Origin of the sequence: Bradyrhizobium sp. USDA 327, assembly GCF_041262065.1 — a bacterium.
Taxonomy (GTDB): Bacteria; Pseudomonadota; Alphaproteobacteria; order Rhizobiales; family Xanthobacteraceae; genus Bradyrhizobium; species Bradyrhizobium liaoningense.
This window is the reverse complement of sequence record NZ_JBGCCW010000001.1, coordinates 345542-806914: the sequence shown is the minus strand read 5'-3', so window position 1 is coordinate 806914 and position 461373 is coordinate 345542. Positions and strand designations below refer to the sequence as shown.

360 protein-coding genes, 2 tRNA genes, 41 pseudogenes and 1 riboswitch (2 of these 404 only partly in view) are annotated in these 461373 nt (G+C 61.3%); of the genes and pseudogenes, 165 read left to right on the top strand and 238 right to left on the bottom strand.

The features are described from left to right. Both ABIA42_RS03550 and ABIA42_RS03545 read left to right on the top strand, forming a co-directional pair. A protein-coding gene (locus tag ABIA42_RS03550) for a glycosyltransferase family 2 protein (protein WP_271526779.1) crosses the window boundary here: on the top strand, positions 1 to 195 show its 3' portion. 726 nt of this gene lie to the left of the window's left edge; the window shows 195 of its 921 coding nt (coding positions 727-921); its start codon lies off the left edge, out of view; its stop codon occupies positions 193 to 195. A 51-nt stretch (positions 196 to 246) separates the two neighbouring features. Further along, positions 247 to 1104 carry an FkbM family methyltransferase gene (locus ABIA42_RS03545; RefSeq protein ID WP_271526780.1) on the top strand — a complete coding sequence of 286 codons (858 nt, stop codon included), beginning with the start codon at positions 247 to 249 and terminating at the stop codon, positions 1102 to 1104. A 68-nt stretch (positions 1105 to 1172) separates the two neighbouring features. Here the strand turns inward: ABIA42_RS03545 and ABIA42_RS03540 are convergent, their stop codons facing one another. Both ABIA42_RS03540 and ABIA42_RS03535 read right to left on the bottom strand, forming a co-directional pair. Beyond that, positions 1173 to 1754, bottom strand: coding sequence for a hypothetical protein (locus ABIA42_RS03540; protein ID WP_370115478.1), 582 nt, complete (start codon positions 1752 to 1754; stop codon positions 1173 to 1175). Positions 1755 to 1926: 172 nt separating this feature from the next. After that, positions 1927 to 3129 (bottom strand): polysaccharide biosynthesis/export family protein, encoded by a 1203-nt coding sequence (locus tag ABIA42_RS03535; RefSeq protein ID WP_271526782.1) that lies wholly within the window; start codon positions 3127 to 3129, stop codon positions 1927 to 1929. Between the two features lie 478 nt (positions 3130 to 3607). On the opposite strand from ABIA42_RS03535, the gene ABIA42_RS03530 reads away from it, so the two are divergent. The 3 genes from ABIA42_RS03530 to ABIA42_RS03520 all read left to right on the top strand — a co-directional run bounded on the left by ABIA42_RS03530 (position 3608) and on the right by ABIA42_RS03520 (position 5733). Beyond that, entirely contained in the window at positions 3608 to 3970 is a 363-nt protein-coding gene (locus ABIA42_RS03530) for a hypothetical protein (RefSeq protein WP_271526783.1), read from the top strand. Between the two features lie 77 nt (positions 3971 to 4047). Next, entirely contained in the window at positions 4048 to 4323 is a 276-nt protein-coding gene (locus tag ABIA42_RS03525; RefSeq protein WP_271526784.1) for a hypothetical protein, read from the top strand. Between the two features lie 504 nt (positions 4324 to 4827). Beyond that, entirely contained in the window at positions 4828 to 5733 is a 906-nt protein-coding gene (locus ABIA42_RS03520; RefSeq protein ID WP_370115481.1) for a hypothetical protein, read from the top strand. Positions 5734 to 5746: 13 nt separating this feature from the next. Here the strand turns inward: ABIA42_RS03520 and ABIA42_RS03515 are convergent, their stop codons facing one another. Further along, positions 5747 to 6373, bottom strand: coding sequence for a transglutaminase-like cysteine peptidase (locus ABIA42_RS03515; RefSeq protein WP_370115483.1), 627 nt, complete (start codon positions 6371 to 6373; stop codon positions 5747 to 5749). 193 nt (positions 6374 to 6566) lie between these two features. Between ABIA42_RS03515 and ABIA42_RS03510 the strand changes: the two genes are divergently transcribed. Together ABIA42_RS03510 and ABIA42_RS03505 are read left to right on the top strand one after the other, a co-directional pair. Beyond that, positions 6567 to 7304, top strand: a complete 738-nt coding sequence (locus tag ABIA42_RS03510) for a metallophosphoesterase family protein (protein WP_271526787.1) — start codon at positions 6567 to 6569, stop codon at positions 7302 to 7304. 64 nt (positions 7305 to 7368) lie between these two features. Continuing rightward, complete coding sequence (locus ABIA42_RS03505; protein WP_370115485.1) at positions 7369 to 8031, top strand: hypothetical protein; 663 nt, start codon at positions 7369 to 7371, stop codon at positions 8029 to 8031. A 48-nt stretch (positions 8032 to 8079) separates the two neighbouring features. Here the strand turns inward: ABIA42_RS03505 and ABIA42_RS03500 are convergent, their stop codons facing one another. Then, on the bottom strand, positions 8080 to 8490 hold the full coding sequence (locus ABIA42_RS03500) for a hypothetical protein (protein WP_370115487.1): 411 nt from the start codon (positions 8488 to 8490) through the stop codon (positions 8080 to 8082). Between the two features lie 548 nt (positions 8491 to 9038). On the opposite strand from ABIA42_RS03500, the gene ABIA42_RS03495 reads away from it, so the two are divergent. Next, on the top strand, positions 9039 to 9278 hold the full coding sequence (locus ABIA42_RS03495; protein WP_271526790.1) for a hypothetical protein: 240 nt from the start codon (positions 9039 to 9041) through the stop codon (positions 9276 to 9278). A gap of 24 nt (positions 9279 to 9302) precedes the next feature. Here the strand turns inward: ABIA42_RS03495 and ABIA42_RS03490 are convergent, their stop codons facing one another. Next, positions 9303 to 9542: a hypothetical protein gene (locus ABIA42_RS03490; protein WP_370115489.1), complete on the bottom strand. Its 240-nt coding sequence runs from the start codon at positions 9540 to 9542 to the stop codon at positions 9303 to 9305. A gap of 504 nt (positions 9543 to 10046) precedes the next feature. On the opposite strand from ABIA42_RS03490, the gene ABIA42_RS03485 reads away from it, so the two are divergent. After that, on the top strand, positions 10047 to 11273 hold the full coding sequence (locus ABIA42_RS03485) for a hypothetical protein (protein WP_370115491.1): 1227 nt from the start codon (positions 10047 to 10049) through the stop codon (positions 11271 to 11273). A gap of 219 nt (positions 11274 to 11492) precedes the next feature. Here ABIA42_RS03485 and ABIA42_RS03480 read toward each other — a convergent pair whose 3' ends face one another. Further along, a complete protein-coding gene (locus ABIA42_RS03480) occupies positions 11493 to 11771 on the bottom strand; it encodes a hypothetical protein (RefSeq protein ID WP_370115493.1) in 279 nt (92 codons plus the stop codon). Between the two features lie 284 nt (positions 11772 to 12055). Further along, positions 12056 to 12472 carry a hypothetical protein gene (locus tag ABIA42_RS03475; protein WP_271526794.1) on the bottom strand — a complete coding sequence of 139 codons (417 nt, stop codon included), beginning with the start codon at positions 12470 to 12472 and terminating at the stop codon, positions 12056 to 12058. A gap of 489 nt (positions 12473 to 12961) precedes the next feature. Here ABIA42_RS03475 and ABIA42_RS03470 point away from each other — a divergent pair, with 489 nt between their 5' ends. Continuing rightward, complete coding sequence (locus tag ABIA42_RS03470) at positions 12962 to 13135, top strand: hypothetical protein (RefSeq protein ID WP_199751639.1); 174 nt, start codon at positions 12962 to 12964, stop codon at positions 13133 to 13135. A gap of 185 nt (positions 13136 to 13320) precedes the next feature. Further along, entirely contained in the window at positions 13321 to 13686 is a 366-nt protein-coding gene (locus tag ABIA42_RS03465) for a VanZ family protein (protein WP_370115496.1), read from the top strand. Between the two features lie 10 nt (positions 13687 to 13696). Here ABIA42_RS03465 and ABIA42_RS03460 read toward each other — a convergent pair whose 3' ends face one another. The 12 genes and pseudogenes from ABIA42_RS03460 to ABIA42_RS03405 form a co-directional block, all read right to left on the bottom strand. Further along, on the bottom strand, positions 13697 to 13981 hold the full coding sequence (locus ABIA42_RS03460) for a hypothetical protein (RefSeq protein WP_370123659.1): 285 nt from the start codon (positions 13979 to 13981) through the stop codon (positions 13697 to 13699). Positions 13982 to 14151: 170 nt separating this feature from the next. Beyond that, entirely contained in the window at positions 14152 to 14595 is a 444-nt protein-coding gene (locus ABIA42_RS03455) for a hypothetical protein (protein WP_271526966.1), read from the bottom strand. Between the two features lie 150 nt (positions 14596 to 14745). After that, entirely contained in the window at positions 14746 to 16473 is a 1728-nt protein-coding gene (locus ABIA42_RS03450; protein ID WP_370157115.1) for a chemotaxis protein, read from the bottom strand. A 5-nt stretch (positions 16474 to 16478) separates the two neighbouring features. Beyond that, on the bottom strand, positions 16479 to 17570 hold the full coding sequence (locus tag ABIA42_RS03445) for a chemotaxis response regulator protein-glutamate methylesterase (protein ID WP_271526797.1): 1092 nt from the start codon (positions 17568 to 17570) through the stop codon (positions 16479 to 16481). Between the two features lie 16 nt (positions 17571 to 17586). Further along, complete coding sequence (locus ABIA42_RS03440; protein ID WP_370115499.1) at positions 17587 to 18441, bottom strand: protein-glutamate O-methyltransferase CheR; 855 nt, start codon at positions 18439 to 18441, stop codon at positions 17587 to 17589. A 133-nt stretch (positions 18442 to 18574) separates the two neighbouring features. Continuing rightward, on the bottom strand, positions 18575 to 20377 hold the full coding sequence (locus ABIA42_RS03435) for a methyl-accepting chemotaxis protein (protein ID WP_370115501.1): 1803 nt from the start codon (positions 20375 to 20377) through the stop codon (positions 18575 to 18577). Between the two features lie 59 nt (positions 20378 to 20436). Next, positions 20437 to 20925 (bottom strand): chemotaxis protein CheW, encoded by a 489-nt coding sequence (locus tag ABIA42_RS03430; protein WP_271526800.1) that lies wholly within the window; start codon positions 20923 to 20925, stop codon positions 20437 to 20439. A 66-nt stretch (positions 20926 to 20991) separates the two neighbouring features. After that, positions 20992 to 22689 carry a methyl-accepting chemotaxis protein gene (locus ABIA42_RS03425; protein WP_370115504.1) on the bottom strand — a complete coding sequence of 566 codons (1698 nt, stop codon included), beginning with the start codon at positions 22687 to 22689 and terminating at the stop codon, positions 20992 to 20994. Positions 22690 to 22726: 37 nt separating this feature from the next. Next, positions 22727 to 23188, bottom strand: a complete 462-nt coding sequence (locus ABIA42_RS03420; RefSeq protein WP_370115506.1) for a chemotaxis protein CheW — start codon at positions 23186 to 23188, stop codon at positions 22727 to 22729. Continuing rightward, positions 23188 to 25265, bottom strand: a pseudogene (locus ABIA42_RS03415) (chemotaxis protein CheW). Before ABIA42_RS03415 ends, ABIA42_RS03420 begins: the two are co-directional and overlap by 1 nt. Then, positions 25262 to 25627: a response regulator gene (locus ABIA42_RS03410; protein WP_370115508.1), complete on the bottom strand. Its 366-nt coding sequence runs from the start codon at positions 25625 to 25627 to the stop codon at positions 25262 to 25264. The pseudogene ABIA42_RS03415 and the gene ABIA42_RS03410 overlap by 4 nt, the downstream one beginning before the upstream one ends. After that, entirely contained in the window at positions 25627 to 25950 is a 324-nt protein-coding gene (locus tag ABIA42_RS03405; protein WP_028178231.1) for an STAS domain-containing protein, read from the bottom strand. Before ABIA42_RS03405 ends, ABIA42_RS03410 begins: the two co-directional genes overlap by 1 nt. 251 nt (positions 25951 to 26201) lie before the next feature. Here ABIA42_RS03405 and ABIA42_RS03400 point away from each other — a divergent pair, with 251 nt between their 5' ends. The 3 genes and pseudogenes from ABIA42_RS03400 (at position 26202) to ABIA42_RS03390 (ending at position 30361) form a co-directional block, all read left to right on the top strand. Next, positions 26202 to 27278, top strand: coding sequence for an HD domain-containing phosphohydrolase (locus ABIA42_RS03400; RefSeq protein WP_370115511.1), 1077 nt, complete (start codon positions 26202 to 26204; stop codon positions 27276 to 27278). A gap of 242 nt (positions 27279 to 27520) precedes the next feature. Further along, positions 27521 to 28189, top strand: a complete 669-nt coding sequence (locus ABIA42_RS03395; protein WP_370115513.1) for a hypothetical protein — start codon at positions 27521 to 27523, stop codon at positions 28187 to 28189. Between the two features lie 19 nt (positions 28190 to 28208). Then, a pseudogene (locus ABIA42_RS03390) lies at positions 28209 to 30361 on the top strand (adenylate/guanylate cyclase domain-containing protein). A 44-nt stretch (positions 30362 to 30405) separates the two neighbouring features. Here the strand turns inward: ABIA42_RS03390 and pobA are convergent. Continuing rightward, positions 30406 to 31578, bottom strand: a complete 1173-nt coding sequence (gene pobA / locus ABIA42_RS03385; RefSeq protein WP_271526807.1) for a 4-hydroxybenzoate 3-monooxygenase — start codon at positions 31576 to 31578, stop codon at positions 30406 to 30408. A gap of 50 nt (positions 31579 to 31628) precedes the next feature. Here pobA and ABIA42_RS03380 point away from each other — a divergent pair, with 50 nt between their 5' ends. Then, positions 31629 to 32534, top strand: a complete 906-nt coding sequence (locus ABIA42_RS03380; RefSeq protein WP_271526808.1) for a helix-turn-helix domain-containing protein — start codon at positions 31629 to 31631, stop codon at positions 32532 to 32534. Positions 32535 to 32886: 352 nt separating this feature from the next. After that, the gene (locus tag ABIA42_RS03375) at positions 32887 to 33498 is read left to right on the top strand and encodes an NYN domain-containing protein (protein WP_370115516.1); all 612 of its coding nucleotides are present in this window, start codon (positions 32887 to 32889) and stop codon (positions 33496 to 33498) included. Between the two features lie 22 nt (positions 33499 to 33520). On the opposite strand, the gene pcaG is transcribed toward ABIA42_RS03375, so the two are convergent. Both pcaG and pcaH read right to left on the bottom strand, forming a co-directional pair. Next, complete coding sequence (gene pcaG / locus ABIA42_RS03370; protein WP_370115518.1) at positions 33521 to 34147, bottom strand: protocatechuate 3,4-dioxygenase subunit alpha; 627 nt, start codon at positions 34145 to 34147, stop codon at positions 33521 to 33523. A 3-nt stretch (positions 34148 to 34150) separates the two neighbouring features. Further along, positions 34151 to 34939, bottom strand: coding sequence for a protocatechuate 3,4-dioxygenase subunit beta (gene pcaH / locus ABIA42_RS03365; protein WP_028178237.1), 789 nt, complete (start codon positions 34937 to 34939; stop codon positions 34151 to 34153). Positions 34940 to 35034: 95 nt separating this feature from the next. Between pcaH and ABIA42_RS03360 the strand changes: the two genes are divergently transcribed. The 3 genes from ABIA42_RS03360 to ABIA42_RS03350 all read left to right on the top strand — a co-directional run bounded on the left by ABIA42_RS03360 (position 35035) and on the right by ABIA42_RS03350 (position 38890). Beyond that, positions 35035 to 35961 carry a LysR family transcriptional regulator gene (locus ABIA42_RS03360; RefSeq protein WP_370115520.1) on the top strand — a complete coding sequence of 309 codons (927 nt, stop codon included), beginning with the start codon at positions 35035 to 35037 and terminating at the stop codon, positions 35959 to 35961. Between the two features lie 79 nt (positions 35962 to 36040). Then, on the top strand, positions 36041 to 37345 hold the full coding sequence (gene pncB, locus ABIA42_RS03355; protein WP_370115522.1) for a nicotinate phosphoribosyltransferase: 1305 nt from the start codon (positions 36041 to 36043) through the stop codon (positions 37343 to 37345). 240 nt (positions 37346 to 37585) lie between these two features. After that, a complete protein-coding gene (locus ABIA42_RS03350; protein ID WP_370115524.1) occupies positions 37586 to 38890 on the top strand; it encodes a GGDEF domain-containing protein in 1305 nt (434 codons plus the stop codon). Between the two features lie 15 nt (positions 38891 to 38905). On the opposite strand, the gene ABIA42_RS03345 is transcribed toward ABIA42_RS03350, so the two are convergent. Continuing rightward, positions 38906 to 39526 (bottom strand): TetR/AcrR family transcriptional regulator, encoded by a 621-nt coding sequence (locus tag ABIA42_RS03345; protein ID WP_370123661.1) that lies wholly within the window; start codon positions 39524 to 39526, stop codon positions 38906 to 38908. A gap of 51 nt (positions 39527 to 39577) precedes the next feature. Between ABIA42_RS03345 and ABIA42_RS03340 the strand changes: the two genes are divergently transcribed. Further along, a complete protein-coding gene (locus ABIA42_RS03340; protein ID WP_370115526.1) occupies positions 39578 to 39844 on the top strand; it encodes a hypothetical protein in 267 nt (88 codons plus the stop codon). Positions 39845 to 40209: 365 nt separating this feature from the next. Continuing rightward, positions 40210 to 43614: an acyl-[ACP]--phospholipid O-acyltransferase gene (locus ABIA42_RS03335; RefSeq protein WP_370115528.1), complete on the top strand. Its 3405-nt coding sequence runs from the start codon at positions 40210 to 40212 to the stop codon at positions 43612 to 43614. A 27-nt stretch (positions 43615 to 43641) separates the two neighbouring features. Here ABIA42_RS03335 and tcuB read toward each other — a convergent pair whose 3' ends face one another. Both tcuB and tcuA read right to left on the bottom strand, forming a co-directional pair. Continuing rightward, positions 43642 to 44742 carry a tricarballylate utilization 4Fe-4S protein TcuB gene (gene tcuB / locus ABIA42_RS03330; RefSeq protein ID WP_370115530.1) on the bottom strand — a complete coding sequence of 367 codons (1101 nt, stop codon included), beginning with the start codon at positions 44740 to 44742 and terminating at the stop codon, positions 43642 to 43644. Then, positions 44729 to 46120 carry an FAD-dependent tricarballylate dehydrogenase TcuA gene (gene tcuA, locus ABIA42_RS03325; protein ID WP_370115532.1) on the bottom strand — a complete coding sequence of 464 codons (1392 nt, stop codon included), beginning with the start codon at positions 46118 to 46120 and terminating at the stop codon, positions 44729 to 44731. The genes tcuB and tcuA overlap by 14 nt, the downstream gene beginning before the upstream one ends. A gap of 152 nt (positions 46121 to 46272) precedes the next feature. Here tcuA and ABIA42_RS03320 point away from each other — a divergent pair, with 152 nt between their 5' ends. Further along, positions 46273 to 46956, top strand: coding sequence for a GntR family transcriptional regulator (locus ABIA42_RS03320; protein ID WP_271526816.1), 684 nt, complete (start codon positions 46273 to 46275; stop codon positions 46954 to 46956). Between the two features lie 5 nt (positions 46957 to 46961). Here ABIA42_RS03320 and ABIA42_RS03315 read toward each other — a convergent pair whose 3' ends face one another. The 15 genes from ABIA42_RS03315 to mobB all read right to left on the bottom strand — a co-directional run bounded on the left by ABIA42_RS03315 (position 46962) and on the right by mobB (position 65767). After that, positions 46962 to 47717, bottom strand: a complete 756-nt coding sequence (locus ABIA42_RS03315) for an IclR family transcriptional regulator (protein WP_271526817.1) — start codon at positions 47715 to 47717, stop codon at positions 46962 to 46964. 8 nt (positions 47718 to 47725) lie between these two features. Continuing rightward, complete coding sequence (locus ABIA42_RS03310; protein ID WP_370115535.1) at positions 47726 to 48607, bottom strand: NAD(P)-dependent oxidoreductase; 882 nt, start codon at positions 48605 to 48607, stop codon at positions 47726 to 47728. 62 nt (positions 48608 to 48669) lie between these two features. Continuing rightward, on the bottom strand, positions 48670 to 49866 hold the full coding sequence (locus ABIA42_RS03305; RefSeq protein WP_370115537.1) for an ABC transporter substrate-binding protein: 1197 nt from the start codon (positions 49864 to 49866) through the stop codon (positions 48670 to 48672). 16 nt (positions 49867 to 49882) lie between these two features. Then, positions 49883 to 50740, bottom strand: a complete 858-nt coding sequence (locus ABIA42_RS03300; RefSeq protein WP_370115539.1) for an alpha/beta fold hydrolase — start codon at positions 50738 to 50740, stop codon at positions 49883 to 49885. After that, on the bottom strand, positions 50737 to 51180 hold the full coding sequence (locus ABIA42_RS03295; protein ID WP_370115541.1) for a hypothetical protein: 444 nt from the start codon (positions 51178 to 51180) through the stop codon (positions 50737 to 50739). Before ABIA42_RS03295 ends, ABIA42_RS03300 begins: the two co-directional genes overlap by 4 nt. A 173-nt stretch (positions 51181 to 51353) precedes the next feature. After that, entirely contained in the window at positions 51354 to 52439 is a 1086-nt protein-coding gene (locus ABIA42_RS03290; RefSeq protein ID WP_370115543.1) for a HupE/UreJ family protein, read from the bottom strand. A gap of 18 nt (positions 52440 to 52457) precedes the next feature. After that, positions 52458 to 52931, bottom strand: coding sequence for a Cys-tRNA(Pro) deacylase (gene ybaK / locus ABIA42_RS03285; RefSeq protein ID WP_271526823.1), 474 nt, complete (start codon positions 52929 to 52931; stop codon positions 52458 to 52460). Positions 52932 to 53186: 255 nt separating this feature from the next. Beyond that, on the bottom strand, positions 53187 to 55955 hold the full coding sequence (fdhF, locus tag ABIA42_RS03280) for a formate dehydrogenase subunit alpha (protein ID WP_370115545.1): 2769 nt from the start codon (positions 55953 to 55955) through the stop codon (positions 53187 to 53189). Next, positions 55952 to 57658, bottom strand: coding sequence for an NADH-ubiquinone oxidoreductase-F iron-sulfur binding region domain-containing protein (locus ABIA42_RS03275; protein ID WP_271526825.1), 1707 nt, complete (start codon positions 57656 to 57658; stop codon positions 55952 to 55954). The genes fdhF and ABIA42_RS03275 overlap by 4 nt, the downstream gene beginning before the upstream one ends. A gap of 434 nt (positions 57659 to 58092) precedes the next feature. Then, entirely contained in the window at positions 58093 to 59745 is a 1653-nt protein-coding gene (locus tag ABIA42_RS03270; RefSeq protein WP_370115548.1) for an OFA family MFS transporter, read from the bottom strand. 342 nt (positions 59746 to 60087) lie between these two features. Then, the gene (locus tag ABIA42_RS03265) at positions 60088 to 62112 is read right to left on the bottom strand and encodes a cache domain-containing protein (protein WP_370115550.1); all 2025 of its coding nucleotides are present in this window, start codon (positions 62110 to 62112) and stop codon (positions 60088 to 60090) included. Beyond that, entirely contained in the window at positions 62105 to 63538 is a 1434-nt protein-coding gene (locus ABIA42_RS03260; RefSeq protein WP_271526828.1) for a sigma-54 dependent transcriptional regulator, read from the bottom strand. Before ABIA42_RS03260 ends, ABIA42_RS03265 begins: the two co-directional genes overlap by 8 nt. A gap of 156 nt (positions 63539 to 63694) precedes the next feature. After that, positions 63695 to 63928, bottom strand: a complete 234-nt coding sequence (locus ABIA42_RS03255) for a sulfurtransferase TusA family protein (protein ID WP_271526829.1) — start codon at positions 63926 to 63928, stop codon at positions 63695 to 63697. Positions 63929 to 63973: 45 nt separating this feature from the next. Beyond that, the gene (gene glp, locus ABIA42_RS03250; RefSeq protein WP_370115553.1) at positions 63974 to 65230 is read right to left on the bottom strand and encodes a gephyrin-like molybdotransferase Glp; all 1257 of its coding nucleotides are present in this window, start codon (positions 65228 to 65230) and stop codon (positions 63974 to 63976) included. Positions 65231 to 65239: 9 nt separating this feature from the next. Continuing rightward, positions 65240 to 65767: a molybdopterin-guanine dinucleotide biosynthesis protein B gene (gene mobB, locus ABIA42_RS03245; RefSeq protein WP_028181370.1), complete on the bottom strand. Its 528-nt coding sequence runs from the start codon at positions 65765 to 65767 to the stop codon at positions 65240 to 65242. Positions 65768 to 65951: 184 nt separating this feature from the next. Between mobB and ABIA42_RS03240 the strand changes: the two genes are divergently transcribed. After that, positions 65952 to 66842, top strand: a complete 891-nt coding sequence (locus ABIA42_RS03240) for a formate dehydrogenase accessory sulfurtransferase FdhD (RefSeq protein ID WP_370115555.1) — start codon at positions 65952 to 65954, stop codon at positions 66840 to 66842. After that, entirely contained in the window at positions 66823 to 67479 is a 657-nt protein-coding gene (gene mobA / locus ABIA42_RS03235; protein ID WP_370115557.1) for a molybdenum cofactor guanylyltransferase MobA, read from the top strand. The genes ABIA42_RS03240 and mobA overlap by 20 nt, the downstream gene beginning before the upstream one ends. A gap of 5 nt (positions 67480 to 67484) precedes the next feature. On the opposite strand, the gene ABIA42_RS03230 is transcribed toward mobA, so the two are convergent. From ABIA42_RS03230 to ABIA42_RS03215, 4 genes are all read right to left on the bottom strand, one after another. Beyond that, entirely contained in the window at positions 67485 to 67784 is a 300-nt protein-coding gene (locus ABIA42_RS03230; protein ID WP_271526833.1) for a hypothetical protein, read from the bottom strand. A 172-nt stretch (positions 67785 to 67956) separates the two neighbouring features. Beyond that, positions 67957 to 69906 (bottom strand): molybdopterin biosynthesis protein, encoded by a 1950-nt coding sequence (locus ABIA42_RS03225; protein ID WP_370115559.1) that lies wholly within the window; start codon positions 69904 to 69906, stop codon positions 67957 to 67959. Between the two features lie 13 nt (positions 69907 to 69919). Continuing rightward, entirely contained in the window at positions 69920 to 71026 is a 1107-nt protein-coding gene (locus tag ABIA42_RS03220) for a molybdopterin-binding protein (protein WP_271526835.1), read from the bottom strand. 54 nt (positions 71027 to 71080) lie between these two features. Further along, positions 71081 to 71908, bottom strand: a complete 828-nt coding sequence (locus ABIA42_RS03215; protein WP_271526836.1) for a substrate-binding domain-containing protein — start codon at positions 71906 to 71908, stop codon at positions 71081 to 71083. On the opposite strand from ABIA42_RS03215, the gene ABIA42_RS03210 reads away from it, so the two are divergent. From ABIA42_RS03210 to ABIA42_RS03200, 3 genes are all read left to right on the top strand, one after another. Next, positions 71907 to 72038: a hypothetical protein gene (locus ABIA42_RS03210; RefSeq protein ID WP_271526837.1), complete on the top strand. Its 132-nt coding sequence runs from the start codon at positions 71907 to 71909 to the stop codon at positions 72036 to 72038. The two genes, ABIA42_RS03215 and ABIA42_RS03210, sit on opposite strands and share 2 nt — an antisense overlap. Before the next feature lie 156 nt (positions 72039 to 72194). Continuing rightward, positions 72195 to 73088, top strand: coding sequence for a helix-turn-helix transcriptional regulator (locus ABIA42_RS03205; RefSeq protein ID WP_271526838.1), 894 nt, complete (start codon positions 72195 to 72197; stop codon positions 73086 to 73088). A 100-nt stretch (positions 73089 to 73188) separates the two neighbouring features. Next, positions 73189 to 74403 carry an ABC transporter substrate-binding protein gene (locus tag ABIA42_RS03200; protein WP_370115563.1) on the top strand — a complete coding sequence of 405 codons (1215 nt, stop codon included), beginning with the start codon at positions 73189 to 73191 and terminating at the stop codon, positions 74401 to 74403. A gap of 131 nt (positions 74404 to 74534) precedes the next feature. Here ABIA42_RS03200 and ABIA42_RS03195 read toward each other — a convergent pair whose 3' ends face one another. Continuing rightward, positions 74535 to 75509, bottom strand: coding sequence for a TAXI family TRAP transporter solute-binding subunit (locus ABIA42_RS03195; RefSeq protein WP_370115565.1), 975 nt, complete (start codon positions 75507 to 75509; stop codon positions 74535 to 74537). Between the two features lie 106 nt (positions 75510 to 75615). On the opposite strand from ABIA42_RS03195, the gene ABIA42_RS03190 reads away from it, so the two are divergent. From ABIA42_RS03190 to ABIA42_RS03180, 3 genes are all read left to right on the top strand, one after another. After that, entirely contained in the window at positions 75616 to 76590 is a 975-nt protein-coding gene (locus ABIA42_RS03190) for a Bug family tripartite tricarboxylate transporter substrate binding protein (protein ID WP_370115567.1), read from the top strand. 430 nt (positions 76591 to 77020) lie between these two features. Beyond that, positions 77021 to 77096 (top strand) — tRNA-Ile (locus ABIA42_RS03185). Positions 77097 to 77549: 453 nt separating this feature from the next. Beyond that, complete coding sequence (locus ABIA42_RS03180; RefSeq protein WP_370115569.1) at positions 77550 to 79253, top strand: amidohydrolase; 1704 nt, start codon at positions 77550 to 77552, stop codon at positions 79251 to 79253. 215 nt (positions 79254 to 79468) lie between these two features. Here the strand turns inward: ABIA42_RS03180 and ABIA42_RS03175 are convergent. From ABIA42_RS03175 to ABIA42_RS03160, 4 genes are all read right to left on the bottom strand, one after another. Beyond that, positions 79469 to 80229 (bottom strand): IS5 family transposase gene (locus ABIA42_RS03175; protein ID WP_110115998.1). Its coding sequence is split into 2 segments (ribosomal slippage): positions 79469 to 79890 and positions 79890 to 80229, totalling 762 coding nucleotides; the frame shifts between segments, so codons are not numbered across the junction. A 129-nt stretch (positions 80230 to 80358) separates the two neighbouring features. After that, positions 80359 to 81156 carry an adenylate/guanylate cyclase domain-containing protein gene (locus ABIA42_RS03170; protein ID WP_370115571.1) on the bottom strand — a complete coding sequence of 266 codons (798 nt, stop codon included), beginning with the start codon at positions 81154 to 81156 and terminating at the stop codon, positions 80359 to 80361. 281 nt (positions 81157 to 81437) lie between these two features. Beyond that, on the bottom strand, positions 81438 to 81647 hold the full coding sequence (locus ABIA42_RS03165) for a hypothetical protein (protein ID WP_028180976.1): 210 nt from the start codon (positions 81645 to 81647) through the stop codon (positions 81438 to 81440). Position 81648: 1 nt separating this feature from the next. Beyond that, positions 81649 to 81873: a hypothetical protein gene (locus tag ABIA42_RS03160; RefSeq protein ID WP_271526844.1), complete on the bottom strand. Its 225-nt coding sequence runs from the start codon at positions 81871 to 81873 to the stop codon at positions 81649 to 81651. A gap of 523 nt (positions 81874 to 82396) precedes the next feature. Between ABIA42_RS03160 and ABIA42_RS03155 the strand changes: the two genes are divergently transcribed. Beyond that, positions 82397 to 82765 carry a rhodanese-like domain-containing protein gene (locus ABIA42_RS03155; RefSeq protein WP_028180978.1) on the top strand — a complete coding sequence of 123 codons (369 nt, stop codon included), beginning with the start codon at positions 82397 to 82399 and terminating at the stop codon, positions 82763 to 82765. A gap of 247 nt (positions 82766 to 83012) precedes the next feature. Beyond that, positions 83013 to 83192: a hypothetical protein gene (locus ABIA42_RS03150; protein ID WP_370115574.1), complete on the top strand. Its 180-nt coding sequence runs from the start codon at positions 83013 to 83015 to the stop codon at positions 83190 to 83192. 55 nt (positions 83193 to 83247) lie between these two features. On the opposite strand, the gene ABIA42_RS03145 is transcribed toward ABIA42_RS03150, so the two are convergent. The 7 genes from ABIA42_RS03145 to ABIA42_RS03115 all read right to left on the bottom strand — a co-directional run bounded on the left by ABIA42_RS03145 (position 83248) and on the right by ABIA42_RS03115 (position 89039). Further along, entirely contained in the window at positions 83248 to 84438 is a 1191-nt protein-coding gene (locus ABIA42_RS03145) for an adenylate/guanylate cyclase domain-containing protein (RefSeq protein WP_370115576.1), read from the bottom strand. A 103-nt stretch (positions 84439 to 84541) separates the two neighbouring features. After that, positions 84542 to 85126, bottom strand: coding sequence for a HutD family protein (locus tag ABIA42_RS03140; protein ID WP_370115578.1), 585 nt, complete (start codon positions 85124 to 85126; stop codon positions 84542 to 84544). Next, on the bottom strand, positions 85101 to 86057 hold the full coding sequence (locus ABIA42_RS03135) for an alpha/beta fold hydrolase (protein WP_370115580.1): 957 nt from the start codon (positions 86055 to 86057) through the stop codon (positions 85101 to 85103). Before ABIA42_RS03135 ends, ABIA42_RS03140 begins: the two co-directional genes overlap by 26 nt. After that, entirely contained in the window at positions 86054 to 86623 is a 570-nt protein-coding gene (locus tag ABIA42_RS03130) for a DUF2087 domain-containing protein (protein WP_370115582.1), read from the bottom strand. The genes ABIA42_RS03135 and ABIA42_RS03130 overlap by 4 nt, the downstream gene beginning before the upstream one ends. A gap of 332 nt (positions 86624 to 86955) precedes the next feature. Continuing rightward, positions 86956 to 87801 carry an SDR family NAD(P)-dependent oxidoreductase gene (locus ABIA42_RS03125; RefSeq protein WP_370115584.1) on the bottom strand — a complete coding sequence of 282 codons (846 nt, stop codon included), beginning with the start codon at positions 87799 to 87801 and terminating at the stop codon, positions 86956 to 86958. A gap of 1 nt (position 87802) precedes the next feature. Beyond that, positions 87803 to 88363, bottom strand: coding sequence for a carboxymuconolactone decarboxylase family protein (locus tag ABIA42_RS03120; RefSeq protein WP_370115586.1), 561 nt, complete (start codon positions 88361 to 88363; stop codon positions 87803 to 87805). Further along, the gene (locus tag ABIA42_RS03115; RefSeq protein WP_271526852.1) at positions 88341 to 89039 is read right to left on the bottom strand and encodes a TetR/AcrR family transcriptional regulator; all 699 of its coding nucleotides are present in this window, start codon (positions 89037 to 89039) and stop codon (positions 88341 to 88343) included. The genes ABIA42_RS03120 and ABIA42_RS03115 overlap by 23 nt, the downstream gene beginning before the upstream one ends. Before the next feature lie 163 nt (positions 89040 to 89202). Between ABIA42_RS03115 and ABIA42_RS03110 the strand changes: the two genes are divergently transcribed. The 8 genes from ABIA42_RS03110 (at position 89203) to ABIA42_RS03075 (ending at position 96572) form a co-directional block, all read left to right on the top strand. Further along, complete coding sequence (locus tag ABIA42_RS03110; RefSeq protein ID WP_370115588.1) at positions 89203 to 90414, top strand: ABC transporter substrate-binding protein; 1212 nt, start codon at positions 89203 to 89205, stop codon at positions 90412 to 90414. 2 nt (positions 90415 to 90416) lie between these two features. Beyond that, positions 90417 to 91310, top strand: a complete 894-nt coding sequence (locus tag ABIA42_RS03105) for an MBL fold metallo-hydrolase (protein ID WP_370115590.1) — start codon at positions 90417 to 90419, stop codon at positions 91308 to 91310. Positions 91311 to 91560: 250 nt separating this feature from the next. Next, a complete protein-coding gene (locus tag ABIA42_RS03100; RefSeq protein ID WP_370115592.1) occupies positions 91561 to 92529 on the top strand; it encodes a Bug family tripartite tricarboxylate transporter substrate binding protein in 969 nt (322 codons plus the stop codon). A gap of 43 nt (positions 92530 to 92572) precedes the next feature. After that, positions 92573 to 93112, top strand: a complete 540-nt coding sequence (locus ABIA42_RS03095; RefSeq protein ID WP_370115594.1) for a VOC family protein — start codon at positions 92573 to 92575, stop codon at positions 93110 to 93112. 139 nt (positions 93113 to 93251) lie between these two features. Beyond that, positions 93252 to 94064: a class I SAM-dependent methyltransferase gene (locus ABIA42_RS03090; protein WP_370115596.1), complete on the top strand. Its 813-nt coding sequence runs from the start codon at positions 93252 to 93254 to the stop codon at positions 94062 to 94064. A 360-nt stretch (positions 94065 to 94424) separates the two neighbouring features. Next, complete coding sequence (locus ABIA42_RS03085; RefSeq protein ID WP_370115598.1) at positions 94425 to 94952, top strand: hypothetical protein; 528 nt, start codon at positions 94425 to 94427, stop codon at positions 94950 to 94952. A gap of 14 nt (positions 94953 to 94966) precedes the next feature. Then, the gene (locus ABIA42_RS03080) at positions 94967 to 95617 is read left to right on the top strand and encodes an isochorismatase family cysteine hydrolase (protein WP_370115600.1); all 651 of its coding nucleotides are present in this window, start codon (positions 94967 to 94969) and stop codon (positions 95615 to 95617) included. Between the two features lie 133 nt (positions 95618 to 95750). Next, on the top strand, positions 95751 to 96572 hold the full coding sequence (locus tag ABIA42_RS03075; protein ID WP_271526860.1) for an enoyl-CoA hydratase/isomerase family protein: 822 nt from the start codon (positions 95751 to 95753) through the stop codon (positions 96570 to 96572). A gap of 31 nt (positions 96573 to 96603) precedes the next feature. Here ABIA42_RS03075 and ABIA42_RS03070 read toward each other — a convergent pair whose 3' ends face one another. Beyond that, positions 96604 to 98157 carry a L,D-transpeptidase gene (locus ABIA42_RS03070; protein ID WP_370115602.1) on the bottom strand — a complete coding sequence of 518 codons (1554 nt, stop codon included), beginning with the start codon at positions 98155 to 98157 and terminating at the stop codon, positions 96604 to 96606. A 266-nt stretch (positions 98158 to 98423) separates the two neighbouring features. Continuing rightward, positions 98424 to 99860 carry a lipopolysaccharide biosynthesis protein gene (locus tag ABIA42_RS03065; RefSeq protein WP_370115604.1) on the bottom strand — a complete coding sequence of 479 codons (1437 nt, stop codon included), beginning with the start codon at positions 99858 to 99860 and terminating at the stop codon, positions 98424 to 98426. A gap of 263 nt (positions 99861 to 100123) precedes the next feature. Between ABIA42_RS03065 and ABIA42_RS03060 the strand changes: the two genes are divergently transcribed. Both ABIA42_RS03060 and ABIA42_RS03055 read left to right on the top strand, forming a co-directional pair. Further along, positions 100124 to 101212 (top strand): glycosyltransferase family 1 protein, encoded by a 1089-nt coding sequence (locus ABIA42_RS03060; RefSeq protein WP_271526863.1) that lies wholly within the window; start codon positions 100124 to 100126, stop codon positions 101210 to 101212. Beyond that, positions 101209 to 102276: an endo-1,4-beta-xylanase gene (locus ABIA42_RS03055; RefSeq protein ID WP_370115606.1), complete on the top strand. Its 1068-nt coding sequence runs from the start codon at positions 101209 to 101211 to the stop codon at positions 102274 to 102276. The genes ABIA42_RS03060 and ABIA42_RS03055 overlap by 4 nt, the downstream gene beginning before the upstream one ends. Before the next feature lie 11 nt (positions 102277 to 102287). On the opposite strand, the gene ABIA42_RS03050 is transcribed toward ABIA42_RS03055, so the two are convergent. The 3 genes from ABIA42_RS03050 to ABIA42_RS03040 all read right to left on the bottom strand — a co-directional run bounded on the left by ABIA42_RS03050 (position 102288) and on the right by ABIA42_RS03040 (position 107594). Further along, a complete protein-coding gene (locus tag ABIA42_RS03050; RefSeq protein WP_370115608.1) occupies positions 102288 to 103238 on the bottom strand; it encodes a DUF6492 family protein in 951 nt (316 codons plus the stop codon). A gap of 95 nt (positions 103239 to 103333) precedes the next feature. Continuing rightward, entirely contained in the window at positions 103334 to 104128 is a 795-nt protein-coding gene (locus ABIA42_RS03045) for a protein-L-isoaspartate O-methyltransferase (protein WP_370115610.1), read from the bottom strand. Between the two features lies 1 nt (position 104129). Beyond that, entirely contained in the window at positions 104130 to 107594 is a 3465-nt protein-coding gene (locus ABIA42_RS03040; RefSeq protein WP_370115612.1) for an AAA family ATPase, read from the bottom strand. 136 nt (positions 107595 to 107730) lie between these two features. Here ABIA42_RS03040 and ABIA42_RS03035 point away from each other — a divergent pair, with 136 nt between their 5' ends. The 4 genes from ABIA42_RS03035 (at position 107731) to ABIA42_RS03020 (ending at position 116494) form a co-directional block, all read left to right on the top strand. Next, the gene (locus ABIA42_RS03035) at positions 107731 to 114174 is read left to right on the top strand and encodes an amino acid adenylation domain-containing protein (protein ID WP_370115614.1); all 6444 of its coding nucleotides are present in this window, start codon (positions 107731 to 107733) and stop codon (positions 114172 to 114174) included. A gap of 138 nt (positions 114175 to 114312) precedes the next feature. Beyond that, positions 114313 to 114483, top strand: a complete 171-nt coding sequence (locus ABIA42_RS03030; RefSeq protein WP_271526869.1) for a hypothetical protein — start codon at positions 114313 to 114315, stop codon at positions 114481 to 114483. A gap of 302 nt (positions 114484 to 114785) precedes the next feature. After that, positions 114786 to 115517: a 4'-phosphopantetheinyl transferase superfamily protein gene (locus ABIA42_RS03025; protein WP_370115616.1), complete on the top strand. Its 732-nt coding sequence runs from the start codon at positions 114786 to 114788 to the stop codon at positions 115515 to 115517. Continuing rightward, the gene (locus ABIA42_RS03020) at positions 115514 to 116494 is read left to right on the top strand and encodes an LLM class flavin-dependent oxidoreductase (protein WP_370115618.1); all 981 of its coding nucleotides are present in this window, start codon (positions 115514 to 115516) and stop codon (positions 116492 to 116494) included. The genes ABIA42_RS03025 and ABIA42_RS03020 overlap by 4 nt, the downstream gene beginning before the upstream one ends. A gap of 177 nt (positions 116495 to 116671) precedes the next feature. On the opposite strand, the gene ABIA42_RS03015 is transcribed toward ABIA42_RS03020, so the two are convergent. From ABIA42_RS03015 to ABIA42_RS03005, 3 genes are all read right to left on the bottom strand, one after another. Beyond that, positions 116672 to 117697 carry a histone deacetylase family protein gene (locus tag ABIA42_RS03015; protein WP_370115620.1) on the bottom strand — a complete coding sequence of 342 codons (1026 nt, stop codon included), beginning with the start codon at positions 117695 to 117697 and terminating at the stop codon, positions 116672 to 116674. A gap of 132 nt (positions 117698 to 117829) precedes the next feature. Beyond that, positions 117830 to 118771: an SMP-30/gluconolactonase/LRE family protein gene (locus ABIA42_RS03010; RefSeq protein ID WP_370115622.1), complete on the bottom strand. Its 942-nt coding sequence runs from the start codon at positions 118769 to 118771 to the stop codon at positions 117830 to 117832. Further along, positions 118728 to 120800 carry a sorbosone dehydrogenase family protein gene (locus ABIA42_RS03005; RefSeq protein ID WP_370115624.1) on the bottom strand — a complete coding sequence of 691 codons (2073 nt, stop codon included), beginning with the start codon at positions 120798 to 120800 and terminating at the stop codon, positions 118728 to 118730. The genes ABIA42_RS03010 and ABIA42_RS03005 overlap by 44 nt, the downstream gene beginning before the upstream one ends. Before the next feature lie 204 nt (positions 120801 to 121004). Between ABIA42_RS03005 and ABIA42_RS03000 the strand changes: the two genes are divergently transcribed. Both ABIA42_RS03000 and ABIA42_RS02995 read left to right on the top strand, forming a co-directional pair. Then, entirely contained in the window at positions 121005 to 121238 is a 234-nt protein-coding gene (locus ABIA42_RS03000) for a hypothetical protein (RefSeq protein ID WP_028180145.1), read from the top strand. A 9-nt stretch (positions 121239 to 121247) separates the two neighbouring features. Further along, complete coding sequence (locus ABIA42_RS02995) at positions 121248 to 121424, top strand: hypothetical protein (RefSeq protein WP_271526875.1); 177 nt, start codon at positions 121248 to 121250, stop codon at positions 121422 to 121424. A gap of 151 nt (positions 121425 to 121575) precedes the next feature. Here the strand turns inward: ABIA42_RS02995 and ABIA42_RS02990 are convergent, their stop codons facing one another. Continuing rightward, on the bottom strand, positions 121576 to 122349 hold the full coding sequence (locus tag ABIA42_RS02990; RefSeq protein WP_370115626.1) for an enoyl-CoA hydratase-related protein: 774 nt from the start codon (positions 122347 to 122349) through the stop codon (positions 121576 to 121578). Positions 122350 to 122490: 141 nt separating this feature from the next. Here ABIA42_RS02990 and ABIA42_RS02985 point away from each other — a divergent pair, with 141 nt between their 5' ends. After that, positions 122491 to 124080, top strand: a complete 1590-nt coding sequence (locus ABIA42_RS02985; protein WP_370115628.1) for a gamma-glutamyltransferase family protein — start codon at positions 122491 to 122493, stop codon at positions 124078 to 124080. 158 nt (positions 124081 to 124238) lie between these two features. After that, positions 124239 to 124463: a hypothetical protein gene (locus tag ABIA42_RS02980; protein ID WP_370115630.1), complete on the top strand. Its 225-nt coding sequence runs from the start codon at positions 124239 to 124241 to the stop codon at positions 124461 to 124463. 54 nt (positions 124464 to 124517) lie between these two features. Here ABIA42_RS02980 and ABIA42_RS02975 read toward each other — a convergent pair whose 3' ends face one another. Genes ABIA42_RS02975 through ABIA42_RS02960 form a run of 4 tightly spaced genes read right to left on the bottom strand, consistent with a single transcriptional unit; the run spans position 124518 to position 127978 of the window. Beyond that, on the bottom strand, positions 124518 to 125801 hold the full coding sequence (locus tag ABIA42_RS02975; protein ID WP_370115632.1) for an NAD(P)/FAD-dependent oxidoreductase: 1284 nt from the start codon (positions 125799 to 125801) through the stop codon (positions 124518 to 124520). A 12-nt stretch (positions 125802 to 125813) separates the two neighbouring features. Then, positions 125814 to 126545 carry an amino acid ABC transporter ATP-binding protein gene (locus ABIA42_RS02970; RefSeq protein WP_271526879.1) on the bottom strand — a complete coding sequence of 244 codons (732 nt, stop codon included), beginning with the start codon at positions 126543 to 126545 and terminating at the stop codon, positions 125814 to 125816. Beyond that, entirely contained in the window at positions 126542 to 127195 is a 654-nt protein-coding gene (locus tag ABIA42_RS02965) for an amino acid ABC transporter permease (protein ID WP_061879382.1), read from the bottom strand. The genes ABIA42_RS02970 and ABIA42_RS02965 overlap by 4 nt, the downstream gene beginning before the upstream one ends. A gap of 24 nt (positions 127196 to 127219) precedes the next feature. Further along, positions 127220 to 127978, bottom strand: coding sequence for an ABC transporter substrate-binding protein (locus tag ABIA42_RS02960; RefSeq protein ID WP_370115635.1), 759 nt, complete (start codon positions 127976 to 127978; stop codon positions 127220 to 127222). A 179-nt stretch (positions 127979 to 128157) separates the two neighbouring features. Here ABIA42_RS02960 and ABIA42_RS02955 point away from each other — a divergent pair, with 179 nt between their 5' ends. Further along, positions 128158 to 128796, top strand: a complete 639-nt coding sequence (locus ABIA42_RS02955; protein WP_370115637.1) for a helix-turn-helix domain-containing protein — start codon at positions 128158 to 128160, stop codon at positions 128794 to 128796. A gap of 118 nt (positions 128797 to 128914) precedes the next feature. On the opposite strand, the gene ABIA42_RS02950 is transcribed toward ABIA42_RS02955, so the two are convergent. After that, positions 128915 to 130180, bottom strand: a complete 1266-nt coding sequence (locus tag ABIA42_RS02950; protein ID WP_370115639.1) for a D-amino acid dehydrogenase — start codon at positions 130178 to 130180, stop codon at positions 128915 to 128917. A 70-nt stretch (positions 130181 to 130250) separates the two neighbouring features. Beyond that, complete coding sequence (locus ABIA42_RS02945) at positions 130251 to 131579, bottom strand: aspartate aminotransferase family protein (protein ID WP_370115641.1); 1329 nt, start codon at positions 131577 to 131579, stop codon at positions 130251 to 130253. Between the two features lie 148 nt (positions 131580 to 131727). Between ABIA42_RS02945 and ABIA42_RS02940 the strand changes: the two genes are divergently transcribed. Further along, entirely contained in the window at positions 131728 to 132276 is a 549-nt protein-coding gene (locus tag ABIA42_RS02940; RefSeq protein WP_028180135.1) for a cupin domain-containing protein, read from the top strand. Between the two features lie 186 nt (positions 132277 to 132462). Then, a complete protein-coding gene (locus ABIA42_RS02935; RefSeq protein ID WP_370115643.1) occupies positions 132463 to 132615 on the top strand; it encodes a hypothetical protein in 153 nt (50 codons plus the stop codon). Positions 132616 to 132657: 42 nt separating this feature from the next. Here ABIA42_RS02935 and ABIA42_RS02930 read toward each other — a convergent pair whose 3' ends face one another. Genes ABIA42_RS02930 through ABIA42_RS02920 form a run of 3 tightly spaced genes read right to left on the bottom strand, consistent with a single transcriptional unit; the run spans position 132658 to position 136461 of the window. Beyond that, positions 132658 to 134919, bottom strand: coding sequence for a xanthine dehydrogenase family protein molybdopterin-binding subunit (locus ABIA42_RS02930; RefSeq protein WP_370115645.1), 2262 nt, complete (start codon positions 134917 to 134919; stop codon positions 132658 to 132660). Then, positions 134912 to 135967 (bottom strand): xanthine dehydrogenase family protein subunit M, encoded by a 1056-nt coding sequence (locus ABIA42_RS02925; RefSeq protein WP_370115647.1) that lies wholly within the window; start codon positions 135965 to 135967, stop codon positions 134912 to 134914. The genes ABIA42_RS02930 and ABIA42_RS02925 overlap by 8 nt, the downstream gene beginning before the upstream one ends. Next, positions 135964 to 136461, bottom strand: a complete 498-nt coding sequence (locus ABIA42_RS02920; protein WP_370115649.1) for a (2Fe-2S)-binding protein — start codon at positions 136459 to 136461, stop codon at positions 135964 to 135966. Before ABIA42_RS02920 ends, ABIA42_RS02925 begins: the two co-directional genes overlap by 4 nt. Before the next feature lie 251 nt (positions 136462 to 136712). On the opposite strand from ABIA42_RS02920, the gene ABIA42_RS02915 reads away from it, so the two are divergent. From ABIA42_RS02915 to cydX, 5 genes and pseudogenes are all read left to right on the top strand, one after another. Beyond that, complete coding sequence (locus ABIA42_RS02915; protein ID WP_370123663.1) at positions 136713 to 137372, top strand: TetR/AcrR family transcriptional regulator; 660 nt, start codon at positions 136713 to 136715, stop codon at positions 137370 to 137372. Positions 137373 to 137530: 158 nt separating this feature from the next. Then, the gene (locus ABIA42_RS02910; protein ID WP_271526888.1) at positions 137531 to 137671 is read left to right on the top strand and encodes a hypothetical protein; all 141 of its coding nucleotides are present in this window, start codon (positions 137531 to 137533) and stop codon (positions 137669 to 137671) included. A 179-nt stretch (positions 137672 to 137850) separates the two neighbouring features. Continuing rightward, positions 137851 to 139407, top strand: a complete 1557-nt coding sequence (locus ABIA42_RS02905; protein WP_370115652.1) for a cytochrome ubiquinol oxidase subunit I — start codon at positions 137851 to 137853, stop codon at positions 139405 to 139407. Positions 139408 to 139420: 13 nt separating this feature from the next. Beyond that, positions 139421 to 140562: pseudogene (cydB, locus tag ABIA42_RS02900) on the top strand (cytochrome d ubiquinol oxidase subunit II). A gap of 12 nt (positions 140563 to 140574) precedes the next feature. After that, positions 140575 to 140700 carry a cytochrome bd-I oxidase subunit CydX gene (gene cydX, locus ABIA42_RS02895; protein ID WP_035677896.1) on the top strand — a complete coding sequence of 42 codons (126 nt, stop codon included), beginning with the start codon at positions 140575 to 140577 and terminating at the stop codon, positions 140698 to 140700. Between the two features lie 95 nt (positions 140701 to 140795). On the opposite strand, the gene ABIA42_RS02890 is transcribed toward cydX, so the two are convergent. After that, entirely contained in the window at positions 140796 to 142061 is a 1266-nt protein-coding gene (locus tag ABIA42_RS02890) for an MFS transporter (RefSeq protein WP_370115654.1), read from the bottom strand. A 152-nt stretch (positions 142062 to 142213) separates the two neighbouring features. On the opposite strand from ABIA42_RS02890, the gene ABIA42_RS02885 reads away from it, so the two are divergent. From ABIA42_RS02885 to ABIA42_RS02850, 8 genes are all read left to right on the top strand, one after another. Next, positions 142214 to 142657 carry a hypothetical protein gene (locus ABIA42_RS02885; RefSeq protein WP_370115656.1) on the top strand — a complete coding sequence of 148 codons (444 nt, stop codon included), beginning with the start codon at positions 142214 to 142216 and terminating at the stop codon, positions 142655 to 142657. 73 nt (positions 142658 to 142730) lie between these two features. Continuing rightward, on the top strand, positions 142731 to 143015 hold the full coding sequence (locus ABIA42_RS02880) for a hypothetical protein (RefSeq protein ID WP_370115658.1): 285 nt from the start codon (positions 142731 to 142733) through the stop codon (positions 143013 to 143015). A 9-nt stretch (positions 143016 to 143024) separates the two neighbouring features. Further along, a complete protein-coding gene (locus ABIA42_RS02875) occupies positions 143025 to 144449 on the top strand; it encodes a TolC family protein (protein ID WP_370115660.1) in 1425 nt (474 codons plus the stop codon). A 13-nt stretch (positions 144450 to 144462) separates the two neighbouring features. Further along, a complete protein-coding gene (locus ABIA42_RS02870) occupies positions 144463 to 145800 on the top strand; it encodes a copper oxidase (protein ID WP_370115662.1) in 1338 nt (445 codons plus the stop codon). A 32-nt stretch (positions 145801 to 145832) separates the two neighbouring features. After that, the gene (locus ABIA42_RS02865; protein ID WP_370123665.1) at positions 145833 to 146288 is read left to right on the top strand and encodes a plastocyanin/azurin family copper-binding protein; all 456 of its coding nucleotides are present in this window, start codon (positions 145833 to 145835) and stop codon (positions 146286 to 146288) included. A gap of 15 nt (positions 146289 to 146303) precedes the next feature. Further along, on the top strand, positions 146304 to 146606 hold the full coding sequence (locus ABIA42_RS02860) for a copper-binding protein (protein ID WP_370115664.1): 303 nt from the start codon (positions 146304 to 146306) through the stop codon (positions 146604 to 146606). Positions 146607 to 146949: 343 nt separating this feature from the next. After that, positions 146950 to 149091, top strand: coding sequence for a flagellar biosynthesis protein FlhA (flhA, locus tag ABIA42_RS02855; RefSeq protein WP_370115666.1), 2142 nt, complete (start codon positions 146950 to 146952; stop codon positions 149089 to 149091). A 294-nt stretch (positions 149092 to 149385) separates the two neighbouring features. Beyond that, entirely contained in the window at positions 149386 to 149586 is a 201-nt protein-coding gene (locus ABIA42_RS02850; RefSeq protein ID WP_271526898.1) for a hypothetical protein, read from the top strand. Between the two features lie 335 nt (positions 149587 to 149921). Here ABIA42_RS02850 and ABIA42_RS02845 read toward each other — a convergent pair whose 3' ends face one another. The 6 genes from ABIA42_RS02845 to fliI all read right to left on the bottom strand — a co-directional run bounded on the left by ABIA42_RS02845 (position 149922) and on the right by fliI (position 156276). Further along, complete coding sequence (locus ABIA42_RS02845) at positions 149922 to 151142, bottom strand: NAD(P)/FAD-dependent oxidoreductase (protein WP_271526899.1); 1221 nt, start codon at positions 151140 to 151142, stop codon at positions 149922 to 149924. A 114-nt stretch (positions 151143 to 151256) separates the two neighbouring features. Then, a complete protein-coding gene (locus ABIA42_RS02840; RefSeq protein WP_271526900.1) occupies positions 151257 to 152216 on the bottom strand; it encodes an AraC family transcriptional regulator in 960 nt (319 codons plus the stop codon). A 231-nt stretch (positions 152217 to 152447) separates the two neighbouring features. Next, complete coding sequence (locus tag ABIA42_RS02835) at positions 152448 to 153506, bottom strand: anti-sigma factor domain-containing protein (RefSeq protein WP_370115669.1); 1059 nt, start codon at positions 153504 to 153506, stop codon at positions 152448 to 152450. Between the two features lie 36 nt (positions 153507 to 153542). Continuing rightward, positions 153543 to 154088, bottom strand: coding sequence for a sigma-70 family RNA polymerase sigma factor (locus tag ABIA42_RS02830; RefSeq protein WP_271526902.1), 546 nt, complete (start codon positions 154086 to 154088; stop codon positions 153543 to 153545). Positions 154089 to 154409: 321 nt separating this feature from the next. After that, the gene (gene fliJ / locus ABIA42_RS02825; protein WP_011084990.1) at positions 154410 to 154829 is read right to left on the bottom strand and encodes a flagellar export protein FliJ; all 420 of its coding nucleotides are present in this window, start codon (positions 154827 to 154829) and stop codon (positions 154410 to 154412) included. A gap of 121 nt (positions 154830 to 154950) precedes the next feature. Next, positions 154951 to 156276, bottom strand: coding sequence for a flagellar protein export ATPase FliI (gene fliI, locus ABIA42_RS02820; RefSeq protein ID WP_239621572.1), 1326 nt, complete (start codon positions 156274 to 156276; stop codon positions 154951 to 154953). Between the two features lie 420 nt (positions 156277 to 156696). Between fliI and ctrA the strand changes: the two genes are divergently transcribed. From ctrA to ABIA42_RS02800, 4 genes are all read left to right on the top strand, one after another. Further along, on the top strand, positions 156697 to 157398 hold the full coding sequence (gene ctrA / locus ABIA42_RS02815) for a response regulator transcription factor CtrA (protein ID WP_008138878.1): 702 nt from the start codon (positions 156697 to 156699) through the stop codon (positions 157396 to 157398). Positions 157399 to 157610: 212 nt separating this feature from the next. Next, positions 157611 to 158015, top strand: coding sequence for a DUF350 domain-containing protein (locus tag ABIA42_RS02810; RefSeq protein WP_370115672.1), 405 nt, complete (start codon positions 157611 to 157613; stop codon positions 158013 to 158015). Position 158016: 1 nt separating this feature from the next. Beyond that, a complete protein-coding gene (locus ABIA42_RS02805) occupies positions 158017 to 158403 on the top strand; it encodes a hypothetical protein (protein WP_370115674.1) in 387 nt (128 codons plus the stop codon). Between the two features lie 3 nt (positions 158404 to 158406). Beyond that, positions 158407 to 159567: a glutathionylspermidine synthase family protein gene (locus ABIA42_RS02800; protein ID WP_370115676.1), complete on the top strand. Its 1161-nt coding sequence runs from the start codon at positions 158407 to 158409 to the stop codon at positions 159565 to 159567. Between the two features lie 148 nt (positions 159568 to 159715). Here the strand turns inward: ABIA42_RS02800 and ABIA42_RS02795 are convergent, their stop codons facing one another. From ABIA42_RS02795 to chpT, 7 genes are all read right to left on the bottom strand, one after another. After that, the gene (locus tag ABIA42_RS02795) at positions 159716 to 160186 is read right to left on the bottom strand and encodes a hypothetical protein (RefSeq protein ID WP_370115677.1); all 471 of its coding nucleotides are present in this window, start codon (positions 160184 to 160186) and stop codon (positions 159716 to 159718) included. A gap of 268 nt (positions 160187 to 160454) precedes the next feature. Next, positions 160455 to 161327, bottom strand: a complete 873-nt coding sequence (locus tag ABIA42_RS02790) for a protein-glutamate O-methyltransferase CheR (protein WP_370115679.1) — start codon at positions 161325 to 161327, stop codon at positions 160455 to 160457. Continuing rightward, the gene (locus tag ABIA42_RS02785; protein WP_370115681.1) at positions 161324 to 162520 is read right to left on the bottom strand and encodes a chemotaxis response regulator protein-glutamate methylesterase; all 1197 of its coding nucleotides are present in this window, start codon (positions 162518 to 162520) and stop codon (positions 161324 to 161326) included. Before ABIA42_RS02785 ends, ABIA42_RS02790 begins: the two co-directional genes overlap by 4 nt. Before the next feature lie 75 nt (positions 162521 to 162595). Next, positions 162596 to 162961 carry a PleD family two-component system response regulator gene (locus ABIA42_RS02780; protein ID WP_007600538.1) on the bottom strand — a complete coding sequence of 122 codons (366 nt, stop codon included), beginning with the start codon at positions 162959 to 162961 and terminating at the stop codon, positions 162596 to 162598. A 71-nt stretch (positions 162962 to 163032) separates the two neighbouring features. Then, the gene (locus ABIA42_RS02775) at positions 163033 to 163503 is read right to left on the bottom strand and encodes a chemotaxis protein CheW (RefSeq protein WP_271526910.1); all 471 of its coding nucleotides are present in this window, start codon (positions 163501 to 163503) and stop codon (positions 163033 to 163035) included. A gap of 21 nt (positions 163504 to 163524) precedes the next feature. Beyond that, the gene (locus tag ABIA42_RS02770) at positions 163525 to 166320 is read right to left on the bottom strand and encodes a chemotaxis protein CheW (protein WP_370115684.1); all 2796 of its coding nucleotides are present in this window, start codon (positions 166318 to 166320) and stop codon (positions 163525 to 163527) included. A gap of 197 nt (positions 166321 to 166517) precedes the next feature. Continuing rightward, complete coding sequence (gene chpT / locus ABIA42_RS02765; RefSeq protein ID WP_271527690.1) at positions 166518 to 167171, bottom strand: histidine phosphotransferase ChpT; 654 nt, start codon at positions 167169 to 167171, stop codon at positions 166518 to 166520. A gap of 179 nt (positions 167172 to 167350) precedes the next feature. Here chpT and ABIA42_RS02760 point away from each other — a divergent pair, with 179 nt between their 5' ends. Beyond that, positions 167351 to 168181 carry a 3'(2'),5'-bisphosphate nucleotidase CysQ gene (locus ABIA42_RS02760; protein WP_271527691.1) on the top strand — a complete coding sequence of 277 codons (831 nt, stop codon included), beginning with the start codon at positions 167351 to 167353 and terminating at the stop codon, positions 168179 to 168181. On the opposite strand, the gene ABIA42_RS02755 is transcribed toward ABIA42_RS02760, so the two are convergent. Then, complete coding sequence (locus tag ABIA42_RS02755) at positions 168175 to 168660, bottom strand: YHS domain-containing (seleno)protein (RefSeq protein ID WP_271527692.1); 486 nt, start codon at positions 168658 to 168660, stop codon at positions 168175 to 168177. The two genes, ABIA42_RS02760 and ABIA42_RS02755, sit on opposite strands and share 7 nt — an antisense overlap. A gap of 138 nt (positions 168661 to 168798) precedes the next feature. On the opposite strand from ABIA42_RS02755, the gene ABIA42_RS02750 reads away from it, so the two are divergent. From ABIA42_RS02750 to ABIA42_RS02715, 8 genes are all read left to right on the top strand, one after another. Then, positions 168799 to 169404: a DUF1134 domain-containing protein gene (locus ABIA42_RS02750; RefSeq protein WP_271527693.1), complete on the top strand. Its 606-nt coding sequence runs from the start codon at positions 168799 to 168801 to the stop codon at positions 169402 to 169404. 119 nt (positions 169405 to 169523) lie between these two features. Next, positions 169524 to 170822: a hypothetical protein gene (locus ABIA42_RS02745; RefSeq protein ID WP_271527694.1), complete on the top strand. Its 1299-nt coding sequence runs from the start codon at positions 169524 to 169526 to the stop codon at positions 170820 to 170822. Between the two features lie 158 nt (positions 170823 to 170980). After that, a tRNA-Val gene (locus tag ABIA42_RS02740) sits at positions 170981 to 171055 on the top strand. A gap of 333 nt (positions 171056 to 171388) precedes the next feature. Continuing rightward, complete coding sequence (locus tag ABIA42_RS02735) at positions 171389 to 172387, top strand: DUF1837 domain-containing protein (protein ID WP_231088509.1); 999 nt, start codon at positions 171389 to 171391, stop codon at positions 172385 to 172387. Then, positions 172384 to 172764, top strand: coding sequence for a hypothetical protein (locus tag ABIA42_RS02730; RefSeq protein WP_011084976.1), 381 nt, complete (start codon positions 172384 to 172386; stop codon positions 172762 to 172764). Before ABIA42_RS02735 ends, ABIA42_RS02730 begins: the two co-directional genes overlap by 4 nt. Before the next feature lie 51 nt (positions 172765 to 172815). Next, the gene (locus tag ABIA42_RS02725) at positions 172816 to 173814 is read left to right on the top strand and encodes a DEAD/DEAH box helicase (protein WP_014497703.1); all 999 of its coding nucleotides are present in this window, start codon (positions 172816 to 172818) and stop codon (positions 173812 to 173814) included. Positions 173815 to 173858: 44 nt separating this feature from the next. Continuing rightward, positions 173859 to 174302 carry a hypothetical protein gene (locus tag ABIA42_RS02720; protein WP_231088689.1) on the top strand — a complete coding sequence of 148 codons (444 nt, stop codon included), beginning with the start codon at positions 173859 to 173861 and terminating at the stop codon, positions 174300 to 174302. Between the two features lie 18 nt (positions 174303 to 174320). Further along, on the top strand, positions 174321 to 174617 hold the full coding sequence (locus tag ABIA42_RS02715; RefSeq protein WP_011084973.1) for a DCL family protein: 297 nt from the start codon (positions 174321 to 174323) through the stop codon (positions 174615 to 174617). Between the two features lie 741 nt (positions 174618 to 175358). Here the strand turns inward: ABIA42_RS02715 and ABIA42_RS02710 are convergent. Together ABIA42_RS02710 and ABIA42_RS02705 are read right to left on the bottom strand one after the other, a co-directional pair. Further along, positions 175359 to 175561: pseudogene (locus tag ABIA42_RS02710) on the bottom strand (transposase); the annotation flags it as partial. A 179-nt stretch (positions 175562 to 175740) separates the two neighbouring features. Beyond that, positions 175741 to 176937, bottom strand: coding sequence for a sensor histidine kinase (locus ABIA42_RS02705; RefSeq protein WP_014497705.1), 1197 nt, complete (start codon positions 176935 to 176937; stop codon positions 175741 to 175743). 369 nt (positions 176938 to 177306) lie between these two features. On the opposite strand from ABIA42_RS02705, the gene ABIA42_RS02700 reads away from it, so the two are divergent. Continuing rightward, complete coding sequence (locus tag ABIA42_RS02700) at positions 177307 to 177540, top strand: response regulator (RefSeq protein WP_370115688.1); 234 nt, start codon at positions 177307 to 177309, stop codon at positions 177538 to 177540. Between the two features lie 427 nt (positions 177541 to 177967). Here the strand turns inward: ABIA42_RS02700 and ABIA42_RS02695 are convergent, their stop codons facing one another. Both ABIA42_RS02695 and ABIA42_RS02690 read right to left on the bottom strand, forming a co-directional pair. Further along, entirely contained in the window at positions 177968 to 179650 is a 1683-nt protein-coding gene (locus ABIA42_RS02695; RefSeq protein WP_014497707.1) for an ATP-binding protein, read from the bottom strand. Beyond that, positions 179637 to 181157, bottom strand: a complete 1521-nt coding sequence (locus ABIA42_RS02690; protein WP_011084967.1) for an ATPase domain-containing protein — start codon at positions 181155 to 181157, stop codon at positions 179637 to 179639. Before ABIA42_RS02690 ends, ABIA42_RS02695 begins: the two co-directional genes overlap by 14 nt. A gap of 228 nt (positions 181158 to 181385) precedes the next feature. On the opposite strand from ABIA42_RS02690, the gene ABIA42_RS02685 reads away from it, so the two are divergent. Further along, positions 181386 to 183362, top strand: a complete 1977-nt coding sequence (locus tag ABIA42_RS02685) for a PAS domain-containing sensor histidine kinase (protein WP_225895010.1) — start codon at positions 181386 to 181388, stop codon at positions 183360 to 183362. Positions 183363 to 183869: 507 nt separating this feature from the next. Here ABIA42_RS02685 and mmsA read toward each other — a convergent pair. Continuing rightward, a pseudogene (mmsA, locus tag ABIA42_RS02680) lies at positions 183870 to 184871 on the bottom strand (CoA-acylating methylmalonate-semialdehyde dehydrogenase); the annotation flags it as partial. On the opposite strand from mmsA, the gene ABIA42_RS02675 reads away from it, so the two are divergent. Together ABIA42_RS02675 and ABIA42_RS02670 are read left to right on the top strand one after the other, a co-directional pair. Then, entirely contained in the window at positions 184855 to 185331 is a 477-nt protein-coding gene (locus tag ABIA42_RS02675) for a hypothetical protein (RefSeq protein ID WP_202557216.1), read from the top strand. The pseudogene mmsA and the gene ABIA42_RS02675 sit on opposite strands and share 17 nt — an antisense overlap. Before the next feature lie 34 nt (positions 185332 to 185365). After that, positions 185366 to 186256: an SMP-30/gluconolactonase/LRE family protein gene (locus ABIA42_RS02670; protein WP_011084962.1), complete on the top strand. Its 891-nt coding sequence runs from the start codon at positions 185366 to 185368 to the stop codon at positions 186254 to 186256. Positions 186257 to 186301: 45 nt separating this feature from the next. Here the strand turns inward: ABIA42_RS02670 and ABIA42_RS02665 are convergent, their stop codons facing one another. The 5 genes from ABIA42_RS02665 to ABIA42_RS02645 all read right to left on the bottom strand — a co-directional run bounded on the left by ABIA42_RS02665 (position 186302) and on the right by ABIA42_RS02645 (position 192042). Then, positions 186302 to 188194, bottom strand: coding sequence for a TRAP transporter large permease subunit (locus ABIA42_RS02665; RefSeq protein ID WP_011084961.1), 1893 nt, complete (start codon positions 188192 to 188194; stop codon positions 186302 to 186304). Next, positions 188191 to 189216, bottom strand: a complete 1026-nt coding sequence (locus ABIA42_RS02660; RefSeq protein ID WP_014497714.1) for a TRAP transporter substrate-binding protein — start codon at positions 189214 to 189216, stop codon at positions 188191 to 188193. The genes ABIA42_RS02665 and ABIA42_RS02660 overlap by 4 nt, the downstream gene beginning before the upstream one ends. Before the next feature lie 193 nt (positions 189217 to 189409). Beyond that, positions 189410 to 190420 (bottom strand): transketolase family protein, encoded by a 1011-nt coding sequence (locus ABIA42_RS02655; RefSeq protein ID WP_014497715.1) that lies wholly within the window; start codon positions 190418 to 190420, stop codon positions 189410 to 189412. Next, positions 190417 to 191268 carry a transketolase gene (locus ABIA42_RS02650; RefSeq protein WP_011084958.1) on the bottom strand — a complete coding sequence of 284 codons (852 nt, stop codon included), beginning with the start codon at positions 191266 to 191268 and terminating at the stop codon, positions 190417 to 190419. The genes ABIA42_RS02655 and ABIA42_RS02650 overlap by 4 nt, the downstream gene beginning before the upstream one ends. Before the next feature lie 24 nt (positions 191269 to 191292). After that, on the bottom strand, positions 191293 to 192042 hold the full coding sequence (locus ABIA42_RS02645; protein ID WP_011084957.1) for an SDR family NAD(P)-dependent oxidoreductase: 750 nt from the start codon (positions 192040 to 192042) through the stop codon (positions 191293 to 191295). A 108-nt stretch (positions 192043 to 192150) separates the two neighbouring features. Here ABIA42_RS02645 and ABIA42_RS02640 point away from each other — a divergent pair, with 108 nt between their 5' ends. The 3 genes from ABIA42_RS02640 (at position 192151) to ABIA42_RS02630 (ending at position 194171) form a co-directional block, all read left to right on the top strand. Beyond that, positions 192151 to 193047 carry a LysR substrate-binding domain-containing protein gene (locus ABIA42_RS02640; RefSeq protein ID WP_011084956.1) on the top strand — a complete coding sequence of 299 codons (897 nt, stop codon included), beginning with the start codon at positions 192151 to 192153 and terminating at the stop codon, positions 193045 to 193047. 672 nt (positions 193048 to 193719) lie between these two features. Next, positions 193720 to 193923, top strand: coding sequence for a hypothetical protein (locus ABIA42_RS02635; RefSeq protein ID WP_014497717.1), 204 nt, complete (start codon positions 193720 to 193722; stop codon positions 193921 to 193923). 41 nt (positions 193924 to 193964) lie between these two features. Continuing rightward, on the top strand, positions 193965 to 194171 hold the full coding sequence (locus ABIA42_RS02630; RefSeq protein ID WP_158516561.1) for a hypothetical protein: 207 nt from the start codon (positions 193965 to 193967) through the stop codon (positions 194169 to 194171). Between the two features lie 178 nt (positions 194172 to 194349). Here ABIA42_RS02630 and ABIA42_RS02625 read toward each other — a convergent pair whose 3' ends face one another. Further along, on the bottom strand, positions 194350 to 194652 hold the full coding sequence (locus ABIA42_RS02625) for a hypothetical protein (protein ID WP_014497718.1): 303 nt from the start codon (positions 194650 to 194652) through the stop codon (positions 194350 to 194352). A gap of 52 nt (positions 194653 to 194704) precedes the next feature. After that, a protein-coding gene (locus ABIA42_RS02620; RefSeq protein ID WP_110115998.1) for an IS5 family transposase occupies positions 194705 to 195465 on the bottom strand; the annotation gives its coding sequence in 2 pieces (ribosomal slippage) (positions 194705 to 195126 and positions 195126 to 195465; 762 coding nt in all). Positions 195466 to 196509: 1044 nt separating this feature from the next. Here ABIA42_RS02620 and ABIA42_RS02615 point away from each other — a divergent pair. Further along, positions 196510 to 197697, top strand: coding sequence for an IS256 family transposase (locus ABIA42_RS02615; RefSeq protein WP_174719465.1), 1188 nt, complete (start codon positions 196510 to 196512; stop codon positions 197695 to 197697). A gap of 31 nt (positions 197698 to 197728) precedes the next feature. Beyond that, positions 197729 to 198078 (top strand): annotated as a pseudogene (locus ABIA42_RS02610) (SOS response-associated peptidase family protein); the annotation flags it as partial. A gap of 81 nt (positions 198079 to 198159) precedes the next feature. Here ABIA42_RS02610 and ABIA42_RS02605 read toward each other — a convergent pair. The 3 genes and pseudogenes from ABIA42_RS02605 to ABIA42_RS02595 all read right to left on the bottom strand — a co-directional run. Then, entirely contained in the window at positions 198160 to 198384 is a 225-nt protein-coding gene (locus ABIA42_RS02605; RefSeq protein WP_018647460.1) for a hypothetical protein, read from the bottom strand. 145 nt (positions 198385 to 198529) lie between these two features. Then, positions 198530 to 199684: an acyltransferase family protein gene (locus tag ABIA42_RS02600; protein ID WP_370115694.1), complete on the bottom strand. Its 1155-nt coding sequence runs from the start codon at positions 199682 to 199684 to the stop codon at positions 198530 to 198532. A 277-nt stretch (positions 199685 to 199961) separates the two neighbouring features. After that, a pseudogene (locus ABIA42_RS02595) lies at positions 199962 to 200296 on the bottom strand (transposase); the annotation flags it as partial. A gap of 132 nt (positions 200297 to 200428) precedes the next feature. Here ABIA42_RS02595 and ABIA42_RS02590 point away from each other — a divergent pair. Together ABIA42_RS02590 and ABIA42_RS02585 are read left to right on the top strand one after the other, a co-directional pair. Next, positions 200429 to 200602, top strand: a pseudogene (locus ABIA42_RS02590) (transposase DNA-binding-containing protein); the annotation flags it as partial. Between the two features lie 221 nt (positions 200603 to 200823). Next, positions 200824 to 201864 (top strand): IS4 family transposase, encoded by a 1041-nt coding sequence (locus ABIA42_RS02585; protein ID WP_224516920.1) that lies wholly within the window; start codon positions 200824 to 200826, stop codon positions 201862 to 201864. A gap of 22 nt (positions 201865 to 201886) precedes the next feature. Here the strand turns inward: ABIA42_RS02585 and ABIA42_RS02580 are convergent, their stop codons facing one another. Further along, entirely contained in the window at positions 201887 to 202429 is a 543-nt protein-coding gene (locus ABIA42_RS02580; RefSeq protein ID WP_018647455.1) for a hypothetical protein, read from the bottom strand. Between the two features lie 454 nt (positions 202430 to 202883). On the opposite strand from ABIA42_RS02580, the gene ABIA42_RS02575 reads away from it, so the two are divergent. From ABIA42_RS02575 to ABIA42_RS02565, 3 genes are all read left to right on the top strand, one after another. Continuing rightward, positions 202884 to 204070 (top strand): IS3 family transposase gene (locus tag ABIA42_RS02575; RefSeq protein WP_095424349.1). Its coding sequence is split into 2 segments (ribosomal slippage): positions 202884 to 203136 and positions 203136 to 204070, totalling 1188 coding nucleotides; the frame shifts between segments, so codons are not numbered across the junction. Positions 204071 to 204154: 84 nt separating this feature from the next. After that, the gene (locus tag ABIA42_RS02570) at positions 204155 to 204451 is read left to right on the top strand and encodes a hypothetical protein (protein WP_014497723.1); all 297 of its coding nucleotides are present in this window, start codon (positions 204155 to 204157) and stop codon (positions 204449 to 204451) included. A 566-nt stretch (positions 204452 to 205017) separates the two neighbouring features. Beyond that, positions 205018 to 205623 carry a hypothetical protein gene (locus ABIA42_RS02565; RefSeq protein WP_131234258.1) on the top strand — a complete coding sequence of 202 codons (606 nt, stop codon included), beginning with the start codon at positions 205018 to 205020 and terminating at the stop codon, positions 205621 to 205623. A gap of 662 nt (positions 205624 to 206285) precedes the next feature. Here ABIA42_RS02565 and ABIA42_RS02560 read toward each other — a convergent pair. From ABIA42_RS02560 to ABIA42_RS02510, 11 genes and pseudogenes are all read right to left on the bottom strand, one after another. Next, positions 206286 to 206822, bottom strand: a complete 537-nt coding sequence (locus tag ABIA42_RS02560) for a helix-turn-helix domain-containing protein (protein ID WP_018647449.1) — start codon at positions 206820 to 206822, stop codon at positions 206286 to 206288. Positions 206823 to 207573: 751 nt separating this feature from the next. Then, a pseudogene (locus tag ABIA42_RS02555) lies at positions 207574 to 207860 on the bottom strand (DDE-type integrase/transposase/recombinase); the annotation flags it as partial. Between the two features lie 103 nt (positions 207861 to 207963). Beyond that, entirely contained in the window at positions 207964 to 208866 is a 903-nt protein-coding gene (locus ABIA42_RS02550) for a hypothetical protein (RefSeq protein ID WP_011084944.1), read from the bottom strand. Then, a complete protein-coding gene (locus tag ABIA42_RS02545) occupies positions 208863 to 210413 on the bottom strand; it encodes a hypothetical protein (RefSeq protein WP_026312707.1) in 1551 nt (516 codons plus the stop codon). The genes ABIA42_RS02550 and ABIA42_RS02545 overlap by 4 nt, the downstream gene beginning before the upstream one ends. A 142-nt stretch (positions 210414 to 210555) precedes the next feature. After that, positions 210556 to 211554 (bottom strand): polyprenyl synthetase family protein, encoded by a 999-nt coding sequence (locus tag ABIA42_RS02540; RefSeq protein WP_028170303.1) that lies wholly within the window; start codon positions 211552 to 211554, stop codon positions 210556 to 210558. A 154-nt stretch (positions 211555 to 211708) separates the two neighbouring features. Further along, positions 211709 to 213052 (bottom strand): cytochrome P450, encoded by a 1344-nt coding sequence (locus ABIA42_RS02535; RefSeq protein ID WP_018647447.1) that lies wholly within the window; start codon positions 213050 to 213052, stop codon positions 211709 to 211711. Next, positions 213052 to 213897, bottom strand: a complete 846-nt coding sequence (locus ABIA42_RS02530; protein ID WP_011084940.1) for an SDR family oxidoreductase — start codon at positions 213895 to 213897, stop codon at positions 213052 to 213054. Before ABIA42_RS02530 ends, ABIA42_RS02535 begins: the two co-directional genes overlap by 1 nt. 4 nt (positions 213898 to 213901) lie before the next feature. Continuing rightward, positions 213902 to 214192 carry a ferredoxin gene (locus ABIA42_RS02525; protein ID WP_014497729.1) on the bottom strand — a complete coding sequence of 97 codons (291 nt, stop codon included), beginning with the start codon at positions 214190 to 214192 and terminating at the stop codon, positions 213902 to 213904. 1 nt (position 214193) lies between these two features. Continuing rightward, positions 214194 to 215483, bottom strand: a complete 1290-nt coding sequence (locus tag ABIA42_RS02520) for a cytochrome P450 (protein ID WP_014497730.1) — start codon at positions 215481 to 215483, stop codon at positions 214194 to 214196. Positions 215484 to 215566: 83 nt separating this feature from the next. Continuing rightward, positions 215567 to 216772 (bottom strand): cytochrome P450, encoded by a 1206-nt coding sequence (locus tag ABIA42_RS02515; RefSeq protein ID WP_011084938.1) that lies wholly within the window; start codon positions 216770 to 216772, stop codon positions 215567 to 215569. 16 nt (positions 216773 to 216788) lie between these two features. After that, positions 216789 to 217094 (bottom strand): cytochrome P450, encoded by a 306-nt coding sequence (locus ABIA42_RS02510; protein ID WP_011084937.1) that lies wholly within the window; start codon positions 217092 to 217094, stop codon positions 216789 to 216791. 477 nt (positions 217095 to 217571) lie between these two features. On the opposite strand from ABIA42_RS02510, the pseudogene ABIA42_RS02505 reads away from it, so the two are divergent. Further along, a pseudogene (locus tag ABIA42_RS02505) lies at positions 217572 to 217741 on the top strand (IS5/IS1182 family transposase); the annotation flags it as partial. A 92-nt stretch (positions 217742 to 217833) separates the two neighbouring features. After that, positions 217834 to 218594, top strand: a protein-coding gene (locus ABIA42_RS02500) for an IS5 family transposase (RefSeq protein ID WP_110115998.1) whose coding sequence is annotated in 2 segments (ribosomal slippage) — positions 217834 to 218173 and positions 218173 to 218594 — 762 coding nt in all. Because the reading frame shifts where the segments join, the coding sequence is not laid out codon by codon here. A gap of 583 nt (positions 218595 to 219177) precedes the next feature. Here ABIA42_RS02500 and ABIA42_RS02495 read toward each other — a convergent pair. The 3 genes from ABIA42_RS02495 to ABIA42_RS02485 form a co-directional block, all read right to left on the bottom strand. Continuing rightward, positions 219178 to 219993, bottom strand: a complete 816-nt coding sequence (locus ABIA42_RS02495; protein ID WP_028153672.1) for a YopT-type cysteine protease domain-containing protein — start codon at positions 219991 to 219993, stop codon at positions 219178 to 219180. 169 nt (positions 219994 to 220162) lie between these two features. After that, positions 220163 to 221292 (bottom strand): IS3-like element ISRj2 family transposase gene (locus ABIA42_RS02490; RefSeq protein ID WP_370115697.1). Its coding sequence is split into 2 segments (ribosomal slippage): positions 220163 to 221040 and positions 221040 to 221292, totalling 1131 coding nucleotides; the frame shifts between segments, so codons are not numbered across the junction. A 168-nt stretch (positions 221293 to 221460) separates the two neighbouring features. Continuing rightward, on the bottom strand, positions 221461 to 221745 hold the full coding sequence (locus ABIA42_RS02485; RefSeq protein WP_038945511.1) for a hypothetical protein: 285 nt from the start codon (positions 221743 to 221745) through the stop codon (positions 221461 to 221463). Between the two features lie 862 nt (positions 221746 to 222607). Here ABIA42_RS02485 and ABIA42_RS02480 point away from each other — a divergent pair. After that, entirely contained in the window at positions 222608 to 223525 is a 918-nt protein-coding gene (locus ABIA42_RS02480) for a TauD/TfdA family dioxygenase (RefSeq protein ID WP_011084919.1), read from the top strand. Positions 223526 to 224434: 909 nt separating this feature from the next. Here the strand turns inward: ABIA42_RS02480 and ABIA42_RS02475 are convergent. The 4 genes and pseudogenes from ABIA42_RS02475 to ABIA42_RS02460 all read right to left on the bottom strand — a co-directional run bounded on the left by ABIA42_RS02475 (position 224435) and on the right by ABIA42_RS02460 (position 226815). Continuing rightward, positions 224435 to 225217: a hypothetical protein gene (locus ABIA42_RS02475; protein WP_011084918.1), complete on the bottom strand. Its 783-nt coding sequence runs from the start codon at positions 225215 to 225217 to the stop codon at positions 224435 to 224437. Beyond that, positions 225214 to 225801: a serine protease gene (locus ABIA42_RS02470; RefSeq protein WP_011084917.1), complete on the bottom strand. Its 588-nt coding sequence runs from the start codon at positions 225799 to 225801 to the stop codon at positions 225214 to 225216. The genes ABIA42_RS02475 and ABIA42_RS02470 overlap by 4 nt, the downstream gene beginning before the upstream one ends. A 145-nt stretch (positions 225802 to 225946) precedes the next feature. Next, positions 225947 to 226093: pseudogene (locus ABIA42_RS02465) on the bottom strand (M12 family metallopeptidase); the annotation flags it as partial. 203 nt (positions 226094 to 226296) lie between these two features. Continuing rightward, the gene (locus ABIA42_RS02460) at positions 226297 to 226815 is read right to left on the bottom strand and encodes a hypothetical protein (RefSeq protein WP_011084916.1); all 519 of its coding nucleotides are present in this window, start codon (positions 226813 to 226815) and stop codon (positions 226297 to 226299) included. Between the two features lie 1256 nt (positions 226816 to 228071). On the opposite strand from ABIA42_RS02460, the gene ABIA42_RS02455 reads away from it, so the two are divergent. Continuing rightward, on the top strand, positions 228072 to 228278 hold the full coding sequence (locus tag ABIA42_RS02455; protein ID WP_011084914.1) for a cold-shock protein: 207 nt from the start codon (positions 228072 to 228074) through the stop codon (positions 228276 to 228278). 294 nt (positions 228279 to 228572) lie between these two features. On the opposite strand, the gene ABIA42_RS02450 is transcribed toward ABIA42_RS02455, so the two are convergent. Further along, entirely contained in the window at positions 228573 to 229103 is a 531-nt protein-coding gene (locus ABIA42_RS02450; protein WP_370115699.1) for a gamma-glutamylcyclotransferase, read from the bottom strand. Between the two features lie 45 nt (positions 229104 to 229148). Next, entirely contained in the window at positions 229149 to 229505 is a 357-nt protein-coding gene (locus tag ABIA42_RS02445; RefSeq protein ID WP_223153695.1) for a hypothetical protein, read from the bottom strand. Positions 229506 to 230001: 496 nt separating this feature from the next. Between ABIA42_RS02445 and ABIA42_RS02440 the strand changes: the two genes are divergently transcribed. After that, positions 230002 to 231131, top strand: a protein-coding gene (locus tag ABIA42_RS02440) for an IS3-like element ISRj2 family transposase (protein ID WP_370115697.1) whose coding sequence is annotated in 2 segments (ribosomal slippage) — positions 230002 to 230254 and positions 230254 to 231131 — 1131 coding nt in all. Because the reading frame shifts where the segments join, the coding sequence is not laid out codon by codon here. Between the two features lie 264 nt (positions 231132 to 231395). On the opposite strand, the gene ABIA42_RS02435 is transcribed toward ABIA42_RS02440, so the two are convergent. From ABIA42_RS02435 to ABIA42_RS02425, 3 genes are read right to left on the bottom strand one after another with little or no spacing between them, the layout of a single operon-like run. Further along, positions 231396 to 232520, bottom strand: a complete 1125-nt coding sequence (locus ABIA42_RS02435; protein WP_011084910.1) for a DUF3800 domain-containing protein — start codon at positions 232518 to 232520, stop codon at positions 231396 to 231398. Positions 232521 to 232532: 12 nt separating this feature from the next. Next, positions 232533 to 232853 (bottom strand): helix-turn-helix domain-containing protein, encoded by a 321-nt coding sequence (locus ABIA42_RS02430; RefSeq protein WP_011084909.1) that lies wholly within the window; start codon positions 232851 to 232853, stop codon positions 232533 to 232535. Beyond that, the gene (locus ABIA42_RS02425; RefSeq protein WP_014497752.1) at positions 232850 to 233224 is read right to left on the bottom strand and encodes a type II toxin-antitoxin system RelE/ParE family toxin; all 375 of its coding nucleotides are present in this window, start codon (positions 233222 to 233224) and stop codon (positions 232850 to 232852) included. Before ABIA42_RS02425 ends, ABIA42_RS02430 begins: the two co-directional genes overlap by 4 nt. Before the next feature lie 235 nt (positions 233225 to 233459). Between ABIA42_RS02425 and ABIA42_RS02420 the strand changes: the two genes are divergently transcribed. Continuing rightward, the gene (locus tag ABIA42_RS02420) at positions 233460 to 233879 is read left to right on the top strand and encodes a hypothetical protein (RefSeq protein WP_223153697.1); all 420 of its coding nucleotides are present in this window, start codon (positions 233460 to 233462) and stop codon (positions 233877 to 233879) included. A 447-nt stretch (positions 233880 to 234326) separates the two neighbouring features. Here ABIA42_RS02420 and ABIA42_RS02415 read toward each other — a convergent pair whose 3' ends face one another. Then, positions 234327 to 234593, bottom strand: coding sequence for a DUF3551 domain-containing protein (locus ABIA42_RS02415; protein ID WP_018648598.1), 267 nt, complete (start codon positions 234591 to 234593; stop codon positions 234327 to 234329). Positions 234594 to 235130: 537 nt separating this feature from the next. Between ABIA42_RS02415 and ABIA42_RS02410 the strand changes: the two genes are divergently transcribed. Then, the gene (locus tag ABIA42_RS02410; protein ID WP_026312933.1) at positions 235131 to 235814 is read left to right on the top strand and encodes a helix-turn-helix domain-containing protein; all 684 of its coding nucleotides are present in this window, start codon (positions 235131 to 235133) and stop codon (positions 235812 to 235814) included. A 1623-nt stretch (positions 235815 to 237437) separates the two neighbouring features. On the opposite strand, the gene ABIA42_RS02405 is transcribed toward ABIA42_RS02410, so the two are convergent. The 4 genes from ABIA42_RS02405 to ABIA42_RS02390 all read right to left on the bottom strand — a co-directional run bounded on the left by ABIA42_RS02405 (position 237438) and on the right by ABIA42_RS02390 (position 249311). Beyond that, entirely contained in the window at positions 237438 to 243254 is a 5817-nt protein-coding gene (locus ABIA42_RS02405; protein ID WP_370115701.1) for an amino acid adenylation domain-containing protein, read from the bottom strand. Next, on the bottom strand, positions 243230 to 247342 hold the full coding sequence (locus tag ABIA42_RS02400; protein ID WP_370115702.1) for an amino acid adenylation domain-containing protein: 4113 nt from the start codon (positions 247340 to 247342) through the stop codon (positions 243230 to 243232). The genes ABIA42_RS02405 and ABIA42_RS02400 overlap by 25 nt, the downstream gene beginning before the upstream one ends. A 571-nt stretch (positions 247343 to 247913) precedes the next feature. After that, entirely contained in the window at positions 247914 to 248300 is a 387-nt protein-coding gene (locus ABIA42_RS02395) for an ectoine synthase (protein WP_028154427.1), read from the bottom strand. Positions 248301 to 249032: 732 nt separating this feature from the next. Beyond that, positions 249033 to 249311: a hypothetical protein gene (locus ABIA42_RS02390; protein ID WP_011084900.1), complete on the bottom strand. Its 279-nt coding sequence runs from the start codon at positions 249309 to 249311 to the stop codon at positions 249033 to 249035. A gap of 396 nt (positions 249312 to 249707) precedes the next feature. Between ABIA42_RS02390 and ABIA42_RS02385 the strand changes: the two genes are divergently transcribed. Further along, entirely contained in the window at positions 249708 to 249911 is a 204-nt protein-coding gene (locus ABIA42_RS02385) for a hypothetical protein (protein ID WP_014497760.1), read from the top strand. Between the two features lie 343 nt (positions 249912 to 250254). Here ABIA42_RS02385 and ABIA42_RS02380 read toward each other — a convergent pair whose 3' ends face one another. From ABIA42_RS02380 to bioB, 9 genes are all read right to left on the bottom strand, one after another. Next, entirely contained in the window at positions 250255 to 250455 is a 201-nt protein-coding gene (locus ABIA42_RS02380; protein ID WP_014497761.1) for a hypothetical protein, read from the bottom strand. Between the two features lie 668 nt (positions 250456 to 251123). Then, positions 251124 to 251483 (bottom strand): hypothetical protein, encoded by a 360-nt coding sequence (locus ABIA42_RS02375; RefSeq protein ID WP_011084898.1) that lies wholly within the window; start codon positions 251481 to 251483, stop codon positions 251124 to 251126. A 12-nt stretch (positions 251484 to 251495) separates the two neighbouring features. Beyond that, entirely contained in the window at positions 251496 to 252347 is an 852-nt protein-coding gene (panC, locus tag ABIA42_RS02370; protein WP_011084897.1) for a pantoate--beta-alanine ligase, read from the bottom strand. 3 nt (positions 252348 to 252350) lie between these two features. Next, complete coding sequence (gene panB, locus ABIA42_RS02365; RefSeq protein WP_028153345.1) at positions 252351 to 253229, bottom strand: 3-methyl-2-oxobutanoate hydroxymethyltransferase; 879 nt, start codon at positions 253227 to 253229, stop codon at positions 252351 to 252353. A gap of 1246 nt (positions 253230 to 254475) precedes the next feature. Next, positions 254476 to 255741: an adenosylmethionine--8-amino-7-oxononanoate transaminase gene (locus ABIA42_RS02360; protein WP_011084894.1), complete on the bottom strand. Its 1266-nt coding sequence runs from the start codon at positions 255739 to 255741 to the stop codon at positions 254476 to 254478. After that, positions 255738 to 256373 (bottom strand): dethiobiotin synthase, encoded by a 636-nt coding sequence (gene bioD, locus ABIA42_RS02355; protein ID WP_011084893.1) that lies wholly within the window; start codon positions 256371 to 256373, stop codon positions 255738 to 255740. Before bioD ends, ABIA42_RS02360 begins: the two co-directional genes overlap by 4 nt. Beyond that, positions 256370 to 257524, bottom strand: a complete 1155-nt coding sequence (locus ABIA42_RS02350; protein ID WP_011084892.1) for an 8-amino-7-oxononanoate synthase — start codon at positions 257522 to 257524, stop codon at positions 256370 to 256372. The genes bioD and ABIA42_RS02350 overlap by 4 nt, the downstream gene beginning before the upstream one ends. Positions 257525 to 257600: 76 nt before the next feature. Further along, positions 257601 to 257954, bottom strand: coding sequence for an aspartate 1-decarboxylase (gene panD / locus ABIA42_RS02345; protein ID WP_028144145.1), 354 nt, complete (start codon positions 257952 to 257954; stop codon positions 257601 to 257603). Between the two features lie 7 nt (positions 257955 to 257961). After that, a complete protein-coding gene (gene bioB / locus ABIA42_RS02340; RefSeq protein ID WP_370115704.1) occupies positions 257962 to 258999 on the bottom strand; it encodes a biotin synthase BioB in 1038 nt (345 codons plus the stop codon). 114 nt (positions 259000 to 259113) lie between these two features. Between bioB and ABIA42_RS02335 the strand changes: the two genes are divergently transcribed. From ABIA42_RS02335 to ABIA42_RS02320, 4 genes are all read left to right on the top strand, one after another. Next, entirely contained in the window at positions 259114 to 259749 is a 636-nt protein-coding gene (locus ABIA42_RS02335; RefSeq protein ID WP_011084889.1) for a GntR family transcriptional regulator, read from the top strand. A 135-nt stretch (positions 259750 to 259884) separates the two neighbouring features. Continuing rightward, positions 259885 to 260202: a Dabb family protein gene (locus tag ABIA42_RS02330; protein WP_011084888.1), complete on the top strand. Its 318-nt coding sequence runs from the start codon at positions 259885 to 259887 to the stop codon at positions 260200 to 260202. A 153-nt stretch (positions 260203 to 260355) separates the two neighbouring features. Then, positions 260356 to 261750 carry an aminodeoxychorismate synthase component I gene (gene pabB / locus ABIA42_RS02325; protein ID WP_028144144.1) on the top strand — a complete coding sequence of 465 codons (1395 nt, stop codon included), beginning with the start codon at positions 260356 to 260358 and terminating at the stop codon, positions 261748 to 261750. Further along, positions 261747 to 262343, top strand: a complete 597-nt coding sequence (locus ABIA42_RS02320; protein ID WP_014497769.1) for an aminodeoxychorismate/anthranilate synthase component II — start codon at positions 261747 to 261749, stop codon at positions 262341 to 262343. Before pabB ends, ABIA42_RS02320 begins: the two co-directional genes overlap by 4 nt. Positions 262344 to 263013: 670 nt before the next feature. Here the strand turns inward: ABIA42_RS02320 and ABIA42_RS02315 are convergent. Further along, entirely contained in the window at positions 263014 to 263487 is a 474-nt protein-coding gene (locus ABIA42_RS02315) for a hypothetical protein (protein WP_011084884.1), read from the bottom strand. After that, positions 263484 to 263663: a hypothetical protein gene (locus ABIA42_RS02310; RefSeq protein WP_231088691.1), complete on the bottom strand. Its 180-nt coding sequence runs from the start codon at positions 263661 to 263663 to the stop codon at positions 263484 to 263486. Before ABIA42_RS02310 ends, ABIA42_RS02315 begins: the two co-directional genes overlap by 4 nt. Before the next feature lie 436 nt (positions 263664 to 264099). On the opposite strand from ABIA42_RS02310, the gene ABIA42_RS02305 reads away from it, so the two are divergent. The 3 genes from ABIA42_RS02305 to ABIA42_RS02295 all read left to right on the top strand — a co-directional run bounded on the left by ABIA42_RS02305 (position 264100) and on the right by ABIA42_RS02295 (position 269726). After that, on the top strand, positions 264100 to 266910 hold the full coding sequence (locus ABIA42_RS02305; RefSeq protein WP_145642578.1) for a DUF5695 domain-containing protein: 2811 nt from the start codon (positions 264100 to 264102) through the stop codon (positions 266908 to 266910). Positions 266911 to 268028: 1118 nt separating this feature from the next. Continuing rightward, the gene (locus ABIA42_RS02300; protein ID WP_011084880.1) at positions 268029 to 269282 is read left to right on the top strand and encodes an outer membrane protein; all 1254 of its coding nucleotides are present in this window, start codon (positions 268029 to 268031) and stop codon (positions 269280 to 269282) included. Positions 269283 to 269390: 108 nt separating this feature from the next. Then, positions 269391 to 269726, top strand: coding sequence for a hypothetical protein (locus ABIA42_RS02295; RefSeq protein WP_014497773.1), 336 nt, complete (start codon positions 269391 to 269393; stop codon positions 269724 to 269726). A 157-nt stretch (positions 269727 to 269883) separates the two neighbouring features. On the opposite strand, the gene ABIA42_RS02290 is transcribed toward ABIA42_RS02295, so the two are convergent. The 15 genes from ABIA42_RS02290 to metE form a co-directional block, all read right to left on the bottom strand. Continuing rightward, positions 269884 to 271221: a glutamine synthetase gene (locus tag ABIA42_RS02290; RefSeq protein ID WP_011084879.1), complete on the bottom strand. Its 1338-nt coding sequence runs from the start codon at positions 271219 to 271221 to the stop codon at positions 269884 to 269886. After that, positions 271221 to 272507, bottom strand: a complete 1287-nt coding sequence (locus ABIA42_RS02285) for an ATP-grasp domain-containing protein (protein ID WP_011084878.1) — start codon at positions 272505 to 272507, stop codon at positions 271221 to 271223. The genes ABIA42_RS02290 and ABIA42_RS02285 overlap by 1 nt, the downstream gene beginning before the upstream one ends. After that, entirely contained in the window at positions 272504 to 273373 is an 870-nt protein-coding gene (locus ABIA42_RS02280) for an EamA family transporter (protein WP_231088512.1), read from the bottom strand. Before ABIA42_RS02280 ends, ABIA42_RS02285 begins: the two co-directional genes overlap by 4 nt. Positions 273374 to 273536: 163 nt before the next feature. Next, positions 273537 to 274352 carry a gamma-glutamyl-gamma-aminobutyrate hydrolase family protein gene (locus ABIA42_RS02275; protein ID WP_011084876.1) on the bottom strand — a complete coding sequence of 272 codons (816 nt, stop codon included), beginning with the start codon at positions 274350 to 274352 and terminating at the stop codon, positions 273537 to 273539. Next, entirely contained in the window at positions 274349 to 275407 is a 1059-nt protein-coding gene (gene rtxC / locus ABIA42_RS02270; protein WP_095424344.1) for a dhydrorhizobitoxine desaturase, read from the bottom strand. Before rtxC ends, ABIA42_RS02275 begins: the two co-directional genes overlap by 4 nt. Positions 275408 to 275438: 31 nt before the next feature. Continuing rightward, on the bottom strand, positions 275439 to 275930 hold the full coding sequence (locus tag ABIA42_RS02265; RefSeq protein ID WP_231088513.1) for a PLP-dependent transferase: 492 nt from the start codon (positions 275928 to 275930) through the stop codon (positions 275439 to 275441). A gap of 42 nt (positions 275931 to 275972) precedes the next feature. Further along, positions 275973 to 276733 (bottom strand): IS5 family transposase gene (locus ABIA42_RS02260; RefSeq protein ID WP_236842183.1). Its coding sequence is split into 2 segments (ribosomal slippage): positions 275973 to 276394 and positions 276394 to 276733, totalling 762 coding nucleotides; the frame shifts between segments, so codons are not numbered across the junction. A 45-nt stretch (positions 276734 to 276778) separates the two neighbouring features. Continuing rightward, entirely contained in the window at positions 276779 to 278686 is a 1908-nt protein-coding gene (locus ABIA42_RS02255; RefSeq protein WP_370115707.1) for a 2-aminoethylphosphonate--pyruvate transaminase, read from the bottom strand. 612 nt (positions 278687 to 279298) lie between these two features. Next, complete coding sequence (istB, locus tag ABIA42_RS02250; RefSeq protein ID WP_018270204.1) at positions 279299 to 280108, bottom strand: IS21-like element ISBj11 family helper ATPase IstB; 810 nt, start codon at positions 280106 to 280108, stop codon at positions 279299 to 279301. Further along, positions 280105 to 281655 carry an IS21-like element ISBj11 family transposase gene (gene istA / locus ABIA42_RS02245; RefSeq protein WP_080769320.1) on the bottom strand — a complete coding sequence of 517 codons (1551 nt, stop codon included), beginning with the start codon at positions 281653 to 281655 and terminating at the stop codon, positions 280105 to 280107. Before istA (ABIA42_RS02245) ends, istB (ABIA42_RS02250) begins: the two co-directional genes overlap by 4 nt. 1434 nt (positions 281656 to 283089) lie before the next feature. Next, the gene (locus ABIA42_RS02240) at positions 283090 to 283383 is read right to left on the bottom strand and encodes a hypothetical protein (RefSeq protein WP_272481446.1); all 294 of its coding nucleotides are present in this window, start codon (positions 283381 to 283383) and stop codon (positions 283090 to 283092) included. A 285-nt stretch (positions 283384 to 283668) separates the two neighbouring features. Further along, positions 283669 to 283854, bottom strand: a complete 186-nt coding sequence (locus ABIA42_RS02235; RefSeq protein ID WP_076829490.1) for a hypothetical protein — start codon at positions 283852 to 283854, stop codon at positions 283669 to 283671. 2473 nt (positions 283855 to 286327) lie between these two features. Continuing rightward, positions 286328 to 286450 carry a hypothetical protein gene (locus ABIA42_RS02230; protein WP_256379475.1) on the bottom strand — a complete coding sequence of 41 codons (123 nt, stop codon included), beginning with the start codon at positions 286448 to 286450 and terminating at the stop codon, positions 286328 to 286330. 157 nt (positions 286451 to 286607) lie between these two features. Beyond that, on the bottom strand, positions 286608 to 286814 hold the full coding sequence (locus ABIA42_RS02225) for a hypothetical protein (RefSeq protein ID WP_026312600.1): 207 nt from the start codon (positions 286812 to 286814) through the stop codon (positions 286608 to 286610). A gap of 2043 nt (positions 286815 to 288857) precedes the next feature. Continuing rightward, complete coding sequence (gene metE / locus ABIA42_RS02220) at positions 288858 to 291203, bottom strand: 5-methyltetrahydropteroyltriglutamate--homocysteine S-methyltransferase (protein WP_028144317.1); 2346 nt, start codon at positions 291201 to 291203, stop codon at positions 288858 to 288860. 100 nt (positions 291204 to 291303) lie between these two features. Further along, positions 291304 to 291506: riboswitch (cobalamin riboswitch) on the bottom strand. Between the two features lie 1008 nt (positions 291507 to 292514). On the opposite strand from metE, the gene ABIA42_RS02215 reads away from it, so the two are divergent. The 5 genes from ABIA42_RS02215 (at position 292515) to ABIA42_RS02195 (ending at position 298945) form a co-directional block, all read left to right on the top strand. After that, entirely contained in the window at positions 292515 to 293240 is a 726-nt protein-coding gene (locus ABIA42_RS02215; RefSeq protein WP_224516888.1) for a nodulate formation efficiency C protein, read from the top strand. 554 nt (positions 293241 to 293794) lie between these two features. Then, on the top strand, positions 293795 to 294145 hold the full coding sequence (locus ABIA42_RS02210; RefSeq protein ID WP_145643067.1) for a hypothetical protein: 351 nt from the start codon (positions 293795 to 293797) through the stop codon (positions 294143 to 294145). Positions 294146 to 294365: 220 nt separating this feature from the next. Continuing rightward, positions 294366 to 295082, top strand: a complete 717-nt coding sequence (locus tag ABIA42_RS02205) for a thermonuclease family protein (RefSeq protein WP_342291666.1) — start codon at positions 294366 to 294368, stop codon at positions 295080 to 295082. Positions 295083 to 295090: 8 nt separating this feature from the next. Next, positions 295091 to 295834 carry a carbonic anhydrase gene (locus ABIA42_RS02200; protein WP_028144320.1) on the top strand — a complete coding sequence of 248 codons (744 nt, stop codon included), beginning with the start codon at positions 295091 to 295093 and terminating at the stop codon, positions 295832 to 295834. Between the two features lie 1944 nt (positions 295835 to 297778). Then, a complete protein-coding gene (locus ABIA42_RS02195; protein ID WP_174719440.1) occupies positions 297779 to 298945 on the top strand; it encodes a flavin-dependent monooxygenase in 1167 nt (388 codons plus the stop codon). Between the two features lie 1022 nt (positions 298946 to 299967). On the opposite strand, the gene ABIA42_RS02190 is transcribed toward ABIA42_RS02195, so the two are convergent. Then, complete coding sequence (locus tag ABIA42_RS02190) at positions 299968 to 300615, bottom strand: FkbM family methyltransferase (protein WP_028144322.1); 648 nt, start codon at positions 300613 to 300615, stop codon at positions 299968 to 299970. 949 nt (positions 300616 to 301564) lie between these two features. On the opposite strand from ABIA42_RS02190, the gene ABIA42_RS02185 reads away from it, so the two are divergent. Beyond that, a complete protein-coding gene (locus ABIA42_RS02185; protein ID WP_011084856.1) occupies positions 301565 to 301879 on the top strand; it encodes a co-chaperone GroES in 315 nt (104 codons plus the stop codon). Between the two features lie 82 nt (positions 301880 to 301961). Next, positions 301962 to 303602, top strand: a complete 1641-nt coding sequence (groL, locus tag ABIA42_RS02180) for a chaperonin GroEL (protein WP_011084855.1) — start codon at positions 301962 to 301964, stop codon at positions 303600 to 303602. A 1239-nt stretch (positions 303603 to 304841) separates the two neighbouring features. On the opposite strand, the gene ABIA42_RS02175 is transcribed toward groL, so the two are convergent. From ABIA42_RS02175 to ABIA42_RS02150, 6 genes and pseudogenes are all read right to left on the bottom strand, one after another. Beyond that, a complete protein-coding gene (locus ABIA42_RS02175; protein WP_095426903.1) occupies positions 304842 to 305738 on the bottom strand; it encodes a YopT-type cysteine protease domain-containing protein in 897 nt (298 codons plus the stop codon). A 1011-nt stretch (positions 305739 to 306749) separates the two neighbouring features. Further along, positions 306750 to 306911: a hypothetical protein gene (locus tag ABIA42_RS02170; protein ID WP_014497793.1), complete on the bottom strand. Its 162-nt coding sequence runs from the start codon at positions 306909 to 306911 to the stop codon at positions 306750 to 306752. A gap of 938 nt (positions 306912 to 307849) precedes the next feature. Further along, positions 307850 to 308894 (bottom strand): annotated as a pseudogene (locus tag ABIA42_RS02165) (IS110 family transposase). An 89-nt stretch (positions 308895 to 308983) separates the two neighbouring features. Then, positions 308984 to 310088 (bottom strand): annotated as a pseudogene (locus tag ABIA42_RS02160) (IS3 family transposase). Positions 310089 to 310264: 176 nt separating this feature from the next. Further along, the gene (gene ltrA / locus ABIA42_RS02155; protein ID WP_014497798.1) at positions 310265 to 311509 is read right to left on the bottom strand and encodes a group II intron reverse transcriptase/maturase; all 1245 of its coding nucleotides are present in this window, start codon (positions 311507 to 311509) and stop codon (positions 310265 to 310267) included. A 1508-nt stretch (positions 311510 to 313017) separates the two neighbouring features. Then, entirely contained in the window at positions 313018 to 313251 is a 234-nt protein-coding gene (locus ABIA42_RS02150; RefSeq protein WP_014497799.1) for a hypothetical protein, read from the bottom strand. Positions 313252 to 314447: 1196 nt separating this feature from the next. Here ABIA42_RS02150 and trpD point away from each other — a divergent pair. The 6 genes from trpD (at position 314448) to ABIA42_RS02120 (ending at position 320071) form a co-directional block, all read left to right on the top strand. Further along, entirely contained in the window at positions 314448 to 315461 is a 1014-nt protein-coding gene (gene trpD, locus ABIA42_RS02145) for an anthranilate phosphoribosyltransferase (protein WP_014497800.1), read from the top strand. A gap of 239 nt (positions 315462 to 315700) precedes the next feature. Beyond that, on the top strand, positions 315701 to 315886 hold the full coding sequence (locus tag ABIA42_RS02140; RefSeq protein WP_014497801.1) for a hypothetical protein: 186 nt from the start codon (positions 315701 to 315703) through the stop codon (positions 315884 to 315886). Positions 315887 to 316758: 872 nt separating this feature from the next. Further along, on the top strand, positions 316759 to 317019 hold the full coding sequence (locus tag ABIA42_RS02135; RefSeq protein ID WP_133415003.1) for a hypothetical protein: 261 nt from the start codon (positions 316759 to 316761) through the stop codon (positions 317017 to 317019). Positions 317020 to 317159: 140 nt separating this feature from the next. Beyond that, positions 317160 to 317795 (top strand): hypothetical protein, encoded by a 636-nt coding sequence (locus ABIA42_RS02130; protein ID WP_223153701.1) that lies wholly within the window; start codon positions 317160 to 317162, stop codon positions 317793 to 317795. A gap of 172 nt (positions 317796 to 317967) precedes the next feature. Then, complete coding sequence (locus ABIA42_RS02125) at positions 317968 to 319134, top strand: peptide ligase PGM1-related protein (protein ID WP_370157111.1); 1167 nt, start codon at positions 317968 to 317970, stop codon at positions 319132 to 319134. A gap of 469 nt (positions 319135 to 319603) precedes the next feature. Then, positions 319604 to 320071, top strand: coding sequence for a hypothetical protein (locus ABIA42_RS02120; RefSeq protein ID WP_018647484.1), 468 nt, complete (start codon positions 319604 to 319606; stop codon positions 320069 to 320071). Positions 320072 to 320614: 543 nt separating this feature from the next. Here ABIA42_RS02120 and ABIA42_RS02115 read toward each other — a convergent pair. The 14 genes and pseudogenes from ABIA42_RS02115 to ABIA42_RS02050 form a co-directional block, all read right to left on the bottom strand. Then, entirely contained in the window at positions 320615 to 321292 is a 678-nt protein-coding gene (locus ABIA42_RS02115) for a 2OG-Fe(II) oxygenase (RefSeq protein ID WP_014497804.1), read from the bottom strand. Continuing rightward, positions 321277 to 322428, bottom strand: coding sequence for a GFA family protein (locus ABIA42_RS02110; protein ID WP_014497805.1), 1152 nt, complete (start codon positions 322426 to 322428; stop codon positions 321277 to 321279). Before ABIA42_RS02110 ends, ABIA42_RS02115 begins: the two co-directional genes overlap by 16 nt. 1212 nt (positions 322429 to 323640) lie before the next feature. Next, positions 323641 to 324507: an electron transfer flavoprotein subunit beta/FixA family protein gene (locus ABIA42_RS02105; protein ID WP_095424420.1), complete on the bottom strand. Its 867-nt coding sequence runs from the start codon at positions 324505 to 324507 to the stop codon at positions 323641 to 323643. Between the two features lie 517 nt (positions 324508 to 325024). Beyond that, positions 325025 to 326773 carry a nif-specific transcriptional activator NifA gene (gene nifA, locus ABIA42_RS02100; RefSeq protein ID WP_014497807.1) on the bottom strand — a complete coding sequence of 583 codons (1749 nt, stop codon included), beginning with the start codon at positions 326771 to 326773 and terminating at the stop codon, positions 325025 to 325027. 260 nt (positions 326774 to 327033) lie between these two features. After that, positions 327034 to 327870 carry an SDR family NAD(P)-dependent oxidoreductase gene (locus tag ABIA42_RS02095; RefSeq protein WP_095424421.1) on the bottom strand — a complete coding sequence of 279 codons (837 nt, stop codon included), beginning with the start codon at positions 327868 to 327870 and terminating at the stop codon, positions 327034 to 327036. 728 nt (positions 327871 to 328598) lie between these two features. Beyond that, positions 328599 to 329711, bottom strand: coding sequence for a nodulation protein NodZ (locus ABIA42_RS02090; protein ID WP_011084832.1), 1113 nt, complete (start codon positions 329709 to 329711; stop codon positions 328599 to 328601). A 165-nt stretch (positions 329712 to 329876) separates the two neighbouring features. After that, positions 329877 to 331903 (bottom strand): annotated as a pseudogene (locus ABIA42_RS02085) (carbamoyltransferase). A 255-nt stretch (positions 331904 to 332158) separates the two neighbouring features. Further along, positions 332159 to 332947, bottom strand: a complete 789-nt coding sequence (locus ABIA42_RS02080) for an ABC transporter permease (protein ID WP_095424422.1) — start codon at positions 332945 to 332947, stop codon at positions 332159 to 332161. A 3-nt stretch (positions 332948 to 332950) separates the two neighbouring features. Continuing rightward, on the bottom strand, positions 332951 to 333871 hold the full coding sequence (gene nodI, locus ABIA42_RS02075) for a nodulation factor ABC transporter ATP-binding protein NodI (RefSeq protein WP_011084827.1): 921 nt from the start codon (positions 333869 to 333871) through the stop codon (positions 332951 to 332953). 1 nt (position 333872) lies between these two features. Then, positions 333873 to 335582 carry a nodulation protein NodU gene (gene nodU / locus ABIA42_RS02070; RefSeq protein ID WP_014497812.1) on the bottom strand — a complete coding sequence of 570 codons (1710 nt, stop codon included), beginning with the start codon at positions 335580 to 335582 and terminating at the stop codon, positions 333873 to 333875. Between the two features lie 13 nt (positions 335583 to 335595). Beyond that, entirely contained in the window at positions 335596 to 336225 is a 630-nt protein-coding gene (gene nodS, locus ABIA42_RS02065) for a nodulation methyltransferase NodS (RefSeq protein ID WP_014497813.1), read from the bottom strand. Next, positions 336152 to 337609, bottom strand: coding sequence for a chitooligosaccharide synthase NodC (gene nodC / locus ABIA42_RS02060; RefSeq protein ID WP_370143735.1), 1458 nt, complete (start codon positions 337607 to 337609; stop codon positions 336152 to 336154). Before nodC ends, nodS begins: the two co-directional genes overlap by 74 nt. 14 nt (positions 337610 to 337623) lie before the next feature. Next, a complete protein-coding gene (gene nodB / locus ABIA42_RS02055) occupies positions 337624 to 338283 on the bottom strand; it encodes a chitooligosaccharide deacetylase NodB (RefSeq protein ID WP_011084823.1) in 660 nt (219 codons plus the stop codon). Beyond that, complete coding sequence (locus tag ABIA42_RS02050) at positions 338280 to 338912, bottom strand: NodA family N-acyltransferase (protein ID WP_011084822.1); 633 nt, start codon at positions 338910 to 338912, stop codon at positions 338280 to 338282. Before ABIA42_RS02050 ends, nodB begins: the two co-directional genes overlap by 4 nt. A 793-nt stretch (positions 338913 to 339705) precedes the next feature. Here ABIA42_RS02050 and nodD1 point away from each other — a divergent pair. The 8 genes and pseudogenes from nodD1 (at position 339706) to ABIA42_RS02010 (ending at position 349896) form a co-directional block, all read left to right on the top strand. After that, positions 339706 to 340650, top strand: coding sequence for a transcriptional regulator NodD1 (gene nodD1, locus ABIA42_RS02045; RefSeq protein WP_018646994.1), 945 nt, complete (start codon positions 339706 to 339708; stop codon positions 340648 to 340650). A 633-nt stretch (positions 340651 to 341283) separates the two neighbouring features. Beyond that, positions 341284 to 342277, top strand: a pseudogene (nodD2, locus tag ABIA42_RS02040) (transcriptional regulator NodD2). 918 nt (positions 342278 to 343195) lie between these two features. Next, positions 343196 to 343909, top strand: coding sequence for a MerR family transcriptional regulator (locus ABIA42_RS02035; protein WP_026312621.1), 714 nt, complete (start codon positions 343196 to 343198; stop codon positions 343907 to 343909). A 316-nt stretch (positions 343910 to 344225) separates the two neighbouring features. Beyond that, on the top strand, positions 344226 to 344624 hold the full coding sequence (locus ABIA42_RS02030; protein WP_014497820.1) for an ABC transporter substrate-binding protein: 399 nt from the start codon (positions 344226 to 344228) through the stop codon (positions 344622 to 344624). 31 nt (positions 344625 to 344655) lie between these two features. Continuing rightward, on the top strand, positions 344656 to 345324 hold the full coding sequence (locus ABIA42_RS02025) for a branched-chain amino acid ABC transporter substrate-binding protein (RefSeq protein ID WP_080670247.1): 669 nt from the start codon (positions 344656 to 344658) through the stop codon (positions 345322 to 345324). Positions 345325 to 346802: 1478 nt separating this feature from the next. Beyond that, positions 346803 to 347165, top strand: coding sequence for a hypothetical protein (locus ABIA42_RS02020; protein WP_014497821.1), 363 nt, complete (start codon positions 346803 to 346805; stop codon positions 347163 to 347165). A 937-nt stretch (positions 347166 to 348102) separates the two neighbouring features. After that, entirely contained in the window at positions 348103 to 348348 is a 246-nt protein-coding gene (locus ABIA42_RS02015; RefSeq protein WP_011084811.1) for a hypothetical protein, read from the top strand. Between the two features lie 822 nt (positions 348349 to 349170). Then, a complete protein-coding gene (locus ABIA42_RS02010; protein ID WP_014497822.1) occupies positions 349171 to 349896 on the top strand; it encodes an outer membrane protein in 726 nt (241 codons plus the stop codon). A 346-nt stretch (positions 349897 to 350242) separates the two neighbouring features. On the opposite strand, the pseudogene ABIA42_RS02005 reads toward ABIA42_RS02010, so the two are convergent. Then, a pseudogene (locus tag ABIA42_RS02005) lies at positions 350243 to 350377 on the bottom strand (LuxR C-terminal-related transcriptional regulator); the annotation flags it as partial. A 1248-nt stretch (positions 350378 to 351625) separates the two neighbouring features. Between ABIA42_RS02005 and ABIA42_RS02000 the strand changes: the two are divergent. Both ABIA42_RS02000 and hemN read left to right on the top strand, forming a co-directional pair. Next, on the top strand, positions 351626 to 352342 hold the full coding sequence (locus tag ABIA42_RS02000) for a sulfite exporter TauE/SafE family protein (RefSeq protein WP_011084806.1): 717 nt from the start codon (positions 351626 to 351628) through the stop codon (positions 352340 to 352342). Positions 352343 to 353984: 1642 nt separating this feature from the next. Continuing rightward, entirely contained in the window at positions 353985 to 355322 is a 1338-nt protein-coding gene (gene hemN / locus ABIA42_RS01995; protein WP_011084804.1) for an oxygen-independent coproporphyrinogen III oxidase, read from the top strand. 408 nt (positions 355323 to 355730) lie between these two features. Here hemN and ABIA42_RS01990 read toward each other — a convergent pair whose 3' ends face one another. After that, a complete protein-coding gene (locus tag ABIA42_RS01990; RefSeq protein WP_011084803.1) occupies positions 355731 to 356249 on the bottom strand; it encodes a hypothetical protein in 519 nt (172 codons plus the stop codon). 413 nt (positions 356250 to 356662) lie between these two features. Between ABIA42_RS01990 and ABIA42_RS01985 the strand changes: the two genes are divergently transcribed. Beyond that, positions 356663 to 357019, top strand: coding sequence for a hypothetical protein (locus ABIA42_RS01985; protein WP_161966254.1), 357 nt, complete (start codon positions 356663 to 356665; stop codon positions 357017 to 357019). Between the two features lie 507 nt (positions 357020 to 357526). After that, positions 357527 to 358330, top strand: coding sequence for a hypothetical protein (locus ABIA42_RS01980; protein WP_231088518.1), 804 nt, complete (start codon positions 357527 to 357529; stop codon positions 358328 to 358330). On the opposite strand, the gene ABIA42_RS01975 is transcribed toward ABIA42_RS01980, so the two are convergent. From ABIA42_RS01975 to istA (ABIA42_RS01965), 3 genes are all read right to left on the bottom strand, one after another. Further along, positions 358317 to 359306 carry an IS630 family transposase gene (locus ABIA42_RS01975; protein ID WP_011087005.1) on the bottom strand — a complete coding sequence of 330 codons (990 nt, stop codon included), beginning with the start codon at positions 359304 to 359306 and terminating at the stop codon, positions 358317 to 358319. The two genes, ABIA42_RS01980 and ABIA42_RS01975, sit on opposite strands and share 14 nt — an antisense overlap. Before the next feature lie 157 nt (positions 359307 to 359463). Further along, entirely contained in the window at positions 359464 to 360273 is an 810-nt protein-coding gene (gene istB, locus ABIA42_RS01970; RefSeq protein ID WP_014497900.1) for an IS21-like element ISBj11 family helper ATPase IstB, read from the bottom strand. Next, on the bottom strand, positions 360270 to 361820 hold the full coding sequence (gene istA, locus ABIA42_RS01965) for an IS21-like element ISBj11 family transposase (protein WP_080769320.1): 1551 nt from the start codon (positions 361818 to 361820) through the stop codon (positions 360270 to 360272). The genes istB (ABIA42_RS01970) and istA (ABIA42_RS01965) overlap by 4 nt, the downstream gene beginning before the upstream one ends. Before the next feature lie 189 nt (positions 361821 to 362009). Between istA (ABIA42_RS01965) and ABIA42_RS01960 the strand changes: the two genes are divergently transcribed. Beyond that, the gene (locus ABIA42_RS01960; protein WP_099421828.1) at positions 362010 to 362909 is read left to right on the top strand and encodes a carbohydrate porin; all 900 of its coding nucleotides are present in this window, start codon (positions 362010 to 362012) and stop codon (positions 362907 to 362909) included. Positions 362910 to 363040: 131 nt separating this feature from the next. Further along, positions 363041 to 363421 carry a transposase gene (locus ABIA42_RS01955; protein ID WP_011084799.1) on the top strand — a complete coding sequence of 127 codons (381 nt, stop codon included), beginning with the start codon at positions 363041 to 363043 and terminating at the stop codon, positions 363419 to 363421. A gap of 2860 nt (positions 363422 to 366281) precedes the next feature. On the opposite strand, the gene ABIA42_RS01950 is transcribed toward ABIA42_RS01955, so the two are convergent. From ABIA42_RS01950 to ABIA42_RS01920, 7 genes are all read right to left on the bottom strand, one after another. Beyond that, on the bottom strand, positions 366282 to 367226 hold the full coding sequence (locus ABIA42_RS01950; RefSeq protein ID WP_014497831.1) for a hypothetical protein: 945 nt from the start codon (positions 367224 to 367226) through the stop codon (positions 366282 to 366284). Between the two features lie 2185 nt (positions 367227 to 369411). Further along, positions 369412 to 370452, bottom strand: a complete 1041-nt coding sequence (locus ABIA42_RS01945) for a pectinesterase family protein (protein WP_011084794.1) — start codon at positions 370450 to 370452, stop codon at positions 369412 to 369414. A 218-nt stretch (positions 370453 to 370670) separates the two neighbouring features. Next, positions 370671 to 371969: a glycoside hydrolase family 28 protein gene (locus ABIA42_RS01940; protein ID WP_014497833.1), complete on the bottom strand. Its 1299-nt coding sequence runs from the start codon at positions 371967 to 371969 to the stop codon at positions 370671 to 370673. 1756 nt (positions 371970 to 373725) lie between these two features. Further along, positions 373726 to 374895 (bottom strand): Wadjet anti-phage system protein JetD domain-containing protein, encoded by a 1170-nt coding sequence (locus tag ABIA42_RS01935; protein ID WP_095424606.1) that lies wholly within the window; start codon positions 374893 to 374895, stop codon positions 373726 to 373728. A 2-nt stretch (positions 374896 to 374897) separates the two neighbouring features. Further along, positions 374898 to 378332: an SbcC/MukB-like Walker B domain-containing protein gene (locus tag ABIA42_RS01930; RefSeq protein WP_018647407.1), complete on the bottom strand. Its 3435-nt coding sequence runs from the start codon at positions 378330 to 378332 to the stop codon at positions 374898 to 374900. Further along, positions 378329 to 378967: a DUF4194 domain-containing protein gene (locus tag ABIA42_RS01925; protein ID WP_011084789.1), complete on the bottom strand. Its 639-nt coding sequence runs from the start codon at positions 378965 to 378967 to the stop codon at positions 378329 to 378331. Before ABIA42_RS01925 ends, ABIA42_RS01930 begins: the two co-directional genes overlap by 4 nt. Further along, the gene (locus ABIA42_RS01920) at positions 378957 to 380513 is read right to left on the bottom strand and encodes a Wadjet anti-phage system protein JetA family protein (RefSeq protein WP_028143997.1); all 1557 of its coding nucleotides are present in this window, start codon (positions 380511 to 380513) and stop codon (positions 378957 to 378959) included. The genes ABIA42_RS01925 and ABIA42_RS01920 overlap by 11 nt, the downstream gene beginning before the upstream one ends. Before the next feature lie 444 nt (positions 380514 to 380957). Here ABIA42_RS01920 and ABIA42_RS01915 point away from each other — a divergent pair, with 444 nt between their 5' ends. Next, positions 380958 to 381209, top strand: coding sequence for a helix-turn-helix domain-containing protein (locus ABIA42_RS01915; protein WP_011084786.1), 252 nt, complete (start codon positions 380958 to 380960; stop codon positions 381207 to 381209). Then, positions 381209 to 382528, top strand: coding sequence for a type II toxin-antitoxin system HipA family toxin (locus ABIA42_RS01910; RefSeq protein WP_011084785.1), 1320 nt, complete (start codon positions 381209 to 381211; stop codon positions 382526 to 382528). Before ABIA42_RS01915 ends, ABIA42_RS01910 begins: the two co-directional genes overlap by 1 nt. A gap of 251 nt (positions 382529 to 382779) precedes the next feature. On the opposite strand, the pseudogene ABIA42_RS01905 reads toward ABIA42_RS01910, so the two are convergent. Beyond that, a pseudogene (locus tag ABIA42_RS01905) lies at positions 382780 to 383774 on the bottom strand (IS481 family transposase). Positions 383775 to 383987: 213 nt separating this feature from the next. On the opposite strand from ABIA42_RS01905, the gene ABIA42_RS01900 reads away from it, so the two are divergent. The 8 genes and pseudogenes from ABIA42_RS01900 to ABIA42_RS01865 all read left to right on the top strand — a co-directional run bounded on the left by ABIA42_RS01900 (position 383988) and on the right by ABIA42_RS01865 (position 392080). Next, positions 383988 to 384353: a Nif11-like leader peptide family natural product precursor gene (locus ABIA42_RS01900; RefSeq protein ID WP_011084781.1), complete on the top strand. Its 366-nt coding sequence runs from the start codon at positions 383988 to 383990 to the stop codon at positions 384351 to 384353. 90 nt (positions 384354 to 384443) lie between these two features. After that, positions 384444 to 384788 (top strand): hypothetical protein, encoded by a 345-nt coding sequence (locus ABIA42_RS01895; RefSeq protein ID WP_370115716.1) that lies wholly within the window; start codon positions 384444 to 384446, stop codon positions 384786 to 384788. A gap of 48 nt (positions 384789 to 384836) precedes the next feature. After that, positions 384837 to 386063 (top strand): IS256 family transposase, encoded by a 1227-nt coding sequence (locus ABIA42_RS01890; protein ID WP_370112649.1) that lies wholly within the window; start codon positions 384837 to 384839, stop codon positions 386061 to 386063. 68 nt (positions 386064 to 386131) lie between these two features. Continuing rightward, positions 386132 to 387346, top strand: a pseudogene (locus ABIA42_RS01885) (radical SAM family RiPP maturation amino acid epimerase); the annotation flags it as partial. A gap of 706 nt (positions 387347 to 388052) precedes the next feature. Next, positions 388053 to 388790, top strand: a complete 738-nt coding sequence (locus ABIA42_RS01880; protein ID WP_231088519.1) for a hypothetical protein — start codon at positions 388053 to 388055, stop codon at positions 388788 to 388790. A 23-nt stretch (positions 388791 to 388813) separates the two neighbouring features. Then, positions 388814 to 389597 (top strand): annotated as a pseudogene (locus ABIA42_RS01875) (IS5-like element ISBj2 family transposase). A 74-nt stretch (positions 389598 to 389671) separates the two neighbouring features. Further along, the gene (locus tag ABIA42_RS01870; protein ID WP_370115717.1) at positions 389672 to 391021 is read left to right on the top strand and encodes an IS701-like element ISBj6 family transposase; all 1350 of its coding nucleotides are present in this window, start codon (positions 389672 to 389674) and stop codon (positions 391019 to 391021) included. Positions 391022 to 391084: 63 nt separating this feature from the next. After that, positions 391085 to 392080 carry a RiPP maturation radical SAM C-methyltransferase gene (locus ABIA42_RS01865; RefSeq protein WP_233465596.1) on the top strand — a complete coding sequence of 332 codons (996 nt, stop codon included), beginning with the start codon at positions 391085 to 391087 and terminating at the stop codon, positions 392078 to 392080. Between the two features lie 309 nt (positions 392081 to 392389). Here the strand turns inward: ABIA42_RS01865 and ABIA42_RS01860 are convergent. After that, positions 392390 to 392514, bottom strand: a pseudogene (locus ABIA42_RS01860) (aldehyde dehydrogenase family protein); the annotation flags it as partial. Positions 392515 to 392613: 99 nt separating this feature from the next. Next, the gene (locus ABIA42_RS01855; protein ID WP_223153707.1) at positions 392614 to 392832 is read right to left on the bottom strand and encodes a hypothetical protein; all 219 of its coding nucleotides are present in this window, start codon (positions 392830 to 392832) and stop codon (positions 392614 to 392616) included. Positions 392833 to 393224: 392 nt separating this feature from the next. Between ABIA42_RS01855 and ABIA42_RS01850 the strand changes: the two genes are divergently transcribed. Continuing rightward, complete coding sequence (locus tag ABIA42_RS01850) at positions 393225 to 394559, top strand: IS5-like element ISBj2_B family transposase (RefSeq protein ID WP_041960889.1); 1335 nt, start codon at positions 393225 to 393227, stop codon at positions 394557 to 394559. A 376-nt stretch (positions 394560 to 394935) separates the two neighbouring features. Here ABIA42_RS01850 and ABIA42_RS01845 read toward each other — a convergent pair whose 3' ends face one another. The 6 genes and pseudogenes from ABIA42_RS01845 to ABIA42_RS01820 all read right to left on the bottom strand — a co-directional run bounded on the left by ABIA42_RS01845 (position 394936) and on the right by ABIA42_RS01820 (position 400207). Continuing rightward, entirely contained in the window at positions 394936 to 395163 is a 228-nt protein-coding gene (locus ABIA42_RS01845; protein WP_370091571.1) for an IS3 family transposase, read from the bottom strand. A gap of 8 nt (positions 395164 to 395171) precedes the next feature. Further along, a complete protein-coding gene (locus tag ABIA42_RS01840; protein WP_011084772.1) occupies positions 395172 to 395471 on the bottom strand; it encodes a transposase in 300 nt (99 codons plus the stop codon). Between the two features lie 205 nt (positions 395472 to 395676). After that, positions 395677 to 397995 carry a S9 family peptidase gene (locus tag ABIA42_RS01835; protein WP_011084771.1) on the bottom strand — a complete coding sequence of 773 codons (2319 nt, stop codon included), beginning with the start codon at positions 397993 to 397995 and terminating at the stop codon, positions 395677 to 395679. A 776-nt stretch (positions 397996 to 398771) separates the two neighbouring features. Then, positions 398772 to 399352: pseudogene (locus tag ABIA42_RS01830) on the bottom strand (IS6 family transposase); the annotation flags it as partial. A 427-nt stretch (positions 399353 to 399779) separates the two neighbouring features. Beyond that, entirely contained in the window at positions 399780 to 399920 is a 141-nt protein-coding gene (locus tag ABIA42_RS01825; RefSeq protein WP_154694111.1) for a hypothetical protein, read from the bottom strand. A gap of 116 nt (positions 399921 to 400036) precedes the next feature. Beyond that, a complete protein-coding gene (locus ABIA42_RS01820; protein ID WP_162130978.1) occupies positions 400037 to 400207 on the bottom strand; it encodes a hypothetical protein in 171 nt (56 codons plus the stop codon). 75 nt (positions 400208 to 400282) lie between these two features. Here ABIA42_RS01820 and ABIA42_RS01815 point away from each other — a divergent pair. Next, positions 400283 to 400489, top strand: a pseudogene (locus tag ABIA42_RS01815) (IS256 family transposase); the annotation flags it as partial. Positions 400490 to 401184: 695 nt separating this feature from the next. On the opposite strand, the gene ABIA42_RS01810 reads toward ABIA42_RS01815, so the two are convergent. Then, positions 401185 to 401922, bottom strand: coding sequence for a hypothetical protein (locus ABIA42_RS01810; RefSeq protein ID WP_014497847.1), 738 nt, complete (start codon positions 401920 to 401922; stop codon positions 401185 to 401187). 293 nt (positions 401923 to 402215) lie between these two features. Here ABIA42_RS01810 and ABIA42_RS01805 point away from each other — a divergent pair. After that, positions 402216 to 402545, top strand: a pseudogene (locus ABIA42_RS01805) (IS256 family transposase); the annotation flags it as partial. 281 nt (positions 402546 to 402826) lie between these two features. Here the strand turns inward: ABIA42_RS01805 and ltrA (ABIA42_RS01800) are convergent. From ltrA (ABIA42_RS01800) to ABIA42_RS01775, 6 genes are all read right to left on the bottom strand, one after another. Beyond that, a complete protein-coding gene (gene ltrA / locus ABIA42_RS01800; RefSeq protein WP_370123670.1) occupies positions 402827 to 404095 on the bottom strand; it encodes a group II intron reverse transcriptase/maturase in 1269 nt (422 codons plus the stop codon). 500 nt (positions 404096 to 404595) lie between these two features. After that, on the bottom strand, positions 404596 to 404787 hold the full coding sequence (locus tag ABIA42_RS01795) for a hypothetical protein (protein WP_014497849.1): 192 nt from the start codon (positions 404785 to 404787) through the stop codon (positions 404596 to 404598). Between the two features lie 17 nt (positions 404788 to 404804). After that, on the bottom strand, positions 404805 to 407171 hold the full coding sequence (locus tag ABIA42_RS01790) for an LPS-assembly protein LptD (protein WP_370115719.1): 2367 nt from the start codon (positions 407169 to 407171) through the stop codon (positions 404805 to 404807). A 1269-nt stretch (positions 407172 to 408440) separates the two neighbouring features. Continuing rightward, a protein-coding gene (locus ABIA42_RS01785) for an IS5 family transposase (protein ID WP_110115998.1) occupies positions 408441 to 409201 on the bottom strand; the annotation gives its coding sequence in 2 pieces (ribosomal slippage) (positions 408441 to 408862 and positions 408862 to 409201; 762 coding nt in all). Positions 409202 to 409621: 420 nt separating this feature from the next. Continuing rightward, complete coding sequence (locus tag ABIA42_RS01780; protein WP_028144470.1) at positions 409622 to 410458, bottom strand: hypothetical protein; 837 nt, start codon at positions 410456 to 410458, stop codon at positions 409622 to 409624. Between the two features lie 17 nt (positions 410459 to 410475). Beyond that, positions 410476 to 411540 carry an IS630-like element ISRj1 family transposase gene (locus ABIA42_RS01775; RefSeq protein ID WP_011084514.1) on the bottom strand — a complete coding sequence of 355 codons (1065 nt, stop codon included), beginning with the start codon at positions 411538 to 411540 and terminating at the stop codon, positions 410476 to 410478. Between the two features lie 2322 nt (positions 411541 to 413862). On the opposite strand from ABIA42_RS01775, the pseudogene ABIA42_RS01770 reads away from it, so the two are divergent. The 3 genes and pseudogenes from ABIA42_RS01770 to ABIA42_RS01760 all read left to right on the top strand — a co-directional run. Then, a pseudogene (locus ABIA42_RS01770) lies at positions 413863 to 414522 on the top strand (IS6 family transposase). Between the two features lie 249 nt (positions 414523 to 414771). Then, positions 414772 to 415359 carry an N-acetyltransferase gene (locus ABIA42_RS01765; protein WP_063629895.1) on the top strand — a complete coding sequence of 196 codons (588 nt, stop codon included), beginning with the start codon at positions 414772 to 414774 and terminating at the stop codon, positions 415357 to 415359. 286 nt (positions 415360 to 415645) lie between these two features. Beyond that, a pseudogene (locus ABIA42_RS01760) lies at positions 415646 to 415893 on the top strand (IS6 family transposase); the annotation flags it as partial. Between the two features lie 170 nt (positions 415894 to 416063). Here ABIA42_RS01760 and ABIA42_RS01755 read toward each other — a convergent pair. From ABIA42_RS01755 to ABIA42_RS01700, 12 genes and pseudogenes are all read right to left on the bottom strand, one after another. Continuing rightward, positions 416064 to 416234 (bottom strand): hypothetical protein, encoded by a 171-nt coding sequence (locus ABIA42_RS01755; protein ID WP_018648285.1) that lies wholly within the window; start codon positions 416232 to 416234, stop codon positions 416064 to 416066. Positions 416235 to 416290: 56 nt separating this feature from the next. Beyond that, on the bottom strand, positions 416291 to 418036 hold the full coding sequence (gene nopM, locus ABIA42_RS01750) for a T3SS effector NEL-type E3 ubiquitin ligase NopM (protein ID WP_026312873.1): 1746 nt from the start codon (positions 418034 to 418036) through the stop codon (positions 416291 to 416293). A gap of 417 nt (positions 418037 to 418453) precedes the next feature. Continuing rightward, positions 418454 to 419025: pseudogene (locus tag ABIA42_RS01745) on the bottom strand (transposase); the annotation flags it as partial. A gap of 226 nt (positions 419026 to 419251) precedes the next feature. Further along, a pseudogene (locus ABIA42_RS01740) lies at positions 419252 to 419709 on the bottom strand (SbmA/BacA-like family transporter). A gap of 259 nt (positions 419710 to 419968) precedes the next feature. Continuing rightward, positions 419969 to 420517, bottom strand: a pseudogene (locus ABIA42_RS01735) (transposase); the annotation flags it as partial. 26 nt (positions 420518 to 420543) lie between these two features. Next, the gene (locus tag ABIA42_RS01730) at positions 420544 to 420777 is read right to left on the bottom strand and encodes a DUF2188 domain-containing protein (RefSeq protein WP_018648284.1); all 234 of its coding nucleotides are present in this window, start codon (positions 420775 to 420777) and stop codon (positions 420544 to 420546) included. Between the two features lie 1004 nt (positions 420778 to 421781). After that, a pseudogene (locus tag ABIA42_RS01725) lies at positions 421782 to 422281 on the bottom strand (IS66 family transposase zinc-finger binding domain-containing protein); the annotation flags it as partial. An 81-nt stretch (positions 422282 to 422362) separates the two neighbouring features. Continuing rightward, positions 422363 to 423123 (bottom strand): IS5 family transposase gene (locus tag ABIA42_RS01720; protein WP_110115998.1). Its coding sequence is split into 2 segments (ribosomal slippage): positions 422363 to 422784 and positions 422784 to 423123, totalling 762 coding nucleotides; the frame shifts between segments, so codons are not numbered across the junction. A gap of 107 nt (positions 423124 to 423230) precedes the next feature. Beyond that, positions 423231 to 423918 (bottom strand): annotated as a pseudogene (locus ABIA42_RS01715) (IS3 family transposase); the annotation flags it as partial. After that, positions 423919 to 424752: pseudogene (locus ABIA42_RS01710) on the bottom strand (transposase); the annotation flags it as partial. A gap of 83 nt (positions 424753 to 424835) precedes the next feature. Next, a complete protein-coding gene (locus ABIA42_RS01705; RefSeq protein ID WP_245285779.1) occupies positions 424836 to 425465 on the bottom strand; it encodes an omptin family outer membrane protease in 630 nt (209 codons plus the stop codon). Between the two features lie 38 nt (positions 425466 to 425503). Then, positions 425504 to 426310 (bottom strand): outer membrane protein, encoded by an 807-nt coding sequence (locus ABIA42_RS01700; protein ID WP_259223832.1) that lies wholly within the window; start codon positions 426308 to 426310, stop codon positions 425504 to 425506. A gap of 695 nt (positions 426311 to 427005) precedes the next feature. Here ABIA42_RS01700 and ABIA42_RS01695 point away from each other — a divergent pair. The 4 genes and pseudogenes from ABIA42_RS01695 to ABIA42_RS01680 all read left to right on the top strand — a co-directional run. Further along, a protein-coding gene (locus tag ABIA42_RS01695; RefSeq protein WP_244611316.1) for an IS5 family transposase occupies positions 427006 to 427766 on the top strand; the annotation gives its coding sequence in 2 pieces (ribosomal slippage) (positions 427006 to 427345 and positions 427345 to 427766; 762 coding nt in all). Between the two features lie 74 nt (positions 427767 to 427840). After that, positions 427841 to 429191, top strand: a pseudogene (locus ABIA42_RS01690) (IS701-like element ISBj6 family transposase). A 103-nt stretch (positions 429192 to 429294) separates the two neighbouring features. Then, a pseudogene (locus tag ABIA42_RS01685) lies at positions 429295 to 429817 on the top strand (helix-turn-helix domain-containing protein); the annotation flags it as partial. A 1-nt stretch (position 429818) separates the two neighbouring features. Then, positions 429819 to 430019: pseudogene (locus ABIA42_RS01680) on the top strand (IS701 family transposase); the annotation flags it as partial. Positions 430020 to 430618: 599 nt separating this feature from the next. Here ABIA42_RS01680 and ABIA42_RS01675 read toward each other — a convergent pair. The 4 genes and pseudogenes from ABIA42_RS01675 to ABIA42_RS01660 form a co-directional block, all read right to left on the bottom strand. Beyond that, a complete protein-coding gene (locus tag ABIA42_RS01675; protein WP_370115721.1) occupies positions 430619 to 431515 on the bottom strand; it encodes an IS110 family transposase in 897 nt (298 codons plus the stop codon). After that, positions 431512 to 432420, bottom strand: a complete 909-nt coding sequence (locus ABIA42_RS01670) for a reverse transcriptase domain-containing protein (protein WP_370157109.1) — start codon at positions 432418 to 432420, stop codon at positions 431512 to 431514. The genes ABIA42_RS01675 and ABIA42_RS01670 overlap by 4 nt, the downstream gene beginning before the upstream one ends. Continuing rightward, entirely contained in the window at positions 432335 to 432835 is a 501-nt protein-coding gene (locus ABIA42_RS01665) for a hypothetical protein (protein WP_370157108.1), read from the bottom strand. Before ABIA42_RS01665 ends, ABIA42_RS01670 begins: the two co-directional genes overlap by 86 nt. Positions 432836 to 433321: 486 nt before the next feature. Beyond that, a pseudogene (locus ABIA42_RS01660) lies at positions 433322 to 433570 on the bottom strand (IS110 family transposase); the annotation flags it as partial. A 141-nt stretch (positions 433571 to 433711) separates the two neighbouring features. Here ABIA42_RS01660 and ABIA42_RS01655 point away from each other — a divergent pair. The 3 genes and pseudogenes from ABIA42_RS01655 to ABIA42_RS01645 all read left to right on the top strand — a co-directional run bounded on the left by ABIA42_RS01655 (position 433712) and on the right by ABIA42_RS01645 (position 437783). Then, the gene (locus tag ABIA42_RS01655) at positions 433712 to 435268 is read left to right on the top strand and encodes an ISL3 family transposase (RefSeq protein WP_018645229.1); all 1557 of its coding nucleotides are present in this window, start codon (positions 433712 to 433714) and stop codon (positions 435266 to 435268) included. Between the two features lie 128 nt (positions 435269 to 435396). Then, a pseudogene (locus ABIA42_RS01650) lies at positions 435397 to 436409 on the top strand (IS110 family transposase). Between the two features lie 318 nt (positions 436410 to 436727). After that, positions 436728 to 437783 (top strand): MFS transporter, encoded by a 1056-nt coding sequence (locus ABIA42_RS01645; RefSeq protein ID WP_223153711.1) that lies wholly within the window; start codon positions 436728 to 436730, stop codon positions 437781 to 437783. Positions 437784 to 438324: 541 nt separating this feature from the next. Here ABIA42_RS01645 and istB (ABIA42_RS01640) read toward each other — a convergent pair. Next, a complete protein-coding gene (istB, locus tag ABIA42_RS01640; RefSeq protein WP_014497900.1) occupies positions 438325 to 439134 on the bottom strand; it encodes an IS21-like element ISBj11 family helper ATPase IstB in 810 nt (269 codons plus the stop codon). After that, positions 439131 to 440681 (bottom strand): IS21-like element ISBj11 family transposase, encoded by a 1551-nt coding sequence (istA, locus tag ABIA42_RS01635; RefSeq protein ID WP_080769320.1) that lies wholly within the window; start codon positions 440679 to 440681, stop codon positions 439131 to 439133. Before istA (ABIA42_RS01635) ends, istB (ABIA42_RS01640) begins: the two co-directional genes overlap by 4 nt. A gap of 350 nt (positions 440682 to 441031) precedes the next feature. On the opposite strand from istA (ABIA42_RS01635), the pseudogene ABIA42_RS01630 reads away from it, so the two are divergent. Beyond that, positions 441032 to 441226 (top strand): annotated as a pseudogene (locus tag ABIA42_RS01630) (IS5/IS1182 family transposase); the annotation flags it as partial. A 376-nt stretch (positions 441227 to 441602) separates the two neighbouring features. Here the strand turns inward: ABIA42_RS01630 and ABIA42_RS01625 are convergent. Both ABIA42_RS01625 and ABIA42_RS01620 read right to left on the bottom strand, forming a co-directional pair. After that, positions 441603 to 441809, bottom strand: coding sequence for a cold-shock protein (locus ABIA42_RS01625; protein WP_018645234.1), 207 nt, complete (start codon positions 441807 to 441809; stop codon positions 441603 to 441605). 740 nt (positions 441810 to 442549) lie between these two features. Continuing rightward, positions 442550 to 444586, bottom strand: a complete 2037-nt coding sequence (locus ABIA42_RS01620) for a prolyl oligopeptidase family protein (RefSeq protein WP_202949173.1) — start codon at positions 444584 to 444586, stop codon at positions 442550 to 442552. Positions 444587 to 444844: 258 nt separating this feature from the next. Between ABIA42_RS01620 and ABIA42_RS01615 the strand changes: the two genes are divergently transcribed. Further along, the gene (locus ABIA42_RS01615) at positions 444845 to 445231 is read left to right on the top strand and encodes a Crp/Fnr family transcriptional regulator (protein ID WP_240537804.1); all 387 of its coding nucleotides are present in this window, start codon (positions 444845 to 444847) and stop codon (positions 445229 to 445231) included. A gap of 801 nt (positions 445232 to 446032) precedes the next feature. Here the strand turns inward: ABIA42_RS01615 and ABIA42_RS01610 are convergent. Continuing rightward, a complete protein-coding gene (locus ABIA42_RS01610) occupies positions 446033 to 446245 on the bottom strand; it encodes a helix-turn-helix transcriptional regulator (protein ID WP_028153753.1) in 213 nt (70 codons plus the stop codon). A 593-nt stretch (positions 446246 to 446838) separates the two neighbouring features. Here ABIA42_RS01610 and ABIA42_RS01605 point away from each other — a divergent pair. The 3 genes and pseudogenes from ABIA42_RS01605 (at position 446839) to ABIA42_RS01595 (ending at position 449559) form a co-directional block, all read left to right on the top strand. Then, a pseudogene (locus ABIA42_RS01605) lies at positions 446839 to 447634 on the top strand (isocitrate lyase/phosphoenolpyruvate mutase family protein). Between the two features lie 141 nt (positions 447635 to 447775). Further along, positions 447776 to 448569: pseudogene (locus tag ABIA42_RS01600) on the top strand (phosphocholine cytidylyltransferase family protein). A 366-nt stretch (positions 448570 to 448935) separates the two neighbouring features. After that, positions 448936 to 449559, top strand: a complete 624-nt coding sequence (locus ABIA42_RS01595) for a CDP-alcohol phosphatidyltransferase family protein (protein ID WP_028154439.1) — start codon at positions 448936 to 448938, stop codon at positions 449557 to 449559. A gap of 402 nt (positions 449560 to 449961) precedes the next feature. Here the strand turns inward: ABIA42_RS01595 and ABIA42_RS01590 are convergent, their stop codons facing one another. The 8 genes from ABIA42_RS01590 to ABIA42_RS01555 form a co-directional block, all read right to left on the bottom strand. Further along, entirely contained in the window at positions 449962 to 451680 is a 1719-nt protein-coding gene (locus ABIA42_RS01590) for an asparagine synthetase B (RefSeq protein WP_370115724.1), read from the bottom strand. A gap of 800 nt (positions 451681 to 452480) precedes the next feature. Next, positions 452481 to 453290 carry a phosphodiesterase gene (locus tag ABIA42_RS01585; RefSeq protein ID WP_041959868.1) on the bottom strand — a complete coding sequence of 270 codons (810 nt, stop codon included), beginning with the start codon at positions 453288 to 453290 and terminating at the stop codon, positions 452481 to 452483. Beyond that, entirely contained in the window at positions 453287 to 454834 is a 1548-nt protein-coding gene (locus ABIA42_RS01580; protein ID WP_041959870.1) for an ABC transporter substrate-binding protein, read from the bottom strand. The genes ABIA42_RS01585 and ABIA42_RS01580 overlap by 4 nt, the downstream gene beginning before the upstream one ends. A 41-nt stretch (positions 454835 to 454875) precedes the next feature. Then, positions 454876 to 455754 carry an ABC transporter permease gene (locus ABIA42_RS01575; protein WP_370115726.1) on the bottom strand — a complete coding sequence of 293 codons (879 nt, stop codon included), beginning with the start codon at positions 455752 to 455754 and terminating at the stop codon, positions 454876 to 454878. Further along, entirely contained in the window at positions 455751 to 456677 is a 927-nt protein-coding gene (locus tag ABIA42_RS01570; RefSeq protein ID WP_370115728.1) for an ABC transporter permease, read from the bottom strand. Before ABIA42_RS01570 ends, ABIA42_RS01575 begins: the two co-directional genes overlap by 4 nt. Then, positions 456677 to 457675, bottom strand: coding sequence for an ABC transporter ATP-binding protein (locus tag ABIA42_RS01565; RefSeq protein ID WP_370115729.1), 999 nt, complete (start codon positions 457673 to 457675; stop codon positions 456677 to 456679). Before ABIA42_RS01565 ends, ABIA42_RS01570 begins: the two co-directional genes overlap by 1 nt. Then, positions 457672 to 458646, bottom strand: coding sequence for an ABC transporter ATP-binding protein (locus tag ABIA42_RS01560; protein WP_370115731.1), 975 nt, complete (start codon positions 458644 to 458646; stop codon positions 457672 to 457674). Before ABIA42_RS01560 ends, ABIA42_RS01565 begins: the two co-directional genes overlap by 4 nt. Before the next feature lie 23 nt (positions 458647 to 458669). After that, a complete protein-coding gene (locus ABIA42_RS01555) occupies positions 458670 to 458822 on the bottom strand; it encodes a hypothetical protein (RefSeq protein WP_370115733.1) in 153 nt (50 codons plus the stop codon). A gap of 746 nt (positions 458823 to 459568) precedes the next feature. Between ABIA42_RS01555 and ABIA42_RS01550 the strand changes: the two are divergent. Both ABIA42_RS01550 and ABIA42_RS01545 read left to right on the top strand, forming a co-directional pair. Further along, a pseudogene (locus tag ABIA42_RS01550) lies at positions 459569 to 459790 on the top strand (IS481 family transposase); the annotation flags it as partial. Continuing rightward, positions 459787 to 459885: pseudogene (locus ABIA42_RS01545) on the top strand (IS3 family transposase); the annotation flags it as partial. The pseudogenes ABIA42_RS01550 and ABIA42_RS01545, both read left to right, overlap by 4 nt. A gap of 267 nt (positions 459886 to 460152) precedes the next feature. Here ABIA42_RS01545 and ABIA42_RS01540 read toward each other — a convergent pair. Continuing rightward, a protein-coding gene (locus tag ABIA42_RS01540) for a porin (protein WP_370115734.1) crosses the window boundary here: on the bottom strand, positions 460153 to 461373 show its 3' portion. Its footprint extends 351 nt past the window's final position; only the last 1221 of its 1572 coding nucleotides appear in the window; its start codon lies off the right edge, out of view; it ends in the stop codon at positions 460153 to 460155.

Here is a 461373-nt window from a genome sequence, read left to right as displayed (position 1 = left end):
GCGCGCAAAGGAACAATTACCCTCGGAAAATGCGCATATTTTTGGACGCGAGCGCTCGCGTCCAACGCGCTGCGTTCGCTTCGCGAGCATCCGATGATCGATTATCGAGGCAGGCTTGCCGGAAACATGGCTGCAGTGACGGATTTGATTGCCGGATCAATTCATCCAACCAACATCTTGTCTTTCCACCGCTAGAAACGCATTGCGCACGACGCTCATCACGACCTGGACACGAGTACGAAAACCATGATTGACGAAAACCTCATTTACGATCTCGGCGCCCATAAGGGTGAAGACACCGGGTTCTATCTCAAAAAGGGATTCAAGGTCGTTGCCATCGAAGCTGTACCGGAATTCTGTACCGCACTTGGCCAGCAGTTTTCCCAGCAGGTTGCCACAGGGCAACTGAAGATCCTCAACCTGGCCGTCGCCAAGACGCCGGGGAATATCGACTTCTATGTCAACACCGAGCACTCGGTCTGGGGAACGGCAAATCTCGAGTGGGTCAAGCGAAACCAGATGCTGGGCGCAGCGAGCGTGCAAAAGATAACGGTTAAAGCCGAGCGGCTGGCCGATATCATGCGCGACCACGGCATTCCCAGATATTGCAAGATCGACATCGAAGGGAACGATCTTGACGCATTGTCATCACTCGAGAACATTTCCGACCCCCCGCGATTTGTGTCGATCGAGTCCGAGAAGAAGAATTGGAATGATCTCGTAAGGGAGTTCGAACTGCTCAGGAGCTTGGGCTATTCCAAATACAAGATCGTGGATCAAAGCCTCGTCTCCCTGCAGGAGCCGCCTCAGCCGGCGACCGAAGGCTGTTTCCAGCCGCACAGATTCGAACAAGGCAGCAGCGGGCTGTTCGGCAACGAATTGCCCGGGCGGTGGATGGACATGTTCGAAGCGCTCGAGGTCTACAAGGGGATTTTCCGCGGCTATGCGCTGGCGGGAGACGCAGGCATCTTCCAGGGGCGAAAGAGCGTATTCCGCATGCTTGGCGGGATTCAGGCCGCGCTGGTGCGCGCGGCCGGGCGAAAGGACTACCGCTTCCCGGACTTTCCTCCAGCGGGTTGGTACGACACGCACGCCGCGCGATAGCGCATCGGAAGCAGATCAGATCGGGAGGCACCAGCCCATTTGCCGGGGCTGATCGCTCCTTGCCCGAACTAGAGAGGGCAATCGATCGAGTAGATCCTAAGATCCACATTCAGGCGGCTGTTCCGGGTCTGCGCCCGGAAGGCATAGAATGCCCCGAGGCTATCGCTCCCGGGATCGAGTTTTATTCCGGGCGTTAGTTCGTCGGGCGGGACCAGAAGGCCGATGTGCCGGTTGAGGGCGGATATCTCGATCCGCCCCTCGCCGTCCGCAAAATGCCCGCCGAGCTGGGTCACGGTGACCTTCGGCAGGCCGCGGCGCTGATGGCAGACCTCCTCCTCCCAGAGCTTGGTCTGTTGCACCAGCGGTTTGCCGGCGCCATCGGGAACGACGATATCGGGAAAAGACGGGCGCAGCATGCCGAAGAACTTGCTCTCCTTGGAGTTCGCCGAGAGACGAACGGTCAAGGACAGCTCGCCCTTGGCCCCCCTCAGGCGCGACAGGATCGGAGCATCGGGCTCGGCGGAGACCATCACGTCGATCCGATGGCGGACGCCCAGCTCCGCGGCAGCCCCGAGAGCCTTTCCGATCGGTGCAAGCCCGAAGGCGAGAGGAACGAGCGCCAGAAGACGCCAGAATGCTCGAAACCGCATGAAGCCCCTTGCAACACTGCGGGGTGGACCGATGACCGGCACGCCGTGTTCAGTGGCACCTTGATCCAAATCCCGAACTCGCAGCCCCGGCAGAACCGCTTCGATTGCTAAACGAAAATGGCACCGGGACAAAGGCCCGGTGCCATCGGTCTTGGTCGATCAAGTTGGCGTCTTACGGCGCCAGCTTGATGTTGTTGCGGAAGATCAAGGCATCGTTGGAGAGGTTCACGGCATCGCTGCCGGTCGCCATGATCACACGCAGATAGGTCAGGAACTTGGCGACTTCGACGTTGCGCGAGTTCGAGACGTAGATGATGTCCTGGTTCTTCATCATGACCTTGGTGGCGAGGAAGAAGCCGCCCGGATCGCGGAAGTTCACGTTGAAGATGACCGGGATCGTCTCTGACGTGTACTTGCTCACGTCGATGCCGAGCTGGGCAGCGACCTCGCGCGGCTCGCGGCGATAGAGATACACCGCAGCCGGATCGGCCTGGCCATCCAGCAGACCGCCGGCCTTGCCGACCGCTTCGCCGAGGTTGATGCGCCAGGCATCGAAGTTGAACTCGCCGCTCTGTCCGCTGGCGCCGAACGCCAGGAACTTTTGCTGCTCGCGATAGACATAAATGCTGTCGTCGGGACGAACATAGACGTTGTTCTCGGGCGCCATCACGAGATTTTCGAACGGCACGGTCGCCCGCTTGCCGCCGCGCTCCAGCATGACCCAGGTCTCGAAGCCCTGGCCCTTGATGCCGCCGGCGCGGGTGATCGCGTCGAGCACGCGATCCTTCGCACCCGCCGCGCTCGCCGGATAACGCGCCGGCGAATTGACCTCGCCGAGCACGCTGATGAGCTGGGTGCGCTGCGAAGACATCGCAACGACCGCCTGCGGCTCGATGGCGCGGTTGCCGATCTTCTCGATGATCGAGCGCTGGATCTGGACCGCTGTAAGGCCCGCGGCTTTGATCTGGCCGGCATAGGGCACGGTGATGAAGCCGTCATTGTCCACCGCCTGGTCCGGGATGGTCACGAAGTTACCCGGACGGACGCCGGCTTCCGCCGGGATGAACAGACCGCCTGCCGCGGCTTCGAAGATGGTGACGCTGACCACGTCGCCGATGCCGAACACGATGCTGGCGGGCGGACGGCGATCGGTGAACACGCCGGCGAGCCCCTTGGGCTCATGGGTGTGCAGGATCTTCACCGTAGCCGGATTGAGCGGCACCAGCTCGTAGGCCGGCGCGTTCTCGGTCTGGATCTTGTTGTTGACGTCGTCCGTCAGTGGACCCGAGCCGGGATTGGTCGAACAGGCCCCGAGCGCTAAAGCGACCGCCAGAAACGCAGGCTTCAAAACATAGGTCTTGGCAATAGATGACATGAATCGCGCCCGATAGTCCCAATTGACGTAAGTTGGTACGGCCTAGGGGGTGGGTGCGACAAGCGTTCCCAGCGGTTAACGGAGCGATCCGTCGGCCACTGTTGCTTACAAGCCACTCTTGGAGGCTTGGTTTAACCCTTTGTGACCATTTGTTGTATTTCGTGTGCCCGGCTGGCGGGCAAAATGCGCAACTTGAGGCCTCAGCATGTCGGGCGGGGGCGTCGCCGCCCTTTGCTAAAGCTGGGTCCATTCAGGATAGGACTCCCCCGTGTCTGGCCTCCTTCTGATCTCGCTGTTGGCAGGTTCCCTCCTCGGCGCCGCTAGTCGGCCGTGGAGCCCTGCCGCCCCCTGCCCTGGCAGCGCAGAATCCTCGTGTCACGAAGCGCCACGTGTTGCGGTTGCCCAACCGGACCCCTCCTCCGTCTGGAAATTCACCCGGACCCAGGGGGCCAAGGACGGCGAGAGCTTCGCCGCCATCATGAAGACCGCGGATACGGCCCAGTCGGACCCGGACTTTGCCGGCCTGATCGTCCGCTGTGCGCCACAGGGCAAGATCGACGTGCTGGTGGCCTTGATCCGGCCCTTCCCGCCGCGGAGCCGCCCTAAGGTCACGATCGCCGCGAACGGCGGCGGCACCTTGACCTTCGACGCCCGCATGGCGGCCGCAGGCGCTACCGTGCTGCTACCCGACGAGGTCTCTGCCTTTGCCGCCGGCAAGTGGCAGACAGCGGCCTCGCTGTCCGTGGCGGTCAGCGAAGGCGACAGCGAGATAAAGGGCGTAGTGGCCCTGAACGGGCTGCGAGAGGCCTATCATTCGCTGCTGGCAAATTGCAGCCAATAGGCCAAATTTAGCCATACAACTTAAGGGTCCTTTTAGGGAGGGGAACCTAGGGTCCGAAGCACGGAGAGGTGTTTCGGATGACCGCGCTTTTGATTTTCAGCTTTCTCGTCGGTGCCGTGCTGGGGCAGCGCTTTCGCGTCCTGGTGCTCCTGCCGTTGATCTTCGTCATGTTGCTCGCCGCCGTCCCGGTCGGCTTGATGGTCGATCTCACGGTGGTCGAGAGCCTGAAAGGCATGGTGTTCGCAGCCATTGCCCTGCAGAGCGGCTATCTCTTCGGGTCAGGGGCCCGCTTTGGCCTTGCTGCCGCGCGCGCCGGGCGCGTATTTGCCCGCCCGGTCAAGTCTGTGCGCTGATGACGCCGGGCTGAGGCTGCCACCAGCCCCCTCGTGGGGCGCGCGAAGGCCAGGCTGGTTGCCTGCGAAGACCTCTGCTTGAAAACCCACCGCTCGCTTGTATGGTGACCTGATCGTTTCAGGATTCCCCTCGAGCGCCGTTTGTCCTTCGCTTATTTTGCCCTCATCGTTTCCATCGTTTCCGCTTCCGCTCTCGAAATCGCCGGCGTCAAGTTCGGGGCACAGCTCGCGACGATGGCCGCAGCACTGAGCTTGCTGGCGGCCGCCTCGAGCACGCGCAAGGCCGGCTACGATCACTATGTTCGCGCGACCTCGTGGGGCCGGTGGATCCTGACCGCCATTCCGCTGTGCATCGCCGCCCAACTCGTCCCTCTTCCGCTGAGTTGGGCGCATCCGATCTGGGCGAGCGCTCACGAGGTCCTCGGCGGCCTGCCGTTCGGGCCGATCACAGCCGATATCGGCTTGACCGGGAACGCGCTGCTGCTGGCGCTTGCGGCGATCTCGTTGCTCGGCGTCACCATCCTAGTCGTGCGCAACCGCAGCCGGGCCCAGCTGATCCTCCTTGTGCTGAGCGGCGTAGCCGCGGTCTCAGCCTTGATCCTCGACTTGCATCGGCTGTTGCCGGCGCTTGCTGCAGACGTTCCCCATGACCTCACGACGACCTTGGCGGGCCTTGGCCTCATGCTCAATCTGGCGGTCATGCAGCTCGCCGCTGAACGGGCCGAAACGCATCACTCGGTGCTTCGCTCGGTCGCGATCGGCCTTTGCGGCCTGGTCGGAGCTTTGGTCAGCGCCGCCGCGATCTTTTGGTTTTCCGGAACGAACAGCGCAATCGCGGCGGCTTTTGGCGTTGTGCTGATGCTGCTGATCCTCGTCATCCGCAGATTGGACCTGTCACCATTGGCCGCGAGCGCATTGTCCGTGGCAGCCCTGATCGGCGCGGCGATCGTGCTCACCTTCCTCTTCGAGAAGCACTCCGGGCCGGTCCTGATGCGGCTCGTCCCGGAGATGGGAGCCGAGACCAAGGCCGCCCTCGAGCGCATGTTGGCCGACACGCGCTGGTTCGGCGCTGGTGCCGGGACCTTTGCTGCGGTGGGCAGGATCTATCAGAGCGATGCCGGAGCTGTCTTGACCGCGCCCTCTGCGGCCATGGCCGTCTTTGCGGGGATGGGATGGATTGGCTTGGCTGCCATGATAGCCGTGAGCCTGATCGCTTTGGTCCGCCTGTTCTTCGGCGCTCTGCAGCGCGGACGCGATTCGTTCTTTCCCGCGGCAGCCGCGGCCTGCGTTCTCTTTGCGCTGGTCCAGAGCTTCGCAGGTCCCGGATTGCTGCGCCCGGCAGCAATCCTGTGTCTCTCGGTGATCGTGGGGCTGGGGCTGTCGCAGAGCGTCAGCCAATCCTCGCGATGAAGCCCGGCTGCTCTCAGACGGAGCGATCGCCGAGTGAGGCCCAGTAGTTCGGGTTCTTGGGCGATTGAATGCGGACCCAGCGATAGGGCTTCTTCGACCAGGGCATGATGTGGCCGGAGAGATTGTCCAGCACGAGATCGCCTGAGAAGGTCCGCACCACGACCACGAGATGATGCTCGCCCCAGGAGGTCACGACTTCGCTGAGCAGCACCGAACGCGCCGGGAAGCCCTTGGCGATCAGATCGTGGCGCTTTGTCACAGCGTAGTCGTTGCAGTCGCCGCTCGCGGGATGCAGCAACCACTTTTCGCCGCGCAGCCCTTCCAAGTTGGGTTCGGGACGGATCGCGCTGTTGACCCGCTGGTTGACCTCTTGCATCTGCGCCAGGCGTTGGGCCGTGAGCTTCAGGCGTCCGCCACGGAAGACGATCTGTTGCGGCCGCGGTTTGCACTCGTCCTTGTACTTCAGGCAAAAGATGGTGAATGCCATCGGCGCCAGCGTCGGCTGGTCGAACTTGATGTACTGGATGGCACCGCGCAGCCCCATGGGCGCGCCGACGAAGGCGGCTTCCGCATTCTGCTGCACCCCCGCAGCAACGACGATTGCGGCCACAGCCGCCAGGAATTTCACGACTTTGCGCATGTTGCGCTCCCCGTTCTTGTTGGGGAGACGCTACGCGAGACGCCTTGAAATACGGCTCAAACGGCGCGCGATCCTTTAATCAAAATGCGGGCTAAGCGGTCGGAAATAATTAAGAATACCGATGCGTGACTTGTTCTGCTAAGAGCGGTCGCGATGATCCGCTCGTGACGCCAGAAGCGATTCGACCGACCTGATGGGCTTTTCCAGCCATTTTCGAAAGAAGACCAAGCCTCGGCTTCCCGACGGCGTTCGCGTCTATGCGATCGGCGACGTGCACGGCCGTGCCGATTTGCTTCAATCGCTCTTAACCGTGATCGATGTCGATCTTGCCCGCTCGGCCCCCGAACGCGCCATTCAGGTCTTTCTCGGTGACTATGTCGATCGCGGCCCGGACTCACGCGCCGTTCTTGATCTCCTGATCGAACGCTCGAAATCGCACGAGACGGTTTGTCTGAAGGGCAACCATGAGGTCTTCCTGCTCGAGGTCCTCAAGAACCCGGCCCGCCTGCAGGAGTGGCGCCACTATGGCGGCCTGCTGACGCTGGTCTCCTACGGCATCACGCCGACCATGAATCCGTCCGCGGAACAGCAGGTCGAACTGATCGAGGGACTGAAACGCGCGCTGCCGACCGAACACTTGGCCTTCCTCCAGCAATTGCCCTCCTCCTTCACGTGCGGCGACTTCTTTTTCGTCCATGCCGGCGTCAAGCCGGGCGTCGCGCTCGATCGCCAGAAGGATGAGGATCTGCTCTGGATCCGCGAGGAATTCCTGGCCTCCGAGGAGCGCTTCGGCAAATATGTCGTTCACGGTCATACGCCGGTCAGCGCGCCCGATATCCGCCCGAACCGCATCAACATCGACACCGGAGCCTACGCGACCGGAAACTTGACGCTGCTGACCATCCAGGGCGATAGTCTGCTGGCAATTTAAAGGGTGCTGGCTGGACCTCGGTCCCGTCGTCGGGCCCGCCCGCACAGGCCTCGTCAATTCCTCCATGAACCGCATGATCCTGCTTCGCGTCGTCGGCATCTGCACCGCAATCGTGCTGGCGCTTCACGCCGGCATGGCGTTCTACGGCGATCTGACAAGGCCGAACTTTCGCGCCGTCGATTTGTTCTCGGGCGAGCCTCCGCCCGACAAGGCGAAGCTGGCAGCCGCCGCTGGCTTGGCCGCGTTTTCATGGGATGGCGACCTGCTTGCGAACTACGCGGCAGCGACGGCCGCTGACGTTCTTCGACCTCCGTCGACCGAGGCGGGCGGCAGGGCCAGCGAGAACAAGGCAGCCCAGGCCGCCGTCTTGGCTGCCTTGAAAGTCTCACCGATCCGGCCCGCGCTGTGGCTCACGCTCGGCACGCTACAGGCCCAATCCGGCGAAGCGGTCACGCCGGCGGTGAAGATGTCCTACTTGACCGGATCGGTGCCGATCGACGTTGCCTTCTCTCGCGTCCGGACCGTAACGTCGAGCGCGGCGGCGACCGATGAGGAGATCAAGCTCCTGGCGCAATCCGACATCCGGTCGGCGCTGGCCAATCGCTCGCGTTACGAGCCTCCGCTGATCGCGGCCTATATGCAGGCAACGCCGCAAGGCAAATCGCTGCTGCTGGAGGCGACGAAGATCACCGATCCCAAATTCAACGAGATCTTGCGGCGGTACTGAGCCCGCTCCAGCCTTGTGGCTATCGCTTGCGGGGCTGCAGCGAATTCCTCAGCGTACCGATTTCGGATTGACCGGCACAAAGTCCTCATCGCGGCGCGGCTGATCGGATCGCCCCTTGTAGACGAACATGCCCTTCTTGGTCGCGACGATGTCGCCTCGCTGCAGGCTTTCATCGTTGAGCAGGCTCTCGGTGGCGACAAGGTCCGGATCTACCGGAATGGGCTTGGAGAGCTCGGGATGCTCCCGCCGCTCGCGCAAGACGTCCTTGGCGCGGCGCTGTGCGTCCTCGATCCGCTGGCGCCATTCGTCGCGCGTGACTTCCGGCTCGCTGGATGGAAGATAGTCGTTGAGCGAGGGCGCCAGCTCGGTCTGGGCGAGACCCAAGGCCGGACAGGCGAGACCAAGGCCGAGTACACCGGCAACGGTTGCGACCGTCCGAGACAGCGTCCCAAACCGCATTTCACAGTGACCACGTCGACCCGTTCGCACGCTGGTGACTCCCTGACAGATCGACAAGGACGGCCATTGGCCAACGTCCTCATCTTCCACACCTCAGCCTACACCTTTGTCGATGGCAGGAAAGCCAGTTCGCGGCCCAGCTTCCCTGGGGCCTTCCCGCAAAAAATCGAAAAACAACCCCATGCACAGTAGCCGGAGCCAGTCGGATCAATGGGTTACAGTTTTCCGAAATGGAATTGACCCGTCGGGCAAAACAGGGGCAGAATGGCATGGTCCGGGGAGAGGTCGACCGGATGACCGAAGAACCTGAGATCCGCGTCACGTGATCGGCTCAAGGGCAAACTCTGCTCTAAGACTTCATTAGGTCATTGCTGCTAACTTTCGGCATTCGCCCTGTGGAGTTGCTGAGAATGCGTGCAAGTCCGGTATTGCTGGCAGGTGTTGCCGTTGCGGCTTCCGTCATATCGGGCCCCGCGGCGCAGGCCAGCCCCCTCTGCATCAAGGAACGGACGCCGTTCGCCTTATCGCAGGATACGGTGAGATGGACGATGTCGATCGAACCCGGAGCCGACTGCATCCAGGGGCTACGTTGGTCGTACATGCAGATCTTCAACGTCTCGGTCGTGAGCGGACCATCGCGAGGGCAATTGGCGGTGGTCGGGTCCGGCTTCCGCTATTCGGCCGAAAGCACGACGCGCGGTGCCGACAAGTTCACGCTGCTGATCTCGGGCAAGAACCGGCACGACCCCGGCACCTCGACCCTGGAGGTCGAGGTCAACCCGCAATAGCCTGTCTCACAGCCCGTCAGGCGGCTAATAGCGGCTCGACCCGCTCCCCCGGGTTCTGTTCCCGTGATAGGGCCGGGCGCGTCCGCCGCTCGTGACCGGCGGCTCGATCCGGCTCGGAATATTCCGCGTGGCGTTGGGAGGCGAGGGCTGCGAGGGGTTGACGATGATCACGTTGCGATTGGGCGTCGAGGGGTCATTGACGCCCTGGGCCCAAGCGCCGGCAGGCACGGCAAACGCGAGTATGATCAAGACTAATCGTTTCATGCGACATCTCCCGATCAAGAACGTCAGGGAGCCGGACACCGTTCCTTCACGGCTGCTTGACGGTTCGTTGCGGGCCCTCACCTGGGCACGGCAACCAGCTTGCCATCCCTCCAAACGCCTTGGGCGGCCCTTCCGGCAGGAAGGCTCCCCGTCACGTTCCGGACAGCGGTCGGCCGGGACGCTGCTTGGGTGGTCTGCGCTTTTTTCGTCGGTGTCGTGATGATGCTGGAGCTGGTGGTGTTGGCCTGATCCTTGGTCCCTTGCGCAGAAGCAGACTGAACCAGGAAGGCCAAAAACATGGTTGCTGTCAAAACGCCGCGCATGGTCAAACACCGGAATGAGGAGCCGGACGAAATGTCACAGGTTTCTGCCCAAAAGCAAGCGCCTCGAGACGATCGTGCAGGACCTTTGCAGGGGCGGCCATAGAGCGGCCCACCCGCCCGAGGGGAGCCGGGGTGAAAAGCCTAGCGAAACAGCATTATCCGGGCTAGTTGATCGGCCTTGATGACCGAGACCGGCGACACAGCAGCCAACGCCTCGAAGGCGCAAGAGATCAAGGCCGGACTCGTCCGCCTGCTGTCGGGGCGGATCCGCGAGATCTCCGACGACCCGCGGCAGATGCGGGATGTCGTCTACGAGTTGGCCCGCGTCAAGCTCCTGGAACAATTCACCCCCGCCAGTGCGTGGGAAGCACGAGAGCTCCAGCAAGTCCTCGAACGCGCCATTCGGGAGGTCGAACGGTCCTTTGAGCGAGGCGGAACTTCCTCATCGGCAAAGGCGAGTGCCACCGTCGCGTCGAATTCTCCGCAAGTCGATGCCCCTCCTCACGCGCGGGTTACTCCCCCGCCCATTCCAACGTCGCCTGCTTTGGCTTCCCCGACCCCTTCCAAGGCCGCGGAAACGCCACGTCGTTCTGTCGCATCGCCGAGATCGCCCGACCGTCCCAAACAGAGGGCGGCCTTCAATTCCCTCATTCGATTGACCGCCATCCTCCTGCTCATTGCGGGAGCCGGGACCGCGATCGTCTCTTGGCCACGGCTGAGGACACAACTGACCGCATTGTCGCAGGTGGTGCCGCCGTCCGAGCGCGCGAAGACTTCGGAGCCTCAACCGACCACCATTCCGAGTCCCTCGCTGGGCGAGACCGTGGAAAGAATGCCGGAGAACCCAAAGGAGCCGGCGCCAGTTGCGCAACCCTCGATGCCTTTGCCGACGACGTTCGGCGTCTACGCCTTGAGCGAGGGCCAACTCCATGAGCTCAAGCCGGTGCCCGGAAAGATTCCGGACCGGCGCGTCGCGATCTCGGCAGCGATCAACGCGCCGAGCGTGACCACACTGACGGATGGCGATGTCAAATTCATCGTGTTCAGGCCCGATGGGGGCGTTGACGCAAGCGGGACCGAAGTTCGGGTCGTCGCGAAAGTTTCCCGGGCGTTGGGCGTCGATGCCAGCGGGAAAGCCGCCATGGTCAACGCCGGCGATTCCTGGGTCATCCGCAGCATGTCCTACCCCTACAAGGTAGGTCCGATCGAACAGCAGTCGCGGATGCTATTGCTCCAGCCGGAGCAGGACGGCTTCACGCTCGCTCCCGGCCGCTACATCGTCGTGGTCAAGGGGATGGGCTACGACTTCACGGTCGCCGGAACGGTCACCGATCCCAATCAATGCGTCGAACGCATCAATGCGGCGAACGGCGCGTTCTACTCTCCCTGTCCGCCGCCACGACGCTAAAGCATGATCCGGAAAAGTGCGCAGCGGTTTTCCGAGAAGATCATGCTTAGACAACAACCTAAAGCGCGATGACGATTCATCCTGATCGCATCGCGCTTTGGAGCAGCATGGGTTCTGATTGTCTCAGAACCGAAGCCATCGATTCCTGTCTCGATACGTTTTCTTCAAGCGGGCCGGCATCCACCTCGCTCGAAAACGCTCTCGCCGCCCCTCTGTTCCTTATTTGGCCGGCTTGTTGTCCTTTGGCGCATCCGCCGGCATGTCGTCGACCTTGCCGTTATTGGCGACGCATTTCTGGAAGTAATCGCGCTGATCCTTGCCCGTTCCCTTGGCGCTGCCGGCCGCGGGATTGCCGATTTGTCTGGGTGGAAAGGCCCTGGCGACCGCAGCATCGCATGCGCGCGCCACTTCGGCGGTGATGGCCGAAGCCGTCGCCGGCGCAGCCAGAGTCAAAACACCTGCCAATCCAATCAATGTCTGTAGATTTTTGACCGGCACCTCTGCTCTCCTTCAAATCCGTCAATGCTTGCCGGAACCATAGCAAAAAGGATCGCAGCACCAAACCGCAAAGCGATACCGAATTGTCACGCGGTCTGCGCTGGGTGCCGCATACGACTCCTGGCGGCATCCTGAGTGCACGCCCCCTCCTTCGAGACGGCGCTTACGCGCCTCCTCAGGACGAGGCTATTCGGCGTCCGTGGCCGTTGAAGCTGTTGTCGCGCACTCCGTCCCTCCCGAGGAGCCCGCCTGATGCGCGCGTCTCGAGGGATGGCTGCAGAGCGCTAGCTGTCGAGCTGCGGCGGCTTGAAATCCGGAAAACGCGTGAGCATTGCGGTCTTGACGAACTTCAAGTGAGCAATGGTGCTTGCCAATTCCTTGAGCCGTCGCTGGCCGTTCGAGATGTCGGCCGCGAAGAGATCCTGATGATAATTGTCGAGCGGCTCCCGCTCGAGATATTCGTCAGTCCCGTTTCCGAAGGTGACGGATGCACGCGCCAGGGCATCGTCAACGCGCCGGTTGAGCCCGGCCTGCTCCCTCTCCGCCTCCTGCAATGCCGTTTCGATCGCCGCCAGGACGGCACCGATCCGCACGCGGTCGGTCTCCGCATCGCGCTCGACGGAGCGGGCCTTGAAACCCTTGTCCTCGCGGCGGGAGCCGAGAAGATTGTGCGCGCGCGCTCTCAGGAACAGCTGAAACATTTGGGCCATCCCACATTCGAGATTCAGGCGGCTTACCATCGGTCAGACATAGTTAACAAAGCTTAAAGCTTGCTCCCGTCCCAGCCGGCTTTGTGCGATCCAGACCAGCCAAGGATATAGTCAAAATGAGGCCGAATCCCGTGTTCATCCGGCAAGCAGCCACAAAGCGGCAAGCGCACGGTGGACGAGCACGTCTGCGCTTCGCATTGATGAAGACGGCTTCGGCGCATTTCGAATGCGGCCGCTGGCGGTCGCAGACGACATTGACGAAACATCCGTGCTTATACGGAGCGGCATGCACCAACTTCTTCTCGGTAAGGTTGAGAGGTTAGCTTAATCCGCGTTGTTTGTTGCGAACTTTCACGAACCGCTTATCCATCTCTCGCACCGGGCTCCCCCAAAGCCCGGCCCCGCCCAAGCAAAGCCGTCGAGCGAATATGGGTCCGCTTGGCGGCTTTGTCGTTGTGTCGACGAGAGGATCGTTTCGTTATGGCGCGCAGGCCCTGGTCGTTCAAGGAAGACCGCCGGCTCATGGAGTTGGCGAAGTCTTCAGCCTCGCTGGAGCAAGCGGCGAAAATTCTCGGGCGCTCGCCCGATGCGATCAAGCGCATGGCGTTACGGCTTGGCCTTTCGTTGAAGTCGAAGACGGGCAAGAAGACCTGACTTCGGCGCGGCAGCTCACGCCGCACACCTCACTCCGCACAGTCCGTCGCGGCGCCTGCAACGTCGAACCGCCCGAACGTATCACCTTGAAAGCAGGCATGTGCGAGCGGCGACGGCGGCAGACGCCTTTAACGATACTTTCGGCTTTCGAACCTGACGAAGAACCAACCCTGTATGTTGGCGTCATGCGCAGGAACCACATCATAGCAGCTGCGAGCATCTGTCTTGCGCTGATCGTCTATGCGACCCTGGCGAGGCTGGCGGGTAGACCCGCACTCATGGGGCATCACGAGGCCTATTGGGTCGTCGTGATCGAGCGCTTCAGTGCCTATGGGCTGCTCGGCTTCCTGCTTTCCTTCCTGCTGCCCGGACGGTTCGGTCTGGCCTGCTCTCTCGTCATCGCGGTCGCTATGGGGCTCGAGCTGATGCAGTCGTTCATACCCGACCGCGATCCGGGCTTCCTCGACGTGCTGCAGAAGGCGGCGGGAGGCACCGTGGGCGTCATGCTCGCCCAGATGATCCTGGCTTTCTTGCCCAGACCACCTTCCTAAGGCGGTCGGCTCAAGCCACCCCACGGCTGTTGCGGGGCTCGGAGGGAGCCAGCAGTTCGGCCATCTGCCGATGGGTGTTCTGCAGCGCTTCAATGGCGAAATCGAGATCGAAATCCGTCTCGCGAACGGATGCAAAGAACTTGACCGTCAGTGCCAGATCGAGTTTGACGCGTGTCATCCCATCGCGGCTCTTGCGACGATCGAGCGACAAATGGATGGCGCGGTCCCGGGCCTCCATTGCGCCGCAGCCGCAAAGCGCACCGAGTTCGTCGTATGTCATCCAGATTTGAGGCATGTTCTTCCACCACGCTTGACCGGCCACAATACTAGCTCTCGCTTCTAAAGGCGGCATTGCTTCAGCGCGGCCGCGGCGTGACTTCGAGACAACAATGTCAATGCAATGCTAATCAGGGCGGCAGGTGCAGGCTTCTCGTGAAGCTACGCGGAGCGTCGTCGATCTGGCTCTTACTTGGGCGAGCCAGCCGTGAACGGATGCCGCCTGCGGGAACGGCCGTCGAGCCCTTTGGGCAGCTTGTCGGCCTTGAGCTTCACGACCGCGCTGCGGGCGTCGGCAGCCGGAGCGTCTTCCTGGCTGTAGATCAGCGTCACCTCGAACTTCACGTCAGGCGCTTCCCGGGCCGTTCCCGAACAGGTCGCCATCGCACCGGTATATACGCCCGAGAGATCGACCTCGACCTCGTCGAGCCCGAACACGGTCGGCGGCCCGTCGGCATGTCGCCGCGTGGTTAGAACGGCCGTGAAACGCTGGTCGTCATGGAACTGATAGGAGCCGCCATAGGTGAAGAAGCTGTCGCTGCCGGAAATCCGCCCCTGGGCCAGATGCACGATACCGGTGCCTTGCGCTTGCGCGGTTCTGAACCACGCCGCGTATTTGCCTTCTTTCAGCATGGAGACACCCGTCGTGATTTCCACGCGTATTTGCAACGAACCGTAGGGCGCGACAATGACCGGCGCGGTGAGCATTCCGCCACGGTTAACGCCGTGCAAAGTCAATCCGTCAAATTTCCGCCGGCGCAGGAGGCGGCGCTCGCGGCAAGATCAGAACAATTCTATGCCGTCGTCCGCGGTCTCGACTGCCTCGACCCGGCGCACGGCGGCGATCGACGCCAGCCCGAACGTTTGCAGGAACTCCCGGTGCACGTCCCGCTCGCGTTCCATCGTGTAGCGCGCAAAGAGCTGGTCGAGCACGGCTTCGTCCTGCGCTTGCGGCCGCGGCTGCTGCGCGGCCGCGCTCGCGGTCTCGAGCCGCGCGGCAACCGCGGGCAGTGCCGCAGAGCCTTCGCCGAGCGTGGTCATCAGGCCTTGCGCCGAATTCATCAGGCCCTCGAATTCCGCACCTTCATCGACGAGCCGGCTCATCAGCTTGCCGAGCCGTTCATTGCCGGCCTCGACCTCGCGCAGCGCCTGGAGGATCTGCGGTTCGAGCTTGGCGAGCTGCGTGGGATCGCCCTGCACGCGGAGCTCCTTCAGCTCGCCGGCCGACCGCTCGATGCCGTCGAGCACGGGCCTCAAACGCCCCGCTCCCACCGAGACCTGGTCGGCCGTTGCCTTGAGCTCGTTGGCAATGACGACGAAAGCGCTGCCGCGGCTGCCGAGATGGCTGGCCTTGAGGCCCGCATTCATTCCGATCAGCGTGATGTCGATTGTCGCCTCGGCCAGCCCGGCGATCGCCTGGCGAAATTTCGTCAGCGTATCCTCGACGATCGCGAGCGCCTCGTCGACCGATCGGCCCGCACCCTCGCAGGTGGCGATCAGCGCCGATGCGTGCGCCAGCGTCTGCTTGATGCGTGTCAGGAACGACGACGAGCCGCCATCCTCGCCGCCGAACAACGTGCGGCCGTGCCCGACGACGCTGCTCGCATCGTGCAGGATGGCGGTCAGCGCGCAAACGATCTGGCCGATGTCGCCGCCGAACTCGCGCTGGGCATCCCTGAGCTGGGCCGCCTGCAACTGGCAGATCGCACGCGCGCCGTCATCGCTCGCGATCGGTTCGGGAACGAGGCTCGGGGCGGCTCCAGACAGAAGGCCGAGGCCGTGGGAGACGTGCTCGAGACGCTGACGCGTGCTGTCGCCCGCCTGCAGGGAAACGATCGCGCTGCCGACCGCCTCGGCGATCTTCCTGGTACTGGAACTTGCGCGGTCGGCCAGATGGCTGCTGTTGCGGCGCTGATCATGCAATCCGGAATAGGCGGAGCCGAGTTCGACGCTCTCCGCCGCCAGTTGATTCCGGTAGCGGCTCTCGAACTCCTTCTGCCGGCCGAATGCGGTGGCGACCGCCTCCGAGAGGCGCTGCTGATCCCGCGCACAGCCCTCGATCGCGCCCTGCACAGCCTTGCCGAGATCATAGGCTTCCTGCGTGAAGGCGAGAAAGCCCTCGCGATCGCCGTCGAGCGCGGCTGCCTCGATCCGCGCGCTGCGGGCGATGATGGTGATCATCTGGATGTGCTTGAACAACGGCTTGAGCAAGGCAGACGCCTCCGCCGTGCTCTTGCCGATCGTCTCGAGCAGGGCGCTCTCGGCCGGCAGCGCCTGCGCCAGGTCGCTGAGCCGCGCTGCGATCTCCTGTAGCGCGGTCGCGGCGCCTTCGATCTCGGCACCGGAGAGCTCCGAGGACAGCGTTGCGAGGCCCTGGTTCAGCTCCTTGAAGATGAGATGTCCGCGTCCGAGCTCGTGACCGACGCGCGCGAACACGTCCTCGATACGCGAGGAGACATCTTCGATCGCGGCGATCGCCTCGGTAAGCGTGTCGGCGGGAATGACGGACATTGCGCTCAACCTGCCACCGCAACGTGCCCGGTCTGATACCAGAGCATGATTTCGCGCGGGATATGGTTCAGCGATACGACCTTCTCGACGCCGCCATGGGCGATGGCTTCCTTGGGCATGCCGAACACCACGCAACTCTCTTCATCCTGAGCCCGCGTCGAGGCGCCGAGCTTGCGCATCTCCAGCATTCCGCGCGCGCCGTCGTCGCCCATGCCGGTCATGATCACGCCGAGCGCGTTGGCGCCGGCATGTTGGGCCGCCGAACGGAACAACACGTCGACGGATGGGCGATGCCGGGACACCGGCGGCCCATCCTTGATCGCGATCTGGTAGCGCAGGCCGATGCGCTGGAGCAGCATGTGGCGGGCTCCCGGCGCGATATAGGCGCAACCCGGCAGCACCGGTTCGCCGTCCTCGGCCTCCTTGACCCGGATCTGGCAGACGCCGTCGAGACGCCTGGCAAAGGCCGCGGTGAAGCCTGCCGGCATGTGCTGGACGATGACGATGGGCGGACAGTGCAGCGGCAGCACCTCGAGGACGTCATTGAGCGCTTCGGTGCCGCCCGTCGAGGCACCGATGCACACGATGCGTTCCGTGGTCGGCCGGACCTTGCCCTGCACCGGCGGCGGGATGATGGCATCGGCGGTCAGCTTCTTCTCGATTGCGCGACGCTCCGCGCGCGGGCGCACCCGGGCGCGGGCGGCCGACCTCACGGCCTCACGCAGCCGCGTGGAGCATTCGAGCAGCGCCTGCCGTGTGTCGATCTTCGGCTTCGGCACGATGTCGACTGCACCCGCCTCGAACGCCTCGAACATCACGTTCGAACCCTCTTCGGTCAGCGAGGAGCAGATGATCACCGGTATCGGACGTTGCGCCATGATCTTGCGCAGGAAGGTCATGCCGTCCATGCGCGGCATTTCGAGGTCGAGGATGATGACGTCAGGCAGCTCCTTCTCGAGCCGCTTGGCCGCCACGAACGGATCGGACGCGGTCGCCATCACCTCGATCTCGGGATCTTCACTCAGGATCGTCAGCAGGATTTGGCGCACCGACGCCGAATCGTCCACGATCAGCACGCGAACTTTCTCCCTCGGCATTCTGGTTGCGCTCCGGCTAGACCTGGAAGATGGTTGGCTGAACCTGCTTCAGCCCTGGCACTGCACTGTGAATCATCGATTCCGAATGCCCGACCAGCAGATAGCCGCCCGGGCGCAGATGGCTGCACAATTGCTCCACCACCTTGCGCTGGGTCTCGCGCTCGAAATAGATCAGGACGTTGCGGCAGAAGATGATATCGACGTCGCGATCGACGGGATAGGACTTGTCCATGAGGTTCATCCTCATGAAGTGCGTCATGCGCCGCAGCTCAGGTACGATCCGCACTTCGCCGCGCGACCTGTCCCGGGACGACGAAAAATATCGTTTCACGAACTGCTCCGGCACGGGCGCGAGCACGTCGCGGTTGTAGATCGCCGTCCTGGCGAGGCGCAGCACCGCGGTCGAGATGTCGGTCCCGAGGATGCGGTACTGGAAGCGCGAGCCGCTCCGCGTCATGTCGTCCAGCACCATCGCGGTCGTGTAGGCTTCCATGCCGGTCGAGCTCGCCGAGCTCCAGATCTTCAGATTCGCGTTTCTCCGTCCATGCGCTTTGAGCAGGGCGGGAACCGCGACTTCGCGCAAGAAAGTGAAGTGCTGCGGCTCGCGGAAAAAGTCGGTCTTGTTGGTCGTCACCACATCGATGAGATGAGTGAGCTCGATGTCGAAATGGTCCGCCTCGAACAGGTTCTCGACGTATTCGTTGAGGTCGGAGAAGTTCAGCGCGCGCACGCGCTTGTGCAGCCGTCCCTCCAGCATCAGCCGCTTGCCCTGCGGCAGCTTGATACCGACCTGGCCCTCGATCAATTCGGCGATGGTGCGGAAATGGCGGTCCGAAAGATGCACGGCCGTGTCCTGCATGGCAGGCATCATGGCTGCTTGCCCCGACCCGGGACGGCCACCTGCATTGCATAACGGGCCATACGGAGCATCTGGAATCCTACACTTTAGCTAAAATTGCCGAAGACGGACCGGCCCGCCAATGGCGGGCCGACGCGTCAGAATCCTAGCGCTGGAAATCGGCGTCCCGATCGTCCTCGCCGTCGTTCATGTCGAAGGCGAAACCGCCGCCACCGGCAGCCTTCACGGCACGCGCCGGCTTGGCCAGCGGCTTCTTGGCCGGACGCTCGACCGCCGCCATGGTGGCCGCCTTGGCGCGCAGCTGATTCACCGCCCGGTCGATCGGCGCGGCGGCGTGGCTCTTTCCACCCTGCTCGATGCGGAAGTAGGCGATGGTCGACTGGAGCTGTTCGGCCTGCGAGGCGAGCTCCTCCGAGGTCGAGGACACCTGCTCGGAGGCGCTGGCGTTCTGCTGGCCGACCTTGTCGAGCTGCTGGATCGCCTGGTTGATCTGCGCCGAACCGACGTCCTGCTCGCGGCAGGCCGCGGTGATCTCCTCGACGAGCTCAGCGGTCTTCTTGATGTCGGGAACGAGCTTGGACAGCATGGCGCCGGCCTCCTGCGCCACCTTGACGGTGTCGGTCGAGAGCGTGCCGATCTCGGCCGCGGCCGCCTGGCTGCGTTCGGCGAGCTTGCGCACCTCGGAGGCGACCACCGCAAAGCCCTTGCCGTGCTCGCCGGCGCGCGCGGCTTCCACTGCGGCGTTGAGCGCGAGCAGATCGGTCTGGCGCGCGATCTCCTGCACGATCGTGATCTTCTCGGCGATGGTCTGCATCGCGCTGACGGCACGGCCGACGGCTGCGCCCGAAGCTTCCGCATCCTTGGCCGACTGCGCAGCGATCTTCTCGGTCTGGTTGGCGTTGTCCGCGTTCTGCTTCACGTTGGAGGCCATCTCCTCCATCGAGGAGGAGGCTTCCTCGGCGGAGGAGGCCTGCTCGGTCGCGCCCTGCGACAGCTGCTCGGCGCTCGCGGAGAGCTCCTGGCTGCCGGCCGAGACGTTCTGCGCGGCGGTGAGGGCTTCTGCGACGATCTGCCGAAGCTTCTCCACCATGCGTTCGAGTGCCAGGCCCAGCGTATCCTTGTCCGACAGCGGCTTGGCTTCGACCATGAGGTTGCCCTGCGCGATCTCGTTGGCAACCGCGGCGGTCTGATTGAGATTGACGGTCATCGCATTCAGCGACTTGATGAGGTCGCCGATCTCATCATTGCTGGATGAATCGATCTTTTGGCTGAGATCGCCGATCGCCACCGCATCGGCAAGGCCGACCGCGCTGGAAAGCGAACGGCTGATATTCAGAGCCATCCAGGTCGCGGCAGCGATGGCGATGACGAGCGAGGCGAGGATCAGGGAAACGAGAATCAGGGTGGCGTGGCTTCCGTCGACTTTGGCCTGCTCGCTCTCCGCGGCCATCTGCTTCTTCACATAATTGATGTAGTCGCTCGCCGCCGTGAGTGCCGGCGTGGAGGCCTTCAGGCCCTCGGTCATCGACCGCTCGGTCGCCCTGGCCTTGTCCTGTTTGGCGAGCGCAAGCGTCTGATCCTGTACCGCGTTGGAGTTCGCGTAGGCAACGGCAAAAGTATCGATCAATTTCCTGCCGGTCTCGCTTGCGCTGGAATAGACCTCGTCCTTCACCTTCATCGCGCGTTCGCGCAGTTGGGCGATCTGGCCGATGAACTTGTCCTGGTCGGCTTCCGCCGCGAGGATAGTGTTCTTCTCGGCCCGCACCTGAAGCAGGACGGCCTCCTGAAGTTCGCCAACCTTTGCCAGCCGGCCGGCACGGGCAGACAGGTGCTCGGCCGTCGCGACCATGTCGTTCAACTTCAGATACGCGACGCCGCCGGCGATCATGGACAGCAGGATGACGACGCCGAAGGCGCCGGCAAGCTTGGCTTTGACGGTGAATCTCATGTCAGTCTCGTTGGTTCGAATTGGGGTGTTTACGCGTGATCACGCTTGACTCTTGCAACTCAGGCGGCGCGAGGTGCGTCCGCGCCGGCATCGCGCCCTTCCGGGATCTTGTCGTTCGCCATCAGCTTGGCGAGGTCGAAGATCACGACGAACTTCTCGCCCTTGCGACCGATGCCGACGGCATAGTCGGATTGCCATTTCCCGCCGACCTCGGGGATGGGCTCGATCGCCTGCTCGTCGATGTCGGTGACCTCGAACACGCAGTCGGCGACGAAGCCGACGCCGACCAGGCGGTCCTTCATCGGCACGTCTAGGATGATGATGCGGGTGGCTTCGGTGGACGGCACGCTCGGCAGGCCGAGCTTGGTCCGGAGGTCGACGATCGGATAGCCGCTGCCGCGCACGTCGATCATGCCGAGCAGGAAGTTCGGGGCGTGCGGAAGCCGCGAGATCGGCCGCATGTCGAGGATCTCACGGACATTGCGGATGCTGATGCCGAACGTCTCGCCGGCGAGCCCGAGCGTCAGATATTGCGAGGTTGCGGCCATGATGCAGTCCAAGAATCCGGAGGTTGGCAAATGAATGCGGCCCGGCACAACGGCCGGACCGGCTGATCAACGCTGGAACTCGGCGTCGCGGTCGTCTTCGCCGTCATGCATGTCGAAGGCGAAGCCACCACCACCGGCGACTTTCATCGCGCGCGCCGGCTTGCGAACGGGGGCCGGCTTCTTGGTGTCGCGATCCACAGCCGCCATGTGCGCAGCCTTGGCCCGGAGCTGACCGACGGCGCGGTCGATCGGCTCGGCCGCGGCATTCTCCTTGCGTGTCGCGTGCTCGATCCGGAAGAACGAGATGGTGGACTGGAGCTGCTCGGCCTGCGAAGCGAGTTCCTCCGAGGTCGAGGACACCTGCTCGGACGCGCTGGCGTTCTGCTGGCCGACCTTGTCGAGCTGCTGGATCGCCTGGTTGATCTGCGCCGAACCGACGTCCTGCTCGCGGCAGGCCGCGGTGATCTCCTGCACCAGCTCCGCGGTCTTCTTGATGTCGGGCACGAGCTTGGATAGCATCTGGCCCGCCTCTTGCGCGACCTTGACGCTCTCGGTCGAGAGCGTGCCGATGTCCGCCGCGGCCGCCTGGCTGCGCTCGGCGAGCTTGCGCACCTCGGAGGCGACCACCGCAAAGCCCTTGCCGTGCTCGCCTGCGCGCGCCGCTTCCACTGCGGCGTTGAGCGCGAGCAGGTCGGTCTGGCGCGCGATCTCCTGCACGATCGTGATCTTCTCGGCGATGGTCTGCATCGCCTCGACGGCACGACCGACGGCGACACCGCTGGCCTCGGCGTCCTTGGCCGATTGCGCCGCAATCTTCTCGGTCTGGTTGGCGTTGTCGGCGTTCTGCTTCACGTTGGAGGCCATCTCCTCCATCGAGGAGGAGGCTTCCTCGGCCGACGAAGCCTGCTCGGTCGCGCCCTGCGAGAGCTGCTCGGCGCTGGCGGACAGCTCCTGGCTGCCGGCCGAGACGTTCTGCGCCGCCGTGATCGCCTCGGTGACGATCTGCCGAAGCTTCTCGACCATCACGTTCAGCGACCTGACGAGATCTCCGATCTCATCGTTGCTCGCCGAGGGGATGGTCCGGCTGAGATCGCCCTCAGCGACCGCGCCCGCAAGGCCAACAGCCCTTCCGAGCGAACGGCTGATCGAGATGGAGATCCAGAGCGCGGCCCCGATCGCAACCGCCAGCGAGATGCCGATCAACGTCATCAGCAGGAATTGGGCCTGGTGCCCCTCTGCTTTGGACTGGACCGCCTGCTCGGCCATCTGCTTCTTCGTATTGACGACGTAGGCGCCCATGGCTTCCATCGCGTCCGCGACGACCTTGCGGCCGTCACCCATCGAGCGCTCCATGGCCTTGGGCTTGTCAGTCTTCGCAAGCCGAAACGTCTCTTCCTGGTACGTATTCATCTTCGCGTAGGTGGCTGCAAAGCTGTCGAGCAGCTTCCGGCCCCCCTCGCTCGCCAGCGTGTAGACCTCATCCCTGGTCTTCGTCGCTTGCTCGCGAAGCCTCGCGGCCTCAGCGGCAAACTGCTCGGCTTGAGCTTCCGTTCCAAGAACTGCGTTCTTTTCGGCGCGCAGCTGAAGCAGAATATCCTTTTCGATCTGCGTCGCCTTCTCCATGCGGTTTGCACGCAGGACCATGCTGTCGGCAGTGGCCATCATGTCGCCGAGCTTCATGTAGGCCACGCCGCCCGCGAGCCCGGACAGGACGATGACCAAGCCAAACGCGGTGGCAAGCTTTGCCTTGACGGTAAATCTCATTTCCAGCCCCTACAGATCTCGCCCCCGAGACCTCATTTCAATTCAGAATGCGTTCCATGTTGGGAACGATGACGAACTCTTCACGCCACTTCGCGATGAAGCGAATGAACTCCGGCTTCCAGTGCATGCCGACACGTGGCGTCTGCTGCACGTCGGTCTGCGCGATTTCCGTGACTTCGTAGACCTTGTCGGCAGTGAGGCCGACCAGGACGGGCTCGCCGTCGAGCTCGAGCTCGATGACCACGATGCGCGTGTCGGCCGAGTTGTCGAGCTGCGGCATGCCGAAGCGGATGCGCAGGTCCGCGAGCGGAATGACGTTGCCGCGCACGTTGATCACGCTGGGAACGAAGGCGCGCGCACCCGCAACTTTGGTCACGGGAACGGGATCGATGATCTCGCGCACGAGACCCGCGTCGAGCGCAAACTTCTCCTCGCCGAGGCCGATCATCACGACCTGCATTGCGCCGGACTGATGCTCGCCCGCCAAATTCCCGTTCATCACGCCGCCTCGCTGATATGCTGCTTCTCGACCTTCGACTGCGCCAGCGAGACCAGCTGCGCGACGTCGAGGATCAGAGCCGCCGTGCCGTCACCGAGGATCGTCGCGCCGGAGAAGATCGTGACGTCGGAGTGCAGCTTGGAGAGCGACTTGATCACGGTCTGGTGGTTGCCGATGATCTGGTCGGCGACGAGGCCGACGCGGGTCTCGCCCGTGGAGAGATGATGATCGTCTTCTGGTGCTTGTCGGGCGAACCCGACGAAGACATGATCTCGCGCAGCCGCAAGAACGGGACGAGGTTGCCGCGCACATTGAGGAAGTTGCGGCCGCGCGAACGCTCGTCCTCGGCCGTCAGCTCGACGCACTCCTCCACCGCCGACAGCGGAATGATGTAGCGGCCCTCGCCGACGCGGATCAGGAGGCCCTCGATGATCGCGAGCGTCAAAGGCAGGCGCAGCGTCACGGTGGTGCCTTGTCCCGGCCTGGTCGACAAATCGATCGTGCCGCGCATGTTCTCGATGGTGCGCTTGACCACGTCCATGCCGACGCCGCGGCCCGACAGCGCCGAGATGGTCTGGGCGGTCGAGAAGCCCGGGTGGAACAGGAACTGGTGGATCTCGTGATCGGTCAGCACGGCGCCGGCCGCGATCAGCCCCTGCTCCTCCGCCTTCGCGCGGATGCGCGCGGTGTTGAGGCCGCCGCCATTGTCCTTCACGGTGACCAGCACCTGCGCGCCGGAGTGGACGGCGGCGAGCTCGATCCGGCCCTGCTCGGTCTTGCCATTGGCAGCGCGCGTGGCGGTGTCTTCGATGCCGTGGTCGATGGCATTGCGGATCAGGTGCACCAGCGGGTCGGCCAGGCACTCGATCATGGTCTTGTCGAGCTCGGTATCCTCGCCTGTGGTGACGAATTCGACCGGCTTGGACAGATCCCGCGACAGATCGTGCACGAGGCGGCGGAAGCGGCCGAACAAGGAGCCGATCGGCACCATGCGGGCACCCATGGTGGTGTCGCGCAAGGAGGAAGCGAGGCGCTCGATCTCCTCGGCGATCATCTTGATCGAGAGGTCGGAGCCGGACGATGCGAGCTGGGTCAGCCGCGCCTGGGCGATGACGAGCTCGCCGACGCGGTCCATCAGTTCGTCGAGGCGTTCGGCCTGGACGCGGACGGTGGCAATGCCGCGCTCTTCGCGCTTGGCTTCGGGCTTCGGCTCCGGCCTCGGTTCAGATTTGGGCTCGGTCTTGGCGACGGGCTGCTCGGCGACCGGCGCGGCGGGAAGCTCGACCGGGGGCGCAGGCATCTCGGCCATGGGCGCCGGCTCCTCGTCGATAAGCTGAAAGAGCGGTGCAGGCGCGGGCGCTTCGACATGCTCGAGCGGCGAGAGGGTGAGCTTCAACTCGTCCTGGACGAACATGAAGACGTCGTCGATCGCGTCCTTGTCGCAGGCCGCGTGCAGCTTGACGTCCCACTTCAGATAGCAGTCTTCCGGCTCCATCTCGTCGAGGAACGGGATGCCGTCGGTGACAGGCACGACGAAGCAAGGTCCGAGCTTGCAGAGATCTTCCAACAGGTCGAGCGGATTCGAGCCGTTGCGCAGGATGTGGGATTCGAACTCCAGATAGAGGTGCCAGCCGGCCTGCTTGCTCCCGCCAGGCGCCAGCGGCGGCGCCTCGGCGATCTCGACGACCGGAGCGCCAGGCCTGTCGGCCGAGACGAAGCGCTTGAGATCATCGAGAATGGCTTCGCCGATAATGTCGTCGGTCGACTGCGGATCCTCGATCAACGCACGGATATAGTCCTTGGCGGCGAGCGCGACCGAGATCAGCTCCTGCGTCGGCTTGATCTCGCCCTTGCGGACACGGTCGAAGGCGGTCTCGAACTCGTGGGTGAAGGAGGCGACCTTGTCGAAGCCGAACATGGCGCCCGAGCCCTTGATCGTATGCAGGGCGCGGAAGGCGGAATCGACCAGTTCGCGGTCGTCGGGACGCTGGCCGAGATCGAGCAAGGCCCCTTCGAGAACTTCAAAGAGCTCACTGGCTTCCTGACGAAAGACCTCGGTCGGGTCCATTGCGCTCATGTGCGCACCAACTTGCCGACCACGGCGAGCAACTGCTCAGGCTTGAAGGGCTTGGTGATCCAGCCGGTGGCGCCGGCGCTCTTGGCCTCCTGCTTCACCGTCTCGTTGGATTCGGTGGTCAGGAACACGATGGGCATGCCGACCGCGCTCGGGAGCTTGCGCAGTGCGCGGATCAGCTCCAGCCCGTTCATGACGGGCATGTTGAGGTCGGTGATGACGAGGTCGAGCTTGCCGGCCTGGGCCTTGGCGAGTCCTTGCGCACCATCGCCGGCCTCGATCACGTTGTGACCGGCCGGCTCGAGCACGACCTTGATCATCTGCCGGATGCTGGGGGAATCGTCGACGGTAAGAATCGTGGCCATCAGGTGCCATCTTTCTTTTGCGGGAAGTGCTGATCGATCATCGCCTCGCTGGCGAAGCCGGCGCGGCGAAGGGTGTTGCGCAGAGACTGAGAGAATGATGTGAGCACCACCGGGCGGCCTTGGGCCTCGCCCGTCTTGGCGGTCGACAGCAGAAGCTGGATCGAAGTCACGTCGGCCTTGTCGACGCTCGAACAGTCGATCTCGAGCCGCTCCTGGCGGCCGAACGCCTCGCGAATGAGCTCATAGACGTTGCGAATGGCCGCGATGCTGCAATCGGCGGGCAACCGCAACGACCACTTCGGCTCCGTGGGATTGAGCGCCATCGCTGCACCCGCCTTTGCTAGAATTCCGACACTCGTTTGACGCGAATCGAGTGAGCAAACCCCTAACACGGGCATCCGTACAACTACGGGTGACACTCGTTCGGAATTCGCGCAACTGTACGCAGGCGTGCACAACCTGCTGAGATGTCATCGAGACGTGCACATCCGTGCGGCCGTTTGCTTCGCGTTAAATTCGCTTGGGCTATGGCTGGGGTTCGTGTCTTTGCCAGTGAAGAGAGCCCCGGCCACCAATGCTGACCCAAGCGCTCCTGGTTGATGACAGCCGCTCCGTCCTCAACTTCCTGAAACGTCACATCGAGGCTGAAGGTCTGGTCGAGGCCACCACCTTCCTCGATCCCGTGGAGGCGCTGGCCTGCGCGCAGGAGCGCGCCTTCGATCTGGTGCTGGTCGACTACGAGATGCCGCATATGGACGGCATCGGCTTCATCCGCGCCTTTCGCGGGCTTCCCGGCTGCACCGACATCCCGATCGCGATGATCACCTCGCGTCAGACCGATGACGTCAAGATGAAAGCGCTGCAGGCCGGTGCAACCGATTTTCTACCCAAGCAGCCACAAAGCCTCGAGATGACGGTGCGCCTGCGGAATTTAGTTCAGCTTGGTGCAGCCGTGCGCAAGCTCAACGACCGCGCCGCGCATCTGGCCAGCGACGTCGCAGCAGCGACACGAAAGCTCGGCGAGCGCGAGGAGGAGATCATCCTGCGGCTCGCGCTCGCGGTCGAATACCGCGACAACGACACCGGCGAGCACACGCTGCGGGTCGCCAAATACAGCCGTATCATCGCCGACCAGCTCGCGCTGCCGGCCCGGCTCTGCCGCGACATCTATCTGGCCGCCCCCCTGCACGACGTCGGCAAGGTCGCCATTCCCGACAACATTCTGCTTAAGCCGGGCAAGCTCACCGACGAGGAGATGGCGGTGATCCGGACGCATGCGACGATCGGCGAGCGGATCCTGGCCGATTCCAGCTGCGAGCTGATCCGGCTCGGTGCGCAAATTGCCGCAGGACATCACGAGCGCTGGGACGGCGCAGGCTATCCGAACGGCCTCAAGGCGGATGAAATTCCAATCGCCGCACGCGTGGTCGCAGTCGCCGATGTCTTCGATGCCCTGACGACGCGGCGGCCGTATAAGGAGCCGATGCCGCTCGAGGCGGCGCGCAATTACCTGGTCGAGAACGCGGGCCGGCAGTTCGATCCGACCTGCGTCGAGGCCTTCCTGTCGCGCTGGGACGAGGTGGTCGAGATCGCCGCCGGTCGGCGGACGACTCCTTTTCAGAGGACCGACGCCCCTCTCGCTCCGTCGTAGTGAATGCGGCGGAGAGCGGTTCGATCCAGGGCCATTCGGCCGGGGCCGTCCCGACCGCCTTGGCAATCCGCCAACATCTTGCCGCGGCTTCATTTTTCTCCGGTCGCCGGTTTGAACCTGTTCCTGCTAGAGTGGCACCAATAACCAAGAGTGATTCTGGTCACACTTGCCCGGACGCCCTGCTGCTAGGCATTGAACCGGGACGGGGCGGCAGAGCATCGTCGAATTGGATGAGAATTCCCATGAAAAGCCTGATTGGCGCCTGTGTCGGCGCGTTCTTCCTTGCGGCCCCCGCTATAGCGCAGACTCCTGCCGCGATCGTCGAGGACGTCCAGGGCAAGGTCGACGGTATCGCGTTCATGGACTATGTGGCGCCGGGCAAGATCATCAAGCTCGGGCCCAAGGCCAGCATCACGCTCAGCTACCTCAAATCCTGCGAGCGCGAGACGATCAGCGAAGGCGTCGTTCTGGTCGGCACCGAGCAGAGCACCGTGCAGCTGGGCGAGGTCAAGCGGGAGAAGGTGCCCTGCGATACCAATGCGGCAAAACTGTCGGAGCGCCAGGCGAACCAGAGCGCCGCAACGACCTTCCGCACCGTGCGGTCGGACGCGAAGAGCGCCCCGTCCAAGCTGCCGACGCTCTACGGGGTCGCTCCGCTGGTGCAGGCCAGGAGCGGGAGCACGCTGGTGATCGAGCGCACCGACGGCAAGGAGCCCACGATCACCGTGCCACTCAGAAACGAGACCATGGTCGGCGGCAAGTTCTATGACTTCGCCAAAGCCGGGAAGTCGCTGACGCCCGGCGGCAGCTATCTCGCCATTCTCGGCGCCAAGCGCTACGCCTTCCAGATCGACGCCAGCGCGACGTCATCGCCGACGCCGATCGTCGGCCGCCTGCTGCGGCTCGAATAGGCGGCTCCGCGAAGGCGCGATGCGGCGGATCGGCAGGCGGGACATCGTTGCGACGATCCTGATTGCGCTCCTTGCGGGCGCGATCTTCACGTCACCGCCGCTTCAGACGCTGCAAGGTCTCTCCCTCGACATCCTCACGGCGCTGCGCGGCAAGGTCATTGGCGATCGCCGTGATCCCGCCACGTCGCCCGTCGTCGTGGTGGCGATCGACGGAGAGACCTACGACACCCCGCCCTTCAAGGGATCACCGACCCAGACCTGGACGCGCGAGATCGGCCGGGTGCTCGGGAGCATCGCCGAGGGCGGCGCCAAGGTGATCGGCTTCGACGTCATCTTTCCGAGCTCGATCGAGCAATCCGAGATTTCCTTCGGCGACGCGCCGCTCGGCACGCGCATGAAGGGCTTTGACCGGGACTATCTGATAGCCCTGCGGCAGATCTCCGACACCGGCAAGCTGGTGCTCGGCGAAATCCTGAGCAACGACCATCCGGAGAGGCCCTACCGCGCGCAGCAGCTGGCGGTGAAGAACAATATCCGCGCTCTCAACGTCCATACCGACCCCGACGACGTGATCCGACGGATGCCGCTCACCTTCTCCATCGGTGACAAGCCGGTGCCCGCGATGGCGGTCGAACTCGCCGCGCGGGCACTCGGCGCCAAACCCGAGATCGGGCCATCCGGCGTGATGGAGCTGTCCGGCTACGCGATTCCGAGCGCGGAGAGCCCAATACGCTGACGCTCAACTTTCGTGGCCTGGGCCGCGACGTCCCGACCTATTCTTTCGCCGACCTGCGCGCCTGCGCCGAGAAGGGCGACCGCGATTTCTTCCGCCGCGGCTTCGACGGCAAGGTCGTATTGCTCGGCACCATCCTCAACTTCGAGGACCGCAAGCTGACCTCGATGCGATTGTCGGGCGGCTATGACGGCTCGCCCGCGCCACGATGCGCCCTGCCCGCTCGCGCCGGCACCGCGCAGAAGGCCCGTAGCGACATCGCAGGTGTGTTCGTGCATGCCACTGCGATCCGAAATCTGATCGAGCAAGACGCGGTGACCGAGCTCGGCTTTGCCGCGCGGACCGTTCTCACGATTGCGCTCGCGGCGATCATCGCCTGCGCGGCCTGCATGCTCGCACCCGTCGGCGCGGTGACCGCCTGGCTCGCCGTCGTCGCCGTTTACGCAGCCCTCGCCGTCGCTGCGTTCGTGCATGCGCTGGCGCTGCCTCTTGTTGAACCGGCCCTGGCGAGCCTCGCCGCGCTGGCGATGATGATCGGCTACCGATTCGTGCTGGCCGATCGCGACGAGCGCTTCCTCCGCAAGAGCTTCGCCTATTATCTCGCGCCCGAGGTCATCGATACCATGGTGGCGTCCGGCAAGATGCCGGCGCTCGGCGGCGAGATGCGCAACGTCACCATGTTCTTCTCCGATCTCAGCGGCTTCTCCTCGATCGCGGAGACCATCACGCCGGTGGAGCTGGTCACGCTGATGAACGAATATCTCTCCGCCATGACCGACATCATCGAAAGCCATGGCGGCTACGTCGACAAATATATCGGCGATTCCATCGTCGCCATGTTCGGCGCGCCGGCCGACGATCCCGCGCACGCGCGCAACGCGGTTCGTGCCGCGCTGAAGTGCCACGAGAAGCTGGCGGAGCTCAATGCCGGCCATCCGGCCTTCGCCGGTCACGGCCTGTCGCATCGCATCGGACTCAACAGCGGCGAAGCCGTGGTCGGCAATATCGGCTCGCGGCGCCGCTTCAATTACACCGTGATGAGCGACACCGTGAACGTCGCCTCGCGGCTCGAGGGCGCCAACAAATATTACGGCACCGCGATCATGGCGTCGGAAACCACGATGGCGCAGACCGGCAACACCTTCGCCTGGCGCGAACTCGATGCGATCAGGGTGATGGGGCGCGGCGAGGCCATCAGGGTGTTCGAGCCGCTGGCGGAGAAGGACGCCGAGAGCGACGAGCAGACGAGGGTGGCCGCGGCGTATGCGGAGGGGCTGGTATGCTGGCGCACACGGGAGTTCGCGAAGGCCGCCGACGCGTTCGATCAGGTCGCGAAGATCGATCCAGCGTCGGCGCTGTTTGCCGAACGCGCGCGAGCGCTCATCTCAGATCCACCACCGCCGGACTGGACACCAGTCAACACGCTGGAAGGGAAGTAGCGGCCCTTACCTTCCCCGGGGGGGTGAAAGAGAGATCGTCGCCTCTAAAACGGCAGCCCCACGTAGTTCTCCGCGAGCAGGCGCTGCGCCGTTTCGGACGAGAGCAGATAGTCCAGCTCCGTTTGCTGCAGCCGATCCTCATATTCGAGCCGGTCGGGAAAACGGTGCAGCAGCATCGTCATCCACCAAGAGAAGCGTTGTGCCTTCCAGATACGCGCGAGCGCCTTGGCGGAATAGCCTTTGAGACCGGAATCGTCGCCGCTCTGATAATGCGCGAGCAAGGCGTGGTAGAGATAGTAGATGTCGGAAGCGGCGCTGTTCAGTCCGCGTGCGCCGGTTGGCGGCACGATGTGGGCCGCATCGCCGGCGAGGAACAGCCGGCCATAGCTCATCGGCTCGGCGACGAAGCTGCGCAACGGCGCGATGCTCTTCTCGATCGACGGCCCCGTGATCAGGCGGCCGGCGACCTGCTCCGGCAGGCGGCGCTTCAGCTCGGCCCAGAACGCATCGTCGCTCCAGTCCTCCACCTTGTCGGTCAAAGGCACCTGGATGTAGTAGCGGCTGAGCACCTGCGAGCGCAGGGAGCAGAGCGCAAAGCCGCGCTCGTGCTTCACATAGATCAGCTCGGGCGACACCGGTTTCGTGCGCGACAGCACCCCCAACCAGCCGAACGGATAGACCTTCTCATATTCACGCAGAACGTCCTTCGGGATCGACCTGCGGCTGACGCCGTGGAAACCATCAGCGCCGACGATGTAGTCGCAATCGATGCGGATCGTTTCACCGTTCGAGCGATAGGTCACGTAGGGCCGGTCCGACGTCAGATCGTGCGGCGTCACGTCCTCGGCATTGTGCACGACCTTGCCGCCGAGCCGGTCGCGCGCCTCGTAGAGGTCGCGCGTCAACTCGGTCTGGCCGTAGACCAGCACCGAATTGCCGCCGGAATGCTTGTGCAGGTCGATCTTGGAGAGCACGCCGTCATGGGCAATCTCGAACCCGCGGTGAATCTCCCCCTCCCGGTCCATCCGCTCGCCGCACTGGGCCTCGCGCATCAGCTTGGCAAAGCCGTGCTCGAGCACGCCGGCACGGATGCGGGCGAGCACGTGATCGCGGCTGTATTTCTCCAGCACGATCGTGTCCATGCCCTTCAGGTGCAGAAGCTGCGACAGCAACAACCCGGACGGCCCACCGCCGATGATACAGACCTGAACTTTCATTTTTGCATCCTCCCGTCGGCACTTTTTTGCAGATTCAGCGCTGCGAACCGATGGAGGGTTTTGCCATTGTCTTGTACTATTCGAACATGAGAAGCTCAGCCCCTGGCCCCGCGATCCGGGTCTACAATCTGTTCGGCGAGTCCGGCGATCTGCCCGACGTCGTGCATTGCGAGACGATCGCGTCGCGCTCGGTGCTGCACGACTGGACGCTGGCCGTGCATCGCCATGCCCGGCTGCACCAGGTGCTGCTGATCGAGCGCGGCGGCGGCGAGGCGACGCTCGACGGACGCGTGGTGCCCTTGAGGCCGATGCAGATCGTCAACGTACCTGTCGGCCACGTCCACGGCTTCCGCTTCGTGCCTGATACCCAGGGCTGGGTGCTGACCATCGCGGCGGAGATTCTGGATGAGGCGCTGCTCGCCGCCGAGGGTCTGCGCGGCCCGCTGTCGCGATCGGCCGTGGTGCGCGGCACGCCGCAGATCCGCGCCACCATGAAGCAGATCTTCGCCGAGCACGCCGCCCGCGATTTCGGCCGCGCGCACGTGCTCCGCGCCTTGTCGTCGGCCATGATCGGGCTTGTGGCCCGCGCGCTTGCGGGAGAGAGCGGCGGCAACGGCACGGCGGAAAGCGGACTATTCCGGCGCTTCGAGGCGCTGCTCGAGCAGCACCATCTCGAGCGCTGGAGCGTTGCGGACTACGCAGGCGCGCTGTCGATCACGCCGACCCATCTCAACCGGATCACGCGGGCGGCGACCGGCGACACCGCCTCGCATTTGATCCTCAACCGGCTGATCCGCGAGGCGCGGCGCAACCTCGTCTACACCAACCTGCCGGTCTCGACGATCGCCTACGCCCTCGGCTTCGAGGACCCCGCCTATTTCAGCCGGGTCTATGCCGCCGCCACGGGACTATCGCCGCGCGCGTTTCGCGCGCAGCTGCATGACCGCGAAGGCTGAACCACCGGACGAAAGACCACGCGCGCTGATGATCGGAGGCCACGCCGCAGTCGCGTTGGTTGCCGGCGCGCCCCACTTACCTTCGTATAAGGGGTGCTATCCTTTGGATAGAGGCCCTTTACCTCCGTACAATTGAGCGGCGAATGCGCGCGCCTTAGCGTGACTGCATTCAGCGCCCTGGCGCTGGTGGCATGGAACCTCCCTAACCTCGGCGCAAGGCGGCCGCCCCTGTCCGGTCGTCTGCGCCGCCTTTTCAGCAAGCCATCGGCGCCTTCAGTATTTTCCGGCCGATACATCGCGCCATTTCGGCTGGATCCGTCAGCTTTCGTGTTGAACTCGGGATTTGTGCATAATGTCTTCGTTTGGGAAGATCGCGCTCTTTATCGATGGCTCCAATCTCTATGCCACCTCCAAGGCGCTCGGCTTCGACATCGATTACAGGCGGTTGCTCAGCGAGTTTCAGGGCCGGGGTACGCTGCTGCGCGCCTTTTACTACACGACCGTCATCGAGGATCAGGAGTTTTCGTCAATCCGCCCGCTGATCGATTGGCTCGACTACAACGGATACACCGTCGTCACCAAGCTCACCAAGGAGTTCGTCGACGCCACCACCGGCCGCCGCAAGGTGAGGGGCAGCATGGATGTCGACCTTGCCGTGAGTGCGATGGAGCTCGCCGAACACGTCGATCAGATCGTGTTGTTGTCGGGCGATGGGGACTTTCGGTCGCTGGTTGAAGCCTTGCAACGCCGCGGTGTCCGCGTGACGGTCGTCTCCACACTCTCCACTCAGCCGCCCATGGTCGCCGACGACCTGCGCCGGCAGGCCGACTTGTTCATCGACCTGGCAGACTTGAAACCGAAAGTGGCGCGCGATCCGGTCGACCGGCCGGGATCGCGCGAGGTGTGGCAGCCACCGCAATTCCTCGCGCGCGGATCCATCAATCGGAGCGACCGGGTGGAATGAACCGGGGACGGCCGCTGGCACCTCAGACGTCGAAGAACACCGTTTCCTCCGGCCCCTGCAAATTGATCGTGAAGGAATACACGACCTTGCCGGCGCGCTCGCTGCGCGTTGCGATCAGCGTCTTGCGACGGATCGGCTGCTCGATCAGGTTGAGCACGGGATCGGCGGCGTTGGCCGCCTCTTCGTCCGAGAAGTAGAGCCGCGTGTTGAGGCCGATATTGATGCCGCGCGCGACGACCCAGACATTGATGTGCGGTGCGCATTTGCGGCCCGCCTTGTCGGTGATCGCGCCCGGCTTGATGGTCTCGAAGGTGACGAGGCCGCTCTCGAAGTCGGAACCAGCCCGGCCCCAGCCGCGAAACTCCGGCTCCAGCGCGCCCGCCGAGTGATCGGCCGGATGGTTGTAGCGACCGCTCGCATTGGCCTGCCAGATCTCCAGCAGCACGTCGCGCAGCGGCGTGCCGGTGCCATCGAGCACCTTGCCTTCCAGCGTAATGCGTTCACCTGCGGTGTTCGGCGTCACCAGCACGTTGGAGAAGTTCTTCTCGAAGATGTCGAAGCCGGCCATCGCCGGGATCAAGCCGATATGGACGTAGGGTCCGGCCGTCTGCGAGGCGGTTTCCTTGAGATAGTTGAGCGGCTGCGGCATGGCTCAGTTCCCCTCGGTACGATTTTCGAAATAGGTGGAGCGCTGGCCGCGCAGGACGATGTCGAAGCGGTAGGCGAGCGAGTCGAAGGGCGACGAGGCATTGAGGTCGAGCGGCGCGACGAGGCGGTCGAGCGCATCCTTGTCCGGAATCGTCGTCAGGATCGGGCAGACCGGGATCAAGGGATCGCCCTCGAAGTACATCTGCGTGATCAGCCGCTGCGCGAAGCCCGAGCCGAACACCGAGAAGTGGATGTGGGCCGGGCGCCAGCTGTTGACGTAGTTGCGCCAGGGATAAGGACCCGGCTTCACGGTGCGGAAATAGTAGTAACCGGTCTCGTCGGTCAGCGCGCGGCCGCAGCCACCGAAGTTCGGGTCGATCGGCGCCAGATACGTGTCCTTCTTGTGCCGGTAGCGGCCGCCGGCATTGGCCTGCCAGAACTCGACCAGCGTGTTCGCAACGCCGCGGCCGGTCTCGTCCAGCACGCGGCCATGGACGATGATGCGTTCGCCGATCGGATCGCCGTCCTTGGCGTAGTTGCGGATCAGATCGTTGTCGAGCGGGCCGAGATCATTGTGCCCGAACACCGGCCCCGTGATCTCCGAGACCGAGTTCTCGAGCGACAACAGCGCCTGGCGCGGCGAGCGCAGCACCGAGGATTTGTACCCCGGCGCATGCGCCGGCGGATGGATCGAACGGTCACGCTGAAAGAAGCCGCCGTCGCCGAGCGGCGGCGTAAAGGGCTCGGGACGATTGAGGCGGGGATCCCGCAAGGCTGGCGCCTGGGCATTCATCGGCGTTGTCTCTCCCTGTGGCGCCCGGGTCCGGGCGCGCGGCTTGTCGGGAGATCATGGAACGGTCTATTCTCAAGATAAATAGATCAATTATAATGAATTCCATGAAGGAAATCGATCATTTGGCGCTCGACGGCCACGCTCTCGAGCTGTTCCTCGCCGTGCTGGAGGAAGGTTCGGTGACGGCGGCGGCAACACGGCTCGGCCTGACGCAATCGGCGGTCAGCCACGGGCTGAACAAGCTGCGGCGGATTGCCGGCGATCCGCTGTTCGCCAAATCCGGCCGCGGCATCGTCGCCACGGCGCACGCCCAGGCCCTCGCCGCGAAGGCGCGCGCGTTGATCGACGAGATGCGCAGCTTTGCCGGCGGCGTCAGCTTCGCGCCGGCGCAGGCCCAGCTGTCGCTGACGATCGCCGCCAACGACTTCCAGCGCGACCTTCTGCTGCCCCGCTTCTTCAGCCATGTCGCCGAGCGGGTGAAGAGCCTGAACCTGCGCGTGATCCCCTCGCAATCGCCTTCGCCTGCGATGCTGCGCGAAAATCGCTGCGATCTCCTGATCACGCCGCTGCCTCCGTCGGGCGTCGACATCGTGCAGAAGCGGCTGCTGAGGGATCACTACGTCTGCTATTACGATGCAAAGACGCGTGCTGCGCCTGCCAGCCGCAACGCCTATCTCGCGGCACGTCACATCACCGTGGTCTACACCGACAACGAGCGGCTGGACTTCGACCGCAGGCTCGCTGCGAACGGGCTTCACCGCGACATCGCGATCTCCGTGCCGAGCTTCTCCGGCGTGCCGTCCTTCCTGCGCGGCTCGCAGATGCTTGCGAGCATGCCGAGCCTGCTCGCGCCCGGCGTGATGCGCGATTTCGCGCAAACGCGAATACCATTGGCCTCCCGCACGCGAACGCTGGCCGAGCTGCCGATGTTCATGGTCTGGCACCAGCGCTATCAGAAAGACCCGGCCCATCGTTGGATCAGGAGCCAGCTCGAGACTGTCGCGGCGACGGCCGCCGCCTGAACGACCGGCCCTCCGCCGCAAAACCTGATTCCCGCCAAACCCACTGGTTGCGCAAGGGCAGCCACGCTAAAATCCCCCCATGACAGTGACCGACATTGCGAGCCGGACCTACAATCACAGCTGGCGGCTGGATCCCATCATCCGCAGCCTGCTGGATACCGACTTCTACAAGCTATTGATGTTGCAAATGATTCGGGAAGATTACCCGGATCAGCAGGTGACCTTCTCGGTCATCAACCGCTCGCGCCATGTGCGGCTCGCCGAGATCATCGACGAGGGCGAGCTGCGCGCCCAGCTCGATCACGCCCGCACCATCCGCTTCAGCAAGAAAGAGCTGATCTGGCTTGCCGGTAATACCTTCTATGGCAAGACCCACATGTTCTCGGCCGACTTCATCCGCTGGCTGGCGGAATTCCGCCTGCCCGAATACGAGCTGCGCAAGGTCGACGGCCAGTACGAGCTGCATTTCCACGGACCGTGGACCCACACCACGATGTGGGAGATTCCGGCGCTTGCCATCCTCAACGAGCTGCGTTCGCGTGGGGCGATGAAAGGCCGCGGCCGTTTCGAGCTCGACGTGCTCTATGCCCGCGCCAAGGCCAAGCTGTGGACCAAGGTGGAACGGCTGCGCAAGCTCGAAAATTTGCGGCTGTCCGATTTCGGCACCCGCCGCCGTCACGGCTTCCTCTGGCAGCGCTGGTGCGTGGAGGCGGTGAAGGAAGGCCTGGGCCCCTCCTTCATCGGCACATCCAACGTGCTACTCGCGATGGACAACGATCTCGAAGCGATCGGCACCAACGCGCATGAGCTGCCAATGGTCGCGGCCGCGCTCGCCCGGGACGACGAGGAATTGCGCTGGGCGCCCTACCGCATTCTCGACCAGTGGCGCCAGACCTATGGCGGCAATCTCCTGATCGCACTGCCCGACGCCTTCGGCACCAAGGCCTTCCTGCGCGATGCGCCGGAATGGGTCGCCGACTGGACCGGCTTCCGCCCCGACAGCGCGCCGCCGATCCAGGCCGGCGAGGAGATCATCGCCTGGTGGGACAAGAAGGGCCGCAACCCCAGGGACAAGCTGCTCGTCTTTTCCGACGCGATGGACGTCGGCTCGATCGAGGAGACGTACCACCACTTCACCGGACGCGTGCGACTCTCCTTCGGCTGGGGCACCAACCTCACCAACGACTTCGTCGGCTGCACGCCGGACGGCTCGTTCAACCTCGATCCGATCTCGCTGGTCTGCAAGGTCTCGTCGGTCGACGGTCATCCGGCCGTCAAGCTCTCCGACAATCCGGAGAAGGCGACCGGCCTTCCCTCGGAGATCGAGCGTTACCTGCGCGTGTTCGGCGACGCGGGCCGCGTGCGCAAGCCGGTGCTGGTCTAGCCGAACCGCCCCCTCGATCAGGTGAACCGCGCACGACGAATGCACTGCATTGGCTCGCCGATGCCGCGCCGGTCCCGGTTCGCCAGCATTTGAAGCGATTTGCGGGCAACTGCTTCACGACGGCTTCACCCTGCGACGGAGTCCTCCGCACCATTCAGGTCGAGTTAAGCAACCATCCCGTCTACTTGGCGTTGCAGGCGCAACGCTCCGTTGGGATCGTTGATCGACTTGGGGAATAAGGTGTTTCGCAGAACAGCGACGTCGGCGGAGGGACACTGCTTCCTTCACGTCATCAAGCTCGTTTCGCCTTTCGTGATGGTCGTCGTGCTCCAGGCGGCGATCGCGGGATTCAGCCTCGAGGTGATGTCGTCGGTCCGCGCCTATGTCGCGGGCGAAGCGCTATGGTCGCGCTCGCAGAAGAATGCCGTCTACTTCCTCAATCGCTACCTGCATTCGGGCGACGCCAGCCAGTTCGCGCAGTACCAGGCCGCGCTCGCCGTTCCCATCGGGGACGAGTTTGCGCGCTGGGCGCTCGAACGCGATCCGGTCGACGTCGAGGCCGCCCGTATCGGCTTCCTGCAGGGCGGCAACCATCCCGATGACGTGGCGGGACTGATCTGGCTGTTTCGCTACTTCAACCGCGTCAGCTTCCTCCAGGACGCGATCCGGGAATGGGAGGCGACAGATCCCATGCTGCTGGAGCTGAGCGTGTTCGGCGAGTTGATCCGCTCCGAGCTGGAGAACGGTCCCATTCAAGACGGCCGCCTGCAATTCCTGTCGTCGCGGCTCTCGGAGCTCAATACCCAGTTCACGGTGCATGCCAAGCGGTTCTCCACCGTCCTCGGCGAAGGCTCCCGCGCCATCAAGGTGACGCTGACTTGCATCAACATCGCCACCGCCGCGGCGCTGATCCTGCTTCTGATCTGGCATACTCGGCGGCTGGTGCTGCAACGACAGGCGTTCGAAAACGCCCTGCATGCCGAGACACAGCGCCTGGCCTGGCAGGCCTCGCACGACTGGCTGACCGGCCTGTCGAACCGTCGCGCCTTCGAGGCGCGCCTGCAAAGCGAGCTGGACAATGCCGCGGCGGGTGCGCTCGGCCTGATCCTGCTCGACCTCGATCAGTTCAAGAGCGTCAACGATAGCTGTGGCCACCTTGCCGGCGACCGGCTGCTCCGCGAGGTCTCGCGCCTCCTGCAACAGGGCCGGCACGCGCGTGATCTGGTGGCCCGGCTCGGCGGTGACGAATTCGGGCTGATCCTGCCGCAATGCTCGCCCTTCGATGCCGTCGACATCGCCGAGCGTCTGCGCAGGTCGCTCGAACTGCTCAGTTTCGCCTGGGACGATCGTTGCTTTGCGGTGAGCGCCAGCATCGGAGTGACCTGCATTGCCGACCGCAACATCACGCTCGAGGATGCGATGCGGCGCGCGGATGCTGCCTGCTATCGCGCCAAGGAAAAGGGACGCAACCGCGTTCAGGTCGAGAGCGGAAGTCCGGGCGCCGTCGCCGTCGCAACCCGCCCGCGCGAAGCTGCGCGCGCCTGACGCGGCTCGCCGCTGTCAGCGCTGGGGCAGAATCCCGAGCCCTCTGAGATGCACGTCGAGGAATTGTTCGATCTGCTGGCGCAGCATCTGCGGCGGCACGGCCACCATGCGCTCCTCGAGGCCGAGCGAGATGATGCCATGCACGGCGGAAAACAGCGTGCGAGACAGCAGCGCGATCTTCACGTCATCCGCATCCGGCAATAGCCGCACCAGGGGTGGATGCATCAGCGCAAAGGCATCCATCACCATCTGAAGGATGTCGTCCGGATAAGGTCGATCGTCCTCCATCCGATGCTCGAACAAGGAGCGCAGCAGATTGGCGTGCCCCGCAAAGAAATCGAGATAGGTCTCGGCAAGCCCATAGAGCTGGCGAACCGGATCCTCAGCGGGAACGCCCCGCAGCCGCGCCGTGAGCGCCTGAACCGTCTCCCGATTGACGGTCAGGATGACCCCGTCGAAGTCGCCGAACTCGTTATAGACGCTGCCAACCGAACAGCCGACAGCCTCGGCAACGTCCCGAACCTTCAATGATCTCAGCCCTTTAGCTGCGATAATGCCGCGGGCGATCTCCAGGATCTGGCGCCGCCGCCGGCTTTTTTTCTGGTCGCGCAGCGATTCTTCTTGAACATTGTTCATTTTCAAGCTACTCATATGAACATTGTTCAATTTAACTCGGAGACCTGCGAAATGCAAACCCTCGCTGTTGATATCGCCGCCACCTTCCTCGATGACGCCACGGCTCTCGTGACCGGCCTCTGCCTAGCCGCCCTCAAGGTCGTGATGTCGCCGATCGATCGCATCGCCAATGCCTGCGACATTGCCGGCGTGCTTGCCGAGCGCCGCGCGACCTTCCGGATGTGGCGGGCGAACCGCGTGCGAGCCCGCCGCGAGCGACGCCGGTTCAGCCTGCTCGGCCGCTTCTCGCCGTTTCGGCACCTCGCCCATCTCACCTGAGACGCGCAGCCGGCACCTTCCGATCGGTTCGAATGCAAGAGCCGGTTACAATGTCGGACTCACCATGCCCCGATATTCGCGCCGGATGGCGCGGCCCTCGGCGATGCGGTTCAGGTTTTCCTCATCGCCCGGCGCAATATCCGTGGAGCTGCGGCCCTCCTGCCGGAGCCTGATACGCCGCCTCCAAAGTCATTTGCGAACCTAACGACGCCAATCGGAGACCAACAGGATCGGAAGGAGCGACGGCGCAAAGCGAGCCGGGACGATCGTCCTCACCTCGCAATTTGCCCATCGCATATCTCTGGTCCCGACGCCCCACCGACAGCGTAACAACCCCAAGATGCGTTTCCAAAACAGGACTGGTCATGATCAGGGATTTGATGTCGTCACGCCGCTTCGCGCCGCTGTTCTGGGCGCAATTCTTCTCGGCGCTCAATGACAACGTGCTCAAGAATGCACTCGTCATCATTCTGCTTTACAGCGCAGCGATCGGCCACGGCGATGCCCTGGTGACGGTCGCAGGCGCCGTCTTCATCTTCCCCTACTTCATCCTGTCAGGCCTAGGCGGCCAGCTCGCCGACAAGTACGTCAAATCCGTCGTCGCAAGGCGGCTCAAATTCGCCGAGATCTTCGCCGCCGGCTTTGCCGCCGCCGGCTTCTTCCTGCATTCGGTGCCGCTGCTGTTCGCAGCGCTTGCGTTGTTCGGCGTCATCGCCGCCCTGTTCGGCCCGGTGAAGTACGCCATGCTGCCGGACCAGCTCGAGCTCGGCGAGCTCGCGACCGGCAACGCGCTGGTCGAAGGCGCAACATTCATGGCCATCCTGCTCGGCACAGTCGCCGGCGGCCAGTTCGTGGCCGGCTCCGCGCATATGGGCTGGGTCGCCTCGGCCGTGGTCGTGCTGGCTGTGTTGTCCTGGGTGTTCGCGTCCCGCATTCCGCAGACGACGCCCTCCGCGCCCGATCTGCCCGTCGATGCCAATCCCTGGACCTCGACGCTGAGCCTGCTCAGGACGTTGCACGCCGATCACCGGCTGTGGGACGGCACCGTGATCGTCTCCTGGTTCTGGCTGGTCGGCGCCATCGTGCTGTCGCTGCTGCCGGCACTGATCAAGGAGGTGGTCGGCGGCACCGAGGGCGTGGTGACGCTGTGCCTTGCGATCTTCGCGATCGGCATCGCCATCGGCTCGCTGTTCGCCGCAAGCCTCAGCCACGTTCGTCCCAATCTCGCGCTGGTGCCGATCGGCGCCATCATCATGGGATGTGCCGGCCTCGATCTCGCCTGGGCCATCGGCGTGACCGCCAAGGGTCAGGACCTCACCGCGGCCGGTTTCGCGACCTCGTTCGCGGGCCTGCGCATGCTGGTCGACTTCGCCGCCTTCGCCTTCGGCGGCGGCCTGTTCGTCGTGCCGTCCTTCGCCGCCGTCCAGGCCTGGTCGGCGCCGTCCGAGCGCGCCCGCATCATCGCCGCCGGCAACGTGCTGCAGGCCGCCTTCATGGTGGTCGGCTCGCTGTTCGTCGCGCTGCTGCAGGCGGCCGGCCTCCATATCGGCTGGATCTACTTCGGCCTCGGCGTCGCCAGCTTCGGCGCGGTTTGGTTCGTGCTCACGAAGTGGGGCAAGGAAGGCGTGCGCGATTTCGGCGGGCTGCTTTTCCGTGCGCTGTTCCGCACCGAGGTCCGCGGTCTCGAAAACCTGCCGCCATCAGGCACGCGCATGCTGATCGCGCCGAACCATGTCAGCCTGATCGACGGCCCGCTGCTGCACGCCGTGCTGCCGATCGACGCGAGCTTCGCGGTAGATACCGGCATCGCCAAGGCCTGGTGGGCCAAGCCGTTCCTGCGCGTCGTCAAGCACTACACCATGGATCCGACCAAGCCGCTGGCCGCACGCGACCTGATCAAGCTCGTCGCCGCCGGCGAACCGGTGGTGATCTTCCCGGAAGGACGCATCACCGTCTCCGGCTCGCTGATGAAGGTCTATGACGGCACCGCGATGATCGCGGACAAGGCCGACGCCGTGGTCGTGCCGGTTCGCATCGAAGGCGCGCAGCGTTCATATCTCAGCTATCTCAACAGCAGCCAGATCAAGCGGTCGTGGTTTCCGCGCGTGACGGTCACCATCCTTCCACCGGTCAAGCTCCCGGTCGACGAAACGCTCAAGGGCAAGGCGCGCCGCAATGCCGCCGGCGCCGCACTGCAGGACGTCATGATCGACGCGCTCGTGAAGAACGCCATGCTCGATCACACGCTGTTCGAAGCACTCGGACACGCCTATCGCGACCGCGACACCGGCAAGGTCATCATCGAGGACGCGCTCGGCACCAGGCTGACCTATCGCAAGCTGATCCTCGGCGCTCAGGTCCTGAGCCGGAAGCTGGAGAGCGGAACCGCCGTCGGCGAGAATGTCGGCGTGCTGCTGCCGAACTCGGCGGGCGTCGCCGTCGTCTTCATGGCGCTGCAGAACATCGGCCGGGTGCCGGCGATGCTCAACTTCTCGGCCGGCCCGGTCAACGTGCTCGCCGCCATGAAGGCCGCGCGGGTCCAGACCGTGCTGACCTCGAAGGCCTTCATAGAAAAGGGCAAGCTCGACAAGCTGATGACCGCGATCTCCACCGAAGCCCGCGTCGTCTATCTCGAGGACGTCCGCGCCTCGATCGGGGCCGCCGACAAGATCAAGGGCCTGCTCGCCGGCACCGCGCCGCGCGTGTCCCGCCAGGCCAACGATCCGGCCGTCGTGCTGTTCACCTCGGGCTCGGAAGGCACGCCGAAGGGCGTCGTGCTGTCCCACCGCAACATCCTCGCCAACGCGGCGCAGGCGCTGGCGCGGGTTGACGCCAATGCCAATGACAAGGTGTTCAACGTGCTGCCTGTGTTCCACTCCTTCGGGTTGACCGGCGGAATGATGATGCCGATGCTGGCGGGCATCCCGATCTACATGTACCCTTCGCCGCTGCACTACCGGATCGTGCCCGAGCTGATCTACCAGACCGGCGCGACGATTCTGTTCGGCACCGACACGTTCCTCACCGGCTATGCCCGCTCGGCGCACCCTTACGATTTCCGGACTCTGCGCCTCGTGATCGCCGGCGCCGAGGCGGTCAAGGAACGCACGCGGCAGGTGTTCATGGAGCGCTACGGCATCCGCATTCTCGAAGGCTACGGCGTCACCGAGACGGCGCCGGTGCTGGCGATGAACACGCCGATGGCCAACCGTCCCGGCACCGTCGGCCGCCTGTCGCCACTGATGGAAAGCCGCCTCGATCCGGTCCCCGGCATCGAGGAAGGTGGACGCCTCTCGGTGCGCGGGCCGAACGTGATGCTCGGCTACTTGCGGGCGGAGAATCCCGGCGTGCTCGAAGTGCTGGCCGAGGGTTGGCACGACACCGGCGACATCGTGGCGATCGACGCCGCCGGCTTCATCACCATCAAGGGCCGTGCCAAGCGCTTTGCCAAGATCGCGGGCGAAATGGTCTCGCTCTCCGCGGTCGAGAGTATCGCAACCGCGCTATGGCCGCAGGCCGCGTCCGTCGCAGTGTCGATCCCGGACCAGCGCAAGGGCGAGCGCATCGTCTTGCTGACGACACAGAAGAACGCCGAGCGTGGCGCGATGCAGGCCCAGGCCAAGACGATCGGCGCGTCCGAGCTGACGGTGCCCGCGGCGATCATGGCGGTCGACAAGGTGCCGTTGCTGGGCACCGGCAAGACCGACTATGTCACCGCAACGGCGATGGCTCGCGAGCAGGCGTCGGCGCCGGAGCGTGAGGTGGCGTAAGAGATTCCGGGACGGACGGTGCGCGGGTCACGCCGCCGTCCGCCGCTCCTGCGCGTAGCGTACCAGCGCGGCAAAGCGATAAATGCCGTGCACGAACTTTCCGTAGGGCATGGTGATGAACAGCGCGAACACGGCGCCGAGATGCAGCGCGAGCAGCGGTCCCATCGCGCCGGTCTCGCGCAGGACCAGCAGCAGCATTCCGGTGAGGCCGGTCAGGAACAGCATGGCGATGAAGCCGACATCCATGCCGTAACGGCTCTCGTCAAGCAATGCCGGATCGCGGCGCATCTTGGCCGTGAACAGGCCGATCGGCCCGATGATCAGGCCGATGCCGCCGAGCGAGCCCAGCACCACGGGCAGGTCCCACCACGGATATGGCGCCTCGCGCCCGAGCAGATAGTGATAGAGCGTTGCCACCGATGTCGCGGCAAAGCAGAGCAGGAAGCCGTAGAAGGTCAGGTGGTGATAGAACTTGCGCCGGTCGGTGGGCTTGTCGTCCTCGTTGTAGCAGCCGACGCCGCCGCCATGGAGATAGCGCAGCTCGCCGGCGTCGCGGATCGCCTGAAGGATCGAGCCTCCGTCGGCACGGCCACCAATGGGTGCGCCGATGTCGCGCCAGAAGGCGCGCACGCTCATGACAAGGGCCAGGATCGCATAGAGGAAGGCGGCGCCGAACAACGCGGCCATGGTGTTGTGTGGCATCAGCTTGTAGAAGGCGCCTGGCCCGGTGTGCACGCCGAACAGCACGCTGCGGTCGTTCAGCGCGGCGAAGCCGAGGATGAAGGCGGCCATGCTGAGCGCGGCGATCATGCTGATGACGAGGCCATTGCGCGCGAACGCACCGGACAGGGCCTGCGGCCAGGCATAGGCCGCATAGGACTCCGCGCGCGCGACCGCCAGCGTCTTGGGGACGTTGACATTGAACTCGTGCGGCGGCGAGAACTGGCAGTCGACGTAGCAGGCGCCGCAGGAATGGCAGAGATTGGCGAGATAGTTGAGATCGCCGTCCGAGAAGGCGCGGCGCATTTCCATGGCCGGAAACACCGCGCACAGGCCTTCGCAGTAACGGCAGGAATTGCAGACCGTCATCAGACGGTCGGCTTCGTCGAGAATCCTAGTTCCGTGCATGTTTCGCCGCTTCCTGTCCCGCAATCCGCCCAAACACGCTGCCGATGGTCATGCCCATGCCCGCGGCATAGCCCTTGCCGAGCACGTTGCCGGCCATGATCTCGCCGGCCGCGAACATGTTGCCTGACGGCTTGCCGCCCTTCATCAGCATCCGCGCCTCCCTGTTCACACGCGTGCCGAGATAGGTGAAGGTGATGCCGGGCCGCACCGGATAGGCGAGATAAGGCGGCGTCTCGATCCGGCGCGCCCAGTGCGTCTTCTCCGGCGTGATGCCTTCGGTACTGCAGTCATCCAGGATGGTATGGTCGAAGGTGCCGGGCCGCACCGCGGCGTTGAACTCGGTGATGGTCTTCTCCAGCGCGGCCGGATCGAGCTCGAGCTTGCCGGCGAGCTCCGCCACGGTCTGTCCGGCGATCGGCGGAAACAGCGTCGGCATGAAGCTGGTGACGACAGTGGAATCGAAGATGATGTAGGCGATCTGGTCGGGCTGCGCGGCAACCAGCCGGCCCCAGATCGCATAGCGCTTCGGCCAGATGTCCTCGCCCTCGTCGTAGAAGCGCTGCGCGTGCTTGTTGACGACGATACCGAACACGACCGAGTCGTGCCGCGTGATGATGCCGCCGTCGAATTTCGGCGCGCGGGCGTCGATCGCGACCGCATGGCACTGGGTGGGATCGCCGACCTCCTGCACGCCCTTGTCGAGCAGCATCTTCAGGATCGAGCCGCGATTATAGGGCGTGCCGCGGATCAGGAAGTTGTCGGCGGCCTCGCCCCAATATTGCTTGAGCCATTCGATGTTGGCCTCGAAGCCGCCGGCGGCGGCGACCAGCGAGGTCGCGCGGATCTCGGTCTCGCCCTTGATCGGCCGCTTGAGGCGGGCAGCGAGGAACATGCCGTCCTCGATCACGAGGTCGGTGACCTCGGCATCGTATTCGACCTCCACACCGAGCCGTTCGGCGGTGAGATAGAGCGCGTTGAGCATCGCGCGGCCGCCGCCGAGGAAGAAGGAGTTGGTGCGGCCGAGGCTCAGCGTGCCGCCGAGCGAAGGCTGCCAGCGCACACCCTGCTCCACGATCCAGTTCAGGATGTCCTTGGATTCGCGGATCATGTGGCGCGCCAGCATCTCGTCGGTCTGTCCGCCGGTGACGCGCAGCAGATCCTCCCAGAACTCTTCTTCCGTGTAGGGACCGGTCAGGATTTCGGTCGCCGCGTCATGGGCGCAACGCATGTTACGGGTGTGGCGGGTGTTGCCGCCGCGATAGAATTTTGGCGCCCCCTCGAGCACCAGCACCGAGGCGCCGCCGCGCCTGGCGCTGATCGCCGCGCACAGCGCCGCATTGCCGCCGCCGATCACCAGCACGTCGTATTTGCTGCTCATGCCGTCTGCCTGATGCGACAAAGGTTGGAGACATTCTGCCAGCGGGCGGTCTCGATGGAGCCGATCCGGCCATTGCACACCTTTGTATACAAAGATATACAGAAGCCACGCAAGCGGCATCTCTGCATGGGCAGGATGCGCATCGAGGGATCATGGCCAGACGCCCGGCAAGGACAGGCGGATCGGTGTCGCGCGGCGCCGGCGTGGCGCTGGGAGAAGCCGTGTTCCGCTCGCTGTGCGAGGCGCTCCAGGCCGGCAGCTACCGCGCCGGCGACCGCCTGCGCGAGGAGGAAGTCGCCCAGCGGCTGAAGGTCAGCCGCACGCCGGTGCGGGAAGCGCTGGGCCGGCTCGCCGCGCGCGGCTTCGTCGAGCCCGCCGGCGGCCGCGGGCTGATCGTCCGCAACCTCGACATTTCCGAGGTGCTCGAGCTCTACGCCATGCGCGAGATCATGGAAGGCGCCGCCGCGCGCCTCGCCGCCGAGCACGCCTCAACGACGGAAATCGACGCGCTCCGAGACATCGAGCAGGCTTTTGTCGAGGCGCCGCAGACCGACGCCGCCGAGATGGCGCGGCTCAACCGCGCCTTCCACGAGGCGATCTGCCGCGCCGCGCGCAACCGCTATCTCGACAACGCTTCGCGGGAATTGCAGGACTGGATCGCCCTGCTCGGCCCGACCACCTTCACCGTATCGGGGCGCCCCTCGACCAGTCATAGCGAGCATCAGGCCATTATCGAGGCCATTGCCGCGCGCGATGGCGACAAGGCGGAAAAGCTGGCGCGCGCGCATATCCGGGAAGCGCTGCGCTGCCGGCTGAAATTGTTGCAGAAGCAATAGGCCGCCTACCGCCTCACCTTGCGCGCGGGACGCGCGTCTTCAGCCGAGGCCGGCAAGGCATTGTCAAGCAGTTCGGTCGGGCCGCCCAGCGTGCGCGTCAGGCGGATGGCAGCCTTCAGCAACAGAGACGTCATCGCCTTGATATTGTCCCGCGTGAAGCGCAGCTTCGGCCCCGAGAGCGACAAGGCGCCAACGCATTTTCCAGCGGGGCCGAACACCGGGCAGGCAAGTCCGGCGCAATCCGGATCACGCTCGCCAAAGGACACTGCGATGCAGCCCTCGCGAATCTCATCATAGCCCTCCCCCTTCTCACCGTCGAAGGCAAGGATAACCCGGCCCGCCGCGCCGCGATCGAGCGGGAGCAGCATGCCGGCCTCGACGCGGTCGAGCGTCGAATGCTGGGAATCGACGCGGAAGACGCAGAGCCTGCGCTTGGCATCATGCCGCACGTGATACGACGGACTTTCCGTGCCATCAGCCACGAGCTGCCGCAACAGCGGCACCACCCGATCATGCAGATTGTTGCTGCGCTGGTAGACCGCACCGAGCCGGAACGGCGTCGGGCCGAGATGATAGCGACCGTCGGCGAACTGCACGAGATAGCCGAATTCCTGAAGCGACGTCATCAGCCGCAACAGCGTGCTCTTGTACATTTTGGTGCGTCGGGCGAGCTCGGCCAGAGTCATCGGCTCCGGCGCATCCTCGAAGGCCGCAAGGATGCTCAGGGCGCGGTCGACGGCGGCGACACCGGACGAAGGCATGCGGTCTCCTAGTCAGGGAATCCGGAGGGATCGATCAGCTTTGCGATGACGGGAAAATACGCATCGCCCATGCCCTTGTCGATCGTCTCCCTGAAGATCGTGCGCATCAGCGCCGCGCCGCGCAGATTTAGCCCGGCCTGCGCACCCAGCTCCAGCGCGTAAGAGAGATCCTTCATTGCATACTCGGTCGAGAAGGCGCGCAGCGGAAACTCCCTGGCGACGATTGCCTTCATGCCATGGTTACGCAGGGCAAAACTGTCCGCCGACCCCTTGGACAGGGTCTCCAGCAGCAGCTTCGGCTCGACGCCGCTGTGTTTGGCGATCGCGACCGCCTCCGCCAGCGCATTGACGGTCTCGAACAGCACCATGTTGTTGAGGATCTTCGTGACCTGCCCGGCCCCGGTGTCGCCACAGAGGGTGACGTCCGTGGCGAAATGCCGGATCAGCGGCTCGACCTTCGCGAACTGCTCGACTGTCGCGCCAACCATGACGCTGAGCGTGCCGTCCTGCGCAGCCTGACGCGTGCGCGCGATCGGCGCGTCGATCCAGAGCGCGCCCTTGTCAGCGAGTTGCTTCACGAACGACCGCGTCAGGCCGACATCGGAGGTGCCGAGATCGACCACGGTCTGGCCGCTTCCGATGGCCGGCAGGATGCCTTCGAAGACCGACATCACATGCTTGGCACTGGGCAGGCACAGGAAGATCGTCTCGGTGCCGCCGACGACATCCTTGACCGATCTCGCCGCGGTCCCTCCATCCGCAACGATCCGCGCCAGCGGCTCGGCAGCGAGGTCGAACGCCAGCACCGGCCGTCCGCTCTTGCGCAAGAGGTTGCGGCAGATCGGCTCGCCCATGACACCGAGACCGATGAACCCAATCGAACCAGACATTCCGTTACTCTCCCTCGAAAATCCCATGACCGGGCGGGTGCAGGCCCGCCCGGTCGACGCATTCATTTCACCAGCGGACAGCCACCTTCGCTCATCGGCCGGAACACCTCTTCGCCCGGCTTGGAGCTGACGATCCGATAATAGTCGAACTTGTACCTGGACTCCTCCGGCTTCTTCACCTGAACCAGATACATCGTGTGCAGCACGCGCCCGTCGGGACGGATCGTGACGTCCTTGTTGTACATATCGTTGACTTTCATCTCGTGCATCTTGGCGGCAACGGCCGTCGCATCCGTCGTGCCCGCCGCCTTCACCGCGGCAAGGTAGTGGTGGACGCCGCTATAGACCCCGGCCTGCACCATGCTCGCGACCTTGCCGTCCATCAGCGCGGCGTAGCGCTTCGACCAGGCCCGCGTTTGCTCGTTGAGGTCCCAGTAGAACGAAGTCGTCACCTGCAAGCCCTGGGTGACCTTCAGGCCGAGAGAATTCACGTCCGTGATGAAGACGAGAAGACCGGCGAGCTTCTGACCGCCTTCGACGATGCCGAACTCGCCCGCCTGCTTGATCGCGGTCTGCACGTCCGCGCCCGACGTCGCCAACCCGACGACGTCGGCCTTGGAGCCCTGCGCCTGCAACAGGAACGACGCGAAATCGGCGGTGCCGAGCGGATGGGCGGCCGAGCCGATCACCTTGCCGCCGGCGGCCTCGATGAACTTGGTCGCGTCGCGCTGAAGTGCGTGGCCGAAGGCATAGTCGGCCGTCACGAAGTACCAGGTCTTGCCGCCGGCCCGCGTGATCGCGTCGCTGGTGAGCTTCGACAGCGCGTAAGTGTCGTAGTTGAAGTGGAAGCTGACCGGCGAGCACGACTTGCCGGTGAAGTCGGACGAGCCGGGGCCCGAGATGACGAAGATCTTGTTCTTCTGCTTGGCGACTTCGAGGATGGCAAAGCCGGCCGAAGAGGCCGCACCGTCCGCAATCATGTCGACGCCTTCGTTGTCGAACCATTTGCGCGCGGTGGCCGATGCGATATCCGGCTTGTTCTGGTGGTCGGCCGAAATGATCTCGATCTTCTTGCCGAGCAGTTCGTTGCCGAAGTCTTCCGCGGCGAGCTTTGCGGCGGCAACCGAGCCTCGCCCGCCATTGTCGGCGAACACGCCGGACTGGTCGTTGAGCACGCCGATCCTGATCACATTGTCGGCTGCAAGCGCGGTGCTCGCTTGTGCGGCCAGAATTGCCGCCATGATCCAACGCAACTTCATAAGATACGCCTCCCGTTTACGAATTTTGCTTGTTGAGGATGTCTTGCAGCACCGGCGCGATGTAGCGCCGGAACTGTTCCGGGTTCTCACTCATTGGAAAATGACCGAGCCGCTCCATGACCGTGGCCTTGGCGTCGGGAATGCCGGTCGCTGTCCGCAGCGTGTCCTCCGGCATGCAGGAGAAATCGTACTCGCCGGTGAGGAGATAGAGCGGACACTGGTTGACGTCGATGTTACAGGTGCGCCCGCGCAGATCGCCATCGACGCGATAGAAATAGAGATCGCCCTTGAAGATGCCGGGGCCGCCCTGCTTGTAGCCCCACAGCGTCTCGTTGCGCGAAGCTTCCGGGCCGTTCGGCGCGATCAGCCCGGACACCAGGGCGGCGCAGACCTCACCGCCATGAACGTCGGGCCGGTTCAGCCAGGCCGTGTCGTACCAGGGCTGCTGGAAGTCCGCAGCCTCGAGGCCGATCAAGGCGCGGAATTCGCGCGCATGCTCGATGGCGAGATTGAGCACGATACGGCCGCCGATCGAGCAGCCCATCACCACCGGGCGCTCCAGCTTCAGCGCGTTGCAGAACGCGCGGATGGTCGCGGTATAGCTTGCGGTGGTCAGCCGATATTCGGTGCCGTATTGGCTGTCCGGCGGATTGGACTTGCCGTGCCAGGGCATGTCGAAGGCGATGACGCGGAAATGCCTGGTGAACTCGTCATCCACGAGCAGATGTCGCCATTGCCGCGCATCGGAGCCGGCGGTGTGGAGGCAGACCAGTGGAATGCCGCTGCCGTTTTCCTCGAAGTAGATGCGGTTGATCTCTCCATTGACTTCGACATGGACATAGCGCCCGACGATCGGCTCGATGAATCCGTTCATGGCGCACCTCCAAATCCGTTCTGTCGCGGCAGCGCCAAGAGATCCTTGAAGTACTGAAGATGCGTCATGAAGGGATGCAGATCGCCTTCTAGCGTCGCATGGCCGCGCTTATTGATCGCCAGCAGATCGTGCCAGCCCGCCGGCGGCATCCGCTGCCAGTAAGCGGCGAACGCGGCGGGTGTTGCGCGATAGGAAAAACGCCAGGAGCGCATCAGCACTGGAGCCGGCGTCATATCCACGATCCGCCCGGCGCGGATGGCAACGTGAAATGGCTGCGTGCTCGGCCCAAGCAGGCAGTCGACGTCGAGCCAACGTCCGCGGGCGGTCAGAGTGGCATCCCGTGCCAGCAAGTCGGGGATTGCCTCGAAGGCCGTGATGACGGCGCCGGGCGTGAACGACACCGGCGGGCCACCGCCTTGATGGACGCGTTCGGATTCCATCGGTCCGTTCCTCCCTTATCCATCGTTCTGCTAGACAGAACGTTATTCTATTTCATCTCCACTTCTATACAGGGCTTGTGAGCGAACTCAAGTGCATGGGGCCGCATGCGGTGCCGCGGGGAGGCCGCCCGTTCAGGGGTGAAGTTCTGTCTCGCCGCCGGCGCGCCCCGAAATCAAGCTTCGAGGACGCGCGCGAGCAGCCAATAGCCGCCGAGCAGGCCGATCACTGCGGACACTGCATAGACCAGCCCCGCCGCCCTCACCGGCTCGGACCGATCCTCAGCACTCAGTCGATCGGCCAGGCGGAGGATCGGCAGCGCGACTGCGACAATCGCGACCTGTCCGATCTCAACGCCGATGTTGAAGGCGGCCAGCGCCGGCACCGCTGCGTTGGGTGGCAGCCCGATCTCGCGAAGCGCACCGGCGAAACCGAAACCGTGGATCAGTCCGAACAGAAAGGCCATGCGCCAGCGCTTGTCGACATCGCGCGAGAAGAAGTTCTCCACGGCCACGAAGACGATCGAGGCCGCGATCGCGGGCTCCACAAGGCTGCTCGGGATGACGAGGACATCAAGCGCGGCCAGCGACAAGGTGATCGAATGGGCGATGGTGAAGGCCGTCACGATCTTGACGACCGGAATGAGCCGTCTCGCCCACAGCACCACGGCAATCAGGAATGCGACGTGGTCGTAGCCGAGGAAGATGTGCTCGATACCGGTGAGGAGATAGCGCTGCATCGTCGACCACAGCGGCGGCGGCGCGGTCGAGAGCGTGACCGTCGTGTTGCCGGCGTCGAGCAAGGCCTGCGCCTCCGATCTGCCCTGCGCGATCAGCACGACCTGTCGCGCGGCCGGGTCTTTCTCGGTCAGCACGGTCGAGCGATAGATGAGGTCGCCGGGGGCGTCGGCGCAGGCAAAGCTGTTGCGATAGATGATGCCGTCGCCGTCCGCCAGGATCGCTGCATCTCCGGCCGAACAGGCCCTGCCGCCGCCAGTTACGGCCAGGTGCGTGCTCATATAGACGAGGATGGCGGATCTGGCAGCATCCACCGCCACAGGATCGACCGCGTCCTGTCTCGCGTCGTAGGTCCTCGTGCCGATCAGGCGATCGACATCGCTGCCCTTCAATCCGATCTCGACGCTCACCGTGCGATCGGCGCTCAGCGCCACGCGCGCCGTGACGAGGTTGACCTGATGCGCCTCGGCCGGGAGAGCGATGCCGAGCAGCGCCGCGAGCCACAGCAGCCGCGGCCACCTCACGATCCCGCTCCGCTGCCGTCAAGCCAGCACATCCGCCACGACCGCCTTCAGCACATCCCTGACGTCGCCGGGCTTGAGCCGCACCTGCAGGCCGCGCTGGCCACCATTGAGATAGACCAGCTCGTGCGCGAGCGCGCTCTGCTCGATCACGGTACGTACCGGCTTGCGCTGCCCGAACGGGCTGATGCCGCCGACCTTGTAGCCGGTGACGCGCTCGGCCTCGGGCGGCTTCATCATCTGCGCCGACTTGCCGCTTGTCGCAGCGGCAAGCTTCTTCATCGAGACCTCCTGGTCGGACGGCACGATCACGCAGACCGGCTTGCCATCCACCAGCGCCATCAGCGTCTTCAACACGCGTGCCGGATCCTCGCCAAGCGCGGCAGCCGCCTGAAGGCCGATGCTCTCGGCGTCGGGATCGTAGTCGTAAGCATGGACGGTGAAGGCAACACCGGCGGCCGTGAGCGTGCGTGTAGCGGGCGTGACTTTGGACATGGGCCACGTTTACCACCGTCATTGCGATGAGCGAAGCCATGGCGATGGAATCCACACCCGCGCCACAAACCCGGTGTCGTCCCGGCGAACGTCGGGACCCATCACCCCAAGGAGGAATTTGGCGAAGACTCGTGGTCCGGGACTGCGACCGTCCCCACTCGAGTGAATCACGCGGTATGGGTCCCGGCGTTCGCCGGGACGACACCGAGAGCTTGGCCACTTCGTGACGTCGAAAAACCGCGGAGTGCGCCAGCCCTACTCCGCCGCGTCCCGCATCTCCGCGCGCTCGGCGCGCACCGCGCAGAACTTGAATTCGGGAATCTTGCCGAACGGGTCCAGCGCCGGGTTGGTCAACAGGTTCGCCGCCGCTTCCGCGTAGCAGAATGGCATGAACACCATGTTCTCCGGCACGTCGCGGTCGGAGCGGACCTTGACCTCGACGGCGCCGCGCCGTGTCTCCAGCCGAATGAAATCGCCCGGCGCGAGCTGCTTCCTGCGCATGTCCTTCGGTGACATGAAGGCGACCGCCTCCGGCTCGATCTGGTCGAGCACCTGCGCGCGGCGCGTCATCGAGCCGGTGTGCCAGTGCTCCAGCACGCGGCCCGTCGAGAGCACCATCGGGTATTCGGCGTCCGGCAACTCGTCCGGCGGGATCACCTTGGCCGGCACGATCTTGCCGCGGCCGCTCGCGGTCGGGAAGCCCGTGGTGAAGATGATCTCGTTGCCGGGCTGGTCCGGACCGTCGACCGGATAGGTCACCGCGCCTTCACGCAGCAGCCGCTCCCAGGTGATGTTCTTCAGCGAGGGCATCAGCTGTGCCATCTCGGTGAAGACGTCGCCGGGGCCGGCATAATTCCACGGCAGGCCCATCCGCTTGCCGATCTCCTGGATGATCCAGAGATCCTGCCGCGCATCGCCGGGCGGCTTGATCACCTGACGTGCGAGCTGCACGCGGCGGTCGGTGTTGGTGAACGAGCCCTCCTTCTCGGCGAAGGCCGAGGCCGGCAGGATGACGTCGGCGTGGAACGCCGTCTCGGTGACGAAGAGATCCTGCACCACGAGATGATCAAGCATGACCAGCGCCTGGCGGGCATGCTGGAGGTCGGGATCGGACATCGCGGGGTTCTCGCCCTCGATATACATGCCCTTGATCTCGCCGGCATGGATCGCGTTCATGATCTCGACCACGGTCAGGCCGCGGACGGGATCGAGATCCTGCTGCCAGAGCTTTTCGAAAGCGCCGCGCATGTCGTCGCGCCCGACCGGCTGATAGTCCGGCAGGAACATCGGAATCAGCCCGGCGTCGGAGGCACCCTGCACGTTGTTCTGGCCGCGCAGCGGATGCAGACCGGTTCCGGGACGGCCGACCTGGCCGGTGATCAGCGCCAGCGCAATCAGGCAGCGCGCATTGTCGGTGCCGTGGACATGCTGGCTGATGCCCATGCCCCAGAAGATGATCGACGACTTCGCCCGGGCATAGGTCCGCGCCACCTCGCGCAGCGTCTGCGCCGGGACGCCGCAGATCGGCTCCATCTTCTCCGGCGTGAACTCCTTGATCTTCTCCTTGAGGTCCTCGAACCCCTCGGTGTAGCCGGCGATGTACTGGTCGTCGGTGAGGCCCTCGGTGATGATCGTGTTGATCATCGCGTTCAGCATGGCGACGTCCGAGCCGGGCTTGAACTGCAGATGCTTGGTCGCATGACGCGACAGCGTCTGCCGGCGCGGATCCATCACGAACAGCTTGGCGCCGTTCTGCTTGACCGCGTTCTTGATGAAAGTCGCGGCGACCGGATGGTTCACGGTCGGGTTGGCGCCGATCACCCAGATCACTTCGGCATCCATCGCGGCGGAGAACGGCGCGGACACCGCGCCCGAGCTCAAGCCTTCGAACAGCGCTGCCACCGACGATGCGTGGCACAGGCGGGTGCAATGGTCGACGTTGTTCGAACCGAAACCGGTGCGCACCAGCTTCTGGAACAGATAGGCCTCTTCGTTCGAACCCTTGGCCGAACCGAAGCCGGCCAGCGCCTTCACGCCCTTCTCGTCGCGGATCTTGACGAGCCCCCTGGCCGCGATGTCGAGCGCTTCCTCCCAGCTCGCCTCGCGGAAATGGGTGAACGGATTGGCCGGATCGACCTGGTCGTTGGCGTCCTTCTTCGCATTCGGCAGCCGCACCAGCGGCTTGGTCAGGCGATGCGGATGATGGATGTAGTCGAAGCCGAAGCGGCCCTTCACACAAAGACGATTGTGATTGGCGGGGCCGTCGCGGCCTTCCGCATAGATCACCTTCTCGTCCTTGACCTCGTAGGTCACCTGACAGCCGACGCCGCAGAACGGGCAGAGCGAGTCGACCTTCCTGTCGGCATAGGTCACACGGGTCTGCTTCTCGTCCAGCATCACGGCCGGCATCAAGGCGCCGGTCGGACAGGCCTGCACGCATTCGCCGCAGGCGACGCAGGTGGACTCGCCCATGGGATCGTCGAAGTCGAACACGATCTTGGCGCCGTGATTGCGGTAGGCCATGCCGATGACGTCATTGACCTGGACCTCGCGACAGGCGCGCACGCAGAGGCCGCACTGGATGCAGGCATCGAGATTGACGCGCATCGCCGGATGGCTGGCGTCGGTCGCCCAGCGCTCGGCGGCGGGGAAGCGGCTCTCGGTGACGCCCGTCGTCTCGGCCCAGTGCCAGAATTTCGAATCCGGATCGTGCGAGGTCTCGCGCGCCGGCTGGTCGGCGACGAGCAGCTCCATCACCATCTTTTGCGCCGACACCGCGCGCGCGGACTCGGTCTTCACCTTCATGCCGACCGACGGGGTGCGCTTGCAGGACGCCGCCAAGACGCGCTCGCCCTCGATCTCGACCATGCAGGCGCGGCAATTGCCGTCGGGGCGATAATCCGGTGCCGGCGAATAGCACAGATGCGGAATCTCGCGGCCCTGGCGCTTTGCCACCTGCCAGATCGTTTCGCCGGGATTGGCCTCGACCTGCTTGCCGTCGAGCTCGAACGTAATCTTCGTCATTCGGCCGCTTCCTTGAACTCGTCAGGGAAATATTTGATCACGGAGGACAGCGGATTCGATGCCGCCTGTCCGAGCCCGCAGATGGAGGCATCGCGCATCGCCTGGCTCAATTCTTCGAGCAAGGCACGGTTCCAGACCGGCTTTTGCATCAGCAGCGCTGCCTTCTGGGTTCCGACCCGGCACGGCGTGCACTGGCCGCAGCTCTCGTCCTCGAAGAACTTCATCAGGTTCAGCGCCGCCGCACGCACGCTGTCCTTTTGCGACAGGATCACGATCGCGGCCGATCCGATGAAGCAGCCGTATTTCTCCAGCGTGCCGAAATCGAGCGGGATGTCGTCCATCGACGCCGGCAGAATGCCGCCGGACGCGCCACCCGGAAGATAGGCGTAGAACTGATGGCCATCGGCCATGCCGCCGCAATATTCCTCGATCAGCTCACGCACGGTGATGCCGGCGGGCGCGAGCTTCATGCCGGGATTCTTCACGCGCCCGGAGACCGAGAAGCTGCGCAGACCGTGACGCTCGTGGCGGCCATGGCCCTTCCACCAGTCGGCGCCCTTCTCGACGATGTCGCGCACCCACCACAGCGTCTCGATGTTGTTGATCAGGGTCGGCAGGCCGAACAGGCCGACCTGGAACGGATAAGGCGGCTTGTGCCGGGGCAGGCCGCGCTTGCCCTCGATGCTCTCCAGCAGCGAGGATTCCTCGCCGCAGATGTAGGCGCCGGCGCCGCGCCGCATGTGCAGGGTCGGGCCGCCCGGCGGCAGCTTTGCAATCTCGCGCTGGAGGATCTCGCGCGCGGCCGGATATTCGTCGCGCAGATAGATGTAGACGTCGGAGGCCTGGACCACCTGCGCGCCGATCAGCATGCCCTCGATGAAACGATGCGGATCGGTTTCCAGATAGTAGCGGTCCTTGAACGTGCCGGGCTCGCCCTCGTCGCCATTGATCGCCATCAGCCGCGGGCCGGGCTCTCCCAGCACCGCGCGCCATTTGCGCCCCGTCGGGAAGCCGGCACCGCCGAGGCCGCGCAGCGAGGCGTCGTCGAGCGCCTTCAGAAGATCGTCCTTCGGCAACTCGCCCGAGCGCACACGGCCCAGCAGCCTGTAGCCGCCGCCGGCGACATAGGCGTCGTAGTCGACATATCCGGGCAGATGCGCGTGAGTGTCGCCTGCTTTTGCCGCCGCCATCACATTGGCTACGGTGGCGTGATCGACGAAGTTGTGACCGACCTCGGCGGCGGGTGCGGTATCGCAGCGGCCGACACAGGGCGCGCGTACGACGCGGATGCCCGGTCCAGCTTTGCTTTGCAGGTCTTCCAGCAGCTTCTCACCGCCGAGCATCGCGCAAGTGAGGGAGTCGCAGACGCGGATGGTGAGCGGCGCAATATCCTGCTCGCCCTCCTTCACCACGTCGAAATGGGCGTAGAAGGTCGCGGTCTCGAACACCTCGGCGAAGGAGAGCTTCATCTCGTCGGCGAGGGCTGCCAGATGCGCGGCCGAGATCTGGCGATATTTGTCCTGGATCAGGTGCAGATATTCGATGAGCAGGTCGCGCCGCCGTGGACGGTCGCCGAGCAGCAACTCAATTTCATGCGCAGCGGCCGGATCCACCTGGCGTCCCTTCGGGGTCGCCTTGGCGCGCCGGCGTCCCTCTCCGGGATGCTCGAAGGAGCGGACCTTGTGCACGTCGTCATGGCTCATCGATTCGTCCCGATCTCGTCCTTTAGAACTGCTCCAGTTCTAGCTTCTGGCATGCCATATGCCAAGAAAATTATCACGCTCACGGAAGCAGTTAAGCGCGCAGCCCAAGGGCAACCCTGCATCGCTGTCCGGACGTGGCCTTGCGTTCGTCCAACGCGCCAACTCACAGAACGAAGCCTGAATTGGTCTGGAGATCAATAAAGGCTTCCTATGCTGCGATAGCGAAATCGCATCGAGCGCCCGCTCCGAGGCTACAGGTGACCCTCCATGCCCAGGGTGTTGAAGGGTCGGCATTTGCTCGTGCACTCCTCGATATATAATCGGCGATCGTCACCCGCGAGGCCCTTGCCTTCACGTCCTTGCGACACTCCTTATCGAAATGAACGGCGGGAGCGCGCGCATGGTGCGCTCCCGCTCGCAACGAATGCGCGCGATCAGAAGATCTTGACCGCGCTCTCCAGCGTCTTCCAGACACCCCAGGCGAGCGGAATGCCGACGAAGGCCCAGAACAGCGCCGCCTTGGCGTCGAGCCCGCCGAAGCCGATGCCGTAGGAGCCGTGCGGGCCTGCGGCAGCCGCGCTGGCGCTCGCGGCCTGGAGCTTGGCGACGTCGGCATCGCTCATGTGCCACTTCGAATCGACGGGCTTGATCAGGTAGTTGCAGATCAGGCCCGCGACCAGCATGGCGCAGAGGATGTACATGGTGGTGTTGTAGAGCTGGTCGCGGGGAACGCCGGCCGCGAGCTGGAACTCGCGAATGTAGTTCACCACGACCGGGCCGATGATGCCCGCGGTCGACCATGCCGTCAGCAACCGGCCATGGATGGCACCGACGAACTGGGTGCCGAACATGTCCGCGAGATAGGCCGGCACGGTGGCGAAGCCGCCGCCATACATCGACAGGATGATGCCGAAGCCGAGCACGAAGAGCAGCTTCGAGCCCATCGCCGCGAAGGTCGGGGCCAGCGCGTAAAGCACGATACCGAGGATGAAGAACGTGTAGTAGGTGTTCTTGCGTCCGATCTTGTCCGACAGCGAGGCCCAGAAGAACCGGCCCCCGATGTTGAACAGCGACAGCAGGCCGGCGAAGCCTGCGGCGATGGCCGCGATCTGCGCCTTCTGTCCGGCATCGAGCTGGTTGAAGCCGATGTCGGGCAGGCCGATCAACTTGCCGGCGAAGATTTCCTGAAGCATCGGCGAGGCCATGCCGATCACGCCGATGCCGGCGGAGACGTTGAGGCACAGCACCCACCAGATCAGCCAGAACTGCGGCGTCTTGTGCGCGTCATTCAGGTGGACGTTGTTCTTGGAGATCATCGCATTGGCCTTGACCGGCGCCGTCCAGCCCTCGGGCTGCCAGCCGGTCGGCGGAATGCGATAGCGGAACGCGCCGATCATCATAAACACGAAGTAGATGACGCCCATCGCAACGAACGTCTCCCAGACGCCGACCGAGGTCGGGCTCTTGAAGTAGTTCATCAGGAGATTCGCCAGTGGCGCGCCGATCATGGCACCGCCGCCAAAGCCCATGATGGCCATGCCGGTCGCCATGCCGCGGCGATCCGGAAACCATTTCACCAGCGTCGACACCGGCGAGATGTAGCCGAGGCCAAGACCGACGCCGCCGATCACGCCCGAGCCCAGCCACATCAGCCAGAGCTGGTGGGTGTAGATGCCGATCGCGCCGAGAAACAGGCCGCCGCACCAGCACAGAGCGGCGACGAAGCCGGCCTTGCGCGGACCGACCCGCTCGAGCCAGCCGCCCCAGATCGCGGCGGAGACGCCGAGCAGCACGAAGAACAGCGTGTACATCCAGCCCAGGCTGGCGACCTTCCAGTCGCAGCTCGTGGTGAAGAGCTCCTGCCACAGCGACATGTCCGGACAGGCCTTCGGCGCCGTGATCCCGATCGCACGCGACAGCGGAAGCCAGAACACCGAGAAGCCGTAGGCCATGCCGATACAGAGATGGATGCACAGCGCCGCCGGCGGCACCAGCCAGCGATTGAAGCCGGCCGTCGCGATCGTGCGTTCACGATCGAGGAAGCCGGACGCACCGACCGGTGCAAGAACAGTATCGGCAGTCGTCATAAGCATTACCTCCCAAGCGCGGCCTTGCCGGCACATCGGTTTGAGACCGGCCTTGCGCGAGCTCGGCAGCCGCGCATGACAGGTCGGACTTCATGCCGAAGCGGAATAATCTGGTGCGCATCGCGTCATGTACGCCGAGCAAGCAGCCGATCGCGGGCTGTCCCTTCGCCTCGCAAGCAGCGTTGCCGTGACGGCTATCGCGCCCTCATCCCCCCTCAACACCCTGTCTTGAGATGAGCAACGCGCGTGCCAGAAGTCGCATCGTGACGATTCAACGACTTCCCGCAGCGCAATGTGCCGCACCGGACAGAATGTCCTGGAAGCCTCGGACAAAATGTCCAATCAGGCCGCTTCCGGCAGCCACACCGTGAATGTACTTCCGGAGCCGACGCGGCTTTCGGCGGTGATCTGTCCGCCCTGTCGCTCGATCAGCGTCTGGCTGATGGAGAGGCCCAGACCGGTGCCTTGCCGCCGCTTCGTGGTGAAGAAGGGATCGAATATCTTTTCGATCACCTCAGCGCTCATGCCGATGCCGGTGTCGGCGACCTCGATGGCGACGCCTCGATGGCCGTCGCGCTCGGCATCGAAGGAGCGGAGCGTCAGGGTTCCGCCGTCCGGCATGGCGTGGATCGCGTTGACGATGAGATTGACCAACACCTGCTGCAGCTCGTTGCGGTTCATCAGCACGAGCCGGTTGGCGCGGTCATCCCTGACCACGGCGATCTCGGTCTTGTTCAGAAGATGCTGCACCAGCGGCAGACAGTCGGAGATGACGCTGGCCGGCGCATGGCGCTCGACATAGCCGGCATATTCCTCCGGCCTTGCAAACTGCAACAGCTTGGTCACGATCTGGCTGATGCGGTGAATCTGCTCGTCGAGCAGGCGAAACTCGACCTTCGCCCTGTCGGCATCGGCCCCGAACACGCTGCGGATGACATCGAGATTGCCCTGCATCACCGCGATCGGATTGTTGATCTCGTGCGCAACGCCGGCGGTGATTTCGCCGATCGCAGCCAGCTTCTCGGACATGATGAGCTGCTTGGTGGTTGCCTCGAGCTTGAGATTGGCGTGCTCGAGGTCCCGGGTGCGCTCCCGCACGCGGACGTTCAGTTCCTCGTTCCACTCCCGGAGCTGTCGGTCGCGTTCCTGGATCTGGTCGAGCAAGCTGTCCAGATGAACCGCGACGCGGCCGATCTCGTCACCCAACACCGGCATCCTGGTGCGGGCGGAGAGATTCCCGCGCTCCACCTCGGTGATCGTGGCGGTGACGCGCTCCAGCGGCATGAAGATGGAGGTCGCCCAGCGCAGGAAGATCGGCACGGTCGCGGCGGTGATCGCGATGAACGCTGCGACGATGATGACCAATGTCTGGTACTTGGCTTCGCTGAACGGCTTCTCCAGGAAGCCGACATAGAGCATGCCGACCCGCTTGCCGTAACTATCGACCAGCGGCTCGTAGGCGGAGATGTACCAGTCATTGACCACGAAGGCGCTGTCGAGCCAGGTGCGCCCCTCGCCCAGCACGGCCGAGCGCACCGCCGCCGACACGCGCGTGCCGAGCGCGCGCCGTCCCTCGAACAGGCGGACGTTGGTCGATATCCGCACGTCGTCCAGGAACAGCGTCGCGGTGCCCTGGCTGCCCTCCGGCAGGCTCGCCGCGCGATAGACGAGATCGTTGATCGTGTCGATGAATTCCAGATTCTGGTTGAGCAGGGTGCCGCCGACCAGCGCAGCGGCGCCACCGTCGGGTAGCATCGCCCGACTCGCCGCATGTACGACCATGCCGCGCGTCTCCGTGCTGCGGTCGGTCGGCACCGCGTTCGGGGTCGGCACGAGGTCCAATCGCGCGCGCTCGGCCAGGGCCGGCGAAATTGCGGCGAGCTCGTCATTGCCGAAAATGTCGACGCCCGTCGCAGGGACCTGGCCCGACAGCGCCGACATGATGATCGGCCAGTCACTTCTCGGTTGATGCTGCAACGGCGGCGATGAGGCCAGGACGTCGCCGCGACCGTTGGTCAGATACAGGAAATCGAGACCGATCTCCCTGCGGGTCTCGTCGAGCAGATCCTGCAGGGAGCCGCGCGCCTCCGGCGCCAGCACCTCGTGGAAGCGAGCCGACAGGCTGAGCGCCCGGATCTGGACGCCGGTCTTTTCCAGGATGCGGGCAAGATATTGGTGGGCGATGGTGAGATCGCCGTTCACCTTGGAGATCAGGGTCGCGTCGAATTTCGCGTTCCAGCGATAGATCGCAACGCCAAGCAGGAGCGGCAGGATGACCAGCATCGGCAGCAGCGCGATCGCGAGCAGCCGGAAGCGGACGGAGCGTCCCCGCACGGGCTCGCCGCTGCGGCCGGCAGCATCAGACATCCCACAACGCGCATTTGCGGTCGATGGTCTTGCGCGAGATACCGAGACGCCGAGCCGCCTCCTCGCGGTTGCCATTGACCTCCTTCAGCACGCCGAGAATGTGACGGCGCTCGAGTTCCGCAAGACTGTCGGCAGGCGCCGACTGACCGTTGTTGCGGGGACCGGCGAAATCGTCGGGGAAGGCGCCGAGGATCAGCGTGCGCTCGATCAAATTGCGCAGCTCGCGCACATTGCCCGGCCAGTCATAGCTTGCGAGCGCCGCCCGCACCGAGGCGTCGATCGGCACCGGCGGCATGCCGAGCTGCACCGACAGCTTGCTCATGAAGATGGTGGCGAGCTCCTGCACGTCGTCGCCGCGATCTTTCAGGAGCGGCAGGCGAATCTGCATCACGTTGAGCCGGTAGAACAGGTCGGCTCGGAAGCGGCCCTTCTCGACCTCCTTCTGAAGCTCGGCATTGGTCGCGAAGATGAAGCGCAGGTCGACCGGAACTTCGCGCTCGGAGCCAACCGGACGGACGCGGCGGTCTTCGAGCACGCGGAGCAGCTTGCTCTGCATCGGCAGCGGCAGCTCCCCGATCTCGTCGAGGAACAGCGTGCCGCCATGGGCATACAGGAACAAGCCCTCGCGGCCCGAATCGGCGCCGGTGAAGGCGCCCTTGATGTGTCCGAACAGCTCGGCCTCGATCATGTCCGGCGGGATCGCCGCGCAATTCACCGGCACGAAGGGCTTGTCGGCGCGATCGGACAGCGAGTGGATCGAGCGCGCTGCCACTTCCTTGCCAGTGCCGGATTCACCGGTGAGGAGAATCGAGGTCGGCAGGCGCGCGACGCGCGCGATGGTTTCACGCACGCGCAGCGTCGCTGCCGACTGTCCGATCAGATTGTCGCGCAGAAAGGTGCGGTCGGACGAGGCACGCAGAGCATAGCGCAGGACATAGTTCTCGCGCTGGAGACGGACGCGGTCGAGGCATCGTGCCACCGCGTTGAGGATCTGATTGGAGCGGAACGGCTTGAGCACGAAATCGGCCGCACCGGCGCGCAAGGCCTGGATCGCGGTGTCGAGGTCGGCATAGGCGGTGATCAGGATGGCATCGGCGAAGAAGCCGACGGCGCGCTGCTCGGCGAGCCAGTCGACGCCATTCTTGCCTGGCATGATGTTGTCGAGAATGACGACGTCGTAGCGGTTGGAATCGAGCTTGCGCGAAGCCTGGTCGGTATCGGCCGCCTCGTCCACCAGCTTGCAGCGCGGCGCAAGCGTGCGCACCAGGAAGTTGCGCATGCCCGGCTCGTCGTCGACGATCAGGATGGAGGCCTGCGCCAGCGCGCTGAACTCCGGCCCTGCGGCCGTCTTGCCGAGCTTGACGTCAGGCTCGCGTCCCACCGCGGAGTTTGCGGTTGCGCTTGCCCTCGATGTTGAGAAAGTCATGCCCGATGTCTTAGGTTTGAGAATCTTGGGTTTGAGAAACTTGGGTTTGAGATCATCCACCGCAATAATCGGCGTCTTTCGCATTGCAGCGAAGCTCCGGCCGTTCCCCCGCAGGCGCAGCATAGTCAAACGTCGCCGCCGTGAACATTCGCCTTTTTACAGGGCGCCGCTCTTTTCGACCAGGAACACGATGCGCGCCTCGTTGCGCTCGGTGATCTCGACCTTGTCGCCGGTCTCGCGGATCAGGTTCGGAATGTCAATCACCGACAGGGGATCGGTGCAGTGAACCTCGAGCTGATCACCCGGCTGCAAAGGCTTGAGCGCCTTGCGCGTCTTCAGGGCGGGCAGCGGGCATTTCAGTCCGGTGAGATCGAGCATCGTTCTGGTCATGGCTGCAACATGGCGGGACCAGTCGATCGCGTCAACCAAAGGCGCCTAGAGCAGACCGGCGTAGGACAGGAAGCCGACGTCCTGCCCCGGCTCGACATTCGTGATGCCCTCGCCGAGCTCGACGAGGCCGTCGGTCTCGACCAGCGAGGACAGCAGCCCGGCCCCTTCGCGCGGAAACTTGATCGCCTCGAGCGCACCGTCCTGCGCGCGCCGCAGCGAAGCGCGCACATATTCGCGCCGGCCGGCCTTCTTCCTGTAAGCAAACGCCGCGCGCAACGGGATGGGCGTCAACGGCTCCGGCAAGCCGCCCGCGAGCGCCAAGACCGTCGGTCGCACCACATGGACAAACGTCACGAAGCTCGCGACGGGATTGCCGGGCAATCCGATCAGCGGCGTGCCGCCGATGATGCCCATCGCCACGGGACGTCCGGGCTTGATCGCCATCCGCCACAGCACCAGCGAGCCGATGCTCTCGACCGCAGCCTTGACGTGATCCTCCTCTCCGGTCGAGACGCCGCCGGTGGTGAGGATCAGGTCATGGTGACCCGCGACCTGCTTCAAGCCGTTCGCGAGCGAACTGCGTTCGTCGCGCAGAATGCCGAGGTCGCTGACCTCGCAGCCGAGCCGGCGCAGCATCGCCAGCAGCATGAAACGGTTGGAATCGAACAGCTGCGAGGCGGCGCGCGGTTCGCCGGGCGACGCCAATTCGTCGCCAGTCGAGAACACGGCGACACGGATGCGCCTGACGACCTCGAGCCCCGTCAGACCGAACGCGGCGGCAAGGGCGACATGCTGCGGTCGCAAGCGCTGGCCGGCGCGGAGCGCGACGTGACCTTGCGGAATGTCCTCGCCTGCGGGACGGACATTGGCGCCGGGCTTCAACCCCGGCGGCAGCACGATCCTGCCGGAATCGTCGATGCGGACGTCCTCCTGCATGAAGACGGTGTCCGCATCGGGCGGCATCGGCGCGCCGGTGAAGATGCGCGCGGTGTGACCGGGCTTGATCGGCGCCTGTGCAAGGCCGCCGGCCTGGATGCGACCGTCGAGCGGGAACGCCCGTTCGGCGCTTTCCGGAAGATCGGCGTTGCGCACGGCGTACCCGTCGACGGCGGAGTTGGTGAACGGCGGCAGCGGCAAAGGTGCGGCCACATCGCGCGCGAGCACGCGGCCGTCGGCATCGACCAGCGCCACGGTTTCGAGATCGACAATCGCGTTGACGCGCGTCGTGATGAGGCCAACGGCTTCGTCGACCGACATCATAGGGCCGCCGAAGGCAAAGCAATCGTCCGATAGTTGCGCCATGGTGCCTCGTCAGCGTATCGCGGCGCTCTTTGCCACCGCTTCCTCGACCGGCATCGCCGCGCGCAGCAACAGTTCCGCGGCAGCCGCGATATCGTCGAGATGGACAGTCGGCAGCCTTGTGTCAATCGCGACGTCGCTCGCGATCCCGGCAATCCCGGGATCATCGGGAAACAGCAGCGGCTTGCCGTTGCCGGCGCGGTGCACCTCGATCTTGCGGTGCGGCTCACGCTTGAAACCCTCGACCACGACGAGATCGACGGCGGAAAGCTTGCCGAGCAGCTCCGGCAGCCGCGGCTCCGCCGCCCCGCGCAGCTCGTGCATCAGGGCCCAGCGGTTCGAGGAAGCGACCAGCACCTCCGCCGCGCCGGCCTCACGATGGCGCCAGGAATCCTTGCCGGGCACGTCGACGTCGAACTGGTGATGCGCATGCTTGATCACGGAAACGCGCAAGCCTTGCGCATTGAAATGCGGGATCAGCCGCGTCAACAGCGTGGTCTTGCCCGCACCGCTCCAGCCCGCAAGGCCGATGACTTTCATAAACGTTCGACTCCGCCAACGGCTCGCTGGCCGATGGAACCTGCGGCCTCTCCCCGTCATTGCGAGCGCAGCGTGGGAGTCCGGATTGCTTCGCTGCGCTCGCAAAGACGACAAAGCGGCATTTCGTTATCTCCCCGCCATGCATATATCGGCTTGACCCGAATGTCATGCTAACCTCGCTGCCATGATGAAGATCGACAAAGCCCCGGTACCCCTGATCATCCCCAACCCCGACGACCCGCGCCTGACCCAGAGCGTGACCGGGACCGACCAGACCGGCGCCAGGGTCGAGATCAAGGTCCCGATGGAGCGGCCATTGACGCTCTACCTGAATGCCCAGGAGATCGTCACCATGATGACGATCGGCGACTATCCCGAATATCTGGCGCTCGGCTATCTGCTAAACCAGAACATGCTGAAATTTAGCGACGTGGTCACCGAGGTCGAATACGACGACGACCTCCAGGTGGTCGTGGTGCGCACCGCACATCACACCAATTTCGAGGCCAAGCTGAAGAAGCGCACGCAGACCTCAGGCTGCGCGCAGGGCACCGCCTTCGGTGATCTCTTGGAGGCGGTCGAGAGCGTCGCGCTGCCGAAGGCGGAGCTGCGCACCTCCTGGCTCTACCAGATGACGCAGACCATCAACACCATGCCCTCGCTCTATCTCGAGGCCGGCGCGATCCATGGCTGCGTGCTGTGCAAGGAAGGCACCCCGCTCTGCTACACCGAGGACGTCGGCCGCCACAACGCCGTCGACAAGATCGCGGGCTGGATGTACCGCCACGGCGTCGAGCCTGGCGACAAGATCCTCTACACCACCGGGCGTCTTACCTCGGAGATGGTGATCAAGACGGTCCGCATGGGCATTCCGATTCTGGTGTCGCGCTCCGGCTTCACCGCCTGGGGCGTCGATCTCGCAAGGCAGGTCGGGCTGACGCTGGTGGGACGCACCCGCGGAAAGCGCTTCATCGCGCTCGCAGGCGAGGAGCGCATCGTCTACGACCAGAACCTTGCCTATGTCGAGGAGGAGTCGGCCAAGCACAAGCGCAAGGGTGAAGGTGGTGACGACTAGGGTTCCGGCAACGAGCGTTCCTTCGACTCTCGGCGTGCTGCTCGCCGGCGGTCTCGCGCGGCGCATGGGCGGCGGCGACAAGCCGATGCGCACCATTGGCGGGCGTACCATCCTGGAGCGCGTGATCGCGCGCCTTTCGCCCCAGTGCAGCGGGCTGATCCTCAACGCGAACGGCGATCCCGCCCGCTTTGCTGCGTTCGGCCTGCAAGTCGTCGCCGACGACGTGCCCGGCTTTCCCGGTCCCCTCGCCGGCATCCTCGCTGCGCTCGACTGGACCGCGACGAACCGGCCGGAGACCGAATGGGTGGTCAGCGCCGCCGGCGACTGCCCGTTCCTGCCGCGCGATCTCGTCGCACGGCTGCATGACGCACGCGCGCGTGAGAATGCGCAGCTTGCGGTCGCCGCGTCAGGCCAGCAGTCCCATCCGGTGATCGGGCTGTGGCGCGTCGCCTTGCGTGAGGAGCTGCGCCACGCGCTGGTCGTCGAGGACCTCCGCAAGATCGACCGCTGGACCGCACGCTATCCGCTCGCAACGGTGACGTGGCCGGCGGAGCCGCTCGATCCGTTCTTCAATGCCAACACGGTCGAGGACATCTCCGAAGCCGAGCGCCTGGCGGCGCTGGATGAGGCATCCTAGCAACTTCAAGATTTCGGAAACTCGTTGAGCAGCTGCGACCAGATGATCGCGAACGCGATCAGGCCGCAGAGGCCGACGACAATGGTGAACCGCGGCAAGCGGCCGATGGCGATCAATAGCCAGGCCGGCACGAAGAACAGCATGAAGATCATGCCCAGCGGAAACACCGCGAGCCATTGAAAGCCGCTGCCGTCACCGGGCGGGACATGAGCGATGAAGTAGAACGTGTAGAGCCAGAACAGCGTGCCGGCCGCTGCGACGAGTGCAGCAATCTTGCGGAAATTTGCGGATGTTGACGCGGTCATGATCTGGCTCACGTCCCTTGGTCGCTGCGGCGGCCGTCTGAGTTCATGGCCCTCGACCAGACCGCTCCGCTGTGGCCGCCGGCGGCACCACCAGCCCCGTCACCATAGACCCTGCTCGTGCCGGTCCTTTCCTCCAGCCAGATGTTGGCGCGCGAGGTCTCCTGCAAGGTTGCTACGCGGGCCGAAATCCGGCTCGCTCGAGTGCCGCGCGCGCCTCGTCCGAGCCGAGTGCGTCGAGAAAGGCCCGCACGGCTGGCCGGTCTTTGCGCGCCGTCACCAGTGCGAAGTCATAGTGCTCTTCCGCCAGCGGTATGAAGCCGAGGCCGACCGCATGGGCGACCGGCGCGATGGTCATGCCCCAGTCGGCGCGGCGCTGGGCGACGGCCGCCGCGACCGCATTGTGCGAACGCGGCTGGTTCCAATAGCCTTCCGGCCGCAGGCCGCCGAGCAGCCGGTCGATCAGGATGCGTGTGCCGGCACCCTGGTTGCGGTTGACCATGATGCAGGTGGAGTCAGCGAGCGCGGCAGCGACCGCATCCTTCGCGTTCAGGCCCTCGAAGCGCGTGTCGCCCTTGCGGAACACAATGCCCTGCATCCGCCGCCAGCCGGGGACGAGCTCGAGCCCCTCGACGAGATAAGGTGTGTTGTAGGTCTCGCTTCTGTCGTCGAACAGGTGGATCGGCGCGAGGTCGCATTCGCCGCGCCTGGCCGCCGCAAGCCCGCCGAGGCTGCCGACCGCGATCGAGCGCACGGTCAAGCCGGCATGCGCGAGCGGTGCGGTGACGAGATCGAGGCCGGTGCAATGACTGCCGACGATGACGAGATCGGGCACGCGCACATGCGGCGTGAACAGCGTCACCTCTGCTTCGGTCCCGGCCGGCATCTGGTCCGCCAGCGCATCGATGCGCAAGAAACCGTCCGCCTGCGCAAATGACGTGATCGCGCCGGACCCCTTGCCGGAGGGATAGGCGATCAGGCTATCCCTGCCCTGGACCAGCGAGACCATGATGAATTCGGTGCGGCCGAGCTCGGAGGCGATGCGCACCGGCACGCTTGCGTTGACCTTCGCATCGGAGCGGGGCGGCAGGCCGGCCATCCTGCGCAGCACCGGCACGATCATGTCGTGGAAGGTGAACATCGCCGAGGTCGGAAAGCCCGGCAGGATCACCACTGGCTTGCCGTCGCACACCGCAAGGCACAGCGGCTTGCCGGGCTTGAGCGCAACCCCATGCGCGACGATGCCGGGTGCGCCGAGCCGGCCGATGATGCGATGGGAGAGATCGCCCGCGCCTTTCGACGTACCGCCCGACAGCACCAGCATGTCGGAGTCCGCAAGCGCGCGGCGCATGGCCGCTTCGAGCCTGGCTTCATCGTCGGGAATGGCACCGAGGAAGATGGCCTCGCCGCCATTCTCGTCGACCGCGGCCGCGACGATGGCGCCGTTGGTATCGTAGATTTCGGCAGGCGCGAGCGGCTGGCCGGGCTGAACCAGTTCGTCGCCGGTGGAGATCACGGCAACCCGCGGCTTGCGCACGACACTCACCTCGGCAATGCCGCAAGCCGCCAGCATGCCGATCTCACGCGAGCCGATGAGGGTGCCGGCGCGCAGCAGCGCCTCGCCGCGCGCGATGTCGGATCCGGCGTACGAGACGAATTGCCCCGGCGAGACGGCGCGACGGACGTCGATCGCATCGAGGCCTGCCGGCTGGGTGTGTTCGACCATGGCCACGGCATCGGCGCCGCGCGGCAGCGGACCGCCGGTGGCAATCGGCGTCGCGGTGCCGGCCGCCACCTGCAGTCTCGGCGCGGTGCCGCAATGAATGGTCTCGCCATTCAGCGCGAGGCGCGCGGGCGCGCCCTCGCCGGCCGCCGCAAGATCCGCGGAGCGCACGGCAAAGCCGTCGACATTGGACCGGTCGAACGGCGGCACGTCGATCGGCGCGGTGACATCTTCGGCGAGTGCCGCACCGAGCGCAGCAGCGAGCTTGCGCGATTCGCTCGGAAGCGCGCGCGGGAACAAGGCCGCCTCGAAGCGCGCCAGGGCCTCCTCGCGCGAGAGTATCCTGAGGAACTGCTCTTGCTCGAGCGCGCTGCGGTCCGGTGATTTCGGGATCATCGTCATGCCAGGACCCATATCACTCCCGCAACAGATGGGCATCGACCGGCGTACCTGCCGCAAATCCCTCGTGACTGGCGGGAATGAGCAGCCATGCATCCGCACGGGCAATGGCCTGGAGCGGCCATTCGCCCACGGCAAGCGGCATCCAGGCGCGATGTTCCCCGGCCAGCAAAGCCATCTCGGCGATGCCGACACTGGATGCGATTTTTCGCGCGAGCGGCAGGGTCATCCGCTGGCGCGGCCGACGCGCCGACAGACGATCGACGAGCGGCAGCACGAGCGCGAGCCAGGCCGCAAGCGCATGATCGGGCGAGCCGGGCAAGGCGACGACGGGAACCTGTCCGAGCCGTCCGGCCGCGGCAGTGCGTCCGGGCGCGAGCGCAAGGCCGTGCACCATCACCTCACCGCGCCGGGCCAGGGCCGTGATGGCGGCGTCCTGCCGGCCAACCCCGCTGCCGCCGATCGTCAGCAGAAGATCGCAAGAGGACGCATCGAGCACATCGGCAATCGATGCTTCGTCGCGTGCTCGAGCGTGACGCGTCTCGACGTCGAGTCCCGCCGCCCGCGCGAGCCCGGCGACCATATGCATCGTTGCCGCTGCGCCCGGAACATTGACAATGTGCAGCCGGGGCCGCCGCACGCCGAGCTTTTCCAGACCCGCAACGCGCGCCATCAAGAGATCGGCCGCACCGACCGGATAGCCCTCGGCGCCGGCAGGCGCGCCTTCCGCGATGTCGCTGCCGGCGCGCCGGACGCCCTGTCCGGGCACGCCCTCCGCCAGCACCTGCACGAGCGGCCCCGACACCTCCACGGCATCGGCATCGAGCACACAGTCGGATCCTGCCGGCATCGCGTCGCCGGCCTCGACCCACACGGGCGCGCTTGTCAAAGGCAGCGGCGAATAAGAGGACGCGCCGACGAGACCGTTGGCGCGCAGCGCCCAGCCGTCCGCGGCGGCGATGTCGTGGGACGGGCGGGCCGCGAGCAGCGGCGTGCCCGCCGCGATACAGCCGGCCGCTTCCGCCAGTTGCAGCTCCACCACTGCACGCGGCTCAAGCCCGTCCAGCAACGCGGCGAGGGCGGTGTCGAGCGGCGTCAGCGATGGTGGCAGGCGCTGGGTCATGCGCCATGATGGACCATGCATCGCCCGCTTTGGCAACCGCCGGCGATGCGGGCGTCAGCCGCCCGACCTGTCCGAGTTGGGGAAGAACAGTTGCTGCCCGTCGACCTTGTAGCCGGCGATCGCCGTCTGCCCCTCCGGCGATGTCAGCCAGTCGATGAAGGTCTGCCCGAGGTCTTTCTTCACGTTCGGAAACTTCGCGGGGTTGACCAGCATCACGCCGTACTGGTTAAGCAGCCGCCTGTCGCCTTCGACGACGATGTCGAGATCGCCGCGATCCTTGAAGGCGATCCAGCTGCCGCGGTCCGCCAGCACATATGCATTCGCGGCGCGCGCCGCGTGGAGCGCCGAGGCCATTCCCTGCCCGACCTCGCGATACCAGGCGCCCTTGGCGCCGGCGATGTCGATGCCGGCGACGATCCACAGCGCGAGTTCCGCGGCGTGGGTGCCCGACCGATCGCCACGCGTCACGAACGGCGCGCCCTTGGCTTCGATCGCCTTCAGCGCCGTCGCGATGTCCTTGCCCTTCACGCCCGCGGGGTCGCTCTTCGGCCCAATCAGCACATAATCGTTGTACATCACGTCGTAGCGCTTCACGCCAAATCCGTCCGCGATGAATTTCTCCTCCTGGGGCCGCGCGTGCATCAGCACGACGTCGACCTCGCCCCGTCGTGCCCCATCGAGCACTTCGTCGGCGCGCCGCGCGATCACGGTGACGACGATGCCGGTCTTGTCGCGGAAGATCGGCAGCAGATGATCGAGCAGGCCGGACTCCTGCGTCGCCGTGGTCGTGGCGAGGACGATGGCGCGGTCTTCCGCGGATGACGCCGCAACGCCCGCGGCAAGCCCGCAGAGAAGCGCAAATACAACGGACAGGCGGCCCATGATCGGGGTTCCCCTTGGCTATGATGCGATCATGATGATGAGCGATTGCGCCGCACTCGTGACGCGCTTGCGCGCGGCCTGGCCGGGAAATTTCGGCAACGCCGCCGAAGCGCGCCTCGCGAGCGATTGATTCAGGATCGTTCACCAAAGCAGAAGACGCGCGTGCTGATGTATTGCAAAGCGGCGAGATGATCGGGCATGGTTCCCGCCGACAAAAAATCTGAAATGCAGAATTCCACCTGCGTCGGGCGTCAAAAAGAAGCAATAATTTGCATAGGAATGCAGGATGGAATTCCTGACGACCAGCGAAGCCGCCGACTATCTTCGGCTCGGCGAACGCAAGCTTTACGAACTCGTCACCACCGGTGCGATCCCCTGCACCAAAGTGACGGGGAAATGGCTCTTCCCGCGACACGAACTCGACCTCTGGGTCCTGTCGGGACTGGCACGTCCGGCCGGCATGATGATCGCGGAGCCGCCGCCGGTCGTCGGCGGCAGCCAGGACGAACTATTGGATTGGAGCCTGCGCGAATCCGGCTCTGGCCTGGGATCGATGAGCGAGGGCAGCGCGCGCGGGCTCGAGCGCCTGCAACGCAACGAGGTGATGGCTGCGGCGGTGCACTTCCACGCCTTGACCCCCTCCGACGATCTCGCCAGCGACGCCAGTATCGAAGCCCTGCGGGCCACGCCGGACCTGCATGATGTGGTGCTGGTCGCGTTCGTGCGCCGCGAAGAGGGTCTGGTGCTGCCGCACGGCAATCCCAAGCGGCTGCACAGCCTGACCGACGTGCTCGCACTCGGCGCCCGGATGGCGATGCGGCAACAGGGCACGGGCGCGCAGATGCTGCTCGACGTGCTCCTGAAGCGCGCGGGCGCCTCGACGCGCGATTTGCGCCGGATCGAAACCGCAGCCCTGACCGGGCCGGATCTTGCCGAACTGGTCCGCGCCGGCCAGGCCGATTGCGGCATCGCGACGCGCGCGGCGGCGCGCTCGGCCGGTCTCGATTTCGTGCCGCTGGTCTGGGAGAATCTCGACCTCGCGATGCGGCAGCGCAGCTATTTCCGCCCGGCGATGCAGGCCGTGCTCCGCTTCCTGAACGACCGGCGGCTGCACCAGCGCGCCGATGAGCTGACCGGTTACGATCCCTCGCCGGCAGGACAGATCCGCTTCGCAGCCTGACATTGACGCCCGCCCCCGAATAGTTGCAAAAGAAACCAATTCAGCCGGGCCGTACCCGGACGCAACGCCGGCCAACGAGCCGGCTCAGGGGAGGACAAACGTGAATCCAACCAGATTTGGACTGCCGGTCGCGGCTGCCTTGGTGACGGCATTGCTGCCGGGTGCCGCAATGGCGCAGGTCTCCGACGACGTCGTCAAGATCGGCGTGCTCACCGACATGAACGGTCCCGCCTCCGCGCCGACCGGCCAGGGCTCGGTCACCGCGGCGCAGATGGCGATCGACGATTTCGGCGGCACCGTGCTCGGTAAGCCGATCAGCATCGTGATCGGCGACCACCAGCTCAAGGCCGATATCGGCGGCACGATCGCGCGGCGCTGGTACGACGTCGACCAGGTCGATCTGATCGTCGACGTTCCGGTCTCCGCGGTCGGGCTCGCGGTGCAGAACGTCGCCAACGAGAAGAAGCGGCTGTTCATCACCCACTCCACCGGCACCGCCGATTTCCACGGCAAGTTCTGCTCGCCTTACGCGATCCAATGGGTGTTCGACACCCGCGCGCTCGCGGTTGGAACCGCGGATGCGGTGGTCAAGCGCGGCGGCGACAGCTGGTTCTTCATCACCGACGACTACGCCTTCGGCCACTCGCTGGAGCGCGATGCGTCCGCGGTCGTCACCGCCAATGGCGGCAAGGTGCTGGGCTCGGTACGGCCGCCGCTGGCGACCCCCGACCTCTCCTCCTTCGTGCTGCAGGCCCAGGCCTCCAAGGCCAAGATCATCGGCATTGCCGCCGGTCCCCCCAACAACATGAACGAGATCAAGACCGGTTCGGAATTCGGCGTGTTCAAGGGCGGCCAGCAGATGGCGGCGCTGCTCGCGTTGATCACCGACATCCACGGACTCGGCCTGCAGGCGGCGCAGGGCCTGCTCCTGACCACGTCGTTCTACTGGGACATGGACGACAAGACCCGCGAATGGTCGAAGCGCTATTTCGCCAAGTTGAACAAGATGCCGTCGATGTGGCAGGCCGGCGTCTATTCCAGCGTGATGCACTATCTCAACGCCATCAAGGAGACCGGCACCGACGATCCGCTCAAGGTCGCCGCCAAGATGCGGGAAAAACCGATCGAGGACTTCTTCGCGCGCAACGGCAAACTGCGCGAGGACAATCTGATGGTGCACGACCTCTGGCTGGTGCAGGTGAAGACGCCGGAGGAGAGCAAATATCCGTGGGACTATTACAAGATCCTCACGACCATCTCCGGCGACAAGGCGTTCGGCCCGCCGGACCCGGCCTGTGCGATGGTGAAGAAGTGACGGTGTAGCCGGACACACATAGGTCGTCATGCCCGGGCTTGACCCGGGCATCCACGTCTTTCTTCGGCGCGGTGGCGCGTGGATGGCCGGGACAAGCCCGGCCATGACGAGTGTGGGCGTGCAGCAGCGTGCTACTTCATGGCGCCGATCTCTCGGAAGTACTTTGAGACGCCCGGATGGATCAGCTCGGCCTTCGGCGCGGCCGCGACCGTGTTCGCCGCATTGGTCTCGCAGGCCTGCGCGAGCTTCCTGCAGAACGTCGCCTCGACGCCGTGCAGCGTCTTCGCGAGCCGATAGGCGACATCGTCAGGCAGATCCTCGCGCGTGAGGACAAAACTCCAGGAGCCGAGCGAAGCGATCGGCGCGGTCTGGTTCGGATAGCTGCCCGCCGGCACGGTGAGCGGCTTCAGGAACGCGTGCCTGGCGCGGATGCGCGTGATCTCTTCGGCATTGGGCGCGATGAAGCGCGCGCCTGCCGCGCTCGATGCCACCGCGGCAAAGCCGGGCCAGCCGATGCCGGCGCCCCACAGCGCGGCGACGCGGCCATCCTCGACCATCGCCGGGCCGTCGCCGGCGCGGTCGAGATAGACCGCCTTGAAGTCCTCGTCCTGCTTCAGGCCGAGCCCGTCCAGCACATAGCGCGCCAGGATTGGCAGGCCCGAGCCCTTGGCGCCGAACGCGACGGGTTGTCCGACGAGATCGCGGATCGTCCTGTAGGGACTGTCCGCGCGCACCACGAACATGCCGGGGTTGGAATAGATCGCCGTGAGGATCTTCAGCCGCACGGGTGCGCGGCCGATGCCGGCAAAGGCCTCATAGGCCGGCTCGCCCGCGACCAGCGCGAGATCGAGCTCGCCCTTCTCCAGCAGCGGGATGTTCTCGTTGCTGCCCCTGGTGTTGCGCGGGACGATGGACATTTGCGGATCGGCCGCGTTCATCACCTCGGCAAAGGCGTTGCCATAGAGCGGGAAGCCGCCGCCGGGCGTCGCGGTCCCGAGGCTGATAGTCAGGCTGATCGTCGTGGTCGGAATGGCCGTGCCTCCGGTTTGGCCGGCAGCGGGACTTGCGAGCAGCGCCGCACCGAGAAGGGTCATCGCGAATCTCATGGTCGCTCCCGGCGGACCTGCGTCAACACCGACTTGCGACGATATAGGCAGCGACCCGATTTTGTGAAAGCATGCAGCCAACGACAATAAAGCAATGGGAGACGTCATGGTGCGAATTTTGCGTCACGGTTTGTTCGGGCTCGCAGTCCTCTTAGGTCTTTTCAGCACCACCCCTCCCGCCTCCGCCGCCTATCCCGACCGTCCCGTGCACTGGCTGATCGGCTTTTCCGCCGGCGGCCCGGTCGACATCGTGGCGCGGATCATGGCGCAGTGGCTGTCGGAGCGGCTCGGCCAGCAGGTCATCGTCGAGAACCGCACCGGCTCCGGCGGCAACATCGCCGCCGCCGCCGCGATCAATTCGCCGCCGGACGGTTACACCCTGCTGTTCGTCGCGCCCAACAACGCGATCTCGACCTCGCTCTACAAGAAGCTGCCGTTCGACTTCCTGCGCGACACCGTGCCGGTCGCGAGCATCATGCAGCTCACCAACATGCTGGTCGTCTCCAACGCGTTTCCCCCCAAGACCGTTCAGGAGTTCATCGACTATTGCAAGGCCAATCCCGGCAAGATCTCCTTTGCCTCGTCCGGCAACGGCACCTCGGTGCACATGTCGGCCGAGCTGTTCAAGGTGATGACGAAGTGCGACATGGTGCACGTGCCCTATCGCGGCTCGGCCATCGCCTTCCCCGACATCATCTCCAACAAGGTGCAGCTGATCTTCGACAACCTACCCTCGGCCATGGAGCAGGTGAAGGGCGGCAACGTCCGCGCGCTCGGCGTGACCTCGCCGCAGCGCTGGCCGAGCGTGCCCGACGTGCCCGCGATCGCCGAGACCGTGCCGGGCTTCGAATCGGTCGGCTTCTACGGCATCTCCGCACCGAAGGGCACGCCGCCCGAGGTGATCGAGATCCTCAACAAGGCCGTCGGCGAAGCGCTGAAGGACCCGAAGCTGGTGGCAAAGCTCGCTGAGACCGGCGGCATCCCAAAGCCGATGACGCCGGCCGAGTTCGGCAAGCTGGTCGCAAGCGAAACCGAGAAATGGCGCAAGGTCGTCGAGTTCGCCGGGGTCTCGGTGGACTAGGCAGCGGCCCCCTCGCGGGATCTGTCGCTCGCCGGCACAACGTTCGAGGGGGCCAACAGGCCCTCTCAAAACAAAAAGTGCGAAAACAACCCCATGCACAGTAGAAGAAGTGTGCAATCACAGCGGGTTACGGAAGCGTCAAATAGGCCGCGGCCGGATGATCGCCAGGGCCGTTTGACTTGTCGGGCAAAACAGTGGCAGAATGCGACTATTCCGAATTCCGCGATCGTCCGATCATTCGCCGCGCCGCGTGTTCCGCGCAGCACCGGCGGCTGCCCTCGATAAGGGCCACTCACTTTGCCGCGCTTTCCAGGCGTACACCGGGGATCCCTTCGCCTTGAAAACGCTTGAGGATTGCACCCCCGCCTCGGGCCCTGTAAACGAACCGCGCACCGTTGCCGGCCGCGACCAAAGCGGCCGCCTCGCGGCGGGGCCTGTAGCTCAATGGTTAGAGCCGGCCGCTCATAACGGTCTGGTTGCAGGTTCGAGTCCTGCCGGGCCCACCAGTTGCCCCGCCACTATGCGGACACTTTGAAAGCGACTCGATCTCCGCCTTGAACGACTCAATCTCGTTCTCAGAACGACTCGATCTCATAGAGGCCGAAGCGGATTATGCTCCACGATCCGGCCTACGCTGCGCTCTCAAGCACGGCATATGGACGAGGTGATTCCCTGAGCGCAAGCGCGTCATCATGGGCATTCAGGCAGGAGCCCGCGCCCCTGCTGGTGAAGTTCGAGCGGCCGGCGCTGGCCCGCAGATGCAGGTAGATTGAAGCGCATGCCCATCCCGGAACGGTCGTCCTGGCAGCAATCTTTTCGATTGTTCGACGATCATTGCCGATGGTGCGCAACCACCGCGGCGTGATCGTTCGACGAAGCATTGATCCGCAATTGATCGGAAAGTATTCTGGGAAGAAGAACTGTTCGTCTATTGAACAACGAGTGTTGAGGGGGATGCAATGGCCTGCAAGTTGGCGACACTCGCGACGCTTGGCGCACTAGTGCTGATAGCAGGCGCTCCTTCGACAGTGGCTCAGCCGCTGGACCTCGGAGCGCCCGACCTCGTTCTCGTCAACGGAAAGGTTCTGACGCTCGACGAGCAATCGAGCGTGACCGAGGCGATCGCAGTTCGGGACGGACGAATTCTTGCGACAGGGACTAGCGCATCGATCCGGTCGCTTGCCGGCGCGCGCACGCAGGTACTCGATGTCTCCGGCAAGACCGTGGTTCCCGGTCTGATCGACACCCATGCCCACTTCAAGGCTGCCGGTCTTGCGGATTACGTCGTCAATATGAGCCGTGCGAGGACGGTCGCCGACGCACTCGAAGCCATCAAGACATTCGCAGTCAAGAAGAAGCCGGGCGAATGGATCGTGGGTGGCGCGTGGCATCCCCCGTCGCAACTTGCGGAGAAACGCTATCTGACACGGCAGGAGATCGATAGCGTCGCTCCAGATAACCCGGTTTATTTGCGAACCGTCGGGCATTTCTCGATGGCGAACACGAAGGCTTTGGAAATCGTTGGTGTCGACAAGACCACCGCCGATCCGAGTGGCGGCTCTTTCGAGCGCGATTCGACCGGCGACTTGACTGGCGTCCTCGTCGAGACGGCGATCGACCGCGTCGAGAAGGCCGTTCCGCCATGGACGGAAGAAGACGAGATCAGACAATTCATGATCGCCGAAGGCGCGCTCAACAGTTTTGGAATCACAAGCGCAGTCGAAGGTGCGACGGAAGCGCGCGACGTCCGCATCCTGCAGAAGATCGCGGCGTCTGGCAAGGCGACCCTGCGAACAGGTTTGATGTTCCGGCCAGAACCGCCCGCCGATCTTAGCTCGTGGGAAGCCGTCATGTCGGGGAACGGCGCCTCGTCCGGATTCGGCGACGACTGGGTCAGGTTTGCCGGCATCAAGATCTTCTACGATGGCGGCATGACTCTGAAGACGGCGCTAATGCGCGATGTCTATCCTGACTCTCACGACAACTACCACGGCGTCGCCCAACAGACCCCCGAGCGGCTGACGAAGCTCGTCTCGATCTGTAACCGCTTCGGTTGGCGTGTGGGGGTTCATGTCGTTGGCGACCTCGGCATCGACCAGGTTCTCGACGCGTTTGAAGCAGTCGACAAGGAAAAGTCGATCCGGGATCGTCGTTTCGTTCTCATTCACGCGAGTCTGATCAGGCCGGAGCAGATGGAGCGTGCGCGCAAGCTCGGGGTCAGAGTGGATTTCCAGAACGTGTTCATGTGGGACAAGGCCGCGACGGTCGAACGCTTCTTGGGTCGGCCTACCGCCGACCGCGCGGTGCCGACTAAGACGTTGATCGCGACGATGGGGCTTGACAGTCTTGGTGCCGGCACCGACTTTCCCGTCAACCCGATTAACCCGTTTCTCAACATGTACATCATGGTGACCCGAAAGGATCCCAAGGGAAGCGTGTACGGATCCTCGGAAGCCATCAGCCGTGAGCAGGCACTCCGGCTCTATACGTCTGCAGCTTCGCGCTACACGTTCGATGAAGGGCGGAAGGGAACGATCCAGTCCGGGAAGCTTGCCGACTTCGCGGTCCTTTCCGCGGACTACATGGCCGTACCGGAGGAGCAGATCAAGGACATAAAGACGGACATCACGATCGTCGGCGGCAGGGTTGTGTTCCAGCGCTGAAGTACAGTGAGCTCGAAATTGAAGGAAATACGGACCGCTGGTCGGTCCTCTCACTTCGAGGGCGCGAAGGGCTGGGGCCAGCTAAGGGGCGCTTCTGTTGAAAGGACGCAGGTAGATCAGTGATTCAGTCTGTCTCGTTGGCAGGACTGAAGATCATGATGGGGCATCGGCAAGTCGAGCAGGCCGCTTTGTTCCACGAGTTCTAGGGTCCAGACTCAATTGAGCCAATATGCGACGAGAGCGGCGAGATGAACAGCGGCCAAAAAATTACGGGCGAGCTTGTCATATCGCGTGGCGATGCGCCGGAAGTCCTTGAGCCTGCAAAAGCAGCGTTCGATGACATTTCGTCCTTTGTAGGCGCGTTTGTTGAAGCGATGGATGACGACACGGTTAGATTTATTGGGGATTACGGGCTTGGCGCCACGACGAATGATTTCGCCGCGAAGCTTGTCGCCATCATACCCTTTGTCGGCGAGGAGCACGCTCATGGGTGGCGCGAGCGCCAGGACATCGGGAGCCGCAGCGATATCGGCATCCTGGCCTGGAGTCAGATGCAGGACGACCGGCCGGCAGAGCGGATCGCTCAGCGCATGGATTTTTGTCGTGCGGCCTCCGCGCGAGCGGCCGATTGCTTGATTGTGCTCCCCCCTTTTCCGCCGGAGGCACACCGGTGAGCTTTAATCGAGGTCGAGTCGAGCGACAGTACGACGCCGTCTTCGCCAGGCTTGGCCAGCGCTTCGAAGATTGCGCACCATCGTCCTCGCTTGGCCCAGCGATTGAAGCGATTGTAGATCGTCGTGTAAGGGCCGTATTCACGTGGACAATCACGCCATCGTGCACCCGATTGCAGCATGTGAATGATGCCGCTGACGATGCGTCGGTCGTCGTCCCGATCCGGCCCCGTCAGTCCCCTCGGCAGATGCGGTTCGATACGCGCCCATTGCCTGTCGTTCAGCCAAAACAAACCAGCGCGCATTCTCTCGCCCCCGAATCAACACGTAGGCAAGAGAATCACGTGGCGCTATTTAGGTACAGACCCTAGTACATCCCACCAGCAACAGGCTCGCGCGGGAGAAGGGATTTACATCAATGGCCCCGCGATCCCTCACCCCTCCACCCGCCACAGCCTCCACCGTTCCGGCACGCCCTTGAGCCGGTGCACGCCGTGATCCCTCAGGCTGATCTGCGCCTGCGATGTCATCAGCTCCTTCACCGCGCTCGACACCAGCACCTCGCCGGCGCGCGCTTTCGCTGCGACGCGGGTGCCGATGTGGAAGGCGAGGCCGACCATTTCGCCGCCGCTGATGGTGTATTCGCCGGCGTGCAGGCCGACCCGGATCTCGAGGCCGAGCGTGCGCATGGCTTTCTGGATCGCGGTCGCGCAGGCGATGCCGGCGGCGGGCTTCTTGAAGGTCGCGAGCACGCCGTCGCCGGTGGTCACGACCTCCTTGCCGCCGCACGTCTTCAGCTCCTTGCGGACCGCGGCATAGTAATGGCCCATCACCTTGGTCCAGCGCGCATCGCCGAGCTTGGCGGCCTTCGCGGTGGAGCCGACGATGTCGACGATCAGGATGGTGGCGAGCGCCTGCTTGAGCTCGGCGCTGCGTGCGGCCGAGGGGCTCCGGTTCGCGATGGGTCCGGTCAGCGGCTCATAGCGATGGTTGCGGCGCCGCGCGATCGCGGCTCTGGTGTAGTCCTGCGCGCGCTGCGCGCTGCCGCAACGAACTGTCTTCTCCTGCGGCAGTCGCGACCAGTAGACCTTGCGGCCGGCACCGGCGCCATGCACCTCCACGGCGCCCCACTTCAGGAAGACCGCCGAGCCAACGCGCCTGACGCACCACGCCTTCGACGTGTACCCGGAGACGTTCGACTGATGGACACCGATGCGAAGGAATTTCGGCATGAATGTGCGGCCAAAGACCGTTTGGGCGTAGCTTGTCGCAAAACCTAGTCGCACAACCCGGCGTTGGCAACCGGACTCCCAATCCGCCCCCCCGCCCTGCAGAGCAATCGCAGGTGGAAGCGACGTCCCTGTGGCCATCCTTCGAGACGCCCGCCGTTGGCGGGCCCTCAGGATGAGGACGGAGTGCGCGGCAGCAGTTTCAGCGGGCACCGATGCGCTTGGCTTCTCCCTGAGAAGATGCCATTTGCGATTGCCCTGCACTGCGCCCCCAGGCTGGCAGCCTAAATTCCTCTGCCGCCCTGTTTGCCGATCGTGCAGCGCCACCCGGCCAGACGTTCGGCCGGATGCTGCGCCATCCATTCGGCGAGCTGCGGCGCGCCGATCAGGCAGGACTGCATCGTCACATCCGCGAAGTCCGAGGTCGTGACGATCTGTTCATGACAGTCCGTCGGAGACGAGAGGCTGCAGAGCACGGCGATGATCCTGATCATCTCACGTCAGCTCCTTCGACCAATCGTATTCGGGCCTGGCCGCCGAGCGCGCCGCCGGTTTGGCGGCATCGACGCTCGAGGCCTTTTCGGCGCGGCGCTGATAATCATCGGCCAGCAGCTTCAGCCGCGTCGCGACCACCTCGTCGGTCATGCTCATCGCAGCGCGCAGCAGGCTCTGCGCCGTTTCCATGTATTGCTTGCCTCGTCGTGACATCTGCAGGGTCATGGCATCCTCGCGTGGTTCTCTGGAGATATTTCGAAGGCGATCGGGACACGGCCGAACCAGTCGCGGTCATCCCGGCGGCGGGTCGCGAAACGTTCGACACACTTCTTCGAGCAGAGAGGCTTGCGCCACGCGTAATACCTGACCAGGCCGAACCGGCCGTCGCAAACGGCGCAGCGCCCGGTTCGACCATGAAGATTTGCGGAGCAGGTTGGCATTGACGTCTCCTCTCGTTGTCGCGCCTGATGTCGCCGATCACCTCTTCTGCTGCACCGGGGCTTGCCTCGCCTCCCGATGACGCGGGCGGCATTCGTCGTCTGAGCCGCCAACGAAACCAGTCTACGAGTCCTGCGCGGCGATCTCTTTCACCAAGGCGCCCTCAATTGCGCATCCGCACGACGCCCGGCCCGGCACATGACGGGCCGGCTAACGCCGGCCTGCCCGGCGCGGCGTCCGTCGGCTGGAGGAGGCGCAGTGAAAAGCGATGTGCTATCCTCCTGCGGGGGCGGCAGGAGAGAGAGAACCCATGGCAACGAGTGTCAAGCAAATGCTGGAAGCTGCGAACGCGGCGGTCCCGAAAATCACCTCCGACCAGGCGGCCGAGATGATCAAGAACGGTGACACGCTGGTCGTCGACGTTCGCGATGCGCCGGAAGTCGCCGCCAGCGGCAAGATCGCGGGCGCCGTGAACGTCTCGCGCGGGATGCTGGAGTTTCGCGCCGATCCGGAGTCGCCCTATCACGACAAGGCGTTCGACAAGACCAAGACCGTGATCCTCTATTGCGCGTCCGGCGGCAGATCGGCGCTGGCCGGGAAGGTGCTGAAGGATATGGGCTACGACAAGGTCTACAACGTCGGCGGCTTCAAGGATTGGTCCGGCGCGGTCGAGAAATAGGCGGAACAGGCAGCGCGGTTCCCGTTTCCTGGCGCTTGCACATCACGGCCATGAACGATCGATCTGGGGCGCGGACCTTGGTGCCGCGCCCCTATTGGCGCTCCCTGCGCCACGTGCGGGGGGGCGGGACCGTCACCCGGGCGATCGGCGGCGCCTGACTTGCTCGGTCGATCGAAGCTTCATCCTTGACGCAACGATCCGCCTTCACGCGCGTTTTCCCTCTGCCGAGAACCGCGCGAGGCGTGTCATGACCAGGGAAAACGAACTGAAGCCCGACGACTTCCCGATCGAAGCCGACAAGGACAAGCTGAAGACGCACAAGGGCGAGCCCGTCGCCGAGGCCGAATCGGAGCAGATTGCGAATGAGATCGCCGAGCGGCTGAACGAGCACGCGCACAGGGAGGAGCAGGATCGCTGGTCGGCCTAAACTCAACCGGCACGAACCGCAAATAGACGCCTCGCTTTCGGCAGCCGTTCGCGGCTCACTCCGGATACGCAAACAGATCGATCGGCTCGCTGAAGCCGCGCACCTCGTGCTGGCCGACATGCTCCAGGGCGAACTCTTTCTCCACCAGCTCGGCGAAGGCGCGTGACAGCAGCACCTTCTTGCCGATCGTCTTGGTCAGCGCCTCGAGGCGGGAGGCCATGTTGACGGCCGGGCCGATGACGGTGAAGTCGAGCCGGCTGGCCGATCCGATATTGCCGTACATGACGTCGCCGACATGGACGCCGATGCCGTAGTTCAGCGGCGCACGGCCGGTGCCGCTGTTCCGCTCGTTCAGCGCGACCATGGCCTGCCGGGCCTCGGCCACGGCATGCAGCAGGTTTGCGCAGGCGTCGGGCGCGCTGAGCGGGAAGATCGCGAGCAGTCCGTCGCCGATGAATTTCAGGATCTCACCGCCGTGCCGCGCAATCGGCTCCGACATCGCGTCGAAATAGTCGTTGAGCAGGTCGATGACGTCGTCGCGCGGCCAGTTGTCGGAAATCTTGGTGAAATCCCGGAGGTCGCAGATCATGATCGCGGCGCGGACGGTGGTGCCGGTGCCGCGCCTCGTGGCGCCGGCAAGGATCAGCTCGCCGGCATGGGAGCCGACATAGGTCTCCAGCAGCGTCCGTGCCAGCCGGTTCTTGATGCGGATCTCGCTGACCAGCGCCAGCACCGGCAACAGCTTCTTCAGGCCGGCGATATGCGCATCGTCGAAGCCGCCGGGCCGGTCGGTCGCGAAGGTGACGATGTGCCGCTTGCCGAGCGTATGGTAGAGCGGCCATGCGACATAATCGGTGAGGCCCTTGGCGCGCATCTCGTCATAGAGGGCGTGCTTGCGGCCGAGCGAGGGATCCTGCTCGAGCCTCTCGCGCAGTTCGATGGCGCCGTCATGGATCTCGTGAGCGGCGCTGCCGATATATTCGGGCCGCTCGCGGACTTCATAGTCGACCAGCGCAATCTCGGCCTCGCGGCTCCCGTCGGACCACATCATGCGGGCCCCCAGCCATTGCGGGTGATTGATCAACACGTGGAGCGTCGCACGCTTCACCGGAATGCCCGCCTGCTGCAGGCGGATGCACATCTGCGCGAAGATATCGTCGATGAAGCGCTCATCGCGCGTGCCGTTGGTCAGCCAGTCGATGACGCCATCGGCAGGCGTGGGGGCATGGTTGTCTGGCGCGGTCATATTCTGCCCCTCGAGCTGCGGTCTGTTGCAAGGCAGATATCATGCTCCGGCCCGGCGGCGTCAACCTGGCCAGTTGCATGGATTGTGCGCAGCGGCTTCGCTCCTAGCCCACGATCCTGATCGACCCCAGCACCGCCAGACCCGAGACGAGCGCAAGCATTGCTGGCTCCGTCAGCTCGACCTGCAGCGTGCCTTCGTCGGGAATCGCAAAACTCTCGTCATCGAGACGGATGCGGCATTCCCCGCGAGCGGCGTAGACGAGATGCGTGCCCACCGCGAGCGGCCGCTCGCTGGGCTCCCTGAGCGCGAGGAGATCAATCTCCGCTGCACCGCGCCGCGCCATCAGGTTCACGACCTCGACCGGGCCGGCCTCGAGCTCGGTGACGATCTCGAGCTCGCCGGTGAAGCGCACGGTCGTAAAAGGTTCACGTTCGTCGAATTCCCGCGTGGGCGACTTCAGCACGAGCCCGCGCCCGCCCACGACCATCTGCAAACGGTCGATGCCTGGCATGTAGGAGAACGGACCGGACGCCATGATCGGCGTCGAAGCAAAGCGCCAGAGAAGGCTGTCCCAGTTCTTCTGTTGCGCACCGTCCCGGTGAGCGTCCGCAATGTCGGTGAAGATGCCGCCGCCATTCTTCCACGGCGAGCGGGTATAGTCGTCAGGCTTGAGCAGTGTTGCTTTCATGGAGATCCTCGACACGAAGAGGGTGCGATGGAGCGCCGGCGCGCGCGTCCAGGAGCGGTTCGGCTTCCTGCCGCACCACGTCCAAATGCGTGAACAGCGATACGTGGCCGCCATCGGGGAGCGCCAGCAGCTTCGCCTGCGGGATTGCCCGGCAGACATTCTCGGCATGCGAGAACGGCACGACGTTGTCGGCGCGGCCGTGCACGACGAGGGTGGGCGCCGAGATCGATCCCGCGGGCAACTGTCCCAGCGCGGCAAACTGCGCGATGTCGTTGACGGTCCCAGGAAGCCGCGCATGCAGACGCTGGAACACACTCGACTGCAAGGCGCCGAACAGCGGACCTGCCGCCGGATGTCTCAAGGTCCGTTCGCGCATGGCATCATCGGGGATCGAGCGGCGCGCACCGGCTTGCGGATTTCGTTCAGCCTGCCACCTCAGCACGCGCGGCAGTCCGGGAAGACGCGCAAGGTGGCGCATCATGCGCAGGCGCGTGGCAATCTCCGGCGGCGTTTGCAGCGTGCCCGTGCCGGCCGAGACCAGCACGAGCGAGCGGCAGCGCGAGGGATGCCGCGCGGCAAATTGCAGCGCCGAAGGGCCGCCGGCGGAGACCGCGACGACCGCCACGGTCGAAATCCCGATCACGTCGAGCAGCGCGCCGTAGAGATCGGCCTGTTCGTCGGGTGACGCGCCAAGCTCGAGGGCCGAGCCGAGATAGCCGGGGCGGGACACGGCCACCACCCGCTTGCCCCTGAGCGTCTTCGCGAGGGCGCGGGCCAGCAGCCACGACTGGTCGTGACCGCCCATGCCCCCATGGACGGCCAGGATGGCCGGCCCCTCGCCCGCGATTGCGCACTGGATCGCGCCGCGAGAGGTCCGCACCGAGACCGGAGCAGGCCCGGCGAGCGGCAATGCATTTGGATCTACGGTCATGTCGCGGCTTCCGGTCGCCCGGCTGTGCCGGCCTTGAGGCAACGCAGAAGCGCCGCAGCCCCCGCCGGCGGCCGACGCTCGATCCGGCGATACGCGCGTCCGTCGGACGTGCGGACGACCAGGCCGTGATCACACAGCGCACGGCGCAGCAAGGCATCATCGGCGAAGACATGCTGGCGCTTCAACAGCGTCTTCACTTCCGCCTCGGCCAGACTGCATCGCGGCGGAAAGCCGGCCCACAACACCCAGAGGCTCAGCTGCTGCAAACTGTGGCGGGCCGGCCAGCGAAGCAGCCTGCCGCGTTCATCGAAATGGCGCGCCGCGCGCTGCACGCGCTTCAGATCGACCGCCTCGTCCCCGGTCGCCCGCGTCCCGCGGTCATCCACGGCAGTGCCGACCGCGCCTGCGCGGAAATGCTGATAGTTCCGGTGTCCCGTCGCACGCGCAAGAATGTTGAGCAACTCGACGTGACCCGGTGGCGACGTGCGCTCCAGAAGCTGGGCGCGCAGGGATTTCGCGAGCGCGGAGATGTCGCCCGCAACGAACGCAATGGGTGTTCTGGACATGACCAATCCTCGATGTGCCGATCCACAGGTGGATTGTCGGAGGTCACCGGCTTACGACGCGGCACGAGGTTTGGTGTCGATTCGATTGAGCCTTGCAGGTTTAGCTTCCCTCGCGGGACGGTGACGCCTGGGTGAACTGCAGACCCGGGCAAACCCTTACTATAGACGCCCAGCGAGCTCAAGGGCCTGACATCCGCGATGCGCGGCACCGCGTTTATCGCAGCACGACGTGCCAGAATTCGGGCCGCTATTTCGACGTCAATGCCGCTGTCGCAGCCGATATGAACTGTCGGCAGCGGTCACACATCAGCTCGGTACGAGCGCGGCCGCGCCTACATCCCGCTCAGGCCGCTATCGACCGCGAGGGTCTGCGCGGTGACGTAGACGCTTTCGTCCGAGAGGAAAAACAGCACGGCGTAGGCGATCTCCCAGGCGGTGGCCTGGCGGCCGAAGGGAACGTGGCCCTTGCCGCGGTTGGGGCGGCCGGCGCCGGCTTCGCGGCCGTTGGGTGTGTCGACGAGGCCGGGATAGACGAGGTTGGCGCGGATGCCGCGGCGCGACCCGAGATGGGCGATGTTGCGCATGAGGCCGCCGAGCGCGGCCTTGGAGGAATCGTACACCGCCATCTGCGAGCCGGCTTTCAGCGCGGCGATCGAGGAGATGAAGACGATGGCGCCGCCATCGTCGAACTTCGGCAGGGCGGCGCGGCAGCACAGCATGGGGCCGCGGACGTTGACGTCGTAGATTCTATTCCACTCCTCGGGGCTGACGGCATCGAGCCCGACCTTGCCGAAGGTGCCGATGTTCAGCACCATGCCGTCGAGCCCGCCCATGGCGCCGTGCGCTTCCGCGATCATGCGAACGACGTCGGCCTCGGACGTCACGTCGGCGGCGATGGCAAAGCCCTCGCCGCCTTCATCGGTGATGCGCTTGACGGTCTGCTCGGCAGCGCTGCGGTTGAGATCGGCGACCGCGACCTTCGCACCTTCGCGTGCGCACAGAATGCTCATGGCCCGGCCGTTGCCGACCGGGTCGGTGGCGGCGTCGAAGACGCGCTGGCCGCCGCCGACGATGAGGATGCGGCGCCCTGTCAGGCGTCCCCTGCCCGGCGCCTCGCCCAGCGATTCCGCGCTCGGCGCACGGACGTAGCGCTCCGGCTTGCTATCGGTCTCCGCCATCTCAGCCACCCGGCCTCTTGCCGCCGTCATAGACCTTCATACCGGCTGCGGGATCGAGATCGGTCTCGGTCGCCTCGGTGAGGCGGGCCATCATCATGTAGAAGCCGAGCGTGACGATGGATTCGACGATCTCCTGGTCGCTGAAGTGGTTTCGCGCAGCCGCGAAGGTCGCCTCGGCTATCCGGACGTTCTCGACCACCTCGCGGCCGAACTTCAGCAGCGCACGCTCGGCCTCACCCAGCGCGGCGGCGTCGTAATCTGCGCGCTCGACGGCATCGATCTGTTCTTGCGTACAGCCGACACCGAGCGCGATCGGCACGTGCTGGCGCCATTCATAGGCGCCGCCTTCGAGCTGCGCGGCCTGGAGGATCAGCAGCTCGCGGTTGACGGCCGAGAGCTTCTGCTTGTGCAGAATCGAATTGCCGAGCCGCATCGCCGGGATCATGTTCGCCTCGGCATGGGCCATCATGCGGAAGATATTGAGCTTGACCGGCATGCGGTCGAACGAGGCGCGGATGTCGCCGCTCGTCGTCTCCGGATCAATCAGGGGCAGCCTTGCCACGCGTTTCTCCCTTGGGCTTTCGTTTCTTGTTGTCGTCGTCATTCCCTGCCGCGATCAGCGACAGGAAGAACGCGAGGTAGCGGTCGAGCGCCTCGATCACCTTCGCCCGCGGCGAGGGCGCCGCGCCCATCACGTAGTGTTCGAGACGGATGTAGATCAGCCCGGCGGCGAACAGCCGCGCGGTCTCGCGCGGATCGGGCGTCGAGATCAGGCCGGCGAGCGAGAAGCCGCGGAAATAGTCCGTCATCAAGCTCTGTTCGCGCGCATAGAAATGATCGGCGAATTTGGCACGGATGCCGGGGACGCGGTTGCGCTCGGCGGTGATCACCTTCTGGAACTGGTGCTCGCGCGGATCGGACCATTGCTCGACGAGGTCGAGCGCGAACTGACGGCAGAACGCGGCGGGCTGTCGCGCGAGCTGCCTATAGCGCGGCTCCTCCAGCCGGCTCGCCGAGCTGGCGGGACCGTGCTCGGCGACGATCGCCTCCAGGATCGCGGCCTTGCCCGGGAAATGATTGTAGAGGCTGCTCTCGCGGATGCCGACGCGCCGCGCGAGCTCGCGCATCGAGGCGCCGCCATAGCCGCTCTGCGCGAACAGATTGAGCGCCTCGGTGAGGATGCGCTCGCGGGTGGTGGGCGCAGCCGCTTCCGCCGCGCTGGAGGTGTGGACAGCCATGTGGCTTGACTAACGAACGATCGTTCGCTAGTCAACCGTACGAACGATCGTTCGTTTCGCCTGGCGGCAACGGTCGCGGCCCGCAAGATCGCTTTCGGGCACTGTTCTCGCGTTTCAACTCCGCTCCATCGAGAGGCGGAGAGCAATTTTGGGAGACGACGTCATGGCGCGCTTTGCCCGCCCTCGCCTAGCCGCGGCTTGCATCCTGTTGCCGCTGCTCGCAGCAAGCCCTGCCCAGGCCCAAAGCGCGAAATACGATCCCGGCGCCGACGACAAGACCATCAAGATCGGCACCACCGCGCCGCTGAGCGGCCCGGTGTCGGCCTTCGCGCAGATCGCGAAATCGGCGGAAGCCTATTTCCGGAAAGTCAATGACGAGGGCGGCGTCAACGGACGGCGTGTCCAGATGATCATCGCCGACGACGCCTACAGCCCGCCCAAGACGGTGGAGCAGACCCGGCGACTGGTCGAGAGCGAGGAAGTGCTTTTGATCTTCGGCGGCGTCGGCACGCCAACCAACAGCGCCGTGCACAAATATCTCAACGACCGCAAGGTGCCGCAGCTCTTCCTCGGCTCCGGCGCCGCCAAGTGGGACGACCCGAAGAATTTTCCGTGGACCGTCGGCTGGCAGCCGACCTATCGCGACGAGGCGATCGCCTATGCCAAGTACATCAAGGCGAGCCACGCCAACGCAAAGGTCGGCGTGCTCTACCAGAACGACGATCTCGGCAAGGACTATCTGAAGGCGCTGGAGGAAGGACTCGGGAGCGGCGAGGCGATCGTCGCGCGGGCGGCTTACGAGACCTCGGCCCCGACCGTCGACACCCAGATCCTGCAATTGAAGACCGCGGGCGCGGATGTCGTGCTCGTCGCGGCGACGCCGAAATTCGCGGCGCAGGCGATCCGCAAGATCGGCGAGATCGGCTGGAAGCCCGTGACCATCATCTCCAACGTCTCCGCCTCGATCAGCGGCGTGCTGGAGCCGGCCGGCAAGGACAATTCCACCGGCGTCATCTCCAGCCAATATCTGAAGGACGCGACCGACCCCGCGCTGAAGGACGATGCCGGCTACAAGGAGTGGCTGGCGTTCATGGACAAGTACATGCCGGACGCCAACAAGAGCGACTGGCTCAACGTCTACGGCTACACCATCGCGCAGACGCTGGTGACGGTGCTGAAGGCATCAGGCAACGACCTCACCCGCACCAACGTCATGAAGCAGGCGACCTCCATGAAAGACGTGCGCCTGCCGATGCTGATCAACGGCACCGCCGTGAGCAATTCGCCCGAGCGCTTTACGCCGATGACGAGCCTTCAATTGATCCGTTTTGACGGCACGCGTTGGGTGCCGTTCGGTGATCTCCTGAAGAACTGATCATGCGACAGGTCAGGATCGGCAGCATGCGGGTCGATCTCGTCAGCGAGATCCCCGCGCTTGCCTTCGACAAAAGCTGGCTGTTCGCCAACGTCACCGACGCGGTGATCGCGGAGAACCGGGGCTGGCTCGACCACCGCTATATCGAGCCGGAGACCGGCCGCTTCATTCTCAGCCACCATTCCTACCTGGTGCGCACGCCGCGCTGGACCGCGATCGTCGACACCTGCTGCGGCAATCACAAGCATCGACCGCGCGTGCCAGCGTGGAACAACCTGAATCAGCCCTATCTCAGAAACTTGCAGGCGCTGGGCGTTGGCCCCGAGCAGGTCGATTTCGTGATGTGCACGCACCTGCATGTCGATCACGTCGGCTGGAACACGCGCCTCGTGGACGGGCGCTGGGTGCCGACCTTCCCCAACGCGCGCTATCTGATGGGGCGGGCCGAGTACCGCCATTTCGAGGCCGCGCACAATGCTGCGCCGAACAACCCAGTGAACCATGGTGCGTTCGCGGATTCCGTGCTGCCGGTGGTCGCGGCCGGCCTTGCCGAATTGGTCGAGACCGACCACCGCCTGTTTAGCGATCGCGACGCGGCCCTGCGCTTCGCGCCGGCGCCCGGCCACACCGCCGGCAACATGCAGATCCACCTCAATGGCGGCCACGATCACGCGGTGATGTCCGGCGACGTCATCCATCATCCGATCCAGTGCGCCGCGCCTTGGCTGTCGAATGCCGCCGACGTCGATCCAGCTGCGGCACTCGCAACGCGAATGGCGCTGCTGGAGGAGCTGGCGGACACGCCGAGCTACCTGCTCACCGGCCATTTCCCGGCACCGACCGCGGGGCGCGTGATCCGGCACGGCGAGGCCTATCGATTTCGTTTCGAGGACTAGACTATGAAGCTGAGATCGATCGGCGGCCCCGGAGGTCACCTCTCCCCAGCGGGGAGAGGTCGGATTGCTTGGGCGCGCGATTGCGCGCCTGAGCAATCCGGGTGAGGGGCCGCAATGCGAAGCGAGACCGTAACCCCTCACCCGGATCGCATCTTTCGATGCGACCCGACCTCTCCCTATGGGAGAGGTGATCCGAGCTCGTGGCCCGCATCGATTCAATCAAAACCTATTCTTCTTCAGGAGATGCAACATGATGCTGCGCACGGTCACGCTCTCATTGCTCGCATTGCTGTCGGCGGGATTGCCGGCATGCGCCGAGGACCCTGCCGCCTACCCCACCCGGAAGATCAAGATGCTGCTGCCCTATGCGGCCGGCGGCGGCGGCGACGTGGTCGGCCGGCTGCTTGCGGACAGGATGAGCAAGACGCTCGGGCAGACCATTTATATCGAGAACCACACCGGCGCGGCCGGCACGCTTGGCACGCAGATGGTCGCGACATCTCCGAATGACGGCTACACCATCACCGTCGGCGGCATGACCACGCATGTGCTTGCCCCCGCGATCTATCCAAAACTGCCCTACGATCCGATCAAGAATTTCACGACCATCGGCCGCGTCGGCACCTCCTCGATCATGCTGGTCGCGACCAAGAATTTTGCCGCCAATGACATCAAGGGCCTGGTCGCGCTGGCCAAGAAAGGCGAGCCGATCCAGTACGGCAGTTGGGGCGTCGGCTCGACCGGGCAATTCTGCGCGGAGATCCTGATGCAGCAGACCGGCATCAAGATGGATCACGTGCCGTTCAACGGCATCGCGAAGCTTGCCGGCGATCTGCTCGGCGGCCACATCTCCCTTGCGACGCTCGACGTCGCGACGGCGACGCCGCTGGTGAAGGACGGCTCGATCAAGGCGCTCGCCGCCTGCGGCGAACGTTCGCCGAGCCTGCCGGATGTCGCCAGCTACAAGGAACAGGGCGTGCCATTCGACCGCAGCCTGTCCTGGGCGATGTATGCGCCGGCGGGACTCGCTCCGCCGACCGCGCAGAAATTATCGGCGGCGCTCAAGGAGGCGCTCGGCGATGCCGTCGTGAAGGAAAAGCTGCTCGGGCTCGGCATCACCCCGCAATTCGTCTCCGGCGAGGAACAGCGTGATATCAATGCTCGCGACATCGCAGCCTGGAAGCAGGTTGCCAGGGACGCCGGGATCGAGGTCAAGTGAATAGCAGGGCTGTCGTGAACAAGGAAAGAATGGGAGCGCGGGCATGAGCCGCATCTTCGGCGCGGTGCGCCAGAACGGATATGTGGTGCGGGACATCCACGCCGCGATGACGCACTGGATCGAGGTGATGGGCGTCGGCCCCTGGTACTACATGGATCGCGTGAAGACCGATTGGTTCCGCCATCGCGGCCAGGATTCCGCGGTCGAGATGAGCATTGCCCTCGCCAATTCCGGCGATCTGCAGATCGAGCTGATCCAGCAGCGCAATGACGCGCCTTCGCTGTACAAGGAATTTTTGGACGCCGGGCACGAAGGACTCCAGCACATGTCGTACTGGAGCCACGACTATCAGGCGCTCTACGACAGGGCGCTCGGGCTCGGCTACAGGGTCGGCCATGAGGGCCAGATCGGCGGCGACAAGGGGCGCTTTGCCTATTTCGACACGCAGGCCCATCCGGGCACCGTGATCGAGATCTCCGACATCAGCGGCACCAAGGGACCGTTCTTCGAGAAGGTCCGGCAGGCCGCGATGAACTGGGACGGCACGCGACCGATCCGCGAGGTCGGCGGGAGCCGATCGTAGGACCGATCACCGGCTTGGCCGATGTCGTTCGAAGCGCGCAAGACGACGCAAGAACCGGCTGATCAAAGGCGCTCCTGGCGCGGCAGAGGCCAAACCATGCTAATCTGAGGCTCGTGTCCGAACCTTCAGGGAGGCAATCATGTCCGACACTGACAAGGTTTTCGCCGGCTCGATCCCGAGACTCTACGACGAATATCTCGTCCCGATGATCTTCGCCGTTTACGCCGAGGACATCGCAAGACGCGTTGCTGCGCTCTCGCCCTCCGTGCTGCTGGAGATCGCGGCAGGCACCGGCGCGGTGACCCGCGCCGTGGCGGCGGCGCTGCCGGGTGGCATCCGCTACGTTGCGACCGATCTGAACGAGCCGATGCTGGCTGTTGCCGCGCAGCGCCAGGCGGGTGATGATCGCATCACCTGGCGCCAGGCGGACGGAATGGCCCTGCCCTTCGACGATGCCGAGTTCGACGTGGTCTGCTGCCAGTTCGGCGCGATGTTCTTTCCGGACCGGATCAAGGCTTACGGAGAGGTGAAGCGAGTCTTGAAGGCGGATGGCACGTTCGTCTTCAACGTCTGGGATCGCATCGAGGACAATGTGCTCACACAGGAAGCGATGGTCGCGCTCGAAAAGCTGTTTCCCGACGATCCGCCCCGTTTCATGATCCGGACGCCGCACGGCTATTACGACAAGACCGTCATCAGAGGCGACCTCGAACGAGCGGGCTTCCGTGACATATCGATCGAAACCCGGTCTGAGATCAGCCGCGCGCCGTCGGCCGAATATGTCGCCACCGCGCTCTGCCAGGGCACACCGCTGCGCAGCGAGATCGAGGCAAAGGATGCCAGCAAGCTTCAGGCTGCGACTGATATCGTTGCCGAGGCGATCCGGACGCGCCATGGCTCCGGCCCGGTTGAGGGCAAGATCCAGGCTATCGTGATCGAGGCGCGCGCGTAATTGCCGAAGCCGCAATCCACTGCGCCCTCGGCTCGCCTTCGAGACCAACGGCGTGAGCATCCACCCGGCCGGGGGCGCAAACCTGCGGCCTCCCGGCGATCGCCGCCATAACAAAATCTCGCAGTGCCTAACACCGGGCTGTCCTATCGCCGGAGAGCGACTGCCTGCGCGTTTTCCGCGCGATTTCCACGGCTCCGCAGAAGCTAACGACCTATAACAACCCATAACGAGCAATTTCCGGCGGCCCGCGCCAATTTGGTTGCAGGACGAGCGGCCAGCCGACCCTGCGAGCACACAGCGCAGCGTCGAGACACAGGGCCGTGAAGCCTCGAGCCTGCAACCCGATGAGGAGTTCCGGAGATGACCAATAACCAGATCGTCGATTCAAGTTTCACCGCCATCATCAACGCACCGATCGACCGGATCGACATACCCGAATGGTGCTTCAACATGCCGGAACGCGAGTATCAGGGCTGCTCGCCTGCGCACATCGCGGCGGGCTTCACGACGGCCCCGGACGGCAAGCGGATGTCCATCAATGTCGAGATCATCGGCGGCAGCCTCATGGTGCAGCACTATGTCGAGACGCTCGGCGAGAAGGACCATCTGATCCTCGATTCCACCTCCGACGTGTTCACGCCCAATGGACGCACCACCATTCACGTGACCTGGGAGCTGAGCGTGAAGGAGATCGAACCCGGCAAGTGCGAGTTCACCAACCGCGTCAGGTCGTACGCGACGGACGAGTTCATGGCGTTCATCGGCAAGCAGGGCATCCCCTTCGACCTGTTCCGCGCCCAGCGCCAGCCCGCCTCGATCGCGCACAATCAGGGCGAGACGCCTCTGTTCGCCGCCAGCATCGAGCGCGCGGCCCTGGCGAACGCCTGACGACGGAGAGTCTCATGACAGACCTGTCCTACGACAAGACCGACACGGCGCTCCTGGTGGTCGATCCCTATAACGACTTCATTTCGGAAGGCGGCAAGATCTGGCCGCGGATCAAGGCCGTCGCCGAATCGAACAATTGCGTTCCGCACATGCAGCAGGTTCTGCAGGCCGCGCGCGACGCGAAGCTTCGCGTCTTCTACGCCATGCATCATCGCTACCGCGAAGGCGATTATGCATCCTGGAAGTACATTGCGCCGATCCAGCGGAGAGCGTGGAAGAACAGGAGCTTCGAATTCGGCACCTGGGGCGGCGAGTTCCGCGCAGAGTTCGTGCCGGCGCCCGGCGAGATCGTCGCCAGCGAGCATTGGTGCTCCAGCGGCTTCGCCAATACCGATCTGGATCTCCAGCTGAAGCGGCATGGCGTCCAGCGACTGATCGTCATCGGATTGATCGCGCACACCTGCATCGAAGCGACCGTCCGCTTTGCCGCCGAGCTCGGCTACGACGTCACCGTCGTCAAGGATGCGGTTGCCGACTACTCCGAAGAGATGATGCACGCAGCGCTCGAGATCAACATGCCGAACTACGCCAGTGCCATCGTGACCACGGACGAGATCGTCGCGGCGCTGTCATCAAACCGGGTGGCAATCATCGCTGCCGAATGAGCTGGATCAACGAAAGATCGGGACGGCTGATCGGACCGGATCGGCCGGTATCCCGGCAGGGATGCTCGCGCGCCGGCGAGGGCAACAAGCCCGAGTAGGCCCGAACATCCTCGCAACATCTATGGAGACCACAATGACCCGACAGATCACCATCGAGAAGCCGCTGCCAGCATTCTGGACCGCCACGTTCAACAATCCGCCCATCAACCTGATCGATCCGGACACGATTGGCGAACTGCAGGATCTGCTTGCAGCGCTCGAAACCGACGCGCATGTGAAGGTTGTGGTATTCCGGAGTGCCGACCCTGATTTCTTTCTCGCGCATTGGGACGTGCTTGCCGACAAGACCAAGGTCGCGGCGATGCCGCCCGGTCCGACCGGAATGCACCCGTGGATCGACGTGCTCGTGCGGCTGTCGCGGGCACCGGTCGCCTCCATTGCCGAGATCCGTGGCCGCGCACGCGGCGCGGGAAGCGAATTCGTCCTCGCCTGCGATATGCGCTTCGCCAGTCGCGAGCGCGCAATCCTGGGGCAGTTCGAGGTCGGGCTCGGCTCGGTACCCGGTGGAAATCCGATGGCGCGGCTGGCCGGCTTGATGGGGCGCGGGCGCGGGCTGGAGGTGATCTTGGGCGCCGACGACTTTTCAGCCGACCTGGCTGAGCGCTACGGCTACGTCAATAGAGCCCTGCCGGACAGCGAGATCGAGGCATTCGTCGATGCGCTTGCCCGTCGTCTCGCCTCGTTCGAAAAGCATGCGCTGGTCGGTGCCAAGGCCCTGATGAACGACGTCACGCTGCCGGCGGACGGCGTTTTTCCGGCGGCGCTGTCGGCTTTCTTCAGCTCGGCCTCCCACCCAGCCACCCGCGCGCGCGCGGCGGCTCTGGTCGAACGCGGCCTCCAGCTCCGTTCCGACATTGAACTGCGGCTGGGCCAGGCTGTGGCCGACCTCGGATGATGTCCGCAGCGACAATGCGCGCGGCGCTTCCCTACCAGAAGCCGCGCTGCATCGGCTGCGCCGGCTGATAATACTGATACTGGCTGCGCCGGCGCGGATTGGCCGGCTGCACGTAGGGATCGCGCTGCTGGAAGAAGAAGCCGAAGCCGTTACCGCCGTTGTCCCAGCCGTCGTCGCTCGCGATCATGGCAGGTGCGGTCGGCTTGCGCGTGATGAAACCGCCCTGCGGCTCATTGCCCAGCACCGCGACGAACTCGGTGCGGTAATTGGTCTCGCTGCTCAGCGGCTCATCCGAGATGATGATCGACGAGCGCGGCAACGCGGTCGGTCCGATGCGATCCCACACGTCCTGCGGGATGGTGATGCGGTCGAGCGCGTTTCTCGCCTCGTCGCCGTTCTCGATCGTGACCACGCTCCAGCGCAGGCCGGTATCGGTCTTCGCCATCGCCGTGAAGATATGCGTGCCGAGCGGCTGGTCGGGATTGCGGATCGTGATGGGAACCTCGATGCTGGTGTCGAACACCTCGCCGCCGCCGTCAGGCGCCGGCTTGTGCGTGTTCCGCCGCACGTAGAGCTTCTGCGTCGCGCGGCTGATGTAGACCGAGACCGGCTCGCCTGCGAGCTTCGCGTCGGTCGCCGCCTTCACGGCGTCGGCTTTCCGGGTCGCGGCCGCCTTCGCGGCTTCCTTCGTGGCGGCCACCGCATCGCGCTTCTGCTGCGCGGCGGCCCTGGCGGCGTCGAGCTGCGTCGCCGCGTCGGCAGCCTTGGCCGCCGCCTTTTGGTTCAGCTCCTCGGCCTTGGCGCGGGCCTGATCGTTCCTGGCGTTCGCGAGCGTCTTGTCGGCGAAGGCGAGTTCGGCATCTGCGCGGGCCTTCTGCTGTTCCAGCTTGCGCAGCGCGGCAGGAAGCGAGGCAGCTTCCTTCGCGGCGGCGGAAGCAGCCTTCTTGGCCGCATCGGCGGCTCTCGTGGCCTCCTCGGCCTCGGCGGAGAGCTTGTCGGCCCGGCCAGGCGCTGCCGCGATGGCGTCCGGCTTCGGCACGAACAGCGAGGGGTGAGAGAAGTCAGTCGGGACCGCGTCGTGCGGCGAGATGATCACGCGCATCCCGATATTCGTCTTGTCGAACAGATTCTCGGCAAAGCCGAACGGCATGCGCACGCAGCCATGCGAGGCGGCATAGCCGGGCAGCGGACCGCCATGCAGCGCGATACCGTTCCAGGTGATGCGCAGCATGTTCGGCATCCACGCATCGTCATACATGGTCGAGCGGTGGTCCTTGTCCTTCTCGACGATGGCGAACACGCCGGCCGGCGTCTCGCGCCCCGTGGTGCCGGTCGACACCGGCGCGCGCATGATCCAGCCGTCGGCATCGTAGAAAGTGACCTGCTGGCTCTTGATCGACACGATCGCCATGATCGGCTCGCCGGCCACACGCGGCGCCACGGCCTCGGCCGCCTGGCGCGGCTGCTTGGCCGCCGTTGCCGGGGTCGCCGTCAATGCGACCACTGCGGCCAACGCCACGATTCCGGGAGGCCCCCAACGCCGCATCGCCAGGGTGGATTTCGCCGTCGTCAGTCGGTTTCTCATGCCATCCTCGGTCGAAATGCCAGTCCGCCTGTGTCGATCACGCGTCAGATTGGAATCATTGGATTAAGAAATCGCAGCCGCCTTACGTTCCGTCTGTGGCGAGATTCGGCACGTTCCCGCGACAAATCTCTCATATACGACGGCTTGCGCAGGCGGAAGGCGGCCTTCGACCGAGGCTGGTCCGAAGCTGGCTTCGATCGCTGCGGCAGAATGTCCGGGCAAGCCTTTGGGGCAGCCTTGCGGGCCGACGCCGGGCGGCACGCTCGCTAGACGCCGAGAGCCTTGCGGTTCAACGTTCGCAGGAAACGCAGCGACAACGTTCGCACGTTCGCAACATTCAGCAACCAGGCCGCAGCCGCATAAGCGAGGCCGCCGGCGAGGCTGACGATGGCGAGCGACACGAGGCCGGTGCCGCCCGCTTGCGATCGCGCAATCAGGATCGCGGCCGCCATCACGGCCGCGGAAACGGCAACGCCGGCGAGGCGATTGAACTCGAACGGCACCGGATAGGCCCGATGCATCAGGACGGCGGCAACGAGGAAGCCGATCGCCTCGGTCGCCAGCGTCGCCAGCGCCGCGCCGTAGAGGCCGTAGCCGGGGATCAGCGCGAACATCAGGACCACGCTGACCACCAGCGTGAGGAAGGACTGCGCCGCCAGCATGAAGGGCCGCTCGGCGAGCTGGAAGCTGATCTGCACGTAGAACTGATTGGCGATACCGAAGAAGCGGGCGAGCACCAGCGTCGGCAGCAGCGCCGAGACGCCGGCGCGGAAGTCGATGCCGACGAGCGTGCCGCCGACCTGGTCCGCGGCGAGCGCGAGCCAGACGGCAACGGGTGCAACGACGACCAGCAGGAGCTCGAGGCTTTCGGTCAGCCGCTCCCGCGTCGTCTCGCCGTTGTTCTCGGACAATGACCGGAACACCAGCGGCACGGTCGCCGCAGCAACGCTGGATGCGATCATGACCATGAACTGGCGCGGCAGATCGGCGGCAACGCCGAAGATGCCGGCAGCGTCCCTGCCGAGCAAATAGGCGACAATGAGCCGGTCGCAGGCCGAATAGACGGCGACGGACAATCCTGCCAGCGTCAGCGGCAGGCCGTAGCGCGCCAGCTGCATGAACTGGCTGCGCTGGAAGCGCGCGATCCTGGTGCGGTCGCCGACGAGGTTCAGAATGATGCCCGTGAGCGACCCCAGACCAAACGCGGCGAGCAGCCCCAATCCACCCCAGCCGAGCCAGATGCCGAGCAGACCGAAGCCGACGCTGGAGACGCTGCGCACGATCGAGATCGCCGCGAACCGGTAGGGGCGCAATTTGGCGCGCTCGAACTCCTGGCCGACATCGACCGCGTTGGCCATGATCGCGACGAACATGCTGGCGAGCAGCAGCTCGACACTGACGTCGCTGCGGAACAGGAAGACCAGCGGAGTGGTGGCGCAGAGCACGGCGGCCGTGAGAGCGAAGGCGACCATCGCCGTGGCGCGAAAATCGACCTCCGCCGACATCGCCTGATAGCGGGACACCGACAGCTTGATCCAGGCGAAGAAGATCGCGCCCAGAATGCCCGCAAGGCTGATGCCGACGACATAGACGCCGTACTCCGCCGGGCTCAGGAGCCGCGTATAGGCGGTGACGGCGAAGAAGCCCACCGCCGCGGGCAAGATGTAGGCGACCAGATAGATCGAGAAATGGCGGTTCAGCATGCGAGCAAGGGACCGTTGGCGGCCATCAGGATTAACGAGACGTTAAGGCAGTTGGACTTTGGTGTGACAATCGGATTGCGCCGCTGGCATCGGCAAGGATAGCCGCACAAGCCTGCAAATCGGACCGCGAATGGGGCGAGCAAGCGGTTATCGCGCGTTAGCGTTAAATTTGCCCTGTCCTTGAAGCGGCCGGCGCGATCACAGAAAAGAAGCAATGATGGCGAAACGTCGCTCGACTCCTCCGATGCGCTGATGTGACCGACATGGACGTTGCCGAACCAACCCGGGTGAAACCGGCCTCGCTGCCGCGTCGCGGCACCAACGTGCCTGCGGTTCCTTCGGATTTCGGCGCAGGAGGCCGCGACAGGATGGTCCTCAACCTCTTTTTCGAAGAACGGGACGACCGCTGGTTTCCCGGCGACCGCCATCTCCGGCCACTGCTGCGACGTTTGCTGCTGGGCAAGTCCTTCATCAGCGGCCAGCGGCGCGTCCTGCTCAATCTCTGCGCAGGCCTCGATCGGCTCGGCATCCGCTACCGCGTCAACGACTATCGCTACATCCGGAAGCACCCCGAGGAACTGGCCTGCATCATCGGCCGGCCGTTCGTGCTCGACTGGTTCAAGTGGAAGAACCCGCTCCTGCTCGGCGTCGCCATGTATGACCACCCGATCGATGCGCCGGAGAGCCTGAAGGACCTCGATGTGAGGCGCGTGCTGGTGCCGTGCGCCTGGTATGCCGACATGTTCCGTCCGCACTGGCCCCACGTCGGCGCCTGGCCCGTCGGCATCGAGACCGATCTTTGGACACCCGCGCCGGCGGATCAGAAGAATGTCGACGTGTTGCTCTACGACAAGGTCCGCTGGGACCAAGGACGGTACGAGCGAGAGCTGATCGAGCCGATCCGCAGGCATCTCGAGGCAAGCGGCCGTACCGTCGAAGTGATCCGCTACGGGCACTACAAGGAAGACGATTACAAGGCCGCGCTGGCGCGTTGCCGCAGCATGGTCTTCCTCTGCGAGCACGAGAGCCAGGGCATCGCCTGCCAGCAGGCGCTGTCGAGCGGCGTTCCAGTCTTTGCCTGGGACCGCGGCGGACCGTGGCAGGATCCGAAATATTTCCCGGACAAGGTGAGGTTCGAAGGCGACGTGTCCTCGGTGCCCTATTTCGACGGGCGCTGTGGCATGACCTTCACCGATGCGAGCGGATTCACCGCAGGCTGGGACGACTTCTGGTCGCACGTCGGCGCGGGGGATTTCGCGCCGCGCGCCTATGTGCTGGACCACCTGACGCTCGAGAAAGGCGCGCTTCACTACTACGAGATCGCGGAAGCCGCGATGCAGCGTCACGCGTGACCGGGCTCGACAGACGCGAATTTCTCCTCGGCAGCGCCGCGGCCCTCGCGGCGACCGCATCTGCGTCCGCAGCGCCGGCATCGAAACGCGCCCAGCGCCGTCCTGGCTTTGGCGCTGCGGCGACACTCTGGGACCTGCAAGCCGATCCCAGGCTCGGCGAGGCCATCAGCACCTATTGCACCCAGGTGGTGCCGGTGCTCGAGCTGAAATGGCCGATGCTGCGGCCGGACGCGCATACGTTCGCCTTCGAACGCGCCGACGCGATCCTGGATTTCGCGCAGGCGAACGACCTGACGATGCGCGGCCACGCGCTCGCTTGGTATCACGACATTCCGGACTGGACCAAGCAGATCAAGAACGCCAAGGGCGTCGAGCGCGCGTATCGCGACCACATCGGCACCGTCGTCTCCTACTACAAGGACAAGCTGACGTCGTGGGATGTCGTCAACGAGCCGATCCCGGACAATCCCCGCAGTCCGAAGGATCGGCGTGACACGTTCTGGACGCAGCATCTGGGTCAAGGCTGGATTCCGTTGGCGTTCCGCACGGCAGCTGCGGCGGATCCCTTCGTCAAGCTCGCGATCAACGAATACGACATCGAGTCGGCAAAAGACTCGTTCATTGCCAAGCGGGCAGCCTATCGCAACCTCATCATGGACCTGCTCGATCAGGGCGTTCCGCTGCACGCGGTGGGCCTGCAATCGCATCTGCACGCCGAGCTCGAGATCGACACGCAGGGGCTCGCCGCGTTTGTGGCCGAGCTGCGTTCCTGGGGACTCGAGGTGCTCGTCACCGAGCTCGACGTCGACGACCAGAAGCTGAGCGGCAATCCGGCCGAACGCGACGCCATCGTCGCCAAGCGCGTCGACGATCTTCTCACGGCGATCTCGGCCAGCGGCCCGGTGCGCTCGATCCTGACCTGGGGCATCTCGGACCGCTACAGCTGGATCAACGGCACCTTCGCCCGCAAGGACAAGCAGCCGAACCGCCCGCTGCCGCTCGACGGCGACTTCAAGCCGAAGCCGTTCATGGACGTCATCAGCAAGTTTACGAAGGACGCCTGAGGCGCTGGTCCTCAGCGTGTCTTCGGCGTTTCGAACGCGGGCGCATCTCCGATGTGATCGGGAGCAAGGCTCGGACTGCGACGGTCGCGCGAAGAGAGGCGGAACACGTCGCGGATGTCGTCGATCGAGGTCGACGAATAGGACTGAATGCAGAGCGCGACCTGCTCGGGCGAGGCCGTACGCATCATCGCCTCGATCGCCGGGCGGTCGAGCGGCGTGTCGTCCCAGTGGGAGACCGCGATACTGTCTTCCGTGACCCGATGGGCCGCCAGATGCTCAGGCGAATTGGCGACGAAATTGCCATACAGCAGGTATTCGGAGAACTTCTTCTTCCGGCACAATGCCAGCGCCCAGCTGAGGCCCGTCGCCGACTTGATGGCGTCCGTCATCGCGCGCGCGGAGTCCTTGTCCCAGACCAGCGCGTTGCCGACATAATCGTCCGCCGGGAACGAGCGCTCCTTGATACCCAGAAGCTGATCGATGGTGCGGAGCCACACGCCATGCACCGGGTGGTCCGCGCCGATCGCCCTGCGGGTGACGAAGAGCGGCGTCTTCTCACCGCCGGCATATAGGCCGACGTCGAATTCGCGGAAGAACAGATTGTCCGAATCCAGGATGCAGATGCGCTGCTCGGGCGCATTGAGGACCCCGGCGATCTTCAGGATCTGCTGGATGTGCCAGCCATGCACGGGTGACGACAACAGCGAGAGCCAGACACGCCGGCTGCTGAGAAACTGGAGGGCCGGCGGCACCGCGAACAGCCATTTCGGCAGGTAGCGCGAGGCCGGAACGATGACCCTCTTGTCGGAGGCGAACCGCGCGAACAGCGGAACGTCCTCATCGTTAACGAGAACATAATGCCGTGTATATCCCGAAAGCCAGGTGTCGATGCTCTCGCTGAGCAGCGAAAAGCGCTCGATATCCTTGGCGTAGCTGGCAGTCAGCAGGGCAACGGAATGCATGGCGCGCGCTCGAATGGCAGTCAGGCCGCACTCATAGCGGCAATGTGGGGCGTTGGAAACTTGCGATCGCAATCAAGGTAAAATGAAACGAAGTATTAGCCATCCGCCGGCAGCCCCTGCGCGAGGCTGCAAAAGCGCAGCGGTGCCAGGGCTGATGCTCGCTGCCACCAGTCGGCGACGCGGTCGTCGAGGGCGGTGGTGCCGCGGCCCTGGCCGGGGAAGATCCGGATCTGCTGGATCGCCTCAGCTTCAAACCCCCTGCCCTTGCGCGTGATCCTGAGCGCCGCGCCTTCGCGATCCCGCTGCGTCAGCGGCACCAGGAGGCGGCCGCGCGGACGGAGCGACTGGAGCCAGACCGGGTGCGGCTGCGGGAAGCCGGCATGCACGATGATCACGTCGGCGGGTTCGCCGACGTCCTTGCATCCGTCGCCGTTGACGACCTTGACGTTGCGATATCCGTGCAGGTGGTTCGCCGCCCGGGCCGCGAGCCGCTCGTCGCATTCGATCGCACGTACGCTGCCCTTTGGACCGACCATCTTCGACAGCACCGCGGAGAAATAGCCAAGTCCGCAGCCGATCTGCACGACGCGGTCCCTCTCCCTGACGTCGAGCATGTCGATGAGATGCGCCCACAGGCTCGGCAAGCCGGTGTCGAGCTTGCGGCGGGCGTCGATCGCGACCAGCACATTGTCGTAGAGATGAACGGGATCCGCATCGGGCGTCAGCCGGTAGCTGCGCGCCGCCTCGCTCTTGATGCGCCAGGGCCCCTTCGACAGAAAATCCTCGCGCGGAACGGTGGCGAGCGCCTCGAGCAGGCGGGGCGAGGAAATCCGCTCGCGCCTGGCAATCCGCTCCACGTAGCGCGCACGCGCGGCGGCAAGTTCGCGCATGTCACAGATCGGCCTGTTCGCGCGCGGGCGTGTCGGTCACGAGCTCGGTCACGAGCTGCATCGCCTGCTTCAGGTCCGGCGTGTTAAAACCTTCGCTGAACTTGCCCACGACCGGCGCGAGCAGGAGACTTGCGTCCTCGCGCCTGCCGGCTTCGAGCGACAGGCGCGCGAGGCTGACGGCGGTGCGAAGCTCCCAGGACAGCGCACCCTGCTTGCGCGCGGTCGCCAGCGACTGGGCGAACAGGTCCTCGGCCTCCTGCACCGAGGCGGGATCGCCATCCGACAGGATGATCTCGCCTTGAAGGCGATAGACCTCGGCGAGGTAGGAATGATCACCGGTCCGCCGCGCGGTTGCGAGCGCGCCGTCCAGCGCGCGCAAGGCGGCATCCCGCATCCCGACCTTGGCGTAGGCTTCCGCGAGCAGGCAGCGGAACCAGCAGCCGGCGAGCCAGGAATCCATCGCCTCGTACTCGTCGAGGCCGAAGCGCATCTGGCTGAGGCCTTCGTCGGTCTCGCCGAGCTGCGTCAGCGCCCAACCGCGCAGGATCGTCGCCTGCTGCTTCCAGTGCAGGAAATTGTGCTCGCTGGCGATGATCATGGCGCGGTTGGCGTGGTCGCGCGTACCCTCGACGTCGCGCAGATGCTGGCAGAGATAGGCGCCGAACACGAGCGCAAAGGCGAGCGTGAAGGGATGGCGGATCTTCTCGGCATTGGCGATCGCCTGCTCGCTGTGCTGGCGCGCCGCGTCGGGCCGGCCGAGGAACCAGAGGAGATAGCCGAGATAGGACAGCGAGACGACGCCGGGATCGGTGCCGTGCCGCTCCATCAGATCGGAGTGCAAATCGGGGCTGTAGAGATTGATGCAGCGGTGCAGATGATGCTGCGAGGCGGCAAAGCGGCCGCGATAGAGCATGGTCATCGCGATCGAACGGTGCGCCTCGATCAGATACCCGGTCTGCTGCGCCGGCTGCGAACGCTCGCTCAGCCGCTGCCGCTTGGCGAATCTCAACAGCTCGACGCTGAGATCGTGCGCGCGGGTGAGATCGGCGCGGATGAAATGGCACACCCAGAGTCCGCGAGTGGCTGCGAAGACCTTTTCGTCGTCATCAAGCTGATGGCCGAGCTCCAGGGCGCGGATGTAGTTTTCCTCGACTTCCTGCACCGCATAGCCCTTGGCGGCAATCAGCGAATTGCCCAGTGCGATGCGCAGCTCGAGCTCCATCTCGTCGGCCCCCGGTATGCCCGCGCTGGCGTGCACGACGCTGAGGCCGCGGCGCAGATGGCCGATCGCCTCCAGATTGGCGCCGCTCCTCGCCGCCTGCTTGCCCGCCTTGAGCCAAAAGCTGGCGGCGCCCTCGCTCTGGCCGGATTCGGTCAGGTGATGGGCGAGCAACTCCGGCTCGCGCTCGGACTTCTCCGGATACATTTCGGAAAGCACCTGGACGATCCGGGAATGCAGCTTGCGCCGCTCGCTGTGCAACAGGCTCGCATGCGCGGCGTTCTGGATCATCACGTGCTTGAAGGAGTAGAGCGCGTCCGGTGGATGGCCGCGGCGCATGATCAGCCCTGCCTCCTCCAGATGATTGAGTGCCGCCACGATCTGCTCGGCCGGCGTGTTGGCGACGGCGTGCAGCGTCTCGTAGGAGAACTCGCGACCTATCGTGGCGCCGATCTGCGCGATCCGCTTGAACGGTCCCATCCGGTCGAGCCGCGCCATCAGCGAGTCGGTCAGGGTTGCCGGGATTGCGAGCTGCCGCCACGGCCCGGACAGCACATAGCGCCCGTGCCGCTCGGTCAGGAGGTCGGATTCGAGAACCGTCTTGGTCAGCTCTTCCAAAAACAGCGGCACGCCGTCGGTCTTGACGATGATCTCCTCGACGACCTCCTTGGGCAGCTCGCGTCCCGCAACGCGCTCGACCAGCGTCGTGCGCAATTGCCGGCTCAGGCGGTTCAGGACCACGGTGGTGATGTGCGAATGCGCGTTCCAGCTCGGCTGGAATTCGGTGCGCGCGGTGATGATGACCAGGATCGGCCGGTTCTGCAGCCGGTCGACCAGAAGGTCGATCACCTCGCGGGACGTCGGGTCGATCCAGTGCAGGTCCTCGAACGCGATCACCAGCGGCATCTCGCGCGCAAGGCCGAGGAAATGGTTGACCAGCGCCACGACGGTCGCATCCTTCTGCTGCCGCGGCGACAGTTCGAGCGGCGGATAGCGGTCTCCGGTCGGTATCGACAGCAGCGCGGCAAACAGCGGCGTGACCTGCTCGATGTCGCCATGAGCGGCGGCGATCGCGGTCTCGAGGCTCGCCAGCGACAGCGCGGACGACTCCTCGCGATCGAGGCCGAGGGAGAATTTGAGCTGGTCGACGAACGGATGGAACGCCGTGGAGGTGTAGTAAGGCGAGCATTGGAGCGAGACTTGTCCATGGCGGTCGCCCGATATCCGCTCGAAGATTTCCTGGATGATGCGCGACTTGCCGATGCCGGGCTCGCCGAACTTGACCACGACCTGGCCGTCGCCGTCCTTGGCCTGCTGCCAGCGCCCCATCAACAGCGCGATCTCCTCCTCGCGGTTGACGAGCGGAGTCAACCGCGAGCCCCTGGCGGCGGCGAAGCGGGTCTCCACCCGCGAGGCGCGCACCACGTGCCAGGCCTGTGCCTTCTCGGAGATCCCCTTCAGGACATGGACGCCGAGATTGCGGTAGTCGAACTTCCCCTTCAGCAGCGACTGCGTCGAAGCCGAGATCACCACGCCATTGGGCGGCGCCAGGGCCTGCAGGCGCGCAGCGAGATTGACGGTTTCGCCGACCGCGGAGTCGCGTTCTTCGGTGCCCTGCCCGACGAGGTCGCCGACCACGACGAGGCCGGTCGCGATCCCGATGCGGACGGCGGGTGAATGGCTGAGCGCACCGCGCTGCTCGACCGCGTGCGCCGTCGACAGCACCCGCACGATCTCGAGCCCGGCGCGCACCGCGCGCTCAGCATCGTCCTCATGTGCGGTCGGATAGCCGAAATAGACCAGGATACCGTCGCCGACGAAACGGGCGGCAAAGCCCTCGTAATGCTTGACCACGCGGACGCAGGTTTCGCGGAAGCCCGCAATCATGTCGCGGACGTCTTCGGGATCGAACTGCGCGGAAAGCGAGGTGGAATCCACCATGTCGCAGAACATCGTGGTGAGCTGGCGCCGTTCGGCTCCGACCTCCGCCCGTGCTTGCGGACGCACCGCCTCGGTTGGCGCCTCCGCCGTTTCCGCTTGAAACAGCGCCGCCATCGCCCGCTGGAGCCGCTTGCGATCGCCGAGCGGCAATCCGAGCCCGACCAGATCGGATTCGGTCAGGTCCCCGATCACGTCGAGATCGAGACGGTGCTGCGCGAAGAGATCGGTGTAGTGACCGAGGCCGATACCTTCGAGCCAGCGCTTCAGCTCGCCTTCCGTCCCCGTGCCCGGCTCATTCTCCAGCATGGTGATTCTGCCCGACCATCACTCCGTCGAAGGGCTCTGGGGCCCCTCAACCACAGATTTTGGGGCTCAAACTTCACCTCAGACTGGACGCGTTCCCCAACTTCCTGGAAGAATAGCTCAATCGGATCAAAAGGGAATGGCGTTGTCGGACATTGCACCCGGAGCAGACGAAGGATCAGCCGGTGCCACGGCCGAAACGAAGATATTCGCACATATCAGCGGCCTTCTCGAATTCTACGCGCGCAGGACACCGGCGGCGCCCGCACTCCTCGCTCCTGACCGGCCGGTTCTCAACTACCGCGCCTTGGGCGACCGGACGCAGGATCTGATCCGCACGCTGCGCGGGCTCGGCATCGCGCCAGCGGACCGCATTGCAGTTGCACTGCCGCGCGGCGCCGACAGCGCGTTGGCATTGATCGCGGTCGCGTCGGCCGCCGTTTGCATCCCCGTCAGTCCTGATCTGACGGCGGACGAGCTGCAACGCTATTTCAGCGAATTGAAGTTGGCGGCGCTCGTGACCCGGGCCGACATGAACTCGGCGAGCCGCGACGTCGCCAGGGCGCTCGATATCGCGGTGATCGATTTCGTGCCGGGGCCGAAAGACGATCTCGGCGGTTGCGCGTTCATCGGCCCGTCGGTCGGGCCGGCGAGCACGAGCGGCCCCTCGCGCGGGGACGACGACGCGTTCATCCTGTTGACGTCAGGCACGGCGGCGCGGCCGAAGATGGTGCCGCTGACGCATCGCAATGTCTGCCTGTCCGCTTACAATGCCGGCCATGTGCTATCGCTCACGTCGCGCGATCGCCTGCTCAACGTCCTCCCGCTGTTTCATGCCCATGGCCTGATCTCCGGCCTTCTCACGGCGCTGGCCGCGGGCTCCAGCGTGGTCTGCACCGACGGCTTCGACGCATCATCCTTCTTCGGCTGGATGCGGGAGCTGCAACCGACCTGGTACACGGCGGTGCCGACCATTCATCGCGCATTGCTAACGGCGGCGGAGGCGAGCCCGGACCGTGCCAGACCGTCGTCGCTGCGCGTGATCCGCTCGGCCTCGGCCTCGCTCGCGCCTGCGATTCTTCGAGGGCTGGAGGCGACGTTCGGCGTTCCCGTGCTGGAGACCTACGGGATGACGGAAGCGGCCTCGCAGATCGCGGCCAATCCGTTCGAGCTGCGCAAGGTCGGATCGGTCGGCCGAGCCGCCGGTCCCGAGATCGCGATCATGAACGAGACGGGCCGCACGCTTGCGAGCGGCGCGCGCGGCGAGATCATGCTGCGCGGGCCCAACATGAGCCGTGGCTACTATAATGACGAGGCGGCGACGCAGGCTGCGTTCCGCAATGGCTGGTTCCGGACCGGCGACCTCGGCTATCTCGACGCCGACGGCTATCTTTTCATCGTCGGCCGCATCAAGGACGTCATCAACCGCGGTGGTCAGAAAATCTCGCCGCTGGAGGTGGAAGAAATTCTGCTCAGCCACCCGGCGGTGCTGGAGGCCGGCGTGTTTGCCGTGCCGCACCCGAAGCTCGGCGAGAACGTCGCCGCCGTCGTGGTGCTGCGGCCGAACGCCGAGGCCACTTCCGACCAGTTGCGCCAGTTCGCACGAAAGCGGCTAGCAGCCTACAAGGTACCGAGCCTGATCCGCAGCGTCGCGGCACTGCCGAAAGGCGCCAGCGGCAAGGTCAAACGCGGTGCGCTGGCCGGACTGATTGCAGCAGTGGACGGCAACGACGAGACCCGGCTGCCGCGCAATGCGATGGAGACCCAGCTCGCCGAAATCTGGGCTGGTCTATTGGAGCTGCCGCAGCTCGGCGCCGACCAGGACGTCTTCGCGCTCGGCGCGGACTCGCTCGCGGTGACGCAGATGCGCTCGCGCCTGCGCGAACACTTCAATGTCGAGTTCTCGTTCGAGGACATCTTCGATTGCACCACGGTCGCGGCACTTGCGGCGCGGATCGAAACCGCTGCAAGCCGGCGCGAGGCTGCGCTGCCGGCCTGGCACCACGCTGCGAACGCAGACGCACCGCTGTCGTTCCAGCAGCAGCGCATGTACGTCCTCTCGCGGCTCGACCCGACCCGCTACAATTACAATGTCGTCGAAGTTGCGCTCCTCGACGGCCCGGTCGACGTCGCCGCGCTTTCTGCGAGCCTCACTGAGATCTGCACACGCCATGAGGCGCTGCGCACGATCTTCATCGAACGTCGGGGCGAGCCGGTGCAGCTTGTGCTGTCATCGCCGCCGCGACTCGAGCGTATCAAGCTCAAGCCCTGCCCTGCGGGCAAGCGGCTGGCGGTTGTCCGGCGCGAGGCGCTCAAGCTCGCGCAACATCCGTTCGACCTGGCTCACGAGCCGCCGCTGAAGATCACATTGCTGTCGTTCAACGGAAACAGCCATGCGCTGTTGGTCAACGTCCATCATCTCGTCACCGACGGCTGGTCGCAGCGGCTGTTCTGGGAGGAGCTCGCCGTCCACTACGCCGCGGCGCGCAAGAAGTACCCGGCCGCGCTGCCTCCGCCCGCGTTCCAGTATCGCGACTTCGCGCTCTGGCAGCAGAGCTGGGCGCAGACGCCGGCGGCGAAGGAGCAGCTCGATTATTGGAGAGCCCAGCTCAACGGCGTCACCACGCTGCCGCTGCGAACGGACAGGCCCAGACCGGCGGTCTGGAGCGGTCACGGCGCGCGCCACTATCTCGAATTCTCCAGGACGCTGTCGGGCGAGCTGCGCGCGCTGAGCCAGAGCCAGGGCGTCACACCGTTCATGACGCTGCTGGCGGCCTTCCAGTGCCTGTTGTTCCGCCACACCTCGCATGAGGACGTCGCGACGGGATCGCTGATCGCCAACCGCAACCAGATCGAGAGCGAACGCCTGATCGGGCTGTTCGCCAACACCCTCATCCTGCGCAACGATTTCAGCGGCGATCCGAGCTTCGGCGAGATGTTGCGGCGGGTGCGGCAGGTCACGTTGGATGCCTATCGCAACCAGGACCTCCCGATCGAGGAGGTGTTGCGCACGCTCCAGATCGCGCGCCGCAGCGACGGCAACCCGCTGTTCCGGATCATGTTCATCCTCCAGAACGCCTCGATCGAGGCGGCACGTTTTCCCGGCCTGTCGACACGGCGGCTGGAAATCGATCCGAAAGTGGCGCGCTTCGACATCACGCTCGAACTGGTCGAGGCCGATGGCCGCTTCAGCGGGTTCTTCGAATACGCCACCGATCTGTTCGACGCCGCGACGATCGCAGGCATGGCCGCCCAGCTCAGGACGCTGCTCAAGGCCGTCATCGCCAATCCGGAACAGCGCATCTCGCGCCTGCCGCTCCTGACCGAGGCCGAACGCCGGCTGTTGCTGGCGAAAGGCCGTGGCGTGCCGGCCAATTTCACGACGCGCGGCAATTTGAGCGAACGCTTCGAGCGCCAGGCGAGGAAGACGCCGAACGCTGTTGCGGTGTCGGACGGCCGTACGTCTCTGAGCTATCGCGAGCTGGTGCACCGCAGCCTGGCGGCCGCGCGCTGGCTGGCCCGTGAGGGCGTCGGCGCCGAGAGCGTCGTCGCCTTGCTCGCGGAGCGCGGGCCCGACCTGCTCGCCGCGATGATCGCAGTGCAGCGCGTCGGCGCGGCCTTTCTCAATCTCGATCCCGACCAGCCGACGGCCCAGCTCACGACCATCCTCGGATCGAGCTGTGCCCGCGTGTTGCTGACCGGACGGGCTCAGTCCGCCATGGTCGAGGCACTGCTCGAGCCGCTGGTCGAACGCATGCAGGTGGCCGCGCTCGAAGACGCGATCGCCTCGGGAGTGACCAAGCCCGCACGCGCCGCACCGCGGGCCGCCTCCAGCCTCGCCTATCTCGTCTATACGTCCGGCTCCTCCGGCGCGCCGAAGGGCGTGATGATCGAGCAGCGCGGCCTGTCGAACCACCTCGCTTCGCTCATCTCCGAGCTCGACCTCTCCGCCAGGGACGTGATCGCGCAGACCGCGCCGCAGAGCTTCGTCATCTCGGTCTGGCAGTTCCTCGCCGGGCCGATGGTCGGCGCGCGCGTGCATGTCTGCGGCAATGCGATCGTGCGGGACCCGATCCTGCTGGCGCGGGAGATCGAGCGTGAGGGCATCACGGTGCTCGAGATCGTGCCTTCGCTGCTGCGCGTCATTCTCGATCGCCTGGACGAAGTGCCGGTGCTGCGCGCCTTCTCCAGGTTGCGTCTCCTGATCTCGACCGGAGAGCCATTGCCCGTCGAGCTCTGCCGCGCCTGGTTCGCCCGCTGTCCAGGAGTGCCGTTGATCAACGCCTATGGCGCGTCGGAATGCTCCGATGACGCCTCCCTGCATCGCCTGACCAAGGCCCCGGCGATCGCGACGGGCAACGTTCCGGTCGGCGTGCCGCTGCCGAACACCCAGCTCTACGTGCTCGACGCAAACCTCCAGCCGCAGCCGATCGGCGTGACCGGCGAGCTCTGCATCGGCGGTGCCGGCGTAGGCCGCGGCTATGTCAACGATCCCGCGCAAAGCCGGCAGCGCTTCATCCCCGATCCGTTCTCGCGCCAGCACGGCAGCCGGCTCTACCGGACTGGCGATCTTGCCCGGCGCCGCGCCGACGGGACGATCGAATGCCTCGGCCGTGCCGACCATCAGGTCAAGATCCGTGGCCATCGTATCGAGCTCAAGGAGATCGAGAACGCGCTTGCCGATCATCCGGGCGTGCGCGCCGGCATCGTCGAGCCGCGCCGCGAGGCGAGCGGCGATATCAGGCTGATCGCCCATATCGTCGCGAAGCCCGGCAGCCGGAGCAGCGCCAGCGAGCTGCGCGAATTCCTGAAAGCCAGGCTGTCGGCCCACGCCATCCCGTCCGCCTTCCTGTTCCTGGATCAGGTGCCGCTCAACGCCCATGGCAAGATCGACCGCTCCGCGCTGCTGGCGCCCACCCAGCCGGAAACGTCCGGGCCGGACGCGGCCGTGCCGGCGCGGCGCTTCACCGAAAAGGTGCTCTCCGACATCTGGATCGACCTGCTGAAGGTCGAGAGCATCGGTGTGACCGACAATTTCTTCGATCTCGGTGGCCATTCGCTGCTGGCCGGCCAGGCGATGGCGCGCGTTGCCCGCGCGCTCGGCGTGTCGCTGCCGATCAAGACCATCTTCGAGGCACCGACGATCGAAGAGCTCGCTCGGCGAGTCGACGAGGCCGTGGCGGCAAAGCCGCACAAGCCAGCCGCAAGCGTGCCGCGATTGGCTGCGAGCGGGCCTCCTGCGCTTTCCATCGCGCAGGACCAGATGCTGCGGATCGAGCGGAATCTGCCGGAGCTGCCGTTGTTCAACCTGCCCTTCGCCTTCCGTCTGCAGGGCCCACTCGATTCGGCCGCTCTGGCAAAGGCGATCGATGATGTCGTGCGCCGGCACGAATCGCTGCGGACCGCGTTTGCCTGGAATGGCGAGGAGCCCGAAAGCCGCATCGTCGCGCCTCGCGCCCTTGGCCCTGTCATGACCGTCGAGACGATCGGCGACGGTCAGCCCCACAACAACAAGCGGCGCAAGGCGCTCGAACTCAGGAAGATCAATCTCCTGATCGAGCAGGAGACCTATACCCCGATCGACGCCACGCGTGCGCCGCTGCTGCGCGCCCGGCTGTTGCGGCTCCACGACGACGACCACGTGCTCTTGCTGACGCTGCATCACGCCATTGTCGATGGCTGGTCAATCGGCGTGCTGTTCGAGGAATTGTCGAGCCGGTATGCGGCGCTGGCCGGATATCCGTCGGTGCCGTTACCGAAGCCGCCACCGGCTTTTTCGGCTGTCGCACGCTGGCAGCGCTGGTGGTGCGATACCGACGCCGCCCGCCGCCAGGCGTCAGACTGGACGGAGAGTTTGCGCGGAGCGGGCCCCGTCTTCGACGGCGGATCGAGCCCGGGCGCACCCACCGGGCACCATCCGGTCAGCCTCGAGCATGAACTGGTCGGCCGACTCACGGCGTTCGCCGGCCGGCACAATTGCACGCTGTTCATGTGCCTGCTCACCGGCCTGAAGGGCATGCTGCTGGCGCGGACGGGCCGCACCGACATCGTGATCGCGACCGCCATGGCCAATCGTGCCCAGCCGGACACCGACCGCATCATCGGCCCGTTCGAGAACACGGTGATCGTCCGCACGACAATCACGCCGGAGCTGTCGTTCGCGCAGGCCCTGGTGCGGGTGCGCCAGAGCGTGCTCGACGCGCATGGACGGCAGGAGCTGCCGTTCAGCATGCTGGCCGACCATCTGGAGCAGGAGGGCATCGATCCGGCCTCGCTGCTCCAGGTCTATTTCACGCTGCAGAATCCACTGCGCCAGCCGCTCGATCTCCCGGATCTCGCGACAGGATCGATCGGCAACATCGCGCGCGAAGGCCAGCCGGTGCTGCCGATCGACCAGACCTGGCTGTCGCTGATGCTCAAGGAGCGGCCGACCGGCATCACCGGCTCATGCAACTACAAGCGCGAGTTGATCGAGGGCCGAATGGTCGGCGAGTGGATTGAGGATCTCGTCGCGCTGCTGACGGCGGCCGTCGCCCAGCCCAACACACCGCTCGGCCGGTTGCCCGCCCGCAGGGCAGCCTGAGCGGGCTGCATCGCGAACGAGTACGGATTCACGGCCAAGGCTGTGAATGATCAAGTTGCGTCTTGATTATTTGGCGTCGCCGCGCAAGATTATTCCCGCGGTTTGATTTGGACGATTATTTTCAACCGGGGGAGTGTTATGGGTTTCATCAAATTTACCAAGGGCACCTCGTTGAGCGACAAGGACCGCAAGGCCCTCCAGAAGCTGCTGACCAACGAGAAAAAGAAGCTGCAATCCGCGCTGAAGGACGTCGACGCCAGCCTTTCGATGCTCGGTGGGTCGAAGAAGGCCAAGAAGAAAAAGAAGTAAAGTTCGCCGGCCGGGACGCCGCAGCAATCTTCAGACTTCAACGTTCGAGCTTCAGTTTTCGGACTTTGGATTTCAGTCTTTGACTTTCGGCCTTTAGTTTTCGGTCTTTAGTTTTCGGTCCATGGGCCGCTCGCTGGTCGAGTTGGGGTCTCGCACAAGCTTGCGCCTGTAGACCGGCCTGCAAATCGACAAGAATTCGCCTGGGTGGACCGTTAGGAGCGGTCCTCTTGGTGATTCTTGCTCAGTTGAATCTTCCGTCAGGACCGGGGATTTGGCCTCGCCTGACGTCATGGGCCCAATTGATGGCGGACGACAGAATTGAACTCTTTGTCGGGCTGATCGAGTCCATTGACACGCCGGGCGCGGTCGAGGCGTGCCGGCGTCTGCTCTCGGTCGACGAACGGGCCCGGGCCGATCGATTCATGTTCGAGCGGCACCGGCGGCAATACATCTTCGCACACGCCATGTTGCGCCTCGCGCTATCGCAGGTCGCGCGCAACGTCGCGCCCTCCGACTGGTCCTTTGCCGCGGGCCGCTATGGGCGGCCGTTTGTCGCAGCGCCGGTCAGCTCGGCCGCGCTGCATTTCAGCCTGTCGCATGCCGACGGATGCGTTGCCTGCGTGGTCTCGCGGCATGAGGCCGTCGGCGTCGACGTCGAAGCCGTGTCGCGGCGCGTCGCCCCGCTGTCCACCGCGCTCCGCTTCTTTGCGCCGGAGGAAGTCGAAACGCTGCGCGGCCTGCCCGAGCCCGCGGCCATCGAGCGCTTCTTCGACTATTGGACGCTCAAGGAGGCCTATCTGAAGGCCAGGGGCTTTGGGCTCAATTTGCCGCTCGACGCCTTCGCGATGCAGGTGTCGGGCGAGGCCATCGAGATCAGCTTCAAGCCCGACATCGCCGACGATCCGGACGGCTGGCGCTTCTCGCTGTGCTCCCCATCGCCCTCGCATCGCCTCGCGATCGCCGACGGCTCCCGTGCGGACGGCGGCCTTCCCATCAGCCGCCATGCCTGGCCGCTCCAGCAAGCGGCTGAATGATGCCGCCGCGGCTGCGCATCTTTCCGGCGATTTCACGCAACCGCGATCCCAAGGCCTATGTCGGCGAGTTGATGCGCGTGGCCCGGTTCGCCGACCGCAACGGCTTCGAAGGCATCCTGCTGTTCGAAGGCAATGACGTGTTCGTCGAGCCCTGGGCGATGGCCCAGCATATCATGGCAGGGACGACGCGAAGCTCGCCCCTGATCGCCGTCAATCCGGTCTACATGCACCCGTTCACGGTCGCGAAATTCGTCTCGTCCTTCGCGCAGCTCTACGGCCGCAAGGTCTATCTCAACATGATCACGGGGACGGCGATCAGCGACTTGCAGGGACTGGGCGACGACCAGTCCCATGCCGATCGTTACGTTCGGCTCGGCGAATACGTCGCGCTGATGCGCCAGTTGCTGGCAAGCCCGCGACCGGTGAATTTCGCGGGCCGGTTCTACCGCGCCAGCAATCTGCAACTTCGTCCGCGCCTGCCCGCGGAGCTGATGCCGGAGTTCCTGATCGCCGGCCAATCCGAGGCGGCCCAGCGCGTCGCGAAGGAGACCGGCTGCATCAAGATGCAGATGCTGCCGCCCGACCTCGACCGCGGGCTCGACGCGGCAGGCGTGAACTTTGGAATTTTCGCGCGCGAGTGGCGCGACGAGGCTCGGCAGGCCGCAAAGGCGCGCTTCCGCGACAATCAAGATGATCGCGAGCTGCTCGCGCTCACGGTGGAGAACAGCGACTCCGTGTGGAAGCGGCAGCTCTATGAGCGGCAAAGCGGCGAGCTTCAGGACAACGGCTACTGGCTGCTGCCGTTCCTGACCTTCCAGGCCGACTGCCCGTATCTCGTCGGCAGCTACGAAGAGATCGGCGCGAAGCTGAAGCAGTTTTCGGCGAAGGGCCTGACCACAATCATGCTGGACATGGTCGCCGACGAGTCCGAGATGCAGCACGTCTGCAAGGCGCTCGCGGCGAGCGGGATGTTTTGAGCTCTCGCTTCACCTGCCGAATCCTGCGCATCGTCATGGGCGGGCTCGTCCCGGCCATCCACGCATCGCCGCATTGACCAGAGAACGTGGATGCCCGGGACAAGCCCGGGCATGACGACCTTCATTGAGGGCGGAGGGGTGATTTCCCGACCGCATGCACGGGGAGAGGCGGACGCCTTACCGCGCCTCTTCGAATCCTGCCAGCACCGAAGTCAGATTCGCGCCGAGGATATCCGAGAGATAACCGCCCTCCTGCACGAACACGGTCGGCAGGCCCATCCTCGCGATGGCCTGGCCGATGCGGCGGAAGCCGGGCGTGGTGACGGCCAGTCCCTTCAGTGGATCGTGCTCGGAGGCATCGAGACCGAGCGCGATGACGAGGGCGCCCGGCGCAAACGACTCGATCGCCTTGCGCGCGAGGTCCAGCGCCTGGATGTAGCCGTCATCGCCGGTGCCGATGGCGAGGGGAATGTTGAGATTGGTGCCGAGACCGGGGCCTTCCCCACGCTCATGCGCGTAGCCCCACACGTAGGGATAATACGCGACGGGGTCGGCATGGATCGAGATCGTGTAGACGTCGGGCCGGGCGTAAAAAATGCCTTGCGTGCCGTTGCCGTGATGGACATCGACGTCGAGGATCACGACACGCTCGTGCTTCTGCCGCAGATGCGCGGCAGCGATCGCGCTGTTGTTGAGGAAGCAGAAGCCGCCGGCCATGTCGCGATAGGCGTGATGGCCGGGCGGACGGCACAGCGCGTAGGTCGTGTCCTCGCCGTCCATCACCATCTGCGCCGCCGTGACTGCGACATCGGTCGCGGCACAGGCGGCCGCCCACGTGCCCGGCCCGATCGGCGCCGCGGTGTCGGCGGTATGCCAGCCGAGCTTGCCGACGATGTGTGTGGGATAGGTCGCGGCATGGCGCACCGGATGGATGTTGCCGATCATCTCCGGGCCGGAATCGCCGAGCGCCGTCCAGGCGTCCCAGGCTTCGCTCAGGAACGACAGATATTCCGGACTGTGAACGCGCGCGCGCGGCCCCTGCCCGAACCTGGTCGGCTCGACCAGCTGATGCTTGCCGTCCTTCAATCCCTTGAGCAGGCGGTCGGCGCGCTCGGGCTGCTCGGTGGTGCGCTTGACGACACCGCGAACCAGGAAGAATTGCGGATCGTGGCTGCGGTGCAGCTCGGTATGGACGGCTTTCACTCGAAAACTCCGTGGTCGCATGCTCTTAAGGGGTGCCACAGATGTCTTGATGCCTGCGACCGCCCGATGCAAGCAAGAAGAATGCCGCATCTATCGCGCGGCTCTGCGCCGGAAGCAGATCGCCCGTGACGCTCAGCAACGCCCGCGCTGGAGGCAGTGCTCGCGCCCCTGCTGGTCGGTGCGGAAGGACTCGATATAGCCACCCTGGCGCTGGGTGACGAAGACGGTCTTGCCGTCGCTGCCGCCGAAGGCGAGGTTGGTCGGCTCCTTGCCCTTCAGCGCGATCTCCCGCTCGACGGCGCCACTGGGTTTCATCAGCGCGATCGTGCCTTTGAGAATGCGCGCGACATAGAGACGGCCGGCAACGTCGGTGCGCAGACCGTCGACGGTGTCGGGCTGAAACGACTTGACGAGTCTTGCGCCGGTGAGCTCGTTGCCGCTGATCGCATAGGACCAGATCTGGCCGCTGCTGGATTCGCCGACATAGAGCGTCTTGCCGTCCGGGCTGAGATCGATGCCGTTGGTGGTGCCCATCGCGCGCGGCGCAGCCATGATTTGGCCCTGCACCGTACCGTCGGCTCCCTTCGCGATGCGCCAGACGTATCCTTGGCGGCCCTTCCAGTTCGGATCGCTCGCATAAATCGTGCCGTCGCGGGCGATGGTGATGTCGTTGGGCTGGTTCATCTCCTCGGAGTGAAACCAGACGGCCGGCCTGGTCGCGCCCTTCGGGATCGCGAGGATATTGTGCTTCTTGTAGTCGGCAATGAACATGGTGCCGTTCCGATCGAAACGGATGGCGTTGCCGACACTGCCTTCGGGAAGCACGGTGAACGGCTCCGACGCCGCGCCGCCGGCCGGCAGCCTGCCGATGGTGCCGGGCTTGCCGAGATTGACCACGTAGAGGTTGCCGTCGATGTCGGCGGCGGGCCCTTCGATGCCGAACGTGTATTCTCCCGCAGGCGTCGCCTGCACGCTTTCGAACAGCCTGGTCTCGGCCCGGGCGGACGCGGTCGCAATGACGAGAAGAACGCTACCGCACAGGCACCAGAAATTCCTGCCGGATGTAATAGCCATCGCCGTCGGTGCACTCGCCGTTCAGATAGGGATCGGCCGGCCGGAAGAATCGGCTGAAGCCAGGTTTGTCTACAGCGCTCCTTTGTGTCACGACGACGACCTTGGCGGCCGGTATTTCGCCGCATTCCTTGTTCGTCCTGCCGTAGAACTTGCGCTGCGGCGGACCCGACTTGATCCGCATCCGCGTGCCCGGAACCATGTTCGCGACGAGAAAATCCGCCGCATCCAGCAGACGTTTGTAGCCGGGCTCGGTCTTCGGCAGGCTCTCGCCGCCCGGCGGCATCAGCTTCTCCGCGCCCAGGCCGCGCAGGCGCGTGCGCAGCTTGCCGGCGTCGGGATCGCCCGGATAGATCCAGCCGTCTTGCGACAGCATGAAGCGCAGCACGGCCCCGTCCCTCTCCGTCTCCGCTTGACCCGGCGCCAGACCGAAATCGGAGTGACAGCCGACACAATGCTTCTCGACGAGGCCCTTGCGCAGCGTGGTGAGCCGGGCGCTGTTCTGCGTGTCCCTGGCGACGAAGGCCGCGAGCCGGTCGATCATGGCCTGGCTGCGCATGTCGCAGGGCAGCGGCTGAGGCGCATCGCCCGTGGCGCGATCAATGCGGATCACGGTCTTGTTCTTGTCTTCGACCAGCCAGATCGCGCCGTCCTCGGCAACCGTCATGCCGACCGGCGCACCTTGCGGCCGCGCGCCATTGACGCGGTGCCAACCTGCAATCAGCTCCTGGAACGGCGCAGCGGCGACCTCGCCGGCATCGGTCTGGAAGCTGCGGGTCGGGTCGGCTGCGCAACTCACCTGATAGCGCACCGGCGCCGGGGCAGGTTTGGGGAAGCCGTGATCGTCGACGTCATAGACGAGCAGGCGGCTGCCGGTCGGGCGATAGCCGTGCAGGCCGACCAGCAGCTTGCCTTCGAGTTCCGGGAATTTGCCGCCGTGATAGTACAGCATCGCGAGCGGCGCGCCGTGCGGCGGCAGCAGCGAGAACGGCGCCTTGTAGAGCGCATTGGCCGTGCAGAGCGATTTATAAATCCCCGATTGCAGCACGAGCCTGAATTCGGGACTCGGCGTCGACAGGTCGTAGCAATAGGGCCAGCCATAGTGCCGGCCCTGCTCGATCGCGTTGATCTCCTCGTTCGGCTTGAAGATGTCAGGCAGATCGCGACCATTCTCGCCCTGCAGGAAGGCGTAGCCGGCGTCCGGGAACATCGGGTGCAGCACCAGCGCCATCGAATTGCGCAGGCCGCGCGCATAGACGGTGTGCGGCGGGTCGGGATCGTTCGGCTTCAATGCCGGAAAGACGCCGCCTGCCGGCGGCGTGAAGAGCCAGATCGATGCCAGCGCGGAGGCGCCTTCGGCGGGCGCACAGGGCTTTATGATCGGCGAGGGTGTGACGCAGTCGTCGCTGTGCGAGCCGACATTGACGAACAGCCGGCCGGTCCTGTCGAACACGAACTGCTTGAGCGGGTGCGCGCTCTCGTCGAGCCTGGTGCCATCCGGCAGCGTGATCCGCCGGCCGGGCATGTGACGGATGATGGTCTCCACCGTGCTCGGTGGATTCTCCGCAAGCGGATCGAACCGGAAGATCGTCTCCGCGGTCGAGGCGTAGAGCTTCTTCTGCGGGCCGATGACGAGGCCGAACGGATACTCGATTCCGGTCAGCAGCTCCTTGAAACGCTGGTCCTGTCGCGCGTGCGGGTCGAGCAGCAGCAGCCGTCCATCGGCATGACCCCAGCCGCCCATGTCGGCCACGACGAACAGGTCGCGTCCGGGCACCTGGACGATCGAACGCGGAAATTTGAGATGATCCTCTTCGCTGGCGACGAGCCCGGCGCAGAATCCCGCCTTCATGTCGATCTGGATTCTGGAAAAAGCGAGATCGCCGCTGCCGCAAATGTCCGTGCCGATCGCATAGCCGCTCTTCCTGATCGGTTCGGAAGAAGCCGGCGCTGAGGCGAGCAGCGCTCCGGCGACGGCCGCCGCAAACACGCGCAAGCTTCGGCGTTCGCTCAGGAATGTGAACTGGTTCACGGTGCCCCCGACTTTCCCGGAAAACTTGTTCCATGTCGCCGGAACGCCGTCCAGTTGATCATCACCCGCCTGTGATGAAACCTGTAGCGGCTTCCGCGGCGACCAACCTCCGTAGATTCCCTTACCGGGCTCGGCCCGAATGTTTCGCGAATGCCTGGGGTGGTATCGATATGCCATCCCAATCGCTTTCTACAGGAGGCGTTCATGGTCCAGGTCTATTTTCACTGCTCCAACACCGAGGGCACGCTGATCGACCGCTACGGGGCCGTCGTCGCCAATCTGACCGAGGCGCGCGACCGCGCCGCCCAGATCATGAACTCGATGATCCAGACGCCCGGTGCCGAAGACTGGCGCGACTGGGTCATCCATATCAGCGACGATGACGGCGAGGAGATTTTCGATCTCCCGTTCACCGCCATTCTCGGCAAGCCGCATTGAGGTGATGCCATGTTGCTGTCGTCACTGAACCTGCTCCGCCAGCCCCTGACCTTCGTCACCACCAAATGGCAGACGCTGATCCGCGTCGCGGGCAACCCCTACCGCCCCGAGCTGCACTACATGCGCGGGCCCGGCCCGAAATGGCACGCCAAGCATCAGGCGAGCCGGCTGGACCGCTCGCTGTGAGCACCGTCCACTGCTTTCCTAGAACAGATCGTTCTCTCCACTCGTCATGCCCGGGCTTGTACCGGGTATCCACGTCTTGGCCACCACGAAGGAACGTGGATGGCCGGGACAAGCCCGGCCATGATGAGCCCCGGGGAAGCGCTTCCCTACCTCACCGCCCCGTAAACTTCGCCTTGCGCTTCTCGATGAAGGCATTGCGGCCTTCGATGGCGTCCGCGCTCTTGCGGATCGTGGCCTGAAGTTCGATCTCGCGGCGGAACTGCGCCTCGTAGGTCGCATGCTCGCTCTCCTCGACCAGCGCGCGCGTTGTCACCAAGGCGCGCGTCGGTCCCTCGGCGAGGCGGCGGGCGAGACCCAACGCCTCGTCCATCAGCTTGGCATCATCGACGACCTGCCGCACCAGGCCGATCTCCTGGGCGCGGTCCGCCGTCAGCGGCTCGTTCAGCAGCATAAGCTCGAGCGCGCGCTGCCGGCCGACCAGCCGCGGCAGCAGCCAGGTCGAGCCGAGATCGGGCACCAGCGCGATGCGGCTGAACACCTGGATGAAGCTCGCCGACCGCGCCGCGACGATCATGTCGCCGGCCATCGCCAGACTGAAGCCGCCGCCGGCCGCCACGCCATTGACGGCGACCACGACGGGCACGCGGCACTCGCGCAAGGCGTTGAAGGCCGGCCAGTAGAAGCGCATGACGCCGGCGGCGATATCCTCGCCGAGCGCCTCTGAAGCCTTCAGGTTCTGGCCCGAGCAGAAGCCGCGCCCGGCCCCGGTCAGGATGAGGGCGCGGACGTCCTCGTCCTTCGTCATCTCGGCGAGGGCGGCGGCGAGCGCGCCGAGCAGGTCCGGCGTCATTGCGTTCAGGCTCGCCGGCTCGTCGAGGGTCAAGATCCCGACCGCGCCATCCCGCGCCTGTTTCACACCAGCCATGTCGCTCCTCCCTTTTGATGTTCTCGTTGGCCGCAATGTGCCATGGTCCGCGCGCTCCGCCAATTGCGGAGCCTCGCATTCAACGCAGCCACGCAAGACGGCTGACGCAAGACCACCGAATCCAGAGATCAAGACGACATCATGCCTCATCAGTTCAGCCTCAACCAAACCGTCCGCAAACCTGCCGTCACATCCAAGGGCGGCATCGTCGCCTCGCAATCGCGACGGGCAGCTGAAGTCGGGGCGCAGGTGCTGGCCGCGGGTGGCGACTGCGTCGACGCGATCGTCGCGACCACTTTTGCCCTGAATGTGCTGGAGCCCTGGAATAGCGGTATCGGCGGCGGTGGTGCGATGGTGCTCTACCGTGCCAAGGAGAATCGCACCGAGGTGATCGACTACGGCATGTGCGCGCCGCAGAGCCTGCGCGCCGCCGACTATCCACTCAGTGGCGAAGGCGCGGCGTCCGACCTGTTTCCCTGGTCGCGGGTGAAGGATGATCGCAACATCCATGGTCCCGGCTCGATTGCCGTCCCCGGCGTCGTTGCCGGAATGGAAGAGGCGCATCGGCGCTACGCAAAGATGCCGTGGAAGGATCTGGTCGCGCCGGCTGCCGCGCTCGCCGGCGAAGGCCTGCTGGTCGATTGGTGGACCACGGTGACGATCGCCGGCTCGGCCGCCGATCTCAGGCGCTATCCGGCCAGCGCAGCGGCGTACCTGAAGAACGGCCTGCCGCCGAGCGCGCCATGGGGCATCAAGTCCGAGACGCGGCTGCCGCAGGACTCGCTGAAGGCGACGCTGTCGCATCTCGCCGAAGCCGGACCGCGCGACTTCTACCAGGGCGATCTCGCCAGGAGCCTCGCTTCCGACATCAAGGCCGACGGCGGTTCGTTGTCCGTGGAGGATCTCGCCGCCTTCCGTGCCCACCCGCGCGCGCCGCTGGCGATCCCCTATCGCGACGGCAAGGTGTACGCGACGCCTGAGCTCACGGCCGGGCCCACCATGGCGCACGCGCTGCGCCTGTTGCAGCAGAGCCTGAAGCCGGCAAGCGCGCCGGATGCGGCCGCCTATGTCGAATATGCACTCGCCTTGCAAGCAGCCTTCCGCGAGCGGCTCAAGGACATGGGCGATGCCGACGGCAAGCGCTCGCTCGGCGCCGAATATCTGGCGCCGGCCTGTACCACGCATTTCTCGGTGGTCGACCGACACGGCAACATCGCCGCGGTGACGCAGACGCTGCTCTCGTCGTTCGGCTCGCGATATGTGACACCGCATACCGGTATCACCATGAACAACGGCATCATGTGGTTCGATCCGACGCCGGGCACCACCAACTCGCTGGCACCCGGCAAGCGCTGCCTTTGCAACTACACGCCCGTCATCGCCGAGACGAAGGATGGCAAGCGCCTCGCCGTCGGTGCCTCCGGCGGCCGCCGCATCCTGCCGTCGGTGATGCAGCTCGTGTCCTTTGCGATGGATTACGGCATGGACCTCGACGCTGCCATCCATCAGCCGCGCATTGACGCCAGCGAGGGCGCGATCGTGATCGGCGACGCCCGCCTGCCGGCGGACGTACGCAAGACGCTCGCCGCGCGCTTCGACTATGAAGAGAGTCGCGTGCAGACGTTGCCGCAGAAATTCGCCTGCCCGAGCGTTGTGATGCGCGAGGGCGACACGAATTTTGGCGCGGTCGAGATCTTTCAGCCCTGGGCCGACGCGGTGACGGAAGGCTGAACGCGCGGATCGATGCAAGATCGTGCCAGCGCGCGTTGTGCGCTCGCACGATTGCGTATCTCCGCGAGCGTCACGACTCCTCCGCATTTGCAGGCAACCTAGCTGCGCGCGGTTCGTTCACTGAACGGACAAATGCGCTCGCCCCACTGGAGGACACGATGAAGAAACTTGCGCTCGCCGCGTCGCTGATCGTTGCGGCCGGCCTTACGTTTGCCGGCCCCGCGGCTGCAAAGGGTGGACACGGCCATGGACATGGTCACGGCCACGGCCGAGCAATGGGCCATCATTATCATGGCACGCCGCCTGGATGGCACCACGGACGCAAGGTTGGCTGGCGCGGCATGGGGTGTCCGCCCGGCCTGTGGAAACAGGGCCGCTGCTGACGCCCGCTCTGCAACTCCTGCAAGGCGTCGCCCGAAACCGGGCGGCGCCTTTCTTCAAATGCCGAGCCGGTCCCGCACGCGGCCCGCAATCACTGCGGTCGTCACGCCGACCGGCCAGAATGCGTGCATCGGGATCGGCTTGATGCCGGTGATCGGCATGTCGATTTCCACCTTCGGCCCGCCGATCAGCCGGCGCGCGAGCTGCGCGCCCATCGCGGTCGAGAGCGCGACGCCACGACCGTTGCAGCCGAGCGAGATCAGCACGCTCTCCGCGGGCTCGTGCACGTGCGGATAATGATCCTTGGTGATGGCGAGCCGGCTGTTCCAGCCATGGGTCCAGGAAGCGCCCTTGAGCTGCGGCCAAAGCCGCTCGGCATAACGGATGAGATAGGCGACGTCATACGGCGACTTGATCCAGCGCATCGGGCCGCGGCCGCCCATCAAGAGACGGTTCTGCTGGTCGATGCGGTAGTAGACGGTGATGTGGCCGCTCTCGTAGAGGACGGGACGCGTCGGCATGATCGAACGGGCGACCTCGTCGGAGAGCGGCGCGGTGGCGGCGATCGAGGAGAACACCGGCACGATGGTGCGGCGGAGCGCCGGCCAGAGATCGTCGGTGAAGCCGTTGGTGGCGAGCAGCACCTTTTCCGCGTGCACCACCGCGCGCGGCGTCTCGATGCGCCAGCGCGTGCCGTCGCGGCGCAGCGACAATGCCGGTGTCTCGCCAAAGACCTTTGCGCCGGCGGAGATGGCCGCGCGCGCGAGGCCGCGCGCGTAACTGAGGGGATGCAGATCGCCGCCGCGCGCGTCCAGCATGGCGCCAATGTAGCGGTCGGTGCCGGTCATCTCGCGGAGCTGCTCGCGGTTCAGATATTGAACCGGCATGCCACGGCGGATGCATTGCTGCGCGGTCCTCTCGATCGCCGCAGCGCTCGCCTCGTGATAGGCCGCGCGCAGCGTCCCGTTCTGCCGCGCCTCGCAAGGAATTTGATAACGGCGGATCAGCTCATGCGTGAAGTTCGTGGTGCCGTAGGCGAACTCGATCATGCGGCGACCGAGGTCCGCGCCGAAATCGGCTTCGATCTGATCGGGGTCGTGCTTCAGCCCGGGATTGGTGTGGCCGCCATTGTTGCCGGACGCGCCCCAGCCCGGCTCCTGCGCCTCCAGCACCAGCGCCTCGACGCCCTGCTCGGCGAGATGCAACGCGGTGGAGAGGCCGGTGTAGCCGCCGCCGATGATCGCGACCGAGACGCTCTTGTCGACGTCGAGCGGCGGCGTGGCCACCGGTGCGACGGCGGTGTCGGCATAGAGCGAGGGCGGCAAAGGCAGACGCGTCATGGCGAAGACCGATCAGAGCGGATGCAGCACGCGGCGCAGGAAATCCTGCGTGCGCGGGTGCTGGGGTTGGTTGAGCAGCGCCTTGGCCGGCCCCTGCTCGACGATGACGCCGCCGTCGATGAACAGCACGCGGTCGGCGACGTCGCGGGCAAAGCCCATCTCGTGGGTGACGACGACCATGGTCATGCCGTCGTCGGCGAGCTTGCGCATGACGCCGAGCACGTCGCCGACGAGCTCGGGATCGAGCGCCGAGGTCGGCTCGTCGAACAGGATGGCCTTGGGCTGCATCGCGAGCGCCCGCGCGATCGCAACGCGCTGCTGCTGGCCGCCGGAGAGCTGCGGCGGATGCGCATCGGCCTTTTCCGCGAGCCCGACCTGGGCGAGCAGCGTTCGGCCGCGCTCGAGCGCCTGCGCGCGCTGCTCTTTCTTCACATAGAGCGGTCCCTCGACCACGTTCTCCAGCGCCGTGCGGTGTGGGAACAGATTGAAGCGCTGAAACACCATCGAGACCTGGGTGCGGATGTCCACGATCGACGGCGCGTCGCGGTCGACCTTCAGCCCTTCGACGCTGATCTCGCCGCGGTCATAGCTCTCCAGTCCGTTGATGCAGCGCAGGATGGTGGACTTGCCGGAGCCGGAGGGGCCGATGATGCAGACCACCTCGCCCTTCTGGACGGAGGCCGTGATGCCCTTGAGCACCTCGACCTTGCCAAAGCTCTTGTGGACGTCGCTCAGCTCGATCATCGCTTGCCGGCCCGCTTCTCGAAGTGACGGACCAGCAGGATCAGCGGGATGCTCATGGTGAGATACATCAGCGCCACGAGCGTGAATACGCTGGTGTTCTTGAAGGTCGAGGACGCGATCAGCTTGCCTTGCAGCGCGAGCTCGGCGACCGTGATGGTCGAGGCCTGCGAAGAGTCCTTCAGCATCATGATCATGACGTTGCCGTAGGGCGGCAGCACGATGCGCACGGCCTGCGGCAGCACCACGCGGCGCATGGTGAGCCACCAGCCCATGCCGATCGACTGCGCCGCCTCGATCTGGCCCTTGTCGATCGCCTCGATGCCGGCGCGGAAATTCTCGGCCTGGTAGGCCGAATAGGCGATGCCGAGCCCGAGGATCGCGGCCTGCAAGGCAGACAGCGTGACGCCGAGATCGGGCATCACGAAGTAAAGGTAGAACAACAGCACGATGATCGGGATGCCGCGGATCACGTTGATCAGGCTGGCGCTGAGCATCGACAGCGCCTTGATGCCGGAGACCCGCATCATCGCCCAGACGAGGCCGAGCACCGTCGAGAGTAGCAGCGAGCCGATCGTGACGACGATCGTCAGCGCGACGCCGTTCATCAGGATCGGGAAGAACTCGACGGCGTCGTGCCAGAAGCCTTTCATCGGGCAGCCTTCGGTGAGCCGTTATCAGCCCTGGGCCTTCAGGCCCCATTTATCCAGGATCTTGTCGATGGTGCCGTTGGCCTTGAGCTTCGCGAGCGAGGCGTTGATCTTGCCGAGCAGCGCAGTCTCGCCCTTGCGCACGCCGATGCCGACCGAGCCGACCGTGACGGGCTTGTAGCCGTCGACGAGGCGCACCTCGGGGAAGCCGCCCTGCTTCAGATTGTAGGCGAGGATCGGATAGTCGGCGTAGCCGGCCTTGAGGCGGCCGGTGTTCACGTCGCGCAGGATGTCGGGAATGGTGTCGTAGGCCTTCACCTCGGCGAACAGGCCGGATTTCTTCAGCGCGTCGACAAAGGCGGTGCCGACCTGGGCGCCGACCGTCGCGCCTTTCAGATCGTCCTGCGTGGCGTAAGCCTTTGTGTCGGTCTTCGGCACCACGAGGCCCTCGCCGTAGCTGTAGATCGGGTCGGAGAAGTCGACGACCTCCTTGCGCGGCGGCGTGATGAACATCGCAGCCGCGATGATGTCGATCTTGCTCGAGGTCAGCGACGGGATCAGGGCCGAGAACTGCATCGGCTCGATCTGCACGTTGAAGCCGGCATCCTTGCCGACCTCGGTGATGAGATCGACCATGATGCCCTGGATGGTGTTGGTCTTGGTGTCGAGGAAGGTGAAGGGAATGCCCGTCGGCGTCGAGCCGACCTTCAGCACCTGTTGCGCCGAAGCCGGCATCGCGGCTGCAATTGCGAGCGCCGCGATCGCGGCCAGACCAAAACGCTTCATCGCATCCCCCTTTGGGCCCGGCCGGTGGCGGCGCTCGCGCATGTCGTGATCAGACGTTGCGAGCCAAGCCATTTCGGCCTATTTTCACCAATATGAAAATTTGGTCACACTTTCGCGGACGATGCAAGCGGTTTTCATGCACATGAAGGAAGCGGTTTGACGTGAGCGGTGGCAAAAGAATGCGCAAACCGGCCGCCGCAAAGCCGGCCAGGAAGGTGAAGGCCGTCGCCAAGCCGGCCGAGCCGGCGATGGACGTCGCCGTCGGCCGCCGCATCAGGGATCTGCGGCGGGTCCGGCAATTCTCGCTGGAGACGGTCGCCGCGCGCACGGACCTGTCGATCGGCTTTCTCAGCCAGATCGAGCGCGGGCTGTCGTCGCCGTCGCTGCGCGTGCTGGCAACGCTCGCCGACGTGCTCGGCGTCGGCATCGCCGCTCTGTTCGGCGCGAGCCCGCGCGCCGACGGCGCATCCGACCAGGTGGTGACGCGCGGCCTGCAACGGCCGGAGTTGAAGCTCTGGCGCACCGGCGTATCAAAACAGCTGCTGAGCCCGGCCAGCGCCGACAACAAGCTCAACCTGTTCCTGGTGCATCTGGAGCCCGGCGGCTCCACCGGGGACGAGCTCAACACCCATGACGGCGAGGAAGCCGGCCTCGTGCTCGAAGGCGAGATGATGCTGACGGTCGACAGCGAGACGTGGTCGCTGAAGACGGGTGACAGTTTTCGCTTCGCGAGCCGAAGGCCGCACCGGTTTTCAAATCCGGCGAACGACGCGAAGTCCGTGGTGCTGTGGGTGAATTGCGTGACGGGAGCGGGATAGCGCCTGATTTTCCGTCATTCCGGGGCGCCGAAGGCGAACTATGGTGCGCAATTGCGCACCTGAGAATCTCGAGATTCCGGGTTCGATGCTTCGCATCGCCCCGGAATGACAGCGTCAATCACCCGAACCGATGATTGTACCGATCCACCGTCAGCGCGCTGACGTCGATGTCGGGCTTCTTGCCCGACAGCATGTCGGCGAGCACGCGGCCCGAACCGCAGGACATGGTCCAGCCCAGCGTGCCGTGGCCGGTGTTGAGGTGGAGATTGGCGTATTGGGTCGGGCCGATCACCGGCGGGCCGTCCGGCGTCATCGGGCGCAGACCGCTCCAGAACGTCGCCTTGGCGAGATCGCCGCCGCGCGGGAACAGGTCCGTCAGCGAATGATCGAGCGTGGCGCGGCGCGCATCGTAGAGCTTGTCCGAGAAGCCCGAGATTTCCGCGGTGCCGCCGACGCGGATGCGATCGCCGAGGCGGGTGATCGCGACCTTGTAGCTCTCGTCCATCACGGTCGATTCCGGCGCGCCGGAGGCGTCCTTGATCGGCACCGTGATCGAATAGCCCTTCACCGGATAGACCGGCAGCGAGATGCCGAGCGGCGCGACGAGCCGCGACGACCAGCTGCCGAGCGCGAGCACGTAAGCGTCCGCCTGCAACAGGCCGGCGCTGGTCGCGACGCCGCTGACGCGGGCGCCGTCGGTGACGATGCGATCGATGCCGGTGTTGAACATGAAGCGCACGCCGAGCGCCTCGGCGTGCTTGGCGAGCGACTGCGTGAACATGTGGCAGTCGCCGGTCTCGTCCTGCGGCAGGCGAAGGCCGCCGACGAACTTCTCCTTTACGCCGCCGAGCGCCGGCTCGACCGCGATGCAGCCCTCGCGGCTCAGCACCTCGAAGGGCACGCCGTATTGCTTGAGCACGGCGATGTCCTCAGCCGTGCTGTCGAGTTGCGCCTGGTAGCGGAACAGCTGCAGCGTGCCCTGCGCGCGGTCGTCATATTGAATGCCGATGTCGCGGCGCAGGTCGCGCAGGCAATCGCGGCTGTATTCCGCGATCGGAATCATCCGGCTCTTGTTGACCGCGTAGCGCGCGCTGGTGCAGTTGCGCAGCATCTTGAGCAGCCAGACCCACATCACGGGATCGAGCTTCGGCCGGATCACCAGCGGGCCGTGCTTCATCAAGAGCCACTTGACCGCCTTCACCGGCACGCCGGGACCGGCCCAGGGCGAGGAATAGCCGGGCGACACCTCGCCGGCATTGGCGAAAGAGGTCTCCAGTGCCGGCTCCGGCTGGCGGTCGACGACCGTCACGTCGTGGCCGGCACGTGCGAGGTAGTAGGCAGAGGTGACACCGATGACACCGCTGCCGAGGATCAGAACTTTCACGCTTCGTCAAACTCCCGCGGCATCACGCTCGCCGCTGCAAGGAAACAACTCGCAACGGCGAGAGCAATTATCAGGCCACCCGCTTGATGGCGTCGCCGAGGATCGAGACCATCTGGTCGATGTGGCTCTTCTCGACGATGAGCGGGGGTGACATCGCGACGGAGTCGCCGCCGGTGCGAAGGTAGAGGCCGTTGTTGAAGCAATCGACCAGCATGTCGTAGCCGCGTGCGCCGACCACGCCGTCGCGCGGCGCCAGCTCGACGGCACCCATCAGGCCGCAATTGCGGATGTCGACGACGTTCGGCAGGCCCTTCAGCGAATGCAGCGCATCGCGCCAGTATTCGGCGAGCGAGGCACCGCGCGTGAGCAGGCCTTCGTTCTTGTAGATGTCGAGGGTCGCGATGCCCGCGGCGCACGCCACCGGATGCGCCGAATAGGTGTAGCCGTGGAACAGCTCGATCTGGTTCTCCGGGCCGGTCATCATGCCGTCGTACACCTTGCGGCTCGCGAACACTGCGCCGCAGGGCACGGTGCCGTTAGTGATGCCCTTGGCGGTCGTCATCAGGTCCGGCGTGACGCCGAAGAAGTTGGCGGCGAACGGCGTGCCGAGGCGGCCGAAGCCGGTGATGACCTCGTCGAAGATCAGCAGGATGCCGTGCTTGTCGCAGATCGCGCGCAGGCGCTGCAGATAGTTCTTCGGCGGCGGCAGCACCGCGGTCGAACCCGGCACCGGCTCGACGATGACGGCGGCGATCGTCTCCGCGCCGTGCAGGGCGACCAGACGCTCGAGATCGTCGGCGAGCTCGGCGCCATGCTCGGGCAGGTCCTTGGCGAAGGCGTTGCGGGTGAGATCATGGGTGTGGCGGATGTGATCGACGCCCGGCAGCAGGGTGGTGAAGGCACGGCGGTTGGCGACCATGCCGCCGACCGAGGTGCCGCCGAAGCCGACGCCGTGATAGCCGCGCTCGCGGCCGATCAGGCGGGTGCGGCTCGCCTGGCCGTTGGCGCGGTGATAGGCGAGCGCGATCTTGAGCGCGGTGTCGACCGACTCGGAGCCGGAGTTGGTGAAGAAGACGCGGTCGAGGCCCTTCGGCGCGATCTCGGCGAGCCGCTCGGCGAAGTCGAACGCCAGCGGATGGCCCATCTGGAACGACGGCGCGAAGTCCAGCGTCATCAGCTGGCGCTCGACGGCGGCGGCGATCTGCTTGCGGCCGTGGCCGGCATTGACGCACCAGAGGCCAGCGGAGCCGTCGATCACCTGGCGGCCGTCGACGCTGGTGTAGTACATGCCCTCGGCCGAGGAGAACAGACGCGGCGATTTCTTGAACTGCCGGTTGGCCGTGAACGGCATCCAGTACGAATCGGTCTTGATGGTGTTCGGAATCTGATGAAGGGTCACGGCCGCGCTCCTTTGCTGACCCCATAGCTGAGCCACGGTTTCGGAACCGCAACAAGTCCTTTTCTGGTGACCTGCAAGCCATTGATTTGACTGGTCCCTCCGGTCCATATTTGCGCGATCCGCAACACCTGCAACAGGGGCCAGGGGCATGAGCGTCGACATCGGTGGACGGCTGCGATTCATCCGGGCGCGCCACAAGCTGTCGCAGCGCGAACTCGCCAAGCGCGCCGGCGTCACCAATTCGACGATCTCGCTGATCGAATCCAACCAGATGAACCCCTCGGTCGGGGCGCTCAAGCGCATCCTCGACGGCATCCCGATGGGGCTCGCCGAGTTCTTCGCGCTGGAGCCGGAATCGAGGCGCAAGATCTTCTACCGTGCCGAAGAACTGACTGAGGTCGGCAAGAAGCCGATCTCCTATCGGCAGGTCGGCGACAATCTGTTCGGCCGCAGCCTGCAGATCCTGAAGGAACGCTACGAACCGGGCAGCGACACCGGCCGCGTCCACCTCGTCCATGAGGGCGAGGAAGGCGGCATCGTGATCTCGGGCAAGCTCGAGGTCACCGTCGAGGACGAGCGCCGCATCCTCAACCCGGGCGATGCCTATTATTTCGAGAGCCGCCGGCCGCATCGCTTCCGCTGCGTCGGCGGCAAGCCCTGCGAAGTGATCTCGGCCTGCACGCCGCCGACGTTTTGAAGCGCGGTAAAATATCCGGACTCCTACGGGGTCACCGGTTTCTTACGGAGCTTGAGCCATCTCAATTTCCCGGAGCCGCACCGCTATATATTGCGAACCATAGCCGAGCAGCCTGGCGCAAGAGGTGCTGAGGTTATCGCCCGGAGTCCCAGGCACACCGGGGCCGCTTCGTAACAAGGCTCGCAGATGAAGATCACGCTCGCCAATGCAGAAGCCGCGCTCGACGAAGTCCAGCGCGACGCCGACAAGCTCCATTCGCGCGAGCTGCGCAAGGCCATCGCCGACTACATCGAGGAGCAGCGAGAGGCGCTCAAGGCGCTCCGGAAAAAGCTGCATTAACGAGACGCGGCGGAGCGAGAGGATCTCGCCCCGCCTTTTGTCTCAACGCTGCGTCAGCAACTCCTCGATCCGGATCGGAAAGCGGCGAACGCGCACGCCGGTCGCGTGCCAGACCGCGTTGGCGACCGCGCCGGCGCTGCCGGTGATACCGATCTCGCCGACGCCCTTGATGCCGAGCGCATTCACATGCGGATCGTGCTCCTCGACCGTGATCACGTCGAGCGGCGGCACGTCGGCATTCACCGGGATGTGGTACTCACCGAGATTGGCGTTCATGATCCGTCCGCTGCGCCGGTCGGTGATGGCCTCCTCGTGCAGCGCGAACGACATGCCCCAGATCATGCCGCCGAACAGCTGGCTCTGAACCATGCGCGGATTGACGATGCGCCCGGCCGCGAAGGCGCCGACCATGCGGGTGACGCGGACCTGGCCGAGATCGGGATCGACCTTCACTTCCGCGAACACCGCGCCGTGGGCGTGCATCGCATATTCCTCCATCGCGGCAGGGTTCGGCGCGCCGGTGCCGCGCGCCTCGACCTCGGCGACACCGGCGCGCGCGAGGATCTCGGGATAGCTCTCGCCGCGGCTCTCGTCGTCACGACGGATCAGCCTGCCATCGCGCGCGATCACGCCGGCATTGCCGGCACCGAACAGCGGCGAGCGTTCGTCATTGGTGGCGAGATCGGCAAGCCTGGCAATCACGGCCGCTCCGGCACTGTGGATCGCGGCACCGGCGGTGGCCGTGTGCGCCGAGCCACCGGCGATGCCGGCATCCGGCAGGTCGGATGTCCCCGCCTTGAACTCGACGCGGTCGACATCGAGGCCGAGACCGTCGGCCGCGATCTGGGCGAGCGCCGTCCAGGCGCCCTGCCCCATGTCGTGCGCACCGATCTCCATCACGCCGGTGCCGTCGCGGCGGATCGCCGCCCGGGCTTCGGCCTGGAACATCAGCGCGGGGAAAGTCGCCGTGCCCATGCCCCAGCCGACCAGCAGGCCGGCATCGTCACGCATCTGTCGCGGCTGGAGCGACCGCTTCGCCCAGCCGAACCGCGCGGCCCCCTGCTCGTAACAGGCACGCAGGGCTTTTGAAGAGAACGGCTTGCCGGTGATCGGCTCGACCTCGGCGTAGTTCTTGAGGCGGAAGGCCAGCGGATCCATGCCGCAGGCCCAGGCCATCTCGTCGATCGCGCTCTCGAGCGCGATCGAGCCGGTCGCCTCGCCGGGCGCGCGCATGAACAACGGCGTTCCGGTACTGACGCGCACGGCATCGTGCGAGGTGCGGATCGCAGGCGCCGCATAGAGCGTGTGCGAGGCGTCAGCGGCCGGCTCGTAGAAATCGTCGAACGTGCTCGACACGGTCCGCGCATGGTGATCGAGCGCGGTCAAACGCCCCTCGCCATCGGCGCCGATGCGCAGTCGCTGCCGGGTCGGTGCGCGATGACCGACCGGGCCGTACATCTGCTCACGGCGCAGCACGAGCTTGACCGGCTTGCCCACCAGCTTCGCCGCCATGATACCGAGAACCGGCGGACCGCCCATCAGCCCCTTGGAGCCGAAGCCGCCCCCGAGGAAGGGACTGCGAATGTGGATCTTGTCGTGCGCGATGCCGAACAGTTCGGCAATGCGCGCCAGCGACAGCATCAGACCTTGAGTCGGCATGTCCACGGACAGCTTGTCGCCATCCCATTGAACCACGATCGCATGCGGCTCCATCGCGTTGTGATATTGCGGCGGCGTCTCGTAAGTCGCGTCGATCAGCTTCGCGGCTGAGGCGAGCCCCGCCTCGATATCGCCGTGGTGATGCTCCGCGGGGTTACCGACACCAACGACCGGCGGCACGAAGCTCTCGCCGGCATCGAGGCCGACCAGCGGAGGCAGGGTCTCGTAGCGAGGCGCCAGCAGCGCCGCGCCTTCCGTTGCGGCCTCCAGCGTTTCCGCGATCACGACCGCGATGGGCTGGTTGGCGTAACGGACTTCGTTGCTCTGCAACGCTTCCATCCGGAACACGAACGGATTGGTCTTGATCTCCGGATCGATCGCGAGCTCCGGCTTGTGGTCCGGCGTCATGACGTCGACGACGCCGGGATGGCGCTTTGCGGCGGCGACGTCGAGCGAGGCCACGCGGCCGCGCGCAACACTCGAGACGGCCACCACCGCGAACAGCATCCCGGGCGGATGGTTGTCGGCGGCATAGGTCGCCCGCCCCGTGACCTTGAGGACGCCGTCACGACGGGTCAGCGGCTGGCCGATATTCGAGCCGTGCCGCAGATGGGCGGGCGCGCTGGTCAGGTTGAGCTCAGGCATGGATGGCTCCGGAAGTCGCGGCAAAGGGAGAAGCCGGCAGCGCGGGGATACGCGCAGGCGTGCCGGCGGCGGCGAGTAGCAGCGCGCGCACGACGATGCGGCGCGCAAGCTCGATCTTGAAGGCATTGTCGCCGGACGGTTTTGCGTCGGCGAGCGCCCGCCAGGCCGCCTCCTGGAACGCGTCTGCCGTGGGCGCAACGTTCCTGAGCACATCCTCCGCGGCACGGGCGCGCCAGGGCTTTGCGGCGACACCACCGAGTGCAAGCCGCGCCTCCGCGATCTTGCCGTTCTCGATCCGCAGCGCAGCTGCGGCCGATACCACGGCGAAAGCATAGGACATGCGCTCGCGGACCTTGAGATAGCGCGCGTGCGCGGCAAAGCCGCGCGCGGCGGGCGGCAGACGCACGGCGACGATGAGGTCTCCGGGTTCAAGCACGGAGTCACGCTCGGGCGTATCGTCGGGCAGGCGATGCAGTTGATCCAGCGCGATCTCACGCCGGCCGCCCCTGCCCTCGATCTCGACGACGGCGTCGAGCGCGACCAGCGGCACGCCGAAGTCGGACGGATGCGTGGCGATGCAGTTCTCGCTCCAGCCGAGCACGGCATGGCTGCGGTTCTCGCCGTCGCGGGCGTCGCAGCCGCTACCGGCCTCGCGCTTGTTGCAGCGGCTGGCGGTGTCGTAGAAATACGCGCAGCGTGTCCGCTGCAGCAGATTGCCGCCGACGGTTGCGGCATTGCGCAACTGAGCCGACGCGCCGGAGAGCAGGGCCTCGGCGACGGCGGGATAGGATCTTGCAAAGTCCGCATAGTGCGCGAGATCGGCGTTGCTCACCAGCGCACCGATGCGCAATGACCCGTCGGCGAGGGTCTCGATTTGATCGAGCCCGTCGAGATGCGTGACGTCGACCAACCGGTCCGGACGGCTGACGCCGCCTTTCATGAGGTCGAGCAGGTTGGTGCCGGCGGCAAGAAAAACGGCGCCCGGCAGAGCGGCGGCGGCAACGGCCTCTGCGACCGTGGCGGGCCTGACATAATCGAACGGCTTCATGCGGAGCGCCTCTGATTGGATTCGTCCATATGTCCTTGCGCCTCCAGCACCGCATCGACGATGCCGGCATAGGCGCCGCAGCGGCAGAGATTGCCGCTCATGCATTCGCGGATGCGTTCGGGATCTTTGCCGGCCTGCGCCTCGCTCATCATGCCGATGGCGCTCATGATCTGGCCGGGCGTGCAGAAGCCGCATTGAAAGCCGTCATGGGCGATGAAGGCGGCCTGCACGGGATGAAGCTGGTCGCCGCGCGCGACGCCTTCGATGGTGAGGATGTCGGCGCCGTCGTGGCTGATGGCGAGCGCGAGGCAGGAATTGATGCGCTTGCCGTCGACGAGGATGGTGCAGGCGCCGCACTGACCGCGGTCGCATCCCTTCTTGGTTCCGGTCAGATGGAGGCGCTCACGCAGGAGATCGAGCAGCGTGACACGTGGATCGTCGAGGACGAATTCGCGCCGCGCACCGTTCACGGTGAGGCTGATGGAGTGGTTCATACAAGGCTCCGATCAGATATGGACATGAATCATCGTGCAGCGCGCCACCTCCGTGGCCGCCGTCGATATCGCGCCGCCCGAACACGGATGCAGGCCGACGCTCGAGCGAAGATACGGAGGCACCCTCCGTTTAACAAGGGTCGCCGCAAATATTTGGAATCTGTCAAAAGCCCCTGCGCCACCAACGCGATGCAGCCCGTTAAGGTTCAACAAGGGTTCAATCTAACCAATTCGTGATCTACATTGCCGGCATGGACGACCACACCGACCACACCCGCAAGCCCCGCGCCGATGCCGTGCGCAATCGCGAGCGCGTGCTCGAAGCGGCCAAGGTGGTGTTCAGCGCGGGCGGTCCCGAGGCAAGCCTGGAGGCCGTGGCCAAACGCGCCGGCGTCGGCATCGGTACGCTCTACCGGCATTTTCCGACGCGCGAGGATCTGTTCGAGGCAGTCTATCGGCGCGAAGTCGAGCAGCTCAGCGAGCTTGCCGAGCAGTTGAAGTACGCCAAGGACCCGGTGGACGCGCTGCGTCGCTGGCTGCGCTCCAATGTCGAATTCGTCGCCACCAAGAAAGGCATGTCGGCCGCGCTGGCGCTGACGTTCCAGAGCTCGTCCGAGCTCGCGGCTTTCTCCATGGACCGGCTGACCAAGGCGATCGGCTCGTTGCTCGACCGCGCGGTCGCGGCGGGCCAGATGCGCGGAGATATCAGCCCCGAGGACCTGCTGCGGGCGCTCGTCGGCATGTGCTACATGCACGACCAGCCCGGCTGGCAATCCTCGGTGCTGCGGATGCTCGACGTGTTCGTCGACGGTCTGCGCATGCAGCCCAGTGCCAAGACCAAGGCGCGCGCGGCCGGCTCTCTGCCTCCGCTAGCCAAGAAGGCCGGCCGCAAATCGCATCGCAAGCGCTAAAGCATGATCCGGAAAAGTGCACAGCGGTTTTCCGAAAAGATCATGCTTAAACAACAACCTGAAGCGCGATGACGACTCATCCTAATCGCATCGCGCTTTAGTTGGACAATTTGTCCTGTTGAGCCGCGCATCTCCTCGCACGAGTGTCTCACACCGACGTGAAGAAGCGTTTTGCGCTCGATCAAGCGACGCCCACCTCAGGAGATCTATCGGTCTCTTTGAAATGGACCCCGCTTGGATCTTCCACCGTGGTCGGCCGCATGGACCAAAGCCATGCGTACTTCAAGCTGGACGAATGACTCATGGCCGCATCCGGTCTGAGACGTAGCCTTACGATCGTACTCACGATCAAGATCGCAGTCATCCTTGGAGCCGCGATTTTCGTGTTCGCGCCGAGCAAGCGCCCTCGGATCGACGCCAGCGCCCTCGACCGCCAGTTTCTCGACCCCACGAACTCCGCCAATCAAGGACGCACGCAATGACATCGCTGGACGTCGTGTCGCTTTCACGGCTGCAATTCGGCCTGACCGCGCTGTATCATTTCCTTTTCGTTCCCCTGACGCTCGGACTTTCGATCCTGCTCGGAGTGATGGAGAGCGTCTACGTGATGACCGGACGCGCGATCTGGAAGGAGATGACGAAGTTCTGGGGCCTCCTGTTCGGGATCAACTTCGCGATGGGTGTTGCCACCGGCATCACCATGGAATTCCAGTTCGGCATGAACTGGGCCTATTACAGTCACTATGTCGGCGACATCTTCGGAGCCCCGCTCGCAATCGAAGGGCTAATGGCCTTCTTCCTGGAGGCCACCTTCATCGGTCTTTTCTTCTTCGGATGGGAGAAGCTGAGCGCCCTGCAGCATCTCACCGTCACCTGGCTCGTCGCGCTCGGCTCGAACATTTCGGCATTGTGGATCCTGATCGCCAACGGCTGGATGCAGTATCCGGTCGGCGCCGAGTTCAATCCGGCGACCATGCGAATGGAAGTGACGAGCTTCATGGAAGTGCTGTTTAACCCGGTCGCACAGGCCAAGTTCGTTCATACCGTCAGCGCCGGCTACGTGACCGGATCGATGCTCGTGCTCTCGATTTCGGCCTACTACCTGCTCAAGGGACGACATGTCGAGTTCGCCAAGCGCTCGATGACCGTGGCGGCCAGCTTCGGCCTTGCCTCCGCCCTGTCCGTCGTCGTTCTCGGCGACGAGAGCGGATACACGGCCGGCGAAAACCAGAAGATGAAGATCGCGGCGATCGAGGCGATGTGGGAGACGGAGCCCGCGCCGGCATCCTTTACGCTGTTCGGATTCCCCAATCTCGAAAAGCACACCACCGAATATGAGGTGAAGATCCCCTGGGTGCTCGGATTGATCGCGACGCGATCCCTGGACAAGGAGGTGCCGGGCATCAAGGAGCTCGTCGCGCATGCCGAGCAACGGATCAAGAACGGCCTCATCGCCTACGACGCGCTCGAGAAGCTCCGTGCCGATCCATCCAGCTCAACCGAGAAGGCCCGTCTGGATGCGACGGCGGCGGATCTCGGCCACGCCCTGCTGCTCAAGAAGATCCGCCCCGACGTCCGCAATGCGACGCCGGAGGAGATCGCGAAGGCGGCATGGAGCACCGTCCCGGCGGTGTCTCCGCTGTTCTGGAGCTTCCGCTTCATGGTCGGGCTCGGCTTCTATTTCATCGCCCTGTTCGCGGTTGCCTTCGTGCTCGCCAGCAAACGGCAGCTCGATCGATACCGCCTCTTCCTTTGGGCGGCGCTGCTCAGTCTGCCGCTGCCCTGGATAGCGGCAGAGCTGGGCTGGATCGTCGCCGAGGTGGGACGGCAGCCGTGGGTCATCGAGGGCGTGCTTCCGACTTTTCTGGCTGTGTCCAACCTTTCGGCCGCCAACGTCTGGACCACCCTGATTGGCTTCGTGGTGTTCTATTCGACCCTCGCGGTCGTCGACATCTTTCTGATGGTGAAGACGGCCAAGGCCGGGCCCCAGGGGCCCCGCACCGAGCCGACCGTTCGTCTTGCCGCTGCCGAATAGGAGGAGCACCGTCATGTTCGACTACGAAAGCATGCGACTGATCTGGTGGGCACTGCTCGGGATTCTCTTGATCGGCATTGCCGTCATGGACGGCTTCGACTTCGGCGTGGCGATCCTGCTTCCCTTCGTGGCCAAGTCGGACGTCGAGCGCCGCATCGTCATCAACACGGTCGGCCCCGTCTGGGAGGGTAACCAGGTCTGGTTGATCCTCGGCGGCGGCGCCATTTTCGCGGCCTGGCCGTTGCTCTATGCCACGGCTTTCTCAGGGTTCTATCTCGCGATGTTCCTGGTGCTCGCTGCGCTGATCCTGCGTCCGGTCGCGTTCAAGTTCCGCAGCAAGCTCGACGACGTGCGATGGCGCGCAACCTGGGACCTCGCATTCTTCATCGCGGGCCTGGTGCCGGCGCTCATCTTCGGCGTCGCGTTCGGCAACGTCATCGTCGGCGTTCCCTTCCGCTTCGACGACACGCTGCGAATGACCTACGAAGGCACCTTGCTGGGCCTGCTCAATCCGTTCGCGCTGGTTTGCGGGCTGATCAGCGTCGCCATGCTGACCCTGCACGGAGCCAACTACCTGGCCCTCAAGCCGAAGGTCCGCTGGTCGCGCGGGGCATGCGCATCGGGCGGATGGCCGCATTGGCAGCCATCGCGCTGTTCATCGTCGCCGGCATCTGGGTGGCCTATGGCATCGAAGGCTATTCGGTCGCTCAGCCCATTCCCCATGACGGCCCGTCCAACCCGTTGCTGAAGACGGTTACGAAGGAGGCCGGCGCCTGGCTCGTCAACTATCGACTGTTCCCATGGACGAAGGCGGCCCCGATCGTGGCCATCCTGATGCTGGCCGCTTCAGCCCTGCTGCTCGGCAAGCAGCGCGCCGGTCTCGCACTTCTGGCCAGCGGACTCGGCATCGCCGCTATCATCGCGACGGCCGGCCTTTCGCTGTTTCCGTTCATGCTGCCGTCGTCGCTCGATCCCAGTGCCAGCCTCACCGTCTGGGACACGTCGTCGAGTCTCCTGACGCTGCGGATCATGCTCGCAGCAACGGTGATCTTCCTGCCCGTGATCATGCTCTACACCGCCTGGGTCTATAGCGTGCTGCGCGGACCGATCAACGAAGCGTTCGTCAAAGACGAGACGCATTCGACGGTGTACTAGCTGGAGACGACAATGTGGTACTTCTCGTGGATTCTCGGTGTCGCCTTCGCAGGGACCTTCGCCATCCTCAATGCGCTGTGGTTCGAGGCCAACACGCAGCGGGAACTCGGCGATACCGACACCGGACACCATAACTGAAGCGGACACCCGCACGCAGCCGTCCGTGCGGGTTCGTCGAACTTTCGCGCCGGCGGCTCCGATCGACGCAGCCGGCAACGTTTGGGACGGAAGGCCTAGGTCGCGAAACCGGGACCGGTCTTCGTCGCGCTCATCCGCGAGCGGATCAGCAGCAGCACGACGATGCCGATGTTCAGCGCATTCCACGCCACGCCGTTCGCGAACGCCGCGGCGTAGGATCCGGTGGCATCGAAGATGACGCCCGACACCCAGCCGCCGAAGGACATGCCGAACACGGACGCAAAGATCACGATGCCGACGCGCGTCGCCGCCTCGCTCGCCGGCATCGCCTCACGCACGATGATGGCGTAGCTCGGCACGATGCCGCCCTGGAACAGGCCGAACATCGCGGAGATCAGATACAGCGAGGTCAGGCTGTCGAAGAACAGATAGAACACCAGCGCAAAACCCTGCGCCAGCGACCCGACCAGCAGCGTGCGGATGCCGCCGATCTTGTCAGCGAGATAGCCGGAGCCGATCCGGCTGACGATGCCGCAGGCCATCATCAAGGACAGCATCTCGGCCCCGCGCGCCACGCCATAGCCGAGATCGCCGCAATAGGCGACGATATGCACCTGCGGCATCGCCATCGCCACGCAGCAGGCGATGGACGCGATCGAAAGCAGCACCGTCAGCGTGTTGGTCGACAGCTTGAGATCGACCCGCGGCGGCGGTGCGTTGGCATGATCGCGGACCTTGTCGTTGCCCATCTGTGCGCGCAGGACGAGGACCAGAAGCGTCATCGTGCTGGCGCAGACCATGCCGATGCCGATATGGGTGTAGCGCCAGCCGATCTCCTGCGTGCCCCAGCTCACGACCGGCGGCCACATCGTGCCGGCGACATAATTGCCGCTGGCGACGATGGTCACGGCAAGTCCGCGGTAGCGCTCGAACCAGTGCGAGGCTTCGGCCATGAGCGGCGCGAAGGTCGCCGCGGTGCCGAGCCCGATGAGGAAGTAAGCCGCCACGAACTGCCAGAGCTGGCTCGACAGGCCCGCGAGCACGTTGGCGACGCCGAGAAAAGCGATGCTGATCGCCATGGCCGGTACGATGCCGAACCGGTCGGTGATCTTGCCGGCGATCACGCCGCCAAGCCCGAACCCGAACATCATGAGGGTGAAAGCCAGCGACACCGCGCCGCGCGTGGCGCCGAATTCGGCCTGCACCACGGGAATCACGACCACGACCGCCCACATGCCGACGGCGCCGATCGAGCCGATCAGAAGCGCAATGATCAGCCGCATCCAGGCCTGACGGGAATCAGGGCTGAATGATTGAGGCGTCTGTCCCGGATGATTTGGCGCGTGCACGGGCCGGACCATGGCCCGCGGATCGCCACAGGGTCAAGCATTGTGACGCGATATTGGGCATGCGCGGTGCACTGCGGTAAGAAGGAGCTTGGCGACCGCGCAATTTGCCACTAGTTTGCAATCCGCGTGTGCACCTTTGCCGCGCGCGGAGAGCATACCGGCGGATGTTGCTGCGATTGACGCGATCGATGCGGATCAGGGTGGGGCGGATCATCGCCCTCGCCTACCTGTTCTGCGTGCTCGCGCCCGCTGCGGCGCTTGCCTGGGGCGATGGCGCTGCACCGTGCCTTGACGACGCACTCCTCGCAGATCCCGTGCCGGCGCATCACCAGATGCCGACGAGCCATCTGCATGGCGATGCCTCGCACGAACACGCGGGAACCCACGCTCACCCCCAGACGGCCGCGCAGGACGCGCCGGCTCCGCATCATCACGACGGCAAGGGAACGGTGGGACCGTGCTGCGCGATGATGTGTGTGAGCGCGTTGCCGGCCGATCTGCCCGGCGTCGCCACGCCGCTGCTGCCCGTCTCCGCCTGCGCGCCCGAGCTCGTGGCCAGCCTGCACAGCGCGGCGCCGCCCGTGCACTACCGCCCCCCCATCGCCTGATGTGACGCGACGATTTCGGGCCGAGCGCGCTTTTGCGCGCGCGAACCTGTGGTCTCCAGATCAGGGATGAATCATGTTGACGCTTTCCGGGGCGAAGTCCGCCGCCGCATCTGCGGTGGGTGGACGACAGTGTCGATTCAATTGGCTGCTGCTGGCCTCTGCCGCGCTGGCACTGTCCGGCTGCATGCCTGCAACGACTCAAGTCGCCAGCGCCGATCCCGCCGATCCGGCGGCGAAGGTGGCCCGCATCGGCTATCGCTCGACCATTGCGCCCTACACCAGCCTGCGCCCTGCGACGCCGGCGCCATGGCGTGGCCGCAACGACGCGGTGACGCCGCAGCCGAAGCAAGACAGGTAGGAGCGCGCCATGACACGCCATCTTGCGCGGGGCCTGCTCGTCCTCATTGCGCTCAGCGTCTCAGGCTGCGCCGCGTTCTCGCCCGACAGCGGGATGATTGCAGTCTCGGATCTGACAAGCCAGACCATCAACAAGGACGTCGCCTTCGTGCGAACGGCCGAGGGCGCCGACGCGGTCGACGCGCGCGTTCGCCAGCTGTTGTCGCGGACGCTGAGCGCGGATGCCGCCGTGCAGATCGCGTTGCTCAACAACAAGGGACTGCAAGCCGTCTACAACGAGCTGGCGCTGGCCGAGACCGATCTCGTCGAGCAGAGCCTGCCGCCCAATCCCGTGTTCGCGATCTCGCGGATATCAGGCAACGGCGCCAGCGAGATCGAGCGCCAGGTGGTCGGCGACATCCTCGCGCTGGCCACCCTGCCGTTCCGCTCCGACATCGCCCGCGACCGCTTCCGCGGAGCGCAGCTGCGCGCTGCCCTGGCGACGCTGCGGCTCGCGGCCGACGTCCGCCGCGCCTATGTCCGCACTGTCGCCGGCAACGAGATGGTGGCGCTGCTGACCGACGCGAAGGCCACGGCGGAATCGACCGCACAGCTCGCGGTCAAGCTCGGCGAAACCGGCTCGCTCAACAAGCTCGACCAGGCCCGCGAGCAGGTGTTTTACGCCGAAACCACCGCCGACCTCGCAACGGCGCGGCAGATGGCAACCAGCGCGCGCGAAAGGCTGGCGCGCCTGATGGGCCTGTGGGACGACGGTCTCGACTTCCGTCTGCCTGATCGACTGCCGGCGCTGCCGCGTCGGCCGCAAGCGTTGCCCTCGATCGAGGCCGATGCCGTGGCGCACCGCATCGACCTGCAGATCGCACGGCTGGAGCTGGCCGCGCTGGCGAAGGCCCTGAACCTCACCGAGGCGACGCGCTTCGTGACACTGCTCGATCTCGCCGGCATCTCTCGCCGCACTCAGGATCCGGAAGGGCCGCCGTTCCGCGAACGCGGCTTCGACGTGCAGTTCCAGATCCCGATCTTCGACGGCGGCGAGGTGCGGGTACGGCAGGCCGCCGAGACCTACAATCTCGCCTTCAACCGCCTGACCGAGCGCGCCGTGAATGTGCGCTCCGAGGCGCGCGATGCCTATCGTGTCTATCACTCCACCTATGACATCGCCGGCCATTACCAGCGCGAGATCATCCCCTTGCGGAAGATCATCACCGAGGAGATGCAGCTGCGCTTCTCCAGCATGCAGGTCGACATTTTCGCGCTGCTCACCGAGGCGCGACAGCGTCTGACGTCGCTGCGCGGCGCGATCGACGCCAGGCAGCGGTTCTTTCTCGCCCAGGCCGATTTGCAGACTGCCGTCAACGGCGGCGGCGTGCCGGCGGCCGGCGGCGACAATCCAACCACCATCGCCGCGGCAGCGCCTGCCGGCGGCGGCCACTGAGATGGAGGCCAGCATGTTTTCCCGCCGAGGATTCCTGGGGACCGCCGCGCTTGCCAGCGCATCGGCCATCAGCGGCCGCGTCCAGGCCGCATCGATTCCGGAAGCACCCACCATGGACAAGGTGGTGATGCAGCCGCCGCTGCATCCGACCAGCGGTCCCGACTATCGCCCCGTGGTCACTCTCAACGGCTGGTCGCTGCCGTTCCGCATGAACGGCGACTGGAAGGAATTCCATCTCGTCGCCGAACCCGTGGTGCGCGAATTCGCCGAGGGCATGAAGGTGAATTTGTGGGGCTACAACGGGCAATCGCCGGGCCCGACCATCGAAGCCGTCGAGGGCGACAAGCTCCGCATCTTCGTCACCAACAGGCTGCCCGAATACACCACCGTGCACTGGCACGGCATGATCATTCCGAGCGGCATGGACGGCGTCGGCGGATTGAACCAGCCGCACATCCAGCCGGGAAAGACCTTCGTCTACGAGTTCGAGATGAAGAAGAGCGGGACCTTCATGTACCACCCGCATTCCGACGAGATGGTGCAGATGGCAATGGGCATGATGGGCATGGTCGTCGTGCATCCGCGCGACCAAGGCTTCCGGCCCGTCGACCGCGACTTCGTCTTCGTGATGAGCACCTATCGCGTCGACCCCGGCACCTATCTGCCGCATGTCAACGAGATGACCGACTTCAACATGTGGACCTGGAATGCGCGGGTATTTCCCGGCATCGATCCGCTGCCGGTCAGGCTCGGCGACAAGGTGCGCGTGCGCATCGGCAATCTCAGCATGACCAACCATCCGATCCATCTGCATGGCCACAGCTTTGCAGTCACCTGCACAGACGGCGGCTGGATCCCGGAGAGCGCACAGATCCCGGAGACGACCACCGACGTGCCAGTCGGCGCTGTCAGGGTGTTCGACGTGCTCGCCGACAATCCCGGCGACTGGGCGTTCCACTGCCACAAGTCGCACCACACCATGAACGCGATGGGACACGCTGTGCGCAACCTCATCGGCGTGTCGCGCAAGGACCTCGCCAGGGCCGTCGGCAAGCTTGCGCCTGACGGCATGGCCATGGGCTCGACCGGCATGGCGATGGGCAACATGGAGATGCCCGCCCCCGACAACACGCTCCCGATGATGACCGGCACCGGCCAGTTCGGGCCGATCGAGATGGGCGGCATGTTCACCGTGATGAAGATCCGCGAGGACCTCGCGCACGACGATTACCGCGATCCCGGCCCGTACAAATTCCCGCAAGGCACCGTCGCCTACGAGGTCACGGCGCCGGCCGCAGAGCCTGCCCGGCAAAAACCAGGCAGCCCGCCGATGAAGAACATGAAGATGTGAGCGTTTCGATGAACGACCAACCGGAGACCACGATGAAGACCACTATCAGCCTCGGCCTCGCGCTGGCTGCGCTTTCGACCGCGCCGGCCTTTGCCCACGACAAGCACGGGCACGGAAACTTTTCCGCCGGCGAGCCCGGCGATCCCAAGAAGCCCGCACGCACGATCGAGATTCTGATGAACGAGATGGACTACGCGCCTGCCCGGATCGAGGTCAAGCGCGGCGAGCAGATCCGCTTCGTGCTGCGCAACGTCGGCAAGGAGGACCACGAATTCCTGCTCGCCACACCGAAGGAAAATCTCGCGCATGCGGTGGAGATGAAGAAGCACCCGCACATGGAGCACGACGATCCCAACGGCGTCCGGCTGGCGCCGAACAAGACGGCCGAGATCCTCTGGAAATTCAGCAAGGCCGGCACATTCGAATATTCCTGCCTGATTCCCGACCATCGCGACTACGGCATGGTCGGCCACGTCACCGTGAAGTGAGCAATGGAGACTCCCATGAACCGCATCATCCGTATCGCCGCTGCGCTCGCGCTGGCTGCCGGCCTTGCGACCGCGACCCTCGCAGCCGAGGGCGCCGCGATCAGCGGCGAGGTGAAGAAGATCGACGAAGGCGCCGGCAAGATCACGCTCAAGCACGGACCGGCGAAGAGCCTCGGCATGGAGGAGCCCATGACCATGGTCTATCGCGTCAAGGACGCAGCGATGCTCAAGCAGGTGAAGGTCGGCGACAAGGTGACCTTCGAGGCCGAGGAGGCGGCGTCGGGCTACACGGTGACCAAGATGCAGAAGGCGAAGTAGGCTCTGTCATTCCGGGGCGCGCCCCTTGGCGCGAGCCCGGAATCCATTTCCCCACACCACCTGCGGCCCGATGGATTCCGGGTTCGCCCTTCGGGCGCCCCGGAATGACAGCCTGGGGGACCGAAACACCCCCGCCTGCCCCTCTCCCCGCCACCCCGCGTTAACCCTTTGCTAACCATACACCGGGCAAAAATTGCCGGGTGAAGTCGAGTGTCGTCAGCCGCGTAGAACGGGAGCTCCCGTGGACGCCAGTGCGGTGCCTCACTTTCGGAACGGCGGCCCATCGGCCGCCGCGCAGACGTTTGGGGCGCGCGGACGGCAGTCGCGCGGGGAGGCAGCTACCATGGTCGACGTCACGGCGGGACAGGGCGTAGGCAGCGCGAAGCCCGGCATCCCCTCCCTCAACGAGATCGTCAACATCCTCAAGCGCGGCGACATCGCGCTGGCGCTCGGCGTCCTCACCATCCTGGTGGTGCTGATCCTCCCCCTGCCCGCGGTCGTGCTGGACCTGTTCCTGGCGATCTCGATCACGCTCTCGATCCTGATCCTGATGACGTCCCTGTTCATCCAGGCGCCGCTCGAATTCTCCGCCTTCCCGACCGTCCTGCTGATCTCGACCATGCTGCGCCTGTCGCTCAACATGGCCTCGACCCGCCTGATCCTGTCGCACGGGCACGAGGGCACGGCCGCCGCCGGTCACGTCATCGAGGCCTTCGGCAGCTTCGTGATGGGCGGGAATTTCGTCATCGGCATCATCGTTTTCGCCATCCTGATCATCGTCAACTTCGTCGTCATCACCAAGGGTTCGGGCCGCATCGCCGAAGTCGCCGCGCGCTTCCACCTCGATGCCATGCCCGGCAAGCAGATGGCGATCGACGCCGACCTCTCTGCCGGGCTGATCGACGAGAAGGTCGCCAAGGAACGGCGCAAGGAGCTGGAGGACGAGAGCGGCTTCTTCGGCGCCATGGACGGTGCCTCCAAATTCGTCCGCGGTGACGCCATCGCCGGCCTCCTGGTCGTCTTCATCAACGTCGTCGGCGGCATGATCATCGGCGTGGCGCAGCAGGGCATGTCCTTTGCCGACGCCGGCCGCACCTACACGCTGCTGACCGTGGGTGACGGCCTCGTCACCCAGGTGCCGGCGTTGATCGTCTCCACCGCGGCCGGCCTGCTCGTCTCCAAGGCCGGCGTGTCCGGCGCCGCCGACAAGGCGCTGATGAAGCAATTCTCCGGCTATCCGCAGGCGCTGGCGATGTCCTCGGCAGTGATGCTGGTGCTGGCGGCCCTGCCGGGCATTCCGACCCTCCCGTTCCTGGCGCTCGGCGCCGGCGCCGGCGCGCTGGCCTGGAACGCCCGCAACCGCAACCGGGTCACCGCCAAGGCCGAGGAAGCCGCCAAGGCCGCGCCCGCGGCAGGTCAGCCCGGTGCACCCGGGGCCGCTGCGACCGAAGAGCCTATCTCGGCCGCACTCAAGATCGACGACCTCAAGATCGAGCTCGGCTATGCGCTGCTGCCGCTGGTCAACGGTCCCGACGGCACCGATCGCCTCACCGAGCAGATCAAGGCGCTGCGCCGTTCGCTCGCGATCGAGATGGGTTTCGTGATGCCGGCAGTGCGCATCCTCGACAACGTCCAGCTCGAGGCCAACACCTACATCATCAAGATCAAGGAGGTCGACGCCGGCACCGGCAAGATCTGGCCGAACCAGTTCATGGTCATGGATCCCGGCGGCAGCCAGGTGCAGGTGCCCGGCATCCACACCACCGAGCCGACCTTCGGCCTGCCCGCGACCTGGGTCGACGCCAGCCTCAAGGAAGAAGCCTCTCTCAAGGGCTACACCGTCGTCGACGCCGCGACCGTGCTCTCGACCCACCTCACCGAGCTGCTCAAGGCCAACATGTCGGACCTGCTCTCCTATGGCGAGGTGCAGAAGCTGCTCAAGGAATTGCCGAAGGAGCAGAGCGAGCTGGTCAAGGACATCGTCCCCGGACAGGTCACGGTCTCCGGCATCCAGCGCGTGCTGCAATTGCTGCTCGCCGAGCGCATCTCGATCCGCGACCTCTCGACCATCCTCGAAGGCATCGCCGATTCGCTCGCCTTCTCGCGCAACCCCACCACCATGGTCGAGCACGTCCGCGCCCGCCTGGCGCGGCAGATCTGCGCGCAGAACACCTCCTACAACGGCTATCTGCCGCTGATCGCGCTGTCGGCACGGTGGGAGCAGGCCTTTGCCGAATCCATCATCGGCCAGGGCGAGGAGCGCAGCCTCGCGATGCAGCCCTCGAAACTGTCGGAGTTCATGACCGCCGTGCGCGAGGCGTTCGAGCGCGCGGCCCGCGAGGGCGAAGCACCGGTGCTGGTCACCTCTGCGGCAATTCGTCCGTTCGTCCGGTCCCTGGTGGAGCGGTTCCGAGCCCAGACGACCGTGCTGTCGCAGGCAGAAATCCACCCCAGGGCGAGGCTGAAAACGGTCGGAAGCATCTGATTTGCCTTAAGAAGCCGTGTGTTTTTCAGCCACAGGCAAATGGTTTTTGAGTTCCTGGCGCCTTGTCAACCAAATGCGGCAAAGGCGCTCAACCATCGCGCCATACCATTGAATTAATTATATAATCGCGCGATCCGGGATCCTTGCTGATCGCGACCTTTCACGTCCTGTCACGCTCTTGTGACCGCCCCTTGGGAACAAATCCCCCCAATACTAGGTTGTTGGGCATCGGAAGCATGAACCTGCCCGAACGGGCTGGCGACTACTTCGGGTAGATGGCGGCAGGAGGCTTCCATGAACCACTCGATCTACAGCGCTGATCGCTCGACCCACTTGAAAGTCGTGGTCGTGGCCCTCGTCGCGGGGATCGCGGTGGCAGGCCTCGGCATTACGGCGCGCTCGGGTTCGGATGAAGGTTTGACCCAGACCGCCCGCGTCATCAAGGCCGGCAAGCCGGTCGTTGTCACCAGTTCGGACGCATCCCTTGTTCGATAAGGAGATCTAGAGTTTCAGGAATTCACGCGGCCCTTTACCAGCCCCCCAAAGTCGCCACGTGGATATGTAGACGACCCCAACCCCAAGTCGACTACAGAAAGCGCCCGCCCCCCACGGGCGCTTTCTCACGTCTGGGCATGCGTACACGCACTTGAAGCTCGGACATTCCTCGACCAATACGGCTGTCATTCCCCGCGAAGGCGGGGAATCCAGTGCGCCGCGCCCCTTCCGCATCCCTCCCTGTCTCTGGAATACTGGATCGTCCGCCGTCGCGGACGATGACGCCGATCATTTGGCGCGAGCAATCACCACACGGTCATTGAAGCGAGCTTGCATCACCGCCCCCCATAAGTCGGCGGCGGTGCCTGCACCGTCGGCGCTGCGGCAGCGAACAGCTCGTCCTTGCTCCCGGTCAGCGGCGGATAGATCCGCTTGCGGTTGATGGTCTGCTTGGTCGCCTTTGCGGCCGCGCCGGTGGCACGGACCTCGCGATCCCACCCCTCCGTATAGAGCGCACCCCAGCCGCCGAGATCGAGCACGGTGACGTACCAGTCGATCCGCAGCGGCAGCATGGGCAGGCCGACGAGATCGGCCACCACGTTGTGGCCGGCGAAGCGGCCCATGGGGCGGGCGAACTGACAGGACATCACGGTCGGATGCAACCCGTCGATCACGCTCGAGGCAACGTCGCCCGCCGCGAACACGCCGCCGACATCCGCAACCCGCATCAAGGGATCGACCAGAAGGCGCCCGAGACGATCGCGTGCGCCGGGAAAGTTCGCGGCCAAGGGGCTTGCACGCATGCCCGCACACCAGATCACCGTCTGCGCCGGAATGAACTCGCCCGAGTTCAGGCGCATGCCAGCAGCCTCGATCGACACGACACGCACACCGAGCCGCGTCTCGATGTCGAGCGAAGCCAGGGCCGTCTCGACGACCGGACGCGCGGGCGCGCCGATCGTGGCGCCGACCGCTGGATTGGGATCGACCAGGACGATGTGGCGGCTGCCGGTGATGCCCGCACGCGCCAACCGGTCAGGCATCTCGGCTGCGACCTCGATGCCGGTGAACCCGGCGCCGACCACCACCACCGTTGAACGTCCCGGAGACGGCGCGCTGCGTCCAAGCGAAACCAGATGTTCTTCGAGGCGGAGCGCCGCGGCATAGGTGTCGACGTCGAAGGCGTGCGCGGCAAGGCCGGGAATGTCGGGGCGCATCACCTCGCTGCCGAGCGCCAGCACGAGGCGATCATAGCCCAGCGTCTCCTCGCCGCTGCTGGTGACGAGCGAGATTTCGCGCCGTACCGGATCGATGGCCTCGACCTCGCCGAGGCCGTGGCTGACACCGATCGGATCGAGCAGTTGCGGCAGCGGCAGCGCGACCTCGCCGAGATCGGCCTCGTAGTTGCGCACGCGGATATTGTGATAGGGATTGCGGTCGACGAGACGGATCTCGATGTCGCGGTCGCTCGCGCCGATCTCGTCGCGCTTGCGCGCAGCGCCGATGGCCGCCCACAGGCCTGCAAATCCGGCACCGAGCACGACAATACGCGCCATGTCCGCCTGCGCACCTTCCAGAGGATCCTGCGGTCTCCCCGCCTGGACAGACTAGCTCAACGGCCGGCGTCGACCAAATGCGGCAGCGCCGGCCCCGCCGCACGAAATCGCGATTTACGCCTCACGCAGTTCCGACGGCGTCGCCCCGAAGCGCTTGCGAAAGGCGCGATTGAAATAGGACAGATCGGAGAAGCCGGACGAATGCGCGATGTCGCTGATCTTGCGCGCCCTGGCGCGGGGATCACCGAGCAGCTTGCGCGCCTGGAGCAGGCGCTGCTCCAGCACGAATTCGGTGAAGGTCGTGCCGGCCTGCTCGAACAGGCGCTGTGCCTGGCGCGGGCTCAGCCCTGAGCGCGTCGCGACCTCGGCGAGACAGAGATCGTTGCGGCCGAGTGCGGCCATCACGTCGGCGCGCATCAGATCGAGGCGAGCCGCCGCCTGCCCGCGTCCGCGTGCCCGGCTTGCATGTTCCGCATCGGTGCCGAGCAGGAGACCGACGAGATCGACCATATGCTGCGCCGTCAGGCGCTGGCCTACCGCATCGAGATGCGGCGCGTGGTTGGCGGCGAGCGCATGGTAGCGGAAGATGGTCTCGGCAACCGCGCCGTCGCAGAGCACCTGCGAGAGCTTGTCCTCGGCGCGCGGATTGATGTCGAGCAGCGCACGGCGCGGCATGCGAATGGTGGTGAAGCGGTCTTCGTCGGTGTGGCCGACGGTGCCCGTGTTGCTCATGTCGACGAGCACCATCTGGGCAGGCGTGAGCTCCATGGTATGCCCATTCTGTCCGACGCGGACGAGCCCCGCATGCGCCGCGATCAGGACGAGGTCGTCGCTGCCGTCGGCGAGGTGGCTCTGCGTACGGGAATATTGCGCGGAGGCGCCTTCCGGAATGGCGAGCACGATGTTGTCGATGACACTGACCTGGAGCCGGCAATCGATGCTGTCGCCATGGCTCGGCCCGATGTCGAGGCCGCAGCGACCGAAGGCCCGCCCGCGCCAGTCCTCGAACGCCGGGCCGTGCGGCAGCCCCGCATATTGGTGAAGGAAGATGCCCGGCGTTCTCGCTGCATCCATCTGATTCTCTCGCCCTCTCCGGCATCGCCGACTTCAAATTCCGGGGATTTGACGCCGCGGCTTGCGGGGAGGTTCAAAATCGGGGGCGGATTTGGCCGGGCTTGTCGAAATGCGACGACCGGATGGACCGCGGCGACAAGGCGCGCGCTTCTGGTTCGTAGCCCGCATGAGCGTAGCGACATGCGGGAACGGACGTCCCGGATATCGCTTCGCTCATCCAGGCTACGGCACCTATTTTTGGGCGGGCGCCTGCGGCTGCGTGGGCGGCACGGTCTCGATCAGCTTGCCGGAAAACACCGGCGCCGATGTGGGCTGGCCGTTCGGCGAGCCACCGGCCTGTTCGACGGTGACGGCGAAGGTGGCGCTGTTGACGACCTCGGCATCGTAGGAGGCGAGCAGCGGACGCGCGGTGAAATCACCGGCGCCGATCACGCCGAGCGAGCGCGGCCGCGGCAGCTTGTCCGAGATCAGCCAGAGTTCGAAGCTCTTGCCGGGCTCCGGCGTCGCGCCGACTTTCCGCACCGTGAAATTCCGCGTCGCGCCGTCGATGGTGAGGATGAAGGCGGGGCCGCCGCCCTGGCCCTGCAGCAGCGCGACATATTGCGCCGAGGCGGCGAGCGGCGCGGCCGGGGCCTTCACCTCCACCGTCTGGATGCGGGGCGCAGGACGCAAGACGCCCGGCAGCGCATCAGGCAGGAATATCTGAAGCGACAGCGCCACGAGCAGCGCGGCCGCGAGCGCGCCGACGGCGGATGCAATGTTGCGCCAGCGCTTCACGCGCCTCTCGAGGCGGATCACGTCACCATCGACGACCGGCGCCAGCTGTGCGCGCAAAATACTGATATCCGGAGCATGGACCTGCGGAATGAATTGCGGCGCGATGTCCGGGATGGCATCGGGTTCGGGGCGCGACGACCCGGGCTGCTCCGCGGCGGGATGCGATGTCTGCGGGGGCCCGTTCTCCGCGGAAGATTCCGACGTCGCAGCTTCCTCCGCGGGCAGGTCCGGCATGGGCGCAGGCGGCGGCGAAGCTTCGGCAGGTGCAGGCGGCTCCTGCGCAAGCGCGGTGCGCGCGATTTCGGACTTGATGTTCTCCCACACGACCGGACGCGGCTCGACCGAGCCGACCATCTGGTTGAGCGCGCCAAGTCGATAGGACCATGACTGCACGATATCGGCGAACGCCTCGTCCTCCGCCATCATGGCCTCGACCTGCGCACGCTCATCGGCGTCGAGCGTACCGAGCGCGTATTCCGCGGCGAGCGCGATATGATCCTCCGTGTAGGCCATCAATTGCGGTCCAGAACCATCCTCATCATCAGGCCATCACAGCCCGAGGCACTCCCGAATATCCAGCATGCTGCGCCGGAGCCACGTCTTCACCGTGTTGACCGGCGCGGCGAATTTCTCCGCCAATTGCTCGCGGCTCCAGCCGTTGTAGTAGGCGAGAAGCACGAGCCTCTGACGGTCCGGCTCGAGCCGGCCGATACATTCCAGGAGCCGCTTCAGCTCCTCGGTCATCTCGCGGCGCGCCAGCGGATCGGGACTCTCGGCCGCGACCTCCATCGCCTGAGGCTCTTCCTCGATGGAGACTTCCGACTTCTTGCGCACGATGTCGATTGCACGGTTGCGCGCGATCGAGGCCATCCACGTGATCGGCGACGACAAGGCCGAGTTGAACTGGCCGGCGTTGTTCCAGATCTTGACGTAGGTCTCCTGGATGACCTCCTCTGCGAGATCCTGTCGGCGCAAGATACGGAGCACGACGCCATAGAGTTTCGCGCGCGTGGCGGCGTAGAGGCGCTCGAATGCGGCCTGATCGCCCTTCGCCACCGCCTCGATCAACTCGACCAGCTCTGCTGGCGTCAGCATTCAGCCCCCCCCAACGCGCGGCGCCGTCTTCGCCTTCACCTCTCCCCGACGGGACGAGGTCGATTTGCGCAGCAAATCGGGTGAGGGGGCTCAGGGCTAACGGGAGACCGTAACCCCTCACCCCGCGCTCCGCGCCGACCTCTCCCAAGGGAGAGGTGGACACCGCCGTCGCTGGCACAGCATTCATTGCTGCCACCATAGCGCGCGGCAAAGCCGACCACCAAGGGGCGCGGTGCCCCGCTGTGGACAGCACATACGAAAAACCCGGACCTTGTGGGTCCGGGTTTGGCAAATTCCAACGTGGTCTGGCTGCCGGCCGGCTCAGGCTACCGCGCCGATGCGGGCACGCATCAGGCCGATGCTGTCGAGATCGGCCTGCTCACGGGCGTTTTCCTCGGCGCGCTCGCGGGCCTGGTCGCGCTCGTCCAGGAGCTCGACCTTCTTCAACTCTTCGAAGGCCTCGGCCAGTGCGGCCTTGGCTTCGTCGAGCTGGCCCTTCAGCTCGTCGGCTGAACGGGTCAAGTTCTCGCGGCGCTGAATCGCGGCCTTGGCATAGGTCGGATAGGCGAAGTGCGAGGGATCGTTGATCCCGGCACGCTCCTGCTCCGTCTGGATCTCGCGTTCGAGATCGACCGACATCCGCTGGAAATCGGCGATCATGGTCTCGATCTGGGTGACCCGGCGGCGCTTCTCGTCAACCTGAAACTTTTTCAGGCGGATAAGCGTATCTCGTGACTTCATCGACTCGTACTCCCCAGAAGTCCCCCCGCTGCACGTGGGACGGCACCGGTCGCCCCACAGGCCCGATTGAGGCCAAGACCGGCTCTGCTACTCTGTGGGGACGGATGATGACCTGACAAAGTTAGCGTTCCGTTTCCAAATTGCCGAGGATCTGCGCCAATTGGCGGTAGCCGTCCGCCAGGGATGCATTTTCGTCCTTGCGCTGGCGCAGGAAGGCCTCCAGCGGCTCGTGCAGCCGGATCGCCTCGTCGACCTCGGGGCTGGAGCCGGCCCGGTAGGCGCCGAGCCGGATCAATTCCTCCATGTCGGCGTAGGTCGCCATCACCTGGCGTGCCCGCTGGATGACGGGCCAGAACTGCGGATCCGCCGATTTCGGCATGGTGCGCGAGACGGATTTGAGGATGTTGATCGCGGGGTAACGGCCGCGCTCGGCGATCGAGCGCTGCATCACGATGTGGCCGTCGAGGATGCCGCGGACCGCATCCGCGATCGGCTCATTATGGTCGTCGCCGTCGACCAGCACCGTGAAGATCGCGGTGATTGCCCCCTCCCCCAGGCCCGGCCCGGCCCGCTCCAACAGCTTCGGCAACTCGGTGAAGACGGTCGGCGTATAGCCCTTGGCTGTCGGCGGCTCGCCGGCGGACAGGCCGATCTCGCGCTGGGCCATGGCAAAGCGCGTCACCGAATCCATCAGGCAGAGCACGTCCTTGTCCTCGTCGCGAAAATATTCGGCGATCGCGAGCGTCAGATACGCCGCCTGGCGGCGCATCAGCGCGGGCTCGTCGGAGGTGGCGACCACCACGACCGAACGCGCGAGGCCCTCCTCGCCGAGATCGTCCTGCAGGAATTCCTGAACCTCGCGCCCGCGTTCGCCGATCAGCCCGATGACACTGACAGCGGCATCGACGTTGCGCGCGAGCATCGAGAGCAGCACCGACTTGCCGACGCCGGACCCTGCAAAGATGCCCATGCGCTGGCCGCGGCAGCAGGTGAGAAAGGTGTTCATCGCGCGCACGCCGAGATCGAGCGGCGCGCCGACGCGCTTGCGCGAATGCGCGGGCGGCGGCGTATTGCGGAACGGCATCGGCGAAGAGCCCTGCGGCAGCGGCCCCTTGCCGTCGATCGGCTCGCCCAGCGCGTTGACGACGCGACCGAGCCAGGCTGCGGACGGCCGCACCTGATTGGCGGCATTGGCAATGACCGCCTTGCAGCCGCGGCGTACGCCGTCGAGGCCGGCGAACGGCATCACGACAGCATTGTTGCCGGAGAAGCCGATCACTTCGCAGGGAATGGTGCGGTTGGCGCCGGTCTCGATCACGAGCCGCGCACCGACCGACATGGCGTGAATCGGACCGGCCACCTCGACCATCAGGCCGCGGACCCCGACCACGCGGCCATAAATGTTGACGCCGTCGATGTCGCCGATCTGTTCGGCAAGAGCCTTCATCGGGAGCGCGCCTTCATGTCAGGGCCTTCATGAGGTGGTCGCCTTCATCACGGTGAAAGCCTTAAGTTTCGCCACATTTCTGAACGGCGCTTAACCTCGTGTTTACCCGCATCATTAATCATTGCGTCACTGTCTTTGTGACTGAGCGTGACTCCCCTTCAGAAGAAGGCTGAGTCGCGGGAGTCGGTTAGGCCCGTCTCTTAAAGTGGAGATTGAACGGAATCGGGTAACGAAAGCTGCTTCATACGCAAGACCTTAGGGCGATTCGGCAAAAATTGCACCGTGGGGACTTGCGTTCCAGAATCAGAGTTTGTTAACCATCTGTCGTCAGGATCCGAATCAGTTGTTCAAAGGCGTTTTGTTGAGTGCCGCGAATGCGGCCGACCTGACGCCCAGGAGCGGCGACTATGGGGAACTGGCATGCGCGTTTTGCTGATTGAAGATGACAGCGCCGTCGCGCAGTCGATCGAGCTGATGCTGAAGTCGGAGAGCTTCAACGTCTACACGACCGATTTGGGGGAAGAAGGCGTCGATCTCGGTAAACTATACGATTACGACATTATTCTCCTCGACCTCAATCTGCCCGACATGTCCGGCTACGACGTGCTCAAGCAGCTCCGGGTCTCCAAAATCAAGACACCAATTCTGATCCTCTCCGGCCTCGCCGGAATCGAGGACAAGGTCAAGGGTCTCGGCGTCGGCGCCGACGACTACATGACCAAGCCCTTCCACAAGGACGAGCTGGTGGCCCGCATCCACGCGATCGTGCGCCGCTCCAAGGGCCATGCCCAGTCGGTCATCCAGACCGGCGACCTCGTCGTCAACCTCGACACCAAGACGGTGGAAGTCGGCGGCCAGCGCGTGCATCTGACCGGCAAGGAATATCAGATGCTGGAGCTCCTCTCGCTCCGCAAGGGCACGACCCTCACCAAGGAAATGTTCCTCAACCATCTCTATGGCGGCATGGACGAGCCGGAGCTGAAGATCATCGACGTCTTCATCTGCAAGCTCCGCAAGAAGCTCGCCAACGCCTCCGAGGGCCGCAACTTCATCGAGACCGTATGGGGCCGCGGCTATGTGCTGCGCGAGCCGCACGAGCACGAAGAGCGCATTCCCGCCTGATCTCCTGGGTTACGTCGCGAGCCTCGGGGCTCGCTCCTCCCAGCCTGGACCCCGCCGCGAATGGCGGGGTTTTTGTTTTTGGGGACGTCTTCTCCGTTTCCCGCTTGCGGAAGAGGTGCAGCAACCGCTGCTGATACGACTTCATCCCTCACTAACGTTTGAACCACTACCCTTCTCCTGCCGACGAATGGTCGCTGCACGATGGGGGAACGATGATCCTGCAATCACTCGCCGGCCTGCCCGCCTTCCTGGTCTATTTCTGCACCGGGCTGATCGCGATCGTGACCTATCTGTTCGTCTACACCCGCATCACGGCGCATAACGAATTCCAGCTCATCCGCGACAACGAGCCGGCCGCAGCGATCGCGCTCGGGCTCAGCCTGCTCGGCTTCGTGGCGCCGCTGGTGAGCGCCATCGCGCATTCGGCCAACGTGCTGGACTGCCTGATCTGGGCGACGATCGCGCTGGTCGTGCAGGTCATCGTGTTCTATCTCGTCAAGGTTCCGGTGCCTGACCTGTCGAGGCGCATCGATGCCGGCGAGCTTGCCCCCGCGATCTGGCTCGGCCTGTCCTCGCTCGCCGCCGGCCTCCTCAACGCCGCCAGCATGATCTACTGACATGGCCGACAGACCTGCCAAAAAGGAGTTCGGCAAGCGCCGGCCGGTGGCCGAGCCAGCGCCGCGGCCGCCGCTGAAGCGCTCGGGCCATGTCGCCCTCCTCGTGATGGGCACGATCGCGGTGGGCACCACCGCCTACACGCTGATGCCGCGGCAGACTTGCGAGCCTTCTCCCGTCGCCGTACCGGGCCAGACGACGACGACCTGCAGCAGCAGCGGCAGCAGTTCGTCAGGCGGCAGCAGCTCGCGCTGGTCGTCGCGATCGAGTTTCTTCAGCAGCGATTCCTCGAGCCACTCCTCGTCGGGAACGTCGTCCGACTCGGGCTCCCATAGCGTGAGCCGCGGCGGCTTCGGCTCTTTCGGCCATGGCTTTTCCGGCGGCGGCTGATCCATGCAGCGCATCGCCTGTCCCGAGCGTGACGACTGGCGGCAGACCGCCGAGCAATGTGGCTTCGTCTTCCACACCATCGACGGCGAACGCTATTGGGTCGAGAGCGCCTATTACGGCTTCACGCTCGACGAGATCGAGCGCGGCATCGAGACGCCGACCGGCGAGATTGACGCGATGTGCCTGGAGCTCGCCGGCCGCGTCATTGGCGACGAGCGCTACCTGCGGCGCCTGAAGATACCGGAAGCGTTCTGGAGCCTGATCGCCGAGAGCTGGGAGCGCGACGACCGCAGCCTTTACGGCCGGCTCGACCTGAAGTTCGACGGCAAGTCGCCGGCAAAGCTGCTCGAATACAACGCGGATACGCCGACCTCGATCTTCGAGGCCGCGGTGTTTCAATGGACCTGGCTTGAACAGGCGATCGAGCGGCGCATCATCCCGTCGCGCGCCGATCAGTTCAACTCCATCCATGAGCGGCTGATCGCGGCGTGGAAGGAGATCGCGGCCGGCCACCACGTCCATCTCGCCGGCATCACGGGCAACGAGGAAGACGCCGGCACGCTCGCTTATCTCGAAGACACCGCGCGCCAGGCCGGGCTCTCGACCAGGCTGCTCGACATCGAAGAGGTCGGCTGGCGCGACGAAGGCGGCGGCTTCGTGGATCTCGACGATGGCGACATCGCGCTGGCCTTCAAGCTCTATCCCTGGGAGTGGATGTTCCAGGACGCGTTCGGTGCAAAGCTCAAGGACGCAACCACGCGCTGGATCGAGCCGCCGTGGAAGGCGGTGCTCTCCAACAAGGGCATCCTGCCGCTGCTCTGGGAGATGTTTCCGAACCATCCCAATCTGCTGCCGGCCTTCTTCGAGGACGATCCGCGCGCCGCGGAGCTCGGAACGTCCTATGTCCGCAAGCCGCTGCTGTCGCGCGAAGGCGCCAACGTCACGCTGGTGTCCGGCGGAATGTCGCTCGACGAGCAGGCGGGTCCCTACGGCGCCGAAGGTTTCGTGCGGCAGGCATTGTCACCGCTTCCGAACTTTTCGGGCTTCTATCCGGTGGTGGGAAGCTGGCTCGTGAACCACGAGCCGTGCGGCCTCTCGATCCGCGAGGACGAAAGTCCGATCACCGGCAACCGCTCGCGGTTTCTGCCGCATGCGATCCTGTGATATGCGCTCGCGACCTCGTCGGAACGGGACGCGAGCGCACATGCCGACCTAAAGCATGATCCGGAAAAGTGCGCAGCGGTTTTCCGAAAAGATCATGCTTAAACAACAACCTAGAGCGCGATCACGATTCATCCTAATCGCATCGCGCTTAGGGCGTCTTGACCATGAATCTTCCATCATACAGGAATGCGCCCTTGAATCCGCTTTGAACACTTTCGAATCCGCCGGTGCCCGTCGCGTTCGCGTACGTACCAGTGCCCGACAAGATCGTATATTCGCCCTTCGCTTTGCCGTCCTTGACCGCGCCGGCGTAGCGCGCCGTGATCGAGGAGCCATCGTCGAAGGTGTAGGTGCTGTAGCCAAAGATAGGTCCTGAGCCCTTGAGCAGGTCGGAGGAATTGACAAAATCTTTCACGGCAATGCGTCCATCCTTGAAAAAGGCAACGCCAAACATTTTGCCGGACATGACCATCTGGCCTTCGACGTTCGCGACCTCGGTGACTTTGACATCCATCGGCTTGGTGACGAGCTTGAACTCGAGCACATGCTCACCGGCGAGAGCAGTGGCGGGCAACGAAAGCGCTGCCAACAAGAAATACGAGGCACAAGACATTCGCATGGTATGTCCTCCTCAGTACAGTTCATGATGGAATGGAATCCCGCCTCGGTGCGGCGGGACGATCGGCAGCTTAGCACAACCGTCAGATGTTGATCAGGGCCGCGATTGTATTGCATCGCGGCACGCCCCCTGCTGCGCCGGTAATTGAGTAATCTGCAATGCGCAAACGCGTGTGAAGCGCCTCGCGCCAGGGCGAAGCGATGTCCGTCAGTCGTCGCCGATCATTTGCAACGACGGCGCTCAGTGAGATCGCCTGTGGTTCGGCCAATCACCTCGCCGCTGCCACCTTCAATGTCGGCGGCATCAGTCCGCCCATCGCGCGGCCGGACCGCACCGGGTTGAGCTGATAGAGACCGCGACGGTCGGTCATGGGGCGGAATGCGTCAGTGATGCCGACGACGGACTCGGCAGCGCCAAGCAGCAACGTGGCGTCGGGCTCCATCGCCTTCGCCATCCGCTCGAAGATCACCGCCTTGGTGTCCTGATCGAAATAGATCAGCACGTTGCGGCAGAAGATCACGTCGAACGTGCCGAGATGGGAGAAGTCCTGCAACAGGTTGAGCTGGCGGAACTGCACCATCGCGCGAATGTCGGCATTGAGCTGCCAGAGTTCACCGACTTGCGTGAAGTACTTCATCAGGTGCTGGATCGGCAGGCCGCGCTGCACCTCGAACTGGCTGTAGACGCCGGCCTTGGATTTCTCCAGCACCTCCTGCGACAGGTCGGTGGCGATAATCTCGATGCGCCAGCCGGCGAAAACCGCGCCCATCTCCTTCACGCACATCGCGATCGAATAGGGCTCCTGCCCGGTCGATGAGGCCGCCGACCAGATGCGCAAGCTCTTGCGCGCCGCACGCGCCTGGATCAGGCCCGGCAGGATGGTCTCGCGCAGATGGTCGAACGGAATCTTGTCGCGGTAGAAGAGGGTCTCGTTGGTGGTCATCGCTTCGACCACGTCGGTCGCAAGCCGGCCGTCACCATTCCTGATCTTCAGCACGAGATCGGGGATGCCGGGAAGGCTTGCCTTGCGGGCGAGCGGCAGCAGCCGACTCTCGACCAGATACTGCTTGTCGGCCGAGAGATCGAGGCCGGAGCGCTCCTTCAGGAACTTGCGCAGGTAGTCGTAATCCGTCGGCGTCACGAGCGGTCTCCCGCGAACAGGCGGTTGACCTTGGCGCCGATCTGGTTGAGCGGCAGGATCGCCGCGCAGATGCCGGCATTGGCCGCCGCCCCCGGCATGCCCCAGACCACGCTGGAGGCTTCGTCCTGTGCGATGACGCTGCCGCCGGCGGCGACGATGTCCTTGCCGCCGCGCATGCCGTCCGAGCCCATGCCCGTCAGGATCACGGAGAGGATATTGCCATGCCAGACGTCGATGGCCGAGGTGAAGAGCGGATCGACCGCGGGTTTGCAGAAATTGACCGCCGGCCCGTCATCGAGCGAGATCGCGGCATCTGCGCCGCTGCGCCCGACGCGCATATGCTTGCCGCCAGGCGCAAGGTAGATCCGTCCGGCCTTCACCGGCTCGCCGTCGACTGCCTCGCTCGCCGGCCGGCGGCTCGAACGCGCCAGATGCTCGGCAAGGATGGTGGTGAAGGTCGGCGGCATGTGCTGGGTGATCAGCACCGGGAAGCGGTCGATCACCGGGCCGAGTTCGGTGACGAGCGACATCAGCGCCTGAGGACCGCCGGTCGAGGAGCCGATCAGCAGCACCTTCGGCGCCTGGGTCGAGAACGGACGCGTCGACAGCGATCCTGACGACGGGGCATGCACGGCCGGAGCGGGCGCAGGCACGGCAGGCCGCGCAACAGGACCGCGCGCGGCCGGAGCCGGGCTTGCGGGCGCCAGCGGCGGGCTCGCAACCGCAGCCTTGCGACGCAGCCGCGCGCCGAGATGGCGGATCTTCTGGATCAGGTCGTGATGAAAGATGTCGGCCGCCGATGCCTCGCGCGTCGATTCCGGCTTGGGGATGTAGTCGGCCGCGCCGAGCGACAGCGCCTTGAAGCTGATCTCCGCGTTGCGGCGGGTCAGCGTCGAGGCCATGATGATGACGAGATCGCGCTTCTTCGCCAGCAGTTGCGGCAGCGCCGAGAGGCCGTCGAGCTCGGGCATCTCAATGTCGAGCACGGCAACGTCGGGGTTGATGCGTTCGATCTGGTTGACCGCCTCAAGCCCGGTGCGCAGCGAGGCCGCGACCTCCATGTCGTGCTCGGCGCCGATCCAGCGCGAGATCAGACCGCGGATGACGACGGAGTCATCGACGATCATCACTCGCAGCGGCCCCGCTTCGCGCGACGGCGTCGTGGTCGAATTACCTGCGAACGCAACACTCATTACTCACCAACTCAGACTGAAACGGTATGGTTGAAAGCAGGCGCCGAAGGATCCGTTCAGCCTCCGGGCGATCGCTCAGATAAGGCCGACTTCCTGGAATTTCGCCGTCACGATGTCCTTGTCGAACGGCTTCATGATGTACTCGTTGGCGCCGGCATGCAGCGCGCGCGCGATATGCGCGACGTCGTTCTCGGTGGTGCAGAACACGACCTTGGGCTGGTCGCCGCCGGGCATGCGCCTGAGATGGCCGAGGAACTCATAGCCGTCCATGACGGGCATGTTCCAGTCGAGCAGCACCGCATCGGGCAGGCCGCGCTTGCAGGCCTCCAGCGCCTTCTCACCGTCCTCGGCTTCGAGGATCTGGAAGTCGAGGCCCTCCAGGATCCGGCGCGCAACCTTGCGGATGACGCTGGAATCATCAACGACGAGACAAGTGCGCATGTGAACCTCTGCTTCCTCCCCTTTGCGGGGGCACTTCCAATTGCAAGTCCGTCGGCGACGATGCCGCCGTATCAGGCCGCCATCATTTCGGGTGCGAGCTCGAGGACGCGATCGACGTCGAGGACGACCATGAGCTGGCCGTCGAGGCGGTGGACGCCGCCTGCGAGCTTGGCCATGCGGGGGTCGAGGTTGACGGGGTTCTCCTCCTTGCCGTCCTCGGGCAGGCGCAGCACCTCGCCGATCTGGTCGATCAGCAGGCCATAGGATTCGCCGCGCAGGTCGACGCCGACCGCCATCGGCACCTTGCCGTCCTCGGCCTTGGGCAGGCCGAGACGGGCGCGCATGTCGACCACGGTGACGATGCGGCCGCGCAGGTTCAGAACCCCTGCGATCTCGCGCGAGGACAGGGGAACGCGGGTGACGCGCTCGGGCATGAACACGTCCTGGACGCGGGAGATCGGCAGGCCGAACAGCTGGCCGCCGATCATCGCGGTGACGTATTCGACCATGGCGCCTTCGCTTACTTGCGTCTTGCTGGTCATCGCTTGTCTCCTGATCCTGTCTTAGGCCGCGGCCCGGCTCAGCTCGGAAGCGCCGGCGGCGCCCGCGGTCTGCTCCTTCAGCGCCGCGATCAGGCCGGGACGGTCGAACTTGGCGACGTAGTCGTGGAAGCCGGCCTGACGGCCGCGCTCGATCGCCGCCGGCGACACCAGCGCCGACAGGCCGATGATCGGCGTCGCGGCGAGATTGTTGTCGGAACGGATCACTTCCGCGAACTCGAACCCGTTCATGTCGGGCATCTCGATGTCGGTCAGCACCACGTCGAAGCTCTGGGCGCGGAGCGCGGCAAGGCCCTCCTGCGCGGTCGGCGCGGTGCGGACGCGGTAGCCGGCGGCCTTGAGCACCGGCGCCAGCATGTTGCGGAAGAAGGCCGAGTCGTCGACCAGCAGCACCGACTGCGAGTGCATCGACGGCTTCATCTCCTTGCGGGTGAACCAGTCGGAGAACGCCATCGGCAGGAAGTGGCCGACGTCGATCACCTCGGTGGCCTGGCCCTTGATCACGGCCGAGCCCAGAATGCCCGAACTTGAACCGCCGACCTCGATGTTGAGCCGTTCCTCGACGATGTCGATGATCTCGTCGACGACGAGGCCCATGGAGCGGCCGTCGTCGGCGAACACCAGGATCGGCTGGACGCCCTGGCTGGCAATGGTGACGCCTTCCATGGCCACCAGCGGCATCAGCTGCTCGCGGTACTGCACCATGTAGCGGCCGTTGCTGAACTCGATCTTGTCTGCGGGGAGCTCTTCCAGGCGGGTGACGAGCCCGAGCGGGACCGCCTTGGGCTGGGACGAGCCGGCGCGGAACACCAGCAGCGAGGTGGTCTGCTCGCCCGATCCGATGTGATGGCCGGCCGCGTCGTCGCCCATGTCATGGGCCGAGGAGCCGGCGGCGCCGAGCGCCTTCGCAATGCCGTTGGGATCGATGATCATGATCACCGCGCCATCGCCCAGAATGGTGTTGCCGGAGAACATGTCGATGTGGCGCAGCTTGGTCGACATCGGCTTGACCACGATCTCCTCGGTGTGGAACACGCCGTCGACCACGATGCCGAAGGTCTGGCTGCCGACCTGGGTCACCACGATGAAGCCGTTCTCGGGGTCGGAGGCCGCGCCGTCGTCGATCTTGAGCAGCTTCTTCAGGTGGATCAGCGGCAACAGCTTGTTGCGGAGCCTGAGGACCGCGGTGTCCTTGATGCGCTCGATGCGGTGCTCGGAGTTGGCGCGGGCCCGCACCAATTCCACCACCGAGAGCTGCGGGATGGCGAAGCGGTCGCCGGCGGCTTCCACGATCAGGGCCGAGACGATGGCGAGCGTCAGCGGGATCTTGATGGTGACCGAGGAGCCCTCGCCGGCCACGCTCTTGATGTCGATGGTGCCGCCGATCTGGTCGATATTGGTGCGCACCACGTCCATGCCGACGCCGCGCCCCGACACCGAGGTGACGGCCGCCGCGGTCGAGAAGCCCGGCGCGAAGATGAACTTGTGGATCTGGGCTTCCGACATCTTCTCCAGCTCAGCCTCGGTGACGAGACCTGAGGAGATGGCCTTGGCCTTGATCTTCTCGGTGTTGAGGCCGCGGCCGTTGTCGGCGATGCAGATGATGATGTGGCCGCCCTCGTGATAGGCGGACAGGCGAATGGTGCCCTGCTCGCCCTTGCCGGCAGCCAGACGCTCGGCGGGGGTCTCGAGGCCATGATCGGCGGAGTTGCGCACCATGTGGGTGAGCGGGTCCTTGATCAGATCGAGCACCTGGCGGTCGAGCTCGGTGTCGGCGCCGTGCATCTCCAGTTCGATCTGCTTGCCGAGCTCGCTCGACAGATCCCGGACGATGCGGGGCAGCTTCTGCCAGGCATTGCCGATCGGCTGCATGCGCGTCTTCATGACGCCTTCCTGCAGCTCGGCGGTGACGTTGGAGAGGCGCTGCAGCGGCACCTTGAACTCGGTGTCCTCGTTGCGCCTTGAGATCTCCAGCAGCTGGTTGCGGGTCAAGACCAGCTCGGAGACCATGGTCATCAGGTGCTCCAGCGTATCCACGTTGACGCGGATCGACTGGTTGGCGATGCTGGCTCCCTCGCCGGCGCCCTCATCGGCCATCGACTTCTTCGGCGCGGCCTTCTCCCTGGCGGGTTTGGCTTCCGCGACAGGCGCTTCGGGGGCGGGCTCGGCCTTTGCTTCAGACTTGGCTTCAGCCTTTGCAACGGGCGCGGGCACCGGCGCCTCGATCGCAGTCTCGCGGAAGGCGCGCTCGAGCTCGTCGAGCGAGACCTCGCCGGGACGCAATGGGCGCTCCAGCGTCTGCTCGATCAGCGAGCCCGAGGTCAGCTCCTTGGCGGGTGCAGGCTTTGCCTCGGCAACCGGCGCCTCCGGCGCCAGCGGCGGGGATTCGGCGACGGGAGCCGAACCGGCCGCCATGGCGGCCATGCCCTGCTCGACCATCGCTTCCAGCTTGTCGATGAGGTCGCGGTCGTTACCTTCAGGCTCGGCTTCGGTCGCCTCCAGCCCGGCCAGGATCTCCTTGATGCGGTCGATCGAGGACAGGATCACCGTCACCGCCTGCCCGGTCACCGGCATGCCGTCACGGAATTTGCCCATCAACGTCTCGCCGGCATGCGCCAGCGCTTCCAGCCGCGGCAGCCCGAGGAAGCCGCAGGTGCCCTTGATGGTGTGGACCAGGCGGAAGATGTTATCCAGGATCTTGGCGTTGTTCGGCTCCTGCTCGAACTTCACCAGCTGATTGTCCACGGTGTCCAGGCTCTCGCTGGTCTCCGTCAGAAACTCCCGCAACAGATCATCCATGAAAACAGGCCTTCATACAGGAAGGGCGCGCACGAGGCGTGATGCGCCATTTCGGAATGGGGCCAGCTTCACCGCAAAGCGTTTAATATTGGTTGAGTATGTGCAAAAGAACGGGACCAACAAAGAGATAAGGCGCTCCGGACAAGCCGAGGCGCCTCGTAAAGATTCGATTAAGAAACGGAGCGCGACGCGTACGTTTACGAAGCGGCAACGATGATGGCTTCGCCTTCCGCTTTAAGCGTCACCGTGAGCCCGCAGGCCTGCGCGAGCAGCCGCGTATAGTAAGGCTGGATCGCATGGGCATCCGCGGCGGGGCCACGCTCGCCGCTCAGGAGCTCGGAGATGTTCTGCGGCAAACGCGCATTGTGTCCGGTCGCAGTGATGCGAAAGCTCATCGTCTCGCCCTCGCCGATCGGGTCGATCGTCAGCATGCCGCCGCGCGGGATCGTGTGCTGGGCGACGACCAGCATGTTGAGCAGCAGCTTGACGCGATTCTTCGGCAGCAGGAGCCGCGGCAGATTCCAGGTGATCGAGCACTTGCCGTCCTCGATGTGGCCGCGCGCCATGGTCTGGGCATCGCCGAGATCGATCTGCGCGCCGGAGGAGCCGGCGGCGCCGAAGGCAAGGCGGCAGAACTGGAGCCGGGCCGAGGCGGTCTTGGCGCTCTTGCGAATCAGGTCGAGCGCGAACTCGCGGTCTTCGGGCTTGGGATCGTCGTCGAGCACTTCGAGCCCGTTGACGATGGCACCGACGGGGCTGATGAGATCGTGGCAGACCCGCGAGCACAGGAGCGCTGCGAGTTCGAGCATATCGGGAGCGGTAACGGGCGCGGGCGACGAGGCGTCAGACATATAAAGGGGTCCTGGAGGGTTCCTGGAATTGCACGGCGCAGGATGCCGCGAATCACGCATGCTTGACGGATGCTTAGGGTTCTAACATTCGCCAGCCCGCGGCAGCTAGCTTGCGATCGGTTCGAGGAGGCCATAAAGCGAATCAGTGGACGGGGAACGGAATTGCCGATGAATGAGGCATGCAGGTGATGCGGATCATCGACGGGGCGGCCGCATTCGGCCTGATGGAGCCGCTGACCGCGCTGGTGGTGAAGGCGGGCGAGGCGATCCTTGCCGTCAACCGCGCCGCCATGCGGATCGAGGGCAAGCCGGACGGCTCGCCAGTGACCGAGGCCGACCTTGCCGCCGACCGCATCATCGCCGACGGCCTGGCGCAGCTGGCGGGCGACGTTCCGACGCTGTCGGAAGAGCGGGCCCAGCTCGCCTCCCCGCCGTTTCAGGGCAGCTTCTTCCTGATCGATCCGCTCGACGGTACCAAGGAGTTCGTCGCCGGCCGCGACGAGTTCACCGTCAACCTCGCCCTCGTGACATCGGGCGAGCCGCTGCTCGGTATCGTCAGCGCGCCCGCGCTCGGCCTGCTCTGGCGCGGCATCGTCGGCCGCGGCGCCGAGCGGATGAAGGTCAACGGCGCAACCATCGGGGCGGCCGAGCCGATCCACACCCGCAAACTGCCGACGCGAGGGGAGCCCTGGATCGCGGCGGTGAGCCGCTCGCATGGCGATCCCAAGAGCGAGGCGTTCATCGACAACAGGCCCAATGCCGTCCGAAAGACGATCGGCTCAGCCGTGAAATTCGGCCGGATCGCGGAAGGCAGCGCCGACATCTATCCCCGCTTCGGGCCGACCTCGGAATGGGATGTCGGGGCCGGCTGCGCGGTCGTGACCGCGGCCGGCGGCAGGGTGACCGACGGCAAGGGCGGCGCACTCCGCTTCGGCCGGCGCAGCGACACCGGCTTCATCGTCCCGGAGTTCATCGCCTGGGGCGATCCGCAGGCGGTAGGCTGCTACTGACTGAGCTGTTCCTGAAGCGCCGGCCAGCGCTTGCCCACCTCATAGAGGAAGCGCTCGGGATTGGCGATGAAGGCGTCGCGATTGGTTTCCCGGCTGAACAGATAGAGCCGCTGCGCCACGATCGCGAAGAAATGGGGATTGCCGGCGACGGTGACGCCGCGGGCGATATCGGCAGGATCATAGCCGCCGAATTGCGGTCCGTAGATCTCGGGATGGGCCAGGAAAGAGGCGCGGTTGCCCTCGTTCCGGAAGCGCCAGACAGCGCCCCAGAGATTCGCCTCGAACTCTGCCCTCCCCGGCACGGCCGTGCCTGTGACGAAATAAGCAACGGGATCGAAGCCCTCGATGGCGACGCCGGTGAAGCGGTTGACGACGATCCGCTCGGTGGTGGCGGTCCATGCCGGCGACCCCGAGCAGATGATCCAAATGCCCGCCAACAGGCAGACGCGGAGGCCGATCAAGGCAATTCCGGGGCGCAAAGGGCTATCTTCCTGCCGTTGTGCCGTCATAGTTGCTGCGGATAACATCCGAGTCGAGGGGACATCCGGCGCAACCTAGAGCCGTGCCTGTTGGCGTCAGGTTAAGGAAGCGACCAGATTCGGTACCAGGGGTTATTTATGACTTTCGCATCACGCCTTGCTGCGCTCGCGCTTGCCGCGATGATCGGCTGGATCGTGCCGGCCTCAGCCCAGCAGGCGCCACCGCCCGACCTGCCGCCGCCGCAACGGACCCCGACGCCCAGCACCTATGGGCCGGACGAACTCGTCACGGCCGGCCACCGCTTCTTCGGCAACGTCTCGCGCGGGCTCGCCTCGATCATCGAGAAGGCGGTCAGCCAATGGGGCCTGCCCAACGGCTACATCCTGGGCGAGGAAGGCTCCGGCGCTTTCGTCGCCGGCCTGCGCTACGGTGAAGGCACGCTCTACACCAAGAATGCCGGCGACCTCAGAGTCTACTGGCAGGGCCCCTCGCTCGGCTTCGACTGGGGCGGCGACGGCGCCCGCACCATGACGCTGGTCTACAACCTGCCCGCCACCAACGCGATCTACCAGCGCTTCGGCGGCATCGACGGCTCGGCCTACATCATCGGCGGCTTCGGCATGACCGCGCTCACCGCCAACAACATCGTGCTGGTGCCGATCCGCTCCGGCCTCGGCCTGCGGCTGGGCGCCAATATCGGCTATCTCAAATTCACCCCGCGGGCGACCTGGAACCCGTTCTAAGGTCTCTCCCTCCCATCCGCCTACGGATCAAGGTTAACGACAGGCCAGGGCTGGCTTTTTGCCGGCCCCGCATGCATTGTCGTTGGTAAATTTTTCCTTAGCTCTGGGAGTTCTGGCCCATGGTCGAACCGATCATGTACCTGGCGATCGGTTTCCTGCTTTCGATGCTGTGCGGGCTCGCGATCGTGCCGCTGGTGCATAACCGCGCCGTGCGCCTGACCACGCGCCGGCTCGAGGCCGCCACCCCGCTGTCGATGGCCGAGATCCAGGCCGACAAGGACCAGCTCCGCGCCGAATTCGCCATGTCGGCGCGGCGGCTCGAGATGAGCGTCGATCAGCTCAAGAACAAGACCACGAGCCAGCTCGCCGAGCTCGGCAAGAAGAGCGACGCCATCAACCGCATGAAGATCGAGCTCGGCGAGAAGAACGCCACGATCTTCGCGCTGGAGGCGCGCGAGAGGGCGGTGAAGGAGCAGCTGCGCGCCACGGAGGAGGAATTCAACGCCAAGACCGAAGCCTTGCGCGCCGCAGAGATTGCGCTGGCCGACAAGCAGGCCGAGCTCGCCAAGATCAACTCCGAACTGTCCGACCGCTCGATGATGGCGGAGAGCCGCCAGGTCGAGCTCATCGCGGTGCGCGCGCAGATCGAGGAATTGAAGAGCCGCGTCGGCGATGCCGAGAAGGAATTTGCCGCCACGCAGGCGCGCCTGGCGCAGGAGCGGACCGAATCCGAGACCGCCTCGCGCCAGCTCGCCGAGGCCCGCGGCCGCGTCGAGAATCTGAGCCAGCGTGTCACCGAGCTCGATCGCCAGCTCATCGTGCAGGTCAAGGAGGCCGAGATGCTGTCCGGCCGCGTCGCCGACCTCGAGGGACGCCTCGCCACGCAGGGCAAGCTGCTCGCCGAGCGCGACTATGAGAACAACCAGCTGCGCCAGGCCAATGAGAGCAATGAGCGCACCATCAAGGAGCTGCGCGTCGAGATCGCCGCCTTGAGCGGCGGCAAGTCGTCGGCTGCAGTGGAGTCGCTGCGCGCCGAAAAGGCCGCGCTGGAGGAGCAGCTGCGCACAGCACGCGACGAGCGCGCCAAGCTTCAGCGCGACATCAACGCGATCCAGCAGCAGGCGGAGAGCTCCTGGGCGACCGAGCGCATGGAGAACGCGCTTCTGCGCGAGCGCATCAACGACATCGCGGCGGAAGTCGCAAAACTCGCGATGCAGCTCGAAGGCCCCAACTCGCCGATCGAGGCCCTGCTCGCGGCCGAGGCCGGCCAGCCGGCGAAGCCGGCGCCGCGCCCGGCCAACGACGCCAAGACCAACGGCGCTCCCGCGGCCCGCCTGCCCGAAGGCGGCGGAACGCTCGCCGAGCGCATCCGTGCGCTCCAGGCCCACGCCTCCCGCGCCCGCCAGCAGGGCGCGTAACCGGCAAAAATCCGGCTTCCCCTGCGGATTGCGCGACCTGCCGAAGGTTTTCCGCCCCCGCGGCGCCTGAAAACTTGACACCTTCGGCCCGCACTTCTAAATCGCGGGCTCCGATGCACCGGCCGGCCGAAAGTTATGGCCGCCTGCATGATGGTCCCGGGCGCATAGCTCAGCGGGAGAGCGTTCCCTTCACACGGGAGAGGTCCAAGGTTCGATCCCTTGTGCGCCCACCATTTCAAACCTGAATTCAATGATTTAGTCGCTGGCTTCCCCTGTAATGTGCCCCAAAAAAGCGGGGGCACAATAGGGGCACATCGGCTCCTACCTTGGTCAGTCGTTTCCGAGAAGCCAACCATCCAAGAGCAGACGGCAGGCGCGTTATTGCCGAGCATGTTTTCGTAAAGAGCATGCGATGCTGCTCTAGACTTGCGAGCAACAGCGACGACGCGCGTGAAGGCTTTGGTCTAGTCCGCAGCGCATGAAAGCGCCGCTCGCGATCATCGCGGATTCGATGGCAATTCCCGCCGAACATGGACTGCGGAGGTCTAGGTGGTTACAATTATGGGTTGACTCGTCTGGGGGCAGACGGGCGTACGAACAAGGGGGTAGGCCGTCTGTCGACCATCACCGCGACTGATCTCACGTCCGCGCTGACAGGGAATCCGGAAGCACTCGACGTTCACCTCATGTTGGTGGAGCGCGACGTCCTCATCGAGGGTCATTCGGTCAAGATCCACTGTCATTGCCTCACAGTGGATGGAAACGGCCGCGTCCAGCCGCACCGGCTGGCGGAGTTCATGCGGAACGCCGTAGTCGACTATGCGATACCGCGCTCGAAGCTCGCTGCAGCGAAAGCGCGCGACGCCAAGTACAATAGCACCGAGGCGGTCGCCGAACTCGTCGAGCGCGCCAAGCGGTCGTTCACCGATTTGGCGAAGACCGGAGAGGGCGGCGAGATGCTGCTGTTCTTATTGGCCGAGCGCTTCCTCAAGCTGCCTCAGATTCTGTGCAAGATGGATCTCAAGACAGACACGCGCCTACACTACCATGGAGCCGATGGGGTGTACGCTGGCGTGATGCCGGAAGGCATCCCGAAGCTCTACTGGGGTGAATCCAAAATCTACAAGGACGCGGGAGCCGCGATCCGCGACTGCCTCGCCTCACTCGCTCCCTTCCTCATTGAACCAGAACACGAGGAAACCGACAGGGAACGCGATCTGGTGCTCCTGAGCGACAAGGCCGACCTCAGTGATGCGACGCTCACCGACGCGCTGAAGAAGTATTTTGACAAGTCGTCGGTGATGTCCAAGCGGGTCCAATACTGCGGCGTGGCCCTGGTGGGCTTCGACGCGCCGTTCTATCCGAAAGATGACGTAAAGGCGATCGCGGAGGAGATCGTTGAGGCCTCACGCGCGGAACTGGCCGTTTGGAGCAAAAGGATCGGCGAGCGGCTCAAGTCGGAGAAGCTCGACCAGATGGAAATCGAGCTGTTTTGCATCCCGCTGCCGTCGGCCGACGGCTTCCGCGCCGCATTTCTCAGAGCGATGGGGATTAAGACGGAATGAGCCTAGTCGGTCTCCAGTCGTGGCTTCTTCAGGAAGGAATTCGCGACGATCTCGATGCGATCATTCGACTCACCGTGCGCACCGAACTTGACAACCTAGTGCCCGAACCCGCCGCCCCCTCTGCCGTGGCGATCGATTGGCCAAGGCTGCTGCTCGCCGGCAGCATATTGGCGCGGTCCGATCAACGGATCGACCAGGAGGCCGCGCTCCGGATCGCAACTGCGGCGATCTCTCTGACGGACGATCAAGCACTCAAGGACGCGGGCGCTGTCCTGTTGGGCAAGCTCTCCAATTACCGGGCCATCACGCTAGCCAACGATCGCCACCTACTGACGGCCGGTCTCGACCGGACGGCTAGGTGTGGCGCTGCGCCTTGAATCCCAGCGGCGCGAGATGGACCGTTCCATCCTGGTGGAATCGAGCGGCGCTTGGCTGCAGGTGAACGATTTTCAGCAACGCTTCTGGCCAATGCGGGCGGAGGAAGTTGGCTCTCGGCGTCCGCCCCCACTGCCTCCGGGAAGACGTTTCTCGTCCTTCAGTGGTTGATCGACCAACTAAGCGCGGGTGACACCCGGGTCGCAGTCTACCTCGCCCCTACCCGCGTGTTAGTTTCGGAGATCGAGACCACTCTCCAAGGTCTTCTCGGCAAGACCAAGCGCATCGAGGTGTCGTCCCTTCCCCTCCGTGACAAGTACGAAGCGGCGCGCGCTGGAGGCGCGCAAGTAATTCTAGTCTCCACGCAGGAGCGGCTGCACCTTCTCGCCAACGTGCTCGGCGACGCGTTCTCAATTGACCTGCTTATCGTGGACGAGGCGCACAAAATCGAGGACAGCCAACGCGGCGTGATCTTGCAGGACGCCGTAGAGCGGGCTAGCCGTGCGAACTCGAAGCTGAAGGTCGTATTCATCAGCCCCGCGACACAGAACCCGGAGGCATTGCTAACGGACGCGCCCGACGGTGTGCAGACTGTCGCCGTCGACAGCGACGCTCCCACCGTTCTCCAGAACCTGATCGTCGCGAACCAAACCCCACGCAAGCCGAAGCTCTGGAACCTGACCGTCCGACAGCAGGGTTCGACACTTCCAGTCGGAACGCTCCAGCTCGCAAGCACGCCAGCGGGACTTAGGAAGCGCCTCGCCTTCATCGCCGCAGCGGCGGGCCAGAGAGGCGGAACGCTCGTCTACACGAACGGCGCCGGAGAGTCGGAGGATGTCGCCGATCTGGTTAGCCAGCTCCTGCCTCAGCCTGGCTCAATCGATCCGGAGCTTGCACAGCTCGCCGACCTCGCCCGGAAGGGCGTACGCCCCAACTTCCGCCTTGCACCGCTCGTTGAACGCGGGGTCGCGTTCCACTTCGGCAATATGCCATCGACGCGGCATCGTGGCGCTTCGAGAGACTGGCCGCCGAAATGGACCCGAGCCGCATGAATGTGGTGAGCAGATAGGCGCCCGAGTCCTTGAGGTTGGCCGAGATGATCCGCGGGAACATCGAGTGGCACCGTACCACCGGTAGGACCTACAGCCTTCCGGTGCAGATCCGCAACACGATGGAGCTGGTCGAGCAAGTCGCGCGATTCAAGGCGCCGAAGTATCTGTCCGCCTACATGGATGTCCTGCACATGCATCTCCGCCAGATCAACCGTGAGGACCTGATTGATCACGGCTTGGACATCGGCACACAACTTGAGTTTGGTATTTCGTCGAGGACCCTCCTCTCACTCATGGAACTCGGTCTCTCCCGCATGAGCGCGGTTGCCTTGTACGAGAAGACCGATCTCAGTAAGGAGGAATGCGTGGCGTGGGTCACCGAACGCGAAGGTCAGCTCGAAGCCATGGATTTCCCGGTCATCATCGTCCGCGAGCTACGCGATCGGCTTCTGCCGCTCGACGACGTGGACAGCAATTCTACCGCTTGATTGGAATGGAGGTTTCACATGCCCGCGAAGCCGATCGACCTCGGCCCACTGCACTTCGCCAAAAGAGGTGACGCCGTTGCTTATTTGAATGACATGCTTCACCGGTACGACGTGGGCGATCGGGTTGGCGCCAATGACACAGTGATTCTACGAGCGGCACTGGAGCACCATCCCGATGCCGAGGCCAAGAAGGGATGCGGAATTACCCACTTTAACGTCCGAACTGCTGACTTCGGTACGAAATGCTTCTGGTTGAACCGTACTGACGGAACGACCGAAAAGTTTTCTCATAGGGCCTGTATCTACGGTACCTAGCTAAGCAATTCGCCGAGCTCGGTTGCATAGCGGTGCGCAGTTCTCGGCCTGGTCGGGCAAGATTTTCGCAGGTTCAAATTGCGGAGGCGCAACCACCGATACCGACATTCGGTTCAAGTTGCGATCTGATGGCTTAAGACCACGGCGTCCCGAACGCAGTGAGCATCTTCTAAGTTATTGATCTTTCTTGGTGTGGTGATCGTCCTCGTCCCGTTTTGTTCACGGTCGTTTCACCCAATTCGTTGCGATTTCATTGCTGCCTTTCGCAACGAGAACGGCGCTCGCTGAAACATCGAGCGTGCGTGTGGCAACGCAACGAGTAGGTTGCCGGCCGCTATTTCGCAGAGGGTCGACTTCCCGCGAGATCTCCAGGAGCGCCAGCAAGTACACTGATAGGGCGTTGCCGCTGCTCGACGGCATGAAGGCGCCCGAGAAAATTGTCGAAACGCGCCGCGGGAGATACTCAAGCCAATTTCGCCTAAACCGGAGACACCGGCGCCAGATCCAGACGAAGACGATATTGAGGATGATCTCGACGAAATCGATGAGGCGTCGCGGCAGGATCCGAAGTTGCCGCACTTTATTCACAATTCACACGGGGATGCAGATCCGCGGCCGCTCAAGGCATGGCTAATCAAACGGCTGATGCCAGCGGTGGGGCATGGCTTGCTGTCGGGTCAGTGGGGCGCCGGCAAAACATGGTGCACCATCTTGGTGCACGGTGAGCGAAGCAGATCGGGTTGGCGGGACGTTGGCCCATGCGCCGTTCTTCGTGGCGAGCTCCTTAATCCAGTCGGCGTCGTAGCCACGTCAGAAAGCTGCATCGATCCGCGCTTCAGACAAGATAGTCGCTTTCTGGCAAGCCGATTCTCGTGAGCCTCGTCGGGCGTCAGCGCCAGCCGGACCGGCAGGCCGTTGGCATCCACGAGTGCATGAATCTCACTGCGAGGAGGTGGAGGCGGCCGGCTTCGTACTGGACGCGGAAAGCACAATGCTCGCGAACAAGGACGATCCGCACTCGATGAAGGTGTTCGATCCCTCGATCAAGGGCGAGACCGATCGCTTCGCCTATCAGTTCGTGAAGCCATGACAGGTCCGGGATGTAGGATGGACGGAACTTCCTCTAATCGAGCGGCACATCAAGTTGGATTGTTGTGCCCTTTGGCTCGTTTGATGAGACCGCGATGCGTCCATTGAGTTGGGCAAGCAGGCTCTTGATCACCTTGAAGCCCAGGCTCGCTCGCGGCTGGTCCATATCGAAATCCGCCGGCAGTCCCACGCCCTGATCCGCTACCACGACATGCAAATCGGCTCCGCGCCCCGCGCCCGCCACCTGGATTTCGCCGGACTTGTCGGAGTAGGCGTGCTTCGCCGCGTTCGTGACAAGCTCATTGATCAGGAGGCCAAGCGGAATTGCCTTGTCCGCCGGAATCATCAGGTGGTCGAACTTACAGTCAATCTTGTAGGCGAGCGTTTCTTGCAGCTTCCTGCAAAGCTCGCCCGCGAAGTCCGCAATATCGACAAACCCGATCCTGGTGCTGCGCCACAGGTGGTCGTGAACCTGGGCGATCGTCGTGATGCGGGAAGCGGCGTCCTTGAGCGCGTTTTGAACTTCCTCGGACTGTGCGCTGCGGGACTGGACGCGGAGCAGGCCTACCACCGACGCCAGGCTGTTCTTGACACGGTGGCTCATCTCTCGAGTCAACATGGCTTGGTGCTCGAGGGCTTTTTGGAGCTCGGCGTCGGCATGCTGCCGCTCAATGGCGATGCCGAGCAGGCCCGCAAAGCCGGCAAGGAAATCAGCATCCGCGAGATCGAACTGACCCGAGTCAGCGCTGTCGACTTCCAGAACACCAAACGGTAGATGACCTTCGCCGCCCCGCGCGATGAGAACGTTGATGGCGCGCTTGATGCCGTGCTCCGACAGTAGTTTCGGCGTTCGAAAGCGGGTTTCTTCCTGCAGGTGGTTGGAAATGACGATTTGGCCGGTATGGAACGCGTAGCCGGCGGGAGACTCCAGATCGACGCCCAGGGATATCTGGCCGATCGTCTCCGGCGCCCATCCGACGCCTGCGCTCACCAGCAACCGTTTTTCCTCCGGCATGTACTCCAGGACCTTGGCAAAAGGTGTTTCGAGACCCTGGGCACAGAGCTGCGTCGCTCGTTGGAGTATCTGGCCGATGTCGCGGGTCTGCAGCGCGGTTCGGCCGAACTCGCCCAGCAAGGACTGTTGCCTCAACCGGTACGGAAGTTCCTGTCTGGTTGCCCCGGTCGATGCGACGGGAGACGTCACGGATTCTGTCCCCGTGAGGGTTGGCATGAACTCGTCCCTTCGAACCCTGGCTGGCCCGCCTTCGGCTTGTAGCATGATAAGTTACGCGCCTAACCTCTTTCCTAGCGTCTAGTGCTTGGCGCGGCCTTGCTGGAAAATACCCTAGTAGGATCTCAATTATGGAACTTACTGTTCCACCACGTCTTACCCTGCCGCGCGACTGCGACGAGGCAGCCAGGGGGAGATTGGCTTTGACCGATGCGGTTAAGATTCTGGTCGTCGAGGACGACCAGCTTATTCGGGCTATGGTCGAAGAAGCTCTTTCAGACGGCGGCTTTGCGTCCACCCTGACGGCGTCTGGCGAGGAAGCCATTACTCTTTTGCAGGCAGGACGACGAATCCAAATTCCGGGCGGTCGTGACCGACATCAACCTGCTGGGAAAGCTCGATGGATGGAAGGTCGGTCGCTCTGCCCGGGAGATCGATCCGACGATGCCCATCATCTACATGACCGGCACTCACGCGGAGGAATGGGCGTCCGAGGGCGTCCCAAACAGCCTACTGCTTGCAAAGCCCTTTGCCCCTGCTCAGATCGTAACCGCGATATCGCAGCTTCTTAACGCGGCCCCGCCGATCCCGCCCGCAGACTAGCGAGCCGGTCTCATGGGCGAGAAAGCTGAAGAACCAATCAAGCCTCGCTGGGCTAGTTCGACTAGGCTATCGAGGCCGAGCGGGCCGCATTGGAGGGCGCTCGTAAGCAACGCCCGTTGGGAGAAGCAGAAGCACAAGCTGAACTTCGCCGCGCGCCGGGCCCCAAAAAACATAGTTCACGCCGCCGCCGTTGCGCATCGCCATCAATGGCGCGGCGCAGGCCAACGTGCACCAGATCGAGTCCAAGGCGGCCTGAGCGAACGCGTATAACGGCCCGGCGTTTCAGGCACTACCCCCACTCGTCATCGAATGGGGGACGCCCGGCGGAAGGCCGCAGCGCCGCTTTTCTACGGCGCGCGCACAAACCACCTGAAGGGACGGCTCGAAATCCGTCTACCCGGCAGGTGCACGCTGCCGCTGAGCGGCATTAGAAGCCATCCCTTCCATTCGGCAGGAGGTGCGCGATCTCCGTCGCAAGTTGAGCTTGCGTGTAAGGTTTCGCGAGACGTGCGACGTCTACCACTTCGCTTCCTTCCAGTTCAGCGAACCCCGTCGCAAGCAAGATCGGAAGTCGAGGATATTGGCGGCGCACTTCTCGGGCCAATTCGATTCCTGTCATTCCTGGCATCGCGTGGTCGGTTATTAAAAGATCAGCAGCTAAGCCACTTTCAAGAAGCCGCAACGCCTCAATGGCGGAATGCGCTTCAATCACCTGATGTCCCAGGTCTTCCAGCAGATCGACAGTACTGCCGGCGATCAGAAGATCGTCGTCTACAAAAAGAATCTTCGCTGGCGCCGAGGCTTGGGTAACGATGTTCGGCGCGCGTCCGGAAGGCGGCGACGTTTCACTGGCAACGGGAAGCCAAAGTCTGGCGGTTGTCCCGCTTGAGGGGGTGCTTTCGAGCCGCAGGGCACCTCCGGATTGTTGCGCCAGGCCGAACACCATGGACAAACCCAAACCCGTGCCCTTGCCGACTCCCTTCGTTGAGAAGAAAGGTTCTACGGCCCGGGCCAGCGTTTGTGCGTCCATTCCTTCTCCAGTATCTCGCACCGAGAGCACCACGTATCGGCCTGGTTGGACACCAAGCTGATCGTCGATGTCGACAATTTGCTCGGACAGCCCGATCGTGAGGACGCCGCCAGTAATCATAGCGTCCCGGGCATTCACGGCGAGATTGAGCAGAGCCATTTCGAGCTGGTTCGGGTCGACGTCGACGACCGGCATATTGTCTTCGGCGTGAAGCTCGATCCGAACCATCGGACCCACCGAACGATCTATGAGGCCTATCATGTCTTCCACAAGACTTCGGACGTCTGTAGCTTGCGCCTTCAGTTCCTGCTTGCGCGCAAAAGCGAGTAGCCTTTGTGTTAGAGTGGCGCCACGGCGGGCGCCCTCCATGGCGCCATCCAGGAGCCTGTGAAGTCGAGCATCTTCACCTAGTTTTTTCGAAAGCAGGTCGAGGTTGCCGATGACAGCCATAAGCAGGTTATTGAAATCGTGCGCGACCCCGCCGACAAGTTGGCCCAACGCCTCGATTTTCTGTGCCTGCAGCAACGCTGCCTGGGCCCGCTCGCGACCCGCAATTTCTTCCCGGAGTTGACTGTTCGCCCGCTCAAGGTCAGCCGTTCTCTCCGCAACCAAACGCTCCAGTTCGGCAGAGGCGCCGCGCTGCGCCTCAAGGTACGCACGAGTTTGATACTGTCGTCTTCGAGCGCGCTCTGCGGAAAGTACCGTGGCCTGAAGCGTGATGGCCTGCAAGGGGCGCTCGAGAAAGCCCACGTTACGCAGGCGAATGACCAACTCCCGCCTGAACGCGGCAAACTTGCCACCTTCATTGCGGTTGGTCAGTACGACAAAGGGTTGATCGGACCACGGTGGCTGACGGCCCACCCAGTCCTCCAGAACGCGGGCATTATTGCCGTAGAGCGCCTCCTCCGCCACAACCACGACTTCGATGACCCACTCGAGATTCTCTATCACTTCCTGAAGCGTGTTGCAGACCACGGGACGTAAGCCTGCCCTTTCGATCAACTTGGCAACAGTTGCCGCGTCCCGTCCAATGGGCATCAGGACCAAAACCACGCCTTTTGGCGTTTCAGGCCGGACCATCGGTGTCCCGAGGCATCAAAGGTGCCTCCTCCCCCTTGTACACCGGCGTACCGCCGAAAATGCCACTGAAACCCTTTAGCGGGGGTCCGACGGTGATGCCTTGGTGGCTCAGTTTGAATTCTCGGATCGTATGTTCGTGATTGCCGCTTCGCTTTTTCACGACGGACAGTGCGCGCCGCACGCTGCCATCAAACTCGAAATAACGCAGCATCAGCACGCCATCGGCGAGATAACTAATGTCCAGCGGCGTATCCATCGGTCCGACGAGGCCATGCTGAGCCAGCACGAGGATGGTCAGGGCGCCGCGATGACTGAGATAGCTCAGCAGCTCGTGCATCTGAAGAATCAAAAAGCGCTCATCCGGCATCGCATTGAGATAGCCATTGAGGCTGTCGATTATCACTACCCGCGCGTCAGCACGTTCTACGCTGCTCCGCACCGCGTCGGCAAACTCGCCTGGCGCCATTTCAGCAGGGTCGATTTGCTGAAAATCGATCAAGCCTTTATCGAGCCCGTCTTGAAGTGGAAGTCCCAACGTCTTCGCTCGCGCACTCACAGTGCCGCGTCCTTCGTCGAAGGCAAAAATCACGGAGCGTTCGTTTCGGGCTGCGGCTGCGATCGCATAGGTAAGCGCCAGCGATGATTTTCCAACGCCCGCTGCACCGATGAGGAGCACATTCGTTCCGCGCTCAAGGCCACCGCCCAGAAGAGTGTCCAGTTCCGGATTGCCGCTCAAGACGACGTCGCTGTCGAATTCCTTATGATGTTCTGCTGCGACAAGTCGGGGGTAAACCATGAGACCACCATGCCGGATGGTGAAGTCGTGAAATCCCCCCTTGAATTCGATACCACGCATCTTCACGACACGAAGGCGTCGCCGCTGCGCGCCGTAATCGATTGCCAACTGTTCAAGAAGCACAACGCCATGGGCGATCGAATGCAATTGCAGATCGTTCTGCTGTGATGAAAGGTCATCAAGCAAAACCACAGTGGACTTGCGACCTGAAAAGAAGTGTTTCAACGCGAGGATCTGACGGCGGTATCTAAGGGGGCTTTGTGCCAGCAGGCGAAGCTCCGACAGGCTATCGAGTACAATTCGCGCCGGCGCCAGTGCCTCGACCCGGTCAAAGATCATCTGCGTGGTTTCGCTAAGCTCCATCTCGGCCGGATGCAGCACCGTGAGTTCCTGGCTCGGATCCAGCGTGGTCTCAGGCGGGATCAATTCAAAGATTGTAATGCCGTTGAGCGACCACCCATGACGCTTTGCGACCAGACGCAATTCTTGCTCAGTCTCCGATAGCGTGATGTAGAGGGTCGGTTCGCCGACGCGAACTCCTTCCAGCAAAAATTCCAGAGCGAGGGTTGTCTTGCCTGAACCGGGTTGGCCTTCAAACAGATGCATTCTCTCGGGATCAAAGCCGCCTCCGAGAATGTCATCTAGACCAAAATTTCCGGTGGAAATCCTCGGGAGCTCACAGCCGTCGAGCAACCGCTTTTCCTCATCCATATCAACCCCCGTTTCGCCGCAGGCGGAGCCGCCTTTGATTTATGGAAACTTCTGCTCCCGTGCAGGGTTCCCCGGCCAAGCCGGAGCCTCGACGGCGATACTCACCACTTGCGATCCTGTGGTCTTAAGCATTGCTCGGCCGGCCACGGCGACAGGGGCACAATGCCACGGTGTACGGAACAATCCCGCATCCAAATACGTTGAACCTGTTTGGGAGCGCTCCACCCGTTGAAAACACTGCAAACAAAGCTCGACGGGGTCGCCGACGCGCGGCCGCTTCAACTGCTCATCGACTCCATCGTGGACTACGCCATCTACATGATCGATGTAGATGGCACCGTGCGCAGTTGGAACTCCGGTGCCGAGCGATTGAAGGGCTACTCAGCGGACGAGATCATCGGCAAGTCCTTCTCATTGTTTTATCCGCCCGAGGATCGCGCGAAAGAGCTTCCCCAAACAGCGTTGAAAATTGCGGCAGAGACCGGCCGGTTCAGTTCCGAAGGGTGGCGCGTCCGCAAAGACGGGACCCGCTTTTGGGCGTTAGTCGTCGTGGATGCGATCCGCGACGAGCAAGGTCAGGTGATCGGCTTTGCAAAGGTCACGCGCGACATCACAGAACGTCAGCAGGCCCACAACGATCTGCTGGAGAGCGAGCGACGATACCGTCGATTGATCGAGGCTGTTGTCGATTATGCGATTTTTCAGCTGGATCCTGCCGGCAATATAACCACCTGGAATCCGGGTGCACAGCGCATCAAAGGCTACGATCCGGATGAAATTATCGGTCAGCACTTCAGTCGCTTCTACACGCCTGAAGATATTCAAACTGGCGTACCGAAACGGGCGCTCGCCGAAGCGGCCAAATTGGGACGCTTCGAGGCTGAAGGTTGGCGAGTGCGAAAGGACAGCAGTCGCTTTTGGGCGTCAGTTGTCATCGATCGCATCACCGACGAGGCCGGCGAATTGGTTGGGTTTGCAAAAGTAACGCGTGACGTAACCGAGCGAAAGCAGGCCCAGGACGAACTCCAGCGCACTCAGCAGCAGTTAGCCGCCTCTCAGAAGCTCGAAGCGGTAGGCCAGCTCAGCGGCGGGATCGCGCACGACTTCAATAATCTCCTGATGATCGTGCTTGGCAACCTTGAGACCGCGGAGCGGAACAGCCGCGGCCTGACTAACAGCACGAATCTTCAGCGGGCACTCGCCAATGCCAAGCGGGGCGCGCAGCGTGCCGCAGCACTGACTAGCCGCCTGCTCGCATTCTCCCGTCGGCAAGCGCTGGATCCGCAGCCTATCAATCTGAATATTTTTCTGAATGGATTGCAGGAGTTTCTGCAACGTACCCTCGGTGAACGCATCGAAGTTCAAACCGTCGGAAGTGCGGGTCTCTGGTCGATCGAGGCTGATACCAACCACCTCGAGTCTGCCATTATCAATCTCGGTATCAACGCACGCGACGCGATGCCGGATGGCGGCAAACTCACGGTCGAGGCTATGAACGTATTAGCTGACGAGGACTATTGCCGAGTGAATCCTGAGCTCTCCCCGGGCCATTATGTCATCGTTTGCGTAACAGACACTGGGACCGGGATGACCGCGGACGTCCTCAATCATGCTTTCGAGCCTTTTTTTACCACGAAAGAGCTCGGGCAAGGGACAGGCCTCGGACTTAGCCAAGTCTATGGTTTCGTAAAGCAGTCGGGTGGGCACGTGAAGATCTACAGCGAAGTCGGCCAAGGTACCAGCATCAGAATGTATTTCCCCCGCTACCATGGAGATGCTCGACCCGCCGAGGGTAATGCAGACGAGTTTCGCCCGGAAGGTGAGAAACTGGAGACGATACTCGTCGTCGAAGATGATACGGACCTGCGTGCATATGTTTCTGAGCTTCTGCGAGATTTAAATTATCGCGTGGTTGTGGCATCCAGCGCCCAGGCTGCCTTGACCATCCTTCTGCAGGAAGAGCCGAAGGTTGATCTTGTGCTGACGGATGTCGTCATGCCGGGAATCAATGGACGGGAGATGGGCCGGCGCGCACAGCAGATCCGCCCAGGCATCAAGATCCTGTACATGACAGGTTACTCGCGAAATGCCGTGGTCCACCAAGGGCGCCTTGATGAGGGCGTCGAGCTATTAGAGAAGCCGATCTCTCAGGCAAAACTCGCTTTTCGTGTGCGCGAAATGTTAGACCGGCTTGACCAATACTGAATTGAATTCGCGCCAGCGCAGGCCGTGATCCGGTACACAGGTCAATTCTATTCGCTCTTCTTGTTGGCCAAAGTGCTCCGCGTCGAGAATCTGACGGCGAACTACATGCTTATCGGCGCCACTATCATCACCGTGCCTCTGTATGTCGTGTTCGTCAGTCTTTCGGACAAGATCGGCCGCCGCAAGGCGTATGTCGCTGTGGCCCGAGTATGCGTGGCCGCACCCCAACTTTTTCGGCGCCCGCGGTCGACCTCAGTCGAAATGCGGAGGCGTACAAAATCGCGCCAATGACGGAGAGAGTGTCAGTCAATCCCAAATGAAAGATAAAGCATTTTTAAGTTTCTTGGGCGCCAAAACCCGCCATTCGAGCTACGGCCGAACACAACTGTCTGCGGCATGCTCGAGCATTTCTCTAAGACAGAGGCCGTTAGAATGACCTATGAAAAGAACGAGGGCCGATGGCCCTCGCAGTCTGGGAGAACAGACAAAAGCAGTATCCGGCAGCCGTCATGACATGGTCGGCATGACGAATTCGGCACCGGCCCGTATTCCGGTTGGCCAGCGGCTTGTCACTGTCTTCATTCGCGTGTTGAAGCGGACGCCTTCCGGTCCATGCATGTGATGATCGCCGAAGATCGACGCTTTCCATCCACCGAATGAGTGGAAGGCCATCGGCACCGGAATCGGAACGTTGATGCCGACCATGCCGACCTTGATCTGGTGAGCAAATTCACGAGCAGCATCGCCGTCACGTGTGAAGATCGATGTCCCGTTGCCGAACTCGTGCTCATTGATCAGCCGCGCGGCCGTCGCATAATCCGGTGCTCGCACGACCGAGAGCACTGGCCCGAAGATCTCCTCCTTGTAGATCTTCATGCTCGGCTTGACGTGATCGAACAAAGTCCCGCCCAGGAAGAAGCCGTCTTCGTAGCCCTGCATTTTGAATTTGCGTCCGTCGACGAGCAACTTCGCGCCGTCCGCAACGCCCGCATCGATGTAGCTTCGGACCTTGTCCAGATGCTGCTTCGTGACAATAGGACCCATCTCGGCCTCGGGATGGGTACCCGGCCCGACCTTCAGGCCTCGAACCTTCGGCTCCAAGGCTGAGATCAGCTTGTCCGCGGTCCCCTCGCCGACCGGTACGGCAACAGAAATCGCCATGCAGCGTTCGCCGGCGGAGCCGTAAGCGGCACCCATCAGTGCATCAACCGCCTGATCCATGTCGGCATCGGGCATCACGATCATGTGGTTCTTGGCGCCGCCGAGAGCCTGACAGCGTTTTCCGGTATTCGCGGCGGTCGAATAGATGTACTGCGCAATGGGCGTGGACCCTACGAAGCTGACCGCCGAGACGTTCGGATGATGCAGTAGCGCGTCGACGGCTTCCTTATCACCCTGCACCACGTTGAAGACGCCATCCGGCAGGCCGGCTTCCTTCAGCCATTCCGCCATGATTAGCGAAGCGGATGGATCACGTTCCGACGGCTTCAGGATGAAGGTGTTTCCGCAGGGGGCTCCGCTTGAACTGTTCGAGCAGCCTCGTACGGGCTTTGTGGCCGGCTTCCTCGGGTCTCCGTCGATCAACCTCGTCCCGGCGACCCTCAAGACAAGCGGCGGCTGCGCCGCAGTTGTGTTTCAGTCCGGCGGTGCGCTGACGCTTCCGAATGCAAGAGCCAAATTGCGGACAGGTGCGGATGGCCAAGAAGTTCTGGTGGGCATTCGACCCCAGCACTTCAGCCGGGCTGGCGGCGGACCTCCGCGCGACGGGGTGGTCTCCTATTCGGCCGTCGTCGACCTCATTCAGCCGACGGGGACCCGTACATTCACCACCATCAAGATCGGCGGCGTCGATGCGGTCGCGGAGTTGCAGGCTCATGACGTCAGCAGCCATGGCGAGCGGATCAACCTCGCCATCGACCTCAATCGCGTGGTGCTGATCGATCCGGCCAGCGGCCTGGTCATCTCGTAACGAGCGCCGGCAATCTGGAGAACGGGAGGAAAAAATGGCGTCGAGACTGTTTGCCACCGGAATTGGAGCTCCGGAGGGGCCGGTGTGCCTGCCCGATGGATCGATGTATGTGACCGAAATGTCCGCGTCGACCCTTTGCATCACACGGCTTGACTCTCGCGGCAATCGCAGGGTGATCCGGACGACTGGCGGGCGTCCGAACGGGTTGACGACTGATGGCCACGGCCGGATCTGGATCGCGGAAGCAGGCCTCCGGGCGCTGATCTGCATCGACGACGGCGGAAACGAGATCCGGCGCATGCAGGGCGAAGGTACGGACCGCTTTCTATTTCCGAACGATCTTTGCTTCGGCCCGAACGGACTGCTCTACCTGACCGACTCCGGCATGGCGGCCGAAGATTTCATCAACGGCCAGGCCTTCGTCGACGGCTATATGGACCTTGATTGGGACGGCCGTGTGTATGAGATCGATCCGGCGGCCATGAAGGTGCTACGCGTGCTCGATCGGAAGATCCGCTTCACCAACGGCATTGCTTTCGGCTCCGACAATCACCTCTATGCCAACGCGTCCTTCACCGGCGAGATCTACCGATATGACGTGCTCGGCGAAGCCTCGCCTAGACGCGAGGTCTTCGGCAACGTCCTGCAACCGAATGCCAATCCCGATTTCAAAGGTCCGGACGGGATGGCCTTCGGCACGGATGGCCGCCTCTATTGCACGGTCTACAACCAGAAGAACGTCAGGGTGCTGGACCGACGGGGTGAAGTCGTCGACCGGCTGATCCTGGATGGGCCGCAGCCGACGAATTGTGCCTTCACGCTCGAGGGCAAGAAGCTACGCGTGACTGAAGTCGGCAAGGGGCAAGTCGAAGAGATCGATATGCCCTGCGAGGGCCTGCCGCTGCATCTGCCGAAGTTCGCCTGACGAGGTGCCTCGCGGTTTTGTCCCGCAAGGCGTCCCGCAGATGCGTCAAAGGAAGCCGATCGATAGCCAGGGCACGGCCGCGACGATCAGCGTGCCGATCAAAAGCGCGATCATGTAGCCCACGATCGGCTTCATGCCCTCGTCCGGGTTGATGCGGCTGATGGCGCAAGCCGCGTAGTAGCCGACGCCGAACGGTGGCGCGAACAGGCCGATGCCCATCGCGAGAACGACCACCATCGCGTAGTGGACATCGTGCACCCCGACCTGCCGCGCGATCGGGAACAGGAGCGGGCCGAACAAGACGATGGCCGGGATCCCTTCCAGAACGCTGCCCAGGATCACGAAGGTCACGATCGTCACGGCAAGGAAGACAGGTACTCCGCCGGGAAGGCTGGTCATGAACTTTGCAAGAGAGGCAGAAAATCCCGACTGGGTCAGCGCCCAGGCCATGCCCGTCGCCGCGCCGATGATGAGCAGGATCGCCCCCGACAGCGAAGCCGTCTCGACCAGCATCGGATAGATGCGGCGCCAGTCGAACTGGCGATAGATGAAGAGTCCCGCACAGGCCGAGTACAGGATCCCGATGGTCGAGACCTCCGTTGCCGTCGCAACGCCTTCGACGACGGCGGTCCGGATCACGAATGGCAGCGCGATGGCCGGTATCGCGATCACAAAGGCGCGGCCAATCTGCCGCCCCGTCGCCCGTTTGACGTGAGACAGGTCCTCGCGGCGGTATCGCCACCACACCACGGCCGCGAGCATGATAGCGAGCACCACGCCCGGAAGCAACCCGCCGGTGAACAGCGCCGAGATCGACACACCGGTCACCGAGCCGATCGTGATCAGAACGAGTGACGGGGGAATCGTCTCGGTCTGCGCCCCCGTCGCGGCCAGGAGCGCAACGAGATCGCCGGGCTTGGCCCCACGCTGCCGCATCTCGGGAAACAGCACTGGAGCCACCGCAGCCATGTCCGCCGCCTTGGAGCCGGAGATGCCTGAGACCAGATACATCGCCCCGACCAGCACGTAGTGCAGTCCGCCACGCACGTGGCCCAAAAGGCTTGCCAGGAAGCTGACCATGGCGCGCGCCATGCCCGTCATCTCGATCAGAAGGCCGAGAAAGACGAAGAGAGGCACGGCAAGCAGGATCAAGTGGCTCATGCCCTCGTCCATTCGTCCGATCATCACGACGTCGGGCGTGCTGGTTGTCAGGGCGAGATAGCCGACCGTGGCGAGGCCAAATGCAAACGCGATCGGCACGGCCGCAAAGACCATCGCGCCGACCACGAAAACGAAGAAGATCAGAAGATTCAGATTGCCAAGTGCCTTCAAGACCGGCGCCAGCAGAATGAACGTTCCGATGATGCCTGCGACGATCGCCAGGGAGGCCAGCAAGCTGCGCAGGCTCGCGATGCGGATGAGCCGGAGGACGGCTGCGATCAGCATCAGCCCGATGCCGATCGGCAGCGCTGCCGCACGCCAGGTGTTGACGATCTCGAGCGCCGGAGTGGTGACGAAGGCCTCGTCGGCGGCGAATTCATAGGCCGGCCAAACGACGAGCACGAGAAATGCCAGCGACGCCGCGGCCGCTATGACATCCAGGAACGCGCGGAGCTCCGCACTGAGCACGCCGACGATGGCGGTCATCCGCATGTGCTCGCCGCGCTGGAACGCAATCACAGACCCGAGCATGGCGAGCCAGAGGAAGAGAATGCCGGCAAGCTCGTCGGACCAGACGATCGGCGAGCGGAATACGTATCTGCCCACGATGCCCGCGGACAGCACCACGATCTCCGCCAGCACGAGCAAGGCCGCCGGGACTGCGACAGCGTGGCCAAGCACCATGTTCGCTGTCACCACCCATCGGCGCGAATTCGCTTGAGATCTGCCGGCCGCGAGCCCGGTATCCACATGCGGCGTATGGCTCACGCTGGTCATGATAGCTGGCCCGCGGCTTTTTCAAGGTGAGACCATGCCTCCTCGCCAAACTTGCCCTTCCAGTCGGCGTAAAAGCTGGTCTTAGACAGCGCCTGGCGGAAAGCGGCACGATCGACGTCGATGAACTTGAGACCTTTGGTCGACAGATCGGCGCGCAGGGACTGGCTGAGCTTTGCGATGTCTGCCCGCTGATCGACCGCGGAGCGATCGAGCTCGCGCGTCACGATCTCCTGCACATCCTTGGGCAGGCGCTCGAAGGCGCGCTTGTTGCCCAGAATCCAGTAGCCATCCCAGACGTGCCCGGTGAGGCTACACGTGCTCTGCACTTCGTAAAGACGCGCGGTCGCGATGATCGGCAACGGATTCTCCTGGCCGTCGACGACCTTGGTCTGCAACGCGGAATAGACCTCGTTGAAGTTGATCGGCGTCGGCCCGGCGCCGAGCGCCTTGAAGAGCGAGGTGAGCAGCGGCGCGGGCGGAACGCGGATCTGGAAATTCTTCAGATCATCCGGCGTCCGGACCTCGCGGCCCGACGAGGTCACCTGACGAAAGCCGTTGTCCCAGGCCTTCGAAACCGCCATGATTGGCGTCTTGGCGATTTGCGCCCGGATGTAAGTGCCGAGGTCGCCGTCCATCGCCTTCCATACGCTGTCGTAGTCGGCGAATGCGAAGCCGGTGTTCACAATGCCTGCGCTAGGTACGAGGGTGGCAAGAATCGAGGACGATTGGTTGAAGAACTCGACGCCGCCGCTGCGAACTTGGGTCAAAAGCTCGGTGTCGGAGCCGAGCTGGTTGGCCGGAAATAGCCTGATCTCCAGCCGACCGCTCGTCGCTTCGCGGATACGGTCGATCGCCTCTTGCGCCCGGATATTCACCGGATGCGTTGGGTCCTGTCCGGTCGCGAACTTGTAGACGAACTCGGCGGCAGACGCCGGGCGGGTGAGAATCCCGCAGAGAGGAACGGTGGTGGCGGCCATCAACAGCGAACGGCGACTGATGCTTCCGGGCTTCGATGCAGTCATGTTTTCCTCCTGGTCCTTCATTGACGTTGCTGCCCGTTGCATCAGCGCAGGCTGACGTGCAGCTTTCCGGGTTCTTCGCTTGCCGGCTCTCGACCACCGGCATTTGGGCAGGAGCAATCACTCGCCGCCGCAACATGCGACGGGCGTAGCTCCTCACCTGGGCTTGGCTAAGTTGGCGCTTAGCGCCGGTACACTAAAGCCACCGCTTGATCTGCCGTGCGACCTCTGCGGTGGAAATCCCGTAGCGGTCGTGCAGGGTCGGAAGTGCGCCGGCGTCAAGAAACTCGTCCGGCAATGCGATCTGGCGGAAGGGCGGATGGACGCCGGAACGCATCAGAAGCGCGGCAGCCGCCTCGCCGAGACCGCCAATCGTTGTGTGGTTTTCGGCAACGACGACCAGGCGGCCCGACTTGCCGGCTTCACGCAAGATCGTCTCGGTATCGAGCGGCTTGATGGTTGGAACATGCAGCACCGCAATATCGATGCTGTCGTCTTTCAAGGTCTGTACGGCTTCGAGCGCGCGCATGGTCATGATGCCGGATGAGATGACCAGGGCGTCCTTCCCGTCGCGGATCAGCTTGGCCTTGCCGAGCTCGAATTTGTAGTCGTACTCGTCCAGAACGACCGGCACCTGGCCGCGCAGCAGGCGGGTGTAGACTGGCCCCTGATGCGCCGCGATGGCAGGCACCAACTGCTCGATCTCGTGGGCATCGCAGGGATCGATGACCGTCATATTTGGCATGGCACGAAATAGCGCGAGATCCTCTGCGGCCTGGTGACTCGGGCCGTAGCCCGAGGTCAGGCCGGGCAAAGCACAAACGATCTTCACGTTGCGGTCTTCCTCCGCAATCGTCTGGTGAATGAAATCGTAAGCCCGCCGAGACGCGAACACCGCGTAAGTGGTCGCGAAAGGCATGAAGCCTTCGGCAGCGAGGCCGGAGGCGGCGCCGAACAGAAGCTGCTCGGCCATGCCCATCTGGTAATAGCGGTCCGGGAACTCCTTTGCGAAGATGTACATGTCGGTGTATTTGCCGAGATCGGCCGTCATGCCGACCACCTCAGGGCGGTGGCGCGCGAGTTCGACGAGCGCGTGTCCGAACGGCCCCGGTCTGGTCTTCTGCCCCTCGGCTGCGATCGATGCGATCATCGCTGAGGTGGTCAGGCGCGGCTTGCCCGGCTGCGGTGCTGATCTGACGGTCTTCATGCCTGCCTCCCGGCTTCCAGCGCGGCAAGCGCGAGCTGCCATTCGTGCGGCTCGACGCGGATGAAATGGCTCTTCTCGCGCTGCTCGAGGAAGGGAACACCCTTCCCCATCAGCGTGTCGGCGACGATGATCCGCGGCTTGAGTTCGGGATGGGACTTGGCCGCGTCGAAGGCGGCGACCACGGCATTGAGATCGTTGCCGTTGACGCGCTGCACGAACCAGCCGAAGGCCTGAAGCTTCTCGACCAGCGGCTCGAACGCCATGACCTGCGTGGAAGGACCGTCCGCCTGCTGATTGTTGACGTCGACGATGCCGATCAGATTGTCGAGCTTGTAGTGGCCTGCCGACTGGATCGCCTCCCAGACCGAGCCTTCGTCAAGCTCGCCATCGGAAAATAAGGTGTATACCCGCGCTCCGGATTTCTTGCGTTTGAGTCCCAGGCCCATGCCGACGGCGATGCTGAGTCCGAGCCCGAGCGAGCCGCCCGACATTTCCATTCCCGGTGTGTAGGAGGCCATGCCCGACATCGGCAGGCGGCTCTCGTCGCTGCCATAGGTTTCGAGTTCTTCCTCGGGGACGATCCCCGCCTCGATCAAGGCCGCGTAGAGCGCGATGGCATAATGCCCGTTGGAGAGCAGAAAGCGGTCTCGCTCCTCCCAGGACGGATCTTCGGGTCTGTAGCGCATCGCATGGAAATAGGCGACGGCGAGAACGTCAGAGATGTCGAGCGCCTGTGCGATATAGCCTTGGCCCTGAACTTCGCCCATGCGCAGGGCATTGCGGCGAATATTGTGGGCGCGGTCCGTCAGCTTGGGCGTGTTCGTAAGCGCGTTGGTCGAGGTTTCCATCGATCTGACCCTTGTCTCGCTGGCTCAGTGGATGAGCATGCCGCCGTTCACGTCGATCACGGCGCCGGTTACGTAGGCGGAGAGATCCGAGGCCAGGAAGGTGTAGATACCGGCGACGTCTTCGGCCGTACCGAGACGATTGAGCGGAATGCCTTCCAGGATCTTCGCCCTCATCTCGTCGGTCAGCTTGCCCGCGGTGATATCGGTGCCGATCAGGCCGGGCGTGACGCAATTGACGCGAATGCCGTCCGGGCCGAACTCTCGGGCCATCGCCTTGGCGAGACCAAGTACGCCGGCCTTCGCGGCCGAATAGTGCGGGCCGCCAAAAATTCCACCACCGCGCTGGGCCGAGACCGACGACATGCATGCAATCGATCCGGCTTTCCGTCCGCGCATATGCGGGATCACCGCCTGGGAGAGAAACAGGATGCCCTTGAGATTGACGTCCTGAATGCGATCCCAATCGGCTGCCGAGATCTCCAGGAACTTCACCGGCTGGGTGATGCCGGCATTGTTGATCAAAACATCGGTGCCGCCAAAGGATTCGATCACGCGGGCGACCGCCTGTTCGCAGGACGATTTGTCGGCGACGTCGCACCCTAGTCCGATATGGGAATTTCCGAGCGATGCCGCAGCATCCGTCGCAGCGCCGGCGTCAATATCCAGAATGGCGACCCGAGCGCCCTCGGCGGCGAACCGCCGGGCGGTGGCAAGCCCGATCCCGCGCGGCGAGGCCGCGCCCGAAATGATGGCCGTCTTACCGCTGAGCAGCATCAGTTCCTCCCGCAAATTGTTCTTCCTTGGCGCTTAGGAATGACCCGCCGACCGCCAACGGACAAACGCGCAGTTGTCACGGATCGATGAATCTGGTTCACTTATGGGATGCTGTCGAATATCCCCATATCGGCAATTCGTGCCTTTGAAGCGGCTGCCCGCACCGGATCGTTTCGCGATGCGGCGAATGAGCTTCACCTGACACCGAGTGCCGTTAGTCATGCCATCCGCAAGCTGGAGGGCACCCTTCGGACCGCTTTGTTCGAGCGCAGCGCACGATCCGTGCGACTTACGCCGGCCGGCGAGAACCTGATGCGTCACACGGGAGCGGCATTCGATCAGCTCCGCCGTGGCCTAGAGGAAGTTGCCGCGCGCGGACCACAATTGGTGCGCGTCCATTCCGCGCCCAGCTTTGCTGCGCAATGGCTGGCACCACGGCTTGCACAGTTTCTCGCTGCTTACCCGAAGCTCGAGGTTCGGCTGGCTGCAAGCACGGACTATGCGCGCTTCAGCAACGATGATTTCGATATCGACATCGTCTACGGTCCGCCACGCGCGGAGGGCGTCGAAATTGTCCCTCTGCCGGAGGAGACGGTCACGCCGCTCTGCTCGCCCTCGCTCGCAAAATCGATCAGGAAGCCTGCCGATCTCCTCGATCAGACGCTCATCCGCTCCGACGTGAAGCGGGTGCAGTGGCATCAATGGTTCACCGCGAATGGGTTAGAAGCACCTGCGCTTCACGGCATGAGATTCGACCGAAGCTTTCTTGCGATCGCGACGGCTGCAGAGGGATTGGGCGTGGCCTTGGAATCAACGCTTCTGGCCGAACGCGAACTGGCGTGCGGGCGCTTGGTCGCTCCATTGGCCGGACGCGCCAACGATATCCGCTACGTCGGTCACCGCTTGATCTACCCGCGCGCAAGCCGACAAAGATCGTCGGTACGAGCTTTTGCGGATTGGGTGGTGGCCCAACTCGGCGGCGGAGATGTTCGCTCCTCGCAGTGAGACCTCATCGAGATATTCCTGAAGCTGATGCGGAAATCCACCGCGTTTTGAGGATCTGCCCTTCATAGGAACCCCTCCGACCGCGTGCACGTTGCCGTATCGCTTCAGGACCCCCTGCCTTGGAGCGCCCCAACAGCGGCCTCCGCGTTGCCCCCGCGGGGGTCGTTTTATCGCGAGGCACAATGGACGAGGGTTGGAGAGTAGTGTTCGCGATTAGCGCCACTGCCGTGGTCGCCGGGGGCGCCTTCTTTGCCATCCGGTTTATCATCGGTCTGCACCTTTAAGGTCGCCCCTTACCCGTATTTTTCCCTAGGTCCAAAGTCTCACATCCACACACCAGTGGAGAAAGTGTCATCGGTGCACTACGGCTTGCGCTCCCGCATCGGTTGCAGTTGGATAGAGGAGCGAATTTACAAGAGACGTTTTTGAGGGGGAACAATATGAGGGCAGCAACGCTCGTTGCCGGGCTTTTTTTGGCAATCGGAATAATTGGACCGGCCGATGCTCGCGGAGGAGGTCACGGGGGCCGTGTCAGCTATGGCGGCGGACACCACACCTCAAGCCACGGCGGCAGCTTTTCAGGCGGCTCGGGATCGTTGCACCGCGGCGGGACCTATGTGAATTCAAACACCGGGAACCGTTACGGCACCCACCAATAAGAGGAAGCGCGCAATGGCGAAGTCGACCCGGAATAGCGGCAAGCAGTCGACGTCAGGCGAAGTGAGCCAACTCAAACAACTTGTGAAGGGCAACACACCGACGCGAGTGATCGGCCTGAAGTTGGGCCGAACCGAAAACGCGATCTACAACAAAGCATCTGAGGAAGGAATCTCACTGGCTCCGACGAACCAAAGCCCCTACGGCACGAAGAAGTAGGTACGGAGATCATGCTGAGACATTGGCCTGCGGCGCTTTGCATGGCCCTCGTGGGTTCGGCTTATGGTCAGGCGCCTGCTCCGGCCGCGCCCAAAGCCGCTCCTGAGCCGTCGGCCTATTGTCGATCTTCTGCGCAAATACTCTTTCAGGGTGGAGCTTCGGACGGCGACATCGCCGCCGTCGCGAAGATCTGCCGCCGTGGCGATGTCATCGCCATCAGCACCAGCGCACAAGGTTCAGTATTCTAGGTCGGTCGCCTATGTGACTTTACGAAGTCAGTAGTCGTGATGGGTCCACAGACGCTTTGCGTCCTAGGAGCCGAACGAAGCGTGAGGTGACCAATCCGTGATCGTGATCATGCCCTGCGCGGCGAAATCCAGCTACTGGTTGCTCGCTCGACTGTCACGTCACCGCGACATGTGACATCTACCGCAAAAGCTTCTTTAGCGCAGCGTCGCTCGCTAATCTTGAACTTAAGCGTCGAGCCGCTCCCTGTTGGTTCTCGCCAAGCGTATCTTTGATGATTTCCGTCGCTCGGGTCATCACCTCTTTTCGGACGGATGGGACGGCGCGGATCATCGCCGCAATTTCAGCCTCTGACATACTCTTATTGGGATCCAACTGACGGAGTTCGGCGAACCTTGATTCAACCGCTTTGATTTTTGAGTCATCGAACCACAGAGCAACGCTCTTCTGAGAGTCCGCAATTTTTTGTCGCTTTGTCAGCATCCATATCCTGCGTTCCGACGGGCGAATACATTTGGCCAACTAGGGTCCAGACTCAATTGAGCCAATATGCGACGAGAGCGGCGAGATGAACAGCGGCCAAAAAATTACGGGCGAGCTTGTCATATCGCGTGGCGATGCGCCGGAAGTCCTTGAGCCTGCAAAAGCAGCGTTCGATGACATTTCGTCCTTTGTAGGCGCGTTTGTTGAAGCGATGGATGACGACACGGTTAGATTTATTGGGGATTACGGGCTTGGCGCCACGACGAATGATTTCGCCGCGAAGCTTGTCGCCATCATACCCTTTGTCGGCGAGGAGCACGCTCATGGGTGGCGCGAGCGCCAGGACATCGGGAGCCGCAGCGATATCGGCATCCTGGCCTGGAGTCAGATGCAGGACGACCGGCCGGCAGAGCGGATCGCTCAGCGCATGGATTTTTGTCGTGCGGCCTCCGCGCGAGCGGCCGATTGCTTGATTGTGCTCCCCCCTTTTCCGCCGGAGGCACACCGGTGAGCTTTAATCGAGGTCGAGTCGAGCGACAGTACGACGCCGTCTTCGCCAGGCTTGGCCAGCGCTTCGAAGATTGCGCACCATCGTCCTCGCTTGGCCCAGCGATTGAAGCGATTGTAGATCGTCGTGTAAGGGCCGTATTCACGTGGACAATCACGCCATCGTGCACCCGATTGCAGCATGTGAATGATGCCGCTGACGATGCGTCGGTCGTCGTCCCGATCCGGCCCCGTCAGTCCCCTCGGCAGATGCGGTTCGATACGCGCCCATTGCCTGTCGTTCAGCCAAAACAAACCAGCGCGCATTCTCTCGCCCCCGAATCAACACGTAGGCAAGAGAATCACGTGGCGCTATTTAGGTACAGACCCTAGCCAACCAAGTTTTGCCTGAAACGTGTCTGTCAATTGCAAGATCTTCGCCGCAACGCAGGTTGCTAGGTGGAGATCGGCCTTCACAGCGATGGAAAGTTTGAGAAACGCTATGCAGTCTACCTGAGATCTGTGCCCTCGGAATCCAGAAAGAAATAGCCAGGCTCGTTGTAATTCAAAAGCCGGCCCATAAACTCCGAGATCTTATTTCTCGCCCGAAGTCCAACGATAGGGAGATCGGATTTCACAGCAGGAGCCTGGAATTGACCGACCTGTCGTTCTACGACCAATTCGAGACTGCGCACCGGTGCAATGGCAATGTACGGTGCCTTGCATCCGCCCGCTGGCCCGCGAGGTACTAGGTCGCAACTTTGCGTTAGCACGATGAAGAATAAGTTCTTCGGATGGTGGAAAAAATGAGGATGAACTGCCTCCAGTAGAGCATCCAGCTCTAGCGTCCTTCGCAGAACGTCCCCTTGCATCAACTCCGTGCTCGAGAACGCCGTTGTCTCATATGCAAAGTGCATGGGCCAAGCATGAGCGCGGATCAGGATGCAGTTTTGGATGCGAACGTATCCGAAGGTGAGACTCGCCCCTCCAGTTCATCATTCAGCCGGCGGATCGCTTGTCGCGTCGACACATTGGCCGGCTCGATTGAGACGGTAATTTTTGTGAAGGCCCCAGACTTGCTAATCTGCGTTCGGTAACTACTGCGGCACTCGGTTCGGCATGAAACGATGTTGCATCTCTGCCCTTGGTGTTAACGACTGCGTCGACAGCACGCCATTCCTGTCTGGTCACCGATGTCGATGAAATTCTGATGTTTTTCGAACTCATTGCATTGCCCCGTAAATGTTTGTCAAAAGATTGCACGCCATCTCAAAACTGCTTTGCATTCGGTAACGTACAGAGTCTTTCGCACTTTCAGGATTGACGGCTTCCTCTAGAATGAAGGAGCTTTGAATGAACGATGGGAATGCCATGGGTCAGGTGATCCAAATTGATGAGGCCCGGATTCGAGATCACCTGGGCGAGATGGTCCGCGGGACGGTGGAAGAGACACTGAACGCCATGCTGGAGGCCGAAGCGGACCAGCTGTGCGGTGCTGGGCGTTATGAGCGCAGCCCGGCCCGGCAGGACACGCGGGCAGGCAGCTACGAGCGAACGCTGCAGACCAAGGCGGGCGACGTCAATCTGAAGGTTCCGAAGCTACGTCGGCAAACCTTCGAGACGGCGATTATCGAGCGCTACTGGAGGCGGGAGAGCTCGGTCGAGGAGGCGCTGATCGAGATGTATCTGGCCGGGATTTCGGTTCGGCGGGTCGAAGACATCACGGAGGCGCTGTGGGGCACCCGGGTCAGCCCGAGCACAGTGTCGAACCTGAACAAGAAGATCTATACCAAGATCGAGGCGCGGCGGAATCGCAGGATCGAAGGCGAGCATCCGTATCTCTACCTCGACGGCATCGTGATGAAGCGCAGCTGGGCTGGTGAGGTTCGCAACGTGTCGCTGCTAGTGGCCTCGGCGGTCAATGCTGAGGGGTTCCGGGAGATCCTCGGCATCTGTGAGGGCGCCAAGGAGGACAAATCCGGCTGGTCCTCGTTTCTGCGGCATCTCGTCGATCGCGGTCTCAGGGGCGTGCAGTTGGTGGTTTCCGATGCGTGCCGAGGTCTTGTCGAAAGCGTTGCGGATTATCTGCCGGAGGCCCGCTATCAACGCTGCATGGTGCATTTTTATCGCAATGTCTTCAGCCACGTGCCGTCGACCCGGGTCCACGAGGTGAGCCACATGCTCAAGGCCATTCATGCCCAGGAGAGCCGCGCCGCGGCCGACGAGAAAGCCAGGACCGTCATCGCGGATCTGCGGGCAAGCCGTATGGCCAAAGCTGCTGATCTCGTCGAGCAGGCGGTTCACGAGACGCTCGCCTACTATGCCTTTCCTGACATCCATTGGCGGAAGATTCGAACGAACAATCCGCTCGAGCGCATCATGAAGGAGATCCGGCGACGAACCCGTGTCGTCGGCGCCTTCCCCGACGGTCAATCCTGTCTCAATTTGGCGGCGGCCCGGCTGCGGCACATTGCCGGAACGGCGTGGTCGACCAAATGCTACATGAACATGCGACCGCTCTATCAGCCACAACTCTCTGAAACCGGAGCCGTCGCCTGATCAAAAGTGCGAAAGATTCTGGACAGTACCGCCAAATCCCGAGACGAAGAAGAAAGATGTGGTTTGGTTCGCGCTCGAGGAGAGCCGGCCGCTGTTCTGCTTCGGCGGCATCTGGACCGAGTTCAGAGGCGACCGCGGCACCAAGTCGAAGCCGATCCCCGGCCCCACCTTGTCTACGGCTTCCTGACGACGTCACCCAATGCGGTCGTCGAGCCGATCCATCCGAAAGCAATGCCCGTGATCCTGACCACCGAGGAGGAGCGCGACATCTGGATGCACACTCCCTGGGATGAGGCAAAGGCGCTGCAGCGCCCGCTGCCCAACGACGCCCTGAGGATCGTCATGCGCGGCGCAGACAAGGAAGACAAGATCGCTGCGTAGGCTGCATTTGCACGGGCACCAGTTGAATGTACTTTTTGCCGGAGCGCTCGCGGGAATGCGACTGAGACGCTGACGTCCCGTCTAGGTCGCATGTGTGTCTGCTCGGGTACGCGGCCCAGAGCGTCCGCGATCTGAATGCGGCTCTTCTCTCCCCGAATCCTGAAACGCCTTCAAGATGGAGTTCATGTCGTATTGGCGGACGACCTGGATGCAATTCATCAGGTCGAGTTCAAGCTCGCCGTAATTCAGCAGGGTGCGGCCGATTATCGCCATCTCTTTCGGGAAGATATTGTGAATGGGAAACATGTGGTCTGCCTGAGTTAGCTCTTTCAATTACCCACATCTCATACCTAGCTAATTACCCTGAAGCTGGAAGGCCAGAGGGGGCGAAAGCGCTTCTGAGAGCAGAACAGGATAAGCACATCCGTGCATACCTGCGGCAGTGCCTGCATTAGCCTTTGAGGTGCTCAAATGATCTGTGACGCAAAGTGGCACGGATCGGTTCGTCGATATATCGCTTAACAAGAAAGCTAAAAGCGATTGCAACTAGAGTCATGCTTGGTACCGCTAGCGCTGCATGGATCTGCGCAACCCAACCTGCCGAAGTTCCGCCGAACAATAGCATGAGTGGAACGTAGTGGGTCATATAAAGCGGATATGAAAGATCTCCGATAAACTCGCTAAAACGGTTGATCGACGGACTCCCGATTGCATTAGCGCCCAGCCAAACAAGGAGCGGATATACGATTGTGACGATCAGGAAATCGTAGGGCTTCCAAAGGAAGGGCCAAAAAAAGGTCGCAAGCATGATAAGCGGAAGGTAATATGCTGCCCCTGGCAACAGCGGTTGCCTGCCAATACGGCAAGCAACAACGCCCGCGATAAATGAAAAACCTACCCGTACAAAGCCAATCCAGAAGGTTCTGCGGTCGAAACCGCCGTTTAGGCTTCCGAAATCGTAGCACGTGTATGCCGTTGCAACCGCGGCGAAGGCGAGCATCGCTAGCAACCATCGAAGCGATAGTTGGCGCAGACAAAGAGCAAACGTTAGGCTCGCCACATACTCGCAAAGCAATGACCAGGCGGGAGCGACAAAAGGAAAAATAGGAAAGCTGGGATCGTGGACAAATAAGTGCGGCAACAGAAGTACGCTGCAGGTGAGGAGAATAAAAAACTCCGTGACACTAAAATTGAATAACGCGGCAGCCATAGGCGCATAGAATCGTCCGATTACAACCACAACGAAGCCCAACAAGGAGCCAATTACGACGAGCGGATGCAGTCGTATCAGACGCCTTTTAATAAGTTCTGTGGGTGACAATTCTACGCGAGAAGGGTCGTAGGCAAATGCCATTACATACCCTGACAAGCAAAAGAAAAAATCTACAGCGAGATAACCGTGAGGAATCCGGTTCTGAGGACCGAACTGAAAGGGTTCATAAAAATGTAAAACGGCGACACAGATGGCAGCAATTCCCCGCATGCCGTCAAGAATGCTCAGTCGCGCGACCTCTTTGGCAGCCAGCGACCCGGGGTCTTCGGGAAAGGCGTTGGGGGGCGGTAAATTCGGGGAGGCGCAGCTGGATTTGAGCATCGCGTTCGACATGTAGGATTCTGCAATTCTATTAACGCATCTGTCGCATTTCTTTACATATACATGCATATACATGCATATACCGTGTGCCGCTACACGGTCTGAGCACCGTCAACTGCTAGCCCGGCCTATTCGTCAGAGGGCGGCTTTTGGGCCCGATTGATGCGGCCGCACATCTTGTCTGGCGAGGCGCACAGGATTGCCTTCGGCTTTTCACCGCCTGACGACCCGTACTTTGCAACGCGCTTGAGGGATGGGGTGGGTGAACGGGGGGCGGACGCCCCGCCGGTCAAGGACCGAGCGGCAGCAGCGCGCCTGGCAAACGGCGGATCAGGTCGGCTCGGGACATGCCGCGGCAAACGCAAGGCGAATGCGGCTCGTGGTCTCGACCACACGGGCAGCGATTTTCAAGAGACGAAGACGCAGCGTCGCGAACTCGGCAGCGGCCAATTCCCGGACTTTGGGAATCGCCTCGCGCACGGTCAGCATCAGCCAATAAGCGGCCGTATGGAGCGCGAGACGGACCTGGTTGGCGAGCGCCGAACGGCAGCTGGTGCGGTCGGAGGCGAGCTGCGTCATATGCAGCTTGATCAGATTCTCGGCTCGGCCGCGCGCGCATTGTAAGCGGCAAAGAGATCTTTCAATTACCCACACTTGACGTCGGATTTGAGCGGGGCGCCGCGGCCGAAATCTTGAATCAGTAGAATCTGTTGTGATTCGTTGTTGAGCACCTGATTCGGAAGTGCGGGGTGCTCGATGGGCTTGGTGAAGGAACGCGCGGTGGCGCGTGCTCAGCGATTGACGACCGGTATCGAGACGTGGGTTGATCGGGAAGTTGCGGGATGCGAGTTTAAGGATGAGCGGCTTGGTCGCCGGTTCTGCAAATTGCTCGCACAAATCGGGAGCGACATGGGTCAAAGCATCCCGTTGGTTTGTCAGGATTGGGCCAACACGAAGGCCGCCTATCGATTCTTCTCCAACGAGCGGGTCGACGAGGCGGATATTCTTGGCGGTCATTTCGAGGCGACGCGCGAGCGCGTAGCGGCGAGGGAGGGACCGATCCTCGTCCTCCATGACACGACGGAATTCAGCCTCAAGCGCGAGAAGCCGGATCTGATCGGCTTTACGGGCAAGACGGCAGGACGCACGCAGTGCGGCATCCTGATGCATTCGAGTCTCGCCGTGACGACCGAGGGGCTTCCGCTAGGACTGTCGGCAATCAAGTTCTGGACCCGCAAGAAGTTCAAGGGGACGACGGCGCTGAAGCGAAGGATCAATCCGACACACGGGTGCCGATCGAGCAGAAGGAGAGCATCCGCTGGCTCGAGAATTTACGGCAATCGACCGACCTTCTTGCTGCCCCTGGACGATGCGTTCATATTGGTGATCGCGAGAGCGACATCTATGAGCTGTTTTGCCTGGCCGAGGAGGTTGGAACGCATTTCCTGGTGCGAACCTGTGTTGATCGGCTTGCCGGGGACGGCAATCATACAATTGCCGACGAAATGGACGAGGTTACGATCAAGGGTCTGCATCGGATCAAGGTCAAGGACGACAAAGGCGATCCCGACGACGCCGTTCTTGAGATCAGGTATCGCAAGATACGCGTCCTGCCGCCGATCGGCAAACAGACGAAATATCCCGCACTCACTCTGACCGTGATCCATGCTCAAGAGCGGGGAAGGCCGAAGCGGCGAAAGAAAATCGAGTGGAAGCTCCTCACCGATCTCCCGGTCCAATCGCGCACGGACGCCATCGAGAAGATCGAATGGTACGCGTTGAGGTGGAAGATCGAAGTCTTCCATAAGATCCTCAAATCGGGCTGCAAAGCAGAGGACTCAAAATTGCGAACTGCTGAGCGTCTGGTCAATCTGATCGCGGTCTTCTGCATTGTGAGTTGGCGCGTGTTCTGGATGACGATGCTCAATCGCTCCTCGCCGAATGCCATACCGCAAACGGCGCTGACGGATCCCGAAATCAAGCTTCTTGATCATTTGGTGAAAGACCGGGGTGGTAATTGCTCTCGACGAAGCACGCTCTCGTACTATGTCGTCAAGATCGCGCGGCTCGGAGGATACTTGGCCCGAGCCAACGATCCGCCTCCAGGAAGTACCGTGATCTGGCGCGGACTCTCGCGGCTGAACGACATCGAACTTGGAGCCGCAATCGAGGCAACAACTATGGGTAATTGAAAGGAGTTAGCTTGCTAATGGTCTACGGCTTGAAATGGATAATCGAGCGAAGGAACTCGGGCATCTCAGGGCGCGTGGGACACGCATACTCAGTCGGTGGGGCGCCATCCTTGAAACCCAAGCCATAGCGGAAGGCGATGACGAGGTGTGCGGCATAATTCGTTAGTTCTTCAGTGCTGAATACCTGGGCTTTGGTCAGAGATCGCTTTTTCGAGCGAAGGTGAAAGACGAAGTCGTCGCCTTCATACTCCCCAGCGATAGAGTGAACGACGTTATTTCTGACGTAGTGGATGCCTTTTAGTATTGGCCTTAGTTCATCGAAAGCCTTCTGCGCTGGGGCCGGTAATTCGGAAAGCTTCGACAGCTGGTGAATCTTTTCCGCCCGCTGGTCTGCACTCAGGGTGAAAACGACTATTACTGCTTCATCATCGGTGAGGCGAAGAATGACTTTCAGGCAATTTCCCAGGATGTGCTCGATGTGGGACCAGCGCAAAGCCAGGACGCCGAGCTTGGCGTACTCAGCATCCGTGAGGGCTGGCTCAAAATTATAGGGTGTGGGGATCATGACGTCGCCCTGTTAAGACGCGGCCTTAGCCGCAAATTCGCTTTCTGGTCCATGCATGATCAGCGTTGCGCCTCTGCAAACCATCGCCCAGTTCTCGGTGCTGGAAAAGCCTGGTGCAGAAATCTTTATGGTCGCGTCGAATCTGGCGGGCGCTGGCGCGTTCTGAACGTGAACGATTCCGGCCGCAGGTTGACGGTCACCAAAGCCTCATCTGCTGGCGCGCCCCGTTATGGCGGTACAGCCCAAGCGCCAAGCGGCTTGGTTGCTGCGCGTATGAAATCGATCTACGACGGTCATTCCTCGAAAGGCCTCGATGTGAATGAGGCAACAGCAGCTATGATCAAGGAAGGGCGCAAAGCCTACCGCGACTACCATCTCGATAGGCACCGCTTGACCTGCCACTGCGTATTTCCTCCAGAAGGAGTTAGAGTCCGGCCCGAAGAAGGACGGACAGATGAAGCGAGCAAGGTTCACGGAAGAGCAGATTATCGCGGTATTGAAGGAGCATGAGGCTGGGGCGAAGACAGCCGACCTGGCTCGCAAGCACGGTGTTTCCGAGGCGACGATCTACAATTGGAAGGCCAAATTCGGCGGCATGGACGTTTCCGAGGCGAAGCGGCTGAGGGCCCTGGAGGAGGAGAACGGGAAGCTGAAGAAGCTTCTGGCCGAGCAGATGCTCGATGCGGCCGCACTTCGCGAGCTCCTTTCAAAAAAATGGTAGGGCCCGCCGCCAAGCGCGCTGCGATCGCGCATCTGCAGGCCGTCATGAGCCTGTCGGAACGGCGGGCCTGCTCGATTGTGGGGGCGGATCGGAAGATGATCCGCTATCGCTCCAGCCGCCCGCCGGAGGCAGTTCTGCGTGGCCGATTGCGCGATCTCGCCAACGAGCGGCGGCGTTTCGGCTATCGCCGGTTGTTCGTCTTGCTGCGGCGGGAGGGCGAGCCATCGGGGATCAACCGGATCTACCGGCTTTACCGCGAGGAAGGGCTCACCGTCCGCAAGCGGCGGGCTCGCCGCAAGGCGGTGGGGACCCGGGCCCCGATCCTGGTCGAGGCGAGGCCGAACGCGCGCTGGTCGCTGGATTTCGTCCACGACCAGTTCGCCAATGGCCGACGCTTCCGCATCCTCAACATCGTCGACGACGTCACCAAGGAATGCCTGGGCGCCATTCCGGAGACGTCGATCTCGGGGCGGCGCGTGGCCCGCGAACTGACGGCAATCGTCCAGCGACGCGGCAAGCCAGGAATGATCGTGTCCGACCATGGCACCGAATTCACCTGCAACGCCATGCTCGCTTGGTGCAAGGACGCAGCCATCGATTGGCACTTCATTGCGCCGGGAAAGCCGATGCAGAACGGCTTCGTCGAGAGCTTCAATGGCCGGATGCGCGATGAGCTACTCAACGAGACCCTGTTCTTCGATCTCGATGACGCCCGCACCAAGATCGCCAACTGGGTCGCCGACTACAATCTCCAGCGTCCCCACTCGTCGCTGAAATACCTGCCCCCCGCGGCCTACGCCGCCCACCTCACCGCAACGGACGATCGGCTGCGCAACCCCGACCAGCTCCGCCGATCGTCCGTTGCTCCATCCGCGCCACTTGGCGTACAAAACCTCAAGACTCTAACTGCCGCTGGATGAAAATGCAGTGGCAGGTCACGCTTTCTGCAATACGGTCAGGACGTCATTGTATTTCCTTGGTCAGGTGCACGCCTCGCTCAGACAATGGTGCTGGCTTTACGTCGAGAGGGCGCAAAGGCTTCGATCGAAAACTTTGCCGTCTTTGTCGAAAAAACATCTGCGGCCGACCTTAAGGACCTCCTGGTCGCAATCAAGGAACAAGGCCTACCTGAAACGGACGAGCTGGCGCGCGAGGCACGCCAACTTCAATCTGACCGCTTCGATCGATATCTAATTCCCTACCATCAGCGCCTGGCATTTAGCCGGCGCTTTCTTGTACGAGAGGGCTTTGCCGAGCTGATCGATGACCTGCTTGCTGCGGATGCCGTAACGGTGGGCTAGCCTCAGAGTTTGTGAACGAGTGCTGCACCGGAGCTTGACCCAACTATCCGATCCACCCCCGCGAAAACTGAGGCGCACGTCTGCTGGGCGGATGATCTTCGCCCGAGTCGGGGCGACGCAACGGCGATCAGTTGTTAATCCACGGCATCACGAGGCAGATTTGATTAGAATCATATTGGTAGCGGCTCCGCTTGTGATCACCGCGCCTGCGAATGCCGTTTACTTCACTTACTTCCGATGGGAGTCGTTACCTGCGCAGATCCGCGCTGCCTACATGGCCGGTTTCTACGACGCGCTGATTAGCGTTGCCTCTGACGAGCAAGATGCCAAGGCAGGCACGCATTATCAATTGCATTTCGAAGAGCAAAATGACAAACGTCCAGCTCGCAGACAATGTTCGCGCATTTGCTTCGACCCGTCCTAACCTTCAGACCGCAGGAGTTGGGGGAGCTCTAATCAATTATCTGATTGAGTTCTGTGGAAAGCCCCAATAGATATGAAGGTGGACCGATTGATCGCGGCGTCGATTAGAAAGATTGACCTGGATCGCCTTATCGAGGGCTATCTTGAGCACGACGATGAAGCATAAAGGCGTCTCTGAAGTCGCGCTCGGGGCACTAGTGGCTACTGCCTTCTGGTTGATAGTAGGCCTACTGGTGGGCGATCCTGCACGCTTCAAAGACTTCGCCGGCCCGGCCGCAACGGTCTTCGCTGCAATTACTGCTGGCTGGATTGCCTACCGGCTTGGTCAGAGCCAAATCGCGGTCGCCAAGGTTCAAGCGGATATCGCAGAACGAAATTGGAAAACATCGAACGAAAAGATAGTGCTTGATCTCTTTGATAAGCGGCTCGCCATTTTCGAGGAGATTAGAGGGATAGTCGGTGAGGCATGCCGTAGCGGCACCGCTCCTGACGAGCTATTCTTTCGGTACGGACGAGCGATCGATCGCGTGCCCTATTTCTTCGGCGAGGACGTTCAGAAATACCTGGAAAAGATCCGTCTGCATCTAATCAACCTAAACCTCGCCAACTCGATGATGCAAAATCTCATCGATCCGGAGCGTCCGACATGGGTCAAAAAGCGCGGAGACGAGTTCATGGCGATAACCAAGTTCTACGAAGAAGCTCCACGCCTTTTCGGACCGTACATGAAAGCCCATCAGACAGCTTAATCGCGCAGAACGCGGGCAGCCGACGGCCTCGGTGCGCTACCTGGGACGATCCTCCAGAAGATCGAGGTACATGCAGGGTCACATAGCCCTTGGCACCGTCTAGGAGCACCTTGACTTGGGTGGCAGTCGCTCCCGGTCCAAGGATGACCCCTTTCCGGCCACTGAGGCGAGGCCCTGCTGACAGGGCAACGACTATCCGGCGACCAGCAAATAGCTCGTCTTTGGCAACCAACAGAGATCTGCCGAATTCGGCAGGGTACGGTTTGTGTTCCGCGGCATCGCCCGTCATATCGCAAGTCCGTTGCTGCGGAAAGCGAGATCTAGTGCGCTACGGCTTGCGCTCGCGCTTTGGTTGCGATTGAATGATCGCCGCCAAGGGGGGCACCGGTGGCTACATTTTTGAAGGTTGTTTCGGGGGTCTATTTGTTTGTCGTGTGGCTCGTCTTTGTTGGCGCGCTTCGCACTCCAGCACCACCGACCATAGGTTCAGACCTACTATTCCACTTGGGAGTATTCCTGGCTGCGGTGTGCTTCTCGATCCCAGCTGTCATCCTGTTCGCATTCGGTCAGATGGTCGGTGAGCTTCGTTCGATCCGGCACTACTCCCGCCAGCAGGCAGAGCATCTGAAGGCGATGCGGGCGTACTACGAGCCGCATGGGGGTTAGTTAGTGCAATGCATCGCCCCCGCCGCATAGAATTCGTAGTCATCGCGCGCGGCTGCAGCTACTTCAGGGACAGATAAGGGATCATGTACGAATGACGGTTCGCCTTTTTCGTCACGCTCGTTCGCCTTTTTGGGGACTGCACCGGCAGAAAGCGCACCGACGTTCGCCTTCTGGTCATCCAAAGGCTCACCATTGTTCGCCTTCTGGTCAGAAGAAGGCGAACCCACATTCGCCTCTTCGAGAAGAAGGCGATAGGCATTGACGTAGGTCCCGCCTTCCTTGACCTCGAACTTGAGGTAGCCGAACTCGGCTAACCGTCCGAGGCTCAACTGCACGCCGCGGACGCCCTTCTTCCCAAGATCTTTAGCGATGGTGGCCTGCTTGCGGCGGGCTAGATCGGTCTCGTGATCGATCGCATCGGCGATATACCAAAGCACCCGGAAGTCTTGATCGGTAATGCGTAGATCGCCATTTGCGCGCGTTAACAGATGGAGCTTTCGCCGGGTCCGGTCCTTGTCGAGAATTGCACTCACGGCCGCACCATCTTCCGCGCCAGGGCAGCGGCGAAGGCAGCTTGCATGGCGGTTCCGGATTGCGGCTCGGGAGACTGGGTGCTAAATTCCAGGCTACTGGACTTTTGATTGCGATCTGGGGCTGCCTTAGCCGAGGCGGCCCTTCGCATTTTTGGCCCACCATCCGGCGGCTTTTGATTGCCAGTGCGCGAAAAAGCGCTTGCGGATCAATCTTGCCCGAACGGGCGGTTTGCCAATCTAAGCCATTGATACCGGCTGATGTGCTTGTTCTGCTGGGATCACCAATTATTTCAATAACTTAGTCCGCATTTGTTCGTCGACATCGTGTTGCGCCTGTTGCGCAAAATTACCCGATAATTCCAGCGATTGCCAACAACTCCCGGCTGCTCGGCGCGACATGGCCCGCGACAGAAAGGGCTGTGAACAGGTCGTAGCACGCTCCCCCATTTCTCGCCGATTGTGTGCACAATTGGCGCGCGCCGAATCGGGCCGACGGGGAGGTCGAGCGCTACCGTCTTGCCGAATGGCTTCAAAAAAAGAGAGTTGACAATAATCCGCAATTAAAGGGCCGATTGACAGAAGAGTTTTAAGCGCAACAAGCGCGACCCGTTGATGAGGCCTCGATCCGCGATCTCCATCAGGGCGAGCGGCCATGCTATCGGTCGCAATGATAGGCCGTATACATGAACGCACCCGACCGATATCCAAATTGCTGCTGAAATCCCTTGCATCCGCGCGGCCGTCTATACATGAATCTCTCGATGAAGCCGTTCTGCATCGGCTTTCCCGGCGCGATGAAGTGCCAGTCGATGACCGTGTCCTTGCTCCAGGCCAGCATGGCGTTGCAGGTGAACTCGGTGCCATGGTCGGACGCGATCATTCCTGGCTTGCCGCGTCGCTCAACGATTTCCTTCAGTTCGCGGGCCACCCGCCGCCCCGGATTGACGTCTCCGGAATGGCGCCCAGGTATTCCTTAGTGACGTCGTCGACGATGTTGAGAATGCGGAAGCGCCGGCCGTTGGCGAACTGGTCGTGGACGTGCAGTCTCAGGGCGGTGTCGCTCATGCTCGCTCCATCGGGCGGCGGCGTTGCGTCGGATCGGGCCGACGGCAGCGCGCGCACGCCGCCGCCTCCTGCGCGTTCAGGCCGGCGCGCGCTGGCCTCCCCTCACAGCGTCGCTGCGGTAGCGGCTGGTCGAGGTCCGGTAGTACTGCACGCGGATGGCCGCCATGGCCTCGATCAATGGTCCCCACGGCGCGGGAAAGCGTTCTTCCGCCATCACCCGGTGCAGCATGCGCGTATGGCCGGCCAGCTCGTCGTTGAGGAACTCCACCACAGGCATAGCTGGATAGCGCTGCAGCAGCAAGATCACCGCGTTGTCGGCCTCGCCGGCCGACCTGTCCTTGTCGCATCCATGCAGATCGTTCTGCAGACGCCCTATCGCGGAGATGAGCCGCAGGACCTGGCGAAACGCCGGACGCGCGCGCAAGGTCGCCATATCCAGCCCCCACAGCAAGGACAGGCAACAGAACACGTTCGCGTAGGCGATCGAATCGATGCCGTTGTGCAGGTACTCAGCGTAGGACCAGCGTTCCGCCGCTACCGCCTGCGCGTGTCCGGCGCGCAGCGCCGCGGAGTAGCACCGGGTATCGTCGAGAAGCTGAGCATAATCGCGACGATCGTAGGCGAGCGTGGCCAGCGAAGCGCGCAGCACAGCGCAACCCTCGAATCCGGGGAGCGCGCACGGCACGCCCTGCCCCAGCGCTTGCTCCACCGCGGCGAGCTGTTCCGGCGAGATCAGGCCAAGGTCGTTGCAATCGTCGAGCCAGAACAGCAGCGCCAGTTCGCGATAGAACGTCACTATCAGCGTTTCGTCCTGCGGATCGCGACCGGTGCGGGCGCTGGTGCCGCGCAGGCTCGGGTGGATGCGCTGCAGGATGTACTGGCCGCCCCTGACCGCTTCCACGGCATGCTCGTCGGCGAATCCGGTCAGGGAACGTCCCCACTCCAGCACCTGCTGCACCGCGCGTTCAGTCTGGATCATGGCGCCGCTCCTGCCCCCTCGGCCAGGACGCGCCGCCCCCAACGAAGCGCCAGCCACAACCCGGCGAGTTCGGCCACGCGCACGACCCGAGTGGGGCAATACAGTTCCTTGCCGATCCACAGCGGCGTCTGCGGCAATCCATGCGCCGCATGGCGGGCGAGCATCCACTCCAGCGCACGCGCCACCACCTGCGCGATGCGCCGGCGCCCTGTCGCCTCTTCGCTCCCATCCATCACGTGCAACGCAAACAGCGCATAGGCGGTTTCCTCGAACGTGGACCCGCGACCCGCGCCCCAGCCACCGTCGTCGCGCTGCGCCTGCAGCAGCGCCGCCAGCGCGCGCTCATCTCGCCACTGGGGCTTGCCTTGCGCCAGCGCAGCGACCGCATGCGCGGTGGGATACAGCCACGAAACGTGCCATTTTTCGTTGTCCCATAGACCGTGCGGGTTGCGATTGGCCTCGACGTACGCGCTGGCGCCCGCGGCGGGCTTTCCCAACAGTCGCAACGCATGCAGGGCATGAATGTTGGTCGACACCGAGGCATTGCGTTCGCCGGGGAAGGTGACGAACAGCTCGCCGATTTCGAAATGGCGCAACGCATCGACCGCCGGGTCACGGCCTGCAAGGTGCAGGACGCACAACGCAACGGCGGTGTCGTCCGCATCAGCCGCGAAGTGCAAGGCCGGGCCCAGACCGTGCACGCCCAGACGGGCGTCGAGCTGCGCGACGATCACGCGAACCGCCTCCGCGAGCGCGGGATGCGCGAAAAGCCCGGCCAGATGCAGGGTGTACAGCGACCAGCATGGCTCGAACACATTGATCGGCCAGACGTTGGGAAAGACACCTTCGATGCCGCTGCGCGTCGCCCGCGATGCCATCTGCAGATACGCATCGGCGCGCCCGACCTGCGGCGTGCTCCCCCGTGTCACGGCCTGGGCACGCCACGCGGCGGTGGCCGCCGGACTGATGCCGATGCTGCCGTCGTCATCCGGGCATGCGGTGGTCGGCGACGTCCCCCAGGCTTCCCAGGAGTGTAGCAACGGATGGCCGCTCGGCAACATCGCCACCGCCCCCAGCTTGACCAGGCACGCTTGCCGCAATGGCAACAGCGCAGGATGGCGCGGAAACGCTACGCCACCCAGCAAGGATGCGGCCTCACCGCAAAACTGCGGCAGGATCAGCTCCGCGCCGATCGGCGCGTCTTCTGGCACCGCATGTGCGTAGGGATCGGGCTGGCGCTGGAGGAACCTCGTTGCAGTCTGGACTGCGTCCGCAGCTCCGGGAAGAGGATCGGCACGCTGCAATGCCAGTAACGCCGCCCACGTGGGCGCATGGCGGAACAGCGGGAAGTCCGCGCTTCCCCATCCGCCGTCGGCCTGTTGCTGCGCGATGAGCCACGCGTATGCGTCCTGCCGACCGGTGACGTTGCCGTGGAAGCGCAGCGCCTGCGCCGTGTCGTAGACGGACGGACCGACGCTGCCGCCATCGCTCATTTCGCTCAGCAGGCGGCGCAATTCGGAAAGGATATGTTCGGACAGCGCGTTCACGCGGGATGTTCCGTTTGCAGAAACGTGCGCCGCGGCGGGCAACCGCTGCGATCGGCGCCGCGGACTCGGACACAGTGCAGGATGCACTCTGCCGCCGGCCGATCGCAGCGGCACAGGGGCGACTCGATGCGGACGGGCGCGCTCATGCGCGTGGCGCGTGTTTGAACAGATACGCGTTGGCCCACTGTATGAGTTGCGCCAACCGTTCCGCACGCGGCCCCAGCGGCGCGATGGCCTCGCCGGCATCGCGCAACAGATCCAGCGCGAACTGGCGTGCTTCCTGCAGTCCCATGATCGACGCGCAGGTCGGCTTCTGCGCCGCCGCGTCCTTGCCGGGGGTCTTGCCCAGCGCCGCGGTATCCGCTGTCACGTCGAGAATGTCGTCGATCACCTGTAACGCCAGGCCGAAACAGGCGCTGTAGTGATCCAGCGCACAGTAAAGTGCAGCGTGCGCGGCATTCACGCCGACAGCGCATAGCGCGCCCATGCGAACGGACGCGCGCACTAGCGCTCCGCTCTTCATCCGGTGCATCGCCACGATCCTGTCCAGCTCGACGTGCTTTCCAACCAGCGACAGATCTATGGCCTGCCCGCCTGCGGCCCCCTCGGCGGACACCGCCTGCGCCAGTTCGCGCACGAGCGCGATAGGGCTGTCGCCCGGCGCATTCAGGCTCGCCAGGGTCAGGAAGGCGTGCGCCTGCAGCGCATCGCCGACCAGGATCGCGGTGGCTTCGCCGAACTTGACGTGCACGGTCGGAAGGCCGCGGCGAAGCACGTCGTCGTCCATCGCGGGCAGATCGTCGTGGACCAACGTACAGGCGTGCATCATCTCGATGGCGGCACCGACGTCATCGAGCATGTGCGCCGGCGTGTCGGCCAGTGCGCCGGCAGCCAAACAGAGCAAGGCGCGGGTGCGCTTGCCGCCATGCAAGGTGGCGTAGCGCATCGCCGCCATCAGCTCGGTCTCACCGTCGTCTTCGGCGCAGAGAAGACGCGCCAGCGCCTCTTCGACCCGCTTTGCGCCGTCCTGCATCCAGATCTCGGGCAGCAGCCTGCCGGATGCGCCGCGCGCCTGCGCGCCCAATATGCCGTTCGCGGAAACGCCAGCTCGGTCGTCGTGTGGCGTGGAACCAGTCTGCATGTTGTTCATGTCCTTGTACCTGCCAGGAGACGGCCACGGCGAGCGGCGAGCCGCCGCGGTGTTGCCGGCCTCGCACCGAGCGCGCGCGCCGAGTGCAGCAATGCCGCGCGTCGCCGGCGCCGCTGCCTCACCACACGGGGCATGCGATGCCAGCTCATGAGAATCCGATGCGGATAGTCATGGACGGATGTGCGGTCGGGTAATAGCGCCGGCCTTTTTCGACGCCGCTCAGCAACCGCGGCCGCACCCCGGCCTCGTGCATGGTCAGCGCCAAGGCGATACAGAACTGCACCAGTTCCAGCCATACCAGGTGGTAGCCCATGCAGAAGTGTGGGCCGGTACCGAACTGCAGCATGTCCACCGGCCGGATCGGCTCGGTGCGTTGAAGCCACCGCGCCAGCCGAAACTGATCAGGCGCCTCGTGCAGCAGCGCCGAGGTCGAGAAATGCAGCAGCGGGATGCACAGATCGGTGCCCGTAGGAATGCGCTGTTGGCCGAGTCGCAATTCACGCAGTGCGCGACGCACTAGGAGCGGCGTCGCCGGATGCACGCGCAGCGTCTCGCGGAACAGCGCCTCGGCGACCGGACACTGCGCCAGGTCCGCGTGCCGAGTCGGCACCGCGCCTACGCGTTGCGCCTCCTCGACCAGGGCGTCCCACAGCCCAGGCTGCCGCGCTAGCTCGATCACCATCCAGGCCATCGTCGAGGCGGTGGTGTCGTGACCACCAAGCAGCAGCAAGCGAATATTGGCGACCAGGACGTCATCGGAAAGCGCATCGTCGCTGCGATCGAAGGCGCTCACCATGTCGTTGATCAACCCGGTGCGCGAGGCATGTTCGCGCGCGGCGCGGACGAACTCGCGCAACCGCGCATCGATCCAGTCGCGGGCGGCGCGGCCCCGCCGCAAGGGCAGTCCGGGCAGGTCGACCGGGGGCGCGACGATCAACTGCAGCAGTTGCCGGTACTTGCGATGCCATCCCGGCAGGTCCTGCGCGGGGATTCCCATGAGACTGAAGATGAGCTTGAGCATTAGATCGCCGGTTTCGCGCAGGATGGTGACGTCGCCCCGTTCCCGCCACCTCTGCACGCGCGCCCGGATGACGGGCGCGAACAGCTCGCCGATGCCGGCCAGGGTCAGCCCCTTGGGCAGAAGCGCCGCCTGGATCGCATCGCGCGCCTGCCGGTGCGCGATGCCGTCCTGGGCGACCAACGTTCCGCCAAACAATTCGGGCGCGATGTCTTCGATCAGCGCCGAGGACACGTCCTTGTGCCGGAGCAGTGCGAGAGCATCCGGATCCAGACTGGTCATCAGGTGTCCGGCAGGGCCGAAATCTAGCCAGAAGTGGCTGCCCAGCGTCCGTTCCGCACGCCGCAGCAGGCGCGGCAGGTCGCAGACGACGGCGGGAAGATGCCCGACCAAGGGAAAAGCGCCGGGCACGACCGGGATGTCGTGCCGCAGCCGATGCCGACGGTTCAGCGGGTTGAGCAGCATGTCCATCAGCAGCGCGGCGCCGCGTCCGCTTCTGCGGTCTCGCCGGCAGGCCGCGCGGCGCGGCTGTTGCCACCGTCGGCGTATGTCGGCACATGCGCCAGCATGCCGCCGTCGATGCACACGACCTGGCCAGTGATGAACGCAGCATCGTCGGAGAGCAGGAACGCCACCAGCGCGGCCACGTCCTCGGGGCGGCCGACGCGCGGCAGGAGCTGGTGACGGCGCAGATGGGTTTGCATGCACGCGTCCAGCTTGGCGAGGAGTCGCTCGGTCATGATGAGACCCGGCGCAACCGCATTGCAGCGGATCTGCGCATGACCGTACTGGGTGGCAAGTGAGGACGACAGCATGTTCATCGCCGCCTTCGACGCGGCGTAGGATGTCAGTGCGGTGTCACCACTGAGCCCCTGGCACGACGACATGTTGACGATCGCGCCACCGCCGCGGGCGATCATCCGGGGGATGGCCTGCCGGCAGCAGAGCAGCGTGCCACGCAGATTGGTCGCCATGGTCTGATCCCAGACCGCTAGCTCCAGCTCGAGGATCGCGCGGTCGCGCGGGGTCAGATGCATCGCGCTCGCGTTGTTCACCAGCAGGTCGACCCCGCCGAAGTGCCGCTCCGCCGTCTCGAACAGCGCTGCCACCGCCTGCGCATCGGCGATGTCGATCGCCAGGGCGAGCGCGTGGCCCGCTTCGGCCGCGATCTGCGCGGTGCAGGCGATAGCCGCCGAGCCATCAATGTCGGCCACCACCACTCTGCCGCCCTCGCGCGCGATGGCGAGGGCGCATGCCTTGCCGATGCCGGCGCCGGCGCCGGTCACCACGGCCACTTTGCCTTCAAACCGTCCCATCGTGTCATCCTAGATTGTGCTGGTCTTTCGCGGCATGCCGCTCGGCCTCCGCTGGAGAAGGCGCAGGGTCGGCGCTGGCGCGCTCGCCATCGCCAGCGTCGCTTTCGATGACCCGAATGGCGGCGACCGGGCACTGGCTGGCCGCGAGCCGCACGGCGGCGTGCAGCGCATGCGGGACCGTCGCCACGCACACTTCGGCCACGCCGTCCGGTTCGCGCTGGCGAAAGGTGCCCGGCAGCGTCAGCACGCACTGCCCGCTGGTTCCGCACAGATCCTGGTCGACCATGACGCGCATCTCAGCTCCCCTGCGCATGCAGCCGCACCGGCAGCGTGCGGAACGTCCGAAGGAATGCCGAGGGCTCCCGGGTCGGCTGCCCGGCAAATGCCAGCGTGGGGAAGCGGGCCTGGATCCGCGGCAGGCTCTCGGCCAACTGCACCCGGGCCAGTTGCGCACCGAGGCAGAAGTGAATGCCGTGGCCGAAGCTCAGCATGATCTTCCCGTCGGTCGACATGCCTGGACTGGTGCCGTAGAACCGCGCGGGATCGAAGCGATCGGGATCGGCGAAGGCGTCCGGGTCGCGATTGCCGGACGCGATCAGCACGCGCACGTCCGCGTTCTTCGGAATCACCACGCCGCCCAGTTCGATGTCGCGCTGGGCGATACGCGGGATGGAGCTGAACATGGCGGGCGCGTCGCAGCGCAGGACTTCTTCGACGAATGCCCTCACCCGCGCGGCGTCTGCCTGCAGCCAGTGCCGCTGTTCGGGATACGCCAGCATCGCCAGGACGGCATGGTCGATGCTCGCAGCAGTGGTGACGAAGCCGCCCAGCAGCATGCCCCACAGCATGCTGATCAACTCCGCATCCGACAGTGTGTCGGCATCGTCGTCATGTGCGCCGACCAGCATCGACACGATGTCGCGGCGGGGATCGGTGCGCTTGCGCTGTATGAGGTCGCCGAAGTAGGCCTGCACCCTGGCGCTGGCCGCGTCCGCCGCGGCGAGCTGGGGATCGCTGGCGTGCGGGCCCAGGCCTTCCAGAATGGTGCCGATGCCGGCAGCGAGCTCGAACATGTCGTCTTGGGGCATGCCGAACAGTTCGGCGAAAACCAGCATGGGCAAGGCCAGCGCGAATTCCCGATGCAGGTCCACCGCCTCCCCGCGCTCCAGCGCGGGCGTTATGCCGTCCAGGCGCGCTGCGACGATGCGCGCGATGCTCGGCCGCAGGTTGTCGATCTGGCCCATGGTGAAATCGCGCGAGATCAGCCGGCGCAGACGCGTATGCGTCGGTGGGTCCTTCATCGCTAGCGTGGACGCCAACAGATTGAGCGACGGGCTGGTCGCCGCACGCGAGAAATAGCGCGCCAGTTCGCCGGGCGCCGGACCCCGAAACGCATCGCCCGTGGCCTTGAACGCCCAGTAGATGTCGGCGTGGCGGCTCAACAAAAAGAGGCCCGACGCCGCGCGATGCACCGGATCGTGCTCGCGCAACCATCGCATGAACGGATACGGGTCGTGGATGCACGCTGGCGACGCCAGTTCGGCGAAGGCGTCCCGGCATGCTGCCGTGGTTTCTTGCACGTCCATCCTGGTTACCTGTTGGCGGGCTGATCTGACCGGCGCGCGGCAGATTCCGGAGAAGATCGAGATCGCCCGTGGCGTCCGCGACATCACCAGAGCACCGGGAACTGCTCGAACCCGCCCGTGATGATCTCCTTGCGCAACTTCAGTTGTTCCGGCGCCACGGCCAGGCGCAGCGCGGGAAGGCGCTGGAAGATCGAACCGAACACCACCTTGAGCTCCAGCCTGGCCAGCGCCACGCCGATGCACGCGTGCGGCCCGTAGGAAAAAGCCAGGTGCGGCTTTTCCTGGCGTTCGATATCGAAGATTTCCGGGTCGTCGAAATGGTGCGGATCGAACGACGTTGCCGGGAGGCCGACCAGCACCTTGCTCTCCGCGGGAATATGCTCGCCCGCGATGGTCACGTCGGTCCTCGGATAGCGCATGATGCCATCCCAGCCCGCGCCCGGCGGGTACATGCGCAGGATTTCCTCTACCGCCTTGTCGACCAGGGACGGATCGCCGACCAGGCGTTCGCGCTGTTGCGGATGGCGGAACATGGCTAGCAGGCCGAATTCGATCTGCGCGACGGTGCTCTCGTGCCCCGCCACCAGCATGCCCGCCGCCAGGCCAACCGCCTCTTCCTCGCTCGCCTTGCCCTGGTCGACCGCAGCGAGCAGATCCGTCAGCAGGTTGTCGTCCGGATCCTGGCGCTTGTCGCGCATCTTGCCGCGAATGTAGGCGCGCAGTTCTTCCCAGGCCAGGCGGGACGCGCTGCGCGGGCCGCTTTCATGCTGGTGCGTCATCACCTCATCGGACAGCCCGGCGAAAAAGGCGTGATCCTCGTAGAGCACGCCCATCAGCGCGCTGATGACCATGGCCGGAAGCGGAAAGGAGAGGTGGCGCCGCAGGTCGGCGGGCTGGGGCTGGGCCGCCAGCGTCTCGAACAAGTGCGCGGCGATCGCTTCGACCTGCTGCACGAGCAGCTTCACCCTGCGGTCACTGAAGGCCGGCGCCACGATCGCGCGTAGCCGGGCATGCTCGCGCCCCTCGTGCGAGACCAGCCACCCCGGCGAACCGAGAATCACCGAATCCGGGGTGAATGCCGCCGGCGGCATTCCCGCGGGCCGGAACGCCGCGTCGGACAGCACCGCCTTGGCCTCGTCATAGCCTGTCACCCACCAGCCTTCGTGCCCGGAGGGGAAGCGCACGCGGTGGATCGGACCGTTGGCGCGTAGCGCCAACATCTCGGGCGAGGGCTCGATGTGATCGACGCGCCACATCGGCAGCGTCGGCAAGGGTTGTTGTTCGGACATGGTGGCACTTCACTCTCTAAGCGATGGAAGGGCGGAAGGTGACCGGCAGGCGCTGCGGGCAGCGAATGACGTAAGACGGCATGTAGACGACGTCCTCCGCGGCGATGGTCAGCGCCAGATGCTCCAGCCGCACGAACAGCGCGGGGAAGGCGCAGCCCAATTCCAGACGCGCCAGCGCTGCGCCCAGGCAGAAATGCGGCCCCTGGCCGAACGACAGGTGCGGGTTGTGCCGCCGGGTGACATCGAACCTGTCGGCATCGCCATAGATCGACCGTACGGATTGGTGAAGGAGGTTCGACCGTGCCCCCGATGTGTCCGCCATTATAGCCTCCGGACCGGTCCCACACCGTGAACAGAGCAAATCGCGTGCCGAAGTGAATTCGCAGGCTCAGCAGGCACTACATAGCTGCGCGTAGTGTCAGGTTTCTGGCATTCAGTCTCAATGCCGACAACGGGCGCAGTAAGTGCCCGACAAAGGCCTGCTCTCGCGCTGAATGTGCGGGGCAGCCCTTGCGCGAAATTTCAAGCGGATTGGCTGCAGCAGGTGTGGTTCGCCGGAAACCACTCCGATGACGCCGGCGTCATCGAACGCGATCGCGTCAGCCTGTCCGGAGGGCAAGACCTCGCCGCCTTCGTGGCTCTGGCTACCGAAGATGCGGAAGCTCGGGGACGGGGCGCGGTCGCAGCGTCACGATGCCGGGAGTGGACTGAGCGCGAGCTAGATAAGGCGATTCAAGCTATGCTTGAGGGGGTGCCGGCAGCGAAGTTGAAGGACAAGATAGGCACTCTGGAAGCACGCAAGCATGAGCGTCTGCTCAAGGCCGTGCAGCAGCGCCTTGATGCAAACACAGAGGCGATGCGCCAGCATCGCGAGACAGTCGAGCATCCGTTCGGCACGATAAGGCTCGCATGGGAGCGACGCAATTCTTGAACCAAACGCTTCCAAAAGTAGCTACGGAGATGCCTCTCGGTTCTGGCCTTTAGCGTAGGGCGCATTAGGGTCTGTACCTAAATAGCGCCACGTGATTCTCTTGCCTACGTGTTGATTCGGGGGCGAGAGAATGCGCGCTGGTTTGTTTTGGCTGAACGACAGGCAATGGGCGCGTATCGAACCGCATCTGCCGAGGGGACTGACGGGGCCGGATCGGGACGACGACCGACGCATCGTCAGCGGCATCATTCACATGCTGCAATCGGGTGCACGATGGCGTGATTGTCCACGTGAATACGGCCCTTACACGACGATCTACAATCGCTTCAATCGCTGGGCCAAGCGAGGACGATGGTGCGCAATCTTCGAAGCGCTGGCCAAGCCTGGCGAAGACGGCGTCGTACTGTCGCTCGACTCGACCTCGATTAAAGCTCACCGGTGTGCCTCCGGCGGAAAAGGGGGGAGCACAATCAAGCAATCGGCCGCTCGCGCGGAGGCCGCACGACAAAAATCCATGCGCTGAGCGATCCGCTCTGCCGGCCGGTCGTCCTGCATCTGACTCCAGGCCAGGATGCCGATATCGCTGCGGCTCCCGATGTCCTGGCGCTCGCGCCACCCATGAGCGTGCTCCTCGCCGACAAAGGGTATGATGGCGACAAGCTTCGCGGCGAAATCATTCGTCGTGGCGCCAAGCCCGTAATCCCCAATAAATCTAACCGTGTCGTCATCCATCGCTTCAACAAACGCGCCTACAAAGGACGAAATGTCATCGAACGCTGCTTTTGCAGGCTCAAGGACTTCCGGCGCATCGCCACGCGATATGACAAGCTCGCCCGTAATTTTTTGGCCGCTGTTCATCTCGCCGCTCTCGTCGCATATTGGCTCAATTGAGTCTGGACCCTAGATTAGCGACCAGCGCCGGGGTGCATTCTGTGGCGCCGCCCGCAGCGGCGCAATCGCTGGAGTCGCGCCCCTCAGGTCCTGCAGGGAGCACCCTGGCAATTTGGAAAACTCCGACGCTTTCACCGTTCGAAGATAAGGTGCCTTGTCAATCAAGACTTTGGCTTTTCAGGATGAAGCTGCTTGTAAGAGTCACAGCTGGACCAATATCGATGCGCCGGCTTTGCGTGCTTCAAAGTTGATGTCGTGGAAAGTCATATTCTGCGCACAGTCGGTCTGGATCAAGCGCGTGGTTCGATAGCGGACGGCATGGATTGTCGCCGCAGCAATTGTTTCTTGGCGACGTCAGTTGAGCAAACCGCAGGCGGCCATTGCGAAACAGAATTGCAATTTGTGCCGACCGTCATGGATAGCGGGGTGCCGCCCCCCCGCTTTCGATGCCGGCACAATCGCAAGCCGGCACGCAGCCGCCTATCCGCTGCAGATTTGCCCCCGCCGCGACCGAACGCAAGCGCCGGCCGACGCATCCGCGCCTTCACAGAAGGCGTCAATCACCGCGGCCTGAAGGCCCAACTCACTGCATCCTTTGCGTCGTGATTGTCGACAAATGCTGCCCGTTGGGATTCCTGTAACGATTGGCGAGGCTTTGTAACAATGAAGCCATCTGGTCAGGATCTGATCGAACAGTAAATTCTCCATAGTTAGGGTCGAAAAGCGTGGTCGTTCCATTCGAGGCCGACGTCGCCACTGTGTGGGCGCCGCCTTCAGCGAAATACAAGCTGAGTAAATGGTTCGATCCGTCTTCATTGATTTCGTTCACCATGGACTTGACGTTCGAAGACTTGCCGAATGCGAATCTCTTCTCTTCTCCAGCCGGTTCCAAGCCTGCTTCCTCCAAAATGGTATTTTGTGCCTGAAGGTCGGCCTGAGAAGATCCTGCTCCCCTGCTTCGTAACTGATCCTTAAGACCTTGATATTGCTGCTGCCGTTCAGCCGCTGAGGCGTGCGTTTGCGATCCGGGTGTAAGCGCACTCATTCGGGTTGATGGGCTGTTGCTAAGATTGCGGAACCACTCCGCAGTCAGCCCGACGCAGATGCCGTCCACATTCGCATCACGCAGGTCGGCCGTTCTGTATTCGAACAAGGAGGTGGCCGGACTCTCTGGAGAGGATGTACTGGGTTCGGAGGCGCTAGAGGTTTGAACGTTTGCATCCAAGGTATGTGGCTTGCTGCAGCAGGCCCCCATCTTGTCAGGCAACTCCCCCGATCGTGAGCTCCACTGGGGCGCGAGATCTGCAAGTGTTTCTGTAAAGCTGCCGCTATCCACCGACTGGCTCGGTTCGTCAGTTTGGCTAGTGCGTGTAGATGAGCCACCGATTCGATCATACATGACGATTCACCTCTCTGTGCTACAGAGCTGGCCCCGGTTGTTTGGACAGCGCCCCGCTGGATTTAAGTGGATTCCTGCCGGGTTATGCTGAACGCGGGGCTTTACGATTTTGTCGTTGCGTCGGGAGGGCGTAGCCCGACCAGAGCGACGACAAAATCGTCGGCGACGGTCATGCGGCCATCACCATAGCTTGCGTGCCGAAGTAAGCCTCGTCGGGCGTGCGCCCGTCAAGGCTCGAGTGAGGGCGTCCCTGATTGTAGAAGGCCAGATACTTGGCAATTGACGCTCGCGCCTCGGACACGCTGTCGTAGGCGCGGAGATAAACTTCTTCGTATTTGACCGTGCGCCAGAGCCGCTCGACAAACACGTTGTCGCGCCAGGCGCCCTTGCCGTCCATGCTGATGGCGATCTTCGCGTCCAGCAGCACATCGGTGAACTCGAGGCTGGTGAACTGGCTGCCCTGATCCGTGTTGAAAATCTCGGGCCTGCCGTGCTTCGCCAACGCCTCCTGGACCGCTTGGACGCAGAAGGCCGTCTCCATTGTGATCGAGACGCGATGGGCCAGGACCCGTCGGCTGAACACATCGACGACCGCCGCGAGATAGACGAAGCCACGCCGCATCGGAATGTAGGTGATGTCCATTGCCCACGCATGGTCGGGCCGCTCGATCTTCAATCCGCGCAACAGGTACGGGTAGATCTTGTGACCCGGAGCCGGCTTGCTCGTGTTCGGGCGACGATAGACCGCCTCGATCCCCATGCGCTTCATCAGCGTCGCGATGTGGCGGCGACCGGCGTATACCCCCTCCCGCCGCAGCAACGATCGCAGCATACGCGCTCCCGCGAAGGGATAATCGAGATGCAGCTCATCGAGCCGACGCATCAAGGCAAGGTCCTCGGCCGAAACTGGCCGAGGTTCATAGTAGACCGTGCTGCGAGCCAGCTTCAGGACCTTCGCCTGGCGCACGATAGAAAGATCATGACCGCGGTCGATCATCGCTTTGCGCTCAGCAGGCCCGCCTTGGTGAGCGCGCCGGACAAAAAATCGTTTTCCAACGCCAGCTCGCCGATCTTGGCATGTAACGCCTTCAAATCGACCGGCGTCTCGGCCGATGTCTTGTCATGCCCAAACACGCCGGCGGCGCCTTCCAGGAGCTGGTTTTTCCAGATCGTGATCTGGTTCGGATGAACATCAAACAGTTGCGCCAGCTCCGCCAGTGTCTTGTCTCCTTTGACCGCAGCCAAAGCAACCTTCGCCTTGAATGCCGGAGAATGCGTCCGGCGGCTCTTCTTCGTCATCTTCGCTCCTGATTCGCAGCAAGAATCCTCGCCGCTGTCAGGCAGAAAATCCACTCAAGCTACTGTCCGAATTTGCGGGGCCAGCTCTATATCGCGAGTAAGCTAGGTCACATTGTCCGCGTACGGAAAGAACACTACCGATCCGGCGACACTCTGTGAGTTGGGTCTTCATCGATATTTCTGCTCGGTCTCTCTTGGATAGCGCCGGATAACATTTTGGCGTTCCTGACTACGTCCGCGAAAACTCTTCGTAGATATCGAGTTCTTCATTGATTTTGCCCCGAGCTTGCGGCCGGCCTCGTCGAGGTAGAGCTGATTGATCAGGCCGCCGTTGTGGATCAGAAAATCACGCGAAGCCTTCATTTCAACGTCGGTCGCGACAAGATCGGGCTTGAGCTGGATCGAAAGCACTTCCGCCGTCTTCGCCAGATACTCGGATGGATTACCGAACATCAGATCCTGGCACCGCAGGGCGATATAGGCTTCTTCTCCAAATAGCGGTACAGCGCCAAGGCGTCTTCTTCGACGACGCCAATGTGGCCGCGGAGAAGCACTTGCTCGAAAACCATTTCCACAACCAGCTCAGGGCCAGGCTACTTGGCTGCGAGGCGATCACCCAGCTCGTGCGCAGACCGCCATTGCCCCGCGCGAATACCTCAACAGCAAGGGCGAGCTTTCCCGCAAGATGCAGGATGACGCACCGTCGCGTGGAATCTCACGACTGGTGTCTATTACAAAGCGGGCGAGAAGCCGTGGTCTCTTGCCGACATCCGGGATGGCGTCTGCTACACAGTCCTCGTCTTCAAGCGTACAAACAACCCGGTCGAAGCGAAGGAGGCGTGCTGTGGCGCGCAGATGTTCCCTCATACCGGCGAAGGCATCGAACGCCGCGGCTGCGAAGACCGCCCCCGTCAATGGCCCGAACCTCGGCCGGCGTTCTCCGGACGCTGCCGTTCTATCGACGTTTTGCGGCGAGGAACGGGCAGCTCTTAGGGGACCTCTTATCGCTTCGGTGTCAGTGACCGTGCATTCGAACAGATTCCTATTCATCGGGCAGCGGACGCAAGAGCAAACGCTCAGCGAAATACAACGCTTTCGCCGCGGTCAACTACCACTGCTAGCAATTGATCGAACTAGGGATTTGTTCAATATTCGATGAAGCGGATGCTGCGGTAACCTTTTCGAAGTCGCGTGAGTTCAAACGGGAGCCACTCGCTACCCATAGATGATGACGGATCCAGCTAGCGGTCGCCGCTCGCGCTGGTCTGCCTGGTCGAGCGGATAGTGTGGCCTAGGGGCTACGCAAGATGGGACCATGACTGCAATGATCTTGTCGGACAATGTCATTCCTCGCGCCGATGTCATTAAACGCGCAGTGCGCATCGGCGCAGAAATCCGAAATGTCAAACTGTCAGGCGATTTACCGGAGCAGACGATTGCCTCGATCAATGGGCTGCTTTTGGAGCACAAGGTCATCTTCTTTCGCGGCCAGCTCCACCTCGATGATGCGGAGCAGGAGAGCTTTGCCATTCGTTTCGGAGAGTTGACACCTCATCCAACGCTCGGTGCGATCAAGGGAACAGCGTCGATCATCGAGCTTGATTCCACCCGTGCAGGTAGCCGGGCGGATCTCTGGCACACTGATGGAACCTTCGTCGATGCCTACCCTAAGATCGCCGTGCTGCGAGGCATTGTGATGCCACCTTTCGGTGGCGATACGGTCTGGTCAAACACCGCCTCGGCCTACCTCGACCTAGCGCCGCCGCTCCAAGGGCTTGCAGACAGGCTATGGGCCGTTCACAGTAATGCCTTTGACTACGCAATACTTGCCCGCGTCAGCGAGCTCGACAAGAAGCACTTGGACGAAGTCTTCACTAAAACAATCTATCGGACTGAGCATCCCGTTGTGCGCGTGCACCCGGAGACTGGCGAACGCACGCTCGTGCTCGGCGCTCTGGTGCAAAACTTCGTTGGCCTGCCGAAATACGATGGCCAGAAGCTGTTCGATTTGTTTCAGTCTCATATCACTGCGCTCGAAAACACTGTGCGTTGGAGTTGGAGGGATGGTGATGTAGCGATCTGGGACAATCGCGCTACACAACATTATGCAGTGAATGACTACGGCGACCAACATCGCCTCGTTCATCGCGCAACCGTCGCCGGTGAGGTGCCAGTCAGCATCGATGGTCGGAGTAGCGTAACGCGCATAACGGGCGACCACCAAGCTGTCTAGATAAGCGACAACATTGGCTACGACACGCACAATGGAAACTCTGCGGTTGTGCGCTCAATCGCTCTCTGCAATATTCGGCAGCTAGGTTCCCGTCGCAGTCAAAATATGAACCCGATGCGGCGCCTCTCAACTTGAAAAGCAACAACTGTTCTTCACAGGCCGCAAGAGGTTCAGCAGCTGCTCGTAGCGGTACAATAATCATTAGAGCGGCCGGGGAGTGTTCTCGTCGGCAGATGCTGAGTCTCGATCGGCCACATGGCCGGGGGCCTTTCCAGGAATGCTCCGCTCGTACGTTTTTGAGCAATCCCATACGATCTGTCCTTTCTTGGGGTAATGGCCGCGACATTATAGCTGGTTAGCACCGCGCTTTATCGTGCCTTACAACGCTAAGGAAGTTGGGATGCAATATGGATCTGCCTGCACCAGCATGCGTGAGGGATCTACCGTCTCGCCATCCGCAACAGTTTACTCTTACACCGATCGGTTCCTCCTCATGAACGCGGCTGGCGCACTTTCCCGCGCATCCTCAAAGCCGCAGCCCAAGGTCTCAGCGCCCAGTGACCACCCATCGTCTCGGAAGAGTTCTGGCGCAGACGCGCCTGCTTCCCTCGGCTCGGTCGGAGGAACGTCTAGCTGGTTATTGCCCGTTACGACCGTATCTGAGAGAGGCGGCTCAATTTATCGAAGATGAGGTCATCCACCTCTACAAGCACCACAGTGGCCGCCTCGCGTCTTATGGCGGTCCGCAAATGGCGTGCAGTGTTAAGCGTGAATTGCGGTTCCTCGATCAATAAGACTGACTTGTTGACCACAACGTCGGACCCGGTAGTGCTCTTGTCGGGAGGTGCCTCCTCGCTCGCCTCGCCGGCGGTGGGCCGCCACGTCCGATAACCATGATAGCGCCGAAAATCATGGTAATAGCCGGGGTCGTAGCGATAGCCATATCCCCTGAACGCGCTCACATGTTTCTGTGGTGCTTTGTGGATATGCGGCTTCGCCGGCTGCGAAGCAGGACCCTGGTGGGCGCAACCGGCCGCAAGCGCGCAGAAGAGGACAGCGAGTATCGCCTGAACCTGCCGGAAAGCGGGGCCGAGCCGATGCAGCCCGTTGGAAGCGCAGGCCGGTAAGGAAAGCATGACCATCGATCGGCACCTGCGTCGCAAGGATCTGGGAAACGTTGACAGTGGCGCCGAGCCATCCGCGGTATCTGTCGACGGCAGGTCCGCTCGTGAGCTTGTAGGTGAAGCGAGCCTGCGCGCCGGTATCGTTGACCGCACAAGCGATATTGCTGGCGCCGTTTCCGGTCTCGACGTGCCACGTGCACCCTGCAATGCGATAGCCGGGCTCTGCAGGGAACGTCTCGGCATAGTCTGCAGTATGCTCTGCAAAGACGACGGGGTGGTCGTCCTTGGTTTTATCCACCGTATAGGAGCGCTCGATCTGCTTCGGTTCGTCAAGCTGTGATACCGGCACGTTCACGATAAGGCGGCGGTCTTCGGGCAGTATCGTGTGGATCGCTCCGGCAAGAATTTCGGGGATCTTCACCCCAGCGTTGGCTTGGGTCTGCACATGCGTGGAGTTCAGCTTGCTCCAGTTCTCAAAGAAGATCGTCGTGTCAACCCATTTCGTCCAGCAGACAGAGGGTTGTGGTAGGGCTGCGATCATGCTGTAGAGCGGGCTTGCGGTGATCACGGTCGCTGGAATGATGAAGTTGACACCGGAAACCTGCGCCTCGTTCCACTTGACGATGCCGCCACGCCGAACTCGTTGAATGCAGGTCCGCCGCTGTTGCCGACATTCATGATTGTGTCGGTCTGCCGTCGGCCGTTCGGGCTCGTCTGGCTGCTGATCAGACCGCTCGAAATGCTCAGATCCAGATCGAGAGGATAACCTAGCAAATAGATCGGGGCCTGCTGGTTGTCGTTGATCACAGGCATCGGGCAACGAGAGGCGCCACGGCTATTGCCGGCGGACTGCGACAGCTCCAGAAGAGCCAGGTCCCTGGCATCGTCGCGATGAACCGCAGTGACCTTGATGGGATTCGCATTGCGCGACCCGAGGCGGGCATTGACGTCGAAGCTCTTGTAGTTCTCCTCGCGTCCGATCACATGGCTGTTGGTCAGCACGAGGCTGTCGCCGATGAGCAGCCCGGAGCCGCCGCCGACTTCCTGCTTGTCGTTGTACATCACGCCAACGTACTGGACGTGAACCGTCCTGACATTGTAGCGCGCAGCAATCTGCACCGCCGCGCGATCGGCCAGCGCGGGCGCGCCCATGGATAGTAAGAGACCGAGTGTCGGGAGGGATAGAATTTCCTGACGGCGGCGATATCGAGTGGGCTGAGTTGTCCTTTCCGTTCCATGCTGGATTACAATAGTTCATTATTGAATCGAGATCGTATTGGGTGACCTTATAATCGCCGACCGAGCCGGAAGCTTTTTCGTTACGGCACGCCTCCGGCGCATCGTCGCGGTTCTGTTCATGCGTAAAACCGAGGGCATGTCCGAATTCGTGGACAGCGACAACGCGAATGCAGAACTCGCGCCGATCTCGGAGCCTTTGCTCCAATGATTGAAGCTGAAATTGAGAGTCATGCCTGACGGCTTGCGGTCGAGATACTCCACCCTCCTGTATACTGGCACCAAAACCAACCTTTGGACCCCCAGTATGGGTTGCTGGCAGTGCGTGGACGCGGGCAGACCGGGATCAGACGCACAGCCGACAAGCTTCAGGCGGAATTGGTTGAGGCGGAGATCCCCCAAGCGCTTCCGTCAATGCTGGCCAGATCCTGGCTCAGGGATCAGCGGCGCGCCGCCAACGGAAATTGGCCCTTCTGGCTTAGAGGGCTGGACCGCTCTTTTCGCCAGCTTCGAAGCTGATTGGGCTGCAGGCGGAGAAGAGACTGGCGGCGCAGACGCAGCAGCGAGTGAACTCTGCAAGGATTCGATCTTCGCGGTCAACGCTTCGATTTGGTCCGTCATCCGCTTCAAATCGGCTTGCTGCGCACCGATATTGCGATTGAGTTCTGCGATTACATCGCTCGCCCGTTGTTGCTCGGATCGAACCTCCAGCAGAGCTTCCCTAACCTCAGGTGACAAGCCATGCATCGGCGCGGGCCCAAGCACTTGCGACCTCGCCAAAATTGTCTCCATGTTAGTCCAAACACAGGCTGCCGCGGCACACAAACCAAAGAAGACCAAGAGGACGAGAATCCAAGACGAGCGCCGGGAGGATTTGTGCAAAATGCGCGGTAACTCCGAGGCGTTCGCCTCAGCAACCACATCCATCATTCTCAGCTGCCATTCCCAAATTTTGACGCCTCTCGTTCACGCAATAATGGGCATCAGTCAAGAGCTGCGGGCGAGGTACGATACTGAGCGCAAGCTCGCCGGAAGTCCCGCTATCGCTGTCGGCAATCGCCTTTCGCGTTTTTAGATCGGACTTTCGACCGAGCAGCTTACCGACCGATCATGGCTCGGGTCCGGCTGCTTAGGCCGACAGGCTAGCGGATGCAGGGCCGTGAAGCTGAAGCGGCGTCGAGATCCAGCATGAACTCGCCCATATGCGCCGCAATCCTTTGCTAAACGGGGGATAAGAGCAGGCAACGTCACCTCAGATTGTACCAGGCTCGACATCCGAATTACGATTTTGGCGAACACCTTTGGGGCATCCATTCGCGTTCGTATGGACGCGGCGACACTAGATCGAACACTCGTCCTCGAAACCTGTCTCTTTGAGAGGCGCAAACTCCGTTTTGCCAAGCTTTGGGCTGTCCATGATCAGGCCGGTTCGACGCTTGACAGCCCGACAGCCTTGCAGGAACGAGCGAGGAATAGAATCAAAGGGCCTCCCCAGCTCGACAAGGACGGTCTACATTTGCGTCCCAATCTGCCGGATCCGCATCAGCATTTGTTTTGAGGTTCTTGTTTTAAAGTGGAGCGCGGGGTCCGGCAGGTGCCGCTAAGATTTGCGGCTTTGGTGCTACCGCGTTTGGTTGGAGAAAGTGAGTTTTCAGGTCTCGATACTTAGGATTCTCGCCGGCCAACCGGAGGGCCGGGCGAGCCTTGCCGTCCTCAAGGATTACCTGGCGGTGTTCTACACCAGCGGTCCGGAGTGGACGGATCGTACGAAGCGATTGGCGGCGCAGACGCCGGATCTCAATATTTTCGGACAAGGGCTGGTTACGCGGGAACCCGGACAATGGATCATAACGGACAAAGGGCGGGCCTTTCTTGCTCTTCTGGAACAGAAGAGCGTACCTGACTCTCAGGAGCGAACGCTCGAAGGCATGGTTGAGAAACCCCTTGCAAGTAGGCTTCCCGCGCTTGCGCCGGGCCGACAAGACCACAGTGCCAGTCGCCGGCACCTCCGCCGGAAGCCGCTGAGGGCGCGCGATGGGCGTTCCAGCTAGCCCCTCCCTAAGCTCACGCCCGGCGACGATGTTGCTCCATATCGTGCCGGAGCAACATTGCATACCCCGCGCACCGGCTTGATGCCCTTCGCAAACCATACTTAGATCGCTGTTGTTTGAGATGGAGACATTGTAGTGGCAACCGGTATTGTGAAGTGGTTCAGCGCGACAAAGGGTTATGGATTTATCAAGCCCGATGATGGCGAAGCCGACGTATTCGTGCACATCAGGTCAGTCGAGAAGGCCGGATACACCTCCCTTGCTGAGGGGGCCCGGATCAGCTTCGAGCGCAAGACCGGCAGCTCCGGCAAAGTGTCCGCAGACAATCTGCGTATAGGATAGCCTTCTTTCGCGACGAGGGGAGACATGGTTCTCTAAGGACCAAGCCACCACGATTCGAGACGGATGGTAATCGACGCAAGCAATTGAGATATCGTCACTAAATCAACGTAGAAATATTTCTGTGCTAGCATTTGTGCTAAATCAGCGACTTAGACCTGCCTGAATGTGATAGATGTCACACTTTGAGGCAGCATTCTTGACGAGGCCCCAGCCGGGACGGATGGTCTGCTATCGCCTCGCTACCGAGCTCATCTGCCGGAGCTATACCCTCTCCCATACCCTCAAAGGCAAATCCTAGCCTTGGAGAGCCTGCACTGCTTGCCATAGCTCGGTAACGGCCGGATCTTCTAAACCCACATCGTGCAGGCCTTCAAAATTCCTCCTCACATAATCCAGTGCACTGCCACTAGTGCCTCGGGCCTTGAGGATCATCTCTGCCTTCTTGGCAGTGCTTATCGTCGAACCGAGCGGGTTTACTCCCTCATAGATGTATACCTTGGCGTCTACCGAGCGCCCGTCGGCCAACAGCACCTGCAGATCTGTCGGATCACACGCTTCTCTTTTTCGCAGAGCACGTAAGAGGACCGGTATTTTGTCATTGTCCGGAAACTCAAAAGCGGCTCCCTCACAGCTGGCCCCATCAAACGGCTCCAGATTCAGCGTGATGCCAGGGTTCTCTTTGGTCCCCCAGTTAACCACTGACTTCTTATTGAAGGTTCGACGATAGCCACGAAGCGTTGCGCGCTGAGACCCCGCGCAGCCGAACTCGGACTGCCATCCATCAAAGGTGAGAGACCCGAAGCCAAAGACCCAGACCACGATCACGCCTCCATCTGGGCCAAGGTTTGCTCGAACAGCATACTCACCAGTCTAGTCCCGATAGGGCGTGCAAAGGTCGGAGGCTAGCTGATCAGACACGCCTGTAACCCGCTTCTGGATAAACTCCGGAGTGAAATCCTGAAACCTATCGCTATTCGCTCGCAGCTTAATGATCGCCTCAGGGTCAATCTTCAGAAGTTCCTCCACATAGCCCAACACCTTCACATAAGAAGGGGCGTTCACGTGCCTTGGCCCAACCAGGTTTGCAAACAGGGTGGCAATTCCCTCCTCAATGTTAAGGGCGGCGCCACCCCCGTTCGGGGTAAGGAGGTGCACTATTTCCTGAGACAGTTCGAAACGCGCTTGCTCTTCATTCGACTGACAAGTGTCGCTCAGATGAATCACCACGCATCTGCTTTCCTGCGAGTACTGCGGAAACCAAACACCAGGGCGAGGGCCTCCCACCTCAATTCCAAGGATCGTCCAGCTCCGATCACGCGTGCCGAATTGCCTCTCTGCCTGATTCAACCAATCCCCCAGTAAAGTTGTGAGGGTGTATGTCCAGCGCTTAGACTCCTCCTGCCAAGTCCTAACGAATCCAACCGTCGGCGACGTAAGCATCTATTCAGCCTCCCTTTTAGGGAACCCTACGCTAAAGCTCCGCAGCGGCCAACAGAGATACCCCTCAATCTGCGCACGCACTTGGGACGAAAGGCCGGACTTTACCCACTCGCTCAAACCGAAGCCCCACTCGTAACTCCCGATGCCTTCCTCTTCGCTTTCGCCCTTAGGATGGGAACAGGCGACACGATGGTTAGAGCTGGCCCCGCAAATTCGGACAGTAGCTTGAGTGGGTTTTCTGCCTGACAGCGGCGAGGATTCTTGCTGCGAATCAGGAGCGAAGATGACGAAGAAGAGCCGCCGGACGCATTCTCCGGCATTCAAGGCGAAGGTTGCTTTGGCTGCGGTCAAAGGAGACAAGACACTGGCGGAGCTGGCGCAACTGTTTGATGTTCATCCGAACCAGATCACGATCTGGAAAAACCAGCTCCTGGAAGGCGCCGCCGGCGTGTTTGGGCATGACAAGACATCGGCCGAGACGCCGGTCGATTTGAAGGCGTTACATGCCAAGATCGGCGAGCTGGCGTTGGAAAACGATTTTTTGTCCGGCGCGCTCACCAAGGCGGGCCTGCTGAGCGCAAAGCGATGATCGACCGCGGTCATGATCTTTCTATCGTGCGCCAGGCGAAGGTCCTGAAGCTGGCTCGCAGCACGGTCTACTATGAACCTCGGCCAGTTTCGGCCGAGGACCTTGCCTTGATGCGTCGGCTCGATGAGCTGCATCTCGATTATCCCTTCGCGGGAGCGCGTATGCTGCGATCGTTGCTGCGGCGGGAGGGGGTATACGCCGGTCGCCGCCACATCGCGACGCTGATGAAGCGCATGGGGATCGAGGCGGTCTATCGTCGCCCGAACACGAGCAAGCCGGCTCCGGGTCACAAGATCTACCCGTACCTGTTGCGCGGATTGAAGATCGAGCGGCCCGACCATGCGTGGGCAATGGACATCACCTACATTCCGATGCGGCGTGGCTTCGTCTATCTCGCGGCGGTCGTCGATGTGTTCAGCCGACGGGTCCTGGCCCATCGCGTCTCGATCACAATGGAGACGGCCTTCTGCGTCCAAGCGGTCCAGGAGGCGTTGGCGAAGCACGGCAGGCCCGAGATTTTCAACACGGATCAGGGCAGCCAGTTCACCAGCCTCGAGTTCACCGATGTGCTGCTGGACGCGAAGATCGCCATCAGCATGGACGGCAAGGGCGCCTGGCGCGACAACGTGTTTGTCGAGCGGCTCTGGCGCACGGTCAAATACGAAGAAGTTTATCTCCGCGCCTACGACAGCGTGTCCGAGGCGCGAGCGTCAATTGCCAAGTATCTGGCCTTCTACAATCAGGGACGCCCTCACTCGAGCCTTGACGGGCGCACGCCCGACGAGGCTTACTTCGGCACGCAAGCTATGGTGATGGCCGCATGACCGTCGCCGACGATTTTGTCGTCGCTCTGGTCGGGCTACGCCCTCCCGACGCAACGACAAAATCGTAAAGCCCCGCGTTCAGCATAACCCGGCAGGAATCCACTTAAATCCAGCGGGGCGCTGTCCAAACAACCGGGGCCAGCTCTGACGCTATAGATCTTGCAATTGCTTCAAAGGCAAGATCACCATCTAAATACTCCCGACGTTCAGCTGAGAAGTTCGAAGTATCCCACCCTCGCGAATGCCGATTATTGATCGCCTCGTTCATGCAACGTGAGCCCCATCTGGAAAGCGAAGAAACAGATCAAGCTTATCTATGTCGTGCACACTGGCGACATGATGAAGGAACGTGACATTGGCTGCATGCGAAGCTGAGATGAGGTCCGACAAGAGTTTTGCGTTCTCCAGGCTCGTCCCGGCCAGAGCCTCTCGATCCGCAGCGACGTCCTCATGACCCGTGTTCGTAAAGTAGGTGTGCATCTTTCCTAAGACGCCCACAATAACGTCTGAGATCTGAAGCCCTAGCTCGGCTTTGGAATCCGCAAATCGGAAGTTCGCAACCGGTTTCCCCTGGCTGGTCAGAGGTGTTTCCAGCAGGCGGTCGTGGATGACCTTCTCCATGTCGAAGATGTGGGTCGAATTCTTGAAGATCGCGATACGTCCCTGGTAAAAGGTACTGAACTCATCGATGAGCAGGTTCGGGTAATAACCTTCAATGAACTCCAGACTCTCCAGCGCCCGTCCGGCCTGCAGTACACCTTTCAACATCATTGCATTGAAATGCCGGAGGACATCACTGTTACGTTCGAGAATCTCAATGAGCCTGTCGAGGAAGGGTCTCCGCCCCTCGGGTGATAACCCCGGATAGCCGAAATCGTGAAATAGCTGGATGGTTGCGGCCAGTTCGCAGCGCAGCACTGCGACGAGGTCGCTTTTCAGCAAGACGTGGTATTGCAAGAGCATCGGATTGCCAAGTTCAGGCACGATCGAATCGATGATATCTGCAACTGACCAGTAGAATGGATCCAGCTCGTGATAGTGGATCATCAACCCGTTATCGATAAGCCATCGAAGGAACGTGGTCAGCTTTCGGGAGCGAAGAACGTCAAGAAAGTTACCCTTGGCGACATGCTCCAGTTTGATTTCCGGAGCCGTCTTCTGGATACGCATCGCTTCTCGAAGCGATTGAATCTCAATCGGTCGCGGTGCTCCTTCATGCACAATGCCGCCGAGGACGAATACCTTCAGCTCAGCAACGTTCAAACGTCCATCGTCAATATACAACTTGCGGATATTGTTGGTCTCATCGTGATAAAACGTATAGACGCCGTCGGCCTTGGTCAAACCATGTAGCTGGATTTCAGCATCCCGAAGTTCGTCAATATCCATCCATTCCCACTCTTAGGCCGCAGCTCGCGAGGATGCGCGACGAACGGGCTTATGACGGATAACGACGTCCACACGATAATTAAGCCGATCTAGGCATCGAACAATCCTGTCGATCGAGAACTTCCCTACGCGGCCGGTCACTAGGGCAGATACATCAGGCTGTTTAAGGCCTAGCAGTTCGGCAGCCTTTGTCTGAGTCAACTTGCGACGTTTGATGATCGCACGAAGCTCACGAATAAGTTTGGCTTTGAGGAGTTCTTCCTCAGGATTGGCAAAGCCAAGGTCAGCGAAAATATTATCGCTGCCTGCGGTTGCTTTAATTGCCTTACTCATTTCTTGCCTCCTTTTCCGTAGTTCTCTTGGTAATGAGCCTCGGCTGCCTTCAACCGGGCCTGAATTACCAAGATGTCGTGCTTCGGAGTCTCAATCCCCTTCTTCGACTTCTTTTGGAAGGCATGAAGGACATAGATAACGCCAGCGAAGCGTACGGTGTAGACGGCACGGAACGTATCGCCATCTTCATCGTCGATGACCTCCAGTACACTCCGGCCACCAAAGCCCTTTAAGGCCTTGGCACGAGGATGCTCGTCGCCGTTTTGTGCATCATTGATCGCAAACCCCATGACGCGGCGAACCTCGTCCGGGAAAGCTCGTAGATCGTCCTTTGACGATCCGATCCAAACTACGGGCTTCTGTGTGGTCATTCGCCCTTCTCTTATAGCACTACTGCTATAATTTTGCAAGGGTTTCCTGACGGGCCTATAAATGGCGAATTTCCGCCACTGCCCGTCGACGACCTCTCCGATCCTGTCCATCAACGTCGCTAGGCGTACTTTTGATGGCCTCGATCTTGGGTTGAAGCTATGGTGATCGCCACTGGGGAGGGGGCAATATCCTCATAAATCGAACCGGAACGAATGGTCTAGCTGTGGCGACTGATTGATCGGGGCGCTTTGGGCGCGTCAAAGTGATCAGCGAGGACCGGTCCTCTTTGCTGAAGCCAGCCAGCCAGCAAGCAATATTTTGAGGCTGGAGCTCCTGAGATCAGATGCCACCCAAGCTGCCTGCATTGGCAACACGCTCCCGGAAGGCGCCGCGCGTCAGTCAGGATCTACTCAGGCGCTTTACATGGTAGATCAGATCAATCGACGTATGTCTTGCGATCTTCGGTCCTACCACGCGAATGCGCTTGGCATTACTGGTCCGCAAATGATGATCTTGATGGCTCTGACGGAGCTGGAAGAAGATGGTGTTCCCGTCAATGCTGTCGCGAAGCTGATGAGAGTCGAGTCGGGTTTCATCACCAAGCAATCGAGGGAGCTTGAGGTAAGCAGTTCGTGCGCCGGAAATCCGACATGAATGATGCCAGGTACGTCCTTTTGTCGCTCACGGGCATCGCTCGCAAGATCCTTACGAGCAGCAGAAAGAGGTTGAGCAGTTCGTCTTTGATTATGTCAGCATTCAGGAGTTCGCCAAACTGGCCGCCTGTTTGAATGGACTCAGGTCTCGGTTGGAGAAGGCTCGGCTGCACGCCGCGCTGAACTCTGAGACAGATTGAGACAGTACTGGGAAGAGCGCGGGCCTTCTGCTATCTTCCGAGAGATCTGAGCCAGAAGATCCGTTTCGAATAGTGTCGCCCCGCCCCAGGAGCGGATATCGCCGTCCAGATGCAAGGATGGCACCGGGCGCAGTCGAACGAACGGACCAATCAGCCGATTCAGCGGCTGGGGTCGAGCGAACCGCGACACGAGTCTGAACGGTCCGTCCGTCATCCAACGCTGCTTGGCTGACCTGACGACGTTCGCCTCAGCGCAATTGCCTTCCCTGTCGCTCGAAGGCGTACATCGGATTGATACCGCAATAAGCGTAGGTGCCGGATGCGGTAGCCATGCACTGACTGTAGGTCGAGAACTGGCAGTTGCCCGGATATCCCCAGGCTCGGCCCTGCAGGCAATAAACGTCTTGGCGAGCCGGTGGGGTGTACGAATGAACCCGTGAAGCAGCGGTCAAATCTGATCCAAAGCTGACGAGGATAGGAAGTGCTAGGATTCCGGTAGCGAGAAGGTAAGGCATGAGATCTCTTGCCTCCTTAATTCGCTGAAGGATAGAGCATCCGTATTAGAGGTTTGATCTTAGTCAATTGCCGGTGTCGGGTCCAGTTGGACCATCGTCAGCGAGACAATCACCCGTGGCAGAGCCTCGACGGGGGCTCTTGAGCAGACGTTGGATATCAGGGTGGGCTTAAGAGGGCCGGAGCCGATTATCCGCACCCGTCCTTGGTCTTGGACACACTCGCTCGCGATCCGAAGCCGCCTTTCAAAGATACTCCGCAGTGAAACGCATCTTTTAAGCGCGACTTGTCGCCTTCGCGCAGCAGAACACTCGTATGGCACTCAATCCATGATCGCTTCGTTCGCTCCGACGCGCGTTGCGGGGCCCCCCTCGACCGGATGACAACACATTGCGTCACCTCAACTGCTGCGCGCGCACTGCGTCACAATGACACGACTTCTCCTCTTCATGGCCGCTTGTTACAATGACATCCATAGATTGCGCCGGATCAATTCGCGAGGCTCCCCTTCGTATATTCTGGTTCAGGAGTGTCGGACCATGTTCGTGAGCATCACCACAGACCATAGATCCCTAATCAATTCGCTCAGTGAGCTCGGCATATCGAGCGGCTCGAATCCGATCGTCAGCTTGAGTGAATTCACTTACAAGAAAGGTAAAACCATCTACATCGAGAGTGAGCCAGCCGAGTACGTCTACCAGGTCAGGAAAGGCGCGGTACGGACCTGCAAATTACTCTCCGATGGGCGGCGCCAGATTGGCGCATTTCATTTGCCGGGTGATATTTTTGGACTCGAGAACGGCGGAGTCCACCGATTTAGGGCGGAAGCGATCATCCAAACCGCTGTTCGCCTGATCAGGCGGCAACACCTTGAGACGGTCGCCGAGAATGACGCGGTTGTCTGGCGCACCTTGCTCAGCTTGACGACGAATAACTTGCAACACGCCGAAGACCATATGCTGCTGCTCGGACGTAAAACTGCTCTGGAGCGCGTTGCCGCGTTCTTGCACGAGATGGATGAACGACTCACGGCTGCTGACGTGATCTCGCTCCCAATGTCTCGGCGCGACATCGCCGATTACCTTGGTTTGACCGTCGAAACCGTTTCGCGTGCAGTGTCGCAATTGCACACTGATGGTGTCCTCGATTTCATCGGCAATACCCAACGCGAGATCGTGATTCTGGACCGGCAGCGGCTCGCGAGCCTTGACCTGCAAAGCTAACATGCGGACGGCGTGAAAAGCTTCGGTCGCGGTTAGGATCGCCCGCAGCAACTACCGCACTTTCAGGAAAATTGATCTCACCTCCGAGGCGCAACCAATCAGCTATCGAGTGCTATTTCCCGAACGCTGCGATGTACCTTCGGGCGGTGCCGGTAAACACCGCCGGATCATACAGGCCCTTGAGCCAACGCCGGTGACGACGGCAAACCATTGCAATAGACTCGACCGCCGTTTCGATCTCGAATGGAATGCATTCGGGTTTCACGCGCGCCGCAACGTCTCAAAGGCGAAATCACCCAGAAGGTCGGCACGCCTGTTCATTTGTACAGCATAAACGCCGGTACGTTTTCGTGTCCGAAGCTCATTCGAAACAACACGACGAACGTCTAAGCATGCGCTTTTGGCCGGACGGGCCGTGCCCAATTAATCCTCCATCAAGGCCACTTCCGGGAAAATACGGGGGCTTGCCTTCGATTTACAATTTGCAACTTGCCCGATCGCTCCGGCTTCGCTTGAATGTCCTCATGCGGGGCTGGACTGTGATCGTGCTTCTGGGCCTTACAGCCATAGGAGCTTATTCCGTCGGCCGTCAGGACGGGCGACCCTCTACTTCTGCGCCTGCAATGGTAGCGCAGCTAACCAGCCCCCCAGCAAGTCCGCTCGCGCTAACGGCGGTGCCGGGCAGCCCTTCGCAGCCGCAAGCTTCCAAGACTGCTCCGCCCGGCCCGCGTGGCGCCACCGCAATACCCAAGACACCGCAAGATCCCGCCCCACAGCAAACCGACACAAAACGCAAGATCGAAGTTGCGCTGACCGCCGCGGCCATCGCCGCGATCCTGATTAAGGCCAGCCGGGATCAATATCACGCAACCGGCAGACCCTGCGCCTGCCCGGATGACACGATGCGCAATGGCCGGGCATGCGGCAGCAGAAGCGCCTATTCGCGGCCGGGCGGCGCGGCACCGCTGTGCTACCTGGGTGATGTTACGACAGCAATGATAGACGAGTATCGAAAAAAGATAACTCGATAGTTGTTGTGGGGCGGGGCTGGTTCAGTTCAGCGATTTCTTCACTGGGGGGTTGCGCTCCTCGCCTTAGCCGTTGCGGCGACGACACTAGCAGGATGCATCACAACATCCATACAAAAGGTATGCAGGCCGGGACCTTCCCTCCGAACCGGTCAATCGGATAGCCGCTTACGTCGCGGGCCCCCGCTCTAGTTTCTAGCATTCAGGCGACTATCTCAGAGGAAGGAAGAAAGCCGGCGTCGTTGCTGAAGATGGGTTGGTGTTGTTTCCACCAATGCGGACGTACACCATGCAGAAATTCGTCAGGGGCTTGCGACCAACAACATTGATGGCGTGCTAGTCCTGAACGTCGGTGACACTGCGGTCCAGCAGCAGTATGCTGGACCGATCTTGAGTGGCCCGTATTCAGGTCCCTCCACCACGAACGGGACTATCAACACATTCGGGCACGTGTCGTCGTCAGCGTCGCTGAATGGAACATCGTCGGGTACGATTACCCGCAACATCTACTCCCGGTCTGTCTTGTGGGATGGATATTTGGGGCTAGTCTAGAAACGAAACTTCGAACCTGAGCCTTCGGAGAAATTCTTTGAGCCTATTCAAGAGTGCCGATTAGGGCCGTTGAAATAGCATGAGCGAGAACTTGGCGGTTTTCTGGGTTGCTCACCATTGTCGCGTGGTTGCCTGGAACAGGTACCGCATGAATGGCCCCCGCATCGACGACCAGGTCCCAGCCAAGCTTTGGCAGGTTTGCATCGCGACCAGATTGCTTGTCAGGCGGTACCCAACGACTAAGAGGCTCACTGGCATAAAACTGGTATATTTCAATTGGGAGCGACGGAATGCGATACGATTGTAGCGCCCGTTGAAATGCCGCGGCCCTTTGATACATCGAGACGTCACTGTGAAGATCGTGATCTGGAGCTAACGCTCCTGTTTGCTGCGCCTTTTCGAGCAACTCAGAGATGGAACATTGTTCCGTGTCGCGTTCTAAAACCTCGCGATATTCATCGCGCAAGGTTCCACAACGATCCAAAACAAACTCTCGCGCCAAATTCTTCAGTGATGCGTTCGAAGAAGCCCCAGGTAGACTGACATCGATGAAGGCCATGAACGACACAACTTCATCACTACTCAGTAATCGCTCGGCAATTGCATAAGCCAGGATTGCACCTGATGAGTATCCAGCAAAGCGGTATGGGCCACGTGGCTGGATCTGTTTAATCGCAACAATCACCTCCGCGGCCATCGCCTCAAAAGTCGGTGGACGAACGTCATCGAAAGGTGGCCATGGCAGAGCGTAGACTGAGCAGTCTGCATCCATTTCCGCCGCCAAACCGAGGACATACGAACAATCTCCAAAGCCTGACGGGACAAAGAAGAGCGGTGGTTGCGATCCGTTCGGTCGAACGGAAATCACCGCCGAGTTACTGGGCTGCACTTGAAAACAAATCTGCGATGCGAGTTCCTTCAGAACAGGTGCGCGGAAGAGGTCGGTGGCGCTAAAACTCAACCCAAGATTTGATGCTCGACCGAGCATCTGCACGGCCAAGAGCGAGTAGCCGCCCAGTTCGAAGAAGTGGTCGTTGCGCCCGATGCGCTCGACACCAAGGAGCTCGGCCCAGATCTGCGCCAGCGCCGTCTCGACCTCACCTTGCGGTAACTGGTAGGCCGCCAGCGCATAGGCCTGATCGGACGGCGCCGGCAGTGCGTTCCGATCGAGCTTGCCGTTCACCGTCAGCGGAAGCGCGGCCAGCCGCACGAACGCACTCGGCACCATGTAGTCCGGCAGTCGCGCACTTAAGTGCGCGCGCAAGGCGCCCGCAAGCGCGCCTCCACCGCCCTCATCCGAGCCGGCCTCGGGCGCGCAGACCACATAGGCGATCAGATGCTTGTGGCCGCCGCCGTTCTGGCGCGCCAGCACCACCGCCTCGCGCACCCAGGCGTGCTCGCAAAGCCGCGCGACGATCTCACCCGGCTCGATGCGGTAGCCGCGAATCTTCACCTGATCGTCGTTGCGGCCCAGGAACTCAAGATTGCCGTCCGGCAGATAACGGGCAAGGTCGCCGGTCCGGTACAGCCGATCGCCCTCGACAAAGGGACTGGCGATGAACCGCTCGGCGGTCAGCTCAGGGCGGTTGAGGTAGCCCCGCGCCACCCCCGCCCCGCCAATGTAAAGCTCGCCCACCGCACCGAACGGCACGGGCGCGCCATGGCCATCCAGCAGGTACACCCGCGTGTTGGCAATTGGGCGCCCGATCGGGACCACCGACCCATTGAAATCAGCCGGGCAAGTCCAGATCGTCGCGCAGACTGTTGCCTCGGTCGGGCCATAAGCATTGACCATTGATGCTGGGGCCAGACTTCGGATGAGTTCAGGCTTAGGCAGCTCTCCGGCAAGAATGAGAACTTGCGCAGCCAAACGTTCCGGATCCTTGCTCGTCTGAAGCAACGCTGGGGGTAGTGTCGCGTGGGTGATGGCTTCGCTTCGGAGATAATCCGATAGCTTGTTCCTCGCTTGACGGATCTCTTCCGCAGGCAAGTGCAAAGCCGCTCCGGAGCCAAACGCCATAAGAAGCTCCCAAGCGCTTGCATCAAAAGCGATGGAGGCGAACTGCACGACTCGGCTGTTGGAAGAAGCGCCAAAGAGGCCGACCTGAGCCGACAGCAGATTGACCAACCCCCGATGCTGGACCATGACCCCCTTTGGGGTTCCGGTTGAGCCTGAGGTGTAGATCACATAAGCGAGATGGCCGGATGTGAGGCCAAGCGTGTGCCGGTCTGGGTTCGAAGCCGGCCGTTCGGCCCAGGCGGGCGTGGCCGTCTCCAGATCAATGACCGTCACCTCGGTCAGCACTTCGGGGCCGAGTGCTGCGCGACCGACGACGTCGCATAGCAGCAGCCGCGGCGCGGCATCGTTGACAACCTGACGCAGCCGCTCGCTGGGATAGGCTGGGTCCAGCGGCAGATAGGCACCGCCCGCCTTCAGGATCGCCAAGATGCCAACCATCATCATCAGGCTGCGTTCGAGGCAGATTGCCACCGGCTGGTCCGGCTTGACCCCAAGCTCGATCAGAAGATGCGCCAGCCGGTTGGCCCGCGCGTTGAGCTCGCCATAGCTCAGCCGCTCGTTTTCGCAGACCAGCGCCACCGCCTCCGGCGCCTTTTGCACCTGCGCCTCGAACAGCTCATGGACGCACTGCTCTGTTGGATAGGCCTCTTCCGTCCGGTTCAGATCCTCCAGCAGATAGGTGCGCTCCTCAGCCGGCAAGATGTCGAGCTCGCGTACCGGCGTATCCGGGGCATGCTCCAGCGCCTCTGCCAGCTGCTCGAGCGACCGCTGCATGTAGCCGCAGATCCGATCCGCCGAGATTGGCTCCGCCACCTGCACAGTGAGGCCCAGCGCCTCGCCAAAATCCTCAACCGACAGGGTCAGCGGATAGTTAGTGCGTTCCTCCCCGCCCAGCCATTCCATACCCGACAAGACATCATCCGTCCCGGAGCCGGGCACAGCCGGCGCCTTGTTGTGACGATAGTTCAACAGCGTGCTGAACAGCGGCGCCGACGCCGCAATAGCGCTGCAGCGCTGCGCCAGCGCAAGCGAGGCATGCTCATGTGTCAGCAGCTCGGCCAGCCGGGCGTGCGTGGTCCGCACGCTCGCCTCGACGGCGGTCCCATCAAGATCAAGCCGCAGCGGCAGGGTGTTGATGAACAGTCCCATGGCGCGGTCGGCGCCGGCGCTGCCCTGCAGGCGGCCCAGCAGCACCGTGCCGAACACCACCTGCTCGCGGCCGCTGCTGCGCGCCACCACCTGCCCCCACGCCAGATGGCACAGGCTCGCCAGACTCACGCCCAGCCGCCGCGCCTGTTCCGCCAGCCGCGCATGGAGCGCTGGCGGCAGCATCCGATACGCCTCACGAACCCCGCCGCCGTCGCCGCGCACCTCGCTCAAGTTGAAGGGCGTGGTCGGCTCGTCGATGCCGGCCAGCAGCTCCCGGAAGAACGCTTCATCCGCCTTGGCATCACCGCGTAGATGCGCCTGCGCCACCAGATTGCGGAATGGCTGCGGCGCCGTCAGCTCATGCTCGCGCCCCTCCAGCTTGGCCCGGACTTCAGCATGCATCACGTCCCGGGTTGCGTGATCCCCGATCAGATGATGCTGCAGCTCCGGCAACAGCCAGCGCGCGCTGCCGGGCTCGCGCGCAATCACAAACCGCAGCAGTGGCGCCCGGCCGAGCTCGATGCGGTGCCGGCGCGGATCAAACCGGTTCCTGAGCTGCTCAGCGCCAGCGCCATCAGCGCCATCCAGCTGGACCTCGATCACCTCCAGTCGCGCCTTCCGCCACACCACCTGGACCGGCCGCGACAACCCCTCCCAGACAAACGAGGTACGCAGGATGTCATGCCGATCTACCACCCGCTGGATCGCGGCAAGATAGCGCGCGAGCAGCCCACGCTCGGCAAACGCCATCTGCGACACCAGGAGGTATGGATCGCCCTTTGCCGCTAGCAAATGATGGAACAGGATGCCGTCCTGCAGCGGCGACAGACCGTAAATGTCCTGGATGTTGCAAACCCCGCCGGGTACCGTGGCGATGATCCGGTCGATCTCGTCCTGCGCGAGCTCGATCAGCGGCAACATCTCCGGCGTTATCGCCACGCTCCGCTCGGTGATCAGGTTGGCCGGGACTGCCACCTCGTGATGGCGGCCCAGGCGTGCGGCCAGATCCGCGAGCACTGGCTTGACGAACAAGGTGCGCACCTCGATGCGCAGTGACCGCCGCCGCAGATGCTCCATCATCTGCACCGCCAAGAGCGAGTGCCCTCCCAGTTCGAAGAAGTTGTCGTGCCGTCCGACCCGCTCCAGCCCCAGCAGCTCGGCCCAGATCTGCGCCAGCACCGTCTCCATCTCGCCCTGAGGCGGCGCGTAGGTCCGCCGCGCATATGCCTCGTCGCCCGGGGCCGGTAGCGCTTTTCGATCGAGCTTGCCGTTCAGCGTCAGCGGAAGCGCCGCCAGCCGCACGAACGCACTCGGGACCATGTAGTCCGGCAGCCCCGCACTCACATGCGCCCGCAAACCGCCGGCAAGATCAGATTCCTCAGCTCCGGCGGCAACGACATACGCAACGAGCCGCTGCTCGCCGCCACCATCCTCGCGCGCCACCACCACCGCCTCGCGCACGGAGGCATGCTCGCAAAGCCGCGCCGCAATCTCGCCCGGTTCGATGCGGAAGCCGCGAATCTTTACCTGGTCGTCGTTGCGCCCTAAAAACTCCAGATTGCCGTCCGGCAGGTAGCGCGCCAGGTCGCCGGTCCGGTACAGCCGGTCGCCCTCGACAAAGGGACTGGGGATGAACCGCTCCGCGGTCAGCTCAGGGCGGTTCAGGTAGCCCCGCGCCACCCCCGCCCCGCCAATGCAGAGCTCGCCCACCGCACCGAACGGCACAGGCGCGCCATGACCATCCAGCAAGTAGACCCGCGTGTTGGCAATAGGGCGGCCAATCGGGACGATGGCCTCATCAAACTCAGCCGGGCAGCTCCAGGATGTCACGTCGATCGCGGCTTCAGTCGGACCGTAAAGATTGTGCAGGGCCGTCCAGGGCAATACGCGCCGAACCCTATACACACTGGCGGCAGGGAGCGCCTCGCCGCTGCATAAAACCTGCCGCAGCGATGTGCAGCGGTCAACACTCTTCGCATCCAAAAAGCTGACCAGCATGGATGGCACGAAGTGAACCGTCGTGATGCGCTGGCTGACGATCAAGTCGACCAACGTATCGGGATCTCTGTGCGCACCGGGCGGCGCCAGTACCAGCGTTGCCCCTTCAAGCAAAGTCCAAAAGAACTCCCAGGCCGAGACATCGAAGCTAAATGGCGTCTTCTGCAACACGACGTCTGTTGGTTTCAGACCATAGGCGTCCTGCATCCAGATCAGGCGATTAACGATAGCCCGATGCTCATTCTGTGCCCCTTTTGGCCTGCCGGTGGATCCCGAGGTGTAGATCACATAGGCGAGATTGCGGGAGGTCAGGCTGAGCGCGCGCCGATCAGGATCCGCTTCCGGCAGGCTGGCCCAGGCCGGCGCCGCAGCATCGAGCTCCACCACGCTCACCTTGGCCGGCACATCCGCGCCGAAGGCGGCACGGCCGGCCACATCGGCCAGCAGCAGCGGCGGCGCCGCATCGTCGAGCACCTGATGCAGCCGCGCCGACGGATAGGCCGGATCCAGCGGCATATACGACCCGCCGGCCTTGAGGATCGCCAAAAGCCCCACCACCATCATCGGACTGCGCTCGACGCAGATCGCAACCGGCTGGTCCGGCCTGACCCCGAGGGCGATCAAGTGATGCGCCAGGCGGTTGGCCCGCACATTGAGCTCGGCATAGCTCAGTTGCTCATCTTCGCAGACCACGCCACCGCATCCGGCGCCTTGTGCACCTGCACTTCAAACAGCTCGTGGATGCACCGCTCCGCAGGATACGGCGCCGCCGTCCGGTTCAGCTCCTCCAGCAGATACGTGCGCTCGGCAGTCGAGAGCAGCTCAATCCGGTGGACCTCTTGCTGCGCATCGGCTGCCATCGCCCGCAGCAGCGCCAGCAGATAACCACGCTGCCGCTCGATCGTCGCCTGATCAAACAGCGCCGTGGCATAACCCAGCGTTCCGGCGATCTCCTCGCCATGCTCGCCAAGGCTCAGCTCCAGATCGAACTTGGCCTGATCAATCTCCTCCCCGGCAGCTTCGACACTCAGCCCCGGCAGGTCCAATGGCCCAACCGCATTGTTCTCCCAGGCCAGCATCACCTGGAACAACGGTGTGTGATCAAGAGCCCGGGGCGGCTGCACGATCTCCACCACCTGCTCGAACGGCAGGTCCTGATGCTCCTGCGCAGCCAGCACCGTGCGCCGCGTCCGCTCCAGAAGCTCCGACACGCGCGGCTTGCCCGACAGGTCCAGCCGAAGCGCCAGAGTGTTGACGAAGAAGCCGATCAGCTCTTCGATCTCGCGGTGCCCCCGATTGGCGCTCGGCACGCCAATCACAAGATCGTCCTGCCCGGACAGACGCGACAGCACCGCCGCCCAGGCCGCCAGCACCGTCATGAACAACGTCGAGCCATGCTGCAGGCTCAGCCGCTTCAGCTCCCGCGTCAAATCCGCATCGACGGTGATCGGGACCGCGGCCGCGGCAAACGACTGCTGGGCAGGCCGCGCATGGTCCGTCGGCAAGACAAGACGGGCTGTGCCCGCCAGCGCGCTGCGCCAATACTGCGCCTGCTGCTGCAACCGTTCCCCCGACAGCCATTGGCGTTGCCAGGCGGCGTAATCCGGATATTGGATCGCAAGCGGCGGCAGAGGATCGTCCTGCCCGGCCTGGAATGCCCGGTAGAGCTGGCTAAGTTCACGCAGCAGCACGCCCATCGACCAACCGTCCGAGACGATGTGATGCTGGGTCAGCAGGAAGACGTGTTCCTCGTCGGCGGTGCGGATCAGCCGACCGCGGATCAGCGGACCGCGCGCAAGATCGAATGGCGTGCGCCCCTCTTCATGGCACAGATCCAAAAATGCCGCTTCCGCATCCGATCTCTCCCGCAGATCATGCTCAACTATTGGCAGACCCGCGTCCGGCGGCAAAACCTCAACCCGGGGCTTGCCCTGGGTCGCGACAAACACACTGCGCAGCGCCTCATGACGTGCAAACAGACGGTTAAGGCTGCGCTGCCAGGCGCTGCGGTCGAGCATCCCGCGCAATCGCAAGGCCAGCGGAATGTGATAGTTGGTGCTGCCTTCGTTCAGCTGAGCCAAAAACCATAGCCGCTGCTGCGCAAACGACAGCACAAGCGGCTCATGCCGCGACACGGCTGCAATCGACGGCAGCTCTTGCGGACCCGAGCAGCTCAACAGCTCGACGATGCTTGCCGCCAGGTCACTCAACACTGGCCTTGCGAACAGCGTCGACAGTGGCAGTTCGACCCCGACAGCCTGTGACAGCCGGCTCGACATCTGCACGGCCAAGAGCGAGTGGCCGCCCAGTTCGAAGAAGTGGTCGTTGCGCCCGATGCGCTCGACACCAAGGAGCTCGGCCCAGATCTGCGCCAGCGCCGTCTCGACCGCACCTTGCGGCGACTGGTAGGCCGCCAGCGCATAGGCCTGATCGGCCGGCGCCGGCAGCGCGTTCCGATCGAGCTTGCCGTTCACCGTCAGCGGAAGCGCGGCCAGCCGCACGAACGCACTCGGGACCATGTAGTCCGGCAGTCGCGCACTTAAGTGCGCGCGCAAGGCGCCCGCAAGCCCGCCTCCACCGCCCTCATCCGAGCCGGCTTCGGGCGCGCAGACCACATAGGCGATCAGATGCTTGTCACCGGCGTCGTTCTCGCGCGCCAGCACCACCGCCTCGCGCACCCAGGCGTGCTCGCAGAGCCGCGCGACGATCTCACCCGGCTCGATGCGGTAGCCGCGAATCTTCACCTGATCGTCGTTGCGGCCCAGGAACTCAAGATTGCCGTCCGGCAGATAACGGGCAAGGTCGCCGGTCCGGTACAGCCGATCGCCCTCGACAAAGGGACTGGCGATGAACCGCTCGGCGGTCAGCTCAGGGCGGTTCAGGTAGCCCCGTGCCACCCCCGCCCCGCCAATGTAAAGCTCGCCGACCGCACCGAACGGCACGGGCGCGCCATGGCCATCCAGCAGGTACACCCGCGTGTTGACGATTGGACGCCCGACGTGAGGCATCTGGGGCCAACATGACGGATCAGCTGCAAGGTGGTGCTCGGAAATGACGCTGATTTCCGTGGACCCATATTGATTGATCAATCTCGCGTTCGGATGTGCTTCGAAGAACGTCCTAAGCAGTGGAGTGGCCTGCAATCGCTCGCCGGCTGTATAAAGCTCTCTTAAAGAGGGCAGCTGCACGCGCTGCGCGCTCCAGACTTCCGCAAAATGATTCAATGCCACGAACGGGAGGAAAAGCCGCTCTATCGCCTCCCGCTCTATAAATTCCAGCAGGTCGGAGAAGTGCCTCCGGGTCTCTTCCCGCACGAGCACAAGCACTCCGCCGTCCTTCCAACAGATGAACAATTCCTGACAGGACACATCGAAGTTCAGGGTCGCGAATTGAAGTGTGCGCAGTTTTGACGTGCCAATCCCCGCAAGCGAATTCACAAGCGCGCCATGGGACATTTCCACGCCCTTGGGGATTCCGGTTGAGCCGGAGGTATAGATGACATAGGCGAGATGGCGCGATGAAAGGCCAAGCGCGCCCGGGTCCGGGTTCGAAGGCGGCCGCTCGCCCCAAGTCGGGGTCGCCGTCTCCAGATCGACCACCGTCACATCGGCCACGGCTTCGGCGCCCAATGCGGTTCGACCGGCGACATCGCAAAGCAGCAGTTTCGGTTCTGCATCGCCAACAATCTGCCGCAGCCGCGCCGACGGATAAGCCGGATCTAGCGGCAGATACGCGCCGCCCGCTTTCAGGATCGCCAAGAGACCAACTACCATCGCCAGGCTGCGTTCGAGGCAGATCGCCACCGGCTGGTCCGGCTTGACCCCGAGCTCGATCAAATGATGCGCCAGCCGGTTGGCCCGCGCATTGAGCTCGCCATAGCTCAGTCTCTCCTTCTCATAGACCACCGCCACCGCTTCCGGTGCCTTTTGCACCTGCGCCTCGAACAGCTCATGGATACATAGCTCAAACGGATAAGGCGCCGCCGTCCGATTCAAATCCTCAAGTAGATACGTGCGTTCGTCGGCGGCCAGAATGTCTATTCGGCCGACAGGCTGCCCAGCATCGGCCATCACGCCGCGTAACAAAGTTTGCAAATGCTGCGTCATGCGGTCGATCTGCTTCGGTGCTAATCGAGCGGCATCAAAATGCCAGCGGAAGCTCCCATCCAGAGCGCAAACCTCAAAGGTCAGCAAATCGCCGCACAAGGCATGCCCAGCTTTGTGGTTCGTCGTCAGAGCATCAGCGGCGTGACAGCTCTCTGTCGTGATTGCAATGCCAATCGGCCAAGGCTGGCGCGCCCGTAGCGCCACCACTCCTCGCAATGTCGGGCAGCGCGCTATAAGATCTCGGGCAAAGCTAGCGTGCGCCCTCAGCTGAGCGACTTCGGCCGCTACGGTTTTGCGTACTTCTTCAAAATCATGAGCAAGCTCAATGCGAACATCCATCGGCACGACGGAGGCCATCACGAGTTTGGAGCCGGTTTGCAATCGGTCCCATGCAGGCTTCCATCCCAGTTGAAACTCTTGTTGCCCCGTGATCCGAGCGAGATAGATCAGCCAAGCTGCTACCAAATATTCCGAGCGATCTTGTGGGGAAATAGCCAAACCGCTTGGGCTAAACCATGAACTCGACTGCCATCGGGACGGCGCCGCAGCCACGGACGATGACACGAAAGGCGGATGCAATCTGCTAAACTGCTCGAGCCGCCGTCGCCAAAACTCCTCCCCACGCGCCCGCAGTTCATCCGCGGCAGATATGCTCTGCACCTGATCATCGCTCAAGATCGGACGGCGTCTTCCTTGATTCACGCAAATCGCTCACATCGGTTCGGATCTGTTTTCGGGCTTTGGCTGGCCTGCATTGATGTGACGAAACCCTTCGCCAAAGCGGATCACTCAATCTTCCGCCAACGTTCCGCACCACCAAATATGGTGGCGGCGGTATCGCAGCTGCTACTCAAGCGCGTCAGCGTTTCTGGTAAGCGTTCTCATCGAACGACTTCTCCTCTATGGCGCCCTTTAGACGATTACGCATGTATCGTGCCAAAGGTGAAATCGAGTGCAATCAATGCGATAGCCACAGCGGTGCTGTGTCAGCTGTCCAACAGCGTCGCCAGACATCGTACAACTAAGCGCGCTATCAATCGCACAAGACCCCGCCCGCCGGGTATTCCGGACAAGAAAAAAAGGGACCTGGAATGCCAAAGTAAATTTGTCAGCTCAACCTAACCGCATCGCGTGGGCATTTCGTAAAAAGTCCGCGCGTGCGGTACGAGCCAGTGCTGGATCGCTCGAGTAAATGTTTCTCGCAATTAGCGGCAGTTCATATTGGATTGGCGTTTCTTCGCATCGCTCAATATGTGGAGCCTGCCGGGTCGTCCAGCTTGTGGCGCTCGGTTCCGGTGAGGGGCGGGTTGAAGATGCTAACGAGGATCATGTCCTTGTCCGGCCCCCCGCGCAGGAGATGCTTGTCATGCTTGTCAAGCACATACATGTCGCCTCGGCGAATAGGAAAGACATTGCCGTCCATGTCCTCGACCTCGCCCTCTCCACCGATGCAGAAGCAGGCTTCGAGATGATTCCGGTATTGCAGAAGAGAAACGGTGTTAGCGCGCACGATGGTGTGGCAGATGCTAAAACCCATGCCGTCCTTATCCGTCAGAAGGCGGTGGCTCGTACCATTGCCCCAATCGACGAAGTGATCGGTTGCTTCAATGTCGTGCAGACTACGCACAATCATGGTGTTGCCCGATTCTGATTGATCCAAAAGCTGGAGGCCGTTGTTCTGCTCCGGAACGGCGCCTTCCCTGTCGCGCGGCCGACTGCGGTCTCCGTCGAAACAACCGACCGTCGGCCGCGGAGAACCTGGGCAGTAGTCCTACGGGATCGGCTACACGCAAAAGGCCTGCCATTTGCCCGACGGCGACTAGTAAAAATATCGGTACGAGGGTATTTCGCAGCCGATCGGCGCGTACCAACTTGATGTACCACGTCTCGGGCGGTACCGCCGCTTGCCTGTGTATTCACCAGAATGCTGCTGGAGATACTGCCGCCGACATAAACTGTCTCCACTCGCAGATTTGGCAAGTCGTTTCCTTCCTTGCTGTGCCTCTCGCCGCGAATACGGTTCCGCAGCGTTTCAGCCAGCAGAGCAAATCTCATGCCGTGGTCGCAGACCGATGAACGATGAAGTTGTGGCTGTCTCAGCTGGCTAGTGAGAACGATTTGGCTAGGCGTGTAGCCAATCTAACAAACTGCCGAGATATGGCCGAGTACAAACAAGTCCTGAGCGAGAACCGGTCGAACAGTGGTGCTTTTTAATCCGCTGGTGAAGAGGTCCCGGATTGAAGTCAGTGATGCTGCTCGAAAGTGTTTGGCGATCGGACTCGACAAAGCCCGCCGCGATCAGAACCCGCAAATTAGGTACAGCCCGCGGTACAGAGCGGTTTTTGAGGATGCGCAGCTGGGAGGGTCAGCCGTGGGGTCCCACCGCGCCTCGGATCAGGCCGCCCGGAACGCGCGCGTCGTTCGCGGCTCCGCGACTAGTTTGCCGGCATGTCCGCCCCTTCCGGAGGCTAAACGCGAGCGGGAAGGTCTCGGCTGAAAGGAACTCCAGCGCGGTCTGCTCTTCGGTGAGGCGTTTTTCGATGAACTGACGTTCGACATCCGACAGGTTCGACTTCAGCAGGCGACGATAGCGGTGGATGTTTGTGCGGTGAGCACGAATGCGGGCCAAATATTCATCGAGCATCCTGGACGCTCCTGAGGTCGTCGCAATCTCTACGAAGAGATATTCAGGCGAGCATGTCGTCGATCAACGCGCCACCCGCCATCGCATCTCGGAAGCCGTTCGGCGGGCAGATAAGGACAATGGCAGTTCGTGACAACACTCCTTCCGCTAGCGTAGCATTTCCATCGCCACGACCCGCAGCGTTCTTGGCTCACCATACGCCGTCTTTCTGCTCGGCTAGTCGCTCAAACAGAGCTGGGCGCTTGGAAGGCGCAAGGAATAGTCGGTCACGCTCCCGGCGCCGGACGCTTGTCGCTAACAAGCTCGCCCGTCAGTATTCTCTTCCGAGGAGCTGAACATCGTTTGCCGATGTGCTATACGCATCTTCGTTGAGAACAGCTTTGTTTGAGAGTTTCGATGTCTCTTTCGATTGGACTGATTGTCGACGGCTATGTGAAACTAAACAACCGCAGCGCGCTGGAGAACCTTCTGGCGCATCGGCGGGAGTTGCTGCAGCAGTTGAACTGCGTTACCGGCATTGATCCGAAGCCAGCGATCGCTCAGGTCAGTCAAGACATCACAGTGATCGAAAGGGCACTTGCGGCGCTCACACAGGAGTAAACAGCAACGGCGCACCGGCTCGCGTGAGTTGACGGCGCTCCGGCGCCGAACACTGACTTCGCCCCCGTTTCCGGACGAAGGTTATTGGAGCGTCGCCTCACCGGCATCGTGGCGCGCAAGGGTGCGCGCCAAGGCTTGGATGCGGCGTCTGCTGTGCGAGCTGCTCTCTCGTTTCAAGGATCGGCCGGGCACCGAGCAGCGCGCCAACCGATTCACATCAGATAACGCCGCGTCTTGGGTGACGTTAGGCCACCATCGATTTGCGACCACGATACACTCTGCGAGCTGGATCTTCAGCACTGTGACTTGGAAATTCACCTCAATGACAAGCCATGTCCTAGATCTATCGCCACATCGTTGGTGCTCTGGAAAGAGCTTCCTGACCGATCTGTTTAAGCAGATCGGGGCGCGTCTCACCTCTGGTGGCGGCCTCCAGGATTCTGGAGGCAACGTAGGCGCGGACGCCGGCGTCATACGGTGGGACGCTCACGCAAACCTCATCCAGGATCGTGCGCAGAAGCGTGATCGTGCCAACGTCCAGCATTGAGAGATCTCCCTCATACCATCGGGGAAGATAATGGGCATTTGCTGGACCGCAACTCAAGTACATCGGAGCGCATGAGCCTCCGCGACTGCCGGTCGGCCGATTTCCAGCGCGGTGCAATGTCCAGCACCTCTGCGATCGCTGATCCATTGCGGCAGCTCGCTTGATCGGCCTGCGTTTGTCTTCTCGTCGGCCGTCTGGGCCTAGCAGACAAGCTTGCTAGAGCTCAGAGGCCAATGTGAGCTCCCTGCGATCATGCTCTGCGATGATGTACAGCATGCTCGGCCATCTATTGCGCGCCGGACTGACTGGGCGGCTGCCGCAGGCCAATGCTCGCACGGTGCTAGCTCGTTGCCGAGCCTCATCAGGTTCAATTGCGGCCAGAGGATTTGCCGTTTATCGCGCCTGCTGCGCTTCGGCATACCTGCCCCGATGGAGTTGGTAGAAATAGCTTGCCACTGCTCCGATGTCGTTTCACAAGACGGCACCTATCGGCTCCAAACCCGAGCGCCTGGCATCCTACACTGTAGAGGGACATCGCGACCAATTCTTGCGGTGAAGCATATCTTTGCGTCAAAAACCAGCGCCCGCCCGACGTCTGGCGACGAAATCGGGCCAGGATCCGGCGCCCGCGCTTCACTGCCCCCTTGACTCGCCCCTGGCCGCTCTTAGGGAGCTTCGGCTTTTTGCAGCTTGACGAGGTCGTCTGCGCCATCGTGAAGTAATTTCATGGTCATGGGCGCGTGGTTGTTGATCCATAATCGCACGTATTGGCAGCACACGATTTTGAGCGAATCTCCTTTGGCGATGCCCGCTTGCAGGCGGATGATCTCGGCAGCGTGGAGCGGCCCCGCCTCGCTCCACCCCGTCAGCGGCAGAGCCAATCTCCAACCGACATCATGAGCTCGAGCGTGGGGGAGTTGTTCAGCACGCAAAGGGCAGTTCCGGATCGTCTTCGAGAGTTCTTCCAGGATGTTGAGGATTTCAGGGCCAGCCCATCCGGTTCGACTGCTCCTGAGCGCAATCACTTGCGGATCTCGCTACGATGGCGACCAGGACAGGACTACATTGTCGATCAACCGCGTGGAGCCGACGTACGCTGCGACACAGAGCACCGCCGGATAGCGCAGAGGGCTGTCAGCAATCCTTAGAGTCCCAGGGTCGACAAGCTCAAGGTACTGTAGTCGATCGACCCTTTCCAAATGCCTTCTTGCAAGCGCAATCAGCGTTGCGGCGTCGCGTTCCCCTGAGGCAAACTCATGCGCTGCGGCGAACAAGCCACGGCTGATCGCCAAGCTCCGATCACGTTCTTCCGGGCAGAGATAACGGTTGCGACTGCTCATTGCCAGCCCATCTGGCTCCCGCACGGTTGGCACAGTGACAATCTCGATCGGAAGATTCAGATCAACCGTCATGCGGCGTATTACCGCGCATTGCTGAAAATCCTTCTGTCCAAAGTACGCGACGTCCGGCTGCACCATGTTGAATAGCTTGCAGACGACGGTCGCTACACCACGAAAATGTCCAGGCCTGAAAGCTCCGCAGAGCGGCTTTGCGAGTTCGCCCGGCTCGACAAAGCTCTCAAATTGAGCCGGATAGATCTCCTCTGCACTTGGCGCGAAGATGATGGAGACCCCGGCACTGCCGCATAACGCTTCATCGCGCGCGAAGTCGCGGGGGTACCTGCTGAGATCCTCATTTGGGCCGAACTGAGTGGGGTTGACGAAGATGCTAACGACAGTGACGTCGCAGTGTTCCCGGCTGGCCGAGATCAAGGCCAGGTGGCCGTCGTGCAAGTATCCCATCGTCGGAACGAATCCGATGCGCTTTTCGGCATTGCGAACGTCTGCAAGGGCGCGACGCAGCTCAGCCACCTTCGTAATTACTTTCATTTCTTACCTTGAGGTTGAACTGGAGGGCACCCAGTTGGCGACGGCATGCCGAAGCTGATCAGGAAGCCGATAGCACTCCTCTGAGCCCGGGAACGCCCCTTTGCGGATATCGGCAGCCCAGCGCGACAGCGCCTCCTGGAACAACTGGAATCCATTTGTATAGGCACGAACGAATTTGGGGCGATGGCCTTCGGTTAGCCCCAAGACATCATGAAACACGAGCACTTGGCCCGAGCAATCGGCTCCTGCTCCGATCCCGATGGTGGGTATCGTGAGAGATTCGGTCGCTCGCGCCGCGAGCTCGGCAGGAATGCCCTCCAGGACAAGCGCGAAGCAACCGGCTTCCTGCAGACGGTGCGCGTCATCGAGCAACCGCAAGGCGGTATCTGTTGTCCTTCCCTGCACTTTGAATCCACCCATGACGTTGACGCTCTGCGGGGTCAGACCGAGATGTCCCATCACAGGAATGTCGCAATCGACCAAGGCGCGTACCATCTCGATGCGTTTGGCACCACCCTCGAGTTTCACAGCATCGGCGCCACGCTGTAAAAAACCTCCTGCATTGCGAATCGTATCCTCAGAACCGACATGAAAGCTGAGAAAGGGCATGTCGGCCACAAGCAAGGCATGAGGCCTCGTGCGCGCAACAGCCTCCAGGTGATGATTCATCATGGCCACGCTGACGGGCAGCGTGTTGTCGAATCCCAGGCAGACGTTTCCAACGCTATCGCCGACCAGGATGATATCGACAATGGGATCCGCGATGCGCGCCGCAACCGCATCGTAGGCGGTGGTCATCACGACACGCCGTCCTTTATCCTTCCACTGCTGCAGTGCCGGAATCGTGACACGCTCTAGAGGCTGCTCTGAACTGTGGCTCATATTGAATCCGCTCCGCACACACCGTCGGCGCTTCCTAGAGAACGCGGGAGAAACCTGTCAATGGCATGGAGGATGGAGATCCCAGTTGTCTAGAACTGGGGAACAGCGCAAAAACAGTCCAATGGTCGCGCAACCATGAGACAAGACCTTCCTCATCCATTTCACCACCCGATGGCTCGTCTTCACGTGCAGTTTCAGCGGCTATGCCAGCCGCGCCCTCAATCGAGGAGCGGCGCTCGCGACGAGCCACCATCTGCACGCGTTTCTGGGCTGATTGCAGTCTCTCCAAACGGTGACGGCGACCGGACCGAGCGCAGATGCGCGCAGTGGGGACTTCGTCTTTAGGGCACATCTCCGTGTCTGCCCGCTAGGGGGACTCGTGAGACTCCTGCTTCGGCGCCTGCGCACCGAGCAAAGCAAACGGATGGCAGGCCAGGAACGTCCAAAGGTGACAGGCCGCCGTAAGCGCAGCGAGAGTCGCGGTCGAGTAGATGTCGTCGCGAACGCGCTCAGACCGCGCCAGCCTGCTGGCCCTGTAGGCCGTGAAGTCGATTATTTTTGCCGATGTTTCTGTCACTTGATTTCCACGTGCTCTAGAGGGCCACTCGAATTCTCTGACCAGGGCCGTACCGGCACAACTCAGTCCATTCCTAAGCCGCTCGAAGCCAACGAAGCCATTTCTGATCGGCCTCCCGCCGCGCCTTGAAGCGGTTGACGCATCTCTTCGAGCAAAGAGCCGTTCGCCAGCAGTAATGGCGGATCAGCCCAAACTTTCCGCCGCATATCGCGCAGCAAGTGGCTGAATGGTCGAGGGAATTACGGAAGCCAATGTGCATTCTCGCCTCCTGTCAGACATTTACCTAGGAAGCCCCGCTGCCCTCTGACCACAGCACCACGCGCGCACCGAAGGTGCGGCCCGCCCGGCGGTCCGTCTTCCTGGTTGTTGCAGCCATCAAGAGCCTTGACTCTGATGTGCGGCTGCCTCGCGAAGCAGTACTTTCCGCAGATAGCCTCGCCGAGAATTTGGTCAAGATAATTGATTTCTCTATCGTGATTTACGCAATTCGCTCGACATTTCGGTCAAATGCTGCGCCTTGCATGACTAGCCCGCAGAATTACTGCGGCAGTTGGATCGGGAGCGCTTAAGTTGGGGGCTGCATCCTCGTTGCACTATCAAAAGCAGCAATACGGGCACTTTCCCTTCCAAGATCCTGTCACTGCAGACGATCGCACAGTCTCGTGCATCTCACATCAGCAAGTCAGCAGCGTCGCGGATGGCAGTATAGATTTCATCAAGATCGGCCGCCGTAACGCAGTAAGGCGGCATCACGTAGATCGTGTTACCGAGTGGGCGTAACAGCAGATCCCGCGCTTGGAAGAAAGCCAAAAGCCTCGGACCGATGTCCGCCAGATAGCCAGCATCGCGCGTGTTGAGTTCAACCGCTGTGACTGTTCCTGTGCGCCGCACGTTTGCGAACCGTGAATCGAGGCGGAACGGCGCGAGTGCCTGTTCTTGCATCCTCGCCAAGGATGCCAGCCGCCAGCGATACTCCTGATCCTGCCATAGGTCCAGATTAGCCTTGGCGGCGGCACAGGCCACTGGATTGGCCGTATATGAGCTCGAATGAAAAAACGTACGCGTGCGATCTTCAGAATAATGCGCATCGAAAATATCGGCACGACACAGTGTGACGGCGAGCGGCAGCGCCCCAGCCGTGAGGCCTTTCGAATAGCAAGCAATATCGGGCGTGACATCGGCCTGCTCACACGCAAACAAGGTACCCGTCCGGCCCCAGCCTGTCATGACCTCGTCCGCAATGAACAGGACGTCAAAGGCTTCGCAAATCCGCTTCATCTCTCTTAGCACCGAGGGCGAATACATCAGCATTCCACCGGCACCCAATATCAGGGGCTCCACGATAAAGGCTGCGGGATGTTCGTTTCGACACGCGTTTTCAAGCGCATCGAGAGCTCTTTGCTCACAATCTCTTGCCGGGAACGGAATCGAGGTCACCTCGAACATCAGCGCCCCGTAGGCCGCATTGAAGATGCCTCGGCTACCTACCGACATCGCCCCGATCGTGTCGCCATGGTACGAGTGCTGCATCACCACAATTTTGGTTCGCTCTCTTCCGGTATTGCGCCAGTAGCCGAGCGCCATTTTCAGCGCGACTTCGACGCTGGTGGACCCGCTATCGGAGAAGAACACATGTTCGAGCGCTGGGGAGGTGACCTTCAATAGTTCCGTCGCAACCTGCTCAGCCGGGTCGTGAGTGTATCCGGCGAAGATGACCTGGTTGAGCTTGCCTGCCTGTTCTCGGATCGCGTTCACGATGCATGGATGGCAATGGCCGTGGGTCACGACCCACCAGGAGGAGATTGCATCGATAAGGCGTCGGCCATCTTCGGTGTAGAGATAGGCCCCTTCTCCCCGGACCACCTTCGTCATATCCCGCTGTAGAGCATGCTGCGTGAACGGATGCCAGATCGGCGACCTCTTAGCTGTCTTCATAGGTTCAGGAAATCGCTGCTAACAAAGGAGTCTTTGAAAGCGGCCTGCAGCCTATCGTTTGTGAGGGGAACAAGCCACGGGAGCCGTCCCAACCAACGCACTCTCCCGATCTCGCAAACCGCGCTTTCAGTTTCGGCGTTTCTTTCGCCAATGAACGCAATCCCAAGGATTCGAATCTGACGCTTCCGCAGAGCCTCTATGGAGAGCAGGGAGTGATTGATTGTGCCCAGTCCCGTCCTTGCGCAAAGCACGACGGGAAGCTGCCAGCGCTCGAAGATGTCGATGTAAAGCGTGCGCGCTGTCAGCGGCACCATGAGTCCGCCGGCGCCTTCGATCACGAGTCGCCGCTCGCCGCTGTCCGGCAGTCCAAGCGTCTCTGTATCTATGCGAACGCCGTCGATCTCCGCTGAGTGATGGGGCGACGCGGGCGTCCGAAGTCGATAGAGCTCCGGGACAATCCGATCGGACGAGAGGCCACCGAGGCGGCGGATGCACTCGGAGTCGATCTCTTGTTCGAGTCCAGCCTGGACCGGCTTCCAGTAATTCGCGCCGAGAAGCCCGGCGAGCCCTGCGGAGAATACCGTTTTGCCGACCCCGGTGTCCGTACCAGTCACGACGATCCGTTTATTCATCGAAACGAGCCCCTCGTCACCTCAACCAGCGCATCGAGCATCGCGCGCACGTCCGCTTCGCCAACATTGAGTGTCAACGAAATTCGCAAGCGGGCGGTGCCTGCAGGGACGGTTGGCGGCCGAATTCCGCGGATATCGAAGCCGCGCGCCTGCAGAGCAGAGGCAAGTCGCATTGCATGAGCATTGTCACCTACGATGTAGGGCACGATCTGAGAGGTCGATGGTGTGCGCAAACCAAGCGAGGTGATCTGCCGATGCGCGAACGCAACGAGTTTGGCCAGCCGTTGCTGCCGCTCCGGCTCTTTCTGCAGGGTGAGGAGTGCCTCTCGAACGGCAACGGCCATCAATGGTGATGGGGCGGTGGCAAAAATAAACGGACGGCAGCGGTTGACCATGAAATCGCGCAAGATGCCGGAGGCCGTAACAAGTGCACCCGCCGCACCGAGCGCTTTGCCGCAGGTATGAACGACGATGAGATTTTCGCGCTTGTCATAAGGGGCCGTGAGCCCTCGTCCTTGATGCCCGTAAGCGCCTGTGGCATGTGCCTCGTCCACGATCAGAAACGCGTCTTGGCGATCGGCGATTGCCACTAGCTCTTCGAGTGGAGCGAAGTCGCCATCCATACTGTAGAGACTTTCGGCCACAATCCACACGCGGCCCGCTCCACCTTTGTTTCGCCAGGCGCGAATTGCGTCTTCGACTGACTGGGGATCATTGTGCGCGTGAATTCGACACTCTGCGCGACCGGCCCGCGCCCCCTCGTGAATACTGGCGTGCACGAGCGAATCGAGAACGAGCAGATCGCCGCGCTGCGGGAGCGTTGTCAGGAGGGCAAAATTTGCGATGTAGCCGCCTCCAAAGAAAAGCGCTGCCTCCGCGCCAAAGAACTGAGCCGCTTCTGTTTCGAGCCGTTCATGCTCCTCGCAATTGCCGCGCAGAAGCCGCGACCCGCCGGCTCCAACCGGAGTGCCCGCCTCGAGCGCGGCGACCATCGCCTTTTTGATGCGCGAGGCGTTCCCGAGCGCCAGATAGTCGTTCGATGCGAAATCGATCCCCACGCGCGGCTTGAGGCAGCGCAGCCGTTTATCTTCGTTCAAGGCATTCAACGCTGCGACGTAGGGACTAAGTCTTGCTGTCTGGATCGACCGCATTCATCACTCCGAGGATCGCATCAAATCACGCAAAAGATGCGTTGGCCGTTTAAGAAGGAAGGATGGCCCGTTAGGTTCAACTTGCCAGGATGCGATTATCTCGGTCCACACGCACAACGCGTGGCTTGAACTTCTTTGCTTCGGCCTCATCGAATGAGGCATATGCAACGATAATGATCTTGTCTCCGGGCATCACCAGTCGGGCAGCCGCACCGTTCAGGCTCATCGTACCAGACATCGGCGGCGCCTCGATCACGTAGGTGGCAAAGCGCGTCCCTGTTTCTACATTGTAGATTTCGACGCGCTCGTTGATCACCATTCCTGCTGCCTCCAGGAGCGTACGATCTATCGAGATCGAGCCTTCATAGTGCAGATCAGCTTCGGTCACTGAGGCGCGATGGATTTTGCCCTTCATCAAAGTTATCTGCATTTCTCACCTAGGCTGGTGTAGGGGCAACATATTGGGCGCGCTGCTTCCGTCTGGCGAGCCCGGACGTGATGCCGAGCCGGGCCAGCAGATCCGCGTCGCGATCAACTTTCGGGTTATTGGTGGTCAAGAGCACGTCGCCGACGAAGATTGAATTTGCGCCGGCCAAGAAGCAAAGCGCCTGCAATTCATCGGTCATGTATTGCCGCCCGGCGGACAAGCGAACCACACTCCTCGGCATCATGACCCGCGCGGTCGCCAGCAGCCGGACCAGCGCGATCGGATCGGGAGGCTCCGCGGTGTCTTCCACCGGTACGCCCTCAATCTTGTTCCACAGGTTGATCGGCACGCTTTCGGGATAGTTGGGAAGATTGGCGAGCAACACGAGCATACCTAGGCGGTCCTCGACGCGCTCGCCCATGCCGATAATCCCGCCGCAGCAGATCTTGATGCCGGCATCGCGCACATGCGCCAGCGTATCGATGCGGTCCTGGAGGCTGCGGGTGGTGATGATCTTGCTGTAAAACTCGGGCGATGTGTCGACGTTGTGATTGTAGAAGTCAAGGCCGGCCTCGGCGAGGCGCGCGGCATGCTTCGGTGTCAGCGTGCCGAGCGTGACACACGTTTCCATGCCGAGACCTTTGACCGCGTTGACCATGTCGCAGACGGAATCAAGATCGCGATCTTTTGGCGTGCGCCAGGCCGCGGCCATGCAGAAGCGCGTAGCGCCGGCATCCTTCGCGCGCTGTGCGGTCGCAACCACATCGGCGCAACGCATCAGACGGGTCGCTTTCAGGCCGGTCGCGTAATGCGCGCTTTGCGAGCAGTAGCCGCAGTCCTCCGGACAGCCGCCGGTCTTGATGCTGAGCAGGCTCGCAGTTTCGACGTGGTTTGGATCGAAGTTCTTGCGATGAGCGCGCTGCGCCTGAAGCATCAGGTCGGCAAAAGGAAGGTCGTAGAGCGCCTTAGCCTCTTCGACGTTCCAATGATTACGAACCTGCGCCCCGTTGCTAGCTTTCTTTCGTTGGACTTGCACAGCAGCATCCATAACCCAATCTCGCTCAGTTGTAGATAATCGCGTGAATTATCTATAGTCATCGCCCTCGAAGAGATGCTAATCGAGCTGCCTCGCAAATGCACCGATTATTGCGGTAGATAATCTATGATCACTGCTGACAACATGACGATGGTCGCGCGCATCGCGGACTCAATCGCTGAGCGCATTATCAGCGGCGCCTTAGCGCCAGGCGCACCACTCCGTCAGGATCACGTTGCACGAGAATTCAATTCCAGCCACGTCCCCGTGCGCGAGGCCTTTCGGCACCTGCAGGCACAACATCTTGTTGTCGCTGTGCCGCGTCGCGGTGTTCGGGTTGCCCCGCTCGATACCCGTTCAGTGAAGGAGATCGCCGAAATGCGCGCCGCGCTCGAGGTGGTGGCATTGCGCCATTCGGGGCCAAGACTGACAACAGCTCATTTGGCTCAAATCGAGCTCGCCCTAATCGAAGGAGACAATGCAAAGACGATCGAGGAGTTTGAGATGGCCAACCGCGCCTTTCACCAAGCCTTGGTCGCGCCGTGCGGAATGCCGCGTCTGCTCGCGAGCCTCGATGGATTGCAGCTTGCCAATTCTCGATTGGTGTTCGCGATGGCGCGATCGGTGGGCTGGCGACCGCGCTCCAATCAAGATCACCGCCTGATTCTGCAAGCCCTGCGAACGCGCAACGTCGATCACGCCTGTAACCTGCTCACGCGGCACATTCAAACCATTGAGCGACTTGCCCTTCCGGCGTCCTGAGCAAATCTGGCAAGCTCCATTGCAGATCGCCGACGGTTGCAAGCGACGATCATGCGGCAAGCGACTAGCCTCATTGCAACCGAATCTATTCCCAGATAGTTATGGCACCCGCTAGCGACATCTCCACGGACGGCCATGATTCGTCACATCGTTTTCTTCAGCGCCAAGGACGAGGCGCATATCCACCAGATCATCGAAGGTCTTTCGCTTCTCAGCACGATACCGCATGCGCGCCGGCTTGAGGTTGCCCGTAACCGCAAGACCGATCAGCTCGGCAACGATATCGACATCGTGGTCTATGGTGAGTTCGACAGCGAGACAGAGCTCGCAGCGTACAAAGCGCACGATCTCTACCAGGAATCGATTAAACGGGTCCGACCGCTCCGCGAGCTGCGGTTCGCGGCCGACTACGATGTATCAACAGATACCCCTTTCGCCTCCACGGCAGGATGATCCTGGTGCTGTCGCAGCAAAAAGTCCGCCGCCGGCGTAACTTGGCAATGGGCCTCATGTTTCGGCCCAGCACAGATAAGAGTCATTCTCATCGGTGGGGCAACAGATGGAACGGCACTTTCACGACGTCAGCCGCCTGTGACCGATAACCCGATGTACGTTCGCGAGTTGCAGTGGGTTGAACCTGTCACAGCGATGCGACGTCTTGGGCATCGATCGCATCTCACGTTTCTCGATAGCGCAGCAAGGCACGAGCTGCTTGGGCGCTACTCATATCTAACGTGCGACCCCTTCAGCACCTACAGGGTCGCGAACGGCCAAGCCAGTTGGAACGGACTGACTCTCGAGGCCGATCCATGGAAGGTCCTTCGCACGCTACTCGCGAAGTACCCGCAAGAGCATCGTCCCGATCTCCCGCCATTCCAGGGAGGAGCGGCAGGCTACCTTGCCTACGACATGAACAGGACATTGGAGCGATTGTCTGCCCCGCCAATTGCCGGTCTGGGTTTGCCCCAATCCATCCTGCATTTCTATGACGTGGTCATCAGCTTCGACCACCGGGATAACAAATGCTGGATCGTCTCGACCGGATGGCCGGAGCAGGATCGCGTGCGACGGAGCGAACGAGCGCTTCGTCGAGCCGACGAGTTTGCAGCATTGCTTGCCGGTCCAAACGCGCCACAGAAGGGTTGTCCCAGCAAAGCGGGCGCGTGGCGCTCGAACTTCAGCCGCGACGGCTACATTGCGGCGGTACAACGCGTGATCGACTTGATTCTCGCGGGTGACGTGTTCCAGACAAATATTGCGCAGCGTTTCAGCACCCGCCTGTCGACCTCGTTTGATCCGCTCGCCTTCTATTGCCAGCTACGATCATTGAATCCGGCGCCTTTTGCGGCCCTGCTGCGATGGGGAAAGCTGACCATCGCATCAAGTTCGCCGGAACGATTCCTGAAACTTGAGGGGCGACAAGTCGAGACACGCCCCATCAAGGGCACGATAGCGCGTTCGCCTGATCCCAAGGAAGACCACCGCCGTGCGGCTGCTCTCCTCGCTTCCGAAAAGGATCAGGCCGAGAACACGATGATTGTCGACCTTTTGCGTAACGATCTGTCACGCGTTTGCACTGCGCATTCGGTCGGGGTTCCGGCCCTATGCAATCTCGAGTCCTATGCCTCGGTGCACCATCTCGTGTCGATCGTTACGGGGAAACTTGCCGGAGACGAAGACGCCGTTAGCCTGCTCCGCGCTTGCTTTCCCGGCGGCTCCATTACGGGAGCGCCAAAGCCGCGGTCGATGGAAATTATTACAGAAATCGAGCGCATAGCGCGAGAGGTCTATTGTGGGGCGATCGGCTTCATCGGCTTCAACGGGCACATGGACACCAGTATTGCGATCCGCACTGTCACGATCGACGGCGACCTGGCTGTGTTTCATGCGGGCAGCGGTATAACGGCCCTGTCGAAGCCCGAGGCCGAATACGAGGAAACGCTCACCAAGGCAGAGCGAATCTTTGATGCATTTGGTACTGAACCAGCTGGTGCATTTTGATTGTCATCGTCGATAATTACGATTCCTTCGTGTTCAATATTGCCCGCTATTTCCACAAGCTCAGTGAAGCAACGGAAGTGATCCGAAACGACGCTATCAGCATCAGCGAGCTCGTTGGTCTCAACCCGCGCGCGGTGGTCATATCGCCCGGCCCCTGCACCCCAACTGAGGCAGGAATATCGACAGCAGTGGTTCGCGAACTTTCAGGACGCGTACCAATTCTCGGCATCTGCCTTGGACATCAGTGTATTGCAAGCGTTTTCGGAGGACGGGTGGCGCGTGCGCGTCGGCCCATGCACGGTCGGCGCTCATACGTTGCGCATGACGGCCGAGGGTTATTCAAGGGACTGCCAACCCCGCTTGACGTCGGACGCTACCATTCTCTTATCGTCGCGCTTGATCAGTCATGTGCGCAGAACCTCGTAGTGACAGCGCGTTCGGAGGAAGGCGAGATCATGGCCCTCACGCACGGCTATTATCCCACCTATGGGGTCCAGTTCCATCCCGAGTCGATACTTACCTCACAGGGGCACGTCCTGCTTAAGAACTTCTTGCGACTCGCACAGGATTTCCGAAACCGCGCGGAGCAATGAGAGGCTCGGCCTGCCAATCAAGATGGTGGACCGTCGGTTTTCGACGTGGTTGGAAGGCGAAGCCTCATATGGCAGGCATTTTGTGGTAATCCGCGCTGTTCCGTGCTTGGCTCTGCAGTCAGCGGCCCGCCTCCGACGGAAACCAGCCCCTGCGGTTTCGAGGGCCGGACGTCTCTCTTGGCCGGCTTGGATGTGGTGCGCGCGGGGGGCAAAGAAGCAGCAGGAGCAGGAGAAGCAACAGGCGCCGGATTCTGCAGCCCCTCGATTCTTTGGGTCAGGGTTGCGATCTGATCCGAGATCCGCCTTAGCTCGGCTTGCTGCGCATCGACGTTGCGATTGAGCTCGGCAATTTCATCGGCTGTCTTCTGCTGCCCTGATTGGATCCATAAAAGGACGTCCCTATGCTCAGGTGACAAGCAAAGCGCGCGAGGCACGACTTCGTGCGCCGGCGGCGCCTCGCAAACGTTTCGATATTCGTCAAAAAATAGGCTCCTCCGGCGCCCGGTTCGCCGCGCTTGTTAGAATCTCTTGTATTTTCTCGGCAACATTTGTTCTTTCTGGAAAGGGAATCAAGTCCTTCACTCATTCACTAAACACATTACTTTGGTCCGCTATTTGACTACGCGTTCTTGTCATTTCGCGATAAACCTTCCTTCTCTTTTTGTATCTTTCAACAATATTGCTCTGCTCCGCCGTCTTTAGCCCTCACTGAAGTACGCGCGGTAGTCTCGATGCGCGGCGAATTCGCATGGTCCTGAGCGCAGAAGGGACAGATCTCAGTCTCTTCGCCCTCGATGCGATGCATACCATCGCCCACCCAGCGTTCGTCTGCCTCGCCGATCGCAGCGAAATGTCGTTGCACTTGTGCAACGGCGAGAGCTTCCAGGTCCGGAAGATTTCGGCCCAAGAGAGTGTTGATTTCGACGACATCGAAATGTCGGCAGGCCCATCTCGTGAAAGTCGTGGTGACGTCGCAAAGCATCAGACGATTGCGCGGCAGAGAGCGCGCGCTGCCTCCGCAACCGCATCGGCAATATTTGGTGATTTCCTTGAGGGCACAGAAGTCGTCGACGCTCAGCCTGCCTCGCGCTGGTGCCGGAATGGCGCCCTCGCGAGCGCGGAGCTCACGATTAATGTTCCTCATGTCCCAAGCTGGCCTACATCCAGTCCTTCCGACGCACTACAAATCACAAAATTTACTTGCTGACCCAACCAGTCGCCTTGACCGGCAAAATGTAACAACGACTGGTGTTGCGCTGCTCTCCGTTCAGGAGCCGTGATGGCGGCCATCGGCTCGACACTCTTGCGATCGCAAGGCATCATCAGACCGGCGGAGTAATCGCGAAGCGGTTTGGCTCGGCCTCCGTCCCCGATCACGCTCGTAAAACCCTCAACATACGCCGAAAACCTCGACGCGACGTCCCCCATTTTACCCGACCCATCTCAGCCTCTCCGCACGCCGAATAGATGAGTCTTCTCAAAAATAGGAATCTTCTCGGTAAAAGCCGCGACACTCTGATTAAGTAAGACTACGCAGTAGTGAGCAGGCAGTGGAAGCCGCGCAATGTCGAGGGGCGGCGCTCGGCCGAATGCCTCAGGCGCGCCGTGAACTTTGTCATCGACCGGGTCTTTGCCATTGGCAACTAGGCCCAAGAGCAGCTTGGCCTCCTTGCGAGCAAGCTCTGGTGTCCAAGGGCACCGTGAGGACCGATGGTGACGAAGCGGTGGCAACCGAACGCTGGGTACTTGAGAACGTATGTCGCTTTGTCGCGTTGACGTTTACGGCGGGAAACGGCACGCCTTGATCATCCGTATGGAGCGATACCGGATACGGTTGATGACGAAGTCTAAAGCCATGTCTAAAGCCTGGACGTATACGCGTCGTACGATGCTGTTGGGCAGTAGCTTCTTGGGTAGCGCGTTTTTCGGGGGCGTTACGCTGCCTACACCCAATCGGCCGCAGCGCAAGGTTGCCATGGTGTTGAAGGCGGTCGACTCTCCCTTCGTCGTTGGGTGCACACAAGACGGCATTACCTCCTTGCGTTATCGTAACGATGCGTATGACACGGATTATGTTCTGCCTGGAGCCGTGCTGGGGACGGCTCACGCTAGAGTTCGGCGTGCCGGATCCGAGTGGCATACGCTTCGAACCGGCGTTGATGCAACGAAGCCGATGCATAGCGCGGCCCTTGAACTAGCAGCCCGCGATGCCGGCGTCCTTCTCACGACCCGCCTCGCAGTCGACGAGGCTGGATTGACGTGGGAGATCATGCTGCGGAACGACGGCATGGCGAGCGTGGAGGTTGGCGACCTCTATTTTCCCATGCCGATGAACACCGAATTTCCGGCAGGGCAACCGGCATCGGTGGCTGTTTTGAAGCACAGCTTCGTCTCGGGGCATGGATCGCACATCTTCTGGATTCGCGGCAACAGCACCGGCCCCTTCCTCATGCTCTTACCGGAAGCGGACACGTCACTGGAATATTGGGATGTCCACAAGGATTCGGCCGAAGCCAGTGGGACGTGGTGCGCCTACATCTTGGGCGGAGCGGCCGCCGGCGAGGCAGTGGCGGCGGGGACTCGCTGGCGACAGCCGACGCATTCCCTGTCCCTGTCGCCGGCCGAGCAACGGCGTTACCGTCTCCGCTTCCAATGGGTTGCCAATTACGAGGCGGCGCGCAGGGCTATCGCGGACGCCGGTCTGGTGGACGTGGAAGTGATGCCGGGCATGACGGTTCCCAATGACCTGCATGTCGACATCGCGCTCGCGTCCTCCATTCCGGTGGAGCGAATCGAAGCGGAATTTACCGGCGACACGGTGGTGCAACGGTTGCCGGATCGGGCTGGCAGGCGCCTGTGGCGGGTTCGCTTTTCGCGATTGGGCGAGAACCGGCTGACCCTGCACCAGCCGGGTGCGCGCCAGACATTTCTTGAATTCTCCGCTACCGAGCCCGTCGAGACGATGATGAAGAAGCGCGCAACCTTCATCGTGAAGCGGCAGCATCGTGACCCGTCCAAATGGTACGACGGTTTGTTTGGCGAGTGGAATATGGAGACGCAGGTCCTGCTTGGCCCGGACAATTACGACCGGATCAAGGGTTGGCGCATCTACGAGGTGACGTGTGACGATCCCGGGCTGAGCAAGCCCGCTTACCTCGCGACCAAGAATGCCGAGCATCCTGATGTGGCGGAAGTGGCGGCGCTGGATCGGTATATAGACACGTTCGTCTGGGGCGGGCTGCAACGTACCACACAGGAGGCATACGCCTACGGCCTCTACGGCATACCCGATTGGAAGCAGAACAGGGAAAGCAGCGATCCCGGCCCGAAGGGTCGCCTGCATATCTGGCGGCCTTATGACTATCCGCACATCTTCGCGATGTATTTGGCCATGCACCGCATCGCGCGTGACCATCCCGCGATACCCACCCGCCAGAGCGCACGAGATTATTTGGTACGCGCCTACGGTACGGCGCTGGCCATGTTCACGGTGCCGATGCGCGTGGTGATGTGGTCTGCCTACCGCACCGGCTTCTACAACGAATGTGTGATCCCCGAACTGGTTTCGGCGCTCACGACGGCGGGCTTGACGCGCGAGGCGGCGACGTTGGAGGCGCACTGGGCGCGTAAGGTGCGCGCCTTCGTCGATCCGAAGGCGGACCTGTTCAAGTCTGAATATCCGTTCGATTCCACAGCCTTCGAATCAACGCAGGCACTGGCGCGCTCGGCCCTTGACGACCCTGTCGCCATGGGGGTTTCGAAGGCGGCGGCGCGTGCCTTCTCGGAGCGTCAGATCGCTGCAAATCTGTTCTGCCGTGGCTGGCTGGAACCTGCTTATTACTATCTGGGCAGCGATTATCGCCACACTGCGGGCGACGCCTATACGCTGACTTACATGGCGCAGATGGGTGGCTGGGCGCTGCTTGATCATGCGCTGAACGATGCAGACGACCCGCATCCGCTCCTTCGTCTCGGCTATGCCTCACAACTCAGCGCGTGGGCTTTGCTGAACAGCGGCCCTGCGTCGGCGGGTCATGGCTATTGGTATCCGGGCGAGGAGAATGACGGCGCGGCCGGTGGCGGCTTCGAGCCGGCGCCGAGCGGCACCACATGGCTCGGTCAGCCGCATCACCGTGGAACGTGGTATTACTCGTGCGAGATCGACCTGGGATTTTGTGGGGCGGTCCGCGCTGCTGCGACGATCGTTGCCGACGATCCCATCTTTGGGCAGGTTTGTCACGGTGGCATCATGGAGACGTTCGCTCACACCCTGCGTATCTGGCCACGTGATGGCGTGCGGCGACGGCTCAACGTGCGGCTCCAGTCTCTTCGATTGGACTTGGTGCTGCTCGACGCGCGATTCCGGGCGGATCGACCGATCATTCTGAATTTGGGGGCGGGGTGGATCAGCCTTACGCCTGAGCCCTTTGCCCCATCTGGATCGGGAGTGTCGTTCGAATTGCGGTACGATGACGGGAGAAAGCGCAAGGAAGTCATCGACATCACGGACAGCCAGCTCGTCGTCCGCTTGCCTGCGGCGCGCTTACCGCGGGTTCAGGTTCGCTAGACTCTAGTGTTGCCGATTATGGGGTGCGATCGGCACTTATGGCCTGCTGTTCCACGCGGCTTCCGAGCCGATGACGATCATCCCGGCAAATCCCGAGCATCTCGGCGCACGTATCCGCATCACCGCCGTGCTGCATACCTCGGGTTCAGCGCCCGTGGACGCTTTTCTCGCCGGAGGAGGCGCCGGATCTCCACGACCTGACCGGCGCTGCGTTAGCCCAACTATACGCGCTCTACGAGACGACGGCCGCGCAAGGCGATCTCCGCGTCAGCAAACAGGTCCGCGCGGTTCACCTGGAATCACAGAACTTAAACTGAAAGTCGCTGACGAAGGATACCTCGCCAATATCGGTCCCGGTCGGCTTACGCGTTCGCGTGCCGCTTCTGGCGTTCTTAAACGATCGAAATTTACTGCTGCGCCCGCTTGGGGAATACGATCTACGTCGTGCCCCCGTCTTGCGTCACAGCGGCAGACCTCGACGAAATCTACACCGCAATAAATGATACAGCCGATGAGCTGGTATAGAGGGGCCGCAATCTATCCCCGAAAACACGCCAGTGCCGATACTCTGTGGAGTGACGCAGAACGTGTAATCGCCGGAGAGACCTGTGAGAGCCTCGATCCCAACCCGCAGGAGCAAGGATATCGTCTGAAGACTAGAGCGGCGTCAAATGAAGAGTGCTCTCGATGAGAGCGCTCGGGAGCACAGATCGATCTCAAATATCTTCGAAGCGACGAGCCCGTTCCGCACTGTCTTTCCACCTGTTGAGGCAGCAAGGCTTCCGGTAGCCAAAGTGAGACCGGCGCATCGTGCGCTTCGGCCCATGACACCGCGCTAGCCAAGTATTGGTGGGGCAGTGGCCGCGCGGCTGTCGGTATTGAGACAAATGTCAGCAGCTTGACGATACACGCCGCGACGAAGTGCCCGCAAAGCCTGCGAATTCACTTCGGCACGCGACTTGCTCTCTTTGCGGCATCATCACCAATCGCAGCGCGATGGTCTTCGGGACGGACTCGGCGCGTGTCGCTGTTAGCGTCTGCTCCGCCCCGACGGTTTGCTGCGGCGATAGCTTATGGACGCTCGGTTATGGACCGAGAAACTGCAGGGGACGTGTTGAATGCGACCTGGAGTTCTTCTTTTGGGAGCCACGACAATTGCGCTCGTCGCAAATGGTGCGGCGAATGCGGCAGACCTTGAGCCGGAAGTGAAACTGCCCGCGGCGGTGTGGAACTGGTCCGGAGGCTATATTGGTGGACACGTCGGCGGCGGGTACGGCCGAACCTCCTTCAGCAATCCCTACGGTCCGTCAATCTATGGCGGCATAGTCGATACGCCGACGTTCCTCGCAGGTGGCCAGATCGGCTACAATTGGCAGAAGAACGGCTGGGTGTTTGGCGTCGAACTCGATGTCAGCGGTGCTGTCTCAGACGGCACAAATACCTGCCTCGCGTCGTCCGGCTTTGTCGTGAGTGCAAACTGCAAGGCAGGTCCGAACATCTTTGCCACCGCGACCGGTCGTGTCGGTTACACGTTTGGCGCGTCGGGTGGCACGCTGGCCTATCTCAAGGGAGGTGCAGCTTGGCAAAACAATCAGGGCGACGTCATCAATAACCATGAAGGCGGACTCGTGCCACAGGAGAAAACCCATTTCGACTACGGTCGCATCGGTGGCATCATCGGGCTGGGCGTCGAGCAGGCGCTTACGCCCGCATGGTCGGTCGCAGCTGAGTATGACTATCTGAATTTCGGTGGCCCGAGTGTCGCGACACCTCCGACGGTGCAGGGTCCGCCGTTCGCAATTGTTCCGGCGAACACAACGAGCCCGTCCAGCAACTATCACATCGGAAAGATTGGATTGAATTACCATTTTGGCGCCGACCCGTGGACGGCGCAATGGTCCTATGTGCCGCAGTACGCGAAGGCTCCAGTCGGCGCGCCGCCGATTGCTTATTCAGATGGTTGGTCGTTCGAAGGCGGATCGCGGCTCTGGCTCAGCCGCGGACGATTCCAATGGGACCACAGTGTAGCGCCCTACTTGCCTCTAGACCCCAGCGTCCTTGTATCGAGGCTCACCTATCATGGCCTTGACGGACTTTCGGGAGAGCTATTTGGCCGTGTCGACAGCCCATCGGGAGTGTTCCTGAAGGGCAACATTGGCCTCGGGCGCTTCGATAAAGGAAACATAAACAATGAAGATTGGCTCGCCGATCGGGAACTCTCCTATATCAACAACGCATCACGGCAACGAAACGGACGGTTCACCTATTTTACCGCAGACTTAGGTTACGATTTCCTGCGCGGCGCCAACTACAAGGTCGGCGGATTTATCGGCTGGACCTACTACGAACAGAGTTCCGACTCCATCGGTTGAACGCAGATTGCCCACCCCCGCTACACTTGTCCGGCGAACCCAGACACTATCATCGGCAGCCAGAATACTCAGTGGAATGCACCTCGTGTCGGCCTAAGCGCCGAAACCATGCTCTCTGAGCGCTGGCGCTTAAACACCGATGTCGCCTACCTGTCCTGGACCGATTTCAAAGGGCGTGACCACCATCTCTTGCGCGACGAGACCACCTTCGATGAACAGCGGGGCAACGGTGGCGGCGGCGTCCAGGTTGAAGGCGTGCTGTCCTACTTCTTCACCAAGAACTTCAGCGTCGGCGTCGGCGGGCGCTACTGGTCCATGTGGACCAAAAAGCGGGGCGACTCTTTGTGCAGCAGCAGCGGCTGCGTCGGTGATCCGGCCATATTCGCGAAGTACAGCATGGAGCGCTGGGGTACGTTCTTTCAGGCCTCCTATAAGTTTGATTGAAAAGATCACACCTCAAACCAAGCGCCGGGCGTCTTCAACGCTACGAGTAACGCACATTTTCTCTGCATGAACTCCAACATTAGCGGCACAGACCCCCGCAGTAGCCCTGCCGGCACCGGCCAGAAGAATGATCTCCAGAACTGTCGAAGAGCCCAAGCTAAATGATCTCAAAGTATCTCCGACGTTCAAAGTCGGTGACCCGATGTTGAACGGCTTGCCACTCCCAATGGCGCGAGCAAGAAAACGCTCCAACAAACCTTTCTCCAAAGACATCACTGGCCGCTGCAGACTCTGCAAACCGAGATGTTGCCTCTGATAGGCTTTGAGGCAGTCTCGCGGACGGACGACACATTTCCACGCTTGCATCACCGACGATCGAAGCCGGTAGTGCCGGACCTGTCTCGACGCCCAATATTCCCGAACCAATCGCACATGCTAGCGCGAGATATGGGTTCGCGTCTGCGCCAGGCAGCCTATACTCCAGGCGATGGGCAGATGGCTCTCCCGGAATGGCGCGAACCGCGCAGGAGCGGTTGTCGACTCCCCAGCTTGGACAGATTGGTGCCCAGGAGCCAGGTACCAATCTCTTGTAGCTGTTGAAGTTTGGCGCAGCGAGCACACAGAACTCATTCATGTATTCTAGTTGTCCGGCGATAAATTGCCTCATAAGATCGGAGACGTTGCCGAACGCATCACCGTCGTAAAACGCATTTTGACTATCCGAGGACATGGAGATGTGAATATGGCCGGACTGGCCAGGCCATTTCTCGGAAACCTTGGCCATGAATGTAGCCATCATGCCTCGCGTTTGCGCCCAGGCTTTTATCATCGACTTGAATATGGTTGCTCGATCGGCGGCTTCCAGCGCATCACAATGACGAAGTGACGCTTCGACCACGCCAGGTCCCGTTTCAAAGTGTAGTCCGCTGAGAGGTATTCTAGCCTTCTCACAAAGCGCCAAGATCTCACCGAACAGCTCATGTTGCGCGATAGAGCGCGCAATCGAGTAGCCGAACGGGCCGCGAGTTAAAGGAGCCCATTCACCGAACGGCTTTTCTTCAATCGTGTCTGCGTTCTCCTTAAATAGTATAAACTCAAACTCAAACCCGGCAGTGCAGTCGTATCCGTGGTCAGCAGCCCTTCGTAGGACCTTACGCAGAACGCCGCGCGGGCAGATGTTCTCATGCGCGCCCGTGAACTCCGCGAGGTAGAGATATTGAGAGCCGAGATGAGACACCGAACGGCCGGTGCCTGATAGAATACGCAGGTCAGCATCTCCGAACGCTGATAGCGGCTTTTGCGTGAAACTCGCCGGAATGACCCGGTCCGTACAATCCCACGCCAGCACCGCTTCAGAGAACTTGATAACTTTATCTCCATCCGAGAGATCTTCACCTAAGACGTGTTTGCCTCGCAGAACGCCATCGAAGTCGCTGACGCCGACCATCGCCGCGCGGGCTGGATTCGCTCCGGTGAACCTGGGATCAGTTGGCATTAGTCGCGATCCTGCATCACTAAATCGAACACCTGGTCCATCCGCATTGCTCGCAACTTGCGATAGTCATTCTCAAGCGTAGTCAAGTCGCTATTCACGAGATAAACGATGCCCGGTGTCGACGCCAAGTCGATCGTGGGAACAAGCTCTTGACCAATCGGAACGAATGCAATGGCGTCTGCGAAGCTCGGCAGCTTGCGGATTGCTTCGAGTCCCGGGTAACCGGCGACGACACCGCCCATATCTGAGATCAACGAGACGCAAAGTGCGTGAGCCTGCCGCTTGTAGGGCCCGCGCAGCCTCATATATTCACCAAAGCCCTTGGGATCTGCGTAGCACCAGGCCGTCAGGGTCATATGGTTGTGCCCCAACGCCATCGTTCGTGCTTTTGCCGACATGGTCCCTTGAAGCCTCGCTCCGAAGTCAACCAGAACTGGTCCCCGATGATCGACGATGATCTCAGCATGAGCCGGTCCCTCGGCGATCTGAAGCGCCTGCAACGCTCGTTCCAGGTAGTCGGACAGCTCCTGAACGATTGGTTCGCTGCCGTCCAACAATCTCTCGAGTGAACAGACCGATGATGCTCGCTCGATAGGAACGGTGTCATACGTCCAGGCCTCCGTAACGAAGGCATTCCCGTGGATCGAGATGGCGTTTACGGTGTATTGTTGACCGTTTATTTTTTCCTGCCCGAGGGCAAAACGATTCAACGCTCCGACACGGTTGGTCTTCCCGACAATCGCGCTTAGTGCCCGCTGAATGTCAGCATCTGTCGTGCAAAAGAATACATCCTCGGTTCCCGTACTGTTCAGAGGTTTGATCACGATCTCGTCGAAGTTCGCTTCGCGCTTCCAGCTTGCGATTTCTACAGCATTGTCAGACACGACTTGTCTGATCGATCGCACACCGGCATAGGTCAGCGCGCAAGACAATCGCGCTTTGTCACGCCGAGCAGCCGATAGAGCGGTGCCGTTTGAAGGTAAGCCCAGCCGCTCCGACAACGAATCGGCGAGTTCGACTCCAGACTCGCAGCCGGCGATAACGAACTCAAATTCTCTGCCATGGAGGGCCTGAAGATGATATTCAACGATGTCGTCATACCCCATGCGCTCGCTGGGGCGAATGACTTCATCATACAGGTTAGCATCAAAGTGCGCTTGGAATATGGGTGGAATCTGTGCGGCCGACATCACATGCACGGTTCCAATGCCATAGCGCTTGAACTGTTCCGGTAGATATCGGCCGGTAGAGTATGCGTCTACGATTACACAATTCCGTTCTTTCATGCGGATCTCCGATACTGCAAGTAGATGTTGCTGACGGCGACAGCCGTAATGAGAATGTTTCCAAGGAACGTATGTGACGAAGGCACGATGCGAGAATCGAAGTACTGGAACAGGAAGGTGATGATAGGGGCGGTGGACAGGACCATGTTGACGGTGAAGGGCTCGACGTAACGAATGCCCTGCTGGATCAAGAGCAAAGGAACGATCATCGTCGAAACGCCAACTGCTGCGATCGCAAACCAATGCTGCGAGATCTCAAGCACGATGGATGAATAGTCCACCAGTCCCAGCAGCAAGATAATCGTTCCATAGAACCGATGCGCCAGCACTTGCCGGCCGGAAAACCCACGGTCGAAAAGCAGTTTGACAAGTACATTTGTGAGGGCGAGCGATAGGCCGGCCACGATGGCCAAGACTATTCCAAAGGACGATCGAGCCCCCCACTCCACGCCTGCGTTGCCGCTGGCCGAGATCCAAATCATGTAACTCGCGATCATCGCGATCGAAGCGCTGACGACGATGTCGGATGCTGGCGGAACTCCCTGGCGCCTGATCACGGCGTTTAGCCACACAGTTGCGGTGGGCCCCAACGCCACCATGAACGCGACGACGATCGCAGGTTCAACGTATTTCAAGCCGATAAATAGGCCGATCCAGCTGATTGCTGTCACGACGTTGAGTACGGCGAAGACCAAAAGGGACCGATTCCCCACTCCTGCCTTGCTTGTGTCGTGGCGCGCCAAGAGATTGAACGTCAGACAAACCACGGTAAATGACAGCAGGAGCGCGACGAACGCATCTGCTCGCTGAAAATACGCTGCGGCATAAACCTCGCCTGCCGCACTCACGAGGACATAGAGGGCCACAAAGAGCACTCCCAGCGCGAACCTATTCGCCAATCGTCTACCCTTCCCGTGCCCGCGCGACGGGGCGCGGCCCGCGCAGGGACCGGGCCGCGCGCATCGATTTTGAGGCATTCAACTTTCGGCCTGTACTGACCACGTTTGGTTTGAAATCTCACGATCTGCCCTAGTGATTCTTCGTTCCGCGGTACACAACACAGGCCTCTCCGAATGCTTTGAAGAGTTGCTTGCCGAGGAGATCGGTTGAGACGTGCCATTCGGGGTGCCATTGCACCCCGATTTGCAGCGTCGGCGCGCCAATCACCGAAGCCGCCTCAACAAGACCGTCAGGCGCCCACGCCTCCCGCCTCAGCGCCGGGGCAAGCGCCTCGATGCCTTGATTGTGCAGCGAGTTGACTTGGGCTTCGATCGTCCGGGCGATTGGGAAGAGCGCGCCGTCGGAAGATATCCTGACGCTGTGCGCGGCATCGTACTGACGGTCCCTGGGACGGTCTGGCTTCTCGGCATGCATAGCACCGCTTTCGAGGCTCCACTCCGCAAGCGATGGGCGGAGTGTGCCGCCGAAATAGACGTTGAGCTCCTGAAGCCCACGGCAGATGCCCAAAATAGGCATTCCGAGCGCGATGGCGCTCTGTATGGCTACGGCAGAAAGCCGGTCCCTAGGACGGTCAAGGATCCCAGCCTCAACGTCCCGATCAGGATCAACTAAGGATGCAGGCGCTGACAGGACGGCGGGGTCGACGTTCGATTCATCACCTGTCAAGACCACACCGTCCAGCCGGCGCATGATGGCCGTGGCGAACGCCTCCCCAGCATCTTCCGCGTCGACGGTCGGCAATACGACGCAAGCAACTCCCCCATGACGATGGAGTGCCTGCACGTACTTACGGCGTAACCAGTCGCGATGCACACCGTCGACCAGAAGACGGTTCGAAGTGACGCCGACAACGGCTCGCGCGCGCTCGGGCTGTTGCAGACTCACGCCACCTGGCCCCGCGTCCGGACGGCGGCAACGGACTGCTCATACAGCCGTCGATTTCGCTCTTTCAGCTGAGTTATGACGCTAGGCTGACCTTGAGGCCCCTTGACAAAGAGCCCGCCCCAAGTCGCGGCGACCTTCGCGTAGTTCGGATCCTGCATTCGGATTTTCTGAGCCTTGCGCAACAGCCAAAACGGGATACCGGGCGAAAGGTGGTGCTCAAGGTGGTACTCATCTAGATTCTGCCCAAGAATGGCTCGCTCGAGGAAGCTTCCCTTCCGATTTCTGGTGAGATAGACGTTCTGCGTCTCGTTTTCGCACATTGGCGAGTGCTCGGCGAGTTCGATGAACCAGCCGAGGACCTGAAACGTGGTGAGATAGGGCACGATCCAGAACAGGACCACAATATGGAGCAGCCCAAGAACATATGATCCGGCCAGGATGCCGATCCAGAAGAGATAGAAGCCATACCTGTCAATCAGTATGCCTGAGCGGCTCTGATCCTCGACATCTTCGACCGAAAACCGGTTGGTCCAGAGATACTTCAGATAGGCCACTGTCGCGCCGCCGAAGATCGGCTTCCAGATGATGTTGAAGGCGTATCTCTCTGGAGGCTGCACGTCATAAACGCCCCTGGCCAGGAAAAACTTCAGGTCGGGATCCTTGTCGGGGTCGCCGAGATAGGGATGATGCAAGTAGACATGTGAGATCCGATAGGCCCAGTGTCGCTGGAACAAGGGATAGGAGGCGAACAGAATGCCAAGAACATAATTCCAGGTGGTGTTCTTCGCGAGCGTGCGGTGAGCTGCATCGTGAGCGATGGTTGTCAATCCGCGCTGATATGCACCAATCAGGAGGACGGCCAGCGGGTAGAGCCACCACGAGACAGACACGGTCGCAAGCGTGCACGCTGCGATAACAGCGTAATCTTTCGCAATGTAGGCGGCCCCTGTGATGTTGTCGGGCCTTAGCTCCGAAAGTTGCTTATTGATCTCCCGGCTGAATTGGACGGCCTCATAGCGTGATGACCTCAGTTTCCAAGCGTCTGCCTGATTCATGAGAACCTCTTCCTGATTGCCTTGCAGGTTGTCAGATTGCGGAAAGCGCCTTGTCCAGATCGCGCAAGATGTCGTTGACATCTTCGATGCCGACACAAAGCCGGATTGAGCCGCCAAATATGCCGGCGGCTTCGCGCTTTTCCCGGGGGACGGTGGTGTGGGTCGTCGAGACAGGATGAGTCACGAGCGTGCGGGCATCTCCCACATTGGAAACGTGATACATCAAGTCAATGTTCTGGATGAACTTTCGCCCGGCCAGTTCGTCTTCCACCTCGAACATGACCATCGCCCCGTGTCCATATGCGGTGTTGAGTGTCTGTTCGACGATTTCCCGATCGGCGCCTTCGAAGAGCCCCGGGTAAAAAACCCGACGCACTTTAGGATGCTCCTTTAGAACGCCAGCCACGATCCTGGCATTGGCGCAGTGCTGCTTCATGCGAAGCGGCAGCGTTTCAAGCCCTTGGATCAGTTGAAAGCTCGCAAACGGGGAGATGGCTGCACCGGTATCGCGTAACCAGGTCATGCGAGCCTTGAGGAGAAACTCGCTCTTTCCTAGGGTCCAGACTCAATTGAGCCAATATGCGACGAGAGCGGCGAGATGAACAGCGGCCAAAAAATTACGGGCGAGCTTGTCATATCGCGTGGCGATGCGCCGGAAGTCCTTGAGCCTGCCAAAGCAGCGTTCGATGACATTTCGTCCTTTGTAGGCGCGTTTGTTGAAGCGATGGATGACGACACGGTTAGATTTATTGGGGATTACGGGCTTGGCGCCACGACGAATGATTGCGCCGCGAAGCTTGTCGCCATCATACCCTTTGTCGGCGAGGAGCACGCTCATGGGTGGCGCGAGCGCCAGGACATCGGGAGCCGCAGCGATATCGGCATCCTGGCCTGGAGTCAGATGCAGGACGACCGGCCGGCAGAGCGGATCGCTCAGCGCATGGATTTTTGTCGTGCGGCCTCCGCGCGAGCGGCCGATTGCTTGATTGTGCTCCCCCCTTTTCCGCCGGAGGCACACCGGTGAGCTTTAATCGAGGTCGAGTCGAGCGACAGTACGACGCCGTCTTCGCCAGGCTTGGCCAGCGCTTCGAAGATTGCGCACCATCGTCCTCGCTTGGCCCAGCGATTGAAGCGATTGTAGATCGTCGTGTAAGGGCCGTATTCACGTGGACAATCACGCCATCGTGCACCCGATTGCAGCATGTGAATGATGCCGCTGACGATGCGTCGGTCGTCGTCCCGATCCGGCCCCGTCAGTCCCCTCGGCAGATGCGGTTCGATACGCGCCCATTGCCTGTCGTTCAGCCAAAACAAACCAGCGCGCATTCTCTCGCCCCCGAATCAACACGTAGGCAAGAGAATCACGTGGCGCTATTTAGGTACAGACCCTAGGACATCGACATCGCGCACGGCGTTGTGCCAGACAATTCCGCCATGCGCTTCGTCGGGACCATTGAACAAGGGAAAGCGAGAAGCTCCCCGATAGCTAACTTTACCGCTGTCAACGATTAGTCCGCCGAGGGTCGTGCCGTGGCCCGAGATATATTTTGTTGCAGCGTACGTTGTAACTGCAGCGCCCAGGTCTGACGGCCGGCATATCAGCGGCGTAGTCGTGTTGTCTACGACCAGAGGCACGCCGTACCTCCGGCCGATCTCCGCGAGCTGTTTAACGGGAAGCGGAATCAGACAGGGATTCGATATTACCTCTCCGAACAGGCAGATGGTGCGATCATCGATCGCTCGTTCGAACGTCTCGGGCCTTCGAGGATCTGCTGTCCTCACGCTGATTCCCAAACGCTTTAAGGTGTTGTGGAGCAGGTTCCAGGTATTGCCATATAGATATGGAGAGGCAACGACATTGTCCCCTACTTCGCCACTTGAAAGGTTGACGATAGCAAGGAACGTCGCCGCTTGACCTGACGCAACGGCGAGCGAGTCGCTGCCCATATCGACAGCGGCGTAGCGCTTCTCCAGCGCGCGGGTCGTCGGATTGATAATCCTCGTGTAGGTGAACCCATCCGCCTTGACGTTGTAGACGTCAGCGATGTGGTTGAGATCGCCATCGAGTTCATAAGCTGTATTCTGGTAAATCGGCACTGCGACGGCTTTCGTCACCGGGTCGCGCCGATAACCCGCATGCAGAACAGCAGTCTCGGCGGAAAACGGCAGCTGCCGATCTCCAACTGCTTGAGCCGGCATCTTTACGCGCGCCCCATATGCCTCCTGGTCCGGCGCCGGCCTTGCTGACCGGGCCTGGCCGGGCCGAAAATAGGTACGAAAGGCGCATCCCAACCGCTCAATCCAGCTGGATTGGATTTCCCCAATGCAACCGACGCGAAAGCTTCGCGTCGCAAGGTGCAGCTTCGAGTAGACGTAAAGATTGTGGGCCGCCAAGTGGCGATACAGCCCATCGAATCCTTGCTGGTCTACTATGCCGGGCGGCGCACTGAACGCAACGCAGACCGGCGACTGCAACTCGGGGGACAGCAGCGGAGACACTGTCCCTTCGAGTTCCTTGATGAGGTCGTCTCTGACCTTCTCGTACCGGAAGCGCCTGGCATCAATGCTCTCCTCATGCAGAATCTTCAAAGCCATTGTCGTTGCCTGAACGATGTGGGTGGGAGGGGTCGACCGCCACTCACCCGTGCGCTCGAGCGAGAGCCATTGATCTCTCACATCGAGCACAAACGATCTCGGTTCTTGAGCCGCATTCTCCAGCAGCTCGCGGGACGCAATTACAAACGCTACTCCCGGCGGCCCTTCTATGCATTTGTTGCTGGATGTGACCAGTACGTCAGGTCCACGCTGGCTCAGATCGATATTGAGGGCGCCGAAGGAACTCATTCCATCAATGATGGTTTTTACGCCACGTCGCCTCGCCTCCTCCACGATCTCTTGCAGAGGATTGACGATTCCGGTTGTCGTCTCACAATGCACGAAACACAGGTGCGTAACGCCAGGATTTCGGCTCAGATACTCGCCGATTTCTTGCGGATCCAAAGGATCGGTCGCGCGCTTGACGAGCTTCAGCGCCTCGACACCCCACAGCCGAAAAAATTGCAGAATACGCTCACCATAGATGCCGTTTACGCAGACGAGCGGCCTGTCGGCTCGGGACACAAATGAAGAGAGGGCAGCCTCCATTGCAAAGGAGCCCCCTCCTTGAATAGGCACCACCGAATAGTCCTCAGCGTTTCCCAGCAAGTCGAGCATCAGCCGCCTCATGCAGGCGGTCACCTCCTTGAACTCGTCATCGCGAGATGCGAGATCAAGCTGCATCTGGCTCCTCACCGCCAACGATAGCGACAATGGACCAGGCGTCAGCAAAGAGCGCTGTCTTGTCAAACCATTCCTCCTACATTGTTTCGTCGATGAGCTGCCGTACGTCCGCCATCGACCCGGAGGCGCGCGTATGCCGTCCTCATCGATAGCTTCGAATGAAGCGCCTTGAATCGCGGTCGCGTTTCGCGTCGACCGCTCCAAAAGGCCGCCGGATAACAACCTCCAATTTCTCATTGCGGACGGAGAGCGATCCTTCACAAACCTCCCCGTTGATGCGTTTCAGACCTCCCAAATAGCCTTTTGGCACTGAACGCTCGGGCGCAAGTGGGCGCCGACGCTCGCTCTCATCCAACTGTCACGCATGTGCAGGCTTGGGCGTGGTCGCCTCTGGCGCTATGAGGCGCCAGTCGGCCGACGGTCCTGTAAGACTGCCCAGTCAGGTAAGCTTTGCCGCCAGAAAGGCGATGCAGCCTAAATTATAGCGCGACGATCTGGGTCGGAAGAGCGCGGCGATCAGGATGGCGAGTCAGTGTCGCGGCGCGATGATGATCGCCGCGATGATTGTCGCGCGCAAGAGTTTTGTTTGCTTTGATTGTCGCGGAGCGTCAATCAAGCGAGCGTTTTTTGTGTCGCGTGCTCCGGTGGCCGCCCTGGACCACGCTTTCGCTCGAGGGCAGTCCGCCTGCGATAGCTCTCGACGTTCATCTCGACGATGGTGGCGTGGTGAACAAGGCGATCGATCGCCGCGAGGGTCATAGCTGGGTCCGGAAAGACCTTGTTCCATTCTCCAAAGGGCTGATTGGCGGTGATCAGCAAAGAGCGTCGCTCGTAGCGTGCGCTGATGAGCTCGAACAGCACACTGGTCTCGGCCTGGTCCTTGGTGACATAGGCAAGATCGTCCAAGATGACGAGATCGAAGCGATCGAGGCGGTTGATGGCGCCCTCGAGGTTGAGCTCGCGGCGAGCCACCTGGAGCTTCTGCACGAGATCGGTGGTGCGGGTGAACAGGACGCGCCATCCGTTCTCGATGAGGGCCAAGCCGATTGCTGCCGCCAAGTGGCTCTTGCCTCCACCGGGCGGACCAAACAGCAGCAGATTGGCGCCCTTGCCGAGCCAGCCGTCGCCGGCGGCGAGTGCGGTCATTTGCGCCTTGGAGATCATCGGCACGGCCTCGAAGTCGAAGCTGTCAAAGGTCTTTCCGGTAGGCAGCCGCGCCTCGACGAGATGGCGCTCGATGCGGCGGCGGCCGCGCTCAGCGATCTCGTGCTCGGCAATGGTGGCGAGGAAGCGCGCCGCCGGCCAGCCTTCTTTATCGGATTGCTCGGCAAATTGCGGCCACAGCGCCTTGATGGCGGGCAGCCGCAGCTCGTTGAGCAACAGATTGAGGCGCGCGGTGTCGACTACGTTGGTTGTGCTCATGCGGCGCCTCCGATCTCGGCGGTACCGATGAGGCATTCATAGGTGGCGAGCGGTGCGAGGCGTACCACGACGTTCGGCACCTGGGCGGGATCCGGGGCGAAGTGAGTACGTAGCCGGTTGAGGTCGGGCAGCCGGCCGTCGTTCAGGTCAGCCGTGAGCTGATTGGCGAGTTCGGCCTCGCAACCGCGCTCATGGGCGAGTGCGAGGAGATCGACCATGATCCGGCAGGCCTTCTTGTCCGGTAGGCGTTTGCGCAAGACGTCGAAGGCTCGGCGGTAAGCTTCCCGGGGGAACAGCTGGTCGCGGTAGACCAGGTTGAGGAGCGCCATCGGCTTGCGCCGCAAGGAATGGATCACGTGTCGATAATCGACGACCTGATCGTGCTTGCCATTGGGATGCGGCCGCCCGCGCGGCAAGGTGAGGAGATGCGTGCCGCCGACAAACACGTCGAGGTGATCGTCATACAGGCGCACCCGCAGCCGATGGCCGATCAAGCGCGACGGCACCGTGTAGAACACCTTGCGCAAGGTGAAGCCGCCGGACGACGTCACGTGGACGATCACCTCTTCATAGTCCGACGTGCGGCGGTCCGGCAGATCCTGAAGTGCGCTACGTTCACTGTCGATCCGCTTGGCGTTGCGGGCATTGCGGCGGCTGGCGATCTCATCGATGAAGCCACGATAGGCAGCTAGATCGTCGAAGTCGGCGGTGCCACGCAGCAACAGCGCGTCGCCGATCGCTCGCTTGAGATGACCATGCGAACTCTCGATCGCCCCGTTCTCGTGGGCGATGCCACGATTGTTGCGGGAAGGCCGCATGCCGTAATGGGCACAGAGGTCTTCGTATCGCCGCGTCAGATCGTCTTTGGCGTCGCGGTCGAGATTGCAAAAGGCGGCCGACAGGCTGTCGGTGCGATGCTCCCGTGGCGCCCCACCGAGTGACCACAAGGCATTCTGCAGGCCTTCGGCCAGAGCGACGAAGCTCTCACCGCCGAGCACGACATGGGCGTGCTCAAACCCGGAATAGGCCAGCCGGAAGTGATAGAGACGATGGTCGAGCGGTACGCCCGCGATCGTGACACCCAATTCGCCCATGTCGGTGAAGTCGGACAGGCCGCGCTGACCGGGTTCGTGGGTCTGGCGGAAGATGACCTCCTGCTCCTCGCCGTGGATCGCCCGCCAGGCCCGGATCCGGCGCTCCAGCGTGCGACGGATGCCGGCGCCGAGCTCGGGATGGCGTCGGAGCAACTCCTCGAAGATCGTGACCGGCCGCACACCGGGGGCGGCCTTCAGCATCGGCGCGATATCTGTCTCAAATACGCGGGCCAAGGGATCTGGCCGGCGACGGCCGCGGGGAGCCTTCTTCTGCGACGGAAGGCGTCGATCCTTCTCGATCCGGTAAGCGGTCGAGGTGCTGAACGAAGCCTTGGCGGCGGCCACGGGTGGGCTATCGGTCTGACGGTACTTCATGTAGAGCCTCATTTGGTGATCGGTAATGTGTCGGCCTGGCACGCGAGTGATTCCTCTTGGCGGAAGAACCACTTGCATAACCAGCCGGCCGCGATCACCAGTCGGCGCGGTCCGCTGTGGATCGCGCCGACGCCGGGCTCGTAACTCCGGTCGGGCTACGCCCTCCCTGCGTCACGAGCCCGGCGTAGCCCTCTCATCATGGTCGCCGCTCCACTTCCATCCTGTTCGCCGCGCGGCACTAAATCGTCGCGCCCGGACGATAGGCAGCACTCGATAGTCTTCGTTCGCAGCGGGTGTGCAATGCGATTGCTTGGGACTTGATGCATTTTCACTCCGTTGCTCGTGGATGGATTGGGACGCACATGGCTGTCTTGGCGAGCTCGAAGATCGTACAACTTGACGTTACGGGCGTTTCAACCCTCTCGGGTATTTTTCTCGCGGGAATTTTTCCTCACGTACTCCCGTTTGGCAGCGACGAGTCGACGCAAGGAGCGGAGTACGAAGGATTCACAGCGAGGTTCAATAGTTTGAAAGTTCAATTTGGATCGAGCGTGAGTATTCCGCGTGCGAGCGCGATTCTGCGGCGAAATGACGGGATCGTTCCGTTTACGTGCGATCCGGGCCAAAGAGCCATATGGAGGTACGGAGCTTCTACGCAGTCCCCGCGAGATCCTACTGGACGCTGTGCATGACGGTTTACACCTTCTGCCATAGCTGTTGTGTCACGTCCTTGCGCTCGCATGGAGCGGCCTTGGCAGCCTGCGCCGAGCCACACTTGATGGCGATCCAGCGATCTTGGATGCTGGGCGAGCAAGAATCAGTTCGACACCTTTCGGCGAGCGGCCGTGTGACTCCGCATGTCGCCTCGATTTGCTGGGAGTACGTCGAGCCAGGTCCAATTAAGTTGCGCGCATTTATCTTGGAAGCGATTCCTGGGCTTTCAGCATCTCAGTTACTTAACGCCGCTTCGCCGCGGGACGTCTCACCGAGCGATCGTGGCGGCGGTGAGCGTGCGGCTTTACGGCGGTTCCAACGCGTGGGCGGCGAGCAGGATTTGCCGGCATCCCAGCGCTCGGTGCGCACAACTACCTCGCCGATGAGGCACTCTGGTTGGACGACAGTCGCACTTCGTACTTGTTCTGCTCTCTCCTCTGCAGGCCGGCTCGTTGATGCGAGCTCGCGTCCGACATGGTCTACGGGCGCGGTCGAGCACGCCAGCGGTTGACCAGAGCGGATCATCAAGTGATCACTCTTTGTCGCTTGCTAAGTATGAGCTCCGCTTCCTTTTCGGCTACGCCCATGGCTGCCTTCATGGCGATCAACCAGGAAAGGCGGAACGAAGCATGACCCGAACACGCGGCGGGGCTTCGTAGCTCAGGATGGCGCATGCTCGTGACAGAGTTGCCTCGCGATGCGAAGGTGCGGGCGTACGCCGAAGGTGTTCGCCGACGAGCGGGGGCCAAAAGGAAGCAAGTTTGCCAGACGGCACCATCGCCACAAGCATTCAGCATCTTAGGAGATGCTGAGGATCTGCTCAAGCCGCGCGACCTCCCCTCGCAACATCTCGATAGACACGTCTCGGTTCTCCGAAATGTTCAAAGCAGTGTGGACCGGCTCTCCAGCGTGAGATGAGCCGGGCAATCCTCCCGCATTGGTACTTCGCATATCCCACCAGGTGCGGAATATACGGCGATAGAGTTCAGTTACCTCCCGTCCCCTGTCTAGAACTCCGGCTTTCTGGGCATGCAGCAGTTCCTGCTCATATCCGAGTTCCAGCAAAAGCTCGGCACCGACCAGATCGGTCACGGTTTGCATCTCCTCGAACGTTCATGTGGAAGATCCTTGGTAGGGCTACGAGCAAAACAATGTGTTCAATGCCGATTATGAATCACGACCGGACATAACCTTTGAGACCAACACTTTCTAACAAAGCCCATCAATGAGGATGCTGGAGGCCCACCGCCACATTGAAACGCCATCCAAAAAACCCCCTCAGCGCGGATCGGCAAAGCCAATTTGCTACAGAACCTTCTATGGCACTGAGGGCGGCCTGCGAGCCGCCCTACCGTGCAAGTACCAGCGCGGCCCAAGCTATCGCTGATGTCCGAGTCCGATTCCAAGATTCAAGGCCTTCTGGCGAAGCGCACCGACACTGCGTTTGGTCATCTTTGCTATTTTTATCACGGGGGTCCTGGCCTTCGAGTGGACTTTGAGCTCCTTGATATCTGCCTTCGTCCATTCGCGCCGCTTAACGCGTTTCTTGGTTGCTTTCTTCACGATGAATGCTCCTTCTTAGGGGAGCGGCTTGTAACATAGTTTTTTCGGCGCGACGACCGTAAAAAATTAGACAAATATTATACGGAATCGCGCCAGGTATAATCTTGGGCATGTCTTCCGAAGCGAGGTGTCTGCACTGTTGCAGCTGCGCAATTGTAAACTTCATACGCACGTCGCGTTCTGATAGCGTTCCAATCGACGCCTTTATATGCGGAGCTAAACAACCAACACGCTCTCGAATAAGCGAGCCAAATCGCAATAGAGATGAACGGATCCCACTAAGGAGGTGCGGACAGAGAACGGAAGGATGTTGTGTTTCAGCCTCCGCGATATTGCTAAGAGAGAGGTGGCTGACGAGAATGATCACAAGGCCCGCTCAGCTTTGATCACGCGCTCTTTGTCAAGTTCGCTTCTTGACGTATTCAACTCGCGCAAAGAGCGCCGCCGCTTGATGGCCTCGACTGAAGTGGTAGGTTATTGGTGAAGTTCACGCGCGCCGACCTCACATCCAAAATGCTGATATGTCGAGCTCGTTCTCCGCGTGCAGCCCACTGCCAGTGATGCCCTCAATTCCAGTGCAAGATCATCATGCCAACTTTTCGGGATAAGAAATTTGCTGAAAATCCAGCACGACTGGCGTCCACCGCCGATCAGGACACCACAGGCGGTAGAACGCTTAAAGACGGGCAGAGACCCTCGTCGGCTACCTTCGCCAACCAACACATGGGTTCTTGGCCCTGTTCCCGCATCTGACCCGGATGCCTTCCGGGAAATCAGTTTAGCCGACCGTCTCGACGACACTGATGTGCACGAAGAGGCCAAATCCTTCGTCCCTCAGGTCAATATCTTCGGTCGCGTTTAACGACTCCACAACACTGATTACAACATTACAACGACACTGTTTCTAGATTGAACTTCGCGATCCAGTCGAACTACATCACCACCAGCAAGGGTTTAAGCGGCTGTCCTCCACGTCGAAATCGGTTTACGTGGGCTCAACCGCATGCCGTGGGACGCTTTCTGCCCGCGTTCGCTTCCAGCCGAGAAAACAAAGGGAGCGGCACCTCAGCTTTCGGCTCTTGCGCGAACTCTCGCTCAACCTGCGCCTGCATAGTACCCCGATCTAAGTTTTCGAGCGCCTCAAGCTATTCTCTTCCCTCCTCGGTGATAATCCAGCACCCGGCCTTCCGCTCGATCAGCTTTTGGCCGAAAACATCGAGTTGGGGCGCGCGGCTCGCAGTCCGCTTCATACGACCCGTCCACTCCGGGCCGCTGCTACAATAGATAGCCAAATGCTGCTTAACGACTTCGATACTCGCCAGACCGTGCGGCTGGCCGGCAAGTCTCTTCAGTATCGACAACTGAAAACTCGCGCACGCCATCGACTTAAGGAACCCATATTACATATTTTGAGGTAAGCTCCAGAGCTGCGAGCCGCTTTTCAAAAGAGAGCTTCCTCCTAAATCCGATTGCACGACACCCGCCTGCCGTCGCCGCGGTAAGCAACGCTTTCGACTGCATCCCGCCAAGAATCTTCCGAAGAACGGTTCAGCATTAGATAGCTGCGTTGACTAGGAGCGTGAGGTGGTCTTGACTGCCGACTTCGACCGACTTGAGATCAAACGACGTCGGTAGTAGCCACGCCGTTGTACATCCTGATGAATGACATCGCTCACCGAACGAACCGCCCGCTTCTTTCGTTTCCAATTCCCGCCCAATTCCGCGGGGATCGCAAAGCCTCTCGGCACGACCAAAAGATCGTTTCTTTGGTTCAAATAGATATCGAACATGTGGTGGCTCTTTTTTGCACAAGCGTAGATCGGCTGTCATCGAAGCAACAGTTGCCTTTAAGTCACTGGACGATCAAATGACATTCAAAAGCTCCCGTCCTGATACGGGAAGACGGTCACGTGCACAATGGTGCCGCCAGATGTGAGCGTGTGCACGTCCCGACTTACGGCGCACGGAGAGGGCACCCGACAATGTCCACTTCAAACGAGGCGGAGAGTCTATCTAGGTGGCCACTCCGAGCGGATCTTAAGATTGCCATAAAAGAATAGATCGAAAGAGAGTTCGCGATCGTGAGCCGCATAATTGGTGGCCGTACCCGCTACGACTTCCTTCAATCTCGACCACTCATCGTACGAATTCAAGGTCACGCTTACCTCCTAGCAGCGAGATCGTCTGTTCTCTACCCACTGGGATGATCCCGCTTTGGCCGGCTGGTCAGATGCGCTCTACACCATTGCCGGATAGGTGCTCTACACCACGAATTCAACCTATCTGCCCTGAGGTTCGCCACGGCGGATAACGTATTTGCCGTCCCTTCGGGATTCCATATACGGCTGCCGGCGGCGTAGCGCAAATTGTACAATTGGAACGCTTGCCACAGTAAGGCTACCGCACGGAGTGGCAGCGGGCGGAAGTAAGGCTGATCCGGAGCACCGCTGCCAAGGTTCGAAGTGGACGCCGGTCACTGTAAAAGGGCAAAGTCTCGTCCGATCGAAACGCGGACGCCGGACACAATGTCGTAGGCATGCTCGACGAACACGTCGTCGCGCCCGACGCCATAGCCGCCCATGCAGATGAATGCCATGACTGGCGAGGACGCCGGTGAATGTCACGGGCGTGAACTGAGAGCATTGGCCGGTGTTGAAGACCTTAAACTTCCGTGGGGGAAAGTGCGACGCCCTTGCTAACTCAGGAGAGCTCGTCCTCACGGAATGCTCGAAAGGCGATGTGGACGGATTGGCTCATGCAGGCGGTGTTCGAAGCTCCAAAACATCGGCGAAGATTGTCCAATCGCGGACTCGCCTTTGCCGGCAGAAATCGGTCTCCGCCTGCTGAGCTGCAGCACTCAGCGAGGCGGCATCGACCTTAAATGCTGCCTGGCACGCACGATGCTCGCCGCCGGCATCGTCGCAAACGATCTTCATAAACCGGACGCTAAATGAAGGCATGCCCCTCTCTTCGTGTGGTTTGCTTATCCACTATTCTGCCATTCGCGCGGGGAGTATTTGATTTGCCTCAAGGAGCATCCCAAGAGGTCTGTCCGATCCTCCGAAGATAGGCCGAAAGTCCGCCGTGAACTTTACGAGCTGTCCGCGATAGTCTTGTGAACGACTGCCGCAAGTGCAGGCTTATCGCGGGCTGATTTCTGCCATGCGCCGGCGGGCTACGCGCGCAAGCGATCGCTGGGCAATGACGCCGAGAACCCCGAACTTGCATCGGCGGTCCACCTGAAGACGCGATTGCAGAAGCCGATCATTACACTTGTCCTAGCCCACGTTTCGATAAGCCCGGTCCAGGACTTCAGCGCCAGAGCTTAAGGTCAGGATCAGCGCCGGCAAGGCTACCGAATGAAAGGCGAAGCATCAATGACCATCGGCGTGCACGGAGCAATGGCGAAAATGTTGTCTTAGCCATGGGCGTGAGTTGCGCCTCAAATCAAGGCGCTGGTCTGTTGCAGAGAACGCGAGGCGCTCGCTGAAGCGCGAGTTCGGAGCATGTCGACAGGCGTCTGCGGCTGGTAGCGGTCACGAGCCACCGATCCCGGACGCGCACAACTTTTTGACAAGCATCAATGCTGCAGCGGCTGCCTCTGATAGAAGTGGTCTTCTAGTAAGGTCAGACGCACGGCAGACAGCAATGCTTGACGCCCATGATGCTTTCATGCCCGGGTACCCGCGGCCGTTCCTAGGACTGCTGCCAGACGCAGCCGCAGCCGCGCGGCGAGCCAATGACCGGCCACATGATAAATTGCGCCGACTTGCGATGGCATCTACTTTATCGGCCTGCGGGACGGCCCTGCTATGCGCTCAGAGCGAAGCTACGCCCATCTAAATGCGCGCGTGAGGAAGGCCACCCACACACAACCAACACGATGACGCCGGAGGACAAGGAGATGTGTCTCACCAACAAAGGACGTGACATGACAGACGGCCGGACCATTTACCCTGCCCGGGCCGGATTACTGGAGCTGCAGTCCAGTAAAACTGGTGCAGCACATCTACAAATATCAATGGCCGAGGCCTTGAGCTGATCCAAATCAATTCGACAAAAGCTCAGATGTCGTTTCCTGGCGCAGATCCAAATATTTCAGTTCGCGAGCGGATCATGTTCCGTCACAACAGCGCAAAGCCGATATCCCTCCGCCGCGGCTGACGCGATCGAGACGCGGGTCGTCCGAACGATATCGGCGTCGGCCTGTCCGCGCAGAACCCAAGCGATGTGCGCAGTGTTAACAAGGTATCTGAATTTGTCACCCCGCAGCTATGAACACCGGCCAGGATCTAATGATCTGACATGGGAGCAGCTTGGAAAGGCGCCGCCCTTCGATCAGGATCTGGAGATTGCCGTGATCGAGGGTAATTCAATTCACCGGGTGGTCTTTCCTTGCCGCCGGATCTTCGGCGGATGGATCAACGCGAATACCGGAGAGCAAATCGCGGTGCGGCCGACGCATTGGCGTATGTGGCCCGGATAGCGCCGTTATCCCAAATGGATTGGTGTGAGTTGGGGTACGGACTGCCTTCGCCGTCCTCTCTTCTGAAACTATCTCGTGGATCGAATGAGGGAGCCTGACGGCATCTCCGAGCGGACCGAATCCGCGCCGAGTGCCTTGCGGTGTCCGTCAAGCATTAGTTTTCTCATTGCTGTCGCGGCCGTTGCCAACGTGCCCATGAGCGACAAATCTCGGCGTAAATTTCCAAATCTCAACCTATACGGCCGCGTACCACGGCATGATTAGCTGCAATACACTTCTGCTTACATGGGTTGCAGATTTTCGGCGAATGTTGTCGCCGTGATCGAGCAGCCGGCAATTCTACCCCGGCCAACGAAACTAGCGCAACGCGTCACCGTCTTTTCTCCGAGACCGTACCTTCCCCGGTCCACGAAGTGGACCGGGCATCATGTCGGCGGCAATGGTAGCCTCGATATTGTGGAAAGCGCAAATCACCACAACCGAATTAGCTTTGTTGAGAACAGACCGGAGCTCGGGATCAACCGATTTGCGGATCGGATGCAGCGCGCAGTTCGCGCGCGGCAGCGACCATGTTGGTGAGCGCCGGCCGAACCTCCTCCCATTTGCGCGTTTTTAGGCCGCAGTCCGGATTGACCCAAAGCTGCGAATCCTGCAAACGCGTCCGAGCTAGCACCATCAGCTCCTTCATTTCGCCCGTCTCGGGGACGCGTGGAGAGTGAATGTCGTACACGCCCGGTCCGATTTGATTTGGATATTCGTACTTCCTGAACGCATCCAGTAGCTCCATTTTCGATCGCGACGTCTCGATTGAAATGACATCCGCATCCATTGCAGCGATCGCACCGATGATGTCGTTAAACTCTGAGTAGCACATATGTGTATGGATTTGCGTTTGATCGGTAACGCCCGATGAGCAGAGGCGGAAGCAATCTCCGGCCCAATCGAGATATGCCTTCCAGTCCGACCGGCGCAATGGCAATCCTTCGCGGAGTGCAGCTTCGTCGATCTGTATTATGGCTGCACCGGCATTCTCGAGATCGCGGACTTCATCGCGCATCGCGAGCGCAAGCTGACGGCAGACCTCGCTTCTAGGAATATCATCGCGAACAAACGACCAGTTCAGGATCGTCACCGGTCCGGTCAACATCGCCTTCATCGGCTTACCAGTTAGTGATTGCGCGTAGCGCCACCATTCCACGGTGATCGGCTTCGGCCGCACTACATCGCCAAACAGGATCGGGGGCCTAACGCAGCGCGAACCATAGGACTGAACCCATCCGTTCCTTGTAAATGCGAAGCCGGCGAGTTGCTCGCTGAAGTACTGCACCATGTCATTACGCTCGAATTCGCCATGCACGAGGACGTCAAGACCGATGTCCTCCTGCCAACGTACGGCGCGGGCTATCTCCTCTTTGAGGAACCTGTCGTATTGCTCCTCGCTCATCGCACCTCGCGCATGCGCCGCGCGAGCATTTCGCACCGCTGCGGTCTGCGGAAACGATCCTATCGTCGTGGTAGGAAAAGCCGGCAGTCCAAAGCGTTCCCTTTGGATCTCGGAACGACGGGCAAACGGGGTGGCGCGCTGGCGCATCGTCTGATCGATCGCCCTCATTCGGACAGCGACGTTGGCATTATGGATCTTCGGCGAGGTCCGGCGGGCAGTCGCGGCGCATTCCGACTCGGCAAGAGCTAGCCCAACATTCTGGTCGCCTGCGAGTACCCGCGCCAGGATCGCAAGCTCACGCATCTTCTGAACCGAGAAAGCAAGCCAGCTCTTGACGTCGGACGCGAGCCCGGTCTCGAGTTCAACATCGACCGGCACGTGAAGCAGCGAGCAGGACGGAGCGAGCTGTACACGGTGCCTGCCAAGCTTCGCAATCGAGGGCTTCAGCCGCTGACGGAGCGACGGCAAGTTCGACCGCCACACATTGCGGCCGTCGATGACACCGAGCGACATGACGAGATCACTTCGGCCGTCAGCAATGATCTGATCCAATAGTTCTGGCGCTCGAACCAAATCGACGTGCAGACCGGAAATTGGCAGGCTCAAGGCAGTATCCAGATTGTCGCCTAGGGCGCCGAAATAGCTCGCAAGCATGATCTTGATAGCGGGTCCCTCCTTTGCGAACCGGTTATAGGCGTGCAGCAACGATTGTCGCGCCGCCTCATCCAGATCAAGGACCAGGCAGGGCTCATCAAACTGAACCCAACTTGCCCCTCGTTTGGCTAATTCATGCAGAAGGTCGATATAGACAGGTATCAGATCATCGAGGAGAGAGAGGGGCTGGAACGCGCTATCGGTACTCTTGCCGAGCTTTAAAAATGTGACCGGCCCGATCAGGACAGGGCGGGTCTGAAAGCCAAGAGCCCTGGCTTCCTCATACTCTTCGACGGGTTTGCGAGAGCACAGTCTGAACGCCTGTCCCCGGTAAAACTCGGGAACCATGTAGTGGTAGTTGGTATCGAACCACTTGGTCATTTCCTGCGCGGGCACGCCAGATCCCCGCGTACTCTGGTCGCAACTCGCATCCTGATCGCCGCATTGCGATCCGCGGGCCATGGCGAAGTACGTCTGGAGCGAAACGGATTCTCCGCTCGAGGCGTAGATCTCCGGGATGGCGCCAACCATGACACTTGTATCAAGCACCTGATCATACAGCGAGAAGTCGTTTGACGGAATGATCGTGACGCCGAGCGATTTTTGACGAGCCCAGTTCGCTGCGCGTAGGCCGGATGCGTCTTCGTACAACTGCTGTTCACTAATCTTTCCAGACCAGTAGCTTTCTAGAGCGAGCTTGAGCTCACGCCTTGGGCCGATGCGTGGCGTTCCGAGCGTAGCAACTGGAAGAGAGAGAGGAGACATCGCGTTAACCCCTGTTGGGGACAAAGGCCATGGCGGACGCAGGCAGGAGAAGTCGCGCGTGCGACGGCTGCTTGGCGTACCACCGAGACACCCCGCCCGTGGACCAATATATTGTCGGGGCCGGTCTCCTGGCTTGCTGGTCATCGCTGCTGTCCGGCCTTCCCGAAGCCGTGCAGGCTTCAGTGACATCGTTGGACAGCGGCTCGCCACTTACAGTTGCGGGGGCAGCGCCGGCATTTGCACCGGCTTCCCTCTTAGCTCCGGATCAATGGGAACCGGAGAACCTCGACGACTTGGATTATCGGCACGAGAACTCTTCCGTCAACCTCTCAGATTATGTGCAAGCTAATCTGCGACATCTGCTAGCCGAATGACCGTGCATCTCTGTGACTTACCACCATCCAGAAACATTCTCTAATCAGAGATGTCATAATCAGACATATCCTTCTCAGATACCGGAATAGCATCCGGAGCTGCCTTGAGGCGGAGCCGCACGCTAGATCGATGAAAGGGACAGAAGCAGCCTTCCGGCGGGAGTACCGACGTTTCTATCAGAATGCTTTCGATGCGGCCTTGCGATTTCCAGAGTTTCGCCCAGCACCTCGGCTAGCCAGCTATTCTCTCAACTAAAGGATCTGCAGCGAATAGGCCAAGGCACGTGGCGGAATTTAGCAACATACGAGGCGAGGGGTTGATTTGCGTGCCACCCAGACTTCAAAGCCGGGATCAAGCCGGCTTGGTGCCGCTGGCAATCATGCAGCTCGAACGCCGGCGGCACGATAGCGAACCACACAGCTCAATAGCGGCAAACGCACTTCCGTCCATCAGGCATCCGGCATCGAGGCGTTCAACTCTTCTGCTAAATATCCGGTGCGGGACAAGGATGCACAAGCTGCGGCGGATACACTGAATAGGAACACCGAAAACGTGCAAAGGTCAGAAAGTCGACAAGAGCGACACAAACTCTGTGAAAATTTCCGCCTATTGCCTGGCACGAAGAATGCAGACCCTCGGCATGCCCAGTCTCCTCCTGCTGGGCAGGTCCAGCTCAGCCAACTGACGCAGTCGCTGTCGGGGAAGTTAGCTGCGCATGACATACAGGGAGCGCCTGATCGCGCGGGACAGCCAGCGGGTGCCACGTCGCATCCCGTAAACTTCTTGCGATGGCTCATAGCAGGTTCGAGGTTGCCTGCTTTACAAGATGTTTGGATGAAACGCGATAGGCCGAGGGTTATGAAGAGAATGTCTGGAAGACCCGCGCTATGGCTTTGCTTGGTCGGATTTTTAATCTGCCTCGCCTGGCCGGCTGCCATGAGCAATAATATTCGGGCCAGCGACAGCCCCCTTGTCGAACGATTGAAGTCAACTTGGCGAGCGCAAGATGGTGAGACGATAGAACAAATTATCTCCAATGTCTCGAAGGTGGCACAGTTCGTGCCTCAAATGTGGGGCGTTATTGAACTTGGCCAAAACGACTTTATTTTCGTTTCGTGGACCAGACACCGGGACAACAAATCGGACGAACAGTACGTTATCACCTGGAAGATCGCCCTCGACGGCACGTTTGAACTTGCGTCGACTTATGCGAAGCCGATGGAATTGGGCTGGCGCGCCCTGGCGCTCTCCCTGATCGCCAGTGAAGTCGCAGATGGCGAAAGGGACGCAAATCTTCGCTTTCTGCATGATCCGGCCAACTTCAACTTCGTGGCCACCCCGCAAGGCCGGCTCGGCGATCTTCTGCGGCAGGGCCGCTGTACTATCATTGAACCAGTTGGAGTGGACTACTTACCGAAGCGGAATGGCAAACCGGCCGAGACGGGTGACGTGTGGCGCGTTCTGCTCTTGGTGAATTGTAGTATCCAAGGACCACGTTATTTTGCACACAACGGGGTCATCACTTTCGAAAAGAGAGAAGGACAGGATTGGGAGCCACAATCCTCCTTTGCCAAGCGCATCGCGAAATTTGCCCCTGGCTCCTGGTTCCAACGCACCGAGCCAAATGAAGAGGAAGACTTAGGAGAGCGAAGGCCCGAGTAAACTGCCGCAGAGCAACATCGCGCCGCAGTTCCTCCATGGCCCAGTGCCTCGGACCGACTGCAAGACATACGCGCTCGGCACTTGCTTTGTTTTAGCTTCCGCAACGGTCCGGGTGCCTTTCTCGCAGCAGTCCGGCCCGTCGCAAGAAGGTCGGCCGCGCGATTGCGTTTGTTCCGCCTAGTGTCAGCGGCGCGCACGAGCTTGCGAGATGTGGTTTTCCCGCCTTCACTCCAGCCGGTGTGAGGACACCACTGTGCGTGAGTATAGCAACGTCGAAGGCACCAGGAACTGGGTGTGAGACGAAACCGGCGAGGAAGTTACCGGGAGACGTTCACCGGTAGCGACCCGGCATACCGCTGAGCGCTTGCGCATTTCCGAGCGCGCAGGCCGGGAAGCTCAGGGGCCGTACGCAAGAAAACGTCGAGGACCAGACTGGCTCGACCCTAGCTTAGCTGGCACCCATTCGTCTGCATGTCATCGATCCAGATTTCGAAGCATGGAAAACGCCTGTTTAACTCTGCTCCACCTGCCCAGGTCGACATCAACGATCAATCTTGCCGGGCGTAAGAAGGTTAAGTTATGCGCGGGCGTCTACCCTGAACTCCATTGCGTCTTCTTCTAAATCGGCCAGAGAAAGCCAGACCGATCTTTTTCACATCTTTTCGTGTGAAGTGCGAAATTTCATTGCAGAACCGTTGGCAGCGGCCATTTTGCCGATGGAAACCGTCGCCAACCAGACCAAGGTTGATGCTCCACGCCTGACTCCAGCGCGAGCCAGCGCTTCATCGTCGGCCACTTTTTTTTGCAAAGACAACGTTCCGGGGTTCGGGTTTGTTCAGCATCGCCAGTTCGGCGCCGCCCGCGAGGATCTCCCCTCAGGTGGAGAGAGTAAAGCGCGGTCCTAGTGAGAGAGCCGCTGATGCTCGAAGAATAGCGCCGCACGCCCCAAAGAAATCACTTGATCCTTACGCAGCGTCAGGCCGTAGGTTCGCGTTCCGGCGAAGCCCTCATAAAGCGCGTCGGAAATGCCGGCGGAATAACGGACGTAACGCTGTCAAGCAGTCGAATGTATCGGCACCGTGTCGTGCGTGAAACGTGGATCAGGAGCGAAAGGTTGTTGTCGGGATGAAGAACCGCGGAATTATGTTCGCATTGCTCGCTCTCGTCACATCTCCGGTCTGCGCCGCGACGTTCAGCGGTGCTCCGCGCATCCTCGACGGCAATACGATCGAGATCGACAAAACCAACGTTCGGCTCTCAGGCATCGAAGCTCCTGAGACGGACCAGATTTGTCTCGACGTCGAGGGCCGGAAATGGGCCTGCGGCGTAGCTGCTCGCGACGAGCTTATCAAGCATTCAAATGGGCGAACCTGGGATTGTCATACCCAGAGAGTCGATGAGTACAGACGAGCCCTCGGTAACTGCTTCATCGAAGGCGAGAATGTGAACGTCTGGATGGTACGCTCGGGCTGGGCACTATCGACTGCTCCATCTCACGCTGTCTATGAGTTGGCGGCAAGCACAGCCCATACGGGACTGTGGTCGGGAGCGTTCATCGCTCCCTGGGACTGGCCTCGCCGCAATAAGGGCACGATTATCGTCGGCGCGTGGTCGGTTCCGATCGACGCGCAGGAAGTACTGCTCGGATCCGTCCTGCTGTCGGAACCGCCGTCCCCCGAGTGCCTGATAAAAGGCACTGTCGAGCGCAGCGGCGAGCGGATCTATCACCTGCCAGGGCAAGCCAGCTACGAACTAATCGACATGACGAAGAAGCGTAGCGAACGCTGGTTTTGTAGCGAAGCGGAAGCCGAAGCCACCGGGTGGCGTAAGGCCGTGCGTTGAGGCGACACATGCATGCAGCCAATTCTCCAAATATGTACCATTTAACCAGGACCGCGCGTTCGCGCCGTTCGCTGTTGTTGTTTGCTGCGTCGACAGTTTTCCTGCGATTCGGCAATAAGATCGCCGATGCGAAGGAAGCAAAAAGCACGCCCAAGCCAGATAACCTGCTGTCGCCAGATGCTGCCCTGAAGCGGCTGCTGATGGGAAACGAACGTTATGTCCAGGGTGCATCACGAGCCGACGATCTTAGGCGCGAGCGTTCGGCTTTGGTCGAAGGCCAAAATCCATATGCGGCGGTTCTGAGCTGCGCCGACTCTCGCGTGGCGCCCGAATTTGTGTTCGACAGCGGGCTAGGTGATTTGTTTGTCTGCCGCGTCGCCGGCAACTTCGCTAATGATGATACACTCGCCAGTATGGAATATGCGGTCGCAGTACTGAACACGCCGCTAATCCTCGTACTAGGCCACGATCATTGCGGCGCGATAGACGCTACGATCAAGTCGCTCCATCAAGATAAGCCGCCGCCAGGGCACATTTCAGCCCTGGTGACCGCACTTGCTCCCGCCGTGAACGCATCTCTAGGGCAGGCCGGCGATACATCCGCCCGCGCAACCCGAAACAATGTGATCGACAATGTCAACAAACTCAGATCGACGGGCCCTATTCTGAAGGCTGCAGTCGAGCAGAACCGGCTGAAAGTCGTCGGGGCCCTGTATCGGATCGACAACGGTAAGGTCGATATTGTCAGCTGACACTAGCACATTCACACCCGAGGCAAATCATCTGCCGTGCGATACGGCCCTTCCGCTCCGCTGTTTGGTCCATCGTCTGCGACAAATGCCCCGGATACCATCCGCTCCACAATAAATGATCAACTCGGGAAGTGCTTCGGTATGCGTGGCGTCTTGATTCTGCTCATGTTCTACGTACTCATGCTAGCAACACGCGGCGAGCATCAAAAAACGCACCTAACGCGTCCGACAGCGTTCATGCCTCCATATTGAGTTGCAAACCCAATAGCGTGGTTCCGGCAGCAGATCGCGATAAAGCGCATTGCCTGGCTGTGAACTCCAGAGCCGGCGACGATCCTGAGATCTTCTGGCTCCGATCGAGCACGCCATGAATGGTGTTGCTTTATCACCAAGCTCAGCCAGGGCTGCAGATCACATAGAACAACCAGCAGGACTGGCCGCCCGGTCTGTAAACGAACATGCCACCCGCGCCAGTAGGCCAGCCGCATCCATCATTCGTTAGATAGTCTCGTTCGCCGCCAAGGGACCCGGCCCGCAATGATGATGCCGTTGAAAGCATGGTTGTTTTCACCACGATCTCGCATGCACTGCCTGATATTGCGCACAATCGCACGACCCGCCCACTTGCACAATTTACTATCCGTCCTCCATAACGAGGTCGATACGAGACGAAACTGGCAGCTTGCAGATTGCATAGTGTGTACGCGAAGCCCATCAGGTTGTTAGTTGCTGCGGACACAGTAAATTGTGCCAGATTTGTCAGCCCAGGCGAATACCAGAACAATGATTCAAGTGTTGCGCACCGTCTGCCAGCCAGAAATCATCTGGCAACCGATCGACTTGGCAAGCAAGCTCTTCAACCACGGCGTCGCTCAGTAGGAAACAGAAGACTAGCTTCAGAACGTGGATCCCTCATCAGTTGCAACGCTCGTAGTGCGGGCATGCTGCGCGAATTTGGCAAGCTCGGCCAAAATCGGAAGCATTGGAAAACCGCCGAAGATGGAGGCGCCGGCGGCTGCAAAAGGGGTCGACAGGTCAGAATTCTGCCCGAATTTCTTGAGTCCTGTAGGACAGAAGGTAGACAGCTCGTGTGCTGCAACGAGCCTCCTAAGCTCCCCGGGGCCTCTTCGAAGCGCCTTGTCTTTGCTTGCATGAGCCGGGTACTCTTGCAGTCACCTCGAACAGATTTGATCGCGTAATTCAGCGTCTTGAGCTCCGTGCGTTTGCTGAACACCAGCTGTCTGGAGGTCCGCTTCTAACCAGGCGCTCACCCGCAGTCGCACGAACGGCTATTGGGCTGTTGGTGGCATCGGGAGATCGGAGCGGGTGCTAATTTTGGCATTAACGTTGAATCTGGCCGGTCGGCGAACGAGGTCCGCTTCTGTCGTTTTGCTTGCGGTTTGTTGAGTCAATGACATTGGCGGAAAGTATACACGAAATTCACGAGCATGTGCTGGCACCGCGCGGCGGAATGATCTCGCGAGATTCGGACAAGGCCGGCAGACATGCTTAATGGCACGCCGATTGCTGGAACGATGAAAACTAAGTCGCAGGCTTGAGCGCTCTCCCGAGCATAACTCAGGAACTCCACACTTGGTTCGACCCGGCTTGTCCGACGTGTGAGCACACGTCCATGGAGAGGACATGACATCGCATGCCCCGATCAACCGCCGGAGACCCAGTCCGGCAACGACGGCCGATATCGCGCCGCCGCCTACCGGCTGTTTTGCCGGCCAGCCTCCATGCAACGGCAACAGCTCCATCTCAGTCTAGCTTCCCGGCCCGTAAATTGGGAAGCTACCGTGCGCAATCACATGCAAGCGATATCAACTGCGACAACTCTGAGAATGTCCTCCCGCCGGTATGGTATCACCCAGTTTCGCCCCGTGCGCAGTCCATGAATGACGCGCGACCATGATCGGCACAAGACGCGGAGGACGATTTATGAACGCTTCACCCGAAAAGCAATGTCCCGAATCCCACACCGCGGCTGCGACCTGGGATAATCTGTCGCCGCTACTTGTCGAGATCCGTGCGCGTCGCAACGAGTTTGGCCCCGCGCAGGAAATTCCAAAAGAGATCATCGACGGCTTCAGGCGCATCGGCATCTATCGGGCTATGGTCGCGAAGCGATTCGGCGGCGAGGAGCGAACACCAGCCGAATTTTGCCGCCAGATCGAGCGCATCTCCCAGGCCGACGGATCCGCCGGTTGGGTCGCCAGCTTCGGGGATGGAGCTCGCTACCTCGCTGCTCTTCCGGACGACACGCTTCGAAAAGTGTACGCCAATGGACCTGACGTCGTATTGGCGGGTGCGCTCTTCCCGCTCCAGCCCGCCAGGCGATGCGCCGACGGATTTGTCGTGAACGGCGTGTGGCCATTCGCTAGCGGCTCGCCCGGGGCGGATTTGATAGGAGTTGGTATAACACTGGAAGACGATCCGGCCGGAGACCTCCCGCGTGTAGCGGTGATTCCGGCAGAGAAGGTTACAATCCGGCCCAATTGGGACGTCATCGGACTGCGAGGCACCGGAAGCCACGACGTTGTCGTCAGCGACGTCATTGTGCCAGAGCAATGGACCTTGATCCGCGGCGGTCCGGTGACACTTGATGGGCCGATCTATCGTTATCCGTCCGTCGCTTTCGCTGCGCAAGCGCATGCGATCGTCGGCATCGGGATTGCGCGAGCCGCAATAGACGAGGTGATCGCCATGGCCGGAAGCCGCGCCTCGATCACTGGAGCGCCCGTGATGGCTCAGCGCGGCTATGTCCAACTTGAAATCGCCAAAGCCGAATCCATGCTACGTTCCGCTCGTTCCTTCTTTTACGAGGCCACGGAAGAGCTGTGGAAGCAAGCGCTCACGGGCGAGGTAAATCTGAGCACCACGATGCAAGTGCGGCTCGCCGCGACGAACGCCGCGCGGCAGGGCGCTGAGGTCTGCAGGATCTCGAGCGGTCTTGCTGGAACTGAGGCGCTCTATACCAGCAGCAATCTAGCACGCGCCATGTGCGACAGCTTCGTGGTTGCCCAGCACGCAGCTTTAAACGAGGGAACGCTTCAGAGTGCTGGCCTCGCCCTGCTCGGAACTGCAATACAGCCCGGCTTTCCATGAAGTAAGGGGATCAGGCGCGGGCAACAGGCCACGCGAATGGATTACCGGACCGGCGTCATGATGTGGTCTGCTGCTGAGGACGTGGCGACCTTGTTTCAATGTGAACAAAGACACTACTGGGCTCTCCCTCCTTCAAAACGAAACCTCGTATCCTGGACCATTCGTTCGTCATCCAAACACGGCGATGTTTTTTGAGCCTCTACGCCCCTGCCCGATCATTGACGTGCCGAGCGGGATCTACCTGAATTTCTGCGCAACGGCTCGCGGTTCAACCGACGAACTTTCCAAATCACCGAGCGACGGGGCTCGACTCTCGCGGGCTGTGCCGCCTGGGCGCACGGTGCAGCACTGCACGGCGCAATATCCTGGCACTCGACCTTGCCGCTTATCGATGCGGCACGCCGACACTGGCAAGGGCAGTACGACATTGATGTGAAGCGTACCGTGCACCTCCATCGGAATGATGGATCAATCTGGCTCTTGGCCGCTGCTGGCGGATCGGCATCGACGGCGCGGAAGAGACGCTGCGGCCGCATGAGATCGCGCATCGCCTAACCGGCCATCTTCCGGCTGAAGAGACCCATGTCAGCCCTCCAATACAGCCAGCCCTCTGCCGTTGGGATGGAGTGACATTAGCAAGCTAGACCCGGTTTGGGGCGCGCCGACGAGGCCGCGCGATGGATTGGCGTGATCGGCAGTAGATCCTGGCGACTGCCGGTAGAGCGGAACCGACGAAGCGGCGTCATGAATGTGCGAACGCCTTGCTGCTACATCGGCTGTCCGATCGCCACGGCAGCGCCACGGCGCCACGGCCTTAGCTCCTCAGGATCGGATGGACCCGCTGACTGCCATGGCGCTGGCCGCACCCTACGGACCGGCTGGCGCTCACGCCGGCCCGAAACCGCACACCAATCGGGCTAACGATAGCCGCCCGCCTTGACGATCACCGTTGTGCGGGTGCGGCCATCACAGAGTCCGTTGATCAGGCGCGGCATGAATGAGACGCTAGATATGAGTAGCTGCTAGACACGCGTATTCCTGAGCAATACATCACCTTCCACTGCGCGCGGATAGTGAGCCGCCACTTCAAATGATGGCAATAAGCTAAGAATGGCTTGCAGGCTCAACTGCCCTTCGTAGAGCTCGCGATCACTATATTCGGTGTAGATAAAGCGCGTGTTGCTCAAGGTCCGCATACCGCCGGCGATAACGTCGGCTTCGGCTCCCTGAACGTCCATCCAGATGAAATCGACTCCGTCCAATTTGGCTTCGCTGCACCAGTCGTCAAGCCGCCGTGTTTCAACCGAGACAGGCCGATCAAACCGGACCCAATCATACTCGGTAAGATGATTCTTTGGGCGGCGTATTGAACCGGACAGGTCCCAATCTTTCGCATCCCCATCTGCATTACTCGGATGGAAGTCGATCGTCCCGTTTCGGTCACTGATGGCAATTTCTAGCAGCTTCACCTTATTGAGGGATGGACCGAGCTTCTTCTTGAAGCGCGCGATCGCTCGGGGGTCCGGCTCAAAGCAGTAAAGCTCGGGTTGCGGGCACAGCTCGAGGAACTTTTGCGTATCAGTCCCATCATTGCAGCCAATATCCAGGATGACCGGATTCGGCTTCTGCAGAAGTGAGACGATGTGCTGATGTACTTCTACGGACGACACAGATGCTCTTCCATGGTGCGCGGAGATCGGATGAATTTTGACTTGGAAGTCGATCACACGCCGGAAGCAGCTGCACAACGTATATCAAGGTATATTGCTCTTAAATCCGCCAATCCCTTCGATCCTCGACAGCTGTTTGGATGCCATCGACATCAAAAGGAGGGAGTCTATCGAGCACCTCGCGATGCAATTCTCGACCCTATCGCCGGAAAATGCGGCCTCAGTGAGTCAGATCGCCGTCTTGGCTTTTTGCCAGCCGAAAGAACGCCTTGGTTCAAGCGCCACCTGCCGGATATGATTTATGGCACGTGCCGAGCAGAGTGGCCCCTCGTGCATAGCAACAGCCCCTCATCTCGATGACAATTGCGCAAAAATGCGCGCTCTCGGCTCATGGCCGCCATCTCAGATAGTAGCTCCCGGCACTCTCTTCCTCGGAAACGCAGGCGAGGAACGCAACCGTGAAAGCACAGCGGTACGCGATGTCCGGCGCAATCAAGCTTTCGCGGCGCGTGCAAATTTCTTCAAGTGCTGCCGGCACGATGACCAGGGTGAATTCAATAGGGTTTGAGCGCCGCCGCTGGACACCGCTTGTGGACCGCACGCTTTGTCCGCCACAGCTGCTAGATGGTGCCGTCAGGCGATCACGTGCAATGCCGGCACCGCCGCCAACACGCGCAGTCTTTCGAACTGTCCAACGGCCCCCGGAGCAGCGTTGAAGTGTTCCCGGGATCAAAGCAGTATTCGAAGAAACGCAATGTCATTTTCACGACAGCGGGCGGGCTGGTGCACCTCTACGCGTTTGCTTCTGGACAACACACGCGCAGCCGCTGAATGCTTCAGCGGAACTGGAAGGGCAGATCGCTTAGCGCATTTCTGGCCTGACTCTTGCTACGGGCTGCTTGTCACATTGTGCTTAACTCCAACTTGTTCAGACGCTCAGGAGACCTCTATGAAATTCCGTCCGCTTCACGACCGCGTCGTGGTCAAGCGTATCGACGCAGAAGAGAAGACCGCCGGCGGCATCATCATCCCCGACACAGCCAAAGAAAAGCCATCGCAGGGCGAAGTCATTGCAGTTGGCCCGGGCGGCCACGATGATAGCGGCAAGCTAATTCCGATCGACATCGAAGTCGGTGATCGCGTGCTGTTTGGCAAGTGGTCCGGCACCGAGGTCAAGATCGATGGGCAAGACCTGTTGATTATGAAGGAGAGCGACGTGATGGGTGTTCTCACCGATGTCTTCTCCAAGAAGAAAGCCGCCTAATTCACAGCAAAGCTCACCCCTCCTGAGGAGAGCCCATCGGGCGCGCCAAAGGATGACTTAATAGGGACTGAAGGAATTTTCTATGTCAGCCAAAGAAGTGAAGTTCGGAGTAAACGCGCGGGACCGTATGCTGCGCGGTGTCGACATTCTCGCCAACGCCGTGCAGGTCACGCTCGGTCCGAAAGGCCGCAACGTCGTGCTCGACAAGTCGTTCGGCGCACCTCGAATTACCAAGGACGGCGTTGCCGTCGCCAAGGAGATCGAGCTCGACGACAAGTTCGAGAACATGGGTGCCCAGATGGTGCGTGAGGTCGCTTCGAAGGCTGCGGATGCTGCTGGCGACGGTACCACCACCGCGACCGTCCTGGCCGCTGCGATTGTGCGAGAAGGCGCCAAGTCGGTTGCCGCCGGCATGAACCCGATGGACCTCAAGCGCGGTATCGACCTTGCGGTCGAGGCTGTGGTTGCGGACCTTCAGAAGAACTCCAAGAAGGTCACCTCGAACGACGAGATCGCCCAGGTCGGCGCAATTTCGGCAAACGGCGACCAGGAGATCGGCAAGTTCCTCGCCGACGCGGTGAAGAAGGTCGGCAACGAGGGTGTCATCACCGTCGAGGAAGCCAAGTCGCTCGAGACCGAGCTTGACGTCGTCGAGGGCATGCAGTTCGACCGCGGCTACATCTCGCCCTACTTCGTCACCAACGCCGACAAGATGCGCGTTGAGATGGACGACGCCTACATCCTCATCAACGAGAAGAAGCTCTCCTCGCTGAACGAGCTGCTGCCGCTGCTCGAGGCCGTGGTGCAGACCGGCAAGCCGCTGGTCATCGTCGCCGAGGACGTCGAAGGCGAAGCGCTTGCGACCCTGGTCGTGAACCGTCTGCGCGGTGGTCTGAAGGTCGCGGCCGTCAAGGCTCCGGGCTTCGGCGATCGCCGCAAGGCCATGCTGCAGGACATCGCGATCCTGACCGGCGGCCAGGCGATCTCGGAAGATCTCGGCATCAAGCTCGAGAACGTCACGCTCAACATGCTCGGCCGCGCCAAGAAGGTGATGATCGACAAGGAGAACACCACGATCGTCAACGGCGCCGGCAAGAAGGCCGACATCGAGGCGCGCGTGGCCCAGATCAAGGCGCAGATCGAGGAGACCACCTCGGACTACGACCGTGAGAAGCTCCAGGAGCGTCTCGCCAAGCTCGCAGGCGGCGTCGCGGTGATCCGCGTCGGCGGCGCGACCGAGGTCGAGGTGAAGGAGCGCAAGGATCGCGTTGATGACGCGATGCATGCGACCCGCGCGGCGGTCGAGGAAGGCATCGTCCCGGGCGGCGGCGTCGCCCTGCTCCGTGCTTCCGAGCAGCTCAAGGGTCTGCGCACCGAGAACGACGACCAGAAGACCGGCGTCGAGATTGTGCGTAAGGCGCTGTCCTGGCCGGCCCGCCAGATCGCGATCAACGCCGGCGAGGACGGTTCGATCGTGGTCGGCAAGGTCCTCGACAACGAGCAGTACTCTTTTGGTTTCGACGCCCAGACAGGCGAGTACAGCAACCTCGTTTCCAAGGGTATCATTGACCCGGCCAAGGTCGTGCGCATCGCGGTCCAGAACGCCTCTTCGGTGGCCGGGCTGCTGATCACGACGGAAGCGATGGTTGCCGAGCTGCCGAAGAAGGCTACGGCTGGTCCAGCAATGCCTGCGGCCCCCGGCATGGGCGGTATGGACTTCTGATCGGCCTCCTTAAATTCTCGATGGCATGCAAAACCCTGGCGATAATGTCAGGGTTTTTTGCAGCGAGCGGTCTGTAGCCTGCCAGTCGACGAAGAATACAGCCCATGGGCCTATCGGCCTATCCATGTGCGCGGCGGCAGGCCCCGGCTCAACTTGCTTGTGACCGTTCCTTGGCGGCGACAGGACCGCGTCCGGCACGACGCGCTGAGGGGATGGAATGTGTCTATGCTAACGATATTTTACGTTGGTCGTCCACTAGGCAGATGGCTGGGTGCTAGGCAGCAGGGCATGAACCCGCGCAGGCGCTCTCGCCGGATGCATGCCGTCGGGTTCGTCAGCTTTTGGACAGCTATTCGGTGTACAATGACTCTTGAAGTTAGCGGCGCGTGGTAGGGACAGCGCTCGCCCCGAGTATGCGTGGGGATTTCGGCGCCGAGTCACGCTCCTGCTAACTTCAACCAGTCGCGCATGCGCGGCAGAGACAGCGTCTGATCCATCCACCCGACCAGCGCCCCCGCTGCTTCCCGCGTAATCGGATCCACGCTACCGGGCGCCGGTCATCCGAATTAGCTAAATACCCCCCATGCGAGCGCTCCGCGCAGGAACTCCTCGTCCAAACTTCGCGATGTCACTCGCACTATTCGGCACTTTAATCCGTGAAAGAGTGCTCCAGCTCGGCGCACAATTCCATTGAGAAGCTTGGAACAACACAGCGCTGCAATATCACTGAGTCAGATCGCGGATGAGGTCCTCACCGAAGCCGTCAATCAAGTCCAGGGACGAGAGAAGGCGGATTGTCGCGGAGCTCGTGGCGAGCGATGACTGGCTTTGAGGCGCCGGTGCGACGGCAAGCCGATGCCCCCGGCAGCAGCTATTTGGTTGGTGAGCTCACTATAAAAGCGGCTGGCGGTGATTCCGAAGCAGATCGGCTCCAGCTAGTGCCGACTCTGTGGATGCTTGGTTGCCGACCGGCCCCCTGAGCGCGATTGGGCGTCGGGTAACGCAACCCTACGAGGAGGTTAGCCTAACGGGCCGCCGGTCCGGCCTGAGAGGAAGCGCAGGCGATTGCTCTGACACGCGATGGCGCGGGGCTCACAAACCTCAGTGACCGGCGAACCTATGTCGCTAAACATTCCCCTCTCTGCACTACTTCCAGAGAACTTCCATCGAGAGCATCGATTGAACATCCACAGAAACCGCGGCGGGTGAAACAAGGCGGGCGATGCGGCTGCCTCGTGTCTACCGATGAGGTTCCGCGCGCGGGAATAGGGCAAGGTCCGTTGCATTGGGATGCCCATACCTGATCCTTTGTGTGACGACCGCCGAAATATCACGTTTGTTCAGGGTGCTATAGCGCTCGGCAAGACTCTTAAACAACCCTCCGACCCGATCTGACGGAACAGTAAATTCGCCATAGTTAGGATCAGAGAGGATCGTCGTTCCATTCGACGTTGCCGTTGCAATCGTGTGGGTGCTGGCGCCAGGTTGGACGAATTTCAAGCTGACCAAATGGACGGATGGATCCTGCGCAAGCTCGTTTACGATCTTGTCGATGCACGAAGATGTACCAAACCTATATCGCGTCTCTTCAGCAGATGGTTCTAGGCCGGCGTCACGCAAGATTGTGCTTTTTGCCTGGAAATTGTGAGACCCTTCCGCCTTATCCTCTTTCAATTGAGTCTTAAGCTTTTCAGACTGTTCCTGCCGTCTTGCCGCCGAGCGGTGATTTTCCGTGCCCGGGAGCAGAACCCCCATTCGGGAGGAAGCGCTGCTTGGGAGATCAAGGAGCCACTCCGCGGCCAATCCAACACAGATTCCACTGACATTGGCTTGGGGCAATTCCGCCGTCCTGTAATCGAACAGAGGACGGACAGGGCTAGTGGCAACGGATAACTCGGAGCTGGAGGACAGAGAGGATGTGCTGAGGCCCGAGGTGTTTGAACTATCATCGATTGCATCTGAGGTATGCGGCTTGCTGAAGCAGAGCCCCATTCTATCGAACAATTCGCCGGGCGCCAGGCTCTCCAGCCGCGCGATTTCGGTGAGTGTTTGGGCACATTCGCTACCGTCTGCGGGCCAACTCGATTCCTCAGCTTGCTCAGTATGTGCGTATTCGCCATCGACTCGATTATACATGCTGGTTCACCGGCTTCTTCCGCGTGCGTCTCCTCAGAGGGCGCGCTGCTCACATCTTGCCTGCGACCGATATCGCGGCAAACTGACGAGGAGCTGGCCACCACACAAGCTTAGGGAAGCTATCGCCGTCATGGCAAATTGGCTGTGCGACAGTCCCAGCTTCCGGGCGCTGCTGCAGGTGTGAGGCGGTGGCCGACCAGCTAGTGACTCTTGCACAGTGAAAGAGGTCGCGCTCGTGTAATTTCAGCTTCAGTCAGGATGATGGCTGCGTTAGACGATGCCTTCACCAAACCAGGCTCGGTCGTGGGCTTGAGATCGATCTCACCCTCATCGTGCCGCGCCGCCCGGCGCCCAAAACTTCGCCTCCAAAGAGCGCGCAATTCGCGCCCCCAGTTCGCCCCGTGATCGGCTATCAGCGAGCGAGATGCTGTTGTTCGCTCTGAGGCTGCTCCTGTTTGACAGCGGCATTTCATCTCAGCCCGCCTTGCACGCCGCAACGGCCGAGCGAGCCTGACATACACCCGCTTGTGACATCTCATCGGGACGCCGAACCGGTGCTTGTGCACCCGCTCGGCCTCACCTTGTGCTCGGATATTGTAAACTCAGTCCGTCATGCTGTCGCGCTCATCCGCGCGAACAACGTTGCCGCATCTGAGGGACTCAATCCAACGACGCCTACGAAGCTCGGAGACGGCATCGGAATGTCTCGATAAATGGGTCTCCACAAATGAAGGCAATATCGGCTGTTATTCACATAACGCGAATGTGGCGGATGCAGTTGCATGACGCACTCTTCTTCATCCCAGAACATGTCTTTGACAAAGCACATCTCCTCCCAGTTTGGACAACGCCGCGGTGTCGAAACAGCGACATGCTCCCACCCAGGACGGACAAATGCACTTATCTTTAGTTCACACCCGCAAGGCCCCTGCACAAAGAAGAGACCGCAAGGGCCTGATCCCGGAGCAGTCGCGAACCGGCCATGCTGCACCCGGCCCGCCTCCAGCTTGTCTACCACCTGCGCTCGCACGCCCGCTCCTTTGCCTCTCGGATAGCCCTGAACTCTACGTAGAGGACGTTGTCGCGCAACAAGTCAACCTCCGCGATTCTCGGCCCAGCTTTCCTGAACCACTCTACAACGCACCATCCGCAAAAGCGGTAGATGTCTATCATCACTCACGCTCCTCTAGTTATGCCTCTGGTGCTCGAATTGCGCTCGGTGCCGCCGGTTGCCTGAGGACGGGCGGCGGCACGATCTGTACGTTGAGTTAGGCGACCCGCCGATCGAATCTTCCCGCTACTTATGTAAGTCCGCCATTGAGCCTCTCCGCGGCGAAGCAGTCTTGATCGGTGCCAGGCATTCACTGCTCATCGCCGGCAGAGCGCACATCACGCTTGAGCATGCGAAGTCGGCGGCTCTTGAGGCCTCATCTCGTCTTCAATGAATTGTCCCTCATCATGCCATGCTCTCCTATTGGCGGCGGAATCCAGACTTCATGATGCTCGCAGTTGCCGCACCAGATAGCTCCGGGCGACATTGCTGCTTCTGCGGGAGTGTACTTGATCCCTTGCGGCCTTCTCGCAAAGGCTGAACAGTCCTAATGCGTCAATTATGTGAAAACCATTCAGTTTTATGGCGTCCAAATCGGCTCGTACATAGCCGCAGACGTCTGGAATGCACTTCTTAGCTGGCACATCCAGCGGACCGCTGCGACCTCGATCGTCAGCTAACGGTCAGGAACAATGATTAACCGATCTCATTGGCTGCCACTGCAAATATCGCTCGATTTATAGGCCTCACTAAGATGCGGCCCTTAACGCGTTGGCTACGTGACCTTGCCCCCATATGTGGAACGGCCCGCGAGGCAAGAGCTTTTTCAGTCGATTTCACACATTGGAACGGTGCGGTCATATGTCCGGCCTTTGCGCGCGGCACAATATGGCCGCTGGCCTCGATGAGATCCGCGGAACGAGGAGCTAAATCAAGTTTACGCGCTTGAGCGCATTGGGGGCAGTAGCTTCACTCGTTTCGGGATTTCGTCCCATGGGTTCATCGCCTGTTGTTGCACCTCGCCCTCTGCCGGCCTGCGCCGGTCAGATCGTTTTGGCGGTCACTGCGTCACCGCGGCAATCGCCAATGGGTCGGGACGCCGATAAATTTCACCCTTGTCCAGGAGCGCCCAGATGATCCGCGCCGTCTTATTGGCCTGCGCGACGGCGGCAACCTTGAAGGGGCGTCTGGCGAGAAGCGCCTTCAGCCACGGCCGCGCCCGAACGTCGTTTCGGACAAGCCGCAAGACGGCCGTTGCCCCGACAACGAGGAGAGAGCGGAGTTCTGGATTTCCCATCTTCGATATTCGTCCCAACCGCTCTTTGCCTCCGCTTGAATGAGGCCGCGGCGTCAATCCCAGCCAGGCGGCAAAGTGGCGAGCCGACTTGAACCCGCCGGGATCCGGCACAAGCGCTTTGATGGTCGCCGCCGTAATGGCGCCGACGCCAGGGATCGTGGTCAACCGACGCATGTCCTCGTCGTGCTTGGCCTCCGCGACGATTGCGCGCTCGAGCCTCTCGATCTGGTCGGCTGAAGCTTCAATCTCGTCGGCAATAGCCATCAGCGCGAAGCGCGCTGCTGCGGGCAGGCGTGCATCTGTCTCATCCCGTATGATTGCGACCAGCGCCTCAACCTTTGCCAGGCCGGCGGTGGCGATGATCCCCAATTCTGCCAGATGCGCGCGCAACGCGTTGACCGATTGCGTTCGCTGCCGCACTAGAAGAGCGCGGGGTCTTCAGCACCATCGCGGCAGCCTGTTGCTCAGCCGTCTTAATCGGCACGAAGCGCATGGTCTTTCGGGTCACCGCTTCGCTGATGGCCTCAGCGTCCGCCGCATCCGTCTTGCCACGCTTGACGAAGGGTTTGACATAAGCCGGCGGAATGAGCCGGACCTCATGACCGAGAGCTGCGATCTCGCGCGCCCAATAGTGGGCGCTACCGCATGCTTCCATCCCCACCAGGCATGCTGGCAGCTTCTCAAAGAAACGCAGAACTTCGCTGCGCCGTAGCTTCCGGTTGAACACGGGTGAGCCCTCGGCATCCGCCCCGTGAACCTGGAAAACGTGCTTGGCCAGATCCAGCCCGATGGTGATAACCTGTTTCACGGAACGGTCCCTCCTTTGTGGCGTTCGAACAACGACCACGTTCTAGCACTTTGATGCTGTTGGAGCGGACCGTTCCACCACATCAAGTTTTATCCGGTCCTGAGTTCGCCCCGGCTGTTGGATTTGCTCGGTTGGGCGGTGGCAGCGGCGGGAGCTGGCGCGGAGCCATCGGCATAGCGCAGCGCCAGATCCCGTCGCGGGTTGCAGGTGAAGGCAAACTCCGATGGTGTTTTCCATCCGAGTTGCGAGTGAGGTCGCGTATCGTTGTAGTCGGCCCGCCAATGTCCGAGTTCGACGCGGGCCTGGGCCAGCGACGTGAACAGCGTCTCGTTCAACAATTCGTCTCGGAGACAGCCATTGAAGCTTTCGATGAAGGCATTCTGCGTCGGCTTGCGGGGCGCGATGTAATGCCAGTCGACACGGCTCTGGTCGGCCCATGTCAGGATGGCGTTGCTGGTCAATTCGATGCCGTTGTCGCTGACCACCATTTTGGGCTTGCCGCGCTCAATCATCAGCCGGTCCAGCTCCCGCGCCACCCGGGAGCCCGACAGTGAGGTGTCGGCCACCAACGCCAGGCATTCGCGCGTGCACTCGTCGACCACGGTCAGGATGCGGAAGCGGCGGCCATCGGTGAGCTGGTCCGAGACGAAGTCGAGCGACCAGCGGTCATTCGGCGCTATCGGCACCACCATCGGCGCCCTGGTCCCGAGCGCCCGCTTGCGGCCACCACGGCGACGGACCGCGAGCCTCTCTTCCCGGTAGAGCCGGAACAGTTTCTTGTGGTTGACCAGATAGCCCTCCCGCCTGAGCAGAACATGCAGGCGCCGATAGCCGAAGCGACGGCGCACCTCGGCAATCGCTCTCATGCGTTGGCGTAGGGCCGCGTCGTCCGCCCGGGTCGTCCGATATCTGATGGTCATGCGGCAACAGCCGATGGCTTTACACGCCCGCCGTTCGCTCATCCCGTGGGCGTCCACGATCGGCCAAAAGCCGCTTCAGCCGCGTGTTCTCATCCTCCAGCGTCCTCAGCCGCTTGGCCTCCGAGACCTCCATCCCGCCAAACTTGGCTTTCCATTTGTAGATGCTGGCATCGCTGACGCCGTGCTTCCGGCACAGATCGGCAACCGACACGCCAGCTTCGTGCTCCTTCAAAATCCCGATGATCTGCTCTTCCGTAAAGCGGCTGCGCTTCATGCTCTGGTCCTCATATCGGCCAGAGCGAACTTCAATCTGGATTAAGTCCACGGGGCAAGGTCATACGGCATGACGCTCGCGAGGCGCTCACCTTTTGCTGTCGAGTAGGCCGAGGGAGTTTCACCCTCGGCCGCTCACAGATCCGGACGTGATACTCTCGCATCATCCGGCTCCTGTTATCCAACCGTAGCCCGTCCAAGCTTTTGCCAATGGACAAAGAGCTTTGGATTTTGCTTCGCCATCTCGTTGAGTTTCCGCAACGACCGTCCCCGATGGCCCTTCAGTTGCTTGTACTTGCACCGAAGCCACGCGCCGAGGCGCTCATCGAAGTACTCATAGAGCCTACGCAGTTCCGTCGGGTAGAATCGCCCGTAGTATTGATCCCAGCCCCGAAGGACGGGGCTGAGACTACGCGCGATGTCTTCAAGCGGAAGCGGCGAGTGCTGAGGCAAGCGCCATCCTCGAATGCGAGCCCTCATCTCCTTGAGAGAGTTCGGACTCACGCCCGGAAGGAAGCAGGTGAAGATCCTGCCCCACCGGTTCTTCGCCATACGGGGGCGGAAGCTAAAGCCCAGGAAGTCAAAATGGATCTGCGGGTAGGACCGCCGTCGATTGCTGTCAGCGCAGTAGACCACTTTAGTCTTCTCCGGATGCAGCAATAAATGGCAGTCAGCAAACCGTCGTTCCAGCGCCGATTTGAGTTCCTCCGCTTCCTGCCGCGTGCGGCAATGGCAGATGATGTCGTCGGCGTAGCGTTCGAACGGAATGTGGGGATAAGACCCCTTCATCCAAACATCGAACACGTAGTGCAGGAACAAGTTTGCCAGGATTGGACTGACCACACCCCCTTGAGACCTGCCTGTCGTCCTCGCCCGAACCGATCCATCGGGCATCTCGACCGGAGCCTTAAGCCACCGCTCAATGTAGAGCCGGATCCAGTCAGCTTTCGTGTGTCGATAGACCGCGCGCATCAAGAGTTCATGATCGATCGTGTCGAAAAAGCTCTTGATGTCGAGATCTACGACCCAGTCGTGCTGCCAGCACCGCTTACGCGCCTGCTCTATGGCCTGATGGGCCGATTTTCCGGGCCTGTAGCCGTAGGAGTCCGGATCAAATTCTCCATCCAACACCGGCTCCAGACACCGTTTGACCACCATCTGGGCGATACGGTCCGCGACCGTCGGTATGCCAAGAGGACGAATCCCACCGCCGGCCTTAGGAATCTCGACCCGCCGCACTGGTGGCGGGAAGTAACTTCCTGACACCAACCGATTCCACAGCCGGTAGCGGTGGTTCTCAAGATCGCCGGCAAAGTCTTCGAGACTCTGGCCATCGACGCCCGCCGCCTTTCCCTTCTTCACAAGCTTATAGGCTTCCCACACCATCCGCTTGGTGATGGGCAACGGTTTGCCGGAGTTCACCGTGCTCCTCCCGGTCTTCCCGGTTGGCGCAGTGACGCCGGCAGGATAACGCAACCCCTTTGCTCCACGGCCATTACAGCCGCTTCCTCACTATTACGGGTTGCTCCGCCCCTGACGCATTGCGTCAGGTTCCGACGTTCCGTGTTGAAGCCTGTGACGAGATCATGCCGCCTATGCACCGGCTGCCGCGTGGGCCGTAAACAGGCTCCGCCCACACTCCTCCGAGCGCTACTACCCCACGCCCGTCTTGACAGCATCTTGAACCCATTTCGATACGTCATCGGCGGTTCGCTTGCACTCATCTTCTTGTCACTTACCTGACGGTTTCATTCACCGCCTTTTTCCTCATCGCTCACCACCGCGCCTTTTGAACGCGGCAGCATGAGGTGGTTTGAAGCCTGCCCCTGAAGGCCGGCTCCGGGAGGCCAAACTCCCATCTTCAACACAGCATCACCGGCGTCGCCGCCGGTGTTCGTTGCACACGGTAATGCGGGTTTTGTTTCCGACAGGAATGTCGCGACTCCGACGTCGCGCAGCGGCTCCGTTTGACCAACCCATCAAATGAAAGGCGCTGCCGACAGTTCTACCTTCTGGCATGTAGCTTGCTGCGTGGGCCGAACGCGACCTTGCCGTTCCGAAGATACACGAGCAATCAATCGGCCGAGTGGTCGCGACGCAACGAACATCGTTTCTCCTACCGCCCTATGAAGAGAGGACTGCTAGCTTATGAGTGATAGGAGGCATGCAAAGCTTGGCATATTTCTGTTGGCCGGCGCTCAGCGCAATGAGACGTACATTCGCGCGCAACAAAGCCCCCAATGATCAAGCATTTCGGCGCCGATCGTCCCTCCTTGCAACCGCAGAGAAGGTGGAACTGGGAGCTCCTCGTCGCACTTCTCATAAATGCGGTGCTTTGGGCTGGAATCTACTTGGTCATCACAGCCTTCTTCTGACAGCCTCCCGTGCATGGCGACCGCGCGAGGCTTCTAGGGCCTATCGCATGCTGCAGCCGCCACGGCTGCGAATAACCTGATGCCGGCGCGCAATTCGCGCTGCGACCTGGATTTAGAGTGCGCTGTTCCGGCGACCGCAATAGGAATTCCGACGCATAACCCAGATGTCTGAAATGAAAGACACTGATATGCCGTTGCGGCCGCGGCTAAGTGCCAAAAATGACCAGTAGCAGCTCGACGTACCGCGCAGGTGGCATCCGGGCTTCCTCGTTAGGCGCAACGGATTGACTGCAAGTGAGAACTGGTACTCCGCATTACCGTTATGTGAAAGCTAGCTTTCGAGAAGCTGACGAAGCAAAGAGACCTGAAGGAACGTTGGGCAAGCGGCCGGCTCCGCCCTCACGTCCTATGGCATAGGACGGCCCGGCCGCCTCGCTCCTCGCTCCCGCAACGCTCGGAGCAGGCGGGATTGACTTGCTTGTTGAGCGATATCAGCCTCGCCCTTGGGTTGGGTATAGTTCAAAAGGCTGAAGCCTTGATTGGCCGTAGCAGCGCTTACAGCTCTTGCTCAGGCCACGTATCGTCCTCATTTTTGCGCATCCGCCACACGAGGGCGCGCTGCGCTAACTTGTCGTATTCGAAGGCAATCTTAAGCAACCTGTCTTTTGCTTTCCCGTCAACGAGCGCTGCCGCCTTCTTTCGCGTTGCTTGCGCGCGGCCTCGCCAGTGATCGGGTTGGTAGAGTTTGCTTTTCGGATTCATGCCGAGAGCATGCAATTCGTAGATCAAACAATTGCGACACCTACGCTCCGTATCATCACGTAGGAGCGACGCTCGTGGCTCGGCTGCCGAAGCGGTCGATCCCTAGTCCACAGCCCCCGACAGCTTTAGACCATCGGTCTTATGAAGAGACTTTGAATCGCATGCATCGTTAGATTGTACGAGTTGGGACAAGTGGGGATCACCACTGAGAGCCAGGGGATTCCTGACATCACGACATTTGCGAATGCTTCAAATATGTACGCTAGCCCAGGACGACGAAATAGAGAGCCTAACACCATCCGGTGCAGGCCTACCCCCGATTCATCGAATGTCATTCCCGGCGGATGACGGGCTCCGTACAATGAGAACCGCAAAGTAGAATAACGAGCTTGCCGACAGCCAGCTAAGCAGATCCGCAGCTTTCCGGTTGGCAGATGATGCGCTCCGCACACAGCAAGAACAAAACGTCACCCCACCCGAATTGAAGGAATGTTATGATTCAGAAACAACGAACTAAGTTGGCTTCGGACCTCGGACTTCGCTACGGCGCCATCGCTCTTGGCCTGGCAATGACAACGGTCATGCTCGCGCCAGCCAACGCGCTTGATCAAGCGCCGACCGCAGAGGAGAAAGAGGCCTGTATGGAAGACGTGTTACGCCTTTGTAGTAGTCACATACCAGATCGCTTTGCTATCACTGTCTGCCTCAGATCCAAGCAAGATCGCCTCAGTCAGCAATGCCGATACGTGATCTCCGGGCGGGACATCGGCAATCAGAGCAGCAGATCGAAGTGAAGGTGCTACGACTTGTCCGCCCGGCTCCTTACCAGAAGTCGTCCCAGCTCACGTGCAGCACATCGCACGAAGGTTAACCGGCGGCCCCCGCCACGGCGGCGCCGGAAGCCAAAAGCCTTGTGACCCTCCTAATATCGCCGGCAAGCAGGCTCGAGACGACGCTATTGTTCTGGTATCAAGCGACTGCAGTCCTCTGACCAGCCGCCGGCGTCCTATCTAGGGCACCATCGAATGGAGAGGGCTTGACCCTCACGTAGCGTCAGGTTGTAGCGTCGCCACAGATGCTCACGTTTCATCTGTCGGCCGCCTGTTGGACAAGTGCGGCATAGCGAGTGCGAATAGACAGGCAGCTGCAACAAGGCACTCGGCTGCAAAGACGTCTGGCTGAACGGTCGCAGCTCAGATTGGACAAGGGACGTGCACAGTTCGATGGAACCGCTCAAGTCGATCATCGCGAAAGTTGCCACGGGCGCCATACTGACGCGCGAGGAGGCTGCGTCAGCGTTCGACAGCATGATGTCGGGTGACGCAACTCCCTCGCAGATCGGTGGCTTGTTGATTGGGATGAGAGTCCGCGGCGAAACAGTCGAAGAAGTCACCGGCGCCGCGTCCGCAATGCGGAATTTAATGCCCAAGGTGGAAATGCAATGCGACCCCATCGATATCACTGGTGCGAGCGACGGGGCGATGCGTCCGCTCAACGTATCGACGTGCGCTTCCTTCATCGTCGCCGGGGCCGGCGTTCCTGTCGCCAAGTATGTTAACCGCGCTGCGACTTTGCGTTCAAGCACCGCAGACGTGTTGGCGAGTCTAGGCGTAAAGGTCGATCTCAAGCCTGATGCGATCGCACGTTGTGTGCACGAAGCCGGCATTGGCTTCATGTTTGCGTCAGCCGGCTATCCTGCGATGCAGCGCATCAGCCAGATCCGAAGCGTGCTTGGAACCCACACAATGTTCAATCTAATCGAGGCTTTGTCTAATCCGGCCGGCGTCAAGCGGCAGATCCTTGGAGTTTTCGCTCGCAAATGGGTGCAGCCATTGGCGTACGTCTTGAAGAACCTGGGTGCCGATTCGGTATGGGTTGTTCATGGCTCGGACGGGCTCGATGAAATATCCCTCGCCGGGACAAGCTTTGTTGCTGCGGTCGAGGCCGGTACAGTCCGCACGTTCGAAGTGACGCCGGAAGAAGCCGGGCTCCCCCGCTACCGCGCCGATGCGCTGGAGAGCTGTGATTGCGAGTCTCATGCCATTGCGTTAGAGAAAGTGCTCGACGGCCTCCCAGGCCCTTTTCGTGATGCCGCACTTTTGAACGCGGCGGCGGCACTGGTGGTGGCCGGTCGTGCCTCGAACCTACAGCAAGGCGTGGCACTTGGCCAAGAATCACTTGATCACGGCGCTGCAGCCGCCCGGCTGACTCGCTTGATTGCGGTTTCAAACGCCTAAAGCTGAGCTGGCTGAGGCTCGACTAATGCGATCAAGAGTGCAGCTTACGTGCGCAAGAATATTGCAGCTGCAAATGCGCGCCACTTCTGCGGAATTTGAGTGAGCGCCGCTGACGAAACAACTCGCGCTGAGCAGGTGTCCGACAGCCACCCCTTTGCCGACTAGAGGCTGTTCTCGGCCCGGTTGCTGAGGTGAGGACCCGCGGCGCAACGTGCGTTACGCGCCAAAGGAGACAATGGATGATGCCCTGGCAGAGGATGGAAACACTGGGAACGATCGCAACAATAGAACACATCATCCGGAAGTTTCGGGAATTGATCGATACAGATAGCTCCATCCCGCCAGAGCTGCGGCGTGCGCTGCACGATACCCTGGATGAGCATCTTTTCGAGGCAAAACGACGTGTTCTGCTGAGAGCGCATTAGGTGCGCCGTTGCCGCCTACATGCCGAGAGACTGGCAGGCCAGCGTGGCGCTTTACGCAAACGCCAAAAACACTTGCCAAGCTTGGCTTCGATATCTCGCCTTCTCAGACTGACCGCCGATGGTGATTCCCGCATACGCCCCCTGAGCAACTCCAAATTTCGCCGGAAGCGAGCGGCGACGTGCGTTGGGTACGCCGCCGACGCGTTCGCTGGATCTCTCCTCAATGGCCCTCATTAACTGGGGCTCGCCCCCCTCACGGCGGCGCTACATGTTCGCGATAGCCCCTTGGGGGACTGCTTGGGCCAGCATTACCTTGGTCACGTTTTCATAGGCCGCAAAAAAGGGGCTTGAATCTGACGTAACGTTAAATCGTACGCTCTCGGGCGTGGCACCTATCGTGTGAGGGACTGCGAATGCCTCAGCTGGTCATATCCGCTGACCGATGGCCGGTCATGCTCCTCATTGTCTATAGTCCCTCGCTCGGGAGGGCTGTGCAGCGAGTTCCGATCGCGGCGCCAGAGCTCGCACGTAGCTCTAAATGGTTCGGCATTTCTGATCCTGACAATATGGCCGCCGGCGGCCACTTCGCCACGGGAGCCGATAAGGTCAGAATTGATCGACGTGGAAGTCTATCGGAAGCGCTTAGGTGGCGCCCGCTTCCTGAAGCTGCTCGTCTCGCGCAGCAACGCACAAAACTCAGTTCGCCGAACCCGCCACCTTCAAGCTCCTTTCCGCACCTGGCAAGGCGTTTCGACCGTGCAAGGTTTGGCAGATGGTGAGCCCGCGCGGGTTTCGACGAGTGGCCCGCGCGGGCGACTCCGCGTGACCAGCGCGGCATCGGAAGAAATTGTTTGGCAGGCTGGAGCAGCAAGTTGAAAGACCGCGATGGCCTTAAGAAGGTCCTGTTAGTTCATCATGTTGAAGGCCAGTGCCGTTGCATCATCGGTTTCAAAGATGGAGATATGAGAGCGGCCTATATGTGCGGCGAGCCTGTATATCAAAAACGCGGCAAGAAGACCTCTTCGTGGTGTGCCGATCATTACCGGAAGATGCACACCGCAGCTGAGCAGAGCGGAGTGATCGATCGATCGGCAGATTTCCCTCGAGCGATATCCATCGTTCGCACCCCATGACAGCCATTAAAAGAAGGCTTCCGCCAAGACCGTGTGAGCACAGCCTGTACAAGCGCCAGCCGAAGCATATGACCGGGGCCTCGTCAGGATTTGGGGGGCCGTTGCGGGTGGCGCAAACAGAATGCGCGGACCTGACACGCATGAATAGCAAGCTGAATTTTTCCACCCCGGCCGAGGGAAGCGCTACCTATACCTTTGACAAGACCGCGATTCATTTCGAACGGAAGCCGTCCAGCTATGTCATCCTCAATCGATACATTGAGCGGATCGCTCGCGCCTTGGAGAGCCAGTTTGGTGCCCTGAGAGGAGCCCGACTCGAGATCCCCAGCCTCGCCGGCGACAATGGACACTGCGAGGCCGATGGATCTATTCCGCTTCACCGCGGCAAAACAACTCTCGATTATTTCAAGCGAGAATATCTTTCCAGCAAGAATAGAGCGAGTGCTTACGGAACATCCAAATGTAGCCGAATGCTGGTCGGTCGAGCCGTTGCTCGATGGGAAGACGCACCCGCCGCTTATGTGACCAAGCGGCGGCGACTGCCGGATCGAGGCGCAAGCGCTGATCGCCCATGTTTGGTCAGAGCCCGTTTATCGGGCTCTGCGAGATCATTTCATACGCGGCCGAGCCATAAATTGAGATCGGCAGATTCGAGGCGGGCCGTTCTCTCCCGCTGCATCGCAGGTGACATCGAGATGGCGCAAATTCTCCCCTCTCCCAGAGCCTTGCCACGGCATGGCAACGACTTCGTGGTTGCCATGACGATCCCATCCTGATCACGACCAGATGTCCGGAGGTCGAGAATGCCGCGAATCCTGATTATGAATGCCGGTACGCCTCAGATGTCGGGCGCCCACCTAACAAAAGCTCAACTTTCGCTGGCCCGCCAACTCGGCATTTCGTTCAGCGTGGTTTGCTCAGGAGGGCGACCTGATAGTCTCTCCGGTAGTGATCCCGGCCGATCTGTTATCCTTCATTGGCGGAACGCTCAATTTCCATTCATCGGCTCTTCGCCTGCTTGTACCTGCGAGCCGCCAATCGACAATCCTCGATGATTGTACGTTACTGTCCAAAACTGTTGTCGAGCGGCTCAAAAGACATATTCGCCAGAAATCAGACTGGCAATTGTATCCCTGCTACTCTACTGAAGGCGTCGCACGCTTGGCGGCCATTCTAGGCATACCGAAGACCGGTGACGACTTCGCTTTGCAGCGCGGGCCTGATCTGTTGAATCGCAAGAGCCACTTCCGTCAATTGGCAACAAGCGTTGCACTTCCGCTCCCCCATGGATCAGTCGCGACAGACCCAAATGGACTGTTCAAAGCCGTCACCTCCCTCAAATCCGAGACCGGCACGGTCATTGTAAAGTTGGATAATGGAGCTGGTGGAGTTGGAAACGTCATCCTGACCAGCAATAAGAGCGATCCGCTACCTGGAGCCAGAGATACTCGGTGGGTTTCGTGGCCGTCGTTTGATCCCGAAGCATTGTGGTCTGAGATGACAACAGCCTCGTGTAAGACGCTGGTCGTGGAATCGTACCACTTGGCCCGATCTTTATTCTATCTCGAGTATACAATCCAGGATGATGCATCAATCGCTTTTGTCAATAGTGGAAGCATACGTCTGCGTAAAAGCGCAGACCGATCCGAAAGAGCTCTGATCCGGACGGGACTTGAGCTTCCAAGCGACTTGGAGGAAGAGCAATTGTTAGCTGCCCAGGCCCATGCCTACCGTTTTGTGGCACTCGCGCGAGACCTGGGGTATCGCGGAATGATCAACATCGACGCCATTTTCGCACAAGACGGGCGGTTGCTGTTCAATGAAGCGAACGGCCGCTGGGGTGGCGGCTCGGTGTTACACAACATTGCCGTCCGGCTGCTAGGCGTCGACTATTTCGGCTGTAACGTTATTTTATCTGTGAGAAATGTGCGATCAGCATCCTTCCGGGCGGCGCATGATCGTCTCGTCAAGGATGGACTTATATTCGACCACACACGTAAGGAGGGCGTGATCCCGCTTGCTGCCGATGAAAAGGCTGGCACTGTGGAGTGCGTTGTGATTGCGCCGAACAGGCCCGCGGCCCACGATCAGCAACACCGACTATTGAAGTCGTAGCAAACATCGTCAGCCGCTCAATTCATCGCTTCGAAGCCTGGGATACACCATCGCGCACCGGGAACGCGCGCCTCCCTTCCTTCACGTGGCGACGAAGGTGCCCCAATCACCGAGCAAGCTTTGGTCGGACGATGAATGGTGGCCCTATGAGAGTGCTCTTGTTCGTCCCGGACGAGACCAGCGGTGCGCCGAAGCTTGTACAGCGACGAGCGTCATGGCGTAAGGCTGCCAGCGCAGTTGCCGACCCCAAAAGCTAATCGCATTGCACGTCCTGCTTGGCCGATTTGCGACGCCTACGTTGAAACTCGACAATACGATGGGCGATTGCACTCGCTGGCTTGGGTTTATGCGAGTTTCACTATGAAATAAGCGGCCCCAAAAGACCGCACTTTGCCGGCACGTAAATTGCTGCATAGGAGCAGGAGTTGCCGCAAAGAACGCGGCCGCAGCAGCTATCTTCGGAGCCCCAATGAGGCTGATCCGATTGATCTTGTTCGACTTGGCTTTGATTCTGCTTGCATCTGGAGTTGCAAAAGCCATGAATGTGGCCGCTGGCGCAAGTTCCGCATTTGTCAGGCAGACTGCTCTGCGCGAGGTGGCACCGAGCTCCAAGCATGGTGGTCCCTACTACAGCCAAACGCCGCTCGTTCCCGGGCAGCCGCCGGACAACCCCGGTCGGGACCAGCTGGCTGACAATTCCGCGGGGATGCAACCCAGCTTTGGATGTGTGGTCCGTGAGTCCCGACGCCCGACTAGCTATATCTTCGATAGCACTGAGAGGCTCAATCTCCCGCCCCGTGTGATGCCGTCGATCTGCAATCCTATCGCCTCGCCTCTCAGCCTCCTACCTGCGGGCAGCGGAATGGTCATCATGGCCTTTGCGACCACTCTCCTCGTGATTGTGGTGATTGTGGTGGAAATATTCGGCCCATTGTAACGGCGTGAGGCCCCAACCGCTCCCCTTTCGGCGCCCGCGATACAGCTCGGCATGAGCGGATCCGTGGAGGAGGAACGATGGCAAATACCATGCTCGAGCCAGTAGCAAGGTGATCGTCGCGTCGAGGTGATCACTGGGATCGTCGCCGACGATGGACGGGCGAGGAAAAGGCCCGGATCGGGGCGCAGAGCTTGGAGTAACAATGACACGACCAAAGCGATCACTTCATCGCCACAGCCAAGCCCTAGATCCACAGGCTTGTGCTGGCCTGCCTGCTGGATCATCTCGCCAAGCGCGTCCACGAACTCACGCCCGGAATTGGTAACCTCAGAACGTCGCTCATGCCCCATGAGCGAGGTCGGCCATCCGCTCAAGACGCCCAACTAGGGGCCGTCACCGGACGCGTACGATCAATGTAAGCCATCGCTTGCGACCAGACTCGTGTCGGACCTCACGAAGGACCCGCAAGATGGGAAAGCCATCAATTCCCCGGAGAGCTCGCTCAGCCCACGATTTGCAGAGACCCATACCAGGCGCGGCACGCTAGGGCCGAGCGTTAGAACCCTCGATGATCCGGCGGTTCACGCCGCTGCGTTTTGAACAGAAGTATACGAGGGATCGGCGCTCCCCGCTTGATACCGGCTTTACCTCATGCCGGACCTTACAGGTTGTGACAAGCACAGCGCCAAATGGCGGCCGGAATACGTGTTGTTCGTACCCGGTTGGATATACCACGAATTCACCGCCGTCGAAGTCTCTCGCTAGCTGCACAATCACCGAGTACTCGAAATCCGGATCACTCGCCGCATCCAAATGAATGCCGATAAAGGACCCCGGCGGCATACGATGCATCTGGCATCGGCGAACCACGTAATCTGCGGATGCTCCGAAGATCTTTCTTAGCGCGAAGCTGCGATCTCTACTTTCGAGCAGCTCCATGATCTGACCCGAAGCAGTACCACTCACGTTGCTAGGCGCGTGGCCGGGCGGGTCTACCCTCACGCGCTGGACAAAGACGCTGTGCAAGTCGCCCGCATCTCCCTCCCGCACTTCTTCTTCCGGAATCTCAGCCTGCAGCTGATCGATCCTGGCTATGTCGTCTTGAGTGAATAACATTTGCGGGGCGATTACGACGGACCCCTTTACTAGCAGCTCAATCCGGTACTTTGTCAGGACTTCTTCTGAAAGAAGACAGGATTTATCTTTCATTGCGCGCGCCATTCGAGCTCACTCCTTTGATCTTCGAAGCATGACTCCGGGTCCTGCTGCATTGACAGGAATGCTTGCTCCCAATGCGCGCCATCGAACTCAGATATTCTTAAGTGCTCGATGGTCTTTCTATCCAGACATCGGATATTTACGCTGTACCCGGAGGGATTCGACCTCGGCCTATAGAATGGCTTTACGCCACAAAGCCGGCAAAACGTGTGCCGCGCAATATTCTTGTTGAACTGGTATGTCGTGAGGAACTCTTCGCCGCACTCGATGCGCAGCTTATCGCCAGGTACGAGCAAGTGGACAAATCCAGACATTTGACAAATTGAGCAATTGCATCGAACTGCAGAGAGCTCTCGAGGTGCATTGACGTAGAATTTGATAGCGCCGCAATGACAACGGCCATGATGTTGCATCTCGGAGTGATCATCTCCCGTACGCGCCGCCGTTCCGAGCAGATCGCGACACCACTGGACGCTGAGCCGATAGGCTCGGCCGAATTCATTCAAAAAGCGATCATTAAGGCCAGGCTGCACAAGTTCACCAATCAGCCGGCCTGTCATTTCTCCGTGGTACTTCTCCGCGGGATCTTCTCCGCCGACATGGCCGCGAAAATACTCAAGATCGTCCGGCCGCGCCTTGAAGGTTTTGACCAGAGTGGTCCACAGCGACTGGATCATGTCTGCAGCATGGAGCTCAAAGGCGACCATGTAGGCGCAACGAACCAGGGGGTCTTTCGATGACAATCCGGCATAGAGAGAATGCAGGTACTGCTTCGTCCTGTCGCTATAGTTGGGCCTTATCGCTCTGCCGAGTAGTCGTGCAGCATCCTTTCTCAAGAGGTTGGAGTGAAAGTTTTCTGTCAAAAGAATATCGGGCAACGCCGCCTTGCCGCCCCGGAGAATCCCGCCATGGCCACCGGTCTCATCCCAGCAGATAAAATTCGCGACCACGCTGGTCAGTTCAATGTCCCTCCCAATGTCCCGATTTTGATGCATTGCATCGAATATGAGGTCCCTTTGCGACCCTGCCTGCAGGTACGGGAACGCCTGTGACATCGCTAGGTATTCAGGCAGCAGGCTGGCGACCTGGTCTCCGGACATCTGGGAGGCGAACGGATGCGGGCCGAACAAGGCTCGCACTCGCTCAGTCAAGTACTCGCAGGATAACTTCGGAGGCTGATCCGGTGCAAATCGAGACGCTTGAGATATCATTTGACTCCCTGCAGATGAGAAGCGAAACGGTCCTTGACGAAGCTACCTTCATGTCCGGGCCGACTATTGACCGCGCTGAGTTCATTGGCTTCAAAGGGCCTAATGTTGCGTTCACCTTTCACGCAAACTTTTGTCGTTCTCCTGGCCACGGCAGATTGCGGTCTTCTCTGTCCTGGTCATGCGCATCGAAGGGACTTCGTTCATTGAGGGAGCGGCGAGGATCCGGTTGGCTTCCAGTCCAGCAGCAATCCGATGCCGCAATGGCAGCCACGGCGAGCATGCGCGCGGAGAATCGTCTTGGATACTTCGCCGCGCATGCCATTCTGATGCTAATGCCGCATGCGCGAATGACACGCCTAGTCGCGCGGTGCAGCTTTGGCTGCCTGAGCAAATGAATGAAGCCCTCGCGGTTGCTGCTGCCGCCATTTCATCGAACCGCTGTCAACTTGGTACAGCATTGTAAAATCCAATTCGTGCCTACCGACCTCACAGGGCCTCAGGTCGTTCGTGGCATGCCGCTCGCCTGTTCTTCGCATTCGCGGTTACCCCCTCTTAATTTTTACTGGCTAACAGCAACCATCATGCCAACTCTTGAATTTGCTCCGTCAGATTCCGAAGAAGCTGGTATAACACTTGTGACCTATCCTCATAGCAAGTGCATAGCACTTGAGAGGCTGCGCACCGCCGTCAGGAACGAAACAGCGGCTGTTCACATACACACGGCTGCTGAATTGGCGGATTGCTTCAAAGGCGCCGCATAGGTTGGCTTTGCTCCTTAAAGCCAGCGACAGGGCTTTGGACGTGCAGACGGCAGCGCTAGCATGGTGACCCGGGTTGCTGACGTATTCCGTCTTTGCTCGCGACCGGTACGGAGGAAGCAATGGTCTTCCACGGTCGAACACGACAAAACGGAAGATCTGAAATATGCGCAGGCCTGTTTGGCCGTGCCCCGGCAATCCTGGGCGGCTCCGGACTCGATCGTAGCGATAACGTGCTCTACGGAACATGCGGCCTCAGCCGATGGCGAGATCGACGGATGGCATAGCAAAACTCTTATGGTAGCTTACCGCGTTGCACAACGACATGTTGCGCTCTCATCGACTCGGGTGCGAGCGTTGATACATTTCTTGGAGCGCGTTGCTAACATTGCCCGGACAGTCCAGATCGGGCGTCACGAGCAAGTGTCGCCAGATCGGTTTCGAGCTTCGGTTGATTCAAGAAGATTGCGTCTATTAGCGCCTGCGCCGGCTGCTCGGCGGACTCAACCAGCGCCGCCCTCTCGGCCCGCGCAGGGGGAGCGAACACACGTTTGACGACAGTCGGCGAGCCCTTGAGCCCACATTTGGAGATGTCTTCGACACCTGCATCTTGCGCGCTCCATTTCACGATTTTGGCTCGCGCGGCACGCAAGGCATCCGCCATCGCGCCTCGCCGAATCTGATTCGTCGCCTCAAGCATGGTGATGAGGCAGGGCAACCTAGTGTGCAGAACCTGCACACCGCCTTCCGAGCGCCGCTCCGCTTCAATTGTTTCATTGGCGACGTCCACGGATCTGACCTTCGCAACGTAAGTTAGCTGCCCTACGCCCAGTCGCTTCGCGATGCCAGGACCAACCTGCGCTGTATCGCCGTCGATGGTCTGCTTTCCCGTGAAGATGAGGTTTGCCGGACCATATTCCTTGCCAATTTTCCGGATCGCTGTTGCAAGCGCATACGTAGTGGCCAGCGTATCCGAGCCCGCAAAGCAGCGATCAGTAAGTTGGACGGCGCGATCAGCACCATAAGTCAGCGCCTTTCGCAACGACTCCTCTGCCGATGGCGGCCCCATGGTAAGCACGGTAATTTCGCCACCGAACCGATCGCGCAGCCCCAGCGCGGCCTCGAGCGCGAATAGGTCATACGGGTTGATGATGGTCGGCACTCCCTGACGCATGATTGTATTGGTCACGGGGTGCACGCGGATCTGCGCCGAGTCCGGAACTTGCTTGATGCAGACAATATTATGCAAGGTGTTGCTCCTAAAGTTACGTCAGTTGGGAAGAGAACAGCAAGTCTTGTACCATCCCCGCCGCTTGGGACCGCTCGCTGTCACAAGGCTTAACACCGGGTAGTGCGCCCTCTCTACCCCGCGCTTCCTGAAAGGGATGCCGGCACAAAGCAGGCTCGGACAGCGCTGTTTCGCAGCACCACGCTGGCAAGTGGCGGCGGGACTGCTTGCGGATTGACTGCCGCTAATCCCCTGCAGGCCCGGACCGGTCGAGGGTCATTAAGCATTGCGTTCGCCAATCCGGCTTGATTGAGATAAGGATGATAGCTCTTTGCATTTCGAGCAACCGGCGGTTCGCGATTGTGCGACTCGCAAGTGAGGCTCTCCGCCCCATCTGTCGCTGAATAGTTGAGCCCTTCTCGGGGTCGTGGCAAGCCGACGCCCCCGGCGGTCCATTCCCCTCAGATTGCTAGATTAACTACGCGGACCGTCTTCACTTATCGATTTGGCGGAATCAGTCCAGGCCGATGCGGGGCGCTCAGAACCGCTTTATCTCGATTCCGTATTTCCTCAGCGCGTAGCCGACTTGGCGCGGGGTTAGCCCGAGTAGGCGCGCTGCCTTGGCCTGCACCCAGCCAGACTTTTCCATAGCCGCAACGACCCGCTCGCGATCAGCCATTCTCGCACCACTAACGAGAACTGTGCCGGAAGGTGCCAATGAGCCCGGTTCGCAGACAGCCTGCGGCGGAGGGGCCGTTTCAGCCAGCGGGATGATGGACTTTGCAGGCACCGGTTGCATCGGTGCCGCCGGGTCTGTCTTGCCATACGATGTGCTTTTCCAAAGCGTCGTGGAAAGGCATTGGCCTTGGCTGCATGCAAAGTCACTTCTTACAATCGATGTTCCGGCACTGAGTGTCGCGGTCCGCTCGATGCAGTTCTCGAGTTCGCGGACATTTCCCGGAAATTTACAGCTCATCAGTACATCGATCGCACTCGCCTCCAGAGTAAGAGAGCGGCCGTTCTCGCTGTTAAACTTTCTGAGGAACTCTCTTGCGAGCAGCGGAATATCACTGCGTCTTTCGCGAAGCGGCGGCAACAACAAGGGAACTACGCTAATACGATAGTAGAGGTCCGCGCGGAATTCGCTCCTTGCCACAGCCTCTTCAAGGTTCCTGTTGGTCGCAGCTATCACCCGAACATCGACTTTAATCGTGTGATTGCTGCCGACGCGCTCGAACTCCTGCTCTTGCAGAACTCGCAGCAACTTCGCCTGGAACGGAGGTGAGATCTCTCCGATCTCGTCAAGAAATAGCGTCCCTTTGTCAGCAAGCTCGAAGCGCCCCTTGCGGGCGCTGACAGCACCGGTAAAGGCACCTTTCTCATGGCCAAACAATTCCGATTCCAGGACCGTCTCGGGGAGCGCCGCGCAATTCAGCTTAACGAACGGCCGCTTAGCACGAACGGACGACTCGTGAATGGCCTTGGCTACCAGCTCCTTCCCGGTACCGGATTCGCCACGCAGCAGAACCGTGCTGTTTGATCTGGCTACAACGACAATCTTCTCAAGCAGTGCGCTCAGCGCCGGGCTGTCGCCAATGATCCCGTGTGCCTGAAGCTGCTTGCGCTCGCGAGCGGGCGGCCCACGATCAACTGTCTGTTTCTCTAGCCGGTCCTTGTCCACCAACGATTGTTCGCGATCGCCGGCGAACAAGCGATGTAACTTGATCGTTTGTCCTATCACGTTCGCGACCATGGCGAGCAGCCGCGCATCGTACTCGAGAAGACTTGAACTGCCTTCCGGGATACGGTCGATCGTCAGCGTACCAACGACCGTCGAATCAACGCGAATCGGGACCCCGATGAACGCTACCGGTATACTATCAGAGGCGCCGAGAACCTCCCGGTCGGCAGCGCTGAAGGCCGTCTCGGCGGCTACATTCTCGACCATAAGAGACCTGCCTGTCGCTACGATCTCGTGGATTGCTTTCTGCGGCACGCACGTCCGGTAACGTTCGTCAGTGCCTTCGCTCCAGCCGGCGCCAACTGTAAGTTCTGGAACGCCGTCATCGTTGAACAGCGAGACGAGGCCGTGTCGCATCTGCACAAACGATTGCAGAAGACCGAGAACGTTGGCCAAGGTGACTTCGAGCCGGCCGGGAGCATTTAGTATTTTCGATATTTCGTAGATGCCGGCCAGCGCGCTCTCATGCGACGGCTCCCCCGGGGGGGCACGCTCCGGTTCCGGCTGCGAGGCAGGTCTTTCGCTCGAGGAGGGGATATGCAGCATAAGCCTGTCTCCGTTTCCTTGATCATCCTCCCTGGACCCATGTCCGGATTGGCGAGGTTCGTTTTGCATGTCACTCTCGATCTAGCGCCAAGTGTTGACGAGATGACATCGAACCGTGACACTTTTTCATGGCTTCATGGCACGACAGTAAACTTGCCGTGTGCCTTCGATTCATTTTCTGTTGATTGTATGCGCGTGGTCAGCGGAGAACGTGAGTCCGTTGGGAAGCTCAAGTCAGCTTCGCCGCCGGGCCGGCCGCTTCACAGATGCTGGCCACCGTTGATCGGCACCTCGGCACCCGTAACATAGCTCGCCGCATCCGAGCATAGGAATAAGATGACCTTGGCCACTTCGTCCGGAGTACCCACTCTGCGCAGCGGGATACTTGCCACGACGCGCGCTTCCGCGTCGGGCGACAGCATGTCGGTCCTGATTTCGCCGGGCGCGATCGCATTGACGCGAATGCCATGCGGCGCATAGTCGTGGGCCAATTCGCGTGTGAGGCTCGCAAGCGCAGCTTTCGAGGTCGCATAGGCGCTACCGGCGAATGGGTGCACCCGCGAGCCCGCGATTGAAGTCACATTCACGATCGATCCTGACGCGGCTCTTAGCTCATCAAACAAACCCTGCGCCAGCAGGATCGGAGCCACCAGATTAAGATGAAAGACCCTCATCCAGGTATCGGTTGAGGTGGTCAACGATGTCATCCGATCGCCTGTGGGCGTTTTCGGCGACACACCCGCATTATTCACCAGCGCGTGCAAGGGCGCACCGGCCAAGCGTTTCTTAACCTCGGTGATTGCGCGCGGCAGCATTCGATGATCGCCGAGGTCGACCTGGAAATGATCGTCATTCCCAGCCTCCCAGGGGCATCGCTCGCCGTCGAACGGTTGGCGTGCGCAAGAAATGATGCGCCAGCCTGCCTCCGAGAATAGCTTGGCAGTGGCATGGCCAATTCCGCGCGATGCGCCGGTGAGTAACATCACCTTCGGTTCTCCACGATCAACGCGCGCATTAACGGCGTCAACGAGGCGATCCAAATGTGCTTCGGGCAGCGGACCTCGGATCAGATTGTCATTTGGCAGATCGAGACCCACGGCCGCCTCCTCTACTTTTGCGCCCGCGCACGCGTAGCAGGATTTGCGCCACTGCGATGTACGTAAATGCGCTTCCGTTTTGCGTCCTAATGTCGCGCACGCGGAATGCTTGGCGCATTCAAGACAGCGGAGGTGAGCTTTCTGACAGCGATGGTGACTCTGCTACGTAAGTTCGCGAGCACTCGCCCGCTTCATGAAAGGGCTACCCAGCCCGCGTTCGCTTTCACGATCGCACAACCGTACGAGCCTGCGGCTGGCCGGCGCCTCTCGTCGAAGTCGAAAAATGCCCGGGGATAACGGCCACGGCCATTAGCCGCCCCAACATAAAACTGATGTACCAAGCTTGCACGTTAGATTCGTCGGCGGCCACTTTTGATCTATCGCGCCATGCTCTGAGCGGCACTGGATTTCGCGGCGCTAGTTCCAAGCATGAGCTGGCGAGCTGAAATGTTCATCCGTGATTGAGCGTTGTTTAGCTTCCGTCTGCGGCCCGCCCGAAGCGAAGACGAAGGCGTGCTCCTTCTGTAAAACGCAGCGGCACTTTAGGGCCGTTGTTGTCGAAGCCGCGCCTTAGCCGAACGCATTCGGCCGCGGCTTCGTTCTCTTCGCCCCTGGAACGTTGCGGCAATGACAGCCCGCGGGCCAGAAAATCGTCGCCCGGAGAAGAACTTCCACGGCTATCGGACGTAAAGAGCGGCGGTGAGATCGATCACGCGGGTTTGCGACTTTCACGAAGCCATAAGCGCTTGCGAGTTGTCTTCAATCAGGATCAACCGGCCCGGATCGTTCAAATCGAATTCTATAACGCGTGGGGCGAAAAGACGCGCATAGCGCGTAAAAGCGCTCGTTGGCGGAAAACGGATCACCGTGTCGCAGCGGGCAAGGAGATACATCTCGGTGAGGGCAGAAAAGCCGCCTTCAGCTCCGAGGGCGGGATGGTGCAATGGGCCCGCTTGAGGCGCCTGGAACTGCTTTGGAATCGCGAAGACATCGGGAAATTTAACCGAAACCTGCTCGAGGACGAGCGCACTGTCCGTGCACAGGAACGCCCTCACAGGTTTTGCGTGGGATAAACTCCTGGCCTCATCAATGGCATTGTAGATCTGCCGCAAGGCGCGCTCCGTGTCCGCCCAGTAAGGGGCATGCCCCATAATATCTTCGCCATTGCCATGCCGGACATGAATGCCGATTACGCTGTACGGCTCAAAGTGCTCGCGGTAGATAGCATCAATCCGGGCCTGAATTTCAGGCCGCGGCTTAATACTCCGGAAGATTTCGCGTTCCGCTTCCTGATCGCAGCGCCACATCAGGCAGGCATCACACACAACCGTGTTAGCGTCACTATCTCTCTGACTTTGGAACAGTTGATCGAGTTGATCGCGTTCCCTGAAAATCTGCTCGTCCGGTCGATAGATGCAATCGAAAGATGGCTTGTTCCACCATGTTGGAAAGAATGGTCCTGGAAACGAACGCGTATTGATGTCGTCATCGCAAATTACTCGCACTCCGCCAATGTCTTCAACCGGTTCGAAGAAGACTGGAAAGGCATTGGTGAATGGTTCATCAAGATAACAAGATCCCCGCCAATCAATGGCTAGCGTCCGTCCTGTCTGCTTTGCAAATCGCCAGGCTGCCGCGAGTGACCACAGACAGTCGCCAAACCCCGTACGTCGCCGGGACACTACGAACCGATCATTGCTCGAACCGCTAACCATCTGCCTTGCCTTTTCGCGCGCTCCTGGTTGGACAAGAGACGTCAGTACAGACGTCTCGCGTATCTTCTCGCCCGGCGTCACGGCCTGAAATCGCGGTGCCGGCGAGCTGCATCGGTAGAACTTCATAGCAGGGCTATCCGTGACGGGCCGCGTTCTCTCAATACGATCGTCCTTTCTTCAACGGTGTTGCATCGACCTGCCCGAAGCCCGATGCCCGATGCCCCGCTCTGCATCGGATGGCCTGGTCCCCTCACATGCACGCATGGGCGTGGCCATGCGCATGAGTCATGGCTATGTTCCGCTTTGTACATTATCGTGACGGCAAGCCGCGTGCAGCGGACGCAGGCGAACGCCCCGAAGCTCCCATACGAGCCGCAATTCCTTCACAAGATCTTCACGCTTGGCCTGGTCCAGCAGGGCTGTGTCGAAAAGCGACCCGAGCGACGCCTCGCCCTCGATTCGCATCAAGATCTCGAAAAGCTCAGGTGAGATACGCATACTAGAGTGGGCGGAATGTCCCATGCGGATCTCGCAGACCGTTTCCTGCCGATCTGGCGCTATGTGGGAGCGAACACGATGAAGGGATGCGTACGGCGGCAATGACGCAGCCAGCGCACTCCAATCCTGCAGTGATGCTGGCCGCTTCCTGACGAGGAACGGCCCAACAACAAGTCCGTCCAGATCAGTCGTCAAAAACGTGGTGATCGCATCTGACACGGACTGCACGATCGGCTCGGCATTGTTGTTAAATGAGGTATTTAGAAGAATCGGAAGGCTCGTTCGCTTCTTGAACGCATTAATGACGTCCCAGTAGGCGGGGTTTGTCTTGCGCGATACGGTCTGCAGCCGAGCCGTCCCATCAACGTGCGTGATCGCACCGAGCACGTTACCCTTGGCTTCACGCACGCGAACTACGAAGTTCATGAAGGGGAGCTGCCGCGTGCCGTCGGGGAGCTCAAAGAACTCGCTCGCATCCTCCTCTAATGCAGATGGCGCAAAGGGGCGATAGCTCTCGCGCTTCTTGACCACCGCGTTGATGCGATCCTTGTTTTCCGCAGGCCGCGGGTCCGCTAGAATGCTGCGGTTACCAAGCGCACGTGGGCCGAACTCAGAGCGCCCCTGAACCCAGCCGATTACAGCGCCATTTGCCATCCAGTCCGCCGCACTGGATGCTATGTCATCACTTCGTTGAATGTCGAGGTGGCCTGACCATGCGTTGAGCTCAAGCTCTGTGGCTTGCTCGTTCCCAAGATCGGGCCCCCAATAAACGTCCGGCAGTCGCTCGCGCGGCGCTGGCCTGCCTAGCTCGCTTGATACCATTAATGCAGCGCCGAGTGCGCAACCGGCGTCGTGCGCCGCGGGTTGAACAAAGATGTCGTCAAATAGCCCGGAATAAAGCAGCTTACCGTTCAGCGTGCAATTATGGGCCACCCCGCCAGCTAGGCACAGGCGTGTCATGCCCGTCGCTTTACGATGGTGCCGCAGGGTGTGAAACACGATCCGCTCCAGCGCTTCCTGCAGCGACGCGCTGACATCTCGATGCTGTTGGGTGAATGGCATTCCCTTTCGCCGAACCTGGATGTTGCGCAAAAGGGCTGGTCCGATTCGATCCAGGTGAACGCGATAGCCACCGCTGTCCAACAACTCGTAGAACTGCGCGAAGAGCTCGCGATAGCGATCGGGATCACCATACGGTGCAAGCCCCATCACTTTGTATTCGTCGAACATCCCGCAGCCGAGATATCGGATCGTCTCGAGATAGAACAGCCCAAGAGAGTTGTGTTCCGGGAAACTTACAAGCTGCGCAATTACGGTCCCGGACCCTACCGCCATTAAGCCTGAGAGAAAATCGCCCCCGCCGTCGATCGCAAACACCAGACTTTGCTCGAACCCGGACATGGCAAACGCGCTCACGGCATGTACTTCGTGGTGATTCACGAAGGAAACCCGGACGGATCGATCTCGGCCCCGAATTCCCGTGCCAACAGCTGCCGCAGCAACAGTTTGGGGTCCAACGGAACGGGCTGAGAAACAGAAAGGCGCTCGAGCATGGCTTTGCAGTAAGCTTCAGTCGCGTAGAACGCGATACGGTCGATGTCGCCGAGCTCGACTCCTGCGGTAGAAAGGCAGTATCGGATCGAATTGCTGGGGAACTTGTTGGAGTGCTTGACGCGGTTGAGGCGCTCCTCTTCGACAGCAGCAATTACGCGGCCGTCCTGCACAAGTACCGCAGCGCCATCGTGAAGAAATGTATTCGGCAGCTCCGGAGAGCTTTCATAGATTCTGTCAAGGCCGCCACTCAGTCCTATGCTCAACATCCCGTTCTCCATGGAAGGCCATGCCGTCCCACCGATCTAATCTGTACAGTCACGCGCAGCCGGTGCGCGTGCCAGGCAGCACAACACGACTTTGCAAGGTCCGATCGGCCGAACAGGCGGCCGTAGAGCTGGCTCGATCGCGGCTTCTCAAGGCCGTTTCACAAGCTGCTCTGACAGACCAGGTCACTCGCGAGCTACCGCGGAACGCATCATGACACTGCATCGCTTTGACTTCTCCGTTTCGCTGAACTCACGTCAACGCAGCAGGCGGCGCCGAAATAACGCGATCGACGCGAAAAAGGGCAAGACCGCGTAAACGCAGAGCGCGCCTACGTGTAGGGCGGCATTGTCGGCGCCGCGCTCAAGCATCACTGAGCGAATAAGTTCGACCGAATGTGCCAGCGGCAACAAGCCGGCAAAGTGCTGAAATGAGTCGGGCATTTGGCTCGTCGGAAAGACCGCGCCACACAAGAACACCATGGGCGTAAGGACGAGCGACTGGTAAAACACGAAGTAATCGTAAGTTGGCGCAAGAGATATGACGACCATTGCCAGGCTGGCGAAGACAAGGCCCGTAAGGGCGATTGTCGGTATCGCACAAAGAACCGACGTCCAGGATGCATAACCCAGGGTGGCAGCGACAATCCCGATTGCTGTCCCGGCTAGAACGGACTTACTGGCCGCCCACACCAACTCACCTAGAACGATATCGCCAAGCGTGAGCTGTGTGAACAAAATTCCCTCCCAGGTGCGCTTGACATCCATCCGAGCAAAGGCTGCGTACAGAGTTTCAAAGGTCGCGGATGTCATAGCGCTAATCGCGACCATACCCGCCGCCAAAAACGCAATGTACGAAGTCCCCTCAACCCGTCCCACAATGAGTCCGAGCCCAAAGCCAAGGCCAAACAGATTGGTTATGGGATCTGCGAGGTTGCCGAGAAGCGATGCAAGCGCGACTTTCCTCCATGCCAAGTAATTTCGACGCCATACCGCGGTCCAATTGTACGCATTAGCCGGCATGACCGACGCATAACCATCATCCATCGCTCATTTCTCCATCTCGCGCCCGGTCAACCGCAAAAACACGTCTTCGAGATTCGGGGGGCGCTGCAGAACGCGAAGGTCCGTTCGCCCGCGCAGGTGCACGCTGATTTCGTCCGGACATCGCGCGTAACAAAAAAGCGTCTCTCCACTCACTTCGATATGCCGCGCATACGGCCTGATCAGCTCCCGGAGTTGATCTAGATCACCGCCATAGATCTCGATCACGTTGCAGCCGATATGCTCGTCGATCAAGGCGTCTGGCTTGCCTTCGGCGATTTTGCATCCACTCTCAAGCACGCATAGCCGATCGCAAAGGCGTTCGGCCTCTTCCATGAAGTGAGTGGTCAAGAGGATCGTCTTGCCGCGCGCAAGAAGAGCCCGCAGGCGTTCCCAGATCAGGTGGCGAGCATGCGGATCGAGCCCCGTCGTCGGCTCGTCCATCACGAGTAGATGTGGATCATTGATCAGAGCGCGCGCCAGCGTCAGCCGCCGCTTCATACCACCGGACAAAAGGGAGACGCGCACGTCCGCCTTGCTTTCAAGCCGCGCAAACTCAAGCAACGAGGGCACAACCGCTTCGATCGTGCGAGCGCTCATGCCGAAATAGCGGCCAAACACAAGCAGGTTCTCCCGCACGGTGAACTCGGGCTCAAGGTTATCGAACTGCGGCACCACGCCTACGCGCACGCGCGCCGCACGAGCGCGGGAAGGCACAGGCTCATCGAGGACCGTAATCTTGCCTCGATCGGGGGAAATCATGCCGAGGAGCATGCGTGCAATCGTACTTTTGCCAGCTCCATTTGGCCCAAGCAGCCCGAAGCACTCTCCGCGCGCAACCGAGAACGACAGGTCATTGACGATAACCTTGTCCCCGAATGACTTTCTCACGCCGACAAGGTCGATCGCCATATTGGACATGTTCATCTTAGGCTGACAGAAGTCGTTCCGTAGGCGATGACTTCTTGATGACCGTTTTGCTCCAGAGCATGCCCTCGCACCACACATGCTCGACGCGCCCCCATTGGCATGCCGCCGCAGCATCGGGAAAGAATCCCCGTCCATGGAGGTTGGCGCTCGTGGTGCAGAGCAGCGGAATGCCGGTGAGTTGCTCAAATTCGATGAGAAGCGCAGCAATTTTGTGAGGAGAGTTGCGGGAAATTGTCTGCAGCCGCGCCGAGCCGTCGAGATGTACCACTGCCGGGATCTTGTCGCGCCAATTCGCCCGGGTTTGGTGATCGAATAGCATGTAAGGATCTGGCGTACCCGGGCTGAAGATCTCCGGCGCACGATCTTCCAGACAGATCGGCACCACCGGCCGGAAGTGTTCGCGCCGTTTGATGTCGTTGAGATGATCCTTCATCTCCGGGGACGTTGGGGCCGCAAGAATGCTTCTACCGCCCAACGCCCGCGGCCCGAGCCCGGCACACCCGGAAAGAAAGATGACGGGCTTGTTGTCAGCAAGAATCGAGGCAAGTTCAGGCAGACTGCACGGCGCCGCCTCCCAGTCCGGCGGAACCTCGCTCTCCTGCAGGGCGGGGCCACTGTAAACTGACCATTCCAACGGCTCGAAGCCATCTTGCGCTGCCATAGCGCCGCACGCCGCGCCGATTGCCGAGCCACTGTCATTTGGAAACGGCGGCACCCAGACATCATCGAATAATCCGGTCGCGCGAAGCGCGCTGTTCCATTTGATGTTGAGACCGCAACCTCCGGCGATGCATAGATTTCGCGCTCCCGGAAGCGACGAGTGCCGTAGCAGAACCATCGCGATCTCCTTAACGAGAAGACGTTCCAGAAACACATGAAACGACGCGAGGACGTCCTCCGCGCGCTTGGCCTTCAGGCGCAATGCGCTTGACTCGAAGAAGTCGTGAATAACTGCGAGAGACGCTTCCGCATTGTTGATGTTTTCGCGGTAGCGACGAGCCTGCTCCGTGTCAGCCGCTGAGCGCGTTTCATAAAGCTCCTGGAACACTTCCACGATGCTTTCGTCCACGGAACCAAGCTCGATGTAGGCCATCAGCTTGCCAGCAATGCCCAAATCCCAACTGGAGCGGTTCGGCTGCCGGTATGGGCCGAAGTGAAGGCCCGCGGCGGCATAGGCATGGCCAATCATCGGAAACAGCGATCCGATGAGCCGCGCGCCCTGGGGCTCGACATAGTAAAGGCGTGGAAAGATACAGCCGTCCCATACCAGACACAACGCGGGTTTCCCCGCGCTGGCGAAAGGACTGGTGCTATATGCTGAGGCGACATGGCCCGTGACATGCGGGTAGCTCTTATATGGAAACTCCTCGCCTCCGAGGAGGAGGCCATAGCCGTCGACGGAATCAAGGAGGCCCTCAGCATGACGCTCGACATATGGCGCGCCTTTTAGCGCGACCGGCACCGCTCCGCTTAGGAGCTGGAACTGCGATTCATTCTCCCCGTCCCAGCCATCAATCACGAACTGATCGATGTCGCGCGGATTCAGGCCATGCTCCGCCAAGGCGAAGACGACTGCATCGAGATTGTCGACGGACTGATAGCGAGGACCATTGCCGCGCTTCTCTTGCTCGACGCAAAAAAGACGCCGACCGTCCTCGACGACAGCAATTGCTCCGTCATGTGTCAACTTTATTCCGCAGATGCGCATACGTCCTCCTGGCCTAATGACCGGCGTTTGATTGTGCCGACGCGCCGCCCGGCTTCAGAAACCGGACGATCAAGCAGTCTTCGCTCGCCGACCCGGTGCAGCAGTGCCGGCGCTCGATCTCTGATAGGCTCTCATTGAAGAGAGCGATCACCGTCTCAGCACCGGCAGCATGCCCCCAGCGTTGACATATTTCATCACGCGCAGACCCGAAAATGAGAGTCTCATCTGGCGCAAGCATACTCACCAGGTTGCGGATAGCCGCATGCATCTCGACGACGTCCCTGAGGTAGTAAAGAACCTCAGCCACGACAATCAAATCGAATTGCTCAGTGGTCGAGAACCGCTGAATGTCGCAGGTCACCCAACTAATATGTGACCATTTCCCGGTCCGCAGTCGCGTTCGCTCGATTGCCTGCGGCATGACATCCACGACCGTAAGTCGCTCGCATAGCGGCGCCAGCATCTCCGTGAATGCACCGGCTGCACATCCTACTTCGAGCGCAGACGCCGCATCTCCGTCGCGGCGCGACATCCGGAGCATTTGCGCGTATCGCTGCTGCTCGAACGCACTAGTGTCGAGGCGCCACGGGTCGTCGACAGCCAACTCTCGCTCTAATAACTGATGGTTTTCGTCCTGAGTCATTAGCCGACCACTTATTTGTAGACAGTCGAACGATCGCGACCGGAAACACTCTCCGTCGCCGCCAGGCTCGATGGAGGCTGCGATAACGCCGCCTTACGAATAGGAGCAGGCGCCCCCCTACACCAGCAGGACTTCGTCCGGCATTCGGGTGCAGGATGACAGGCTGTTTCCCCTCTTCCGTCGGCATATCGGTGACTTTCCGAGATAGCCAATCGCTATTGCTCAATGTACAAAGCGCATAGGCCTTCAAAGGCAGTAAGAGACAGATATTGATCGGCGTGTGGAGCGAGAAGCCGATAAACCGCAGCTCGCGGGCACGAAGCGCTGCCACACAGCACCGGACCGTAGTCATTGCAGCAATCGTCAATCCCGTCCACCAGGGTATAGAGCCATCGATCAGGAGCTGTGCGAGCGCAGCAAGTGATGAAATGGCGAGGAGCAATGGGCCGAGATTTTGCCCGATAACGTCTAGCGTCAAATAACCATCGAGCTCTGGCAGCAGGCGCCAAGCAAGAAACGTATCTCGAAAGGTACTTCGCGCCCAGCGGAGTTGCTGTCGTAGATATGGCCGAAGACTGTGCGGGACGACTGTGGCTGCTATGGCGTCCGGAACGTATTCGGTTCGAAACCCCGCCTTGAGCATGAGTATCGTTAGGTGGCGGTCCTCGCCGAAATCGCTCGGCTTCCCACGAAAGAATTGGGCTTCATATTGATCAAGAAGCAAGGCGAGCGCGGAACGCCGATACATGGCACATGGGCCGCAGCAACACATGACGGCACCGAAGCGCGCCTGTGCCGCGCGCTCTTCGTTGCACGCGAGCCAATATTCCATGTCGATCAGCCTGGTCAGCCAGGTCTGGTTGCGATTGCTCGCGATCAGCTGACCCATGGCCGCACCGATTCCCGGGTCATGCATCTTCAATACAAGCTTCGTGACGACGTCGGCAGCAAGTATCGTATCGGAATCGACGTTGAGAACCAGATCACCGGATGAGCTGCGTATCGCTGCGATCTGCGCCTTGCGCTTTCCCACATTGTTCGCCAACAAGATAAAACTGAATCTCGGATCGCTCGCATATATCCGGTGTACAGGCGCGACAACGTCGCGGTTTGCCGATCCGTCATCGACCACATATACCTGCATCTTTCCGGCGTAGTCTTGACTGGCAATCGACTCCAGACATTCGGCGAGTGTGTTCGGATTCTCGTTGAAGCACGGCACGATCACGTCCACAGCAGGAACGACCACCTCGGCTTGTCCAAGGTTGTCCAGCGATGAGTTGATCGCCGGCTGAGCATAAAGCGCTTGCACGCTCTTATAGATCGTCGATAGGAGCGCATAAGATGAAACGGCGGCAGCACTGGTCGTCGCGAGCAGGTCCATGGGGTGTCGTTTTTTCAGTGGAGTTGAGGGAGTGGACGGATTACAAACCCGCGCCGTTGTAGTGCTGGAATGAGATATGCCAGCGCCGTCCTGGTCTGATCGCGCAGCGTAGAGCCACTGGGCAATCCCTCCTCATCGGGAGGATATCCGTCGTGCAGGAGCACAATTGCACCCGGGCGTACGTTCGCCAGTACGGAATTCACAATTGCATCAACCCCGGGGCGGGACCAATCTCTAGGGTCGACCGACCAGTGCAGAGCCGTGAGACCAGCGCTCGCCGCCACTGCGAGCACATCTCGCGTCCATATGCCGTAAGGCGCTCGCATATGCCTGGGCGAGGCCAGCGGGCACGCCAGACGGATGGCTTCGCTCGCCGTCAGCACCTCGTCGTGTAGCTCCGTAGGTCCGCATCTGGATAGATCAGGATGGGTCATCGTATGGTTCGCAACCTCATGCCCTTCCGCAATCATTCGTCGGATGAGTTCAGGATGCTCCGTCGCGTACGTCCCGATGACGAAGAATGTCGCGGGGACCCGATGTTGCGCCAGGACATCGAGCACCTCTGGCGTACAAAATGGATTTGGCCCATCGTCAAAGGTCAAATGGACAGCTCGACTTCCGCCCGCGTCAGCGTAGTCGCAGCGGACAGTAGATAGGGTGGAACGCTCTGTCACAACTCAGGCCCGTTACGATCGATGACAGTCCCGGCCGGCCATTCGCTTATCGAGCGTCCGACCGGAAACACCACGACGATCACGTCTTCGATGCGCGTCGGCGATAAATTTGGATAGACATCCGGCAAGGTGGAGCGGACGCGAATGCCACGCATCAGGGTGGCGAGCCCCTGCCTTTCGACCAGTCGGGTCAAATGTTTTTCGAGGGCCGAGCGAACCGCGCCAAATCCGAATGGAACGCCGAGCTCCTGGAGTGCGGGATACATCACGCGCATTGCGTGGCCTATCCCGTGCCCCTCGAGATCGGGGCGCACCGCATACAACCCCAGTTCGGCCACAGGGAGATCGACTTCACCAACTTTGATGAAGCGGCGCAGTAGCCCGATGTGAGCCGCTACCCCGCGCGCGTCGTAACCAATTACGCGGAGCTCGGGTCTTGCTCCAGCCCAACTTCGGCTCCGCTCAAACGGCTGCGCATTGAACGCACCCGTCGGTCCGTAACTCTTGCGGAAGAACTCCGCGAGCTCGGCATGATCGGCGAGCTGCAGTTCACTTTCCCAACGAAGGCTCCACTGCACTTGAGCGCGCCCAGAAGATCCTTCCGCAGTCGGGGAGACGGCAATGTTCATGGCGAGCTTCCTTGCGCCGGTGGAATGAAGAGCGGGGATGGTCACGTCAATTCGCTATTCGCCGAACCGCCGATGAATGCTGAGATGCGCCGCCATGCTCTGTCGGAGCTCGGCACTGCTCGCCTACTCCGCGCCGCTGGCCTTTGCGCGACGGAGCGATCGCTTGATTGCACCCTCGTGCGGTTGATGCCGCGCTCACGATAACTCGGAAGCTGCCGACGAGGCGGTTGGGCTAGCCAGAACCTGTCTGCACCAGCGAGCTTTTGTGCCTGCAGTCGCATCGCCCTCCGGCGCTTTGACGTCTGAGGGCCGGCCATCGGCGCGCAAGCCTCATCGATGGCGCATCGGAGCGGCATCAGATCACACTGGCTTTTATACATCTTCGACACGCCCCACATGCACTGGACAGGCGAGCCATTTGGAACGGCGCCTGGAATTCTTGGCATCCGCAACCTGCGTCTGCCTCTATTCTTCGACACTAGAATGAGGCTGAACGCGCCCTCAATTGTACGCGGGTAAACCTGAAATATGGAAACGGATGATATCCGCATACCAACGTTTATCGGGACGCGCTTGGCGTTCGAACGGCCACGCTTAAGGAGAAACAACAACGCGCGCCCATGGTGCGCTCCCACGTCTGGGAGCTCTTCTCTTAGCTCACGTGAACGACCGGAAACCATCGTGGCGCGTCTAATTGCTTTTTCCAAACTTCAGTTTGCTATCCAACCTCCCCCAGTTTGGTAAAATCGATTGTTTCGATAGAACACATCCACACGATGGATAGACTCATCACATGCGGTTCAAGGGACTTGATCTAAATCTTCTCGTTGCGCTCGACGCCGTGATGACGGCGCGCAACCTCACAGCGGCGGCTCGCAAAATCAATCTGAGCCAGCCTGCTATGAGCGCTGCGATCGCACGGCTGCGCACCTATTTCCGCGATGAACTCTTTACTATGAGAGGTCGCGAACTCGTCCCGACACCTGGCGCGGAAGCGCTTGCAGGTCCGGTTCGCGAGGCCCTGCTGCACATCCAACTCTCAATCATATCGCGGGACGCGCTCGACCCTGCTCAATCGAGCCGACGCTTCAGGGTCATTCTCTCAGATTTCATGACGATCGTTTTTTTCCGCAGAATTGTGGACCGCATGGCGCAAGAAGCCCCCGCGGTGCGCTTCGAACTGCTGCCATTTTCTGATGAACCGGATGAGCTGCTGCGGCGGGGCGAGGTCGACTTTCTCATTCTGCCGGAACTTTTCATGTCGAGCGCGCACCCTAAGGCGACGCTGTTCGACGAGAGCCTCGTATGCGTCGGATGCCGCGCGAACAAGCAGCTATCCCGGCAGCTTACGTTCGAACAATACATCTCGATGGGGCACGTTACTGCCAAGTTCGGACGCGCACTGAGACCGAACCTCGAAGAATGGTTTTTGCTTGAGCACGGCCTGAGGAGACGAATTGAGGTCGTCGTGCAGGGCTTTAGCCTGATTCCGCCCCTGTTGCTAGACACGAGCCGTATCGGCACGATGCCCTTACGACTGGCCAGGCACTTCGAAAAGCGGATGCCGTTGCGGATCATCCAACCGCCCCTCCCCCTGCCCACATTCACAGAGGCCCTGCAGTGGCCCTCATTCCACAATACCGACCCCGCGAGCATCTGGATGCGTCGGATATTGCTCGAGGAAGCATCCAACATGGCATCTGGGGACCAGGAGCCTCCAACTCGCAGGCGCTGTTAGGCTTACCTTAAGCTGCGCTCTGAACATCCCCGGCACACTGTAGAACCTTCGACGTGCCCCGTTTTCTTTCGTCTCTCCAGGGTATGGAGGTGAGAAGGAGCCACAGACGCGCAATGCGACGATCGGTCGCGAAGCCTTTTCCAGTTGTGCGCGTGGTGACCTCGAAGGTGCGGTTTGATGCGCTCACGACGCATTCAGGCTACGTCCGGCAACCATCGCAGAAGAATATGCCTGCCGTGCAAATGTTTGGCTCTATCACTAAAATGTCTTGAACCGCACATTGCGTCAGGTTGTAGGTTGCTCTCGTGACAAGCGCTGCACGACCCAGCTGTCGACACCGCGCTTTGGCACGCTGACGAACACTGGGCTGATCTGCCATCAGCGGACTGAACGACCCTGCTGCGTGGCCGGCCGGAACCGGCAAGACCAATTAGCTTGGAGCTCCCGACGCTTTCCCGCCGCTGCCGATCGGCTTTCCGCCTGCTCTCCATTGTTGCGGTCATCTCGCAAGCTTCCTTTCCCGGGCGCAGGAATGAGCCGATGTCCATTGGGGCGGGCCAAGACGATTGCTCCAGGCGCTGGCGCCACCGCACGCTATTGCGCAGCAACGACGTTTGTGCCGGATAGGAAGAGATGCGTTTCAAAGGTCTGGATCTAAATCTTCTGGTCGCGCTGGATGCTCTAATAACTGAGCGCAACCTCTCGTCAGCCGCACGCAAGATCAATCTTAGTCAGCCGGCAATGAGCGCAGCCGTTGCCCGGCTGCGCAAGCATTTCCGTGATGAACTGTTTGGAATGAGGGGGCGCGAACTTGTCTTGAGCTCACGCGCGGAAGGGCTCGCGGCTCCTGTGCGCGAGGCTCTGATGCACATTGAACTCTCGATTATGGCCCGACATCCGTTCGACCCAGCTCGATTGAACCGCCGATTCAGGATCGTCCTTTCTGACTTCGTAACAGTTGTGCTCTTCCGAAATGTCGTAGCACGCGTCACGCGAGAAGCCCCCGCCGTCAGCTTCGAATTGGCTGCGCCGACCGATGAACACGAGCTGCTCCTCCGCCGCGGTGAAGTCGATTTTGTTATCCGGCCAGATTTTTTCATGTCCAGCACGCACCCCAGAGCGGCCCTATTCGAGGAGCGACTCGTCTGCGTAGGCTGCTGCACCAATAGGGAATTACAACCCCGGCTTACATTCGATCGATATATGTCGATGGGTCACGTTGCAGTTAAGCACGGAGGTGCGCCCCGGACGCCCAGTTGAGCATTCCTTTTTGACTGATCTCGGACCCACGCGGCGCATCGACATCCTCGTGCAGAGCTTCAGCATGATCCCGCCTCTCATAGTTGGGACGAACCGCATAGGCACGATGCCATTAGGGCTCGTGAGGCATTTCCAAAGAACGATGCCCCTTCGGATCGTTGAGCTTCCGCATCCATTCCCCGCCTTCACCGAGGCGGTCCAATGGCCCTCACTTCACAACAGCGACCCGGGAAGTCTGTGGATGAGGGACATTTTGTTTCAGGAGGCCACCCGCATGGCAACTACACAAGAGCTCCGTGTGACCAGCAGCCCGGAAGACGCGGAGCCCCCGGGACATTTCGTGCGATCCGTCTCACCGTTGCCGTAAGCACATTCGCGAAGTCTACGAACCTCACATTCCAACACTTGTCTCAACACACAATTCCTGCTCGCCTGGCTTGCTCTTATTGCCGGGGGAAAGGATCCTTGCGGCAGGCAAGAGGCGCTTTCGCTCTTCGCACCTCCGCCTCGGGGGCGAGAAACGGCAGACTGCCGACTTGATGCTTTTAGGGACGGGAACGGAACGGGGCCGGCGAGCGACGGAGCAATGCCTTCGCACTGAAGCTAGGCGTTTACGTTGCAACGGCCGCGGCAGGGCGCAGCTCTCTCAAGAAGGTAGGCCAGGCACGGAGCTCTTGCCGTCAACTCCCTGGGTCGGTAGTTGCTCCCGATGAACGGAGATGATCAGCTTATTCGGATTCCTACCACCGTTCATTGTGAGCATAGAGATCGTCGGACTTGCCGTGCCGTCGAAGCTGCATCGCGAACGCGTGTGGCCTGAACGCATCACACAGCAGCACATCACATCCTCATCGCTTTGCGCCGCAGGTATGACTTCTTTTGGCCCTACCGCAGCCAAACGTCTTGACGACGTGCGCTGCGCTTGACTCAATTTCAAACAAGGAGCTGAACGTTGAAGCTTTGCAGCGGGGTGTTCGATCCAGAAGAGCTATCTCGCCCTCGGACGGCTTTATGACGGCGCCGTCGACGCGCTACCTCCGTCGATGCGGAGTCCAGAAAACTGCGCAGCAATCGCCAAACTTATCCTGGAGCGTACGGCGGCTGGCGAGGCTGAACTGGCACGCCTGGCGAACTTGTTGATCACCCTTTCTCCTGAGGGTTGATCAGCCGCCATTCTAAGGATAGTCACCACTCGCGCGCATGAATTAAAGGCGATTCAACTGGAGCTTAGAAATCCGCTTGAATCATACGTGACGTCAGGTTGTAGGCTTTGAAATTGAACAACATGAACAGAGCTACACCAAGACGGCGTCGATGGCGCATTGGCGAACTTGCAGAGGCGACCGGAGTAACGGTGCGCACGCTGCACCATTATGAGCACACTGGACTGCTAGCAGCGACAGAGCGCACTGAGGGCGGTCACCGGATGTATGACCGCGAAAGCGGGCAACGGGTTCATCAGATTCGCGCGCTGCGTGAGCTTGGCTTCTCGCTCGTGGAGATCCGTAAAGCTATGGAGGGGACGACCTCACTCACGGACTTGCTGCGCAAGCATCTAGAGCGCATAGAAGTCCAAGTCGCGCGCACAACTCTGTTGCGCGACCGTTTGCGCAACATGACCATCGACAGCGAGGCGCAGGTAAGTGTGGATGAGCTGCCTGCCACCCTGAACGCCATGTCGCGCGCCGAGACGCGGAGTCAGACGTCCCGGTGCACCTGCAATTTAGCTGCGGAGCGAGAGGACCGCTGGCGGCGAATCCGTGATGATCTTCGCGACTGCATGGATGGGGGCGAGCACCCTTGCGGAGAGCGCGCAAAGGCTGTCGCGGTTGCAGCACGCTTGCTGATCAGCGAAATCGCCGGCGACGATTCACGTGTTTCGATGATCCTGAAGGTACTTGCACGATTAAGCGCGCCCCGCAGTCTGGCTGGTTGGGATCCCTGTCTAATGCAATATCTCGATCTTGCCCTTGGCGGATTGGAGGATCAGCCTTACTGACGCATTCATGGCGGGTTCCACACGCCGGTTAGGGCAAGCTAAGAAACGCTAGGTGAACCGGCCGCTCTCCGACGCGGCTTGGAGTTTTACGGAATCAAACGGAAGGATTGTCACCGCCGGTCGATCCGCGTCCCTGACGCCTCCATCGCTCTTCCCAAAAGGGCTTGATCCGCACGTAACGTCAAGTTGTAGATCTTACCGTAGTTGGCGGCTCGCCCGGCCAACGCAGGTTTGCCCAGCAAGCAACGCCTGTCTACAGGCGTGGTTGACTACAACCAGTTGCGGTTCACTTCAGGTGAGCATTGGAAGCTCTACAATGGTAAATAAGCGGCATGCCTCTCTTGCGCCTGCGGCGCTTCTCTTCTGCGCTCTCGTCGCTCCGTCTGCGCGCGGCTCTGAAATAAAGATCGCCGTGGCTGGCCCAATGACCGGAAGCAGCGCTGCATTCGGCGCGCAAATGCGCGATGGTGCGGCTGCGGCGGTCGAGGTCCTGAACGCCTCAGGCCAGCTTCCCGATAATGCCAAAACTATATTGAGCGTCGCTGACGACGCCTGCGACCCTAGGCAAGCTGTCGCAGTCGCGAATAAGCTCACGACAGAGCGGATCCTGTTGGTGGTTGGCCATTTTTGTTCCTCTTCGTCGATCCCGGCCTCCGACATCTACGCGAAGCTGGCATCGTCCAGGTGTTACCAGGCTCGTCAACTCCTCAACTAACAGAGCACGGCCTTGAGACTGTCTTTCGGATCTGCGGCCCGACGACCAACAGGGAGCCGTTGCCGCCGAGTACATTCACACGAATTATCGCCTCGAGAAAATCGCGGTGCTGGACGACAAGAGGACTGCTGGCAGGGGGATTGTCGACGTGGTTGAAGCCCGGCTTCATCGATTGGGACGGCAGGTGAGCCGGCAAAGCTATGTTGCCGGTGAAAGGGGCTTCAGAGCCTTGCTCTCAAGAATGGAGAAGGACCGGCTGCGCGTCGCCTATATCGGCGGCTACCACACCGAAGTCGGATTGTTGGTACGCCAGGCAGCAGAAGCAAAAGCAGACCTCACGGTCATGGCGAACGATCCGCTGATGACCTCCGAATTCTGGGCCATTACCGGCAGCGCTGGGAATGGCACATTGTTTACCTTCATGCCCAACCCCGCTGGGAACGCCAATGCTGCCAGTGCGGTCGCCGGACTCAAAGCTTCCGGGCTGCCCGGTGAAGGCTACACGCTATACGCTTGTGCCGCTGTGCAAGCCTGGGCAGAGGCGGTGAACCGGAGCGGCTCCTTCAATGCTGACCGGGTCGCCAGCGCGCTTCGTTCCCGACCGATCGACCGGTTCGACAAAAGGAGGGACAACTCGGCTTCTGGATTTTTGGTTTATCGCTGGCGCGACGGTCATGTCGAGCGTGTCAAGAAGTACTGATTTTCATGCAACGCAGCATTCCCCACGCGAAGTATCTCGAATGATGAGACGCCCTCAGAACGTTGTCGCAGCAATGCTCGCTAGCGCTTTTATATTCGCTGCTTTTGCAGCGTTTTTCGCGCTCGCTGCGGCGCTCGCAGAGCTACCGAGCGCCGCCCTGCCGAAGGTGCTACGCCCGATGATAGACAAATAGCAGCCCCCTTGTCTGATCCCGTCTGCAGCACTGGCCTCGGAGGCGGCCATTTACCGTTCTGCTAGGTTTGAAGGCATGCCCCTTATGCAGCCAGTGATCGAAGGTTGAGGACTAGGAAAGCGAAGCTAACGATTCTTTATGGACAAGCACGGATTTTGTTGGAGGCGTTCGCCTTCTGTCAGATTCGTGCCCGACCAGCATCTACGCATTCTCTAGCCTGGATTATATCGCGCAATCTCAGATCCACGAATGGAAGAGACAGCGGGACGGCACGAAGCAATCAGGCCCACTACCTAGACTATAGCCGAGTATACGGGTAGCGAGAGCTGGTGGATAGCCGGCGCCGGGATGCATGTCTCTCTTGGCCGCGGGGGCACCAAGGTTTTGGCGTCCAAGTCAACGCTACTCGTTCCGCTACTTCGTGCGCTCTCAAGCATGGCGGGTCATCAGCGGCTCAGCCGCCTGCCCGGGCATTCCCTATGCTTCCTAGCCCGGATAGCAGGAGAACCAATCAACCGGCTCCGATGAAGGCGGTGAGATTGCTCGCCTGCGCTATCAACGAACTGGATGCATCCCATCAACACTTTCTATTTTACTAATTGAAGCCAAACACCGCATAAGTCGATCGCCGGCTTACGGAAGGCAGTGTTCACGAATGTCGCGTGATAATGGATCACTTGGTCGCAGAGCAAATCACGTGCTTCTTGGCTGCTTCGAGCAATGTTTGACGGCAAGACACGTGGGGGCACGAATGCAGTGCGGTGACCAGTCGCAGTTGGCGCGCAATCTACACGACGTTGCCTGCCCCTTTGGGCATGATACTTGATTGCTCTAAGAAGACAGCTATCACGCACACTCGGCGATGGTAAATGCCTCCGCAGCGTAGAACTCGGGCAGGTGAGTTGGCCTTCGCAGGGGTGCGGGCTGGACCTTTCGCTCTGACCAGGCGGGTCGCCTCAACAGTCCGGCGCTGTTGCCGCGGCTCCAAGCAGAGCAGTACAATCAGCTGTGTGGCCCCGAACAGAGTCACCGCTGTTGCCGAACGCACTGGGCGGCTCGAGAATCCATTCAAATCCCGCGCCATCGGCAACGCTTTTCGTTTTTCCCTAGACGCTCATTGCACTTTTGCAATCCTTTCGCGGCACATATGTGCCCCCTCTTCCAGGGGACCGGAAGCGCCTCCTGTGCAGCAGTCATTTGTCCAGCGAAGCGTCCGCCGTTTGGCGAACGGGAAACGATACCTCTACTCCGCCTGTCTTGCATTTCACCACTTTGGAGAAATACCGTGGAACTTGACCCTTCCAATTCACGCATACAAAACCTCGAGGATCGCGTCGACCTGCAACTCGACATCGTGGCTGGGCTCATGCGCGAAGAAGGCAACGAGCTGGAAGCGATCCGATTACTTAATGCCCTCATAGGCCAAATGATCACCGCGGAACTGGAGCTCGGCCAGCTTGGCGATACAAGAACCGGCCACGGACGAATGCGATTGTCGCAAGACCGTGGCGTTTACCACCCCGAGGACCTTCAGATTCTGGGACGCCTTTTTGATCAGACTGTGGCGGCATTACCGGCCGCGCTGCGGACTTCCGCCAATCGATTGACGATCGCCAAGCTCATTCTTTCACGTGCGGCAGCGGACTGAGATTTCATTTGCGCTTTTTGGAGATTGATGGCGTTGAGCGGACGTTTATGGCTGGGCTGACAGTTACACTTAGGCCGCACACACCAGGGATCGACATTTGCTGTTTATGGGCTCACCGTCCGTAAGCGCGCCGCTTTCGCCACCACTTTCGAAATCAGGCTTGCTCTATCTCACGCCGCCGGCGACGCATTCGATCTAGCTGGGCCTTGCTGTCCCTCGACGCCTTTCACGAGCTGCAAGTATCCAAAGCTCGGAAGCGCGCCGCCGATCCCACGCTGCGCCGGCTTTCCTACGCAACTCCGTATTGAACCCACACCGACGGCGCCCGGCCCTTCTTTGCCAAACGACTAAGAATCCGCCGTGGGGAAAGTGCAATTGCCCTTGCATCTCGTTCCCTCTCTTAGGCGCCTGACCGGTAACAAACACCACGGCCGGAGCAGAAAGCCACGCGCAGGTGAATATCACACGGCAATAGGCGTCGAGACTTGTCGCAAAGCAGACAAGTCTCATCCGGAACAGGCTACATCACCCCAAATCCGACGTCACAAGCGCCATTGCGGTTTGAACGCTTCTTGAGAGTGGGAAAAGAGTAGGCGGCCTTTTTCATCATGCTGGGCTTTAACCGCAACCCGTGGGGGCCGATCTTCCGAATGAAGGAAAAGCCACAATTTGGTGACCGACCAAGAGGCCCACGACGGCAATGAAGGGCACGACAACTCGTACTCGCTTCACTCTTTTCAGAATTTCTTCGAATTGCGCGGGCATTACGGCGTTCGGTCATCGCAGCTTCAACAAGCATCTATATCCTCTCCTGAAGTCCCGGGAGTAGCGTGGAAGAGGTTGAAGAGCAGATGTCTTTCGTGCTGAGACACGCAACACAATCCGGTTGCTTTTGAGAAGGTACTTCCTTGTATCAGGATGTCGAGGAGCGTTAGAGATGGATCAGATCTTTTCCGAGCAGGTGCAGGTGCCAGATGCCGTTGTGAGCGTCGCATTTGACAAGGCTTGGAGCTTTGTCGAGAAGGATCCGCTGCTGGCACATAATCTGAAGGCCGTCCTTCATAGCCGATTGCGCACTTACCTCGAGTGCTCGATAAGAAACGGCGAACGGAATGCTTTGAATCTGGCCAACGAGGCGATACGCAACTTGCGGGCTGAACTGGCACCGTCGACCGGGCAATGACTCGCTTGTGCCTATTGCGGCGAGAGCATCCGGCGCCGTTAAGGCATTTAGGGCGCCTCATACGGTGGAAAATTCGGGCCAGTGCGTGGTCGAGCAGACTTTTCTCTAATCATGTGCGGCCCCGCTGAAACGAGAGCGCTCGAGAAAGCTGTTGCCTCTGCAGCTCCTCTGGCGGCCGAGACCAGGAAGCTGAACACCAGGCCCAGACGGCGGCGAGACGGGGCGGCCGCGCTGGTATTCGCTCGCGCCAGGAAACCGACCACGGTGACCTTGAGCTCGGCACGATCTTGCGCAACTTCAAGCAAGAGCACTGTCTAGCACGCAGTGGGCTTCCCGACCCATCAATCAAGGTCGAAGTTGACGGACCATCGAGCTAGACTTGTGGTCGTTCCAGAGCCAAAGCGATCGAGCCTGCAATCGATCGGCATCGCGTTGCTCGCGATTGCAAGCGATAGCACGTCCGTGTTGCCGGAAGAATGACCTTAAGCGCCTGAGGCGTGCCATCGATCCAGTACTGTAAGTGCGGCTGGGCGTTGCCGCAGCTTAGCGACGGAAGGAGCCGAACACCTTTTGGCTTTGCTCCGCGTCGCAGGTGATCATGAACGATCATTTTCAAAGAGGATGATCCGCGCGAGGCGACCACTGCCGAGCCACAGCGTCTCGGTAGAAGCAAAGCAGCGGAAACCGCGAGCTCCGCAATCTGACGCCGCGGGCGATTGGGCACGTTTCTTTCCAAGACATGTTGTGCGCCAGTTACAGCAATTCGCGTTCATGTTGTTAAACGGCACGGTGCCTGGGGCACCTAAAGGAAACAACACGCGAATGAAAAAGATTCTTATTCTGACTGCATGCATCGGCGCACTCTGTGCGGCCGCCCCCTCATTCGGCACGGATCTGGCCGGGCAGCCCGTCAAGGTCAAGGCGGCACCGCTGCCGGTCGCGGCCCCGATTATCGATTGGTCCGGCTACTATATGGGCGCAAACGGTGGCTGGGGAACGAGCCACAATTGCTGGGATTTCAATGGCATCACTTCCGAGGGCTGCCATAATTCGACTGGCGGTACCGTTGGCGGCCAGATCGGCTATCGTTGGCAAATCTTCAACATGGTGTACGGCCTCGAAGGCCAGGGCAACTGGGCCGACTTCCGCGGCTCCAATGTCAGCACCGCCTTCCCGACAGACACCGTTGGCACCACGACAGATGCATTCGGCCTACTCACGGGCCATATCGGATACGCGTTCAATGCTGTGCTCCTTTATGGCAAGGGCGGTGCTGCGGTGACCAGCAACACCTATTACGTCAACTCGGTGGCAACCGGCACCGAGCTTGGCAAAAACAATGATGTGCGTTGGGGTGGCGTGCTGGGCGCCGGTGCCGAAGTCAGCCTCACGCCGAACTGGTCAGCGGGCGTCGAGTATAACCACTTGTTCATGCAGCGCAGCAACATAAGCTTCCCAGCGGCCCTTGGCGCGGATCGCGCGCACCAGGACGTCGATCTCATCACGGCACGGCTCAACTACAAGTTTGGCTGGCCGTTCGCCAGATAAAGATCTCCACGCGTTTGGATGAATCGGGACCCCGGCCCGCGGTCGGGTTCTTTCCTCAGCTGTTCCTCTCCCTAGACCCCTGTCCGACGTCCCGAGCAAGCGGTGCGGGCTCATCTGAGCAAAGAATCACCCGCTGGTGGAGAGAGCCATGCTCCGACCAGTGAGCATTAGATCGGCCGATTCCACATCTTACCGACCTTACGAAGCCCCAGAACCTCACCCAGCGCGAGATGCAGACTTGCCCAAAGGAGGGTTATATCTGCGAGTTCACCGAAAGCACCGTGCTCAACTTGCCAGAAGCTGGAAGCCAAAGATGTGACAGTTGGCGGTCGTTCCTCAATTGAATTCAAAGAACATCGAGGCGAATAGCTATCGCGACTGCTTGAATCCGGCTGGTCGCACCCAGCTTTCCCATCGTATTCTTGACATGAAAATTGACTGCATTCTCGCTGATTTCCAGGATCATCCCAATTTCCCATAACGATTTTCCTTCTCTGACGCCATTGGCCGCATTCGTTGCTCTGCCGGCGACTGCGCCAGGATGATCGCATCGTCAAACAACCGAATAGCGTCATCATCCTTGCTCCGAGGCGATCGACAAAGTGCTCGCTGATGGCGAGCTGGCGAACTCGGAGATCATCGCCTGTCGTCCGTGCGGATCGACTCCATGCGAACACAAGGATGCTCCATCTTACTCATGCCGGCAGTGATAGAAGGGCCGAGGGCCCCGGGACTGTGCTGGCGACAAGAACCGAGCGCACGCACGGCTAGATGCTTGGGTCGGTTTAGCTTGCATGGCGAGAAAACGCAGTCGCGTCCGAACGGTGCTTCGCTTTGTCTCTCGGGCGAGCACGAGGAGATCTTGGGCTCTGAACTACACGTAAGGTAGAGCACGCACCTTTCAGTGCGAGACTCGATCTGCGTCTTGTCAGTACCAATTCCCTGCTTTGAGATGAAGACAACAGAAGTGTCATCTTTTTTCCCAATCTTGCGAATCATCCATCGCTAACCTGTCGCTGATTCTCGGCGTGTGACAGCGTCGGTGACGCGATCGATGAGCTGAACGGAAGATCCGATGCAGACGCCATACTCCCCGCATCGTTGTCCGGCATTTCATCGGGCCCGTCCGGCAGGCCCGGTACAAACGAACCGAACGGACAGAAATGGGCCACGTCAAAAACGCAACAAGCGATAGGCGCAGTCGCGAAACCTGTTTGATGCGGAAGACACTTTGCATGCGCATTCCAGAAGGAGAGGCCCCCGGATCGGATTAGCAAGTGCCATACCAACTGTTGATTTCGCCAAAATCAATCGTCGCAAAAGGACTTCGAATGCGGACGGTTGGTTGCGAGGTAGGTGCCTCGAAGCATTCATGACATGGGGAGGGAAGGCGACAGTACCATTGCGAGCTGCGGCACGGGGTAAGCTACAGCAACAAATGCAGCTCACCTCGGCAGCTCACCTCGGCCGCCCCCTCGAGTGCCGTCCTCTCAGGGCCTCAAACGCCCCCTATTGGGGCCCAGTCAACTACCAACCTCGGCAATTGATGGGAGGGTCCACACATGGCACTCGCTAAGGAACTTGAACTGACTACACCTCCGGCCGCACGATTCCGGCGAACCGCTTAGATCCGCCCCGAGCGGAAATACAATTAGGCCGCACCAGATGCACGAATCATGATGGGCTTGCTAATAAAACGGGCGAAGATCGTCGCCAAGATATGTGAAGCATGACTTCCCTGCTCTTCGCGATCATCTCCCTGCTATATGCGAGCGTTGGCCAGGCTGGCGGGACTGCATTCCTCTCGCTAATGGCTTTTTTTGGTATGTCATCGACAGAGACGCGCCCCACGGCGCTTGGTCTCAACATTGTCGTCGCGGCTTATTCTACTTGGCTGTTCAACCGCAACAAGGTCGTTGACTGGACAATCCTGCGCCCTCTTCTCTTTTCGTCAATGCCAGCGTCGCTTGCCGGTGGCTTGATTGTGCTCGAGGAGCACATGTACAAAACACTAACCGGACTCGTTCTTCTTCTGGCGAGCGCAGTGATGATCATGCAGCGGGGACGAGCTGTCGATCGCGTCGGCGAAATTCCGCTCCGGGAAAGCGTGAGCATTGGCGCGGTCCTTGGCCTCGTTTCTGGCCTGACTGGGGTGGGCGGCGGTGTGTTCCTCGCCCCGACGCTCATCGCACTGAATTGGGCATCACCGAGGCAGACCGTCGCGCTATCACCCCCTTTTATCCTGGCCAATTCCACAGTCGGCTTCGTCGGAGCTCTTTTCACCGGGCAATTTCCCTCTCCGGATTTGGCTCTATACGCTATCTTCACGCTGGCGGGGGCGGTCGCTGGAGCAGTAATCGGCCTGAAATGGTTGAGCCAGACAGCCATCAGATTCATACTGGCGGCCGTTCTGCTCGTTGCCGGCATTCAATTGGTTCGCGCTTAAAGTGGAAACGCGCATCTTTCATGCGGGCGATCCCAGCGCGGTCAGATCGAAGTACAAGGTTTCTGCGAGCCGCGGCTCAAGCCTGGTCCGAGCGCCTTGCCCAACACTGAAAGCCGCCAACACGATCGCGAAAAGCCGTAGGGTCGAGCGAGGGTGAGGCGGATCCGAGCGCGCTCCGCATCGTCCTGAGGCGGACGGTCAGTACTAGATCGCATCCGATTCGCGCTTCCAATCGACCTGCAGGATCAACGTCGGGCAGGCCGGGCGAGCAAACGAGGCGTACGCCGATCTCGGCTATGGCCTGGCGCGACGCTTCAATCAAGCGTGCCGGACGAAGAGCACCTGATCGATGGCGATCCGGCAAGCTCTCACTACCCTGAGGACCGCGCCAGGGTGCGCATTCGACTTGGTTAGGAGCGATAGGGCGATGAACTCTCAATATAGTATTTCTGCAAGGCCGCGCAATCTCCTTTCTCGCGCGCGTGTGGGCTGCGTCCTCATGGAGAATATTACGAAGATGATGTCCACGCTCGATTGGTTTTCGAAACAGACACTTTATCGATCCAGTGTGAATGGACTGGAACGCCAGGATGCGAATCCCATTTTCTGTAATCATGAGGCACAACCTTACACCCCGGCTCCTGCATACATGGCCTCCAGCTCGCAGCGTAGGAATGTTTTGTGACGGGATGATCGACGCCTCACCAGGCGACTTATGTGGAACCGAATCTGGAGGTCCATCGCATTGATGCGACGCCAATGAAGACTCGCTGCATAGATATGCGATCTGGCCGATCAACAGCTGCAACGGCGTTATCAGAAACAAAACGCCTCAACCGATGAAGCAGAATAGAAAGTACAGAAAATCGTTCCGAGCTCGCGTTTGCCATCAGCACGACGTCCAACTCGTTGTGAGTTAGTGACATGTATTTGGATCTGAACGAGACGCCGGCGAACCAAGGCGTCCCGACGCACTTTGCCGGGGGCGTGAAGTGCGCCGGGGCCACCCCAACATCATCAGTACATCCGTGATGATGCTTGCGGCAATGAGACAAGCAGCGTGGCGGAATTGAGGCTCATTGATTTTATGCTGGAAACCAAAAAAGTTTTTCGTGAGCTGCTACAAAAGACTTGAATCGCACGCAGCGTCACGTGCTGCAATCGCACATCGCACATCGCGCTCTGCTCTAGCAAGTCACTTATCTCCGTGACGCTCCGGCCTTGAACGGGAGGCATCCGTCGATTGCGGAGCAACCACGTCGGCCTTTCCTCGGAAGTCCAGCAACAAGCTCAGCTGCCCTGCTGAGGTTTTAAGATCCCTGTTTCCGTCGCAAAAAGGCAGCACGCCAGGGGGAATGCGGAAACGACGCTGCCCGATGAGCGATTGATACTGCGCACGGCTAGTCGCGGTACACCGCGCTAATTCGAGCGTCCTCGTAGAAATTCATATGCCACCATAAACGTCCGAATAATTGCGGACGAGCGGCGCTCACTTCCAGGCATGAACCCCAACGCTGCGTTTGGCCGTGACGTCGAGAGCAGGCCAGATCTCAGGAACCGTTAGACGCGTTTGACATAACGCAAAGACATAACAGTGGGCATCGGTCAGCTTTATGCCGCTCGACCATGAGAAAGTTAGGCTTTGCAGACGTCTCTCCTGAACAAGTATTGCGACGCTCGCCTGCCTTGGTACACCATATACCCGACCGTGCCGGATTTCTCCGCGACCGTCGGTGCCAAGACTTGTGAGACATGGTTGAGGCGGCTGCCGCCCGACGATCCCGTGTCGCTATACATCCACGTTCCGTTCTGTCGTGCTATCTGTTGGTATTGCGGCTTCCCTACAAGCCTCACTCGCAGCGAGCGACCGATCCGCAAGTACTTGGCGACGCTGCATGCCGAGATACGTTTGGTCGCAGAGCAAGCGCCTCGCGCGCTGCCGGTAAGCGACGTGCATTTCGGCGGCGGGACGCCGACTACTATTGCACCGGCCGATTTTCTCGCCTTGATGGCACTCCTGCGACGCTGCTTCGCGTTCAGCAAATCAGCTACCATCGCCATAGAAATCGACCCACGTGCGTTCACGGCCGAGATGGTTGAAACATTACAAGTGGCCGGCGTCAATCGCGCGAGCATCGGCGTGCAAAGCTTCGACGGGGTGGTTCAGAGGTCGGTCAACCGCGTCCAGAGCGAGGTGCAGACGGCGTCTGTCGTCGAAAGCCTTCGCCAGCATGGGATAAGCCGCATCAATTTCGACCTCCTCTTCGGACTGCCGCATCAGACGGTGCGATCTTGCGTGGACTCTACACGGACGGCTCTGGCCATGCGGCCAGACCGGCTTGCAGTTTTCGGCTATGCTCACGTCCCCTCCTATATGAAACGTCAGCGCCAGATCGATGAGACGGCGCTGCCGGATAATCTCGCCCGCGCCGAGCAAGCCGCGGCTATCGCAGATACGCTGGTCTCGGCTGGCTACCGCCAGATCGGGCTCGACCATTTCGCCCTGCCCAACGACGAGCTCGCGCTGGCGCAGAAAGCCGGTCAGCTTCGCCGCAACTCCCTGGGCTATTCGGCTGATACCTGCAAAACCGTGATCGGCTTAGGTCCGTCAGCCATCGGCCGTCTGCGTGAGGGTTACGTTCAGAACGAGAGCGCAACCGCTTCCTATCACCAACACATTCAGGCTGGTCGTCCGGCAACCTCAAAAGGCTACTGCCTCTCCCCCGAAGATCGCCTCCGCGCCGCAATTATCGAGCGTCTGATGTGCGATTTGCAGGCCGACGTACCAGCGATCTGTGCTGCTCACGGATTTGATCCAATTCCTCTTCTCAATTCGGCCGACCGGCTGGGAATGCTCGCCGAAGACGGGATAGTGGACATTGAAGAGGGATTCATTCGGGTCAAGCAGGAACACCGGTTTCTCGTTCGTGCTGTTGCTGCCGCATTCGACACCTATCTCGACCGTATCCCTATTAACTAAGCCGCGCATGTGAGCAGATCTCAAACATTTAAGCTCTTCGCGACGGAATGATCTGAAGAGGCACCTCCGGCAGACAGGCCAGATTTCGAGGATGCAGCGGCGGTGTCATGACAACGATCTTTCAGATATGGCCTCAAACCGGGAGGGCTGACTAAAGGGAAGCTGATTTGAAGGAGAAGCGCAGCGGATTCCGCCGTTCAGGGCCACGGCTCGATCATGCCGAAAGGGCTCTGCCCCACCTCCCCTTGACTGCTCTTGATGATGGTGACGGCCTCAGCGACGTGCCGCTGGAGACGCCGGCGCCCGCACCAGCTTCGGGAAATTTACGGCTGGAGGCAGCTTTGCGAAGCTACGGTCCACCTCCTCGAGCACAGTTGGACACTCGACGACGCCTGCAGCGTCCCAGACTCAAGGCTCGGCTGTCTTCGGTCCGGCGATCACTGGCGCGCCTCCGACGGAAACAGGTCCCTGTGGTTTGGACCGCCCGAAGCGTTTCCTGGCGGCGCTCGAAACAGCCCGGGCTGGCGACAAAGGAGGCTCGGAAGCAGCAGAAGGGACAGGTGTTGAACTCTGCAGCGCATCGATCCGCGAAGTCAGTATGGTGATCTGATCCAGGACCCCTTTGAGGACATCCCGCTGGGCATCGATCCGGCGGTTGAGTTCTGCGATCTCATCACCATTTTTCTGCTGTGCCCACTTTATCTCGGACAAGGATGCCCTGTCCTCCGGTGGCAGGCTCATCGTTGAAGCGACTTCGCTGCTTTCCGGCGTCTCGACAGGCTCTTCAAGGTTAGCCCAAAGCCAGGCGCTAGCAGCACACGAGCCGACGAGGATAAGCGGGAGCACCAAAACCGGGAGAATCCGTCTTGACGGCCCGTGCAAGAGCGGCCGCAAGTCTGAAGCGGCCGCTTGATCAATCAAGTCCATTGTCCCTCGCTCAAGATCTCGTTCCAGCAGGCTTATTTTGTCGACGCGATAGCTCGCGATGCTCCCGCGTTCCAGGAGCTGCCAGCGTCGACAATAATCAATCTTGGTGAGCTTCCCGATCGGCTGCGCCTACTCCTATGAAACGCTCCTTCTTGAGCAACGCGACAATTTGCGCGCGTTCTCAATGATAGCGCCACCAGCGAGCAATGGTTCTCGTCGTAGTCGGCGATGGCGCAGCATTCTCTCATCATTCAGAAGAACCTTGCAGATTTTTTACCGTGCCCCGGCACGAATGCAAACCGTCCACTGATTCCTGCAAGTGTTCGATGGAGCCCCGCCTCACGCATTGCCCAGACCAGCAACCTCGTCTGGGACGCGCCACGTAAGCGCCACGGCTGATCGGCCGAGCCGCAATGGCGCGATTGGACCGGCAAACATTGCACCTGATCAACTACCAGTTCCGGCAGGTTGTTCGAGATGACGGGCACGTGGCAAGCGTAACCAACGAACGCCGCGCACATCAAGGTTTTGGATGCAAGACAGGTTTTGCCGCGCCGACGGCAGAAAGCAACTGCTCGCCGATATCCGCCAAAGCTGCTCGATGGCTGATTCCTCCGGTCCCCTGGGCTATCACGTTGGATGTTGTGGTGTGGTTGCCGCGCGCGCAAATCCAAAAGCTCTTCGGCCTTCAAGCCCGCCGATCGTCTCGTGTTTCGGTGACAACGATACCAATGAAACGCTTCGTGAAGCCAAGCCTCTTGCACGGCTAGCCTTGCTTTCGGGTGGCTGCCGTTTGGTCCAGAAAGCCGCCTTCGATGCAGATGCGCACCACCGCCAGACTCGCCTGACGCACAGTGAGCAAGGTGGACATTCGCAACGCTTTGGCGGCCAGGACAGAACGCTCCGCGCGCTCGTGAGCATTTGCCGAGCCAGCGCTCTCCGCTGGCTCTGGGCGCACCGGCGTCACGCACAACCAAAGTTTCGGACCAGATCATCCTCGCGCCGCGAGCTGAGAGGTTCAGGAAGCCTGAGTGGCTCTGTTCGGATAGATCGAGTTCTGGCTCGTCCCCCTCCCCCACGGACGCGAAACGACAGCCGCGATGCCGCTTGCTCGTCATTGCGAGGAGCGCTGGCGACGAAGCGATCCAGACTGCCACTGCGGGGGGGTCTGGATTGCTTGGCTGCGCTTGCAATGACGATGTGGAAGCAGGCGCGTGCCACACGCCGCCGCGAGCTCACTTCGGGCCAATCAGGCCGCATATTCATGGCCGGCAGACATGGACCCGAACTACGCCATGCGTGATTGCCTTCTTGCGACGACCTCGCCCCGGACATACTCGGCTACGGCAGCACTTTCTTTCAATTTAAGACCAAGGGGCAAGCAATCTGGGCTTGCTATCGCACTTTCGCTAGCGGCTTGTCTGGTCGGCAATCCCGTACTGGCACAAACCGCGAGCGGACTTGATCCTAGTAACCACCCTGTGGATCAGGCCAGCAAAAGAGGAAAGACTTCCGACCGGGCCGCAAAGCTCCCGATCGACCTGATCTGTCAGGCAATCCGCCCTCCTGCCCCGGCGCGAGCAGCAGGTCCCGGAGTGCCTTTGGAGAAGCGCGGCAATGCGGACAGGGCTGCTCAGACGAGACCGCAAAAAACGATCGATCCCTTCCAAAGGTACGACAATCTGCGTGAAAAAGGGTTGTGGTTCCCCATCCCTGGTCCTGCAGATACGATTGATCAGGACAAGGGGGGCGTTAGATCTGCGCTGGCGGACGTCGGCATCGGCTATATCGGGTGGACACATAACTCCTTTGCAAGCAACCAGCTACCGCATGCAGCCAGAAGCACTATCGCAAACCAGCTCTATATGGGCCAGAATCCGACTTTCGCGTCGGCGAACTTCATGATCGTCACCTACGATCTGAGCCGGTTTGGCATTGCCGACGGACAGATTGTCGTAGGGGCCGAGCAGCAATACTGGACGTGGGATCGCCCAGGGCCAGATCGGGTGGGACTCAATACGCTCGCCTACTACCAGACTTTCTTCAACAGGACACTAGTACCCGGAATCAGAGCTGAGTGATACGGCGGCCTTTGAAACGGCGTTGACGGACCTTTTTCTTGGTCCAGACGAAGGGCTCGGCTCTGTCGTTGTATGCGTTGACGTAGGCATCGATGTGTTCCTGAAGCTGCTTGAGGCTCGTGAAGGAGGTGCCGCTGAGCGACTGCCCCTGCAAGATGGAAAACCATACTTCGACCTGATTGAGCCATGACGCACTTGTCGGCGTGAAATGAAATTGCACGTTGGGGTGGGCCTTGAGCCAGTCCTCGTTCTTTTTATGGGTGTTGAGGTTGTCGAGGATGACGTGAAGCTTGCGGTTCGGAAAAGTCGCGGTGACGCTGTTCATGAAATCGAGAAACTCGACGCGGCGCCGGCGTTTTGAATGGGTCGCGATGATCTTTCCGGTGGCGACTTCGAGCGCCGCAAACAATGTTGTGGTGCCATGCCGCTTGTAATCGTGGCTTTGGCCGGTTAAGGCGCGGCCATTGGGCAACTTCAGATAACCCTGCGCTCGCTCCAAAGCCTGGATCGAGGGCTTCTCGTCCACGCACAGCACAATGGCCTTCGCCGGCGGCGCGACATAGAGGCCGACAACATCGGCGGCTTTGGCCGTAAAGTTCGGGTCGTTGCTCTCGCACCAGGACTTGCGAGCCACCAGGTCAATCTTGTGGCTGCGCAGGAACCGCCAGACATATTGGACATCGACATCGCCCAGCGCCTCGGCCAGCAGGGGGCCGGTCCAGCGCGCAAACCCTTGCGGTGGCGGCTTATCCAGCAGCTTCAGAATCCGCTTGTCGGTCGTCTTCGTATAGATCGGCTGCTTGCCAGGCCGCGGCTTGTCTTGCAGCCCTTCAAGGCCATGGTCGGCATAGCGATGCCGCCAAAGGCTGACAATCCGCGGCTGGACCCCAACTTCCTTGGCGATCGACCGGGTGCTGCGCCCATCCGCCGCCAACAGAACTATCCGCGCCCGCTTCAAATCGCGCTGCAACGTCACCGGTGAGCGACAGCACGCCTCAAGCTATAGCGCGACGATCTGGGTCGGAAGAGCGCGGCGATCAGGATGGCGAGTCAGTGTCGCGGCGCGATGATGATCGCCGCGATGATTGTCGCGCGCAAGAGTTTTGTTTGCTTTGATTGTCGCGGAGCGTCAATCAAGCGAGCGTTTTTTGTGTCGCGTGCTCCGGTGGCCGCCCTGGACCACGCTTTCGCTCGAGGGCAGTCCGCCTGCGATAGCTCTCGACGTTCATCTCGACGATGGTGGCGTGGTGAACAAGGCGATCGATCGCCGCGAGGGTCATAGCTGGGTCCGGAAAGACCTTGTTCCATTCTCCAAAGGGCTGATTGGCGGTGATCAGCAAAGAGCGTCGCTCGTAGCGTGCGCTGATGAGCTCGAACAGCACACTGGTCTCGGCCTGGTCCTTGGTGACATAGGCAAGATCGTCCAAGATGACGAGATCGAAGCGATCGAGGCGGTTGATGGCGCCCTCGAGGTTGAGCTCGCGGCGAGCCACCTGGAGCTTCTGCACGAGATCAGTGGTGCGGGTGAACAGGACGCGCCATCCGTTCTCGATGAGGGCCAAGCCGATTGCTGCCGCCAAGTGGCTCTTGCCTCCACCGGGCGGACCAAACAGCAGCAGATTGGCGCCCTTGCCGAGCCAGCCGTCGCCGGCGGCGAGTGCGGTCATTTGCGCCTTGGAGATCATCGGCACGGCCTCGAAGTCGAAGCTGTCAAAGGTCTTTCCGGTAGGCAGCCGCGCCTCGACGAGATGGCGCTCGATGCGGCGGCGGCCGCGCTCAGCGATCTCGTGCTCGGCAATGGTGGCGAGGAAGCGCGCCGCCGGCCAGCCTTCTATATCGGATTGCTCGGCAAATTGCGGCCACAGCGCCTTGATGGCGGGCAGCCGCAGCTCGTTGAGCAACAGATTGAGGCGCGCGGTGTCGACTACGTTGGTTGTGCTCATGCGGCGCCTCCGATCTCGGCGGTACCGATGAGGCATTCATAGGTGGCGAGCGGTGCGAGGCGTACCACGACGTTCGGCACCTGGGCGGGATCCGGGGCGAAGTGAGTACGTAGCCGGTTGAGGTCGGGCAGCCGGCCGTCGTTCAGGTCAGCCGTGAGCTGATTGGCGAGTTCGGCCTCGCAACCGCGCTCATGGGCGAGTGCGAGGAGATCGACCATGATCCGGCAGGCCTTCTTGTCCGGTAAGCGTTTGCGCAAGACGTCGAAGGCTCGGCGGTAAGCTTCCCGGGGGAACAGCTGGTCGCGGTAGACCAGGTTGAGGAGCGCCATCGGCTTGCGCCGCAAGGAATGGATCACGTGCCGATAATCGACGACCTGATCGTGCTTGCCATTGGGATGCGGCCGCCCGCGCGGCAAGGTGAGGAGATGCGTGCCGCCGACAAACACGTCGAGGTGATCGTCATACAGGCGCACCCGCAGCCGATGGCCGATCAAGCGCGACGGCACCGTGTAGAACACCTTGCGCAAGGTGAAGCCGCCGGACGACGTCACGTGGACGATCACCTCTTCATAGTCCGACGTGCGGCGGTCCGGCAGATCCTGAAGTGCGCTACGTTCACTGTCGATCCGCTTGGCGTTGCGGGCATTGCGGCGGCTGGCGATCTCATCGATGAAGCCACGATAGGCAGCTAGATCGTCGAAGTCGGCGGTGCCACGCAGCAACAGCGCGTCGCCGATCGCTCGCTTGAGATGACCATGCGAACTCTCGATCGCCCCGTTCTCGTGGGCGATGCCACGATTGTTGCGGGAAGGCCGCATGCCGTAATGGGCACAGAGGTCTTCGTATCGCCGCGTCAGATCGTCTTTGGCGTCGCGGTCGAGATTGCAAAAGGCGGCCGACAGGCTGTCGGTGCGATGCTCCCGTGGCGCCCCACCGAGTGACCACAAGGCATTCTGCAGGCCTTCGGCCAGAGCGACGAAGCTCTCACCGCCGAGCACGACATGGGCGTGCTCAAACCCGGAATAGGCCAGCCGGAAGTGATAGAGACGATGGTCGAGCGGTACGCCCGCGATCGTGACACCCAATTCGCCCATGTCGGTGAAGTCGGACAGGCCGCGCTGACCGGGTTCGTGGGTCTGGCGGAAGATGACCTCCTGCTCCTCGCCGTGGATCGCCCGCCAGGCCCGGATCCGGCGCTCCAGCGTGCGACGGATGCCGGCGCCGAGCTCGGGATGGCGTCGGAGCAACTCCTCGAAGATCGTGACCGGCCGCACACCGGGGGCGGCCTTCAGCATCGGCGCGATATCTGTCTCAAATACGCGGGCCAAGGGATCTGGCCGGCGACGGCCGCGGGGAGCCTTCTTCTGCGACGGAAGGCGTCGATCCTTCTCGATCCGGTAAGCGGTCGAGGTGCTGAACGAAGCCTTGGCGGCGGCCACGGGTGGGCTATCGGTCTGACGGTACTTCATGTAGAGCCTCATTTGGTGATCGGTAATGTGTCGGCCTGGCACGCGAGTGATTCCTCTTGGCGGAAGAACCACTTGCATAACCAGCCGGCCGCGATCACCAGTCGGCGCGGTCCGCTGTGGATCGCGCCGACGCCGGGCTCGTAACTCCGGTCGGGCTACGCCCTCCCTGCGTCACGAGCCCGGCGTAGCCCTCTCATCATGGTCGACGCTCCACTTCCATCCTGTTCGCCGCGCGGCATCAAGCACCTTGCGATCTTTCCTCGAAAGGTGGACTTCTCTTGCTTCGGGTATCATCCCGACCTTGAATCACGACTCACGTTCCAAGAAAAGTGGGTACTAGAACTCAAACTTGGCTACCTCAGAAACCAGAATGAATTCACCGGCACATTGTTCGGAGGAATCACAGGATCGAACATGTCTGCCTTGTTCCAGGCTGGGATGAGCACCAATGCCGCGCCCACGCCAGCGGCCAACTTGAAGTACAATTTTGACGCTCGCTTGTACAACAAGGTCTCCGTCCAGCGCTCAATCAGTCCAGATGGTGCCTATGCCCATATAACCGAGAATCCCACCGGCTTGAAATGGAGCACGGCCAATGCAGGCATCCTTCTTGTCGAAGAAGCCGGCTACAAGAGCAAGGCTGCTCCCGGCGTACCCGACACGTGGCTGCGGGCGGGCGTTGGTTTGAACAGGAGCCGCTACACGAATTTGGCGGATCCCAAGCAACAAAGGGAGAGCGGAAATAATTTTCACTACATCGCTGCGGACAGGCAGCTCTGGCAGAGTGACGCCCTTGGGTCGCCGTCTCGCGGCATCTACGGCGGCTTCTCCGTCATGGGAGCTCCACCTGAGCGCAACAGGATCAGCCGGTATTACGAGCTTCGTCTTTATGCAAAGGGACCTTTTGATAGCCGGCCCAGTGATCTGATTGCTCTCGTGGCGACCAACACGGCCTGGAGTAAGCTTGCAGTGGATGCTGCTCTGGCAAAAGGCCAGCTTGCGCACCGCGATAGCACAGCAGTCACGGGAACATACATCGCGCATCTCGCTCCGGGGATATATGCAAGCGTCGGACTGTCATACATTCATTACCCGACAATCATCACACACACGCCCCAAACGGAACACGCGCTCAATCTGTTGATATCTACGTTGATATTCTTCTGATCATCGCAAGCGCCGTTCTGCTCCGACGTTATCGTGACGCATGGGACCGAACCCTACCACGGCAAGTCGGCTAAGCGTGACAGAAACGAGAGCGCGACCTTCGACCGAGCAACGAGCACCACTTTATCGGCATGGGGAAGGACCTGGACGATCGTAAGCTCGGGGGAAACCAGCGAGCGGAAGGCATGGAGCAAGGGCGAATCGCGGGCATCGATTGCGATTCTGATCTTATGACCTTATTCGCGCCCGTGAATTCCGCAACCTTCACCAAAGAACCCAATTGCATGAGACGAGGCGGTCTCGCGGGCGCCGGCATCACCGCGTTGATGAGCCGCGAGGCCGTTTGCTACGACAATGCCCCGATGGAGAGCTTCCTCCATACACTGGTTCGTCATCGCAACCATAACCGCGCCGACGCCCAGCGCATTATCTTTGCTTTCATCGAGGGCTTCTACGAGCCGAACCCGGCTCCATTCCGCAATCGATATATCGCCCGATCGAGATGGAGCTAAAAGCCGCTTAAACCCCTCCACTCTTTCGGGGAAGATCAGACTGCCCTAAATTTAGAGCCGAGTCATCTGGATCGACGGATACTGGCGACGGTATGGATTGATCATCGAGCAATCGCCAAAGCTCCCCTGGAGAGAATTGCTCTAGATCGAAACTAAGCCCTTCTGGACCGGCGGAGAACGACGGGGCAGGGTGTTGGCGCAAGTCATCCTGCAAGTCCTTTTCTAGTCGCTGAAGCTCCTCTGAGGGGACGGAGACGGGGGACGGCATGGATTGATTATCAAGCAATCGCCGAAGCTCCCCTGGAGAGAATTGCTTTAGATCGAAACTAAACTCTTCTGGATCGGCGGAGAACGACGCGGCAGGGTGTCGGTGCAACTCGCCCTGTAAGTCCTTTTCCAGTCGCCGAAGCTTGTCCGAAGGGACGGAGGCTGGTGACGGAATGGGTTGATGATCAAGATGATCCAGCACTTGCAAAAGCTCCCACCTGATGAAGCTGCTCGGGATTGATCGCGACGTGCCCTTGGACGAAAGCCGACGGGGCGGGTTGATCCTCCTGCCCGTCCCGAAGCTCCTCTCGCCGACTGCTAGCTTCGTACGAGGCCCTGTGCTGTGCAGCGGCGTCGCCGATGAGCGTCGGTTCCATCAGTGCCGCGCTTTCGGGATGGATGGGGGCCACGTTCGGGGGGCGGGCGCGACCGCTCCGTTGGCGTACGATGACTTCGCCCGTCGACCGAAAGGTGCGGAGATGGTCTAATGCTACAAGGAGGATTTTGGGATTTCCCTTTCCGACGAACTCGTATACGTCACCGCCATTGCTCAGCGACTTATTGTCCTGCCGAGCAACAATGCTCGGTCTGCGTTTTGCGAAGAGCCAACGGCTAAAGCTAAGAAGAGCGCCTGCATGTTGCTTCGCCCCACCGGCGACCATCCCGCCTTTGATGAGAGCCTCCTCAAGCCTCAAGATTTCGGGAGCATCCTCGGATAAACAGGCCGCTTGTCCAACTGATGCCCCCGTACCACAATCCCAGTTGATTGAGCCGGCTGCATCGCGGAGGCTGCTGACATTGCTCCACCACCGCCTGAATTGGCGAACTCGCTCAGCTGCTGCTCAATGGCAACGCCTTGCGGACTTTTTAGGGCCCTTGGCCTCTTCGCTGCTCTCAACTCAGCTGTGTTACGCTCATCGTTGATGAGGACCTCGCTTGGCAAGAGGTTGCTCCTGGCAAGTGCACTCATCGGCTCGGCCGGGGACTGCTGGTGTAGCTAGACACATTGGTAGAGGGCCTACCGCGTGGCCCACCGTCAGGGATCGCGTTATCGGCTTCGCGCACCTCGTTTAATTGCTGCTCAAAGTCGTCTTGCCCGGATCGGTCGGGTTGATGCTCTTGCGAGACCTGTACCGCGGCCCGGCAGTTACGTCAAAATTGTGCGGTTCCACATTAGCCTCTCGTCATGAAATCAATTGAGCTAGTCCTACTATGAACAAACTTTCGAGAATCTGACGAGCCGTCGCCCGCGGCTCTCAATCGTCGCGCAACTTCATGCCGAAATCCTCGACTTGCGCGCCACCGGTCTGTCGCCGCGCGGGATCGCGCCGCAGATCGCCATGAGCGTGAGGACTATCGAACGCTGGCTTGCTGCGGGCGGTGAGCCTGAGCGCCGGCGGCCGCCCGCACACTCTGTCCTCATTGATCCTTTTCGAGATTATTTGGGAAAAGCGCTGGGAGGAAGCTGACCTTAGCGATTTTTATCGCACCAAGCTCGCTTTCATCGGCTTCCCAGGTCCAGTGGGCACTTGCACTCTGCTCCCGAGCGGACCAGGTGTTTGCAACGCAGCGCGAGGGGCCTTTGCATAGCGCAATAACTGAACTGGGCATGAGGCCTTAAGCTATGCAGGTTGCGAAATACCGCGCCCGCCGAGGAATTTGGGCGGCCATCAGGAAAAGCCTTTGTCAGCAAACTTTCGTTTGGTGGCCAAGTTCTTGGCGCTTGGCCATCGCCTGCGCTCGGCGCCGGTGCTCCCTCGATCAGGAATGCGTTCGATCTGTGGTAGCTGCGGTTTTCAAGACAAGAATTGGCGGACTATGTGAAAGGATCAGGGATGCAGAAAGCATGTCCGGGCACGCACCAAATTGGTAGAATCGCTTGGCAGATTCTACAAAGAGGAGGCTGGACGGTTCAGGCCGTGCCCCTGCAACGGATCCATCGCCTGCCAACAGCCTCGCTATAGAACGCCTTACGCGAGCTGCCCCGCCGAAAGCTCGATTGCAGGCCCTGCTGCCTCTTCAGCCACGTTCAGGATAAATGCGTACGCGCTGGCGGCCTTCGCTCTCCACCAATTCACCCCTGTAAGGCACTCCGCGGATCTCGAAATAGGTTGGTTGGCCCGCCCGCGGCAAGATGCCTTGGCCTTCCAGGGCGCGGACGAGGTAGGGCGGAAGGAATCGATCTCGGTGCTCCCATCCCCGCGGATCAGATACCCAAGATCAACGGGCCCCTCACCGGATTGCACGGCTGGCACGATCGGCCGGGGACGATAGAGCGACTGAGACGGGCCTGGTTCATCCGGCTGGCTCACGCGGGGATGATGGATCAGGCGAACATCCCTGCGGCCTCCTGGTCCACCGTAGCCGAAAATAGCGCTCCCCATTGATCACAAACTGACTTGGCCCGAACTGGTTTGGCAGCAGATGCATATTTCCCAATACATCGATCAACACGACTGAAGCCGCCTGGGAGCCGTGGCGCCAGCCGGCGCCAACGATCGCTCCTATATCCCGCAGCTCCGGAGCCGCCCCCGGCGGTCCTGCGAACGACGAGGCGGCTGCAAATTCAGATGCTGGCGCAGAGCGCGCATCGTCACGCAAGTCGTGGGGTGTGGGGTGGATCCAGATCAACGAAGGAGTCGAGACCGCCGTAGATGTTTGACGATCGAGGCCTCACGCACGACGGCGATGCGGAGTCTTGCATCTGTTGCCCGAGCCAGGCCCAGGCTCCCTGGCTGGGGGTGGCCGGTGTAGCAGGAAGCTCGAGCGGCGGATGAGCTTGCGCGCCCCAGTGCGGCGCTGGCTCTGGTGAGGCGGGTCCTTGGATCTGCTCGCCAAGCCAGTTCCAGGCTCCGGCGCTCGGCGTCGCCGGGGTTGCGGGAAGCTGCTGCGACGAACCGGCCTGCCAATGGCTGGGCGGCGCTGGCATCGATATGTTGGGCCCGTGGATCTGCTCGCCAAGCCAATCCCAGGCGCCCGCGCTCGGGCTAGCTGGCGTTGCGGGAGGACCCTGCAGTGCATGCGGCTGTCGAGCAGCTTCCCAAGAAGGCTGGCCCGGATCCTCAGGAGGCCTCAATCCAAGCGCCCTGTTCGCCTCCAGGATTTGCTCGTATCCGCCAAGTTTGACCAGATCAGCATTGATCTTCTTGTCGTTGGTTTCGCGCCTGTACTCCTCGAGATCCCGGACAAACGCGGGGGTGGAAAGTCGGCCGGCCATCGGTGGCCTATCATGGGTCCGCAGCCACTCACTCAGCTTAGACATGCGGCGAGCTTGCCTGTCGATCGTCTTCGGCTCGATCCTGCGTGTTGCCTTTTCCGCCGCCGCCCACATGTGGATGAGGGTTGCGTCCGCGCCGTGAGGAGCCAGTCGGCGGAGATCAGGCGCCAGGGCGTTTCCGGCACCGACCTCACGGAGCTTCTTCAAGGCCGCCTTGATGCGCGTGCCGCGGCGGCCTGCGTACCTGTCGACCTCCTCATCGAGCTCAGCTTCCAGCTGGTGGTTTTCCACCTCCGGATTGTCCTGCTGCGCGTTTTCCAATTCCCGGCTATTCGATCCGCAATTGAGGGCCTGCCGTGCTCGCTCAGGAGCACGCTCAAATGGCGCAAATCGGTTGCCGCATTCTTGATCGTGCCGTCGGTGAGGTTACCCGCCGCCTTGTTTCGGAAATCTTTAATGAGCTCCTCATCGGCCGCAGGGACCCCGCGCGTCCGGCCCGGCGTGCCTCGCATAATCAATTCGTAAATTCGTCGAAAAGACGTCAGATTGCCCAGCGTCGCGCGACGAATTTTCACTGCTGCTCCGGCCAAGCGCCTTGCCGATTCCCGACTTGAAGCGTGACCATAATCTGCGGCTTTTTCCGCTTTTGGCCGACGCGGCAGACTCTGCGTCCGGAAAGCTTTAGCGCGCGCTGCTGAACAGATCATCTCGCAAACTAGACTGCGGCACTTGCGTCGCAGCGGTAAGCTGAAAGCTGGGAATGTCTACGCTCCGGCGCGTGTCGCCTAGCGCACTCTCCCTAAAAGTGGAGTGCGGCGGCGCCCGCATCGAACCGCCGAAATCGTCCCGCCGGACTGCTCGACCACCTCCTGCGGGAGGCCGATCAGGTGAAGTTGACTTGCTTTGATCAGACGGATCGAGATGCAAATCCTCCATACGCTTCTCAAAGTCGCCTTGCTCGCTTGAGTCGCCCCGTCGCTGACCCGCCCGCCCCGGCAGCGCGGCGTACTCCCGCATCCAGGCTCCTGAATCGAAGAATGGGTCAACCGGATCCATCCTGCTCTCCTCATGTTTGTAGAGACCCTGCAGCAATCCGTACGGCCTGGATTACGGCGAGATTGCAGCTCTTCAGATTCTCGATTGTTGTAGCCGCAACCTTTCAAGAAGCTGACGAGATCAGGATATTGCTGCGCGCGAGACCGGCGTCGCATCGGCACCCGCCTGACGACGGACGGAGTTGCTCCAATTTTATCGCACCTCTTCGCCGGTTTCGTGTTCGAGCTGACGAAATTGGTCGACCGATCTAACAATGGATCGCCGGTCGATCGTGCGCCGAATTCAAGCATCACGGCGGGACTTACATAGCCGCTACCGTTTCCAATGGATCATACGTGACGTGCATCTTGTCGTCCTTGGCATCAATTTTGGTAGTGAGCTTGTCCTATTGCAGGCGTTCATTGATGACGCACAACGTCTTTTCCTTGACGCAGACCGGAGGCGTTCTCGCGCGTTGGCACTTTTGCTTTGACTGCGGTTCTGAGGGACCAAATTGTCCACCGGGTCCGGAGCTGTTGCTCGAATGCCGTATGTGAGATCCACGTCGTACGAGAAACGGCGAATTGCGCCGTAAGCCTTCGAAAGGGACGTTCCGCTCGGAGACGAGATTCTCGCCCAGTGGCGACGAGCGCGTTCAGGCATCAAAACGACCCCAAACATTCTTTTTCGAGAAGATGTGCAGGGCGTCCTGAGTTCGCAGCAGTAACGGTGCCTGGCAAGCCAAGTTGGCAATGAAGATCCGGCAGACTTCGATTCGCTCACTTCAATCGGGCTCAGTCTTTGACTGAGGGACCGCAAGGCTTCTCTTGCAGTCTCGGGACCGCCCCGCTCGAGCGCGCACGACCTCACCTGCACGACGGCTTGGCCATCGTAAGCTGCCAACGCGGTGCATGCTTGAACTCCACAACTTGCTTGCCAAGATGGAGCTCGCGGAACGCCCCCGAAGTCAAATAAACCTGCCGAACAGTCTGCGGCCTCGTCAACCGAGTTGGTTGGCTGAGGCAGCGCCTCCGTAACCGATGATTTCGCCGCGGCGCGCCTTGGTCTCCTCAACAACTTTTCGACCGACTGAGCTCTCGTTCCGAAGCAACTTTCGACGGGGCGCAGATAGGCGCCCTCGCCTCGCGCACGGGAATTTTCGTCGCTCACCGACCGAACGAATATAGCCGCGAAGCATCAGCCCACTTCGCTCTCCGGAGATCTGCGCAAGGCGCTGAACAGGCAAATCAGCCGTTCCCGAGCGATGACGACGTGCTGACGTGACGGTCCGTAGAGCTTGCCGACACTGATCCGCCAAAACGGACAAGATGATCTGCGAGCTGAAGCGGGCGCATGTGGGTGGACGGCGAACAGATGAGATCGTCGCGCCGGCCCCCCTTTCCGTCGGTTTGGCTCCGGCGGCGGTTGGGTTGCTGTACAAGACTCTCCATCACAATCAGGCTCGCTCCCCTCATTCATCCGAGGATCGCCGTGGAACCCCTTCACCGTGAACATTGCTCTTTGTTCGAACCTGATGGTTCGTGGGCAGCCAATCTGTGACACCCGCGAAGAACACTCTCAGCGACCATCTCGCAGCTTCGCCATCTTTCAGTTGATGGGAATGAGGCTCGCGGCCTGATGGGTTAGCACCGATGCCGAAGGATCTATATTCGGCATAATAGCTCGTGCTCAACTTGTTGGTCTCGCCGGGAGCCCATTCGCGCCAGCCTTCCGCAATCACTCGTGCATCTATCTTTGTCGACAGGAAGACCACTGTGGCGTAGGAGCGCCAGGGGCGGCCAAGCGCGATATAGCGCGCAGCAGGGTCGGCACTTAGCCTGCAATGATCAAAAACATAGCCACTGTCCTCATCCGGCGTTGCCTTGCTCTGAGCGGTATAGATGACCGCTTGATTGGCGATGCCGTGCAATTCACATTGCCGGAACCAGACCTTGGCGTTGCCAAATATGAAATCGACATGCCCTTCGATGTAGCAGTTCGAGAAGTATTGTCGTGACATTCTACCGTTTGGTCCCTTGCCGGCAAACAGCGTGTCCTGGGCGCCGAGCAGGCGGACGCGCGTAATGACGTCCCTATCTCCGGTAACGGACAGCGCTACCGCCTGCGAAGGTGGATTGGCCGGATTGAGGGCATAGTCGTTCTGAATGGTCAGATTCTCGAGCCGGAAGTCATCGCTAGGGGCATCCAGCGTCGCCGAACGGGCCGTTCCTCCTACATTGACCGCGCCGTCGCCATACACAATGACCGTATCCTCCGGCTTGTTGCCAGTCCCTGCGAGATGAACACCGGATTTCGTGATTTTAACCTTCTCGCGATAGATGCCTGGCGCGATCCGGACGTTTCCGCCTTCCGCCGGCAATGCGTCGATGGCTTGCTGCACGGAGTGATAGTCTGCATTTCCGGCATGCGACACCAACAGTGGATGAGCGTACGCCGCGGCGATGCAGAAACATCCCGCCAGAAGTGCAGCGGAGGAAACGAAAATTCGCATGTGATCTTACACTTCGTTTCTCAGCGGGATAGCCGTCGCGCATCGACACAAGATTTTCATCGCCAAATCAGAACCTGCGTCACCTTGACATTTCCGGCCCTGCAAAACTGTCGGCCAATAGCAACCAACTCGGGACATGAGCCCGACCTTCGTCAACACCAGTAATCTTGGCCCCAGATGCGGAACTCACCACCTGAGTTCGGCGCCGCGTGTAGTGCTTACCGATTGCCGTCGCGGAATGCCTTGGAACATACCTCCGATCCGCGCAGCGGCGGTTGTGTAGCTCGTCCGGGCAGCGGGGGCCATACGTCAGAGTGATTTGCGCTGACGTTCGCATGTTCAAGTTGCCAAGTCGCGGAATTGGCAAATCGAACATCTTCGAGTGTCACGTCCAGGGCATGCCGCTCGTCTATGCCGCGCATCAGCAGCACACCAGTGTCGCCATGCACATGACGGAGAACGATTTGCCGATAGACCGGAATCCTCGTGCCTTGAGCGCGCGGATCATATTTTGCATCGAAAGCCAGCGGCCACCGGTTGCCCCTCAGGCACACGTACTCATAAGTCACGTTCTCGACCAGACCGCCTCGACCAACATCGCTCTTGATGCGCAGGCCCGACGTCGTACCATCCAGTGTCAGATTACGCACCAATATGTCTCTGGCCCCGGAATTCACCTCGCTGCCGATCGACATGCCATGCCCCCAGCCGAAATAATTATCAATGATCGAGATATGGCTGCTTGAACCATTGTCGCCGGCCTTGATTGCGACGTTGTCGTCACCCGTACGGATCCAGCTGTGGGTGATGGTCACATCCTGACTGGCGCCAAGATCGATGCCATCGGTGTTGCGGGCATCCGCCGGCGAATCGATCGTGAGGGCCCAAAACGTGGCACCTTCAACCCGGTTCATCGCGACATGAAAATTGGCAGCGTTGCGCAAGGTGACACCAGAGAACGTGATATCCTGCGCATGATCGACCTGGATCAAGCGTGGGGCGTTCTGATTGCCGCCCTGGGCTTGGGCGCGGCGGGCTAGCTGCCACCAGGTTTCCGCGCCGCCGCCGATCAGCGCGCCGCCCTGACCATCGATGATGCCCTCTCCGTAGATACCGCCGCCGCGCGTTTTAGAAAAGCTGATGAATGGCCGGCAACCGTCGCCCTTTTCCGCAATGCGACCACATTGTCCGAGGCCCTTGTCGTAAGCGGCAGGTTCGGGGATGGCGATCAGTGTCGCACCGCGTCCGACCCATAAGGTCACGCCCGATTTCATCTCGAGTGGACCTGAGTGAAACTCGCCGCGCCCGAGATAAACTGCAGCGCCATCGGGGCAATGTTCAATGGCCTCCTGTAGGCTAACTGTATCGTTCTTGCCGGAAGGCACAGGGCGATCACAGACCGTATCAGGTGCAACAGGTTCGGCGATAGTCCGGCGGTCTTGCGCTTTTGCGGCGGGGCCGACAACCATGGAGGCGAGTATGGACAATAGGGCCCAGTTGCGAAAACGCTTTGTCATTGACCTGCTCGTGCTTTTGTCACGCGCATCATTGTCGCGTGCCTTTTCTGGTATTGAGCGCTGGCTTGATCGAGTCGCCGCGTGCGTCACTGGCGCGCACAAGATGACATTTATCCGACGCAGTAGACGCCTGGACTTGAGATCGCGCAGCAGCACCTTGCCTATGCGCGAAAAAGATGAAGCGTTTTGCGATAGTACGAAAATCCAACAACTTCGTAACGTCAGCCTGCTCACACTGATTGAGCTCCCAACCGGTCCCCGATTTCATTTGTGCAACTCCAATTGCGCGTGAGTCCACGCAGCCTCTCGTCCAGGATCGGTGGGCAGTGAGTATTCGGGAAAGCTTTCGAGAAGCTGACGAGGCTACGGCCGGCACCGGATCGCATTCGCACCGGATCCCCTCTTCCTGGTGTCTCACGAATTTTTAGATGACTGCCGTTACCCGCCCTGTTCCGGAGTGATCGCTTGCGGGACATAGTCAGTGAGTTCCGTCATCATCCATGCGATGCCGGAGGCATGGTCGGCTTCCGCGGTCAGCACCGCTCGGCACGTCGCCTGCCCAACGGCCATAGCGGACCATCGTGGTCATTGAACGCGCCCGCTCGCGCCCCCTCCATGGACGCCTAATCGGAAATTTCAACGACTTAAAGACGGACAAGACGACCGAACTGGCTGGAAGTGGAGAGCTCTTGACACTCGATTCAGGACATCTACGTGAGCAGCCCCGAAACAGGAGGCTCTAGCCAAAGACGCGGCGATACGTCCCCTATCTGGTGCTGCTCTGCGCGCATCCCTGGCGGACGCACCGCGATCAGCCAAAAAGCCGAGCCTATCGGCAAGGCCGCACCTAATTGTCCAGTTCGCCCGCCGGGTTCGCAACACCATGCGTCTCGAGATCTTCGCCAGGTCCGTCCCAAAACCTGTCGCCGTTAACGTGCGCGGCGGCAGCTTTCAGCGGTCCCATCGAGGCGAAAACGCCACGGCAGCATCCGGGTTAACAGGATTATCGAGGCTTCGCGATTTAGGCGGCCGTGCGTTGCGTATTGAATTGTTTGCCGCAGAGTTGCGCTGGCGTTCATCGATCGAGACCGCTCGACACTCAAGCCTCCGCTCCAGATCCGCCAATCCTGCCTTACATTCGGCGACAACCGATTGGGCGCGAAGCAGCTTGACCTTGAGCTCGTCCTGTTGCCTGAGTATGTTCTCAAGATCCCAATCGTTCTGCATTAGCTCATTGACCATCTGCAAGCCCCGATGCAAGGCCGACACCTAGCTTCAAGAGCGCAGGCTCTGCATGTCGCAGATGCCCCACCCCGAACCATGGGCTAATCCGATGCCAAACGATCGTCCTGAGGACGCCTTTACGCTGGCGTTCTTGCTGAGAACCACCATTCGTTGCGAGCCCCCAAGACAATCGGCTTCTGCCCGGCAAACCGGAGCGCGATCCCAAGATGGCAGAGTTCGCGAGGCAGGCGCCCGGTTTGGAAAGCGCATCGGGGGACCTCTGCCATCGATCAAGCGGGCATATTTCATCTCAATACTTCAACCGGATGCTGAACGAGCATCATAGTCACAGGTGGTTTCGTCCCATCTTCAAGCAACTGGCATGCCAATGCTGGTTGAGCGTTTTTATGAAGAAACGATGTCGGTTTGCCCGCAGCACGTAGTTGCGGGCGGTGCTGTTGTCGCGCTTGAAACAAATGACGTCCTGAGCGAGACAGCCAAAGCAGCAACCACGAGCGTCCGCGCGCATTTTCTAATGAAACTCTGGCAGGACTGGATCGAGTTCTTCCTGCTCGAGCGTCTTGGCTCCATCTTTCGCCAGGTACGCTGCCAGAGCTGCGATACCGGAGTCCGGTGGACATCGAGCGGGTGCGGATTTTTTGAACGGCACTTGTCCCAAACGCTCGGCAACTTCGACACTCATGAGGTGGGCACGGATCGGCCGGTCGACGGCGCGCTCGATGGTGTGGAAGATCCAGGTGCCGTCCGGATCGATGTCCGACCAATGAAAGATCGGCGTCTGTTCGGATACCAATCCTGCGATCGTCCGCAGCGCCTGCTGGGTGGCAAGCGAGGGGTACCCTCCGACATACATGGTCGTTCCTAATCGGCCGGGGTCCGCCTCGGCGATGTGCCGGTTGAAGCTTGCGAAATTTTCGATCGTTAGCACGTAGGCCGGCGGCTCCCGGAAGCGGACGCGATCTGCTTCCTTGGGAGTGATTCCGAGATACAGCGGAGAGATTCCGGAGAGGTCGGCTCCATCGAGGTCGATCTTGCCCGCGATCAGCAGCGGTGGCGCGAAGCGCTCAAGGCCGATTGCCCGGAGCGCCTCGCGTGGCCGCGCGCCGGGGGGAAACTCCAGGATGCCGCTCAGGAGCCGCACGACCGCGCCTTCGATCCGTTCGAGCGTTTTGCTGTGCCCCACCGTTCGTCTCGAGAAGGTCTTGTAGTCGACGCCAAGATGTTTGTTAGCCAGGATGGCCTGGGCGAGAACGAACGCGTCGCGCAGTGTCTCGACATCGGACGAAGCAACCCCGTGCCACGTTTTCCCCCGCCCCCATACCTCGGCGACTTGGGAAGCGCTGTTCTTCAGAGAGTCGTGCATCGCCGCCCCGGCGACAAGCCGCACAGCGGCATCCTCCGCGATGCGCGACGCGGGGGTACGGCGGAGATATCGGTATAGGATCTCCGCCGAGGCCAGCCGCACATGTGCCACTTGGTCGCTCATGGGGCCCCGCCCCCAACCAAGGGAGACCGCGCCGGCGCTTTCGGCTTCCCTGATCTGTTTCAGGAAGGCGTCCGCCGCGACTACTGATGGGAAAGCGGGGTAGTCCGGGTGGGCGATCGGGCTTGCGGCCCCCGCCTCGAAGCGGTTGAGCAGGTCGTTCAGCAGGCCGATCGCATCCGTGAAACGCCGAGCCATGGCTACTCGGCGGCCAGACGGGTGGCGAGCTCATCTTCGGACATCAGGTCCGGATCGATGGCCATCAGCTCGCGCTTGGCCTTCTCTTTCAGTTCCACCACAGTGGCCCTGGACTGCTCGCCGATGCGGTCCACCTCCACGATGGTGTCCATGTGCTCGAGCACGGCGACGCGCTTCTCGAACGGCGCCGCGATCACGAACTGCAGGCCGAGGTTTTTGTAAAAGCTCATCATCTGCCGCTGGTTCTTGCCGTCCATCTTGGAGAAGGCCTCATCGAACATGGCGAGCGCGAAACCGGCGGGCTTGCCGGCACGACGCTCCGCGCTGCCGTAGACGGCGGCCAGCGAAGCGCCGATGGCAACGTAGATAGGCACCTGTTGTTCGGCGCCAGACCCGGTGCCGCGCCGCTGCTCCCAGCGGGTCGAGCGGCCGGTGGCAACATCCTCCATGTGGATCTCGAAGGTGTAGAAGTTGCGGTAGTCCTCGAACTGGGTGAAATCCTTGTCGGGGTCCTCGAGCAGCGCCTCGAGTGCGACGATCGTATCCTTGTGCGGGAAGTCATCGGGCACGTCGCCCCGGAACAGCATATCGAGCGCCTCCGGAGAGGTTTTGGCGATCTCGATGATCTTCAGGATGGGCTGGAATTCCACCATCTGGGTGCGATGGAATGAATATCGCTCGTTATGGAACGGATGTGCGTAGAGGCTACGGTTCAACGATTGCAGCTCCCGCTCCATCTTTCCGATCCGGGCCGTGAGCGCGTTGATGAACTCGCCGCGCAGCAGGGTAGAGGCCTTTTCCGCCGCATCCCGCGCCTGCCTTTCGTACTGGCGCAGCTCATTGGATTCGATATCCGAGATCAGCTGCTCCATCCATGGCTTCACCTCCCGCAGCGGCTCGCTTTCCGCACCGACCTGCGAACTCATCCCGAACTGGTCGAAGTAATCGTAAAGAAGCTCGCGGACCCGTCGCTCGATCCGGGCGCGCTCGTTGTCGGACACATTCGCATCCTTCAAGGCCTTCTCGGCGATGGCCCGGTGTTTCTCAGCGAAGCCCTTTTGGGCTGCGGCATCGAGGCGGTCGCGGTAGACGGCCCTGCCTTTCGCGGTGGAGTAGAGTGGGAAGAACTTGCGGTATATCGACCGGGCGACCCTGAGGTTGAGTTCGGAGCCGGGCACGTTCTCGCCCTCTCCGAGCCTCCTCTCCGCCGACCTGACCTCGCCGTCATGCTCGCCGAACGCCTTCTGCTGTGTCTTTCTCTCCTCCAGCCTCTTCTCCTTCAGCTTTTGCTGCGCCCTCTTTTTGTCGCGAAGCCCGCCGTCCCCCGCGCCGTCGAGGGCATCGAGCCTGGCCTGAGCTTCAGCGACCTCAGTCTGCGCGGCCGCGAAGGCGGCCGCGCAAGCCCCCAGATCATTACGTCCCTCGCAGATGTTCTTCAGAGCGGCAAAAGCCTGCTCCGCGGCATGGGCCTCCTTCCCCTTGTCGATCAGGATCCGACCCAGCTCCTCGGCCTGATCCTGCAGGGATCGCAGGGCGTTCGCCTGGGCTGCCTTTCCGATCTTATACTGCGAGGATTCGATCCAGCGATGGCTCCGGACGAGTCCGTCGTCGTAGAGGCCGTCCTTCATTATCGCCCGGCCGGGCCTGTTGAACTGGTCGAGCGTGTCGGCGAGACGGACGTTGCCGTAGCGGCGCATGATGAAGGCCATCGCGTCCGGATCCTGGCTCCGGAAGATCGAGGGGAAAGTGCCGCGCTCCGGCTTGGCCCTGAACTGCTCGAGCTTGTTTAGGCTCACGAGCGATGCATGGCGAAACTCGCGGCGACCTTCCTTGAAGATTGACGTGGCGGCGCTGATATCCGCTCTGTCCACGAACACGGCTTCCCGGTCGCGACCGAGGAGCGCCTCGGCGGCTCCTACCCACTCGGGTTCGGCGACTTCGATGATGTCGCAGAGTACGCGCGGGACCATTCCACCCTGCCGCAGCCTGCGGCAGAGGAGTTCAGTGTCGTCGCCGAGATAGGCGCGCGCCCCTCCGGCGGCGTGCTGTCGGATCCGTTCGAGCACCTCGTCGCGCCTGCCGCGGAGGCCGGAAAGCTCCGCGATGATCCTTTGACGCGCTTCGTCGATCTTCGGCAGCCATTTGGCGCCGCTTGCCGCGAAGGACTTCTCGGCCGCGGTGACCTCGTCGGAGACGCCCCCGATGTCGGCCCCGGCGGTGGCGGTCAGAAGACGCTCAAGCGCAGGAACGAAGTCCTCGAAACCGTCCGCGCACATCGCGCGTAGCGGCTCCAGGCGACGGATGTTCTCCATGCGAGCCTTGAAGTCCGCCGAGGCGCGGTGCGCCGCCTGCCCGGCCACATCGGCGGTCTGCTGCAGGGACTTTCTGCCGGTCTTGGCATCGTGCTCGGCGATCGCGGCCGTGAGGCGTTCGATCTCCTTATCGATGGCCTTGACGTCGTCGTCGATGAATTCGAGTTCTTTTGCTGCGGCGTCCCGGCGCGCCATCTCGGTACGCCGCTTGGTCTTGAAGTCCAGGTTTGTCGCGCGCGCCGCGAGCCAAGTCGCGCGTTTTGCGACCCATTCCTCCCTGAACTTGGTCTCGAGCGCCTCTTCAAGCGCGGCGAGGACGCCCCGAAGCGCCCTTAGGGCTTCGAGCCTGAGGCGCATTTTCCGGATGGTCTCGCTGATGTTGCGGTATGTCTGGATCGACTCGCGCAGCTCCTTGATGCCGATCGGACTGTCCTCGAGGATGTAGTTCCGCACGAACTGCGTCGCCGTCTGGTTGTGATCGAGCGTCATCGCGTTGACGATTGATTTCTGCAGGGCGCTGGCGTTCTGTTCGCCAAAGGACGAATGCGGCAGAAGATGGCGCATGTACTCGCGGACATAGTCGCTCGCCCGGTCGCGATGATTGACGAAGTTGCCTTCGCCGACCGCTGCGACGATCCGGGCGCGCACGTCCTCCCACTGCGCCGGGAATTGCGACTTTCCTCGCTGCTCGATGAAGTCCTTGGAGCTCAGAACGGTCCCGACGGCTACGAAGAGTGCCAGCACGGTCTCCCTGCTGTCGGACTTGCGCGCCTCGAGCGCCATGCCGATCGTGACCGGTGACCGGGCGCCTTCCGTGTCTTCGAAACCGAGCGCGATGTAGGTGCGCGCCTCGTCGCGCCGGCGCTGATCTTCGCCGAGCGTCCCAAGGCAGTAATCGACGACGCTGCGCTTCGAGCCGCTGCGCGATTTTCCGCTATCGCCGGCGACCGCGTTCAGGCGCAAGAACCGCCGGCTCCCGCCGGTGAGAACGACCTGTGCCATGTCGAGGATTGTGGATTTGCCGGACCGGTTCTCGCCCAGGACCCCGACGTGTCCCCTCACGTCGATGTCGGCGACGTCGAATAGGTGCCAGTTCACCATCGTCAGGTGGCGTAGCTCCATCATGCCTCGTCTCCTGCGGGCTGCGGAAACCGCGCCTCCTCGCTACGGACGTAGCGCTCGAGCCGTTGGAGGGCATCGCCGCCACTGATCAGCTTAATCATCGGACGGATCCTGATCTCGCAGTCCTGCTGCTCGTCGTCAAAATCACCGATCTCGACCAAACTGCGTTGGGCGACCTCGCGCAGGATGTCCCGGAACCGGGCGGCCGAGATCGCGCCACCGCCGCCGTGTTGCGCCATCTCGCGGTAGCGATCGAACAGGTCGTTCAAAGTGGCCACTACGACGGCCCGGTCCTCGACTGCTCCGACGTTCACCTCCTGCTGCCAGTATGCCGCCAGCACCAGCATGACGATGGTTTCGTCGAGCTTCATCCGGGGCAGCGGCACGTCCTCGTCCATGGCGACGATGCCGGCCCACTGCGCCTCCGGATCGCGGTGGACGCGGTATCCGCAACTATCGAAGAAGCCGTCGACCACGTCGCGGAAGCGGCCGTCCATGATCGTGTTGTAGACTGTCCCGGTCCGGGGGTCTCCCGCGAACACGAACTGCCGCCGTAGCAGGAAGTGCTGCGCTTTGCGGAGGTCGGCTGCCTTTTCCGCGCCGAAGGAGCGCTCGACGTTTTCGAACTCACTGAGCATGAGCCGCCCTCGCCTTCCGGAGTGCGCCCGATCGCTTGACCAGGAAGTTGGCGCAACGGAGCCATTCGCTGTCGTGTGGGGGCGTGTCGGGGCACGGTTCGAGTTCGAACCCGGCCGCGACCTGCGCCGGAACCTCGCCTGTCAGCGCATATCGGCGGGCGCAATCGAAGGCGAGAAAGTCGTCCACGGTATCGATTTCCATGAAGCGGGCTTCCCTGGTCGCGAATGGCGGCACCTGGCCCTCGAGGAATCGTCTGACATCCTCGGGGCGGGGCGCGATGCGAGCGATGTACTCGAGGCGGAGCTTCTTGCGCAGTTCATACAACGGATCCGACGGCGGCTCGGCGAGCTCCCTTGCTTCGACGGGACGGCGCGGCTGCCTGGCCGGCGCCTGATGGTGCTCCGACCAGGGCGACCGCAGCGGCTCGATGCTCCATTCGATTGTCGCCTTGTGGTGCCTGCCGTCGCGCAGTAAGGCATCCAGGCGCCGCACCAGGTCGCCGGCCCGGCCGACGAGTCCCTGCCCGCCCCGCTCGGCGTACTTAATGGTGTTGCGGACCCGGGCTTCGAGCTGCCTGCGGAAGGCCTCGATCCTGTCGAACATCTCCCCGATCTGATCGAAGATGCTTTCGATAGCCAGCAGGTCGTCGGCCGCGGCCATTCGACCGTCCTCGATGTCGGCTGCCATGCTGGAAGCTATGTACTCCTCGGCGAGGACCTGCATGGTTTCCGGGCTGTAGGAGATCCTCCGCGCGAGATCGACGATGGCGTCGCGGAAGCGGTATGGATGGTTGACGGTGAGGATGGACTCGAAATCCTTCAGCAGGAGCTGTTCGATGAACTCCTCGAAAAAGGCTTCGAGCCGGGTAGCGACTGTTTTCGACTCCATGACGGTCCGTCGGACGCGCTTCAGGTCGGCCAGAATGGCCCGCAGACTCTTAGTGAACTGGTCGGCCTGATTGCGCGCCTCGCGGACGGCGAGCGCGGCTTCGCGCTGCTTGCGGTCGGTGATCTCAGGCCTCAGTTTTTCGACGGCCTCCAGGTTGAGGCGGATTTGCACGATCAAGCCGCCGAATCGCTGCGAGAGATCCTTGTTGAGGCTCGCGAGCCGTTGCAGCACGAGCAGCGGTCCCATAGCCATGTCCACAGTGACGCGAAGCCCGTATTCCTCCTCTTCAAGCCATCCCCAGACGAGCAGCCGGGCGTATAGTTGTCGGGCAAGACCGAGCGCCTTGTCGCCCTTCTCGGAAGCGAGCGCGACGTCGGCCTTCCGGATCCGGCGGCGTCTCGCGGAGATCATTTCCGGCAGGCTGCCGAAATCATCGCCCTCGTTCCAGAGGACGGGGTTGGCGCGCATGACGTCGTAGATGGCGTGGACCACCTGCTGCGGCGTCGGGAACGACGGCGCGCCTGAAAAGAAGCGTTCGTGCAGATCCAGCAGACACGCTGCGTACAGGTGCTTGTGATCGCGCGAAAAAGCTAAAAAGGCGTCGTCATGCAAATGGCGGAACAAGGTCAATGACGCGGCTCCTGGGCCCGACCTCATCCTGAGTTGGCGGCACTAAATGCACGGCCTGCCGGGCAAAATGTTAGTGAGAGTGGGTCTTGAAAACACAACCGGAAGATCAGTTCTTAGTATGTTCTAATATAGCTTTCCAGCTCAATCGCTGTCGAGACTCCAAAGGTCCGATCGGAGCTAGTGTCCGGTCTCAGATCGGGAACAATCCGGCCTCAAGTCATTGAATTTGTTGTTGTTACTATTGCGGCAAAATGGATACAAGGAGTTGCTTGGCACGATAGTGATACGAACGTTCGACATGTCGAGGAGGCTCTCTCGCCCACCGGCAGATTCGAGCCCAGCTCTACATCGATCATCAGCTTTAGCTTTTTAGTAATTTCAATATGCCTAGTATACGCGAAAGCGTATGATCTGTAGATATTCGCGGTCGCGTATATTGACAAATTATACGCGTTTGCGTATCATGCCTTTATGGATACGATTGCCCGCACCCCCCAGCAAATCGGCGCCGGGATCAGGCGCTACCGGCGGCAGAAGAAGCTCACCCAGGGGGACCTCGGTGAGAAGATGCATGCGCGTCAAGCGACGGTCTCGAAGCTGGAGGCCGGTGAACCTGCAACGCAGCTGCGCATCTTGATGGATGCGCTGGCCGCGCTCGACCTCGAGCTGGTCATCCGGCCGCGCACCAAATTGACGGCTGAAGCGATTGAGGATCTGTTCTGATGGCGCGTCGCCCTGCCCGTGCGCCGCTCAACGTCTACCTCAACGCACGGCTGGTCGGGCGGCTGCGGCGCGAGAGCAGTGGCGCAATCGATTTCCAGTATGACAAGCAGTGGCTCGCGTGGGAAAATGCCATCCCCGTTTCCGTGTCGCTGCCATTGCGGGAGGATCGTTATATCGGCGATCCCGTCGTCGCTGTTTTTGACAATCTTCTGCCCGATAATGACGACATCCGCCGACGCGTCGCCGAACGCGCGCATGCTGATGGCGCCGATGCTTACAGCCTGCTCTCCGCCATCGGCCGCGATTGCATCGGGGCGCTGCAATTCCTTCCCGACAGTGCCGCACCCGGGGGCGCCGGCGCCATTGATGGCCGCGCCGCTAGCGATCAGGAGATCGCCGCCATTCTCGGCAACCTTGCCAGCAATCCGCTCGGCATCGGCCCCGACCAGGACTTCCGCATTTCTCTCGCGGGCGCGCAGGAAAAGACAGCGCTGCTTTACTGGAAAGACAAGTGGCACGTGCCTCATGGCACGACCGCAACTACGCACATTATCAAGCCGCAGATCGGGAAGTTGCCGAACGGAATCGACCTGACCGGCAGCGTTGAAAACGAGCATCTGTGCCTTGAGCTGGTTGCGGCACTCGGCTTGCCTGTCGCCAAATCAAGCATCATCGATTTCGCCGGGCGCCGCGTGCTCGCAGTTGAGCGGTTCGATCGCATCTGGACGCGCGACGGCCGCCTGTTGCGGCTGCCGCAGGAAGACTGCTGCCAGGCGCTGTCCGTTCCACCCGCGCGAAAGTATGAATCCGATGGCGGACCCGGCATCCGCAAAATCTCGGATTTCCTCAAGGGCAGCGATACGCCTGAGGACGACCAGGCCATTTTCTTCAAGGCGCAGATCGTGTTCTGGCTGCTTGCCGCCACCGATGGCCACGCGAAGAATTTTAGCATTCATTTGGCGCCGGGCGGTCGTTTTCATCTTGCACCGCTTTACGACATCATTTCGACCCAACCGAGCTTGGACGCTGGACAGATCAGCCAAAACCAAATGAAGCTGGCCATGGCGATCGGCAGCAACCGGCATTACATCGTCCACACGGTTCTCGGCCGACATTTCGTGCAGACTGCGAAAAGCTGCGGTCTACCCGACAAAACAGTCAAGGTTGTCATCCAGCAGCTCGGCGATACAGCCGCAAAGGCCATAGATCAGGTGCTGAATGCGCTTCCAAAAGGATTTCCGGAGAAGATGGCCATATCGATTGCTGATGGCGCAAAGCGCCGTGTGAATTCGCTGGCTGTGCTCAAGAGTAGTGAATGATCGCCGGTTTGCGCAAGCGTACGATGACCTCCGTGAACGGTGGCAGGAAGACCGGATCTACCAAACCAAACCTGGAAGCTGCCTACCAGAGGAGCAGCAGCGCGATCAGCAACAGGGAGCGTTGCCCGAAAGCAGCCAACCAGCGGCTCAAGAAACGGGCCCGGTTCAAGAACGGCGATTGCCGCTCTCCTTCGACGGCGAGCGGCCCGCGCCGTCCGTATGCAAGCTCCAACAGCGACTGCGTTTCCAAACTAGGTGTTTAGTCCCGGCATTTGCTGGAGCGGATTAAGTTTGAATCGTTCTGGCTGGGAAGTCCAGCATTTGCAGATGTATTCGTAGGGCGTGAGGCCCTTCAGGGTCTTCAGCCGGCGAGCGAAGTTGTAGGCGCGGACGAAGTCGGCGAGGTGGCTGCGCAACTCGTCATGCGTGTCGTAGTGGAAGCGCTTGACTGTGGCCTCCTTGATGGTGCGGTTCATCCGCTCGACCTGGCCGTTGGTCCAGGGATGCTTAGGCTTGGTCAGGCAACGATCGATATCATTGCGGGCGCAGGCCACCTCGAAGGCATGAGCCCAAAATGGTTGCTTTCGTTCGATCATGGCTTTGATATCGGCCACAGTCCAACTCCCACCGCTTGGGTCGGTGAGTGGGTGCCGTTGTCCGTCAGAACGGTGTGGATCTTGTAAGGGACTGCCTTGATCAAGTTCCGCAAGAAGTCGGCTGTGACACTCGTGGCTTTTCGTGCAACTCGGTGAAGGCGCACTTCGAGGTTCGATCGATTGCGACGAAGAGATAAAGCCCTCCCATCGCGGTGCGAACCTCGGCGATGTCGATGTGGAAGTATCCGAGATAGCTTTTGAACTTGCGCCTTACGCCCTTGCCATCCTCCACGTCGGAAGCCGTGAGATGCCATGGCGCTGAAGACAGCGATAAAGCGATGAGCGTGTCAGATGCGGGATTGTCGCCTGGAGAGCATAAAGGCAGTCATAGTCATCCAGCGGCAGCAGCGCATGCTTGCAAAAGGCGACGATGATGGCCTCCTTCTCAAGCGACAAACTGGTGGATTTTGGCTCTCTCGGGCCGGTCGGAAGATCGGCCACCGAACCGCGCTTCTTCCATTTTGCGACGGTCTTCGGATTGATCCATAACGCTTGGACAGCGCCCCCAGGCTCTCTTGACTATTTTGTATTGTTCGACGGATTGCCTCCGTCGTTGTGGCGCAGCCGTGAAGAACCTGCTCCGTTTGGATACTGTCAACGAAAACCTCGTCCCGCGTAGCGGGCCGATTGTCAGTTCGGCAACAAAGTGTCACCAAGTGGACGATACGCAGGGTCAGAAAAACGAAAAATCAGCAATCTTCAATTCGGCACGCCTCTTGCCCTGTTAACGGCGTCGGCACCAATCGCTTGTGAGCCCGAGATGGATGATTTGGCGACTTTGAGCAAAGGCACGGAGACTGGCTGTGTCGCGAACTGACGTAGAGCGATTCGTCAACGATCTGGGGAACGACGGTGGTCTGCTTGAACGCGTAAAACCAATTGCTACCGGCCTTGCATCGATTGTCGCGATCGGAAAGAGCCTCGGCTACAGCTTCACACCTGATGAAGCTAAAAGTTGCATTCGAGCTCGACAGAAGTTGACGACTAAACCGCTCGCCGGTGGCACTTTTAATTCGAGTGATACGATCTCGACCGGCGCTGTTCAGGCCCTTGCAGAGGTGGCCACGAGCGGCGCGCAAGCCGCGGAAGCGGCCTCTGACCACGCCACAGCAGTTGAGCCCGTTGCAGTTGTTGTGGTTGTTATTGTAGCGGTCGTGGCCGAGGTCTGACATGCCTTCGCTCTGACCGCATCGGGTGGTTGCTCGAGGAGGCGATGAAGTGCGATGAAGTGCGATGAAAACATGAAGTAAGCTTCGTCAATGACACACGCTGCCGCCGAGCACTACCGACAGATTTTTGACCGGCGTACCCCGGAGCAACTGCGCACGCTATCGCATCTCAAACGCTTCATGGAGCGGTTAGTCGGTGACGAGGAGTTCCGCAGGGCGCTTGCGGAGGCAATCGCCACCCCTCGAGCGGTAACAGAGCGGTACGGCATCAATGTGGATCCAATGGAGGTGCTGCCGCTCTGGCGCGGTGGCTACCAACAATACCGCTTCAAGCCGGAGTCTGCGCCGTGGCCGCTGGCTGTGATGTGGGATGAGTATCTCCGCGAGATGATGCGTCATCGCGACCTCTTGCGCGACGAAGGAGGGTGTCAGTAACTCGGTGTAAGATGGTTTCTGTGAGTTTACCTTTGACAGGAGACTCACATGGCTACGGATTTTTCACCTGAGATTTTGGACCAGCTTCTTGCCGGGGGCAGCCTCAAGCCAGAAGACTTAGCCGGCGAAGACGGGCTTTTCAGACGACTGAAGAAGGCGCTTCTGGAGCGCGCACTGGGTGCGGAGCTGACCCACCACCTTGGCTATGAGAAGGGCGACCCGGCGGGCCGCGGGTCGGGCAACAGCCGCAACGGCACAAGCAGCAAAGCGCTGTTGACGGACGACGGCGAGATCGAGATCGAGGTGCCGCGCGACCGCGCCGGCACGTTCGAACCGGTGATCGTCGCGAAGGGCCAGACCCGCTTCGACGGCTTCGACGAGAAGATCATCAGTCTCTACGGGCGGGGCATGACGGTACGGGAGATCCAGGGCCATCTGGCCGAGCTCTACGGCACCGAGGTGTCCTCCGATCTGATCAGCAAGGTCACCGACGCGATTCTCGACGAGGTCCGCGAATGGCAGAGCCGGCCGCTGGAAGCGATCTATCCGGTGGTCTTCTTCGACGCGCTCAGGGTCAAGATTCGCGATGAGGGGATGGTCAAGAACAAGGCAGTCTACGTCGTGCTGGGCATCACTGCATCGGGCGAGAAAGACGTGCTCGGGCTTTGGATCGAGCAAACCGAAGGCGCCAAATTCTGGCTCAAGGTCATGAACGATCTGAGGAACCGCGGCGTCGCCGACATCCTGATCGCCGTCGTCGACGGTCTGAAGGGCTTTCCCGAGGCGATCAACAGCGTCTTTCCCAAGGCGATGGTCCAGACCTGCATCGTGCATTTGATCCGCAACAGCCTATCCTTCGTGTCCTGGAAGGATCGCAAGGCGATCCTTCCCTCGATCAAGGCGATCTATCATGCCGAGAATGCCGACGCCGCTCTGCTCAGGCTCGAGGACTTCGAAGCCGAGTGGGGCAAGCGCTATCCCGCGATCGGGGCGGCCTGGCGCCGGGCGTGGGAGCACGTCATTCCGTTCTTCGCCTTCGCGCCGGAGATACGCAAAATGATCTATACCACCAACGCGGTCGAGGCGCTGAACCGTTCGCTGCGCAAGATCATCAAAACACGCGGCAGCTTCCCCAACGACGAGGCGGCGATGAAGCTGCTTTACCTCGCCATCAGAAATGCCGGCATCCATTGGCGACGACCGGTTGCATGGACGGCCGCAATGGGCCAGTTTGCCATCCAGTTCGGCGAGCGCTTTGCAGGCTCAGCGGACTGACCCCATGGGGTCAGTCCGCTGACCCCGCAAACCCCTCACAGAGACGCTCTTACACAAAACTTCTGACACTCCCCGACGAAGGCGAGATGTCGACGATCAATCCTCGCTTTCATGCTTGGCGCGAGCGGCAAATCCGGCGCTGCAATGACCAATTGGGCGTGTCGGCGGCGTCGCTCACGCACCCCATAATCGCTTTCGAGCTAAGCGAAGGCTGCAGCGTCGGTTGTTGGTTCTGTGGCCTCTCGGCCGATCGCTTTACAGGCTATTACGACATAGCAAAGAGCATGCAGCGCTTTGGCGGGGCGTGGTTGGTGTCGCGAGCGAAATGTTTGGTTCTGCAGTCCGCACGGGCTTCTGCTACTGGGCCACAGATCCTATGGACAACCCACACTACGATCGCTTTCTGTTCGACTACTATCAGATTACGGGCGCGTTACCGCAAACAACAACCGCAGCCCCACTCAAGGATCCGGCACTCACCAGGCACGTGCTCGGGCTCTTCAATCTATATCGCACGACGACGAATCGTTTCTCCGTGCTGAGCAGGGCCCATCTTAATCAGATTCACACGGCCTTTTCGCCTGAGGAGTTGCTAGGAGTCGAACTCATCCTGCAGGGCAAGGAGGCGCAGACAGCAAAGGCCATGGTCGGGCGCGCGCGCGAGCGGAAGGAGAAGCGCAGGGGCGCTAACAAGGACGGTGCAATCGCCTTTCTGGAACGCAATCACACGACGATCGCCTGCGTTTCCGGCTTCCTCGTAAATATGCGGCAGGGGCGTTTACGACTGGTGACGCCGGTGCCGGGTAGCGATCGCTGGCCTCTCGGGTACCCGCATTCTGGGTGAACGCTTCTTCAGCACGCCTGACGGTTTCCGGGGCGGGCTGCAGAGCATGATCGAACAGTATATGCTCGAGAGCCCAGCCCATGACCTGCCGATCCGCTTCCGCAGGGACCTGCAATATAAGGCAGGGAACCGGTGCTTTCATCTTCGCTCACGCAACATGGAACACCGCGTGCTCGACGACATCGCCCCGATTTCCGTTGGCCCTTTGATCGCGGACGGCAACTGCACAATGTCGGAGCTGGTTATTCGGGTCGCAGCTGACGGAACAACCCTCCTTGGGGTCGCCGACTTGCTCGATCAGTTGTACATGACCGGGCTGATCGAAGAAGACCTCGACGACTGCTTCATCTGGCAGACCGGTGACTGGACGACGAGGCGCATCGAAGGAGTCAAACACGCGTCCTCCCATACGGGTGCAGATTGTGCCGATTCGCATTGAGGCACTACTTAGCCTCAAGCGACAGCAGCATCCCACCATCCAGCAGTGCTGAGCGCGATGACATGCCGCTCCGCATCCACGGTCCCTGGCTTCGTGGCGTGCACAACCGGCGTGACAAAAGAAGACCAGCGGGGTTCCGCGCTTGCGGCTTCGAGCCAAGCCCTCATTTCGGGCATCAGCGGTGCACGACTGGGACGCACGCGGTTAAGTCGAGAATGGCTTCCCCCGCCCAGTGGTCAATCAAATGGTTCTGCCAGACGACGGTGCCGCTGGTTCCGGAGAGGTCGTGGCTTTTCGTGGCGCGCCACTGCAACTTGCACTGGCGGTGATCCCTGCTAGCGGACGACGACGCGCCTGAAACTTTGATAGGTCCATGTGAATGACGACGTCAGTCCGTTCATCAATGATGAAAAACAGCGAGTCTCACTCGAGGGTGGCGCCGCTAAATACCAGAGCGGAGCCGCGTGCAGGCAATTATTCCCCGTTCGGCTCCAGCACTCTCTGCTTGCTCATGCCGTCCAGTCGCCGGGCAACGAACGTGACGCGGAAATCGTGGCTCGAAGCGGGCTGCCCACTAGCCGAATTAGCGACTTCACGTTCACGGCTCCGGTCAGGAGTCGCGCAGAATTCACTTTGCCGTCCGGCGCATGAGACTATGGCATGGCGAACGCACCTGTGCGCACATCATGAATAACGTGGAATGATTATGAGTATCGCTGTGCCAATCGTCCTAGTCAACATGCCTGTGTCGGCAGTCGAAAGGCCGTCACTGGCGCTTGGTCTGCTGAAATCAGCGCTGACCCAGGCTGGACTGCAATCCACCATAGCATATGCCAACATCTGGTTTCTAGAATACATAGGCATCGCCGACTATGGACCTCTTGAGAATTGCCCGCCAGAGGAGGCACTGGTTGATTGGCTGTTCGCGGGCATTGCTTTTCCCGGCTTCGAACCCGAACAAAACGCCTTCCTCGACCTCTATTTCGAGCGCAACCCGATACACGCAGGCAAAGGTATGGCCGAGCGTCGCGCGAATTTCCTTAGGCTGCGCTCGCTCATCGGCGGGTTTATCGACTGGACGGCTGACAAGATATTGGCGAAGCGGCCGGCTATGGTCGGGTGCAGCTCGACCTTCACCCAGCATGTCCCCTCGCTCGCGTTGCTGCGCCGGCTGAGCGAGCGCTCACTTGATCTTGTCACCCTCATGGGTGGAGCGAACTGCGAGTCGGTAATGGGGCGCAGCACTCACGCGCGTTTCCCATGGGTCGACTATGTCGTGTCGGGCGAGGCCGACGCACTGATCGGCCCGCTGTGTTGGGACATCCTAAATCGCGGCAGAGACATCCCGCCTGCTGACCTGCCATTTGGCGTTTTCGGCCCGACGCATCGCGAGGCCGGCTATCCCGCGGCGTCGACGCGCGACTTAGGGTCTGTACCTAAATAGCGCCACGTGATTCTCTTGCCTACGTGTTGATTCGGGGGCGAGAGAATGCGCGCTGGTTTGTTTTGGCTGAACGACAGGCAATGGGCGCGTATCGAACCGCATCTGCCGAGGGGACTGACGGGGCCGGATCGGGACGACGACCGACGCATCGTCAGCGGCATCATTCACATGCTGCAATCGGGTGCACGATGGCGTGATTGTCCACGTGAATACGGCCCTTACACGACGATCTACAATCGCTTCAATCGCTGGGCCAAGCGAGGACGATGGTGCGCAATCTTCGAAGCGCTGGCCAAGCCTGGCGAAGACGGCGTCGTACTGTCGCTCGACTCGACCTCGATTAAAGCTCACCGGTGTGCCTCCGGCGGAAAAGGGGGGAGCACAATCAAGCAATCGGCCGCTCGCGCGGAGGCCGCACGACAAAAATCCATGCGCTGAGCGATCCGCTCTGCCGGCCGGTCGTCCTGCATCTGACTCCAGGCCAGGATGCCGATATCGCTGCGGCTCCCGATGTCCTGGCGCTCGCGCCACCCATGAGCGTGCTCCTCGCCGACAAAGGGTATGATGGCGACAAGCTTCGCGGCGAAATCATTCGTCGTGGCGCCAAGCCCGTAATCCCCCAATAAATCTAACCGTGTCGTCATCCATCGCTTCAACAAACGCGCCTACAAAGGACGAAATGTCATCGAACGCTGCTTTTGCAGGCTCAAGGACTTCCGGCGCATCGCCACGCGATATGACAAGCTCGCCCGTAATTTTTTGGCCGCTGTTCATCTCGCCGCTCTCGTCGCATATTGGCTCAATTGAGTCTGGACCCTAGCACTACTTTGGCAGATTGTTGATTTTGCCGCGTTTTATAGGATTCCCGAATCAATTTTTCAATGATTCATGGGTGGTCGGCTCTTGGAGGGCTGACCCTGCCGGGATGGGAAGACGAACTCGAACGCTGGCTGATGCCGTTCTTGGACCGGCTGGGTCATAAGACCCGGCAGCGGATGTGTCCTCTGTATGTTGCGGGATTGATCGGTCCTGGCGATCGCAAGAGCGTTCAGCCGATGGCGGAACGCCTTGTCACGAGCAACTACGACCAGTTGCACCATTTCATTGCCGACGGTGTCTGGGACGCGACGCCGCTGGAGACAGAGCTGCTCAACCAGGCGGACCGACTCGTCGGCGGCAGGGATGCGGTGCTGGTTATTGATGACACCTCACTGCCGAAGAAGGGTGAGCGATCGGTCGGTGTTGCGGCGCAATACGCATCGGCTCTCGGTAAAACTGCAAATTGCCAAACGCTGGTGTCTTTAACGCTTGCGCGCGGCGAAGTGCCAGTGATGGTCGCGTTACGTCTCTTTCTGCCTGACAGCTGGACAAGCGACATGCCCCGTTTGAAGCGCGCTCGCGTGCCAATCGAACACCGAACGCCACGGTCCAAGCCGGAGATCGCTTTGGCCGAGATTGACCGCGCGATGGCAGCCAACATGCGCTTTGGATGTGTGCTGGCGGATGCAGGATACGGCCTCAGCGCACCGTTTCGACAAGGGCTAACAGAGCGCGGGCTGGCCTGGGCGGTCGGTATCCCTCGGCACCAGAAAGTGTATCCCGTCGATGTGAAGCTCATTTGGCCGATCACCAAAGTCCGTGGCAAACCACGAAAGCACCACGTGCCCGATATCTTATCGATTGCGGCAGAACAAATGCTGGCCAGCGCCAAATGGAAAACCGTGAGTTGGCGTAGCGGGACGAAAGGTCGGCTCAAAGCCCGATTTGCTGCCCTCCGTGTCCGCACCGCCGACGGCCCTCCGCAGCGGATATGGGATAAAGGTCAGCAGCATCTCCCAGGCGACGAAGTCTGGCTCATTGGCGAGCAACGTGCCTCCGGGGAGAGCAAATACTATCTCGCCAATCTTCCGGCGACGACGGATCTGCGCACGCTGGCCGCCACCATCAAGGCACGGTGGATTTGTGAGCAGGCGCATCAACAGTTGAAGGAGGAGCTTGGACTTGATCACTTCGAAGGGCGATCATGGCAAGGTCTTCATCGCCACGCCCTTATGACAATGATTGCCTACGCCTTCCTGCAACATCGTCGCCTCGCATACGCGGGGCGGAAAAAAAAGAATCAACGGGCCTCCGCCTCAACCAACCATGCCCGCCGTACGCCATGCCATCGTCGATCTCATCCTTCGGCCGCCGCCTCAGCAATGCCCATATTGCCGAAAGCAAATCCTTGAAAAACAGCGGCCAAAACACATTCTGCCAAAGTAGTGCTAGTGCCCCGCGCCGTGATCGAGAACATGCGTGACCTGCCGCTGCCGGATTTCTCGGACTATTTTGCGGAGGTTGAGGCGTCGCTCTACGCCGACCGCATCCATGCTGGGCTGCCGATGGAGTTCTCTCGCGGCTGCTGGTGGGGCGAGCGCAGTCATTGCCTGTTTTGCGGGCTGAACGGCGGATCGATGACCTACCGCCAGAAGCCCGCGGGGCAGGCCGCAGCGGAGATGATTGAGATGTCGGCGCGCTACGGCTCGTCGCGCATCGAAGCTGTAGACAATATTATGGCCATTGACTACCTTGAAAAGGCGCTCCCTCACCTCACCGCGCTACCCGAGAAGCTCGCGATCTTCTTTGAGGTCAAAGCCAACCTGAAGCGCCACGAAGTGGAAAAGCTGGCTGCCGCCGGCGTCCGCTGGATTCAACCGGGTATTGAGAGCCTGGATACTCGTGTTTTGAAGCTGATGCGCAAAGGAACGACCTCAGCGCACAATGTTCAGCTGTTGAAGTGGTGCCGTCAGTACGGCGTGCGGGTCAGTTGGAGTTTATTGTGGGGCTTTCCCGGCGAGTGTGATGCATGGTATGCGGAAATGGCCTCTTGGTTGCCGTTGCTGCATCATCTGCAGCCGGGACCTGCGGTACGCTTGCGATACCAGCGCTACAGCCCCTATCATTACACAGCTGAGAAACATGGACTGAAGCTGCTCCCGGCCGCCCCCTATCGCTACGTGTATCCGCTGTCGGAGCGCGATCTCTCGGAACAGGTATACTACTTCGAAGACAGCGAAGACCACGATGTCGGCGGCCATTTCAAACCGCCCGGGGCTAAATGCCGTCGCCAAGGGCATCGATGCCTGGCTGAAAGCCTGGAGGGGGCCGACTTTCTCTATGCTGTCGATGCAGGACAACGGCGACGAAATCATAGTCGAGGACACGCGAGCCATAGCAATCGAGCGCGAACACCGCGTCAGAGGCCTCGAGCGAGAAATTCTTCTGGCCGCGGACGAAGGCTCGCCTGAAACTCGCCTGTGCGATCGGCCGGGCGCGGCGAATGTAATGCAGGGCGAGATTGATGAGGCGATAGCTAACATGATCGCCCGCAAACTGATCGTACGGCTTGACGCGCGGCTGGTTGGGCTCGCGTTATGGCATCCATATACGCCAATCCTTCCCCTGACTGCGTTCCCTGGTGGCTATCTCGACCGACGCTCCACGCCAGTGGCCCTCCCGCGCGAATAAGGAAAACTGCGGTGTGCACTTCGCAGGGCCACACCCCTCGCCTGTCTCCTTTGCTTGGCGCTCGCGCCAGCCTTGTCATTTTTTTCGCCCGCGTCGTTGAGCACAATCAACGGCGTCGAGCCCAAAGCTCCAACATATATGGTTTGAGATATTTGGCCGAAGCGGCGGCGATAATCGCGCCAACCCTAGTGGAGCCGATGAAGTTTATGCGGCGTTCGTTCCGCATTAGATAGCTTAAATATGCGCTACGAACTGCATCGCTCGATTTTCGTAGACTACTTCATCGGGCGAAAAGGAGAAACCGCATCGAACTTCAACTGTTTGACACAGGTTGCAGCTGCCAAAGCGTCGTGTAGTTTATCGGTTCGATCATCGGCTGTAATCGATCCAACTGCTTCGCCGCGTCCAGATCGACACATAGACTTACATTCGTGAGCGACGATGTCGTCACGACTGCACCATCATAAAATGCAGGCAACCCGCGCATCGTTTCGATGCCGGGGCGAATCCCCTTATCGTCCTCGATCATCATTTGCCGCATTTCCAAATTTATCCGGCGGACATCGAAGAATAGAGCCCCTCACGATTCACTGCATCTCCCTTAAGCTGTAAAACGATATGATGAACCGGTCCACGATTGCTATGCCGACGCGTAGGGTCAGGGCCTCGCTCGGCCGCGAAGCTTCTCGTCGGGCTGGTCAACGCTGGATTTGGAGTGCCTGTCAGGTTCCATGGCTCGATTGTTCTGATCCTCACCAGTTGTCCGTGAACAAGCCTCCAAGCACTTGATTGAGAGTCTGTTTTCCGGTTGCGGCGGCATTTGAGATTGCAGGGGATTGGGGCTTCACAGCAAAAACCTGCAATTTCGATTTTGGATTTCCCTGCCGCTGCGAACCGTGATTCTGTGCTGCATCGGAGGGACCGATGCGACCAAAGAAGCACAGGACGACAGGCTCGAACGATCTGTTCCGGTCCCGGCTGGACCAGATCATCAACATGCGACACGAGCTGGTTCTGCTCGCCGGCAGGGTCGATTGGGACTGGATCGACGGCGAGATCGCGCCGCTCTACAGCGACAACGGCAGGCCGGGTATCGCGACCCGCTTCATGATCGGATTGCTGCTGCTCAAGCACATCTACGAGGGGGTGTGCGAGCGCTGGGTCCACGATCCGTACTTCCAGTTCTTCACCGGCGAAGAGTTTTTCCAGCACGTTTTCCCGCATGAGCGCTCAGACCTGAGCCACTGGCGCAAGCGGCTCGGCGACAAGCTGGAGCGGTTGTTGGCCGAGAGCCTTCGCGTGGCGCACGCGAGCGGTGCGTTGCGCAGCCAGGACCTCAAGCGGGTCACGGTCGACACGACCGTCCAACCGAAGGCCATCAGCTTCCCGACCGACGCCAAGCTGCTGCATGCAGCGATCCGCGGGTTGAACCGCCTGGCGAGGAAGCACGGGGTCAGGCTCCGGCAATCCTATGTTCGCGTGGCCAAAAGCGCGGCGATGATGGCGGGCCGCTACGCTCATGCCAAACAATTCAACCGGCATCAGCGACAGCTGCGCATCCTGCGCAGCCGGCTGGGCCGGATCATCCGCGACATTCGCCGCAAGACCGAGGGCCAGGCCGCATTGGAGGGGGCATTCGCCCTGCCGCTGAGCCGAGCCACCCAGATCGGCTCGCAGCAGCAGCGCCAGCGCGGCTGGAAGTTGTATTCCTTCCATGCTCCGGAGGTCGAGTGCATCGGCAAGGGCAAGGCCGCCGCGCCCTATGAGTTCTGCGTGAAGGCCTCCATCGTCACCAACAACCAAAGAGCTCCGGGCGGCTTGTTCGTGCTCCACGCCTGCTCGCTGCCGGACAACCCCTACGACGGTCACACCCTTCGCAACGTCATCGAGCGCACCGAGAGCCTCACCGGCTGCCCGATCGAACGGGCCTATGTCGACAAGGGATATCGCGGCCACGACACACAAAATCCCCGCCGCGTCTTCATCTCGGGCCAGAAGCGCGGCGTCTTCGGCGTCATCAAGCGCGAGCTACGCCGCCGTTCCGCCATCGAGCCCATCATCGGACACATGAAGAACGAAGGTCACCTTGGCCGCTGCTATCTCAAAGGCCGCGCCGGAGATGCCGCTAACGTTCTCCTCTCGGCCGTTGGCCACAACCTCCGCCGTGTCCTGGCTTGGCTCAGAGACCTTTTGTCCCTCTTCCTGCTCTCACTCTGGCCAACGCTCAACTGTCCAGTTCAGCCCAATTCGGCTTATTAACGATCGACTCACCACGCTCATTGGAGAACGTAGAGGTTTCTCAACCTCCGAGCTAAGCTCGGATCCTCCGCGCGAGCTACGGAGGGTTCAGTTCGAGAAGCTGATTGACGCGCTCGAAAACAACAGCCCGGCGAAATCGACACTCACCTTTGCAATTTACCGGCCGAGCCAAGAGCCGCTTCGAAGGCATTGCGTTGGTCAAGTGTCCAGAGATCTCAGAATGGGGCGCTAGCTTCCGAGAAGCTGACGAGCCTCGGCCCAATGCTTGGTTCGATGTTGAGAACGCCGTCGAGTTTTAACCGGCAGGGGTGCTAGCGGCAGCAACAGCTGAACGGTGAATGTCCCGTATGATCTTCCCCCAAAAAATTAGACGGGTTTAGGCGACGTTTAGCTCCATCTCGATCGGGGCGATATATCCCACGGCGGAATGGAGCCTTGTTCGGTTATAGAAGCCCTCGATGAAGGCGAAGATATCACGCTGGGCGTCGGCGCGGGTCTTGTAGTTGCGATGATGAACGAGTTCGGTCTTCAAGGTATGGAAGAAGCTATTGCGCCTCCAATAAGCTGACGGCCGCTGCCCTCCCGGCCGCAGAGAATAGCACAAGGCTGTTTCTAACCCGCGCAGCGTGCAACGGCTCTGGACAGTTTTTTAAAATGTCGCGCTCGTTCGGTCTCCTGGCGCAGCCGGGCGATCTCCGAAGCCTGGTCCGCCGACATCGGCGTCACCTGCGTGGTGGGGCGCCACCTCGCCGATGCCGGCTCCTGCCGGAGCTTGTCGACCCAGCGCCGCAGCACCGAGTCGCGCAGACCGAGCTCCTTGGCCACCGACGTGACCGTGCGACGGCTGGACACCACCAACTCGACGGCCTGGCGCTTGTACTCCTCGGTAAATGACCGACGTTGACGTTCCATTCGACACCTCCGGGCTCAATGAGCCTACTACAGGTGTCCACTCATTCGGAGGAGGTTCAGCGCCTGTCCCAAAACTCCCAAAGAGTCATAGATGACTGTGCTTTTGCTTACTAATGCTGAGAGACAAGCGAAATCGGAGGGCGCTCGTTCGAGTCGCCACGGCGTTGGACCTAAATGATGATAGCTCTTCGCGCAATCATGGCCCTTAATTGGGTTTCAGCAGCTCAATCGGTAGGGCGTTCCAGTTAGGTGGTATCTGCCCAAGAATATTGCGAACGAAGAAGTCCAGAAGCTTGAGCTCGCTATAATTGCCGGGCGCTCCGTGATCTGCACTGGGTACCACAAGCATGTCGAAGTATTTTCCTGCCTTGATGAGCCGATCAGCCATCTGGAAGGTAGAGGACGGATCGACATTGCGGTCCATTTCGCCGACAACGAGCATCAACTTACCCTGTAGTCTGTGGGCGTTGTCGATGGCGGAGGACAGCGAATATTCGATACCAACCGGCCAACCCATCCACTGTTCATTCCACCATATCTTGTCCATCCGGTTGTCGTAACAGCCGCTGTTAGCCACCGCCACCTTGTAAAAATCAGAATGGAAGAGCAGCGCGCTCACCGCGTTCTGCCCGCCGGCGGACCCGCCAAAAATGCCGACGTTCGAAATATCGTACCATGAATACTTCGCGCTCGCCGCCTTATGCCATAGAATCCGATCGGGAAAGCCGGCGTCCTTTAAATTCTTCCAGGCAATGTCGTGGAACGCGCGCGAGCGATTGTTCGTACCCATTCCATCGATCTGAACGACGATAAACCCCATTTGGGTGAGCGGCTCAACCAAGGCCGAGAACGACTTCGGAACGAAAGAACCCGTAGGGCCGGCATAGATGTTTTCCACCACCGGGTATCTCTTGTTTCGATCGAAGTTGAGGGGCTTGTGAATAACCCCCCATATATCGGTCTCGCCGTCCCGGCCCTTGGCATGGAAGCTGAGGGGCGGCTGCCAGCCGGAGGCGATGAGTTCCGAGATATCGGCGCTCTCAACCTGCATCAGCTCGGCATTATCACTGGCGCGATACAGCGCCAAGCGCGGCGGGACATCGATGCGTGACCACAGGTCGACATAGTAGCGGCCGTTAGGCGAAAACTCAATGTGATGGTTGGCCGGTTCAGGAGTGAGCGCGGTCAGTCCGTTCCCATCGAAGTCGACACGGTAAGCATGGACAAAATAGGGATCTTCCCCTTTGTCCCTCCCGCTCGCACCAAACCAAATCTGGCGCTTGACCGGATCGACGTAGTAGACCGCGCGAACCACCCAATCTCCTCTAGTGATCTGGTTTTTGAGCTCGCCGGTTCGGCCATCGAAGAGGTACAGATGCTCGTATCCATCGCGCTCGGACGCCCAGATGATCTCCTTTCCGTCCTCAACGTCGTAGCGGAAGAACTTTCCAGTTTTCTGCTGGTCCATCACCAGAGGCTGGTAATCGATGAAGGTAATGCTGCGCTCATCAATCAGAGAGCGCACCTTACCCGCAGCAGCTTCCACCTCGACAAGTCGATAGAGTTGGTGCCCGCGCTGATTATACTCGAAGGTGAACCCGCGACCATCCTTCCACCACTTGATCGGCGAAAGGTGGTAGGGATTTGGAAAGGAAGCATTGTCGATTTCAATCTTGCTCTGCATGATGATGTCAAACAGCACCGGCTGGAGCAGCGGCAAGGCATCACCCGGCTTCGGATACGTCATCGTCGAATATCTAGGTTGAAGCTCGTCCGTCGGGGACGATTCGATGTAGTGGATCTGACGTTTGTGGCCTGGACGGATGCGGTAAGCCGCGAGGTGACGCGAATCTGGAGACCATCTTAGCGTCGAGAAAGCATAGTAGTTGCCTTCCGATCCGTCCCAGGTCAAAGGGATGTCCTGCAAGCCGTCCTCGCTGCGCAGGAAGATATTGTATTTTGTAGTATAGGCCAACCATTTGCCGTCAGGGGATATGCTTGTGTTCTCCGGATCGTTCTCCGCGGGCGGAGTGGGGTCATAGCCCATCTGTTGATGGACGTCCGGGTGCATGGCATTGGCTGTGCAGCCATAGCTTACGAGGTCGCATGTCCACCGGGTGTTGTCGATGTTGAAGGTGATCATGCGAGCATCGTCGGCCAGCTCGAAACGGTCGAACGGCAGATTGTCGGCCTTATAGTTCTCGAGGCTTGCCCTGGCCAGCGCCGCCGCGAGGCGGGTATGATCAAAAGCCGGCTGCTTTCCGCCAGTGGCAGCATCGACCTGCATGAACTGGTGCTTGCCTTGAGTCGTCCGTCGGTAGACGAACGCTTCGCCCTCTGCGAGCCAGAACGGAACGTCGGGCATATTGACAGTGAGCTGGTTATATTGAGCGCCGATCGTTAGCGCTCGCTCGTAATCGGACGGCACCAGCAGCGGCTTTGCAATGTTGTCGGCCGGAGCCTGCGCGGCTGCCAATCCCTGCTGACCCAGCAGCGCAAGCATGAAAGCGCCGAGCTTGTACATGATCGTTCACTCGTCCTCGTTGTGTGGGGATAACGGAGGCTGGGGTTGACCTCACGAAATTGGCGCAGCTGCGTTCAGTGTCTCCTCCAAAGCCCAGCACTGACCCTTGCGCACAAAGCGTCCTAAACGTTGCACGCAAGTCTTGGGCCAGAATCAGGCTCCGATCTCCCAGACACCTGAGTGGGCGACTGGGCGGCACGGTCTAAAGCTGTGATCACCGCTCTGGCCCCCGGCCAGGGATGCAGGGGTATGGACGACGTCGCCATAGATAGATGGGCCTAGGGGTCACTGAAGATGTCCGGCATAGCCGCCACCGCCGTGCACGCCAATATAATTCCCGGTCCAGCTCCACAGTGTCGGATGAAACCTTCACCGCTGGATCGAGATCCGCCGAATTCGCGCCACCGCAAGCGGCAAGCGTAACTGCTGCCGCGCCCCGTATAAGAACTCCAGGTCGCATATCACCTCACGAACAACACATGTGCGCGCCATCCGCAACGACGTTCGATGTCGTGGCGTCGCTTCTACGCCCCTGGTGGTGAGCAGACTCCATGCCAGCGAAGCGATGCGCATTCCCGACGGCTTCCGATAGCTATGTCGCTTACGCGACAAGGCTAGCGATTGTTGAGGCAAGCCGTATGTCTGACCTCGAACACACCAGAACGTCCTGCCGTAGCGGCCGATCAGCTTTGCGGGCTGCATCTCGGTCTTCGTCGGCCATGATGCAAGAAGGCCAAGGAAGAACGTGTGGGCGACGCATGGATGGCATCGTCAACTTAATCGACCGCCGAGACGAAGGAGGCGATTTTCAAAGGTCCGAGATTCGGCGATAGCGCTTGTCGCGGAGATTTCGCGCCAAGTCGCAAAGGCTCGTTCGCGCGAAGCACGACGGAGGTCGGCGGCGACAGCTCCGAGATAGGGGATGCGGAAACGTTCGCGACCTGATCGTGAACTGACTAAAACCGTTGAGCCTGATGGGGCGCTTTGAAACGCTTCATGATCCGCTCGCGTCGCCGCGTCTGCCGATGAGAATTCTCGGCGCGATTGTTGAGAGTTTTGTGCGGGCGATGTCCGACGTGAAAGCCCATGCTCGCCCTCGCAGCGCCGTACGAACGGAGCTTGTCCGTGATCATCACGCGCAGCGGCGTGCCGGCGGATTCAAGCGCTTCTTCATGAGCCGCTGCGCAGCGCGCGAGTCTCTTCGGGGCTGGATCAAGACGTCGAGAACGAAGCCATTCTGGTCGACAGCGCGCCAGAGCCAATGTTGTTCGCCCGCGATCGAAATAACGACCTCGTCCAGATGCCATTTGTAACCGCGAGCGGAAGCGCGCTGGCGGATGCGATCGGAGAACGCCTTTGCCATGGTCGGTGTTGTAAATCTCCGGCGTGCCGTACGTCGCCGCGCCTCGTCCAGAGCCGCCACGCAGAACGAGACGTCCATCGTATTCGACAGCCGCCACGCCAGAACCGCACGGCTCGCTCAGTCGATGATGGCGACGAGATAGAGAAAGCCGCGGCCGATGGGCAGATACGTGATGTCGGCCGCCCACACCTGGTTCGGCCGGTCGATCGTTCATGTTGCGCAGCAGATCGGGACAGAGATCTTGTGGCCCGGCGCCGGCTTTGTCGTGTTCGGCTTCGGTCCCAGCGCGGCGATGCCCATCTTGCGCATCAACTGTTGCACGCGCTTGCGATTGACCGCAAGCCCCTCAGCCTCAGCATCGCGGTCATTCGCCGCGAGCCCAGGAATGGCCAGGCGGTGATCAGCTCGTCGATCCGCTGCATCAGGGCAAGGTCGTTGAATTGGCCGGCTGTAGCGGCCGGTAGACGCTAGAACGGGCGATGCCGAGCAACATGCATTGCCGACGGATCGACAGCGCCTGGTCGACGCGCTCGAGCATTCCTCGACGGTCCGGCGTGCTCATCTTCCGGACCTCCGCGCTAAAAACTCGCGCTCGACCGTCAGTTTGTCCGATCTTGGCGTGCAGCTTCTCGATCTCGCGTTCGCGCGTTTCCTTCGCTCTCGCGCCCGACACCCACGTCAAAAGCCGGGCCGCCTGGTCCAGCAGCTGCTTCTTCCAAGCATAGATCTGGTTCGGTGAACCTCATAGCGCTGGGCCAGATCGGCAGCCGTCGCCTGCTCCCGCACCGCTTCCAGTGCGATCTTTGCCTTCAACACCGCGTCGATCTTCCGTCGCGTCTTCTTCGTCATCATGCCCTCCGTCGATCAAACGGAGCGGCCCTTTTCCAACCTGGCCTCTCGTCCCAAAACCGGGGTCCATTTCAGGGCACCATTCGCCGGGTCACGCGCAACGTCAAACGCCGGCGGGATGCCGGTATGACCTTGCGATGGGTCGCGGCCGGCATGATCGAGGCCAACAAGGGTTTCCGATGATTGAAGGCGCATAAGAAATCGTCGGTTCTGCGTGCGGCCCTTCAAGCTCACCACGATCGCATGACGATCAAGCCCGTTGCCCACGTCACGAGCGCGGCGCTCAACAGCGATCGGGACATCTCCCGCTACCTTCGCTCACGAAAGGTCGCGCAGCGGGCATTGATCGTTCTCACCCAACTCGGCGAGGTGCGGAATGGCCCGTTTCAAGAACAGTGCCGAAAGTTCGGTGGTGATGCGAAAATCCAAAATTGCGTATTTCGCTCGCTATTTCTTTGAGCTTGTGAAAAACGGGCGCACTGCAAGGTAGGAGCAGCGGCACAGCTTTCGTCCGTTAGAATTGCTGGTCGTCCCACGACATGTTTCTCTCCTCGGGGGATTGCGAACGAAGATCGAGGGCGACTAGGCGAAGAGTCCACTTCTCGACGTCGCCCCCGCAACAAACCACCCAGCCCCCGACGGGCTGCCCACGCAGCGTGAGCATTGTGCGAATCGATTTTCGTCCGGTGCGATCAGCTCCACATGTTTGCTAGGGAGCTGTCGCATTGCCTGGCCGAAAATGTTCCTGAACTGAGTTGTTGCCTCACGTAATTTTCTCTCCACCGCTGGTAGCGCCAGATCCGTCACCTTTGATTGTTCTCGCAGCGGCTCCAAGGCGATCTTTGCCTTCAGCGCTGCTTCGATTTTCCGTCTCGTTCTTCTTCATGGTCTCCGTTTATCAAAACAAAACGGCATCCGCACCATCTGAGCCGCCGGTCCAGAATCCGAGGCCACTTCACCTCACCGACCGTGGGTACTCACCTCGATGTCAGGGTCCAATTATTGAAGTTGAAGTTCATCCCACCTGGAGAGGAGGTGATCTCAACGCCGTATTGGACGTTGCCGACGTTTATCTCCCCAAAGTACCCTTTAGACTTGATCCACTGCAGGACACTCTTGATATCCACCGTCCCACTGTTGGTCTTCGAAGTGCGCAGGAATGAGATGACCTTATGGTGATTTTCTCCTTGAAACACGTTCCAAGTCGCTCCGCCTACATCGACATTTGTGTAGATCGGTATCGCCGCCCCGGAAGAAGCGTACTTGTAAGAAATGGGCTTGACGTTGCCGCCACCATCGGGATTGCCGGTGTAATTCGTCCAGAGCATTATCTCATACTGATTTGAGCTATCCCAGATATCGTAGGCGACGTCCCAGGCGCCGCTAGTCGGAACTTCCTGATTGAAGTTCGAGATCAGAGTGTTGATCGAACTGAGCGGTTTGCCGACATTGAAACCCTCGTGGGGATAGCTCTTGATGCCACCAGTATCAGGCTGGTTCGACCACACCCCCCACTGGTTGACAGCACTCACCGAGATAGTCTGGGGTCCTGCGCCCCTGCCCCATACGTCGTTGTTCCAACTGTAGCCATCGATTGAAAAGCTCCCGTATTGAGCGCTCGAACTCCATATCGGAGCTTTTGCCGATATTGGCACAAGCGCAACACTGGCCGCACTCAGGGCCGCAAACACCTTTAGCTTTGACACGCTCGCCATTCTCAATCTCCAACCTGACCTTTGCCCGCTCGCCCCTCGCAAGAGTTGGGCCATTATGCGCAGAGCCAGACGTGCTATTTTTCTCGCGCTCCGGGTTGCGTTCCCGACAGGCTGGCGGATTTCAGACAGGGTCCCGCCGCAGGATTGGTTGGAATTGAAAGCGGCGTAGTCTCTGAGGTGATCAACCTCGAATCATCCGCCGTTTGGAGCGCCGGATCGGAGACCATGCCATGACCAGCAATGTCACAAAGATGCATTTCCCCGCCGTGTGAAAGAGAGACGGCTCCGCAGCTTTTCGAAATTGGTTCGATCCGGTTGAAACGGCGGTGCGGAAACCAACGCGGGAACTCATTAGAGGAATTGCTCCGCAGCGAGCTCGATGCGGCCCTTGCGCGGCCGCGCTACGGACGCGGCATGAAGGCCGGCCATGAGGGAACGCCCCGTTACGGGCATCGACACGGCAGCCAGCCGCGGTCGCTGACCGGTAGCTTCGGGTCGATTAAAATCGCGGTCCCGCGTGCGCGGCTTGACACCCGCGATGGGGGACGACCGAATGGAAGAGCCAATTGCTGCGGGCTTGCAAGGATCGCCTCAGCCCTGCCGAAGTAGACATCGACAGGAGTGAGGTTGTCGATGCTCTCATGATAGCGGACGTGATTGCAGTGTTCGACGAACCGGGACGAAGCGCATGGTATTGCGCGCGACAGCTTCGCTGATCGCCTCTGCGTCGGCAGCATCAGTCTTCCCGCGCTTGAGTAGAGTCGAGGAGAGGCGCGGTGATGCGCTTGTTGCGCGTTCCGTTTCCTCTCCCCGCTCATCAAACCGGACGTGCGGTTTTCCCGCATCCGGCTTTCCGACAGGTTTCGTCACAAGGCGCACGTCGGCGACACTTTGCGCACGCGGTTCAGCACAAGTACGCCAGGGTTCCCATAGATCTGATCAGAGAGCCACGTCCTGGCGTCTTATGTCGTCTGCGCAGAAAGGCGAGCACGCGGTCAAAGACGTGTCGATCAACGGCCTGATGAGCCGTAGCAAGCGAGCCATAGCTGAAGTAAGCGGACCAGCCGCGCAGAAGGCGGTTCAGTCGTGCTTGTACTTCGGGCCAAGCGCCCTTGTTGCCCGGCGTCAGCAGTTCGCTGACCTTCCTCTTGATCCGCAGCACGCTTTTCTTCGACGGAGCCGCGCCAAGATACCACCGCCCCCCATTGCGGAAGTGGCGGGGTCCGAGCGTGTACCCAAGGAAGTCAAAGCTTTCCAATCGGGCATTCTTCACCGAGGTTTTAGTCTCGTTGAGTGTCAGCCCAAGCTTGGTCATCACCGCTTTCGTCCACGTCAATGCGTCTTCCGCGTGGCCGCGGCTGAGAATGACGAAGTCGTCGGCATAGGAGATAATCTGGCCATGGAATGCTTCACACCGACCGCTGAGACGCCAATGCTTCAGGAACCGGTTCATGTAGATGACGGAGAGCAGCGGACTGATGACACCCCCCTGTGGCGTGCCACACTTGTTGCTCTTACCGCCGCTCATGCGCCGTTTCCCGTTGCTATCCCGCTCCTCGACCGGTACTCGCAGCCATAACTTAATCAGCCGCAGCACATTCCGGTCGACGATGCGTCGGGCCACCGATTTGAGGAGGTCCGAGTGCGGTATCGTGTCGAAGTATTTCGACAAATCGGCGTCAACAACATCTGTGTAGCCCCGGCACATAAGCCGGTGCACTTCCTTGACGGCATCGACCGCGTTGCGGCGCGGGCGATATCCATAAGCTCCGTCCTCAAAATCCGCCTCGAAGATCGGTTCCAGCACGATCTTTGCAGCAGCTTGGACGACCCGGTCCCGGATTGTTGGGATACCGAGCGGACGTTCGCCGCCGCCGGGCTTCGGGATCATCACCCGCCGCACCGGATCGGGCCGATAGGTCTTCGTGACGAGTTCATCGCGCAGGCCAGCCAACCATGCTTCGAGTCCCGACGCGTCGATCTGTTCGAAAGTTATTCCGTCCACTCCCGGCGCACCCGCGTTGGCGCGGGCCAGCTTGTAGGCATGGCTCAGAATGTCCTCGCGGCAGATCTTGTCGTACAGCACGTAGAAGCGGAAGGCAGGCTCCGCCTTCGCCTTACAATAAAGCTTTCTCTGAAGGCTCCTGATCTTATCGGGCGTTTCAAGGCTCATCGCCAATCTACCCTTTCCCTCGCCATCTTCAAAAGCGCACCTGAAGTCAGGGTCCTTTCCTCCGCCGGAATTACCCGGTTTCATCGGTACCTTTGACCCTGTCCGACTCCCGTCCGGTCCATCGACTACTCAATGCTGAAGGCGCGACCTTCGACCAAGACGGGTCTCCCCCGATTACCCGTACTACCTTTCCAACGTGCCGTGCCCATTACCCCGGTGAACCAGACAGGTGCGTGCGTCGATTGCTTCCCTGTCCGCACGGCCTTCCCCGCCATACGATCGGGTCGGCATTCACATCGTAACTTTCGAGGCGTGCTCAGGCTTCACTCACGTTACGGCCCGCTGGATTGCTCGGCCGCCTAAAGCGACCTTTGTCACGAGGCTTCGATCCGTCCGATTGCTCGTCCAAACCGCTCGTCAGCTACCAGATCAATCGACAACTCTCTGGGTGGATCCTTCCTCCACTGGTAATACGCGCCGTCGGGGCGCACCGAATGGCTTCACATATTGAGGTAGCAGCAGTTTGACGTCATGACCCAAAGCCGCGATCTCGCGCGCCCAAAACCGACATGGCTGAAGTGGAACAGTTCTGCGCGTTCGTCGAACTCGAGCTTTCCCAGCACAGCCGTGACCGCCTGCCCGCTATTGCGCGCCTCGGTCGTGGTGGTGACGTCCCCCGACGTGACCCGCATGCGCCGCTATCCGTGCCTCAGAAGCCGATTGCGATCGTCCCGAATGTTCGTAGACCTATACTTAGCATGTAGGTCTCATTCAAGACGGGGGGCACGCCGCCTACCGTATAATTGTAGGATTTCAGATAGTTCAATCCCAGCACCAAGCAATCGTCGACATAGCCGGCACCGACCACATACTGGTTGATCTCGTTGGCCTCGAGGTCCCAGCGCGCCGAGCCCGTGACCACCCAGTTGGTCGCGACCTTCAGCGAGCCGGTGGTGAGGATGCCTTCGCGGCGGGTCAGATAGCCGAGCTCCGGCTGTGCCGCGTAGTTGCCGTACATCACGCTGATCGACCAGCGATCGAAGTTGGCGCGGCCTTCGGCCTCGAAACGCTGGACGTTCCAGGTCTGCTCGTCCATGCGGGAGCGGACGCTGAAGGTGTAGGTGCGGTTGGGCGAGTAGTCGATACTCGCCACGTAGTCGGAGCGGGGCTTGTCGAGACCGGAATCGAGGCCCGTGTTGATGGAGTCCCGGACCGCGTAGGAGTTCATGCCGAACAGCTGGTAGGACTGGCCGAACAGCACCTTGGCCGCGCCGCCCTTGTCGAACTGCGTGGTGGCCTGCACGCCGACATTGGCGCGGCCGCCGCCCTCGACGCGGTCGTAACCGGAGAACTTGTCGACGCTGAACAGGTTCGACGTTTCGAATACAAAACTCTGCGCATCCTCGTTGGGAAACTTGCCGGCATAAGTCTCGTTCGGGCGGATGATGATCTGCGCGATCGGCTCGACGGTGGTCGAGCCCCAGGGCTGAACGTTGATGAAGGGATAGCGGTATTCGAGGCCGACCGTCGGCATCAGGCGGAATGCCTGGGTGTCGCCGACCGGTAGGTAGTTCGACACGCCCGGCTGGTTCGAGACCGAGGAGTTGATTGCATCGGCGCGCAGGCCGGCGAACGGCGTCCAGATCTGGCCGAGCGGGTCGGTGAAGGATTTGCGCCACTGCGCTTCCGCCGACAGGCGGGTATAGGTGCCGGGGAAGCCGCGCAGCAGGCACTGCGATGGCGTGCGCGCGAGCGGATCGGCCGACGCCGTCGTGCACAGGCTGTTGGTGTTGGCGAGCGTGGTGATCGGATCGAACACGGCGCTGTCACGCGACAGGTTGACGGAGTTGGTCTTGTAGCTGAACTCGCCGCCGAACACCGGATAGTTGAGCACGTTCGAGTAGTCGATCACGGGGTAGACGATCGGGACCTTGTCCTGGTTGCCCGAGAAGCTCCGCCAGTACATCGTGCGTGCGTCGAAGAAGCTGCGATTGCCGGCGCCGGTCAGATAGAGCTGCGAGACCGCGTCGGTCGGCAGGTTCAGGAACGAACCGAGCGGGTCACGGTACTGCGACAGGCGGTAGTCCGAGAAGAAATAGTAGTCGGACATCACGACGCCGTCCCAACCCCAGACCCATTTGTCGTTCAGCGCGAACTGACCCTTGGTCTCGACGGCGCCGCGGAACTGGCGGTCGCCGGGCTGGCCGGCGAGTGCGCCGGGGTCGAGCTGGTCGATGCCGTAAGCACGGATCTGGTAGGCGCCGCCCATCAGGCGCTGGCGGAACTCCGCCTGGAACAGCACGCCCTGCCTGGAGGTGATGCGCGGGTTGAAGGTCACGTCCATATCGGGCGCGATCGCCCAGTAGAACGGGACCTCCACGCCGTAGCCGTAGCCCGTGTTCGAGGTGAAGCCCGGCATCAGGAAGCCGGACTTGCGCTTCACGGTCGGGTCGGGCGTCGAGAAGTAGGGCATGTAAGCGAGCGGCACGCCGAAGAACTCGAGCTGCGCCGTCTCGAAGTACAGCATCTTCTCCTGCTGGTCGTGGATGATGCGGGCACCCTTGACCTGCCAGAGCGGTGGCTTCTTCGGATCGTCCTTGCACGGAGCGCAGGCCGTGTAGACGCCGTTCTCGAACACGGTGTAGTTGCCGCTGGAACGGTCGGCGCGCGTTGCGGCCATCCGTGTCCGGTCGGCGGTATCGACCCGGAGCGAACCGACGAATCCGTCGCGATAGTCGTCGGACAGATCGATCGTCTCGGCATAGGTGATCTTGCCCTCGGCATCCGTCATGCGGATGTTGCCTTCGGCATGGAGCCGCTTGGTCTTCTGGTCGTAGGCGACCTTGTTAGCCTCGACGCTGGTGCCGTTGTAGAACAGCTGGACGTTACCGACCGCCGAGATCCGCGAATTATTGTAGTCGTAGACGACCTCGGTCGCCTGAACCAGCATCTGGTTGTCGTTGGCGGCCTTCGGCGGCTTCGGACGCGGCGGCTGCGTATTGTAGGAGACGTTCTGCGCCGATGCCTTTACGACGGGGCCGAAACCAGTCGCGATGACAACGGCTATGGCAAGCAAGCAGTCGCAGACTAGCGACGTGAAGAGCCACGGATCGTGCCCTGGCGCAACCGCAGTCAGTTTGTGACGATGCGCAGCCACAGCCACTAACCTTTCCGTCGGGTCAGCAAGGCCAACAATCTGATGAAGCGGCCAACGCAGACTGGCGGCCAGACCGAAGTCTCCAGTTGCATGAACTCACACTTACTTGACGTCCTGATACAACTAGCCACAACAGCGAGCAGGAAAATGGTGAACACGTTACCTTAAATTCTCGGCATCGAGCCGTAGCACTGGCTCCAGCCCTCTTGCGGTTGCGCAGAAACCCTCGGCAATCGACGCGAACCGCTACGCTGAAATCTCTTCAAGTCGGCCTCGCTTCGGCCCAGGGAATTCGTGCTGAAGGCGTCGCGCTGGAAGGTTTGCGGAAGCATGTGATGGCTGATCTGACGGGTTATCAGGTTCATCCGAACCGAACTATGCCTGGAAGCACAGCTACTGGAGCAAGCTGCGAGAGCCCAGGAGCAGCAGCAGCGCTATGGGCGGAGCGCGAAATGCCGATCGCGGAGAAACTCCGCGTCTCCGATAGGCGATCTTGGGCGGCAGCTTTTTCAGCAAAGGGATCAGGAACACGAGCAGTCCGCGCTCATTGGCCAAAGCTTTGACGAACTGTCGGTCCGCCGACCATGCCACTTGGTTCGCGTGGGTCGTTCCGATATCTGTCAGCTGCGACCTACTCCGAAGGATGCTGATCTGTTGTTGTTGCGGCGAATATGCCAGCTGCTTGCTAATCGGCCGTTTCACGCCCCCCGGCGCATGACGGCCATTATGCGGGCCGGGAGCCATGCGGTGAAGCGCGAGCGGGTGAAACCGTTGATGTGCAGAATGGGAAGGCTCAGGCCGAAGCCGCGAATAACGCAACCGTCGGGGCCAGAGGCCAATGTTGTGTTCTGCTCCGCCGTTTGCGGATTGGTGCCAGAGGATCAGACACAGCTTCACTGCTGGCCCAAAGTCGGCCGGGCCGGCCTGCCGCGGGCTAGAAGCGCAATGGTTGTGGCTTCCCAAAGACGAACTCCAGATCGCATCATGCACTCCGCTGCCCCTTCCTGTCCAATAACGAGCGCCTGCGCAAACGAAGCAAGCTGCGTGCCGCTCGAAGATGGAGATCCTCAAGCGGGTTTGTTCATGGTACATGCGTCCGGTTGTGGACATTGGTCCGAACCAGACAATCGAGTCCTTGGCAGTGATATCGGTAGTTGGTGGAACGCACGATTGCACTAGGGTCCAGACTCAATTGAGCCAATATGCGACGAGAGCGGCGAGATGAACAGCGGCCAAAAAATTACGGGCGAGCTTGTCATATCGCGTGGCGATGCGCCGGAAGTCCTTGAGCCTGCAAAAGCAGCGTTCGATGACATTTCGTCCTTTGTAGGCGCGTTTGTTGAAGCGATGGATGACGACACGGTTAGATTTATTGGGGATTACGGGCTTGGCGCCACGACGAATGATTTCGCCGCGAAGCTTGTCGCCATCATACCCTTTGTCGGCGAGGAGCACGCTCATGGGTGGCGCGAGCGCCAGGACATCGGGAGCCGCAGCGATATCGGCATCCTGGCCTGGAGTCAGATGCAGGACGACCGGCCGGCAGAGCGGATCGCTCAGCGCATGGATTTTTGTCGTGCGGCCTCCGCGCGAGCGGCCGATTGCTTGATTGTGCTCCCCCCTTTTCCGCCGGAGGCACACCGGTGAGCTTTAATCGAGGTCGAGTCGAGCGACAGTACGACGCCGTCTTCGCCAGGCTTGGCCAGCGCTTCGAAGATTGCGCACCATCGTCCTCGCTTGGCCCAGCGATTGAAGCGATTGTAGATCGTCGTGTAAGGGCCGTATTCACGTGGACAATCACGCCATCGTGCACCCGATTGCAGCATGTGAATGATGCCGCTGACGATGCGTCGGTCGTCGTCCCGATCCGGCCCCGTCAGTCCCCTCGGCAGATGCGGTTCGATACGCGCCCATTGCCTGTCGTTCAGCCAAAACAAACCAGCGCGCATTCTCTCGCCCCCGAATCAACACGTAGGCAAGAGAATCACGTGGCGCTATTTAGGTACAGACCCTAGTGCGCGCAAGCGCTCGTCAGCCCAGATGGCAATTGATGAGGGCGCGCCGCCTGTGTTCGATGGGACGGACCAGATGGTCGATCGCCGACGCCTAAGCTATGAAGAGCTGCCTGCCAGTTGTCCGCTAATGGCCCGCAACCCGACGCGTCCACACGATTATCAAGCGACGGCAGGCACTGCACTTTTCAATTCGGCTCGCTCCACGGCCAGCGGGCGGTGCTCGACGACATGGAATGGCTGGGCGACGAGCATATCGGGCGAATTACGCCCTCCTGTTACAGGAGTTGAAGAGGGACATTCCGGATCTGGCGGCCCGGACTCGTTCGTGGAGTTCGTGACAACCCATGTGCTGCGCTACACTATCCTTCCGCTTTCATTATTATTCCCGAGCAGGCAACCGCCCATAATGCCATTTGTTGCATTAGCAGCCCAGTTGTTCGCAAACAAATCATCGACATCCTTGCTCGGGAGCCCCCCACCGGGATTCGCCGCTTGTTGAACAAAGGCTTGCGCCAGCGAGTGCCGAAACGCAGAGATGCTTTCCGCATCCATGGGCGAGATCTCGCAGACCAAAGCTTTACTGTCGGCATCCATTAAGACCTGTGGACCAAAAGCAGTACCGCTCGGGTTTGACGCCATAATCAACGTGAAGCTAATTTTGACCCCGGCCGAGGTCGTAAAACTATGAGATGCCAAAGAAACTAGCCTCTGCATCAGCATCGAACCGACAGGCGCCTCCGCACGGAGAGCCGGACCATTCTGCCGGAACGATCTTGCAGGAGCGAACGACGCCACTCGAGGCCCTTTGTCTGCTCTCCTCTTTAGAACGTCTTCGTCGGGATAATTTGACGGCTCGTCACTGCTCAGCGTCATCGATCGATAGCGCAGACGCGAGGGCGCTGGAAGAATCACAGGAGCCAATACAGCGTTGCACGGTGCACCCGCATTAGCCCCATTGAAGCTGAACAGATCCGCACCCCGCTCAAAGAGCTCCCCTCGTATGGGCTGGTTGTCACTGAAAAGATGGAGGGCTTGGCATTCCGACTGAAAATTATCAACAAGTAGGATGGAAGAAACAATCAGCATCCCGGCACAATCACTCCGATAGCCGGAGCGTTTTGCCATGGCTCCGCGGTTGCTCACCACCAGCAAAAGCAAGGCCGCAAGCACGCTCACGAAGTACAAAAACACCAGCCTAGTACCCGGAATCAGAGCTGAGTGATACGGCGGCCTTTGAAACGGCGTTGACGGACCTTTTTCTTGGTCCAGACGAAGGGCTCGGCTCTGTCGTTGTATGCGTTGACGTAGGCATCGATGTGTTCCTGAAGCTGCTTGAGGCTCGTGAAGGAGGTGCCGCTGAGCGACTGCCCCTGCAAGATGGAAAACCATACTTCGACCTGATTGAGCCATGACGCACTTGTCGGCGTGAAATGAAATTGCACGTTGGGGTGGGCCTTGAGCCAGTCCTCGTTCTTTTTATGGGTGTTGAGGTTGTCGAGGATGACGTGAAGCTTGCGGTTCGGAAAAGTCGCGGTGACGCTGTTCATGAAATCGAGAAACTCGACGCGGCGCCGGCGTTTTGAATGGGTCGCGATGATCTTTCCGGTGGCGACTTCGAGCGCCGCAAACAATGTTGTGGTGCCATGCCGCTTGTAATCGTGGCTTTGGCCGGTTAAGGCGCGGCCATTGGGCAACTTCAGATAACCCTGCGCTCGCTCCAAAGCCTGGATCGAGGGCTTCTCGTCCACGCACAGCACAATGGCCTTCGCCGGCGGCGCGACATAGAGGCCGACAACATCGGCGGCTTTGGCCGTAAAGTTCGGGTCGTTGCTCTCGCACCAGGACTTGCGAGCCACCAGGTCAATCTTGTGGCTGCGCAGGAACCGCCAGACATATTGGACATCGACATCGCCCAGCGCCTCGGCCAGCAGGGGGCCGGTCCAGCGCGCAAACCCTTGCGGTGGCGGCTTATCCAGCAGCTTCAGAATCCGCTTGTCGGTCGTCTTCGTATAGATCGGCTGCTTGCCAGGCCGCGGCTTGTCTTGCAGCCCTTCAAGGCCATGGTCGGCATAGCGATGCCGCCAAAGGCTGACAATCCGCGGCTGGACCCCAACTTCCTTGGCGATCGACCGGGTGCTGCGCCCATCCGCCGCCAACAGAACTATCCGCGCCCGCTTCAAATCGCGCTGCAACGTCACCGGTGAGCGACAGCACGCCTCAAGCACCTTGCGATCTTTCCTCGAAAGGTGGACTTCTCTTGCTTCGGGTATCATCCCGACCTTGAATCACGACTCACGTTCCAAGAAAAGTGGGTACTAGTGAACTCAATCGATACGGCCCTCATCAGAAGTTCCTTCACCCCGATGTTATGGGGCATCACGTGCTAACCGATGTCCGCCCTGCACTGAGCCCTGATGCCACATTCATGCCAAAGGCCCCTTTTGTTTGCGGACGCTTGTCACTTGCGTTCGCCAAACGACGTCCGGGTATAAACCCCTTGCTGAGCAGATCGACAATCTCGATGTCCTAAGAACAAATGGCCGTCGGCATCACGTCTGATAAGTCCGACCGCTGAGGGCGGAGACGCCAAGCCAACGCGACCTTATTGCTTGAAGCCTAGTTTCATGTTGCCTCAGAGTAAGCTGACGACCACGGCGCTCGTGGCGACACGCGAGAAGGCAACCTTCAGCACCCCCCCCTGGAAAAGCGATCCGAGATGTTCGTCCGCGAACCAAGCAAGGGACGTGTCGATGAAAATCGCAGCTGCTCTGCGTCTTCTACGAATGTTTGTAGCGTCGGAAGTCAGACATTGTTTCAGAGCTGACAATCGACTCTGTTAAAGTTCTGACAACACGCTGCGCAAGAAGGGGTGGCATCCCGGTCCATAGTCCAAATATTGTCATCAGAACTTTAGCGATGATCAGAGCTACAGCTGTGATGCAACGGGCAGCGTGACCGTTTCCGTATATGGTAAGAACGACCGGAGCGCAGGGGACTGCGCTCCCATTTTCATGGGGCATCTTTTTCCAAGGCACCACGTCAGGAGTGTATTGTCGCTCTGTCAGTGGCGAGAACACTTCCGCTGGTTCTGGCGACAGCGACGTTCGCCGCCGGTGCGCTCGTATCCATAACCGACGCTACATTGAACGCGCGCCGAACCAGACGGCTGCAGACCGCAGCATTTCTCACCTGAGCGTAGGCACGGATCGCACAGCTCTCCCTGTGCTGCGGTCTATGGTGGCAAAGAAAGAAGGAGCAGACTGCAATCAATCCTACGACGAATACGGGACGCGACATTTCCCCTCCTCATTTAAGGACAGCGGCAGTCCATCTACCATCTGTGAAATCAATCGTCCGCTCGACCGCGAGCCCCCCGGCTCCCTTGTGCGGAGAGCTCGCTCTATTTTTCGACATCGGGTATTCGACAATACCTGACACTACCGGAGCGCCGTCGCTTCCGTCGCGCGGCACAAGGGCTCGATCCTGCACGCCGACTTTCCTATACGGTGCTATTGCAAAGTGGCGGCCGTGTCTCAGAGGTTCTGGCGCTCACAGCTGCTGCTGTTGAACTGAAAAGCGGAAGCGTAGCGCTTCTGACCCTCAAGCGTCGAAAGAGTGACGTGGTACGACAAATTTCCCTACCGCTGAAACCCGGCCGAGGCGCGAATGGAGTTTCCGGAGTTGGCTGAGGTGTGGGCCACGATCTTTCCTGCCGTAGAGAAGGCGGCGGAGGAAGCGGAGCGAAAGTTGCGCGATTTCGTCGCTCAAGTCGGGTAGTAGAAATTTGCGGCGCTCACGCGCCGCCGAATTTTCAGACCGGGATGCCGAGCTTCTTCGCCTTGTCGCCCAGATTGTCCTGAATTCCCGCGCCCGGGACATGCATCACGCCAATCGGCAGCTCGTTGAGCATCGATTTCCGTTGTCAGGGTTGCAACGGCGTCAGTCGATGCCTCCGCGTCAGCCCTTCCAGCGATCTCTCCAGGTCGTCCCGACGCATCAGGACGGCGGCGTCCGTATCATTTACGGTTCGGTCGAGCTCTTGAGTTCGTGTTCGTAGCGCTCTGGACACAGCCGGGTCGGTGGCAATCAGCGGGAACACCTGACCCTGCGACCGGGCGATATCCTGACAGGCCATATTGAAGGCCCCTTCGGCTGAAGCGCGGCGATTCTTCGCGGCCTCCATTCCCGCGGCAGCTTCCTCGCAGCGAGCGCTCGCCGACTGGAACGCGCCAGCAGCAGCGGATTTCGCCTCCCACGCCTTGGCGAGGGTTTCGTGGGCCGTTCGACGACCTTCGTTAATCCGGGTCCGGTGACTCGCGGCCGCCCCACCGTCAAGAAGTTCAGCTCAGGCGAACGCTTCTCTACCAGTCGACGTTGTTTGGGTTGGGCCGCGCTCTGCGTCGATTTGCGACCGTGAATGCTCAAACGAGATGGCCGCGACCGCGCCGTCCGGCTCCGTTGCAGCGTCATTTCGAGCTCACCAGCCCGCTCACGCAGTGCACCGTACTTTTGCGCAACCGCTGAAAGTCTGTCGGCGCAGCCCACCGGGGCGGCGTCAATATGCCGTTTGGTTGTAGTTCCCGTTTCCCTTAAGCTTGCGCATAGTCGAGGAAATGCTGGAGGCGCGTGGCACTGTTGACCTATGAAGCCGTGCGCCAGTGGGGACCGAAATTCGGCAAGGCGTTCTCCGATCGGTCCGCGAGCGCGCTCCCGCTCGCGGTGACAAATGGCATCTGGACGAGATCGTTATCTCGATCGCGGGCGAACAACATTAGCTCTGGCGCGCTGTCGACCAGAATGGCTTCGTTCTCGACGTCTTGATCCAGCGCGGAAGAGACTCGCGCGCTGCGCAGCGGCTCAGGAAGAAGCTCTTGAAATCCGCCGGCACGCCGCCGCGCGTGATGATCACGGACAAGCTTCGTTCGTACGGCGCTGCGAGGGCAAAGACGGGCCTTTGGGTCGAACATCGCCAGCACAAAGTTCTCAACAATCGGGCCGAGAATTCTCATCAGCCGACGCGACGACGCGAGCGGATCATGATGCGTTTCAACTCCTCCAGGCCCACCGATTTCTGTCAGTTCACGATCAGGTCTCGAACCTTTTCCACATCCCCTATCCCGGAGCCCTGACTGCCGACTTCCGTCGTGCTTGGCACGAGCGAGCCTTTGCGACTTGGCGCGAGATCTCCATGACAAGCGCTATCGCCGAATCTCGAACCTTTGAGAAGCGCCTCCTTCAGCTCAGCGGTCGGTTAAGTTGACGATGCCGTCGCTCGACATTCAGTATGGCACAGGGATTGCAGTGATGAAAAAGCGCTCCGGAAGCTGAGCACGGCGAGCCGGTGCCGGGCGATGGATCTATTCTGAGTCGTTACGGAACATGACCATCAGCGGGCAGAACCCAGGTGCAGCCGGTCGATATCAGGAATCTGGTGATCGGCCACGTCTTCTTTATGTCGTGCCACGTAACTCTGACAGGTAGACAGAAAATTTGGAACCCACATTATGCCGGCGGAGTCGGATATCAAATGTGCGAATGCAAACATTCGAACAAGCACCGTCTGGACAATTGTGCTCGGCTTTGCCGCCGATCCATTGATGCGGTGGAGTTGGCCTGACGCAAGCCAATATCTTCGGAGCATGCCTCGGTTCGTTAACGCCTCTGGTGGACCAGCATTCGAGCACGGCACAGCATACGTCACGGAAGGGATCCGCGCCGCAGCCCTGTGGCTGCCGCCTGGCGTGCAGCAAGACGAGTCCGCGTTAGACGAAATAATGGCGCTGTCCCTGAACCCGGCGATCACCGAAGATATGGCGCTCCTGCGGCAGGAAATGGCCGAACATCATCCGTCCGAGCCGCATTGGTACCTGCCTCTCATCGCGGCCGATCCGAACTGGGTCGGACAAGGACTTGGCACATTGTTGATGAAATACGCTCTTCAACGATGCGATGAGCAGGGCATTACCGCCTATCTGGAAAGCTCGAATCCCGATCACATCCCCTTTTATCAAAGCCACGGCTTCGAGGTCATTGGCAAAATACAACATGGTTCTTCGCCGCCGCTCACGCCAATGTTGCGAGCAGCCAAATAAAGCGAAATTCAAAGCCTGTGTTCGCATTGGCTCACGAGGGCCACCTTTCAGCACTGCTTACGTATTGTCTGCGGCGGCGCTGATTATTCCGCCAGCAAGTATTGGGGCGACTCGGGCTCGCGGCGATGCTCCATGATGTCGGGAAGCTACCATTCCGCTGACGCTGTTCGACAAGCCGGGCCGTCTAAATGAGGAAGACAGCAGACTGATCGAGACACATCTGGTCGACGGCTTCGGAAGACTCTGGATGGCGTTAAGTTAACGAATTGGAGCCGCCGAGGGGGTGGTGACGACCAGCACGCCGACCGCCCGGACCCCTCTTTATCGCCGCCATCGCTTCCCACCGGAAGTAATCAGCTATGCCGCTTGGTTGTATTTCCGGCTTCCTCTCAAGCTTGCGCATGGTCGAGGACGTGCTGAAGTGCTGGCGGCGCGTGGCATTGGCGTGACCTATGAAATCGTGCGCCAGTAAGACGAAAACTTCGGCAATGCGTTCTCCGATGGATCCGCTCGCGCGCTCCCGCTCGTTCAAACGACTGAGAGCATGCACTTGACCGACCGCGACAATCGCGATGATCAAAGCCGGTTGTTGACGCGTCGATTTCGCTCGCCCGAGGACGAGTACGAAGCAAAGGCGGCGCGCGGTCACGACAGAATTCCGGCGGAGCATTCCGCAGCCCGGTAGAAGGCCCGGGCATCCCGTCTTACAAGGAATCGGCAATGAGGCTGCGCGCCGACCATTTCATGCTGCCGCACACCGTGCGATCTTCACGGCGGTAGATGCGTGCTGCCTCAACGGGCCGCGCCTCAGCCTCCTCGCTCGAGCGCCAATCGGCAATCGTCAGCTCAAAGATGATGTCGATTGCAGGATCCATCTTGAGGCAGCGCCACAGAGCAACGAAGAATATCCCCGCGGGACTGTTGCGAAGTCTTATTGTTCTAGGCCGCGCTCTGCGAGCAGCCGGTGCATGACCTCGCCTTTGATCTCGCCTGCGATTTGGTTTCGGACTTGGGCTCCGAGCACCCGCTCGGCATCGACGTCGCCCACCAGACCATGTTCGGCCAGTCGCTGATCCAGACGGCTTTGGAACTCTTCGCCCATGGCTTCGACGAGCCGGTCTTGCATCGCTGCATGTTCGTCTGGAGCGATGCGCCTCAGCACCGTCTCCCAGGGTTGCCAGCGGCTTGCCATGAAGTCGGTGAACTGGCTTGCTTCCCGCTCCCGGACCAGGTCGAGCGCCTCCGTCGCATCATCCTCGCTTACGTGAGAGACCGCCAGGAAGCGCATGTCAGGGGCGACGTGACTGAGCTCCAGCGGCTCGCGCAGCCGATGTTGATAGGCCAGGTAGACTTCGATGTCGTCTACGTTCGGGTTGCCGCTGGCGAGCGAGTTGATCCTGTCGCGCGCGATCTCGTCCAACGCCTCCAAGCGGAAGGCGACACGGCCGCGCTGGATCAGATCGCCAAGCCGATCGTCATATACCCCGTCCTCGACGTCAGCGTTGAGGCGCGCGGTCTGCATACCATTCCAGTGCAAGGTGACACGATCCTCGCAGCTCGCGTTGGCCTCGGACGCCTGCGCAAAGAACTGCTCGCGCAATGTCGGATTGGCGGCCGCCTGCTGCAGATCATCAGCCACTGCCTGCCGAAACTCGTCATTGCCGTAGTTCACGGTCTCTCGTAGCCTCTCCAGGAACTGCGCGTAGTCCTGGGCGCCTGGCTCATCCGCAAAGTGCTGCCATTTGGCCAGCGTCGCCGGGTCGTCTGCGAGCCATTGCGCGGCAGCCTCATATAGAGATTGCTGCGCAAGCTGCGGTGGCGCTTCAGCCGTCGCCAGATTAGCGAGGACGTCGTCCGGCAGCGGGTTATCCCCGAACTCGAGGTTCTCCAAATGCGGGTAGCTGAGACTAAGATTCGGTACACGCCCCTCAAGAAGATCCTCAGGCAGGCTGGTCAGCCGGTTACCGCTGAGATTGAGCGATTGGAGGGTGCTCGGAAGGGGGGCGGGGAGGTCGGCCAATTGATTGCTGCTGACATCGAGTTCAATGAGCCCCGATGGGAGGTAGTCGGGGAGGTCGGTCAGCTGATTGCCACTAACCGCGAGCGAGGTGAGCCTGCTCGGGAGAGCGTCCGGCAGGCTAGTTAGTCGGTTGTCGCTTGCGTTCAGGATCTCGAGCCCAGCCGGAAGGTTGGCCGGCAGACTGGTCAAGCTGTTATCGGCCACCTCCAGCCGAGAGAGGGTCGCCGGAAGAGCGTCCGGCAAACTGATCAACCGGTTATGGCTAATGAGAAGATGCTGAAGACCGGGTGGGAAGCTAGCGGGCAGGCTGCTTAGCTCGTTGTGCCTGGCGCGCAGTTCCAGCAATCTTGGCGGCAGGGCGGCGGGCAAAGCGGTCAGGGAGAGGGAGGACAAATCCAGCGAGTGCGAGCCAGTGTTGTCCGCCCCCCTAATTCGTGCGCGTCCCTGTCGCCGATTCTCGGCTTCGCCCTGCCCCTCTTCGGCCGCCCAGTTGTCCAGCAACTGCGCGCGCGCGGAGGCCGGGGTCCGATATCCTGTCATGGCTTCGAGCAAATCCGCCACGGCTCGGCTGAAGCCGCTGAGGTAACTTTCCTGCTCCCCCTCTTCAGAAGCGGCCGAGGAAGAACCTGCACTCCACTGAGCCTGTCCTGTGTTCATCAATATCTCCATCGCCAAAACAAGAATACCCCCGCTCCTCAAGGTCGCGAAGCAGGCCGGGTGTCATGATCATTGTTCACACGAGCCCAAACGCGCAAATGGATCGATACTGCTGCGAGGCTTCCTGCCATTTCGTTGACCAGATAAGTCCCGGAGGGCCGTCAACGTGGCAGCGTTCTGCCCTTAGCAGGCCTACCTGTCGATAAGCTGACGAATGTCGCTGCAGAACCCCGGGTCGCCGGTTGCCAGCGGTGACCGAAGCAAGCCCGGTTTGAGGTTGAACCGGTCAAGCTTCGCAAAGACCAGCTTGGCCCCCATTGCCTTGGCATGGGCACCGCCAGCGCTTACGCGTTCGGAGCGTCTGCCACTCTTCGTTGCCACGTACTCGGTCGAAGGGTAAGCGGCAAGCTGCGGCCGTCAGGCGGCGTGGTTCCATGGCATAAGCGCGTCGATTTCGCCGCTCGGCCAGCCGTTGGCGATACGCTGAGGCGTTAGGCTGAGCCAGGCGCACGGATCGACGTTATTCATCTTTGCTGTCTGCAGCAGTGTTGCGATGGTTCGCCCAGGTTCGTCCGCCGCCGTCGCTACCGGCAAAGAGGCTATTCTTTCTCGTAATTGTTTGTGGTCAGATGGCGCGTTCAACGATGTTGGAGTCGAGCTCGATGCGAACCATCAGTCTGGAAGCGTTCGAAGATGGCACGGCGCGAGACGGCATAGCGGATTGCCTCAGCCAGCTTTGATTTTCCGGAAATCCGCCGCAATGTCTGCTGCCAGAGATCGAAGAGATCTGCGACGACCGCTGTGGAGGCTTGCTGGCGCGCGGCAACGCCTACGTCGGGGCTTTGACCGCGTATGGTCTTCTCGACCTGCCAGAGCTTCGCCATCCGCTCGACCGTCGCCGTTGCCACTTTCAAGCTTCCTGCAACATGCAGCTCATAGAACTTGCGCCGGCTGTGTGACCAGCAGCCAGCCAAGGTGACGCCATCTCTCTTGCGTGAACAACGGACGTATCCATTTCTTGATCTCTGGAAGCGACGCCGCCCACAACGCAAGCGTCTCCTCGATCGACGCTGCTGGCGTCCACGACCTCCGAATCATGGTGTCCATAGATTCAGACATCTCCTAAAAAGGCAACTGTAATGCTAGGATAACCCCTAGGACCTGCAGCGCTCGCGTCCGTCAAACAAGGCGGCCTCAATGGAGGGATACCTTCCATCAGCTGGATGGCAGGATCATCCGAAGGCTCTGGTCGCGCCGCGGAAGCGGTGGCGGAACGCAGCCTGGAAGGAATATCCGACCGCTCGCAAAGCGCATGGGGTCCTGCTGAACGCGCTGCGAGGCGCCTTCGATGGCGCGCAGCCGCGGCCAGCTTGCAACATAGATATCGTTCATCGCCGTCCGCCAGCGGAAGATGTAGTGACTGACGAAGAAACGCGTCATCACACCGACACGACCGCAACAAGAGCAATGCCGGCAAAAGTCGACAACTCGCTGTAGAACTGCTGGACCATCACTTGCGCCGATTTCGAAAGCGCGGCCTGGACAAGGTCATAGAATGGCCCATACCAGCTGTTGATGGCGACGCTGACCTGGACCTGAAAGTAGGAGGTGAACAGTATTAGCGCGGAGCCAAGAATCGACCACGTCGCCCAGGGGTGCGGCGCAACCAACATCCAGCCAGCCGCAAATATCGCGGCGCACGCGGCGAAATAGAGGTCGAACCAGAGAGCCGGCGCCGACGAGAACGTCGCCAACCCGACCTGCCTTTTGCGGCGCTTCGAACAGATTGCTCGCGAAGCCATACCAGACCAGCATCGTCAGTGCGGTCCAAACGATCGCCGAGAGAAAGAACAGCTTGGGTCGGGGGAAAAAACGAGAGGTCCGAGCATCTGTGGCCTCTTGGATTACAGGAGACCGTCGGGCATCGTCAACTTAATCGACCGCCGAGCCGAAGGAGGCGCTTCTCAGTTCGAGATTCGGCTTGTCGCGGAGATTTCGCGCCAAGTCGCAAAGGCTCGCTCGCGCGAAGCACGACGGAAGTCGGCGGTGACGGCTCCGGGATAGGGGATGTGGAAAAGGTTCGCGACCTGATTGATCGTGAACTGACAGAAACCGTTGAGCCTGATCGGACGATTTGAAACCCTTCATGATCGGCTTGCGTCGCCGCGTCGGCTGATGAGAAATCTCGGCCCGATTGTTAAGAGCTTTGTGCTGGCGATGTTCGACGTGAAAGCCCATCTTCGCCCTCACAGGGCCGTACGAACGGAGCTTGTCCGTGATCATCACGCGCGGCGGCGTGCCGGCGTATTTCAACAGCTTCTTCATGAGCCGCTGCGCAGCGCGTTCGGCGCTGGATCAAGACGTCGAGAACGAAGCCATTTTCTGGTCGACAGCGCGCCAAAGCCAAGTTGTTTGCCCGCGATCGAGAAGGCGCTGCTGCAAAACTACGGGGTGACCACCTGAGGGCCGTGTCCGAGATCGGCCCAGAAGGCCAGCGCCAGCCCGATTTAGCCGGACGGTGGGTATGGGTCCTGGCCATATGTCCACTCGTGTCTGAACCTGTGGTCATGGCCCTGAACTAGAACCTGAGCGTCGCGTCCTACCTTTCCCTCCTTGTGGGCAGCGTCGACCGCGACGCGGATCGCCTCTTCCTCAGTGGCGTAGGGGCCGGAGTACTCGCAATTGAGCGCAACCATCCACTGGCCTTTATGGCGCGTGACGAAGTACTGAACGCTTGCCATAAGCTTGCTCCGGCATCGCCCCTGGGATCGATAAACGGGGTCGTACTCTGCAAATCTGCCGCGGTCGCCTCAACTACCGGATTTGGTGGGCTCCAAGGAGCAGCGCCTTGTAGGCTGGCCTGTTTGCTGTACCCGCGGAGACCAACTGCCGCGCCTTAGTTTCCCTTATTCACGAGAACCGGAACGTAGCAGCTTCAATCGTCGTAGATGTGGCCCAGCTGCTAGCAAGTCTCTCTTTCTCGTTGGAGTCGAAGGCTGGATTGATGGTTGAGTGCTGCGACCGTTTGCGTTTGATCGACAAATGAACCCTCCAAATAGAATGTCGTCAGGGTCCAAACTCCCGGGAGACCAGCCGCACTCGATCGCATTTGTAAGAAAGCGCTCGTGCGGGTCCGACCTTGCCTCTTTTAGATCGTACGAGGCAATAAATTTGGCATCATGGTTGCTCCACTCCGCGGCGCACACGCGGACTTGGAGGCACGCGGACATGACTCGGCGCCGTCGGGAGTGAGAACCCGACGCTGTCCCTACCGCGCCCGCGCGGCCAGTGAAGTTGGCGGCGGTGACTCGGCGCTCACGCCTCCGGAAGCGCTTATCCCTACCACGCGCTGCAAACTTCGGTGGCCAGCCTTCGCCCTTGGATAAGCGAGACCGACCACCGCGGCCCCCCGAGAGGCTCAATTCCCAAGGGTGCTACCAAGCAGTATCGCTGAGAAGGACTGGAAGCACCTACCAGGATTGGTTGGTGCCGATCTAATGTGGCCTGGGGCAAATGCGCCATGGCGACTGAATTTGATACGATTTTTGATGTGATTGAGCGTCACCGCGAGCTTTCGGTGCAGCACGCCGCCGCGGTAGGTATCCGCGAAACTTGTCGCAGGTCTCGAGTTTCATGCCGCCGACGCGATCAGCGAGGAAAGAAGGTTGGCTCTCGAGGACTATGCAGACGTGCTCACTCCAAGCCGACCACGCTTGCGGACGTGATCAGACTACCGGCTTGGCCGACGGTCGATGGCGATGCCGTGCGTCGCCAACATCTGCGCCTGGCGATAAAGCGGCAAATGCCAATGATACTTGGCATCGATCACATGCGCTGACCAGCCGCTCCGTGGGCAGTGTTCGGGCCCGGCATGCTGGAGGACGACGCCATGACAAGCGCGGCAGGCCAGTTTGGGCCGGCGAGTGACGATTACGCGATACTGCGCCGGTACGACGTCGAGCCTCTGGCTCTCATCGCTCCCAATTTCAAAAAGGACGCCTGCGCAGCACGGGCGGCAGGTTGCAGTGGGCATCAGGGTCTCGACGATGCGCGGCAAATACTCCGGCAGCTGACCGCGGTTGGCTCTGCGCTCGGCAGTTCGCTTCTCGCAGGTTCTTGGATTGGCGTGATCCTCGGCTGCTTCGAGAGCCGCGACGGCCTCTTCGATGCCCTCCAAAACAGGCTGTAGTTGATCAGCGTCCAGCTTTCCGACGATCGACCGAACTGCGCATCTTTCGCAAGCTTGCGCCACGCTTACGGCCTACTGGGTTAGCGCGATGTCGGATCGCGGCCAATCAAAAAGGCAACTGCAGCTAGGGTCCAGACTCAATTGAGCCAATATGCGACGAGAGCGGCGAGATGAACAGCGGCCAAAAAATTACGGGCGAGCTTGTCATATCGCGTGGCGATGCGCCGGAAGTCCTTGAGCCTGCAAAAGCAGCGTTCGATGACATTTCGTCCTTTGTAGGCGCGTTTGTTGAAGCGATGGATGACGACACGGTTAGATTTATTGGGGATTACGGGCTTGGCGCCACGACGAATGATTTCGCCGCGAAGCTTGTCGCCATCATACCCTTTGTCGGCGAGGAGCACGCTCATGGGTGGCGCGAGCGCCAGGACATCGGGAGCCGCAGCGATATCGGCATCCTGGCCTGGAGTCAGATGCAGGACGACCGGCCGGCAGAGCGGATCGCTCAGCGCATGGATTTTTGTCGTGCGGCCTCCGCGCGAGCGGCCGATTGCTTGATTGTGCTCCCCCCTTTTCCGCCGGAGGCACACCGGTGAGCTTTAATCGAGGTCGAGTCGAGCGACAGTACGACGCCGTCTTCGCCAGGCTTGGCCAGCGCTTCGAAGATTGCGCACCATCGTCCTCGCTTGGCCCAGCGATTGAAGCGATTGTAGATCGTCGTGTAAGGGCCGTATTCACGTGGACAATCACGCCATCGTGCACCCGATTGCAGCATGTGAATGATGCCGCTGACGATGCGTCGGTCGTCGTCCCGATCCGGCCCCGTCAGTCCCCTCGGCAGATGCGGTTCGATACGCGCCCATTGCCTGTCGTTCAGCCAAAACAAACCAGCGCGCATTCTCTCGCCCCCGAATCAACACGTAGGCAAGAGAATCACGTGGCGCTATTTAGGTACAGACCCTAGTTCTTTTCACTTGAGCTGCTGCCGGTTTGATGGACACCCGGTTAAGCTAATCCCACCTTGCGCTCGAACGCAACCGGGCTGAGATAGCCGATGGTCGAGTGCCTGCGGGTCGTGTTGTAAAATCGTTCGATGTAGTCGAACACATCGGCGCGTGCCTCGTCTCTGGTTCGATAGATCTTGTTGGCCGTACGCTCGGTCTTGAGCGAGGAGAAGAGGCTCTCCATCGCCGCGTTGTCCCAGACGTTGCCGGAGCGGCTCATGCTGCAACGATGCCGTGGTCGGCCATCAGGCGCTGGAACTGCTCGCTGGTGTACTGGGACGCTCGGCGGCGAACTGCCGGTCAAGGAGGTTCGCCGGTACGGTCTCGAGCTGTCGATCGCCGTCATCCTTCGGCAAGCGCCGACGTCGCGGCCGCGCCCGCAAGCCTTGCAGGCGCATCAGCCGCTCAATCCGGTGCAGGCCGCAATCCGCCCCGTCGGCGAGCAGGTCACGCCACACCCGGCGTGCGCCATAGGTGCGGTCGCTGGCGACGAAGCTGGCCTTGACCTTGCCGCCGAGCTCCTGGTCGCTGCGGGATCTGGCGCTGGGAGAGCGGTTGAGCCAGGCATGGAAGCCCGACCGCGACACTCCCAGCGCATCGCATAGCCATGCCGCCGGCCAGATCGTCCGGTGCTTCGCGACGAAGGCGAACTTCATGTCGCTTCCTTCGCGAAGTAGGCTGCGGCCTTCCTAAGAAACAGCCGGATTGGCGTCCCCCGGAAGAGCCTGTAACACGAAGCCCAGTGATTTGGCTCGGCGCTGAAGGTTGGCGAGCACACGGCTGCGATATTGTCGCTCATATTGGTCTGCACCCGGATCTCTGTAGGGCATGCCGTGCCGCAGGGTGTTGTAGCATAGAACTGCGATCTTGCGGGCGGTCGCCGTCACCGCCTTTGATTTGCCTGCACGTGAGGATAGCCGGCGATAGAATGCGCCGAGCGCCGTATCGCTCCGTCCGACAGTAGTGGCCGCCAATCGCAACAGTGCGGCTGCCCGACTGGACGATCTTCGTGTGCGTGAAGACAGCACCTTGCCGCCGGAGATTTTGTTGCCCGGTGCAAGGCAGCGCCACGAGGTGAAGTGCTTGGCGCTCGGCCATGCCCTCAGATCCGTGCCGCACTCGCCGATGAGCTTCAGCGAGAGGGACGGACCTAACCCATGGATCTCAGTCAAATCGACGCCGAGCATTCCGTACAGCGCGGCCCTGACATCGAAGGTAGGTGTGTTGACCTGCTTGGTCTTAACGCGTGGCTTTGATAACTTTGCGCCCGCTTTTGCCCCTTTGTTGCTCAATACGGCGATCAAGGCTTCGAGCTTGCGGTCGCAGTCCAGCATCTTCGCCTGGTAAACGTCGTATAGTTCCAGCGATTGACGGAGGGCGAAGACATGTTCTTCCCGGTCGTTGCCCACCAGTGCCGCGCGGATTGTCTCGGTCGAAGAATGACAACGCACGTCCCGATAGGTTGCCAACACGTCGGGATTGCGCTCGCCTGCAACAACGGCTCGGATAATCCGCATGCCGGTCCAGGTGGCGCGGAGGTGGATGGTCACTACCAAGGCTTGAGGGGGCGTCGAAAGCCTGGCTCTTGGCTTTTGGTGCGATCTTTTCAATCGAGCTTATAGGAGGCCTGAAAGAACGTACCCCAGCGTTCCATGCTGTACTTCGCAAGCATGGTCGGCTCAACGCAGCCGCTGCTGCTGCACAATGAGTCGCTTCGGCTGTTGGTCCACATCGCCCAGTAGCGGCCACCGACGCCGACGCTGAAGTTCCTGGTGACGAAGTAGGACAAGACGCCTTCAACCTGGACGCCTCGGCCCCCATTGCTCCGTTGTTCATCAAACATGGTCGTCGGGCGCAAGAGATGATGGTCACGCCCCTTGAAATCGGTCCAGGGCAGGTAAGCGACGTCAGCGTTCAAACGCCAACGCTCGGTGAGCATGGTTTCGGCGCTTAGGCCGACACGAGCTGCATTCCACTGAGTATTCTGGCTGCCAACGACCTGGTCGTCGTCCGGCGCCAAGCATGGAGGTGGGGCAGCTATCTGTACACACCCCCTCGAATCGGAGCTCTGTTCGTAATACGTCCAGCCGATAAAGCCGCCGACATTGTAGTTGGCGGCGCGGAGGAAATCATAGCCTACGTCGGCCGTGTAGTAGGTGTACCTCCCGTTGGCCTGGCCTGATATCGTGTTGACATAGGAGAGGTTCGGGGGGAGGCCCCAATCTTCGTCGTTCATGTGTCCTTTGTCGAAGCGCCCAAGGCCAATGTTGCCCTTCAGGAACACCCCCACGGGCTGTCGAGACGGCCAAATAGCTCCCCGGAAAGTCCGTCAAGTCCGTGATAGGTGAGCCTCGATATTAGCATGCTGGGGTCTTCAAGGCCGCCGGAGGCCACTGCGCTGCGGTCCCATTGGAATCGACCCCGGCTGAGCCAGAGTCGCGATCCGCCTTCGAACGACCAACCGGCCGTGTAAGCAATCGGCGCCGCGCCGGCGGGCGCTTTTGCGTAGAGCGGCGCATCGGGCCAACGCACCACCCACGGGTCGGCGCCAAAATGGTAGTTCAACCCGATCTTTCCGATGTGATAGCTGCTGGAGAGGCTGGTTATGTTCGCCGGAAGAATGGCGAACGGCGGATTCTGCACCGTCGGAGGCGTTGCGACACTCGGCCCGCCGAAATGGAGATAGTCATACTCGACGTTGACCGACCATGCAGACGTAAGTGCTTGCTCGACGCCTAGCCCGATGACGCCACCGAGGCGACCATAGTCGAAATGGGTTTTCTCCTGTGGCGCGCCGCCTTCAAAGTTGTTGACGACGTCGCCTCGATTGTTTTGCCAAGCCACTCCTCCCTTAAGATAGGCCAACGTGCGGCCCAGCGCGCCAAACGCGTAACCGACGCGCCCAGTCCCGGTGGCAAAGACGTTGGGACCTGCCTTGCAGTTTGCACTCACGACAAAGCCGGAGGCGGCGAGGCAAGTATTCGTGCCGTCGGAGACAGCACCGCTGGCATCGAGTTCGACGCCGAACACCCAGCCATTCTTCTGCCAATTGTAGCCGATCTGGCCACCCGCGAGAAGCACTGGGGTATCGACGACATCGCCATAGATTGACGGACCGTAGGATTGCTGAAGGAGGTTCGGCCGTAGCCGCCGCCGAGGTGCCCGCCAATATAGCCTCCCGACCAGTTCCACACCGCGGGCGGCAGTTTCACTTCTGGCTCAAGGTCTGCCGCGTTCGCTGCACCGTTTGCGACGAGCGCAATTGTCGTGGCTCCTAAAAGAAGAACTCCGGATCGCATCCAACACTTCCCTGTATTGTCTCGGCCCACGACCGAGCGCCCTTAAGTTATCGCCGCAGCAAACCGTCGGGGCGGACCAGACGCTAACAGCGACGCGCGCCGAGTCCGCCCCCGAGGATCATCGCAAGCGATTGGTGGTGATGCCGCAAAGAGAGCAAGTCGCGTGCCGAAGTGAATTCGCAGGCTATGCAGGCACTTCGTCGCGGCGTGTGGCGCCAAGTTGCTCACATTGGTCTCGATACCGACAAGGGCCACGTTACCCGAGAGTGGCCCGCTCGCGCGCTGAATGTGTACGCGCGGTGGCGCGTGCAGACCCGGCCCGTGTGATGTCAACAGGAAGCCCTCTGCGCTTCCCCGACTACGGCGCTGTGTCGCCGTTGATTTTAATTTCACCGAGTCCTACTGATGGGACTAGGGTCTGTACCTAAATAGCGCCACGTGATTCTCTTGCCTACGTGTTGATTCGGGGGCGAGAGAATGCGCGCTGGTTTGTTTTGGCTGAACGACAGGCAATGGGCGCGTATCGAACCGCATCTGCCGAGGGGACTGACGGGGCCGGATCGGGACGACGACCGACGCACCGTCAGCGGCATCATTCACATGCTGCAATCGGGTGCACGATGGCGTGATTGTCCACGTGAATACGGCCCTTACACGACGATCTACAATCGCTTCAATCGCTGGGCCAAGCGAGGACGATGGTGCGCAATCTTCGAAGCGCTGGCCAAGCCTGGCGAAGACGGCGTCGTACTGTCGCTCGACTCGACCTCGATTAAAGCTCACCGGTGTGCCTCCGGCGGAAAAGGGGGGAGCACAATCAAGCAATCGGCCGCTCGCGCGGAGGCCGCACGACAAAAATCCATGCGCTGAGCGATCCGCTCTGCCGGCCGGTCGTCCTGCATCTGACTCCAGGCCAGGATGCCGATATCGCTGCGGCTCCCGATGTCCTGGCGCTCGCGCCACCCATGAGCGTGCTCCTCGCCGACAAAGGGTATGATGGCGACAAGCTTCGCGGCGCAATCATTCGTCGTGGCGCCAAGCCCGTAATCCCCAATAAATCTAACCGTGTCGTCATCCATCGCTTCAACAAACGCGCCTACAAAGGACGAAATGTCATCGAACGCTGCTTTGGCAGGCTCAAGGACTTCCGGCGCATCGCCACGCGATATGACAAGCTCGCCCGTAATTTTTTGGCCGCTGTTCATCTCGCCGCTCTCGTCGCATATTGGCTCAATTGAGTCTGGACCCTAGCACTACTTTGGCAGATTGTTGATTTTGCCGCGTTTTATAGGATTCCCGAATCAATTTTTCAATGATTCATGGGTGGTCGGCTCTTGGAGGGCTGACCATGCCGGGATGGGAAGACGAACTCGAACGCTGGCTGATGCCGTTCTTGGACCGGCTGGGTCATAAGACCCGGCAGCGGATGTGTCCTCTGTATGTTGCGGGATTGATCGGTCCTGGCGATCGCAAGAGCGTTCAGCCGATGGCGGAACGCCTTGTCACGAGCAACTACGACCAGTTGCACCATTTCATTGCCGACGGTGTCTGGGACGCGACGCCGCTGGAGACAGAGCTGCTCAACCAGGCGGACCGACTCGTCGGCGGCAGGGATGCGGTGCTGGTTATTGATGACACCTCACTGCCGAAGAAGGGTGAGCGATCGGTCGGTGTTGCGGCGCAATACGCATCGGCTCTCGGTAAAACTGCAAATTGCCAAACGCTGGTGTCTTTAACGCTTGCGCGCGGCGAAGTGCCAGTGATGGTCGCGTTACGTCTCTTTCTGCCTGACAGCTGGACAAGCGACATGCCCCGTTTGAAGCGCGCTCGCGTGCCAATCGAACACCGAACGCCACGGTCCAAGCCGGAGATCGCTTTGGCCGAGATTGACCGCGCGATGGCAGCCAACATGCGCTTTGGATGTGTGCTGGCGGATGCAGGATACGGCCTCAGCGCACCGTTTCGACAAGGGCTAACAGAGCGCGGGCTGGCCTGGGCGGTCGGTATCCCTCGGCACCAGAAAGTGTATCCCGTCGATGTGAAGCTCATTTGGCCGATCACCAAAGTCCGTGGCAAACCACGAAAGCACCACGTGCCCGATATCTTATCGATTGCGGCAGAACAAATGCTGGCCAGCGCCAAATGGAAAACCGTGAGTTGGCGTAGCGGGACGAAAGGTCGGCTCAAAGCCCGATTTGCTGCCCTCCGTGTCCGCACCGCCGACGGCCCTCCGCAGCGGATATGGGATAAAGGTCAGCAGCATCTCCCAGGCGACGAAGTCTGGCTCATTGGCGAGCAACGTGCCTCCGGGGAGAGCAAATACTATCTCGCCAATCTTCCGGCGACGACGGATCTGCGCACGCTGGCCGCCACCATCAAGGCACGGTGGATTTGTGAGCAGGCGCATCAACAGTTGAAGGAGGAGCTTGGACTTGATCACTTCGAAGGGCGATCATGGCAAGGTCTTCATCGCCACGCCCTTATGACAATGATTGCCTACGCCTTCCTGCAACATCGTCGCCTCGCATACGCGGGGCGGAAAAAAAAAGAATCAACGGGCCTCCGCCTCAACCAACCATGCCCGCCGTACGCCATGCCATCGTCGATCTCATCCTTCGGCCGCCGCCTCAGCAATGCCCATATTGCCGAAAGCAAATCCTTGAAAAACAGCGGCCAAAACACATTCTGCCAAAGTAGTGCTAGTCCTCTGGAACGCAAGTTCGTCACATTAGTTGATAGCTCGAATCTCTACAGAGGAGAGTGCTCGTGGCGAATGCGGGTGTGCGAGGCCGGCCGATCGCGCCGCTGGTGCTTAGTCCGCAGGAGCGGGCGTACTTGGAGAGGCTCGTCGTCATCGCGTTGCCGAATCGCTATCTGAGCGCTGCCGCGCGATCCTGCGGTGTGCAGATAGTCTGCCAAGCAAGTCGGTGGCTGCCAAACTTGGCATCCATGAACACACCGTTGGCAAGTGGCGCCGCCGATTCTTGAAGGATTGCTGTGATGGCCTGCTTGACGAAGCCCGTCCTGGGCGCCCTCGAACCATCGACGACGATCAGGTTGCTGTGGTAATCGAGCGGACATTGCGTACGACGCCGCGCGACGGACGCACTGGTCGATCCGCTCGATGGCTGCGGAAACTGGCTTTTCTCACACCACGATCGGCCGAAAGTGGACGGCGTTCGGCCTGCAGCCGCACCGCAGCCAGACATTTAAACTGTCGAGCGATCCGCTATTCGTCGATAAGGTGCGCGATATTGTCTGGCTTTACCCGAACCGAGCCATTGTCCTCAGGTCTTCATCGCCACGCCCTGATGACAATGATTGCCTACGCCTTCCTGCAACATCATCGCCTCGCATACGCGGGGCAAAAAAAAGAGAATCAACGGGCCTCCGCCTCAACCAACCATGCCCGCCGTACGTTTCGCCATCGTCGATCTCATCCTTCGGCCGCCGTCTCAGCAGTGCCCATATTGCCGAAAGCAAATCCTTGAAAAACAGTGGCGCAAACGCATTCTGTTCGCGGTAGGGACACCCATCACTGGGCGCCCCCCGCGCAGATCCCGGCGAGCCCAATTAAGGCACCGGGCTCCTACCTCGGGTGTTTGACGGCGAAGCGCAGCTTCGGCCATGGATGAAGGATGCGAGCCTTGGGGAGCCAGTCATCGGTGATCTGCGTTATGCGATCCCAGGTCAGACAGGTCCGCTGACTGCGCCGCCGAAGCGTCCGCCTCCAGAGATCGGTCAGATAGAACCGAAACGCATTGAGCGCTCGGCATTCGTCGGGACAGCAAAGTGTCAATCGGCCTGTAAATTTGGCTCTGACTCATATGTGGAACGGCCCGGGCTGCAAGATCTTTCTCCGGTTGAACGAGGGATGACGGTGCGGTCATATGTTCGGCCTGTAAGCACGGCACCTGGCCGCTGGCCACGATGATATCCGCGGAAGCAATCGCCCAATCAATTTCTCGCGCTCGAAGCGCAGTGAGTCAGGCGGTCTGATTACTGCCGGGAATGGCGTCATTCGGGGTTCATCCAGATTTACACCTTGCCTCCTCGGCAGTCCTTTTCTTCTGCCGGAGAGCTCTTCAGATTAGGATTTTAGCATTGCGGTTGGCGCCTGATAAATGCCGCCCCGGACCAGCAAAGCCCAGATGGTGCGCGCAATCTTGTTGGCAAGCGCCACCGATACGACCTTGACCGGCCGTCTTTGGAGCATGGTCCGAATCCAGACCGGGACTTTCAAGCCTCGTTTGGCAAGCTTGATGATCGAGGTCGCACCAACGATCAAAAGCGTCCGTAGTTGCCGATTTCCGCGCTTCGATATCGCGCCGAGCCGATCTTTTCCGCCGCTTGATTGCGCCCTCGGCGTCAGCCCCGTCCAGGCCGCGAAGTCTCGCGCAGTCGCAAAGGCGCGTGCGTCCAGGACGGATGTCCGAACGGTGGCCGCGATGAGAGGACCGACGCCTGGGATGCTCATAAGTCGTCTAGCATGAGGATCCTGTCTTACGGCCGCTAAAATCTCCCGGTCGAGCTTTTCTATGCGGGTTGTCAGCAACTCGATCTGCTCAGCGAACTGGATCAGGGCAAACCGGGCGGCGCTGGGAATCCTACTGTCTTTCTCATCCCGGAGAAGCACCAAGAGTTTTGCGATGCTTGTCATGCCGGTCCCGGCGATAATACCCAATTCAGCCATATGTCCGCGCAAGGCATTTGCCGTCTGACTGCGCTGTCTCATTAGCATCTCTCGCGTTCGCAAAACCATGCCGGCTGCTTGTTGTTCGGCAGTCTTCACCGGAACGAACCGCATCGTCGGGCGGGTGATCGCCTCGCAGATGGCCTCTGCATCCGCCGCGTCGGTCTTATTGCGTTTGAGTAGAGTCGAGGAGAGGCGCGGTGATGCGCTTGTTGCGCGTTCCGTTTCCTCTCCCCGCTCATCAAACCGGACGTGCGGTTTTCCCGCATCCGGCTTTCCGACAGGTTTCGTCACAAGGCGCACGTCGGCGACACTTTGCGCACGCGGTTCAGCACAAGTACGCCAGGGTTCCCATAGATCTGATCAGAGAACCGTCTGACGCCACGTCCTGGCGTCTTATGTCGTCTGCGCAGAAAGGCGAGCACGCGGTCAAAGACGTGTCGATCAACGGCCTGATGAGCCGTAGCAAGCGAGCCATAGCTGAAGTAAGCGGACCAGCCGCGCAGAAGGCGGTTCAGTCGTGCTTGTACTTCGAGCCAAGCGCCCTTGTTGCCCGGCGTCAGCAGTTCGCTGACCTTCCTCTTGATCCGCAGCACGCTTTTCTTCGACGGAGCCGCGCCAAGATACCACCGCCCCCCATTGCGGAAGTGGCGGGGTCCGAGCGTGTACCCAAGGAAGTCAAAGCTTTCCAATCGGGCATTCTTCACCGAGGTTTTAGTCTCGTTGAGTGTCAGCCCAAGCTTGGTCATCACCGCTTTCGTCCACGTCAATGCGTCTTCCGCGTGGCCGCGGCTGAGAATGACGAAGTCGTCGGCATAGGAGATAATCTGGCCATGGAATGCTTCACACCGACCGCTGAGACGCCAATGCTTCAGGAACCGGTTCATGTAGATGACGGAGAGCAGCGGACTGATGACACCCCCCTGTGGCGTGCCACACTTGTTGCTCTTACCGCCGCTCATGCGCCGTTTCCCGTTGCTATCCCGCTCCTCGACCGGTACTCGCAGCCATAACTTAATCAGCCGCAGCACATTCCGGTCGACGATGCGTCGGGCCACCGATTTGAGGAGGTCCGAGTGCGGTATCGTGTCGAAGTATTTCGACAAATCGGCGTCAACAACATCTGTGTAGCCCCGGCACATAAGCCGGTGCACTTCCTTGACGGCATCGACCGCGTTGCGGCGCGGGGCGATATCCATAAGCTCCGTCCTCAAAATCCGCCTCGAAGATCGGTTCCAGCACGATCTTTGCAGCAGCTTGGACGACCCGGTCCCGGATTGTTGGGATACCGAGCGGACGTTCGCCGCCGCCGGGCTTCGGGATCATCACCCGCCGCACCGGATCGGGCCGATAGGTCTTCGTGACGAGTTCATCGCGCAGGCCAGCCAACCATGCTTCGAGTCCCGACGCGTCGATCTGTTCGAAAGTTATTCCGTCCACTCCCGGCGCACCCGCGTTGGCGCGGGCCAGCTTGTAGGCATGGCTCAGAATGTCCTCGCGGCAGATCTTGTCGTACAGCACGTAGAAGCGGAAGGCAGGCTCCGCCTTCGCCTTACAATAAAGCTTTCTCTGAAGGCTCCTGATCTTATCGGGCGTTTCAAGGCTCATCGCCAATCTACCCTTTCCCTCGCCATCTTCAAAAGCGCACCTGAAGTCAGGGTCCTTTCCTCCGCCGGAATTACCCGGTTTCATCGGTACCTTTGACCCTGTCCGACTCCCGTCCGGTCCATCGACTACTCAATGCTGAAGGCGCGACCTTCGACCAAGACGGGTCTCCCCCGATTACCCGTACTACCTTTCCAACGTGCCGTGCCCATTACCCCGGTGAACCAGACAGGTGCGTGCGTCGATTGCTTCCCTGTCCGCACGGCCTTCCCCGCCATACGATCGGGTCGGCATTCACATCGTAACTTTCGAGGCGTGCTCAGGCTTCACTCACGTTACGGCCCGCTGGATTGCTCGGCCGCCTAAAGCGACCTTTGTCACGAGGCTTCGATCCGTCCGATTGCTCGTCCAAACCGCTCGTCAGCTACCAGATCAATCGACAACTCTCTGGGTGGATCCTTCCTCCACTGGTAATACGCGCCGTCGGGGCGCACCGTAGGGCTTCACGTAGGCCGGCGGCATCAGGCGGACCGAGTGGCCCAGCGCTGCGATCTCGCGCGCCCAGTGATGGGCACTCGCACAAGCTTCCATGCCCACCAAGCAGGCGGGAAGCCCGCGAAAGAACGGCAGAACCTGGGATCGCCGCAAGGTACGACGAACCAAGACTTGGCCGTTATCGGCGACGCCATGAACTTGAAAGATCGACTTGGCCAAATCCAACCCCACCGTGATAATCTTCTCCATGGAACGGTCCTTTCTTTGTGGCGCCTATTAACGCGACCACGTTAGGCACTTTTGATGCCGGTTCGAAGGGCCGTTCCACACCATCACTTTTGATGCAGTTTGGGGGATGCGTGGCGCTTTGATTGGAGGAGAATCAACGCCATGCAGCAAGCACTCCACCGCTCCAGTCTGGTGCCGCGTGGGTTTGTTGTAGAGAGTGCGTACTACGAAGGTGATAAGGCCGTGATTGAGATCCGGGCGTCCGGAAGCGTCGGTCTGTGTCCCTTGTGCGGAACAGTTTCTCGGCGTGTCCATAGCCGGTATCGGCGACGCGTGACTGACCTCCCGCTTTCGGGGCGGATCGTACAGCTCCTGGTGGTCGCCCGCCGCTTCCGCTGCGACGCCGTCCTGTGCGGGCGCCAAATCTTTACTGAGCGCTTCGACGAAGGGGTGCCGGCTCCATCAGCGCGACGCACGGCGAGGCTGGACTCCATTGTCCATCACCTCGGTCTGGCTCTTGGCGGACGACCGGCGGCAGGCTTCGCAAAACGGCTGATGCTGCCGGTGAGCAAGGATACGCTCCTTCGCGTGGTTCGACGCCGTAGCCGTCCGCCGGCTGACCCGCTCAGGATTATCGGCATTGATGATTGGGCCTGGCGGCGCAATCACCGATACGCCAGCATCATCTGCAACCTGGAAAGGCGCCGGGTGGTCACCCTGCTGCCGGACCGTGAGCCCTCGACCGCCCAAGCCTGGCTCGCCGCCCATCCCACGATCGCGATCGTCGCCCGCGACCGCGGCGGAGGATATGGCGAAGCCGCAGCAAAGGCCCTGCCGCACGCGGTACAGGTCGCAGATCGTTGGCATTTGATGGAGAACGCCAGCCGGGCCTACCTCGATGCCGTCCGAAAATCGATGCGCCAGATCCGCAGCGCAATCGGAGCAACTACGATCAATCCCGAGCTGCTAACAGCTGCGGAGCGTCTCCAATATGAGGGCTATCTCCGGCGCGAGGAGGCTAACGCGACCATCTTGAGCCTGTCGAAAGGTGGGACGCCGATCAAGCAGATAGTGCGCCAGACGGGCCACAGCAGGGGGCTGGTGCGACAGGTGATCCGCGGCGAACGCCATGATGTCTTCCGGACCCGGGAGAGCTCTCTCGATCAGCACCTGCCATGGCTCGACGACCAATGGGCAGCCGGTTGCCGAAACGGCGCTGAACTTTGGCGCCGCTTACGGGCGCGCGGTTTCCGAGGCTCCCTTCGTGTTGTCGGCGAGTGGACGACTCGTAGACGGCGGGCCGAAAAGACTGATGTCGAAACCCTTCATCGGATTCCATCGGCCAGAACGATCGCTCGTCTCATGACCGTCGGACGGGATACGCTATCGAAGGCAGAGACGGTGACCGTCGCTGCGGTAGAAGCTGGCGTGCCACCCCTGGTCGAGGCACGCGAGATCATCGCCGAATTCCACCTGATGATCCGACGCAAGACCGAGGCGGGCCTCGTCCCATGGATCGAGCGCGCTCGCGCCAGTCTTGTTGCATCGTTCGCCCGCGGCGTAACGAACGATGAAGCGGCGGTTCGGGCGGCGATCACCTCGCCCTGGTCCAACGGACAGACTGAGGGGCAGATCACGCGCCTCAAGCTCGTCAGACGCCAAATGTACGGCCGTGGCAAAATCGATCTGCTTCAAGCCAGACTAATCGGCGCAGAATAAACCCAGCTGCACCAAAACTGCGTCAGAGCCAATTTTGCAGACGATGACGTAATTGCGGTCGGCGCCCGCGGCTCAAAAAGGTCCGCTATCTTCAAGCCTTCCCGCAATCTCACGAATCGGAGGGGGCCATGAAGCAATATGTTGGGCTGGATGTCTCGCAAAAAGAAACGTCGGTATGTGTGGTCGACGAAGTGGGTCAGATCTTGTTCGAAGGAAAGGCAAAGTCCGCCCCCGGGGCGCTCGCGGCATTGCTTCGCAAGCGGGCGCCACAAGCGGAGCGCATCGGATTTGAGACCGGGGCGATGGCGAGCTGGCTATGGCATGAACTTCGTAGGGTCGATCTCCTAGTGGTTTGCATCGACGCGCGGCATGCCCACGCGGCTTTGTCCGTACGCATGAACAAGAGCGATCAGAATGATGCTCGAGGTCTGGCCGAACTGGTGCGGGTTGGTTGGTATCGAGAAGTCAAGGTCAAGAGCGAGGAAAGTCAGAAGATCCGCGCGATACTCGTCGCGAGATCCCGGCTCGTGTCCATGCGCCGAGACATCGAGAACCAGGTCCGGAGCTTGATCAAAGAATACGGCTTGCTGTTCCCGCGCGCAATCGGCCAGCAGTTCCGCAACCTGGTCAGCGAGCTATTGGGCGATAATCATCCACTCCTTAGCGTGATCTCGCCGCTCCTGTTGATCCATGAGCATATCTGTCAGCAGCAGAACAAGTTCGACGACGAAGTTCGCCAGTTGGCGAAGGCGGACGAGACGACGCGCCGCCTAATGACCGTTCCCGGTGTCGGCGTGGTGACCGCCTTGACTTTCCGCCATACGATCGATGACCCATTGTCGGCGTTGACAGTCGGCGCCTACCTCGGCCTTACACCTCGGCGCAACCAATCTGGCGAAACTGACATCAACGGCAAGATATCTCGATGGGGCGACCGGCTTCTCCGAACCTACTTGTTTGAGGCCGCCACCGTACTTCTCTATCGGACAAAGAAGTGGTCTTCCCTCAAGGCCTGGGGCATGAAGCTCGCCAAGCGGATCGGTATGAGGAAGGCAAAGGTCGCTGTCGCCCGAAAGATCGCAGTCATCCTTCACTGCATCATGGCACATCCTTCGACTGGGGGCAGCCGCAGCCAGTCTGATATTTGCTCGCAAGTTCCTGGTCCGGTCTGCCGGACTGGCGATGTCCCGCTGGGACGGTGTTGAGGCGACCTCGTTCATTCGGCTGGTGGCGGCTCGACCGTACTCCGCTGCAAACGTTGAGGCGTCCGACCCGGACATCATCATGAGGCGCTGCGCGACCTCGGAAAGGACCGTGACCCCAGTGAAGACATAACCAGCCCGGGCGATCCAATGCCTGGCCGGCAAAGTACGCATCAGCCGCGCTCGCGCCGTCTCCGCAACCCTGACCAGCTCCGACAGCGCGAGCGCTACCGTCGTGCCGTCGGAAAGTTTAAAAGGTGATTGACAACAATCCGCAATTAAAGGGCCGAATGACAGTCTTCGCGCCGCTGAATGCCTGGATGTTCAAGGCCATGAGCGGCCATAATGTTCAGATTCTGTCCGTTTCGATCTTCATCATCGGTAACCTGATCTGCGCGATCGCTCCGAACTTCCTCACCCTTGCTGCAGGCCGCGTCATTTCGGCCTACGGCGCGGCGATGTTCACCCCGTCGGCTACCGCGCTGGCCGTGGAACTCCTGCCGCCAGCCCGCAAAGGGTTCGCGTTGTCTCTCATCTTTGGCGGCATGACTGTTTCACAGGTTGCCGGCGTTCCTGCCACAAGCTGGATCGCGGATGCTATCGGCTGGCGCTTCTCATTCGGTTTCGTCGTCATTGCCGGGCTTCTCGCATTGATAATCTTCGCTCCGATGATGTCCGGAATAGCTACCAAGGCGCCGGAGCGCGGAAACAGCCCGATCTCAAAAGGCCTCTCCAAGGCCACCTACGGTATCCTTTCCGTGACGTTATTCGTCGTCGTTTCCGAGTTCATCGTTTACTCCTATGTGAGCGTATTCATCATCGGTTCTCTGCTTGCCGGGGTGCCGCTGCTCTCAGCCGCACTCTTTGCCTACGGCTTCGGAGCCGTGACGGGAAACGTTGCGTGCGGCGTTCTGACTGACCGTTTTGGCCCGTATAAAGTTCTCATTGCGGTTGTAGGCGCGCAACTCATCCTGCTCGTAGGTTTGGTTGCGTTCAGACAGCATGGTGCCCTCACCGTGCTCATCGCCTTCTTTTGGGGTAACGTGAGCTACATGTATCTCGTCCCGATCCAGCACCGTCTTCTCGGTCTGGCCGGAGATAGGTCGAAGCTGGTACTGGCGATGAACAGCTCGACCACCTTCGCGGGGATCGCCATTAGCGCTTTTCTCGGCGGCATCCTTGTCGAGACTAGCGGCGTCCCGTCTCTGGCTGCGGCATCGATCCTGATTGGTCTCATCGGCATCGGGCTGGCTGTTGCCTTCATGCGTGACGCAGCACCTGCAGAAACCGCGACTGCAGCATGTCCGAGATGATATCGCTCAACGATCGAGTTATTGCAGTCCCACAATTAAGAACGAAGCCTCAAACGGCATTTCCGCAGCGTGCTATGCATTTGGATCGAAGCCGCACGCGTTCCGCCTCGTACGAAACAACTAAGGGGCCGCCCTGGCGCCTTCAAGGCGATGCTGGCTCGCTTGAACCAATTGGAGGCGGAGATGGACGCCTTGAAGGGACAACGGGTCTCGACCCGGCACATATGGCGGCGGGCGGCGCGTCCGTGTCGCTCGGCTACGAGGGTGGCGTACGGTGGCGCGCGGGTTCATCCGAGGATGAGGAGCCCCATTTCCAGCCACGAGAGGCCGAGCCGGAGGCGTCCAAGGGCGGGCTCGGCAGGGCCACGCGACAAGCTGGTGGAGCAACTGGCCGCGCAGCGGTGACTTTTATAGCGCGACGATCTGGGTCGGAAGAGCGCGGCGATCAGGATGGCGAGTCAGTGTCGCGGCGCGATGATGATCGCCGCGATGATTGTCGCGCGCAAGAGTTTTGTTTGCTTTGATTGTCGCGGAGCGTCAATCAAGCGAGCGTTTTTTGTGTCGCGTGCTCCGGTGGCCGCCCTGGACCACGCTTTCGCTCGAGGGCAGTCCGCCTGCGATAGCTCTCGACGTTCATCTCGACGATGGTGGCGTGGTGAACAAGGCGATCGATCGCCGCGAGGGTCATAGCTGGGTCCGGAAAGACCTTGTTCCATTCTCCAAAGGGCTGATTGGCGGTGATCAGCAAAGAGCGTCGCTCGTAGCGTGCGCTGATGAGCTCGAACAGCACACTGGTCTCGGCCTGGTCCTTGGTGACATAGGCAAGATCGTCCAAGATGACGAGATCGAAGCGATCGAGGCGGTTGATGGCGCCCTCGAGGTTGAGCTCGCGGCGAGCCACCTGGAGCTTCTGCACGAGATCAGTGGTGCGGGTGAACAGGACGCGCCATCCGTTCTCGATGAGGGCCAAGCCGATTGCTGCCGCCAAGTGGCTCTTGCCTCCACCGGGCGGACCAAACAGCAGCAGATTGGCGCCCTTGCCGAGCCAGCCGTCGCCGGCGGCGAGTGCGGTCATTTGCGCCTTGGAGATCATCGGCACGGCCTCGAAGTCGAAGCTGTCAAAGGTCTTTCCGGTAGGCAGCCGCGCCTCGACGAGATGGCGCTCGATGCGGCGGCGGCCGCGCTCAGCGATCTCGTGCTCGGCAATGGTGGCGAGGAAGCGCGCCGCCGGCCAGCCTTCTATATCGGATTGCTCGGCAAATTGCGGCCACAGCGCCTTGATGGCGGGCAGCCGCAGCTCGTTGAGCAACAGATTGAGGCGCGCGGTGTCGACTACGTTGGTTGTGCTCATGCGGCGCCTCCGATCTCGGCGGTACCGATGAGGCATTCATAGGTGGCGAGCGGTGCGAGGCGTACCACGACGTTCGGCACCTGGGCGGGATCCGGGGCGAAGTGAGTACGTAGCCGGTTGAGGTCGGGCAGCCGGCCGTCGTTCAGGTCAGCCGTGAGCTGATTGGCGAGTTCGGCCTCGCAACCGCGCTCATGGGCGAGTGCGAGGAGATCGACCATGATCCGGCAGGCCTTCTTGTCCGGTAAGCGTTTGCGCAAGACGTCGAAGGCTCGGCGGTAAGCTTCCCGGGGGAACAGCTGGTCGCGGTAGACCAGGTTGAGGAGCGCCATCGGCTTGCGCCGCAAGGAATGGATCACGTGCCGATAATCGACGACCTGATCGTGCTTGCCATTGGGATGCGGCCGCCCGCGCGGCAAGGTGAGGAGATGCGTGCCGCCGACAAACACGTCGAGGTGATCGTCATACAGGCGCACCCGCAGCCGATGGCCGATCAAGCGCGACGGCACCGTGTAGAACACCTTGCGCAAGGTGAAGCCGCCGGACGACGTCACGTGGACGATCACCTCTTCATAGTCCGACGTGCGGCGGTCCGGCAGATCCTGAAGTGCGCTACGTTCACTGTCGATCCGCTTGGCGTTGCGGGCATTGCGGCGGCTGGCGATCTCATCGATGAAGCCACGATAGGCAGCTAGATCGTCGAAGTCGGCGGTGCCACGCAGCAACAGCGCGTCGCCGATCGCTCGCTTGAGATGACCATGCGAACTCTCGATCGCCCCGTTCTCGTGGGCGATGCCACGATTGTTGCGGGAAGGCCGCATGCCGTAATGGGCACAGAGGTCTTCGTATCGCCGCGTCAGATCGTCTTTGGCGTCGCGGTCGAGATTGCAAAAGGCGGCCGACAGGCTGTCGGTGCGATGCTCCCGTGGCGCCCCACCGAGTGACCACAAGGCATTCTGCAGGCCTTCGGCCAGAGCGACGAAGCTCTCACCGCCGAGCACGACATGGGCGTGCTCAAACCCGGAATAGGCCAGCCGGAAGTGATAGAGACGATGGTCGAGCGGTACGCCCGCGATCGTGACACCCAATTCGCCCATGTCGGTGAAGTCGGACAGGCCGCGCTGACCGGGTTCGTGGGTCTGGCGGAAGATGACCTCCTGCTCCTCGCCGTGGATCGCCCGCCAGGCCCGGATCCGGCGCTCCAGCGTGCGACGGATGCCGGCGCCGAGCTCGGGATGGCGTCGGAGCAACTCCTCGAAGATCGTGACCGGCCGCACACCGGGGGCGGCCTTCAGCATCGGCGCGATATCTGTCTCAAATACGCGGGCCAAGGGATCTGGCCGGCGACGGCCGCGGGGAGCCTTCTTCTGCGACGGAAGGCGTCGATCCTTCTCGATCCGGTAAGCGGTCGAGGTGCTGAACGAAGCCTTGGCGGCGGCCACGGGTGGGCTATCGGTCTGACGGTACTTCATGTAGAGCCTCATTTGGTGATCGGTAATGTGTCGGCCTGGCACGCGAGTGATTCCTCTTGGCGGAAGAACCACTTGCATAACCAGCCGGCCGCGATCACCAGTCGGCGCGGTCCGCTGTGGATCGCGCCGACGCCGGGCTCGTAACTCCGGTCGGGCTACGCCCTCCCTGCGTCACGAGCCCGGCGTAGCCCTCTCATCATGGTCGACGCTCCACTTCCATCCTGTTCGCCGCGCGGCAGACTTTGGCGCTTACTCCAATCTGTCTATCGAAGTGGATGGTTTGACCAATCCCAATACAATTCACGCGCGTAACGTTCATCCTCGAAAGTCTTTGTGCGAGGTACGCCTCTAGCAGGCAGTTGAAAAACGTGCTCGCCGCCGACCAGCGACCGTGATTCATTGGCTCCGACGAGATTCGGAAATGATGCGTGCGCGGCGGCGACAATCGAACGGGCGAGCTGTTCAGCTACGTCGATCTCGAGGCTCGGGTGCGGCGTGACCATCCGCTGCAAGCGATCCGGACGATCGTGAACGAGGCGCTGTCGACGCTGGAGCGCGAGTTTGCCGCGCTCTATTCGCCGACTGGGCGGCCGTCGATCCCGCCGGAGAAGCTGCTGCGGGCGTGCTGTTGCCTCAGCGCAGCCGGCCAGTATGGTCCATAACGGACGAACCCGGTTGTGCGAGCACCTTCATGAGCTGGACAGGGGAGCACCGGCCCGGCGGCGTGCACTTCCCCGGCGCGTTGGTCACGAGCGTACGGTTCGGGGCGCAGGAATATCTTGCCACGCCCACACTGCGATCCGCTCGCAACTCTTGTAACTCTGACGGCAGTGATCGGTGGACGGCCTCGGGAGATCAACGCTGTCATGCGGTTTGCGAGACAGCTCATGACTGGAAGAGACCGTCGAAAAGCCAAACGCACGGCGCGCCCCGACAAGGCATCGCCGGACAGGTGCGAGAACACGCTTTGCAGAGAGCGGTTTCCGGAGGCGAGTCGGATCAGCCAACCCGAAGATCCTCAGCTGACATCTTGCCCGAACGCCCGGCCTTGAGCTGATAACTTACCCGAGCCCCCTCTTCGAGAGTGGTGTAACCGGCCCTTTCGACGGCACCGATGTGCACGAAGACATCGGGACCTCCGTCCTCAGGCCTGATGAACCCATAACCTTTGGTCGAGTTGAACCACTTCACAATACCCATTGCCACGGCGGCATCTCCATAGTGAACCGTTGTGATCTAGCGAAGAGTCTGCCGGCCATCAAGATGGTCGGCAAGACGCCAGCGTCGCTGCGCTGGTCACATGCTCGTTTTTTATCGCATGGTCTATCTGCGGCCGCATTGTGCAAACGACAGAAAGCGCCGTGACGTCGACCACACTTCGATTCAAGGCTTCAGGATCCGGATGACGTTTTGACCTTCGCTTCACTCGTCGCGCGCTAGCGGCTTACAGAAGAGTTGCAGAGCCTCGAACACGCCGCGCTCATCCGGAGCCGAGCTAAAGCGAATGGGATTGATCGTCGTTGAACGACAGGGCGGCCGTGAACTCCTTCGCGCAGCCTGGGATCAGGATAATCAATCCGCGCCATGCCTGCATTGAGCTACGTGACATGCTTTCTCAAGCACGAAGACAGTCCCAGAGCTGCGCTTTAGCTGTTCGCGTTTAGATATTAGCCGCACGCCGGCCATGTCGGACGAACAGGGGTCTGCGAGACAATCCTCAAGGAAGCGCATCTGGCAACTTACCGCCCGCTCGTCATGTTGTGGTTGAACGCCAGGAAACCCGCTCGCCAGCGGTGGAGGCTGTTCAAACCGGTAACTTGCGCATCTGACGACCTTCATCGCGTCTGCCGGCGGCTCATCAGCTCTCTCGCCTTGGGTTCGATGAATTCAGCTGAGCACCGTGAATACGTTGAGATAACCAATGGTCTCAGCCCGCTGACCGAATTTTACTCAGAACAAAGCCGCCTCGATGCATAGGTGTATTCAAGGGCCAGTTGACGCGCATATTCCCTGAGGTTGGCGGCGGCGCTGTGCCCCCCGTCGATGTTCTCGTAATAGAAGTAAGGCTGGCCCAGCGCGGCGAGCTTCGCGGCAGCTTTGCGGCCGTGCGCTGGATGCACGCGGTCGTCTTTGGTGGAGGTAAGAATTAGGGGAGCGGGATAAGTCTTGCCCGCCATCAGCTTCTGGTAGGGCGAGTAGCCTTCGATCCACGCACGCTGCTCGGCAATGGCAGGGTCACCGTACTCGCCGATCCAGGAGGCGCCTGCGCCCAGTTTGGTGTATCGAAGCATGTCAAACAGCGGCACCTTGATGATGGCCGCGTTGAAGAGTTCGGGACGTTGGGTGATTGCGGCGCCAACGAGCAGGCCGCCCTGGCTGCCGCCAATGATTCCGAGCCGGCTCGGACTTGTGATCTTCCGGCGGATCAGGTCCTCGGCAACGGCAATGAAATCATCCCATGTCGTCTGCTTCGTTGCCGTCTGGGCCGCTTGATGCCATTGTGGGCCAAACTCGCCGCCCCCACGCAGGTTCGCCACGACATAGGCATTGCCCTGTTCGAGCCAGAGCCGTCCCACCGGTCCCAGATAAGAGGGCAGAAGCGAAGCCTGGAAACCGCCATAGCCATAAAGAAGTGTCGGGATCGTCCCGTCAAATCTTGCGTTCTTCGGCCGCACCAGAAAATAGGGAATTGACGTGCCATCACGCGAAGTGGCTTCGAGCTGCTCCACGATATGATTGGACGCATCGAAGGCAGCCGGTGTCGTCTTCAACTCCTCAAGGCTTTTGCTTTCGACATCAAAATACCAGACTGAGGTTGGTCTGAGATAGCTCGAGACCGCGAACATGGCTCGGTCCGTTTCATCGGAGGTGGCTAACAGGCTGACATTTGCATGTTCCGGCAGCGGGATGGGCGCCGCGGACCAAGCTCCGTGATCGTACTTATAAGCGAACGCTCTGCTCTGAACGTTCTCAAGGATCGTCAGGATCAACAAATTCTTTGTGGCGCCTAACCCGCTCAGGGCCTGGCGGGGCCCAGGTTGGAAGACGAGCGAGGCTTTGGCACGCATCGGATCCTGTTTCCATTCGGCCAGATCATACGAAATCAGCGATCCGGCGGCGAAGCTGATATCGCCTGGCGGCCTCCAATCTTCATCAAGCCTTACAAGCAGGTGACCACCCACTAGACCGATCATCGCGGCCTTCTTCGGCAGATTGAGCTTGACGGGCCCATTGGGGCGGAAGACCACATACTCGGACTCGAAAGAGCTGATTGCGCGGATCGCGCCGGTCTCATGAATGTTGCCCTCGCTGTCACGAAGCACGAAGGGGGACATCGAAACGTCGGTGGGCTCGCCACGAAAGATCTCGCGAGCCTCACTGAGCGCCTGAGCGCGTTTGAGCTCCTTCACCACAAAGGGGTAGCCGGCTTGCGTCAAAGTCCCCTCGCCCCAGTCACGTGCAACAAGGAGTGTGTCACGATCGACCCAGCTGACGTGCTGCTTGCCCTCTGGGAGATAAAAGCCATCCGCAACGAAGGTCTTGGCGTCGCAGTCGAATTCTCGTATGGACGCGGCATCCTTGCCGCCATCGGAAAAACTAATCAGGCAGAGGCGCTCTTCAGGCGGAAGGCAGCTGCTACCTTGAAAGATCCAATTCCTGTTCTCGGCGACCGCCAAGGCGTCCACGTCGAGAATGGTTTCCCACTGTGGGTCTTGGCTACGATAGCTCTTAAGCGTGGTGCGCCGCCAGATGCCGCGCAGGTGGTTCTCGTCTCGCCAGAAATTCTCCAAAGCTCGCCGTTCCAACGAAACGTATGCGATCCTATCCTTGGCCTGCAGGATGGAGAGCGCCTGTTCGTAGAAGTGCCGATAGCGAAGATCTGACTGGAGCACCCCGAGCGTCTTCTCGTTCTCGGCGCGGGCCCAAGCCACTGCGTCTGGCCCTTCGATCTCCTCGAGCCAAAGGAATGGGTCATCAGTCACCGTTCCGTTCGCTCCTGTGAAAGCCCCGTGGAAGTGAAGCGGGATTCGAAAGCAGCGTAGCGGACAAGAGTGATGTTTTCATGGACTTGCTCCGGCTGAGGTCCAGCGGCCACGCTCGCGGGCCCTGGCGCGTCAAGCAGACGCGGCGGAAAGCACGGAAGCGCATGACACAGCGCCGCTTGCGCTATGTCGCGGACCATCCACTGCAAGCTGCGTGCCGGCTAAAGAGCCACAAGCCTCAAGGATCCTCGTCGGATCATGAAAGTGCATCCCGAGATTAGAGACCATCTGTTCGAGTACGTGCAAGCGCTGACATTTCAGTGCGTCCAGACAGGATTGTGCGGGGTACGGCACCATCGTGAACAGCGCCTCGCGAGCTGGATTTGCCTTGCTGGTGATGACTCCCGCGTGCTGCCAGTCACCCACGATTACCTGTCCTCGGTGCTGGGACTGCGCCGCGCGGGGGTGACCGAAACATTGATCCGCTTCGAGGAGCAAGCCCTGATTCGCAAGATGCGAGGCGTCTTGCAGATCGATGAACACAAATTACTCGAAAATAAAGCGTACCGTTGCTACAAGTTCGTCTCAGCTGCCTATGCTCCCTCCTTATCAGTCCGCGCTCTCGGTGAAGAACAGACGAGCTAGCAACTCGCCACTGGCGTTCTGCGTCCTTCGGGTGCTTGTGACCGCGAACTTGAGACAATTCGCCCCGAGAAGGTCACCCCGTCACCAATCAATCGCTCCCCTTGCGCCGTGTAGCGGGCGGTGGGTGACCGGTCGTCGGCGATACCTGGCTGGTCAGCTGGCGGTTGTCGCAACGCTGACGCGTCGTCGTTCAGCCGCGCGATGCGTCCGGCCATTAGCGGGCGGCCGGACGATGAAACGCAATTCAAGGTTGAGCATCAACGCAAGATCCTGCTGCCTTGGCCCAACGAGTTCGGTTGCCGACCAGCCGAGGCCTGTCGTATCTTGTATATTGATCATGACATTTTCCACGGCGCAGCCCGCCAGCCGACTTCGTCAATTGGGTGCCCGGCGCATGGATAGTGTCCCTTCCGAAGATTCCTGGCAGCCAAGACAAGGCCCGGCGAGTCATCTCACGCTCAGAATTCTGATTGTCGCCTACGCCAGCGCGACCCGCAGCGATACGTTCCATTGATGTCACCGACCAATTCTCGCAATTGATCACAACGTTGACACTGCGCTCCGACCGGCAGTCACGTTTTCAAGAGCGTTATGCGTCGATTATCTCACCTCGCCTAGTGGTCCGCGGCGCCCGCAGTGACGATCGGCGACCGAATAAAAGCACGCCCCTATTCATAGTAACAGCGCCTGTATGGCTATACAGCTGCGGTCGCGTAATTCGCTTCGCATTGCGCTGGAGCAACCCACAGTCGCTCCTTACATTTCGCTAGATCTGCATCAGCGGCAGCGGAATGGCGGCCGTTACTCAATAAGACGCAACCGCCGCGCCTTGACGACGCACTGGGTACGGCTGGTCGTTTCCAGCTTTCGCATTGCATTTTTGACATGAAAGTTGACGGTGTTCTCGCTTACTTTCAAGATGACTCCGATGGCCCAGGATGACTTCCCTTCCTCGACCCATCGCAAGCACTGTCTTTCCCGTGACGACAGACCAACCCCTTGCACATCCGCCATGAGTTTCTCCTGGAGCAGAGAGGACGTGGAACGAGATCAGCAAATGCCATACCAGTCCGTGGCACCTCAAACTCTCGCGGCAGGACAAGATCTTGGGAGATTGCCGGTTCACTTCTCCGGAGACTGCCACCCAACTGCAGCCCTATCGACGGATTGCGACATATGTCGAAAACGCAACAGCAGCAACTACGACAACCGTAGCAGTCCATATTTGCTCAACATCTGTGTGAGCTGGATATCACCTTTTGGCCAGGCGCCCTCCCGCAAGGGGTGAATGCTCTGTGAAGGGCCCTAGCACCCGGCTTGCGAGCCGAGATCCTTCATTTGCACCAAAGCTTTCCTTTCCAACGTGTCGGCTCGGATCCACCTATCACAACAGCCCCGGGTTAGGCGCCCATCCTATGGCGATCATGCAAGCTTTTACGTGCGAATCAACTACCAACGCTGGTCATTGATCGGCATCACAACAAAAAGTATGAGCAGTGCAGCTTGCGCCACTCGAAGGCCGGCCTCAGGACTTCTGTATGAAGTATCAACCACAATCCGCTCGGCCCAACGCAGGTCATCAATGCACTCCGCCGCCGCCTGTCGAAATGCTTCGTGCCCAGGTCTGCTCGAATGGCGAGCTCTCGTTTCTGATGGAGGCGCATGACGGCCTGTCCGCGACAATCGCCCAGCGCTCAGGATTCAAGGGGCTCTGGGCGTCCGGTCTGTCCATTGCGTGTTCTCTAGGTTACCGCGACGCGAACGAAGCATCGTGGAGCCAGCTTGTCGACGCCGTTGAGCGGATCGTGGATTCAAGCCAACTTCCTGTCTTGGTTGACGGCGACGGCGGCTTCGGGAACTTCGACAATGCCCGCCTACTGGCTCGTAAGCTCCGTGAGCGTGCCGCTGCGGGTGTTGCACTGGAAGACAGCTGCTTTCCGAAGATGAACTCCTTTGTCGGCAATCGTCATCCCCTCGCGGAGGTCAATGAGTTCTGTGGCCGCTTGCAGGCAGTAAAGGACACGCTAGCGACGGATCTCGTCCTTGTGGCTCGAATCGAAGCGCTCATCGCCGGCCATGGTATGCACGAAGCACTTTCACGCGCTCACGCGTACAGGGAAGCCGGAGCGGATGCGATCCTCATTCATTCGCGAAGCAGCTCCGCAGACGAAATTCTTTCATTCGCACGCGCCTGGCAGAACAGCCTGCCCGTCGTCATCGTTCAACCATTCCATGCGAGCCGCGGTCAGCGCGATGCGGCAACTCTGCGACCGCCTCTTCGCTGAGGAGAACGCGACAACGATCGAGCCGAATATCGCAGACCTCGAAGAGGTGTTTGACATGCTCCAATACGATGAGCTCGCCAGGGCTGAGAAGCGGTACCTTCAGCCCAATAAGCGATAGCAATGATTTTGTTTGGCCCCATTCACTCTGCTTTGGCCAACAGGGGCTGGACCTTAAGTTGGAATCTCACAGAGGTGATACGCACATCACCTGACGCTTTGCAGCGAAACCGATACGCCTGTTAGTTGGGGCGAACAAACAATGAGTAATACCCCAAGAAAGGCCGTCATTCTCGCAGCTGGTGTCGGCTCGCGCCTGAGACCGCTGACAGATCTGCGTCCAAAGCCTTTGGTCGAAGTCAACGGCACGCCTATCCTCTTCAATGCTCTGCGTAATCTGGACATAGCCGGGGTGAAAGACGTCACTATCGTGGTCGGCTATCGAAAGGACGCCATTCAATACGCGTGCGGTCAGCGCTTTGGCACGCTGGAGATCAATTATCTCGAGACGCCCGCATTCGAGCGTACCGGAAGCGCCTATTCGCTGTGGCTCGCGCGAGACTCACTTCTGTCGGGCGACTGCTATTTGCTCGAAGGGGACGTCTTTTTCGAGGAGGATGTTCTACGCTGCTTGATGGGCGAGGCTCCTGATGCCGCCGCCGTAGCTCCCTTTACCGAAATCATGCAAGGATCCGCCGTTTTTCTGTCGGATAGCGGACTGATTTCCGCGTTCCGGATGAAGCAAACCTCGGCAAGCCGCCCCGCCGACCGTCCGCCCCTCTTTAAAACACTCAATGTGATGCGGTTCGCGGCTTCGACTCTCAGAACCATGATTGTCCAGCGCTCAACGAGATCATCGGCTCCGGCGCGACGCGGGCCTACACTGAAGAACTGCTCGCCTATCTGATTGAACAGCGCGGACTGCAGCTTGCGGCAGCCCGATGCGATGGTCTTAAGTGGTACGAGATCGACACACCCGTCGATCTGCAGATCGCCGAAACCATCTTCGCGAGCCGGCCGGTATTGCGGCAGCGACCGAGTTTAGACAATAAGTGAGAAATTGCCCGCTTGGACACCGGAGCCGAAGCCAATCGACCTGCAGATCTGATGTCCATGTCGATCAACCAACGGCAAGTATTGCCTGGTCACCACTTTGGCGCTCCGCCGCTGGTGCTCCTTGCTATCCTGGCGGACTCCCTCTCCTTCGATCCGATCAAAGGGCAATAGGTACGAGGCCAGCCCAAGCTCGAGAAAGCGATGGGCCTGGGCAACCAGAACGAGATTTGTTGATTGCGATTGATGAGGAAATGACCTGCTTGCAATCGAAAGGAGAAATCTACGCTTCAGAGGACAGGGGCGGACTAGCGTTGCCGCAGCAAGGCACCTCGTCAAGTGGACATAGAAAACAGCAGGAGCAAAGAGATGATTGAATACCTGGTTGATCGTGCAAATGCAATCACGGCTTGCTCCTATGTCTTCGCAGTCGTCGGCGTCTTCCTAGCCCTGAATGGTAGACCGGAGCTCGGCGCTGCCGCGATGCTTTGGACATGGTTTTTGGATCATTGGGACGGGCACATTGCTCGCAAGACCCGTCATATGCGTCTGCCGGGAATGGCTGAGTTCGGACAAAGCTTCGATGGCTTTGCCGATTTTGTACATGGGGTCTGGTTTCCCGCCGTCATTATCATCCTTGTGGGTGACGGCTCGGGAATCTCGTTTGGTGCCAGCCTCGTGCTCGTCGTGTCGGGTGCGATCAGGCTGAGCTATTTCGAAAATGTCGGCCTAACGGCTGACGCGAAGTTCATCGGAATTCCAGTTTCGTATGGTACGCCCTTATTGGCTGTGATGTTGCTGATTCGGCCACTCATCTGGGCGGAATTGTTCCCGACAGTTCTGGCTCTCGCTTTCACAGCACTTGCTACTCTCTACGTCTCCACCTTTGTGCGGGTTCCAGCGATACAGGGCCGCGCAATTCCAATTGCAACGATCGGAGCGATCGCGCTTTCGGTGGCCCTGGTAGCGATCAGCTTGTCTAGTCCCAGCTAAGCGGGCCGTCCCGTGCCGGCGCAGCTGGCCCCACGACCAATCTGGTGCGGCGGAAAGTAAGGACACTACGAGGAGGCAATTGTCTGGTTGCTGATCCTTCGGTTGATTCGGAACAACGTGATGGCGACATAAGCCGGACGGGACGACGCGCTCCAGCCCACGGATAGCGCACTCAGCCGGTTTACACGTCCAATGTCTGAACATAGGTCGCGAGAATTCACCGGCTCACGATGCATTACCGGCCATTGGCAAGATTGCGAATGGAGTGTTCGACGTCATGGAGCCCGCGCACTGCAAATCACAAGCCATTGTCCCCGGGCGGGCTGTTTTGGTTCCCGCGATCGGTCGTGTGCGCCTGGAAAGCGCCGCACCGCCGGCCGAGCTGTTATCGCCTTCCTCTGGCTATAGTGAGATTGGTCCGATATCCTTCCTCGCATCACCGAGAAAGTCCTCACGGCGGTCGACAAATTGCTGCGCCCAGATTTCCGCGGTTATCGCATTCCAAAGCCAACGAACTTCGACAGGTTGGTAGGGCCGCTTTCCGCGTCTCAGCAGGCGCTCCACATCTGCCAGGTTGACGATCCTAACTCGGGCTCGCCTGCCCGGGGCGAACAGCCGCGAATACAAATCGTCGATCACATCGGCCATGTCGGCGTCATACTGAAACTGTTGAATATACTTCTTTCTGTGCGTGACGACGCGCGGAAGAACGAGCTCCGCAGCCTTGCGGAGAATCGCCTTCACTTGAGTTGGACCAACCTTTTGGCGATCGGGGATTCGGAGCGCTAGATCTATCAGGTGCTTACTGGCGTAAGGCATGCAAGATTTAAGGCCAAACTCCGCCGCGAGCACCTCCTGCGCCCCCATCCTGTTGTCCCATGAAGCCAATGCTGAGCCCAACATCCGAAAAAGCGGCGCGTCTTCATCAACAAAGGTCATTTCTTCTGTTGCCAGGCGACTTTGGTTCTGACCGGCTTTGCACGGCGCTGGCAAAGGGTGGCTGCCTTTCGTTGCACGGAAGATCGCACGGGCCAGCCAAGAAGCCGGAAGCGTGCCCGAGCACTCCGCAGAGCGCAGCTCGCGCAGAAGCCTTTTGGCGCCGGGCACATGACGTCCAAGCCATAGTCGGCGATGCGCGGGCATTCCTGCAAACAGTGTGTCGCACATATTTCCTGAAAACAGCGTGTCGACCTTCCCGACCGCCCCGCGCGCCAACGCATAGAGCTGCGGGAACTCATCATAGCCACCTGGGTCTTCCAAGCACCAGACTGTCGTCGGCAGCAGCTCGATCAGATCTTTCGGTCTGACGATGATCTCGTGGTGACAGGTTCCGAGAACCGACGACGTCTGCCGCGCACCAGCAATATCCGGATCGGACTCGCCGTGTCCGACCGTAAAGGTGCACAACCGCGTTCCAGGTAGGCGCTTGCGCAGCAGAGCCGCGATGAGCGCCGAATCGACGCCGCCACTCAGCGACACACCAATTCTGCCAGTTGCATCATGGGCATACGCATTGACAGATCTTTCGACCGCTTCGAGGACAGCTTTGGGCGAGACGGGCTGGCTCGGCGCCTCGTATTCGCAAGGCCGGGGCTTTGTGCGGACAATTTTCGGCGCCTCTAGGCCGACGATGACGGCGCTGCCGGGCAAGACTGGCCGAATGTCGTTGAAAAAGGTTCGACCAGGGGGGGCCCAACCGTTGTAAAGGAACGTATTGATCGCCGGCAGGTCAGGTTCGGAGCTGATCTGCGATACTGCAAGAAGCGCCTTATAGTGCGTCGCAAAGGCGGTCCAGTCCTTTCCCTGTGCAAAGACGAGCGGCATCACCCCGAACGGGTCACGGGCCAGGACCAAACTGCAAAGCGAGGCATCCCAGACGGCAATCGCGTAATGTCCATCCAAGTCATCAAAAAACTGGATGCCCTGTCTTCGATAGCCCTCCGCGACGTCATGCACGGAGAGTGACACCCCTTCCGCATTAAGCAGATGCCCCGTAGAGGCAATCAGCGTATTGCCCGAACGCGCCAGGCCACCATCAGAGCCAGCGCGGATAGCGAAGTGCGCCGGACCATATTCCCAAATGTGAACCTCTGATCCGCCTTGCGGGAGCAGCCGTCCCATTCGTCTCATCAGCGATCCGTCAATGCGACCCACAAATCCACACATGCTGCTCATCAAAGATCTCGCTCGGCCGATGTTGAAAGACAGCTACAAGGCGAGCCAATGTTATCGGGATCGATCGGGCTTGATGTGCTCATGGCAGCTCACGTTCACGAGGATCCACGCTACTCGGCACCAGATCGTGGTCACCGTGACAGAACCTTTGATCGGATCCCCGATCCGAGCCGACCACGCCGATCAAAGAACCCAGGCTCATGATCGCAGCGCGGTGAAGCCCCTCATTTCCAGATATCTGACGCTTGCGGGAGCAAAAGAGTCGCGGAGGATGTCCAGCTGGTATGGCGCCGATTCAAAGCCGAGGCGGACGCGTTGCGCGTCTGGCGGACGCAGACACACCAGACGAGGTTCGCAGCGATAAGCCAACTACCAATGCTGGTGATTGATCTAGATATCAGATGCATGCATGGATTGGACTTTACCGGATCGGGTCGTAGCGCCAATGCGGTTCGACATGCGTCCTCGACAGGTTTGGATGTCGTCATCGGCTCTGGTGCCTGCTTTTTTCGACCGGACCGGAAACCATCCAAGATCTGTCCGAATAGCAACTTCGGTCATAAATTTGTATGATGGAATCGTCCACTGCGCGCCAAAGGCGGGGAGCCTGCGGATGCCGCGGCGTGATGATCCGGCAAATAACAGGGTGGCCATGTCCATAGCCACCTGAGGGGACGTTGATTTTGACTATTTGCCCTGCACCAGCGCCATCAAACTCGCTCCAAGCTCTGCTTCCTCGGGAATTGTCACGGAGAGCAGGACGGAAGTGTCGTGTCCGGAATGATGTCGATGATTTTGGCGTCCCGGATCGCGTGGGGATGCACCACGACGTCGCGGCCGCTGACCAAAATGATACTGAAGTATGGCTCGACCTCGATATGGCGGACGATGTCAGTCTGAAAATCCAGCATGACTTGATGGGTCAGGCCGGCCGCGACTGTAAATGGGATGCCTCGCCAGGAGCCGGCGACATTTCGATGCATGTGGCCAAAGAACATGTGGCGGATGCGCGAGCTGAACGGGGCGATGACATCCCAAAGTTCTTCCTCGCCCTGCAGCGCGATCTGATCGAGCCGCTTCAGCCCTACTTTGACTGGCGCATGATGCATGAACATTAAAACTGGCTTATGGCTCTCCGTAAGCTGTGTCCTGAGCCATTCGAGGCGCACAGCATCAAACGCACCGCCATGCGTTCCGACGGCCCAGGTATCAAGCAGAAGACCAACATGATCTTGCAGATCGAATCTGCTGTGGGCGTAACCGTCAGCGGCCAAATGCTCTGGAAAGATCGCGCCGAATACGCTGCGATGATCATGGTTACCCACGGTGATATGCAGCGGAGGCAAGCAGAACTCCGCCACGACATCTCGGAACAGTTCATAGGACGCTCGATCCGCCCGATCGGTGACGTCGCCGCTGATGACCAGCGCTGCCGCATCGGAATGGTAGACTTCGATCTCGGAAAGACAAGCTCGTAGACGGGCCTGCGGGTCAATCCCTCGCAGCAGGCTTCCACTCGGGACCAGATGTGGATCGGTCAACTGGATGATTTTCATTGTCTCGCGCTGTTTGCTGGGTTGAAAGGCCCGAAATCCATGACCAGGGCAGCATAGGGCTCCCAGGCAAGCTTCCGGCGCTTGGCGTAGAAAGCGCCATTGTTGTGCAGGATGATGAAGGGTACTTCTTCTGCAAAGATCTTGAGGGCAGCTCGGGCGAGCTGCTTGCGCTCTTGGCCATCGCTTGATTGCGCGTAAGCGGCGCCGATCGACTGATACTGCGGCGAATCCCATATCTTGAGGGCGTGCTGGCCGCCGCCTGGGCCGTACTGACGCCAGACCATGGAGGTCGGGTCGGGCCAGGATGGCAGAAAGGATTCATCCCAGATCGCGCTCAATGGTTTTGTGTAGACCTGGCTGAAATTCTCCATCTGATGGAGCACGACGTTGACGCCGACAGCCTTCCACATCTGCACCAAGATTTGCGCCGTCAGCACCTGGTTTGGATACCAATTGTTGAGCAGACGGTAGGCAATTGGATGGCCATTGTAGCCGGCTTCGCGCAGTAACGCGCGTGACCTGTCGGGATCGTAGGCAGGTGCAGGAAAGGTAGGATCATAGACGTCCCCGAATATCGGATATTGCGCCCCATGTGGAACATCGATTCGTCCTCGCCAGAGCTGCGCCATGATGAGTTCGCGGTCGATCGCAAGGCTCAGCGCCTGGCGAATACGCCGGTCCGATAGCCATGGAGCGGTCGTATCGATCGCGAGCACGCGCAGATTGGATATGGCACCCCCGACAACATCGAACCGGGAGGTCTCAATGGACTCGAACTGATCCGGCAGTAGATCCGATATCAGATCATAGTCGCCCGCCAAAAGGCCATTGACCCGCGAAGCAACCTCAGGAACGATCCGGAACTCGATGCTGGCGAATGGCGGAAGGCCGCCCCAATACTCATCGTGAGACTTGAGGATCAGACTGACATCCTTCCGGTTGGACATCACACGATACGCACCAGCACCGATCGGCGCCTTGAACCAGTTTTCCCAGCTGCCGGCGTTGCGAAAGGCTGCTTCGCTGACGATTTGGGCACTCCAAGCGGCGAGCTTCTTATCGATCGCGGGATCGGGAATCGTTGTCGTGACAAGGACTGTGCTCGGTCCCGTCGCCTGCACCGAGGCGATATTCTGCTGGTATTGCGAGGCGATCGTATTGCCGGTCCGGGTAGGACCGAGCCTTCGCTCTTTGCCAAGCGAAAACACGATATCGCCGGTAGTTACGGTCGAGCCATCGTGAAACTTGACGCCGGGGCGGAGCGTGAATTCGACGCTAGTGCTGTCGATACGTCGCCAACTTTCCGCGATGGCTGGTTTGACGGCCATGTTGTGGCTAAAGTCGATGCGTAGCAGGCCATCGAACGCATTGGAGAGCATCCGTAGCGCCGGCGTGTTGTTGAGCATCACCGGGTCCGCGTAGTCCGGCTGCGTCGGCACAGCGACGACGATCCTGGGTCGCCCTGATTGGGCGAAAGCCAATTCAGGCACCGCAGCTCCAAGCGTAACAGCCTTCAGCAGGGACCTTCTACTCAGGCCGGGCATGGGACGTCCTTTCTTGATAGAGCAAAGAGCGCAAACAGCTATCAGAGCGTGCCGTCGAGGCGATCGCGCAGCCAGTCGCCAATGAGCGAGACCGATAGCGCCATCAGCGATATGACGACTGATGGAATCATCAAAATCCAAGGAGCGCGGGCGAGATAGTCGCGGCCGTAGCCCACCATGGCGCCCAGCGATGTCGATGGCGGCTGCACGCCGAGGCCAAGAAAGCTCAAGCCGCTTTCGACCAGGATAATCTCTGGAAACGAGATGGTCGTTGATACGATCAGCGTCGCGGCCACGTTGGGAAGGATGTGGCGCCAGTAGACGTGAAGGGGACGGGCACCGAGCTGGCGGACGGCGCCGGCGTAACCTTGAGCATTGGCGCTAATCGCAAGGCCCCTGGCGATCCGCGCATAACGTTCCCATCCATGCAGCGCAAGCAGACAGATAAAGACCGCAAGCGAGTTTCCGATGAAGGCAAGCACCGCGAGCGCCAGGATCAGAAATGGCATTGTGGCCTGGAAATCGACCAGGGCCAGGATGGCTTGTTCGATCCAACCACGAAAATGAGCGGCAACAAATCCGAGCGTGGTGCCGAGCACCGCTCCGACACCAGTCGCACCAAGCCCGATGAAAGCGCTCATCTGGATGGACAAGACCAAGCGGGACAACATGTCCCGTCCAAGCTCGTCCGTGCCGAACGGATGAGCAAGCGAGCCGCCCCATCCGATCGGCGGCGACAAACGAGCTTTCAGATCGATCGCTGCCGAGTCATAGGGGATAACCAATTGCGCCAGCAAGGCGGTCGTCCCCAGAAGGAGAAGATATGCGAACGCGAGGCGGATAACGAGCGGTGTGCTTGGCGCTCGCGCGGCATTCAGCTTCGACGATAACGGTTCGGCTATGATCCTCTGCAGCATCATGCATGCCCTCCCCGCCGGATTCGCGGGTCGAGCAGGCCGTAAAGGAGGTCGACGGCAAGGTTGCAGGTCACCATGGCTACGGCGATGAGGAAGAGCACGCATTGGACAATGGGCAGATCACGACTAGCGACCGAAGACACCAGCAGCCTGCCGACTCCTGGCCATGAAAACACGCTTTCGACCAAAACCGCGCCGGCGATCAGCTGTCCGACCATGAGGCCTAAGAGCGTGACCGTCGGGATTGCCGCGTTGGGCAAAGCATGCCGGCACACGATCGAGTGGGCCGGCACGCCTTTGGCCCTTGCGGTGCGGATATAGGGCTGCTCCAGTACGTCCAGCATGGCGCTACGGGTGTAACGCGCAAGGACCGCTGCGCTGCCGGCTCCCAGCGTGAGGACCGGGAGGATGGCGTGCTGCCAACTGCGTGCACCGCCGGACGGCAGCCAAGAGAGCCAAACCGAGAAGACCAACACAAGCAGTAAACCAAGGACAAAGGAGGGGATCGTGAAGCCTGCCACCGCCACAAGCATGATGCCGCGATCGAGAACGCTGTTGCGGCGGAGCGCAGCTAAGATGCCCGCCGGAATACCGATGAACACATTCATGAAGAGCGCGGGCACTGTAAGCATAAGCGTGACAGGAACACGCTCCGCGACGACGGCAAGCGCGTCACGACCTTCGCGCATCGAATTACCGAAGCTGCCAGTAATGACATGCGCCACATAGTCCAGGAATTGTACCCAGATTGGCTGATCGAGTCCCCAAGCTTTTTGGAACGCTTCACGGGCTTGTGCCGATGCATCATTGGAGAGGATCTCTAGCGCCGGATCCCCCGACAGGCGCAGCACAATGAATGCAAAACCGACCACAACAACAATCGTGATCATTGTGCGCGCGAGCCGCGTCAGAGCAAACCAAGCCATCAATGCGCCCTCGCCAGTTGAAGCAGCTCTGGTTCGCTAACCAGGTGGCAGGCGACCTTGCGGCCAGCAACTCCGCTGTTGAGGAGCATGGGCCGCAGATGGCGGCAGGTTGGCCGAGCAAGGGGGCAGCGCGGATGGAAATCGCATCCGCCAGGGCGCTCAGTCGGGCACGGCGGATCACCCGCGAGGGTGATCCGTCGTGTCCTCGGCTTACGCGCGTCCGGCACGGCCGAGACCAAGGCACGTGTATAGGGGTGAAGCGGCGCCTGCAGGATGTCATCGGTTGCCCCCTCCTCGACGATCCGACCGAGATACATGACCGCGAGACGCTTACTGATCTGCCGCACGGCGCGAAGATCGTGGCTGATGAACACCATCGCGACCCCGAACTGATGCTGGACCTCGGCAAACAGGTTGATCACCTGAGCCTGGATCGAGACATCGAGCGCCGATATCGGCTCGTCACATACGAGCAGGTCCGGCGACGTTGCCAGGGCACGTGCGAGCACCACACGTTGTCGTTGGCCGCCCGACAATTCATGCGGCAAGCGGGTCCCATGCTCCTCGGAGAGACCCACGCGCGCCAGAAGTGTTGCCACTTGGGCCATCCGCTTCGCCGCCTTGTCAACACCATGAATGACGAGCGGCTCAGCGACCTGTTCAGCAACGGCAAGCCGCCCGTCCAGTGCTCCCAACGGATCCTGGTAGACGAGTTGCATCCTTGCGCGCAGCCGCCGCCAGGCTGCAGTTTTGCTGGGCGGCATGACGTCATTGTCAAATTTAACGAGGCCCGCATCTGGCTTTTCAAGGCCGAGCACCAGGCGTCCGAGCGTCGACTTCCCGGAACCGGATTCTCCGACCAGACCGAGCGTCTCGCCCTTGGCTAGCGAAATCGAAACCCCATCGACGGCCAACACCCGATGCCGCGGCGCGAACGGACTGCCCGATGAGGGATAGGTCTTTGCAAGACCTTGGGCCAGGAGAAGTGCATCGTTCACGCCACGATCTCCAAAGGCTTGGCGTCATCCGCCCGCACGCACGCGACCAGCCAGCCGTCGCGGTCGGTGCGGAGATCGGGTTCCAGGTGGTCGCAGATGCCGGCACGATGTCGGCATCGCGGGGCAAAGGGACAGCCTTGGTGCGGAAAGCGTCCGTTGGTGACAGCTGCCGAAATGCCGTTTAATTGCTGCAAAGGCCCATCAAAACTTGGAAGCGCCTCGAGCAAGCTGCGCGTATAAGGGTGACGTGGTGCAGCAAACAAGTGGTCGACGGGCCCGGCCTCAACAACCCGGCCGGCATACATCACATAGGCGCGGCTGCAGACCTCGGCGATCACGCCGAGATCGTGCGAAATCAAGACCAAAGCCATTTCGGTTTCACGCTGGACATCGCGCAAGAGATCGAGAATTTGCGCCTGGACAGTTACATCGAGCGCTGTGGTCGGCTCATCAGCGATCAATAAGTCAGGCCTACCGGCCAATGCCATGGCGATCATGACCCGCTGGTTCTGTCCGCCCGATAGTTCGTGGGGGTAGGATTTGAGCCGTCGCGCGGCAGAGGGAATACGGACGAGATCGAACAGGCGCGTGGCTTCGGCCCGCGCGGCCGCGCGGCCCATGCCGCGATGCAGCTGCAGGACCTCGATCACCTGGCGACCGACCGTCAGAACCGGATTGAGTGCGCTTTGGGCATCCTGGACGATCATCGCGATCCGCTTGCCGCGAATGCGCGACAGGCTTTTGCTCGACGCCCCGAGGAGCTCTTGGCCGTTCAGCCGGGCGCTCCCCGAGATCACTGCACTGGGCGGCAGTAAAGCGAGAGTGCCGAGCCAGGTCACTGACTTTCCCGATCCACTCTCTCCAATGATGCCGACGGTTTCGCCCCTGCGGATCTGAAGATCGATCGCTCGCACGGCTCTGGTTGCTCCAAAGCTGACCGACAGCTGTTCGATGCTCAGGAGCTCGCGCACACCTTGCCCCTCGTTCTGGTGCGCTAGCACGCGAGCACCACGAAAATCCCGGAGCGACCCAGTTCCGCTTCGCTGAGTCGTGTATCGCCCATCACCTGCGCAGACGGGAAGGAAACAGCAAAAGGTGCAGCCATGGGGCCACACTGCTTCAGACTTTCGGGCACGAACGATGCCATTGCAGGTTCCTTTCACATCGGCAAGATCGCTGCAAAACCGGACGGTGCTAACAAAAACAGTTACCGTTGCACAGCGATGGAGCGAGAGAACTCCAAGACCCTTCCTGCTACAGGCGCATGACACTCATCGTCTAATGAGACGCAAGCATCTAAAAATGCGATGGCAAAAAACCCTTTCCCGAAAAGCCAACCAAAAGAGTGATCTGCCGCTCAGAGAAAGGTGGTCGTATGGCGCGTACGCACACCGCTCTCGTAATCAGGGTCGAGGCTGGCAACCGCAGAGTTTTGGCAGGTGAGATCCTGTTGCCAAAGCGAACGACGCTCCTCCCATCGCTCTCCACCGCCGCTCCAAGATCGAGGCCGATCCGCGGGGCCAACGCTAGCGCATGCGCCGACCTACAGGGATGGAAGCAAAACCGGGACATCAGCGAACCGCGAACTCAAATAGCAAGGATGGTCGACGTCGCTCGTTCTGCCCCTATAAGGCGATTGATCTCGGCTATCAGTCCTTCGCATTTGTGCAGGCCCATCGGTCATGGGGCTCGCGCAAGTCATTAAATCTGGAAAGCCGATTTGGGGAGCCGCAAGGACTGGCGCGTATGACGAACACGGCTCATAGAAGTGGAATGCTACGGGTCCAGCCTTCTCGAGGTTCTCTTGCTCGGTCAGTGCAAGCAAGTCGAGGAGCGGACCGCCCCCATGGTGTCCATCAACGGCGCTGTCACGAATCGAGCTTAGGAAGCGCTATGGGACAAGTTTTACACGGCTGCACCACCACGACGGAGGCAGTCCGTCGAGCAATACAAAATAGTCAAGAGAGCCTGAGAGCCCTCGCCAAGCGCTAGGGGATCAACCAGAAGACTGTCGCGAAATCGAAGCAGCGCGGGACTGTCACCGATCTAACGACGGGCCCCAAGGAAGCCAAGTCGACTGTCCTTTCCATTGAGGAGGAGGCGATTATCGTTTCATCAACGCCTACAACTACGCGCGGAGGCTAAAGACCCTGAAGGGCCTCACGCCTTACGAATACATCTGCAAATCCTGGAATTCCCAGCCAGAATGATTCAAACTCAATCCGCTCCAGAAAATGCCAGGACTCAACACCTAGACCTGTGTCTGGCGAGAGGCGAGCGCCTGTCCCCGCTGTCTATGCCCAAGGATGAACCGTCACGTGGTGTCGGCTCTCACGGCCGGTGAGCAACCCCCGAAAAAGCTCCGTTTGGCCGGGAGCCGATCGGATTCTGCTCACCAACACAGACCTTCATATGCCGTGCGCTTTGGATTTACCGAGCATCTCTGCCCTCCCCGAAAGGCGACGCTCCACAGAACATCACCAGTTGCGCTGCGCCCGGAGCAGCAAGGTCAGTGTGCCCTGATCCTTCAGCTCGTATAGAGCGATCGGCTTGGCGATGGTTGATTGCAGCGGCAGTGTTACCACACTGCCGGTCGCGTACTTCTGATCGAGCATCGTGTAAGCTAGGTCGGCCGAGAAGGTTAAATTCTTGATCGGCGTCCAGCGTGTGATGAGGCCAAGGGCTCCGTAGTTGAAATCCGGGTTACAGCCCGCAAGGCCGCTGGATAGCGAGAGGCCTGCAACAAAGGCTCCGCAGATATAGGCTTTGGCCGTATGGTTGTATCGAACAGCTGCCCAGCCGCCATAGATCCCGGTATTCCAATATGCATTCCAATTGTGGGTGTAACCAGCTCGGAAGCCGTAAGTCGTGGTCAACTCATGTTTAGTGCCGGCCACAAAGACAGAATCAGACAGACCGGCAAGACCCAGGCTTTGATAGGCGCCGGCCATAGCTGTGCCGCCGTACATCGCGTAGGTGGTCGCCATATTCTCGTTGAAGTCGTAGCGGCTCGCACCCTTAGTATACACGCCAGACATGTTGATTGTGTCACCTGGCCCGGTCGGGATGTTCTTGATCGAGAGGGCCAACTGAGCGGCCCACCCCCATTTGTCAGCGGGATGGCCGGTCGTTTCGTCGGCACCGTTGTAAGCAGCATGGTTGTCATGTGCCGCAACGGACGCCTGGAACAGTCCCCAGGCCTGATCCACGCGCAGCATGGCAATGAAGTCTGGGGCGGCCGCACCGCCGATGTCGTTGCCACCATACGCACCCGTCGCGAGCCCAGCTGAGGTCGCAGCGGTCACGTTCCAGACGCTAGTTGTGGCATGAGCGACTTGATCCTGAGCCGAGAAAGACGCGGTAATGCCTTGGCCGAAATCTGCTGTATAAGTGAACTGGTTGACGCCTGTGACCCATCCGGTGCCGCCTGGCAGATCATCGTAATTGTTCGCGGGATAGTTCGTCCAAGGCACCGAGAACTGCGAGATCGCCTTTCCCACGGTGAACCCGGCGAACTGAATGAAGGCTGAGTAGACGCCGAGGGTACCGGCGGCGATGCCACCTGGGCTGGCGTTGTTTGGCCCCTGAACACCGCCGATCGACGCGTAAACGGTCGCACCCGTTCCGGCGCCGCTGTAGGTTCCATCCGTCCAGGTTAGCCCTGTCTCGAAGAAAGTGCGAAGCGTGCCATATTCGGT

Bases quoted from the DNA above. Each gene is read 5' to 3' on its own strand.
- ABIA42_RS02290 (WP_011084879.1), bottom strand. From the start codon at position 271,221: ATGCCAACTGATCCCAGGTTCACCGGAGCGAATCCAGCCCGCGCGGCG.
- ABIA42_RS02980 (WP_370115630.1), top strand. From the start codon at position 124,239: ATGAAGAAACTTGCGCTCGCCGCGTCGCTGATCGTTGCGGCCGGCCTT.
- ABIA42_RS03305 (WP_370115537.1), bottom strand. From the start codon at position 49,866: ATGAAGTTGCGTTGGATCATGGCGGCAATTCTGGCCGCACAAGCGAGC.
- ABIA42_RS03115 (WP_271526852.1), bottom strand. From the start codon at position 89,039: ATGGCTGTCCACACCTCCAGCGCGGCGGAAGCGGCTGCGCCCACCACC.
- ABIA42_RS01940 (WP_014497833.1), bottom strand. From the start codon at position 371,969: ATGACAAAGCGTTTTCGCAACTGGGCCCTATTGTCCATACTCGCCTCC.
- ABIA42_RS03430 (WP_271526800.1), bottom strand. From the start codon at position 20,925: ATGGCCGCAACCTCGCAATATCTGACGCTCGGGCTCGCCGGCGAGACG.
- pncB (WP_370115522.1), top strand. From the start codon at position 36,041: ATGACAGTGACCGACATTGCGAGCCGGACCTACAATCACAGCTGGCGG.
- ABIA42_RS03510 (WP_271526787.1), top strand. From the start codon at position 6,567: ATGGGCTTTTCCAGCCATTTTCGAAAGAAGACCAAGCCTCGGCTTCCC.
- ABIA42_RS02875 (WP_370115660.1), top strand. From the start codon at position 143,025: ATGACACGCCATCTTGCGCGGGGCCTGCTCGTCCTCATTGCGCTCAGC.
- ctrA (WP_008138878.1), top strand. From the start codon at position 156,697: ATGCGCGTTTTGCTGATTGAAGATGACAGCGCCGTCGCGCAGTCGATC.
- ABIA42_RS02830 (WP_271526902.1), bottom strand. From the start codon at position 154,088: ATGCTGACGCCAGCAGAGCTGGTCGAGTTGATCGAGGCGGTGGCGAAG.
- ABIA42_RS02215 (WP_224516888.1), top strand. From the start codon at position 292,515: ATGAGCAATAATATTCGGGCCAGCGACAGCCCCCTTGTCGAACGATTG.
- ABIA42_RS03070 (WP_370115602.1), bottom strand. From the start codon at position 98,157: ATGAGAAACCGACTGACGACGGCGAAATCCACCCTGGCGATGCGGCGT.
- ABIA42_RS02635 (WP_014497717.1), top strand. From the start codon at position 193,720: ATGGCGAAGTCGACCCGGAATAGCGGCAAGCAGTCGACGTCAGGCGAA.
- ABIA42_RS02760 (WP_271527691.1), top strand. From the start codon at position 167,351: ATGCAGGTGATGCGGATCATCGACGGGGCGGCCGCATTCGGCCTGATG.
- ABIA42_RS02605 (WP_018647460.1), bottom strand. From the start codon at position 198,384: ATGTTTCCCATTCACAATATCTTCCCGAAAGAGATGGCGATAATCGGC.
- ABIA42_RS03545 (WP_271526780.1), top strand. From the start codon at position 247: ATGATTGACGAAAACCTCATTTACGATCTCGGCGCCCATAAGGGTGAA.
- panB (WP_028153345.1), bottom strand. From the start codon at position 253,229: ATGAGCCACAGTTCAGAGCAGCCTCTAGAGCGTGTCACGATTCCGGCA.
- groL (WP_011084855.1), top strand. From the start codon at position 301,962: ATGTCAGCCAAAGAAGTGAAGTTCGGAGTAAACGCGCGGGACCGTATG.
- ABIA42_RS02775 (WP_271526910.1), bottom strand. From the start codon at position 163,503: ATGACCAGCAAGACGCAAGTAAGCGAAGGCGCCATGGTCGAATACGTC.
- ABIA42_RS03080 (WP_370115600.1), top strand. From the start codon at position 94,967: ATGACAGACCTGTCCTACGACAAGACCGACACGGCGCTCCTGGTGGTC.
- ABIA42_RS01730 (WP_018648284.1), bottom strand. From the start codon at position 420,777: ATGGCAAGCGTTCAGTACTTCGTCACGCGCCATAAAGGCCAGTGGATG.
- ABIA42_RS01835 (WP_011084771.1), bottom strand. From the start codon at position 397,995: ATGTACAAGCTCGGCGCTTTCATGCTTGCGCTGCTGGGTCAGCAGGGA.
- ABIA42_RS02990 (WP_370115626.1), bottom strand. From the start codon at position 122,349: ATGGCTGGTGTGAAACAGGCGCGGGATGGCGCGGTCGGGATCTTGACC.
- ABIA42_RS03205 (WP_271526838.1), top strand. From the start codon at position 72,195: ATGGAATTCCTGACGACCAGCGAAGCCGCCGACTATCTTCGGCTCGGC.
- istB (WP_014497900.1), bottom strand. From the start codon at position 439,134: ATGAGCACAACCAACGTAGTCGACACCGCGCGCCTCAATCTGTTGCTC.
- tcuB (WP_370115530.1), bottom strand. From the start codon at position 44,742: ATGCACGGAACTAGGATTCTCGACGAAGCCGACCGTCTGATGACGGTC.
- ABIA42_RS01825 (WP_154694111.1), bottom strand. From the start codon at position 399,920: ATGAGCACGCCGGACCGTCGAGGAATGCTCGAGCGCGTCGACCAGGCG.
- ABIA42_RS03300 (WP_370115539.1), bottom strand. From the start codon at position 50,740: ATGAACGGATTCATCGAGCCGATCGTCGGGCGCTATGTCCATGTCGAA.
- ABIA42_RS02515 (WP_011084938.1), bottom strand. From the start codon at position 216,772: ATGTCCGAACAACAACCCTTGCCGACGCTGCCGATGTGGCGCGTCGAT.
- panC (WP_011084897.1), bottom strand. From the start codon at position 252,347: ATGAAAGTAATTACGAAGGTGGCTGAGCTGCGTCGCGCCCTTGCAGAC.
- ABIA42_RS02745 (WP_271527694.1), top strand. From the start codon at position 169,524: ATGGTCGAACCGATCATGTACCTGGCGATCGGTTTCCTGCTTTCGATG.
- ABIA42_RS01670 (WP_370157109.1), bottom strand. From the start codon at position 432,420: ATGGATATCGCCCCGCGCCGCAACGCGGTCGATGCCGTCAAGGAAGTG.
- ABIA42_RS03035 (WP_370115614.1), top strand. From the start codon at position 107,731: ATGGCGTTGTCGGACATTGCACCCGGAGCAGACGAAGGATCAGCCGGT.
- ABIA42_RS02015 (WP_011084811.1), top strand. From the start codon at position 348,103: ATGGATCAGATCTTTTCCGAGCAGGTGCAGGTGCCAGATGCCGTTGTG.
- ABIA42_RS01855 (WP_223153707.1), bottom strand. From the start codon at position 392,832: ATGATGATCGAGGACGATAAGGGGATTCGCCCCGGCATCGAAACGATG.
- ABIA42_RS03095 (WP_370115594.1), top strand. From the start codon at position 92,573: ATGAGCCGCATCTTCGGCGCGGTGCGCCAGAACGGATATGTGGTGCGG.
- ABIA42_RS03450 (WP_370157115.1), bottom strand. From the start codon at position 16,473: ATGTCCGTCATTCCCGCCGACACGCTTACCGAGGCGATCGCCGCGATC.
- ABIA42_RS02225 (WP_026312600.1), bottom strand. From the start codon at position 286,814: ATGCCTTCATTTAGCGTCCGGTTTATGAAGATCGTTTGCGACGATGCC.
- ABIA42_RS02975 (WP_370115632.1), bottom strand. From the start codon at position 125,801: ATGACGCGTCTGCCTTTGCCGCCCTCGCTCTATGCCGACACCGCCGTC.
- glp (WP_370115553.1), bottom strand. From the start codon at position 65,230: ATGGCGCAACTATCGGACGATTGCTTTGCCTTCGGCGGCCCTATGATG.
- ABIA42_RS03130 (WP_370115582.1), bottom strand. From the start codon at position 86,623: ATGTCCAGAACACCCATTGCGTTCGTTGCGGGCGACATCTCCGCGCTC.
- ABIA42_RS03465 (WP_370115496.1), top strand. From the start codon at position 13,321: ATGCGCAGGAACCACATCATAGCAGCTGCGAGCATCTGTCTTGCGCTG.
- istA (WP_080769320.1), bottom strand. From the start codon at position 361,820: ATGCAAGTGGTTCTTCCGCCAAGAGGAATCACTCGCGTGCCAGGCCGA.
- ABIA42_RS03060 (WP_271526863.1), top strand. From the start codon at position 100,124: ATGGACGTTGCCGAACCAACCCGGGTGAAACCGGCCTCGCTGCCGCGT.
- ABIA42_RS02335 (WP_011084889.1), top strand. From the start codon at position 259,114: ATGATCACTGCTGACAACATGACGATGGTCGCGCGCATCGCGGACTCA.
- ABIA42_RS02510 (WP_011084937.1), bottom strand. From the start codon at position 217,094: ATGGCGGACACATCGGGGGCACGGTCGAACCTCCTTCACCAATCCGTA.
- ABIA42_RS03485 (WP_370115491.1), top strand. From the start codon at position 10,047: ATGACCGAGACCGGCGACACAGCAGCCAACGCCTCGAAGGCGCAAGAG.
- ABIA42_RS02300 (WP_011084880.1), top strand. From the start codon at position 268,029: ATGCGACCTGGAGTTCTTCTTTTGGGAGCCACGACAATTGCGCTCGTC.
- ABIA42_RS03540 (WP_370115478.1), bottom strand. From the start codon at position 1,754: ATGCGGTTTCGAGCATTCTGGCGTCTTCTGGCGCTCGTTCCTCTCGCC.
- ABIA42_RS03470 (WP_199751639.1), top strand. From the start codon at position 12,962: ATGGCGCGCAGGCCCTGGTCGTTCAAGGAAGACCGCCGGCTCATGGAG.
- ABIA42_RS03380 (WP_271526808.1), top strand. From the start codon at position 31,629: ATGGAGGGTTTTGCCATTGTCTTGTACTATTCGAACATGAGAAGCTCA.
- ABIA42_RS03260 (WP_271526828.1), bottom strand. From the start codon at position 63,538: ATGACTTTCTCAACATCGAGGGCAAGCGCAACCGCAAACTCCGCGGTG.
- ABIA42_RS02985 (WP_370115628.1), top strand. From the start codon at position 122,491: ATGCCTCATCAGTTCAGCCTCAACCAAACCGTCCGCAAACCTGCCGTC.
- ABIA42_RS01945 (WP_011084794.1), bottom strand. From the start codon at position 370,452: ATGCGAATTTTCGTTTCCTCCGCTGCACTTCTGGCGGGATGTTTCTGC.
- ABIA42_RS01980 (WP_231088518.1), top strand. From the start codon at position 357,527: ATGGACCCGAACTACGCCATGCGTGATTGCCTTCTTGCGACGACCTCG.
- ABIA42_RS01990 (WP_011084803.1), bottom strand. From the start codon at position 356,249: ATGGACTTGATTGATCAAGCGGCCGCTTCAGACTTGCGGCCGCTCTTG.
- ABIA42_RS02265 (WP_231088513.1), bottom strand. From the start codon at position 275,930: ATGACCTGGTTACGCGATACCGGTGCAGCCATCTCCCCGTTTGCGAGC.
- fliI (WP_239621572.1), bottom strand. From the start codon at position 156,276: ATGAAGGCTCTTGCCGAACAGATCGGCGACATCGACGGCGTCAACATT.
- ABIA42_RS03475 (WP_271526794.1), bottom strand. From the start codon at position 12,472: ATGTTTCAGCTGTTCCTGAGAGCGCGCGCGCACAATCTTCTCGGCTCC.
- ABIA42_RS02840 (WP_271526900.1), bottom strand. From the start codon at position 152,216: ATGGATGCAGCGAGAACGCCGGGCATCTTCCTTCACCAATATGCGGGG.
- ABIA42_RS01865 (WP_233465596.1), top strand. From the start codon at position 391,085: ATGCGTGACCTGCCGCTGCCGGATTTCTCGGACTATTTTGCGGAGGTT.
- ABIA42_RS02175 (WP_095426903.1), bottom strand. From the start codon at position 305,738: ATGTATAATCGAGTCGATGGCGAATACGCACATACTGAGCAAGCTGAG.
- ABIA42_RS03425 (WP_370115504.1), bottom strand. From the start codon at position 22,689: ATGAGATTTACCGTCAAGGCAAAGCTTGCCACCGCGTTTGGCTTGGTC.
- ABIA42_RS02890 (WP_370115654.1), bottom strand. From the start codon at position 142,061: ATGGTCCGGCCCGTGCACGCGCCAAATCATCCGGGACAGACGCCTCAA.
- ABIA42_RS02000 (WP_011084806.1), top strand. From the start codon at position 351,626: ATGACTTCCCTGCTCTTCGCGATCATCTCCCTGCTATATGCGAGCGTT.
- ABIA42_RS02965 (WP_061879382.1), bottom strand. From the start codon at position 127,195: ATGAAAGGCTTCTGGCACGACGCCGTCGAGTTCTTCCCGATCCTGATG.
- chpT (WP_271527690.1), bottom strand. From the start codon at position 167,171: ATGTCTGACGCCTCGTCGCCCGCGCCCGTTACCGCTCCCGATATGCTC.
- ABIA42_RS02600 (WP_370115694.1), bottom strand. From the start codon at position 199,684: ATGTCGAACGCGATGCTCAAATCCAGCTGCGCCTCCCCGAATTTACCG.
- ABIA42_RS02715 (WP_011084973.1), top strand. From the start codon at position 174,321: ATGCCCGCGAAGCCGATCGACCTCGGCCCACTGCACTTCGCCAAAAGA.
- nopM (WP_026312873.1), bottom strand. From the start codon at position 418,036: ATGAACACAGGACAGGCTCAGTGGAGTGCAGGTTCTTCCTCGGCCGCT.
- ABIA42_RS02120 (WP_018647484.1), top strand. From the start codon at position 319,604: ATGAGGCTGATCCGATTGATCTTGTTCGACTTGGCTTTGATTCTGCTT.
- ABIA42_RS02010 (WP_014497822.1), top strand. From the start codon at position 349,171: ATGAAAAAGATTCTTATTCTGACTGCATGCATCGGCGCACTCTGTGCG.
- tcuA (WP_370115532.1), bottom strand. From the start codon at position 46,120: ATGAGCAGCAAATACGACGTGCTGGTGATCGGCGGCGGCAATGCGGCG.
- ABIA42_RS02615 (WP_174719465.1), top strand. From the start codon at position 196,510: ATGGGTCAGGTGATCCAAATTGATGAGGCCCGGATTCGAGATCACCTG.
- ABIA42_RS03020 (WP_370115618.1), top strand. From the start codon at position 115,514: ATGATGCCGCCGCGGCTGCGCATCTTTCCGGCGATTTCACGCAACCGC.
- ABIA42_RS02880 (WP_370115658.1), top strand. From the start codon at position 142,731: ATGTTGACGCTTTCCGGGGCGAAGTCCGCCGCCGCATCTGCGGTGGGT.
- ABIA42_RS02030 (WP_014497820.1), top strand. From the start codon at position 344,226: ATGGTAAATAAGCGGCATGCCTCTCTTGCGCCTGCGGCGCTTCTCTTC.
- ABIA42_RS02835 (WP_370115669.1), bottom strand. From the start codon at position 153,506: ATGGCCTACACGGAGGATCATATCGCGCTCGCCGCGGAATACGCGCTC.
- ABIA42_RS02295 (WP_014497773.1), top strand. From the start codon at position 269,391: ATGCTCTCTGAGCGCTGGCGCTTAAACACCGATGTCGCCTACCTGTCC.
- ABIA42_RS02730 (WP_011084976.1), top strand. From the start codon at position 172,384: ATGAGCCTAGTCGGTCTCCAGTCGTGGCTTCTTCAGGAAGGAATTCGC.
- ABIA42_RS01935 (WP_095424606.1), bottom strand. From the start codon at position 374,895: ATGGCTCGGCGTTTCACGGATGCGATCGGCCTGCTGAACGACCTGCTC.
- ABIA42_RS01880 (WP_231088519.1), top strand. From the start codon at position 388,053: ATGAGTATCGCTGTGCCAATCGTCCTAGTCAACATGCCTGTGTCGGCA.
- ybaK (WP_271526823.1), bottom strand. From the start codon at position 52,931: ATGTCCAAAGTCACGCCCGCTACACGCACGCTCACGGCCGCCGGTGTT.
- ABIA42_RS02415 (WP_018648598.1), bottom strand. From the start codon at position 234,593: ATGCCTTACCTTCTCGCTACCGGAATCCTAGCACTTCCTATCCTCGTC.
- ABIA42_RS01820 (WP_162130978.1), bottom strand. From the start codon at position 400,207: ATGACGAAGAAGACGCGACGGAAGATCGACGCGGTGTTGAAGGCAAAG.
- ABIA42_RS02995 (WP_271526875.1), top strand. From the start codon at position 121,248: ATGTTGCTGTCGTCACTGAACCTGCTCCGCCAGCCCCTGACCTTCGTC.
- fdhF (WP_370115545.1), bottom strand. From the start codon at position 55,955: ATGACGAAGATTACGTTCGAGCTCGACGGCAAGCAGGTCGAGGCCAAT.
- ABIA42_RS03320 (WP_271526816.1), top strand. From the start codon at position 46,273: ATGGCCAGACGCCCGGCAAGGACAGGCGGATCGGTGTCGCGCGGCGCC.
- ABIA42_RS02915 (WP_370123663.1), top strand. From the start codon at position 136,713: ATGGACGACCACACCGACCACACCCGCAAGCCCCGCGCCGATGCCGTG.
- ABIA42_RS03210 (WP_271526837.1), top strand. From the start codon at position 71,907: ATGATCGGGGTTCCCCTTGGCTATGATGCGATCATGATGATGAGCGAT.
- ABIA42_RS03085 (WP_370115598.1), top strand. From the start codon at position 94,425: ATGACCAATAACCAGATCGTCGATTCAAGTTTCACCGCCATCATCAAC.
- nodU (WP_014497812.1), bottom strand. From the start codon at position 335,582: ATGCGCATCTGCGGAATAAAGTTGACACATGACGGAGCAATTGCTGTC.
- ABIA42_RS03360 (WP_370115520.1), top strand. From the start codon at position 35,035: ATGAATTCCATGAAGGAAATCGATCATTTGGCGCTCGACGGCCACGCT.
- ABIA42_RS02795 (WP_370115677.1), bottom strand. From the start codon at position 160,186: ATGCGAATGTCTTGTGCCTCGTATTTCTTGTTGGCAGCGCTTTCGTTG.
- ABIA42_RS02305 (WP_145642578.1), top strand. From the start codon at position 264,100: ATGTCGCTTTGTCGCGTTGACGTTTACGGCGGGAAACGGCACGCCTTG.
- ABIA42_RS02090 (WP_011084832.1), bottom strand. From the start codon at position 329,711: ATGAAGTTCTACCGATGCAGCTCGCCGGCACCGCGATTTCAGGCCGTG.
- ABIA42_RS01755 (WP_018648285.1), bottom strand. From the start codon at position 416,234: ATGGATCCTGCAATCGACATCATCTTTGAGCTGACGATTGCCGATTGG.
- ABIA42_RS03010 (WP_370115622.1), bottom strand. From the start codon at position 118,771: ATGGCTATTACATCCGGCAGGAATTTCTGGTGCCTGTGCGGTAGCGTT.
- ABIA42_RS03180 (WP_370115569.1), top strand. From the start codon at position 77,550: ATGGCCTGCAAGTTGGCGACACTCGCGACGCTTGGCGCACTAGTGCTG.
- ABIA42_RS03410 (WP_370115508.1), bottom strand. From the start codon at position 25,627: ATGGCCACGATTCTTACCGTCGACGATTCCCCCAGCATCCGGCAGATG.
- ABIA42_RS01795 (WP_014497849.1), bottom strand. From the start codon at position 404,787: ATGCGGGTCACGTCGGGGGACGTCACCACCACGACCGAGGCGCGCAAT.
- ABIA42_RS01570 (WP_370115728.1), bottom strand. From the start codon at position 456,677: ATGGCTTGGTTTGCTCTGACGCGGCTCGCGCGCACAATGATCACGATT.
- ABIA42_RS02410 (WP_026312933.1), top strand. From the start codon at position 235,131: ATGTTCGTGAGCATCACCACAGACCATAGATCCCTAATCAATTCGCTC.
- ABIA42_RS02310 (WP_231088691.1), bottom strand. From the start codon at position 263,663: ATGCCTTGCGATCGCAAGAGTGTCGAGCCGATGGCCGCCATCACGGCT.
- ABIA42_RS01890 (WP_370112649.1), top strand. From the start codon at position 384,837: ATGGCTACGGATTTTTCACCTGAGATTTTGGACCAGCTTCTTGCCGGG.
- ABIA42_RS03315 (WP_271526817.1), bottom strand. From the start codon at position 47,717: ATGCCTTCGTCCGGTGTCGCCGCCGTCGACCGCGCCCTGAGCATCCTT.
- ABIA42_RS03255 (WP_271526829.1), bottom strand. From the start codon at position 63,928: ATGACCAGAACGATGCTCGATCTCACCGGACTGAAATGCCCGCTGCCC.
- flhA (WP_370115666.1), top strand. From the start codon at position 146,950: ATGGTCGACGTCACGGCGGGACAGGGCGTAGGCAGCGCGAAGCCCGGC.
- ABIA42_RS03505 (WP_370115485.1), top strand. From the start codon at position 7,369: ATGAACCGCATGATCCTGCTTCGCGTCGTCGGCATCTGCACCGCAATC.
- ABIA42_RS03515 (WP_370115483.1), bottom strand. From the start codon at position 6,373: ATGCGCAAAGTCGTGAAATTCCTGGCGGCTGTGGCCGCAATCGTCGTT.
- ABIA42_RS02470 (WP_011084917.1), bottom strand. From the start codon at position 225,801: ATGGGCGCGCCCGCGCTGGCCGATCGCGCGGCGGTGCAGATTGCTGCG.
- ABIA42_RS03530 (WP_271526783.1), top strand. From the start codon at position 3,608: ATGAAGACCGCGGATACGGCCCAGTCGGACCCGGACTTTGCCGGCCTG.
- ABIA42_RS02670 (WP_011084962.1), top strand. From the start codon at position 185,366: ATGGCGTCGAGACTGTTTGCCACCGGAATTGGAGCTCCGGAGGGGCCG.
- ABIA42_RS02550 (WP_011084944.1), bottom strand. From the start codon at position 208,866: ATGATCCAGACTGAACGCGCGGTGCAGCAGGTGCTGGAGTGGGGACGT.
- ABIA42_RS03125 (WP_370115584.1), bottom strand. From the start codon at position 87,801: ATGGCGGAGACCGATAGCAAGCCGGAGCGCTACGTCCGTGCGCCGAGC.
- ABIA42_RS03195 (WP_370115565.1), bottom strand. From the start codon at position 75,509: ATGAGATTCGCGATGACCCTTCTCGGTGCGGCGCTGCTCGCAAGTCCC.
- pcaG (WP_370115518.1), bottom strand. From the start codon at position 34,147: ATGCCGCAGCCGCTCAACTATCTCAAGGAAACCGCCTCGCAGACGGCC.
- pobA (WP_271526807.1), bottom strand. From the start codon at position 31,578: ATGAAAGTTCAGGTCTGTATCATCGGCGGTGGGCCGTCCGGGTTGTTG.
- ABIA42_RS03110 (WP_370115588.1), top strand. From the start codon at position 89,203: ATGGCGCGCTTTGCCCGCCCTCGCCTAGCCGCGGCTTGCATCCTGTTG.
- istA (WP_080769320.1), bottom strand. From the start codon at position 281,655: ATGCAAGTGGTTCTTCCGCCAAGAGGAATCACTCGCGTGCCAGGCCGA.
- ABIA42_RS03455 (WP_271526966.1), bottom strand. From the start codon at position 14,595: ATGCTGAAAGAAGGCAAATACGCGGCGTGGTTCAGAACCGCGCAAGCG.
- ABIA42_RS02130 (WP_223153701.1), top strand. From the start codon at position 317,160: ATGAATAGCAAGCTGAATTTTTCCACCCCGGCCGAGGGAAGCGCTACC.
- ABIA42_RS03335 (WP_370115528.1), top strand. From the start codon at position 40,210: ATGATCAGGGATTTGATGTCGTCACGCCGCTTCGCGCCGCTGTTCTGG.
- ABIA42_RS03445 (WP_271526797.1), bottom strand. From the start codon at position 17,570: ATGCCGAGGGAGAAAGTTCGCGTGCTGATCGTGGACGATTCGGCGTCG.
- ABIA42_RS02495 (WP_028153672.1), bottom strand. From the start codon at position 219,993: ATGTATGATCGAATCGGTGGCTCATCTACACGCACTAGCCAAACTGAC.
- ABIA42_RS02660 (WP_014497714.1), bottom strand. From the start codon at position 189,216: ATGACTGCATCGAAGCCCGGAAGCATCAGTCGCCGTTCGCTGTTGATG.
- ABIA42_RS03265 (WP_370115550.1), bottom strand. From the start codon at position 62,112: ATGTCTGATGCTGCCGGCCGCAGCGGCGAGCCCGTGCGGGGACGCTCC.
- ABIA42_RS02885 (WP_370115656.1), top strand. From the start codon at position 142,214: ATGTTGCTGCGATTGACGCGATCGATGCGGATCAGGGTGGGGCGGATC.
- ABIA42_RS03230 (WP_271526833.1), bottom strand. From the start codon at position 67,784: ATGACCGCGTCAACATCCGCAAATTTCCGCAAGATTGCTGCACTCGTC.
- ABIA42_RS02630 (WP_158516561.1), top strand. From the start codon at position 193,965: ATGGCCCTCGTGGGTTCGGCTTATGGTCAGGCGCCTGCTCCGGCCGCG.
- trpD (WP_014497800.1), top strand. From the start codon at position 314,448: ATGGAACCGCTCAAGTCGATCATCGCGAAAGTTGCCACGGGCGCCATA.
- ABIA42_RS02970 (WP_271526879.1), bottom strand. From the start codon at position 126,545: ATGATCGAGCTGAGCGACGTCCACAAGAGCTTTGGCAAGGTCGAGGTG.
- ABIA42_RS01985 (WP_161966254.1), top strand. From the start codon at position 356,663: ATGGCGCGATTGGACCGGCAAACATTGCACCTGATCAACTACCAGTTC.
- ABIA42_RS02535 (WP_018647447.1), bottom strand. From the start codon at position 213,052: ATGGACATGCTGCTCAACCCGCTGAACCGTCGGCATCGGCTGCGGCAC.
- ABIA42_RS02285 (WP_011084878.1), bottom strand. From the start codon at position 272,507: ATGAAAGAACGGAATTGTGTAATCGTAGACGCATACTCTACCGGCCGA.
- ABIA42_RS02540 (WP_028170303.1), bottom strand. From the start codon at position 211,554: ATGCAGACTGGTTCCACGCCACACGACGACCGAGCTGGCGTTTCCGCG.
- ABIA42_RS02435 (WP_011084910.1), bottom strand. From the start codon at position 232,520: ATGGATATTGACGAACTTCGGGATGCTGAAATCCAGCTACATGGTTTG.
- ABIA42_RS03460 (WP_370123659.1), bottom strand. From the start codon at position 13,981: ATGCCTCAAATCTGGATGACATACGACGAACTCGGTGCGCTTTGCGGC.
- ABIA42_RS03500 (WP_370115487.1), bottom strand. From the start codon at position 8,490: ATGCGGTTTGGGACGCTGTCTCGGACGGTCGCAACCGTTGCCGGTGTA.
- mobB (WP_028181370.1), bottom strand. From the start codon at position 65,767: ATGAAAGTCATCGGCCTTGCGGGCTGGAGCGGTGCGGGCAAGACCACG.
- ABIA42_RS02800 (WP_370115676.1), top strand. From the start codon at position 158,407: ATGCAGCGCATCGCCTGTCCCGAGCGTGACGACTGGCGGCAGACCGCC.
- ABIA42_RS02255 (WP_370115707.1), bottom strand. From the start codon at position 278,686: ATGCAGCTTGATCTCGCATCTCGCGATGACGAGTTCAAGGAGGTGACC.
- ABIA42_RS01615 (WP_240537804.1), top strand. From the start codon at position 444,845: ATGAAAGTGCATCCCGAGATTAGAGACCATCTGTTCGAGTACGTGCAA.
- ABIA42_RS03275 (WP_271526825.1), bottom strand. From the start codon at position 57,658: ATGAGCCATGACGACGTGCACAAGGTCCGCTCCTTCGAGCATCCCGGA.
- ABIA42_RS03345 (WP_370123661.1), bottom strand. From the start codon at position 39,526: ATGAACAATGTTCAAGAAGAATCGCTGCGCGACCAGAAAAAAAGCCGG.
- istB (WP_018270204.1), bottom strand. From the start codon at position 280,108: ATGAGCACAACCAACGTAGTCGACACCGCGCGCCTCAATCTGTTGCTC.
- ABIA42_RS03170 (WP_370115571.1), bottom strand. From the start codon at position 81,156: ATGCCGAAATTCCTTCGCATCGGTGTCCATCAGTCGAACGTCTCCGGG.
- ABIA42_RS03045 (WP_370115610.1), bottom strand. From the start codon at position 104,128: ATGCGCGAACTTGCCGCCGCGCGTGCGCGCTACGTGGAGCGGATTGCC.
- ABIA42_RS02200 (WP_028144320.1), top strand. From the start codon at position 295,091: ATGCATGCAGCCAATTCTCCAAATATGTACCATTTAACCAGGACCGCG.
- ABIA42_RS02650 (WP_011084958.1), bottom strand. From the start codon at position 191,268: ATGGAAACCTCGACCAACGCGCTTACGAACACGCCCAAGCTGACGGAC.
- ABIA42_RS03240 (WP_370115555.1), top strand. From the start codon at position 65,952: ATGATGAAGATCGACAAAGCCCCGGTACCCCTGATCATCCCCAACCCC.
- ABIA42_RS03100 (WP_370115592.1), top strand. From the start codon at position 91,561: ATGATGCTGCGCACGGTCACGCTCTCATTGCTCGCATTGCTGTCGGCG.
- ABIA42_RS02785 (WP_370115681.1), bottom strand. From the start codon at position 162,520: ATGAGTGTTGCGTTCGCAGGTAATTCGACCACGACGCCGTCGCGCGAA.
- ABIA42_RS01920 (WP_028143997.1), bottom strand. From the start codon at position 380,513: ATGAGGTCGGGCCCAGGAGCCGCGTCATTGACCTTGTTCCGCCATTTG.
- ABIA42_RS02380 (WP_014497761.1), bottom strand. From the start codon at position 250,455: ATGCTGGACGTTGGCACGATCACGCTTCTGCGCACGATCCTGGATGAG.
- ABIA42_RS01840 (WP_011084772.1), bottom strand. From the start codon at position 395,471: ATGGAACGTCAACGTCGGTCATTTACCGAGGAGTACAAGCGCCAGGCC.
- ABIA42_RS02390 (WP_011084900.1), bottom strand. From the start codon at position 249,311: ATGCTCGATGAATATTTGGCCCGCATTCGTGCTCACCGCACAAACATC.
- istA (WP_080769320.1), bottom strand. From the start codon at position 440,681: ATGCAAGTGGTTCTTCCGCCAAGAGGAATCACTCGCGTGCCAGGCCGA.
- ABIA42_RS02625 (WP_014497718.1), bottom strand. From the start codon at position 194,652: ATGCTGACAAAGCGACAAAAAATTGCGGACTCTCAGAAGAGCGTTGCT.
- ABIA42_RS03495 (WP_271526790.1), top strand. From the start codon at position 9,039: ATGTCGATCGAACCCGGAGCCGACTGCATCCAGGGGCTACGTTGGTCG.
- ABIA42_RS02315 (WP_011084884.1), bottom strand. From the start codon at position 263,487: ATGAGGAACATTAATCGTGAGCTCCGCGCTCGCGAGGGCGCCATTCCG.
- ABIA42_RS02115 (WP_014497804.1), bottom strand. From the start codon at position 321,292: ATGGCGCGCGCAATGAAAGATAAATCCTGTCTTCTTTCAGAAGAAGTC.
- ABIA42_RS01810 (WP_014497847.1), bottom strand. From the start codon at position 401,922: ATGGCGAGCGTGTCAAAGCTAAAGGTGTTTGCGGCCCTGAGTGCGGCC.
- nodI (WP_011084827.1), bottom strand. From the start codon at position 333,871: ATGAACATGTCCAATATGGCGATCGACCTTGTCGGCGTGAGAAAGTCA.
- ABIA42_RS02695 (WP_014497707.1), bottom strand. From the start codon at position 179,650: ATGGTCCGGCCTGAAACGCCAAAAGGCGTGGTTTTGGTCCTGATGCCC.
- ABIA42_RS03440 (WP_370115499.1), bottom strand. From the start codon at position 18,441: ATGATGCCTGCCATGCAGGACACGGCCGTGCATCTTTCGGACCGCCAT.
- ABIA42_RS03190 (WP_370115567.1), top strand. From the start codon at position 75,616: ATGGTGCGAATTTTGCGTCACGGTTTGTTCGGGCTCGCAGTCCTCTTA.
- ABIA42_RS02960 (WP_370115635.1), bottom strand. From the start codon at position 127,978: ATGAAGCGTTTTGGTCTGGCCGCGATCGCGGCGCTCGCAATTGCAGCC.
- ABIA42_RS03105 (WP_370115590.1), top strand. From the start codon at position 90,417: ATGCGACAGGTCAGGATCGGCAGCATGCGGGTCGATCTCGTCAGCGAG.
- ABIA42_RS03000 (WP_028180145.1), top strand. From the start codon at position 121,005: ATGGTCCAGGTCTATTTTCACTGCTCCAACACCGAGGGCACGCTGATC.
- ABIA42_RS02080 (WP_095424422.1), bottom strand. From the start codon at position 332,947: ATGGATGATGGTTATGCGTCGGTCATGCCGGCTAATGCGTACAATTGG.
- ABIA42_RS01705 (WP_245285779.1), bottom strand. From the start codon at position 425,465: ATGAACGACGAAGATTGGGGCCTCCCCCCGAACCTCTCCTATGTCAAC.
- bioD (WP_011084893.1), bottom strand. From the start codon at position 256,373: ATGAATAAACGGATCGTCGTGACTGGTACGGACACCGGGGTCGGCAAA.
- ABIA42_RS03090 (WP_370115596.1), top strand. From the start codon at position 93,252: ATGTCCGACACTGACAAGGTTTTCGCCGGCTCGATCCCGAGACTCTAC.
- ABIA42_RS02860 (WP_370115664.1), top strand. From the start codon at position 146,304: ATGAACCGCATCATCCGTATCGCCGCTGCGCTCGCGCTGGCTGCCGGC.
- ABIA42_RS03215 (WP_271526836.1), bottom strand. From the start codon at position 71,908: ATGGGCCGCCTGTCCGTTGTATTTGCGCTTCTCTGCGGGCTTGCCGCG.
- ABIA42_RS02690 (WP_011084967.1), bottom strand. From the start codon at position 181,157: ATGGATGAGGAAAAGCGGTTGCTCGACGGCTGTGAGCTCCCGAGGATT.
- ABIA42_RS02925 (WP_370115647.1), bottom strand. From the start codon at position 135,967: ATGAAGCCGTTCGATTATGTCAGGCCCGCCACGGTCGCAGAGGCCGTT.
- ABIA42_RS02935 (WP_370115643.1), top strand. From the start codon at position 132,463: ATGAAGATCACGCTCGCCAATGCAGAAGCCGCGCTCGACGAAGTCCAG.
- ABIA42_RS02350 (WP_011084892.1), bottom strand. From the start codon at position 257,524: ATGCGGTCGATCCAGACAGCAAGACTTAGTCCCTACGTCGCAGCGTTG.
- pcaH (WP_028178237.1), bottom strand. From the start codon at position 34,939: ATGAATGCCCAGGCGCCAGCCTTGCGGGATCCCCGCCTCAATCGTCCC.
- ABIA42_RS02845 (WP_271526899.1), bottom strand. From the start codon at position 151,142: ATGGCGCGTATTGTCGTGCTCGGTGCCGGATTTGCAGGCCTGTGGGCG.
- ABIA42_RS01555 (WP_370115733.1), bottom strand. From the start codon at position 458,822: ATGGCATCGTTCGTGCCCGAAAGTCTGAAGCAGTGTGGCCCCATGGCT.
- ABIA42_RS02485 (WP_038945511.1), bottom strand. From the start codon at position 221,745: ATGTTCGGTAATCCATCCGAGTATCTGGCGAAGACGGCGGAAGTGCTT.
- ABIA42_RS02205 (WP_342291666.1), top strand. From the start codon at position 294,366: ATGAAGAACCGCGGAATTATGTTCGCATTGCTCGCTCTCGTCACATCT.
- ABIA42_RS02665 (WP_011084961.1), bottom strand. From the start codon at position 188,194: ATGACCAGCGTGAGCCATACGCCGCATGTGGATACCGGGCTCGCGGCC.
- ABIA42_RS02905 (WP_370115652.1), top strand. From the start codon at position 137,851: ATGACATCGCTGGACGTCGTGTCGCTTTCACGGCTGCAATTCGGCCTG.
- ABIA42_RS03490 (WP_370115489.1), bottom strand. From the start codon at position 9,542: ATGAAACGATTAGTCTTGATCATACTCGCGTTTGCCGTGCCTGCCGGC.
- ABIA42_RS02140 (WP_014497801.1), top strand. From the start codon at position 315,701: ATGATGCCCTGGCAGAGGATGGAAACACTGGGAACGATCGCAACAATA.
- ABIA42_RS03040 (WP_370115612.1), bottom strand. From the start codon at position 107,594: ATGCTGGAGAATGAGCCGGGCACGGGGACGGAAGGCGAGCTGAAGCGC.
- ABIA42_RS01575 (WP_370115726.1), bottom strand. From the start codon at position 455,754: ATGATGCTGCAGAGGATCATAGCCGAACCGTTATCGTCGAAGCTGAAT.
- ABIA42_RS01915 (WP_011084786.1), top strand. From the start codon at position 380,958: ATGGATACGATTGCCCGCACCCCCCAGCAAATCGGCGCCGGGATCAGG.
- ABIA42_RS03030 (WP_271526869.1), top strand. From the start codon at position 114,313: ATGGGTTTCATCAAATTTACCAAGGGCACCTCGTTGAGCGACAAGGAC.
- ABIA42_RS02675 (WP_202557216.1), top strand. From the start codon at position 184,855: ATGAAGGTGTTTCCGCAGGGGGCTCCGCTTGAACTGTTCGAGCAGCCT.
- ABIA42_RS03150 (WP_370115574.1), top strand. From the start codon at position 83,013: ATGACCAGGGAAAACGAACTGAAGCCCGACGACTTCCCGATCGAAGCC.
- ABIA42_RS01610 (WP_028153753.1), bottom strand. From the start codon at position 446,245: ATGGCGGATGTGCAAGGGGTTGGTCTGTCGTCACGGGAAAGACAGTGC.
- ABIA42_RS01765 (WP_063629895.1), top strand. From the start codon at position 414,772: ATGCCGGCGGAGTCGGATATCAAATGTGCGAATGCAAACATTCGAACA.
- ABIA42_RS01895 (WP_370115716.1), top strand. From the start codon at position 384,444: ATGACACACGCTGCCGCCGAGCACTACCGACAGATTTTTGACCGGCGT.
- ABIA42_RS01925 (WP_011084789.1), bottom strand. From the start codon at position 378,967: ATGCTCAGTGAGTTCGAAAACGTCGAGCGCTCCTTCGGCGCGGAAAAG.
- ABIA42_RS03165 (WP_028180976.1), bottom strand. From the start codon at position 81,647: ATGATCAGGATCATCGCCGTGCTCTGCAGCCTCTCGTCTCCGACGGAC.
- pabB (WP_028144144.1), top strand. From the start codon at position 260,356: ATGTACGTTCGCGAGTTGCAGTGGGTTGAACCTGTCACAGCGATGCGA.
- ABIA42_RS01910 (WP_011084785.1), top strand. From the start codon at position 381,209: ATGGCGCGTCGCCCTGCCCGTGCGCCGCTCAACGTCTACCTCAACGCA.
- ABIA42_RS02645 (WP_011084957.1), bottom strand. From the start codon at position 192,042: ATGCTGCTCAGCGGTAAGACGGCCATCATTTCGGGCGCGGCCTCGCCG.
- panD (WP_028144145.1), bottom strand. From the start codon at position 257,954: ATGCAGATAACTTTGATGAAGGGCAAAATCCATCGCGCCTCAGTGACC.
- ABIA42_RS03140 (WP_370115578.1), bottom strand. From the start codon at position 85,126: ATGAAAGCAACACTGCTCAAGCCTGACGACTATACCCGCTCGCCGTGG.
- ABIA42_RS03340 (WP_370115526.1), top strand. From the start codon at position 39,578: ATGCAAACCCTCGCTGTTGATATCGCCGCCACCTTCCTCGATGACGCC.
- ABIA42_RS02810 (WP_370115672.1), top strand. From the start codon at position 157,611: ATGATCCTGCAATCACTCGCCGGCCTGCCCGCCTTCCTGGTCTATTTC.
- ABIA42_RS02655 (WP_014497715.1), bottom strand. From the start codon at position 190,420: ATGAAGACCGTCAGATCAGCACCGCAGCCGGGCAAGCCGCGCCTGACC.
- ABIA42_RS02185 (WP_011084856.1), top strand. From the start codon at position 301,565: ATGAAATTCCGTCCGCTTCACGACCGCGTCGTGGTCAAGCGTATCGAC.
- ABIA42_RS02720 (WP_231088689.1), top strand. From the start codon at position 173,859: ATGATCCGCGGGAACATCGAGTGGCACCGTACCACCGGTAGGACCTAC.
- ABIA42_RS03025 (WP_370115616.1), top strand. From the start codon at position 114,786: ATGGCGGACGACAGAATTGAACTCTTTGTCGGGCTGATCGAGTCCATT.
- ABIA42_RS03525 (WP_271526784.1), top strand. From the start codon at position 4,048: ATGACCGCGCTTTTGATTTTCAGCTTTCTCGTCGGTGCCGTGCTGGGG.
- ABIA42_RS03395 (WP_370115513.1), top strand. From the start codon at position 27,521: ATGAAAAGCCTGATTGGCGCCTGTGTCGGCGCGTTCTTCCTTGCGGCC.
- ABIA42_RS03145 (WP_370115576.1), bottom strand. From the start codon at position 84,438: ATGACCGCGCCAGACAACCATGCCCCCACGCCTGCCGATGGCGTCATC.
- rtxC (WP_095424344.1), bottom strand. From the start codon at position 275,407: ATGAATCAGGCAGACGCTTGGAAACTGAGGTCATCACGCTATGAGGCC.
- ABIA42_RS02930 (WP_370115645.1), bottom strand. From the start codon at position 134,919: ATGCCTGAGCTCAACCTGACCAGCGCGCCCGCCCATCTGCGGCACGGC.
- ABIA42_RS02330 (WP_011084888.1), top strand. From the start codon at position 259,885: ATGATTCGTCACATCGTTTTCTTCAGCGCCAAGGACGAGGCGCATATC.
- ABIA42_RS02850 (WP_271526898.1), top strand. From the start codon at position 149,386: ATGAACCACTCGATCTACAGCGCTGATCGCTCGACCCACTTGAAAGTC.
- ABIA42_RS03075 (WP_271526860.1), top strand. From the start codon at position 95,751: ATGACCCGACAGATCACCATCGAGAAGCCGCTGCCAGCATTCTGGACC.
- metE (WP_028144317.1), bottom strand. From the start codon at position 291,203: ATGTCTCCTCTCTCTCTTCCAGTTGCTACGCTCGGAACGCCACGCATC.
- ABIA42_RS02520 (WP_014497730.1), bottom strand. From the start codon at position 215,483: ATGGACGTGCAAGAAACCACGGCAGCATGCCGGGACGCCTTCGCCGAA.
- ABIA42_RS02385 (WP_014497760.1), top strand. From the start codon at position 249,708: ATGTCTCTTTCGATTGGACTGATTGTCGACGGCTATGTGAAACTAAAC.
- ABIA42_RS02870 (WP_370115662.1), top strand. From the start codon at position 144,463: ATGTTTTCCCGCCGAGGATTCCTGGGGACCGCCGCGCTTGCCAGCGCA.
- ABIA42_RS03375 (WP_370115516.1), top strand. From the start codon at position 32,887: ATGTCTTCGTTTGGGAAGATCGCGCTCTTTATCGATGGCTCCAATCTC.
- istB (WP_014497900.1), bottom strand. From the start codon at position 360,273: ATGAGCACAACCAACGTAGTCGACACCGCGCGCCTCAATCTGTTGCTC.
- ABIA42_RS02460 (WP_011084916.1), bottom strand. From the start codon at position 226,815: ATGATGGATGTGGTTGCTGAGGCGAACGCCTCGGAGTTACCGCGCATT.
- nodS (WP_014497813.1), bottom strand. From the start codon at position 336,225: ATGACTCAGGACGAAAACCATCAGTTATTAGAGCGAGAGTTGGCTGTC.
- ABIA42_RS02480 (WP_011084919.1), top strand. From the start codon at position 222,608: ATGACTGCAATGATCTTGTCGGACAATGTCATTCCTCGCGCCGATGTC.
- ABIA42_RS02805 (WP_370115674.1), top strand. From the start codon at position 158,017: ATGGCCGACAGACCTGCCAAAAAGGAGTTCGGCAAGCGCCGGCCGGTG.
- ABIA42_RS03420 (WP_370115506.1), bottom strand. From the start codon at position 23,188: ATGAACGGGAATTTGGCGGGCGAGCATCAGTCCGGCGCAATGCAGGTC.
- ABIA42_RS01585 (WP_041959868.1), bottom strand. From the start codon at position 453,290: ATGAAAATCATCCAGTTGACCGATCCACATCTGGTCCCGAGTGGAAGC.
- ABIA42_RS03155 (WP_028180978.1), top strand. From the start codon at position 82,397: ATGGCAACGAGTGTCAAGCAAATGCTGGAAGCTGCGAACGCGGCGGTC.
- ABIA42_RS02770 (WP_370115684.1), bottom strand. From the start codon at position 166,320: ATGGATGATCTGTTGCGGGAGTTTCTGACGGAGACCAGCGAGAGCCTG.
- ABIA42_RS02530 (WP_011084940.1), bottom strand. From the start codon at position 213,897: ATGGGACGGTTTGAAGGCAAAGTGGCCGTGGTGACCGGCGCCGGCGCC.
- ABIA42_RS01850 (WP_041960889.1), top strand. From the start codon at position 393,225: ATGCGACCAAAGAAGCACAGGACGACAGGCTCGAACGATCTGTTCCGG.
- ABIA42_RS02780 (WP_007600538.1), bottom strand. From the start codon at position 162,961: ATGCGCACTTGTCTCGTCGTTGATGATTCCAGCGTCATCCGCAAGGTT.
- ABIA42_RS01580 (WP_041959870.1), bottom strand. From the start codon at position 454,834: ATGCCCGGCCTGAGTAGAAGGTCCCTGCTGAAGGCTGTTACGCTTGGA.
- ABIA42_RS01595 (WP_028154439.1), top strand. From the start codon at position 448,936: ATGATTGAATACCTGGTTGATCGTGCAAATGCAATCACGGCTTGCTCC.
- ABIA42_RS03270 (WP_370115548.1), bottom strand. From the start codon at position 59,745: ATGACGACTGCCGATACTGTTCTTGCACCGGTCGGTGCGTCCGGCTTC.
- ABIA42_RS03400 (WP_370115511.1), top strand. From the start codon at position 26,202: ATGCTGACCCAAGCGCTCCTGGTTGATGACAGCCGCTCCGTCCTCAAC.
- ABIA42_RS02640 (WP_011084956.1), top strand. From the start codon at position 192,151: ATGCTGTCGAATATCCCCATATCGGCAATTCGTGCCTTTGAAGCGGCT.
- ABIA42_RS01930 (WP_018647407.1), bottom strand. From the start codon at position 378,332: ATGATGGAGCTACGCCACCTGACGATGGTGAACTGGCACCTATTCGAC.
- ABIA42_RS02360 (WP_011084894.1), bottom strand. From the start codon at position 255,741: ATGAAGACAGCTAAGAGGTCGCCGATCTGGCATCCGTTCACGCAGCAT.
- ABIA42_RS01590 (WP_370115724.1), bottom strand. From the start codon at position 451,680: ATGGGACGGCTGCTCCCGCAAGGCGGATCAGAGGTTCACATTTGGGAA.
- ABIA42_RS02570 (WP_014497723.1), top strand. From the start codon at position 204,155: ATGGTGCTGGCTTTACGTCGAGAGGGCGCAAAGGCTTCGATCGAAAAC.
- ABIA42_RS03405 (WP_028178231.1), bottom strand. From the start codon at position 25,950: ATGGCGCTCAATCCCACGGAGCCGAAGTGGTCGTTGCGGTTGCCCGCC.
- ABIA42_RS02395 (WP_028154427.1), bottom strand. From the start codon at position 248,300: ATGATTGTGCGTAGTCTGCACGACATTGAAGCAACCGATCACTTCGTC.
- ABIA42_RS01955 (WP_011084799.1), top strand. From the start codon at position 363,041: ATGGGGAAGGACCTGGACGATCGTAAGCTCGGGGGAAACCAGCGAGCG.
- ABIA42_RS03295 (WP_370115541.1), bottom strand. From the start codon at position 51,180: ATGGAATCCGAACGCGTCCATCAAGGCGGTGGCCCGCCGGTGTCGTTC.
- ABIA42_RS02955 (WP_370115637.1), top strand. From the start codon at position 128,158: ATGCGCAAACCGGCCGCCGCAAAGCCGGCCAGGAAGGTGAAGGCCGTC.
- ABIA42_RS03050 (WP_370115608.1), bottom strand. From the start codon at position 103,238: ATGCATTCCGTTGCCCTGCTGACTGCCAGCTACGCCAAGGATATCGAG.
- ABIA42_RS01655 (WP_018645229.1), top strand. From the start codon at position 433,712: ATGCAGCAAGCACTCCACCGCTCCAGTCTGGTGCCGCGTGGGTTTGTT.
- cydX (WP_035677896.1), top strand. From the start codon at position 140,575: ATGTGGTACTTCTCGTGGATTCTCGGTGTCGCCTTCGCAGGGACCTTC.
- ABIA42_RS03160 (WP_271526844.1), bottom strand. From the start codon at position 81,873: ATGACCCTGCAGATGTCACGACGAGGCAAGCAATACATGGAAACGGCG.
- ABIA42_RS03065 (WP_370115604.1), bottom strand. From the start codon at position 99,860: ATGCTGAACCGCCATTTCTCGATCTATCTGGTCGCCTACATCTTGCCC.
- nodD1 (WP_018646994.1), top strand. From the start codon at position 339,706: ATGCGGTTCAAGGGACTTGATCTAAATCTTCTCGTTGCGCTCGACGCC.
- nifA (WP_014497807.1), bottom strand. From the start codon at position 326,773: ATGCTGCATATCCCCTCCTCGAGCGAAAGACCTGCCTCGCAGCCGGAA.
- fliJ (WP_011084990.1), bottom strand. From the start codon at position 154,829: ATGAAGTCACGAGATACGCTTATCCGCCTGAAAAAGTTTCAGGTTGAC.
- ABIA42_RS02425 (WP_014497752.1), bottom strand. From the start codon at position 233,224: ATGACCACACAGAAGCCCGTAGTTTGGATCGGATCGTCAAAGGACGAT.
- ABIA42_RS03135 (WP_370115580.1), bottom strand. From the start codon at position 86,057: ATGACCGTAGATCCAAATGCATTGCCGCTCGCCGGGCCTGCTCCGGTC.
- ABIA42_RS03225 (WP_370115559.1), bottom strand. From the start codon at position 69,906: ATGACGATGATCCCGAAATCACCGGACCGCAGCGCGCTCGAGCAAGAG.
- ABIA42_RS02525 (WP_014497729.1), bottom strand. From the start codon at position 214,192: ATGCGCGTCATGGTCGACCAGGATCTGTGCGGAACCAGCGGGCAGTGC.
- ABIA42_RS02430 (WP_011084909.1), bottom strand. From the start codon at position 232,853: ATGAGTAAGGCAATTAAAGCAACCGCAGGCAGCGATAATATTTTCGCT.
- ABIA42_RS02050 (WP_011084822.1), bottom strand. From the start codon at position 338,912: ATGAACATTGCCGTCTCCCCGACTGCGGAAGGATCTTCTGGGCGCGCT.
- bioB (WP_370115704.1), bottom strand. From the start codon at position 258,999: ATGGATGCTGCTGTGCAAGTCCAACGAAAGAAAGCTAGCAACGGGGCG.
- ABIA42_RS02580 (WP_018647455.1), bottom strand. From the start codon at position 202,429: ATGATCCCCACACCCTATAATTTTGAGCCAGCCCTCACGGATGCTGAG.
- ltrA (WP_370123670.1), bottom strand. From the start codon at position 404,095: ATGAGCCTTGAAACGCCCGATAAGATCAGGAGCCTTCAGAGAAAGCTT.
- ABIA42_RS02230 (WP_256379475.1), bottom strand. From the start codon at position 286,450: ATGGCATTCATCTGCATGGGCGGCTATGGCGTCGGGCGCGACGACGTG.
- ABIA42_RS02750 (WP_271527693.1), top strand. From the start codon at position 168,799: ATGACTTTCGCATCACGCCTTGCTGCGCTCGCGCTTGCCGCGATGATC.
- ABIA42_RS02920 (WP_370115649.1), bottom strand. From the start codon at position 136,461: ATGAACCACTCCATCAGCCTCACCGTGAACGGTGCGCGGCGCGAATTC.
- ABIA42_RS03435 (WP_370115501.1), bottom strand. From the start codon at position 20,377: ATGAGATTCACCGTCAAAGCCAAGCTTGCCGGCGCCTTCGGCGTCGTC.
- ABIA42_RS03535 (WP_271526782.1), bottom strand. From the start codon at position 3,129: ATGTCATCTATTGCCAAGACCTATGTTTTGAAGCCTGCGTTTCTGGCG.
- ABIA42_RS01870 (WP_370115717.1), top strand. From the start codon at position 389,672: ATGATTCATGGGTGGTCGGCTCTTGGAGGGCTGACCCTGCCGGGATGG.
- ABIA42_RS02705 (WP_014497705.1), bottom strand. From the start codon at position 176,937: ATGCCAACCCTCACGGGGACAGAATCCGTGACGTCTCCCGTCGCATCG.
- ABIA42_RS03310 (WP_370115535.1), bottom strand. From the start codon at position 48,607: ATGTCTGGTTCGATTGGGTTCATCGGTCTCGGTGTCATGGGCGAGCCG.
- ABIA42_RS02195 (WP_174719440.1), top strand. From the start codon at position 297,779: ATGAACGCTTCACCCGAAAAGCAATGTCCCGAATCCCACACCGCGGCT.
- ABIA42_RS03220 (WP_271526835.1), bottom strand. From the start codon at position 71,026: ATGACCCAGCGCCTGCCACCATCGCTGACGCCGCTCGACACCGCCCTC.
- ABIA42_RS02035 (WP_026312621.1), top strand. From the start codon at position 343,196: ATGAACAGAGCTACACCAAGACGGCGTCGATGGCGCATTGGCGAACTT.
- nodC (WP_370143735.1), bottom strand. From the start codon at position 337,609: ATGGACCTGCTCGCGACGACCAGTGCTGCCGCCGTTTCATCTTATGCG.
- ABIA42_RS02940 (WP_028180135.1), top strand. From the start codon at position 131,728: ATGAGCGTCGACATCGGTGGACGGCTGCGATTCATCCGGGCGCGCCAC.
- ABIA42_RS02170 (WP_014497793.1), bottom strand. From the start codon at position 306,911: ATGATAGACATCTACCGCTTTTGCGGATGGTGCGTTGTAGAGTGGTTC.
- ABIA42_RS01775 (WP_011084514.1), bottom strand. From the start codon at position 411,540: ATGATACCCGAAGCAAGAGAAGTCCACCTTTCGAGGAAAGATCGCAAG.
- ABIA42_RS02865 (WP_370123665.1), top strand. From the start codon at position 145,833: ATGAAGACCACTATCAGCCTCGGCCTCGCGCTGGCTGCGCTTTCGACC.